This window comes from Streptomyces sp. NPDC052040 (genome assembly GCF_044548405.1).
Taxonomy (GTDB): Bacteria; Actinomycetota; Actinomycetes; order Streptomycetales; family Streptomycetaceae; genus Streptomyces.
This window is the reverse complement of record NZ_JBIUBV010000002.1, coordinates 21,700-376,552: the sequence shown is the minus strand read 5'-3', so window position 1 is coordinate 376,552 and position 354,853 is coordinate 21,700. Positions and strand designations below refer to the sequence as shown.

Below are 354,853 nucleotides of genomic sequence, written 5' to 3'. Positions count from 1 at the left end.
TCGCCCCGACACCCCCCCCCCCCCCCCCCCCAGGTAAAACTCCGCGGGCGGGGCCCCCCCCCCCGGGGCCCCCCCCCCCCCCGCCCTTTCCGGGCGCCGCTCACGGGCTCCCGTCACGACGGGACGACGTGACCACGGGAGGACAGGGCGGCGGGAGGACAGGGTGGCGGTACGACGAAGGCGGTCCATCCGATGGGATGGACCGCCTTCAATTCCTGTGGAGCTAAGGAGAATTGAACTCCTGACCTCCTGCATGCCATGCAGGCGCTCTACCAACTGAGCTATAGCCCCTCGCGGCCATGCGGCCGGGCCGCATGCTTCCGTGTCGCCCGGTTCCCCCGGCGGCGACGCCAACATTACACGGTCCACCGGGTGAAACACCAAATCGTTTCCCCGGCGCCCCCGCACGCGACCGGATGTCCCGGCCCACGGGTCAGGCCGTGGCGAACGAGTAGAAGCGTTTGAGTGTGCAGTGCTCGTCGAGGAGGCGGCCGTAGATCGGCTCGCCCTCCAGCTCCCGGTAGGTCTCGATCGGGTCGCCTTTTATGATCAGCGCCCGCGCGCACTCCTCGCACCAGTACTGGTAGTCCGGGTTGACCGGCTCCATGTCGCGGACGATCGGTGTGCCACTGCCGCACCAGTCGCACTTCCGCCTGTGTGCACCCATCGATCAGCTCCAGCTGTGGCCGCAGGCCGTGCACACGTAGGAAATGCCACCGTTGTCACCGAGGACCTGGGCGACATGGGACGAGCCGCAGGAAGGGCAGCCGAGGCGGGTGGCACTCGGGCGTTCCACCGCCACTGCGGGGCGGTCGTGAACCTCCCCGCGGATGCTCGCAGGCATCGCTACTCCCTCCCGTCGGGCCGCGCCCCCTTCCGGCCGTTTGATTCTGCCACGGCCGGGCCAATACGGTCAGCGACGCCTTCGTACCGGTCCGGACACTCCTCCCCGGTCCCGGCCGCCGGGACCGGTGTGCGGGCGGGCGGGAAGCGCGTCCGCAGAGGTATACGCCCCGGGGGGCCCAAGTGACTCAAGCCGGTGCCCTCGCATTCCTCCCCGCCCCACCGCGAGATGACACGGGATCAGGCCGAACCGGAGGCGGGTGACCTGGGTCACGGTGACACGAAGGGGCCGGGAATGAAAAAATCCCGCCCCTTGCGGGACGGGATCTTCGCACGAACTTCGACGACTGGAGAGTGTCGAGCTGTGGAGCTAAGGAGAATTGAACTCCTGACCTCCTGCATGCCATGCAGGCGCTCTACCAACTGAGCTATAGCCCCTCGCGTTCTTCCCGTCTGGCGGGCCGAACAAGAAGAACTTTAGCCTGCGACCTGCCGGAAAGTGAAATCGAGCCCCGCGTCCGGTGAGCAGCCGTCAGTCGTCGTCGCCGAGGACCGGTTCCGGCAGGGTGCCCGCGTTGTGCTCCAGGAGCCGCCAGCCGCGCGCGCCCTCGCCGAGCACCGACCAGCAGCAGTTGGAGAGACCGCCGAGGCTCTCCCAGTGGCGGGCCTCCAGGCCGAGCAGCCGTCCGATGGTGGTGCGGATCGTGCCGCCGTGGCTGACCACCACCAGGGTGCCGTCCTCGGGGAGCTTCTCGGCGTGCCGCAGCACCACGGGGGCGGCGCGGTCGGCGACCTCGGTCTCCAGTTCGCCGCCGCCGCGGCGGACGGGCTCACCGCGCTTCCAGGCGGCGTACTCCTCGCCGTGGCGGGCGATGATCTCCTCATGGGTGAGGCCCTGCCAGACGCCCGCGTAGGTCTCCCGCAGGCCTTCGTCGAAGGTGACGGTCAGGCCTGTGAGGGTGGCCAGCTCGGCGGCCGTGTCCACGGCCCGCGTGAGGTCGGAGGCGATGATGGCGTCCGGCTCCAGGGAGGCCAGCAGGCGGGCGGCGCGGCGGGCCTGGCCGACGCCGGTCCCGGTCAGCTCGACGTCCGTGGAGCCCTGGAAGCGGCGCTCCACGTTCCACGAGGTCTGTCCGTGACGCCAGAGGATGAGGCGGCGGCCCCGCCCCTTCCTGCCGGTGCCGGCGCCGGGGAGGGTCACCGCAGTTCCCCGCCCAGCTCGGCGTTGAGCGCGGCCTCACCGGCGGCCTGCCGACGGGCGTGCTCCTCGGCCTTGCCGCGGGTGGCCACGGCGTCGGCGGGCAGCTCCAGCTCGGGGCAGTCCTTCCAGAGCCGCTCGAGGGCGTAGAAGACGCGCTCCTCGCTGCGCTGGACGTGGACGACGATGTCGACGTAGTCCAGCAGGATCCAGCGGGCGTCGCGGTCGCCCTCGCGGCGCACGGGCTTGGCGCCCAGCTCCTTGTTGAGCCGCTCCTCGATCTCGTCGACGATCGACTTGACCTGGCGGTCGTTGGGGGCGGAGGCGAGCAGGAAGGCGTCCGTGATCGACAGCACGTCGCTGACGTCGTAGGCGATGATGTCGTGCGCGAGCTTGTCGGCGGCCGCCTGAGCGGCGGCGGCGATGAGCTGCTGGGAGTGGTCCGTGGCGGTCACTACATGGCTTTCGGTCGGCGGTCGGTGATACCCCAAGGGTCTCACGGACCGCCGACAGCAACCCCCTGTGTTTAAAGGGGTACCCCTCGCACCCGGTGTGTGGTCCGCGTCACGAGGTCGTCCGGTAGTCCCTGCCGAGGACGACGGAGACGTTGGCGTTCGACGTGACCTGGCCCTTCTGCACCGCAGTGCCGGGCAGCCCCAGGGTCTTGGCGACCTCGACGGCGTTCTCCTTGTCGCCGTCGGCGGCGTAGGTGACCCGGGACAGGGACCCGGCGGCTCCCGTGCCCGCGTCGACAAAGGTGTAGCCGCCGTTGACGAGGACGACCCGAGCCTGCTCCGTGGCGGCCTTGGCGCCGGTGGCGTTCTGGATGCCGACCCGTACGGCGTCGCCCGCCTGCGGGCTCTTCACGGTGCCGCCGAGGAGGGTCTTGACCACGGTGTCGGTGGCGTTCTGGCCGACCGAGCCGTCGGACTGGACCGGCAGCAGCGCGGTCTTGTAGGCGCTCTCCTTGGCGCGGTCGGCGAGCTTGGCGAGGAAGCCGCCGAGGTCCTTGTCGGTCAGCGGCGGGTCGAGGATCTGGGCGAGGGTCTGCACGGTGGTCGTCGCGGCCCCCGGGTCGGAGGACATCTTGCGCAGCACGCCCTGCATCACCTGGCCGAACCGCTCCAGCTGGGCGTCCTGGGACTCGCCGGGGGCGCGGTAGGTGGCGTAGGCGACGGCCATCTTGCCGCTGAGGGTCTGGTCCTGCCCCTTGTGCACCAGGGGCTCGCTGCCCTTCTTCTTGCTGCCGGGGTCAGGCACATCGGCATCGGTGGTGACCTCGATGCCGCCGACGAGTTCGACGAGGTTGTCGAGGTAGGGGGTGTCCAGGCGCCAGGAGCCCTCGATCTTGGTGCCCAGGGCGGAGTCGATGGAGTCGCTGGTGCCGGAGGAGCCGTCGTCGGCGACCGACTTGGCGAGGGTGGTGGTGGAGCCGTCGTCGGAGGTGAGCGCCAGGGAGTTGGGCAGCAGGACGGTGGCGCCCTGATGGATGGTGGTGTTGTCGACGAGCAGCGCGGTGGAGGTGCCGCCGCCCCGGGTGTTGTGCAGGTGGACGACGAGCACATCGCGGTTCTGGGCGCCGGTGGGCGTGGTGGCGGCCGATGCGCCGCCCGAGGAGGTGCCGGGCAGCAGTCCGGCGTACCAGAGATAGCCGACACCGCCGACCGCGGCCAGGACGAGGACCACGACCAGGGCGACGACCCGGCTGCGGGCGCGGCGCTTGGCCTCCTCGCGGCGCTCGGTGCGGTTCTCGGTGAACTTCAGCCAGTCGATGACGTCTTCGGGGTCGCCGTCGGGCTCCTCGGCGAAGGCGTACTGCTCGGAGCCGTCTTCCCGGTCACCGGACGGCTCGGCGCGGGCCTCGCCCTCCTGGAAGGCGGCCGGGTCCTCGGGGTGCCCCGGGGAGCCGTCGGCCGGGCGCGCCTGCTGGGGGATGCGGGCGGTCTGTTCGGCAACACGCGGCTGCGGTGCGCCGGTTGGGGTCCGGCCGTACGGGTCGTAGGTGTCGGCCGGGGCGGTGCCGTACGGGGCGTAGGTGTCGTACGAGGCGGTGTCGTACGGGGAGGCGGCGGGCCGGGTGCCGGTGTCGTGGGCGGGGCCCGGCTGGTGGTACGGCGACGGGGGCTGCTGTCCGCCGCCGTAGGGGTCGTAGCCGTAGCCCTGGGTCCCCTGGTGCTGCTGGGTGCCGTAGGGGTCGTGGCCCTGCGGGGTGCGCTGCTGCGGCACCTGCCGGTACACGGGCTGCCCGAACTCGTCGTAGCCGACGAGTTCGTACGGGTCGCCGCCCGCGTACCCGTCGTATCGGTCGTTCACCGGTGCCCCTCTCGGCTCACTCGCCGCGGTACAGCTGCCGCTTGTCGATGTAGCGCACCACACCGTCCGGCACCAGGTACCAGACGGGGTCGCCGTTGGCGACTCTCGCACGGCAGTCTGTGGACGAGATGGCGAGCGCGGGTACCTCGACCAGCGAGACGCCGCCCGCGGGCAGTCCGGGGTCGGCCAGGGTGTGGCCGGGGCGGGTGACACCGATGAAGTGCGCGAGCGAGAACAGCTCGTCCGTGTAGCGCCAGGTGAGGATCTGGCCCAGCGCGTCGGCCCCGGTGATGAAGAAGAGGTCCGTGTCCGGGTTCAGCGCCTTCAGATCGCGCAGGGTGTCCGTGGTGTAGGTGGGGCCGCCGCGGTCGATGTCGATCCGGCTGACCGAGAACTGGGGGTTCTCGGCAGTGGCGATGACCGTCATCAGATAGCGGTCCTCGGCCTCGGAGACCTGGCGGTCGCTCTTCTGCCACGGCTGGCCGGTGGGCACGAACACCACCTCGTCGAGGTGGAACTGCGCGGCGACCTCGCTGGCCGCGACGAGGTGCCCGTGGTGGATCGGGTCAAACGTTCCGCCCATGACGCCGAGCCGACGCTTGCCGGGGTTCGACGGCCCGTTGCCGGGGCCGGTGCGTACGGCCTTCGCCGGACCGGTGGGCATGTGCTGCTCTCCCATGCGTGCAGACCCTACCGGCCCGGCCCGCGGGCACCGGCCGACAGGCCCCCGCGGACGGCCGGGACCGTGCCCGCGCGGGGCTCAGCGGTCGCGGTTGAAGCGGGTGGTGATCCACAGCAGCAGGAGCAGGATGACAAAGGCGGCGCCGCCCGTCATGAAGGGGCTGATGCTCGCGTGACGCTCGGTCTCGCCCTCGGCGAGGGTGGCCAACTGGGCAGCGGTGCTGTGCAAGCTCATCTTCGGCAGAACCTATCCGGTGTGGGCGGAATAAAGACGTCGGTCCATCGTATGCGGGGGCCGTCGCGCCGATCACGCCGACTCCGCCGTTTCCGGCCGACTGCGGCGCGGTGGACGGGCCGGGGCGGGCCGCTCGGCCGCCGCTACGGCATGCGGAGGCCCGCCCGGGCGTCACTTGCGCTTGTAGCCGCGCAGCAGGAACCACGCGGTCAGGATGCAGCCGAAGAACATCACGATCAGCACGACGCGGAGCAGATCGCCCGAGCCCTGTCGGTCGGCGGCCGCGGCGGCCTCGGTGAGCCAGGCGGCGGGAATGTGCTCCATGGTTCGTCGCTCCTTTCGGTGAGCTGCCCTGCCACGGTATCTCCGCCTAGGCTGGACTCCGCTTCGGGGGCACCGGTCGCCGCTGTCCACGCGGTCCCTTTCGAGCGGCGCCCCGGTGATCCGGCAGGGACCGGCCGCGTGATCGACCACATGGGGGAAACATGTCTGACGACGATCTGGGGCGGACGGCCTACGGCCATGGGGACGGCTCCGAGCCGGGCAGGCGGCGCAGGCGCTTTCCGGGGATCTCCTCGCGCGCCTACGAGCACCCGTCGGACCGCTCGGCCCTGGTGGCCCTGCGCAGGCTCAGCGGCTTCGACACGGTCTTCAAGGTGCTCAGCGGCCTGCTGCCCGAGCGGAGCCTGCGGCTGCTGTTCCTCTCCGACTCGGTGCGGGTCTCCCCCGCGCAGTTCGCCCATCTGGACGCCATGCTGCGGGACGCCTGCGACATCCTGGACCTGGAGCGGGTCCCGCCGATGTACGTCACCCAGGACCCGCAGCCGAACGCGATGTGCATCGGTCTCGACGAGCCCATCGTGGTCGTGACCACGGGGCTGGTGGAGCTGCTGGACGAGGAGGAGATGCGGGCGGTCGTGGGCCACGAGGCCGGGCACGCGCTGTCCGGTCACGCCGTCTACCGGACCATCCTGCTGTTCCTGACCAGCCTCGCGGTCCGGGTCGCCTGGATCCCGCTGGGCAATCTCGCGATCATGGCGATCGTGACCGCGCTGCGGGAGTGGTTCCGCAAGTCGGAGCTGTCGGCCGACCGGGCCGGGCTCCTGGTCGGGCAGGACCTCGGAGGCTCGCTGCGGGGCCTGATGAAGATCGCGGGCGGGAACCATCTGCACGAGATGAACGTGGACGCGTTCCTGGAGCAGGCCGAGGAGTACGAGGCCGCGGGCGATCTGCGCGACTCGGTGCTGAAGATCCTGAACGTGCTGCCGCGGACGCATCCCTTCGCCACGGTCCGGGCGGCCGAGCTGACGAGGTGGGCCGGTTCCCGCGACCACCAGCGGATCATGGACGGCCACTACCCCCGGCGCGGCGAGGACGGGGACACCTCGGTGTCGGACTCCTTCCGCCAGTCGGCGGCGCACTACGCGAGCGGGGTCAAGCAGTCCAAGGACCCGCTGATGAAGCTGGTCAGCGATCTGGCGGGCGGCGCGGGCGACCTCGGGGACCGGGTACGACGCGGCTTCGGGGGTCTGGGTGGCTTCGGAGGGTTCGGGGGCGGTGGCGCCAAGGGCGCCGAGGACTCCCAGGGGGCCAAGGACTCGGACGTCAAGGACTCGAAGGACACCGATGCCAAGGGGGCCAAGGGCGAGGGAGGCGTCCCGTACGACCGGGACACCCCGCACGGCCGGGACGGCGGGCACGACCGGGACGGCCGCTCCGGGGGCTCGTGCCCGGGCGGCGGCCACCCGGACGAGGAGGGCCGGGACTAGGACGGCCGCCCCCGGGACGGCCCGGGTCCTCTGGGCCGGGCCGTCCCGGGGGCGGACGGAGCCGGGGAGGGAAGGGGCCGGAAGCGGAGGGAGCGGGGCAGAGGGAGCGCGGGGGGCGTCAGATCTTCGGTTCCGCGCTCGCCGCCAGGGTGCCGCACACGGCCGTGGCGCCGCCCGTCTCGTAGGGGTCGGTCCCGGCCGGTCCGCCCGGCGTGGCGGTCTGGCCCGCGAGGAGCGGGCGGAGGCGGTCCACGCTGCCCTCGGCGCAGGCGAGCGGGCCCGCCTGGACCGAGGAGGTGACCAGCTGGGCCTGGTGCAGCCGCAGGTCGTCGCGGTCGAAGCGGAAGGTCAGCTCGCGGCGCACGGTGAAGAGGGAGGCCTTGGCTCCCGCGCCCGCACCGGCCGGTCTGAGCGCGTAGACCAGGGTGTGGTCGGCGGTGACCTCCAGGGTGTCGGAGCCGGTCTCCGACGCTTGGAGGGTGCCCTCGACGCGTATCCGGCGGTCGGCCAGCCGCACCCGCGCGGGGTCGAAGCGGACGAGCCAGCCGGTGGACGCGTGCCGTCCGTCCGCGGCCGGTTCCGCGAAGCTCCGGTCGAACTGGTCGAGCTGCTCGGGGGCCAGCAGGACGCGCACCGTGCGGACGGTGTCACCGGTGAGGACGTCCGGGTCGAGCGAGGACTCCACGAGGTAGTCCTTGGCGGTGGTGAGGGCGGCGAGGACCTGGCTCTCGGGGAAGTGCGCGGTGCGCCGGACGGCGGGCAGGGCGAAGCCCTGGGCCCCTACGGGGAACGCGGCGGCGGGGCTGTGCGCGTAGAGGGTCTCGGGGTCGGTGGCGCCGGGGACCGCGGACTGGGGGGCCAGGGGTATCACGGTCATCCGCAGCGGCTCGGCGAGCTGGGCCCCGGGCGCCCGGGCGGGGTGGCGGACCCCCATGTAGACGGCCGTGCCGAAGGCCAGCGCCATCAGCAGGATGAGGATCAGCGCCTGCCGGTGCGGTCCGCGGCGCAGCGCCGGGCGGCGGCGTACGGCGGGGGCGTGGTCGGCGATCCGCTCCCGCGCGGAGTACTCCTGGAGGCGGGCAGCCCGGATGAACGACTCGTCGAACACGACGGATCGGTATTCGTCCTCGCCACCGCCGGGAGCACCCTCGGGCGTCCCCTCGGGTGGGTCTCCGAGCCCGCCCATACTGTGAGAGTAGGTCTCGGGGCGGCCGGGTAAACGCCCTGTTCCCCGACAACTTCTGACAGGTTCTCACCAAGTTTTCGGATGGGTGCCGAGGAGTGGCGGACCGGGTCAGGGTGTGCGGGGTACGGCCGAGAAGGCCGGGCGCGAGGGGGTCGCGGAGGTCGAGGGGGCCGGGCCCGCGCTGGTCTCCCGGCCCTGCTCCAGGCCCGTGGTGGCGGGCGGGGGCATCTCCTGCCGTCCGGAGGAGCCGCCCCGGTAGACCGCGGTGAAGGCCAGGGCGACCATGCCTATGCCCATCACCAGGGCGAGCATCCAGGCGACCGGGCGGTGCCAGCGCGCTCCCTTGCCGTAGGGCCTGCCCCAGGTCCTCAGGGGGCCGTAGCGGCCGTCCAGGTCGTCGTCCGTGCCGTCCAGGCCGTCCAGGTCCCCGAGGGGGCCGAAGCCGCCGTCCTCGCCGGGGCCGTAGCCGTCGTCGTAGCGCTCGTCGTCGCCGTGGGAGCCCCGGGCGCGCGCCCGGCGCGACTCGGCCTCCTGGGCGGCCGCGCGGGCCTCGGCGGCGGCGAGGAGTCTCTCCACGGCCGTGGGCTCATGGACCACGGCGGCCCTGACGAAGGCCTCGTCGAAGACCACGGAGGGGAACTCTTCGTCCCTGCCTCCGCGGTCGCGGTCGTCGTCGGGCTCCCGGCCGTCAGCGAACGGCGTGCCCCCCACGTCCTCCGGCACGGATCCAGAGTAGACCTGGGGGGTCAATTTGGGCAGACGGTAAGGAAATTCATCCGCCTGGCGAGACGGGACGCGCAGCTGGTTGCCCGGGGCAACGGATCAGGCTCCCCGGGGCGCGCGCTCAGGGCCGTACGTGCCCGTCGCCGGTGACGATGTACTTGGTGCTGGTCAGCTCCGGCAGGCCCATCGGGCCCCGGGCGTGCAGCTTCTGCGTGGAGATGCCGATCTCCGCGCCGAAGCCGAACTGGCCGCCGTCCGTGAAGCGCGTCGAGGCGTTGACGGCGACCGTGGTGGAGTCGACCAGTCGGGTGAACCGGCGGGCCGCCTGCTGCGAGGAGGTGACGATCGCCTCGGTGTGGCCGGAGCTCCACAGCCGGATGTGCTGCACGGCCTTGTCCAGGGAGTCCACGACCGCGGCGGCGATGTCGTACGACAGGTACTCGGTGTCCCAGTCCTCGGTCGTGGCCCCCACCACCGTGGCCCGGGAGTCCTTGGCGTACGCCAGCACCCGGTCGTCGGCGTGGACGGTGACCCCGGCGTCGGCCAGGGCGTCCAGGGCGCGCGGCAGGAACGCGGGGGCGATGTCCTGGTGGACGAGGAGGGTCTCGGCGGCGTTGCAGACGCTCGGCCGCTGTGCCTTGGAGTTGATCAGGATGCCGATCGCCATGTCGATGTCGGCGTGGGCGTCGACGTAGACATGGCAGTTCCCGGTGCCCGTCTCGATGACCGGGACCGTGGACTCCTCCACCACCGTGCGGATCAGGGAGGCGCCGCCGCGCGGGATCAGCACGTCGACCAGGCCGCGGGCGCGCATCAGCTCGCGCACCGACTCACGGCTCTCGCCGGGGACGAGCTGGACGGCATCGGCGGGCAGCCCCGCACCGCCCACCGCGTCGCGCACCACCCGCACCAGCGCGGTGTTCGACTCGTAGGCGGAGGACGAGCCGCGCAGCAGCACCGCGTTCCCGGACTTCAGGCACAGGGCGGCGGCGTCGACCGTCACATTCGGCCGGGCCTCGTAGATGATGCCGACGACACCCAGCGGGACGCGGACCTGGCGCAGGTCGATGCCGTTGGGCAGGGTGGAGCCGCGGACCACCTCGCCGACCGGGTCGGGCAGGGCGGCGACGGACCGCACATCGGCGGCGATGGCGCGGATCCGCTCGGGGGTGAGCGTGAGGCGGTCGATGATCGACTCGCTGGTGCCGGCCTCCCGTGCCTTGGCGATGTCCTTGGCGTTCGCCTCGACGATCTCGGCCGTACGGACCTCCAGCGCGTCCGCGACGGCGAGCAGCGCGTCGTCCTTCTCGGCCCGGGGCAGCGGCGCGAGGTCGGCTGCGGCGGCCTGGGCGCGGTAGGCGGCCCGGGCGACCGGGGACATGGAGTCGTACGGGGAGAGCGTGGTCATGGGGGAAGGGTAGTGCGCCGGGCGCGGCTGTCCGGCGCGTGTCCCACCCCCCGAGACGGCTCAAAACGGGTGAACTCCGACGGGGGTCGCCCTGGCCGGTCCGTATCCCTCGGCGACCCGCTGGTGGTAGGTGTCGCGGTCGACGACCTCCAGGCCGACGATCTCCCAGGGCGGCAGGCCCGCGGTCCTGCGGTGCTCGCCCCACAGGCGCAGCGCGACCGCGGCGGCGTCGTGCAGGTCGCGGGCCTCCTCCCAGTAGCGGATCTCCGCGTGGTCGCCCGCGTAGCGGCTGGTCAGCAGGAAGGGGTGGTCGTGGGCGAGCTGTTCGAGGGCGCGCCGCACCTCCGTGAGCGGCGCCTCGCTCCCCGCCAGGCTGAGCGTGACATGCCACAGCCGGGGGGCGTCCGCGGGCCCCTCGTAGGTGTCCCCGGCCGCGACGCTGGTCAGTGCGCGTTCCTCGCCCGGCCCCCGGGGGGCACCGCCGCGAGCGGTGCCGGAGGGGCCACGACCGCGGGACGTCGCCGCCCCAGGGCGCACTCGTCTCACGACGGCCTCCTTTGCAGTGCTCGTACGGAACGGATACCCGAGACAAAGTTGAGCAGGCCGCACGAGTCCGCGGGGCGGTTTTACGGAACGTCCCCCACCGGGCGGGCCCCCGGGGAGGCCCTTTCGAGCCGTCGCGGATGCCGCGGGGTGCCGCGGGGGGTGCCGCTACGGGTGCAGAAGGACCAGGTCGTCCCGGTGGACGACCTCGCGTTCGTAGGCGGGGCCGAGTTCGCGCGCCAGTTCCCTGGTCGAGCGGCCGATCAGCCGGGGGATCTCCTTGGCGTCGAAGTTCACCAGACCGCGCGCCACCGCCCGGCCCTGCCCGTCGCGCAGTTCCACGGGGTCCCCCGCGGTGAAGTCGCCCTCGACCGCGGCGATTCCGGCGGGCAGCAGAGAGGTGCGGCGTTCGACGACCGCGCGGACGGCACCGTCGTCGAGGGTGAGCGCGCCCTGCGGGGTGGAGGCGTGCTGGAGCCACAGCAGCCGGTCGGCCGAGCGCTTGCCGGTGGGGTGGAAGTAGGTGCCGGTGTCGCGGCCCGCGAGGGCATCGGCGGCGTGCACGGCGGAGGTGAGCACCACCGGGATGCCGGCCGCCGCCGCGATCCGGGCCGCCTCGACCTTGGTGACCATGCCGCCGGTGCCGACGCCCGCCTTGCCCGCGCTGCCGATCTCCACCTCGGCGAGGTCTCCGGGCCCCCGCACCTCCGCTATCCGTGAGGTGCCGGGCCTGCCGGGGTCGCCGTCGTAGACACCGTCCACGTCCGACAGGAGGACCAGCAGGTCGGCGTGGACGAGGTGGGCGACGAGCGCCGCGAGCCGGTCGTTGTCGCCGAAGCGGATCTCGTCCGTGGCGACCGTGTCGTTCTCGTTGACGATCGGCAGCGCGCCCATCGCGAGCAGCTTGTCCAGGGTGCGCGAGGCGTTGCGGTGGTGGGCGCGGCGGCTGGTGTCGTCGGAGGTGAGCAGCACCTGTCCGACGCGGATGCCGTGGCGGGCGCAGGAGGCGGTGTAGCGGGCCACCAGCAGGCCCTGGCCGACACTGGCGGCCGCCTGCTGCCGGGCCAGGTCCCGGGGGCGGCGGCGCAGTCCGAGGGGGGCGAGACCGGCGGCGATGGCGCCGGAGGAGACCAGGACGATCTCCCGCTCTCCCCCGCTGCGGTGTTTGGCGAGGACATCCACCAGGGCGTCGACGCGGTCGGCGTCGAGCCCGCCCGCGGCCGTGGTCAGCGAGGACGAGCCCACTTTGACGACGATCCGGTGGGCCTCGCCCACGGCCTGCCTTGCCCCTGCCACCTTGTCTGCTGCCCCTCGCGTCGGTTCACCTGCCCAGAAATCTACGCGAAGGGGACCGCCGGCGCGCACCCGTCCGGCAGGCGGACGGGATCGTCCGGGGACGCGGGGGCGGGCAGGCCGCGGTCGCCGGGGCGGGGCGGGGGCCCGGGAGCCGGGCCGCGCAGCCCCCACGCCCGGGCCGGGCGGTGCCGGGCCGGGCAACTCCGCTCTCTTCAGCATGCGTTCACGCTCCGCGCCACTCAATAAACCAGTGACAACCCGTCAAACCCAGCCAAAGGCAAACGTGTTCTTTGTCATTCGTTCACAGAGGCCCAACGAGTGGTCAACAATCTCTTCACTTGCGTAATATCTCGGCGCGCTTTGTCGTGTCCCTGGCCACAAGCCCGAACTTCCGCACCCCCGGAGGGACATGTCTACGGCGGACCACGAGTCTGCCCGCCGGTGTGCCGCCGCAGGCGCGCACGGCCGCCGGGCACCGATACCGAAGGACCACTTTGGACACCACCTACTGGAGCAGGCGGCGCGTGCTCGGCGCCCTCGCAGCCACCACGGCCGTCGCGGCGACCTCCAGCCTCGTCCTCAGCCCCGTGTCGGCCTGGGCCGACACCACTCCGTCCGGCGGTGACGACGGGGATCCGCTCAACCTGCCCGACACCGACCGGGCGAAGGCCGTCCAGGCCTGGCTGCTCGGCGGCCCGGCCACCCGCGCCGCCGCGGAAGCGGCGCTGAGCGGCACCGACACCGACATCCAGACCTTCCTGACGGCGGACCTGCCGCGGGCCTCGGCGGAGGACAACCGGGTCGCCGTCCTCACCGCCCTCGCGGGCGGCGGTACGGGCACCCGGCGGGACGCCTCCGCGGCACTCGACGGCGGCGACTCGGCCATCGCCGACTACCTGGGCGGCGGCTTCCACAACGGCATCCTGGAGGACCTGCGGGTCGCCACCACCACCGTGATGGGGGCGGGCGACAAGGCCGTGGCCCGCGACGCCGGTACGGCGCTCGACGCGGGCACCCAGGACGCCCTGGCGCAGTTCCTGCTCGACGGGCAGTACACGGCGCGCGAGGAGGACATGCGCTTCGCGGCCGTCAAGCTCACCGTCAACGCGGGCCCCGAGGTGCAGAAGTACGCCAACCGGGCGCTGTCCGGCAGCGCCGAGGACGTCGAGTGGTTCCTGGACCCCGGCCAGCACATCGCCCGCGCCCGTGACCAGGAGTCCGCGACCATCGACGAACTCGTCGCGGTCGTCGAGCGCGAGGGCAAGAAGGCCGACGCGAAGACGAAGGAGGCCCAGGAGGCCGCCGCCCGTGCCGCGACGGCCGCCGCGAAGGCCAAGGAGGCCGCGCTGAAGGCCGCCGCGGAGGCCCAGGCGGCCCAGAACGACGTGATCAAGTCGGGCAAGGCCGCCCGCAAGGCGGCCGAGGCCGCCCAGGGTGCGGCCGACTCGGCCCGCGTCGCCATCCGCGCCTCCCGCGCCGCCGTCGACGCCTCGCGCCGCGCCGCCTACGCGGCCACCGCGGCCAGCCAGGCGGCCGCCACCGCGGGTGGCGCCGCCGCCCAGGCGTACAACGCCGCCATCGCCGCGTCCAAGGACGCCACCAAGACGGCCGCCGCCAAGAACGCCGCCGTGGCCGCGCGCAACGCCGCCGCGAAGGCCCGCAGCGCCGCGAAGGCCGCCGACGCCGCCAAGGTCTCCACGGACCAGTCCAAGGCGGCCAGCGCCTCCGCCGCGTCCGCGGCCCGTGACGCGGCAGCCGCCGCGTCCGCCTCCGCCACGGCTGCCGCCGCCGCGGGGGCCTCCGAGGCCGAGGCCGCGGAGGCCAAGCGGCAGGCGCAGATCGCGAGCGACAACGCCCAGATCGCCACCAACGCCGCGGGCACCGCCCAGGCTCTGGCCAACACCGCCTCGTCGGCGGCCGCCGACGCACGCGACGCCGCGAACAGCGCGGCCGACCACGCGGACAAGGCGGCGGACGCCGCCGAGTGGGCCGTGAAGTACGCGGGCAAGGCCCTCGACTACGCCAACAAGTCCACCGACTTCGCCAACGAGGCCACCAAGGCTGCCAACACCGCCCTCGACGCCGTGAGCAAGGCGGTCACGGTGGAGCAGCAGGCGCGGGACGCCGAGTGGCAGCGCCTCGACCAGGACACCAAGCAGGCGCTGGCGGAGGCCCGCCTGCTCGCGCAGATCGAGGACGGGGAGCGGGCGGAGTACGCCGAGAAGCGCAGCCAGGCCGCACAGGCCGGCCAGGCCACGCTGGACCTCTTCGCCAAGGCTGAGACGGCACTTCGGGGCGGCGACCTGGGACTGGCCGCCACGCTCGGCCGCCAGGCGGCCATCGCCGTGATGAACTCCACCGGGACCTGGTCGCGGGAGGCCGCCCGGTTCGCCCTGTCCGGGGCCGATGCCGACATCCACCGCTGGATCGACACCGACCGCCGGCTCGCCCAGCGCCAGGACGACCTGGAGACCTCCCTCTACATCGCCCAGGTCTCCTCCGCGGACGTGGCCGACGCGGCGGCCCAGGCGCTGGCGAGCGACGACCCGGACGCCGGTACCGCCTTCCTCGGTTCGGGCGTCCTGGCGGCCGCGGCCACGGACAACCGGGTCATGATCCTCCGCGTCCTGGCGGGCAGCCCCGGCAAGGCGGTGACGAAGGCGGCGAACGACGCGCTCGACGCCGCCACCCCCGAGGCACTGCACCAGTTCCTCAGCACCGGGTACGAGGCGGCACTGCGGGACGACGACGGGGTCGCCACCGCCGCCCTGATCGACAAGGGGGGCCCGTACACCAAGGCCCACGCCCAGGTCGCGATGGAGGGCCCGGCGTGGATGCGCCGCAACTTCATCGCCTCGGTGCAGTACAAGACCGCCCAGCTCGACTACGACTCCGCCGCCCACATCGCGGCCGTCCAGGGCGCCATCGCCGCCGCCTCGAAGATCGCGAACAAGGCCGCGGAGAGCGCCAACTACGCCCAGCAGGCCGCGGCGAAGGCGCGCAACTCGGCCACGGAGGCGGCGAACTGGGCGAACAAGGCCACGCAGTCCGCGAAGAAGGCCGACGACTACGCCACGCAGGCCGACGCCAACGCGGACGCCGCCGACAAGTCGGCGGCGAGCGCCCAGGCCTCGGCCGACCAGGCCAAGCAGGCGGCCGCCAGGGCCCGCACGGCCTCGCGCTCGGCGAACTACTCCGCCAACCGCGCGGTGGACGCCGCGCAGAACGCCCGGGCCTCCGCCAACGCCGCCCAGGCCTCCGCCAACTCCGCCCGTGCCTCCTCGCTCCAGGCCCAGCAGGACAAGGCGGTCGCGGCGGCCGCGGCGAGCGAGGCGAACCGGATCGCCACGGTGAAGCGCCGGGCCGAGCTGGCGGAGAAGGCCCGGCAGGCGGCCGCGGCCGCGCGGCAGGCCAAGGCGAGCGGACAGAACCCGGCCGACACCGCCGACAACGACTCGGTCAAGGGCGGTCTTCCCTGGTGGAAGAAGGACTCCCGCTGGCTGGCCAACGCCACGAACGACCTGAGCATCGGCACCGGCCTCATCGCGGCCGGTCTCGGTCTGGCGGGCCTGGCCTTCCCGGTGCTCGAACCCGCGGCAGCCGGATTCGGTACGGCCTCGGTCGTGCTCGGCGGGGTCAGCGCCCTGTTTACCGGCATCGGCTACGGCTTCACCAGCTCCGAGTTCAAGTCGTCCGCCGCGAGCGCCGCCCTGGGTCTGATCACCTTCGGCCAGTCGAAGTGGATCGGTGCCCTCGGCGCGGGCAAGGTGGCCACGAAGGTGACGCAGTTCGGACACGACCTCGTCTCACCGGTCACCGGACTTCTGAGCCTTTTCTGACGGGCCCGCCCGCTAGAATCCGGAAGTAAAAGGGTCGGCGGCTCGATGCCGCCGGCCCTTCTTCACCGCGGAAAGGACCACTCATGCTCGCCCGGCTTCCACTGCCCTGGCTGCTCCTGCTCGCGGCCTTCTCCACCGTGGTTCTCGGCCTCGGCGTGCAGTGGGTGTTCAGACGGCCGAAGGCATTGGTGCTTTACCTTGTCATTTCCGCGGGATGCTGCCTCGGAATGATCGCGGTGGGAGCCCGCCAGTATCAGCACTGGAATACCGCGCAGATGCTGATCCTCTACTCGTTCAGCTGGCTGGGGCTGGCCATCGGCTTCTTCCCGTCCAGGAAGGTGCTGCGTCGGCACGCCGAGGACCAGCGGCGCGGCATCAAGCCGGAGAGCACCGGAGACTCGGCCATCCGTCAGGCACCTCTCCTGGCCTCCGTGCTCCTCATGGAACTCCTGGGATTCCTTCTCTCGAACTGAGCCGCCGTTTTTTGCCGCATCATTTGCAGCGCCGACCACAACCCTGAACCGGGCGTGACCAACCTCATACCCGGGCAGCCGTTTTGCGTCCCATTTAACCACTTTACGAAGTAGACAGACACTCTTCACATAAGGTTTTATTGGCGCGTTCGTTCAACGGAATCCGGACCGACCGTCAGCATGTCGTGGCGGGGATGCGGGGGAAACAGAATGCCGATTCCGGTTGCCTTCTCTTCCATGCCCAAAACGTGCTCGCGCTCGTTTTCCGGAGGCGAGAGTTAAGGATCGCGATGAAGGCACGCGCCATCACGGCAGGGCCCCTGCGCAGAAGACTCATAGGCACCGCCGCCCTTGCGGCCGCGGGCGCCCTGACCTGGGTCGCCGCGCTGGGCGGCGGAGCGTCCACCGGCAAGGGCACCTCCTCCGCGGCGGTCGCCCCCGTCGCCAGTGAGGCCCCCGGCTACGCCGTGGAGAACTTCAACTACCCCGGGGCGGACAAGATCCTCGCCGAGAAGAACATCGTCCTCAAGCGCGGCGACGGCCACATCACCCTCGCCGACTGCGCCAGCGGCACCGGCTTCCTGGAGGTCTGGGCGCGCAGCAAGGACAGGGTCTGCTTCCAGGTCACCGGCAACTCCGGCTGGCTCACCCTGGAGATCCCCGCCGTCTACGCCGTCCGCGGCAACGACTACGCGGCCCAGGTCGACATGACCGTCGGCACGGAGGAGAAGAGCTTCGACGTCGCGAAGAACACCTGGACCGCCGTCGGCGAGAGCGCGGACCCGCAGGGCCGCAGCCACATGCTCGTGGAGATCAGGACCTCCAAGTAGCGCCCCGCACGGCCCCGTTCGCGGGCCGGTCCACCCGGGAGCCTCCGTTCCCGGCACCTCACGTCCAAGGAAACACGTCATGCGACACACCAGACATGTGCGCCTCGCCGCGCTCGCCGCAGCCCTGATCGCGGGCCCGGTCGCGGTTTGCGCCGCGCCCGCGTCCGCCGTCACCGGCACGGCCGCCACCGACTCCAGCCTCAGCGCCACCGCCCAGGTCATCGTGGGCGACCACGACCACGGCTGCTCCGGCGTGCTGGTCGACCCCGAGTGGCTGCTCACCGCCGCCAGCTGCTTCGCCGACAACCCGGCCGTGAGCCTCGCGGTGCCCGCGGGCAAGCCGAAGTCCCCGACCACCGCCACCATCGGCCGCTCCGACCTCAGCGGCTCCGACGGAGCGGTGCGCGACATCGTCCAGCTGGTCCCCCGTACCGACCGCGATGTGGTCCTGGCGCGCCTGAACCGGCCGGTCACCAATGTCGCCCCCCTCCCGCTGGCCAGCGCCGCCCCCGCCGCGGGCGAGGAGCTGAAGTTCGCCGGGTACGGCCGCAACAAGACCGAGTGGGCGCCGCTGAAGCTGCACACCGGCGCGCTGACGGTCGACTCGGCCGCGGCCACCACGGCCACGGTCACCGGCAAGGACGGCGCGGCTGCCTGCATGGGCGACTCCGGCGGCCCCGTGGTCCGCACCACCGGCGGCACGCCCCAGCTGGTGGCCCTCAACAGCCAGTCGTACCAGGGCGGTTGCTACGGCACCGACGCCTCCGAGACCCGCACCGGCGGTATCGCTGCCCGCGTCGACGACCTGGGCTCCTGGGTGACCTCCACCGCCGGTGCCCCCCGGATCACCGACTTCAACTGCGACGGCATCGAGGACACCGCCATCGCCGACCCCAAGGCGACCGTCGGCGGCAACGACGGCGCCGGTGTGGTCCGGATCGTCTACGGCGGCGGCAAGGGCACCGCCGAGATCAACCAGGACCTGGACTGGGTGTCCGGCGGCGCCGAGGCCGGCGACTGGTTCGGCGAGGCCATGACCACCGTCGACTACAACGAGGACGGCTGCACCGACCTGGTCGTCGGCACCCCCTCCGAGGACCTGGACAAGGCCACCGACGCGGGCATGGTCGACCTCCTGTACGGCGCTCCGGGCGGTATCGGCACCGGTGCCACCAAGAGCACCCACTTCCAGCAGGGCGCGGGCAACGGCTCCCTGAAGGGGTCCACCCCGGAGACCGGCGACCGCCTGGGCCAGGCCCTCACCGCCGGGACCACCGCCGCGGGCGAGCCGTACATCGTGATCGGCGCCCCCGGTGAGGCCATCGGCAAGCTCGCCAAGGCGGGCATGGTCTTCTATGTGCACGGTGACACCAACATCGGCATCGACCAGGACAGCACCGGTGTCCCGGGCTCGGTCGAGGCGGGCGACGGCTTCGGCAGCACCCTCGCCTCCGACGCCAACCACCTGGTCGTCGGCGCCCCCAACGAGGCCATCGGCTCCGACGCCGACGCGGGCAACCTCGCGGTCTTCTCCCAGAAGCTGAACTCCGAGGGCCGTCCGACCGCGCTGTTCGGTCTCGACCAGGACCTGGACACGGTCGGGGGCGCCGCCGAGGCCGGTGACCAGTTCGGCCGGTCCCTGGCGCTGGTGCCCTACCGCCCGTCCGGGGCTGCGGCCGCCACCGACTCCATCCTCGCCGTCGGTTCGCCCGGTGAGGACCTGGCCATCGACGGCGCCAACAAGGCCGACGCGGGCACCGTGATGACCTTCCGGATCACCGCCGCGGGTACCTTCAGTCAGCTCAACACGTACTACTCGGGCTCCGCCACCGACGAGATGGTCGGCTCCTCCGAGGCGGGCGACCACTTCGGGCAGACCCTGGCCGCCGTCAACACCGCGCCGCGCGCGGTGAGCACCCCGGCCACGATGAAGCTGGCCGTCGGCATCCCGGACGAGGCCATCGGCACCACGGCCAAGGCCGGTGCCATCACCATGTTCTCGCTGCTCGGCTCCCGCGGTGACAACAACCGCTGGATCGAGGCCGGTACCTCCGGCATCCCCGGCCCGGCCGGTGCCGACCAGCACCTGGGCATGAGCATCCACTTCACCGGCACCGAGCTGTACGTGGGCATGCCCTACGGCCCGTCCGGCTACGGCACCGCCTACGGCCTGCCGATGTCCAACGTGACCGCGGGCGGCACCAACGCCGCGGTCACCACGTACCAGCCGGGCAAGGGCGGCCTCCCGGCGGCCGGCGGCCGCTTCGGCTACGTCGTCCGCTAGCTCCGCCCGCGTCCACCACCGGACCACGACGAGGGGGACCGGCCCTGTGCGGGCCGGTCCCCCTTGTCATGTGCCCCGCCCGTCAGCGACGGGCGGGGCACGGACGGTTCAGCGCTCCAGGAACGTGAACAGTTCCTCCCACCGCTCGCGGATGGCCGCGGGCGAGTACCGCTGGACGTTCTTCCGCGCCAGCTCGCCCATCGTGTCGCGGAGTTCGGCGTCCTCCATCAGACGGCCCAGCCGGTTGGCGAGTTCGGAGACATTGCCGGGGCGGGCGAGCAGGCCGTCCTCCTCGTCCCGGACGATCTCGCGCACGCCGGGGGCGCAGTCGAAGGCCGCGCAGGGCACGGCGCACGCCATCGCCTCCAGCAGGGCCAGCGGGAATCCCTCGCCCCGGGAGGACTGCACGAACACGGAGGCGCCGCGCAGCGCGCCCGCCACATCGTCCGTCTGACCGGCCCACTCCACCGATCCGTCCAGGCCGAGCCGGGTGCACTGCTGCCGCAGCGCCTCCTCGTCGGGCCCGGAGCCGTAGATCTTCAGGCGCCAGTCGGGGTGCTTCGGCGCCGCCTCGGCCCAGGTGTCCAGGAGCATGTCGATGCCCTTCTGGTGCCCCAGCCGGCCGATGCTCGCGACGATCTTCTCGGTCCGCCGGGAGGGGACCTCCGGCATCATCGGCAGTGGGTTCGGCATATAGCCGACGTTGTTGAGGCCCCGGCCGATCCACAGGTCGGCGTCCTCGCGGGTGAGCAGCAGCAGCCGGTCGATGTCCCGGTAGTACTTCTCGACGCGCTGGAAGCGGGAGGAGCCGCGGGAGTACTCGTAGGACTCGTGGCTCATGCCGATGACCGGGTGTCCGGCGGTGTCGGCGGCGGCCACCCACTCCATGGCCCACACCTGGGTCACGATGATCATCGCCCCGGGCCGGGCGGCCCGGAAGACGGCCGACAGCCGCTCGGCGGCCTGGCGCATCCCCGCCTCGCGCAGGGACTCGCGCCGCCGGGCCTTGAGGTTGGCCCGGTCGGACAGGGAGCGCACCTGGCGGCGCCCCGGCGGCCGCTCGTCGTAGAGGGTCACCGTGGCGAACGGCGGGTTGTCCCCGAGGTCCATGGGGACCTCGGGCGGCGCGATGCCGACGATGGTCACCCGGTGGCCGCTCTCCGCGAAGAGTTCGGCCATCAGTGCCTGCCAGCGGGCCACGCCGCCGAGTTCGTTGACCTCGTTGGCCACGAAGATGATGTCGCGCTGGGTCATCGGGCGTCTCCCCGGGTTCCGAAGAAGCGGTCGACGATCTGCGCGGCGGCGTCGCCGCGGTCGTACTCGCCGTACTGGGTCACGAATTCCTTGAGGCGTGCCTCGTGTTCGGAGGCGAGCGCCCCCAGGTCCTCCAGGGCGCCGAAGAGGTCCTCCGCGGTGTGGACGACGGGTCCTGGCGCCTGCTCGGACAGGTCGAAGTACGTCCCGCGGCTGTTGTTGACGTACTCCTCCCAGTCGTAGGTGAAGAAGACCATCGGGCGCTGGAGCAGCGCGTAGTCGAACATCACCGAGGAGTAGTCGGTGATCATCGTGTCCGCGAGCAGCAGGACCGGGGTGATGTCCGGCTCCTCGCTGACGTTGACCACCCGGCCCGCCACGGACGGCGGGAGCGTCACGTTGTTGAGGTAGTGCGTCCGGATCAGCAGGGTGAACCGGTCGCCGAAGCGGTCCGCGAACGCGTCGATGTCGAACGGGAACTCGAACTTCTGGACCTTGCCGTTCTGCTCCCGGAAGGTGGGCGCGTACAGCACGACGGGGCGGTCCGTGCGGATGCCGAGCCGCTCGGCCAGTTCCCGGGCCGCCGGGTCGAGGGTCTCGGCGTCCTTGGCGCGGACCAGCGCGTCATTGCGCGGGTAGCCGGTGCGCAGGAGCTTCTCCTCCGGGATCCGGTAGGCCGGGGCGAGGGTCTGCTCGTCGTGCCGGCCCCGCACCACGAAGTAGTCGAAGCGGTCGATCGCCTCCTGGTAGGCGCTCTGCTCCTGCTCCGGCTTGATGCGGTACTTCGGCTCGTCGAATCCCATGCGCTTGAGCGCGGAGCCGTGCCAGGTCTGGATGTACGTGGTCTCCGGACGCTTGTCCAGCTTCAGCGGGAAGCCCTGGTTGTCGATCCAGAACTCGGCCTGGGCCAGCGCCCGGAGGTAGGGCCAGGACCAGCGGCGCACCAGCTCGACGTCCTTCGGGAAGCCGGTGGGACACTCGCCCGCGTAGGCCCAGACGGCCTTGAAGGGCACCCCGCGGCGGCGCATCTCCTCGTAGATGGCCCGGGGGCTGTCGCTGTACTGCTTGCCGAGGTGGCTCTCGAAGACCACCGTGCCCTTGCGGACGGGCAGCAGCCGGACCATCCGGTGGTACGTCTCGATCTTGCGCGGGCCCGAGTGGAGGTCCTTGCGGGCCGCGACGACCTTGCGCGCCATCTTCTTGGCCAGCTCGGCGGGCGGGCTCTGCATGTTGCGCTGCACCATCAGCGAGGTGCGCCGGGCGAGCCTGCCGTGCTGGGTGAGGCGGTAGGCGAGGTGGCCCTTGGCCGAGGCGTGCGGCTGGAGGCGGTCGGCGGTCATCCGGCCGAGCCGGGGACGGACGTGTACGGCTCCGGCGTCCTCCAGGGAGGTCCGGCCGACGGTCAGCCTGCTGGTGGTCCGCTCGCCGTTCACGGTGAGGTGCAGCCGTACGTCCCACACCTCGTCGACGATGCCGAGCGGGCGGAGCTTCGCGGCGAGCGGCACGGCGGCCCGCCAGACGACGGAGGTGCCCTCGTGCTGCACGCTCTGCACCGGGAAGCGGAAGGTCTGGAGGCTCTTGCGGCGGGCGCGGAACTCCAGCTCCGCCCCGAGCCGCGCGTCCGCCGGGATCACGCCCATCGGGTTGACCAGGGCGCCCGCGACCGTGACGCCGGTGGGGCTCTCGGTGTACTCGGTCACCTGGTTGCGCAGGGTGAGGCGCTGGACCGGCTTGGCGTGGTAGCCGAGGTCGGTGACGTCGAGGATCTCGCGGCCCACCGGGTCGTCGAGGTGCTCCTCGCACCAGTAGACCCGGCCGTCGCGCTCCACCAGCGAGCTGGACACCTTGCCCGGGTTGATGAGCGTGTCGATGGCCGGCATGAGGTTGTCCCAGTCCTCCTGCAGCAGCAGATAGGCGCAGAGGCGGTGGATCGGGGACAGTTCCTCGTAGGCCTGCTGGGAGAAGTCCTGGATGTAGCCGCGGGCCATCTCGGCGAAGTGGTGACGGTACTCGTTGTCCAGGAAGGGCAGGTCCCGCAGGTAGAGCACGAGGTCGTGCTTGAGGAACTTGCGGTCCTTGTGGAGCTTCAGCTCGTCCTGGCCCTGCTCGGCGAGGATGCGGTCGATCCGGCGGTGGATCTCCACCCGGTCGGCGAAGTTGTTGATCTCGTGGCGCCGGTTGCTGATCGACTTCTCGGCGGCCTTCTCCACCACGTTCCAGTGGTAGACCGTGTTGGGGATCAGCGTGATCCGGTCGGCGGCCAGATAGGCCTGGGCCGAGAAGAGCAGGTCCTCGTAGTGGATGCCCCGGGGGAAGGTGAGCCCGCTGTCGATGAGGAACTCGCGCCGGTAGCACTTGTTGGTCGACAGGGTGTCGAAGACCAGCAGGTCCGGTATCTCGGCGACGGAGTCGAAGGTGCGGGTCTCCCGGTAGAGCCACGGGTACCACTTGACCGTCTTGCCGTGCCGGTTGTCCGTGTGGACGCGCAGGCAGAGGCCGGAGACCAGGTCGGCCCCGGTGTTCTCGGCGGCGTCCAGCATGTTGCGGCAGGCGTTGGGCTCCAGCGTGTCGTCGCTGTCGAGGAACATCACATAGCGGCCGCGGGCCACGGCGATGCCCTGGTTGCGCGGCTCGCCGCAGCCGCCGCTGTTCTCCTCCAGCTGGATCGCCCGCACCCGGTCGGACCGGGCGGCCAGCTGCTGCGCGACGTCGAAGGAGCCGTCGGTGGAGTGGTCGTCGGCGATGACCACCTCGACGTTGCGCAGAGTCTGGTCGAGGACCGACTGCACGGCGGTCGGAAGGCGCGCCGCGTCGTTGAAGACGATGACGACCACGCTGATGTCGGGCGTTGTGTCGGGGTGCTGGGACACTGCAGCAGCTACCTCTGGCTCGTGGGGACTGATATCGGGGCCGACGCTTCGCGGGACGGTCCTGGTTGCGGGGCGGGGGTGCGTTCGTCCAACGGGACGAGGGGCGGCAGGGCCTCCAGGGGCTCGCCAAGAAAGATGTGGCGCACGGCGCGTTCGGCCGCGCGGCCGTCGTCGAAGTCGCAGAAGCGACGGCGGAAGTCCGCCCGTGCCCGGGCGGCCCGCTCGTCGCGCCAGGCGTCGGAGCAGAGCACCTCGGCCAGCTCCTCCTGGGTGGTGGCGACGGCACCCGGCGCCTGCGCGCGCACATCGAAGTAGGTGCCGCGCACGGCGGAGTACGTGTCCCAGTCGTCGGCGAAGACCACGATCGGCCGGTCCAGGTTGGCGTAGTCGAACATCGCCGACGAGTAGTCCGTGATCAGGCAGTCGGCGGCGAGGTAGAGGCGCTCGACCGCGGGGCTGCCGGTGACGTCCAGGATCCGTCCGTCGGCCGCCAGTTCGGCGAGCCGGCCGGACCGCGGGTGGGCGTCGTGGCCGCGCACCAGCAGCACGGCGTCCGGGCCGAGCCGCTCGGCCAGCCGCACCAGGTCCAGGCGCGGCTCGAAGTCGCGCCGGTACTCGCGGTGCGTGGGCAGATAGAGGAAGGCCGTGGTGCCCTCGCCCAGACCGAGGTCGCGGCGGGCCGCGCGGACGTCTTCGGCCGTGGAGTTGAGGAGGACGTCGTTGCGGGGGTAGCCGGTCTCCAGGGAGGTGTACGAGCAGGGGTACGCCCGCTCCCACACGGCGCCGGAGAAGCGGTTGGAGACCAGGCTGAAGTCCCAGCGGTCGCAGCGCTCCAGGAGCCTGCCGAAGTCCATGCGGGTGGAGGCGGGGTACTTCTGCTGGTCCAGGCCCATGGTCTTCAGCGGGGTGCCGTGGTGGGTCTGCACATGGATCTGGCCCTCGCGCTTCACCACGGAGTCGGGGAAGTTCACGTTGTTGACCAGATAGGTGGCCCGGGCGACGGCGGACCAGTACTCCCGCGAGCCGACCCGCACATGGTCGACGCCCTCGGGCACCTGGTCCACCGCGTCCGGGTGGACGGCCCACACCCGGCGTATGTGCGGTGCGAGGCGGGCGAGTTCGGCGTCGATGGCGGCGGGGTTGCAGGCGACCGAGCGGCTCCAGTAGGCGGAGAACACCGCGAGGTTCTCGTCGCGCGGCAGCCTCAGCTGGGAGCGGTAGTACAGGTTCATGGCGCTGCGGCGCGAGCGGCCGAGGGTGGTGCGCGCCCGGCCCCGGACGGTGTTGCGGAGTTTCACCGCGGCCGTGGCGCCCGCCAGTCCGGCGTAGGCGTCGCGTTCCAGCAGCGCGTACTTCTTGCCGCGGGCGCCGCCGGGCCTGGTGAAGCCCTCGGGCAGGCGGGCCCGGTAGTCGGCGGCGGCGCGGTGGAAGAACTCCGCCCGGGCGTCCTGCGGCAGCCTGCCGGGGCGGTCCAGTACGGCCAGGTAGTGGTCGGTCATCTTGCGGAACAGCGGTGCCCGCCAGCGCGCGCCGTCCTCGTGCGTGTCGAGGAAGTCGAAGACGCGGCGGTACTGCTCGAAGACGTCGAAGTGCTTGCGGCTGACCGTGCCGAGGATGTTGCCGCCCTCGCGCCGCTGCCGGTAGAGCAGGCAGACGCGGTCCAGGACGGTGATGCGCTCCGCCCCGATCAGGGAGCGGTACGTCCACAGGGCGTCCTCGTAGTAGCCCGGCGGGAAGCTGAGGCCTTCGCGGGCGATGAAGTCGCGGCGGTAGGCCTTGTTGCAGACGATCTGGAGCAGGTCGAGCAGCTGGGGCCGCTCGGCGAGGGAGAAGACCTCCCCGTCGGCGTCCGTCAGCAGATGCGCCCGCTGATTGGGGCGGACCTCGCCGTCCCAGTAGGTGCGCACATAGTCGTAGATCAGTACGTCGGGATCGCCCGCGGTCTCCAGCCGCCCGGCTATGGCCGAGAGCGCACCCGGGGACAGCGTGTCGTCACTGTCGAGGAACAGCACGTAATCGCCCCGGGCCTTTTCCAGGGCGATATTGCGTGCGCGTCCGAGCCCCACATTCTCCGTGAGGTGAATCACATGAATACGGTCGTCATGGGCGGCGTACTCGTCAAGAATCGCACCCGAGCCGTCCGGGGAGCAGTCGTCCACGGCGACGATTTCGAAATCCGCGTAGTCCTGCCCCAGGACCGACTCAAGACACTCGGAGAGGTACCCCTGGACCTTGTAGGCGGGGACGACGAGAGAGAGTCTTGGCATCCTTTGCAACCTGTCTCCGGGGCGGACGTTGGGTCAGGGGGCGAGGCCGGTGTGCGCGGCCTTCGCCGACCGGAGTGCACACCGCCCATCAGAGTAAAGGATTCACGAGATGTTCCCGTGAAAGGCGTTGTCGCCCTACCGGGATCCGACCCGGCGGCTTTGACCTTTATCTTGTGAAGAAACACCGTTTGTCCGATTCGATTTTCCCGGCCCCAGGGACCAGTCTGAGCACACTGACCACCGAACCGGAGGGGTGACGATGAGCTGGCTGGTGACGGGCGGCGCCGGATACATAGGAGCGCACGTGGTGCGCGCCCTGCTGGAGGGCGGCGAGAGCGTCGTGGTCTACGACGACCTCTCCACCGGCAGCGCCGGCCGCGTACCCGCCGGCACTCCGCTGGTGGTCGGGAGCGTGCTGGACGCCGACCGGCTCACCCAGGCCGTTCGTGACCATGATGTGACCGGTGTGGTGCACATCGCGGCCAAGAAGCAGGTGGGCGAGTCCGTGGAGCAGCCGCTCCACTACTACCGGGAGAACGTCACCGGTCTCCAGACCCTGCTCGAGGTCATGGCCGACGCCGGGGTCGACCGGCTCGTCTTCTCCTCCTCCGCCGCGGTGTACGGCATGCCGGATGTGGACCTTGTCACCGAGGACACCCCCTGCGCCCCCATGAGCCCCTACGGCGAGACCAAGCTGATCGGCGAGTGGCTGATCGCCGCCGCCGCCCGCGCCCACGGGATCCGCGCCGCCTCGCTGCGCTACTTCAACGTGGCGGGGGCGGGCAGCCCGGAGCTGTCCGACGCCGGTGTCTTCAATCTCATCCCCATGGTCTTCGAGCGCCTCGAAGCCGGTGAGGCCCCCCGGATCTTCGGCGACGACTACGCCACCCCGGACGGCACCTGCGTCCGCGACTACATCCATGTCGAGGACATCGCCACCGCCCACCTCGCGGCCGCCCGCCGTCTGACGGACGCCCCCGCGGGGACCTCGCTGATCCTCAACATCGGCCGCGGCGAGGGCAGTTCGGTCCGGGAGATGGTGGATCTCATCCTCAAGGTCACCGGCCTCGATGTGACGCCCGCGGTGTCGGAGCGCCGTCCCGGCGACCCGGCCCGGGTGGTCGCCTCCGCCGACCGCATCCACCAGGAACTCGGCTGGTCGGCCCGCCACGGCCTGGACGACATGATCGAGTCGGCCTGGCAGGGCTGGCGGCACCGCCACCAGTGAACCGCCCCGGCGGGCGCTGGAAGGCGCCCGCCCGCACCAACGGCCCGGCCTGACGGAGTCCTCGACTCCGCTCACGCCGGGCCGCGGCACAGCCGAGGGTCCGGCCCCCGGCTGTGTCCGGTTCCCGCTCAGAACGGCTCGAAGTCGTCGAACTCCTGCTGGGCGTCGTCCCGCTCGGCCTGCCGGTCGCGGCGGCGCTGCGCGGCGGGCCGCGGCTCCTCGAAGCGGTGGTCCTCGCCCCGTCGGCCGAGCATCTCCGCGCCCGCGGACATGGTCGGCTCCCAGTCGAAGACGACCGCGTTGTCCTCCGGACCGATGGCGACGCCGTCGCCGCTCCGGGCACCCGCCTTCACCAGGGCGCCCTCGACACCGAGACGGCTGAGCCGGTCGGCGAGGTAGCCGACGGCCTCGTCGTTGTTGAAGTCGGTCTGCCGCACCCAGCGCTCGGGCTTCTCGCCGCGCACCCGGAACAGGGACTCGGCCTCGCGGGTCACCGTGAAGCCGGCGTCGTCCACGGCCTTCGGGCGGATGACGATCCGGGTCGCCTCCTCCTGCGGCCGGGCGGCGCGCGCCTTGGCGACCAGGTCACCGAGGGCGAACGTCAGCTCCTTCAGCCCGAGATGGGCCACGGCCGACACCTCGAAGACGCGGTAGCCGCGCGCCTCCAGGTCGGGCCGCACCATCTCGGCCAGGTCCTTGCCGTCCGGTACGTCGGTCTTGTTGAGGACGACGAGCCGCGGGCGTCCGTCCAGTCCGCCGTACTGCCGCAGCTCCTCCTCGATGATGTCGAGGTCGGAGACCGGGTCGCGGTCGGACTCCAGGGTGGCCGTGTCCAGGACGTGCACCAGCACGCTGCACCGCTCGACATGGCGCAGGAACTCGAGGCCGAGGCCCTTGCCCTGGCTGGCGCCCGGGATGAGCCCGGGGACGTCGGCGATGGTGTAGACGGTCGAGCCCGCGGTGACCACGCCCAGGTTCGGCACCAGGGTGGTGAACGGGTAGTCGGCGATCTTCGGCTTGGCCGCGGACAGCACGGAGATCAGCGAGGACTTGCCCGCGCTGGGGTAGCCGACGAGGGCCACGTCCGCGACCGTCTTCAGCTCCAGCACGATGTCCTGGAGGTCGCCGGGCACGCCGAGCAGCGCGAAGCCGGGCGCCTTGCGGCGGGCGGAGGCCAGCGCCGCGTTGCCGAGACCGCCGCGGCCGCCCTGGGCGGCGATGTACGACGTCCCGTGCCCGACCAGGTCGGCCAGCACATTGCCCGCCTTGTCGAGTACGACCGTGCCGTCCGGCACCGGCAGGACCAGGTCCTGGCCGTCCTTGCCGGAGCGGAAGCCGCCCTCGCCGGGCTTGCCGTTGGTGGCCTTGCGGTGCGGGGAGTGGTGGTAGTCGAGAAGCGTGGTGACGGACTGGTCGACCGTGAGGATCACATCGCCGCCCCGGCCGCCGTTGCCGCCGTCGGGGCCGCCGAGCGGCTTGAACTTCTCCCGGTGCACGGAGGCACAGCCGTGGCCTCCGCTACCCGCGGCGACATGGAGTTCGACGCGGTCCACGAAGGTGGTCATGGTTCTGCCTCCTGGGGGTCCCCCGGCCGGAAGCCGGGGGGAGTACGGGATGGTGCTGGGGACAACAAGCGAAAGGCGGACCCGCCTTCCCGACCGGGAAGTGAGGTCCGCCTCGCGCAACGCTCTACGGCGCCTGAGGCCCTTGGAAGGGGCTGTTTCAGGCGACCGGAACGATGTTCACGACCTTGCGGCCGCGGTGGGTACCGAACTCCACCGCACCGGGCTGCAGCGCGAACAGCGTGTCGTCGCCGCCGCGGCCGACGCCCGAGCCCGGGTGGAAGTGGGTGCCGCGCTGGCGGACCAGGATCTCACCCGCGCTGACGACCTGACCGCCGAAGCGCTTCACGCCGAGGCGCTGGGCGTTGGAGTCGCGACCGTTCCGGGTGGACGATGCGCCCTTCTTGTGTGCCATCTGTTCTCAGTCCCTTACTTCGCAGCCGTGGGGATCGCCGTGACCTTGATCGCCGTGTACTGCTGGCGGTGGCCCTGACGACGGCGGTAGCCGGTCTTGTTCTTGTAGCGCAGAATGTCGATCTTCTGGCCCTTGTGGTGGTCAACCACCTCGGCCTCGACCTTGATGCCGGCCAGCACCCACGGGTCGCTGGTCACGGAGTCGCCGTCGACCACGAGCAGGGTCGAGAGCTCGACCGTGTCGCCAACCTGGGCGGTGGAAATCTTGTCAACCTCAACGATGTCGCCGACAGCAACCTTGTGCTGGCGACCACCGCTGCGCACGATGGCGTACACGCGGATCTCACTCTCATCACTCGGGGAACGGCACCCCCGCAGTCCAGCCGCCCGGCACCGCAGACGGCCTCTCCCGAGGCGCCCGGCGCCCGGAAGGAAGAGGTTTACGGGGATGTGGCGTATCAATCGACACGCCGACGGTCAAGAGTACGGGGGGCGGCCCTGACGGGTCAAACCGGGCTCGGGCCGCCTGTGGACGGAACGCCCGGTGGGGCGAACGCGACGGCGACGGCGGGCAGTGACGGACGACGGCGGACGGGACCTCCACGGCGGCGACCGCGAACGCGAAGGGGAACCGCACGGCGGGGGGGGGGCCCCCCCGGGGCCGGGGGGGGGGGGCCGCCCGGGGGGGGGGGCGGGGGGCGGGGGGGGGGGGGGGGGGGCGCCCCCCCCCCCCCCCCGGGGGGGGGGGGGGGGGGCGGGGGGCCGCCCCCCCCCCCGCCGCCCCCCCCCCCGCGCCGGCCCCCCGCCCGCGGCCCCCCCCCCGGGCGGCGGGGGGGCCCCCCCCCCCGCCGTGTGTGGTGCCGTTGGGCCCGGAGGGTGTCAGTCCTCCGTGCTCACCGAGACCGTCGGCTGAGCCGTCTGCTCGGCGGCCGCCGTCTTCTTCGCCGCCGCCTTCTTGGCGGTGGTCTTCTTCGCGGCGGTCTTCTTGGCCGCCGTCGTCTTCTTGGCGGCCGTCTTCTTCGCGACGGCCTTCGTGGTGGCGGCCTTCTTCGCCGTCGCCTTCTTCGCCGTCTTGCGGGCCGTCTTCTTGGCGGGCGCGGCCGCCTCGGCCTCACCCTCGGCCGGAGCCTTGGCCTCGTCCGCGGCCGGGGCCGCTTCCTCGGCCGCCGACGGCACGACCATGACGGCCGCCTCCTCGGAGGAGGTGGGCGCGGTGGCCTTGCGCACGGCGCGGCGGCGCGGGCGGGCCGGAGCCGCGTCCTCGGCGGGTGCCTCGGCCGTCTCGACCGCCGCGGCGGGTGCCGCCGGGGCCTCGACGGGCGCCTCGGCCACCGGCTCGGACTCGCCGACCGTCACCACGGCCGCCTCGGGCGAACCGGCGGGCGCCGACACCTTGCGGGTCGCGCGGCGGCGCGTACGCCCCTTGGGCGCGGCCTCCTCCTCGACCGGCGCGGGTGCCTCGACCACCGGATCCTCGGTCGCCACCGGCTCCGCCTCGGCGTCCTGCCGGGTCTTCGGAGCCCGCTCCTCCCTACGGGACTTCGGTGCCCGCTCCTCCCGCGGGGCGCCCGCGGGAGCCGATGCCCGCCGGGTCACCCGGCGCCGCGAACGGCCCCGGGACGCGGCGGCCTCGGCCTCGGCGACGCTGCTGTACAGCTCCTCGTCCGGAGTGAACGCGGGCTCCGGCAGCGCGGCCGGGGCAGCGGCCTCGGCGGCCACCTCGGCCTCGGTCTCCACCGCGGCCGACAGCGCCTCGGCGGTCTCCTCGACCTCCGCGGCCACGGCCTCGTGCGTCTCGGGCTCGGCCTCGGCGCCACCGCGGCCGCGCTTCTTGCGCTTGCCGCCGACGGCCGCGGACGGCTGGTCGACATGCACGATCACACCGCGGCCGTTGCAGTGGACACAGGTCTCGGAGAAGGACTCCAGCAGACCCTGCCCGACCCGCTTGCGGGTCATCTGCACCAGGCCCAGCGAGGTCACCTCGGCGACCTGGTGCTTCGTACGGTCGCGGCCCAGGCACTCCAGCAGTCGCCGCAGCACGAGGTCCCGGTTGGACTCCAGCACCATGTCGATGAAGTCGATGACGATGATGCCGCCGAGGTCGCGCAGCCTCAGCTGGCGCACGATCTCCTCGGCCGCCTCCAGGTTGTTCCTGGTGACGGTCTCCTCGAGGTTGCCGCCCTGACCGGTGAACTTGCCGGTGTTGACGTCGACGACGACCATCGCCTCGGTCCGGTCGATCACCAGCGAACCGCCGCTCGGCAGCCAGACCTTGCGGTCCAGCGCCTTGGCGAGCTGCTCGTCGATCCGGTAGGTGGCGAAGACGTCGACCTCGCTGGTCCACCGCTGGAGGCGGTCGGCCAGGTCGGGCGCGACATGGGCGACATAGCCGTGGATGGTCCCCCAGGCCTCGTCACCGCTGACGATGACCTTGGAGAAGTCCTCGTTGAAGATGTCGCGCACGACCCGGACGGTCATGTCCGGCTCGCCGTAGAGCAGGGTCGGAGCGTTGCCGCTCTTCGCCTTCTTCTTGATGTCCTCCCACTGCGCCTGGAGCCGTTCGACGTCCCTGCGCAGCTCGTCCTCGCTCGCGCCCTCGGCGGCGGTGCGCACGATGACACCCGCGTCCTCGGGGACGATCTTCTTGAGGATGGTCTTCAGCCGCGCCCGCTCGGTGTCGGGCAGCTTGCGGCTGATCCCGGTCATGGAGCCTTCGGGGACGTACACCAGATAGCGGCCCGGCAGGGAGACCTGGCTGGTCAGACGGGCACCCTTGTGTCCGATGGGGTCCTTGGTGACCTGCACCAGGACCGACTGCCCGGACTTCAGCGCGCTCTCGATGCGGCGCGGGCCGCCCGACATGCCGAGCGTCTCGAAGTTGACCTCGCCCGCGTACAGGACGGCGTTCCGGCCCTTGCCGATGTCGATGAAGGCGGCCTCCATCGACGGCAGCACGTTCTGCACCTTGCCGAGGTAGACATTGCCGACGTACGAGGTCGACTGCTCCTTGTTGACGTAGTGCTCGACGAGCACGCCGTCCTCCAGGACGCCGATCTGGGTGCGCTCGCCGCTCTGGCGCACGACCATCACCCGCTCGACGGCCTCGCGCCGGGCCAGGAACTCGGCCTCGGTGATGATCGGCACCCGGCGGCGGCCCTGCTCGCGCCCCTCGCGGCGGCGCTGCTTCTTGGCCTCCAGACGGGTCGAGCCCTTGATGGACTGCACCTCGTCGGACGGCTCGCTGGGCTTGCGCGGCTCACGGACCTTGACGACCGTGCGCTCGGGGTCGTCGGAGGACGCCTCGCCGTCCGGACCGGAGTCACCGGCCCTGCGGCGGCGGCGACGGCGGCGACGGCTGCTGCTGGAGCCGCCCCCGGACGCCTCGTCCCCGCCGTGCTGCTCGTCGTCCTCGGCCTCCTCGGCGTCCTCCTCCAGCTGCTCGGCGGTGTCCTCGGCATCCTGCGCGGCCTGCTCGGCGGCGAGTTCCTCGGTCTCCTCGCCGTCGGCGGAGTCACCGCGGCGACGGCGGCGGCCGCCCCGGCGGCGACGGCGGCGCGAACCGCCCTCGTCGGTCTCCTCCGAGTCGTCGGCCTCGGCGGACTCCTCCGGCTCCTCGGCCTCTTCGACGGCCTCGGGCTTCCGGGTCTCGGGCTTCACGGTCTCGGGTGCCGCGGCCGCGGGCTCCTCGTCGCCACCGCGGCGACGGCGGCGGCGCGGGGCGGCCGGCGCCTCTTCGGGGGCGGTCTCCTGCTGCTCCGCGGCCTCGGCGGCAGCGGCAGCGGCGGCCCGCTCCGGGGTCTGGAACATCGGCTCGGCGAACACCGGCGCCTGGAAGACGGCCACGGCCGGGCGCGAGGGGCGCTTCCCGGACTCGGCGGAGTCGTCACCGGACCGTGCGGGCGCGGAGAACCCGGTGGCGGCCTTGCGCGCGACCCGACGGCGGCCACGGCGCGGGGCGGCCTCCTCGGCCTCCGGCTGCGTCTCCGGCTGCTGCTGCTTCTCCGGCTGCTTCTCCGGCTGCGCGGGAGCGGCCTCGGGCGCCTCCGGCTGCGCGGCGGCGGCTTCCTCGGCGGGCGCGGACACCCGGCGGGTGGCACGACGACGGCTGCGGCGCGGGGCGGCGTCCTCGGCGGCGGGGGTCTCGGCGGGCCGGGCCTCGGGCTCGCTCACCGGCGTCTCGGCGGCCGCGGGGGCCTCGACGGACTCGGGGGCCGTCTCGACGGGCGCGGACACCTTGCGGGTGGCACGACGGCGCGCACGCGGCGGAGCAGCCTCCTCCGCCACCGGCTCGGCGAGCTCGGCGGCAGGCGCCCCGGCACTCTCAGCACCCTCGGCACCGGCGGGCATCACGACCTCCGCGGCCTCCGGCGCAGAGCTCGGCGCGGACACCCGACGCGTCGCACGACGACGCGCACGCGGCGGAGCAGCCTCCTCCACCACCGGCTCAGCACCCTCGGTGACAGGCACCTCAGCACCCTCGGCGGGCTCCGCACCAGCAGGCATCACGACCTCCGTCGCTTCCGGCGTACCAACGGGCGCGGACACACGGCGCGTGGCACGACGACGCGTACGACGCGGAGCCGTCTCCGGTTCGGTCCCGGCGACGGCGGCTTCGGCCGCGGCCTCTTCCGTCTCTTTGTTCTCTTCTGCCCCGGTGGCCCCGGCGGATGCCAGTGCCTCCACGGCCGGTATGGCCGCCGCGGGCCCGGTCACGACCTCGGCGGTCTCCTCGGGGGCGGCGCTGCCGGCCGCGCCGGGCGGGCCCGCCGGGCGCGACGCTGCACGGCGCCGACGGCGCGGCGGCAGGGTGTCGCTGGGGGTGTTGTTCTCGGAGCCCTCGGTGGGCTCGGTCGGTTCGAGCATGCGGGCGTTTCTCCCGTCAGGCTCCCGGGCGCCGCACCTGGTCCGGCATGGCCGGTGACGTCCGCGGCTCGCGCGATGCGCGGTGCCGCCGTCCGGGGCGCGGGCGCCGCACGGGAGCTCTCTGTGTCTTGTCTCGCCGGTTCCGTACGCGGTGTACGTACGGCCTGGCGAAAGTCTTCAGGTCGATGCGCTGCCCGACCCAGGTGGCTCCCGAGTACAAGGGCGGCACTACGGCGTCCGTCCCTACGCGGAACCGTCCTTACTCCGGCGCCGCCGCGGCGGCATTCGCACCGGCCGGAATCGGCGCGGTCGCTGCTGCCTCGCGGTCGGGCGCGAGTGGGTCGGTCACCGTGCCGGTCTCTTCATCGAACAGCCCCTGCGCCAGCCTGGTCACCCCTGGGGGGACCGGCGGCGCCAGGTCGGCCACGGCGCGAAGACCGGACAGGACGTCGTCGGGTCGTACGGCAGGCGTCACGTGCCGAACAACCAGCCGCAGTATCGCACAGGGCTGGTCGGTCGGCCTATCAGCCTGCGCATCATGAGTGTCCACGCTCTCCAGGCCCGCGACCGCGGGCCGGGCGTCGAAGGTGCGCACCCCGTTCTTGGTCATGCGCTGGACCTCGACGGCGTCGGCCGCGTTGAAGGCCGCGACCGCACGCCCGGCGTCCGCGGGGTCCACGCCGGGAAGGCGCAGCTCCCACACCGATGCCATGAGCCGCTCGGCGAGCCCGGAGGTACGGGCCTCGACCGCGTCGACGACATCGAGCCCGGCGGGCAGCGACTCGTCGAGCAGCTGACGCAGCCGGTCCGGGTCGCGCGCCTCGGTGAGCGCGATTTCCAGATACTCCGCTTCACTGCCCGTGCCGGTGGGTGCGGCATTGGCGTACGACACCTTCGGATGCGGCGTGAACCCCGCCGAGTACGCCATCGGCACCTCGGCACGGCGCAGCGCGCGTTCAAAGGCACGCTGGAAGTCGCGATGACTGGTGAACCGGAGGCGGCCGCGCTTGGTGTAGCGCAGTCGGATGCGCTGCACCGCGGGTGCGGGAGGCGGGCCTTCGGGCTGTCGCTTGCCCAGTGTCGTTCAGTCCTCTGTGAGAGCGGTCGTACTGCTACCAAGAGTACGTGCACGGCCCTCCCCGAGTTCCCGCGAAGGGCCCGGCTGCGGCTGCGGGGCCGCGCCGAGCAGCATCCGGCGCAGGTCGGCACGGGCCTGCCGGGCGGTCTCCCGCGCGACGGCCAGCGTCTGCCGTACGGCACGGCCCACACCGCGCGCGGCCTCGGCGGCGGGGCGCAGCACCACGGCACGGACGAGATGCCCGACGGGCGTGAGCACCGTCCGGTACACCCAGCGCCCCGGCGCGACGAAGAACCACCGGAAGAGGGCCTTGAGGAAGCGCCCGACGGCAAGGGACACATGCCCGGCCACCCGCCAGGCGTGCCCCAATGCGGCGCCGACCTCCCGCCCGACGACCAGCAGCAGCCGCCCCACCGGAACGAGCACCCTCCGCCACACCACCGAGGCGGGAACCACCGCCAGATACCGCACCAGCAGCACCAGCACGGCTCCGCACCGCACGGCCACCGTCAGAACGACCGCGGCAAGACCGCGCACAAGCCGTACGACCCCGCGCCCGACCGGCTTCACCACCCTGTGGTACAGCCACCGGCCCGGCAGGGCCACCACCGCGAGGGCCCCTCCGACGGCGAAGGCAAGGACATAGCCAACGCCTTTCAACACCAGAACGAGCACCCGCCCCACGGGAAGCAGCACCCGCACAGACACCCAGCCGAGCCCCGCACGAATCCCCGCCCCGACACCCCGCCCGAGAGGGACGAGCACGGACCGGTACAACCAGCGGCCGGGGACAACGACACACACCCGCCCCACCCAGGCGACCCCGGCCCCCACCGGCACCAGCCCATACCGCCACACCGCCCACACGACCCACGCGAGGGCCCGCCCCACCGGCCGCAGCACGGCCTTCCGTACGAACCGCCCCCCGGCGACAAGCGCATCCCACGCCATCCGCACCGGCACCACCAGAACCAGCACAAAAATGCGCACCGGCACCCGAATGGCAACAGCCAGACACCCCTCAACAGGCGCCGCCCGCGACACCTTCTCCCTCTCCATACCGACAGGGACGCACCGGCGTCCCGCCTGGATGCGAGGAACCGTCAAGCGAGCCCTGTCCGACAATCCGGATCGCTTGTCCGCTGAACCGGGCATCCCGCACCGGCACGTCTCACACCGGCAGGCGGACCGTGAACGTCGTGGAGCCCGGCCCGCTCTCCAGGCTCACGCTGCCCCGATGCGCCTCTGCCACCGCTGCCACGATCGACAGGCCCAGGCCCGCTCCGCCGCCCGAAGTCTTCGGATGGCGGCGGTGTTCAGCCCGGGTGAAGCGTTCGAACACACCCGGCCGGACACCTTCGGGGACGCCGGGGCCGTCGTCACGGACCGAGAGAAGAGCCGCGTCCGTGGCGGATTCCAGGGTCACCGTCACCTCGGTGCCCACAGGCGTGTGCACCCGGGCGTTGGCCAGAAGGTTGGCCAGCACCTGGTGGAGGCGATGGACATCGCCCGGCACCGTGACAGGGTCTTCGGGCAGGTCCAGGGTCCACCGGTGGCCGGGGCCGGCGGCGCGGGCATCGGTGACTGCGTCCAGGACCAGATGTGTGAGGTCGACCGGACGGCGCTCCAGGGGGCGGCCCGCGTCGAGGCGGGCCAGCAGGAGCAGGTCGTCGACCATGTCGCCCATACGGGCGGATTCGGCTGCGATGCGTTGCAGGGCGCGGGTGACCTCGGGCGGAACCGGGTCCGGGTGGAGAAGCGCCAGTTCGGCATGGCCACGGACCGAGGCGACCGGGGTGCGCAGCTCGTGGCTGGCGTCGGCGGCGAAGCGGCGCAGCCTTTCCTGACTGGCATGGCGTTGGGTCAGTGCGTCCTCGACATGGCCCAGCATGCGGTTGAAGGCGGCGGCGACCCGGCCGACCTCGCCGCGCGGGTCGGTCTGCGGCGCGCGGGGCGGCAGGACCACGTCCCCGCTGGCCAGCGGCAGTTCGCTGACCCGGGCGGCGGTGGCCGCGACCCGGCTGAGCGGCCGGAGCGACCAGCGCACCCACAGAGCCCCGGCAACGCCGGCCACCGCCAGGGCCACACCCAGGACGATCGCGGCGACCAGTTCCAGCCGGTGCACCGTGGCCTGGACCGGCTCCAGCGGCAGGCCGACGATCAGTACGTCACCGTCCCGGCCGGGCGAGGCGATCACACGGTAGTCGCCCAGAGCGGACAGCCTGACGGTGTGGGCCGTGCTGTCGTCCGGTATCCGGCCGAGACGCCCGGAATCCGCGGTGGTCAGGCTGATGTTCAGATCCGCCGACGGGTCGCCGCTGCGGATGAGCCCCTTGTTGGTGACCGTGCCGTTCAGCAGACGGGCGCCGAAGGTGCCGGTGGCCATCCGGCGGGTGTCGCCGTACTCGTCTCCGTCGTGGTCGTCCGCCAGCTTGCCGTTGTGTTCCAGACTCTCCGGAAACCGGGTGCCGACCTGGGCGAGCTGCTGGTCCAGACGCTGGGTGAGGAAGCCGTTCAGTTCGACCACCGCGGCCAGGCCCACGGCCCCGCAGCTCACCGCGAGCAGCACCACCAGGCCGACGGTGAGCCGGGCGCGCAGGGTGCGCGGCCGGGGCAGCCGACGCACGTCGCTCCGGCGCGGCGGGCGGATCACCTGGCCACCGGCTTCAGTACGTAGCCCGCGCCGCGCACCGTATGGATCATGGGATCCCGGCCCGCGTCGATCTTTTTGCGCAGGTAGGAGATGTACAGCTCGACCACGTGCGCCCGGCCGCCGAAGTCGTAGGACCACACCCGGTCCAGGATCTGCGCCTTGCTGAGCACACGGCGGGGGTTGCTCATGAGGAGGCGGAGCAGTTCGAACTCGGTCGGCGACAGCTCGACCAGGTCGCCGGACCGGGTCACCTCGCGGGCCTCTTCGTCCATCACCAGATCGCCCACGATCAGCCGCGGCCCCTCCGCCAGTGTCCGTGCCATGCCCGCCCTGCGCAGCAGCCCGCGCAGCCGGGCGACGACCTCCTCCAGGCTGAACGGCTTGGTGACGTAGTCGTCCCCGCCCGCGGTGATCCCGGCGATACGGTCCTCGACGGCGTCCCGCGCCGTGAGGAAGAGCACACAGACGTCGGGCTTCACCGTGTGCAGACCCCGCAGCACGGCGAAGCCGTCGGTGTCCGGGAGCATCACGTCCAGGACAACGGCGTCGGGCAGCAGGTCGCGCGCTGCGGTGAGCGCTGCGGCGCCGTCCCCGGCCGCGCGCACCTCCCAGCCCTCGTAGCGCAGGGCACCGCTGAGCACCTCCGCGAGGTCGGGGTCGTCGTCGACGACGAGGACCCGCAGCGGAGTGCCGTCGGGGCGCGTCAGGGCCGGGCGGCCGGAACGGGTGGTGTTCATCGCGTGTACCAGCATCACTCGTGTCAGGGTGCGGGCCCCACCATCGTGGCTCTGAATTCCCTCTGAGGGGAGCCCCGGGCCCGCCCGCTGCCGCACGGGAGGACGTGAGACTTCTCTCCCCCGGCGCCCGCCCCCGGGGGGCGCGCTCAAAGGTCCCTGAGAGCTTCGGCCCCCACAGTGGCCGGGTACGACGAACGAAGGGGCGGCGATCGATGGCCACCGTGGAGGCTCGGCGGGCGATCCCGCCCGTGCGCGTTCGGCATGTCCTCGCAGGAGCCGTGACGGCCGCCCTGTGGGCCGGGGCAGCGGCCGTGGCCGCCCTCTGGTGGGCGGACACCGCGTCCGTGGTCGGCGCGGCCGGCTGGCTGACCGGCGCCGGCCGGATCGCCGGTCTGCTGTGCGGCTACGCCTGCGCCGTGCTGGTCGGGCTGATGGCCCGGGTGCCCGCGCTGGAGACCCGGATCGGCTCCGACCGGGTGGCCCGCTGGCACGCGATGGCAGGCCGGTACACGGTCTGCCTCCTCGTCGCACACGTCGTCCTGATCCTCGCCGGGTACGCCGCCCAGGACCGGATGTCACTGGTGCACGAGACGGTGACCGTCGTCCTCGACTACCCGGACATGCTCAAGGCCACTGTCGGCACGGTGATCCTCCTGGCGGTCGGCATCACCTCGGCCCGGGCCGCACGGCGGCGAACCAGCCACGAGTTCTGGTACCACGTCCATCTGCTGACGTACGCGGCCGTCTTCCTCGCCTTCTTCCACCAGCTCGTGCTGGGCGAGGAGTTCAGCGGAAAGCCGGCCGCCACCGCCGCCTGGTACGCGTTGTACCTGGGGGTGTCGGCCCTGGTGCTGTGGTTCCGGGTGCTCACCCCGATCCGCCTCAACCGGCGCCACCGGCTGCATGTGGAGGCGGTCCACCGCGAGGCACCGGGCGTGTACTCGGTGGTCGTACGCGGCCGTCACCTGGAGGAACTGGGCGCCCGGCCCGGGCAGTTCTTCCGCTGGCGCTTCCTCGGCGCCGGCCTGGGCCGGACGTCGACGCCGTACTCCCTGTCGGCACCGCCGCGCCCGGACCGGTTGCGCATCACGGTCAAGGCGCTCGGCGACCACAGCGCGGCCGTCGCGCTCCTCAAGCCCGGCACCCGGGTGTGGGCGGAGGGCCCCTACGGCTCCTTCACCGCGGAGCGGGCCACCCGGCGCCGTTCCCTGCTGATCGCCGCCGGGGTCGGTGTCACGCCGCTGCGCGCGCTGTTCGAGACCCTGCCCGGCGAGGTCACGCTGCTGTACCGGGTCCGCGGCGCCGAGGACCGGATCCTCGGCGGCGAACTGGAGGCGATCGCGCGCCGACGCGGGGCGCAGGTGTGGTATGCGCCCAACGGGGCCGGCGGGCAGCGGCCGGACCTCACGGCGGAATCGCTGCGCACGGCCTTTCCTGGCCTGCGCGGCCACGACGTCTATCTGTGCGGCCCGCACAGTTTTGCGCAGGACATGTACGCGGCGCTGCGGGCAGCCGGAGTGCCGGACCGCCGTATCCACCACGAGTCGTTCGAGCTGTGAGGCCGCGCCCATGCACCCCTTGAAGAGGAATCGCCCGCTCCGCCGGATCGTCCTGGCGAGCGCGGCCACGGTCTCCGGCATGGTGCTGCTGCTGTCCCTGAAGCCGCACACCGCTCCCGCGTCCGTGGCGGCGGGAACCAGGTCGCCCGCGGTCTCCGGCAGCTCCGTCCCGTCCGGCGGGGCGGCCCCGTCGCGCGGCTCCGCCGACTCCGGTCCGGGGACACCGTCCGGCCCCAGGTCCGTCACCGGCGACACCGTCCAGACCCGCTGGGGACCCGTACGCGTGAGGGTGACGGTCGAGGGCGGCAGGCTCACGGACGTGACGGCCGTCGCGTACCCGCAGGGCAACCCCCACGACCAGGAGATCAACAGCTACGCCCTGCCCGCACTGCGGCGCGAGGCGCTGACCGCGCAGAGCGCGGACATCGACATGGTCTCGGGAGCCACGTACACCAGCACCGGCTACCGGCAGTCGCTCCAGTCCGCACTGGACTCGGCGGCCCGCTGATCCGCCGGATCCCCCAGCACGCGCCAGAGGTACACAGCAGCTTCAGAGAAAACCCAGAGCTTCCGGCGGCTGGTGGGGGCCCGCACCCCGAGCTACACCATTTATGTCATGTCCACACCCGGAAGTCCGTCCGTCGTCGGCCTTCCACGATCCGAGGAGTGACCCCCATGAACTTCTCCCCCGCGCCGGGATTACGGACGATACGTCCCGTCGTGCAGGCCCTGTTCCGTGCCGTGACGGGATTCCTCTTCGCCTGCCATGGAGCGGCGTCCCTGTTCGGAGTGTTCGGCGGCGCGCATGGCGGCGGCACGGTACCCGCTCTTCAATGGCCCGGATGGTGGGCGGCCATCATCGAACTCTCGGGTGGAGTCCTGGTGGCCCTGGGCCTGTTCACCAGAACGGCGGCCGTCATCTGCTCCGGCTCCATGGCCTACGCCTATTTCAGCGTCCACCAGCCGCACGCACTGTTCCCGATCGACAACGGAGGTGAGCCGGCCGTGATGTTCTGCTGGGCGTTCCTGCTGATCGCCTGCCTCGGCCCCGGTGCCTACGCCGTCGGAGCACGCGCGAGGACGGGCCCGGCCACCACAGTGGAGGACGACACGAGACCCGTACCCACCCCGTAGCACCGCCCCGCCCGTCGGCGGGCCGCAGAACCGGAACACGGGGCGGGGCTCCTCGGAGGTCACGAGGGGCCCCGCCCTTCTGCTGCCCGCCGGGCGTGGGTGGGGGACCCGCGCGGGATCACTCGCCCCTGCCCCCTGTCGCCGTCTTCGAGAAGGCGTCGTGCCACGCGGCCTTGGCACCCGAGTCGCCGATCCGGTAGACGTCCACCACGGCTCCCGCCGCAACCGCCACCGAAAGCACGCCCACAACGATCCGCACGGGCAGTCCGGACCACCGTGTGCCGCCGGGCCGCGCGGCATCCGCCGAGGCCCGCCTCCCCACCCACCACACGACCGTGGCCAGCACAAACAGACCCAGGACCCACGGCAGCAGCCCGTCACCCAGCTCGGTGTGCCGACGCACCAGGGCATCGTCGTCCACGTGCCGCTCCAGCCACTCGCCCGCCTGCGTGGTCAACGGCACGCTGACCAGGGCGGCCAGGGCCAGCAGCGGCAGCAGCGGACCCAGCCGCCGGGCGGCGCGAGGCCACAGCGCTGCCGCCACCAGTGCCAGTGCCGTGAGCGGCACCAGTACGACGACCACATGGACCAGCAGGACATGGGCGGGCAAGCCGTTGATCAGACTCATCGAGGCACTCCTGAGGGTGGTGGGGGCCGTCAGCCTGACAGAGCGAACTCTCAGATCCCTCTGAGCCCGATGCCCCCGCCCGACCCGGAGCGCCCACTGCATGCACCGGCCCACCCGGCACCACACGGTCTTGCCGCCTCGTTCCTCCGGGACCACCAGACGGCAGCCGCCAGCCTCTGCACGATCAGCAGCCCACGACCGCTGTCGGGCAGCACCGCCTCCGACAGCTCCTCCAACGCATCCCCCATGGGAAGTAATGGCGGTGTCGAATCCTCGTCACCGACGCCGATGAACACCCACTTCGGCCAGACCTTGAACGTCACATCGACGCGCCGCCCGGCCCCCGGCCGACCCAACCCCCGCTCCGGAACCGCATGGTTGACGACGTTCCCGACCAGCTCCGAGACAACGGTCCGGGCACCCTTGGCGTCACCGCCGCCCGAACCGGCGAGATGGAAGAAGCAATCGGCATGGGCACCACAGCCTTGGAAGCAGACCGCACGTCCCTGTCATCGTCAACGATCTCGCTCTCGCTCTCGCTCTCGCCTCGCTCCCGGCCGTCTCGTCATCAGCCCGAGGCAGCGACGAGCGCCGAGACCGGCCGCGATGAGGGCAGCGCCGGGCCTGTGGCCAGAGCCGACGTAGCGCCAGTTCCGTTCGATGATTGCGTTGGGCATGTCGGTGTGGGCCTGGTGGTAGGCGCGTTGGGCGCGAAGTGCTGCGTAGGTGGTGGAGTAGGCGCAGGATTTGGTGAGGATGTGTCACCGGTAGCCGAGCGTGTGGATGCCCGGAGGCGGAGGGGCTCGTACTCGGGAAGGCCTCCAAGGCGCCAGCAGGTCCGCATGAGGGTGCGCACGTGTTCGCTCACGGGCGCCGACTCGATGTCGCCCCAGGTCGAGAGCCGATAGTCAGTGCCGGCGCCTATCTCACTCGCGCCCTTGGTGACTACTTGGCCACATCCGCAGCCACCGCGTCATCGTCCGGGCCGTCACCGTCGGTCCGCAGGGGTCGGGCGTCGGTCTGGGCGCCCCAGCGTAGGTTCAACCCGCCCACGGCGGGGCTGTAGAGCGTGCGGACCAGGACCCGCCGGGCGGAGGCGCGTACAGCATCGATGAGGAGTTCTGCCGTGGCCCAGGCCGGGGGTTCATTGTCGGGTCCCGTCGGGCCGTCCAGACGGACGACGGCATGAACGTGTAGAAGCTGCTCCCCTTCACCTGTCACGGCGGGGGTATCCAATGGCGCGTGCGGCCGTAGACGGCCGCCTCCGCCCCCTCCTCCGCGCTCACCCCCGCCAGCGCCTCAACCACCCGATCGAATGTCTCGCTCACCTCAGTGCGCGTGACCGCTCGAAGCCGGTGCCGGGGCTGCTTTCTTGACTGTCAGGGGGAGCAACTTCTTGCCTGTCGGGCCGATTTGGATCGAGGTGTCCATCTGCGGCCATTCACCAACGGACCCAAAACCACTACCGTGCTGGTCATGGCCAAGCGAACCAGGACGCGCACTGCAACTGACCATGGGGCGTACGACGTTGAGATCGAGTGGACCAAGGCCGACTTAGCCCTGTTGGAGGAGCTGAAGAGAGCGGAGGCATTGTTACCCGACGACACCCCTCGCGCCCTCTTATCCGTGCGACTGTCCGTCCTCACCGACGACACGGCGTCTCCGGTCCGACAGGAACTTGATCTACGCATCCTTGCCAGGGAGCGCGGCTGTCGCGTGGTCGGTGTCGCCAGCGACCTGAACGTGTCGGCGACGAAGGTGCCCCCTTGGAAACGTAAGGAGCTCGGCGACTGGCTCAACAACCGGGCGCCGGAGTTCGACGTACTGCTCTTCTGGAAGCTGGACCGCTTCGTTCGGCGGCTCTCCGACCTGAGCGTGATGATCGACTGGTGCCTCAAGTACGGGAAGAACCTGGTCTCCAAGAACGACTCGATCGACCTGACCACCACGGCCGGGAAGATCATGGTCACGATCATCGGTGGCATTGCGGAGATCGAAGCGGCGAACACGAGCACCCGAGTGGCGAGCCTGTGGGACTACGCCAAGACGCAGACCGGCTGGCTGGTGGGCAAGCCCGCATTCGGGTACGCGACGGCCGAGGACGAGCATGGCAGGGTCGTGCTTGCCGTCGACGAGGATGCCTACCGGGCGCTGCACTGGTGCCGGGATGCAGCCATGAGGGCGAGGCCGGCGTCTGCCCGGCGCATGGCCAGAGTGCTCGTACGTGCCGGACTCTGCGGTCCGGGCCTGACCGCATCAACATTGCTCCGCCGGCTCAGGAACCCTGCACTCATGGGCTACCGAGTGGAAGAGGACCGCAACGGGGGCGTGCGCCGCTCCAAGATCGTCCTGGGAAACGACGCGAAGCCGATCCGCGTAGCCGATCCGATCTTCACTGAGGAGCAGTTCCAGGGCCTTCAGGATGCACTGGATCAGCGGGGCAAGAAGCAGCCGACCCGACGTCCCGACGGGGCGACGAAGTTCCTCGGGGTACTCATCTGCCACGACTGCCGCTCGAACATGACTGTGCAGCGGAACCGGGTCAAGGACCGCAACTACATGTACCTGCGGTGCGGTAAGTGCAAGGCAGGAGGCCACGGCGCGCCGAACCCGTACGAGATCTACAGCAAGCTGGTCGAGGACATTCTGAGGGTTCTGGGAGACGAGCCTGTCATGACCCGGGAGTACCGGCAGGGCGTTGAGGCCCGGAAGGAACAGCAGCGTCTGGAACAGTCGATCAGCTACTACATGACGGGACTTGAGCCCGGAGGCCGCTTCACGAAGACGCGCTTCACCAAGGAACAGGCCGAGAAGACGTTGGATGACCTCATCAAGCAGTTGGAGGCCATCGACCCCAAGTCGACCAAGGACCGGTGGGTGGCGGTACACAACGGCAAGTCTTTCCGCACCCACTGGGAGGAGGGCGGTATGGACGCCATGGCCGCGGACCTGCTGCGCGTCGGCGTGAAGTGCGTGGTCAAGCGCACCCGCGTGAGGGGCGTGCGTGCGCCACACATCCACCTGAAACTGATGATCCCCAAGGACGTGCGCGACCGCCTGATAGTGAAGGAAGACGACTTCGCGGAAGCTTTCTGACGCGGTACCGCGCCAGTCGACGTCGCTACGTTCGGAACACTCGGGCAGCCGGGCACTCGTTCGGGGCCGGAACCTCGCGGATTCCGGCCCCGAACGTGAACATCAGCGTGTCAGCGTCGAGCCGTCCTGCCCAGGACGAACTCGGCGGCCGCGCCGACCAGAAGTGCCAGGCCGAGGCCCAGTACGACGGCATTGATGACGGACGGCCCCTGGGACCACGCCCAGGCACAGCCGACAAGGAAGGCCACCACAACGGCGATCCGGCCGGAGGCCGTGGAGATGACGCGCAGCGACTGCTGGCCGGCCATGCGGCGGCGGTACTTCAGCGCCAGGAACAGCGCCGCGGCCGCGACGAGGATGGACGGTCCTGCGAAGGATTCCATGTCCTCGATCCTCTCTCTACGGGTGTCGAGTTTCCGCGGGCGAGTTACTTGCAGTAGCCGCCGGAGTATTCGTACGGGAGGAACGTGGGCACCTTGACCTCCACGCACTTGTGGTCGGAGTCCGCGTTCCAGGCAACCCTGGAAATGTTCGCGGCGTTCAGGATGCCATAGGCGTCGAAGGGCGGCGGTGCGGCAGCGAACAATACGGCCACGAAGCCCGCGTTCGAGGCCACGTGGGACGTTTCCTTCTTGTTGAAGTAGACGGTGCCGCTGATGATCCCCCACGTCCACTTGGGATCGGCGACCACCGGGAAGGCGGTGTCGGAGTCCGGGCTGACCGTCTGCGTGATCGTGTTTCCTTCGACGGTGTAGGACGTCGGCACCGCCTTGCCGTTGGCGTCCTTGGCCCACGGCGTCTCCAGACCGCCGATGATCGTTCCGGCGTCGTTGAAGACGACGAGACCGCCCTCGGCAGTCTGACGAACCGTTGCCCCGGCAGGCAGGGAGAGCGTGAACGACTGCTGCCGAGGAGCGTTGGCGTCGCCGAGCGTGAACAGCGCGCGGAACCCCCCGTCAGTGGTCGCCTGCGCCGCCGCGCTGACGGATGAGTCGCTCCCGGCGAAGACATCGGTGCCGCTGGTGCTGGACTGCTCTTTCGCCCCGGTTGCCGGCAGCGTGAGGGCAACGGTCGTGTCGCCCTTCGTGGCCGTGATGGGCTGGTCGCCGCGAGCGGGCAGCGTCACCTGGGCACCGTTGGCCGTCGTGTTCGCGTCGGCCGGGAGCAGGTTGTCGGTCCCGGTCGCCCTTTCGATCACCGCCGCTGAAGGAGCGGTGGTGTTGGACGTGTCAGCCGCCGCGGCGGGCGCCAGAGTCGTGGTCAGGGCGGCTACGCCGGCGAGGATGGAAAGGCCGGCTATTGCACGTCTGTGCATGAAGTTGTTCCCCCAAGAGTGGTTCCGGTCCGCGGGTCAATGCGAACTGATCAACTTCTACACGATCAAACGCAAACCTTCGATGGGGGGATATCCCTCGACCCGTGAGGCAAAGTCCGTCTCTTTATCCACACTTGGCCATGAGATGGTGAACTAGCGCTCCCCTGACGCGGGAATTTCGGACATTCGGTGACGATTAAGCGTCGGCGGGTCGTCCGAGACGGCCTCTGTGAAGCCCGTCACTCGAACCACGCCACGGGGTCGAACGGCTCTTCCGCACCGTCATCACCGACGATCACGATCTCGCTCTCGATCAGGCTCATGGGCCTGAAACTGACCACCACGAGCGGTGTCGGAGGAGCAGACAAGGGCTCAGGGTCGGGCGTGACAGTCATCGGCCTCACTCCCCCGCCCGCCTGGCTTCCAGGCACAGCCGCCGGGACTCCGCCAGGTCGTCTGCGATGCCGACGGCTATGAGGGCAGCGCCGGGTGTGTGTCCGGACCCGACGTAGCGCCACGCTCGTTCGGTGACCTCGTCGGGAGCGGCGAGGTGACCCACGTGCTGGGCGCGCTCCGCTCGCAGTGCCGCGTACGTCGTGGAGTAGGCGCGGGACTTGGTGAGGATGTGGCCCCGGTAGCCAAGGGTGTGGGCCCAGGCGCGGAGGCGGAGAGACTCGAACTCATGCAGTCCACCGAGTCGCCAGCAGGTGCGTAGGAGGGCGCGGACGTGTTCGGTGGCGGATACAGCCTCGACGTCCGCTCGGGTAGTGAGTGGGTGGTCGGTGCCGGCGCCTGTCTCGCTCGCGCCTTTGGTGACGTACTTGGCTACGTACGCGGCCACAGCGTCATCGCCGGGACCGGCGCCGTCTGCACGCAGGGATCGCGCGTCGACTTGGGCGCCCCAGCGCAACACCTGCTCACCGACAGCAGGACTGTGGGTCGTGCGGACTGTGACCCGTTGAGCGGATGCGTGTACGGCATCGGTCAGGAGCTCAGACGTCCCCCAGGCCGGGGGTTCGTCGTCCGGTCCGGCCGGTCCGTCGAGGCGGACGACGGCATGGATGTGGACGGCCGCACGCTTTTGGTATTCGGCGACGCGGGCGAAGGAGAGCCGTGCGTTCTCGGCGAAGCGTGACTGGACCAGGCTGGCTGCGGTGGCGAGCCTCCGTCGGACGTCGATGACGAAGCGGTCCCAGAGCTTTGATGCGTGGGCGTGCCAGAGCACGTGGGTTGTGTAGTCGTAGCAGTCGGGGCAGAGCGGTTGGCCGATGCTGGGGGCGTCCTGGGGGTGGACGTTGCTGCACCCGAGGGGCCGTCCGTGTTCGCAGGTGCCGCCGTCGCGGCGGGGACGGCACATGTCCCCGCCGCGGTGAACGGGTCCAAAAGAGGGGGCGGTCAGGGTGACGAAGAGACGGGGGCGGTGGCGAACGGCCGCGGGGATGTTCTTGCCGCCGAGTAGGCCGGCGCGGACGAGGTGGAAGGTGTCTCCCGCGTGGAGTCGGGAGCAGGCCGGGCAGACGGTGGCGCGGCGGTTGCGGCAGCGGACGAGGAGTCGTTCACCAGGTTCGGTGCGGGTGTCGTAGTGGTGGAGGATCTCGCCGATTGTGCCGTCCAGGGTGGTGGTGGAGCCGGAGAGGTGGACGGGGTGTGCGCAGCCGCCGGTGGCGGTGACCTGTTCCAACCAGCGTGGGAATTGGGGGTCTTGGGCGAGGCGGATGGCGTCGCGGTCTGCTTCGGGGAGCTGGCGCAGGCGCGCCGCGCGGTCGAGGGCGGCGCGCCTGGCAGCAGGGGTGGTGTCCGGGGTGATGGTGGTGCCCTTCCGGGGTGGGCCGCCGAGGCGGCACGGGTGAGGGTGGGTGGTGCGCTGTTGGCCATGGGGGATCACTCCTTTTGCGTGGTTGGAGGGCGGAGGTTCAGCGGATGGTGCCGGTTCCTCGGCAGACGCGGCAGCGTCGTGCTCGTCCGGTCCAGGTCTTGCGTGCTCCGTCGCCCTTGCAGTGGGGGCACCTCACGCGAGGCATGGGCATGGCGTTGATTCCTTCCTGCTCAGGTGTGGGAGAAGCCGCTGATGAGCCAGGTGAGGAGGCTGTGGATGGTGAAGACCACGGGGGTCTGCCCGAGGTAGAGGCCGAAGAGGCCGACGCAGACCGCTTCCCAGGCGCGGACATCGCGGGAGCGGACGAGGAGGACGGTGATGATCCCGAAGACCACCGCGAACGTGAACGCCGTACCCTCGCTGATCACTTGTCGTCTCCTTCCAGCGCCTCGGGGGCGCGATCCAGGGTGGGCAGGCTGGGTGTGATCGCTGCGTATTTGCGTGTGGTGGAGACCGCTTCTTCGGTGGGGGTGAGGTGGGAGCGTGCGCGGCTCCAGCCGCCGTCCGGGCCGGTGCAGACGGCTACGCCGCGTTCCTCGGGCGTGATCGACTGGGCGACGGTCACGGCGTCCTTGTTCAGGTCGCCCAAGGTCATTTCGGCGGTGGCGGGGTCGTTGACCCGGTGGCAGATGCGGCCGCCGAGCTGGGCCCGCAGGGCGGTGACTCCGGGGCCGAGGTCGGAGCCGACGCGTTGGCCGGCGACGACCAGGTGCAGGCCGAGCGCGGCGCCGAGCTGGGCCAGGCGCAGTAGGAGCGTGGAGCACTGTTCGGCTTCCGCCTTGCTCTCGCGGGTGCCGTCGGACAGGTACAGCTCGGCGATCTCGTCCACGATGATCACGACCGGTACCGGCCGCAGCTTGTCCGGCAGCTCCCAGATCGAGCGGACCCCGGCCGTCCGGCACGCGCTCATGCGGTCCTGCATGTCGACCACGAGTGCGGACAGAATGGTGACCGCTTCCCTGCGGCAGGTGGCGAGGGCGCTCAAGCGCTCCCCGAAGAGGCCCAGTTCCATGCCGCCCTTGCAGTCGATGCCGACCAGGGCGACGGGCTGAGCCGCCAGCTGTGTGATCAGCCGGGCCAGCAGGGTGGACTTGCCCGAGCGGGTGGCCCCGACGATGAGCCAGTGCGGCACGAGGCGCAGGTTCATCACCCAGGCGCCGCCGCTCTCCAGGACACCGATGAGCGCGGAGAGAAGTTCGGCCGGGGCCGTGGCTAAGCCGGGGCGCTGAAGCGGATCCGAGGCCGTAGCCGACAGGAGAACGAGCCCGCGTTCCGGGGAGGTGACGCGAACCGCGTGGACCTTCCACGCGTGCACGAACGCGTCCGCTGCTTTGAGGTAGCCGGCCGGGGTCTGGCCTGCGTGCAGGCGCACGATCACGGTCAGGCCCATACGAGTGGCACGCGGGAAGGAGACCCGCGGAGCCACCGGCCGCAGCGGGTCGCCCTTGACGATCAGGTCGCCAAGGAGCCCCCGCGACGGCCGCCGGGACACAGCGAGGTCGTTGAGCTGTGCAATCTTGCGCCAGGTGAACACCACCCGGCAGGCGGTCGCCGGGTAGCCGATCACGTACCAGTGCCACGCCGGGCGGTAGCGGCGGACCAACTCACCGACGACGAGGACCCACGCCAGAACGGCGAGCGCAAAGGCGAGCAGCGTCGGCCGCATTACGCGTCACCGCCCTTGGTGTGCACCGGGCCTGCGGGCACCGGGGTGACGGCGTCGGCGCGGAAGCTGATGCCGTGCCGGTCGCCGATCGCCCAGGCGAACGCCGTGAGGCCGGTGACCTTGACGGTCTGTCCTTCCTCGATGCCCTTGGGCTGACCGCTGACGGCGATCTCGATCACGGAGATCCGCCGGCCGTCCTGCCGCACGGTGACGGCCACGGTCCACACGGGGTTGCCGCCCCGGTCCCTCTTCACCTCCTTCGTCTCGGTGTTGACGAGCTTTGCTTCCGGGGCGATGGCGCACCGCAGTACGCCCAGTCGCGTCGTGTCCACGGGAATGGACTGCATTGTGTGTGGCCTCCTTGGCCAGTCGGGACGTCAGTCATATGCTGACGTCACTTGTCCTTACGAGTGATGACTATGGAGCTCTGTACGGCGAGAGCGCAACTACTTATGCTGACGAGTGATGTCGCGCATGCGACGTGGCTACGACCTCACCCGGAGATGCCGAGATGTCGGAGATCCAGCGCCCAGGAGCCCTCTACCAGCAGGTCGCCGCAGCGATCCGCGAAGCGATCCTGTCCGGTGAGTTCACACCCGACTCCCCGTTGCCGTCCGAGGCCCAACTCATGACCCGCTATGGCGTTTCCCGCCCGACCGTCCGCAACGCGATCGCCGCACTGCGGGCCGAAGGACTCATCGACGTCCGCCACGGCAAGGGCAGCTTCGTACGCTCCAGCGGTCAGCCCGTCCTGACCATCGAGCGCAGCATCAGCCGCACCAGCGAAGGCAATTTCGTCCTGCCCAACGGCGACACATGGCAGGAAGCCGAAGAGCCGAGCACGTACCGCACACACACCACCAAGACCACGGGCCGACTGCTCGACCTCGGCGAAGAAGAAGCCCTGTTCGGCTGTGACCGACTGCTCACCGACCCCAGCACCGGGACACGAGCCATGCACCGCACGCTGCTCCCCTTCGAAGTCGCCGAGACGTCGCCCCTGCTCAGTGAGGAGCCGGGCAAGCAGCCAGCCGAGCTCTACAAGCTGCTCACCCAGGGCGGACACAAGCTGTCGTGGACCGAGACGGTAAGCGCCCGCATGCCGCTGCCCGACGAGCGCACCACCCTGCGCCTCCCGGATGCGACGCCGATCCTGCACCTGGCCCGCATAACGCACGGATCCGACGGCCGCCCCCTGATTCTCGAAGAGCTGCGCATCGGTGCCGACCGCGCCGAAGTCGCCTACGGGATCACCGCCGACAAGCAGCCCGCACGGCGAGCCCGCGCCTGACCGCGAACGGCAATCGGTCGAAACAAGCTTCACTTCCTCAAGGGCGCGCCTGCGGCGCGCCGGGGCGCCCGGCCGCCCCGGCCGGGCGTGCGGCGTGGACGCCGGTCCCGTCCGGTCGGCCGACGCCCCCGCCGACAGAACACCAAAGGAGTGGAGGCAACGACCGGCCGCCGTGGATCGCAGCGCACGGGGCTGGGGGTCGCCGGCCTCCGAGACTTTAGGCAGCCACCATGGGGCGAGCCTCGAAGAACAGGGGGCCCATCGGGCACAAACGCGGGCAGGACCAGTACCTGCCCGATTCGCCGGGCCAGCGTAGGGCCCCCTGTTCACTCGCCCCATGGCAGCTCCAGCCCAAAGTCCCTCCAGCCGGCGACGTGCCCACGTGCACCGCTCACCAGCGGAAAGACCGCTCATGCTGCATCACCGTCGATGCCACCGCGCGCTTCCAGAAGCCCAGCCAGGCGGTCCAATGCATCCGGCCATCCGACCAGCCGAACGACTCCACGGCCGTCCTCATTCGTCGAGGCTACGGCCCGCACGGTCGACAGTTCGCAGCCCAGACCCAGGAGCGCCCGGTTCAGGCGGTCGGCGGTCTCACGCGCCTCACGCCAACCCGCGATGTAGTCGACTCCGGGCACCCAGAGACCTGCGTCCGCGCCCGGCACGTCGAGACCGTCGCTCAGCCAACCCTCACCCGAGCCAGTCACCTTTCCCACCTCTGCCCTGATCTAGGTAACAGATCATCAACTTCCTTTGGTCAGGGCCGAAACGCAGCACGACGGCCCCGGTACCATCAGGCACCGGGAACCGCCGTGTTCCCAGCCGGGCCACCCTTCGCTTTCCAGGGCAGATGGGGTGGCCCGGCCTTTATTGGGGATGTGAGGCGCGGCTCCTCCCTCGGGAGGGGAGCTCCCGAAGATGCAAGAGGCCGCGCCCCTCGGTCAGAGTGGTCAGGCTCCGACCGTTGACCGAGTCGCCGCCGCCCCCGATCGCGAGGGAGCGAGGGAAACGACCCGGCATCTGTCAGGCCGGGACGCTGCCCGGTACCGGATCAAGGTCGAAGCGGGCCCATACGGTCTTCCCGCCCCGATCCTCCGGCGTCCACCAGAGAGCCGTAGCCAACCGCTGGATGATGAGCAGCCCGCGGCCGGTGTCCGGCAGCACTGCTTCGGAGAGATCCCCCAGAAGGACAGGTGAGAACGCCTCTCCTGCCGGAAGGAGCGGGGGTGTCGAGTCCTCGTCGGAGACTCCGATGAAGACCCACTTCGGGTACTTCTTGAAGGTCACATCGATGCGCCGGCAGCCACCGGGGCGGGAGAGAGGGCGGTCGGGGACCGCATGGTTCACGACGTTGCCCACGAGTTCCGAGACGACGAGACGAGCGTCTTCCACAAGCTCACCAGCACCGGCGCCACGCAAGAACACTGCCGTCATGTCACGTGCAACACGGACCGTGTCACTGAACTCGGCGAAGAGCGTCAGCGCCAGAAAGTGACCGTCCGAGGACGGATCAGGGCCGACGAACCAGTGAGCATAGGCGTCCAACTCGCGGTTCAGGTGCGTGATTTTCCCCGCGTCCATCGCGTCCCCTTCTAGGTCCTTGGCACCGCTTGCTTCCCGCAAGCCAGTACACGACGCCAGGGCCCTGACCGGGAGCGTTCACCGGGGGGTTCACATGAACACTGGCAAAGCCCGGGGGGTTCAGTAATGAACCCCCCGGAGCGAGACTGCTGTGACACCATGAACACTCGCCGTAATTCTCGGGTTGGCAGGGGAGCATGAGCCGAGAGCCAAACGCGCAGCTGATTGCGGTCATGAGCGAAGCGAAGGTCTCGAACAAGGGCCTTGCGAAACGCATGACTGACGAAGCCGACCGACGAGGGATCGAGCTGGGGACGACACACGTCGCCGTCCAGCGATGGCGTAGCGGGTCCAGCATCCGGCCCCAGACCGCGGGCATCATGGCGGACGTCCTCACGGCCGTCTTGGGCCGCAAGGTCACACCAGGGAATCTCGGCTTCTTCGGCGACACCAAGCCGGCAGCGACGGAGCTAACGGGCTACCCCGCCACCGTCTCCGAAGCTCTCTCCACACTTGACGACCTTGCGCAGGAGCGGGCTGAGACACCGACTGCGGACCCACTGATCGTCCGCGACGAAGATCTCAACTCTGCCGTCCTGTCATGGATGATCGCGCGCCCTGACGGCATCGAGGCCGACCGGCCCGCTCACCAACGGGTGGGCATGCGCGACGTCCGTGCGATCCGGGACGCCGCCGGAATGTTCATGCAGCTCGACTTCAAATACGGCGGCGGGCACGGGCACAAGGCATTACGCCACTACTTCCGCCAGGAGGTGCTTCCCCTCCTGGACGCGAGCTACAGCGAGAAGGTCGGCACAGCCTTATTCAGCGCAGCGGCCGAAGTCTCCCAGTTGTTGGCATGGACTGCGTACGACACCGGGAACCACCACCTGGCGCACCGTTACCTCACGTCGACCCTGCGTCTCTCTCAAGTCATCGACGATCGCATGTTCGGCGCTCGCATCCTCGGCAACCTCAGCCACCAGGCCAACTACCTCGGCAACCACTCCCAAGCCATACAGCTGGCCCGCGCAGCTGTGGAAGGCGCCAAGGGGCGAGCTACTCCGCGCGCCATGGCCCTGAGTGCCGCCATGGAGGCCCGCGCCCTGGCCAACGCCGGAGACCGCGCCGCGGCGGGCCGCGCCATGAACGAGGCAGAGCGACACTTTGAACGCGTAGAAGCCGCCGAAGATCCGGCATGGCTCGCCTACTTCGACTCCGCCGAGCTCATGGGCGAACTCTGCCACTGCTTCCGCGACCTCAAGATGCGGCGAGAGTCGGTCGAGCACGCTCAGCGTGCCGTGGACGACACCGACCCGAAGTACGCCCGCACCCTCGGCTTCTGTCGCATGGTGCTGGCCCAGAGCCAGTTGATTGGCGGCGACCTCGAAGCCGCCGTCACCACCGCCGGCCTCGCAGTCGACGGCGGCGACTCCCTCCAGTCCACCCGCTTCCAGCGCTACGTCACCGACTTCCAGGCGGAAGTCAGCGCGTACGCCACGGATGCTGGAGTCGTCACATTCAACGAGAAGGTGAGCGAGGCACTCGCCCGCTTGGACGACGAGGACGAGTAGCGGCTACCGAGGGCGCCAATCACGCGGTGCGTCATCGTTACGCAATGCCGCGATGCGCCGGCCGTACTCCGCCGCCGTCTCCTGATCCTGCTGCACGTTCTGCATGAGCCACGTCGTCATGCCGAACTCCTGGAGCCTGCGAAGCGTGTCGTATCCGGGCCAGTCGTACAGGTCTCGCCCGTACGAGCGCACGAAGTCCGCGTACTGCTCGTTCGTCTGCCACCCAAGACTGTGATGCTCCGTAGCTGTGACCATGAGATCCCACTCAGGGTGGTCGAAGCAGAATGCCTCGAAGTCGATCAGGACGACTTCTCCTTGTTCGTTCACCATAAGGTTCTGCACGTGAGCGTCACCATGCACAGGCCCCTTTGGGCTCTGGAACTCCAGCTCCTCGAACTGACCATGCAGCTCCTGCCATCGCTTGCGCAGGAAAAGACGGTCATCGTCAGGGATGGGTGCTTTGCTGATCCGCAGCTCTTGCTTATCGAAGGGATCGAAGGCCGGAAGCTCCAGGCCGGCAGGCACCGTCATGGCGTGCATGTCGCGGAGGATGCCTCCCAGCTCACCGTAGGTGGCCTTGCGATCGCCCTCCACGATGAGCTGCCAGAAGGTGACAGGGTGGCCGTCGATCAGGAAGGGCTGTTCGAGGCCATCAACGAGTCGGGACGCCGGGAACCCCTCTGCAGCGAGCCACCTGGCAACACCAACCTCGACACGAGCCTTCGGCAACCACGGTTCGCCCCGAGCCACTCGGACAATCACCGGCACCGTCGCCAGTCGGAACAGCGCGTTCTCGCCCAGCCGGATCAGCTCAGCGCCTCTATCATCGAGCCCCCCAGCCCGGCACGCGGCACTCATCACCCGCATAGCCCTGGCCGACGTGAAGCCCTCTTCCGATCGAGCAGCGTGAAATGCCATGCCCGTACCAGCTCCCCTAGTCGCGCGCGATCAACCAGTGCGAGCCTCGGGTGACCAACCCAACGCGCACCGGACACACGAGCACGACGGTACCCAGAAGCAGGCAGTCTCAGCGACAGCGGGAGTTCTCAGCTTGGGAAGAAAGCTTGGGTCCCCCACGGCCGATCATTGGGTTGACCTGCGGTGGAACGGCGAACAAGTCTGGCTGGCTGGCGACCTGGTCCCCTCTCTTCCCTGTGGCTCCCCACCCGATCTGGCACGAGCCTGTAGTGAGTCGGGCAGTCCCAACAGACTTCCCTGTTTGCTGTGCGATTCGTCAGACTGGGCCCATGGATGACCGACCAACGCCCGGTGCACTGGCACCCAATCGTCACTCCGTCCTAGAAGATGCCCTGGCGCTGTTTGAGGCGGACCTCAACACGGACGATCCGACTCGCCGCCAAGCGGCACAGCTCGCGAATCTCTGCGTGCAGGTTTTTCAGGAGTACGCCACGCTCATGCAGGAGGCGGACCAACACCTCCCCAAGGAAGCGCGAGACAGAATCATCCCTGAACACATGGAACGGTCCATTGAGGGGCTTTCCCGCCTCGCGGAAATCTTGGGCGTCGATCTTGAGTGAGCCTCTACGCCGTGTCGGCTCAGGCCATCGCTGGCATCAATTTTCGCGGGCGTCTCTCAGAGCGCGCACATCAGCCACATAGCGACTATGCCGGACCCTGGCCATCAACCTCACCTGAGGGTAGCCGCTGCTCCTCACCCTCAGTCAGACGTGGTACCTCTTTGATCGCCTCGTTTCGCAACTGCGGATGCTCGAGATCAACGTTTCGACCGCCACCAAAGAGTCTCATGAACTCCGTGAGTGCACCCTCGTCACGCAACGACGGATTCGATTCCAGCATCATCCTGATTCGATCCACACCTTGTCGAGCCGTGAGCTTCTCCAGTTCGCACTGAGATTGCAGAGTCGCAGCGTCAGCATCTTTGATGCGAGCATTGGATATAAGTAGCCACAACTCTTCCCCGATTGCCCCAGACTTCAGCCATGCAAGAACAAGCCCCTGCCATTCTGCGCTGCTCATACTGATTCTGGACTCTTCGAGCGGCTGCGTTGCTGGCGCATGGGAAGTCGGTGCTACCGGCGCGGGCGTGGCCGTAAAACTTGGCGTGAAGCGGTTGGTCCACGCGGCCCCATCCCAGTAGCGCAGCTGTGTCGCATCACATGTGTCGACGTACCAGCCAGCCGGTGCCGTCGGGGCAGGTGCGGACAACCCCCTCACCCTCGATTGCGATGGGGCGACACTCTTCCGCTTCGACTTTCTACCGTTCCACCATGTCTTGGCGTGCAGCGAAGCCTCATCGACGGCCCTGTCAACGGCCCTGCCAACGGCCCTGCCAATGGCACGAGAAAGCGCGTCAACCACAACCTGGGTGACTATCGAGGGCTCCGACGCTCGTGAATCGGGCGGCCTCTCCAGTCGATTCCACGCATGCTCATTGATCAGCGAATCTGCTTCATTCTCATCAACGTCATAAATCTTGACCTGCCCTTTAACTCCTTTCAATCCAGGAACATAAAAATTTGGACTCAGGACTCCATCATCATCTCTTGATCGCCCAAGCTGTGCTTCGTCTGGATATTTAATCAAGACCTTTTTTTCTAGCCATTTGCCGCCCTGAGTTTGTCCGTCCGCGTGGCGGGCGCCGGGCCTCTCAGTGTTCTCGTCGTCGGTATGAGTCATGTGGCCCCCCAAGAGTGCTGTGAGTTCTTCCCATGTTGCGTCAGTAACGCCATAGTCGAGGTGAGGCCGCCTCGTCACCGTCAGCCCCTTCGCCCCCCGAGGAGATCGGGAGCAGGCCTAGGCCACTGGAACGACATTGGGCATTAATTGGTCGGCCCCTCGGAGGGAGGAGTGTGGGTCAGGTTCGGGTCTCCGGATGCGTTCGGTGCAGGCATTCCGTTACTCCGCGCCTGTTGGAGCGTTTCTGCAATCGCGGCGAACTCCTCCAGGGCGGCCTGAAGGTCTTCGACGATCTCGGCGGCCAAGATCTCCGGTGCGGGAAGGTTGTCGGCGTCGTCGAGGCTCGGGTCACGGAGCCAGGTGATGTCGAGGTTCGCCTTGTCGCGGGCGGCCAGTTCCTCGTACGTGAACGCCTTGAAGCGTTCCGTCTCCACCCGCTTGGAGCGGTCGTCAGGCTGGAAGCACTGTACGAAGTCTTCAAGGTGGGCCCGGGTGAGCGGGTTCTGCTTGAGTGTGAAGTGCTGGGCCGTACGGAAGTCGTAAACCCACAGCTTCTTTGTCCACGGTTGGTTCGGGCGTGCCGGCTTGCGCTCGAAGAACAGCACGTTGGCCTTGACACCGCCAGCGTAGAAGATGCCTGTGGGCAGGCGGAGCAGCGTGTGGACGTCGTACTCGTTCAGCAGACGTCGGCGGATGGTCTCACCCGCGCCGCCCTCGAAGAGCACGTTGTCAGGCACGACGACCGCCGCCCGGCCGTGGATCTCCAGCAGCGAGGCGATGTGCTGCACGAAGTTGAGCTGCTTGTTGGTCGTGGTGACCCAGAAGTCGCGCCGCTCGTAGGCGATCGCCTCGCGGGCGGCGGAGCCGTCGTCGCCGTAGACGGTGATCGACGACTTCTTGCCGAAGGGTGGGTTGGCCAGGACCAGGCTCGCGCGCTTGTCGGGCGGGGCGGCGAGGGCGTCCCGGGTGCGAACCAGGGCGGGTCCAGTGGGGTGGCCGATGCCGTGCAGAAAAAGGTTCATCGCCGCGAGGCGCGCGGTGTTGCGGACCAGCTCGGTGCCCCAGATGCCACCGCTACTGAGGTGCTTGCGCTGCTCAGGGGTGAGCTGGTTGCCGTACTCGTGGAGGATGAACTCGGCGGCGGCCAGCAGGAAGCCGCCGGTACCGCAGGCGGGGTCAGTGATCGTGTCGTCCGGAGTCGGGCGGACGCAGTCGATGATGGCCTGGATCAGCGCGCGCGGGGTGAAGTACTGACCCGCGCCCGACTTGATGTCCTCCGCACCACGGGACAGTAGTTCCTCGTAGGCATCGCCCTTGATGTCGGTTTTCTGACCCGACCAGCTCTCCTTGTCAATCAGGTCCTTGACCAGGCGCTTGAGCTTCGCGGGGTCGTGGATGCGGTTGCGGGCCCCGTTGAAGATCAGGTGGAAGGTGGTGTCCTTGCGCTGGTTGCCGAGGTCTTCGAGAAGTTCGGCGTAGGCGGTTTCCAGCGCGGCACCGTCGTTCTTCAGCAGCTCGGGCCAACCGCGGCCTTCCCAGACCGATCCCTCGGGCATGATCTGCTCGCGGAACATCGGGGGGCGGGACTGCGCCTCGTACGCCATCTTGAGGAACACGAGAAGCGTCAACTGCTCGACGTAGTCGATGGTGGAGACGCCGTCGTCGCGCAGGACGTGGCAGTAGCTCCAGAGCTTGTCAACGAGCCGACGAGCCTCAGTCGTGGTCACGAGGGAATCTCCAGGTCAAGGGTGGGCTGAGTGGCAGTGGCGAGGGCAGGAGCGTCGGCCGGGGGTGGTGGAGGTGCGTCCGGCACAGGTGCGGTGTCCGGGCTGCGCTTGCGCTGAGCGGGCGTCCGGCGGGGACTTCTGCGCCGGGACTTGGTCGTTCCGGCCGCCTCACGCTTGGCGCGGATGCGGTCGAGCAGGGCGTCGGCGGACTCTTCGGCGGGGACTTGCGCAACGAGCTGCCCAGCGAACGCCTGCATGAGCAGCGCACGCCGGAGTCTGGCTGAACGACGCATAGCAAGAGTGGCTTCTTGTTCAAGGCGGAGTGCAGCCCTGGACTGTTCATCAAGCTCAAGCAGAATGCGGTCTTGCTCTTCCTCAGGAGGAATCGGGATTTCGATATCCCGAATAATAGCTAGATTCAGATTCTTCTGCACACCACCAGATGACAGTTGTCGATTCTCCTCATACTTCGCCCGGAGCACCTCCTTAACCCACGACCTCCGTTTTTCGAACTCCGGCCTCAAAACAATGCTTGCACACGCCTGATTTGTAGTCGCCCAGATGCGTAGTTCAGTGCACTTCCCCCTAGTCCTCCCCTCCCCATACATGGCCACAAGAAGGGTCCCTGGCGGGAGCAGATGAAGCGAAGTCTGCTCCAGAGCCCTTTTGGTGATGAACTGACTCACATCGTCAACGTAAGGCTGATTTACGAGAGCGCTTGTCACCCAAGGAATATCGCCACCCTCATAGTAATCCTGGCGCGACCGAAGTGGAGTTGAGCCGCTTCCGACCTCAGCGATATCTCCAATCCGGGCCACGGGCCAGGGGGATGCATGTTGCTCAACTTGCAGCAATTTCCGCGCAACCAAGGTGCGGTACTGAGCAGCCTTCCTGAGAGCACCGCCCACAAAACCTTTCGCCGCGTCGAGGCGCGACAGCTGCTCTTCGAGCGCAGCAACGATGCGCCGCTGCTCCTCCAGCGGAGGCACTGATACCTGCCATGCCGCAAGCCTCGCGGCTCCGATGTGGTGGATTCCCACGCCGCGTGAGTGTTCAACGAAGGCTCCGCGCATCGCCTCGCTGCGCAAAAAATGCAGCAGATACTGCGGATCGACACCGTAGCTCCGGACCCTGATCAGCGTGTTCTGCAAGCAGCAGTTGGGGATTTCATCGTTCCAGATAGCGGGCTTACCGACCTCGGAGGCGCTACCAGATGCCTCACTCAGTACGATGTCCCCCTTCTTCAAACCGTAGACAGCAACCTCGTCATCCGTGAAGTTCATTTCCTTCACGTCGTCAAGTTTGAGCCCATCCCAGTCCACATTCGCAGCCCGCAGATACGGCCGCATTTGCGTGCCGGAGTGATTCTTGGGCGACCGCTGTCGACCGAGCCGCACCTCAGCGACCTCATCCAGCCGAACACGGACCCACCCCTTCGGAACCCCCGAAGGAATACCGCCCTCGCTCACGCGCCCAACTCCCGTCCCAGTTCGTTTAGAATTTCAGCCCCCCGATCGGCCCCGAAGTCCCGCAGGAATCCGTCCACGCCCCCGCGCTCGATGAAGGGTACGTCCTTTAGGTGCTCGGGCTCGATCGCCGCATCCGTCGCTATCACGTCCACGATCCTGTCGAGCCACCACGCCTGGTCCGGTGTGAACACCGCCGCCGCCTGCTCCTGCCGGGCCCGCCAGGCCGCGTACCGTTCCTCGACCAGCGCCCGGTACGGCCGTACCTCCTGGTCCAGCCCCAGCTCGAAGCGGAGGAGGCCGATCAGGTCCACCACGCCGGCCGCGCCCCGCGGGTGCCGGGACGCCTTGCCCAGCTGCACGTACGCGTCGTACAGCCTTGCCGGGGTCCACTGGAACGGGGGGCGTTCGATCTTCCGCGCGAGGTCGCGCAGGCGGCGGTAGACCTCCTTCGGGTCGCGCCGCTCGCTGAAGGCGAGGCTGAGCGCGGCGATCTCGTCGCGGTGGTCCTTTAGGTACTGCTGCCAGGAGGACACCCGGCGGATGGCCAGCTCCTCCGCCGTGATGCCGCGGGCCTCCTTCACCTCGTCCACGCTGACCTCATCGATGACGATGTCGTGGGCGCGGCGCATCGACAGCAGGCGGTCGCGCAGTTCGCTGTTGGAGGCGATCGGCTTCAGCGCGTCGAGCATGTCCTGCCGGACCTGCTTCTCGCCGCCGATGCGCCGGGCCCGCTCCTGCTGGTCGGGGTCGACGGAGCGGACCAGGCCGCCGACGATCTCCCGGAGCGGCTGCCCGGCCAGCTCCTCGACCTCCTCGCGCTCCTCGGGGGTGAGCTGCCGGTCGAGGCGGGCGAGGCGGCCAGCCAGGGTGGCGACCTCGTCCTCCGTCATCGCCAGACCGGCCGTCTTGGCCATCAGCCGCTCCAGCGGGATCTTCCGCTCGGAGACGCGGTTGAGCGGGCGCGCGTCCACGCGGGGCGAGTCCGTGACGCCGACCGCGTCGACGATCACGAACCGTTCCTTGACCTCGGCGTCCGGCGTGACCGCCTGGAACTCCGCCGGGTCCAAGGTGCGCGAACCGCGCCCCTTCATCTGCTCGAAGTAGGCCCAGCTCTTGACGTCCCGCAGGAAGAACACGCACTCCAGCGGTGGAATGTCGGTCCCGGTGGCGATCATGTCCACGGTGACCGCGATCCGCAGCTCGGGGCTGTTACGGAACGCGTTGATCAGTTCCGCCGGCCGCTTCGCCGCGTGCGTGATCTTCATGCAGAAGTCGTCGCCCTCGCCGAAGACCTGCCGCACCGTCTGGACGATTTCGTCGGCGTGGTTGTCGTCCACGGCGAAGATCAGGGTCTTGGGCACGTGGGTGCGCGCCCGCTGCGTGTCGCCCTCGCCCACCGGCGGGAAGATGTCGGTGAACAGGTGCTTGCGGAAGGTCTCGACGACGAGTTTCAACTGCCCCTTGCTGATGACCTGGCGGCCCAGCTGGGACGCCTTCCACTCCAGGTCCTCCTCCAGCTCCTGGTAGCGCTCCCGTCGGGTCTTCCGCTCCCGCATCGGTACGACCGTCTCGGCGGGGATCGTGCCGCCGTTCTCGCCCAGTTCCGTACGGATGCGGAAGACGTCGAAGTCGACGTTGACGCCGTCGGCGACGGCCTGCTCGTAGGGGTACTCGCTGACCAGGTTCTGGAAGAAGAAGCCGAAGGTCTGCTTGACCGGGGTGGCGGTGAGGCCGACCAGGTGGGCGTCGAAGTACTCAAGCACCGCACGCCACTTGCCGTAGATGGAGCGGTGGCACTCGTCGACGACGATCAGGTCGAAGGACTCCGGCGGCAGGGCCGGGTTGTAGCCGACCTCCACCGGCTCGTCGACGAGGTCGTAGCGGTCCAAGGCCTCGTTGTTGTCGTCGGCGCTCGGTACCGCCTGGCCCGTCAGCGCGAGCCACAGCCGCTGCACCGTGGACACCACGACGTGCGCCGAGCCGAGGACGGTGTCACCCGCGAGACGCTGCACGACGTACAGCTCGGTGAACTTGCGGCCGTCGTCCGGGGTGTCGAAGTTCTCGAACTCGGTGGCGGCTTGGCTGCCGAGGTTGTTCCGGTCGACGAGGAAGAGGATGCGCTTGGCGCCGGCGTGCTTGAGCAACCGGTAGCTCTCGCTGACCACGGTGTAGGTCTTGCCAGCGCCGGTCGCCATCTGGATCAGGGCGCGCGGGTCGTCCTTGGCCAGGGAACGCTCCAGGCCGTTGATCGCGGTCACCTGGGCCGGACGCAGGTCCTCTGGGTCGAGGAAGGTCTGCGGCAGGCGACGCATCCGCGCGCGCAGGGTCGGCGCGGCGGGGTCGGCGTCGGCATCCTCGATCCAGCGCGCGATCGTCTCCGGGCGGTGCACGGCGAAGACGTCACGGGTGCGCGGGGAGGGGTCGAGGTCGTTGTGGAAGCGGACGGTGTTGCCGTCGGCGACGTAGCGGAAGGGCAGGCTGGCGCGCCAGGCGCTGAGCTGCTGGCTGCGGGTGAGCCCGGTGGCGTAGCGGGCGGCCTGCTGCATGGCGGCCTCCAGGTCGGCGCCCTCCCGCTTGGCCTCTATGACGCCGACCAGTCGCTGGTCGACGTAGAGGAGGTAGTCGGCGCGGCCGACAGCAGTGGAGACCTCCCGAACGGCGACGCCACGGCCCGCGAAAAGATTCTTGGCCTTCTCGTCCTGGACGGTCCAGCCCGCCTTCTCCAGGATGCGGTCGAGCTCGGCACGCACCTGCGCCTCGCTCATGGGCGGGCGGGCGGCCTTCTGCGCGTGCGCGATGAACTCGTCGCGCTGGGAGGCCCCGTCCAGAGGGCGGGCGACCGAACGGGACTCCATGGCCGGAGCCGTCAATTCGGTGATCTTCTCGCTCAGTTCGGCGACCAGGTCGTGCAGCGCGGACCGCTCGGCCTCCGCGCGGGCCAGTTCCGCCTCGGCCTGCTCGCGGGCGGCCCGCTCGCGCTCCAGGCGGCTCTGCTTGCCGTCGTAGCGGAGCCGGGCCTCCTCCAGCCGACGGCGGTAGGCGTCGAGCTCGGCGCGCAGCTGCTCCAGCTCGTGCTGGTCGGCGACGGTCGCGGGCGCGGGCGCGGCGGAGGGCGGCGCGGGCGCCAGGAAGACCCGGTGGGTGGTGTCGGACTGGTCGAGGGAACGGTGCAGCCAGTCGCCGAGGCGGAAGCACATCTCCACGGACTGGAGTGCTTCACGGACGTTGGCGTAGTACTCGTGGACGGCCCGGTTGCCCGTGGTGCGGATCGCCTCGAACCAGGCCCGCACCTGCGGGACGAGGACACCCGCCTTGGTAAGGGCGTTGATCCGGTCCACCTGCCGGGGCCCCGGCACGGTGATGCCGAGAAGCGTGACCAGGTGCCGGGTCATGACCTCGCCGAAGAGACGGGCCTTCACCATGGCGGAGTGGGGATCGGTGTGGACGTATGACTCCGCGGCACAGCCGAGCGTCACCAGCAAGGGCTCGTACCCGATCAGGTGACCGAAGTTGGACGAACGTGCCGCCAGCCAGGCGACCTTCTTTTCATCGTCCTGTCCGGCGTTGGCCAGCGACGCCATCATGTTGCTCCCCCCAGGAACACGCTTGGTAATCAAAGCCTTTCAGGATTCCACTACTTGGGCCTATACGCAAGTCTTGACGATTCTGCATGAGCGGACGCCTGTCCCGAGCGCCATACCGATCCAACTGCGCCCCTGCATGCCACTGCACACCTACGAGCCCTCCCAATGGGTCTCATGAGACGCACAGGGCTTGAGAGTTGAGGCGCGGGGCGACTTCAATGGCGCCGTGACCACGGCACCGAGGGACCGCATGAGAACCATTGCTGGACGGGTCTCACTCGACGACGTCATGGCGAAGCTGTGTCGGCATCGGCCAGTCTTCCACTCTGAGTCCGACCTTCAGCACAGTTTTGCCCGCTTGCTCTGGGAGTTGGCACCAGACGTGCACTCTAGACTTGAGGTGCCGCAGCGAGGGTCGGGTAAGACCGAGTATCTAGACCTTCAGTGCCTCGGTCCTGGGGACCGCACTGCGATCGAATTCAAGTACTTCACCCGAGCTTGGACAGGCAAGGCCGGCGTTCCGGTCGAGGACTACGCCTTGAAGGCGCATGGCGCCACCGACCTCGCCCGCCTGCACTTTGTACGGGACATAGCGAGGCTGGAGCGCTTCTGCCATCAGCCCGGCCAGAACGGTCTTGCCCTCATCCTGACCAACGAGGCGTCCCTGTGGAACCCGCCGGGCCCCGGCCGCCAACGTACTCGGGATCATGACTTCCGGATACACCACGGACGGGAGCTCGCCGGGACTCTGCTCTGGGCCGAGGGGACCTACGAACCGAACACATGCAGTCTGCGAGGCACCTACCCCCTCGAATGGGACATGTACTCCGAGCAGGGCGGAACAGGCGGCGAGTTCCGCTACCTGGCGGTGTTCGTCGGTCCATCGGCTACCGAAGCCGACGACGACACAGACGCGTAGCTCGTGGGCGCTGATTCCTCAGACCCAATCCACCTCGGAGACGATTCGCGAGGCGCTCCTTGGGCTCGGTAGCGGAGTCCGGGGGGACGCCAACTGCGCCGACGGGCGAGCGACCGAAGCGCCGACCGCAGCCAGCGCAGCAGCCACCTCGTCCTCGCTCACCCCCGCCAGCGCCTCAACCACCCGATCGAGTGTCTCGCCCACGTCAGTGCGCATGACCACCCGAAGCCGGCGTCGGACCACCGTTCTTGACCGTCAAGGGCAGCAATTTCTTGCCGGTCGGGCCAATTTGTATGGCCGTATCCATCTGCGGGCAGACTCCGCAGTCGAAGCACGGGGTCCAGCGGCAGTCTTCGACTTCTGTTTCGTCGAGGGCGTCCTGCCAGTCCTCCCAGAGCCAGTCCTTGTCCAGGCCCGAGTCGAGGTGGTCCCAGGGGAGGACTTCCTCGTAGGTGCGTTCGCGGGTGGTGTACCAGTCGACGTCCACGCCGAAGGCTGGCAGGGCCTTGTCGGCGCAGGTCATCCAGCGGTCGTAGGAGAAGTGTTCGCGCCAGCCGTCGAAGCGGCCGCCGTCCTCGTAGACCGCGCGGATCACCGCGCCGATGCGGCGGTCGCCGCGGGAGAGGAGGCCCTCGACGATGCCCGGCTTGCCGTCGTGGTAGCGGAAGCCGATCGAGCGGCCGTACTTCTTGTCGCCGCGGATCTTGTCGCGGAGCTTTTCGAGGCGCGCGTCGGTGTCCTCCGCCGACAGCTGCGGGGCCCACTGGAAGGGGGTGTGGGGCTTGGGCACGAAGCCGCCGATGGAGACCGTGCAGCGGATGTCGCCGGAGCCGGAGACCTCGCGGCCCTTCTGGATGACATGGGTCGCCATGTCGGCGATCTGGAGGACGTCCTCGTCGGTCTCGGTGGGCAGGCCGCACATGAAGTACAGCTTCACCTGGCGCCAGCCGTTGCCGTAGGCGGTGGCGACGGTCCTGATCAGGTCCTCTTCCGAGACCATCTTGTTGATGACCTTGCGGATGCGCTCGGAGCCGCCCTCGGGGGCGAAGGTGAGGCCCGAGCGGCGGCCGTTGCGGGTCAGCTCGTCCGCGAGGTCGATGTTGAAGGCGTCCACGCGGGTGGAGGGGAGGGAAAGGCCGATCTTGTCCTCCTCGTAGCGGTCCGCGAGGCCCTTGGCGATGTCGCCGATCTCGGAGTGGTCCGCGGAGGACAGGGAGAGCAGGCCGACCTCCTCGAAGCCCGTCGCCTTCAGGCCCTTCTCGACCATGTCGCCGATGCCCGTGATCGAGCGCTCGCGCACCGGGCGGGTGATCATGCCCGCCTGGCAGAAGCGGCAGCCGCGGGTGCAGCCGCGGAAGATCTCCACGGACATCCGTTCGTGGACCGTCTCGGCGAGGGGCACCAGCGGCTGCTTCGGGTACGGCCACTCGTCGAGGTCCATGACGGTGTGCTTGGACACGCGCCACGGGACGCCCGACCGGTTGGGGACGACCCGGCCGATACGGCCGTCGGGGAGGTACTCGACGTCGTAGAAGCCCGGGACGTAGACCCCGCCGGTCTTCGCCAGGCGGAGGAGGAGTTCCTCGCGGCCGCCGGGGCGGCCCTCCTGCTTCCAGGCGCGGACGATCGCGGTGGCCTCCAGGACGGCCTGTTCGCCGTCGCCGATCACCGCGCAGTCGATGAAGTCGGCGATCGGCTCGGGGTTGAAGGCCGCGTGGCCGCCGGCCATCACGATCGGGTCGTCGACGGTGCGGTCCCGGGCCTCCAGCGGGATGCCCGCCAGGTCCAGGGCCGTCAGCATGTTGGTGTAGCCCAGCTCGGTGGAGAAGGACATGCCGAGCACGTCGAAGGACTTGACCGGGCGGTGGCTGTCCACCGTGAACTGCGGGACGTCGTGCTCCCGCATCAGGGCCTCCAGGTCCGGCCACACGCTGTAGGTGCGCTCGGCGAGGACGCCCTCCTGCTCGTTCAGGACCTCGTAGAGGATCATGACGCCCTGGTTGGGCAGACCGACCTCGTACGCGTCGGGGTACATGAGCGCCCAGCGGACGTCACAGGAGTCCCACGGCTTGACGGTGGAGTTCAGCTCCCCGCCGACGTACTGGATCGGCTTCTGCACGTGCGGGAGCAGGGCCTCGAGCTGCGGGAAGACCGATTCGGCAGACATCTCGCGACTTTCCTGAGCGGGGAGGGGACGAAGAGCTGGGAATGATGGCCGTCAGAGGGGCTGACGGGGATGACCATCAAGCGTAACGCGATCCCGGCTCCTCGCCGGACCGTCGTGGCACCCGGGTGGGCGGCGGTCCGGTCTCCGGCTCAGAAGGAGGTCGCGGCCCGCAGCGTCCGCCACACCTCGGGCAGTGCCGCCTCCGCGGCCGCCGCCCGCTGTTCCTCCCGGCCGTACAGCACCCCGTAGGTGAAGGAACTCTCCCGGGCCTTGTCCGCCAGGGCCGACAGCTCCAGCAGGGCGTCGCGGACCAGCACGCTGTCCTGGTGCTCGCCCAGCAGGGTCTGGAGCGACTTCATCGACGTGAGCAGCGCCCGGGCGGGCCTGCCCAGCGCGGGGGTGGTGGCCTCGGCGGCGTACCGGGTGCGCTTGGCCTTCTTGCGGGCCTCGTGCAGCGCGGTGTCCCGGTCGTGGCCCGGGGGCAGGTCCAGGGCCCGGCCGATCAGTTCGGCGACCTTGTGGAAGTCCTTGTGGACGGCCCGGGTGAGCACCGTCCCGGGGTCCTTGGCGGACGCCTTCAGCAGGGGCGGGTCGGTGATCAGGGCGTCGAGGGCGTTGAGCAGGCCGAGATAACGCTCGCCGTCGAGTACGGAGGTCAGACGGCGCCGGGAGCCGCCGCGGCGGGCGTCGGACCAGGCGCGCAGACGGTTGCGGACCGGGCCGCCGACCAGAGGGCCGGGCAGTTCGGACACGGCCCGGGTCAGGTGTTCGGTGAGGACCTCGCGGTCGCGGTCCACGCCCAGCTCGCCCGCCAGCCACTTCAGGTCCTCGGCGACCGGGTCGGTGACCCGGGGGTCCAGGACCGTGCCGAAGGAGCGGAAGGTGCTGCGCAGCCGCCGGGTGGCGACCCGCATGGAGTGGACGGAGTCGAAGAGGTCCCGGCGCACCGAGGGGTCCAGTGCGACCAGGGCGTCGCGCTGGGCGCGGACATAGGCGAGGACATGGTCGCCCGCGGTGGCGGGCTGGGCGTCGGTGGGCGGCCGGTGGGTGCCGGGCGCGGCGGGGCCGGGGCGGCCGCCGGTCTCCTCCAGTGCTCTGGCCAGTTTGGAGGCGGCCGAGGAGCGCCGTACGCCCGCCTTGCGGAGTTTCTTGTCGACCTTGTCGAGGAAGGCGGGGTCGCCGTTGTCGGCGAGTTCGACCTCGATCTCGGTCCAGTCGGCGGTGCCGGTGCCGCCGCTGAGCCGCTCGGCGTGCACCCGGTCGAGGCTGATCTCGGCGAGCAGGGTGCCGTCGGCGTCGAGAAGGTGGCGTGTGGCGCGGGAGGAGCGCAGGCGGACGACGGGGACGAGCGCGACGCCCCGGACCCGGGAGCGGACGAGGTCGCGGAGGTGCGCGGGGACGGTGTCGGAGAGCGGGGCGCGGATCTCGTCGCGTACGCCCTCGGCGACCGGCAGTTTGAGATGCCAGCCCGCGTCCTTGCCCCCGGTGCGGCGGCGCAGGGTCAGGGAGGCGTCGGCCAGCCTGGCGTCGGCGGTGTCGTAGTAGGTGGCGTCGAGTTCGGCGGTGCCCTGGTCGACGACGGCACGGACGCCGCCGACGGCGGTCAGGTCGGGCAGGTCGTCACCGGTCGCGACCTCGTACTTGCGTTCGATCTCGCGCTGTGTGTCCACCATGGAGCGAATCTAGTGGCAATCGGGGCGGGAGGGCAGGGTTCGCCGGGGCTCGTCAGTGTTCGTCCGGAAGGCGCCCCACTGCCAGACACCACCGCTCCCCCGCCCGGGCCGCCGCAGAGCGCCCGGCCCTCGGCGGAGCGCCACCGGTCCCCGCCCGGCCTCGCGAATGCGGAGGGGGCCCCGTCCTGCCGGGGCCCCCTCCGCATTCGGCTGCGTCTGCCGCTACGCCGACATCGGCCGCTGCACCCGGATCGACTGCAACAGCCCCACCGCTATCCAGACGGCGAACATGGAGGAGCCGCCGTAGGACACGAACGGCAGGGGCAGGCCCGCGACCGGCATGATGCCGAGGGTCATCCCGATGTTCTCGAAGGCCTGGAAGACGAACCAGGCGATGATGCCCGAGGCGACGATCGTGCTGTACAGCTCGGTCGAGTCGCGGGCGATCCGGCAGGCGCGCCACAGCACGACGCCGAGCAGGACGAGGATCAGGCCCGCGCCGATGAAGCCCAGTTCCTCGCCCGCGACCGTGAAGACGAAGTCGGTCTGCTGCTCGGGCACGAACTGGCCGGTGGTCTGGGAGCCGTGGAAGAGGCCCGCGCCGGTGAGCCCGCCCGAACCGATCGCGATGCGCGCCTGGTTGGTGTTGTAGCCGACGCCCGCCGGGTCGAGGCTGGGGTTGGCGAAGGCGGCGAAGCGGTTGATCTGGTACTGGTCCAGGATGTGCAGCTGCCATATGGCGACCGCCCCCAGGGCGCCCGTGCCGAGCAGGCCGAAGATCCAGCGGTTGGAGGCGCCGGAGGCGAGCAGCACGCCCAGCACGGTGACCGCCATGACCATCGTCGAGCCGAGGTCGGGCATCAGCATGACGATCATCATCGGGACGGCGGCCAGTCCCAGGGCCTGTGCCACGGTCCGGTGGTCGGGGTGCGGTTTGTCGCCCGCGTCGACCCGGGCCGAGAGCAGCATGGCCATGCCCAGGATGATCGTGATCTTCACGAACTCGGAGGGCTGGAGGGAGAAACCGCCGCCGAAGACGATCCAGTTGCGGTTGCCGTTGATGGTGGCGCCGAGCGGGGTGAGCACCAGCAGGACCAGCATGAGCGAGAGGCCGTAGAGGATCGGCACGGCCGTGCGCAGGGTGCGGTGGCCGAGCCAGATCGTGCCGACCATCAGGGCGAGCCCGATGCCGGTGTTCATCAGATGGCGGATCAGGAAGTAGTACGGGTCGCCCTGGTTGATCTCGGTGCGGTTGCGGGTCGCCGAGTAGACGAGGGCCGTGCCGATCAGGGACAGGGCGAGGGCCGACAGCAGTATCGGCCAGTCGAGCCGCCGGGCCAGGCCGTCGCGGGCGAAGATCCGCGTCCAGCTCGCGCGCTCGGGCCCGTAGCCGGAGACGGAGAAGTTGTTCGCGCCGGTCATGCGAGGGTCCTCCGCCTCTTCTTCGGGCGGGCCGGGCGCCGGGCGGTGCGGCGGTTGCTCGCGGTGGGCGAGGGCACGGTGGCCGCCGGGGTGCTGTTGCCGTTCCCCTGCTGGTCCTGGTCCTCGCCGGTGGCCTGGTCGGCGTCGGGGTCGTACTTACCGACCTTCTGCGCCGCGATGGTGCCATCGGGGTTGATCTTGGGCAGTCCCTGCTGCGGGGTGGGGAGCAGGGCCTTGCTCTTGTCGATCGAGCCGTCCTTCTGGACGCCGTACAGGGCGTTGTAGATGTTGTGCACGGCCCCACCGGAGGCGCCGGAACCCGTACCGGCCTGGGCGATCGTCATGATGACCGCGTAGTCCTTGGAGTAGGTGGCCAGCCAGGAGGTGGTCTGCTTGCCGTAGACCTCGGCGGTACCGGTCTTGGCGTGCAGCGGGATCTTGTCCTGGGGCCAGCCGCCGAACTTCCAGGCGGCGGTACCGCGGGTGACGACGCCCGCGAGGGCCTCCTCCATCACGTCCCGGGTCTTGGCGCTGATGGGCAGCCGGCCGTGGGACTTGGGCTTGATCTCGCTGATGTGCTTGCCGTCGGGGCTGACGACGGCCTTGCCGATGGACGGGTCCCACAGGGTGCCGCCGTTGGAGATCGCCGAGTAGATGACGGCCTCCTGGATCGGCGTCAGGAGCGTGTCGCCCTGGCCGATGGAATAGTTGATCGCGTCACCCTCGCGCAGCTTGTTGCCTTCGAGGCAGTTCTCGTAGGCGATCTTCTGGACGTAGTCGCCGTCCTTCTTGCCGGTCTTGCACCAGGCGTCCTTGTTGGCGTCCCAGTACTTCTGCTTCCACTGGCGGTCGGGGACGCGGCCGGAGACCTCGTTGGGGAGGTCGATGCCGGTGGGCTTGCCCAGGCCGAACTGGTGGGCGGCCTTGAAGAAGTAGTCCTTGGGCTCCCCCTTCTTGGGGTTGATGCCGCCGTCCTTCTTCCACTCGTTGTCCGCGAGGCCGTAGAAGACGGTGTCGCAGGAGACCTCCAGGGCGCGGCCCAGGGAGATCGGGCCGAAGTTCTCGCCCTCGAAGTTCTTGAAGACCTGGCTGCCGACCGAGTACGAGCTGGTGCAGGGGTAGTGCCCGTCGAAGGGGTAACCGGCCTCGACGGCGGCCGCGGTGGAGACCACCTTGAAGGTGGAGCCGGGGGCGGACTGGCCCTGGATGGCCCGGTTGAGCAGCGGGTAGTCGGAGTCCTTGCCGGTGAGCTGCTGGTAGTCCTTGGCGGAGATGCCGCCGACCCAGACGTTGGGGTCGTAGGTCGGGGCGGACGCCATGGCGACGATCCGGCCGGTCTTGGCCTCCATCACCACGACGGCACCGGAGTCCGCCTTGTAGTTCTCGCCGGTGATGTCGTCGTACTGGCCGCGCGCGACCTTCATCGCGTTGTCCAGCTCGTACTCGGCGACCCGCTGGACGCGTGCGTCGATGCTGGTGACCAGGTTGGAGCCGGCCTCGGCGGCGTCGCTCTTGGCCTTGCCGATGACCCGGCCGAGGTTGTCCACCTCGTAGCGGGTGACGCCCGCCTTGCCGCGCAGCGCCTTGTCGTACTGGCGCTCAAGGCCGGAGCGGCCCACCATGTCGGAGCGCAGATAGGGCGAGTCGGTGTCCTTGGCCTGCTGGATCTCGTCGTCGGTGACCGGCGAGAGATAGCCGAGGACCTGGGCGGTGTTGGCCTCGCCGGGGCTCGGGTAGCGGCGCACGGCCTCGGGCTCGGCGGTGATGCCGGGGAAGTCCTCGGAGCGCTCGCGGATCTGGAGGGCCTGGCGGGGGGTGGCCTCGTCGGTGATGGGGATCGGCTGGTACGGGGAGCCGTTCCAGCAGGGCTGCGGCGTCTTGGCGTCGCAGAGCCGGACCTTGTCCGTGACGTCCTGCGGCTTCATGCCGAGGACCCCGGCCAGCTTGGTGAGGACGCCTTTGCCGTCGTCCTTCATCTTCAGCAGGTCGGTGCGGGAGGCGGAGACCACGAGCCGGGTCTCGTTGTCGGCGAGGGGCACTCCCCTGGCGTCCAGTATGTCGCCGCGCACGGCGGGCTGGACGACCTGCTGGACATGGTTGCCGGAGGCCTCCTTGGCGTATTCGGAGCCGTTGCGGATCTGGAGGTACCAGAGGCGGGCGCCGAGCGTGCCGAGGAGGGAGAGGACGAGGATCTGGATGACGACCAGCCGGATCTGGACCCTGGGGGTCCGCCCGGTCTCGGGGATGTTAGTCATCGGCAAGGCCCACTGGGGTCGGGGGTGGCTGCGGGGATCGGGCGGGGGTCGGTGGCTGCTCTCGCCCCGCCGTGATGCGCGTACGCGTCATACGAGTACACGACCAACCTGTGCGGCCGGGCGGCCGGGCGGGTGCGGGTCACAGCCGCTTGACCCCCTTGATGCGTCCGGCCCGGGCCACCCGGGCCTTGGCCGCCTTGACCCGCAGGACCCCGCGCTGGCTGCCGATGCGCAGTCCGGTGCCGGAGGAGAGCCAGCCGGAGGAGACGTCGGCCGCCTTGGCGGAACCGGTCTCGGCGAGCGGGTCGTTGTCGATACGGCGGGCCAGGGCCATGATGCCGGGCACCACGAAGGGCGCCAGCAGCAGGTCGTAGGCGGCGGCGGTGGCCAGCAGGCTGGTGAGGCCCACATGGCGGGCGGCGGTGTCACCGACGAGGGCGCCGACGCCCGCGTAGAGCAGGGTGGAGCCGATCGCGGCGGCGACCACCACGAACATGGGGCCGCTGGCGGACTTCAGGCGGCCGTTCTCGGGCTTGGCGAGCCCGGCGAGATAGCCGATGACGCAGAGCACCAGGGCATAGCGGCCGGCGGCGTGGTCGGCGGGTGGGGCCAGGTCGGAGAGCAGTCCGGCGCCGAAGCCGACGAGGCAGCCGCCGACATGGCCGTAGACCAGGGCGAGGGCGACGACGGTCAGGAGCACCAGGTCCGGGACGGCGCCCGGCAGATGCAGGCGGGCAAGGACGCTCACCTGGACGACCAGGGCGACGACCACCAGAGCGGTGGAGAGCAGCATCCGGTTGAGGCGCATCGGGTTCGGCTCCTGGGGCTTCGCTACTGGTCGCTGTCGTCGTACGACTGGCGGTCGTCGGACGCCGAGGGCGTGACGGTGACGGTCACGGTCGGGGTGGGCGTCGGCTGGGGCTTGGGGGGCAGGACGGTGTCGCGCGGGTCCTTCTTCGGCGCCTGGACGACGACACCGACGATGTCGAGGCTGCTGAAGGAGGCGAACGGCTTCACATAGATGGTGCGGGTCAGACCGCCGCCGGACGGGTCGATCCGGGACACCGTACCGACCGGGACGCCGGGGACGAAGGGCTTGTCGGCCTCGGAGCCGAAGGTGACCAGGCGGGCGCCCTTCTTCACATCGGCCTTGCCGTTGAGGAGCTGGACGCGCAGCGGGCGGTCGCCCTGCCCGGAGGCGAAGCCGAGTTCGTCGCTGCCCTCCAGGCGGGTGCCCACGGTGAAGTCGGGGTCGTTGGCCAGCAGCACGGTGGAGGTGTCGGGGCCCACGGTGGTGATGCGGCCGACCAGTCCGTCGCCGTTCAGGACGGTCATGTCGCGCTTGATGCCGTCCCGGGCGCCGACGTCGATGGTGACGGTCCAGGAGAAGCCCTGGGCTGCTCCTATGGCGATGACCTCGGCGCCCTTGATGCCGTACTGCCCCTCACCCGCCACCCGGATCATCTTGTCGAGCTGGTTGAGGCGGCTGCGGTTGCGGTCGTCGCTGCCGAGCTTCGCCTTCAACTTGGCGTTGGCCTGCTCGAGTTGGGCGATGCGGTCGTGCCGCCGCGTGGAGTCGCGCACGGCCGAGATCGCGTTGCCGACGGGGTCGACCGCGGACGACACCCCGTTCTCGATCGGGCCGAAGGCCGTGGCGGCGACCTGGCGGGCACCTTCGACCGGTGAGTCCTGGCCGCCGCGGATGTCCACCGTGATCAGCGCGAACGCGATCGCGATCAGCAGCACCAGGAGCAGTCGGCTCTCTCGTGTGTCCCTCACGTGCGGCGGCCGTGCCTTCCTCGTCGGAATGTGTAGGGGAACCCGGGGGTGTAAAGAGCTAATGCCTCTATATCAACGATCCGCCGCACGAGAGGCGATCGTCTCGTACGGCGGACTCGGCGCGTCGCGTCATCGGCGCGGCTGGGCGTCCAGTACCTGCTGGAGCGCCTCGAACTCCTCGACGCACTTGCCGGAGCCGAGCGCCACGCTGTCCAGCGGGTCCTCGGCGATGTGGATCGGCATGCCGGTCTCCCGGCGGAGCCGCTCGTCGAGGCCGCGCAGCAGGGCGCCGCCGCCGGTGAGGACGATGCCGCGGTCCATGACGTCGCCGGACAGCTCGGGCGGGCACTTGTCGAGGGTGGTCTTGACCGCGTCCACGATCGCGTTGACCGGTTCCTCGATGGCCTTGCGGACCTCGGCGGCGGAGATGACCACGGTCTTGGGGAGGCCGGAGACCAGGTCCCGGCCGCGGATCTCGGTGTGCTCGTCGGCGTCCAGCTCATAGGCGGAACCGATCGTGATCTTGATCTGCTCGGCCGTGCGCTCGCCCAGGAGGAGGGAGTACTCCTTCTTGACGTGCTGGATGATCGCGTTGTCCAGCTCGTCGCCCGCGACGCGGATGGACTGGGCGGTGACGATGCCGCCGAGCGAGATGACCGCGACCTCGGTGGTGCCGCCGCCGATGTCCACCACCATGTTGCCGGTGGCCTCGTGGACCGGCAGGCCCGAGCCGATGGCGGCCGCCATGGGCTCCTCGATGATGTGCACCTGGCGGGCACCGGCCTGGGAGGAGGCCTCGATGACGGCGCGGCGCTCGACGCCCGTGATACCCGAGGGAACGCAGACCACCACGCGCGGACGCGCGAGATAACGCCGCTTGTGAATCTTCAGAATGAAGTAGCGGAGCATCCGCTCGGTGATCTCGAAGTCGGCGATGACGCCGTCCTTCAGCGGGCGCACGGCGACGATGTTGCCCGGGGTCCGGCCGATCATCTTCTTGGCTTCCGCGCCGACCGCGAGAATGCCGCCCGTGTTGGTGTTGATCGCGACGACCGACGGCTCGTTGAGTACGATCCCTCGGCCCCTGACGTACACCAGCGTGTTGGCGGTCCCGAGGTCGACAGCCATGTCACGGCCGATGAACGACATTGAGTTCCCCATCAGGATTCGTCTGGCCTTCCCAAGTTGAGCTTATGACGGCTTTATTTGGGGCGGCGAAGTGGGTGCTGTGACGTGAAGGCTTACATCGTAGTCTCGCCCGCACGAAACACTGCGCGAGGGTCTTCGCCATTGTCAGCAGATGACGCGTCGCCTCGCTTCTGGAGACGGGCGTTCGGGGGTAGCCGTTCCCCCGAACGATACGCATATGCCAAGGACCGGCCGGTTTTGTTCGACCGGTTCACCGGCCGCCCTTGATCATGCCTCCGGGTGACACCGGGAAACCTCGGCAATTGTTCACATGACGGGATCGAAAGTTCATCATCCGGACGCCGGGAAGCGTCCGGACACCTCAGAAGCGGCCCGGGAAGAAGATCTTCAGCTCGCGCTCGGCGGACTCCGCCGAGTCGGAGGCGTGCACCAGGTTCTCACGCACGATCACACCGTAGTCACCGCGAATGGAACCGGGCGCGGCGGCGATCGGGTCGGTCGGACCGGCGAGCGCGCGCACCCCCTCGATGACGCGCTCACCCTCGACGACCAGCGCGACGACCGGGCCGGAGGCCATGAACTCCACCAGCGGCTCGTAGAAGGGCTTGCCCTGGTGCTCGCCGTAGTGCTGCTCCAGCGTCTCCTGGTCCAGCGTGCGCAGCTCCAGCGCGCTGATGGTCCAGCCGGCCTTGCGCTCGATACGGCTGATGATCTCGCCGATCAGTCCTCGACGGACGGCGTCGGGCTTGAGGAGGACGAGGGTGCGCGACGTCACGAGGGGGGCTCCTTCATCAAGGTGGTGCGGTGCGTAGAGGGTACAGGGCCGATTCGGGTGACCGTTACGCAGCGTCAGGCCGGGCCCCGGCCCCTCACGCGCTACGAAGCGGCCGGGCTGCCCTCGTCGCCCTGCATCGCCGCGAAGCGGGCCTTGGCCTCGTCGATCTTCCTGCCGAAGTGGACCGACGCCCACCACAGCGCGGCGAAGACCGCGCCCATGAAGAACATGGTCGGCACGAAGAACCCGGAGGCGATCAGCGCGATCTGGAGGGCCCAGCCCAGCTGCACACCGCCGGGGCGGCTCAGCAGGCCGCACAGCAGGATGCTCAGCGCCATCGCGATACCGCTGACGGTCCAGACCGTGGCGGTGGACAGGCCGGGGTCCTTCATGGCGACCAGGCCCGCGAAGCCGATGACGAAGAACTCGCCGATCAGGGTGGAAGCACACAGCGTACGCACGACGGAAGTCAGCCCTTCCCGAGGAGCAGTCGGGCCTCGCCGACGGTGATGACGGAGCCGGTGACGAGCACTCCGGCGCCCGCGTACTCCCCCTCCTCCTCGGCGAGGGTGATCGCGGCCTCCAGCGCGTCGGGCAGCCGCGGCTCGACCTGGACGCGCTCCTCGCCGAAGATCTCCACGGCGATCGCGGCCAGCTCGTCGGCGTCCATCGCCCGGTGGCTGGAGTTCTGGGTGACCACGACCTCGGCGACGATCGGCTCGAACGCCTCCAGCAGGCCCCGGACGTTCTTGTCACCGCTCGCGCCGACGACCGCGATCAGCCGGCTGAAGTCGAACGCCTCACTCACCGCCTCGGCCGTGGCGCGGGCACCCGCCGGGTTGTGCGCGGCGTCCAGGACGACGGTCGGGGAGCTGCGCACAACCTCCAGCCTGCCCGGGGAGGACACGGTGGCGAACGCCCGGCGGACGGTGTCGATGTCCAGCGGCTGGGGGCGCTGGGAGCCGACGCCGAAGAACGCCTCCACGGCGGCGAGCGCCACCGCGGCGTTGTGGGCCTGGTAGGGGCCGTGCAGCGGCAGATACACCTGGTCGTACTCGCCGCCGAGGCCGCGCAGGGTCAGGAGCTGGCCGCCCACCGCGACCTCCCGGGAGACGACACCGAACTCCAGGCCCTCGCGGGCCACGGTGGCGTCGACCTCCACGGCCTTCTTCAGCAGCACCTGGGCCGCGTCGACCGGCTGCTGGGCGAGGATGACGGTGGCGTCCTGCTTGATGATCCCGGCCTTCTCCCCGGCGATCTCGCCGGGCGTGGAGCCGAGCCGGTCGGTGTGGTCCAGGTCGATGGGGGTGACGACGGCGACGTCCCCGTCGATCACATTGGTGGCGTCCCAGCTGCCGCCCATGCCGACCTCGACGACCGCGACATCGACGGGGGCGTCCGCGAAGGCCGCGTAGGCCATCCCGGTGAGGACCTCGAAGAAGGAGAGCCGGTACTCCTGCGCGGAGTCGATCATCTCCAGGTACGGCTTGATGTCCTGGTACGTCTCGATGAACCGCTCGGCGGAGACGGGGGCGCCGTCGAGGCTGATCCGCTCGGTGATCGACTGGACGTGCGGGCTGGTGTACCGGCCGGTGCGCAGGTCGAAGGCGCCGAGCAGGGCCTCGATCATGCGGGCGGTGGAGGTCTTGCCGTTGGTACCGGTGATGTGGATCGAGGGGTACGAGCGCTGCGGGTCCCCGAGGACGTCCATCAGCGCGGCGATCCGGTCGACGGACGGCTCCAGCTTGGTCTCGCCCCAGCGGGTGGCCAGCTCGGCCTCGACCTCCCGCAGCGCCTGGTCGACCTGGGGGTCGGCCGGACGGGCGGGCACATCGGCCTGCGGCGGGCCGCCCTGGGTGCGCAGGGTGCGGCTGCCGGCCTCGATCACCGCGAGATCGGGATCACGGGTGGTCTCGGTCTCGACGATCTCCTCGAAGGGATCGTTCTCGTTGGGGTCGCTCTCGTTGGGGTCGCGCGGAGGCAGGTCACTCACGGGGCCAGTCTACGGAGCGCCGGGGGCGAACATGGCGAAGGCCCCCGGAGCGGTGCTCCGGGGGCCTTCGTTCACCGTCGGTGCCGGTCAGGCGGCCGGGAGGCGGTCCAGCTGGGCCTGGATCCGGGAGATGTCCTCCTCGGCCTTGGCGAGCCGGGTGCGGATCTTCTCCACGACCTGGTCGGGTGCCTTGGCGAGGAAGGCCTCGTTGCCGAGCTTGCCGGTGGCCTGGGCCTTCTCCTTCTCGGCCGCGGCCAGGTCCTTGGCGAGCCGCTTGCGCTCCGCCGCCACGTCGATCGTGCCGGACAGGTCCAGCGCGACCGTGGCGCCCGAGACCGGCAGGGTCGCGGTGGCCGTGAAGTCCTCGCCCTCCGGCTGGAGGCGCAGCAGCTGGCGGATGGCGGCCTCGTGCGGGGCGAGCGCGGTGCCGTCCAGGGTCAGCCGGGCCGGGACGCGCTGGCCGGGCTGGAGGCCCTGGTCGGCGCGGAAGCGGCGGACCTCGGTGATGACCGACTGGAGGGTCTCGATCTCCCGCTCGGCGGCCTCGTCACGGAAGCCGCCCGGGGTGTCGGCCCCGGGGACCGCCACGGCCTTCGGCCACTCGGCGACGACGACGGACTCGCCGCCGGTGAGGGTGGTCCACAGCGTCTCGGTGACGAAGGGGACGACCGGGTGCAGCAGCCGCAGGGTGACGTCGAGGACCTCGCCCAGGACGCGCTTGCTGACCTCGGCCGGTTCGCCGCCCGCCTGGAAGGTGGTCTTGGACAGCTCGACGTACCAGTCGAAGACCTCGTCCCAGGCGAAGTGGAAGAGGGCGTCGGAGAGCTTGGCGAACTGGAAGTCCTCGTAGAGCGCGTCGACTTCGGCGACCACGGAGTTCAGCCGGGACAGGATCCAGCGGTCGGTGGCCGACATGCGCGCGGCGTCCGGCAGCGGGCCCTCCACCGTGGCGCCGTTCATCAGCGCGAAGCGGGTGGCGTTCCAGATCTTGTTGGCGAAGTTGCGGGAGCCCTGGACCCAGTCCTCGCCGATCGGGACGTCGACGCCCGGGTTGGCGCCGCGGGCCAGGGTGAAGCGCAGGGCGTCCGAGCCGTACTTGTCCATCCAGTCCAGCGGGTTGACCGCGTTGCCGAAGGACTTCGACATCTTCTTGCCGAACTGGTCGCGGACCATGCCGTGCAGGGCGATGGTGTGGAACGGCGGGGTGCCGTCCATGGCGTAGAGGCCGAACATCATCATCCGGGCGACCCAGAAGAACAGGATGTCGTAGCCGGTGACCAGGATCGAGTTCGGGTAGAACTTCGCGAGGCTCTCGGTCTGCTCGGGCCAGCCCAGCGTGGAGAAGGGCCACAGGCCGGAGGAGAACCAGGTGTCCAGGACGTCGGTGTCCTGGTGCCAGCCCTCGCCCGTGGGCGGCTGCTCGTCGGGGCCGACGCAGACGATCTCGCCGTTCGGGCCGTACCAGACGGGGATGCGGTGGCCCCACCACAGCTGGCGCGAGATGCACCAGTCATGGAGGTTGTCGACCCAGTCGAAGTACCGCTTCTCCATCTCCTGCGGGTGGATCTTGACCTTGCCCTCGCGGACCGCGTCACCGGCGGCCTGGGCGAGCGGGCCGACCTTGACCCACCACTGCATGGACAGGCGCGGCTCGATGGTGGTCTTGCAGCGCGAGCAGTGGCCGACGGAGTGGACGTAGGGCCGCTTCTCGGCGACGATCCGGCCCTCGGCGCGCAGGGCGGCGACGATGGCGGAGCGGGCCTCGAAGCGGTCCAGGCCCTGGAAGGGGCCGTGGGTGGTGATGACGGCGTGCTCGTCCAGCACGGTGATGGCCGGCAGGTCGTGGCGCTGGCCGATCTCGAAGTCGTTCGGGTCGTGGGCCGGGGTCACCTTGACGGCGCCGGTGCCGAACTCGGGGTCGACGTGCTCGTCCGCGACGACCGGGATGGAGCGGTCGGTCAGCGGCAGCTTGATGAGCTTGCCGATCAGGTGCCGGTAGCGCTCGTCCTCGGGGTGGACCGCGACGGCGGTGTCGCCGAGCATGGTCTCGGCGCGGGTGGTGGCGACGACGATGCTCTCGTCCCCGTCGCCGTACCGCATGGAGACCAGTTCGCCGTCGTCGTCCTGGTACTCGACCTCGATGTCCGAGATGGCGGTGAGGCAGCGCGGACACCAGTTGATGATGCGCTCGGCGCGGTAGATCAGCTCGTCGTCGTAGAGCCGCTTGAAGATGGTCTGGACGGCCTGGGAGAGGCCCTCGTCCATGGTGAAGCGCTCACGGGTCCAGTCGACGCCGTCGCCGAGGCGCCGCATCTGGCCGGAGATCTGCCCGCCGGACTCGGCCTTCCACTGCCAGACGCGCTCGACGAACGCCTCGCGGCCGAGGTCGTGGCGGGACTTGCCCTCCTTGCCCAGCTCGCGCTCGACGACGTTCTGGGTGGCGATGCCGGCGTGGTCCATGCCGGGCTGCCACAGCGTCTCGTGGCCCTGCATGCGCTTGCGGCGGGTCACGGCGTCGATCAGGGTGTGCTCGAAGGCGTGTCCGAGGTGCAGGCTGCCGGTGACGTTCGGCGGCGGGATGACGACGGTGAAGGGCGGCTTGTCGCTCTTCGCGTCCGCCTCGAAGTAACCCCGCTCCACCCAGCGCTCGTACAGCGGCCCCTCTACATCGGCCGGCGCGTACTGGGTCGGCAGTTCGGTGGCGGGCGCTGTGGGCTGCTGCTGAGCGTTATCGGTCACGGACTCAGTTTAGGGGTGTCACGACCCCGTCCCGAAACGGGATTCCCCGGTAACGGCGGGCCCCGCGGCACCCCGGGTCCTCCCACGTGCGCCAGGATGTCGGAAACGCATAAGCATCCGGAGGGGAACCCCCACCATGAGCAACAACCAGCCGGGCCCGTACGGCGGGCAGCCCCAGCAGCCCGGACCGTACGGCCAGCCGGGCCCCTACGGCCCCCCGCAGGGTCCCGGCTACGGCTACCCGCAGCAGGCCCCGGCGGGTGTCCCGCCCGAGCAGAACCCGTACGCCCAGCCGCAGCCCCCCGCGGGACCCCACGGTCAGCCCTACGGCCAGCAGCCGTCCGCCCCGCAGCCGCCTTATGGACAGCCCTCCTACGGCCAGCCCCCCTACGGCCAGGCGTCCTACGGTGTGCCGCAGCCGCCCGCACCGGGCGGCGGACGGCGGAAATCCGCGCTGGTCATCGGCGCGGTGGCGGGTGTCGCGGTGGTGGCGGCGATCGCCGTGGGCGCCGTGCTGGTGCTCGGCGGAGGCGGCGGCGACGCGGTGGCGGACGACGGGCCGCACAAGCTGACGGCACCGGCCGCGGTCATCGGCGGCATGTACAAGAAGGCGGACAGCGACAGCGCCCCGGACTCCATGAGCAGCAATGACCTGGCGGACTTCGAGAAGTGGGGGGTGAAGCACCCCAAGGATGTCAGCGCCGGATACCAGAACGGCTCGGGCCTCACGGCCAAGAGCATCACCTTCGGCGGTGTCTACGGCAGCATCGACAAGCCCGAGGCCGTGGTGGACGCCATGTTCGCCAAGATCAAGGCGGAGTCGGAGAAGGACACCACGACCAAGGGCAAGCTGCTCGGCAGCCCGGAGACGGTGCACCCGGCGGGCTTCTCGCACGGTGTCATGAAGTGCCAGGTGGCCCAGTTCCAGAACGACACCGCGGGCGCGGCCGGTGGCGCGAAGAGCGTCACCATGCCGATCTGCATCTGGGGCGACCACAGCACGGTGGCCGATGTGACGGCGTTCAGCTTCGCCTCGCTGGCCGCCGGGAACGGCGGCACGGCCGACGAGACGGCGGACCTCGCCACCAAGCTCCGCGACGACGTGCGCGTCAAGATCTGACGCGGCGGCGGACCAACGGCGAAGGGGCCCCGGCCGGTTGGCCGGGGCCCCTCTGCGTCCTGGGTGACCGGGAGGCGGTTACGCCGTCTTCTGCTCGCCCGAGCCGCGGCCGCGCGCGTCCCTGGGGATCAGAGTCGGATTCACGTTCGACAGGACCACATCGGCGGTGATGACCACCCGGGCCACGTCCTTGCGGGACGGCACCTCGTACATCACCGCCTGGAGGACCTCCTCCATGATGGCGCGCAGACCGCGGGCGCCCGTCTGGCGCAGGATGGCCTGGTCCGCGATGGCCTCCAGGGCCTCGCGCTCGAAGTCCAGCTCCACACCGTCGAGTTCGAAGAGGCGCTGGTACTGCTTCACCAGGGCGTTGCGCGGCTCGACGAGGATCTGGAGCAGCGCCTTGCGGTCGAGGTTGTGCACGCTGGTGATGACCGGCAGACGGCCGATGAACTCCGGGATCATCCCGAACTTCACCAGGTCCTCGGGCATGACGTCCTCGAACTGGTCCTTGGACTCCAGCTCCCGCTTGGAGCGGATCGTCGCGCCGAAACCGATGCCCTTGGCACCCGCCCGGGACTCGATGATCTTCTCCAGGCCCGCGAAGGCACCGCCCACGATGAACAGCACGTTCGTCGTGTCGATCTGGATGAACTCCTGGTGCGGGTGCTTGCGGCCGCCCTGCGGGGGCACCGAGGCCGTGGTGCCCTCCAGGATCTTCAGCAGGGCCTGCTGGACGCCCTCGCCGGACACGTCGCGCGTGATCGACGGGTTCTCGCTCTTGCGGGCCACCTTGTCGATCTCGTCGATGTAGATGATGCCCGTCTCGGCCTTCTTGACGTCGTAGTCGGCGGCCTGGATGAGCTTCAGCAGGATGTTCTCGACGTCCTCGCCGACATAGCCCGCCTCCGTGAGCGCCGTCGCGTCGGCGATGGCGAACGGCACGTTCAGCATGCGGGCCAGGGTCTGGGCGAGCAGTGTCTTGCCGGAGCCCGTGGGGCCCAGCAGCAGAATGTTCGACTTCGCCAACTCGATGGCGTCGTCGCGGCCTTGGGCCCCGCCGTGCTCCCCGGCCTGGACCCGCTTGTAGTGGTTGTACACCGCGACGGAGAGGGCCTTCTTCGCCGCCTCCTGGCCGACCACATAGCCCTCGAGGAACTCGTAGATCTCGCGGGGCTTGGGGAGTTCCTCCCAGCGCACCTCGCTCGTCTCCGCGAGTTCTTCCTCGATGATCTCGTTGCAGAGATCGATGCACTCGTCGCAGATGTACACACCGGGGCCTGCGATGAGCTTCTTGACCTGCTTCTGGCTCTTGCCGCAGAACGAGCACTTGAGCAGATCGCCGCCGTCACCGATGCGTGCCACGGTGTGCTTCCCCTTCGCCTGGGAGACGCCTTACGTCCAGCGGCTCCTGGTGCTGCCTTATGTCCGACGGTACCTTGCCGGGACCCCCGTTCGGGCCCCCCTTGGCACGGTTCACTTTGACGTGCACCGTTTCAAACCGTGCCAAGGGGCCGAAGACGCCGTGGGTCCGGCCGCGATGCGCCTCAGCGGACCGAGTCGTTGTTCATCTTCCGGGTCGAGATGATCTGGTCGATCAGGCCGTAGGACAGCGCGTCCTCGGCCGTGAGGATCTTGTCGCGCTCGATGTCCTCGCGGATCTTCTCGATCGGCGTGTTCGAGTGCTTGGCCAGCATCTCCTCCAGCTGCGAACGCATCCGGAGGATCTCGTTGGCGGCGATCTCCAGGTCGGAGACCTGGCCGCGGCCCGTCTCGCTGTAGGGCTGGTGGATCAGCACACGGGCGTTCGGGAGCGCCATACGCTTGCCCGGGGTGCCCGCGGCCAGCAGCACCGCGGCGGCGGAGGCGGCCTGGCCCATGCAGACCGTCTGGATGTCCGGCTTCACGAACTGCATCGTGTCGTAGATGGCCGTGAGCGCGGTGAAGGAACCGCCGGGGCTGTTGATGTAGACCGAGATGTCCCGGTCGGGGTCCATCGACTCCAGGCACAGCAGCTGCGCCATGACGTCGTTGGCCGAGGCGTCGTCGATCTGGACGCCCAGGAAGATCACGCGCTCCTCGAAGAGCTTCGCGTACGGGTCGTACTCGCGGACGCCCTGCGAGGTGCGCTCGACGAAGCGCGGGATGACGTAACGGGACTCGGCCGAGGGGCCGGTGTACTCGGCGCGCGCACGGTCGTAGAGGCCGCTGCCGGGGAAGTCGTTCACGATGTCTCCTGAAAGGGGCTGAGGCGGTGGCTTGGGGGCTGCTGGGGCGCTGGGGGCCGGTGTGTGGGGCCGTACGGGACTCGACGGGCCCTCGGTGGTCCCGCCGGGGGCCCGGACGGCGCCCCGAGGGTCTCTACCGGCCGTACGAGGCCCAGTGAGCCCTTACGAGCCCGCCCCGGTGCCGCCGCCGCCCGGCATGCCGACAGCGGTGGTGATGACCTCGTCGATCAGGCCGTAGCCCTTGGCCTCGTGCGCGTCGAACCAGCGGTCGCGGTCCGAGTCGCGGGTGATCTGCTCGACCGACTGGCCGGTGTGGAAGGAGGTCAGTTCGGCCATGCGCTTCTTGGTGTGCAGCAGCCGCTCGGCGTGGATCTTGATGTCCGACGCGGAACCGGCCAGACCGGCCGAGGGCTGGTGGATCAGGATCTCGGCGTTGGGCAGGGCGAAGCGCTTGCCCGGGGTGCCCGCGCTGAGCAGGAACTGGCCCATCGAGGCCGCCATGCCCATGGCGATCGTCACCACATCGTTCTTGATGTACTGCATGGTGTCGTAGATCGCCATACCGGCGGTGATCGAACCACCGGGGCTGTTGATGTAGAGGTAAATGTCCTTGTCCGGATCGGCGGCGAGGAGCAGCAGCTGCGCGGTGATCCGGTTGGCGATGTCGTCGTCGACCGGCTGGCCGAGGAAGATGATCCGCTCGTTGAGCAGCCGGCTGTAGACCTGGTCGCCGAGGCCGCCACCGATGGAAGGCTCGCCGGCGGCGGAGGGCATCAGATTCGTCACGTATCCACCTGCTCGTCTTACGACGGCGCGGAGCCGTCTCACGTGTTCTGCCGGGGCGTGGGACCCCGCGCCGTGCCCCGGCGGGGCGGCTTCGGGGACTCCCCTGCCCTCGTATTCATGGACCCTAACGCGCAGGCAGTCGGGTGCCATCCCGCTTCAGCGGGTGTTCGCTGTCAGCGCATGGAGGTTGGCCGTGCGGTGACCGGTGGCGGACGGCCGTCGCGGACCGCGCCCCGGGCCCTTGTGAGATCACGGTAGCCCCGACGGGGGTGGGGCGCCTCCGATCGCCGGGCGCCCGGCGGACCCGCGGGCCGCCGAAGGGGCGCACCGCGCGCGACAGGCGCCGAGCGCGACAGGCGCCGAGCGCGACAGGCGCCGAGCGCGACAGGCCCCGGGACGCGTCGCGCGTCCCGGGGCCCGTCGTACGACCGGTGCTCCCGGAGGATTACGGCTGGTGGCCGGTGGTCCCGGAGGGTTACGCCTCCGGCTTCTCCTCGGCGGCCTCGGAGGCCTCCGCGGAGCCCTCCGCCTCGTCCTCGTCCTCGTCGTCCAGGTCGATGACCTCGCCGTTGGTGTCCTTCACCGTGGCGGCCTCGACGACGACCGCCAGGGCCTTGCCGCGGGCGACCTCGCCGACCAGCATCGGGACCTGGCCGCCCTCGACGACCGCCTGGGCGAACTGGTCGGGGGACATGCCGGAGGAGGCCGCACGCCGCATGAGGTGCTCGGTGAGCTCCTCCTGGCTGACGTTGAGCTTCTCCTTGTTGACCAGCTCGTCGAGGACGAACTGGGTCTTGATGCCCTTGACCGCGGCCTCGCGCGTCTCGGTCTCGAACTCCTCGGCGGTCTTGCCCTGGATCTCCAGGTACCGGTCGAGGTCCAGACCCATCTGGCCGAGCTGGTGGTGCTCGAGGTTGTGCTTACGGGTGTTGACCTCGTCCTCGAGGAGCTTCTCGGGGACGGGGACCTCGACCAGCTCGAGCAGCTTCTCCAGGACACGCTCCTGCGCCTGGGTGGCCTGGTCGTACTGCTTCATGTTCGCGAGGCGCTTGCGGCTGTCCGCCTTCAGCTCCTCCAGCGTGTCGAACTCGGAGGCGAGCTGCGCGAACTCGTCGTCCAGCTCGGGCAGTTCGCGGGAGGCGACCTGGGTGACCTTGACCGTCACCTCGGCCTCCTTGCCCGCCGCCGAGCCGCCCTTCAGCTCGGAGGTGAAGGTGCCCTTCTCGCCGGCCGAGAGGCCCTTCACGGCCTCGTCGATGCCGTCCAGCAGCTCGCCGGAGCCGATGGTGTAGGAGACGTCGCTGGCGACGCCGTCCTCGAGGACCTCGCCGTCGACCTTGGCCTCCAGGTCGATGGTGATGACGTCACCGTCCTGGGCGGCGCGCTCGACCGGGCTGGTCGACGCGAAGCGCTCACGCAGCTGCTCGACCGACTTCTCGATGTCCTCGTCGGTCACCTCGATGGCGTCCACCTCGACCTCGATGCCGGAGTAGTCCGGGATCTCGAGGGACGGGCGGATGTCGACCTCGGCGGTGAAGGACAGCACCTCGTTGTCCTTCAGCTCCTTGATGTCCACCTCGGGCTGGCCCAGCGGGTTCAGCTCGGCCTCGTTGACCGCCTCGGTGTAGAACTTGGGAAGCGCGTCGTTGACGGCCTCCTCCAGCACGGCACCGCGGCCGAACCGCTGGTCGATGACGCGGGCCGGGATCTTGCCCTTGCGGAAGCCCTTCACCGTGACCTGCTGGTTGATCTTCTTGTACGCCGCGTCGAGGCTGTCCTTGAGCTCCTCGAAGGGCACCTCAACAGTGAGCCGAACCCGGGTCGGGTTCAGGGTCTCCACGGCGCTCTTCACGGTTCGGTCTCCTTGTGGCTGACTTCTTGGGGTTCTGCCGACCTGCTCCGCCCTGACGGGCGGGCCTTCGACGGATTCGCGGGCCCCTGCCTGAGAGACATGGCAGTGCAGACACACGGGCGCGCAGCTTGCATAGTAACCGCAGCCCCGGGGCGCCCCAAAAGGCGATCACGCGAGCGGCGCCCGGTGGCGCCTGCCGGTCGGTCGGGGTGGCGGGATTTGAACCCACGGCCTTCCGCTCCCAAAGCGGACGCGCTACCAAGCTGCGCCACACCCCGTCTGGTGCGACACGTAGGGTACATGCCCGCACAGGGCGCGTCGGCCGCTTTGCCGCGCGGGCGGGCACGCGGGTCAACGCGTTGGCCTACGAGCCCCGCGACCCGCTACGATGCCTCCTGTGCCGCGATCACCAACCGGCGGCGCATCCTGCTGCGGGCGTAGCTCAATGGTAGAGCCCTAGTCTTCCAAACTAGCTACGCGGGTTCGATTCCCGTCGCCCGCTCTGTACGACTCAGGGCCAGGTCAGAGGGTTTTTCCTCGACCTGGCCCTGATCGTTTCCCCGGCCCTGGACGGCCCGGTGGAGGTCCAGGACGGTCCGGCGGGGTTCCGGGACGGTCCGGCGGGCGGGGTGGCCGGTCAGAAGCTGATCGAGTTGATCGTTTCCGCTATCGAGTTCAGGAAGCGGTTGATGGAGGGGGCCATGCCGGTCGAGGCGAGGAAGAAGCCGAACAGGATCGCCACGATCGCCGGACCGGCCTTGATCGAGCCACCTCTGATCAGCACCACCAGGATGATCGCCAACAACAGCACCACGGACAGTGAAATGGCCACAACTGATCACACCCTCGGTCGGTCCGCTCTCCCGGCCCGGAGGCACCAACCCGAGCACCCCCGCCAGAACCATCGTGCCACCAACAGGCGCTCCCTATGCGGCCCGTGACGCATCGTCGACCCCACCGGGCGCACGGGCCCAGCGCCCACGACCGCGAACTCGGCGCTCCCGCGCGGAAATTCGGGGGCACGCGGCAGGAAATGCCACCCGGTCGTTTCCGAGTCCACACATCTTGTTCGCAGGGAATTCCCGGGTAATTCGCAGGCCGTGTGATGGGCCTTCCGGAACTCCGGGCCCATTTCCTCACCACCGCCCATGGTCAGACATTCCGCCGGAGTCGCCTGCGAAGGTTATGCCCCACTCAGTCGTGATTAATGCGGACACAACGGCCGTTGGAAGGACGGGAATCGAGGCGGGGGCGGGGGAAATTGCCGGGCTTCCGGCGACAGAACACCGCATGGCGCACACCCGGCGTACACCACCGAATCCGGGGTGCCCGTGAGGGGCAATGGCCATTCAAGCCAAGGGTTTTACGGGAGTCGGCGCCCGACGCTAGGGTGCCTGGGATGTTTCCCGCCGCCTCGTCCTCCCCGACAGCCACAGGCTCCGCAGACACTCCCCTCCCCCCGGTGCGGTCACCCACGGACACGGTCCCGCATCCACGCGCCCCCGGCCCCGCCGCGCCCCCCGCCAAGCAGCGCGACGCGTTCTTCGACAACGCCAAGTACCTGGCGATCGTGCTGGTGGCCCTGGGCCACGCCTGGGAGCCGCTGAAGGAGGGCAGCCGGGTCCTGCAAGCGGCGTATCTGTGCATCTACGCCTTCCACATGCCGGCGTTCATCATCATCTCCGGCTACTTCTCCCGCAGCTTCGACCTGCGTCCCGACCGGCTGAAGCGGCTGGTGACGGGGGTCGTGGTGCCGTACATCGTGTTCGAGACGGCGTACGCCCTCTTCCAGCGGATCGTCGACCGGGGCCCCGCCGTGCCGATCAGTCTGCTCGACCCCTGGTACCTGATGTGGTTCCTGGCCGCGCTCTTCGTCTGGCGGATGATCACACCGCTGGTGAAGCTGGTCCGGTATCCGCTTGCGCTGGCGGTCGCGCTCTCCATGCTGGCCTCGGTCTCCCCCGAGATCGGTGACGACCTCGACCTTCAGCGGGTGTTCCAGTTCCTGCCGTTCTTCGTCCTCGGCCTGTCGCTGAAGCAGGAGCACTTCGCACTGGTGCGGCGCCGCTCGGTGCGGATCCTGTCGGTACCGGTGTTCGCCGCGGCCTTCGCCGTGGCCTGGTGGGCCTCGCCGCGGATGAACTCCGGCTGGTTCTGCCGCTGCGACAGCGCGCAGGAACTGGGCGCGCCCTGGTGGACCGGCCCGGTGATGACGCTCGCGCTGCTGGGCTGCTCGCTGGCGCTCACCGCCTGCTTCTACGCCTGGGTGCCGGGCCGGACGACCTGGTTCACGGCGCTGGGCGCGAGCACCCTGTACGGCTATCTGCTGCACGGCTTCCTGGTGAAGGGCGCGGGCTACCAGGGCTGGTACGACGCGGCGTGGCTGCACCGCCCCTGGGGCGAGGCGGTGGTGGCCCTGCTCGCGGCGGCGGTGGTGACGCTGCTGTGCACACCGCCGGTGCGACGGGTGTTCCGGTGCGTGGTGGAGCCGAGGATGGACTGGGCGTTCCGGAAGGACGCGGTGGCGGCGGCGCGCGAACGGGCGAGGGCCTGAGCGCGGGCCGGGGCGGCGGCCGGTGGAGCGGGACCCGCGGGGAACGGGCCTGTGGCCGTCGCGCTCAGTCGGCCGCGGACAGGGCGGTCGGGCCCTCGTGGCAGATCAGCAGCAGTGCCCGGTCGTCGTTGACGTCTTTCGCCACGGCCTCGATCAGATGCCAGGCGGCGCCGCGGAAGCCTCCCGCGACATAGCGGTCGGCCTCGCCCGTGAGGCGGTCCATGCCCTCGGCGATGTCCCGTTCGGCCGTCTCCACCAGGCCGTCCGTGAACAGCATCAGCACATCACCCGGACGCAGGGTGCCCTTCACGGAGTCGAACTGGGCGCCGTCGTAGACCCCGAGGAGGGGGCCCTCGGCCGCCTTCTCCTCCCAGCGGCCGGTGCCCGCGCTGAGCTGGAGGCCCGGCGGGTGGCCCGCGGAGTACAGCTCGTAGTCGCCCGATTCCAGGTCCAGGACCAGGTGGATGGAGGTCGCGAAGCCCTCGTCCCAGTCCTGGCGCAGGAGGTAGCCGTTGGCGGCGGGCAGGAAGGCGTGCGGCGGGAGCGAGCCCAGCAGTCCGCCGAAGGCCCCGGAGAGCAGCAGGGCGCGCGAGCCCGCATCCATGCCCTTGCCCGAGACGTCGGTGAGGACGACCTCCAGGGTGCGGCCGCCGTTGGTGCGGGCCGCGACCACGAAGTCACCGGAGAAGGACTGGCCGCCCGCGGGTCTGAGCGCCATCTCGCGGTGCCAGCCCGGCGGCAGCTTCGGCAGCTTGCTCTGCACCCGGATGCGTTCGCGCAGGTCGAAGAGCATGGTGCCGCCGCGCCGCCAGGGCACGCCGACCCGGCTGCGGAACTGGGCGATCAGCAGCCCGAAGAAGCCGCAGGCCGCGACCACCAGGACGATGCCGGGGGTGACCCGGGAGGGGCCCTCGGTGTAGGGGCCGAGCCTGACCGACTCGACGATCAGCGCGGTGGCCGCCGTGGCATACAGGCCGAGCAGGCTGGAGGGGCGCAGCAGCAGGCCGCCCGCGACGATCGGCAGGACGAGGACGGCCGGGGAGCACCACACGGGCTGGGCGAGTGTGGTCGCCGTGATCAGGGGAACGGTCAGCAGGAGACCGGCCAGCGCGACCCAGTCCGAGCCGTCCCCGCGGAAGTAGTCCACGGCGGATCTGCGCATGGCGGTGCGGACCCGGTGCCACTGCTTTTTCACCCGGGCCGTGAACGTCTCGGCCTCCGCGCGCCGCTCTCGTCCTGCTGCCATTGATTCGGGACCCTATCCATCGGACCTGGCGCTTGGCACGGGAGGTCCCACTTGTCCCCCGTCCGAGCGCCGAAGTTCACAGGATTCCGGTGCCCGCGGCCGGAGGGAAATCCATTCGCTCGTCCCGCAATGCCCTGGTAGGCATGGCCCATGACGACGGATCTGCGGGTGCTGCGGGACACCGAGTGGGACAGCTGGTACGGCAATCTCATACGGGCCTTTGCCGGGGTGGACGAATCACCCGAAGAGCAAGCACTCTGGAAGGAATTGGCGCACTTCAACCGTTCCGTGGGCGTATGGGACGGAGAGGAGTGCGTGGGCACGGCGGGGGCGTTCCGTTTCCGGCTCACGGCCCCCGGCGGCGCCCCCGTCCCCACGGCGGGCGTCACGATGGTGGGCGTCGCCGCCACCCACCGCAGGCGCGGGCTGCTGACCTCGATGATGCGCCGGCTGCTGGACGACATCCGCACCTGGGGCGAGCCGCTGGCGGTGCTGACCGCGTCCGAGCCCGCGATCTACGGCCGGTTCGGGTACGGCGTCGCGACCCACCAGCTGGGCGCGGAGATCGACACCGGACGGGTGCGCCTGTCCGTTCCGCCCGGGACCGAGGACGTACGGCTGCGGTACGCGACACCCGCCGATGCCGTCGACGCGTGCGAGGCGGTCTACGCACGGACGGTGCCGGGCCGTCCCGGCATGCTGGCCCGGGAGCCCGGCTGGGAGCGGGTCGCCCTGCTGGATCCGCCGGGCGACCGGGAGGGGACCTCGCCGTTGCAGTGCGTGGTCGCCGAGCGGGACGGTGAGGTCACGGGATACGCGCGCTTCCGCACCAAGCTCGGCTGGGGGCCCTCGGGGCACGACGGCACGGTGGTGCTGCGGGATCTGGCCGCGGTGGATCCGGCGACGGAGGCGGCGCTGTGGCGTTTCCTGTCCGGCATCGACCTGACGAGCACGCTGTCGCTGAGCAACCGGCCGCTGGACGACGCCTGGCAGTATCTGGTGTCCGACATACGGCGGTGCAGGCCGAGGCTGCGGGACGGGCTCCATCTGCGTCTTGTGGAGGTCGGGGCGGCTCTTCAGGCGCGGACGTACCAGGCGCCGGTGGATGTGGTGTTCGAGGTGGAGGACACCTTCTGCCCCTGGAACGAGGGGCGTTGGCGGCTGACCGGCGACGCGAAGGGCGCCTCCTGTGCCCGGACCGGCGACCCGGCCGATCTCGCCCTGTCCGTCACGGAGTTGGGCTCGGCGTATCTGGGCGGGGTGCCGCTCACGGCGCTGGCTGCGGCCGGGCGGGTGCGGGAGCTGCGGCAGGGCGCGCTGGCCGAGGCGTCGCTCGCCTTCGGCTCGGCGGTGGCGCCGTGGCTGCCGCACGGCTTCTGACGCGGAGTATTCGCTAGCGCTGCTGGCAGCCCGGGCACCAGAAGAGATTGCGGGCGGCGAGACCGGCGGTGCGGATCTCGCCGCCGCAGACATGGCAGCCCAGGTTCGCCCTGCGGTACACGTACACCTCGCCGCCGTGGTCGTCCACGCGCGGCGCCCGGCCCATGGCCTCGGGGGTGTGCTCGGGGCGGACGGTGTCGATGCGGTTGGTGCGGACGCCCTCGCGCATCAGGACGACGAGGTCGGCCCAGAGCGCGTCCCACTCGGCCGGGGTGATGTCCCGTCCCGCGCGGTAGGGGTCGATCCCGTGCCGGAAGAGCACCTCGGCCCGGTAGACATTGCCCACGCCCGCGATGACCTTCTGGTCCATGAGCAGGGCGGCGATGGTGGTACGGCTGCGGGAGACGCGGCGGTAGGCGGCCGCGGGATCGGCGTCCGCGCGCAGCGGGTCCGGGCCGAGCCGGGCGTGCAGCGCGCCCTTCTCCTCGTCCGTGACCAGGGCGCAGGTGGTGGGGCCGCGCAGGTCCACGTACGAGGCGGGGTTGGCGAGGCGCAGCCGGACCGTGTCGGTGGGCGGGGGCGCGGGAGCGTCCCCGAAGGCGACCTTGCCGAACAGGCCGAGATGGATGTGCACCCAGTCGCAGTCGCGGAAGCCGAGGAAGAGGTGCTTGCCGTGGGCGTCGGCGGTGCGCAGCCCGGCGCCGTCGAGGAGGGCGGCCGCGTCGGCGAACTTGCCCTGGGGGCTGGAGACGGAGACCGGGCCGCCGGTGAAGCGCGCGGCGTAGTCCTCGGCCAGCCGGTGGATCGTGTGCCCCTCCGGCACGTCGGCCTCCGCCTTTCGGATCGTCGGTACGACGGTGCGCCGGGGTGCTGTTGGGGCACCCCGGGCGGTTGTGCGACCGGCGGGTGTCAGTCCTGCGGGTGGTGGGCGGGGACCGGCGGGAGGTCGCCGGTGGTCTCGTAGTCCGACAGCATGTCGATGCGCCGCACATGGCGCTCGTCGCCCGAGAACGGCGTGCTCAGGAAGGTCTCGACGAACGAGGTCGCCTCGTCCTGCGAGTGCATCCGCGCGCCGACCGCGACGACGTTGGCGTTGTTGTGCTGCCGGCCGAGGGAGGCGGTCTCCTGGCTCCAGGCGAGGGCCGCCCGGACGCCCTTGACCTTGTTCGCAGCGATCTGCTCGCCGTTGCCCGAACCGCCGATCACGATGCCCAGGGACTCGGGGTCCGCCGCGGTGCGCTCCGCCGCGCGGAGGCAGAAGGGCGGGTAGTCGTCCTGGGCGTCGTAGATGTGGGGCCCGCAGTCGACGGGCTCGTGGCCGGCGGCTTTCAGCCACTCGACGAGGTGGTTCTTCAGTTCGAAGCCGGCATGGTCGGAGCCGAGATACACGCGCATGGTCCGAGTGTGTCATGCCTCTCACTCGGCATGCTCGCGGGGTTCCGGGTGAATTAGGTGTGAGCTACACCATTGAAGCTCAAGAAATCCTCAAGTAACAATCCGGATTCAAAGGTTTCCGAATTCCTTCGCCTCCGATTCACTGGACCGGCTCATACACCGCTCGTATGAGCCCCCGTACCTCCGCGTACTCCGCCCGTGCGGGGACCGTGTTCGTACGTGCCTGTGTCCCCCACATCCCCGTACACCCGGCTCAAAGGAAATACCCTTCATGACCTCGCAGCCGACCCCCACAAAGGCCGGAAATGCCGGAGAACCCGGCGGCGGCCTCCAGGCCGGACTCAAGAACCGCCATCTGTCGATGATCGCCATCGGCGGTGTCATCGGCGCCGGCCTCTTCGTCGGATCCAGCAGCGGCATCGCCACCGCCGGTCCCGGCATCCTGCTCTCCTACGCCCTCGTCGGCACGCTCGTGGTGCTGGTGATGCGCATGCTGGGCGAGATGTCCGCCGCCAACCCCACCTCCGGCTCCTTCTCCGCGCACGCCGACCGCGCCCTCGGCCGCTGGGCGGGCTTCTCCATCGGCTGGCTCTACTGGTTCTTCTGGGTGGTCGTGCTCGCCGTGGAGGCGACCGCGGGTGCCAAGATCCTCCAGGGCTGGATGCCCGCCGTGCCCCAGTGGGGCTGGGCCCTCATCGTGATGATCGTGCTGACCGCGACCAACCTGGTCTCCGTCGGCTCCTACGGTGAGTTCGAGTTCTGGTTCGCCGGTATCAAGGTCGTGGCGATCGGCGCCTTCATCGTGGTCGGCCTGCTCGCCATCTTCGGTGTGCTGCCCGGTGTCCACAGCGACAAGGCGAGCTTCGGCAATCTGACCTCCCACGGAGGCTTCCTGCCGCACGGCCCGGGGGCGATCCTCACCGGTGTGCTGCTGGTCGTCTTCTCCTTCATGGGCAGCGAGATCGCCACCCTGGCGGCCGGTGAGTCCGAGGACCCCGAGCGCGCGGTGACCAAGTCCACCAACAGCATCATCTGGCGTATCGGCGTCTTCTACCTGGGCTCGATCCTCGTGGTCATCTCCCTGCTGCCGTGGAACGACCCCGCGATCAAGGACAAGGGCTCCTACGTCGCCGCCCTGGACTCCCTGGGGATCGCGCACGCCGGCGAGATCATGAACTTCATCGTGCTGACCTCGGTGCTGTCCTGCCTGAACTCCGGGCTCTACACGGCCTCCCGCATGGCCTTCTCGCTCGGACGGCGCGGCGACGCGCCGAAGGCCTTCGCCCGGACCACCCGCCGCGGTGTGCCGATGGCGGCGATCGTCGTCTCCGTGCTCTTCGGCTTCCTCGCGGTGTTCTTCAACTACAAGTACCCGGACTCCGTCTTCCTCTTCCTGGTGAACTCCAGCGGTGCGGTCGCCCTGTTCGTCTGGCTGGTGATCTGCCTCTCGCAGCTGCGGATGCGGAAGATCATCCAGCGCGAGGCGCCGGAGAAGCTGATCGTGAAGATGTGGCTGTACCCGTACCTCACCTGGGCCGCCGCCGCGCTGATCGTGTTCGTCCTCGGCTACATGCTGACCGACACGAAGCACGACGGCCGCGAGACGGTGCTGCTGTCGCTGCTCGTGGCGGCGGTCGTGATCGCGATCGCGGTGGCGCGGGAGAAGCTGGGCCGCGGCCGGACCGCCGGGGCCGTGGACGCGGACCAGGAGCGGGCCGAGGTCGGCGCCTGACCTCCGCGCTCTCCGCGCAGCCATGACAGCGCAGCAATAACAGCGCAGCCATAACAAAGGGAAGGGCCCCGCGGCATACCGCCGCGGGGCCCTCCGTGCGTCCGCCTCGTCGTGCGGCCGCCTCAGCGCCTGTCCGTCACTTGCGGACGAGCTTCCAGGCGGTGGGCAGCAGGCCCATCGCCAGGGCCGCCTTCAGGGCGTCGCCGATCAGGAACGGGGTGAGACCGGCCGCGATCGCGGCGGTCGCGGACATCCCGGTGGACAGGGCCAGATACGGCACGCCCACCGCGTAGATCACGGCCTCGCCCAGCAGCATCGCGCCCGCGGTGCGCAGCACCGAGCGGTCGGCGCCGCGCCGGGCCAGGGCGCCCACCAGGGCGGAGGCGAGCAGCATGCCGAGCACATAGCCGAAGGAGGGGGCACCGGCCCCGGAGCCGCCGCCCGCGAACCACGGCACACCGGCGACACCGGCCAGCGCGTACAGGGCGAGCGACAGGAAGCCGCGGCGGGCGCCGAGCGAGGTGCCCACGAGGAGCGCGGCGAAGGTCTGCCCGGTCACCGGCACCGGGGAGCCCGGCACGGGCACCGAGAGCTGCGCGGCGAGCCCGGTGAGCGCGGCACCGCCGACCACGAGGGCGACGTCCCGTACCCGGGACGCGGGAAGCAGGTCGGCGAGGACCTCGCCGGGGCGGGCGGCGGTGGCGGTGGCGGTACTCATGGGAACTCACTCCGGCAGGTGGGGGACGGTTCGGGACACCGCGACGCTATCCCAGGGCCACCGGACCGATCACCGTCAGCGATCGACAAAGGCCGGATCCGGGACTTGGTGGGTCTCGTACAAAAGTCCGAACCCATGCCCCCTGGGGAGTAAGGGCCGCCACCCCTGGAAAGAAGGGGTGTCCCGCGAGGCTCGCGCCATGATCGCTGCGTGAGCACGGTCTCACCTTCCGTACGGCCGATGTCCGGATGATGGGCATCCGTTTCGCCGAAGGGGAGGGCCTGCCCAGACTGTGGGGATTTTTGCCCGACTCATGCACCTGAACGAGGGGGCCCATGCCCGGCACCACATCCCCCAAGCTCCCGGCTCCGTCCGAGACCGACGCCACTCTCTCCCACGGCCTGAAGCAGCGCCATCTGTCGATGATCGCCCTCGGCGGTGTGATCGGCGCCGGTCTGTTCGTGGGCTCCGGGGCGGGCATCGCCGCCGCCGGTCCGTCCATCGTGATCGCCTACGCCGTCTCCGGCCTGCTCGTCATGCTGGTGATGCGGATGCTCGGCGAGATGTCGGCCGCCTATCCCTCCTCCGGCTCCTTCTCGGCGCACGCCGAGCGGGCCATCGGCCCCTGGGCCGGCTTCACCGCGGGCTGGTCGTTCTGGGTACTGCTGTGCACGGCCGTCGGCCTGGAGGGCATCGGCGCAGCGAAGATCGTCACCGGCTGGCTGCCGGGGACGCCCGAGTGGGGGTGGGTGGCCCTGTTCATGGTGGTCTTCTGCGGCGCGAACCTGGCCGCGGTGAAGAACTTCGGCGAGTTCGAGTTCTGGTTCGCCGCCCTCAAGGTCGGCGCGATCACCCTGTTCCTGGTGCTCGGGGTGCTGGCGATCGCCGGTGTGCTGCCCGGCACCGACTCCCCGGGCGCCTCGAACCTGAACAACTTCCTGCCGCACGGCAGCGAGGGCCTGGTGATCGGACTGCTGGCCTCGGTCTTCGCGTACGGCGGTCTGGAGACCGTCACCATTGCCGCGGCGGAGTCCCCCGACCCGGTCAAGGGCGTGGCGGGCGCCGTGCGTACGGCGATGTGGCGCATCGCGATCTTCTACGTCGGTTCGATGGCGGTCATCGTCACCCTGGTCCCCTGGAACGCGAAGGAGGTCGTCGAGCGGGGCCCCTATGTGGCGACCCTCGACCACCTGGGCATCCCGGGCGCCGGACGGCTGATGAGCGTGGTGGTGCTGGTCGCGCTGCTGTCCGCGATGAACGCCAATATCTACGGCTCCTCGCGCATCGCGTACTCGCTGGTGGAGCGCGGGCAGGGGCCCAAGGCGCTCGGCCGGGTCTCCGGCGGGGTGCCCCGGGTCGCGGTGCTGACCTCCTCGGTGGTCGGCTTCGGCTGCGTCCTGCTGAGCTACTGGCGGCCGGACGATGTCTTCCCCTGGCTGCTGAACATGATCGGGGCGGTGATCCTGGTCGTCTGGATCTTCATCGCGGTCTCGCAGCTGCGGCTGCGCCGCCGTCTGGAGCGGGAGGCGCCGGAGCGGCTCGCCGTGCGGATGTGGGCGTTCCCTGTCCTGACCTGGGTCGCGCTGGCGGGCATGGTGGCGATCTTCGTGCTGATGGCGCGGGAGCCGGACACCCGGGTGCAGCTCTTCTCCACGGGCGCCATGACGCTGGTCCTGGCCGGGGTGGGCTACGCCTGGCAGCGGGCCCGCGCCCGGAGCTGACCTTCGCACCGGCGCTCCTCGCGCATCGAACGGCCCCCATGTGTCGACACATGGGGGCCGTTCGGCGTCCGCCCCTCACCCGAGGGCCTTTTTGTTGCTAGCGTGTAGTTGCAATCTATTCGCAACAAGCGCCCCGTGGCCGCACCGCGAAGCGTCCTGCCGTGATCGTCTTCTCACCGTTTCACTGGCAGGCTGCACAAGGAAGACCCCCGCGAGGGCATGACTCGCGGGGGTCTTCCGGTATTCGGGCGCCCAGAGATTCCTAGAGGTTGCTGAAGTCCGGGCCCTTGGTGCGGGTGCGCTTGATCTCGTAGAAGCCGGGCACCGAGGCGACCGCCAGGGTGCCGTCCCAGAGCCGTGCGGCGGCCTCACCCCGGGGGGCCGGGGTGACCACCGGGCCGAAGAAGGCGATCTGCTCGCCGTCGGGGCCCGGCACCGCGATCACCGGGGTGCCGACCTCCTGGCCGACCTTCTCGATGCCCTCCTTGTGCGAGGCGCGCAGTTCGGCGTCGAACTCGAAGTCCTCCTGGTCCGCGTAGTCGATCAGGTCCGCGGGCAGGCCGACCTCGGCGAGCGCGGCGGCGATCGCCTCCGTCGTGGGGCCCTCCCCCTGGTTGTGGAAGCGGGTGCCGAGCGCGGTGTAGAGGGGGCCGAGCACATCGTCGCCGTGCTTCTGCCAGGCCGCGGTGACCACGCGCACCGGCTTCCACGCCTTGCTGGCGAGCATCTCCCGGTACTCCTCGGGCAGCTGGTCCAGCTTGTCCTCGTTGAGCACGGCGAGGCTCATGATGTGCCAGCGGACCTCGATGTCCCGGACCTTCTCCACTTCGAGGACCCAGCGGGAGGTCATCCAGGCCCAGGGGCACAGCGGGTCGAACCAGAAGTCGACGGGGGTCTTGCCGGAAGCGGTCACGGTCTCGGACATGACTCTCCTAGGAATGCGGTCGTTTACGGGGCAACATCCGGGGTCGCCCCGCCCATTCCCGGAATCGCCCGCGGCCCGCGCCCCCGTTTCCGCGGCCGGGGGCGCATGGCAGGATCGGTCCCTGTCCACCGATCCAGCCGATCCAGGGAGTGCCCCCGTGCCCGGTGAGAACCTGTCCCGCGAGGAGGCCCGGGAGCGGGCCGCCCTGCTGTCCGTCGACGGGTACGACGTATCGCTCGACCTGCGCTCCGCCGTGGGCGAGGCACCCGGCGACGGGCCCCGCACCTTCCGCTCGGTCACCACGATCCGCTTCCGCTGCGCCGAGCCGGGCGCCACCAGCTTCGCGGACCTGGTCGCGCCGGGCGTCACCGCGGTCTCGCTGAACGGCAGGGACCTCGACCCCGGCGAGGTCTTCGACGGCACCCGCGTCCTCCTGGAGGACCTGGCCGCCGAGAACGAGCTGGTGGTCGACGCCCAGTGCGCCTACTCCCGCACCGGCGAGGGCATGCACCGCTTCGTCGACCCGGAGGACGGCGAGGTCTACCTCTACACCCAGTACGAGCCCGCCGACTCCCGGCGCGTCTTCGCCACCTTCGAGCAGCCCGACCTGAAGGCCCCCTTCCGCTTCGAGGTGCGGGCGCCGGAGGGCTGGACGGTGTGGAGCAACGGTGCGGGCGAGCGGCACGACGGGGTGTGGCGCTTCGCGGAGACCAAGCCGATCTCCACCTACATCACCTGTGTGGTGGCGGGGCCGTACCACTACGTCACCGACTCCTACTCCCGCACCCTGGCCGACGGCAGCACGCTGGAGATCCCCCTCGGCGCGATGTGCCGCAAGGGTCTGGCCCGGCACTTCGACGCGGACGACGTCTTCCTGGTGACCAAGCAGGGGCTGGACTTCTTCCACGACCACTTCGACTACCCGTACCCCTTCGGGAAGTACGACCAGGCGTTCGTGCCCGAGTACAACCTCGGCGCGATGGAGAACCCGGGCCTGGTCACCTTCCGCGAGGAGTACATCTTCCGCGGCCGGGTCACCCAGGCGTCCTACGAGCGCCGGGCCAATGTGATCCTGCACGAGATGGCCCACATGTGGTTCGGCGACCTGGTCACCATGGTCTGGTGGGACGACCTGTGGCTGAAGGAGTCCTTCGCGGACTTCATGGGCTCCTTCTCGATGGTGGAGGCGACCCGCTTCACCGACGGCTGGATCACCTTCGCCAACAACCGCAAGGCCTGGGCCTACCGCGCGGACCAGCTGCCCTCCACCCATCCGGTCACCGCGGACATCCGCGACCTGGAGGACGCCAAGCTCAACTTCGACGGCATCACCTACGCCAAGGGCGCCTCCGTACTGAAGCAGCTGGTGGCGTACGTGGGGCGGGAGGCGTTCCTGGAGGGCGCGCGCCGCTACTTCAAGCGGAACGCCTACGGCAACACGCGCCTGGCGGACCTGCTGTCGGTGCTGGAGGAGACGAGCGGCCGGGACATGAAGGCCTGGGCGCGCTCCTGGCTCCAGACGGCCGGGGTCAACGCGCTCACCCCACAGGTGCTGCTGGGCGAGGACGGCCGGATCACGGAGCTGTCCGTGCTCCAGGAGGCCGCCGAGTCGCATCCCGAACTGCGGCCGCACCGGGTGGCGGTGGGCCTCTACCGCACCGTGGGCGACGCGCTGGTGCGGTACGCGCGGGCCGAGGCGGACGTCCACGGGCCGCGGACGGTGATCGGTGAACTGGCGGGCGCCGAGGCCCCGGAGCTGGTCCTCGTCAACGACGACGACCTCACGTACTGCAAGGTCCGCTTCGACGAGACCTCGCTCGCGACCCTCAAGGCCCGGCTCGGCTCGCTGGAGGATCCCCTCGCGCGGGCGCTGTGCTGGTCGGCGCTGTGGAACCTGACCCGGGACGCGCTGCTGCCCGCCCGGGACTTCGTCGATCTGGTGCTCCGCTTCGCCGGGCGGGAGTCCGACATCGGCGTGCTCCAGATGCTGCACGCCTGGGCGGAGTCGGCGCTGACGCACTATGCCGCGCCCGAGTGGCGGGAGACCGGGGCCCGGCTGCTGGCCCGGGGCGCGCTGCACGAGCTGCGGCAGGCGGAACCGGGCGGCCAGCACCAGCTGACCTGGGCGCGGTTCCTGGCGGCGGTGGCCGGGGAGGAGCCCGAACTCGGACTGCTGCGGGCACTGCTGGAGGGCACGGAGCGCATCGAGGGTCTTGAGGTGGACCAGGAGCTGCGCTGGGCGTTCCTGCTGCCGCTGGCCGCGCACGGCCTGGCGGACGAGCCGGTGCTCGCGGCGGAACTGGCCCGCGACGACACGGCCTCCGGGAAGCGGCACCAGGTGCGCTGCCTTGCCGCGCGCCCCTCGTCGGCGGTCAAGGACCAGGCGTGGGCGCAGGTCGTGGAGTCGGACGCGCTGTCCAACGCGCTGGTGGAGGCGACCATCGGGGGCTTCGTCCAGTCCTCGCAGCGGGAGCTGCTCGCGCCGTACGCCGTGCGGTACTTCGAGGCGATCGACCGGGTGTGGGCCGAGCGGTCCATCCAGATCGGGATGGATGTGGTCCGGGGCCTGTTCCCGATGCTCCAGGACTCGCCCAAGACCCTGGACTCCACGGACGCCTGGCTGTCGACGCACGAGGACGCGCCCCCGGCGCTGCGCCGACTGGTGCTGGAGGCGCGCGACGATCTCGCGCGCGGCCTGCGCGGACAGGCGTGCGACGCGGGGGCGACGGCCGCGCGCTAGCCGTACCGGCGCGCTGGCCCCACCGGCCCGCGGAGCGGCCACCTGGCCCTGCGGGGAAGCCGACTGGTCCGGCGGGGCCGGGGGAACGACAGTGACGAAATACGAGTATCGGAACCCGTAACCTGTCGTTCCCCCGACCCGGACCAGCCTCTTTCGGCCGTCGAACGCCCGTGCTTTAGCTCGGTATTGTCCATATTTGTCGACAGACAGGTAACACGGGTTAGAAGAGGGAGCGGAAGCGGGAAATCCGGGGTCATGAACCAGAACACCCCGCTCTCCCCCCGCCCCCTCCGCCATCTGTCGGAGGTCCAGCGCCGGGTGCTGACCACCGCCGAGTTGCGCGCCCACGGCGTGACCGCCGCCGAGGCCGCCGAACACGCCCGGCCCCAGGGCCCCTGGCAGGAGTTCCTGCCAGGGGTCTATCTGCTGCACCAGGGTCCGCCGACCGCCGAGGAGCGGCTGCACGCGGTGCTGCTCTACGCCAGCCGTGCCCCGCTCCCCGCCCCGGCCACCGGCGTCCCGCCGCAGCCGGGCCCGAACGGCCCGCACACCCGGCTGCGTTACCCCGACGCGATGATCACCGGCCTGTCCGCGCTGACCCTGCACGGCTTCGCCTGCACCCCCACCCTGGCGGCCCTGAACCAGGTCGACGTCCTCGTCCCGCGGTCACGGCGCGTGCGCAGCACCGGCTGCGCACGGGTGATCCGCACCTCGGCGCTGCCCGCCCCCGCGGCGGTGGCGGGCCTCGCGGTGGCACCGGTCCCGCGCGCCCTGGCGGACGCGGTGGCCCAGCTGCCGGACGCGGACGCGGTGCGGCAGCTGCTGACCGAGGCGGTGCGCGTCGGCCACTGCGAACCGGCCGCGGCGGTACGGGAGCTGAACCGGGCCAGGCTGCTGAGCCGCCCGCATGTGGTGGACGCGGTGGACTCGCTGCTGGCGGAGGGCCGGGCGATCGCCGAGAACCGGCTGTACCGGATGGTGCGCGAGTACGGGCTGCCGGTCCCGTTCTGGAACGTGGACCTCCGGATTCCGTGCGGCCCCCACCTCGGCGGGGTGGACGCGTACTGGCCGGAGCAGGCGGTGGCGATGGAACTGGACACCCGTGCCCCGCGCCCGGGCGGGCGGCCGGACGACGACGTGCTGGGGGCGGAGTACGCCCGCAAGCGCGAGCTGCTGGAGCGGCTCGGGATCACGGTCGTCCACATCACCCCGAAGAAGCTGCGGGACAGCCCGGAGCAGCAGGCCGCGGTGGTGCGCACGGCCCTGATGGGGTCGGTGGACCGCGAGCCCGCCGCCCAGGTCACGGTGGTGCCCCGGTGACCACGGGAGCCGGGAGGGGAGTGGAGGGGCCGCCCGGGGGCGGCCCCTCCACCGTGTGCCCGGCGGTCCGTCAGAGCGGCTCGGGCAGCGGCGGCTCCGGGAGCGGCGGCCGGAGGGACTCCGTGTGGACGCGGTCGATCAGCGCGCCGTACGCGGCGATCATGCGGGTGCGGCTGAACCGCTCGCGGCTGTGCTCCAGGACCGGGGCGAGCCCGGCGTGGGCGGCCGCGGCGTCGCTCCAGGCCCGGGCGATCGCTCCGGGGTCCGGCGGGGTGAGGAAGCCGTGCCCGGCGACGATCGCCGCGCTGTCCCCGACCTCGGTGGCGACCGGGACGGCGCCGCACATCATGCCCTCGATCAGGCACAGCGGCGCCGCCTCGCCCCAGGCGGAGGTCAGGGCCACCACGTCACCGGCCGCGTAGACGGTCTCCATGTCGCGCCGGACGCCCAGCAGATGCAGCCGGTCGGCGAGCGCCGGGTCGGTGCCGAAGGCGGCGTCGATGTCGGCGTGCAGCCCGGGCTGGCCGACGCTCATGCCCGCGCCGCACACCAGGACGTGCCCGGCGGGCTCCTGCCGCAGCCAGGCCCTGGCGGCACGCAGGAACAGCGGGACGTTCTTCATGGCGTCGTAGCGGGCCGCGAAGACGACGACCGGCGCGGAGTGCGGGATGCCGAGCGACTCGCGCAGGCGGATCCGCCGCACGGGGTCGGGGCGGAAGCGCAGCAGATCGACCCCGTTCGGGATGACGTGCAGCACCTCGGGCGGGATCGCGGCGGCCGCGTAGGCGGCCCGGGTCGACTCGGCGCAGCAGACGCAGGCCACGACCGTGCCATCGGCGATGGCGGCCTTCAGCTCGTCGAGTGCGCCGCCCTGGTTCTCGGGGTCCGAGCGGTGCAGGGAGACGATCACCGGGCGGCGGGGCAGGCCCGCCTGGTTGAGCAGGGCGAGCGGCTGCTCCTTGAGGGAGAGGACGACGTCGGCGGCCGCCATGGCCCGGGCCGTCGTCGCCAGCTCGGGCCCGGTGAACCCCGCCGGACCGGCGCCGGGCAGTCCGGAGGTGCGGCCCAGGGTGCCGACCTCGACCCCGGCCGCGGTCAGCGAGCGGTAGCAGGCGTCGTCCTGCATCGCCTGCCGGGTGGCCTCGCGGAGCACCTCGCCGTGGACGCTCAGCACCCGGTGGTGCTGGCCGCCCTCCTGGAGCCCCAGGACGACATCGCTGTGGAGGATCCGGGCGCCCCCGGAGAAGAAACCGTCGTAGACCGACAGCACGCGCAGTTGGTGCCTCAGGAGCACGTGACCACCCGCCTTGCACACATCTCGAACCATCCCCGTGAACTGCGGGTTGTCCGATATGAGGCGGCACAGATGTTTCGTTCGGATGAACGGCGTGTCTCATGTCCGGGTCGGATGGGTTTACGCTGCAATCCCGTGATACGCGGTGCACGGACGGTCATCGCGGACGGTCATCGCGGACGGTCATCGCGGACGGGCCGCCGCGCGGTCGGTCCAGGCCCCGTCGGCGCGTGGCGCGCCGCCCGCTCAGGGCCCGTCGGCGCGTGGCGCGCGGCCGGTCGGGGGGCGTTCGCGCCAGAGGGTGAGGCCGATGTCGACGAGGCGGACCCGTCTCAGGTCCGGCACGGCGGCCAGATCGTGCCAGGCCGCGAGGTCGGTGGAGCCGCCCACCTCGTTGCGCAGGGTGCCACCGGTGACGCGCGCCTCGTAGACGATCCGCAGGCCCTGGTGGTCGACGGCGCGGCCGAGGCGGCTGTGGAAGCGGCGGCGGACGGAGTCCACCCCGAGCAGGGCGGTCAGCTCGACGAGGTGGCCGGTCTCCTCCTCCACCTCCCGCAGCACGGTCTCCCCGGGGTCCTCGCCGTGTTCGGCCCCACCGCCGGGCAGGGTCCACTCGGGGGTGCCGTCCCGGTCCCGCCCCCGGGCGAGCAGCAGCCGGCCGTCGCGCACACAGACGGCGTAGGCCGCCACCCTCAAGTTCCTTCGCACACCGGGACGTTAACCGGCCGGGCGGAGGGCGTCAGGGAAACGGCGAAGGGGAGGAAGGTGTTCCGCCGGGGCCGCCGCGGGGTGTGCGGGAACGGGCGCATGGGCACAGAACACACAGTGGGCGCACAGGAATGTCCCGGGCTGCTCCGCTACGTCCCGCCTGACGCATGGCGGGATTGTGCCATGACTCCATCCCGTCTCGGTCAACTCTCCACAAACATATGCCCCTTGGGTAAAGCTGAGCGGTCACCCGGACCCGACATCCGGACGACCTCGGTCGGAAACGGTCCATCTCCGATTTCCGCCCGTGTCACCTCCATTCCTCACCCACCAGGGATGCCGATGACCACCGACCCTCACCGCGCGCCCGTGTCCGGCGCGAGACGCATGGCGCGCATAGCCGCCGCCACCACTCTCGTGGCCGCGCTCTCCGCCGCCGGGCCGATACCCCTGGCGTTCGCCGCGGACCACACCCCCGCGGGGGCCGACCCCGCCGTCAAGTCCGCTGCCGCCAAGCTCGGTTCGGACGACGCCGGTCTCCTCGCCGAGGCCAAGGCGGACCACGCCAAGAACGTCACCATGATGATCGCGACGGCTCCCGGGCAGACCGAGCAGGTCGCCAAGGAGCTGGACGCGGTGAACGGCGGCTCCGTCGGCCGCACGTACGACAAGCTCGGCTATGTCCGCGCCACCGTCCCGACCGCCCAGGCCGACTCGGCCATCGCCGCCGCCGCGAAGCTGTCCTCGGTGCACGGCATCGACCTGCGCCAGGAGATCCCGCTCGACGACCCGGCGCCGAATGCCCAGCGCGCCAAGGCCCCGAAGGGCGGCGGAACGGCCGCCAACCCGGGCCCCGGCAGGAACACCCCCGCCGAGAACCCGTACAACCCGTCCTTCGAGACGGGCGCCGTGGACTTCGTCAAGGAACACCCGAAGGCCGACGGCCGGGGCGTCACCATCGGCATCCTCGACTCGGGCGTGGACCTCGGCCACCCCGCGCTCCAGGAGACCACCACCGGCGAGCGCAAGATCGTCGACTGGGTGACCTCCACGGACCCGATCGTCGACAGCGACGCGACCTGGCGGCCGATGGTCACCGCGGTCTCCGGCCCCGCCTTCACCTACGGCGGCCAGAGCTGGACGGCCCCGGCGGGCTCGTACGAGATCAGCACCTTCAAGGAGTCCGCCACCACCGGCGGCGACGAGAAGGGCGACCTCAACCGGGACGGCGACACCACCGACAGCTGGGGCGTGCTGTACGACCCGGCGGCGGGCACGGTGACCGTCGACCTGAACAACAACCACGACTTCTCCGACGACACCCCGATGAAGCCGTACAAGGACGGCTACCAGGTCGGCTACTTCGGCACCGACGACCCGAAGACCGATGTCGCCGAGCGGGTGCCGTTCGTCGTGCAGATCCGCAAGGACGTGCCGATGGACCCCTTCGGCGGGTCCTGGACCGGCAAGAAGGCCGACTTCGTCAACATCGGCGTCATCGAGTCCGAGCACGGCACCCATGTCGCCGGTATCACCTCCGCCAACGGGCTGTTCGGCGGGAAGATGAACGGCGCCGCCCCCGGCGCGAAGATCGTCTCCTCCCGTGCCTGCACCTGGACCGGCGGCTGCACCAACGTCGCGCTCACCGAGGGCATGATCGACCTCGTCGTCAACCGCGGCGTCGACATCGTCAACATGTCCATCGGCGGCCTCCCGGCGCTCAACGACGGCAACAACGCGCGCGCCGAGCTGTACACCCGCCTCATCGACACCTACGGCGTCCAGCTGGTGATCTCCGCGGGCAACTCCGGCCCCGGCGCCAACACCATCGGCGACCCCGGCCTCGCGGACAAGGTGATCTCGGTCGGCGCGGGCATCTCCAGGGAGACCTGGGCCGCCGACTACGGCTCCCAGGTGAAGACGAAGTACCAGCTGATGCCGTTCTCCTCGCGCGGTCCCCGTGAGGACGGCGGGTTCACGCCGACCCTGGTGGCCCCCGGCGCGGCCATCAACACCACGCAGACCTGGCTGCCGGGCTCCCCGGTCACCGAGGCGGGTTACTCCCTCCCGGCCGGCTACTCGATGCTCCAGGGCACCTCGATGGCGTCCCCGCAGGCCGCCGGTGCCGCGGCGCTGCTGCTGTCGGCCGCCGGGCAGAAGCACATCGACCTGTCGCCCGCGACGCTGCGCACGGCCCTGACCTCGACCGCCGACCACATCAAGGGCGCGCAGGCCTACGAGGAGGGCGCGGGCCGGATCAACATCGTCGACGCCTGGAACGCCGTCCGCGCCAAGGCCTCCGCCCACGACTACACGGTCAAGGCCCCCGTCGACACGGCGATCGACGGCGCCCTGAAGACCCCGGGCTTCGGCACCGGCCTCTACGACCGCGAGGGCGGGCTGAAGGCCGGTGAGAAGAAGACGTACGACATCACTCTCACCCGTACGTCCGGCCCGGACCAGGCGGTCCGCCACGAGCTGCACTTCGAGAACAACTACGGCGGCACCTTCCGGATCCTCGGCCCGGACGAGGTGAAGCTGCCGCTCAACCAGCCGGTGACGGTGAAGGTGCAGGCGGCCCCGCGGTCCGCGGGCATCAAGAGCGCCATCCTGGAGCTGGACGACCCGAAGACCGTGGGCCTGGACAAGCAGATCCTGACCACGGTGGTGGTCTCCACGCCGGTCGCGTACACCTACTCGACGCCGGGTTCGGTGCAGCGCAACAGCAGCCGGTCGTACTTCGTGACCGTGCCCGAGGGCGCCACGTCGCTGGAGGTCGCGATCAGCGGCCTGAAGGACCAGAGCCAGACCCGCTTCATCGCGATCCACCCCTACGGCACTCCGGTGGACAACACCTCGACGCCGTACTGCTACAACAACTACCTGGACGGCAACGGCTGCAAGCCCGACGTGCGCGCCTACGCGAACCCGCAGCCCGGCGTCTGGGAGATCGAGGTCGAGGCGCGCCGCACCTCGCCGCTGCTGGACAACCCCTACACGCTGGACGCCGCCGTCCTCGGCGCGGCCTTCGACCCGGCGACCGTGACGGTGCCCGAGGCCAAGGCCGGGACCCCGGCCCCCGCCTCCTGGAAGGTGACCAACACCCTCGCAGCGCTGGACGGCAAGCTGGTCGGCGGGCCCCTCGGCTCGTCGAAGACGGACCGCCCGTCCATCAAGGCGGGCGAGACCCGGACCAGCACGGTGGAGGTGCCCCAGGGCGCCACCTCGCTGGACGTCGCGATCGGCGGTGTGTCCGACACCGCCGCCGACCTGGACCTGACGGTCCTGGACGCGAACGGCAACCAGGTCGCGCAGTCCGCGGACGGGGACTCCGAGGAGTCGGTGCACATCGCCTCGCCCGCCGCCGGTACCTACACCGTCCAGGTGGTGGGCTACTCGGTACCGTCCGGTACCACGGCCTTCGACTACCGGGACGTGTTCTTCTCCCCCGCCCTCGGCCGGGTCACGGTCGACGACGCGGCCCGGGTGAAGCTCGGCACCGGTGACTCCGCCTCGGTCTCCGGCGCGGTCACGGCGGCCGCGGCGGCCCCCGCGGGCCGGGAGTTCTTCGGCCAGGTCCAGCTGGTCAACGCGCGCGGCACGGTCGCGGGCACGGGCAGCGTGAAGATCGAGAAGGTCACGCCGTAGTCCGGTGACCGGGCGGTCCGGTGGCTCCGGACCCGCTCACGGCGCCGGGGCGGGCGTCGTCGTCCGAGGACGGCGGCGCCCGCCCCTCGTCGTACCGGCCGGTGCGCGGCGGGCGGGCAGAGGCCTTCGTCACACCGCCGTGTACCCCGGGCGGCCGGGGGCAGGTGCCGCAGCACGGCTTGCGGCGCCGGGCCCCCGCAGGAGGACTTTCTCCAGCTCAGCGCGGTGCGGGCCGCACATCCGCAACCGTCGGTCCGGGGGTGGCGTCCCACCCCTCGGGCAGGCCGCGCAAAGAATTGGACAGCCCGGCCGGCGGCCGCATGATGGAAAAGGCCTCGGCCAGGCAGTACGCACGCAGAACACACCCAGAGGGAGTCGCCGTGAGGGTCGGAATCGTCGGAGCCACCGGTCAGGTGGGCACGGTCATGCGCAGGATCCTCACGGAGCGGAACTTCCCGGTCACGCAGCTGCGCCTGTTCGCTTCCGCCCGCTCGGCGGGGACGGTCCTGGACGGGGTGACGGTGGAGGACGCGTCCACCGCCGACTACAGCGGCCTGGACATCGTGCTGTTCTCCGCGGGCGGCGCGACCTCGAAGGCGCTGGCCGAGAAGGTCGCCGCACAGGGCGCCGTGGTGATCGACAACTCCTCCGCCTGGCGCCGGGACCCGGACGTGCCGCTGGTGGTCTCCGAGGTCAACCCGCACGCGGCGGTGAACCGCCCGAAGGGCATCATCGCCAACCCCAACTGCACCACCATGGCCGCGATGCCGGTGCTGAAGCCCCTGCACGAGGAGGCGGACCTCCAGGCGCTCGTCGTCGCCACCTACCAGGCGGTGTCCGGATCCGGCCTCGCGGGCGTCGCGGAGCTGCACGGCCAGGCCCAGAAGGTGGTCGCGGACGCCGACCGGCTGACCCACGACGGCGGCGCGGTCGACTTCCCCGACCCGCAGGTCTACCAGCGCCCGATCGCCTTCAACGTGGTGCCCCTGGCGGGCGGCATCGTCGACGACGGCCTCCACGAGACCGACGAGGAGCAGAAGCTCCGCAACGAGTCCCGCAAGATCCTGGAGATCCCCGGCCTGAAGGTCTCCGGCACCTGCGTCCGCGTCCCGGTCTTCTCCGGCCACTCCCTCCAGGTCAACGCCCGCTTCGCGCGCCCGCTGACGGTGGAGCGCGCCACCGAGCTGCTGGCCGGTGCCCCGGGCGTGGCCCTCTCCGACATCCCGACCCCGCTCCAGGCGGCCGGGCAGGACCCCTCGTTCGTGGGCCGCATCCGCCGGGACGAGACCGTGGAGCACGGCCTGGCCCTGTTCATCTCCAACGACAACCTCCGCAAGGGCGCGGCGCTGAACGCCGTGCAGATCGCGGAGCTGGTGGCGGCGGAGCTGAGCGAGTAGGCAATTCCCGCCCAAAAGGGGCGCGCACCGCTGCCGGTGCGCGCCCCTTGGCGTACCCGGCGGGGCGGCTCCCCGGCACGTCCCCGGCCCGGTGTGCCCCCGGGGCCCCGCGACGGCCGCCGGATCATCGCCCAACGCCATGGCGGCATGGAAGGATGGCGCGACCCACACATATCGAGGAGATGACCGCGTGCCTGGCACAAACCTGACCCGCGAAGAGGCTCAGCAGCGGGCAAAGCTGCTCACCGTTGACTCGTACGAGATCGATCTCGACCTCTCCGGCGCGCAGGAGGGCGGCACCTACCGGTCCGTGACCACAGTGCGCTTCGACTCCGCCGAGAACGGGGCGGAGTCGTTCATCGACCTGGTGGCCCCGGCGGTCCACGAGGTGACGCTCAACGGTGACGCCCTGGACCCGGCCGAGGTCTTCAAGGACTCGCGGATCGCCCTGCCCGGCCTCCTTGAGGGCCGCAACATCCTGCGCGTGGTCGCCGACTGCGCCTACACCAACAGCGGCGAGGGCCTGCACCGCTTCGTCGACCCGGTGGACGAGCAGGCGTACCTGTACACCCAGTTCGAGGTGCCCGACGCGCGCCGGGTGTTCGCCTCGTTCGAGCAGCCCGACCTCAAGGCCACCTTCCAGTTCACCGTGAAGGCACCGGCCGGGTGGACCGTCATTTCCAACTCGCCCACCCCGGAGCCCGAGGACGACGTCTGGGTCTTCGAACCGACCCCGCGCATCTCGACGTACATCACCGCGCTGATCGTCGGCCCGTACCACTCGGTGCACAGCGTCTACGAGAAGGACGGGCGGACCGTCCCGCTCGGCATCTACTGCCGTCCCTCGCTCGCCGAGTTCCTGGACGCGGACGCGATCTTCGAGGTCACCCGGCAGGGCTTCGACTGGTTCCAGGAGAAGTTCGACTACGCGTACCCGTTCCAGAAGTACGACCAGCTGTTCGTGCCGGAGTTCAACGCGGGCGCGATGGAGAACGCGGGCGCGGTCACCTTCCGCGACCAGTACGTGTTCCGCTCGAAGGTGACGGACGCGTCCTACGAGGCCCGGGCCGCCACGATCCTGCACGAGCTGGCCCACATGTGGTTCGGCGACCTGGTCACCATGGAGTGGTGGAACGACCTCTGGCTGAACGAGTCGTTCGCCACCTACGCCGAGGCCGCCTGCATGGCGTACCACCCCGAGAGCCGCTGGCCGCACTCGTGGACGACCTTCGCCAACTCCATGAAGACCTGGGCGTACCGGCAGGACCAGCTGCCCTCCACGCACCCGATCATGGCGGAGATCAACGACCTGGACGACGTCCTGGTCAACTTCGACGGCATCACCTACGCCAAGGGCGCCTCGGTCCTCAAGCAGCTGGTCGCCTATGTCGGCATGGACGCCTTCTTCACCGGTGTGCAGGCCTACTTCAAGCGGCACGCCTTCGGCAACACCCGCCTGTCCGACCTGCTGGGCGCCCTGGAGGAGACCTCCGGGCGGGACCTGAAGACCTGGTCGCACCTGTGGCTGGAGACGGCGGGCATCAACGTCCTGCGCCCCGAGATCGAGACGGACGCGGACGGGGTCATCACCTCCTTCGCCGTGCGCCAGGAGGCCCCGGCGCTCCCGGCCGGTGCCAAGGGCGAGCCGACCCTGCGGCCGCACCGCATCGCCATCGGCCTGTACGACCTCGACGGCAGCGGCAAGCTGCGCCGGGCCGAGGACGGGCGGATCGAGCTGGACGTGGACGGCGAACTGACCGCCGTGCCGCAGCTGTCGGGCCGCCGCCGCCCGGCCGTGATCCTGCTCAACGACGACGACCTCTCGTACGCCAAGGTCCGTCTCGACGAGGAGTCGCTCGCCTTCGTCACCGAGCACCTGGGCGACTTCGACTCCTCGCTGCCGCGCGCCCTGTGCTGGGCCTCGGCCTGGGACATGACGCGGGACGCGGAGCTGGCGGCCCGCGACTACCTCGCCCTGGTGCTGTCCGGCATCTCCAAGGAGTCGGACATCGGTGTGGTGCAGTCGCTGCACCGCCAGGTGAAGCTGGCGATCGACCTGTACGCCGACCCGTCCGCGCGCGAGGCGCTGCTGACCCGCTGGACGGACGCCACCCTGGCCCATCTGCGGTCCGCCGAGCCGGGCAGCGACCACCAGCTGGCGTGGGCGCGCGCCTTCGCGGCGACCGCGCGGACGCCGGAGCAGCTGGACCTGCTGGACGCGCTGCTGGACGGTTCGCAGACGGTCGAGGGCCTGGCCGTGGACGCCGAGCTGCGCTGGGCGTTCGTGGAGCGGCTCGCGGCGGTCGGCCGCTTCGACGACGCGGAGATCGCGGGCGAGCTGGAGCGGGACCGCACGGCCGCGGGCGAGCGGCACGCGGCGACCGCCCGGGCGGCCCGTCCGACGGCCGAGGCCAAGGCGGAGGCCTGGGCATCGGTGGTCGAGTCCGACAAGCTGCCCAACGCCGTGCAGGAGGCGGTGATCGGGGGCTTCGTCCAGACCGACCAGCGTGAGCTGCTCGCGCCGTACGCCGAGAAGTACTTCGAGGCGGTCAAGGACGTCTGGGGCTCCCGCTCGCACGAGATCGCCCAGCAGATCGTGGTCGGGCTCTACCCGGCGGTCCAGGTGTCCGAGGAGACCACGCGGCGGACCGACGCATGGCTGGCGGCCGAGGAGCCGACCCCGGCGCTGCGCCGACTTGTCCTGGAGTCGCGCTCGGGTGTCGAGCGGGCGCTGCGGGCCCAGGCCGCGGACGCGGCGGCGGCGCGCGCGTAGCACCGCGGACCCGTTCCTGCGGCAGAGGGCGTCCGGCACCCGCCGGGCGCCCTTCGCCGTGCCCGGACCGCCGGATCACCCGGCCGTCGGCGGGCCCGTCCAGGTGAGCAGTGCCTCCTCGATGCGCTCGGCACCGGGCTCCTCGGACGCCCAGGCGATGTAGCCGTCGGGCCGCACCAGCACGGCGGTGCCGCGTCCGCTCGCCCAGTGCTCCACCGTGAGCCGGTCCGCCCGGCCGCCCTTCCCGCTGTCCGTGCCGGGCGGGGTGATCAGTACGAACCGGCCGCCGCGCAGGGCCTCGTAGAGCCGGCCGGTGGTCAGCGCGATGTCGGGGGCGCGCCGGCCGGTCAGCGGGTGGGCGCCGCGCGGGGCCGGATAGCGGTATCCGATGCCGGTGATCTGGCCGACCATGCTCCGCCGGGCCGGAGGGAACCGGTTGAGGACGGCGATCAGCGCGGCGCGCACCGCCCGGCTCCAGGGGCGCCGGACCATCGCCAGCCGGATGATCCCGCCGCTGCTGCGCAGTACGGCCCGGCCGACCGGGTGGCGCTCGGACTGGTAGGTGTCCAGGAGGGCGGGGTCCGCGTGGCCGTGCAGGACGGCGGCGAGCTTCCAGGAGAGGTTCGCGGCGTCCTGGAGGCCGGTGTTCAGTCCCTGGCCGCCCGCCGGGGAGTGCACATGGGCGGCGTCCCCGGCCAGCAGGACCCGGCCGACGCGGTAGGCGGGTGCCTGGCGCTCGTCGCTGTGGAAGCGGGACAGCCAGCGGGCGTCGCGCATGCCGTAGTCGCGGCCCAGCGAGAGACGGACGATCTCCCGGACCTCCTCCAGGCCGAGCGGCGCGGTGTCGGAGACGTTCCGGCCGCGGTGCCAGCCGATGACCCGGTACCAGCCGTCGCCGAAGGGCGCGATGAAGGCGAAGGCGTCCCCGACCGCGTTGGCGGTCAGCACCCGCTCGGGCTTCTCGTCGAGCAGGACATCGGCGAGGACCACGGAACGGATCACGGACCTGCCGGGGAAGGGCTGCCCGACGGCCCGGCGGACGGCGCTGTGCAGGCCGTCTGCGCCAACCGCGTACGCGGCCCGCAGCTCCTCGGCCCCGCCCCCGGCCCCGCGGACCCGGACGGTCACCCCGTCGGCGTCCTGGACCACCCCGGTAGCCTCGGTCTCGTACCGGAAGCGCACCCCGGCGTCGGCCGCCCGCCGCTCCAGCACCTTCTCCACCTCGTACTGCGGGATGACGAGGAGCTCGTTGAAGCGGGACGGGAGGCGGTCCAGGCGGATGGCGAGACGGTTGAAGAGCCGCAGGTCCGAGAGGGGTTCGCCGAGCGCCCGGAGTCCGTCGGCGAGACCTCGGGCGTCGAGCTGCTCCAGGGTGCGGGCGTGCAGCACGAAGGCGCGGGAGAGGTTGCTGATCCGGTGGGGCCGCTTCTCGACCACGGTGACGGGGACACCGGCGGCGGCCAGGTCACCGGCGAGAAGCAGACCGGTGGGACCGGCACCGACGACGAGGACCCCGGTGGGGGCGCTGTCGCCGGAAGCGGGTGTTCGGGTCGTGCCTGCCATCGCGGCCTCCTGGTGCGGGCGGACGTGGGCCGACGTGCGTTGAGGGGTGCCGGGAGGGGGTGGTTGCCGCGGTCCGGTGCCGGACCCCCTTGTACAACACGTCGAGGGAGTCCGCACGGCGGTCTGCCGTACGGACTCCCTCGACGGGGTGTTCGGGGACGCGAGGGCCGACGGGACCCGGGAGGGGGCCCCGCGGCTCCTCGGCGGGCCTCAGCCCTGCTTCGCCTGCTTGCGGGTCTTGTCGGTGACCATGACCAGGCCCGCGATGACCGCGAACAGCACCAGCGGCGCGGCGACATAGAGACCCAGGGTCTCGGCCACGCTCAGACCCTTGCCGGGGTCGTCGCCGTCGTCGCGCGCCAGCGCGAGCGCGGGGGACGACATGAGCAGCATCATCAGCGTCGTACCGGCAGCCAGGGCGCCGGCGCGCAGGGCGTTCTTCTTGTCCACGGTGCAAAAGTAGCGAACGCCCGGACCGGCCGCGCGCCCGGGGGTCCGCTTGACGCCCCGCACCCGTCCGGTGGAGCGGGCGGCCGCCCGGCCCGCTCACCCCGGCACCCCGTCACCGTCCGGTGCCCCGGCGGCCGGTGCGGGTCCGCCGCCGGGACTCTCCGGCCCGGTGACCGGCTCCCGCAGCACGTCCATGAGCGCGTGCAGCCGCGGGGAGGCCGCCAGTTCCTCCAGGGCGACCGGGCGGCCCTCGGCGTCCGCCATCGGCAGCCGCCAGTTGGGGTACTGGTCCCAGGTGCCCGGCAGGTTCTGCGGACGGCGGTCGCCCACCGCGTCCGGGAGCCAGACGCCGATCAGCCGGGCGGGGGTGCGCAGCAGATACCGGTGGACGGCTCGGACCTCCTGTTCCTCCGCGGCCACCGGATCACCCGCCGGGTCCTCCAGCAGTCCGAGCCGGGTCAGCAGGGCGAGCCACTCACTGGCGTCGGCGGCCGCCTCGGCGCGCTCCTCGGCCAGGGGGCGGGTCAGCAGCCCGAGCCGGTCGCGGAGGTCCACATGTTCGCCGGTGAGCCGGGCCGCGGTGGGCGGCAGATCGTGGGTGGTGGCCGTGGCCAGGCAGTCCTCCCGCCAGCTCGCGGGCGGCAGCGGCTGCCCGTCGCCCGTCCAGTCCCGCTCGAACCACAGCACGGAGGTGCCGAGCACCCCGCGCTCGTGCAGGGCCTCCCGCACCCCGGGCTCCACCGTCCCGAGGTCCTCCCCGATCACCAGGGCGCCCGCCCGGGCGGCCTCCAGGACCAGGACGGCGAGCATGGCCTCGGCGTCGTAGCGGACATAGGTGCCCTCCGTGGGCGGGCGGCCCTGCGGCACCCACCAGAGCCGGAACAGACCCATGACATGGTCGATGCGCAGGGCGCCCGCGTGCCGCAGGAGGGCGCGCAGCAGCCTCCGGTAGGGGGCGTACCCGGAGGCGGCGAGGCGGTCGGGGCGCCAGGGCGGCAGCCCCCAGTCCTGGCCGCGCGGATTGAAGGCGTCCGGCGGGGCGCCCACCGAGATCCCGGCCGCGAGGTACTCCGCCTGGGCCCAGGCGTCGGCCCCGCCGGGGTGCACACCGACGGCGAGGTCGTGGATCAGCCCGAGGGGCATCCCGGCGTCGCGCGCGGTGCGCTGGGCGGCGCCGAGCTGGGCGTCGGTCAGCCAGGCGAGCCAGCTGTGGAACCCGACGCGGTCGGCCAGTGCGGCGCGGGCGCGGGCGGTCTCGGGCGAGCGGGGGTCGTGCAGTCCGGCGGGCCAGGTGGCGGGGTCGGGGCCGTACGCCTCGGCGAGGGCGCACCAGGTGGCGTGGTCCGTCAGCGCCTCGCCCTCCTCGGCGAGGAATCCGGCGTAGGCGGCGCGCCGCCCGGGTCCCAGGGGCACGGCGTGCACGAGTTCGAGTGCGGCGCGCTTGAGGTCCCACACGGCGTCCCGGTCGATCAGGGCGCCCTTGTCGAGGACGGACTCCCGCAGCCGGGCCGCGCGTTCCAGCAGCGCCCGCATCCGGTCCTGGTCCTCGACGTGGGGGAACTCGGGGACGGCCTCGACGCGCAGATGCACGGGGTCCGGGTAGCGGCGCGAGGAGGGGCGGTAGGGGGAGGGGTCCGTCGGCGGGCCGGGCACGGCCGCGTGCAACGGGTTGACCTGCACGAATCCACTGCCGATGGTGCGTCCGGCCCAGGCGGCCAGCTCGGCGAGGTCACCGAGGTCGCCCATGCCCCAGGAGCGGTGGGAGAGCAGGGAGTAGAGCTGGACAAGCAGTCCGTGGGAGCGTCCGCCGGGCGCGGGGAGCCGGTCGGGGGCGGCGACGAGATGGGCCTCGGCGCCGCGGCCGTCGGGCGCGGTCGCGTACAGGGCGTGGACGCCGGGCGGGAGGCCCGCGGCGGACGACCGGGTCTGCCCCTGCTCGGTGACGATCCGCAGGCGGGTGCCCTCGGGCAGGGCGGCGAGGGCGGCGGGCGGTTGTCCGCCCCAGGCGACGACGGTGGGCGGCAGCAGCCGGGCGCGCAGTTCGCTCTCGCGGGCGGCGAGGGCGGTGCGTAAGGCGTCCGGGGTGTCCGCATCGACGCCGAGTGCCGCGAGGGCGGCGGTGACCGCGGCGTCCGAGGCCCGGACCGTGCGGTCCGGGGAGGGCCGGTAGGAGGTGGCGACGCCGTGCAGCGCCGCGAGCCGGTCCAGCGGGGTGCCCTCGGGCCCGGGCGCGGCCGCGGCCACCTAGAACTCCGTGGGGTCCGGGTGGGCGGCCGGGGGCTCGCTGGTCAGCGGTGTGGCGTCGGCGAGCGGGGGCTCACTGGTGAGCGGTTCGGCGTCGGGCAGCGGGGGCTCGCTGGTCAGCGGCACCTCGGCGCAGGCGACCTCCGCGCTGAGGACGCACAGCAGGGGGTCCGGCTCGGCGAACCTGCCGGTGGCGGGCAGACGGCCGGCCGGGACGCGTTTGGACAGGGCCGGAAGCGGGGGGTGGACCGATGCGGCCACGGGGGCCTCCTTCGTCGTACGACGGGTGCGGGTGAGGAGTGGCCTACCCAGTGGGCGCGCCCGCAGACGTACGAGGACGGACAACGTGCGTATCGTCACAGAACGTACCCGGTCGCCAGGGAGTGCGCACGCATCCCGGCCCGGGACAGGCGGAATCCCGCGGCCCGGGGCAGGCGGAATCCCGGGGCGCCCGGCCGTGGTGCCGCTCGCCCCGGGGAACGCGAAGGCCCGGACCGTCAGGCTGGGATGCCGTCGATCCGGGCGAGGGCGTCGTCCGCGCCGTACGGCTGCAAGTAGGGCAGCCAGCGCGGGTCCCTATGGCCGGTGCCGATGATGCGCCAGGCCAGCCCGGTGGGCGGCGCAGGTTTGTGATGGAGCCGCCAGCCGATCTCGAAGAGATGCCGGTCGGCTTTGACATGGTTGCAGCGGCGGCAGGACGCCACCACGTTGTCCCAGACGTGCTGACCACCGCGGCTGCGCGGAATGACGTGGTCGACGCTGGTTGCGACGCCACCGCAGTACATGCACCGGCCCCCGTCGCGGGCGAAGAGCGCACGACGGGTAAGAGGAACGGGCCCCCGGTAGGGAACCCGCACGAATCGCTTCAGCCGGACCACGCTGGGTGCGGGGACAGTGACGGTTGCGCTGTGCATGTATGCGCCGGTCTCCTCAAGACATACGGCCTTGTTCTCGAGGACGAGGACGAGCGCGCGGCGGAGCGGTACGACGCCGAGTGGCTCGTACGACGCATTGAGGACCAGGACGTGCGGCACGGATGCCTCCTTGTACGCCGGCGGCGCGTGGCTCGCGCCGGGACGATCTGACAGACAGTCTCCCCTCATGCCTGGTGGAAGCGCCACCATGTCCCGGTAACGGGCTGGGAGTGTTTTCGACCACACCGGAAGCATCCCCCGTTGTGCGCCCCCTTACTTCTCCGGGTGAGCACGGTCTCTCCCCGGTCCATCGGCGGGATCTCCGCACGATGCACCGTTAGTGTGGTGATTCTGCCGTCCGGTGACCTTCCCGTGACCTTGGCCGCGGGCGCCGGCGGTGGAGCTGGACCGCACCTGGAGGTATCCCTCGTGTCCTTGCCCGTTCTGTCGGCCGCCGGCGCCGTACCGTCCCCGTCGCCCTCGCAGACGACGGCCCCGGCCGTGCCCACGCTCCAGGACGCCCAGGAGAGCGCGACGAACGCCGCGAGCTGGGTCGAGCAGAACTGGTCCACCTGGCTCGCGATCGGCCTCAGGGTCGTGCTGATCCTGGTGGTCGCCGCCGTGCTGAGGGTGATGGTGCGGCGGGCGATAACGAAACTGATCGACCGGATGAACCGCACGGTCCAGGCGGTCGACGGCACGGCGCTCGGCGGTCTGCTGGTGAACGTGGAGCGCCGTCGGCAGCGCTCGCAGGCGATCGGCTCGGTGCTGCGCTCGGTGGCGTCCTTCCTGATCCTGGGCACGGCGGCGCTGATGGTGCTGTCGACCTTCCAGATCAATCTGGCGCCCCTGCTGGCCTCGGCCGGTGTGGCGGGTGTGGCGATCGGTTTCGGCGCGCGCAACCTGGTGACGGACTTCCTGTCCGGTGTGTTCATGATCCTGGAGGACCAGTACGGCGTCGGTGATGTCGTCGACGCGGGGGTGGCCTCCGGCGAGGTGATCGAGGTCGGCCTGCGGGTGACCAAGCTGCGCGGCGACGGCGGCGAGATCTGGTATGTCCGCAACGGCGAGGTCAAGCGCATCGGCAACCTCTCGCAGGGCTGGGCGACGGCCGGGGTGGATGTGACCGTCCGGGCGGCCGAGAACCTGGACCGGGTGAAGGAGACCCTCGACCAGGTCGCCGAGCGGATGAGCAAGGACGAGCCCTGGAACGAGCTGCTGTGGGGCCCGATCGAGATGCTGGGCCTGGACAGTGTGCTGCTGGACTCGATGGTGGTCCGGGTCACCGCGAAGACCATGCCGGGCAAGGCGCTGGCGGTGGAGCGCGAGCTGCGCTGGCGGATCAAGCGGGCCTTCGACGAGGCGGACATCCGGATCGTGGGCGGCGCCACGGCCCCGGCGGAGGCGGCCCTGCCCGATCCGGCGGCCACCACGGCGCCCCCGTCGGCGTACGCGAACACCGCCTCGCCCCAGTCGGAGGCGGCGGCCCCGATCCCGCCAGTGCGCCCGCCGGTGAAGTAGCGGCGCGCTCGTAGCGGCGCGTTCACGCTGCCGAGAGGCGGTCTCCGGAGTGTGCGGAGGCCGCCTCTCGGCGTTCCGGCAAGGGTCCAGGTAACGACTTGGTTGCCGCCCGTGGCCGGTATTGACGCCCCCGTGACCCCGGGCCTACGTTCCTCTCACCAATTGGAAAGTTTCCTAACAGTGATCTACAGGCAGGTGGCGACAGACATGGCAGGATCCGCCGGTACGCCGGGCACCCCGCGTGTGCTGCGCGCCATGAACGACCGGGCCGCCCTGGACCTCCTCCTGGAGCACGGCCCGCTCACCCGCACCCGCATCGGCAAGCTCACCGGCCTGTCCAAGCCCACCGCCTCCCAGCTCCTCGCCCGCCTCGAAGCGGCCGGGCTCGTCCTGATGACCGGCACCAGCGAGGGCCGCCCGGGACCGAACGCCCAGCTCTACGTGGTGAATCCGGCCGCCGCCCATGTCGCGGGACTGGATGTCACCCCCGAGCGGATCCGCGCCGCCGTCGCCGATGTCACCGGCCGCACGGTCGGCCGGTACGAGCTGCCCACCCCCGGCCGCCGCCCGGCACAGCCCGTCGCCCGGCAGGTCACCGACGCCCTCGGCGGCGCCGTGAAGGCCGCCGGGCTCGCCCTCGCCGATGTGCACCGGGTGGTCATCGGCACCCCGGGCGCCTTCGACCCCACCACCGGCCGACTGCGCTACGCCTCCCATCTGCCCGGCTGGCACTCCCCGGCGCTGCTCGACGAACTCGCCGCGGCCCTGCCGATGCCCGTCGAGTACGAGAACGACGTCAATCTGGTAGCCCTGGCCGAACAGCGGCTGGGCGCGGCCCGCGGCCACGACGACTTCGTGCTGCTGTGGAACGAGGGCGGTCTCGGCGCGGCCCTGGTGCTCGGCGGACGGCTGCACCGCGGCTGGACCGGCGGCGCCGGTGAGGTCGGCTTCCTGCCGGTACCCGGCGCGCCCCTGGTCCGCCAGGTGACCCGGGCCAACAGCGGCGGCTACCAGGAGCTCGCGGGCTCCCAGGCGCTGCCGGGGCTGGCCCGCGAGCTGGGCGTGGCGGACGTGCCCACGGGCCCGTACACCGAGGTCGCCGCCCAACTGGTCGCGCTGGGCGCCGACCATGCCTCGGGGCCCCACCGGCGCCTCCTGGAGACCTATGCGACCCGGCTCGCCACGGGTCTCGCCGCACTGGTCTCCGTACTCGACCCGGAACTCGTCGTCCTCAGCGGCACCTCGCTCACCGCGGGGGGTGAGCCGCTGCGGGCCCTGGTCCAGGCCGAACTGGAGGAGCTGGCCGCCTCCCGGCCGCGCCTCGCCGTCGGCGACGTACGCGAACACCCCGTCCTGCGCGGCGCGTTGGAGAGCGCGCTCGCCACCACCCGCGACGAGGTCTTCGACACCTCGCGCTGAGCACCCCCGCCCGACCGGCTCACCCCGCGCACACCCTTCCGGACCCCGCCCTCGCCCCCGCCGCACCACAGCACAGCGCGTCCCCTGTCCGACCCCCCGCCCCAGGGAGACCCCGTCATGCCCGAAACCATGCGGAAGATGTCTTGTGCCCTAGTCGCGTCCGTCGCGCTGCTCGCCACCGCCTGCACCGGTCAGCCCTCCTCCGGCGCCGACGACGACGCGTCCAAGGAGACCACCCTGAACTTCTGGCACGCCTGGAGCGCGCCCTCCGAGACCAGGGCCGTCAACGCGCTGGTGGCACGGTTCGAGAAGGCGCACCCGAACATCCATGTGAAGGTCGTCGCCAATATGACCGACGACAAGATCAACCAGGCGCTGCGCACCGGCGGCGACCGGGCGCCCGACGTCATCTCCTCCTTCACCACCAACAACGTCGGGAAGTTCTGCTCCTCCGGGGCCCTGGTCGATCTGAACCCCTTCTTCCGGAAGGCGGGCATCGACCCGGCGGCGACCTTCCCGAAGGCGATGAACGAGTACACCCAGTTCGACGGGGACCGCTGCACGGTGCCGCTGCTGGGCGACGCCTACGGGCTCTACTACAACAAGACCGCCTTCCGGAAGGCGGGCATCGCCGCCCCGCCGAAGACCTGGTCCGAGTTCGAGGCCGACGCCAGGAAGCTGACGGTCCCGGACGGCGACGGCTACCGGCAGCTCGGTTTCATGCCCGACTACCACGGCTGGGAGACCACCACCGAGCACTACCTCGCCCAGTTCTCCCCCACCTACTTCGGCGCCGACGGAACGTCGCGCCTCGCCGAGGACCCCGCCTTCACCGCCGGATTCACCCTCCAGAAGAGGCTGGTGGACGAACTCGGCGGCTTCCGGAAGCTGGAGAGGTACCGCGCGAAGCTGGGCGACGAGTGGGGCCCCAGGCACCCCTTCCACACCGGCCAGGTCGCCATGCAGCTCGACGGCGAATGGCGCCTGGGCATGGCCCTGGACGCCAAGCCGGACTTCGAGATCGGCGTGGCCCCGCTGCCCGTGCCCGACGACCGGGCCGACGAGTACGGCAAGGGCTACATCACCGGCACCATCGCCGGGATCGCCGCCACCAGCAGAAAGCAGAACGCGGCCTGGGAGCTGGTGAAGTACATGACCACGGACACGGACGCGGTGGTCGGCTTCGCCAACGACATCCACAATGTGCCCTCCACCCTGGCCGCCCTGAAGTCCCCCGCCCTGAAGGCCGACCCCCGCTTCAAGACCTTCCTGGACATCGCGGCCGACCCCGACTCCACCACCACCCCCGCCTCCCTCAACGGCGGCCAGTACCTGGTGACCATCCAGCAGTTCGGCTACGACTACGAGAGCGGCAAGGTCAAGGACCTCAGGGCGGGGCTGGCGAGCACGGCCCGGCAGATCGACACGGACATCGCGCAGGCGAAGTGACGATGACCGCCCCCACTCTCGCCGCCAGACGCCGCCGGGCGGCCCTCACCACCCTCGCCTTCATGTCGCCCTGGCTGATCGGCTTCGCGGTCTTCTTCGCGTATCCGCTGCTCTCGACGGTCTACTTCTCCTTCATGCACTACGACGGCTTCCGGCCGCCGACCTGGAGCGGAACCAGGAACTGGTCGTACGTCTTCGGGCACTACCCCCTCTTCTGGCCCGCGCTGCGCAACACCCTGTGGCTGGTCGTGGTCACGGTCACCCTGCGGGTCGTCTTCGGACTCGGGGTGGGCCTGCTCATCACCCGGATCAGAACCGGCACGGGCGTCTTCCGCACCCTCTTCTACCTGCCCTACCTCGCTCCGCCGGTGGCCGCCACCATGGCCTTCGCCTTCCTGCTCAACCCCGGAACCGGGCCGGTCAATTCGCTCCTGGGCGCGATCGGCCTCCCGGCGCCGGGCTGGTTCAACGACCCCTCCTGGTCCAAGCCCGCCCTCACCCTGCTGGCGCTGTGGGGCGTCGGCGACCTGATGGTCGTCTTCATGGCCGCGCTGCTGGACGTGCCGAGGGAGCAGTACGAGGCGGCCGCGCTGGACGGCGCCTCGGCGGGACAGCGCTTCCGCCATGTCACCCTGCCGAACATCGCCCCGATCGTGATGTTCGCCGTGGTCACCGGCGTGATCCAGGCCATGCAGTACTACACCCAGCCGCTGATCGCCGGAAAGGTCGCCTCGGGCGTGATCCAGGGCGCGGGCACCCAGTTCGAGCCGGGCTACCCCGACAAGTCCACGCTCACCCTGCCCCAGCTCGTCTACAACCTCGGCTTCCAGCGCTTCGACTACGGCTCCGCGTGCGTCGTCGCGCTGGTGCTCTTCGCCCTGTCGATGGTGTTCACCGCGTTTCTGATGCGGCGCCGGGGCGGCCTCAATCTGGCAGGTGACTGACATGACCCAGGTGCTCGGCACACGGGTGGAATCGAGGAGGACCGCCTCGCCCGCGGCCCGCGCAGCGCGCCGCGGGGCGCTGCTGGAGTGGATCGCGGTCCACTCCCTCGGGGTGGCCGCCGCCCTCTTCTTCACCCTGCCCTTCGTCTTCGTCCTCCTGACCTCGCTGATGAGCGACAGCCAGGCGCTCAGCCGGGATCTGGTCCCGCACACCTGGGAGTGGGGCAACTACCGCACGGTCCTCGATACCCCCGGCTTCCTCACCTGGTGGCGCAACACCCTGGTCTACGCGGGCCTGGGCACGGCCCTGACCGTGGTGTCCTCGGTCCCGGTCGCCTACGCCCTGGCCAAACTCCGCTTCCCGGGCCGGAATCTGTCCCTGATGCTGGTGATCTCGATGATGATGCTGCCTCCGCAGGTGGTGGTCATCCCGATGTATCTGTTCTGGGCGAAGCAGCTGGACCTGTCCGGCACCCTGTGGCCGCTGATCGTCCCGATGGCCTTCGGCGACGCCTTCTCCGTCTTCCTGCTGCGCCAGTTCCTGATGACCATCCCGAACGAGTACCTGGACGCGGCGAAGGTCGACGGCTGCGGGGAGCTGCGGACCCTGCTGAGGGTCGTCCTGCCCATGGCCCGGCCGGGCATCGCCGCCGTCGCGCTCTTCCAGTTCTTCTACGCCTGGAACGACTACTTCGGCCCCCAGATCTACGCCTCGGAGAACCCGGGCGCCTGGACGCTCAGTTACGGCCTGGAGTCCTTCAAGGGCGCGCACCACACCGACTGGAACCTCACCATGGCCGCGACCGTGCTGGTCATGGCCCCCGTGATCCTTGTCTTCTTCTTCGCCCAGAGGGCCTTTGTCGAGGGCGTCACGCTCACCGGAGTGAAGGGCTAGCACCGCATGAAACTGACCGTGGTCGGCGGAGGCTCGACCTACACACCCGAACTCGTCGACGGCTTCGCCCGGCTGCGGGACACCCTGCCGGTGGAGGAACTGGTCCTGGTCGACCCGGCTGCCGAGCGGCTGGAGCCGGTGGGCGGCCTCGCCCGGCGCATCCTCGCCCGGCAGGGCCACCCCGGCCGTGTGGTGACGACGAGCGACCTGGACGCGGGCATCGAGGGCGCCGACGCCGTACTGCTCCAGCTGCGGGTCGGCGGGCAGGCCGCGCGGCAGCAGGACGAGACCTGGCCGCTGGAGTGCGGCTGCGTCGGGCAGGAGACCACCGGCGCGGGGGGCCTCGCCAAGGCGCTGCGCACGGTGCCGGTGGTCCTCGGCATCGCCGAGCGCGTCCGCCGCGCCAACCCCCGGGCCTGGATCGTCGACTTCACTAACCCGGTGGGCATCGTGACCCGGGCGCTGCTGAACGAGGGCCACCGGGCGGTCGGCCTGTGCAATGTGGCGATCGGCTTCCAGCGGAAGTTCGCCGCCCTGCTCGGCGCCGCCCCCGCCGAGGTGCACCTCGACCATGTGGGGCTCAACCACCTCACCTGGGAGACGGGTGTACGGCTCGGCGGCCCCGAGGGCGAGAACGTCCTGCCCAAGCTGCTCGCCGAGCACGGGGACGCAGTCGCCGGGGATCTGCGCCTGCCGCGCTCCCTGATCGACCGCCTCGGCGTGGTCCCCTCGTACTATCTGCGCTACTACTACGCGCACGACGAGGTCGTGGCAGAGCTGCGCGGCAGGCCCTCCCGGGCGGCGGAGGTGGCCGCCATGGAGCGGGAGCTGCTGCGGATGTACCGCGACCCGGCGCTCGACGAGAAGCCCGCGCTGCTCGCCAGGCGGGGCGGCGCCTACTACTCGGAGGCCGCCGTGGACCTCGCCGCCTCCCTGCTGACCGGCGGGGGCACGCCGTACCAGGTGGTGAACGCGTACAACCGCGGCACGCTGCCCTTCCTGCCGGACGACGCGGTGATCGAGGTGCAGGCCGCCGTCGGACCGCAGGGCCCGGTCCCGCTGCCGGTGCCGGCGGTGGACCCGCTGTACGCGGGGCTGATGGCACAGGTGACCGCGTACGAGGAACTGGCCCTGGAGGCGGCTCTGCACGGCGGACGCGACCGGGTCTTCCGCGCGCTGCTCGCCCACCCGCTGATCGGCCAGTACTCCTCCGCCGACGCCCTCACCGACCGGCTGATCGCGCACAACCGGGAGCATCTCGCGTGGGCCTGACCGCGAGCGTCCTCGCCATCGACGCGGGCAACAGCAAGACCGACGTGGCCGTCGTGGGCCCCGGCGGCGAGGTGCTCGGCGCCGCGCGGGGCGGGGGGTTCCGGCCACCGGCCGTGGGTGTGGAGGCGGCCGTGGACACCCTCGCCGAGGCGGTGTCCCGGGCCTTCGCCGAGGCCGGGGCCGTCTCCGTGAGCCATGTCTCGGCCTGTCTGGCCAACGCCGATCTCCCGGTGGAGGAGCGGCAGTTGACGGCCGCCCTGGAGGCGCGGACCTGGGGCGGGACCGTGGAGGTCCGCAACGACACCTTCGCGGTGCTGCGGGCCGGGGTCGCCGAGCCCCGGGGGGTGGCGGTGGTGTGCGGCGCGGGCATCAACTGCGTCGGGATGCGGCCCGACGGACGCACCGCCCGCTTCCCTGCGATCGGCCGTATCTCGGGCGACTGGGGCGGCGGCTGGCAGCTGGCGGAGGAGGCCCTGTGGTGGGCGGCGCGCGCGGAGGACGGGCGGGGCGGCCCCACGGCCCTGGCCCGCACCCTGCCCGCGCACTTCGGGCTGGGCTCCATGGGCGCGCTGATCGAGGCGCTCCATCTGGAGCGGATCCACTCCGAGCGGCGCCATGAGCTGACGCCGGTGCTCTTCGCCACCGCCGGAGAGGGCGACCGGGTGGCCCGCGCGATCGTGGACCGGCTCGCGGAGGAGGTGGTGGCGATGGCCGTGGTCGCACTGACCCGGCTGGACCTGCTCCGGGAGGAGACCCCGGTCCTGCTCGGCGGCTCGGTCCTGGCCGCCCGCCACCCTCAACTGGACGGCCATATCCGTGAGTTGCTGGGCGGTCCGGCCCCCCGGGCGGTCCCGCGGGTGGTCAGCGCCCGCCCGGTGCTCGGCGCCGCGCTCCTCGGACTGGACCGCCTGGGAGCGCCACGGGAGGCACACGCACGGGTGCGCGCCCACTACGAACACGACGGCACCCGGGGGACGGACGGGGCGGCGGCCTGATGCTGGAGGGGCAGGTGCCTGATCCTGGCGGGACGGGTGCCTGACCCTGGCGGGCGGGTGCCCGGGGCCCGCCGTGCGGGTCGCCCGCCCCGCCGGGGAACCGAACACCAGAACATCGCGTGTTCCAGGACAGGGGGGCGGGCACCGGGCGCCGTGAGCCCGGCGTTCCGCACATACCCTGCGATCCGGAAAGAAGATCGCATAAGGCCTGTTCGGATGCCGGTCCCGACGGCGATACTTGCCGCCGTGCGCCCTCGCCCGCCAGGTGCCCGGGCGACGGCGGGCGTTGGGATGACCATGGGGGAGGTCGAGTGACACATCCGCAGCGGGCGGGCGCGCCGCCGGTGCCGCCCACCGCGCATCCCTCCGCGTCCACCACACCTCCCTCCGCGCCCGCCACCCCGGCCCCGGCCCGCGCGGCCTTCGCCGAGGGCGTGGACCGGCTGCGGGCCGCCGCGACCACCGAGCCCGGACGGCTGCGGGCCGTCGGCGCCGTCCTCGCCACCCTGGTCATCGCCTTCGGCGCGGTCACCGCCTGGCAGACGACGGACCGCGCGCAGGCCACGGACGACGTGCTGCACAGCAGTCAGCCGCTGAGCGCCGGGGCGGCCGGCATCTACCGCTCCCTCGCGGACGCCAACACCACGGCCTCCAGCGGCTTCCTGGCGGGCGGCCAGGAGCCCCGCGCCACCACGGACCGCTATGAGAAGGACATCGCGGCCGCCGCCTCGGGCCTGGTCACCGCGGCGGCGGGCACCACCCCCGGCTCCCCCGCCGCGGACACCGTCGCCCGGCTCACCACCCTTCTGCCGCAGTACAAGGGCCTGGTGGAGCGGGCCCGCGCCAACAACCGCCAGGGCTTCCCGGTGGGCGGCGCCTATCTGCGGGCGGCCGACGAGCTGATGCAGCGCCAGATGCTGCCCGCCGCGCAGGACCTGTACACCCAGGAGAACCGGCGGCTGCGCTCCGACTACGCGGACGCCACCCCGTATCCCTGGTGCGCCATCGTCCTCGGTGTGCTCGCGCTGGCCGCCCTCGGCTGGGCCCAGCGGCGCCACTTCCTGCGCACCAACCGGGTGCTGAACCAGGGCCTGGCCGCCGCCACCGCGGCCACCGCCGTCGCCCTGCTGTGGCTGGTGGCGGGGCACAGCGCGGCCCGCGCCGGGCTCGACTCCTCCTACAACCACGGGGTGCGGTCGCTGGCCGTGCTGCACGACGCGCGCATCGCCTCCCTGAACGCCCGCGGCAACGAGAACCTGACCCTGGTCAACCGGGGCGCCGAGACGAAGAGCCTGCCCGACGGCACGGTCGAGGACGCCTACGACTACGCCTTCCAGCAGGACATGCGGACCCTCTCCGGCGCGCTCGCCGAGGCCGGGTCCCTGGCCGACGACGCGGCGGGCAGGGAGCCCGTGACGGCCGCCGTCGGCAGTATGAAGGTCTGGCAGCAGCGCCACGGTGAGGCGCGGACCGCCGACGACGACGGCAACTACCAGGCGGCCCTGGACAAGGTCATCGGCTCGGCGGCGGACCGGCCGACGGGCGAGTGCTTCGACAGCGTGGACGCCAGTCTGGCCAAGGCGCTGGACCACGAGGAGAGCGAATTCGAGCGGGCGGCGGGCGACGGCCGGGACGCGCTGACCGGACTCCCGCCGGGCGCCGCGGTCCTCGCCCTGCTGGGCGCGGCCGGGGCGCTGCTGGGCATCGGGCGCAGGCTTTCGGAGTACCGGTGAGAGGGGGAGCGGTCATGGTCGCACGCCGCCTGAGGGCAAGCCTGAGGGGCTGGGGCGGTGTGGGCACGATGGTCCTCGCCTGTGTCCTCGCCGTGCTGTTCGCGCTGTCGCTGCCGCTCGCCCGCGCGAGCCGGGACGGCTCCACCGGCACCGGCGGCCCGGGCCTCACCGAGGCCACCCAGGCCAGGTCGGAGGACTGCGGCGGACACCCCGAGCGGATGAGCCTCCCGCCCTCCGCCGCCGACGGGGGCCCCAAGGTCCAGGAGATCAAGCGGCGCGGCTATCTGTCGGTGGGCGTCGACCAGAACAGCTACCGCTGGGGCTACCGCGACCCCAGCACCCCGGGCGGTGACCTGGAGGGCTTCGACATCGACCTCGCTCGCGAGATCGCCCGCCGGATCCTCGGCAGCCCGGACGCGGTCCGCTTCCACGCCATTCCCACCAACCAGCGCATTCCCGCGGTCCGCAGCGGGCAGGTGGACATGGTGGTGCGCACCATGACGATCACCTGCGACCGGCTGGACGAAGTCCGGTTCTCCGACCCGTACTTCGTCACCGGCCAGCAGGTCCTGGCGCCGAAGTCCTCCCGGATCACGGGCTACGACACCTCGCTCGCGGGCAAGCGGATCTGCTCCGCGGCGGGCTCCACGGCCGCCGCCCGGCTGGCCGGGGACAGGAAGTCCGGCAGGCTCCCCGCCTCCACCGACATCTCCACCACCGTCCCCAACCAACTGGACTGTCTGGTCAAGCTCCAACTGGGCGAGGTGGACGCGGTCGTCACCGACGGTGCGCTGGCCGCGAGCCAGGCGGCCCAGGACCCGACCGTCGAACTCAAGGGGAAGCCCTTCACGACCGAGTACTACGGAGTGGCGATGAACAAGGAGGCCAAGGACCTGGTGCAGCGGGTCAACCAGGTCCTGGTGGACTATCTCGCGACCGGCTGGGGGGCCTCGTACACCAAGTGGCTCTCCCCCACCCTGGGCCCCGACGCGGCGGCCTCCCGGCCACCGTCCTCCTGACCGGCCCGACCGAGCTGATACCACTGGAGAGTTGCCCCGGCGCACCCACATCGCACGGGCACGAGCAGAGCGAGAGGTGATCGATGGGCGTCACGGGACCCACCGGGCCGGTACTGGACCGGGACGAGGTGGACCGTGCGCTGGCGCGGCTCGGCGCGGAGCACGAGGCCATAGAGACCTCGCTCCTCGCCCTCCAGGACCACGCGGGCCGCAGACTCCTCGAAGGTGCCGCGCTGACCGGAGTGACCAAGGAGCGCTGGGCGTCGGCGGAGGCGTCGATCACCCTGCTCTGGACGTACTTCGACGCCTACACCGGCGCCCTGCGCCGCGCCCGCGACATCCGCGCCCGGCGGCGCTGGTCCAGCCGTGAGGACCTGGCCGAACTGACCGGGCTGCTGCGCGGCGAGAGCGTCACCGTCGCGGGCGGTGCCACGGCGGCCGCGGCGGGCGGCACGGCCGCCGGAAAGCTGAGCGAGCACATCAGCCTGGCCGGGCTCGTGGAACGGATGAACGAGCTGTACGCCACCTCGCTCGACCTGGTCGTCGCCGCCGACGCGGTGTGGTCGGCGCTGCCCGCCCGGATCGATTTACTGGCCGCGGAGCTCCAGCGCACCCGGCGGCTCGCGCACTCCGTCGGGGTGCGCCCCGGCGAGCACCCGGCGGCCGACGACCTGGAGCGGATCACCCGGACCCTGACCAGGCTGCGCGAACAGGTGGTCTCCGACCCGCTGGCGTACTGGTCGCCCGCCCAGGGCAGTTCGGCACCCGGCGGCGGCCGCCCCGACACCACGGTCTACGACCGCGAGGCACGCGCCCTGGAGGAGGTGCGCCGGGAGATCGACGCCGTACTGACGGTACGCCAGGATGCCGAGCTGCGACTGGTCAAGCTGCGCGATCTGCTCAGCCGCGCGGACCGCACCCTCGCCGAGGCGCGCAGTGCGCGCGGCGAGGTCCTCGCCAAGATCGCCGCCTCGGAGGTCCCCGCGGTCAGCGGCCCGCCGACCGCGCTCCAGGAGCAGCTGGCGACCGCCGCTGAGTACCGCAGGCACGCCCAGTGGCACCGCCTCTCCCCGCTGCTGGAGTCCCTGGAGGAGCGGGCGGAGGACGAACTGCTGCGCGCCCGCGAGTCGTTGACGGCGGTCACCGCGCCGCTCGCGGTCCGCGCGGAGCTGCGCGGCCGGCTCGACGCGTACCGGGCGAAGGTGGCCCGGCACGGGCTCGCCGAGGACCCGCTGCTGATCGAGCGGTACGACGCGGCCCGCCGGATGCTGTGGAGCGCGCCCTGCGATCTGCGGGTCGCCGGGCAGGCGGTGCAGCGCTACCAGCACGCGGTCGCCGAGTTGCTCGGCCAGCGCGTGCCCCGGCAGGGTGAAGGGGCCGACCGGAGGGAGGAAGCATGAGCCGGGCGGGGCGGACCTGCCAGCGGCCCGGCTGCACGGGCTCCTATGAGGACATGGGCGGCGGCGAGCTGTACTGCGACACCTGCGGCCTGGCACCGGTCGTCTCGGCGGCGGAGCCGTCCGGCGGCGCCTCCCGGGGCCCGGACGGCGCCGCCTCGGGGCCGAGTTCCCGTACGTCCTCGCGCTCCTCGGGGTCCTCGCAGTCCCGGCGCTCGGTGTCCGGACGGCTGACCGGCCGGTCCACCGGACGCTCGGTGTCGGTGCGCAGCTCCGGCTCCACGGGCACGGGCTCCGGGCGCGGCCGCCTCGGTCTCGGCCTGGTGCAGGTCCCGGACGTCCCCCGGCCCGACCCGCGGGGCATGGTGCTGGAGAAGCCCGAGGTGCCCGAGCGCAGACGGTACTGCTCGCGCTCCGACTGCGGCGCCCCGGTCGGCCGCGCCCGCGGCGAACAACCGGGCCGCACCGAGGGGTTCTGCACCAAGTGCGGCCACCCCTACTCCTTCGTGCCGAAGCTGCGCTCCGGGGACGTCGTGCACGGGCAGTACGAGGTGGCGGGCTGCCTCGCGCACGGCGGCCTCGGCTGGATCTATCTCGCGGTGGACCGCGCGGTCTCCGACCGGTGGGTGGTCCTCAAGGGCCTGCTGGACACCGGCGACGAGGACGCGATGGCCGCGGCGATCTCCGAACGCCGCTTCCTGGCCGAGATCGAACACGCCAACATCGTGCGCATCTACAACTTCGTGGAACACCTCGACCAGCGCACGGGCTCGCTCGACGGCTACATCGTCATGGAGTACGTCGGCGGCAAGTCGCTGAAGGAGATCGCGAACGAGCGGCGCACCCCCGAGGGGCGGCGCGATCCGCTGCCGGTGGAACAGGCGTGCGCCTACGGCATCGAGGCCCTGGAGGCGCTCGGCCATCTGCACAGCCGCCATCTGCTGTACTGCGACTTCAAGGTCGACAACGCCATCCAGACCGAGGACCAGCTCAAGCTGATCGACATGGGCGCGGTGCGCAGGATGGACGACGTGGAGTCGGCCGTCTACGGCACGGTCGGCTACCAGGCCCCCGAGGTCGCCGGGACCGGCCCGTCGGTGGCCAGCGACCTCTACACGGTCGCGCGCACCCTCGCGGTCCTCACCTTCGACTTCCCCGGCTACACCACCGTCCACGCGGACTCGCTGCCCGACCCGGCCACCGTCGAGGTCCTCCACCGCTACGAGTCCTTCTACCGGCTGCTGGTGCGCGCCACCGACCCCGACCCGGCCCGCCGCTTCGCCTCCGCCGAGGAGATGGCGGAACAGCTCACCGGGGTGCTGCGGGAGGTCGTGGCCCTCCAGACGGGACGGCCCCGGCCCGCCCTGTCGACGCTCTTCGGACCGGAACTGCGGGTGACGGAGACGGAGTTGTTCCCCCGGCTGGACGGGGACGTGTCCCGCCTGGGCGCGAGGGCGGTCCCGCCCCGGCGCGGCCGCGCGGGGTGGTCCGCGATCGGGGGGCGGGCCGCCGCCACGGCGCCTTCGTCCGCCCTCGCCGCCACGCCCGCCATCGCCGCCATGGCCGTCAAGGCGGTAGACACCGCCGCGGCCGCGCTGGCACTGCCGGTGCCCCTGGTCGACCCCGGTGACCCCAACGCCGGTTTCCTGGCCGGTCTCATGACCTCCGCGCCCGGCGAGCTGATCGCCGCGCTGCGCGCCGCCCCGGCGGCCTCCCCGGAGCTGCGGCTGCGTGAACTGCGGGCCCTGCTGGAGACGGGCGAGCGGGACGGCGCGGCACGGACGCTCGCGGACCTGGAGGCGGACCACCCGGACGACTGGCGGGTCGTCTGGTACCGCGGGGTCACCGCGCTCGCCACCGCCGACCACGCGGCCGCCGCGCTCTCCTTCGAGGCGGTCTACGACGCCTTCCCCGGCGAGCCCTCCCCCAAGCTGGCCCTCGGGCTGTGCGCGGAGGTCCTCGGCCAACTGGACAACGCGGCCGAGTACTACGGGCTCGTATGGACCACCGACCCCAGCCATGTCGGCGCCGCCTTCGGCCTGGCCCGGGTCCGGCTCGCCTCGGGGGACCGCGCCGCCGCCGTACGGACCCTGGAGTCCGTGCCGGAGGCGTCCATCCACTACACCGCGGCCCGCGTCGCCGCCGTACGGGCGCGGCTGCGGCAGCGGAGCGGCCAGGGGCCGGACCCGGCCTTCCTGGACGATCTGATGGCCGCCGCGGGGCAGGTTCAGGCGCTGGAGGCGTACGGCCTGGACGCCGTACGCCGCGAGCAGTTGTCCACAGAGGTCCTCGGGTGTGCCCTGGACTGGGTACTCTCCGGTAGCCAGGACTCCGCACCGTCCGCGGCGGGCGGGCGCGCGCTGCTCGGCAGTGACCTGGACGAGCGCGGCCTCCGCTTCGGCCTGGAGCGCTCGTACCGGACGCTCGCCAGGCTCGCGCGGGCCGGCGAGGAGAGGAACGACCTGGTGGAACGTGCAAACCGTTACCGCCCCCGGACGTGGGTGTGATCGATGTCGCAAATGCCCCAGCCGACGGCCCTTTCGAGGTGCCCCAGTTGTGAGGAGCCCCTCGAGTCGGGCGACCGCTACTGCGGCGCCTGCGGGTACGACCTGTCGACGGTGCCCGCACCTCCCCCCGATCCGCCGACCCTCGCCATGAACGGCACGGTGCCCCGTCCGGCCCCGGGGGGCGCCCCGGTGGACTGGCCCGTCGCCCCGGCGGCGGGCGGCCAGGAGGAGCCCGCCCCCGTGCATCTGCCGACGGACCTCGCGGACACCGACTCCGGCGGCTCGCACGGTCCCGGGGCGGCCCCGGACGAGGGCGCCTCCCGGGGCGTACGGCTGGACCGGGCCGCGGAGCCCGAGGAGTACCCGCTCCCGGCGCCCCGGCCCGCCGACCCGCACCCCGCGGCGCCCCCCGGTGCCGCGAAGTTCTGCGTGGCCTGCCGCTCCGGCCTCGTGGACGGCGACGGCTACTGCGAGCACTGCGGTCATGCCCAGCCGCGCGAACGGGACCATGTGGAGCAGGACATGGGCCCGGCCGCCGCGATCAGCGACCGCGGTCTGCGCCACCACCGCAACGAGGACGCGTTCGCGCTCTCCCGCAGCGTGCTGCCCGACGGATCGGCCGCCCTCGTCACGGTCGTCTGCGACGGGGTGTCCTCCGCGACCCGCCCCGACGACGCCTCCCTGGCCGCCGCCCGGGCGGCCAACGAGGCGCTCCTCGCGGCCCTGCCCTGCGGCACCCACCCCCAGCAGGCCATGCACGACGCGATCGTGGCCGCCTCGGGCGCCGTCAACGCGCTGGCCGCCGAGCCGGAGACGGCCCAGGAGCACGCCCCCCACCAGAACGCCCCCGCCTGCACCCTGGTCGGCGCCGTGGTCACCCCGGACCTGCTGGTGGTCGGCTGGGTCGGCGACAGCCGTGTCTACTGGGTCCCGGTGGACCGCGCCGCTCCCCCGGCCCGGCTGACCGAGGACGACTCCTGGGCCGCCCAGATGGTCGCCGCGGGCCTGATGAGCGAGGCCCAGGCCTACGCCGACGAGCGCGCCCACGCGATCACGGGCTGGCTCGGCGCGGACGCCTATGAACTGGAGCCGCACACCGCGTCCTTCAAACCGGACCGGCCGGGCATGGTGGTGGTGTGCACGGACGGCCTGTGGAACTACGCCGAGGCCGCGGAGGAGATGGCCGACGTGCTGCCCGCCGACGCGCACCACCGCCCGCTGCACGCCACCCGGGTGCTGCTGGGACACGCCTTGGACGGCGGGGGCCACGACAACGTAACAGTGGCGGTGCTCCCGTTCCCGGCCCCTTCGCAGGGGGCAGGATCCGCCTGACGGGTGTCCCGGACACCCTCGGGGGCGGCGGACCGGCCCCCCGGACCGGAGGGGACCGGTCCGTGCACAGTCATCGCCCCGCTCCGGCGGGGTCGTCGAGGGGGATCAGGCTGCCATGGCCAATTTCGCGAAGTCGGACGTGCCACGGTTCTCGGTGGACGTCTACCAGAACGAGTATCTGCCGGAGGGCGGCCGCGAGGTCAACGCCATCGTGACGGTGTCGGCGACCGGCGGCGGCACCTCCGGGAGCGCGGCCTCCGGCTCCTACGCGGCGGGCCGGGCTCCGGGTGCGGCCGTGGCGATCATGGTCGACTGCTCGGGCTCCATGGACTACCCGTCCGCCAAGATGCGCAACGCGCGCGAGGCGACGGCCGCGGCGATCGACACCCTGCGCGACGGGACCCACTTCGCGGTGATCGGCGGCACCCATGTGGCCGAGGAGGTCTATCCGGGCGGCGGCCGGCTCGCCGTCGCCGGACCCACCACCCGCGACCAGGCCAAGCAGGCGCTGCGCAGGCTCCGCGCGGGCGGCGGCACCGCGATCGGCACCTGGCTGCGGCTGGCCGAGCAGCTGCTGTCCGCCGCGGACGTCTCCATACGCCACGGCATCCTGCTCACGGACGGCCGCAACGAACACGAGTCGCCCGAGGCGCTGAAGGCCACCCTGGACGCCTGTGCGGGCCGTTTCACCTGTGACGCGCGCGGGGTCGGCACCGACTGGGAGGTGAAGGAGATCACCCAGATCGCCTCCGCGCTGCTCGGCACGGCCGACATCGTGGCCGATCCGTCCGGTCTGGCGGCCGACTTCACGCGGATGATGGAGACGGCCATGGGCAAGGAAGTGGCGGATGTCTCCCTGCGGCTGTGGACCCCGGTCGGCACGGAGATCCGGTTCGTCAAGCAGGTGGCTCCCGCGGTCGAGGACCTGACCGGCCGCCGCACGGAGGCGGGACCGCGCGCGGGCGACTACCCGACGGGCTCGTGGGGCGACGAGTCCCGCGACTACCACGTGTGCGTGAGGGTCCCGGCCGCGCACCTCGGCCAGGAGATGCTGGCCGCGCGGGTGTCCCTGGTGATCCCTAGAGGCGACGGCAGTACGGAGAGCCTGGGGGCCCAGGGGCTGGTACGGGCCGTGTGGACGGACGACATGGCGGCGTCCACCTCGATCAACCCCCAAGTCGCCCACTACACGGGCCAGGCCGAACTGGCACAGGCCATCCAACAGGGAATAGAACTGCGCAAAGCGGGCGATATCGACGGTGCAACGGCCAAGCTGGGCAGGGCGGTTCAACTCGCCGGTGCGTCGGGGAACGCGGATACTGCGAAACTGCTTGCGAAGGTGGTGGACGTGGTCGACGCGGCGACAGGTACTGTGCGACTGAAGGCAAAGGTCGCCGAGGCGGACGAGATGACCCTCGAGACCCGGTCCACAAAGACTGTTCGTGTAAAGAAGTGACGAGCACGTCCTGACAGCAGCGAGCCCGACCTCCCAGGGGTCGGAGAACCACGCCGGTCCCCGTGACCGGAGAAGGAAAGGGGGAAGCGCCGACATGCCGACCTGCCCGAACGGACACCAGTCGGGATCCGACGACTGGTGCGAGGTCTGCGGTCACCGTATGGCCGGTGCCGTGCCCCCACCGCCGCCCGCCTCCGGTTACGGCTATCCGCCGCCGCAGGGCCCGGGCGGCCGGCCCGGGGGACGCCCGCTGTCCGCCGTGCCGGACCGCGAGCCGGAACTCTGCCCGCAGTGCCGTACGCCCCGCGAGGGCGGCGCGCCCTTCTGCGAGGAGTGCCGGTGGAACTTCCTGACCAACACGGCCACCTCCTACACCCCCGCGGCCCCGCGCCCGTCCGGGCCCGGCCCCGGGGTGCGCTTCCAGCAGGGCGGCCGGCCCGACCCCGGAGCCGACCCGTTCGACTACGAGCGCTCCCGGCCGTCCCAGGTGAACCGCCCCGCGGAACCGATACCCCCGGGCTCCCCGTTCGGCAGCGAACCGTCCGGCCCGACCGCCTTCGGCCCGGACCAGTCCCGCCCGCCCGCCTACGGCAACGACTCCCCCCGCCCCTCCGGCTTCGGTGGCGACACACCCCGCTCGCCCGGCTTCGGTGGCGACGGACCGCGCCCTCCCGCCTTCGGCAACGACGCGTCCCGCCCTCCGTCCTCCGACTTCGGCGGCGATACATCCCGTTCGTCCGGCTTCGGTGACGACGGACCGCGTTCTTCGGGCTTCGGGGGCGATGGTCCGCGTTCGTCCGGCTTCGGTGGCGACGGACCGCGTTCTTCGGGCTTCGGGGGCGATGGTCCGCGTTCGTCCGGCTTCGGTGGCGATAGTTCGCGCTCTTCGGGCTTCGGCGACGACGCGCCGCGTTCCTCTGACTTCGGAGGCGACGCGCCGCGTTCCTCCGGCTTCGGGAACGACGCCGCCCGCTCGTCCGACTTCGGCGGCGACCCGTCCCGGCCGTCCGGCTTGGACCGGGGCCCGTCCCGCTCGCCGGACTTCGGCGGCGGCACGACCGGCCAGTCCGCCTTCGGCGGCAACGCCTCCCGCCCCTCGGACTTCGGCAACGACTCGCCCCGCCGACCGGACTTCGGCGGCGACCCGTCCCGCTCCCCGGGCTTCGGGGGCGACTCCTCGCGGCCGTCTCCGTTCGGTGCGGACCCGTCACGTCCGGTACCGCCGTCCGCGCCCGCGTCCGGAGGCCCCGGCGGTGCCGGTGGCCCCGGCGGGCCCAGGAACACGGGCGGCCCGGGCGGCTCCGAGGGCCCGGGCGGACCCGGCGGTCGCGGTGACTTCGGCGGCCCGGGCGCACCCGGCGGCTTCGGCGGCTCGGACGCTTCCGGCGGCTTCGGCGGCGGCCCTGGCACATCCGGCGGCCAGAGCAGCCCCGGCGGCCCGGGCGCTTCCGGCGGCCAGGGCGGCGGCTACGGCTACCCGCAGCCCGGAACCGGCGGCCCCCGCGGCTTCGGCGGTCAGAGCGGCCCCGACGGTCCGGGCGCTTCCGGCGGTCCGGGAGGACCCGGCCCCTCCGGCGGCCAGGGCGGCTACGGCTACCCGCAGCCCGGAACCGGCGGCTTCGGCGGCCAGGGCGGACCCGGCGGTCCTGACGGACCCGGCGGCCAGGGGCCGTACCAGCAGAGCGGCGCCGCGCCCACCGCATTCCAGCGGCCCGGCACCTCCGGCCCGCCGCCCACGCAGGGCGGCGGCTTCCCGCCCTCCGCTCCGCCGCAGTCCGGCGGCCCCTCCTTCGGCGGCGGGGACGACGACTGGGTGATCTCCCCGCCCTCCCCGGCGTCCGGGGGCACCTCCGGCGGCCCCGGTCCCTCCGGCGGCCAGGGCGGCGGCTACGGCTACCCGCAGCCCGGCCCCGCCCAGGCCCAGCCGCCCGGCGCCTACGAGCAGCAGCCCGGGACCTGGACCGCCACGATCGGACCGGACCGCGAGTACTTCATGGCGATGATGCAGCGCTCCGGCCCCGAGGCCACGGGCCTGAACCTGCCCGCGTACTCCCCGGCGCAGCAGCGCCCCCTCACCGGCAGCCAGGTCACCATCGGCCGTCGCCGCCACTCCACCGGTGACACCCCCGACGTCGACCTGTCGGTGCCGCCGGAGGACCCGGGGGTCTCGCACCAGCACGCCATGCTGGTCCAGCAGCCGGACGGCTCCTGGGCGGTCGTGGACCAGAACTCCACCAACGGCACCACGGTCAACGGCGGCGAGGAGCCCATCCAGCCCTTCGTGCCGGTCCCGCTCCAGGACGGGGACCGGGTGCATGTGGGCGCCTGGACGACGATCACCGTGCGCCGGGACTGACCCGAGGACCAACGGCTGATCCGCATCCGTACACGGGCGCCCCGGCGGCTCCCGTGCGCGGATGCGGCGGGGCCTAAGCCCGGAGACCTGGGCCGCCGTGTCTGAGACCATGGAGCACGTGAGAGAGATTCGGCGCGGCACGCTTCAGGAGCAGACCTTCTACGAGCAGGTCGGCGGGGAGGAGACCTTCCGCCGCCTCGTCCACCGTTTCTACGAGGGGGTTGCCGAGGACCCGGTCCTGCGGCCCATGTACCCGGAGGAGGACCTCGGCCCGGCCGAGGAGCGCCTCGTGCTGTTCCTGATGCAGTACTGGGGCGGCCCGACCACCTACAGCGAGAACCGGGGCCACCCCCGTCTGCGTATGCGGCACGCCCCGTTCACCGTGAACCGGGAAGCGCACGACGCCTGGCTGCGGCACATGCGGGTGGCCGTCGACGAACTCGGCCTCTCCGAGGAGCACGAGACCACGCTCTGGAACTACCTCACCTACGCCGCGGCATCCATGGTGAACGCCCCGGACTGACCCGCCGAACTGACCCGCCGGGCCGACCCGACCGGCGCGCGCCTGTGCGCAACCGCGCGCGCTAACGGACGCTGACGTCCAGCGCGCCCAGCCCCGCCCGGCGCACGGCGACCGACCCGTACGGTGTGCGCAGTCGCAGCCATGCGCCCGAGGACAGCAGGGCGGGAGGCTCCTCGCGCGGGGCGCGGGCACCCGGCCGCAGAAAGCCCAGCGACTGGGCCGCGTGCACGGCCCGTACGGGCAGTCCCGTCGGGCCCACCATCCGAGACCAGATCTCCCGGCCGACCCGGTCGAGCGCCGCCCGGGTGCGCTGCTCGGGCGCCAACTCCTCGGAGCGGGTGCGGAATTCGTTGACCGCAGCGGCCACGGTCGCCCGCAGCGCGTCGGGCGCGGGCAGTCCGGCGACCGGCTGCCAGCCGCCGCGCGGGGGCAGCACACCCGCCCAGGGCGGTCCGGTGACGGCGGCGGGCACGGAGGCCGTGGCCGCCGACTCGTCGACGGACTCCAGGAGTTCCCCGGCCGAGACGGTGACATCGAGGCCGTCGTCCAGCCCGTTCTCGTACGGCTTGGCCAGCCGCACCGCGCGGACCGCGAGCACCTCGAAGGACGGCGGCCGCCCGAAGACGGCCAGGGTCGTGCCCGTCGCCCGGAGCCGCACCGCGGCACCCCGGTCGTAGTGGAGCAGCCTGGCCAGGAAGGCGGCGAGATCCGCCGCCTCCACATCGTCGGCGAGGTGGAGGACCGTCATGCGGCGACGGCCCCCTCCTCGGCGCCCTGGTCGCCCCGGTCGTCCTGGTACTCCCGGAGGAACTCGCGTTCCTCCTCGGTGATCCGGCGCGGCCGCTGCCGTTCGAAATCGAAGGGCACGATCACCGTGGAGGCCCGGACATAGACCTGGTCCGGGTCCTTCACCTCGTAGGTGAGGGTGAAGGACGCCGCCCTGATCTCCGTGACCCACAGCTCGATGTCCACCGGCGCGTGCCGGTGGACCAGCTGCCGCTTGTAGTCGATCTCATGGCGCGCCACCACGGACCCCTGCTTGAACTGCTTGTCCGGGCGGAACAGGAAGTCGATACGCGCCTCCTCCAGATATCGGAGGAACACCACATTGTTGACGTGGCCGTATGCGTCCATGTCCGCCCAGCGCAGCGGGCAGCGGTAGATGTGCCGCAAGATCAGCCTCGGGTCAGCTTCTTGTAGGTGGCACGGTGCGGACGGGCCGCGTCCGCACCGAGCCGCTCGATCTTGTTCTTCTCGTACGACTCGAAGTTGCCCTCGAACCAGAACCACTTGGACTCGCCCTCGTAGGCGAGGATGTGCGTGGCCACGCGGTCCAGGAACCACCGGTCGTGGGAGACCACGACGGCGCAGCCGGGGAACTCCAGCAGCGCGTTCTCCAGCGAGGACAGCGTCTCGACGTCCAGGTCGTTGGTGGGCTCGTCGAGGAGCAGCAGGTTGCCGCCCTGCTTCAGGGTGAGGGCCAGGTTGAGGCGGTTGCGCTCACCACCGGAGAGCACCCCGGCCGCCTTCTGCTGGTCCGGGCCCTTGAAGCCGAAGGCGGAGACATACGCCCGGGACGGCATCTCGACCTGGCCGACGTTGATGTAGTCGAGCCCGTCGGACACGACCTCCCACAGCGTCTTCTTCGGGTCGATGTTCTCGCGGCTCTGGTCGACGTACGAGATCTTGACGGTCTCGCCGACCTTGATCGAACCGGTGTCGGGCGTCTCCAGCCCCTGGATCATCTTGAACAGCGTGGTCTTGCCCGCGCCGTTGGGGCCGATGACACCGACGATGCCGTTGCGCGGCAGGGTGAAGCTCAGGTCGTCGACGAGGACCTTCTCCCCGAAGGCCTTGTTGAGCTTGGCCACCTCGACCACGACACTGCCCAGACGCGGGCCCGGCGGGATCTGGATCTCCTCGAAGTCCAGCTTCCGCATCTTGTCGGCCTCGGCGGCCATCTCCTCGTAGCGGGCCAGACGCGCCTTGGACTTGGCCTGCCGCCCCTTGGCGTTGGAGCGGACCCACTCCAGCTCGTCCTTGAGGCGCTTCTGCCGCTTGGCGTCCTTCTGGCCCTCGACCTTGAGACGGGTGGCCTTGGTCTCCAGGTACGTGGAGTAGTTGCCCTCGTAGGGGTAGGCGCGGCCGCGGTCCAGCTCGAGGATCCACTCCGCGACGTTGTCCAGGAAGTACCGGTCGTGGGTGATGGCCACGACGGTGCCCGGGTACTTGGCCAGGTGCTGCTCCAGCCAGTTCACCGACTCGGCGTCGAGGTGGTTGGTGGGCTCGTCGAGGAGCAGCAGGTCGGGCTGCTCCAGCAGCAGCTTGCAGAGCGCGACGCGGCGCTTCTCACCACCGGAGAGGTTGGTGACGGGCCAGTCGCCGGGCGGGCAGCCCAGGGCGTCCATGGCCTGCTCCAGCTGGGAGTCGAGGTCCCACGCGTTGGCGTGGTCCAGGTCCTCCTGGAGCTTGCCCATCTCCTCCATCAGCTCGTCGGTGTACTCGGTCGCCATCTGCTCGGCGATCTCGTTGAACCGGTCGAGCTTGCCCTTGATCCCGGCGACGCCCTCCTGGACGTTCTCCAGGACGGTCTTCTCCTCGTTCAGCGGGGGCTCCTGGAGCAGGATGCCGACGCTGTAACCGGGGGAGAGGAAGGCGTCACCGTTGGACGGCTGCTGCAGCCCCGCCATGATCTGCAGGACGGTCGACTTACCCGCTCCGTTCGGCCCGACGACGCCGATCTTCGCTCCGGGGAGGAAGCTCAGGGTGACGTCGTCGAGGATCACCTTGTCGCCGTGCGCTTTGCGCGCCTTGCGCATGGTGTAGATGTACTCAGCCAAGAGAAACCGTCCGGCAGCTTGAAATCAGGCAGTGGGCAGATACACCCCATCTTGCCGTACCGCCACCCCCACGCGGAAACCCGTTAGGTACGGGCCCTCTGACCTGTGGTTTCGGTGCAGGCCGCTGAGCCTCGTCTGTCACTGTCGGTCGCCGTTGGTCGCCCTCGGGCACCCTCGCACGACCCAGAGACGGCCCAGAGTTGATCACATGGGACCGGCCGGTTGATCGACGACAGCCTGCATCACCCGTCTGCACTGCGTGGAGCGACAGCGAATGAACGCCCACTGAGGCTGGGACTGACAACGGGGGCCGTGTGTTGCCTGTTCAGCAGCCAGCCAGAGTGAGGTGGCACGACAGGTTCCCCGGCCCTGGGAAGGAAGGAAAGGGTGCCTTCACATGTCACACCGCACTGCCATGGCGCCGGAAGCCACCTGGGTGGCCCGGTGGGCGGGATCTCTGCTGTGCCTTGTGGTGGCCGGTATCCACGTTGTGGACCAAGGCGGCATCACGGCGACGAGGGACCCCTCCTACATGGGCATCGCCTACCACGTCCTGGAGATCGCGGCTGTGGTCGCGGCGGCACTGCTTCTCCTCGGCCTCGTACGACTGGGATGGCTGCTGGCGGTCGGGGTCGCCCTCGGCCCCCTGGTGGGCTACATCCTCTCCAGAGGGCCAGGACTGCCCGACTACAGCGATGACATCGGCAATTGGACAGAGCCGCTTGGGCTGGTCAGCCTGGCCGTCGAAGGAGCCCTGCTCCTGTTGGCGGTGCCGCTCTTCGTGCGGAGCTTGCGCCCGGAACCAAGACCTTCCGGAAGCATCGGGGACTAGTTTGGAAGATCGCGTAGGCGGACTCGGCCTGACGTGCGGGAACGTCTACCTGCGCGTTTGCGGTGGGTTATCCGCTGTTCCACGTAGGCTCCCCTGGCGCGCCTCTCGAACGGGCGCGCCAGGGGCACGGCCGCAAGGGCCGCCAGAAACACCCCATCTTGCCGTACCGCCACCCCCACGCGGAAACCCGTATGGTCAGGTCCCTCTGAATCCAGGGCTCGACCATCGGAAGCTGTAACTCGACTGGCACTCTCGGTCGCCACAGGCCGGCCTCAGGAAACCCCACCCGACAGACAATCGCCACCGGCCCCGCCGGGCCTTGTGCTCAGTCCTCGGTGGTGGGCCTCTTGGGGATCAGGACGAGGGCTGCGCCGCCGATGACCACCAGGGCTATGGCGGTGCCTGTGATGTAGGGGGTGGCGCTGGTGGAGCCTGTTTCGGCGAGGTTGGTGTCGGCGGGGGCCGTGACGCCGACCGCGGCGGGGACGGGCTCGCCCAGGGTCTGGGTTCCGAGGCCGCTCGGGCTGCTCTCGGTCTTGCAGTCGAGGACGCCCTTGAACCACTTCTGGTATCCGGCCGGGCCCTTGACGGTGAAGTCGTAGGCCTGGTCCTCCTGGAGCGGGATCGCCACCGTCCGGGTCTGTCCGGCGGGGATGGTGTGCTCCGCGCCCAGCAGGTCGAACGTGAAAGGTGCGTTCCCCTTGTTGGCCGCGGTGACGTCCAGGCTGCCCTTGGTGCAGTTCTTCTCGGCCGACAGCGCGGGTATCGCGCCCTCGGCTGCCCAACTCGCGGTGGCCGTCGCCGAGACGGTCGACTCGCTGGAGCCGGCGAGTATCTGGGCCTGGCTGCGGGTGTCGGAGGCGAAGGCGCGGCCGACCGGCACGGTGGTCGACGCCTGCGCCGTCAGGTCGGCCGAACCGTCCTGCATCTTCTTCGGCACCTGGAAGTAGATCCGGCTGCCGTCGGCGGCGGACGTGACCGCCTTGCCGTTCTTGTCGACGATCTTCACTCCGGCGGCCGCGGCGTCCGGCGGCGGGGCAACCGCCACACTGTCGGCGTTGGTGTGCACCGTCACCGGACCGAGCCGCTCACCGGGGTGCCCCGGGACGGCGGACGGGTCGAGGGTCAGGGAGGCGGCGGGCTCCGGAAGGTTCCGCGCGTGCTTCTCCAGGTAGTCCGCGAGCTTCTCCGCCTGCGGGTCGACCGCGTCCACCCGCGCGCCGTCCGACCAGCGCCAGATCGCCACCTGGGTGCCCGCCGCCGCGTCCTGCTCGGTGAGGCCCTTGGCACCGGCCTTGGACGCCAGCGCGGCCAGATCGTTGACCTGCGGGTAGGAGTTGTTCAGGATCCAGCCGATCCGGCCGGCGTTCTTGTTGCCGCTCAGGGAGGTGCCGCGCCAGGACGTCTCGTGGTAGCGGGCGTCCTTCTGGGCCGGGTTGCGGAGGTCGATGCCGTACGTCTGGAGGGTGCCGCCGTTGTCGACGGACATCTCGAACAGCCCCGCGGACACCTGCTCGTCCTTGCCGCCGTCGTGGACGACGGCTGCTCCGAAGGTCTTCAGGCCGCCCATGGTCGCCGACGCGCCTCCTTCGCTCTGCGGTGTCCCGTCGGCGGCCGCCGTTCCCGCGGTGGCCAGCAGGCCGCCCGAGACGAGTCCGGACACCAGCGTCGCGGCGGCGAGGCGGGCAACCCCTCGCCTGCGCACGGACGGCACAGAGAGCGCAGAAAACACAGAATTCCCTTTCGGGCGGGACCCTTTGACGTGGGGGGTTCGGTCCCGCCAGCAGAATCGGCAAGCCCCTGGAGCTATGCCCGGCATCCTAGGGACGCGGCGCACCCCTCCCCCCGGTCCTGGCGTTCGATAACCGATCCGAATCGGAATCGTTATCGGGTAGGGGGTTGGTGAGCTGCACGTATCGACAAATCTACGAGGAATTTTCGCCCCTACGGCTCCTTCCCGGCGATTGGGTGACGATCGGGTCAGTTCGTTCGGATCGGTGTGATCGCGCAGCTGACGTCACGTCATGGAGACTGCCTCGGCTTCGGGTTGAGGAGGTGCGGCGGAGTGATCCAGCTCCTCGGGGCGGGTCGGCGGTCCCGTCTCCCAGTCGGGCTCGGGCTGGGGTGCCGCTCCGCTCTGGATCTCGGGCCTCGACGACCGGCGGAAGGCCGATGTGCCGCGTGACAGGTCGTGCCCGACGGCGACCGCGTCGAGGTCCGCCGACAGCCAGCTCTGCCCGTCCCGTTGCTCGTTGCGGACCTTGAGCCGTCCCTGGACGACGAGCGGATCGCCCACGGCCACGGAGGCGGCGACGTTCGTCGCAAGGGAGCGCCGGGCCCACACCGTGAAGAAGTTGGTGTGCCCGTCCGTCCAGGCGTTCTTCTCCCGGTCCAGATACCGGGCCGTCACCGCCAGCCGGAAGCGGGCCGTGGGACCGGACGGAGTCTCCCGGTACACCGGCTGGGTGGCCACGTTGCCGACGGCACACACAAGCATCTCGTTCATGCGAAAACCCCTCCTCCGCCCGGCGCTTCACGCCGGGCCGCACGCATACGGGTCCGTCCCGTACGGCTGCGTCTGGTGCGGCGGCCGCGTCCGGTGCGACCGCCGCGGGACCAGATTGCCTCCGTGGATCCGGACTCGCTGAGCGCTGTGGACCGTCCTCCGGCTGTGGAGAACTCCGCCACTCGAACGAGGGCTTCCGCCTCCCGTTCCCCCCTTCCCCTTACTCACCGCCGCGTGGACATCCCGGCCGTCGCGGTGAGGGCGCAGCCGCCGGTACAGATGCCGGGGATCAGTTCAGCCGGGCCGCCAGGCCGGAGCCCATGACCTTCAGGTACTTCTCCCGTACCTCGCGGTAGCGCAGCAACTCCGCGGCCACCGGATCCAGCACCCGGGCCCGGCCGCACCCGGCCGCCGCCTCTCTCAGCCGCCGTTCCGCCTCGATCCCGTACCGGCGGCCCGGTCCGCGCGCCGCCATCCGGCAGCCCCACTCGATGACGGGACCTCCCACGACCCCCACCGCCGTCAGCAGCACGGCGCCCCCGATGTGGGGCGACACGGCTCCTACGGCCTGCCCCAGCAGCCAGAGCACACCGAGTACGTGGAGGACCATCATCACGGCCTGGCCGATCACCGCCGCGGGCCACCAACCGGGCCGGGGCGGCCGTCCGGGCAGCTCGGCGGCGTTCGCCGCGAGCTGGTCCAGCACCTCGGGCAGCCCTTCCGCACCTCGTGACGCGGCATCGCGGACCGCCTGGGCCCAGGGCGCGGGCAGTCCGTCCGCGGCCCGGTCCGCCACCGTCCGTACGGCCTGTTCGACGCCCTGCCGCGCGGTCGCCTCCTCGTCCACCGCCGGAGGCGCAGGCAGCCGCTCCGCGACCGGGCGCCGCCGTTCCCGGGACCAGCGCCACAGCCGTAGCCAGGGTGTGCCGCAGGCCCGGTTGGCGTGGCGCAGCCAGGCACGCTCGGCCGCCTCGCCCGCGGCGGTCGCGCCCACCGCGTCCGCGAGCTGCGCCGCGAACTCCTCCCGCGCCGCCTCGCTGAGCCCGGTGCCCCGGCCGGTCGTGTAGACGGGCCGCAGCCGGGCCGCGGCGGCGTCCACATCCGCGGAGACCCGGCGCGCGGCGGCACCCCGCTCGGCGACGAACTGCCCGAGCACCTCCCGCAGATCGCCCATGCCCTCCCCGGTGAGCGCGGAGACCGCGAGCACGCTCGCGCCCGGCTCGCCGTACTCGCCGAGGGCGATCCCGTCCCCGTCGAGCAGCCGTCGCAGATCGTCGAGGACCTGCTCGGCGGCTTCTCCGGGCAGCCGGTCGATCTGGTTGAGGACGACGAACATCACCTCGGCATGGCCCGCGAGAGGCCGCAGATAGCGCTCATGAAGGACCGCGTCGCCGTACTTCTCGGGGTCCACCACCCAGATGACCGCGTCGACGAGCGCCAGCACACGGTCGACCTGCGCGCGGTGTTCGAGCGCGGCGGAGTCGTGGTCGGGCAGGTCGACCAGGACCAGCCCGCGCAGCTGCGACTCGCCGTCGGGGCTCTGCGGGGGGCGCCTGCGCAGCCGCGCCGGGATGCCGAGCCGGTCCACCAGGGCGGAGGCGCCGTCGCTCCAACTGCACACGACCGGCGCGGCGGTGGTGGGCCGACGCACCCCGGTCTCCGAAAGGTTCATTCCGGCCAGGGCGTTGAAGAGGGTCGACTTGCCGCTGCCGGTGGCGCCCGCGATGGCCACCACGGTGTGCTCCCCGGAGAGCCTGCGGCGCGTGGCCGCCTCGTCGAGTACGCGGCCGGCCTCGGTCAGCGTGTCGCCGTCCAGCCTGGTCCGCGACAGGCCCACCAGCTCGCGCAGCGCGTCCAGCCTCGACCGCAGGGCCCCGTCGTACGCGAGGGGCACGGGTTGCCGTTCGGTCGCGTCCCGAGGCTCCACGACCGTGGCCGTCGGGGGTGCGGAGGGCTCGGTGTCGTGTGCGCGCCGGGCGATCAGTCCGTCGTCCCAGGCGGCACCCGGGTCCGCATGCTCCGCCGTATGTTCCGCAGGGTCGTACGCCGAGTTGTGCGCCGGGGTGTCCTGCCGCACGGGTGTGTACCGGGCGTCGTCCTCCGCCCGAGCGTGCGGGACTCTGTCCGGGGAGCCGACGACGGGCGGAGTCACGGCAGGCGTGCCCGAGTCCGGACCGCCGTCATGGCGGCCCGGATCCCCGTCACGGCGGGGGCCCGAATCCCCGCCACGGCGGTCAAGGCCCCCGTTACGGCGGTCGGAGTCGTCTCTGTCGCTGCTTCCGCCTACGTCCTCGTTGCGGTCGCCGCTCTCGTCGCCGTCGGAACTCCCGCCACGGACGGCACTCCCGTTGCGGTGAGCCTCCTCGGTTCTGCTCGCCTCTCCGATCCGGCTCGTATGCCCGGTCTCCTCCGCGGACTCCCCCGGCGGTTCCGAAGTCCCCGAATCCGCCGACGCCCCCGCAGGTTCTGAAGCCCCCGAGACCCCAGAAGACCCCTCCGGGTGCTCTGCGTGATCCGTGCGGCCCGTGGTGGCAGTCACCGCGGTCACCTCTCCTTCTGCAATACGGACAGCGCGGCGATCAGTTCGGCCTGTGGTTCGGCCTGGACGTCGAGGTCGTCGAGCGGGGCCATCCGGCGCTCGCGTTCCGTACGCAGCGCCCGGTCCAGATACTCGGCGAGCAGTTGTGCGGCCCGGTCGTGCAGCCGGAGCGCCGCAGTGGCGCCGATCCGCTCGGCCAGTCCCTCCCCCGCTCCCTGGGCCCGGCGGCCGCCGAGAAGCTCCGCGGCCGCCAGCGCGGCCACCTCCTCGGCGTCCACGACCACGCTCCGGTCGAGGTCGCGCACCGCTTCCTCGGCGTACTCCTCGAGCACGCGGCGCCATCGCCGTACGGCCATTCCGATCCGGTGCTCGGCGCTGTCCAGGGCCGGATCCCGGTCGGTCAGCCCGGCCGCGGCAGGCTCGCCCCGCCAGGCCGCGTCGATGCTCGCGTCGGCGGCCGTGACGGCGCACAGCAGCAGGGCACCGAGGCTCTCCATGAGGGCGTCCAGCAGCTCGCCCGAGGTGCAGTCCCGGGGATAGGTGCGCCACCGGGTCAGTGCGTCCCCGGCGAGCACGGCCCCGGCCCGGAGTCTGTTCCGTACGCGTGCGCCTTCGTTGTCGTAGGCGGTGTCGACGGCGGCCGTCAGGCGCAGCGCGGCGGCGTACTGGGCGGCCGCCGCCCCGGCCAGTTCGGGCATGCGGGACTTCAGCGAGTCGAGGACGCCGTACGCCGTACGCGCCACCGCGGTCTCCCGGGCGGCCGGGTCCTGCACCTGGTACGTGAGCCATTCGAGCAGCGGCGCGACGGCCGAGGCGGGCAGCAGTCCCCCGCCCCAGGCGGACTCGGGCAGCTCGGGCACGGTGAAGCGCGGGACGTCGCCGAGCCCGGCCTTGGTGAGCAGGGCTCCGTACTGCCGGGACACCTCGGCCACGACCTGATGGGGCACCCGGTCCAGCACCGTGACAAGGGTGGCCCGGTGCTCCTTGGCGGTCCGCAGCAGATGCCACGGCACGGCGTCGGCGTACCGTGCCGCGGTGGTGACCAGGATCCAGATGTCGGCGGCGCAGATCAGCTCGGCGGCGAGGACCCGGTTCTCGGCGACCAGGGAGTCGATGTCGGGGGCGTCGAGGAGAGCGAGGCCGCGCGGGAGGGCGTCGGTGGTCTCGACCCGCAGCACCCGTTCCCCGCGTTCGAGAAGGGGATGGGAATCGTCGCCGCCCTCCTGGTGGGGCAGCCACACCCGGGTGAGGTCGGGCAGGACGCGCATCCCGCTGAACCAGTGGTGGTCCTCGGGATGGCAGACGAGTACGGGCGTACGCGTGGTCGGCCGCAGCACGCCCGCCTCGCTGACTCTGCGGCCCACGAGGGAGTTGACGAGGGTCGACTTTCCGGCGCCGGTCGATCCGCCGACGACGGCCAGCAACGGTGCTTCGGGCTCTTTGAGCCGGGGCACCACATAGTCGTCGAGCTGTGCGAGAAGCTCGTCGCGGCTGGCGCGCGCCCGGGGAGCCCCCATCAGGGGCAGCGGAAAGCGAGCGGCGGCGACACGGTCGCGCAGGGCGGAGAGCGCGTCGAGCAGCTGAGGCCGTACGTCCAAGGTCACCACATGCGAAGAATGCCCGCTTTTGGTTCCTTTATGAAGCATATGGGCACGTGTACGCGCCGACAGGACACAGGGGACGGAAGGGGCGACTGGGGCGGGGGCATAACGAGTGCACAACACCCGGGGCGTCAGGCGCCAAAAGCGATGCGCGATTCGCACCTGCCTGCGATTATCAGGACCGCTTCACTGAACCTCCACATCGAGCCACGGAGGGGAAGCGCGAGGGGCAAGGACCCGGGAGCCCTATCCTTGTCCTCGGAAAGGTCACAATCGGCCCACACCCGGGCACCGCGACAGACCACCACACCGGCCCCCGTAGCTCAGTGGATAGAGCAGGCGCCTTCTAAGCGCTTGGCCGCAGGTTCGAGTCCTGCCGGGGGCGCCACCGAGATCCAGCCAGTATGCGCTCGGCGCAGCGGCAGTGGAAGCGGCCCGGCCGGATGGCCCGCCGCAGCCGTCCGAGGCCGGTACGGACCCTGTTCAGCGCATCACACCGGGCATCGCGGCCGCGCCGATACCGGGCCTTCGGCGCGCGCACGCCCCGACTCCAGGCCCCACCCCCGAGCCGAGGCCCCATCCCGGCCCCAGCCCCGGCTTCCCCGGCCCCGGCCCCGGCTTCGGCCCCCAGCACCGGATGGAATTCAGCCGACTCCGCCACCGCCCCATTGATTGACCGGAAATGACTGGTCGGCGAATGCAGGGAGTTGCTCAGCCTTCGTGCGGAACTGCCAGAGTTTTGTAGGGAATTGGTAACAGCGCCGGGTGGGGTGAAACGCTCGGGTCAACCCATCTGTCTGACTGGTCGGCAAGGCGCACCGGGCGCCTTCATGAAGGGGGCGGTTCCCCCCTGTTGGGGGAACCGCGGGAGGGAAAGTCCATGACCAGGACGGAGAAGACCGAGATGAAGAAGACCGGGATGATGAGGCGGGGCGGCCGCGCGGCTGTGATCGGTGCGCTGGGTCTCGCCTCTGTCGCCCTGGCCGCCGCACCGGTGTTCGCGAAAGGCTCCGTGGACATCACGGCGCCCCACACCGCACAGGTCGGAAAGGCCATCACGGTCCAGGCGCACGGCGGCGATGACAGCGCCGGCTATCTGCACCAGCTGTGCCTGGAGGAGAACGGATTCGGCGAAGGATGGCACCAGGAGAATTGCAGCGCCGCGGTCAAGGGCGACGCGCGGGTCACCGCACAGGGCACGTCCGCGCGCCGCGGTGACCTGAAGTTCCGCGCGGTGCTGTACGGCCTGACCAACCCGCACGACCAGAAGCCCGTGCGTCTGCACACCTCTGACGTGGTGACGGTGCAGGTCCGCTGAGCCTGCCAGCCACCGCCGCCCCCGGCCCCCGGCCGGGGGCTTCGTGCGTCCAGGGGTTCGCGCGTACAGAGATTCGCGCGTCCGCCGTGCATTTCCGGGGTCCGCCGATTAATCGACGATCTTTTGAGAGGAATTTCCTTGCGGCTCACCGCTTCCTCGCCTCACACATGAAATTGCACGCACTGACATTGCACGCACTGACATTGCACGCACGACGAGGATCGTTCCCGCTTTCTCACACCGGAAGCTTTCCCTCCCTTTGCCCGACTCCCACCCGGGGCCACAGGCGGGCGAAACGGCACCCACTCGGGCGAGGGAATAAAGCGGCGGAAAATCCGAACCCATCACGCCCGGAGCGACTCACTCCGCATGCCACGCCGAGGCATGCTCCATTGGGACTAAAAAGAGTCCGCACATCGCGCCAGAGCTGACCGATAAAGATCCCATGTGCTCTTCTTCAACTGAAATCTTCCGACAGGCCGCCTTCGGCAGCGGACGCATGGGCGCCGGCTGCGAGGGGCCTCCGGCATGAAGGGTCAATCCTCGTGAGTCAAGGTAACGGCAGGCGCCCCGGCGCTCGACGCGCGGGCACTGTGTCGGCGCTCACCATCGTGGGCATCATGACGGCGCTGACTTCGGGCATGGCTTCCTCCACCGCGGTGGCCGCCCCCAGCCAATCCGTCACCGCCGTGAAGGGGGTGCACTCCCCGGCGGCATCGCGTCAGACCGGTGTCGACCTCTCGGTGACGAAGACGGGTCCGGCCGCCGCGCGGGAAGGTGACAGCATCACCTACACCATCACGGTGACGAACAACAGCACGACCCCGTCCACCGGTTTCGCCATCACCGACTACCTGCCGACGGGCATCCGCGGCGTGGTGCCCCCGGTCGACTGCACCATCCCCATCCCCGGCCTGCTGACCTGCTCCCGCGGCGCGCTCGCGGCCCACACCAGCACGGCGATCACCTTCAGCGGCGTCGCGGGCCAGAGCTTCACCAACCTCCGCAACATCGTCACCGTCTCGGGCAACCAGCCCGACCCGGACTTCAGCAACAACGCCGCCGCCGTGAGCACCAACATCACCCAGCGGCGGGTGGACCTGGCGCTCAGCAAGTCGGGGCCGTCCTCGGCGCCGAACGGCAGCCCGGTCACCTACACCCTCACGGTGACGAACAACGGCCCCGCCTCCTCGACCGGCTGGGTCCTCACCGACCAGCTCCCGGCGGCGCTGCACGGCCCGTTCACCACCTCGGCGGGCTGCATGGTCTCCGGGTCCAACCTGCTGACCTGCACCGGCGGTCCGCTGGCCTCGGGAGCCAGCACCACGGTCACCGTCACCGGCGTCGCGGGCCCGAACTTCACCGGCGTCCGCAACACGGCGACGGTCCGGGGCAACGACTTCGACCCCGACCTGCGCAACAACACCGCCAGCAACCGGGTCCCCCGGGGCGGCCTCACCATCACCAAGACCGAGGACGACCGCCGGACGGTCAGGCCGGGCGACACCGTGCGGTACACCATCCGGGTCCGTAACACCGGGGACATGGACCTGGTGGGCGCCGACCAGGCCCACTTCACGGACGACCTGTCCGCCGTGCTGGACGACGCCCGGTACGACCACGACGCCACCGCCAGCCGCGGCACCGTCAGCTACGCCGCCCCGGTGCTCAGCTGGAGCGGTCCGCTCCTGCGCGGTGAGTCGGCGGTCATCCACTACTCGATCACCGTGGACCGCCAGGACTTCGGCGACCACCGGCTGCTGAACACCGTGGTCTCCGACACCCCCGGCAGCAACTGCCCGGCGACCGGAGCCAGCAGCGACTGCCGGACCTTCGACACCGTCCAGGGCCGGGACAAGGCGATCATCCCCGCCCAGCAGTAACGACCGGACGAAAAGTGCCCCGGGCCGAAGCATCGGCCCGGGGCACCGTCGTCAGCACCCCGCAGGCACCAGGAGGAAACCCATGACCGAGAAGGCACGCGTCCGCCGCGGCCCCGGGCGCCTTGTCGCGCTGGCCGTCCTGGCCGGATCCCTCACGGGGTCCCTGGTGGCGACCGGTGCGCCGGGAGCGGCAGCAGCGGGCGCGTCCGGGGAGCGCCCCCGGGGCGACGGGGGCACCGAGGTGTGCCGACTGTCCACCGGGCCCTACCAGCGCGAGGTGGAGAAGTATCTCGGCCTGCCCCAGGACGGAAAGCAGTCCGCCGAGGACTGTGCGGCGATCCGCACCCTCCAGAGCGCGTACGGCATCAGCCCGGCCGACGGCTATGCGGGGCTGGTCAGCCGCCGGGCCGCGGCCGTGGACTGGGCGGTGCGGCACCCGGCGTCGCTCACCGGCTGCTCCGGCCGGACCCGGCTGGTGGTCTGCGTCGACCAGTCGCGCCAGTTGCTGTGGGTGCAGCGGGGCAGAAAGGTCGTCTTCGGCCCGGTTCCGGCACGTACCGGAATGCCCGGCCACCGGACCCGCAACGGTACGCACCCGGTCTACCGGCGCGTGGTGAAGTTCTGGTCCAGCCTGTACGACGCGCCGATGCCGTACAGCCAGTTCTTCGACGGCGGCCAGGCCCTGCACGCGAGTTACCGCCCGATCTTCGAGGACCCGGGCTCCCATGGGTGCGTCAATCTCCGTTACGACGACGCGAAGGCCCTGTGGTCCCTGCTGCGCCTCGGGGACGGTGTGCGGGTCTTTGGTTCCCGGCAGGACAACTGAGCCCGCACACCGGTTCGGTAGAGTGCCGCCGTTGATCAGAAGGGGGCTGATATGCGGCTTCGCTGTGCCGTGCTCGACGACTTCCAGCAGGTCGCGACCACCGTCGCGGACTGGTCACCGGTGGCGGACCGGGTGGAGGTCGTGTCCTTCGCGGAGCACTTCGCCGACGAGGACGCCCTGGCCGAGGCGCTCGCCGGGTTCGACATCGTCGTCACCCTGCGCGAACGCGTGGCCTTTCCCGCCTCGCTGCTGGCCCGGCTGCCCCGGCTGAAGCTACTGATCGCATCCGGAATGCGGAACTCCGTCATCGACTACGCGGCCGCGGAGGCCGGTGGCGTGACCGTCTGCGGCACCGCCAGTTCCTCCACCCCGCCCGTCGAGCTGACCTGGGCGCTGCTGCTCGGGCTCGCGCGCGGCATCGTGCCCGAGAGCAACTCCCTGCGGGACGGCGGCCCCTGGCAGAGCACGGTCGGCGCCGATCTGCACGGGCGGCGGCTCGGACTGCTCGGCCTCGGGAAGATCGGCGGCCGGGTGGCCCGCGTCGGGCTGGCCTTCGGCATGGAGGTCTCCGCCTGGAGCCGTCATCTCACCCGGGAACGCGCGGACGAGGTCGGTGTCGAACGCGCCGCTTCCCTGGACGAGTTGCTGATGAGCAGTGACTTCGTCTCGGTGCACCTCGCGCTCGGGGACCGCTCCCGGGGGCTGCTCGGTGCCCGTGAACTCGCGCTGTTGAAGCCGACCGCCTATCTGGTCAACACCTCGCGGGCCGCGATCGTGGACCAGGACGCCCTGTTGGAGGCCCTGCACGCGGGGCGGATCGCCGGTGCGGGCGTAGACGTGTTCGATCTGGAGCCGCTCCCGGCCGGGCATCCGATGCGTACCGCCCCGCGGCTGCTCGCCACCCCGCACCTGGGCTATGTCTCCCGCGCCAACTACGCGACGTACTACGGCGAGGCCGTCGAGGACATCCGCGCCTACCTCGCCGGAGAGCCCGTACGCCGCCTCGGCTGACCACCGCCCGCCCGGCCCGCAGACGCTCGGCGGCCACGACGGGCCGGACGGGCGACGTACCGGGCCGGGCCCCGCGGCCGCGGAGCGGACCTCAGCCCGTCGAGTGCGACGGCATCGGCGCCAGCAGCAGCGAAGGAGCCGCCTTCGGCACCAGCGAGCCGGAGACCTTCGGCGGCTGCGACACAGAGGACTTCGGCAGCTGCGACCCGGAAACCCTGGGCAGCTGCGACGCGGAGGACTTCGGCATCGACGGCCCGGAAGTCTTCGGCATCGGGGACGCGAAGGCCCTCGGCATCAGCGACCCGGAAGCCTTCGGCATCGCGGACGTGGAGGCCTTCGGCAGCTGCGACGGAGAAAGCTTCGGCGGCTGCGACGCGGACGGCTTCGGCGACGGCAGTTCCGGGAGGCTGGGGAGGGCCGAGGCGTCGGAGGGGTTGGGCAGGGGCAGCGTCTCACCGGAGACGAAGCCCGAGGCGAGGACCTTGGCGAGACCGTTCACCACGGCCGTGGCGCTCGGCGCCACCTGGCCGGTGTCGTCGGAGGTGGCGGCCGCGAGCAGCTTGTCGGTGGCCTGCTGGAGGTCCGCGACGGCGTCGTCCTCCCCGGCCACCGGGGCCTTGGTCGCCGACGAGGCCAGGGTCACCTGGGCGATGCCGTCGTCCACCGCCTTGCCGAGCCGGGCCGCCTGGTCGGCCGGAATCCGTCCGTGGTCCGCCTTGAGCACGGCGGCCAGCAGATCGGTGACCGGACGCACCAGGACATCGGCGCTCGGGGGCAGGGGGGCCGTCTCCGCGGGGACCCGGCCGCGTGCCGGGGCACGGTCGGCCACCGCGGCGGCCGGTCCGGCGATTCCGATGAGCAGCATGGCGCAGAGAGCGGGGCAGGCAAAGCGCCGCGCGGGCAGAACACGCATGATGTTCCCTTCGTCGTGAGGCTTGGTGCCTGAGATTCACCGTGGAAGGGGACATCGCGGACTGCAACCGTTCGGCTGCCGGGGGTAGCTGGGAAGAGTGATGCCGTCACCCGCGTCATGCCTGGTGGGACCGGCTGCGGAGAGATCGAAACGCACACCACCCGTTCGGTGCAACGACCGGGCGGCCGGACATACGCCGACCGGCCGCCCCCCTCGGGGGAGAGCGGCCGGCCGGAAGCGCCTGGCAGGCGTCAGTTGGTGGCGCAGTTGTTCGTGGACGCCGGGTTCAGCAGGCCGATGACGGTGGCCGTGACACCGCAGACGTTGGCGGGGACGTGCACCGGGGCCTCCACCACGTTGCCCGACACGATGCCCGGGGAGGTGTCGGCAGCGGCGCTTGCGCCGCTGTCGGCGGCGGCGATACCGGCGGTGCCCGCCACGGCCGCAGCGGCAACGGTGGTCAGGGCGAGGCCCTTCGCGATACGCGACATGGAGAAGTGCTCCTTGGAAGTTGTCACAAACGTCCGGGCGGAATGCCCGACGTTGAGTCAACTGCACGGCCCCCGTCCTGGTTGCGCCCCCGATGGGGTGATCTCCGGAATTGCCTGGGTTGCCGACGTCACCCTCCCCGGCGGCCCCGCCCGCCATGTCAAGCTGTCGTCCGAATGTCCGGACAAAGCATTGACAGGGCTCCCTCCGCACGGCTAGACCTGGGGGCAGCCAAGGGGAAGGGAACTCGATGGAGGAGTCCGAGGAGCGGGGCCCGCACGGCGCTGCCCCGTACGACCTGATCACCATGGGCCGGATCGGAGTGGATCTCTACCCGCTCCAGACGGGGGTGCCCCTGCACCGGGTGACGGCCTTCGGCAAGTTCCTGGGCGGGTCGGCCACGAATGTCGCGGTCGCCGCCGCCCGCCTCGGCCGCCGTACGGCGGTGATCACCCGCACCGGCGACGACCCCTTCGGCACCTACCTCCACGAGGAGCTGCGCGGCTTCGGTGTGGACGACCGCTGGGTGACCCCGGTACCGGGGCTGCCGACACCGGTCACCTTCTGCGAGGTCTTCCCGCCGGACGACTTCCCGCTGTACTTCTACCGGCAGCCCAAGGCACCCGACCTGGAGATCGGCCCGGGCGAGGTGGACCTGGACGCGGTCCGCGCCGCGCGCGTCTTCTGGATGACGGGCACCGGCCTGAGCGAGGAGCCGAGCCGCGCCGCGACACTCGCCGCCCTCGCCCACCGCGCCGCCTCCGGCCCCACGGTCTTCGACCTGGACTGGCGCCCCATGTTCTGGCGGGACGCCACTGCCGCGCGCCCCTTCTACGCCGAGGCCCTGCGCCACACCACCGTCGCCGTCGGAAATGTCGACGAGGTGGAGATCGCCACCGGGGAGCGCGAACCGCACGCCGCCGCCCGGGCCCTGCTGGACGCGGGCGTGGCCCTCGCCGTGGTCAAGCAGGGGCCCAAGGGGGTGCTCGCGGTGAGCGCCGCGGGCGAGTCCGCGCAGGTCCCCCCGCTGCCGGTGCGGGTCCTCAACGGCCTCGGCGCGGGCGACGCCTTCGGCGGCTCGCTCTGCCACGGGCTGCTCGCCGGCTGGGACCTGGAACGGATCATGCGGTACGCGAACGCGGCGGGGGCGATCGTGGCCTCCCGTCTGGAGTGCTCCTCCGCGATGCCGACCCCCGCCGAGGTCGAGGACGCGCTCACGGCGGGAGAGGTGCGATGACGGCGGAACACGCGGAGCACGCGGGGCACACGGAATGCCCGGGGCGCACGGAGCCTACGGGGCACACAGGGCACACGGAACGCATCGTGAGCCCCCAGCAGGAGTCCGGTACCGCCGCCGTCCCCGGCATACGGCAGCCCCCCGCCGCACACGGCACCGCGCTCCGGGAGAGCGCCCCGCCCTCCCCCGCCGCCCCCCGCGTGGACGTCTCCGAGCTGGTCCGTGTCCGCACCCGCCACCCCGAGGCCGTGGCCGAGGCGGCCGCCCGGCGGGGCAGGCGGCCGCTGCTCGGGGACACCGGACGGCTGATGATCGTCGCGGCCGACCACCCCGCCCGCGGCGCCCTCGGGGTCGGCGACCGCGCCCTGGCCATGGCGAGCCGCCGGGACCTGCTGGAGCGGCTGTGCCTCGCGCTGTCCCGGCCGGGTGTCGACGGGGTGCTGGCCACCGCGGACATCCTGGACGACCTGCTGCTGCTCGGCGCCCTCGACGGCAAGGTCGTCATGGGGTCGATGAACCGCGGCGGCCTTCAGGGGGCATCCTTCGAGCTGGACGACCGGTTCACCGGCCACCGGCCGCGGGACATCGAGCGGCTCCGCTTCGACGCGGGCAAACTGCTGCTGCGCATCGACTACGACGACCGGGGCTCGCTCAACACCCTGGAGTCCACCGCGCGGGTGATCGACGAGATGGCCGAGCGCCGGATCCCGGTGTTCGTCGAGCCGTTCATCAGCCGCCGCACCCCCGGCGGGGGGCTGCGCAACGATCTCGGCGCCGAGGCCGTCACCCGGTCCATCGCCATCGCCAGTGGTCTGGGCGGCAGTTCGGCGTACACCTGGCTGAAGGTGCCCGTGACGGAGAACCCGGACGACATGGCCCGGGTGATGGAGACCTCCACCCTGCCGGCCGTGCTGCTCGGCGGCGATGTCGGCCGGGACCAGCAGGGGGCGTACGAGAAGTGGCGCGGGGCACTCCGACTGCCGACCGTCAAGGGCCTGGTGGTGGGCCGTTCGCTGCTGTATCCGGCGGACGGCGATGTCGCCACCGCCGTCGACACCGCCGTAGGACTTCTGTGAGGGCCGCATGAGCAAGGAGCTGTACGTTCCCCGGGGGGCGGCCGCGAACGGCCGGTACTCCCTCGACATCGACCCCGGGCGGGCTGGCTGGAGCCACAGCAGTCTGCGGGTCCTGGAGCTGCGGCCGGGCGACACCGAGGTGTTCACCACCGGGGACAGCGAATGGATCGTGCTTCCTCTCGAAGGCGCCTGTACCGTGCGCACCGAGGACACCGCCTTTCAACTCCTGGGCAGGGACGACGTTTTCGCGGGGGCATCGGACTTCGCGTACGTGCCCCGGGACGCCCGGGTGCAGATCGCCTCCGGCGCGGGAGGCCGCTTCGCCCTGGCAGGAGCGAAGTGCGAGCGCCGACTCCCCGCCCGCTACGGCCCCGCGCCGGAGGTTCCCGTCGAAGACCGCGGCAGCGGCGGCTGCGCCCGGCAGGTGCGCAACTTCGCCTCGGCCGACGCCTTCGAGTGCGACCGGCTCATCGCCGTGGAGGTGATCACACCCGGCGGCCACTGGTCCTCGTACCCGCCGCACAAGCACGACGAGTCGCGGCCGGGCGAGGAATCCGTGCTGGAGGAGATCTACTACTTCGAGATCGAGGGGCCGAACGGCTTCGGCTACCAGCGCGTGTTCCCCTCCCGCGAGGGCGGCGCCGATGTGCTCGCCGAGGTGCGCAGCGGGGACGCCGTCCTCGTCCCCGACGGCTGGCACGGCCCCTCCGTCGCCCAGCCCGGGCACACCATGTACTACCTGAACGTCATGGCCGGTCCGGGCGAGGAGCGCGCCTGGCGGATCTCCTTCCACCCGGACCACACGGAAAGCACAGGGGGTTACCGATGACCTCGACGACGAGGCTCACCGTCGCGCAGGCGCTCGTCCGCTTCCTGGCCGCCCAGTACACCGAGCGCGACGGGGTGCGCCACCGGCTGATCGGCGCCACCTGGGGCATCTTCGGCCACGGCAATGTCGCGGGCCTCGGGCAGGCGCTGGTCGAATACGGCGATGTGATGCCCTTCCACCAGGGCCGCAACGAGCAGTCGATGGTGCACGCGGCGGTCGGCCACGCCCGCCAGGCGAACCGGCTGTCCGCGCACGCGGTGACCACGTCCATCGGCCCCGGTGCCACCAACCTGGTCACCGGCGCGGCCCTCGCCACGGTCAACCACCTCCCGGTCCTGCTGCTGCCCGGCGATGTCTTCGCCACCCGCCCGGCCGACCCGGTGCTCCAGCAGCTGGAGGTCCCGCAGGCCGGTGACGTGTCCGTCAACGACTGTCTGCGTCCGGTGTCGCGGTACTTCGACCGGATCACCCGCCCCGAGGCGCTGATCCCGGCCGCCCTCCAGGCGATGCGGGTGCTCGCCGACCCGGTGGAGACGGGCGCCGTGACCCTCGCGCTGCCGCAGGACGTGCAGGCGGAGGGCTTCGACTGGCCCATGGAGTTCTTCGCCGAACGGGTCTGGGCGGTGCGCCGCCCGGGCGCCGACCCGGGCGAACTGGCCGCCGCCGTGCAGGCGGTCCGGTCCGCCCGGCGCCCCCTGGTGGTGGCGGGCGGCGGAGTCCACCACAGCCGGGCGGAGCAGGCGCTCGCGGAGTTCGCCGAGACCACCGGCGTCCCGGTCGCCTCCACCCAGGCGGGCAAGGGCTCGCTGCGCTGGGACCACCCGCAGGACGTGGGCGGCATCGGCCACACCGGCACGGCGACCGCCGACGAACTGGCCCGCGCCGCCGACCTGGTGATCGGCGTCGGCACCCGCTACACCGACTTCACCACGGCCTCCGGCACCCTCTTCGCCGGGGAGGGCGTGCGCTTCCTCAATCTCAACATCGCCCCGCTCGACGGCCACAAGCTCTCCGGGCTGCCGCTGATCGCGGACGCGCGCAGCGGTCTGGAGGAGCTGACCGAGGCGCTGCAAGTGCACGGGTTCCGCGTCGACCCCGGGTACGCCACCGCGTACACGGAGGGCAAGCGGCACTGGGAGGAGCGGGTGGACACCTGCTTCGCGGCCCCCGATCCGGACGTACGGCCGACGCAGCCGCAGGTGCTCGGCGCGCTGGACGCGGTGGTCGACGAGTCCGACATCCTCGTGGGCGCGGCGGGCTCCCTCCCGGGCGATCTGCACAAGCTGTGGCGGACCCGCTCGCCCGACCAGTACCACCTGGAGTACGGCTACTCCTGCATGGGCTACGAGATCCCGGCCGCGATCGGGGTGAAGATGGCGGCACCCGAGCGGCCGGTGTGGGCGCTGGTCGGCGACGGCACCTATCTGATGATGCCGACGGAGATCGTCACGGCCGTGCAGGAGGGGATCGCGATCAAGGTCCTGCTGGTGCAGAACCACGGCTACGCCTCCATCGGCGGTCTGTCGGAGTCCGTGGGCGGCGAGCGGTTCGGCACCGCCTACCGCTTCCGGTCCGCGGACGGCTCCTACACGGGGGCGCCGCTGCCCGTGGACCTGGCGGCCAACGCGGCCAGCCTGGGCATGCGGGTGCTGCGTGCGAGGACCGCGGGCGAGCTGCGCGGGGCGCTCGCCGAGGCGCGTGCCGCGGACACTCCCACATGTGTCTACGTGGAGACCGAAACCGCAGACACTGTGTCGGGCGCACCTCCGGCACAGGCCTGGTGGGATGTACCCGTGGCCGAGACCGCGACACGGCCGTCGGCGGTCACGGCGCGTGAGGAGTACGACCGGCACGTCTCGACCCGGCGCCGCCATCTGTGAAGGAGTTTTTGGGCATGACGAAGACCGTCAACCACTGGATCGGCGGCAAGCCCGTCGAGGGCGCGTCGGGCTCGTACGGTCCGGTGACGGACCCGGCGACCGGCGCGGTGACCGCCCGGGTCGCCTTCGCGACCGTGGACGAGGTGGACGCGGCGGTCGCCGCGGCCAAGGAGGCGTTCGTGACGTGGGGGCAGTCGTCCCTCGCGCAGCGCACCTCCGTCCTGTTCAAGTTCCGTGCGCTGCTGGACGAGCACCGCGACGAGATCGCCGAGCTGATCACCGCCGAGCACGGCAAGGTGCACGGCGACGCGCTCGGCGAGGTGGCGCGCGGCCTGGAGATCGTCGACCTGGCCTGCGGGATCAGCGTCCAGCTGAAGGGCGAGCTGTCCACCCAGGTGGCGAGCCGGGTGGATGTGGCCGCGATCCGGCAGCCGCTGGGTGTGGTGGCGGGCATCACGCCGTTCAACTTCCCGGCGATGGTCCCGATGTGGATGTTCCCGATCGCCATCGCCTGCGGCAACACCTTTGTGCTGAAGCCGTCCGAGAAGGACCCCTCGGCGTCGCTGCGCCTGGCGGAGCTGTTCGCGGAGGCCGGGCTGCCGGACGGTGTCCTCAATGTCGTGCACGGTGACAAGGCGGCCGTGGACCGGCTGCTGGAGCACCCGGACGTCCAGGCGGTGTCCTTCGTCGGCTCCACCCCGATCGCCCGTTACATCCACACCACCGCCTCCGCGAACGGCAAGCGGGTCCAGGCCCTGGGCGGCGCCAAGAACCACATGCTGGTGCTGCCGGACGCCGATCTGGACGCGGCCGCGGACGCGGCGGTCTCGGCGGCGTACGGCTCGGCGGGCGAGCGCTGCATGGCGATCTCCGCGGTGGTGGCGGTCGGCGCCATCGGTGACGAGCTGGTGGAGAAGATCCGCGAGCGCGCCGAGAAGATCAAGATCGGTCCGGGCGACGACCCGGCCTCCGAGATGGGCCCGCTGATCACCAAGGCGCACCGCGACAAGGTGGCCTCGTATGTGACGGGCGCGGCGGCGGAGGGCGCCGAGGTGGTCCTCGACGGCACCGGTTACACCGTCGACGGCTACGAGGACGGCCACTGGATCGGCATCTCGCTGCTGGACCGGGTGCCGACCACGGCGCGGGCGTACCGGGACGAGATCTTCGGCCCGGTGCTGTGCGTGCTGCGGGCGGAGAGCTACGAGGAGGGGCTCGCCCTCATCAACGCCTCCCCGTTCGGCAACGGCACCGCGATCTTCACCCGGGACGGCGGCGCGGCCCGCCGCTTCCAGCTGGAGGTCCAGGCGGGCATGGTGGGCGTGAACGTGCCGATCCCGGTCCCGGTGGGCTACCACTCCTTCGGCGGCTGGAAGGACTCGCTCTTCGGCGACCACCACATCTACGGCAACGACGGCACGCACTTCTACACCCGCGGCAAGGTGGTCACCACGCGCTGGCCCGACCCGTCCGAGGCCCCCGCGGGAGTGGACCTCGGGTTCCCGCGCAACCACTGAGGACCTCTCCTCAGCCGCTGTGAGTCCTCGTCAGGCCGTCCGGTATCCGGACGGCCTGACATTTTTTTGACATCTTCGCTGCGGTTCCCGTGCGGGCGTCACCAAACGGGTGATGCAGGCCAACAACCGCATTCACCTTGGAAAGCAAGGTCCAATCACAGAACGGCTTGGCTAATGAGATAGAAGGGCGTCTTGCCCTGGGAAAGCAACCCGCCATGGGCCGCTTTACAAGTGCGGATTCCGAAGGTTAACGGCCATTGACGCAGCGGTTTTCGTCGGGGTTCCATGCAGCGCACCGGGAGCGGACCAGAACCACGAAGACCCAGCCCTCCGGAGGCGATAGCGCTCCCGCCCGGACCACCACCGCACGAGTCGATCGGAACCGCCGCATGACCGACACGCTCCGCCCTGTCGAGAACTCCGTCGCCCTGGCACCGGACAGCAGTCCCCGGACGCTCAAGCGGTCCATCGGAGTCGTCGGCGGCACTCTGCTCACCCTCTCGTGCGTGACGCCCGCCTCCACCCTCTTCGTGGTCGTCCCCGATCTCTTCGGCTCGCTCGGCACCGCCACCGCCCTCACCATCGCCATCGGCTCCCTGCTCTGTATCGCCGTGGCGTTCTGCTACTCGGAGCTGGGCACCCTGATCCCCAGCGCGGGCGGCGAGTACGCCATGGTGTCGACGCTCGCCGGACGGCTCGCGGGCTGGCTGGTCTTCGTACTGTCCCTGCTGGTCGTGATGATCGTCCCGCCGGTGATCGCCATGGGCACGGCGGACTACCTCGCCCCGGTCGTGCACCTCGACCCCGCGCTGACCGGCGCCGGGGTCATGCTGCTCGCCACCCTCGCCGGACTGCTGGACCTGCGCGCCAACGCGTGGATCACCGGCATCTTCCTGGTCCTGGAAGTGGTGGCCGCCGGGGTCGTCGCGGTCCTCGGCTTCACCCACGGCCGGCGCGGCCCCGACAGCCTGGTCTCCATGCAGGTGGCCGGCACCGGCGGCCACACCGACACCGTGACGGCGATGCTGGTGGTCTCCGGACTCGCCATCGCCCTCTTCGTCACTCAGGGCTTCTCCACCGCCGTCTACCTCTCCGAGGAACTGGAGAACCCGCGCCGCAACGTGGCCCGCACGGTCCTCGCCACCCTCGCCATCTCCTCGGTGGTCATCCTGGTCCCGGTGGTGGCCATCACCCTGGGCGCCCCCGATCTGAAGGCACTGACGAGCGGCGACATCAGCACCATGGTCATCGCCTGGTCCAACTCGGCCGTCGGCACCTTCGTCAGCCTCTGCGTGGCGCTCGCCATCATCAACGCGGGCATCGTGATGGTCATCCAGAACTCCCGCGTGCTGTTCGCCTCCGCCCGCGACAAGGCCTGGCCCGAGCCGGTCAACAACGCCCTGTCCAGGCTCGGCCGGTTCGGCTCCCCCTGGGTCGCCACCCTCCTCGTCGGCGTCCCCGGCGCACTGCTGTGCTTCGTCAACCTGGACACCCTCTACGGCGTCACGGGCGTCTCGGTGACCGGCATGTATCTGCTGGTCGCGGTCGCCGCCCTGCTGGCCCGGCGCGGCAGCCACCGGCACACGCCCGCCTGGCGGATGCCGCTGTGGCCCGTGATGCCGGTGCTGCTGATCGCGGTCCTCGGCTACATCCTGACCCAGCAGGAGACCGTCTATCTGCTGTGGACCGGCGGCATCACCGCCGCGGCCACCCTCTACTGGGCGCTCTACCTCCGCCCCCGCCGCGACACCCGCTGGCTGGTGTCGATCCCCGAGGACGCACAGGCCTGAGCGCCGCCCCGCCGCGGCCGCCAGCACGCCGTACCGCGGCTGCGGTACACCGCTCCGGGCCCCTACGACCCTGGGAGGGCCCGGAGTTCCGCCCGGCGGCCGCAGCGATTGTCGGTGGCGGCCCGTACCGTTGACGCATGGATCTTCGACTGCCCGCCGTCCGGGGGGCGCGCCGGGGGGCCGCGGCCGTCGTCGCCGCGGTCGTCCTCGTGCTGCTGGCCTGTGTGGGCACCTGGACGGCCGTCGCCTCGGACGGCGCGCCCGCCGTGCGCCGCACCGACCGGGTCCTGGACATGGGCGGCGGAGTGCGGATCGACACCTCGTACTTCACCGCGAAGACCGGCGGACGCCGCCCCGCCGTCCTGCTCGCCCACGGCTTCGGCGGCAGCAAGGACGACGTCCGGGGCCAGGCGGAGCAGCTCGCCCGGCACGGCTACGCCGTACTGACCTGGTCCGCACGGGGGTTCGGACGGTCCACCGGGAAGATCGGGCTGAACGACCCCCGGGGCGAGGTCGCCGACGTCTCCCGGCTGATCGACTGGCTGGCCGGCCGCCCCGAGGTCGAGCTGGACCGGCCCGGCGACCCGCGCGTGGGTGTGGCGGGCGCCTCGTACGGCGGGGCGGTCGCGCTCCTCGCGGCCGGACACGACCACCGGGTGGACGCCATCGCCCCCGCGATCACCTACTGGAACCTGGCGGACGCCCTGTTCCCGAGCGGCGTGTTCAAGAAGCTGTGGGCGGGCGTCTTCGTGAACTCCGGCGGCGGCTGCCAGAAGTTCACCCCCGAGCTGTGCCGGATGTACGAGCGGGTCGCGGAGTCCGGCACACCCGACGCGCAGGCGCGCGCCCTGCTCCAGGCACGCTCCCCCGCCGCCGTCGGCAAGGACATCAAGGTGCCCGCGCTGCTGGTGCAGGGCCAGACCGACTCACTGTTCCCGCTCGGCCAGGCCGACTCGGCCGCCAGGACGATCCGGGCGAACGGCGCGCCCGTGGACGTGGACTGGATCGCGGGCGGCCACGACGGCGGCGACCTGGAGACCTCCCGCGTCCAGGGGCGCGTCACGGCCTGGTTCGACCGCTATCTCAAGGGCGACAAGGGCGTGGACACGGGGCCCGCGTTCCGGATCACCCGCACCGGGGGCGTCGACTCCACGGACGGCGCGGCCCTGCTGCGCGGCGCGAGCGCGGACGCCTACCCCGGTCTGGAGAGCGGCCGCCGCACGGTCCCGCTGACGGGCCGTGAGCAGAGCTTCGCCAACCCGGCGGGCGCCGGACCGCCCGCCGTCTCCGCGCTGCCGGGCCTCGGCGGGGCGGCCGGCGGCCTGTCCCGGCTGTCGTCGCTGGGCATCGGCGTCTCGCTCGACTTCCCCGGGCAGTACGCGCACTTCGACTCGGCCCCGGTCCGCGACGATCTGCGGATCACCGGCTCCCCGACGGCGACCGTCCGTGTGACGTCCACCAGCGGCGAAGCGGTGCTCTTCGGAAAGGTCTACGACGTCGGCCCCGGCGGCGGCCGCCCGGTGCTGCCCTCCCAGCTGGTCGCCCCCGTCCGGGTGACCGGCGCCCAGCACGGCACGGACGTCACCCTCACCTTGCCCGCCGTCGACCACGAGGTGCAGAAGGGCCACCGGCTGCGGCTGGTCCTCGCCTCCACGGATCTCGGCTACGCCTCCCCGGTCGCGCCCGCCACCTACCGGGTCTCCCTGAAGGGCGGTCTCACGGTGCCCACGGCACCGGGCGTGACGACCGCGGCGGCCCCGCTGCCGTCCTGGGTCTGGTGGCTGCCGCTCGCCGGAGCGGTGGCCGCGGCGGCCCTGCTGCTGACGGGCCGCCGCCGCACGGCGGCCCCCGCGCCCGACCCCGCGCTCGTCGAGGTCCCGCTGCGGATCACGGGCCTGAGCAAGCGGTACGCGCGCTCGGCGGACCGGTACGCGGTCCGGGACGTGTCCTTCCGGGTGGAGAAGGGCCAGGTGCTCGGCCTGCTCGGGCCGAACGGCGCGGGCAAGACGACCACCCTGCGCATGCTGATGGGTCTCATCGCACCGGACGGCGGCGAGATCCGGGTCTTCGGCCATGCCGTCCGTCCGGGCGCGCCGGTGCTGTCCCGGGTCGGGGCCTTCGTGGAGGGCGCGGGCTTCCTCCCACATCTGTCGGGCCGGGAGAATCTGGAGCTGTACTGGAGGGCGACCGGCCGCCCGCCCGAGGACGCGCGAATGGACGAGGCGCTGGAGATCGCCGCGCTCGGCGACGCCCTGTCCCGTGCGGTCCGCACCTACTCCCAGGGCATGCGCCAACGGCTCGCCCTGGCCCAGGCGATGCTGGGCCTGCCGGACCTGCTGATCCTGGACGAACCGACCAACGGCCTGGACCCGCCGCAGATCCGCGAGATGCGCGAGGTCATGATCCGGTACGCGGCGGGCGGCCGTACGGTCATCGTCTCCAGCCATCTGCTGGCGGAGGTCGAGCAGTCCTGCACGCATCTGGTGGTCATGGACCGCGGACGGCTGGTCCAGGCGGGGCCGGTGGAGGACATCGTGGGCTCCGGCGACACCCTGCTGGTGGGTCTCGCGGCCCCGGTGGCCGACCCGCTGGTGGAGAAGGTGGCCGCACTGCCCGGTGTCTCCTCGGCGGTACGGGCGGAGGGCGGGCTGCTGGTACGGCTCGCCCCGGCACCCGAGGCGCGCACCTCCCTGGAAGCCGCCCCGGTCCCGGTGACGTCCGCCCCGAGCCCCGTGGGCCCCGGAGAGCCGGTGGTCCCCGCCGTGGCGGTCGTCGACCCGGCCGTGGCGGTCGTGGACCCGGCCGCTGTGGCCGTGGACCCCGTCGAGCCGGTCGCGGCCGGTTCCGCGGCTGCCGCCCGGCTGCTGGTCGAGCTGGTCCGGCTCGATGTGCCCGTCTCCTCGCTCGGCCCCCACCGCCGTCTTGAGGACGCCTTCCTCACCCTGATCGGAGGTTCCCCATGAGTGCGCTCGCCGAGCGGGCCGAGACGGCGGACGGGTACCGGCCGCGGCGGACGCTCCCGCTCCGCGTCGAGCTGGTCCGGCAGCTGAAGCGGCGCCGCACGCTCGTCATGGGCGCGATCCTGGCCGTGCTGCCGTTCGTGCTGGTCGTCGCCTTCGCCGTCGGGGGCGACCCGGGCAGCCGCAACGGGCAGGTCACGCTGATGGACACGGCGACCGCGTCGGGCGCCAACTTCGCAGCGGTGAATCTGTTCGTCTCCGCCGGTTTCCTGCTGGTGATCCCGGTCGCCCTGTTCTGCGGGGACACGGTGGCCTCCGAGGCGAGCTGGTCCTCGCTGCGCTATCTGCTCGCTGCGCCCGTGCCCCGCACCCGGCTGCTGTGGTCCAAGCTCGCGGTCGGGCTGGGGCTGAGCCTGGCGGCCATGGTGCTGCTGCCGGTGGTGGCGCTCGCGGTGGGCACGGCCGCCTATGGCTGGGGCCCGCTGGAGCTGCCGACCGGCGGTGCCCTCGGCGCGGGCACGGCTGTGGAACGGCTCGTGGTCGTGGTGGCGTACCTCTTCGTGTCCCAACTGGTCACCGCCGGACTGGCGTTCTGGCTGTCGACCCGTACGGACGCGCCGCTGGGCGCGGTCGGCGGCGCGGTGGGCCTCACGATCGTGGGGAACGTCCTGGACGCGGTCACCGCGCTCGGCCACTGGCGCGACTTCCTGCCCGCACACTGGCAGTTCGCCTGGGCGGACGCCGTCCAGCCCCGCCCCGAGTGGTCCGGCATGATCCAGGGCACGGCGGTCTCCGTGGCGTATGCGTTGGTGCTGTTCGCTCTCGCCTTCCGCGGATTCGCCCGCAAGGACGTGGTCTCCTAGCCCGTCCCGGACCCGGCGGCGGTATGCATTACAGCTATACGCATCACGGCCATGGGTGCGGTTCCCTTTCCCCGGAGCCACCGGCCGGGTGATTCTCCGAAACCATTGCGCGGACGCCCGGTTGACGGAAGGGCAGCTCACCTGCTGCCGGGCGGCGCTGGGGACGTCCGCCGACTACCCCGCGTCAATACCCCCTACTCGCCCTGCGTGTGAATTCGACGATGGCATTCGGGTGAATTGCCCGCCACCCTCCGATCGGGAGTTGCTTCGGTCGTCTATTCCTCGTTTCACAGAGTGCAGGTCGTGCGGCGGGCCGTTCACGCTGTGCTCGCTCGGTTTCGGCCGTCACAGGGGCACGACCGCAGAGAAGGGAAAGCACGTGAAGCACAAGAAGAGTGCCGTCATTGTCGCCGGTGCCGTCATGGCGCTCGGCATGGCCGCCCCGGCCATGGCCGACTCCGGTGCCGAGGGTTCGGCGACCAGCTCCCCGGGTGTTGTCTCCGGCAACGTGATCCAGGTTCCCGTGGACGTCCCGCTCAACGTCTGCGGCGACACCGTCAGCGTCCTCGGACTGCTCAACCCGACCGGCAACAACGCCTGCGCGACCACCTGACGCCATGGCCGCCGCCGGCTGACGTCGTCACGTATCAGCTGCCCGGCTGTGTCCCGGCCGGCCTTGGAGCCCTCTTTCCGGTGCCAGGGTCGGCCGTCCCACTTCACCCACTTCTACCAGCAGGAAGACAACTAGATTGCGACAGACCCTGAGCAGGGGAATGGTCGCGGCGGCCGCCGCGACGGGCATCCTGTCCCTGTGCGGCAACCCGGTGTACGCGGACTCGCACGCCGACGGCACTGCGAACGGCTCGCCCGGCGTCGCCTCCGGCAACAATGTCCAGGTCCCCGTCCACGTCCCGGTCAACATCTGCGGTAACACGGCCAATGTGATCGCCGCGTTGAACCCCGCGTTCGGCAACGCCTGTGCCCACGGCTCCGGCGGAGGCGCGGCGGCGGCCTCGGGAGCGCACGCCACCGGCGCCACGAGCGACTCCCCCGGTATCGCATCCGGCAACAACGTCCAGGTCCCGGTGCACGTGCCGGTCAATGCCTGCGGCAACGGCGTCAGTGTGGTCGGCCTGCTGAACGGGGCGTCCGACAACTCCTGCGGCACCGGCGGCGGCGCGGGCGCCACGGACACGGGCGCGAGCGCCGGTGGTTCGACGTCCAACTCCCCCGGCATCGGCTCCGGCAACAACGTCCAGGTCCCGGTGCACGTGCCGGTGAACGCCTGCGGCAACGGCGTCAGCGTGGTCGGCCTGCTGAACGGGGCGTCCGACACGTCCTGTGGCCCCGGCACGAACACGGTGACCCCGCCCGGCCAGACCTCGGGCAACGGCAACCCGGGCACCCCCGGCACCCCCGGCACGCCGGGCACCCCGGGCACCCCGGGCACGCCGTGCCCCCCTGGCAACCCCGGCACCCCCGGCAACCCGGGTGGGCCGCAGACCCCGCCGCCGGGCTCCACGGGGACGACCTCGCAGCCGCCCGCGTCCACGCCTCCGCAGACGGTTCCGAACCAGCCGTCCGGGCCGTCGGGCACCACCCCGGCCGGTTCGCCCGTCAGCCCCGCGCACCCGGCCCCCACCCTGGCCCACACCGGCAGTGAGGGCGTCCTCGCGGCCTCCGCGGTCAGCGTCGCCATGCTGGCCGGCGGTCTCATCCTGTACCGCCGGGGCCGCGTCGCGTCCCGCTTCTAGTACCGACGGGTGCCGGGCGTCCGCGCCCGGCACCCGCGCGGACCTCACGGTCACGGCCCAGGGGCACCACCCTCACCAGGGGTGGTGCCCCTGGGTCGTTGCCGTACCCGGAACGGGCAGGCGGCCGGGGCGACCCGCCGATTGCGTCATCCCTGTCACAAAGAACCCCGGCGCGTCACGCGTGTCCCGCGGGGACCGATGTTCTGTCACACCCCGTCCACAGGCCCTGCCCGGCCCGGCCCCGCCTCGTTGAGGAGCACAGGTTCGTGATCGCCAGCGCACGCCCGGCTCCCCTGTCGGCCTCCCCCGGTCGCCACCGCGGCGCGCGCGAGGAGGTGCCATTCATGACCGACCACCACCTCTGGTCGTACAAGGAGATCGCCGCGCACATCCGGGTACAGCCGGACACCGTGAGGTCGTACCGCAAGCACGGGCTGCTTCCCCCGCCCGACCATGTGGAGGGCGGAAAGCCCTACTGGTACGCCGACACGGTCAGGGCCTGGGTGGCTTCCCGGCCCCGCAACCGGGGCCGCGCGGAGCCCTGACCCGTTGCGGCTGCCCGGGGAGCCCAGGTCCCTCCCGGTTCCGCCCAGCGGCCCGTCCCGTCCGGGACGGGCCGCTGCTGTGTCGCCCCCTTGGGTGATACCCCCTAGGGGTATAATCTGATGCACGCAAGCCCCCCACGTCTCCCCGAGGAGTGACGCCATGACGACGCAGACCGAGAATTCCGCTTCCGTGACCACCGTGTACAAGGTGAGCGGGATGAGCTGCGGGCACTGCGAGGGGTCCGTCTCCGGTGAGCTTTCCACTGTCGCCGGGGTCAGCTCGGTCGCGGCCGTCGCGTCCACCGGCGAGGTCACGGTGGTCTCCGCCGCACCCCTCGACGACGAGGCCGTACGCGCCGCCGTCGACGAGGCGGGCTTCGAGCTGGTCGGCAGGGCCTGAGCCGACCCGCCCCTCCCCGCAGCACCTCCCCGCAGCACCTCTCCGCACCGGGCCGTGCCGACCGGCTGATACCGGCTCCGTACGCCCCGGCTCCCCGTCTGGAGAACGGACATGACCAGTACCGCAGCACCCGCCCCGATAGCCCGGGCGGCACAGTCCGAGGTCGAGCTGACGATCGGCGGCATGACCTGTGCCTCCTGTGCCGCCCGGGTCGAGAAGAAGCTCAACCGCCTGGACGGCGTCACCGCCACGGTGAACTTCGCGACGGAGAAGGCGAAAATCGTCTACGCCGAGGGCATCGCGGTCGGCGATCTGATCGCCACCGTGGAGAAGACCGGCTACACGGCCGAGGCGCCCCCGCCCCCGCGGCCCGAGGGGCCCGGGCCGCGGGAGGGGCGGACTCCCGAGGAGGACCCGGAGACGGCGGCGCTGCGCGGTCGGCTGGCCGTCTCCGCCGCGCTCGCCCTGCCCGTGGTCCTGATGTCGATGATCCCCGCGTTCCAGTTCGACTACTGGCAGTGGCTCTCGCTCACCCTGGCCGCGCCCGTCGTGGTCTGGGGCGGACTGCCCTTCCACCGGGCGGCCCTCACCAACGCCCGGCACGCCGCCGCCACCATGGACACCCTGGTCTCGGTCGGCACCCTGGCCGCCTTCGGCTGGTCGCTGTGGGCGCTGTTCCTCGGGGACGCCGGGATGCCCGGCATGCGCCACGGCTTCGACCTCACCGTCTCCCGCGCGGACGGGGCGGACACCGTCTATCTGGAAGTGGCGGCGGGAGTCGTCGCGTTCCTGCTGCTCGGCCGCTATCTGGAGGCCCGCTCCCGGCGGCGCGCGGGCGCGGCCCTGAGGGCGCTGCTCGAACTGGGCGCCAAGGACGTCGCGGTGGAGCGCGACGGCCGGGAGGTGCGGGTCCCGGTGGCGCAACTGGCCGTCGGCGACCGGTTCGTCGTACGCCCCGGGGAGAAGATCGCCACCGACGGGACCGTGGTGGCGGGCTCCTCCGCCGTCGACGCGTCCATGCTGACCGGGGAGTCGGTGCCGGTGGACGTGGCAGTCGGGGACTCCGTGACCGGGGCGACGGTCAACGCCGGAGGACGGCTGGTGGTGGAGGCGACCCGGGTGGGCGCCGACACCCAGCTGGCGCGGATGGCGCGCCTGGTCGAGGACGCGCAGAACGGCAAGGCCGAGGTGCAGCGCCTCGCGGACCGGGTCGCCGGGGTCTTCGTGCCCGTGGTGCTGCTGATCGCGCTCGGCACCTTCGGGGTGTGGCTCGGCGTCACCGGCAGCACGGCCGCCGCCTTCACCGCGGCCGTGGCGGTACTGATCATCGCCTGCCCCTGCGCACTGGGGCTCGCCACTCCGACGGCGCTGATGGTGGGCACCGGGCGGGGCGCACAGCTCGGGATCCTGATCAAGGGGCCCGAGGTACTGGAGTCCACGCGCCGCGTCGACACCGTGGTCCTGGACAAGACCGGGACCCTCACCACCGGCCGGATGGCGCTCCAGGAGGTGTACATCGCCGAAGGGGCCGACGAGAAGGAGGTCCTGCGGCTCGCGGGCGCCCTGGAGCACGCCTCGGAGCACCCCATCGCCCGGGCCGTCGCGGAGGGCGCCCGGGAGCGCGTGGGCGCCCTCCCCGCGCCGGAGCACTTCGAGAACGCGCCCGGACTCGGGGTGCGCGGGCGCATCGAGGGCCGCGAGGTCGCGGTGGGCCGCTTCCAGGACGCACTCCCGGACACCCTGGCCCGGGCGAAGGCCGACGCCGAGGCGGCGGGGCGGACGGCCGTCGTGGTCGCCCGGGACGGCCTGGCACTCGGTGTCCTCACCGTCGCCGACTCCATCAGGGAGACCAGCGCCGAGGCTGTACGGGAACTGCGGGCCCTCGGGCTGAAGCCGGTGCTGCTGACCGGGGACAACCGGGCGGTGGCCGAGACCGTGGCGCGCGCCGTCGGCATCGACGCCGGGGACGTGATCGCGGAGGTGCTGCCGCGGGAGAAGGCCGAGGCGGTCCGGCGGCTCCAGGGCGAAGGGCGGACCGTCGCCATGGTCGGCGACGGCGTCAACGACGCGGCCGCGCTCGCCACCGCCGATCTGGGGCTCGCCATGGGCACCGGCACCGACGCGGCGATCGAGGCGAGCGATCTGACGCTGGTGCGGGGGGACCTGAGGGTGGCCGCGGACGCGATCCGGCTGTCCCGGCGGACGCTCGCCACCATCAAGGGAAACCTGGTGTGGGCCTTCGGCTACAACGTGGCCGCGCTGCCGCTGGCCGCGGCCGGGCTGCTCAACCCCATGATCGCGGGCGCGGCGATGGCCTTCTCGTCCGTCTTCGTGGTGACGAACAGCCTGCGGCTGAGGGCATTTTCCTGACGCCGGAGTAAGAGTCCCTCTAGAGTCCGACGCATGCCTCACATAAGCTCTTCACAAGGCTCGCGCATCTTCCTTACGCTGGGGCCCTGATCGGCGTGTCGGTCCTCTTGCCTGATTTCAGGACATAAGCAAGAGACGCAGATCACAACGATGTGAACGTAACCAACGGAAGGGTTCGTGGGTCTAAGTTGGCGATGTCAGAGGCGTCTTGGGGGGCGCCGCTGACATCCGGGGATGTCTTGGGGGACGTTCTCGGGAAACTGCGACGCCGGGACGCGTACACCGGGGAGCTTTGAGCGGCCCTCCCGATCCGTACGGGTCCCGGCAGACCGCATCGCAGTGGTACGCCGAGTTGTGCTCGTTTTGCTCGCAGCGATTCAGGCGCTGTCCCGTAGGCGCCCGGCCGGATCCCGTGGGGGGAATCCGCACCGGGACATGGGAAGGCGCCCCGTACGTCGGCCCGTGGGGGGACCGCCGCCGGGGCGCCTTCCGCTTTTTCTGCCTGGGGCAGGAGGTCAGCCGTGGGCCTGGGGCCGGAGGCTCAGCGCTCCTCGACCGGGACGAAGTCGCGCTCCACCACACCCGTGTAGATCTGACGCGGGCGGCCGATGCGGGATCCCGGCTCCTTGATCATCTCGGTCCACTGGGCGATCCAGCCCGGGAGGCGGCCAAGGGCGAACAGGACCGTGAACATCTCGGTCGGGAAGCCCATCGCGCGGTAGATCAGACCGGTGTAGAAGTCGACGTTCGGGTAGAGCTTGCGCTCGACGAAGTAGTCGTCGGAGAGCGCGTGCTCCTCCAGCTTCAGGGCGATGTCGAGGAGTTCGTCGTTCTTGCCCAGGGCGGAGAGCACGTCGTGCGCGGCGGCCTTGATGATCTGGGCACGCGGGTCGAAGTTCTTGTAGACCCGGTGGCCGAAGCCCATCAGGCGGACGCCGTCCTCCTTGTTCTTCACCTTGCGGATGAAGGTGTCGACGTCGTTGCCCGAGTCGCGGATGCCTTCCAGCATCTCCAGGACGGACTGGTTGGCGCCGCCGTGCAGGGGACCCCACAGCGCGTTGATACCGGCCGAGATGGAGGCGAACATGTTGGCCTGCGACGAGCCCACCAGGCGCACGGTCGAGGTCGAACAGTTCTGCTCGTGGTCCGCGTGCAGGATCAGCAGCTTGTCCAGCGCAGAGACGACGACCGGGTCGAGGTCGTACTCCTGGGCCGGCACGGAGAACGTCATGCGCAGGAAGTTCTCGACATAGCCGAGGTCGTTGCGCGGGTAGACGAACGGGTGGCCGATCGACTTCTTGAAGGCGTACGCCGCGATCGTCGGAAGCTTGGCGAGCAGCCGGATCGTCGAGAGGTTGCGCTGCTTCTCGTCGAACGGGTTGTGGCTGTCCTGGTAGAAGGTGGACAGCGCGGAGACCACCGAGGACAGCATCGCCATCGGGTGCGCGTCGCGCGGGAAGCCCTTGTAGAAGTTCTTGACGTCCTCGTGCAGCAGGGTGTGCTGCGTGATGTCGTTCTTGAAAACCGAGAGCTCGTCGACGGTGGGCAGCTCGCCATTGATCAGCAGGTACGCCACCTCCAGGAAGGTGGAGCGCTCTGCCAGCTGCTCGATCGGGTAGCCGCGGTACCGGAGGATGCCCTGCTCGCCGTCCAGATAGGTGACGGCTGATTTATAGGCGGCGGTGTTGCCGTAGCCGCTGTCCAGGGTGACCAGCCCGGTCTGGGCGCGGAGCTTCCCGATGTCGAAGCCCTTGTCGCCGACGGTGCTGTCGACCACCGGGTAGGTGTACTCGCTGCCGTCGAACTTCAGTACTACAGAGTTGTCGCTCACGTCTTCCCTCACCGACGTAGTGCCTCATCTTCGAGGTGCCCTGACTGTCTCTACCATCCCCCATTTGGCGCAGGAGAGTGCACTCGGGGTCGACCATTGGGCCCATCGGCGGCACTGAGTGCCGTCAACCTGCTCATCCTGCCCCCCATCACCCGGTTCCGGAAGGGCTCTGTGACCTTCACGACTCGTTTGATCGATCATTTTTTTCGGGACCGGACCCCGGGAGCGGAGATCAGCCGCCGAGGGGCCCCGGGGACAGCCGGAAATCCAGGGCCGTGCACCGGCGGCCCGCCGACACCGTGCGCACCGCCTGGCCGATCGCCTTGCGCGAACCAACGAGAACCACCAGCTTCTTGGCGCGGGTCACCGCCGTGTAGAGCAGATTCCGCTGGAGCATCATCCAGGCTCCGGTGGTCACCGGGACGACCACCGCCGGGTACTCGCTGCCCTGCGAGCGGTGGATGGTCACCGCGTAGGCGTGGGCCAGCTCGTCCAGTTCGTCGAAGTCGTAGGGAACCTCCTCGTCCTCGTCCGTGCGCACCGTCAGCCGCTGGTCGACCGGGTCGAGCGAGGTGACCACGCCCACGGTGCCGTTGAAGACGCCGTTCTCCCCTTTTTCGTAGTTGTTGCGGATCTGGGTGACCTTGTCCCCGACGCGGAACACCCGGCCGCCGAACCGCTTCTCCGGCAGATCGGGGCGGCCGGGGGTGATGACCTGCTGGAGCAGGCCGTTGAGGGCGCCCGCCCCGGCGGGGCCCCGGTGCATGGGGGCGAGCACCTGGACGTCCCGGCGCGGGTCGAGGCCGAAGCGGGCCGGGATCCGCCGGGCCGCCACGTCCACGGTGAGCCGCCCGGCCTCCTCGGTGTCGTCCTCGACGAAGAGGAAGAAGTCCTTCAGGCCGTCGGTGAGCGGATGCTGCCCGGCGTTGATGCGGTGCGCGTTGGTGACCACTCCGGACTGCTGGGCCTGGCGGAAGACCCGGGTCAGACGCACGGCGGGGAGCGGGCCCCCCTCGGCGAGCAGGTCCCGCAGCACCTCGCCCGCGCCCACGCTCGGCAACTGGTCGACATCGCCCACGAAGAGCAGATGGGCGCCCGGCGGCACGGCCTTGACCAGCTTGTTGGCGAGCAGCAGATCCAGCATCGACGCCTCGTCCACCACCACCAGATCGGCGTCCAGCGGGCGGTCCCGGTCGTAGGCCGCATCACCGCCGGGCTTCAGCTCCAGCAGCCGGTGGACCGTGGACGCCTCGGCGCCGGTCAGCTCGGACAGGCGTTTGGCGGCCCGGCCGGTGGGTGCCGCGAGCAGCACCTTGGCCCGCTTGGCGCGGGCGAGTTCGACGATGGAGCGGACGGTGAAGGACTTGCCGCAGCCGGGGCCGCCGGTGAGGACGGCGACCTTCCGGGTCAGCGCCAGCCGTACGGCCTCCTCCTGTTCGGGGGCGAGTTCGACTCCCGTGCGCCCCTTGAGCCAGCCGAGCGCCTTGTCCCAGGCCACGTCCCGGAAGCCGGGCATCCGGTCCTCCTCGGTCCGCAGCAGGCGCAACAGCTGTGCTGACAGGGCGAGTTCGGCCCGGTGGAAGGGGACCAGATAGACGGCGGTGACCGGCTCCTGCCCGTCGGGACCGGGCACCTTCTCCCGTACGACACCGGGGTCCGCACCCTCCTCGGGGGGCGCCGCCAACTCGGCCAGGCACTCGATGACCAGCCCCGTGTCGACCTGGAGCAGCTTGACCGCGTCCGCGATGAGCCGCTCCTCGGGGAGATAGCAGTGCCCCTGGTCGGCGGACTGGGACAGGGCGTACTGGAGGCCCGCCTTGACGCGCTCGGGGCTGTCGTGCGGGATGCCGACGGACTGGGCGATCCGGTCGGCGGTGAGGAAGCCGATGCCCCAGACGTCGGCGGCCAGCCGGTAGGGCTGGTTCTTCACCACGGAGATGGAGGCGTCGCCGTACTTCTTGTAGATGCGCACGGCGATGGAGGTGGAGACCTGGACGGTCTGGAGGAAGAGCATGACCTCCTTGATCGCCTTCTGCTCCTCCCAGGCGTCGGCGATCTTCCTGGTCCGCTTGGGCCCGAGGCCGGGGACCTCGATCAGCCGCCCGATCTCCTCCTCGATGATCCTCAGGGTGTCCAGGCCGAAGTGCTGGGTGATGCGGTCGGCGAAGACCGGGCCGATGCCCTTGACCAGGCCCGAGCCCAGATAGCGGCGGATGCCCTGGACGGTGGCCGGCAGGAGGGTCGTGTAGTTCTCGACGGTGAACTGCCGTCCGTACTGGGGGTGGGAGCCCCAGCGGCCCTCCATCCGGAGCGACTCCCCGACCTGCGCGCCGAGGAGCGCGCCGACGACGGTGAGCAGATCACCGGCGCCGCGGCCGGTGTCGACGCGGGCGACCGTGTATCCGTTCTCCTCGTTGGCGTAGGTGATCCGTTCGAGCACGCCCTCCAGGGTGGCCAGACGCCGTTCCCCGTCCCCCGCCCGCCCCGCCCGACTCGCCTCCGTGGTCATGACCCGACGCTACCGCCCGGCACCGACAGTCCGGGACGGGCCGCCGGGAGCGAGGGCGCCGGGAGGGGGGCCGCCTGGCGGCGCGGGCCGCTGGGGGCGAGGGCCGCCGAGAGGGGGGCCGCCGGGAGCGAGGGCGCCGGGAGGGAGGCCGTCGGGCGGCGCGGGCCGCTGGCTTCTGGGTAGGCGCGCCTGGGTGCACGCGGCCTTGCGGGCGGCCGCGTGGAGCGGCTCGCCGCCGCCCGGGCAGCCTCGCCGCGCGCAGCCGCGCGGGCGGTCTCGCGGCGCGGACCGCGACCGTCCGGGCAGCCTCGCCTCGATGTACGCCGCCTCCGGGCCACCTCGCGGAGTGGCCCGCTGCCTTGCGGGCAACCGCGTGGAGCGGCCCGCCAGTTGCTGAGCGGGCCACGCCTCGCAGCACGCCGCCTTGCGGGGCGGCCTCGCGAGCGGGCCGTCGCCGTCCGGGCAGCCGCTCCGCGCCGCACGCGGCCCTTGCGGGAAGCCGCATGGAGCGGCCCGCCGCTTCGTGGAAGGCGGCACCTCACAGCACGCTTCCTTCCGGGGCAACCGCGCGGGGCGGCCGAGAGTCCTCCGGACTGCCTCACCTCCCTGCACACCGCCTTACGGGCAGCCGCGTGGAGCGTCCCGCTGCCTGCGGGCAACCGCGCGGAGCGGCCCGCCGCTTCCCGGACGGCCACGCCTCGCCGCCCGGCGCCTCACAGGCAGCCGCGGAGCGGCCTGCCGCCCTCCGGGCAACCTCACCTCGCCGCACGCCGTCTCCGGGCCACCTCGCCGCGCGCGGCCGCGCGGCCCCCCTCGCCGCGCAGCCGCCAGGCCGGTGTGACGGGGTTCATTTGTGTGGGGCGTCGTTCATCTGTGCGGCCACCATCGGGTCACAATCCGGTCTCGGGCCCCCTCCACCTCTTGATTCATCCCCGTGTAATCGATTCCAATCCTGCGTGCCGGTCGTTGTAAACGATTCCATCGCTTCGCGAAACGACCGCAACCCGCTCAAAAGCACCGGACTCACAAGGAGGTGGTCCCGGCCATGCCGAGCATCAAGGACGTCGCCGCCGCGGCGGGCGTATCCGTTGCCACGGTGTCCCGCGTCCTGAACGGCCATCCGTCGGTCAGCGCCGACGCACGCACCCGCGTACTGGCCGCCGTCGAGGCGCTGGGCTACCGCCCCAACGCCGTCGCCCGCTCCCTGCGCACCGACCAGACCCGCACCCTCGGCCTGGTCATCAGCGATGTGCTCAACCCCTACTTCACGCTGCTGGCACGCTCCGTCGAGGAGGAGGCCCGCGCCCTGGGCTACAGCGTGATCATCGGCAACGCCGACGAGCGGCCCGACCTCCAGGACCACCATGTGCGGACCCTGCTGGACCGGCGGATCGACGGCCTGCTCGTCTCCCCGACCTGCGGCGGCTCCCCGCTGATGCTGGACGCCGCACGGGACGGCACCCCGATGGTCTTCGTGGACCGGTGGATCGGCGGCGTCGACGTGCCCGTGGTGCGCGCGGACGGCCGGACCGCCGTGTACGACCTGGTGGCCCATCTGCACGCGCTCGGCCACCGGCGCCTCGCGATCATCGCGGGTCCGGCGGCGACCACGACCGGCAGCGAGCGGGTCGAGGCCTTCCGTGCGGCCCTCGGCGACTACGGACTCCCCCTCCCGGACGCCTACATAGGCCAGGGCGACTTCCAGGCCGAGAGCGGGCGCCGGGCCACCGAGCGGTTCCTCGACCTGGCCGAGCCGCCCGAGGTCGTGTTCGCCGCCGACAACCTGATGGCGCTCGGCGCGCTGGACGCCGTACGGGCGCGCGGGCTGCGGGTCCCCGACGACATCGCGCTCGCCGCGTTCGACGACATCCCGTGGTTCGTTCACACCGACCCGCCGGTCACCGCGATCGCCCAGCCCACACGGGAGTTGGGACGCGCCGCCGTGCGCGCGCTGGTCGACCGCATCGAGGGGCGGCCCCCCGAGTCCGTCACCCTCCCCGCCCGTCTCGTCGTACGCCGCTCGTGCGGCGAGCCGGATGCCGCGCAGGCCCCCGCTGCGCGGCCGACCCCCACGCAAAGGAGCACGTCGTGAGCAACGCGGACGAGTTGCTGCGCATCGAGGGCATACGCAAGACCTTCCCCGGCGTGGTCGCGCTCGACGGTGTCGACTTCGACCTGCGCAGGGGCGAGGTGCATGTGCTGCTCGGTGAGAACGGCGCGGGCAAGAGCACCCTGATCAAGATGCTCTCCGGCGCCTACCGCCCGGACGGCGGGCGGATCCTGGCCGGTGGCGAGGAGGTGCGCATCCACGGGGCGCAGGACTCCGAGCGCCTCGGGATCGCCACCATCTACCAGGAGTTCAACCTCGTTCCCGATCTGACCGTCGCCGAGAACATCTTCCTGGGCCGGCAGCCGCGCCGTCTCGGGATGATCGACCGGAAGCGGATGGAGGCGGACGCCGCCGAGCTTCTCGAACGGGTCGGCGTCCAGGTGTCCCCCCGCACCCGGGTGCGGGACCTCGGCATCGCCCGGCTCCAGATGGTCGAGATCGCGAAGGCGCTGAGCCTGAACGCGCGCGTGCTCATCATGGACGAGCCGACGGCCGTACTCACCTCCGAAGAGGTGGAGAAGCTGTTCGCCATCGTGCGGCAGCTGCGCGAGGACGGCGTCGGAGTCGTCTTCATCACCCACCACCTGGAGGAGATCGCCGCCCTCGGCGACCGGGTGACCGTGATCCGGGACGGCAGGAGCGTCGGGCAGGTGCCCGCCTCCACGCCCGAGGACGAACTCGTACGCCTCATGGTGGGGCGGTCGATCGAGCAGCAGTACCCGCGGGAACGCACCGATGCCGGGGAGGCGTTGCTCACCGTCGAGGGCCTCACCCGGGACGGCGTCTTCCACGATGTGTCCTTCGAGGTGCGGGCCGGTGAGGTCGTCGGTGTCGCGGGGCTCGTGGGAGCCGGGCGCACCGAGGTCGTGCGGGCCGTGTTCGGCGCCGACCCCTATGACACGGGAGCCGTGCGGGTGGCCGGTGCGCGGGTGCGCGGCTCCGACGTCAACGCCGCGATGGCGGCCGGGATCGGGCTGGTGCCCGAGGACCGCAAGGGCCAGGGGCTGGTCCTGGACGCGTCCATCGAGGAGAACCTCGGGCTGGTCACCCTGCGGGCCGCGACCCGTGGCGGGGTCGTCGACCGCCGGGCCCAGCACACCGCCGCGGCCACGGTGGCCGACCGGCTGCGGGTGCGGATGGCCGGACTCGGCCAGCAGGTCCGCACGCTCTCCGGCGGCAACCAGCAGAAGATCGTCATCGGCAAGTGGCTGCTGGCGGACAGCCGGGTGCTCATTCTCGACGAGCCGACGCGCGGGATCGACGTCGGAGCCAAGGTCGAGATCTACCAGCTGATCAACGAACTCACGGCCGCGGGCGCCGCGGTCCTGATGATCTCCAGCGATCTGCCGGAGGTCCTCGGCATGAGCGACCGGGTCCTGGTGATGGCCCAGGGCCGGATCGCGGGCGAACTCTCCGCCGCCGAGGCGACCCAGGACTCCGTCATGGCGCTCGCCGTCTCCGCTCCCACCCCAACCCCCACCCCCAACTCCCCCAACTCCCCGAACGGCAACGCCCCCACCTCCCCGAACGACAAGGAGGCCCCCCGTGGCCACTGACACGCATCCCAGCCGGGCGGGCGCCGGTGGCGTCGGCGGGATCCGCCGCCTTCTGCTCGACAACGGCGCGCTCACCGCGCTGATCGGCCTGGTCATCGTGATGTCGGCGCTGTCCGGCGACTTCCTGACCACCGACAATCTGCTCAACATCGGCGTGCAGGCGGCCGTGACCGCCATCCTCGCCTTCGGTGTCACCTTTGTGATCGTCTCGGCGGGCATCGACCTGTCGGTCGGTTCGGTGGCCGCGCTGTCCGCCACCGTGCTCGCCTGGAGCGCCACCTCCGAGGGCGTCCCGGTGGCGATAGCGGTGGTCCTCGCGATCGCCACCGGCCTGGCCGCCGGTCTGGTCAACGGTGTGCTGATCTCGTACGGGAAGCTGCCGCCGTTCATCGCGACGCTGGCCATGCTGTCGGTGGGCCGCGGACTGTCGCTGGTCATCTCCCAGGGCTCCCCGATCACCCTGCCCGGCTCGGTCTCACACCTCGGGGACACCCTCGGCGGCTGGCTGCCCGTGCCGGTGCTGGTCATGGTCGTGATGGGCCTGATCACCGCGTTCGTCCTCGGCCGTACGTACATCGGCCGGTCCATGTACGCGATCGGCGGCAACGAGGAGGCGGCCCGGCTCTCGGGGCTGCGGGTGAAGCGGCAGAAGATCGCGATCTACGCGCTGTCGGGCCTGTTCGCCGCGGCCGCGGGCATCGTGCTGGCCGCCCGGCTGTCCTCCGCGCAGCCGCAGGCCGCCAACGGCTACGAGCTGGACGCGATCGCCGCGGTCGTCATCGGTGGCGCCTCCCTGGCGGGCGGCACCGGCAAGGCGTCCGGCACCCTGATCGGCGCGCTGATCCTGGCGGTGCTGCGCAACGGCCTCAACCTGCTGTCGGTGTCGGCCTTCTGGCAGCAGGTGGTCATCGGTGTGGTGATCGCCCTGGCGGTCTTGCTGGACACCGTGCGGCGCAAGGCGGGGGCCACCCCGGTGGCCGCCGGGACGCCGGGCGGTGCGGGCAGGGGCAAGCAGGCGCTGACCTATCTGCTCGCGGCCGTGGTCGCGGTGGCGGTGGTGGCGTCCCTGTCGTTCCTGCACGGCGGTTCGAACTCCAGCACACGGAAGGTGGGTCTGTCCCTGTCCACCCTCAACAACCCCTTCTTCGTGCAGATCAAGCAGGGCGCGCAGGCCGAGGCGAAGAAGGCGGGCGTCGACCTGACCGTCACGGACGCCCAGAACGACGCCTCACAGCAGGCCAACCAGCTCCAGAACTTCACCAGTTCGAACCTGAGCGCCATCATCGTCAACCCGGTGGACTCGGACGCGGCGGGCCCCTCGGTGCGCGCCGCGAACAAGGCGGGCGTCCCCGTGGTGGGCGTGGACCGGGGTGTCAACAAGGCGAAGACGGCCGCGCTGGTCGCCTCCGACAACATCGAGGGCGGCAAGCTGGGCGCCAAGGCGCTGGCCGAGAAGCTGGGCGGCAAGGGCAGGATCGTGATGCTCCAGGGCCTGGCCGGCACCTCCGCCAGCCGTGAGCGCGGCCAGGGCTTCGAGGAGGGTCTGAAGGCCTACCCCGGTATCCAGGTCGTCGCCCGGCAGCCCGCCGACTTCGACCGCACCAAGGGCCTCGACGTGATGACCAACCTGCTCCAGGCGCACCCCGACATCCAGGGTGTCTTCGCCGAGAACGACGAGATGGCGCTCGGCGCGATCAAGGCGCTCGGCACCAAGGCGGGCACGTCCGTGCAGGTGGTCGGCTTCGACGGCGAGCCCGACGGCCTGGCCGCGGTCAAGGCGGGTTCGCTGTACGCGTCGGTGGCGCAGCAGCCCTCGCAGCTGGGCCGGATCGCGGTGGACAACGCGCTGCGGGCCGCCCAGGGCAAGAAGGTCGAGGAGACGGTCAAGGTTCCGGTGAAGGTGGTCACCAAGGAGAACGTGGCCGGGTTCACCGGCTGACCCGCGCCTTCCGTGTCCGCCACGGCGGGGGGGGGGGGGCGGGGCGCGCCGGGCCGCGCCCCCGCGCGGGGGCCGGGTCGGGAAGGGGGGGGTGTGGGTGGGGGGGGGTGGGGTGGGGGGGGGGGGGTGTGTGGTGGGGGTGTTTGGGTCCCGGCGGGGGGGGGGGGCGGCGCCCCCCCGCCCCCCCCGCCGGGGGGGCGCCGGGGGGGGGGGCGCCCCGCGCCCCCCCCCCCCCCCCCCCGCCGTGGCACCGGTTTCACCGCTGTGGCAGTAGTGGTTGCACGTGGGTCCTCGGGGATCCGATGGGAGACAGTTCATGTACGACTACGACCTCCTGGTCGTGGGCTCGGCCAACGCCGACCTGGTGATCGGGGTGGAGCGGCGGCCCGCCGCCGGGGAGACCGTGCTCGGCTCCGACCTGGCCGTCCACCCGGGCGGCAAGGGCGCCAACCAGGCGGTCGCCGCCGCCCGCCTCGGCGCCCGTACGGCGCTGCTGGCCCGGGTCGGCGACGACGCGCACGGCCGGCTGCTGCTGGAGGCACAGCGCGCCGCCGGGGTGGCGACGGCGGGTGTCCTGGTCGGCGGGGCGCCCACCGGCGTCGCGCTGATCACGGTCGATCCGTCGGGGGACAACAGCATCGTGGTCTCCCCGGGCGCCAACGGCAGGCTCGCCCCGGACGACGTACGGGCCGCCGGTGATCTGCTGGCCGCCTCCCGGGTGGTCTCGGCGCAGCTGGAGATCCCGCTGGAGACGGTGGTGGAGGTCGTACGGAGTCTGCCGTCCGGCACCCGCTTCGTACTGAATCCGTCGCCGCCCCGGCCGCTGCCCGCCGAGGTGCTGGCGGCCTGCGACCCGCTGATCGTCAACGAGCACGAGGCGCGGGTCATCACGGGCGCCGAGCTGGACGGCTCCCCCGAGGAGTGGGCGGCGGCGCTGCTGGCGCTCGGCCCGCGGTCGGTCGTGGTGACACTGGGTGCCGAAGGGGCGCTGGTGGCGACCGCCGGGTCCACGGTCCGGGTCCCCTCGGTGACGGTGCGGGCGGTGGACACCACCGGCGCGGGCGACGCGTTCACGGCGGCGCTGGCCTGGCGGCTGGGCGCGGGCTCCTCGCTGGAGGACGCGGCGGCCTACGCGGCCCGGGTGGGCGCGGCCGCGGTCACCCGGCCCGGCGCGCAGGAGTCGTACCCCACAGCCGGAGAGGTCGACGCGCTGTGAAGAAGGCCGGAATCCTCAACCGCCACCTCGCCGGGGCGCTGGCCGAGCTGGGCCATGGGCACGGGGTGCTGGTGTGCGACGCGGGCATGCCGATACCGGACGGCCCGCGCGTGGTCGACCTGGCGTTCCGCGCCGGAGTCCCGTCCTTCGCGGAGGTCCTGGACGGTCTGCTGGACGAGCTGGTGGTGGAGGGCGCGACCGCGGCGCGGGAGACCGGGGAGGCCAATGCGGAGGCGGCGGCGCTCCTGCGGGCGCGCTTTTCGGACCTGTCGCTGGTCCCGCACGAGGAGTTGAAGCGGATGTCGGCCGGGTGCCGTCTGGTGGTGCGCACGGGCGAGGCCCGGCCGTATGCGAATGTGCTGCTGCGCTGCGGGGTCTTCTTCTGACGGCGCCTGCCCGTGCGCCGTTCGAGCCGCCTGTCCACGGGCCTTCGGGCCGCCTGCCCGCGCGCCGTTGAGCCGCCTGTCCGTACATCTTCGAGGGGCCCGGTCCATGGACCGGGCCCCTCGGTTTCCCCTCCCCGTCAGAGCCCCCGTGATCCCCCCGGATCCCCCTCCAGGGGTTCTGACTCCCCGTACGACCGGCGGAGTGCGGGAAGGGTTGCACGGCCGGAGAAGAAATTTCTTTCGTGTCCCAGAAATCCGGAAAGCCCGGTCATATAACTGGCATACGGGACGAAGAGGGTGAACCATGGGCAGAAGAGTAAGAAGGTGAATGATTACGAACGACCGTGAGCGCAAGAGGACACGCCCCCCGTCGCGGGAGCCGTCCGGTCCGGCGCGGAAGACGTCCGCCGAGGAGCCGGAGACCTCCGGTTCCGGGCGCGTCCCCGCCCCCCAGGCCATGCGGAACGCGGCACGGCAGCTGTCCGAGCTGCTGGGGCGCGCCCCGCAGTCCGTCTCCGCGCTGAAGCCGACGGACGAGGGCTGGGAGGCCCTGGTGGAGGTCGTGGAGCTGGAGCGCGTCCCCGACACCAGCAGCGTGATGGCCAGCTACAAGGTCGTTCTGGATCCTGCGGGTCAGCTGATGGCGTACGAGCGTGCGCGCCGCTACACCCGCGCCGAGGTCGACCGGGAGGGCCGCTAGGACGGCGGCTCCCCGCCGATGTGGGGCCTACGAGGGGAAAGATCGTGACGGTGGTGCCAGGAGGTGGCGGTGCACCCGCCGCCGGAGGCGGCGGCGGGAGCGCGGGAACCCTCTACGACGTGCTGGAACTCGTCCTCGACCGCGGTCTGGTCATCGATGTCTTCGCCCGGGTGTCCCTGGTCGGCATCGAGATCCTGAAGATCGACGCCCGGGTCGTCGTGGCCAGCGTCGACACCTATCTGCGCTTCGCGGAGGCCTGCAACCGGCTGGATCTGGAGTCCGGCCGCAAGGCACCCGCGCAACTGACCGACATCGTCGAGGGTGTCACCGAGGGCGGCGCCCACGGCAAGAGCAAGGGGGCGCTGACCGGCGCCGTGGAGGCGTTCACGGACTCGCTCCAGGGCCACGGCGACGACAAGCGCGGCAAGGAGCGCGAGCACGCCGAACGGCGCCCGAGCCGCCGCTCCTCCAGGGACAGGGATCGGGAGGAGTGAACGCAGCGATGGCACTGTATGTCTACGCGATCACCGACGACTCCCATCCCCTGGACCTGGACGGCATCAAGGGCGTGGGCGCGTCGCCCGGCGAACTGCGCACGGTGGACGACGGCTCCCTGCGCGCCGTCGTCAGCGAGGCCCCGCAGGACCTCTCGGTGGCGCGCCGCGATCTGGAGGCGCACCACAGGGCCCAGGAGCAGCTGTGGGCGGACGGCACCGTGCTGCCGCTGAGCTTCGGGTTCGTCGCCCCCGACGAGGACGCGGTGCGCGCCGTGCTGCGGGAGCGGGCCGAGGAGTTCACCCAGCGGCTCCGGGAGCTGGCCGGACGGGCCGAGTTCCATGTGAAGGGCCTTCAGGACGAGGACGAGGCGCTGCGCGCCGTGCTGGCGGAGTCCGAGCAGGCCCGTGCCCTGAACGAGGCGACCCGGGACGGCAGCGGGACCTACCAGGACCGGCTGGCACTCGGCCAGTTGGTGGCGCAGGAGGTGCAGAACCGCCAGGAGGCGCTGGCCGCCGAGGTGCTCGACGCGCTGCGCCCGCTGGCTCTCGCGGAGAAGGTCGCCCCACCCTCCCAGCAGTACTTCGTGAACGCGTCCTTCCTGGTGGAGGACGAGCAGGACGAGGAGTTCACCCGGACCGGCCGGGACCTGGCCGAACGCCTGGGCGAGCGTGCGGAGCTGCGGGTGCGGGGGCCGCTGCCGCCATACAGCTTCACCTGACCGTTTCGGCGGCAGGCCAGGTCCGAACCGGCACATCGGCACATCCGAACCGGCACGATCCGAACGGCACGAGGAGGCGGAGCGGAATGGGACTGGTCAGCGGGATTCTGACGCTGCCGTTCGCCCCGGTGCGGGGCATCGGCTGGGTGCTCGACAAGGTCGTGAAGACCGCGGAGGACGAGTACTACGACCCCGCCCCCGTGCAGGAGGGGCTCGTCCGGCTGGAGCGGGCCAGGAACGAAGGCCGGATCGGCGAGGAGGAGTTCGCCCGGCGTGAGGAGGAACTGCTGCACCGCTTGGAGGAGATCAGGGTCCACCAGCTGCGGCGCGGCGGGCAGAGCGGCTGGTGAGAACCGGCCGCGGCCCCGCGGCACGCGCTGCCCCGGCCGTGGACACACGGGACGTGACGTCCAGGCAAGGAGAGAAGACGAATCATGATCAACGCCAAGATCGCGGCGGCTGTTCTCTGCGGCTATCTGCTGGGCCGGACGAAGAAGGCCAAGCTCGCGCTGAGTATCGGGGCGATGCTGGCCGGGTCGAAGGTGAAACCCGACCAGTTGGGCAAGCTCCTCGCGGATTCGCCGCTGCTCGGGAACGTCAGCGAGCAGGTGCGCACCGAACTGGCGGGCGCGGGCAAGGCCGCGGCGACCAACCTCCTGACGGCGAAGGCCGAGAGCCTCGCCGACGCGCTGCACGAGCGCACCAGCGGGCTGAAGGACCGGACACAGGGCGCGGCCGGAGCGGACCGTGACGAGGAGCCCGAGGACGAAGAGCCCGAGGACGACGAGGACGAGCGCGAGGAGGACGAGCGCGAGCAGCGCCGGGGCGCGGCACGCGGCACGGGGACGCGGCGGCGCGGTGCGGACCGGGAAGCGGAGCCGCGCCGGAAGACGGCGGCTCCGACCAAGAAGACCGCCGCCAAGAAGACGGCTGCGAAGAAGGCACCGGCCAGGAAGGCACCGGCGAAGAAGGCGGCCCAGAGCCGTACGAAGAGCGGTTCCGCACGATCGAGGAGGCCGGACGATGGCTGACGGTGCCCTCAGCAGGGTTCGCGAGCAGGCGAAGCAGAATCCCGCCACGGACCGGCTGGTCCAGGAGCTGGAGGACTATCTGGGGACCAGGGCCGAGGCACTGATCGGGGACATGGGCGAGCGGCTGGGCGAGGGAGCGCGCAAGCTGGCCGAGGCACGTCTCGGACCCGGCATGCTGACGGACCTCGCCCTCAAGGGCGGCAAGAAGCTGCTGGGCGGGGGCGGCGGGCTCCTCGGCGGCGGAGGGGACGGGGACGGGGGCGGGGGCGGCGGTGGACTCCTCTCCCACGCCAAGGACGCGCTGCTGGACAAGGCCAAGGAGGCAGTCGGTGTGGGCGGCAAGAAGAAGTCCGACGGTCAGGGCAAGTCGCTGACCATCATCGAGGGCATCGACGTCGGCGTGCCCGTGCGGGAGGCCTACAACCAGTGGACACAGTTCACGGACTTCAACCGCTTCGCCAAGGGCGTCGAGGACGTCAAGCAGCACGACGACGTCTCCTGCCAGTGGCAGGCGAAGATCGCCAAATCGCGCCGCCACTGGCGGGGCAATATCACCGAACAGGTGCCCGATGAGCGGATCGTCTGGACCACCGAGGGACCCAAGGGCACCCACAAGGGCGTGGTCACCTTCCACCCGCTCGGGGACAACCTCACCAGGGTGCTGCTGGTCATCCAGTACTACCCGCAGGGCTTCTTCGAGAAGACCGCCGGCCTCTGGCGCGCCCAGGGCCGCCGGGTGCGGCTCGATCTGAAGCTCTACAGCGCGTTCATCACGAGCCACGGTGAGGCAACCGGCGCCTGGCGCGGCGAGATCCGCGAGGGCGAGGTGACGCGTACTCCGGAGGAGGTCGAGGAGGAGGAGCGGGCCGAGGAGGAGTACGAGGAGTACCCCGAGGACGAGTACGACGAGGACGAAGCGCCCGCGGACGAAGAGGCAGAGGACGAGGACGGCGAGGAGGACGAGGACGGCGAGGAGGACGACGAGGACGCCGAAGGCACCGAGGACGACGAATACGAGGACTCCGACGAGTACGAGGAGGAGGACGACGAGGACGAGCGGGAGGAGGACGAGGACCGCTACGACGAGCCGGAGGAGGAAGCCCCGTCGAGGCGTCGGCGCCGCGGTTAGATCCGGGCACTGAGGTGCGCGCCCGCCTGTTCCCGCACCGTCGGCGCCGGGGCCCCAGCGAAACGAGGTCGAGTGCGCCGTGACCGAGCCAGTCCCCACGTCGTCCCGGCCCCTGAGCCCGTATGGTCAGGGGTCCAGCGCGAACCTGGCCGACATCCTTGAGCGGGTGCTCGACAAGGGCATCGTCATCGTCGGCGACATCAAGATCAATCTGCTGGACATCGAGCTGCTCACCATCAAGCTCCGGCTCCTGGTGGCGTCCGTCGACAAGGCCAGGGAGATCGGCATCGACTGGTGGGAGCACGACCCGGCCCTGTCCTCCCGGGCGTCCGGATCCGATGGCCGCCGGGCGGGCCTGGAGGAGCAGAACGAACGGCTGCGCGCCGAGGTGGCGGCGCTGCGGCGGCAGATCGCCGAGTCACCGGCGGAGGAGCTGGCCCCGGCGAGGGAGCCGACCGCGGCGGAGGAAGCGGAGGAACTGGCCACGGCGGAAGAGACGGCCGCGGCCAGTACGGAGAGCCGCCGCCGCTCGCGCAAGGCCCCGGACGCCGAGCAGGAGGCCGCCGTGGAACCCCGCCGCAGGCGGCGCACGTCCGAGGACCGCGGGGGCGCGCCCCCGCGCCGGACCCGGACGGCCGGAAGCACTCGTAGGACGCGAGCCGACAGGGCCCAGAAGACCGAGCGGGCCGAGCGGACCGGCGGGCGCTACGAGGGCGAAGAGGACGAAGAGGACCGGAGCTGAGACCGGTGGACGAGCAGCAACTGTGCTACGCATACGCCGTGATGGGGTCCGCTCCGCCGGACCTCCCCGGGGTGCGCGGAGTGGCGGAGGCGCCCGTCGCCCTGGTCCGTTCGGGCCGGCTGGCCGCCGCGGTCAGCGCGGTGCCCCGGGAGGGTTTCTCGGAGGAGGCCCTCAAGGCGGGCCTGGAGAACCTGGAATGGCTGGAAGCCACCGCCCGCGCGCACCACCGGGTGATCGAGGCCCTCGCCGCGCACACCACCGTGCTTCCGCTGCGGCTGGCCACCGTGTATCTCGACGAGGCCCGGGTGCGGCAGATGCTCGACGAGCGGAAGGCGGACCTCACGGCGCAGTTGGACCGGCTCGCCGACCACGAGGAGTGGGGGGTGAAGGTGTACGCCGAGGCCCAGCCGCCCTCCGCCGCCCCCGCCTCCCCCGCCTCCCCCGCCGTCGCGGAGGACGCCGGGCGCGCGTATCTGCGGCGCCGACGCCACCAGCGGCAGGAGCGCGAGGACGCCTGGCGGGTCGCCGAGGAGGCCGTCCGGCGCACGGAGCGCGAGGCCCGCGGCCTCGCGGTGGAGCGGACCCGGCACCGCCCGCAGCAGGGCAGCCTGGCCCGGACACCCGGCGAGAACATCGCGAACGACGCCTATCTGGTGCCGCGCCGGGTGTCCGGGGAGTTCCGCACCCGGATGCTGCACGCGGCGGACGGCCTGGCCGGAGTACGGGTGGAGGTCACCGGCCCGTGGGCGCCGTACTCCTTCACCGCTCCCCTCGGGCCCGAGACACAGCCCGGGACTCAGGAGGGGGCCGGTCAGCGGTGAGCGAGTACGACGGCCGGTACGGCGGCACGCACGATGTCGGACACGACAACGCGTACGACTCCTACGGCCGTACACGGGACGACCGGTACGGCGGTGTGTACCGGGACTCCTACGACCCGTACGACGAGCGCCCGGTCAGCCAGCCGCAGGTCGCACTGATCGATCTGCTGGACCGGCTGCTCAGCGGTGGTGTGGTGCTGACCGGAGATCTCGTCCTGTCCATCGCGGACATCGACCTCGTACGGATCTCCCTGCGGGCGGTACTGGTCGCCGTCCGGGAGGAGTTGGACGAGGGGTGGGCGGGACTGCTGCCGCCGGGACCGGCACTCGCCCCGGGCGGTTCCGGTGACGACGCCGGCTGACGGCCCCGGCGCCGACCGGCTGCGGGAGGTGGCCGAGGCCGCCACCCGGGCGTTCTCCGTGCTCCCGGCCCGGCCGGACGAGATGTCCCCGCCGCCCTCCGGACGGGGCCGACAGGCCGCGCGACGGCTGCACACCGACCCGGAGACGGTGGAGCGGGACCTCGTCAAACTGGTCCTGACCCTGGTCGAGTTGCTGCGCCAGCTCATGGAGCGGCAGGCTCTGCGCCGGGTCGACGAGGGCGGGCTGACGGAGGAGCAGGAGGAGCGGCTCGGGCTGACCCTGATGCTGCTGCACGACCGGATGGCCGAACTGTGCGACGAGTACGGCCTCACACTCGCCGATCTCAACCTCGATCTGGGGCCACTGGGTACGCTGCTCCCGCCGTGAACGACGGCCCGGTCCGCCGGGGCGCGGGGAAGCACGGGCCTGTACAGGGTTGTCCGCAGACCTGTAGATGGATGCCTGACCCCCGCCCGCGACCGGAGGACGACGACGATGACGGTGACCCTTGCCGACGTGGCGGCGCACGCTCAGGTGTCGTCCGCCACGGTGTCCCGCGTACTGAACGGGAACTACCCGGTGGCGGCCCCGACCCGGGAGCGGGTGCTGCGCGCGGTCGACGAACTGGACTACGTCCTCAACGGCACGGCGAGCGCCCTCGCGGCAGCCACCTCCGACCTGGTCGGGATCCTGGTGAACGACATCGCCGACCCGTTCTTCGGGATCATGGCCAGCGCGATCCAGGCGGAGATCGGCGGCACCTGCGGGCGGGCGGGCGGCGAACGGCTCGCCGTGGTCTGCAACACCGGGGGCTGCCCGGAGCGGGAGCTGACCTATCTGACGCTGCTCCAGCGGCAGCGGGCGGCGGCCGTGGTGCTGACCGGTGGCGCGGTGGAGGACGGCGCGCACGCGGAGGCGGTGGGCGCCAAGCTGGGCAAGCTGGCGGCGGCGGGGACGCGGGTGGTGCTGTGCGGGCGGCCACCGGCCCCCGAGGCGATCGCGCTGGCCTTCGACAACCGGGACGGCGGCCGACGCCTCACCGAGCATCTGATCGGCCTGGGCCACCGGCGGCTCGGCTACATCGCGGGCCCCGAGGAACGCACCACCACCCGGCACCGCCTGGAGGGCCACCGGCAGGCCCTCGCCGCCGCCGGGATCGAGGACCACCCCCGGCGGACGGTCCACGGCCCCTACGACCGCCGCACGGGCTACGACGCCGCCCTCGAACTGCTGCGCCGCGAACCGTCCCTCACGGCGGTCGTCGCGGCCAACGACACGGTGGCGCTGGGGGCGTGCGCCGCGCTGCGCACCTTCGGCCTGCGCATCCCCGAGGACATGTCGGTGGCCGGTTTCGACGACCTCCCCGCCGCGATCGACGCCGTACCGGCGCTGACGACGATCCGGCTGCCGCTGACGGAGGCCGGGGCCCGGGCGGGCCGCATCGCGACAAGCCGCGAGGAACCCCCGGCGGCCGGCATCGCCCTGGTGCCCGGGGAACTGATGGTCCGCGGCTCGACGGCGGCTCCCCGCGCGTGAACCCGCAGCGGGACCGGGTGCCTGCCGACACAGGGGGTTGCGCGTCGGGAAGGCGTCAGCCGCGGACGGGCGGGTAGGTTCCGTGACCATGAAGCTGGCGTTCTCCACTCACGGTGTCCCCGGTCTGCCCCTGGCGGACGTCGTACGGCTCGCGGCGGCGCACGGCTGCCACGGCGTCGAACTGCGCACCCACCCCGAGGAGCCCGTGCACCCGGGCCTGACCCCGGCCGAACGGACCTCCGTCGCCGCCGAGTTCGCGGCCGGGGGCGTCGAGATCCTCGGGCTTGCGGGATACACACAGGTGGCAGCACCGGGCGACGACGAACCCGTGCTCGCCGAGATCCGCGCGCAGCTCCAGCTGGCGCACGACCTGGGCGCCCCCTTCGTACGGGTCCTCCCGGGCGGCGGCGAGCAGCCGCCCGAGGAGGCCGACGCGCTCGCCGCCCGCCGCCTGGGCACGGCCGCCCAGGACGCCGCCGACCTGGGCGTACGCATCCTCCTGGAGACCCGTGACTCCCATCCCACGGGGGCGGACGTGCTGCGCGTCCTGGGCGCGGTCGGCCACCTCCAGGTGGGCGCGCTGTGGGACGTGATGCACACCTGGCTGGGCGGCGAGCAGCCGCAGGAGACCTACGCCGCCCTGTCCACGTACCTCGGCTATGTCCGGGTCGAGGACATCGCCTCCGCCGACGACCGGACCCCCCTGCCGCTGGGCGCGGGCGTCCTGCCGCTCACCGAGTGCGTGGAGGTACTCTCCCGCAACGGCTGGGACGGCTGGCTGTGCTGGGAGTACAAGAAGCGCGGGCACGAGTCGGCACCCCCGCTGCCGGACCTGCTCGACTCCGGCCGGGAGCACCTGGCCCGCCTGCTCAGCGAGTCGGCGTAGCCCGCGACGACGCCGGGACGGGTCTCACACCAGGACCCGGGCCCACACCGTCTTCCCCACGCTCCGGTCCCTGACGCCCCAGGACTGGGACAGCGCGGCGACGAGGAGCAGGCCCCGGCCCGAGGTCGCCTCGGGTCCGGGGTCCGCCGGAACGGGCAGCCGCTCGGAGGCGTCGGACACCTCCACCTCCACGGCCTTCTCCCCGTCGTACGCCATCGCGACCTCGAAGTACCGCCCCGGCACCCGCCCATGGCGCACCGCGTTCGTCACCAGCTCCGAGACGACCAGTTCCACGGTCTCGCGCACCTCGGCCGGTAAACCCCAGGACCGCAGCACGCACCGCGCACCGCGACGGGCCTCCACGGCATGCCGCGGGATGGGCGTGAACCGCAGCCGCCAGGTGCGGGGCCGAAGGTTCACGCCATCACTTTCTGTGTTCATGGGAATACTGTCGTCCCTGCTCGCTACCGTCACCAGTGACCGAGCGTCGACGGCTGCGTACGGCAACTGGTGCGGGGCGCGCGTTGATCGGCGTAGAGCCGTGTAGAGGGGGTGGTGCTGCGATGGGGCAGCCCAGGAAGAACACGCCGTCACCCGCGGCGCAGTACTTCGCGGAGGTCCTGCGGACGCTGCGCGTCAACGCGGGACTCTCGCAGAACGAGTTGGGCGAGCTGATGTCCTACTCGGGAGCGGCGGTGAGCGCGGTCGAGACCTGCGCGAAACCGGCAACGGACGAGTTCATCGCGGCGGCGGAGAAGGCGTTGAACGCCGGGGGGTTGATCGCGGCGGCCGCGAAGTACTTGCGGCTGGAGCGGTATCCGGCTCATTTTCAGGGGTTCGTGCAGCTGGAGCAGGAGGCGCTCAGTGTCTCTTCTTACTGCGCACAGCTCGTCGACGGCCTGTTGCAGACAGAGGCTTACGCCCGCGCAGTGCTGGCATCCGCGTCCGCCGTTGGACGACGAGGAAATCGACCAGTTGAGTCTGGCTCGCATGGAACGTAGGAGCTTGCTGGAACGCAAACCGTCGTGCGTGGTCAGCGTCATCCTTGAAGAGACCGCGCTACGAACACAGGTCGGTGGCCGCGAGGTCATGCGCCAGCAGTACGAGTACCTACTTGCCTGCCTGAAACGCCCCAACGTCGTGCTACAGGCGATGTCGATGAGCAGGGGCGGACACGCGGGCCTGCAAGGGCCCATGAAGCTGATCGAGACTCCCGAGCAGACCACTCTCGTCTACATGGAAGGCAACGGACACAGCACCCTCGTGTCCAAGCCGGAAGACGTCGGAGTACTCGCACGCCGTTATGCGATGATCAGAAGCCAGGCCCTCCGACCGGAGGAAACCGCCGTACTCATCGAGCAGTTGGCAGGTGAGCTATGACCGCACTGGCATGGTTCAAGAGCAGCTACAGCGACTCCAGCGGCGGCGATTGTGTCGAGGTCGCCCTCTCCTGGTTCAAGAGCAGCCACAGCGACTCGGGCGGCGGTGAATGCGTGGAAGCCGCTTTCGCCTGGCACAAGAGCAGTCACAGTGACTCAGGTGGCGGGGACTGCGTAGAAGTGGCCCGCGCCGCCCACATACACATCCGTGACTCCAAGGCCCCCCACCGCCCCCACCTCACCGTCTCCCCCGCCGCCTGGGCCGGTTTCCTCGCGCTCGCGTCCGGCGCGGTGGTCTGACCGCACAGGGAGCAGCGAGCGCCTCCTAGACTGAACGCCACAGACGAACGGGGGCGGCATGGTCACAACTGACGGTGTGCGGTTGGTGGTGTCCGGGCGGGACGATGTGGACCCGGAGGAACTGGCCGATCTCACGGCCCAGTTGCGGCGCCGACTGCTGGAGCTGGACGTCGACGACGTACGGGCCGCGGGCTACGGCGTACCCGCGCCATCGGGCGCCAAGTCCGGTGAACTCGTCGCGGCCGGTGCACTCGCCGTGAGCCTCGCACCCGCCGTGCTCCGCTCCGCGCTGCGGCTGGTGGAGACCTGGATGCAGAACCGCCCGGTACGCACGGTCAAGGTCGATGTCGGTGGCCGCACCCTGGAGCTCGGGCATGCCTCCCCCCGAGAACAACAACAGCTGGTCGAGGCGTTCCTGAGTGCGGTGCAGTCGGACCAGGGCGGCACGCGGACCGACGGGGGCCCGGCATCGGAGGGGTCCGGGGAGGCCTCCGGCGCCGGGCTGTAGCGGACGCCGGTGACCGACTTCCCGCCGGGACAGGGGCGTAAGGACGCCTTGCTGATCGCCACCGGCACCTACGACGACGGCACGCTCGGCAGGCTCCGCTCCCCGGCCCAGGACTGCGCGGGCCTGGAAGCCGTACTCGCCGACCCCCGTATCGGCGGCTTCCGCACCCAGCGGATCGAGGACGCCCCGGCCCACCGGACGATGCGCGCGATCGAGTCCTTCTTCCGCGATCGCGGACGGGACGACCTGCTCCTTCTCCATCTGTCGTGCCACGGCATCAAGGACGAGGACGGCCGGCTGCACTTCGCCGCGCGCGACACGGACCGCGATCTGCCCGCCTCCACGGCGGTTCCGGCCGCCTTCCTGCGCGAACGCATGGAACGCTGCCGCGCCCGCACCGTCGTCCTCCTCCTCGACTGCTGCTACAGCGGGGCCTTCCTGCCGGGGGCCAAGGGCGACGACCGGATCCCCGTACGCGACGAACTCGGCGGCCACGGGCGGGCCGTGCTCACCGCGACCAGCCGGACCGAGTACGCCTGGGAGGGCGAGCACATCGAGTCCACGGTGCCGCAGCCGTCGTTGTTCACCGGGGCGCTGATAGAGGGACTGCGCACGGGGGCGGCGGATCTGAACGGGGACGGCCGGATCACGGTCACCGAGTGGTACGACTACGTCTACGAGTCCCTGCACCGCGCCGGGGCGCGGCAACGGCCCCGGATGTGGGCGGAGCTGGAGTACCAGGTCACGATCGCCCGGGCGGTGCCGGGGAGCGGGCTCGGGCCGGGCGCCGGGGAGCCCGGCGGTCCCGACCCGGCCGAAGCCGGCATCGACACCGGCGCCCGCCGGGAGGAGGACACCTATCCGCGGCCCCGTCGGCAGCGGGGCCGGGACACCGTGCTGCCGGTCGAGTTCGAGCTGCGGGAAACGGCGCTGGGCACGATCAAGGAGATCGCGATCGACACGAAGGCCGTGTGCCCGGGCTGCTCGGGCAGCGGCGCCGCGCGCGGGTCGGAACCCGAGGAGTGCGGCGGATGCGGGGGCTGCGGCGAGCGGAGGGAGACGTCGTCGGGCCACCGGGGTGACATCTCCGTGTGGGTCGTCTGCGCGGCATGCCGGGGCCACGGCACGGTCCTGCCCGAGACCTGTCCCGAGTGCCGGGGCGACGGCCGGGTGGAGTCGGGCCGCACTCTTGAGTTCCTCGTCCCCGCGGGGATCGAGCACGGGACCAGGATGCAGCTCACGGGCGAGGGGGAGGCCGGGCCGGGCGGCGGTCCGGCCGGGGATCTGTACGTGGAGATCGTGCAGCTCCCGCACTCCACCTTCGAGCGGATCGGCGACGACCTGCACTGCATCCTGACCCTCCCGCATGCCGCGTCGGAGACGGAGACGACGGTCACCCTGGACACGTTGGACGGGGAGAAGACCATCCGCGTCCCCGCCGGCGTCCGCGACGGCCAGACGCTGCGGCTCGCGAACAGGGGCACCCGCCATCTGACGGAGGACGGCCGGGGCCACATCCTGGTGCACATCGAGCTGAAGGACTGAGCGTCATCGGTCACCACCCACCGGTACGGCGGCCGCACCAGGAGCACCGGGCGTTCCGTCCGGGGTCGCGCCGTCGTCCACCGCGCGCGGCCGGGAGCGGCGGCCGGGGTTTCCGAAGGACGTCAGGGCCACCCCGCCCACCAGCAGGACCGCCGCTCCCCAGCGGAGTGGGGTGATGTGTTCGTGCAGGAACAGGGCCGCCGAGGACATGCCGAAGACGGGGACCAGCAGGGAGAACGGGGCGACCGTGGAGGCGGGGTGGCGGTGCAGCAGCCAGCCCCAGGCGCCGAAGCCGAAGACCGTGGTGACCCAGGCGACGTAGAGGACGATGGCCGCGCCCTGCCAGTCCAGGGCGCGCAGGGCCGCCATGTCGCGGGCGGGACCCTCGGTCAGCAGGGAGAGGCCGAGCAGGGGCAGGACCGGCACGGTGCTCACCCACACCATGAAGTTCAGCGCGTCGGGCGGGGACGCCTTGCGGGTCAGGACGTTGGACAGGCCCCAGAAGGCCGCCGCCGCGATCACCAGGGCGAAGGCGCCGAGGGGGCCCGTCGTGCCCTCGTCGACGGCCGCGAGAGCCACCCCGGCGAGGGCCACACCCATCCCCAGGACCCGTGGCCGCGAGGGGCGTTCGCCGAGGAACGCGAAGGCGATCAGCGCGGTGAAGACGGACTGGACCTGGAGCACCAGGGAGGACAGTCCGGCGGGCATCCCCGCGCTCATGCCGAGGAACAGCAGGCCGAACTTGGCCACGCCGAGGACGAGACCCACGGCGACGATCCACTTCCACGCCACCTTCGGGCGCCCTACGAAGAAGACGGCCGGAAGGGCGGCGGCCAGGAAGCGCAGCGCGGAGAACAGCAGGGGCGGGAAGTGCGCGAGGCCGAGGTCGATGACGGTGAAATTCACGCCCCAGACGGCGGCGACCAGAACGGCGAGGGCGAGGTGTGCGGGACGCATGCGTCGAGGATCACGCCCCGCGACCGTGAAGCACCAGCGATGATTGCTGCATGATCGGATGAAGCATCGCTCATCTTTCGAGGGGGAGTCCGTGCTCGATCTCCAACGGCTGCGCGCCCTGCACGCCGTCTCCGTGCACGGCACGGTCGGTGCCGCGGCCGCCGCGCTCGGCTACACCCCGTCCGCCGTCTCCCAGCAGATCGCCAAGCTGGAGCGGGAGACCAGGACCACCCTGCTGGAGCGGGAGGGGCGCGGGGTGCGGCTCACCGACGAGGCACGGCAACTCGCCGCGACGGCGCAGGAGCTGCTGGCGATCGTGGAGCGCGCCGAGACGGATCTGGAGGAGCGGCGGGGGGTGCCGGCCGGGCGGCTGGCCGTGGCCGCGTTCCCGTCGGCGGCGCGCGGGCTGATGCCGGGGGTGCTCGCGGACCTGGCGCGGCACCATCCCGCGCTGGACGCGCGCCTCACCGAGGTGGACCCGCATCTGTCGGTGGACCTGGTCGCCAAGGGCATGGTCGATCTGGCCGTGGTGCACGACTGGGACATCGCCCCGCTCCCGGCCCCCGCGGGGGTGGAGCAGGCGGTCCTCGGGGACGACCTGTGCGATCTGCTCGTCCCCGCGGGGCATCCGTTCGCCGGGCGGACGGCGGTGACGCGCGAGGAGTTGGGCGGCGAGCGGTGGATCTGCCAGCCGCCGGGCCGGGTCTGCCACGACTGGCTGCTGCGGACCCTGCGGGCGGCGGGGCACGAACCCGAGGTGGTGCACCAGGCCGACGAGAACCCGACCCTGGTCGCGCTGGTCGCCGCCGGGCTGGGGGTCGCCCTCATCCCGCGCCTGGGCCGGGGCCCGCTGCCGCCGGGGGTCGTGGAGGTCTCCCTCGACCCGGTGCCCGTACGGCGGCTCTACGCGCTGTGGCGCACCGGCGCGGCCCGGCGGCCCGCGATCTCCCGGGCGGTGCGCACCATGCGGGAGTTCTGGCCCGCGGCGGCGGCACACGAACCCCGCTGACCCGCCGCGCACCGACCGCGCGGGGTCGGCACACACGCCCCGCCGACCCGCCGACCCCGCCGCGCCGACGGTTGCCGTGCGTTCCCTTGACTGGCGGAAACTTCCTGGATATTGGTGACTTCTCGGAAGTTTCCTTCAGCGTCCTCCTCCGGAAGGAGCGCAGGTGCACGACACCGGCACGGGAAGCACCGCACCCCCCTCCAGACGTACGGTCCTCACCGCCACCGCGGGCCTGGCCGCGGCCCTCGCCCTCGCCCCGGACCCCGCCCGCGCCGCCGAGCCGGACGACCGGCGGCTGCGGGCCCTGATCTCCCGTATGACGCTGGAGGAGAAGGTCGGCCAGCTCTTCGTCATGCGGGTCTACGGCCACTCGGCCACCGCCCCCGACCAGGCCGACATCGACGCCAACCTCGCCGAGATCGGCGTACGGACCGCCGCCGAGCTGATCGCCAGGTACCGCGTCGGCGGCATCATCTACTTCACCTGGGCGCACAACACCCGCACCCCGCACCAGATCGCGGACCTCTCCAACGGCATCCAGCGGGCCTCCCTCGCCCAGCCGCGCGGGCTGCCCGTGCTCATCGCCACCGACCAGGAGCACGGCACGGTCACCCGGGTGGGCAGGCCCGCCACCCTCTTCCCCGGCGCGATGGCCGTCGGGGCCGGGGGCTCGCGGGCCGACGCCCGCACCCTCGGCCGGATCTCCGGCGCCGAGCTGCGCGCCCTCGGCATCCGCCAGGCCTACGCCCCGGACGCCGACGTGAACGTCAACCCCGCCAACCCGGTCATCGGCGTACGGTCCTTCGGCGCGGACCCGGGCGCGGTGGCGGGCCTGGTCGCGGCGGAGGTGAGAGGCTGTCAGGAGTCCGGGGTCGCGGCCACCGCCAAGCACTTCCCCGGCCACGGCGACACGGCCGTCGACAGCCACTACGGCTTCCCGGTCATCACGCACAGCCGTGAACTGTGGGAGAAACTCGACGCGGTGCCCTTCCGGGCGGCGGTCCGCGCCGGGATCGACGCGATCATGACCGCACACATCATGGTCCCCGCGCTCGACGCCTCGGGCGACCCGGCCACGCTCTCCCACCCGATCCTGACCGGCATCCTGCGCGGGGAACTCGGCTACGACGGAGTGGTGGTGACCGACTCGCTGGGCATGGCGGGCGTGCGCCAGAAGTACGGCGACGCCCGGGTGCCGGTGCTCGCCCTGAAGGCGGGCGCCGACCAGCTGCTCAACCCGCCGTCCCTGGACCTCGCCTGGAACGCGGTGCGCGCGGCCGTGCACACGGGTGAGCTGACCGAGGCACGACTCGACGAGTCGCTGCTGCGGATCCTGCGGCTGAAGGCGAAACTCGGCCTGCTGGACCGGCCGTTCGTCACCGGGGCGGAGGTGGACCGCACCGTCGGCACCCCCGGGCATCTGCGTACCGCGGACCGGATCGCGGACCGTACGACCACCCTGCTGGCCAACCGGGCGGGACTGCTGCCGCTGTCCCGCCGTACGCACCGGCGGCTCCTGGTCGTGGGCGCCGACCCGGCCTCACCCTCCGGCACCGACGGACCGCCCACCACCGTCCTGGCGGCCGCCCTGTCCGCGCTGGGCTTCACCGCCACCGCGCTGCCCACCGGCACGGCGCCCGCGCCCGCGGTGATCGACCGGGCGGTGGCGGCCGCAGGGGACGCGGACGCGGTGGTCGTGGGCACCTACAACGTGGACGCGGGCAGCCCCCAGCGAACCCTGGTGACCCGCCTGGCCGCCACCGGCACCCCGGTCGTCGCCCTCGCCCTGCGCAACCCGTACGACGTGGCCCACCTCCCCGAGGCAACGGCCTGCCTGGCGTCGTACTCCTGGACGGACGTGGAACTGCACGCGGCAGCACGGGTGCTCGCCGGACGAGTACGCCCGCACGGGAGGCTCCCCGTACCGGTGAACCAACCGGACAACCCGACCCAAGTGCTGTACCCCCTCGGGTACGGGCTGTCCTACTGACTGAAGCGACCGTAGAGGTCTCTGTCCCTCCAGTTGTCCGAGAAGGCGTCGAGCATCGCCTCATAGTGGCGGCGAGCGCTGACATCGGCGGTCGGGCTCATGAGGCGTCGCTCGATGTCCTGCCTGACTGGTTCCCAGCGCACTTCATGCATCGTGTAGGAAACCAGCTCGATGACTCCTTCGTCGATCCTGTCCAGCAAGGAAACGATCTCCCTCTCGAACTGCGCTCTGAGGTGGAGATTGCCGAGCAGAACACCGAGGGCGGCCTCCAGCTCCGGTTCCAGCTCCTCGACTCCGCACGAGGCGTCCGCGCTACGCATCACCTCTTGGGCGTGCGCACGGAACTCCTCGACGGCGTCAGGGGCAGCGCCCTGCGGCGATGTACGTGCCACGTGCTTTCAATCCATTCCACGGTCGGCGGTGGCCCGGCGGCTCTGGTGCCGCCGGGCGCAGCCGGGATGTCAGGGTCTGAGGGACTGGCTTCGGTCTGTGTCCCGGTGGTCCAGTCGGGGGTCGTAGTGGGCCAGGGGGCGGGCCGTCGAGGGGTCTGACTGGACCGCTGCCGGGGCCACGCCCGCCCAGTCCAGGATGCGGGCCGTGGCCAGGGCCTTCTGGTCCGCGACCAGGCCGGCCACGTTCGCGCCGTGGTTCATGCCGGGCGCCGTGAACACATAGGAGTCCCGGGCGCCCGCGCCGAGCCGGAAGCGTTCCGCGCCCCAGGGGTCGTTCTGCCCGTAGACGAAGAGCATGTGCCGGGCGTGGTGGCGCACCCAGGAGTCCACGTCCCGCATCGCCCACGGCTGGAACCGCATCGGGATCGAGCGGGGCACGAAGTTCCGGGGCGGCTGGTAGCCGTAGCGGATCAGGCCCTTCTCGATGGACGGGAAGTGGATGGTGGGCGAGCCGAGTTGGGTGCCCGCCTGGTAGTAGTACGGGGTGTAGGTCTCCAGGCCCTGGTCGGTGTAGGCCGAGAAGCCGGAGATGGTGTCCACCGAGTCCCAGATCTGCTGGTCGGTGGCGTGGGCGGCGTCCGCAGGCACCGTCCCGCAGGCGGACAGCCCGCTGTACTGCCAGAAGCCCCACACATAGTCCAGGACCACCGCCTCATAGGCCCGGTCGAGGCCGCCGATCGTGGTGAAGGTGGCGCCGTTGTCCGCCGCGTACTGCTGGTACTTCCGCTCCAGCGGCTCCCGCCGCACCAGCGCCTCGCGCTGCACCGCCGCCAGCCGGTCCCGGCACTCCTTGGTGCCGACCGTCGCGAAGAAGCGGTCGTAGGCCGAGTCCTCGTCGTTGACCACGTCGTTGGGCGCCACATAGGCCACGACGCCGTCCATGTCGTGCGGGTAGAAGCGCTCGTAGTACGTCGCCGTCATGCCGCCCTTGGAGCCGCCCGTCGCGATCCAGCGCTGCGGGTAGACCTGCTTGAGCGCCTCGAAGATCCGGTGCTGGTCGCTCGCCGCCTGCCAGATGTCCAGCTTGGACCAGTCGGCCGGGTCCGGGCGGGAGGGCGTGAAGAAGCGGTACTCCAGGGAGACCTGATTGCCGTCCGTGATCTGGGTCGGCTCCCGGCGGCCCGGGGTGGTGGAGACGTTGTAGCCGCTGGTGTAGAAGACCGTCGGCCGCGAGACGTCCTTGTGCAGCACGGTGATCCGCTGCTGGAAGGTGCCGCGGGACGGATGCCGGTGGTCGACCGGCTGGGTGTAGTCCAGGACGAAGAAGCGGTATCCGGCGTACGGCTTCTCCTCGATCAGGCTCATACCGGGGATGGCCAGCAGCCGGTCCTTGATGTCGGTGTCCGGGCCGCCGCCCGCGGCGGTGGCGGGGGCCGTCCCGGCCGTGCCCGCCGTACCGATCAGCACCAGGAGCACCAGCAGCCATCCGAGCGCCTTGCGCATGCACCCTCCCCTGAGAACGCGGATGTCCGCCGGAACCTAGCGGAGCGGCTCCGCACCGCACCAGGGGAAATGAGGGAAGCCTGTGAATTGACCGAGAAGCTCCCCCGTCCGCCGCAGCGGATCTCAGTACATGCTCCAGCCGGAGGTGACCGAGCCCGAGCCCACCGAGCCGTGGATCCGTACCGTCCGATGCCCGACGTAGACCACCACGGGCCCGGCCAGGCGGGTGAAACTGCCGCTGTCGGCCACCGGGCGGCTGCCGCGCGCCTGCACGCTGACCGACATCGCCTTCCGGCCCGCGGTGCTCTTGGCCACGGTCACCGCGCACAGAAAGCCGTCGCGCTTGTAGATCTGCACCGAGCCGGTGGAGAACGGGATCGTGCGCACCTTCCGGCCGGAACAGGGGTCGTCGGCCTGTGCGTGGCCCGGGCTCGCCACGGCGAGCAGACCGGACGACGTCAGGACGGCCAGGCCGAGCGCCAGGCGCCGTCGGCGTATCGCACCACTGTCCACTTCTCGTCCCTTCCGTGACCATCGGCGTACTGGTGTACGGACGCAGAACGTACGTCCGATGGTTGCGTGACACGCGTCCGTTCTCCACCCGGGGAGCCCCTGGCGCCGGTCCGCCGGGGACCTCACCGGTCAGGCCGTGGAACCGACCCGCTCCTCCGGCTCCGGCATGCCGATGAAGGTCCGCCACAGCCGTGCGTAGCGGCCGTCGAGCCGCAGCAGTTCCTCGTGCGTGCCGTCCTCCGCGACCCGGCCGTGGTCCATGACCACCACCCGGTCGGCGCGGGCGGCCGTGGTCAGCCGGTGGGCGACCACCAGCGTCGTACGGCGGCCGGTGAGGCGGTCCGTCGCCTGGTTGACCTGGGCCTCGGTGGCCAGGTCCAGCGCGGCCGTGGCCTCGTCCAGCAGCAGGATGTCGGGGTCGACCAGCTCCGCGCGGGCCAGGGCGATCAGCTGCCGCTGCCCGGCGGAGAGATTGCGGCCGCGCTCGGCCACCCGGTGGAGATAGCCGCCGTCGAGCCGGGCGATCATGTCGTGCGCCCCGACCGCCCGGGCCGCGGCCTCCACCTCCGCGTCGGTCGCCTCCGGACGCCCGTAGGCGATGGCGTCCCGGACGGTCCCCGCGAAGAGATACGCCTCCTGGGGGACGACACCGAGCCGGTGCCGGTACGAGGCCAGGTCGAGGGAGCGCAGATCGGTGCCGTCGGCCAGCACCCGGCCGCCCGTCGGGTCGTAGAACCGGGCGACCAGCTTGACCAGGGTCGACTTGCCCGCGCCCGTCTCGCCGACGAAGGCGACGGTCTGCCCGGCCGGGATCCTCAGATCGATACCGGCGAGGGCCTCCTCGCCGTCGCCGTAGGCGAAGTCGACGCCCTCGAAGGCGACCTCTCCGCGCAGGGACAGCACCTCCAGCGGCTCGTCGGCGGCCCCGGTCGTGGTCGGCTCCCGCAGCAGTTCCTGGATGCGGCCCAGCGACACCGACGCCTGCTGATAGCCGTCGAAGACCTGGGAGAGCTGCTGCACCGGGGCGAAGAAGAGATCGATGTACAGCAGATACGCGACCAGGGCGCCCGTGGTCAGCGTCCCGGCGTCCACCCGGTGCGCGCCCACGACCAGCACGGCCGCGGAGGCCACCGACGACAGCAGCTGGACGAAGGGGAAGTAGACCGATATCAGCCACTGACCGCGGATGCGCGCCCGGCGGTAGCCGTCGCTGCCCTCGGCGAACCGCCGGCCGCCGTCCCGCTCGCGCCGGAAGGCCTGGAGGATCCGCAGACCGGACACCGACTCCTGGAGATCCGCGTTGACGGCGGAGACCCGCTCCCGGGCCAGTTCGTACGCCTTCACACTGGCCCGGCGGAAGAAGAAGGTCCCCAGGACCAGCGGGGGCAGGGTGGCGAAGACCACCAGCGCCAGCTGCACATCGATCACAAGGAGCACGACCATGATCCCGAAGAAGGTGACCACCGAGACGAAGGCGGTGACCAGGCCGGTCTGGAGGAACGTCGACAGCGCGTCGACGTCCGTGGTCATCCGGGTCATGATCCGGCCGGTCAGCTCGCGCTCGTAGTAGTCGAGTCCGAGCCGCTGGAGCTGGGCGAAGATCTTCAGCCGCAGCGAGTACAGCACCCGCTCACCGGTGCGGCCGGTCATCCTCGTCTCGGCGATCTGCGCCGTCCACTGCACGAGCACGGTGACCAGGGCCAGCAGGGCCGCCGCCCAGACCGCGCCGAGGGCCATCCGGGAGACACCCCGGTCGATGCCGTGCCGGATCAGGACCGGCAGCAGCAGGCCCATCCCCGCGTCGACGGCGACCAGGGCGAGGCTGACCAGGAGCGGGGCGCCGAAGCCGCGGAGCAGCCGGGTCAGGCCGTACGACTCCTCGGGCCGGACCGCGCGGGCCTCGTCGATGCCGGGGGTGTCGGTGGCCGCGGGGAGCCGCTCCACCTGGGCGAGGAGTTCCGGGGTGGCCGGGCTGCCCGCCAGCGCCGGGTCCCCGGGGTCCCGGTCGCCGGTCCACAGATGCGGGGTGACGCCCCGCTCCGCGTCGAACTCGGCGTCCAGCTCCTCCCGGACGGAGGTGTCCTCCTCCGGCTGGGCGGGCGGCCGGTGGCCGGGCGAGACCCCGCCCAGCTCGTCGGGGTCGGTGAGCAGCCGCCGGTAGAGGGCGGAACGCTCCTGGAGTTCCTCGTGGGTGCCGATGTCGGCGAGCCGCCCGGCGTCCAGGACGGCGATGCGGTCGGCGAGGTTGAGGGTCGAGCGCCGGTGGGCGATCAGCAGGGTGGTGCGGCCCCGCATGACCTGCCCCAGCGCCTCGTGGATCTCGTGCTCGACCCGGGCGTCCACGGCCGAGGTCGCGTCGTCGAGGACCAGCAGCCGGGGGTCGGTGAGGATCGCCCGGGCGAGCGCGATGCGCTGGCGCTGGCCGCCGGAGAGGGTGAGTCCCTGCTCGCCGACCTTGGTGTCGTAGCCCTCGGGCAGTTCGGCGATGAAGCGGTCGGCCTGGGCCGCGCGGGCGGCCCGTTCGATCTGCTCGTCGGTGGCGTCCGGGCGGCCGTAGGCGATGTTGCTGCGGACCGTGTCGGAGAAGAGGAAGGAGTCCTCGGGGACCAGTCCGATCGCGGCGCGCAGCGAGGAGTGGGTCAGCTCGCGGACGTCGTGGCCGCCGACGAGGACGGCGCCGTGGCTGACGTCGTAGAAGCGGGGCAGCAGCAGGGAGACCGTCGACTTGCCGGAGCCGGAGGAGCCGACGACGGCGAGGGTCTCCCCGGGCCTGATCTCGAAGGAGAGGCCGTCGAGGACCGGGCGCCCGTCCTGGTAGGCGAAGGACACGCCGTCGAACTCGACGGTCGCGGGGGCGTCGGCGGGCAGTTCCCTGGTGCCGTCGGTGAGCGAGGGCTCGGTGTCGATCAGTTCCAGGACGCGTTCGGCGCCCGCCCGGGCCTGCTGGCCGACGGTGAGCACCACGGCGAGCATCCGCACCGGGCCGACGAGCTGGGCGAGGTAGGAGGAGAAGGCGACGAAGGTGCCGAGGGTGATGTGCCCGCGGACGGCCAGCCAGCCGCCGAGGGCCAGCATGGCGACCTGGCCGAGGGCGGGTACGGCCTGGAGGGCGGGGGTGTACCGGGCGTTGAGCCGGATGGTCCGCAGCCGTCCCGCGTAGAGACGGCGGCCCACCTCCCGGAGCTTGCCGGTCTCCTGCTCCTCCTGCCCGAAGCCCTTGACCACGCGGACCCCGCTGACGGCACCGTCCACCACGCCCGCCACCGCGGCGGCCTGGGCCTGGGCGTACCAGGTCGCGGGGTGCAGCCGGGTGCGGCTGCGCTTGGCGATGAACCACAGGGCGGGCGCGACGGCCAGCGCGACCAGGGTCAGCGGCGGCGACAGCCAGGCCATGATCCCGAGGGAGATCAGGAAGAGCAGTACGTTCCCGATGGTCATCGGGAGCATGAACAGCAGGCCCTGGATCAGCTGAAGGTCGCTGGTGGCCCGGCCGACGACCTGGCCGGTGGACAGCTCGTCCTGGCGCCGCCCGTCGAGCCGGGTGATCGTCCGGTACATGTCGGTGCGCAGGTCGTGCTGCACGTCGAGGGCGAGCCGGCCGCCGTAGTAGCGGCGGATGTAGGTGAAGACGTAGACGAGGACGGCGGCGCCGACGAGGGCGCCCGCCCAGGGGGCCATGGACCGGGTGTGCCTGCCCACGACATCGTCGATGATCACCTTGGTGATCAGCGGGACGACCGCCATGACCGCCATGCCGCCGAGGGAGGAGCCGAGCGCCAGCACCACGTCCTTCGGATAGCGCCATGCGTACCCCGTGAGCCTGCGGGCCCAGCCGCGTGCGTCCCCCTCGTGCGCCACCACGCCGGTCCTTTCCGTAGCCCTGGCCTTTGGCCATGGGTCGTCTCGTCCTCCGGCCTTGCGGCCTCTTCCGGCCTCTTCCGGCCTTGGCTTCCGCACCTCACCAACGCAGGCCAGAGTGGATTTCATCCCTCCGCAACGATCCCCGGCCGAAGGTCGGGGGCATCTGCGACCTCGGACCGAGGACTTGGTCCGGTGACTTGGTCCGAGGGCTTGGTCCGGTGACCCGGTCCGGTGACGTGGTTGCGGGGGCGGCCGACGGGGCCGCGGGGTACGAGTGACGTTTCTGCGGTGAAGATGGTCACCCGGGAGGGTGAGTAAAGGGTCTCTATAGAGAATTCCTAGCGCAGGTACAGAAATAATCCAGCGCAGGTAAAGACCCCTCCACGGAAGGGCTGGACGGTGGCCTACGGAAACAGGCTGCGGGAGCAGATCGCCGCGCAGGGAACGACACCGCTGATCGGTGTCTACGACATGTACTCCGCCTCGATCGCGGCCGCGCACTACGACGGGATGTTCGTGTCCGGCTTCGGCTTCGCCGCGTCGCACTACGGCCTGCCGGACATCGGCTTCATTGCCTGGCCGGACATCGTGGCATTCACCCAGCGGCTGCGGGGTGCCTTCCCCCGCCACCATCTGCTGGTCGACATCGACGACGGGTACGCCGATCCCGAGGTGGCCTGCCATGTGGTGGAGGCGCTGGAGCGGGCCGGGGCCTCCGGAGTGATCCTGGAGGACCAGAAGCGGCCGCGCCGGTGCGGGCACGCCGACGGCAAGATGATCCTGCCGCTGACCGAGTACGTCGAGAAGCTGGAGACGGTGCTGGCGACCCGCCGGGACCTGGTGGTGGTCGCCCGCACGGACGCCACCGAGGAGCGGGACATCCTGGACCGGGCCAGGGCCCTGGCCGACACCGCCGCGGATGTGGTGCTGGTCGACGGGGTGCGCAGCGTGGAGTGGATCCGGCGGATCCGCGAGGTGATCGGGGACAAGCCGCTGCTGTTCAACCAGATCGCGGGCGGGAAGTCGCCGCGGCTGTCCCTGAGTGAGCTGTCCGACCTGGGGGTGGATGTCGCGATCTACAGCACGCCCTGTCTGTTCGCGGCCCATGCCGCGATGGACTCGGCGCTGTCCGAGCTGAAGCAGGCGGACGGGCGGCTCCCGGCCGTGGAACCCGAGGACGGGGTGGGGGTGAGCGCCTCCACCGGACTGCTGGAGCGGAACATCGCGAGGTTCCATCCCGTACGGGCGGGAGTGCGGCTCCATCCGGAGCGTGCGGGCGTGGCCGGGTGACCGTCCGCGTGACCGCCCGGGCGCCGCGGCTGCGGGCCGCCCTGCTCCTGTCCGCGGCCCTGGTCGGCACCGCGGCGGGACCGGCGGCGGCCGACAACAGCGTGGTCACCGTGCTGGACAACTCGCACTCCGACTCGATCCTGGAGGTGGACCGCACGGCCAACCTCCAGACCGGCAGCGGCACCGCGGGCAGCGACCACGACGGCAGCGCGGTCGACGCGATCCAGGCCCTGGTCGGCCATCCGGAGCCGGAGGACGGCGGCTGAGGGGACCCCCGCCTCACGCGGGGGCGGCTAGGAACGAACGGCCGGGCGGTGCTGGACGCCCGGCCGTTTCGCTGGATCCGGCCTCCGGCCCCCGGCGTCACTGTGTGGTGCGGTGTGGGAGGTGTACGCGCAGGGAGTACAGGCGGGTGATCTGGGTCGCGCTCTGGTTGTCGTCGCTGACCAGCAGCACCTTCAGCCGGCCGGACGAGGCACCGGTGACCGCCATGCCCTCGATGTTGTCGAGCAGCGGGTTCGGCTGGGGCTGCCGGGCCGTGGCGCCGAGCGAGGGGCAGTTCACCAGGTCCGCGAGCAGGGTCTTGCGGACCAGTCGCACTCCGGTCTGCCCGGTCAGGGTGTCGATACGGCGGGTGTCGGTCGCATGCCGCAGATCCGCCAGATAGAGCCGGACCGTGTTGCCGAACCCGGCAGTGAAGCCGCGCTCCAGGACCAGCAGCCGCCCGTCGGGGGCCGCGGTGGTCTCGGAGACACCGAGTCCGCTGTCGGTGCGGTAGCCGTACTGGGCCGCGGGGACGAAGTGCGCTCCGCGGCGCGTCCAGGTCTGGAAGCGGACGGTGCCCGGGGTGTCGCCGCTCAGCGAGCCCTCCATTCCGGCCAGTAGCGTGCGGCCGCCGGGCAGCAGGGTCAGGCCCTCGAAGGTCTGGTTGGCGGTGGCGCGCCCGGCCGGGGCGACCGCCAGCGGGGCCGGGACCGGAAGCCGGTCCAGGAGCCTGCCGTCGCGGGCGTAGCGGCGTACGGAGGGCTCGGTCTCGGAGGTGACCAGCCGGGTGCCGTCGCGGTCGACGACCAGGCCCTCGGAGTCGAGCGGGGTGCCCTTCTCGTCGGCGAGGTTCACCACACTCGTGGGGGCGAAGGTCCTCCGGTCCAGGGTGAACAGCGAGGAACGGTCGGACAGGGCGGCGATCCCACCGTCGCGGTCGACGGAGAGCGCGGAGAGATTGCCGACGAAGGCGCCCTCGTACGTGGTCTTGTCGAGGGTGTCGGAGAAGCCCGCCAGGGTGACGGAGGAGGAGCACGCGTGGGCCCCGGCGGCGGGCGCGGCGGCGGAGGCGGGGGGAGCGGCCGGTGCGGCGGCCACCGGTGCGGCGGCCGCCGTCAGGGCGGTGGTGACGGTGGCGAGAAGGATTCTCAGACGCATGCCGTCACGGTAGGGCGAGGCGGGTGGCCCCGGAGTGGACTACCCGTGAACCCATGGCAGTTGACCGGTTCAGCGCGCCGGGACCGCGGAGACCGCCGGGACCGCGGGGGCTCCCGGGACCGCCGGGATCGCCTCCTGCGGACGGCTCGTTGGCACATAGGCGGTCTGGGCGGAGACCGACGGCACCAGGTCCTTGTGGATGGCCCGAGCCACGTTCTGGATGGTGGCGACGCCGTAGTCCATGGTGCTGTTGTCCTGCGTCAGCACGGTGATCGTGTAGTCGTGCCCGGCGCCGCTGAAGGTGCCGAGGCTGTGCACCCGCCAGCCGTGCGTGGCCCGCTGGAGCCAGCCGTTCTTGACGTGCGCCGAGACACCGGAGGGTGTGCCCGCCGGGGTGCCCCAGCGCTGCTCGGGGATGACGTCCCCCATCAGCTTCTGGATATAGGCCCGGGAGTTGTCGCTGAGCACGGAGTTCTTGGCGGTGACCAGCCCCAGCAGCTTCTGCTCGTCCTGCACGGTGATCTGGGTCAGCCCCCAGTAGCCGTCCGCGCCCGGCTTGGTCAGCGTCATCCCGGCCGCGGTGAGGAAGCCGTTGACTTTGGTGAGGCCGAGCTGCTTCCACAGGGCGCTGGTCGCGTCGTTGTCCGACTCGGTGATCATCGCCGTGGCGAGAGTGTCCTCACGGTCGGTCAGATAGCGGTTGTGCTTCTTGGCGTCCCACAGCAGCGTGGCGAGCACGGTGACCTTGACGACGCTGGCCGAGTCGTAGGCGCTGGTGGCGCGCAGCGAGCAGGTGGTGCTGGTGGAACGGTCGTGAAGGCCGACCGCGACGGTGCCCTTGCGGCTCGCGAGAGCCGCGGTGATGTCCTTCTGGAGCTTGGCCGCGAGACCCGCGGTGCCCGAGGTGCAGGCGACCGCCGGGGGTGTGGCGGCGGCGGGCGCGGCGGCCGCCACGGTCGGTATGAGTACTCCGGCGGCCATGCCCGCGCCGAGCAGGCGGGCAGGCCGGGACCTGAGCTGAGTCATCGATTCCCCGTTCTTGGTACGGATTCGAACGTGCACCCGGCACGCTCCGCCCTATGACTCATGAGTACGCGTGAATGGTTGCCCGAGGGAACACACTTTCCCGGCCGCCCGTCCGCGCTCCTCCCCCGGCCGGGAAGTCACCGCCGCGACACGGCTCCCGGACACCGCCTGCACGGCGGCCGGGGCGATCATGGTCGGATGCGTCCGGACCACGGGGAGAAAACGTTGAGCTACTGCCTGGAGATGAGCACCGGGGACATGCGGAGTGTCATGCGGCTGCTCACCGCGGTGGAGCCGACTCCGCAGCAGGAGCGGCTGCTCGGGGTCGTGCGCGAGCGGTGCGCGAAGACCGACGCGCGGCTGCGGGAGCAGGGCGTCGATCTCGGGGTGTCCGTCGGGCGGGCGTTCGACGAACTGCTGGAGGGCACTCCCAGCGTGGATGTCAGCCCCGCCTACAGCTATGCCTTCCACGAGGTGGTGGCGTGCCACTTCTCCGACATCGTCGACCTCGGCTCCTGGCGGCGGATGTCCTGGTTCCGCTCGGTGGACGACGAACTGGCCCGGCACGGTGTGCCGTCGGAGCTGCGGCCGGGGTCGTTCCTGTTCAGCGGGCCGCCGGTGCGGCTGCCGCACCCCGGTGACATCGTGCCGCAGATCGGTGTGCTGCCCGCCCAGCGGGCCGCCGCGCTCGCCGACGCCTATGACGCGGTGCTGGAGGAACTGGACCCCGACCATCGGGGGACGGTCCGCCGCTTCGCCGAGGTGCTGCGCATCGAGGCCGAGGAGTGGGAGAACGCCCGGCGGCAGGGCCGGACCAATGACACGATTTTTTTCTGGTTCCGGTGAGCCGGGCTTCTTCTGGTTCCGGTGAGCCGGGTGACCCCGGTGGCCCCGGTGACCGAGGGGCGCGCCCCCTCGGTCCAGGGCCGGGGCCGGGGCCGGGGTGTCAGCCCAGGTGGGTCGGGGCGAACATGCGCAGGACCGCCGGGAGCACGACCACCGAGGGGCCCGGCTCGCTGAGGGCCTTGGCCAGGTCCTCCCGGAGGGTCTCCGGGGCCGTCCGGACGCCCGGGACGCCGAACGACTCCGCGAGGGCCACGAAGTCCGGACGGGTCAGCTCCGTCCCCGTGGGCCGGCCGAAGGCGTCCGTCATGTACTCGCGCAGGATGCCGTAGCCGCCGTCGTCCACGATCAGCCAGGTCACATCGAGGTCGTACTGCCTGGCCGTCGCCAGCTCCGCGATGGAGTAGAGGGCGCCTCCGTCGCCCGAGACGGCGAGGACCGGCCGGGTGGGATCCGCCGCGGCCGCGCCGAGGGCGGCCGGGAAGCCGTAGCCGAGACCGCCCGCGCCCTGGGCCGAGTGCATGGTGTTGGTGCCCCGCGGATCGAAGGCCGACCAGGCCCAGTAGGCCAGGATGGTCATGTCCCAGAACGAGGGGGAGCCGTCGGGCAGGGCGCGCCGCACGGAGTCCAGCAGCCGCTGCTCCAGGGTGAGTTCCTGGGCGGCGAGCCGCTCGGCGACCCGCGCGAGCAGGGCCCGGACGCGTTCGGGGGCCATCGGGTCCGTGCGCGCGGTCACCGTGTCCAGCAGGGCTCCCAGCGCCAGGCGGGCGTCCGCGTGGATGCCGAGGGCCGGGTGGTTGGACTCCAGCTTGCCGAGGTCCGCCTCGATCTGGATCACCCGGCCGCGCGGGGCGAACGTGTGGTAGTTCGAGGACAGTTCACCGAGGCCCGAGCCGACCACCAGCAGGACGTCCGCGTCCTCCAGGAAGTCGGTGGTGTGGCGGTCCTCCAGCCAGGACTGGAGGGAGAGGGGGTGCTTCCAGGGGAAGGCCCCCTTGCCGCCGAAGGTGGTGACCACGGGCGCGTCGAGCTTCTCGGCCAGCAGGCGCAGCTTGCCCGCGGCGTCCGCCCGGACCACTCCCCCGCCCGCGATGACGGCCGGGCGGGCCGCCGTCGACAGCAAGTGCGCGGCGAGCGCGGTCAGTTCGGGCCGCGGGGCCAGGTCCTCCGGGATCGCGTCCGGCGCGGTCACCACCGGCAGTGGGGTCGGGGCGAGCAGCACGTCCTGCGGGATCTCCACCCACACCGGGCCGTGCGGGGCCGTCAGCGCCGACTTCCAGGCCGCCGCGACCGCCGACGGGATCTGCGACTGTGTACGGACCGTGTGCACCGACTTGACCACGCCCCGGAACGAGGCCGCCTGGTCGGGGAGTTCGTGCAGATAGCCGTGGCGGCCGCCGCCCAGACCGGCGGCCGGGATCTGGCTGCCGATCGCCAGGACCGGGGCCGAGGCGGCCGCCGCCTCCTGGAGGGCCGCCAGCGAGGTCAGTGCGCCCGGGCCGGTCGACAGCAGCAGCGGGGCGGCCTCTCCGGTGATCCGGCCGTAGGCGTCCGCGGCGAAGCCCGCGTTGTTCTCCACCCGCAGACCGACATAGCGCAGGGTGGAGCGGCCGAGCGCGTCGAACATGCCGAGCGCGTGCTGGCCGGGCAGGCCGAAGACGGTGGTGGCGCCCAGCCCGGCCAGGGTCTCCACGACCAGGTCCCCGCCGTTTCTGCCGGGGGGCGGGTTGAGCGCTGCCTCGGTCTGTGCCGCCGTCGGAAGGAGGACCGGGTCGTGGTCGTGGCTCACCGGGTCCCGGCCTCCTCACCGGCGCGGGCGGCCGCGATCTGGCGGCTCATGATGGTCGTCAGCTCGTAGGCGGTGTGGGAGGCGGCCACCGAGGTGATCTCCGCGTGGTCGTAGGCGGGCGCCACCTCGACGACATCGGCCGAGACCAGGTTGCAGGAGGCGAGGCCGCGCAGGATCTCCAGCAGCTCGCGCGAGGTCATGCCGCCCGCCTCGGGGGTGCCGGTGCCGGGGGCGTGCGCCGGGTCGAGGCAGTCGATGTCGATGGAGATGTAGAGCGGGCGGTCGCCGATGCGCTGGCGCAGCTGGTCGGCGACCTCGTCCGCGCCGCGCCGGTAGATGTCGGCGGAGGTGACGATGCCGAAGCCCATCTTCTCGTCGTCGGTGAGGTCCTGCTTGCCGTAGAGCGGACCGCGGGTGCCGACGTGGGAGAGCGCGGAGGTGTCGAGGATGCCCTCCTCGACGGCGCGGCGGAAGGGGGTGCCGTGGGTGTACTCGGCGCCGAAGTAGGTGTCCCAGGTGTCGAGGTGGGCGTCGAAGTGGAGCAGGGCGACCGGGCCGTGCTTCTTGGCTACGGAGCGCAGCAGCGGCAGGGCGATGGTGTGGTCGCCGCCGAGCGTCATCAGCCGGGCGCCGGTGCCGAGCAGCTCGTCGGCGGCGGCCTCCACGGTCTCCACGGCCTCGTTGATGTTGAACGGGTTCACCGCTATGTCGCCGCCGTCCGCGACCTGCGCGAGCGCGAAGGGGGAGGCGTCCTGCGCGGGGTTGTACGGGCGCAGCAGCCGGGACGCCTCGCGGATGGCGTTGCCGCCGAAGCGGGCGCCGGGGCGGTAGGAGACACCGGAGTCGAAGGGGACACCGACGACCGCGACGTCCGCGGTGCCGACCTCGTCCAGGCGGGGCAGCCGGGCGAAGGTCGCGGGGCCCGCGTACCGCGGGATGCGGGACGAGTCCACGGGTCCGCGGGGGCCGCCCGCGGCTGCTGCGGGGTTCTCGGTGCTGGTCATCGTCGGAGTCCTCCGGGTCATGCGTGTTTCTTCTGTTCTTCCAGTGTCGCGGACCCCGGGACGGGGTCCGCCCGGCCCGGGCGCCGCACGGCGGCCGGGCCGTTGTCTTTGGGCCGGGCGCCGCGGCGGGGCCAGACCGTTGTCCTCGGCCCGGGCACCGTGGCGGCCAGCCGGACCGATGTCCTCGGCCCGGGCACCGTGGCGGCCAGCCGGACCGATGTCCTCGGCCCGGACGTCGCGCGGCGGCCGAACCGATGTCCGCGGCTCATGCGCCGTGCGGCAGCCGGACCGTTGTCCTTGGCCGATGTCCTTGGGCCAGGCGTCGCACGGCGGCCGGGCCGTTGCCCCTGGCCCTAGGCGCCCACGGCCGCAGGCTCCTCCTCGGCCGGGGCGTCGCGGCCCGCGAGTCGGTCGCGCCAGGCGGCGAGCACCCGCTCCTCGGTCGGCCTGGTGGCCAGCGACACCGCGACATAGGCCGCCAGGGAGGCCGCGAGGCCGTAGTAGACGGGCTCATTGGCGAGGATGCCGTAGGCCGCCATCAGGGCGAGGACCGCGAGACCGCCGACGGCGACCGCGGCGAGCGCGCCCTGCGCGGTGCCGCGCTTCCAGAGCAGTCCGCCGAGGATGGGCACCAGCAGACCGCCGACGAGCAGGTTGTAGGCGACGGTGAGCGCCTCGACCACGTCGTTCAGCGCGACCGCCGTGACGATCACGACGATCCCCATGACCAGGATGAAGGCGCGGTTGCCCCGGACCTCGTCGGGGGCGTCCCCGCCGGGCGTCTCCGCGTCGCGGCGCACGGCCCCGCGCAGCCGCGACCAGATGTCGTTGTGAGCAACGGTCGCACAGGCGATCAGTGCTCCCGAGGAGGTCGACATCACCGCGGCGAGGGCCGCGGCGAGCACCAGTCCGCGCACCCCGACGGGGAGTTCCTGCTTGACGATGGTCGCGAAGGCGTCGTCCGGGCTGCCCAGTTTCGGGTACAGCACCTTGGTGGCGGTGCCGATGACGGCGCCGGCGAGCGCGTAGACCAGGCAGTAGGTGCCGGCGACCGTGCCGCCCCACCGGGCCGTGGAGTCGCCGCGCGCGGTGAACACGCGCTGCCAGATGTCCTGCCCGATCAGCATGCCGAACGTATAGATCAGGACATAGGTGAAGATCGTCTCGCCGCCGATGCCCAGCGGGTCGAAGTACGAGGTCGGCAGCTTGGCCCGCATCCCGTCGAAGCCGCCCGCCCGGACCACCGCGAGCGGTGCCAGCAGAAGCAGCACGCCGATGGTCTTCACCACGAACTGCACCATGTCGGTGAGGGTGATGGACCACATGCCGCCGAGGGTGGAGTACGCGACGACGATGGAGCCGCCGAGGACGATGGCGAGGGTCCGGTTCATGTCGAGGAGGACGTCGAAGATGGTGGCGTAGGCGATGGTCGAGGTGACCGCGAGCATCAGTGTGTACGCCCACATGACCACGCCCGAGATCACCCCGGCCCGGCCGCCGTAGCGCAGGTCGAGCATCTCGGAGACGGTGTAGACCTTCAGCCGGGCGATGCGCGCGGAGAAGAATATGGAGAGGGCGAGCAGGCCGAGGCCGATGGTGAAGACCATCCAGGCGCCGGAGAGGCCGTACTGGTAGCCGAGGCCTACGCCGCCGATGGTGGACGCGCCGCCGAGGACGATCGCGGCCATGGTGCCCGAGTACATGACCGGCCCGAGGCGGCGGCCCGCGACCAGGAACTCGCTCTTGGACCTGGCGCGGCGCATGCCCCACCAGCCCATGGCCAGCATCCCGGCCAGATAGACGACGATCACTGTGTAGTCGACGGCCATACGGGGCTCTCCTTCGCGCGCTGTCCGGTGGCGTGTCGTGCAGTTGCCCGGGCCCTTCGGAAAGGGCCGCCGGCAGCGGAACGCGGGGACATCCGCCCGTACCCGCGGCTGCCGGTCCCGAGAGACATTAGGTGGCCGGAAAGCGACTCTGAAGTGTACGTTTCATCCATTCGTCCCGAGTGGAATGGAGGAACCGTCCACCATGCCGGACCCGTCCTCGCTCCCGCTCCCGCCCGCGGCCTCCACGCCACCGGCGTCGACGCCCCCGGTGCAGCCGACTCCCGCGGTGCAGCCGTCGCCGCCGGTGCAGCCGGCATCCCCTGTGCCGTCGGCTCCCCCGGTGCCGCCCACGCCCCCGGTCCCGTTGTCGGCCCTGCTCGCCCGGGAGGACCTGGCCCTGCGGCAGATCGCCGGGCCCACCGGCCCCGGGACCGTGATCCACTGGGCGCACACCTCGGAGATGGCCGACCCCTATCCGTATCTGCTGGGCGGGGAGCTGCTGCTGACGGCGGGCGTGCACGTCCCGGAGGCCGGGCCCGGCCTCGCCCCCTACTTCGACGCCTATGTCTCCCGGATCGTGGCGGCGGGCGGTGCGGCCCTCGGCTTCGGCCTGGTTCCGGTGCACGAGGCGGTGCCCGAGGCCCTGGTCGCGGCCTGCGAACGCCAGGGGCTGCCGCTCCTCGAGGTCCCGCCGCAGACGACCTTCTCGGGCGTGGCGCGGGCGGTGTGGCAGCTGATGGCCCAGGCCCGGCTGACGGAACTGCGCCGGGTCACGGAGGCCCAGCAGAGCCTGGCCGCGGCGGCGGCCCGCCCGGACCCGGTGCCCTCGGTGCTGCTCCGGCTGGCCCGGCGGACGGCGGGCCGGGCGGTGCTCTACGGCCCGGACGGCACCCTGATCGCGGCGGCGGGCCGGGAGCCGGAGGTCGAGGTGCTGGAGGCGCTGGAGGAACTGGCGCGGGTGGTCCGGCCCGCCGGGGCGGCGACGGCCCGGCTCCCGGGCGGCACACCCCCGGGACCGGCGGCCCGGACCCACCCCGCGCCCTCCTCCGCGACCACCACCGTCGCCGGGACCCACCTCGCCGCCTACGCGCTGGACCCGGTCCGGGGCTTCGTCCTCGGGCTCGCGTCACCGCGCCGTGACGCCGGGGACCACACCATCGCCTCGGTCGCCGCGGTCCTGCTCTCCCTGCTGACCGGGGAGCACCACAGCGGGGCGGGCGCGGCCCGTTCGTCGGCGCTGGTGCGGCTGCTGCTGGGCGCCGCACCGGAGGAGGTCGCGCCGCTGCTCGGGGAGGGGCGCTGGCTGGTGGTGCACGCCTGCCCGGACCCTGCGGCGCCCGGGTCCGGGGAGGCCACGCCGGGGTCCGGAGAGGGGACGCGCCACGGTCCGCATGACGCCGTGGCCGCCTCCGCGCTGGGCGCCGCGCTCGGGTCCTCGCTGGTCGACCTCGGAAAGGGCGTCGTACGGGTCCTCGTCCCGGTCGGCCGGGAGCCGGTCCCGGTGCCCGGCTGGACCCTCGGGGTGAGCGCCGCCGCCTGCCCGGACGACCCTGCCGCCGCCGAGAGCGAGGCGGCCCGCGCCCTGGCCCGCGCCCGCGCGACCCGTGCATCCCTGGTGCGGCACGGCGGCCGCACCGGACTGGCCGCTCTGGTCCCGGCCGAGCAGGCCCGGCAGCACGCCCGCACCCTGCTCGCGCCGATCGCCGGGTCGCCCGCCCTGGTCGAGACCCTGCACACCTGGCTCTCGCTGCACGGCAGCTGGGACCGTACGGCGGTGGCCCTCTCGGTGCACCGCAACACCGTGCGCCAGCGCATCGCCCGCTGCACGGTGTCGCTGGGGGTGGACCTGGACGACCCGGACGTACGGATGGAACTGTGGTTCGCGCTGCGGCAGCAGGGGCCGGGCGGACCGGAGAGCGACCGGCCCGAGTGACACACGTCCCACGCCGCGCAACGACGGCCGGAGCGGCGGAGGGCGACGGCACAATGGGTCCCATGCCGATACCCGGGATCCCCAGCCGCGCCGAACTGGTCGACCATCTCGTACGGACCCGTATCGCGGGCGACGTCGCCACGCCCCGTGAGAACAACCTCTCCCACTACCGCAAGCTCGCGAACGGCGACCGCCACTTCTGGCTCGGACTGGAACTGGGCGACCGCTGGACCGACGAGCAGGACATCCTCGCCGTCATGGCGGAGCGCTGCGGTGTCAACGACGATCCCGAGTACCGCTACGGCCAGGACACCATCGACCCGGAGCTGACCGTCGGCGCCCTGGACCGCTTGGCGGCCCGCCTGCGCAAGGCCGCCGAGGGCGGGGAGCGCGTGCTGCTGGCCACCGGGCACCCGGGCGGCCTCCTCGACGTGCACCGCGCCACCGCGGCCGCGCTGCGGGCGGCCGGCTGCGAGATCGTCGTGATCCCGGACGGACTCCAGACGGACGAGGGCTATGTGATGCAGTTCGCCGACGTGGCCGTGCTGGAGCACGGCGCCACCCTCTGGCACACCCACTCCGGCGAGCCGATGCGCGCCATCCTGGAGGGACTTGGCGCCGCGGGCCGCCCGCTGCCCGACCTGGTCGTCGCCGACCACGGCTGGGCGGGCCGCGCGGGCCAGCAGGGCATCGACGCGGTCGGCTACGCGGACTCCAACGACCCGGCCCTCTTCCTCGCCGAAGCCGAGGGCACCCTCCAGGTGACGGTCCCCCTGGACGACCACGTCACCAGCCCCCGCCACTACGACCCGTTGACGGCCTACCTGCTGAACGCGGCGGGACTGGCTTAAGCAAGAGGTCAAGCGCAGGTCAAGCGTCAGTAAGTTAATCACAACCACCCGGCACTCAAAGTCGGGCGGATACCTTCATGTTGACCATTAATCACTCCGCTCTTACCTACCCGGTTGTTACTTTCGACGCGGCCCTGACACGACCAGTCAGGACCCGCAACAGAAAACAAAAAACGGGAGAAAACAATGCGGAAGCTGGCATTGGGCGCCCTCGCAGCGGCGCTCTTCGCCACGGGGGCAGGAACCGCGTTCGCCGCCTCATGGCACACCATTCCGACGCTCACGACCGGGGGCGCGGAGTTCAACCACGGCAAGTACACCTTCTGGCCCGCGAGCCAGAATCACGGTGCCTTCGAGTGGAAGGGCAACCTGAAGGACACCGACCCGAATGACGGGCACAATGTGTACATGCAGGTGAAGGTCGAGGGTTACGGCTGGAGCCGCTACAACGGCCAGCAGAAGAAGAGCGTCCCGATGGACCGCCTCAACTGGGACGGCGCCGAGCGCTACACGGTCAACGCCTACCTGCGCGTCTGCCGGGACAAGGGTTCCTTCCACCCGGACAACTGCTCCGTGACCAAGCACTACAAGCGGCCGTAGCAGGCCACCCGCGTGAGTCTGGGCCCAGGTGTGAACCTGGGCCCATCCGCTTCTTGGGGGAAGCCATCAGTACGTCAGAAATCCTCTCTGCCAACGGAGTCGACCTCTCCTACGGCAGCCAACTCGCCGTTCGCGACGCGCATCTGTCGATCGCGCGGGGCGAGGTCGCGGCGGTTACCGGGCAGAGCGGCTCGGGCAAGTCCTCGCTGCTGTACTGCCTGGCCGGGGTGCTGCCCGCGGCGCGCGGACAGGTGCGCTTCCAGGGGCGGTCGCTCGGGGACCTCGACGACGAGGCGATGAGCTCGCTGCGCCGGGAGAGCTTTGGATTCGTCTTCCAGTACGGCGAGTTGCTGCCCGAACTGACCATCGAGGAGAACGCCGCGCTGCCGCTGCGTCTCGCCGGGCGCAGCAAGAAGGCCGCGCACGAGGCCGCGGGCGCGGTCCTCGAACGGCTGGGCCTCGGTGAACTGCGCGAGCGCCGCCCCTCGCAGGTGTCGGGCGGCCAGAGTCAACGCGTGGCCGTGGCCCGTGCCCTGGTGCACCGGCCCGCCGTCGTCTTCGCCGACGAGCCGACCGGTTCCCTGGACAGCGCCAACGCCACCGCCGTACTGGAGGAGTTCCTCGGTCTGGCGCGTTCCCAGGGCACCGCCGTGGTCCTGGTGACACACGACCCCGCCGTGGCCGCACAGGCCGACAGCCACTACACGATGACGGACGGCGTGCTGACCCCGCGGGGGCAGGTGTGAGGGAGTTCCTGCTCGGCCTGCGCCTGCTGTTCGGCGCCGGGCGCGGAAACCGCGTCCGCTTCCTCCTGATGGCGGTCGGCGGCTCGCTCGGCGTGTGCTGCCTCGCCCTCGTACTGACCATCCCGGCGATCCTCGACGCACACGACGGACGCGCCGCGGCACGGGAACCCCAGACCGCGGGCAAACGGACGGCCGCGACCCTCGTCCTGGAGCGCAAGGACCCGCACGGGTCCAGGCCGTTCACCCGCGTCTTCGTCGCACGGGACGACAGGGGCACCCGCACACCCCCGCCCGGACTGAGCGAACTGCCGGGCCCCGGTGAGGTGTTCGTCTCCCCCCGGGTACGGGATCTGCTCCGCGCCGAGCCCGATCTCAAGAGCCTGCTGCCGGGCCGGGTGCGGGGCCTGATCGGCGCGCCCGGCCTCACCGACCCCGACGAGCTGTACGCCTACGTCGGGACGACCCGTGCCGCGATCGCAGACGACAGCGACACGGGCACGCTGAAGTCCTTCGGCTACGACTACGCGCCCACCCCGGCCGTCGACCCCTCCACCCTCACCAACCTCCGTTTCGCCCTGGGCACGTTGGTCCTCCTCCCGCTGGCCGTCTTCCTCTCGGTCTGCGCCCGGCTCTCCGCAGCCAGTCGTGCCCGCCGTCTCGCCTCGCTGCGGCTGCTGGGCCTGAGCGCCAAGGGCACCCAGCGGGTGAACGCGGCCGAGACCGTGGCGGCCGCCCTGCTCGGCGCGCTCCTCGGACTCGGTGAGTACGACCTCCTCAACCAGGTGATGTCCCGCACGGGCCTGCCCGCACTGCGCTGGTACCCGGCGGACGGCGCCCTGTCCTGGAGCACCGTCGCCGTCTGTCTGATCGGCAGCCCGGCGCTTGCCTGGTTCGCCGGGCGGGCCGGCGCCCGCAAGGCGGCCGCCGAGCCACTGGCGGTCCGGCGCACGGCCGTACCGAAGCCGCCGTCGGCATGGGGCGCCCTCGTGCTGGTCACCGGCCTGGGCATCGTGACCGGCTTCTGCGCCACCGGCCTCACCAGCCACCCGGCCTCCAGCACCGGCCTGTTCGCCGTCCTCCTCGCGGCCGGTGTCCTGCTCACAGGCATCGGGCTGGTGCTGACGCTGCCCCTGCTGTCCCATCTCCTCGCCCGCACGGTGGCCCGCAACACCCGCTCCCTGACCCTCACCCTGGCCATGCGCCGCAACGAGGTGGAGCCCGGCAGCACCATGCGGGTCGTCACCGGGCTGGTGCTGCTGGTGTTCGCGGCATCCCTGGCGCAGGGCGTACTGATCGAGTTCAAGCAGGTGAGCAAACCGAGCAGTCCCGCACAGGACTACGCCATCCCGCTGGCGGGACTCACCGACCGGCAGCAGCGCGCTCTCACCCAGGTGCCGGGGGTACGCGCGCACGGTCTGACGATGGACTCGTGGAGCGACCCCCGCTCCGACTCCATCGACGGAGTCTCCGTCGTCGTCGCCACCTGCGCCCAGTTCGCGCAGCTGGTGGAGCACGCGGAGGGCTGCGTCGACGGCAAGGTCATGCGGCTGGTCAATCGCAACTCGATCCCCAACCCGTGGGTCCGCGCGGGCGCCTCCTTCCCGTTCCACCTGCGGGAGGGCGGCCGGAAGGTGTCGCTCTCCCTCACCGTCCCCTCCGACGCGGTCGGATTCACCGCCTACGACCCCTCCGCGGCGGGCGGCGACGACCTGCTCGTCCCGCCCTCCGCGCTGCCCCCGGGCGCCCGCCCGGAATCGGCCCAGCTGATCCTCACCAGCGACTCCGACCCGCACCGGGTGCGCGCGGTCCTCGACGGCATCGGAGCCGCCGCACCGACCGCCTCCGTGGAACCGGTCGGCGTCAATGTGGACGCGCTCCAGCAGATCGCCGTCATCGAGACCCTGCTGATCCTCGGCATGGTCATGGGGCTGGTCATCGGGGTCGCGGCCTTCCTGGTGTCCGTCACGGACCGGGCCGTCGAACGCCGCGCCCAGGTCACCGCGATCACCCTGATCGGGGCACGGGCGCGAACCCTGCGCGCCGTCCAGAGCACCCAGGTCGTCCTGCCGCTGGCCATCGGCCTCGCCCTGGCCCTGGTGGCCGGGAAACTCGCCGAGTCCAGCTATCTCGTCAGCGGGGGCGGGGCGGTCTTCTGGGACTTCGCGGGGATCCCGGTCCTCGCCTGCGCCGCCCTGGGCGTGGTGGCGGTCGCCACGATCGGCACCCTGCCGCTCGTGGGCCGCCGCATCGACCCGGAGCTGATCCGCCGCGACTGAACACGACGCACGGGGTCCCGGTCAGGGCCCCCTCCCGCTCCGGTGTCACCAGGCATCCCCCGGCGTCACCAAGGGACGCGGACCACGCCCTCCTGGATCACTGAGATCGCCAGGCGGCCGTCCTGGGTGTAGATGCGGGCCTGGCCGAGGCCGCGGCCGCCATGGGCGGAGGGGGACTCCTGGTCGTAGAGGAGCCACTCGTCGGCGCGGAAGGGGCGGTGGAACCACATCGCGTGGTCCAGGGAGGCCCCGACGACATCGCCCACGGCCCAGCCGCCGCGGCCGTGGGCCAGCAGCACCGAGTCCAGGAGCGTCATGTCGGAGACATAGGTCGCGAGGACCACGTGCAGCAGCGGGTCGTCGGCGAGTTTGCCGTTGGTGCGGAACCAGACCTGGGAGTGCGGTTCGCGCGGTTCGCCGAACCTGCCGTACGGGGGCTCGTCGACGTAGCGCAGGTCGATCGCCTCGCGGGCCTCCAGGAACCGCTTGGCCACCTCTGGGTCGAGGTGGTCGTAGGTGCGCAGGCGGTCCGCGGAGGTGGGCAGGGTGACCGGGTCGGGGGCGGGCGGCATGGGGGCCTGGTGGTCGAGGCCCTCCTCCTCCCGCTGGAAGGACGCGGACAGCCCGAAGATCGGCTTGCCGTGCTGGACGGCGACGACCCGGCGGGTGGTGAAGGACCGTCCGTCGCGCAGCCGGTCGACGTTGTAGACGATGGGCGCGCCCGGGTCCCCCATGCGCAGGAAGTACGCGTGCAGGGAGTGGGCGAGCCGGTCCCCGGGGACCGTGCGCCCGGCGGCGACCAGTGCCTGGGCCGCGACCTGCCCGCCGAAGACGCGGGGGATGACGGCGGACCGGGACTGGCCGCGGTAGATGTCCTCCTCGATCTGCTCCAGGTCGAGCAGATCGAGGAGGTCGTGCAGTGCGGTGCTCATGGGAGAGTTGTATCCGCCGGTCGTTGCGCGGGGCTTACAGGCCCATGTCCTTCGCGATGATCGACTTCATGATCTCGCTGGTGCCGCCGTAGATGCGGTTGACGCGGTTGTCGGCGTACAGGCGGGCGATCGGGTACTCGTTCATGTAGCCGTAGCCGCCGTGCAGCTGGAGGCAGCGGTCGATGACGCGGTGCGCGACCTCGGTGCAGAACAGCTTGGCGCTGGCGGCCTCGGCGGGGCTCAGCTCGCCCGCGTCGAGGGCTTCGAGCGCGCGGTCGGCGACGGCCTCCGCCGCGTCCACCTCGGCCTGGCAGGAGGCCAGTTCGAACTTGGTGTTCTGGAAGTGGGAGACCGGCTTGCCGAAGACGGTGCGCTCCTGCACGTACTGCTGTGCGAACCGGACGGCGGCCTTGGCCTGCGCGTAGGCGCCGAAGGCGATGCCCCAGCGCTCGGAGGGCAGGTTGGCGCCGAGGTAGTAGAAGCCCTTGTTCTCCTCGCCGAGCAGGTCCTCGACCGGGACCTTCACGTCGACGAAGGCCAGCTCGGCCGTGTCGGAAGTGCGCAGGCCGAGCTTGTCCAGCTTGCGGCCGATGGAGTAGCCCTCGGACTTGGTGTCGACGGCGAACAGGGATATGCCGAAGCGGCGGTCGTCGGCGGTGGGGGCGGAGGTTCGGGCACAGACGATGACCCGGTCGGCGTGCACACCGCCGGTGATGAAGGTCTTGGAGCCGTTCAGCACGTAGTGCGTGCCGTCCTCGGAGAGCTTGGCGGTGGTCTTCATGCCCGCGAGGTCGGAGCCGGTGCCCGGCTCGGTCATCGCGATGGCCCACATCTCCTCGGCGGAGACGAACTTCGGCAGGAAGCGCTTCTTCTGCTCGTCGGTGGCGAGCATCTTGATGTACGGGAGGGCGAGCAGCACATGCACGCCGGAGCCGCCGAAGGCGACGCCCGCGCGGGCGGTCTCCTCGTACTGGATCGCCTCGAACTTGTGCGTCTCCAGACCGGCGCCGCCGAACTCCTCGGGCACGTTGATGCCGAAGAGGCCCAGCTCAGCGAGCTTGTAGTAGAACTCGCGCGGGGCCTGGCCGGCGGCGAACCACTCGTCGTACACCGGGACGACCTCGGCCTCGATGAAGGCGCGCAGGGTCTCCCGGAACGCCTCGTGATCCTCGTTGAACACCGTACGGCGCACGCCGCCACCTCCGCGTACCTTGACTGTCTAAGCGCTTGCTCATGTCAACGTACCGGCGAGTACGGCCGGGCGTCCAGAGGTCCCCCGGTAACGCTCGTCACGCTCCCCGGGGGAACCCGGCAGTCACTCGCCCCCCCATCGCTTCAGTCCCCCGCCGCCGCGAAGGCGCCCCGGGCCATCCGGCGCAGCAGCTCCGCCGTGGCGGCCCGGCTCGCCAGGGAGCCCCGGCGGCCCAGGTGCGGGGTCGAGTTCAGCAGGCCGAAGACCGAGTGGACCGCCGAGCGGGCGGCGGGCTCCCCCAGCTCCGGGTAGACCTCGCGCAGGACCTCCACCCACAGCTCGACGTACTGCCGCTGGAGCTGCCGCACCAGCTTGCGGTCGCTGTCCCGGAGCCGGTCCAGCTCGCGGTCGTGCAGGGTGATCAGGGGCCGGTCGTCGAGCGCGAAGTCGATGTGCCCCTCGATCAGCGAGTCGAGGACCGCCTCGGGACCGCGCGCCCCGTCGGCCTCGGCCAGCCGCCGCCGCGCCCCCGTCAGCAGCTGGCCGCTGATCCCCACCAGCAGCTCCGCGAGCATGGCGTCCTTGCCCGCGAAGTGCCGGTACAGCCCCGGTCCGCTGATGCCGACGGCGGCGCCTATCTCGTCGACGCCGACACCGTGGAAGCCGCGTTCGGCGAAGAGCCGCGCGGCCTCCTTGAGGATCTGCTGCCGGCGGGTGGGGGCGTCGGTTCTGGTGGCCATGGAATTAATTCTAGACAGGGAGGTTAGCGGTCGTTAACCTGAAGGAAAATGCGTTAACGCTCATTAACAAAGTGAGGGGATCGCAGGATGCTGGAGGCACCGGAGCTGACGAGCGCGGGCGACCCCGCGTCGGAGGCCTGGCGGGCCAACGAGGCGGCGCACCGCGCGCTGGGCGAGGAGCTGCGCGCCAAGCTGGCCGCGGTCCGGCTCGGCGGCGGCGAGAAGGCCCGTGCGCGCCACACCGCGCGCGGCAAGCTGCTGCCGCGCGACCGGGTGGACACGCTGCTGGACCCGGGTTCGCCCTTCCTGGAGCTGGCTCCCCTCGCGGCCGACGGGATGTACGAGGGGCAGGCCCCGGCGGCCGGGGTGATCGCCGGGATCGGGCGGGTCTCCGGCCGTGAGTGCGTGATCGTCGCCAACGACGCCACGGTCAAGGGCGGCACGTACTACCCGATGACGGTGAAGAAGCACCTCCGCGCCCAGGAGGTGGCGCTGGAGAACCGGCTCCCCTGTCTGTATCTGGTCGACTCCGGGGGCGCCTTCCTGCCCATGCAGGACGAGGTGTTCCCCGACCGGGAGCACTTCGGGCGGATCTTCTACAACCAGGCGCGGATGTCGGGCGCCGGGATCCCCCAGATCGCCGCGGTGCTCGGCTCCTGCACGGCCGGCGGCGCCTATGTCCCGGCGATGAGCGACGAGGCCGTGATCGTGCGCAACCAGGGCACGATCTTCCTCGGCGGCCCGCCCCTGGTGAAGGCGGCCACCGGCGAGGTGGTCACCGCCGAGGAGCTGGGCGGCGGCGAGGTCCACTCCCGGGTGTCGGGCGTGACGGACCATCTCGCGGAGGACGACGCGCACGCGCTGCGGATCGTGCGGACCATCGTCTCCACGCTTCCCGCGCGCGGGAAGCTGCCCTGGGAGGTCGTCCCCTCCGTGGAGCCCAAGGCCGACCCCTTCGGGCTGTACGGGGTGGTGCCGGTCGACTCCCGCACCCCCTATGACGTGCGCGAGGTCATCGCACGCGTGGTGGACGGCTCCCGCTTCGCCGAGTTCAAGGCGGAGTTCGGGCAGACCCTGGTCACCGGCTTCGCCCGGATCCACGGCCACCCGGTCGGCATCGTCGCCAACAACGGCATCCTGTTCTCCGAGTCCGCCCAGAAGGGCGCCCACTTCATCGAGCTGTGCGACCAGCGCGGCATCCCGCTGGTGTTCCTCCAGAACATCTCGGGCTTCATGGTGGGCCGGGACTACGAGGCGGGCGGCATCGCCAAGCACGGCGCCAAGATGGTCACGGCGGTCGCCTGCACCCGGGTGCCGAAGCTCACGGTCGTCATCGGCGGCTCCTTCGGCGCGGGCAACTACTCGATGTGCGGGCGGGCCTATTCACCGCGCTTCCTGTGGATGTGGCCCAACGCCAAGATCTCGGTGATGGGTGGCGAGCAGGCCGCGTCGGTCCTCGCGACCGTCAAGCGCGACCAGCTCCAGTCGCGCGGCGAGACCTGGCCCGTCGAGGAGGAGGAGACCTTCAAGGACCCCATCCGCGCCCAGTACGAGCGCCAGGGGAACGCGTACTACGCCACGGCCCGCCTCTGGGACGACGGTGTGATCGACCCGCTGGAGACCCGGCAGGTGCTGGGCCTGGCCCTGACGGCATGCGCCAACGCGCCCCTGGGTGAGCCCCAGTTCGGCGTCTTCAGGATGTGAGGGGGACCATGTTCGACACGGTGCTTGTGGCCAACCGGGGCGAGATCGCCGTACGTGTCATCCGCACACTGCGGTCGATGGGCGTGCGTTCGGTGGCCGTCTTCTCGGACGCCGACGCCGACGCCCGCCATGTCCGGGAGGCCGACACGGCGGTGCGGATCGGACCGGCGCCCGCGGCCGAGAGCTATCTCTCGGTGGAGCGGCTGCTCGAAGCCGCCGCCCTGAGCGGCGCCCAGGCGGTGCACCCGGGGTACGGATTCCTCGCGGAGAACGCGGCGTTCGCGCAGGCCTGCGCCGACGCGGGCCTGGTCTTCATCGGCCCGCCCGCCCGGGCGATCTCCCTGATGGGCGACAAGATCCGCGCCAAGGAGACGGTGCGGGCGGCCGGGGTACCGGTGGTGCCCGGTTCGAGCGGCAGCGGCCTCACCGACGAGGAACTGGCCGCCGCGGCCGGGGAGATCGGTGTGCCGGTGCTGCTGAAGCCGAGCGCGGGCGGCGGCGGCAAGGGCATGCGGCTGGTCCGGGACCCGGCCGCGCTGGCGGACGAGATCGCGGCCGCCCGCCGTGAGGCCCGTGCCTCCTTCGGCGACGACACCCTCCTGGTCGAGCGCTGGATCGACCGCCCCCGCCACATCGAGATCCAGGTCCTGGCCGACGGCCACGGCCGGGTGGTGCACCTGGGCGAGCGCGAGTGCTCCCTCCAGCGCCGCCACCAGAAGATCATCGAGGAGGCGCCGAGTGTGCTCCTCGACGAGGCCACCCGGACCGCGATGGGCGAGGCGGCGGTCCAGGCCGCCCGCTCCTGCGGGTACGAGGGCGCGGGCACGGTGGAGTTCATCGTGCCGGGCAGCGACCCCTCCTCGTACTACTTCATGGAGATGAACACCCGCCTCCAGGTGGAGCACCCGGTCACCGAGCTGGTCACCGGACTGGACCTGGTGGAGTGGCAGCTGCGGGTGGCGGCGGGCGAGCCCCTCCCCTTCGAACAGAAGGACATCACCCTCACCGGGCACGCCGTCGAGGCCCGCATCTGCGCCGAGGACCCGGCCCGCGGCTTCCTGCCGTCCGGAGGCACCGTCCTCTCCCTGCGCGAGCCCGAGGGCGACGGGGTGCGCACCGACTCGGGCCTGACCGAGGGCACCGAGGTCGGCAGCCTGTACGACCCGATGCTGTCCAAGGTCATCGCCTACGGCCCCGACCGGGCCACCGCCCTGCGCAGACTGCGGTCGGCCCTCGCCCGGACGGTCACCCTGGGCGTGGTGACCAACGCCGGTTTCCTGCACCGGCTGCTGGCCCATCCGGCGGTCGTGGCGGGCGATCTGGACACGGGCCTGGTGGAGCGCGCGGTGGACGGCCTGGTCACCACCGAGGTGCCCCAGGAGGTCTACGAGGCCGCGGCCGCCGTCCGGCTGGAGGCGCTGAAGCCGGGCACTGCGGGCTGGACCGACCCGTTCTCCGTGCCGAGCGGCTGGCGGCTGGGCGGCGAGCCCCGGCCGGTCGCCTTCCCGCTGCGGGTGACCGAACCGGTGGAGTACGCGCCCCGGGGCACCCACACCGTCACGGAGGACTCGGTGTCCGTCGTCCTGGACGGTGTGCGCCACACCTTCCACCGGGCCGGGGACTGGCTGGGCCGCGAGGGCGACGCCTGGCATGTGCGCGATCACGACCCGGTCGCCGCCTCGCTGACCGGGGCGGCGCACGGAGGCACCGAGTCGCTGACCGCGCCCATGCCCGGCACGGTCACGGTGGTGAAGGTGGCCGTCGGGGACGAGGTGACGGCCGGGCAGAGCCTGCTGGTGGTCGAGGCGATGAAGATGGAGCACGTCATCTCCGCCCCGCACGCCGGGACCGTCGCCGAACTCGACGTCACCCCGGGCACGGCGGTCGCCATGGACCAGGTGCTGGCCGTGATCGCACCGCACGAGGACGCACACGAGGACGAGCACCAGGACACGCGCCAGGACACGTCCGGGGATGCCCGCGAGGACAGGACCGAGGGCGCGCGCAAGGACACGGAGGCGGGGACATGACCGCTCAGGGACTGCCCATGGTGGTGCCGGTCCAGGATCTGCCCGCACGGGTCAGGATCCACGAGGTCGGCGCCCGCGACGGGCTTCAGAATGAGGCACGCACGGTACCGACCGAGGTGAAGGCCGAGTTCATCCGACGGCTCGCGGACTCGGGCCTGACCACCATCGAGGCGACCAGCTTCGTCCACCCCAAGTGGGTGCCCCAGCTCGCCGACGCCGAGCAGCTCTTCCCGCTCGTCTCCGACCTCCCGGTGGCGCTGCCGGTCCTCGTGCCGAACGAACGCGGGCTGGACCGCGCCCTCGCGCTCGGCGCCCGCCGGATCGCCGTCTTCGCCAGCGCCACCGAGTCCTTCGCCAAGGCCAATCTCAACCGCACGGTCGACGAGGCCCTCGCGATGTTCCAGCCGGTGGTGGCGCGGGCCAAGGAGCACCGGGTGCATGTCCGGGGCTATCTGTCCATGTGCTTCGGCGACCCCTGGGAGGGGCCGGTCCCCATCCACCAGGTCGTCCGGGTCAGCAAGGCGCTGATGGACATGGGCTGCGACGAGCTGAGCCTCGGCGACACCATCGGGGTGGCGACCCCGGGCCATGTCCAGGACCTGCTGTCCGAGCTGAACGAGGAGGGCGTGCCGACCAGTGCCCTCGGCGTGCACTTCCACGACACCTACGGCCAGGCCCTCGCCAACACCCTGGCGGCGCTCCAGCACGGAGTGACGACGGTCGACTCCTCCGCGGGCGGCCTCGGCGGCTGCCCCTACGCCAAGTCCGCCACCGGCAACCTCGCCACCGAGGACCTGGTCTGGATGCTGAACGGCCTCGGCATCGACACCGGTGTCGACCTCGGCCGTCTCACCGCCACCAGCGTGTGGATGGCCGCCCATCTGGACCGGCCCAGCCCCTCCCGTACCGTCCGAGCCCTCTCCCACAAGGAGTGACCCCCATGGACCACCGCCTCCCCTCCGAGCTGGAGGAACTCCGGCGCACGGTCGAGGAGTTCGCCCACGATGTCGTGGCGCCCAAGATCGGTGACTTCTACGAGCGCCATGAGTTCCCGTACGAGATCGTCCGCGAGATGGGCCGGATGGGCCTGTTCGGGCTGCCCTTCCCCGAGGAGTACGGGGGCATGGGCGGCGACTATCTGGCCCTCGGCATCGCGCTGGAGGAGCTGGCCCGGGTGGACTCCTCCGTCGCCATCACCCTGGAGGCGGGGGTGTCGCTCGGCGCGATGCCGATCCACCTCTTCGGCACCGAGGACCAGAAGCGCGAGTGGCTCCCGCGGCTGTGCTCGGGCGAACTGCTGGGCGCCTTCGGTCTGACGGAGCCGGACGGCGGCTCGGACGCGGGCGCCACCCGGACCACGGCACGGCTGGACACCGAGACCGACGAGTGGGTGATCAACGGCACCAAGTGCTTCATCACCAACTCGGGCACGGACATCACCGGACTGGTGACGGTCACCGCGGTCACGGGCCGCAAGGAGGACGGCCGCCCCCGGATCTCCTCGATCATCGTCCCGTCCGGCACCCCCGGATTCACGGTGGCCGCCCCCTACTCCAAGGTGGGCTGGAACGCGTCGGACACCCGTGAGCTGTCCTTCGTGGACGTCCGCGTCCCCGCGGCGAATCTGCTGGGCGAGGAGGGCCGGGGCTACGCACAGTTCCTGCGCATCCTGGACGAGGGGCGCATCGCGATCTCGGCACTGGCGACGGGCCTGGCGCAGGGCTGCGTCGACGAGTCGGTGAAGTACGCCAAGGAGCGGCATGCGTTCGGCCGCTCGATCGGGGCGTACCAGTCGATCCAGTTCAAGATCGCCGACATGGAGATGAAGGCCCACACGGCCCGGCTGGCCTGGCGGGACGCCGCGTCCCGCCTGGTCGCCGGGGAGCCCTTCAAAAAGGAGGCGGCCCTCGCCAAGCTGTACTCGTCCACGGTCGCCGTCGACAACGCCCGCGAGGCCACCCAGATCCATGGCGGCTACGGCTTTATGAACGAGTACCCGGTGGCCCGGATGTGGCGCGACTCCAAGATCCTGGAGATCGGCGAGGGCACCAGCGAGGTCCAGCGCATGCTGATCGCCCGCGAGTTGGGCCTGCCGGACTGAGCGACTGACGGACTGAGAGGCTGACGGGCCGACCGGCTTCCGGGCAGCCCCCGGAAGCCGGGGGCTGGACCGTCACGGACCCGCGCCCACCCCGGCACGGGCCATTGCGCGGCGAGGGCCGGGCCCCCTTCACCCGGCGGGCCCGGCCCTCTCCACACCCCGGGGGCGGTGCCGGGCCTCTCGGCCGACCCCGCCCCCTGGACACGGGATGAGGTTAGGCTAACCTACCTTCGACTCGTCCGGCGGATGCTCCGCCCCGTTCGAAGGCAGCACACTCATGTCCCATGCCCGTGCCACCCGTCTCACCCGTCGCGGCATCCTCGTCGCAGGCGGCGCCCTCGGCCTCGGTGCCGCGCTCGCGGCCTGTGGGGACGACAAGGGGAAATCGGCAGGCTCGGACAGCGGGAAGGCCGGGACCAAGACCGGCCCCTGGTCGTTCAAGGACGACCGCGGGCAGACCGCCAAGGCGGACAAGGTCCCCTCGAACATCGTGGCATTCATCGGTGTGGCCGCCGCGCTGCACGACTACGGCGTCGGCGTGAAGGGCGTCTTCGGCCCGACGAAGACCAAGGACGGCAAGGCCGATGTCCAGGCCGGCGACCTCGACATCAGCAAGGTCACGCTCCTCGGCAACGAGTGGGGCCAGTTCAACATCGAGAAGTACGCGGCCCTCTCCCCCGACCTGCTCGCCACCACGATGTTCGACGGCGCCGGCACCCTCTGGTACGTCCCGGAGGAGTCGGCCAAGAAGGTCCTCGCGGTCGGCGCCCCCAGCGTCGGCATCTCCGCCTACGACCGCCAGCTGACCGAGCCCCTCCAGCGGATGCTGGAGCTGGCGAAGTCGCTCGGCGCGGACACCACCTCCTCGACCATCACCCAGGCCAAGAAGCGTTTCGAGGACGCCGCCGCCCGGCTGCGCGCGGCCACCAAGGCCAAGCCTGACATCAAGGTGCTGGCGGGCTCGGCGAGCCAGGACGTGTTCTACGTCTCCGGCTCCAACCTCTCCATCGACCTGGAGTACTTCAAGGCCCTCGGCGTGAACTTCGTCGAGCCGTCCGCCGCCGCGCTCAAGGCCAGCGGCGGCTGGTTCGAGAACCTGAGCTGGGAGAACGTCGACAAGTACAAGGCCGACGTCATCATGATGGACAACCGCAGCTCGGCCATCCAGCCCGCCGGCATCACCGAGGCGACCTGGAAGAAGCTCCCCGCGGTCAAGGCGGGCCAGGTCATCGCCCGCAACCCCGAGCCGATCCTGTCGTACGACAAGTGCGCCCCGCTGCTCGAGGACCTCGCCAAGGCCATCGAGTCGGCCAAGAAGGTCAGCTGACCCACGCCGCCACCCCCAAGTCGGCTTTCTTTACTCGCCTTGAGGTCTGTCTCTGCATCGCCGGAACCCGACGGGTCCCGACGATGCGGCCGTTGCGCCACCAGTGAGTCGAGTCCCTGGCGGTCCATCAGATGCCGCCGGTGGTCGCATGGTTCGGCGCTGCACGGGGGTGCGCGAGCGCGGGGGCATTCGACGTTGTGACGCAGCCAGGAGGCGCGGGTGAAGCCCGACACCGAGGAGCTGCCCGCCGCCCGGGACACCCATGGCATCCAGCACGAGGCCGCCCGGGAGGCGAAGGCTCTGGCCCTGGTGGCCCAGGACGTGCTCCGCCGACTCGAGGAGGTCACGGAGTGAGCAAGCTGGTCAGTCTGTCGGAGGAGAGCCACGACTTCGACTGGTTCGCCACCAGGGGCCTGTTCGCCTGGGTCGCCGACTTCCTGATGGCCCGGGTCGAGGACCCGGAGGTCCGGGAGGAGATGCGGCGGGACGCGCTGTCGGGCTACCTCTACGTCGGCGATCTGCCCGAGGCCGCCCGGGCACAGGCCCTGCGAGCCCTGCGCGAGGAGCTGATTCCGGCCGTCGACGAAGAGCTGTACCCCCGCCCCCTGGGCGAGGACGCGCTCTTCGCCGCACGGGTGAAGACGCTCGCGGTCCTGGCCTGGGAGCTCGCACGCCGCACGGCGCGGGACCCGTCGGCGCCGGTGGTCGTCGTGGCGGACGGCTACGAGTGGACCGTACGCCACGGTCTGCACGCCTGGCTTGTGGCCTTCCTGCGGGACGGGACGGCGCACCCGGAGGTGCGGGAACAGCTCACGGAGATCCTCGACGGCCGACGCCCCGGGCTCGACCTTCGCGCCCTGGCCGAGCCGGGCCGCAGCGAGGTGCTCAGGATGCTGGCCGAGGACGCGGTGGCCGCGGCGCAGCGGAACACCGAGGCCGTCCTGGACTGCGCGCCCGAGTCCGCGCGGTGGGCCGTCGGCGATGTCCGGATCCTGGCCCTCATGGCCGGGGAGGTCGCGGACCGCACCCAAGTCTGACGTCGGCCAGAGTTCCTGACGCCGACGAATCCCGGCGCCCCCGGCCCCCGTTGCCCCGCCCCGAGCGGAGTGGCGGGGTCCGGGCGTTTCCGGGTGCGCGGGCGACGACGGGAACCGGGTGCTCCGAGTGGGCGGAACTTAGGTTAGGCTAACCTCGCTCGACGGGCGGGCCTCCGCCCTCGTCTGTCCCCGCCGGGAGGACCCCCACATGCGCTCGCACCTGCTCAATGACCTCACCGCGGAGCACTACCGCCGCTCCGTGACCGAAGGAGTAGAGCGGGTGGCCGCCAAACTCGCCGCCACCGACCGCCCGTTCACCGGTGTCACGGTGGACGACCTCACCCCCCGTATCGAGGGGATCGACCTGGACCGCCCGCTCAGCGACACCACCGCGGCCCTGGACGAGCTGGAGGAGCTGTACCTCCGTGACGCCGTCTACTTCCACCACCCCCGCTACCTCGCCCACCTCAACTGCCCGGTCGTCATCCCGGCCGTGCTCGGCGAGGCCGTGCTGTCCGCCGTCAACTCCTCCCTCGACACCTGGGACCAGTCCGCCGGCGGCACGCTGATCGAGCGCAAACTCGTCGAGTGGACCACCGGACGCATCGGCTTCGGCCCCGCCGCCGACGGCGTCTTCACCTCCGGCGGCAGCCAGTCCAACCTCCAGGCGCTGCTGCTGGCCCGCGAGGAGGCCAAGACCGACTCCCCGGAGAAGCTGCGGATCTTCGCTTCCGAGGTCGGCCACTTCAGTGTGCAGAAGTCGGCGAAGCTGCTCGGCCTGGGCCCGGACGCCGTCGTCACTGTCCCGGTGTGCGCCGACAAGCGCATGCAGACCGTCGCCCTCGCCCACGAGCTGGAGCGCTGCGCCGCGGAGGGCCTGGCCCCGATGGCCGTCGTGGCGACCGCCGGTACCACCGACTTCGGGTCCATCGACCCGCTGCCGGAGATCGCCGAACTGTGCGCCCGCTACGGCGCCTGGATGCACGTGGACGCGGCCTACGGCTGCGGCCTGCTCGTCTCGCCCGCCCGCCGCCACCTCCTGGACGGCATCGAGCGCGCCGACTCGGTCACCGTCGACTACCACAAGTCCTTCTTCCAGCCGGTGAGTTCGTCCGCCCTGCTGGTCCGGGACACCGCCACCCTGCGCCACGCGACCTACCACGCGGAGTATCTGAACCCGCGCCGCATGGTCACCGAGCGCATCCCCAACCAGGTCGACAAGTCCCTCCAGACCACCCGCCGCTTCGACGCCCTCAAGCTGTGGATGACCCTGCGGGTGATGGGCGCGGACGGCGTCGGATCCCTGTTCGACGAGGTGTGCGACCTGGCCCGGCAGGGCTGGGACCTGCTGGCCGCCGACCCCCGCTTCGACGTGGTCGTAGAGCCGCAGCTGTCCACCCTCGTCTTCCGCTACATCCCGGCGGCCGTCACCGACCCCGCCGGAATCGACCGCGCCAACCTGTACGCCCGCAAGGCCCTGTTCGCCTCCGGCGACGCCGTGGTCGCGGGCACCAAGGTCGGCGCCCGCCACTATCTGAAGTTCACCCTGCTCAACCCCGAGACGACGGCCGAGGACATCGCCGCCGTCCTCGATCTGATCGCCGGCCATGCCGAGCAGTACCTGGGAGAGTCCCTTGACCGCGCTTCCTGAGACCACCGACACCACCCACGACTTCGTGGGGATCGGGCTCGGCCCCTTCAACCTCGGCCTCGCCTGCCTCACCGAGCCGATCGACGGACTCGACGGCGTCTTCCTGGAGTCGAAGCCCACCTTCGAGTGGCACTCCGGGATGTTCCTGGAGGGCGCGCACCTCCAGACCCCGTTCATGTCCGACCTGGTCACCCTGGCCGACCCCACCTCGCCGTACTCCTTCCTGAACTATCTGAAGGAGCGCGGGCGGCTGTACTCGTTCTACATCCGCGAGAACTTCTACCCGCTGCGCGTCGAGTACGACGACTACTGCCGCTGGGCCGCCGAGAAGCTGAGCTGTGTCCGCTTCAACACCACGGTCACGGAGGTGACCTACGAGGAGCAGGACGAGCTGTATGTGGTCCGGACCCGGGAGGGCTCCGTCCACCGGGCCCGCCGTCTGGTCCTCGGCACCGGCACCCCGCCCCACATCCCGGACGCCTGCCGCGGCCTTGAGGGCGACGCCATCCACAACTCCCGCTATCTGGACCACAAGCACCAGCTCCAGGCCAAGGAGTCGATCACGCTGGTCGGCAGCGGCCAGTCCGCCGCCGAGATCTACTACGACCTGCTCAGCGAGATCGACGTCCACGGCTACCGGCTGAACTGGGTGACCCGCTCCCCGCGCTTCTTCCCGCTGGAGTACACCAAGCTCACCCTGGAGATGACCTCCCCGGAGTACATCGACTACTTCCGGGCCCTGCCCGAGCGGACCCGCTACCGGCTCACCGAGCAGCAGAAGGGCCTGTTCAAGGGCATCGACGGGACCCTGATCGACGAGATCTTCGACCTGCTGTACCAGAAGAACCTCGACGGCCCGGTGCCCACCCGCCTGCTCACCAACTCCGCGCTCACCAGCGCCCGCCACGAGGACGGCACCTTCACCCTGGGCTTTAGGCAGGAGGAGCAGGAGAAGGACTTCGAGCTGACCTCCCAGGGCCTGATCCTGGCGACCGGCTACCGCTATGTCGAACCGGAGTTCCTGAAGCCCGTCCGCGACCGGCTGCGCTACGACGGGAACGGCAACTTCGACGTGGGCCGCAACTACGCCATCGACGAGACCGGCCGGGGCGTGTTCCTCCAGAACGCCGGGGTCCACACCCACAGCGTCACCAGCCCCGACCTGGGCATGGGCGCCTACCGGAACGCGTACATCATCCGGGAGCTGCTGGGCACCGAGTACTACCCCGTCGAGAAGACCATCGCCTTCCAGGAGTTCGCGGTATGAGCACGACCACCGGTGCCGTCGGCACCCTCACCCTCCGTCCCCTCGCACCCCTCAAGGACGCGGAACTCCTGCACCGCTGGGTCACCCACCCCAAGTCCGCCTTCTGGATGATGCAGGACGCCCGGCTGGAGGACGTCGAGCGTGCGTACAGGGAGATCGCGGCCGACCCGCACCACCACGCGCTCCTCGGACTGCACGACGGCGAGCCCGCCTTTCTGATGGAGCACTACGACCCCGCCCACCGGGAACTCGTCGGCCTGTACGAGCCCCGGCCCGGCGATGTCGGCATGCACTTCCTGGTCGCGCCCACCGAGACGCCCGTGCACGGCTTCACCCGGGCCGTGATCACCGCCGTAGTGGCGCACTTGTTCGAGGACCCGGCCACCGAGCGGATCGTCGTCGAGCCCGATGTGCGCAACTCGGCCGTGCACGCGCTGAACGCGGCGGTCGGCTTCGTGCCCGAGCGCGAGATCACCAAGCCGGAGAAGACGGCGCTGCTCAGCTTCTGCACCCGCGAGCAGTTCGAGAAGGCGGTGTCGGCATGAGCCTCACGGAATCCATCGCCCATCTCTCCCCCGAGCGCTGGGAGCGGGCCAACCGCCTTCTCATACGCAAGGCGCTGGCCGAGTTCGCGCACGAGCGGCTGATCACCCCCGAGGCGGGGGGCGACGGCCACTACACCGTCCGCAGCGACGACGGGCTCACCCGCTACCGGTTCCGCGCCACCCTGCGCGCCCTCGAACACTGGGAGGTCGACCCCGAGTCGATCACCCGTCACCGCGACGGCGCCGAACTGCCCCTCGAAGGCCTGGAGTTCTTCATCGAACTGCGGGCGGCCCTGGGCCTGAGCGACGAGATCCTGCCCGTCTATCTGGAGGAGATCTCCTCCACTCTCTCGGGCACCTGCTACAAGCTCGCCAAGCCGCAGATCCCCTCCGCGGAGCTGGTCCGCAGCGGCTTCCAGGCCATCGAGACCGGGATGACCGAGGGCCACCCCTGCTTCGTCGCCAACAACGGGCGGCTCGGCTTCGGCATCCACGAGTACCTGTCCTACGCGCCCGAGACCGCCCACCCGGTACGGCTGGTGTGGCTCGCGGCCCACCGCTCCCGGGCCGCGTTCACGGCGGGCACGGGCATCGCCTACGAGTCCTTCGTCCGGCAGGAGCTGGGGGCCGGGACCCTGGAGCGGTTCCACCGGCAGCTGACGGACCTGGGCCTGGACCCCGAGGACTACCTCCTCATCCCCGTCCACCCCTGGCAGTGGTGGAACAAGCTCACCGTCACCTTCGCGGCGGAGGTGGCCCGGCGCCACCTCGTCTGCCTCGGCGAGGGCGACGACGAGTATCTGGCCCAGCAGTCCATCCGGACCTTCTTCAACACCAGCGCCCCCGAGAAGCACTATGTGAAGACGGCGCTGTCCGTGCTCAACATGGGCTTCATGCGCGGTCTTTCGGCCGCCTACATGGAGGCGACCCCGGCGATCAACGACTGGCTGCACGGTCTGATCGAGAGCGACCCGGTGCTGAAGTCGACGGGCCTGTCGATCCTGCGCGAGCAGGCGGCGGTGGGCTACCGCCACCTGGAGTACGAGGCGGCCACCGACCGCACCTCCCCGTACCGCAAGATGCTCGCCGCGCTGTGGCGCGAGAGCCCCGTGGCCTCGCTCCAGGAGGGCGAGACCCTGGCGACGATGGCCTCCCTGGCCCATGTCGACCACGAGGGCGCCTCCTTCGCGGGCGCGCTGATCGAGCAGTCGGGGCTCGCCCCGGTCGAGTGGCTGCGCCGCTATCTGCGGGCCTACCTCACCCCGCTGCTGCACTGCTTCTACGCCTACGACCTGGCCTTCATGCCGCACGGCGAGAACGTCATCCTCGCCCTGGAGGACGGTGTGGTGCGGCGCGCGGTGTTCAAGGACATCGCCGAGGAGATCGTGGTGATGGACCCGGACGCGGTGCTGCCGCCGGAGGTCGCCCGGATCCGGGTGGAGGTGCCCGAGGACGAGAAGCTGCTGTCGATCTTCACGGACGTCTTCGACTGCTTCTTCCGCTTCGTCTCGGCGAACCTCGCCGCCGAGGGCGTGCTGACGGAGGACGAGTTCTGGGGCACGGTCGCGGAGATCGTCCATGAGTACCAGGACGCGCATCCGCACCTTGGCGAAAGGTTCCAGCAGTACGACCTGTTCGCCCCGGAGTTCGCCCTGTCCTGCCTCAACCGGCTCCAACTGCGCAACAACCGGCAGATGGTGGACCTCTCGGACCCGTCGGGGGCGCTCCAGCTGGTCGGGACCCTGAAGAACCCGATCGCGGGCCGCTAGCACAACAGCCCCCGGACCGCTGGCCGCTTGGCCGCGGCCCGGACAGACGGGCGGGCGGGCGGGCACCCCGGTGTACGGTCCACCGGGGTGCCCGTCGTCGTCCTCCTGCGGCCCGATCACAACGATTGGGCTCAGGAGGCCCAGGGCACCTGCGGGGACCGGTAGTAGCCGATGCCCAGCGCGTCCCAGCGCGGGCCCTGCGCCGCGAGCCGCAGCCGGTAGGCGTCCCAGTCGTGGGTCGCGGCCGGTGACCAGCCCAGCTCGGCCACGCCCGGCAGCCGGGGGAAGGTCAGATAGTCGATGTCGGCGGCGGTGGTGATCGTCTCGGACCACAGCGGTGCCTCGACTCCGGCGACCGCCGACGCCGGTACGCCCGGCAGATAGGTGCCGGGATCCCAGTCGTAGGACCGCCGGACCTCCACCAGTCCGGCCCAGTCCTGCCCGACCGGGGTGTCCTCGGTGTACTTCATGTCGAGGTAGACCCGGTCGGCCGGGGACAGGATCAGCCCGGTGCCGTTGCGCGCGGCCTGGACGACCTGTGCCTTCTCCTGGGCGCTGGTGCTGTCGAGGCCCCAGTACTGGGCGAGCGCGCCCTTCACCGGGTGCGCCCCGGTCAGCTGGTGCCAGCCGATCACGGTCTTGCCGTACCGGGCGACGATCGGCTGCACCCGGTCCATGAAGGTCACGTAGTCGGCATGGCTGGTGGAGTGCGCCTCGTCCCCGCCGATGTGGAGATAGCGGCCCGGGGTGAGGGCGGCCAGTTCCCGCAGGACGTCGTCCGCGAAGTCGTAGGTCTCCTGCTTGGACACGCACAGCGAGCTGAAGCCGACGTTGGTGCCGGTGTAGAGCGGGGGCGCGACACCATTGCAGTTCAGTCCGGCGTAGGAGGCGAGGGCGGCGTTGGTGTGGCCGGGCATGTCGATCTCGGGGACGATCTCGACATAGCGGGCGGCGGCATGGCGGACGATCTCCTGGTACTGCGCCTTGGTGTAGAAGCCGCCCGGGCCGCCGCCGACCTGGGTGGAGCCGCCGTAGGAGGCCAGCCGCGGCCAGGAGTCGACGGCGATGCGCCAGCCCTGGTCGTCGCTCAGATGCAGATGCAGGGTGTTGATCTTGTAGAGCGCCAGTTCGTCGATGTACCGCTCGACCTGGGCGACGGTGAAGAAGTGGCGGGAGACGTCCAGCATCGCGCCGCGGTAGGCATAGCGCGGGGAGTCCGTGACGGTGCCGCCCGCGACCGCCCAGGGGCCGGGCTGGGCGGTCTTCCGCTCGACGGCCGGGGGCAGCAGCTGGCGCAGGGTCTGCACCCCGTGGAAGAGGCCCGCGGGGCGTCCCGCGGTGATGGTCACGCCCCGGGAGTCACTGGTGAGCCGGTAGCCCTCGGCGCCGAACGGGCCGTCGCCCAGGGCCAGTCGGATGCCCCCGGTGCCGGTCGTGGTGAGGGGCAGGGGGTAGCCGGTCGAGGGCCGCAGGACCTGCGCGAGGTACTCGCCGACCTGGCGGCTCCCGCTCGTGCCGTCCACCCGGATGCGGGTGCTCCCGCTGATCTCGTACGGGGTGCCGCCCTGCTGGACGGAGGCGGGTGCCGGGACCACCCGGTCGAAGGGGGTGGTGCCACGGGCGGCCGCGGCGGGCCGGTCGCCCGCCCCGAGGGTCAGTGCGGCCGTCGCGACGAGCAGCAGCGTGCCGAGGATGCGGGGCGTTCTGTGGTGCCGTGTCACATGCGCTCCCTTCCACGAGACCCCTCCGACTCGCCCGCACCGGACGGGAGGGGTGGGCACCACTCTCCCGCATCACGGGCGGCAACGATCGCCGCCCCGGCGGAAATTCACCCCGGGGGCTCCGGACCGGCGAAGGGGCCCCGGAGGGGAGGCGCAGCAAAAACCAGCGGGCGGCCCGCCCCGGATGTCCCGTCCGGAAGGAGGACCGCCCGCTTTCCCGTGCCCCGCCGTGCGGGCGCCGGGATGGCCTTACTTCGCCCGGCGCGCCACCGTGAAGTGGTCGACCTGCTCGCCGGTCTCGGCGATGCCGCGCACCTTGAGGGTGGTGTAGTGGCCCTTGGCGGCGGGGGTGACGTCGACCCGCAGGAAGGAGTAGTCGAGGTAGCGCACGCGCGACCAGGTGACCGTCTCGTTCTGCTTGCCGTCCTTGAGGTTGATGAAGGAGGCGACCGAGTCGACCTCGTTCTCATGGCCCTCGTAGGACAGCGGGGCGGTGAAGGAGTACAGGCTGCGGCCCGCCGCGCCCGCCGTGACGTAGACCACGCCCTCGCTCTCGGGGTACGCCGTGCCGCCGATCGGGAGCTTCTTGGTGACCGCGCCCGCCTTGATGACGTCGGTGCGCTCGTACTGGTGGTTGTGGCCGTTGATGACCAGGTCCACGGTGTACTTCTCGAACAGCGGCACCCACTCCTGGCGCACGCCCCCCTCCGAGGCGTGCGCGGTGGAGGTGCAGTACGCGCAGTGGTGGAAGAAGACCACGATGAAGTCGATGTCGTGGCGGGCGCGGTACTTCTTGAGCTGCGCCTCCAGCCACTTCGTCTGGGTGCCGCCGGAGATGCCGAGGTTGGCCGGGATCTCGAAGGAGATGTCGTTGGCGTCCAGCGAGATGACGGCCGTGTTGCCGTAGGCGAAGGAGTAGACGCCGGGCAGGTTCTTCTTGTCCGGGCCGTTGTCCGGCAGGGTCCAGCGGGCCTCTTCGCCGCCGTAGCCGTTGGGCGAGTACCAGGCCTCCATGTCGTGGTTGCCGTAGGCCGGCATCCACGGGACCTGCTTGGCGACCGTCTCGGTCTGGGCCAGGAACTGGTCCCAGACCCGGGAGTCGAAGCCGGTGTCGGCGGTCTTGCCGGAGCCGGACGGGTCGGCGTAGGCGATGTCGCCCGCGTGCAGGTGGAAGGCCGGGTTCTGGCCGAGGAGCAGGCTGTTGTTGGCGAGGCCGTGGTAGCCGACACCCTCGTCCCCGAAGGCGGTGAAGGTGAAGGGCTCCTTGCGGTCGGGAGCGGTGGTGAAGGTGCCGAGGGTGCCGAGCAGGTGCCGCTCGGCCGGGTCGAAGCCCACGTGGCCGACGCCGTAGTAGTAGGTCTTGCCGGGGCGCAGGTTGGCCAGCTTGGCGTGCAGGTAGTACTGGGTGTGGTCGCCGCTGGCGCCGACACCCGCCGGGGTGTAGAGGGTGCGGACCTCGGCGGGGATCTTGCGGGAGAGGTCCCAGGGGTGGGCGCCGACGCGGATGAACGGCTTCTTCACGGCGACCGGGACCTGCCAGGAGACCGTGATCTCGGTGCGCGGGTCGTTGCCGAAGGCGAGGTGGCGGCCGAAGGGGGCGACGAGGGCGCCGTCGACGGTCTCGGTCGCGGGGGCGGTGCTGCGGGTGGGGGCGGCCTGAGCGGTACCGGCGGCCTGGGCGGTGGCGCCCGGCACGAACGCGCCACCGGCCACGGCGCCCAGGGTGACGGCGCCGCCCCTGATCATCGAGCGCCGGGAGAATCTCGAACGCAGGTACTCATGCTGCTCCGCCATGCTCATCTTGGCGGCGAGCTTCTCGGGTACTCCCATACGAGGTGTGTCCATGTGGCCTGAACTTCCTCCACACAGGCAACGTGGCGCAAGACACAGAATGGACAGCCGTCGAACACAGCCCCATGAGACGCTCAAGGCGGATCTGCCCGAAATCGGGCACGATTCTTGCGGATCCAGCTTTCATATCGCAGGATCTACCGGGTGCACGACGAACTTGTAGATCATCTGACGCGGTCCACGACCCTGAACCGGGGCGAGGCGCTGCGTGTGGTCCAGGACGTGCTCGCCTACTTCGACGAGACGGCCGAGGAGTTCGTCCGCCGCCGCCACCGCGAGCTTCAGTCCCAGGGCCTGATGAACGCGGTGATCTTCGAGCGGATCGAGGCCGATCTGAGGTACCGCACGGTCGCGCCGCCGGAGCTCACACTCCGCCAGCTGCGCCGGATCGTCTACGGCTGAGCCGCCGGGGGCCACCTCAGGGCCATTTCACCACAACGGGGACAAAAGGGACTTAGGGATATATATGTGCGGAATCGTTGGATACATCGGTAAGCGCGATGTGGCCCCGCTGCTGCTGGAGGGCCTCCAGCGGCTGGAGTACCGAGGCTACGACTCGGCGGGCATCGTCGTCACCTCCCCCAAGACCTCCGGCCTGAAGATGGTCAAGGCCAAGGGGCGGGTCCGCGACCTGGAGGCCAAGGTCCCCGCGCGCTTCAAGGGCACCACCGGCATCGCCCACACCCGCTGGGCCACCCACGGCGCGCCCTCCGATGTCAACGCGCACCCGCACATGTCGGCCGACAGCAAGGTCGCCGTCGTCCACAACGGCATCATCGACAACGCCTCCGACCTCCGCAAGAAGCTGGAGGCGGAGGGCGTCGAGTTCCTCTCCGAGACCGACACCGAGGTCCTTACCCACCTCATCGCCCGCGCCACGGCCGAGACCCTGGAGGAGAAGGTCCGCCAGGCACTGCGGCACATCGAGGGCACCTACGGCATCGCCGTGATGCACGCCGACTTCACGGACCGCATCGTGGTGGCCCGCAACGGCTCCCCGGTCGTCCTCGGCATCGGCGAGAAGGAGATGTTCGTCGCCTCCGACGTCGCCGCGCTGGTCACCCACACCCGCCAGATAGTGACGCTGGACGACGGCGAGATGGCGACGCTGAAGTCCGACGACTTCCGCACCTACACCACCGAGGGCACCCGCACGACGGCCGAGCCCACCACCGTGGAGTGGGAGGCCGAGTCGTACGACATGGGCGGCCACGACACCTACATGCACAAGGAGATCCACGAGCAGGCCGACGCCGTGGACCGGGTGCTGCGCGGCCGGATCGACGACCGCTTCTCCACCGTCCACCTGGGCGGCCTCAACCTGGACGCCCGCGACGCCCGCGCGGTGCGCCGGGTGAAGATCCTCGGCTGCGGCACCTCGTACCACGCGGGCATGATCGGCGCCCAGATGATAGAGGAGCTGGCCCGGATCCCCGCGGACGCCGAGCCCGCCTCCGAATTCCGCTACCGCAACGCGGTGGTGGACCCCGACACCCTGTATGTCGCGGTCTCGCAGTCCGGTGAGACCTACGACGTCCTGGCGGCCGTGCAGGAGCTGAAGCGCAAGGGCGCCCGGGTCCTGGGCATCGTCAATGTCGTCGGCTCGGCGATCGCGCGCGAGGCGGACGGCGGCATGTACGTCCACGCGGGACCCGAGGTCTGCGTCGTCTCCACCAAGTGCTTCACCAACACCACCGTCGCCTTCGCGCTGCTGGCGCTGCACCTCGGCCGCACCCGGGACCTGTCGGTGCGCGACGGCAAGCGGATCATCGAGGGCCTGCGGAAGCTGCCCCAGCAGATCACCGAGGTCCTCAAGCAGGAGGAGGAGATCAAGGCGCTGGCGGCCCAGCTCGCGGAGGCCCGCTCCATGCTCTTCATCGGCCGGGTGCGCGGCTACCCGGTGGCCCGCGAGGCCTCGCTGAAGCTGAAGGAGGTCTCGTACATCCACGCCGAGGCCTACCCCGCCTCCGAGCTGAAGCACGGTCCCCTGGCGCTGATCGAGCCGGCCCTGCCGACGGTCGCGATCGTGCCGGACGACGACCTGCTGGAGAAGAACCGCGCGGCCCTGGAGGAGATCAAGGCCCGCAGCGGCCGGATCCTCGCCGTCGCGCACAGCGAGCAGGAGAAGGCCGACCACACGATCGTGGTCCCGAAGAACGAGGACGAGCTGGACCCGATCCTGATGGGCATCCCGCTCCAGCTGCTCGCCTACCACACGGCGCTGGCGCTGGGCCGGGACATCGACAAGCCGCGGAACCTGGCCAAGTCGGTCACGGTGGAGTAGCAGCTCCCCCGCCGGGCTCCACCCGGCATCCGCCACCAGGCATGAAACGGCCCCCTGTCCGCCAGCGGCACAGGGGGCCGTTCCGTTGGGGCTGGGGGCGCAAGGGAGTTGGAGGGGGTCGCGGCACCGGGGTCGGGGGAGTTGGGGCGTTCGTACCGCAACTCGACCGGGGTGGCGGGGAGTTGTACGGGCCGGTGAACCGTCCGGTGGCGCCTCGGGCGGCGGGTGGGTGGGCGAGCGGGCGGGCGGCCGGGTCAGGGGATGACGACGACCGGGCGCCGGGCGCGCTTGGCGAGTCGGCCGGCGACCGAGCCGAAGATACGGCCGACGATGCCCTGGGTGGAGCCGACGACGATCGCGTCCGCCTCGTACTCCTGCCCCACCTCTTCGAGTTCGTGACAGATGTCGCCGCCGCGCTCGACCAGGATCCAGGGCACTTCGGCGAGATGCTCCGCACAGGCCAGTTCCAGTCCGAGGACCTCCGTGCGGTGGTCCGGGACGTCGACGAAGACCGGCGGCTCACAGCCCGCCCACACCGTGGTGGGCAGCCGGTTGGCGACATGCACGATGATCAGACCCGCACGGGAGCGGTGGGCCATGCCGATCGCGTAGGCGAGCGCGCGCTCGCTGGAGGTGGACCCGTCGAAGCCGACCACCACACCGTGCTTGAAGGCGGGGTCGCAGGACGAGCGTGGCTCTGGCGCCGCCAAGGGCTCGGCCGCCGTGGGATCGGCGACGCGGCGCTTGCGGTCCGCGGAGTCGAAGAATTCGTGACCGGCCATGAGTGTCTCGGCGTTGTGATCCTCGTGGGTGGGACGACACTGGGCGGCGGAGCGGTGTCCGGGAATCATCTTTCCCACCCCATACCCCCAAGGGTACGGCGGCACGCCTCCTTCGCCCAGATCCCGCGCGCCCCCCGAGTCCTCGGCTTCGCCCGAACTCCGGGAGCCCCCGTCACGGGGTTCCAGAGAGCATGCACGAGGGGACACCCGTAACGCAATGGTTGCTGCCTCGTACAGGTGGTTTGTGCAGCGTTCACCGAGGAGGGGGGTGGCGATGGCGATGACCGCGCCACCGGGGAACGGACGGGGGGCGGCTCGAACGGCGGGGAACACCGGGGAACACCGGGAAACATCAAGGACTTTACGGTCATAACGGGCATACGGCCCGGTCGGCCGGGAACGCCGGTGACCGGTCCCCCGCACACGCGTTGATTCCGGTGACCCATCGCGCCCCGCGCGCCCCAGCGCCACAGGAGCCCGCCGTGCCCGCACCCCGCCCCGCCGTCCCGCGGAACAGCCCCGCTCCGGTCACGGCGGCCGTCGTCGTCCGCTGGGCCGTCTTCACCTGCGCCCTGGTCCCCGCGGTCCTCGTCTGGAACGGCATCCCGGCCCCCGGCGCGATCAGCGCCACGCTGGGCCTCGCGGCGGTCACCTGGGCATGCCGCACCCTCCTGCGCCGGGCGGAGCACGGAGCGGCGGGGGCCCCGGGGACGGCGGACGAGGGTGCGGCCGAGCGCGTGGGCCGTCGCGGCAGCCCCCGACCCGCCCCGCGAGCCCCCCTGCCCGGCAGCAGGCCGCCGCGAGTCCTCCACTACGCCGTCGCCGCACCGCGGACCGCCCGATACGAAGCCGCCGTACCGCGAGCCGCCTGGCGTCGCGGCGCCGTGCCTGGCACCTCTTGGTACGAAGGCGCCGCAACCGGGACGCATGGAGAGGGGCGGAACGGGGGAGCAAACACTCCGGTCGACTGACCGGTTTCCGCGCACGCGCCCGCTTCTTTTCAGCCAACTTCTCACACCTGTGCATCATGGGGCCGAATGGCCCCCCACCCCCCGTTTGACCTGCACTGAAAGGGTCCCGCGGGGCTCCCGGACCCTACGTGGATTGGCCACTGGGACGAGGCGCACTTCCCTGCACGGCCCACGAGTGCAACCCTTCGTGATCGAATGCTTCACGCCAAGTTGCCATGTCGACAATGTGCCGGATGGTGAACTGGTCACCCCGGTGTCCCGGGGAGCAGTAAATTCGATCATGATGTCTTACGGCGGGGGACTCGTGCAGGACCGAGGGGAAACGTGCAGGAGCGACACAACCGAGGAGCCGCGACCACCGAGGGGGGCTTAGCAGGATGAGCCACGACTCCACTGCCACGGCGGATGCCGCCAGCCGGAAGCTGTCCGGACGACGCCGCAAGGAGATCGTCGCGGTGCTGCTGTTCAGCGGCGGCCCCATCTTCGAGAGTTCCATACCTCTTTCGGTGTTCGGGATCGACCGCCAGGACGCCGGAGTTCCGCGCTACCGATTGCTGGTGGCCGCCGGAGAGGAGGGCCCGCTGCGGACCACAGGGGGCCTGGAACTGACCGCACCGTACGGGCTCGAAGCGATCTCACGGGCGGGCACCGTTGTGGTGCCGGCCTGGCGTTCGATCACTTCACCGCCACCGGAGGAGGCGCTCGACGCACTGCGCCGGGCGCACGAAGAGGGCGCCCGCATCGTCGGGCTGTGCACCGGCGCCTTCGTGCTGGCCGCCGCCGGACTGCTGGACGGACGGCCGGCCACCACACACTGGATGTACGCGCCGACGCTGGCCAAGCGCTATCCGTCGGTGCACGTCGATCCACGCGAGCTGTTCGTGGACGACGGCGACGTCCTGACGTCGGCCGGTACGGCGGCGGGCATCGACCTCTGCCTCCACATCGTGCGCACGGACCACGGCAACGAGGCGGCGGGCGCGCTCGCCCGGCGCCTGGTGGTCCCACCGCGCCGCAGCGGCGGGCAGGAGCGCTATCTCGACAGGTCTTTACCAGAGGAGATCGGCGCCGACCCGCTCGCGGAGGTCGTCGCCTGGGCGCTGGAACACCTCCACGAGCAGTTCGACGTGGAGACCCTGGCCGCGCGCGCGTACATGAGCAGGCGGACGTTCGACCGCCGGTTCCGCTCGCTGACCGGCAGCGCGCCGCTCCAGTGGCTGATCACCCAGCGGGTGTTGCAGGCACAGCGGCTGCTGGAGACCTCCGACTACTCGGTCGACGAGGTCGCCGGGCGCTGCGGCTTCCGGTCCCCCGTCGCGCTGCGCGGGCACTTCCGGCGCCAGCTCGGCTCGTCGCCCGCGGCGTACCGGGCCGCGTACCGGGCGCGCCGTCCGCAGACGGAGCGGCCGGGCGAGCCTGACGGCGCGATGGGACCGGCGGCGCCCCAGGCGATGCAGGAGGCCGCACCGGTTCCGATGCAGGCCCGCCGTACGGCGAGCGCGCTCGCGCCCGCGGCGTCCCTGTCCCCGGACCACCACGGCAAGCACGTCGACCACCCGGGACGGCAGCACGTCCCGGAGCTGTACGCGGCGGGCCGGCCGAGCCTGCCGGGGCAGCGCAGCGCGCACTAGCGCCGTTCCCGGGGCGCAGCCGGGCATGGGCGGGATCCGTGAGAAGTGGTACGTATCACGGATCCCGCCCCTTCGGCATGCCCTCGGGCGCCCGCCCCGGGGCCTTGCCCCGTGCACGGGCGGTCCGCACGGCCCGGACGGGCCATAAGGTGGGACACATGAACGATCGCATGGTGTGGATCGACTGCGAGATGACCGGACTCTCGCTGTCCGACGACGCGCTCATCGAGGTGGCCGCGCTGGTCACCGACTCCGAGCTGAACGTACTCGGCGAGGGCGTGGACATCGTTATCCGGCCGCCGGACGCGGCGCTGGAGACGATGCCGGAGGTGGTGCGCCAGATGCACACCACCTCGGGGCTGCTCGACGAGCTGGCGTCCGGCACGACACTCGCCGACGCCCAGGAGCAGGTCCTCTCCTACATCCGGGAGCACGTGAAGGAAGCCGGCAAGGCGCCGCTGTGCGGCAACTCCGTCGGCACGGACCGCGGCTTCCTGGCCCGCGACATGCCGACGCTGGAGGACTACCTCCACTACCGGATCGTGGACGTCAGCTCGATCAAGGAGCTGGCCCGGCGCTGGTACCCGCGGGCGTACTTCAACAGCCCCGAGAAGAACGGCAACCACCGGGCGCTGGCCGACATCCGCGAATCCATCGCGGAGTTGCGCTACTACCGGGAGGCGATCTTCGTACCGCAGCCCGGCCCGGACTCGGACACGGCCCGCACGATCGCGGCCCGCCACGTACTGCCCGCGGAGTAGCGTCCTCGACGGGGCCCGGACGGGCCCCGGAGAAAGCCTGGCGCGAGCACCCCGTCAGACCCTGTACACTTTTTCTCGGCCGGTACGGGAAACCGAAAAACACCGGTCATGGTGGGTGTAGCTCAGATGGTAGAGCACCTGGTTGTGGTCCAGGATGTCGCGGGTTCGAGTCCCGTCACTCACCCTTAGTCATCAAGGGCTGACCTGTACAAACAGGTCAGCCCTTGATCGTTTTCGTTTGCGGGAACAGCACGGGAACGCACACCCCTTCCCGCACCCCACCCAGACGCCACAGTGACGCCTTAGGCTGCTGGGGATGATTGACTGCATCGTCTTCGACGTAGGCGAAACGCTCACCCGCGATGATCGCTACTGGGCGCTGGGGCCGACTGGCTCGGCGTACCCCGCCACACGCTTTCCGCTCTCGTGGGCGCCGTCGTGACCCAGGGCCTGGACAACGCCGAGGCGCTGCGCCTCGTCCGACCCGGCATCGACGTCCAAGCCGAATACGCGGTGCGGGAGACGGCCGGGCACGCGAACTCCTCGACGAGGCCGACCTGTACGACGACGTACGCCCGGCCCTCGCCGCCCTGCGCGGCCTCGGATTCCGGGTAGTCGTCGCCGGGAACCAGACCGCCCGCGCCGGACAGCTGCTCCGCGACCTGGACCTCCCCGTGGATCTCGTCGCCACATCGGCCGAGTGGGATGTCGCGAAGCCTCAGCGCGCCTTCTTCGAGCGCGCACTGGAAGCGGCGCGGGCCGAGCCGCAGGCGACGGTGTATGTCGGCGACCATCCGGCCAACGACGTGTTTCCCGCGAAGGCCGCCGGGCTCCGGGTGGCGCACCTCCGGCGCGGCCCGTGGGGGCATCTGTGGGCGGACGACCCTCAGGTGGTGGCCGCGGCGGACTGGCAGGTCGACAGCCTCACCGAGCTCGTGGCACTGGCCGCCGACTGGCGGTGACGGGCGGCGCTGCTCGTCTGGAGTGAGCGGTGCCGTTTGCGTATCCGCAACGTGGCGGTGCGGGTACGGTTCGGAGCGGAAGCCCGAACGGAGCCACCATGCCCACAGACACCGTTCGCGAGACAGGCATCACCGACCGCGAGTTCGCCAGCGTCCGCAGCACCATCATGGATGCCAACCCGGACATGCCCGAGGAGATGGCCGCCCGCATCGTCGACGAGGGCTGAAGTTCGTGGCCGTCTGCGCGACGAACCCGACTACCGGGTTGGCCCCGTCGCGGATCGTGGACGAGGGCTGGCACGCCCTGATCCTGCACACCGCCATGTACGCCGAACTGTGCGAACGGCTTGGCAGCTTCGTGCACCACTACCCGGGCTACGACCCCACCCACTACGACCCGCCGGTCCTGGACCGCACCCGCGAGAAGATCACGGCCCTGGGCTGGGAGGCAGCCCATGCCGAAGCCCGAGTGGCCCTAGCCTCGCCTGTGAAGGGAGGTTGTATGTCCGAGTGGATTGACCCGCGGTACGCACAGTTGGTGGCAGCGTGGAAACGCACGCAGCAACAGGACTCGCGTGACCCGCACAACGAGCGGCCCGTGAGGGGATTCATCGTCCCTCAGAAGGGCTGATCTGCACGGCGTGGCCCCGGTCGGGAAGTATCGATCAGGAAGTCCCAGTCGGGGCCGCTGCTGTCGGACGAGGTCGGAAAGCGGCACGCCGGTGCCGTCGGCCATGCGGATCAGGGTATTCAACTCCCGAGACGAGTGGCCCGGTTGATCCGGCTGTGGGCGGCGACGTCGGCGTCATCCCGGCCCGTACACGTCGAGCCGCCGGAGTGGCGTCGAGCCGAGCACCGTCTGCGGCCGCGACGCCCTTCGCCACCGGTGAGCGCGGCGGGTGCCGGGCCGTTCAGGACGACGCCCGTTCCACCAGTTCCGTCGGGAGGACCAGCTGGCGGGGTTTCAGGAGTCGGGAGGGGGTCGGGCGGCGGTCGGCTATTTCCTCCAGGAGCAGGTCGATCATCGCGCGGCCCATCTCCTCGATCGGCTGGCGCACGCTCGTCAGGGGCGGGTCCATATGGCGGGCGATCGCCGAGTCGTCGAAGCCGACCAGGGCCACGTCGTCGGGGATGCGGCGGCCGGCCTCGCGCAGCACCTGGCGGGCACCCGCCGCCATCACGTCCGACTCCGCGAACACCGCGTCCAGGGCGGGGCGGCGGGCCAGCAGTTCCGTCATGGCGCGACGGCCGCCCTCCTCGGTGAAGTCGCCGGCGGCGATCAGGGCTTCGTCCACCGCGCGGCCCGCGTCCCGCAGGGCGTCCCGGTAGCCGTCGGCGCGCCGCTGGGCGCCGTAGACGTCGAGGCGTCCGGTGATGGTGGCGATGTGCGTCCGGCCGCGGGCTATCAGATGCTCGACCGCCGAGCGGCCACCGCCGTAGTTGTCGGAGTCCACCGACGGCAGGGCCTCATGCTCCGAGCGGGGGCCGCTGATCACCGCCGGGATCTCCAGCTGGGCGAGGAGGTCGGGCAGCGGATCGTCCGCGTGCACCGACACCAGCAGGACCCCGTCCACCCGGTGCGCCGCCAGATACTGGGCCAGTCTGCGGCGCTCCCGGTCGCTGCCCGCGAAGATCAGCAGCAACTGCATCTCGGTGTCGGCCAGTTGGGCGCCCACACCCTTGAGCATGTCCGAGAAGTACGGCTCGGCGAAGAAGCGGGTCTCCGGCTCGGGCACGACGAGGGCGATGGCGTCCGTGCGGTTGGCGGCCAGTGCCCGGGCCGCCGTGTTGGGCACATAGCCGAGTTCCGCGACGGCCGCCTCGACCGCGGCGCGGGTCGCGTCGCTCACCCGGGGCGATCCGTTGATCACCCGGGACACCGTGCCGCGTCCGACCCCGGCGCGTGCGGCCACCTCTTCGAGGGTGGGCCGACCGCCGCTCCGGCCCCGCGCTCCCTGGCCTGCCATGGGGACCTGCCTCCCGCAGTTGTCTCTTTGGCCTGGAATCTAACAGTCCGTCGGCCTCGTGATCGTCGTGCGCTCGGCACTGGGCACCGCGCACCGCGACACTGCGGCACCGCGCACCGCGCACCGCGCACCGCGCACTGCGGCACCGCAGCACCGCAGCACCGCAGCACCGCAGCACCGCAGCACCGCAGCACCGCAGCACCGCAGCACCGGCCGCATGGCCTTCTCCCGGTCCGGTCAACAGCCCGACCTCCAGCACGGGTTCGCAGCCCGAATTCCAGATCGGCCCAACGACCCCACAACTGAGTCCAGTTGGGCCCGTCCACTCCCTTGACACCCCCGCCCGGACCCACGACTCTTCAACACATCACAAGTGGGAGCGCTCCCACAGTACCTGACACCTACACATCCCGCACGTTCCCCGTCCGAGCCGCAGCGAACAAGTACGGCTTCAGTCAGTGCAGTTGGCCGGGGGCGGCACGTCAGGCAACAGGAGGACGCAATGCGTACGAGTACCCGCCGGTCCCCTCGACTGGTGGCCTTCGCGGCCGTCGCCGCGCTCGCCGCGGGGCTGCTGGCCGGCTGCGCCAACGACTCGGACGACGGCTCGTCGGACACCAGCGGCGGCGGCCACGGCAGAACCACCCTGACCGTGGGAACGTTCGGCGTCTTCGGCTACCAGCAGGCCGGTCTCTACGACGAGTACATGAAGCTGCACCCCGACATCACCATCAAGGAGAACGTCACCACCCGCACCGACGTCTACTGGCCGAAGGTTCTCACTCGCCTCCAGGCGGGCGCGGGCACGGACGATGTGCAGGCCATCGAGGTCGGCAACATCACCGAGGCGGTGCAGACCCAGGCGGACAAGTTCGTGGACCTCGGCAAGGAGGCCGACACCTCCCAGTGGCTGGGCTGGAAGCTGGCGCAGGCCACCACCAAGGACGGCAAGACCATCGGACTGGGCACCGACATCGGCCCGATGGCGGTCTGCTACCGCAAGGACCTCTTCCAGAAGGCCGGTCTGGAGACGGACCGCACCAAGCTCGCCGCGCTCTGGCACGGCGACTGGGCCAAGTATGTCGACCTCGGCAAGCAGTACATGAAGAAGGCACCCAGGGGCACCAAGTTCGTGGACTCGGCCGCCTCGGTCTACAACGCGGTGGTGGGCGGCGCGAGCGAGCGCAACTACGACAAGGACGGCAAGGTCGTCTGGGACACCTCCCCGGGGGTGAAGCAGGCCTGGGACGTCGCCATGACCGCGGCCACCAGCGATATGTCGGCCAAGCTGAAGCAGTTCGACCCGACCTGGGACCAGGGCTTCGCCAACGGCACCTTCGCCACGGTCGCCTGCCCTGCCTGGATGATCGGCTACATCGAGCAGAAGTCCGGTGACTCCGGCAAGGGCAAGTGGGACGTGGCGGCGGCCCCGACCGCCTCCAACTGGGGCGGCTCCTTCCTCGGCGTGCCGACGGCGGGCAAACACCGCAAGGAGGCCATCGCGCTGGCGAAGTGGCTGACCGCGCCCGAGCAGCAGGCGAAGGTCTTCGCCAAGCAGGCCAGCTTCCCGTCGACCCCGTCGGCGTACCCGGATCTGAAGCCGCAGGCCGACACCACCGCCTACTTCTCCGGCGCGCCGCTCACCCAGATCTTCTCCGACTCGGCCAGGACCATCCCCTCGCAGCCCCTCGGCCCCAAGGACAAGCCGATCGACGGCGCGATCTCCGACGTCGGCATCCTCCAGGTGGAGCAGAAGGGCAGGACCCCGGCCCAGGGCTGGGCCGCGGCCGCCGCGGAGATCAAGGACGTGCTGGGCCGGTGACCGGCTCCCAGGAGGCTCTCGCGCAGCATGCGTCGAGCGCCGGGGCCGCACCCGGCAACCAGCCGGGCGCGGCCCGGGGCGGGCACGGGCGCGGCACGCCGCCGACCGGCGGCGGTACCGGCTCCTGGCGCAGCAGGCTCTACCGCTGGGACACCAAGGCGTCGCCGTATGTGTTCATCGCCCCGTTCTTCGTGGTCTTCGGCGCGTTCTCGCTGGTGCCGCTGCTCTACACGGCCTGGTACTCGCTCCACGATGTGCAGTTGTCCGCGCTGCACGCCCAGACCTGGGCGGGTCTGGACAACTACCGCAACCTGCTGTCCTCGGAGTTCTTCTGGAACGCGCTGGAGAACACCTTCACCATCGGTGTGATCTCCACGGTGCCGCAGTTGCTTGCGGCGCTGTGGCTGGCGCATCTGCTCCACTACCGGCTGCGCGGCTCGACCGTCTGGCGGGTCGTGATGCTCACCCCCTACGCCACCTCGGTGGCGGCGGCGACGCTGGTCTTCACGCTGCTGTACTCCTGGGACGGCGGCCTGGTCAACTGGCTGCTGCATTTCGTCGGGGTGGGGCCGGTCAACTGGCGTGAGTCGGACTGGGGTTCGCAGTTCGCGGTGTCCTCGATCGTGATCTGGCGGTGGACCGGCTACAACGCGCTGATCTATCTGGCGGCGATGCAGGCGATCCCCAGCGATCTGTACGAGTCGGCGGCGCTGGACGGGGCGGGGCGATGGCAGCAGTTCCGCCATGTGACGGTGCCGATGCTGCGGCCGACCATCCTGTTCACGGTGATCGTCTCCACGATCGGCGCGACACAGCTCTTCGGGGAGCCCCTGCTGTTCGGCGGTGTCAGCGGCTCCAAGGGCGGCTCCGAGCACCAGTACCAGACCCTCGGCCTGTACATGTACGACCAGGGCTGGATCATCGGCAATCTCGGCAAGGCCTCCGCCATCGCCTGGTCGATGTTCCTGATCCTGCTGGTGGTGGCCGTGGTCAACATGCTGCTGACGCGCAGGCTGAGGAGGGACCGATGAGTACCGGTGACCCGGCGTTGACGCAGGTGCCCGCCAAGGGGGCAACCAGGAGCGTCCGGTGGCCGCGGCGGCCCCGGGTGATGGGGGCGGGCAGGCAGCTGGACGCGGGCCCGGTCACCTATGCCGTACTGACCGTCTTCGCGCTGGTCTCGCTGGCCCCGCTGGTGTGGACGGCGGTCGCGGCCTCCCGCACCGACCGGCGGCTTGCCCGGACCCCGCCGCCGCTGTGGTTCGGCGGGAACCTCTTCAAGAACCTCCAGACGGCCTGGGACCAGGCGGGTCTGGGCACCGCGATGTTCAACTCCGTGCTGGTGGCGGCCACCATCACCGCCAGTACGGTGCTGTTCTCCACGCTCGCCGGATTCGCCTTCGCCAAGCTGCGGTTCAAGTTCTCCGGCGCGCTGCTGTTGCTGACCGTCGGCACGATGATGATCCCGCCGCAGCTGGCCGTCGTACCGCTGTATCTGTGGATGTCCGACCTCGGCTGGTCGAACCGGTTGCAGACGGTGGTGCTGCCGACGCTGGTCACCGCCTTCGGCACCTTCTTCATGCGGCAGTACCTGGTGCAGGCGCTGCCCACCGAGCTGATCGAGGCGGCGCGGGTGGACGGAGCGAGCAGCGCACGGGTCGTCTGGCATGTGGTCTTTCCCGCGGCGCGGCCCGCGATGGCCGTGCTGGGGCTGCTGACCTTCGTGTTCGCCTGGAACGACTTCCTGTGGCCGATCATCGCCCTCAACCAGCAGAACCCGACCGTGCAGGTCGCGCTCAACTCGCTGGGCACCGGTTATGTCCCCGACCAGGCGGTGATCATGGCGGGCGCCCTGCTCGGCACGCTGCCGCTGCTGATCGCCTTTCTGCTGTTCGGGAAGCAGATCGTGGGCGGGATCATGCAGGGCGCGATCAAGGGGTGACTTCCCGCCTTCTCTCCTGCTTCCCCTCCCCACGACGTGAGTTGTCCCGACCATCAATGGGAGCGCTTCCATGACCGAGTCCGCGACGCCCGTGACCTTTCCCGCCGACTTCCTCTGGGGCGCGGCGACCTCCGCGTACCAGATCGAGGGCGCGGTGCGGGAGGACGGCCGTACCCCCTCCATCTGGGACACCTTCAGCCATACGCCCGGCCGGACGGCCGACGGCGACACCGGTGACATCGCCGTCGACCACTACCACCGCTACCGCGAGGACGTCGCACTCATGGCCGAACTGGGCCTGACGGCATACCGCTTCTCGGTCTCCTGGTCGCGGGTGCAGCCGACGGGCCGGGGTCCGGCCGTCCAGCGGGGCCTGGACTTCTACCGCCGACTGGTCGACGAACTGCTCGCACACGGCATCAGGCCCGCGATCACCCTCTACCACTGGGACCTGCCGCAGGAGCTGGAGGACGCGGGCGGCTGGCCGGAACGGGACACGGCGTTCCGGTTCGCCGAGTACGCGCGGATCCTGGGCGAGGCGCTGGGCGACCGCGTCGATCAGTGGATCACCTTGAACGAGCCCTGGTGCAGCGCCTTCCTGGGCTACGGCTCGGGGGTGCACGCCCCCGGCCGTACGGACCCGGTGGCCGCCCTGCGCGCCGCCCACCATCTGAATCTGGCCCATGGCCTCGGGACCTCCGCGCTGCGCTCGGTGATGCCGGCCCGCAACTCGGTGGCGGTGAGCCTGAACTCCTCCGTGGTGCGCACGGTGTCGCGGGACCCCGCGGACCTGGCGGCGGCCCGGACGATCGACGACCTGGCGAACGGCGTCTTCCACGGGCCGATGCTGCACGGCGCGTACCCGGAGACCCTGTTCGCGGCGACCTCCTCGGTCACCGACTGGTCGCAGGTGCGGGACGGGGATCTGGAGACCATCCGGCAGCCGTTGGACGCGCTGGGCCTGAACTACTACACCCCGGCCCTGGTGTCCGCGGCCGCTACGGCGGCCCCGGGCGGCCCGCGCGCGGACGGGCACGGCGCGAGCGCCCACTCGCCCTGGCCGGGCGCGGACGACGTGGTCTTCCACCGGACGCCCGGTGAACGCACCGGGATGGGCTGGACCGTCGACCCGACGGGGCTGTACGAGCTGCTCATGCGGTACACCCGGGAGACCCCGGGGCTGCCGCTGTACATCACGGAGAACGGCGCGGCCTACGACGACAAGCAGGATCCCGACGGCCGGGTCCACGACCCGGAGCGGATCGCGTATCTGCACGGGCATCTGTCGGCGGTGCACCGCGCCCTCTCGGACTGCGCCGATGTGCGCGGCTACTACCTGTGGTCCCTGCTGGACAACTTCGAATGGTCGTACGGCTACAGCAAACGGTTCGGGGCGGTCCATGTGGACTACGCGACGCTGGCCCGCACCCCGAAGTCGAGCGCCCGGTGGTACGGCCGGGCGGCCCGCACGGGGACACTGCCGCCGGTGGCCGAGTGACCGTCCGGGGCGCGGCACGAGGAGTGTGCCGCGCCCCGGACACCGCCGGTCCGGGACACCGCCGGTCCGGGGCTGACGGTCCGGAGTCGGGCGGCTTACTGGAAGGCGGCGAAGGCCTTGGAGAAGGCGAACGCCTCCTGGGTGACCGAGCTGCACGTGGGGTCCGCGTAGGACTTGGCGCCGCCGGGGCACTGCTTGTCCCGGGCCGCCGACCACATCGACAGTCCGCCCAGGCCCTTGGACTGGGCGAAGCCGACCAGCTGGGTGGCGTCGTCGACCTTGAAGATCTCGGTGGAGACGTCGTTGACGCCGATCATCGGGGTGACGGCGACCGTCTTCCAGGCGGCGCTGTCGGAGAGCGCCAGCACGCTCTTGATCTGCGCCTGGGTGGCGGTGGCGGCCTGCTCGGCGTAGGCGCCCATGTCGCCGTTGTAGGAGGCGCCGTAGTCCATCGCCATGATGTTGACGGTGGAGATCTTCACACCGTTCTTCTTGGCGTCGGCGAGCAGGTTCACGCCGTCCTGGGTCAGGCCCTCGGGCATGACGGGGAGGGTGAACGAGACGTCCAGGCCGGGGTGCTGACGCTGGAGTGCAGCGATGGCCTGCGCCCGGCGGGTGTTCGCCGCGGTGTTCGGCAGCGCGCCGCCCTCGATGTCGAAGTCGACCTTGGTCAGCTTGTAGGTGTCCACGGCCTTTCCGTACGCCGCCGCGAGCGCGTCCGCGGAGGAGCAGGTGGTCGCCAGCTCCGACCCGGAGGCACCGCCGAAGGAGACCCGGACGTCACCGCCCTTGGCGCGCAGGTCGCCGATCTGGGCGGCCACCGCGTCGCTGCCGATGGCCGTGACACCGCCCCACTTGGGGGTGCAGCCGCCGCCGTCGGTGACAAAGGCCAGGTTGTAGGTCTTGACCCCGGTCGCCTTCGCGGCGGCGAGCAGGTCGAAGGCCGGGTAGAGGGAGGTGTCGACGTACGGGGCGAATCCGGCGCCCGCCGCCGTGCCGCCGCCGGTGGTGCGGGTGGGGGCCGGGGCGGTGGGTGTGGTGGGTGTCGGCTTTGCGCGGGCAGAGGCGGTGGCGGTCGGCCCGGTGGTCGCCGTCGGGGACGGCTTGGGGGTCGTGGACGCGGTGGGGCGGCCGCTGGGCTCCGGGGTCGCGCCGTCGTCCGCCGAGCACTTCGCCCCGTCTATGAGACAGCCGGTCGGGTCGCCCGCTCCGTTCACCACGAAGCCCACGGTCACCGACTCGCCCGCGGCGAGGCCGTCCTTGTCCCAGGCGGGCGGCCGTACGGTGACATGCCGTCCGTCGACCGTCGAGGTGCCGTTCCACAGTGAGCTGAGCTTCGCGCCCGACGGCAGGTCGAACTGGAGCGTCCAGTTGTCCCCGGCCCGGCCGGTGTCGTTGGTGACGACGTACTGCGCGGTGTAGCCCGTCGACCAGGCGCTGGTCTTCGTGTACACGGCGCCGACTCCGGCGGCATGGGCCGTGCCGGTGATCAGGAGCGCTCCGCCGCCCACGACCGAGGCGGCGACCACGCCGCCGATCGCCTTGTTCCGACCGCTGATCCTGCGCCGGTGCGTACTGCTCATCACGTGCCTGCCTTCGCTGTTCACGGGGGGGGTACGGCAGCACGCTAGCGAGCCGGAACCGGTCGAAACCGGCCGTTCCGGGTGGGCGTTGCGGATCTTAGGGCGCGCTTAAGGAAGGGATCGGGGACGATTAAAGGTCGGGGCCTGTCTGCCGGGCCGACGGCGCCGGACCGACCCGCGGTGTCCTCGCCGCACCGGTGCCCGGCCGTCCAGCTGGAACCAGATCCGCACCTCCGTGCCGCCCAGCACCGAGGAGCCGATCCGCACGTCCCCGCCCGTCGACTCCGCGAGCCGCCGCACGATGTCCAGGCCGAGGCCGGTCGAGCCGTCGCTGCCCGAACCGCGGCCGCGAGCCATGGCGGCCTCCGGGTCGGTGATGCCCGGCCCCGCGTCGGAGACCAGCACGATCACCGCGTCCTCGCCGTTGTGCACATCGACCGCGAAGGCCGTGCCCTCCGCGGTGTGCCGGAAGACATTGCCGAGCAGTGCGTCCAGCGCGGCCGCGAGATCGGCGCGGGCCACGGGTATGCGCACCGGCCGCTCGACCCCGGCCACCCGCCACTTGCGGCCCTCGTCCTCCGCCAGCGCCGACCAGAACTCCATCCGCTCCCGGACCACTTCGGCGGCGTCGCACCCGGCGCCCGGTCCCGCCGCGGCGGTCTGCGGCTTGGCCTCCCGTGCCGTGCGGATGATCGTGTCCACCTCGCGCTCCAGCTGGGCCACGGCCGCCCGGGTCTGCTCCGCAGCCGGGCCCTCGCCCAGCGAGGCCGTGTTCAGCCGCAGCACGGTCAGCGGGGTGCGCAGCCGGTGGGACAGATCGGCCGCGAGCTCCCGCTCGTTGGCGAGGAGTTGGACGACCTGGTCGGCCATCGAGTTGAACGCGACCGCCGCCAGGCGCAGTTCGGTCGGGCCCTCCTCGGGAACACGGGCCCCGAGCTTGCCCTCCCCCAGCTTGTGCGCACCCTCCACCAGGCGCTGCGCGGGCTGCACCATGCGCACACCGAGCCGGTCGGCGACCGCCACCGAGCCGATGACCAGCGCGACGCCCACCCCGGCGAGCACCGCCCAGGCCGTGCCGAGGCCATTGGTCACCTCGGACTCCGGCACATACACCTCGACCACGGCGATCGCGCCGGAGCTGAGCGCGGTGGGCTGGAGCAGCGCGGAGCCGCCCGGGACCGCGGCGACGGAGGCGCGGCCCAGCCGCCGGGTGGCCGTGATGTCCTTGTCCGCGGCGCGGCGGCGGCCGATGTCGAGGGCCTTCGTGCCCTCGCCCGCCGGTATGTGCACCGCGATCCCGTCGTCAGAACCCGCCGAGGCCACGACCCGCTCCAGCTGGTCCCGGTCGGTGGTGATGGAGAGCGCGGGCGCGATCGCGGCCGCCTCCCGCTCCGCGTTCGAGAAGGCGCGGTCGCGGGCCATCTCCCGGATGACCAGTCCGAGCGGGACCGCGAAGGCGACCACCACCATCGTGGTCACCGCCAGGCAGACCTTGACCAGGGCCCACCTCATGGTCCCGGCTCCGTCCGCGGCGGTTCCAGCTTCACTCCGACGCCTCTGAGGGTGTGCAGATAGCGGGGTCGGGCCGCGGTCTCGCCCAGCTTCCGCCGCAGCCAGGAGAGATGGACGTCGATGGTCTGGTCGTCCCCGTACGACTGCTGCCACACCTCGGCGAGCAGCTCCCGGCGCGGGACGACCACTCCGGGCCGCCCGGCGAGGAAGGCGAGCAGGTCGAACTCGCGCCGGGTCAGATCCAGCCGGGCGCCGTCGAGTTCGACATGGCGGCGCAGGGGGTCGATGGCGAGGCCGCCGACCCGGATCACCGACGGGGACGCGGTGTCCGCGGCGAGCGCGCGGGAGCGGCGCAGCACCGCCGCGATCCGTGCCGAGAGGTGCTCGACCGAGAACGGCTTGGTCAGATAGTCGTCCGCGCCCGCGTTGAGCAGCCGGACGACCTCCGTCTCGTCGTCGCGCGCGGTGGCGATGATCACCGGTACGTCGGTGATGCCGCGCAGCATCTTCAGTGCCTCGGCCCCGTCCAGATCGGGCAGTCCGAGGTCGAGGATCACGACGTCGAAGGAGAGATGGGCGACCTCGCGCAGCGCCTCGAGCGCCGTCCCGACGCTGCGCACGATGTGCCCGGCGTCGGTCAGGTGCCTGATCAGCGCCGAGCGTACGAACTGGTCGTCCTCGACCACGAGCACACTTGCCATGGGCGGCACCGTACGCCATACGGAGGAGCCCGGCCGTGGCCTGTGGACAACTCCCGCGGACCCCGGGGCCGTACGGAAGTGTGTGCGACTCGTGAGACACGGGTGGGACGCGTGAGGCACTATGGCCGGGATGCTCAGAGGACTCGTACACGTACTGGCCTGGTCGCTCGCCACCGGCGCGGCGGTCACCCTGTCGTGGTGGGGCGTCCACACGGTGATGGCGGGGACCGCCTACGATCCGCCGCGCGCCCTGCCCATCACGGCGGGCGGCGCCACGGCACAGGGCGCGGCGGACCCGCTGGCCTCGTCGACGGGCCGACCCGAGGCGTCGAAGGGTCCGGGCGGGACGACGCCGCCGCGCCCCGGGCCGACCTCCTCCCCGACGGGCGGCACCCGGCACACCCCGTCCACGACCGCCCCGGCGCCGTCGTCGCCCAGCCCGTCCTCCCCTTCCACCGCATCCTCCTCGGGCCGGGTCAAGAGCTACGACACCGATGGCGGACGTGCGGTCTTCGACCTCGGCGGCACCTCCGCGACCCTGGTGTCGGCCACGCCCGGCCCGGGCTGGTCGATGCAGGTGTGGAAGACGGAGTCCTGGATCCGGGTGGAGTTCGCCTCGGGCACCGACCGGGTGTCGGTGTTCTGCACCTGGCACGACGGACCGCCCCGGGTGGAGATCGGGACCTACTGACCGCAGCCCCGGAGCGGCTCAGGGCTGCTCCGGGCGGCTCAGGGCTGCTCCGGGCAGCCCCGGGCGGCTCCGGGCAGCCCCGGAGCGGCTCAGGGCTGCTCCGGGCGGCTGCGGGTCAGCGGAAGACCGACGGCGGCGGTGCCGGTGACGCCACGGCTGCCGCGTCCGTGACCGCCGCCGCGCCGCCGGTGAAGTCATGGAGCGCCCTGCCGTGCTCCACGCGCGCGGGGTGCGGGTCGGAGGCGGCGCGGCGGGTCAGTTCGGCGAGGGGCAGCGGGTGCCCGGAGGCGGCCAGGATCGCGTTGCCGAAGCGCTTGCCGCGCAGCACGGCGGGGTCGGCGAGCAGCGCCAGTTCGGGGAAGACGGCCGCGGCAGTGGAGATCTGGCCGCGCAGATGGGCCAGCGGCGGCCCGTCGGCGAGGTTGGCCGCGTAGAGGCCGCCGTCCTTCAGCGCCCGGCGGATCTCGCCGACGAACTCGACGGAGGTGAGGTGCGCCGGGGTGCGCGCACCGCTGAACACATCCACGATGACCAGGTCCGCCCAGCCGTCCGGCACCTTGGCGAGCCCCTCGCGGGCGTCCGTGGAGCGCACCCGTATCCGGGCGTTAGGGTCCAACGGAAGGGCGCGCCGGACGAGTTGGACGAGTGCCGCGTCGCGTTCGACGACCTGCTGGGTGGAGCGGGGGCGGGTGGCCGCGGTGTAGCGGGCGAGGGTGAAGGCGCCGCCGCCGAGGTGCACGGCCTGCACGGGACGGCCGGGCGGGGCGGCGAGGTCGATGAGGTGCCCGAGGCGCCGCTGGTACTCGAAGGCGAGGTGGGCGGGGTCGTCGAGGTCGACATGCGACTGCGGGGCGCCGTCGATGAGCAGGGTCCAGGCCCGTGGCCGGTCCCGGTCGGGCACCAGCTCGGCGAGCCCGCCGTCGACCGCCTCGACCAGGGCCTCCGCCGCCTGCCCGCGCCGTCCGTTCCGTGACTTCGGTGACCTCCCCATTCCGCCATTATCGGGGGAGGCCGGGGGTGCGGCCGCTCGGGGGCCGGACCCCGAGCAGGGGGGTTTCCGGGCTGTCGGCGCGCGCTTACCGACAGTTGTCCGCGGCCTCGATCAGCCGGGCCGCCTCGCCGAGCGCCTCGCGGAGCACCGCCGGGTCGGTGGCCAGTTCGGCGTCGCCGGGCGGGAGCAGCCAGGCGCGGCCCTCGGACTGGGGCTGCCCGGCGACCAGGCTCAGGCCCTTGCCGTCCGTCTGCGTACAGGTGCTGCCGGGGACGTCCCAGCCGTCCGCGGTGCCCGGCGGGACCAGGAAGCCGAGGGTGTCGCAGCCGCCGTCGTGCAGGACGGGGCCCACGCAGTCGCCCGCGCCGCGGCGGAGGATGTCGACCGCCTCCAGGCCCTGCCGGGCGGGGACGGTCACGAGGTCGGGGGCCCGGTTCGGCGGTGCGCCGCGCTCGGACGCCGGCATGCGGCGCGCGGGCGGCGGCTGTGTTCGGAACTCGGTGCTCTGCCTGGTCTGCATCCCGGCTTCCAACGGAACCCCTCCTCGGCGGTGAGTTGGGTCGGGGCTTCGGGCGGCTCCCGGTCCACCCGGTTCAACGCGGTGAAGCGTCAACGGCAACGGCACAACGCCGCCGATAAGGATGGCAGTTCATGGCAGATCGCGCATGAGATATCCGGTTTGTAGCTAAACCGTGCATGACGGACCCCGCGGGGCAGGTACTTTCTTGCACCGCCGGACACAGGGAGCCAACCAGCACCACACGGACAAGACATCCTGAATCCGGCATGGTTCGACGGTTCGCAAGAGAGGGCCCGGCCATGAGTACGTCCCAGTCCCCCAGGCCGCCGCGGCCGAACCTCGCCTTCCGGCACCTGCGCGGACCGCGCTCGCCGGGCGAGTTCGCCGCGGCGGTGCGGCGCGCCGCGCGCGAGATCGGCGAGCGGGTCAGCTGTGACGCTCGCTACATCGGCCGCGTGGAGGCCGGTGAGATCCGCTGCCCCAACTACGCCTACGAACGAGTGTTCCTGCACATGTTCCCCGGCCACACCCTCGCGGACCTGGGGTTCGCCCCCCGTTCCTCCGTACGCGGCCGCGGGGCGCGCACCGGCGACGAAGCGCCCCCCGGGTGCCCCGGCAGCGTCCCCCATGCTCCCGGTGAGTCCCCGCGGGCGTGTGAGACGTATGAGATGCGGGACACCCGAGCCATCCACGACATGTACGAGTCGTACGGCGGACACCCGCACGACGCACAGAACCACGAGGAGAGCGACGTGCAGCGTCGCGCATTCATGACCGGAGGCGGCGCCGCCGTGGCGGCCGTCTCCCTGGGCCCGGTCGGGCCGACCTCCGGCGGCTCGGCCGCGGCCGCAGAACGGCCCGTCCACCGTGCGGGCACCTCCGAGGCGAGCGCGCTCGAAGACGCCGTACGCAGAATCAGGCTGCTCGACGACCGGCACGGCGCGGACGGCCTCTACCGGCGGGCGACGGCTCCCCTGCGGGCCGCGTACGCGCTGCTCGACGCGGGCACGACCCGGCAGGCGGTCACCGAGCGGCTGTTCGCGGGCGCGGGTGAACTGGCCATCTCCGTCGGCTGGCTGGCGCACGACTCGGGGCGCTTCGACGACGCCCGCTCGCACTACGCGGAGGCGCTGGCCACCTCGCGGATGGCCGGTGATCCGGGCCTGGAGGCGCACGCCTTCTGCAACACGGCGTTCCTCGCCCGGGACGCGGGCCGCCCCCGGGAGGCGGTACGGGCGGCGCAGGCGGCCCAGCGCGCCGCCCGGCCGCTCGGCTCGCACCGGCTGATGTCGCTGCTGGCGCTGCGGGAGGCGGGCGGCTGGGCCGGACTCGCGGACCGGTCGGGCTGCGAACAGGCACTGGTCCGGGCGCAGGCCCTGTTCGACCGGGGGACCTCGGAGGCCGATCCCGAGTGGATGACCTTCTACGGGGAGGCCGAGCTGGAGGGCCTTGAGGCGCAGTGCTGGTCGGCGCTCGGCGACTGGACCCGCGCGGCCCGGCACGCGCGGCGCGCGGCGCACCTCCAGGACCCGCACTTCTCCCGGAACATCGCCCTGTACACCGCGGAGCTGGCCGACGACCTGGCCCGCGGCGGCCGCCCCGACGAGGCGGCCCAGGCGGGCCTGCGCGTCCTGGACCTCCTGGACCAGGTCCAGTCCTCCAGGATCCTGACCATGCTGGCGGGCACCGCGCGGGTGCTGCTCCCGCACCGGCGTGCCTCGGGGGTCTCGGCCTTCCTCGACCGGCACGCGAGCCTGCCGCGGACGGCCTGAGGGACGGCCGGGGGCCCGGGGGCGCGGCTCGGGGAACCCCGGGCGGAGGTCAACCCGGCGCCCCCGCGCGCCCGGGGCCGCCGCCCCCGCGCCCCCTAGAACGCCAGATGCCCGCAGTCGTTCCAGGACTCGATCGCCGGCTCCCCGTAGGCCCAGCCCAGGACCGACAGGGAGGTGGGGTTGAGCCTGATCCGGGCGGCGAAGTCCAGCGGCAGGCCCAGCCAGCGCGCCCCGATGGACCGCAGGATGTGGCCGTGGGCGAAGACCAGGACGTCGCGGTCCGCCTCGCGGGCCCAGGCCACGACCTCGTCCGCGCGCGCCGAGACCGCCGCCAGGCTCTCCCCCTTGGGGACGCCGTCGCGCCAGATCAGCCAGCCCGGGCGGACCGCCTGTATCTCCGCCGGGGTCATCCCCTCGTACGCCCCGTAGTCCCACTCGAGCAGCGCGTCCCAGGTGCTCGCCCGCTCGCCGAACCCGGCCAGCTCGCACGTCTCCCGCGCGCGGACCAGCGGGCTGGTGCGCACCTCGACCCCGGGCAGCCCGTCCAGCGGCGCCCGGTGCAGCCGCTCGCCGAGGAGCTTGGCCCCCCGGCGCCCCTCCTCCAGGAGCGGCACATCCGTCCGGCCGGTGTGCTTGCCGGACAGCGACCACGCCGTCTGTCCATGCCGGGCCAACAGGATGCGCGGTGCCATGAGAGACCTTTCCGGGAGAAATCAAGCGGGAGAAATCGAGAGGGATCAAGAGAAACCAGCAGGGGATCCCTCCATCATCTCCCACCGTGCGGCCGGGCAACCCGGAGGGCGGCCCCTGCGTCTTTGAGGGCCGGGGCGCTCCGCCGGGGTGCCCGAGGACGCCGTAAGGTGGCACGACGGACGGCCGGAGGCCGCCGCGAAGAAGGGGGAGGGCGGATCGGATGCCGCAGGCCGAGACACCAGGCACCGGGACGCCCCGGTCGGCCCGGCTGCGGTGGTGGACCGAACTGCCCCTGATCATGGTGGTGTACGCCGCGTACTCGGCCGGCCGGCTGCTGGCCCGGGGCAGCGTCAGCGACGCCGTCGACCACGGTCTGGCGATCCTGCGCCTGGAGAAGCTGCTCCACCTCAACGCCGAGCACCCGCTGAACCGTCTCTTCACCCGCGAGCCCTGGCTCGGCATACCCGCCGACTTCTGGTACGCCTCCCTGCACTACCTGGTGACCCCGGCGCTCCTGGTGTGGATGTTCCGCCGCCGCGCGGAGCACTACCGGGCGGCCCGCACCTGGCTGATGGGGTCCACCTTCATCGGCCTGATCGGCTTCACCCTGTTCCCCACCTGCCCGCCCCGCCTGCTCTCCCCGGGGTACGGCTTCGTCGACACCATGGCCCGGTACAGCACCTACGGCTGGTGGGGCGGCGACGCCAGCGCACCCCGGGGCCTCGGCGGCATGACCAACCAGTACGCGGCGATGCCGAGCCTGCACGTCGGCTGGGCGCTGTGGTGCGGAGTGATGCTCTGGCGCCACGGCCGCAGCCGCTGGGCCAAGGCCGCGGGCGTCGCCTATCCGCTGCTGACCGCGCTCGTGGTGATGGGCACCGCGAACCACTACCTCCTGGACGCGCTCGCGGGCGTCGCCGTCATGGGCGCCGGCTTCCTGCTGGTCCGTCCGCTGATGCGGGCCGCGGACGCGGTCAGGGCCCGGCTGCGGGTCCGTTCCGCTCCCGTCACGGACGCCTCCGGGGCCACGGGTTCCCCGATTGTCAGTGCCGGGTGCCAGACTTCCACGGGTGAGCGGATTCCCCCACAGCGCAACTCCCGCACCGAACCGGGAGCCGAGCCGGGTGCCTCCCCCGCGGACGCGGGCGACGGCGCTCCGGCAGCAACTCGCTGACCTGCGCGGCCCGTCCGTGGCGCCCAAGGCGCTGGACGCGCGCGCCCTCGCCGCGCTCGCCGCGAACCCGGGGTGCAGACGGCGCGCGCTGCTGGACGGCGCGGGGGTGGACAAGGCGGCGCTGGCCGACGGGCTCGGCGCGCCGTCGGGGTTCGGGCAGTCGCAGTTCGCCTTCATGCGGGGCAACGCCTTCGAGGCCCGGGTCAAGGCGGACGGCGGCGCCGAGCTGCTCCGGCTGGTGCACGAGAAGCTGGATCCGGCCGCCCCGCCCCCGGACGGGGCACTGGTGCCCGACCTCGCCGCCGTCGGCCCCGAGGGCCGCACCGCCCGTACGGCGCTGGCGCTGCGCGAGGCTGTCGCGGCGCGCACCTGGGCGCTGCTGGACCATCCGATGCTCGCCCTGGACGTGGCGGGCTCCCCCGCCTTCCTGGAGCCGGACGCGGTGGTCGTCCACCCCGACGGCAGCTGGACCGTCGTGGAGATCAAGTCCTTCCCGCTGCTCGACGGCGCGGCCGACCCGGCGAAGGTCGGCGCCGCGGCCCGCCAGGCCGCGGTCTACGTCCTGGCCCTGGAGGAGGTCGCGGACCGGCTCGGCGCCGAGCCGGACGGGCCCGCCGCCTCCGTGCGCCACCGGGTCCTGCTGGTCTGTCCCAAGGACTTCTCCAATCTGCCCGCCGCCTCCCCCGTCGACGTCCGCAAGCAGCGCGCGGTCACCCGCCGCCAGCTGGCCCGGCTGACGCGCATCGAGGAGATCGCGGAAGCCCTCCCCGAGGGCACCTGCTTCGCGCCCGGGCTGCCGCGCGCGGAGCTGGAGGCCGCCGTCGAGTCGGTCCCGGCGACCTATGCGCCCGAGTGCCTGGCCGCCTGCGAGCTGGCCTTCCACTGCCGCGGACGCGCCCGCGGGGAGGGCGCGGTGACGTCCTACGGCCGTTCGCTCCGCGCCGAGCTGGGCGGCCTCGGCACCGTGGACGACGTCCTGGCCGCCGCGTACGGGACGGCCGGGGATCCCGGTGACCCGGCGGTGGCGGCCCTGCGCCGGGCGGCGCGGCTGCGCGCGGAGGCGCTCGGGAGCCGGGAGGGCGCCGTATGTCGCTGATCGCCACACTGGCCCGGCTGGAGGCCGCCCGGTCCGGGCGGGCCCAGCCCGCCGCCACCGTCCGGCACCGCCATCTGTCCGAGCGGCCCCTCGTCCTGGTCCCGCTGACCACCGCGGGTGAGGCGGGGGCACCGCTGGGCGCGCTCGTCGGCACCGACCGGGACGCGCCCCATCTGCTGGTCGTGGAGCAGCCGCGCGACCGCGATCTGCGGTTCGCGTTCCTCGCCGCGCTCGCCGACATTGTCCTGCCCCAGGTCGACGCGTACGCCGAGGCGGTGGAGGCCGCCGAGCGCACCGAGACCGACCCCGGGACGGGCAAGCGGGTCAAGGTCGAGGCCGAACTGTGCGCGGACGCACCGCAGATCGTCGTGCCGAGCCGGGCGGGCATCGACTTCGTACGGCTTCTCGGCCGCTCGATGCGGTTCCGCCGCACCGCCGAGCAGGACCCGGGGACACCGCATCCGGCGCCGCCGCGGGTGCCGTTGCTCGGCCGCTGGCTCACCCACTACGGGGAGCGGGCCCGGGTGCCCGGATCCTCGCTGCTGCTGGCCCTCACCGAGGTGCTGGCCCGGCACTGGACGACCGGCCAGTCGAGCCTGGAGGACCAGCATCTGGGCGCGCTGCTCGCCTGGATCGATCCGCCGGAGGGCACCCGGGGCGCGGACGCGGCGCTGCGGGCAGAGCTGGCGCGGGACGCGGCGGGCCAGTTGCTGTGCCCGCCCGCCGGGCCCGCCACCGACCCGGCCTTCGACAACAAGCTGCTCGCCCCGGCCATCGAGCGCTACGACCGCGCGCGGGCCCGGCTCGCGGCCGCCGAGGACGGCGTCGAGGCGGACGACCGGTTCGGCGAACTCACCGCGGCCGAGCGGGAGATCCGGGCTTTGGTGGCGAGCCGTACGCTGCCGACCTGGGACGCCGTGTGGCACGGGCTCGATCTGCTGCGGACGCTGCCGGAGGGCGGCCATGTCGTGGAGCGCTGGACCCGCGACCGCTGGTCCTTCACCGGCCACCGGGACCGGGTCGCGGCCGGGGAACCGCCCCAGCCCCGCCACGACGACGCGGTCACGGCGGCGAACAAGCTGGCCACGCGCGAGCGCGAACAGGCCCGGCTGGACGCCCAGGAGGCGCTGGACGACCCGCTGGTGATGGCCGGACGGCGGCTGTCCGGGGAGGCGTTCGCGGGCGAGGTCACGGATGTGGTGATGGCGTACAGCGAGGGCAAGCGGCCGAGCCCCCGCCCGCTGGTCACCGTACGGACCGAGGACCTGCCGCAGCTCGGGGAGCGCGTGAAGGTGTACCGGTCACTGGGCGGAAAGCCGCAGGCGGCCGAGTTCGTGGGGTACGAGGGATCCGACGGGACAGGGGCCGACGGGACCGGGTCCGGGGAGGGCGGGGTCCTGGTGATCCTGCGCATCCTCGACAAGATGGGGCGCGGCAAGGAGCCGGAGGCCGGTTCGGTGCCGGAGAAGGGCGACCGCATCTGCTTCACGCTGTTCGAACATGAGCAGCGCGGCGGGGCGAAGCTGCCCGACCCGGAGGAGACGCCCTGGACCCATGGCGGGCCGCCGGGCGAGGCCGACGGGCCGCACCGGCCCGACCCGGTGACCGAGGAGGACGTGCTGTGACGGTGTTCGCCCGGCTGGACACGGCCTTCGACCCCGGGGCCGCGGCCGCCCTGGCCACCGACGCGATCCTGCGCGACACCCTGCACGGCACGCACCGCGGGATCGTGGTCGACTCACCGCCGGGCGCCGGGAAGTCGACGCTGGTCGTCCGCGCCGCACTCGAACTGGCCGCCGCCGGGCACCCGTTGATGGTCATCGCCCAGACCAACGCCCAGGTGGACGATCTGGTGCTGCGGCTTGCGGAGAAGGAGCCCGGCCTCCCGGTCGGCCGACTGCACAGCAGCGATCCGGACCCCTACGACAAGGCCCTCGACGACCTGCCGAACGTGCGCAAGTCGGCCAAGGCGAAGGATCTGGCGGGCCTGGACGTCGTGATCTCGACCGCCGCCAAGTGGGCGCACGTCAAGGACGTCGAGCCCTGGGGGCATGCGATCGTCGACGAGGCGTACCAGATGCGCTCGGACGCGCTGCTGGCCGTGGCCGGGCTGTTCGAGCGGGCGCTGTTCGTGGGAGATCCGGGCCAGCTGGACCCGTTCGCGATCGTGGGCGCCGAGCAGTGGGCCGGTCTGTCCTACGACCCCTCGGCGTCGGCCGTGTCCACGCTGCTGGCCCACAATCCGGAGCTGCCGCAGCACCGGCTGCCGGTGTCCTGGCGGCTGCCCGCGTCGGCGGCGCCGCTGGTGTCCAGCGCGTTCTACCCGTACACGCCCTTTCGCAGCGGTACGGGGCACGGGGACCGGCGGCTGTCCTTCGGGGTGCCCTCGGACGGCTCGGGCCCCGACCAGGTGATCGACGAGGCGGCTCGGACCGGCTGGGGCCTGCTCGAACTGCCCGCCCGGCACACCCCGCGCACGGACCCGGAGGCGGTGCGGGCGGTGGCGGCGGTCGTACGGCGGCTGCTGGACCGGGGCGGGGCGGCGGAGTCGGAGCGGGCCGCGGAGCCGGTGCCGCTGACCGCCGACCGGATCGCCGTCGGCACGGCGCACCGCGACCAGGCGGCGGCGGTGCGTTCCGCGCTGGCGGACCTCGGGGTGTCAGAGGTGACGGTGGACACGGCCAACCGGCTCCAGGGCCGGGAGTTCGATGTGACGGTGGTGCTGCACCCGCTGTCGGGCAGACCGGACGCCACGGCCTTCCATCTGGAGACCGGGCGGCTGTGCGTGCTGGCCTCCCGCCACCGGCACGCCTGCATCGTGGTGTGCCGGGCGGGGGTGGCGGAGCTGCTGGACGACCATCCCTCGACCGAGCCGGTGCAGCTGGGGGTGACGGTGAAGTTCCCGGACGGCTGGGAGGCCATGATGTCCACCTGGGACCACTGGTCCGAACACCGGGTGCGCTGGCGGCCCTGACCGGCGCCCGCGCGGCCGCCTCCCCGTCCGCCCGTCCGCCCGTCCGCCCGTCCGCCCGTCCGCTCGGGAAACATCGCACGGCCCGGCGGCCTTGAGGGATCCGGAACTGTCGCCGTGCGGGTGGCGCGCGGTGTGCGGGCGGAGCGCTTTCCGTTCGGCCCCGCGCCCTTGCGGCGGCGCGGGACAATGGACGGTGGCCCGTCCCCCCGGGGGGCGCCATCCGAACCGTACGAGGAGGACAAGACATGGCGGAGCCCACGCCGCGTCGGAACGATCCGCGGCTACGCCCCGCGCCCCTGCTCTTCGAGCCCCGCGAGGCGGCCTCCGACCCCGAGCACTTCTTCGACCTGGAGTCGATCGACGACCCCAGGGCGCTGCTCGCCCGTGCGACCGAACTGACACAGGCCTTCCGCGCCGCCGCGGACCGCGCGGCGGAGTACCAGGCGATCGCCGCCGCCCAGCTCGCCGACCCGCGCCGCTTCGACCGGCTCACCCCGGCCGCCATCGCCGAACAGGCCGAGTGGACCGAGGACTACGCGAAGAAGATGGTGGAGTTCGGCCAGGACCTGCTGCGCGGGGCGGAGACCAGCGGCCCGGAGAGCCTGGGCTGAGCCTCCGGGCACCGCCCACCCCGGTCCGGGCGCCGCCCACCCGCAACCGGGCACCGCCCACGCCGATCCGGGCACCGGCCCGAATGATCTTCTGGCATATGCGGCGGCACCCTACCGCGTCCACCGCTCCACCGTCCCGGTTTTCCGCAACTCTCGGGGACGGGCCGCTCACTCCGGGTAGATCTGGTTGCCATGAGCAGCCGTATGCCGTCCACCGACCCCTTCCGCCCGACCTCGGAGGGCGCCGCCTGGCTCGCCTCCGCAGGAACGTATCCGCGCAGCGCGGCGGCCCACTGGGCGGAGCGGCCCGCCGCCCCGGTCGTACTGCCCTGCGGAATCGTCTTCGACGTGGTCAGCGCCCCGGCGATCTTCGGGCGGCGCATGCTCGACCGGCTCTGGGGCGAGGGGCCGGGCTCCGGACCGGTCGCCGAGCACCGGGGGCGGATGCTGCTCTTCACGGCCACCGGAACGGCCCGCCGGCTCCCGGCGCTGCTGGACTGGGAGGAGTGGGGCGGCCGGGCGTCCGCGGCTCCGCCGCTGCTGTGCCACGGCCCCGGGGACGCCGTGACCGTGCCCCCGATCAGCCCCGCAGCCCCTTCGCCCGGCACCCTCGGCCGCCCGGAGTCCCGCTGGCTGGTCGCTCCGGACACCCGCCACCCCTGGCTGCCCGGGCCGGACGTCGTCCTCTGGGCGGCGGTGCGGGCGGCGCGCACCACGGCCTCCGCGGCCGTACGGATATCGATTTTTCCTCCCACCGGCCAGGATGCTAAGGTCTACGACGTCAGCAGGCGCCGCTAGCTCAGTTGGTTAGAGCAGCTGACTCTTAATCAGCGGGTCCGGGGTTCGAGTCCCTGGCGGCGCACAGTGACACGGAGGGTCGTCTTCGAGCAGCAGCTTGAAGACGACCCTCCGTCGTTGTGTTCCACGCCGCTGCTCACTGCCGGGTGATGCGTACCGTCCACCCTCCCGCGGGCGTGCGGTCCTCGACCTCCACGCGGATCCCGTCGCCGGGCACGGTGAAGCTCTCCCCCACGTCCACCGGGGCGTCCGCCAGGGCCGGGTACACCGAGGTGTTCCGGCAGGCGGAGGTGTGCGGATGGGCGTCGAGGACCTCGATCGGGCCACCGCCCGACTCCGTGTCCCCGTGGACCCGGTAGACGAGGACGCCCTGGGTGCAGGTCGAGGTGTCGTTCCCCATGGCGTCGCGCGCCTCCAGGGCGAGCACGCTGTCGGGCCCGGTGCGCACCAGCGCCAGCTTGGTGCCGTGCCCGGACCCGAACGCCTGCACACCCGGCCTGAGCGGCCGCGACCCGGGCGGCCCCGGCGCCCCACTGTCCGAGGGCGGCCCGGCGGCCCCCGTGCCCGCGGGAGGCCCCGCCGCTCCCGTGCCCGTGGGAGGCCCGGCGGTCCCCGTGCCCGCGGGAGGCCCCGCCGCCCCGGTGTCCGTAGGCGGCCCCGCCACCCCCGCACTCCCGACCGGAGGAGCCGACGCCCCGTCATCGTCCGACGCGCCGTCGTCCGCCGGGGACCCCGCGTTCACCGCGACCTCCGGCACCCCCTCCTCCCCCGCCCCCAGCGGTTCCAGGGTCAGCCGTCTGCTCCCCCTGCCCCGCACGCACACCACCTGCCGGTCGTCCAGCCAGCCCAGTTTCCACTTGTGCCAGGCGAAGAGGTCCGGGGCCAGGCCGAACTGGCTGCCCATGAGGTCCCAGTCGCCGACATAGGTGTCCCAGTCGCCCTTGCCGTCCACGGGCCGGTGGTAGAGGTCGGGCAGGTCGAAGACATGTCCGGTCTCATGCGCGAGCACCAGATGGTCCGGCGGATGCTTCTCGAACACGGTGACGACCCGGCGGACATCCGTGCCGTCGGCCTGCAACGGGGTCTCCAGATTGACCACCTTGGTGGCGTCCGAGTCGATGCCGGGCGCGTCCGGGTCGGCGACGAAGTACACGACGTCGTACCGCGAGAAGTCGACCTCCTTGTCGGACACGGCCAGCGCGTCGCGCAGATAGGCGCTGCGGTGGTCGGCGTCCCAGTCGCGCTGCACGGCGTAGGAGACGGAGGGGTGCGGCATCTGGATCCAGTGGTCCAGCGGATGCGGACGCACGGTGAACCGGCCATACGAGGCGCGGTCGAAGAAGCGGCTGGTGGCGGGGAAGTAGTCCGAGGTCAGCTCGGGGGGTGTGGTCGTCGGCAGGGAGTCCGGGAAGGACAGGAAGATCAGGACCGCGTCCAGCGGGTGGGTGGGGCGGGTGTAGTCGGCATTCCAGCTGTCGACGCCCTCCGAGTGGTGGGCCTCGCTGCGGGTGAGTTCGCAGGGCGCCTCCAGGGAGCCGAACAGCGCGGGGCCCGTGACGAGGGAGGTCGCGGCCAGTGCGGTCATGGAGGTGAACGCGGCCACCGATTTGCGCAGGACGGGAGGCCTCCGCCCCAGGGCGCGTCGCCGCAGAGCCTCATGGCTGGGCCCCTTGGTGGGGAGCGGACGCGGCACGTCGACCTCCGGGTGCGGTGGCGAAACGGCGAGCGCGGCGAGCACGGCAAAGCCGCCGAGAACGCCGAGGACGCCGAGAACTCAGCACCCAGCCTTGTCCTACTTGTAGTACTACGCCCTGTTTGTCTGCCCCAGAAGGGTGAGAGGCCGTCAGTCGGGGGAAAGGCCAGAGGGGGACCTCGGTGGCCGGGGGAGGGGCGGTGCGGAGCGGGAGCACACACCGGCGCACAAGCGCCCGGGGGGCCGCCGACATGGGCCGACACCCCGAATACTCACGGAACGTCACAGCCCTCGGGGCCCTGATGGACCGGGGCAAGGTGCGAGCAGAAACGATCTGTCAGAACATGTGCTCGTTCCGGGAGACTGGACAGCGGCTGGAAGGCCCCTGGGCCAACCTCTATGATCGGCACACTTTCCTGCACGAACACGGCTTGTACGGTCGCCCCCTCCGCGGCCGTCGACCCCGACGAGACCCACGAGATCCGTACGAAGAACGAGTGCACTGCGGGAGCGAACGGTGAGCGGAATGTCCGAAGGGCCGGCGCCCGCGGCAGACCTCGTCGGTCCGGCCGTCACAGAACGTAACTCCAGCACGTCATCCGGTACGACCGACCCACCACCCCTCCTCGGGGAGTACCCGCTGCCGCCCCCCGCGGACACGGGGCCCCGGACCCCCCTGCCTCCCGTGGACGCGAGTCCCCGGACCCCCCTGCCCCCCGCGCAACCCCCCTCCTTCGGCGCCGTGTTCGCCGCCGCCCCGCACGCCATGGCGGTCGTCGACCGGCAGGGCCTGGTGGTCACCGCCAACGACACCCTGGGCGAGCTGCTCGGCACCGGCGCCGCCGGGCTGATCGGCCGGGTCGCCGCCGATCTGCTCGACCTGTCCTCCGACGCCCGCACCTGGCACGCCTACCGCGAGGTGCTCCGCGGCCGCCACGCCCGGCTGCGCTGCGCCCGCCGCCTCAAGCACCCCGACGGGCACACGCTCTGGGTGCAGATCACCGTCACCCCGCTGCCCGAGACCGAGCGGTCCGTGCTGCTCTCGGTCGCGGACATCAGCGCCCGCCGTGAACTCCAGTCCCGGCTGCGCCACTTGCAGATGCACGATCCGGTCACCCGGCTGCCCAACCGGGCACTGTTCTTCGAACGGCTGACGGCCGCGCTGGAGGCGGAGTCGTACGAGGAGAGCGGGACCGGCCGGATCGGACTGTGCTACCTGGACCTCGACGGCTTCAAGGCGGTCAACGACACCCTCGGCCACCGCGTCGGCGACCGGCTGCTGGCGGCCGTCGCGGAACGGCTCACCCGCTGCGCGGAGGAGGCGGGCCACGCCCGCGCCACCACTCCCCTGGTGGCCCGGCTCGGCGGGGACGAGTTCGCGCTGCTCGTCGAGGACTCCACCGGCACCGACCAACTGGCCGAGCTGGCCGAGTCGGTGCTCACGGTGCTTCAGGCGCCCTTCGACCTGGCCGGGCAGCGGCTGTCGGTCTCCGCGTCCATCGGCGTGGTGGAACGGCATGCGGCGGGCACCACGGCGACCGGTCTGATGCAGGCGGCCGATACGACGCTGTACTGGGCGAAGGCCGACGGGAAGTCCCGCTGGACCCTCTTCGACCCCGAGCGCAACGCCCACCGGATGACCCGCCAGGCCCTCTCCTCCGGTCTGCGCCCGGCCATCGAGCGGGGCGAATTCGCCCTGGAATACCAGCCGTTGGTGGGCATGGAGGACGGCCGGGTGCGCGGGGTGGAGGCGCTGGTGCGGTGGCACCACCCCCAGTTCGGCACGCTGACGCCGAATCGGTTCATCGGACTGGCGGAGGAGGACGGATCGATTGTGCAGCTCGGGCGCTGGGCGCTGACGACCGCCTGCCGCCAGGCCCGCCGCTGGCAGCTGCAACGCCCCGACGAGCCGCCGCTCTTCGTCAGTGTGAATGTGGCGGTGCGCCAGGTCTGGGACTCCGACCTGGTGGCGGACGTGGCCGGGACCCTCAGGGAGACCGGACTCGCCCCGCATCTCCTCCAGTTGGAGCTGACCGAGTCCGCGGTGATGGGCTCGGCCGGGCGGCCGCTCCAGGCGCTCCAGGCGCTCAGCGACATGGGGGTGCGCATCGCCATCGACGACTTCGGCACCGGCTATTCGAACCTCGCCTATCTCAGCCGGCTGCCGGTGTCCGTGCTGAAGCTGGACGGCTCGTTCGTCCGCGGTTTCCAGTACGAGGGGACGGACACCCATCCCAACCCGGCGGACGAGGTGGTCGTCGAGGCCATGATCCGGCTCGCCCACCGGCTGGGCCTGACCGTCACCGCGGAGTGCGTGGAGACCTCCGCGCAGGCCACCCGGCTGCGCCGGATCGGCTGCGACACCGGGCAGGGCTGGCTGTACTCGCGGCCGGTGCCGCCGGACCGGATCTCGGAACTGGTGGACGCGGAGACCTGCGGCCGCTCCTGACCGGGCGGGTGCCGTCCCGGGCGACGGCATCCGCCGGGCGGCTCAGGAGACCGGCAACCCGTAGGCGTCCGCGATCAGTTCGTACGAACGCAGCCGCAGCTCGCCCCGGTGGGCATGGGTGGTGATCATCAACTCGTCGGCGCCCGTGCGCTTCTGGAGGTCGTCGAGGCCCGTCCGCACCTCGTCCGCGGTGCCGTGGACGACGTTGGCGGACCAGTTCCGGATGAACTCCTCCTCCATCGCCCCGAGTTCGGCCCGCTCGGCCTCCTCAGGATCGGGGAAGAGACCGGGCCGTCCGGTGCGCAGCCGCAGCATGTTCAGGGCGCCCGCCCGCACCTGGCGGCGGGCCTCGCGCTCCTCGTCGGTGGCGAGCGCGCTGACGCCGATCAGGGCGTAGGGGGCGTCGAGGACCGCGGAGGGGCGGAAGGACTCGCGGTAGAGGTCGAGCGCCGGGATGGTGTTCTGGGCCGAGAAATGGTGCGCGAAGGCGAAGGGCAGGCCGAGCATGCCGGACAGGCGGGCGCTGAAGCCGGAGGAGCCCAGCAGCCAGACGGGCGGCCGGTGCGGGGACTGGACGCCGCCCGGGGAGGTGGCCTGGACCGGGCCCGGTATGGCGTGGATCCGGGCGTAGGGGTGGCCGTCGGGGAAGTCGTCGTCGAGGAAGCGGGTCAGTTCGGCGAGCTGCTCGGGGAAGTCGTCGGCGCCCTCGTTCAGCCGGTCGGTGCGGCGCAGGGCGGCGGCGGTGGCGCCGTCGGTGCCCGGCGCACGGCCCAGACCGAGGTCGATACGGCCCGGGGCCATGGCCTCCAGGGTGCCGAACTGCTCCGCGATGACCAGCGGGGCGTGGTTGGGCAGCATGACGCCGCCGGAGCCGAGCCGGATGCGCTCGGTGTGAGCGGCGAGGTGGGCGAGGATCACGGCGGGCGAGGAGGAGGCGACGCCCGGCATGGAGTGGTGCTCGGCGACCCAGTACCGGTGGAAGCCGCGGGACTCCGCGAACCGGGAGAGGGCGACACCGGTGCGCAGGGCGTCGGAGGCGGTACTGCCCGCTCCGACCGTGACCAGGTCCAGTACCGAGAGGGGGACGGGGGCGGTGCCCTGCGCCGTGCCTCGGATCTCGTCCACCGGGATGCCTCCTGCTGTTGTGCGTCGCGTCCTCGCCCACAACAGGAGGCAGTCCCCGGTTATTCCCGCAGCCGGGCACGGGGCCGGACCGGGGCGGCGGACTCACGGGCCCGCAGGTCCCGTCCCGTCACCCCCGGGGCGGCACACCCCGGGCGCCCCTCACACCTGCACGATCGGCTCCCTGGTGAACAGGGAGCCCAGGGTCGGTGCGTTGACCCGGCGGTCGACCAGTCGCAGGGCCTCCCACATGGTGACCTGGTTGGCCGTGAGGACCGGCTTGACCAGCTCCTTCTCCAGGTCCGTGAGGTGGGCGGCGGTGTGCAGAGCGGTGTCGGGGAGCAGCACCGCCTGGGCGTCGGCGTGGTCGCCCGCGCGCGCCAGGGCCAGCACCTCGTCGGCGCCCCAGGTGCTCACCTCGTCGGGGGCCGCGCCCGCGCCGCGTACCGAGACCACCTCCAGGCCCGCCGCCCGGAGGAACCCGGCGAAGAGTTCCGCCACCGCCTCCGGGAAGGGCGCCGCGACCGCCACCCGCGACACCCCTATCTCCTGCACCGCGTGCACAAAGGCGAAGGAGGTGGCGGAGGCCGGCATCCCGGCGGCGACGGCCAGGGCGCGCACCTGCTGATGGGCGCCCTCCCAGCCGTAGACGAAGCTCCCGGCGGTGCATGCCCACACCACCGCCTCGGCGCCGGAGAGCCGCAGCTCCTCCACGCCCGCGGCGAGCCGTCGCGGCACACCGTCCTCCGGGCGCTCGGCCACCGGGGCCATGCCCCTGCGCAGCGCCTCCCTCAGGTGCGCCTCCTCCACATCGTCGGTGTGCACAAGATCCGCCCGGATGTCGCTGCCCAGCAACTGCTCCATGCGCGGGTAGTCGTCCTCGGCGTAGCGGCCCGGGTAGAGGAATCCGAGTGCGGTCATGCCCAACCTTCCTGTTCTTTTGGCAGTACGGGTCCGGGGGCGGCGCCTCCTTTCGGCGGCATTCGGCGAAACCGTGGAACGGACCCACCGCTCGGGTACCCAGGTGGGGCCGGGCCGTTCCCCTCCTCACCCGGTTGGCCGACGGACGTCCGGTCGCGGCGGGCCCCCGGCCGCGCTCGCGCGGGTCCGGGAGCGGAGGGCCCGGACCGGGCGCGGCGACCCTGTTGACGGCGCCGGGACCGGGTGCGACCGTGGTCAATCCGCGCATGTCGGACGCGCCCGGCCCGCCGCCCGGCGGACCGCCGCCGAAGGGAGGACCGGTTCCCCCATGACCGCTCCCCCGCCCGGCCGCCCCACACTCCTCGTCCTGGACGCGGAGCCGCTCCCCCGGCTCGGCGGACTCACCGGACGGGCGCGGATCGAGCACACGGACGCCGCCGGGCTGGGGGCCCGGCTGCCGATCGCCGATGTGCTGCTGGTCTGGGACTTCCCCACGGACGCGGTGCGCGGGGCCTGGCCGGGCGGCGGCCCCCGGCCGCGCTGGGTGCACACGGCGAGCACCCGCGTGGACCATCTGCCGTGTGCCGGGCTCGCCGCCTCCCGCACCGTGCTGACGAACGCACGCGGGATCTTCGAACAGCCCGTGGCCGAGTATGTGGCCGCACTCGTCCTCGCCCTGGCCAAGGACCTGCCCCGGACCCGGGATCTGCAACGGGACCGGGAGTGGCGCCCGCGCGAGGTGGCGCGGGTCGCGGGCACCCGCGCCTGTGTGGTCGGCTCCGGACCGGTGGGACGCGCGATCGCCCGGACGCTGAAGGCACTGGAGGTCACGGTGTCGGTGGTGGGCCGGGTCCCGCTGACCGGCATCCACGGCCCGGACGACCTGGACCGGCTGATCGCCCGCGCCGACTGGGTGATCGCGGCGGCGCCGCTCACCGACCGGACGCGCGGCATGTTCGACGCCCGCCGCTTCGGGGTGATGCAGCCCTCGGCCCGCTTCGTCAATGTCTCCCACGGCGCCCTGGTGGACGAGGAGGCCCTGGCCGCCGCGCTGTCCAAACGCTGGATCGCCGGTGCGGCCCTGGACGTCCTGCGCCAGGAACCGCCGGGCCCGGAAAGCCCGTTGTGGCGGGTCCAGGATCTGCTGCTGTCCCCCCGGATGAGCGGCAGCACGGTCGGCCGCTACGACGAACTCGGCCGCCAGTTCGTCGAGTTGTTCACCCGCTGGGAGGCGGGCAGGCCGCTGCCCAACGTGGTGGACCCGCGGCGCGGCTACGTCCCCGGGTACTGAGCGTCCCGGCCCGCGCCCGGGGACCCGGCCCGGACAGGACCGGCCCGTGAAACGGCCTGAATACCTCGCCCGGTCCTGGGTAGCTGCGCGCCCATGGCCGCACCACGGACGCATCACATACGTAAACCGGTACCCACCAGACGGTCGCTGCTCACCGGGATCGCCGCGGCCGGTGCGCTGGGCGCCGTCGGTTGCAGCCGGGTGGCGGAGGCTTCGGGCAGCGGCGGCGGGGACCCCCTCGGCCGCCTCAGGGCCCAGGGCGTCGTCCGCCTCGGCATCGCGGGGGAGATCCCCTTCGGCTATATCGACAAGGACGGCAAACTCACCGGCGAGGCCCCCGAACTGGCCCGGGTCGTCTTCAAGCGCCTCGGGGTCGACCGGGTGCAGCCCGTGCCGACCGAGTTCGGCTCCCTCATCCCCGGCCTCAACTCGCAGCAGTTCGACGTCGTGTCCGCCGGGATGTACATCACCCCCGACCGCTGCCAGCAGGTCGTCTTCGCCGACCCCGACTACCAGATGCTCGACTCCTTCATCGTGCGCAAGGGCAATCCGCTGGATGTGCACGACTACCGCGACGTGGTGCGCAATAAGGCGAAACTGGCCACCGGCACGGGATACGCGGAGATCCAGTACGCCGTCGGGGCCGGATACAAGCAGAGCGACCTGCTCATCGTCCCGGACCAGGTCGCGGGCCTGAACGCGGTGGAGGCCGGACGCGTCGACGTGTTCGCCGGGACCGCCCTCACCGTCCGCGAGGTCGTCAAGAAGTCCGCCAAGGCGGAGGCCACCAAGCCCTTCACGCCCCTGGTGAACGGCCAACCGCACGTCGACGGGGGCGCCTTCGCCTTCCGCCGCACCGACACCGCGCTGCGGGACGCCTTCAACGCCGAGCTGAAGAAGCTGCGCGCGAGCGACGAACTCTTCCGCATCCTGCGGCCGTTCGGCTTCACCCGGGCCGAGATGACGGACATGACCGCGAAGGAGCTGTGCCGCGGATGACCAGGGGCCTGTGGGAACTCGTACTGAACGGCGTCTGGACCACGGTCCAGCTCCTGGTGCTCGGCGCGCTCCTCGCGACGGCCGTGTCCTTCGCGGTCGGCATCGCCCGCACCCACCGCCGGTGGATCGTCCGGTTCGCCGCCGGTTTCTACACCGAGGTGTTCCGCGGCACCTCCGCCCTGATCATGATCTTCTGGGTGTTCTTCGTGCTGCCGCTCGCCTTCGGCTGGCAGCTGGTGCCCCTGTGGGCGGGCACCCTCGCCCTGGGCCTGACCTACGGGGCCTACGGCGCCGAGATCGTGCGCGGCGCCCTGAACGCGGTCGACCCGGCGCAGCGCGAGGGCGGGATCGCGCTGAGCTTCACCCCCGGGCAGCGGATGCGCAAGATCCTGCTGCCCCAGGCGGTGCCGGAGATGATCCCGCCCTTCTGCAACCTGCTGGTGGAGCTGCTCAAGGGCACCGCGCTGGTCTCCGTCATGGGCATGGGCGACCTGGCCTTCAGCGGCAACCTGGTGCGGCTCGCGCTCCAGGAGAGTGCGCAGATCTACGCGTACATCCTGGTCATCTACTTTGTGATCGCCTTTGTGCTCACCCGGCTGATGCGGGCCCTGGAGCGCCGCCTCAAGGCCGGGGCGGGGAAGGCGCCGCTGCCCGACGCGAGCGTCCGGCAGCCGGTCGGAGGTGGTGTCGCATGACCTGGGACTGGGGCGCCGTCCGCGCCTTCATGCCGCATTTCTGGGACGGCCTGGCCGTCACCCTCCAGGCGCTGGCCCTCGGGTCGCTGCTCTCCTTCGCGCTCGGCCTGGTGTGGGCGCTGCTGATGCGCACGCCGACGCGCTGGGTGCGCTGGCCGGTGGGCATCGTGACCGAGTTCATCCGTGACACCCCGCTGCTGGTGCAGCTGTTCTTCCTCTTCTATGTGCTGCCCGAGTGGGGGATCGCCTTCTCCGCGCTCACCACCGGTGTGGTCGCGATCGGCCTGCACTACTCGACGTACACGATGCAGGTCTACCGGGCCGGTATCGAGGCCGTGCCCGCCGGGCAGTGGGAGGCCGCCACCGCGCTGAGCCTGCCGCTGCGGCGCACCTGGACGGCGGTGATCCTGCCGCAGGCGATCCGCCGGGTCGTACCGGCGCTCGGCAACTATGTGATCGCCATGCTCAAGGACACGCCGATGCTGATGACGATCACCGTCCTCGACATGCTCGGCCAGGCGCGGCTCTTCTCCCAGCAGCACTTCCAGTTCACCGAGCCGCTCACCGTCATCGGTGTGGCCTTCGTCCTGATCTCCTACCCCGCCTCCCTCCTCCTGCGAGCCCTGGAGCGACGCCTTGTCCGCTGACACCCCCCTGCTGAAGGAATCCGACGCCCCCGGCAACCGGCCTGCGGCCACCGGCGAACTGATCCGCTTCGACAAGGTCACCAAGCGCTTCGGCGACCACACGGTCCTCGACGGACTGGACTTCTCCGTCGAGGCGGGCAGACATGTCACGCTGATCGGCCCCTCGGGCTCCGGGAAGACCACGATCCTGCGGCTGCTGATGACCCTGGACCAGCCCGACGAGGGCACCATCACGGTCGGCGGGCAGCAGCTGTTCCCGGCCGGTGAGAAGCAGGTCAGGGAGATCCGCAAGAACATCGGCATGGTCTTCCAGCACTTCAACCTGTTCCCCAACATGAAGGTGCTGCGCAACGTCACCGAGGCGCCGGTCACCGTGCTCGGGCTGCCGAAGGACGAGGCCGAGCAGCGGGCGCACGAGCTGCTGGACCTGGTGGGGCTCGCCGACCACCTGGACAAGTACCCGAGCCAGCTCTCCGGCGGGCAGCAGCAGCGGGTGGCGATCGCCCGGGCGCTGGCGATGCGCCCGCAGGTGCTGCTGCTCGACGAGGTGACCTCGGCGCTCGACCCGGAGCTGGTCGCCGGGGTCCTCGACGTCCTGCGGGACATCGCGCACAGCACGGACATCACCATGCTGTGTGTGACCCATGAGATGAACTTCGCCCGCGACATCTCGGACCGCGTGCTGATGTTCGACGCCGGCCGGGTCGTGGAGGCGGGCGCCCCGGAGAAGATCTTCAGCGACCCCGAGCACTCCCGGACCCGGGAGTTCCTCAGCGCGGTGCTCTGACCGCGGTGCTCCGACCGCGGAGGGTGAGAGACGGTACGGAATTCATCAATCCCCGCTCCCCCGCGCGCTCTTGGGCCCTAGGGTGGAAACCGGCCAAGCTGTCCCGAGAACGGCCCGAGAAGCGCAGGGGGAGACCGTGGCGCTGACCCATGAGCCGACCGTCCCGCACCACTCGGTCCAGGACGCGCTGCGCGTCCTCGAAACGGTGGCGCGGCACCCCGCGGGTGTCACCGGCACCGTGCTGGCCCGCCGCACCGGCCTCGGCCCCCGTCGGCTGGCCGCCCTGCTGCGGATGCTGCGCCGGGAGGGGTACGTCGAGCAGGGCGCCGACGGGTCGTACGTCACCGGTGCCGCCCTCGGCAGGCTCGGCTCGGCCGAGGGCCGCCAGGAGGCGCTGCGGGCCACGCTCCAGCAGACCCTGGACCGGCTGCGCGACTCGGTGGGGGCGGCGGTGTATCTCAGCCGGTACGTCGACGGGGAGGTGCGGGTCACCCAGTACGCCGAGGGTCCGGCGACGCCCGCGGTGCACGAGTGGGTGGACTTCCGCTCCGCGGCCCATGCGAGCGCCATCGGCAAGAGCCTGCTCGGGCAGCTCGACGCCGACGGCCGCCGTGACCATCTCGCCCGGCACCGGCCGGCCCGGCTGACCTCGCGGACCATCACCAGCGAGAGGGTGCTGCTGTCCTGCCTGGACGCCCATCCGCCGACGGTGCCGGTGCTGGATCTCCAGGAGTACGCGGTGGGCACGGTGTGCGCGGCCGTACCGATCACCGCGGGCTCGGCGGTCGGCTGTGTGGCGCTGTCCCTGCCGGTGGAACACGCCCACCGGCTGCGGCGGGCGGCGGACCGGCTGAACCGGGGGGCGGCCCCGCTGCTGCTCTCCCTGGCGATCTGAGGATGGTTCGCGATCAGAGGTGGTCACGACCATCCTCGGGGACCGGGTAGTATTTCTTTTGTCGCCGGACGCGAGAGCGAGAGGCGACGGAGTCTGCGCCGCTAGCTCAGTTGGTTAGAGCAGCTGACTCTTAATCAGCGGGTCCGGGGTTCGAGTCCCTGGCGGCGCACAGTGACACGGCGGGTCGTCTTCGCGGAGAACGCGAGGACGACCCGCCTTTGTCGTACCCGCCCTACGGCATGCCCGCGAACGAGCCGCCCGCGGCGAAGGGGGGCGGGGCGTGCTTCAGAAGGTGACGTCCGCGCACGAGTAGAACGCGTTGCCGGTGTCCGCGATCGTCCACACCCCGAGGATGAGGTGGTGCCCGCTCAGCCCGGTCGGCAAGGTGCCGGTGTGGGTGAGGGTGGAGGGCGGCCGCTGGCCGTTGTACGGGACTGTCAGGAACGGGGTGGTGTTCAGGTCCGCCCTGGTCAGGGCGTGGTTCTGATCCCAGCCCGGCTTGGTGACGTAGTAGGTGAAGCTGGTCGTCGCGTGCGAGGCCGTGAACTGCCACCGGAAGGTGTAGCTCTGCCCGCCGGTCACCCTGGTCGTCGGCCAGGGCGCGCCCGAGGGCGTCACCGGCTGGTCGAGCGCGGAGAACTCGGTGTGGTTGCCGGAGCAGATCCGGCCGTCGTCGGGACCCGCCGCCGGGAAGCCCTTGGGGCCCTCGACGCTCTGCGGCTCCCACTGGATGGCGCCGCAGCCGGTGACGGTGCCGCCGCTCGCGGCGCACATCTTCTGCCGGCTGAGCGGCTGGTCGGTGTAGCCGTGGGCGCTGGCGCCGCCGGTGGAGAGTACGAAGCTGCCCGCGGTGGCGAGGCCGACCACGGCCGCGTACCACCGCGCCTTTCTGGTCGTACGGATGCGCATGCTGCCGCTCCTGAAGGAGGTGGGGAGTTCCTCGGGCCGTGCGCGCACGCTTCAGGTCTAGACCAAGTCCCAGATTATGACCGTGAGTTGTACATGTCCATCCCCGCGGAGGGCCGGGCCCCTCATCCCCCGTCGGCCGTGCGCCCGGTGTAGAAGGCGACCGTCAGGTCCTTCACCAGCGCCTTGCGCTCGTAGTCGTCGAGTTCGACCAGGCCCCGCACGGTCAGCCGGGTGACCGTGTCCTCCACCGAGTCCACGACCGTGCTGAGCACCGTGTCCCGGTGCTCCGCGTCGAGCGCGGCGATACGGCGGCGCTGGAGCCGCTCGGCGACCTCCGGCGCGTACTCGATCCGGGTGGGCTGCGCCGCGAACACCTCGAGCCCGGCCGGTTCCGCGTCCGCCGCCACCAGCCGGGTCAGCGCGTCGCCGATCGCCTCCACATTGCGCAGGCTCACCACGTCCTTGGTCGCGGACGCGTCGGCAGGCACCTGGGGCACCACCCGCGCGAGCGCCGACTCCACGCACTCCCGCAGATAGGTCTGGTGATCGTCGATCCCGAGCACGGCGCGCGCGGTGTCCTTGACCCGCCAGGTCACCAGCACCACCACGCGCAGCGCGACCCCGTTGGCGTCGACCGTGGGGATCGGCTCGCTGCGCCAGTGCCGCAGCCGCACATCCACCCGGTGGCGCACCACCAGCGGGTTCACCCACATCAGGCCGGTGCGGCGGGCCGTCCCCCGGTAGCGGCCGAACACCCGGAGCACCCAGGCGTACCCCGTGCGCCCGCGCATCAGACCGCTGAAGCCCAGCATGGTGAGCGCCCCCGCCGCGACATACGCCGCCAGCTGGGCGGGGCCGACGCCGGTGCCCGCGCTCACCGGGAGGTCCAGCACGCGCATCGCGGACGGCGAGAGCGCACCCGCCCACCACGAGACCGCCCCGCAGCCGCCCAGGCCGCCGAGCCCGGCCAGCACGCCCACCGAGCCGGGCAGCGCCCGGGCGGGCCGCTCGACCAGCTCGGGATCGGGCGCCGGGACCCGGCGCGCGGGCGGCCGTACGCACGGCTGCTCGCCGGTGCCGAGCCTGCGCCCCACCACGGTCGGGGCGACCGGCGGGGACAGCGGTTCGGCGACGTCCCGGAACAGCCGGTGGACCGGGATGTCGGTGGTCGACTCGCCATGGATCAGCCGGGCGCCCGGGGCGCCGGTGTCGGCCGGTGCCCCCTCGGGCTCCGGGACCGGTGAGGACGTCGTACTCATGGATGCCTCCACCCTCCGCGCCAGAGGGTCTTGTGCAGGGATACGTCGGACAGCGGGCCCGGGACCGGGGAGGACCCGCAGGCCGGGGGCCGAGGGCCGGGGGCCGGGGGCCGGGGGCCTGGGACAGGGGACAGGGGACAGGGGACAAGGGACAGGGAAGCGCCGGGGGCCGGGAAGGGCCGGGACCTCAGGAGAACAGCCGCCGCCAGGTTTCCGGGCCCGGGTAGCCGTCGGCCGCTCGGCCCCGCCAGCCCTGGGCGCGCTGGAACGCCTCGACATTGCGCCGGTCCGCCTCGGACCAGCGCGGCCCGGGCCCGCCCGCGTAGTGCCTGCCGAAGCCCTTCTCGACCAGCCTCCGGCCCAGCCGGGTGATCTCCGGGCTGGCGGTGCCGGGCCGGAAGACGGCGCGGCCCGGATAGCCGGGCACCGCCGCCCGGCCCGGTGCCGGGACCGGGAGCGTGGGGGGAGTCCCGGGAGCGATCCCCGCGGGGGGCAGCGAGCGGTTCCTGCCCGCGCCCTCCGTGACCCCGCCCAGGGCGGAGCCGCGCAGCGGCAGGCCGGTCCGGCCGGGGGCGGCGAGCAGACCGCCCAGCTCGGGGACGTAGACGTGGTCGGGTCCCTGGCCCACGGAGGCGACCCCGGGGATGCCGACCGTCGGCAGGGGCGCCCCGGCCGCCGGGTCCGGGACGAGGCCGCCCTCCTTGGCCGCCTTGCTGTCCGCGACTCCCTTGTAGCGGTAGGGCACATAGCGGCTGGAGTTGGACCAGTAGGCGTAGGGGGTGGTCTGGCGGCGGGCGTGCGGCGGGGTCTGCTCGTAGGCCGTGTAGTTCCGGTGGGTGTAGTCGGTCCAGCCGCCGAAGATGACGACGTGCGAGCCCTTCTCCGGGTTGTCCGCGTTGTGGAAGAGGAGGATGTCGCCGGGCTGGAGGTCCTCCTTGGAGATGCGGTCGCCGAACTTGTCCAGGCTGCCCGTCCACTCGTTGCTGCCGAGGTTCCAGGCCATGGAGACAAAGCCGGAGCAGTCCTGGCGGTACCCGTCCGACCAGTAGTCGTCCATGCTGTACGGGACCTTGGCCGCGACCCACTTCTTGGCCCGGTTGATGATCTGGGCCCGGGTCGTCGCTGGCAGCGTCGCCCCGCTGGGCATCACGCCCGTGCCGTGCAGCGGCGAGGTGCGGCCCTGCGGGGTGGCCGGCGGCTCCTCACCGGCGGGATTGACCGGCCAGGGGGTGCCGTGGGGCACCGGGGCGGCGGCCGCCGACTGCCCCGGGACCGCCAGTACCGCACCCGCCGCGGCGGCCAGCACGAGGATCCCCCGGGCGGCGGGGCGCAGCGCCGGGCCGCAGGAGCCGGAACGGCGGATCGCACGGGGTCCGTGGAGGCAGCCGGGGCAGCCGCAGTCGGTTGCGGGATCGAATTCCTCGAATACCGGAGTCTTCATGCGATTCCCCTCACACTCCCTGGTCCATGCCCGGGCGCCACATCCTGATCGATTTGTCCTATTTATATAAGTGTGTTGGCTTTCCAACTGTCCATTCGAACCGCCTGGTGACGCCCCGAAAGGTGCACGCGAGGCCGTCACTCGGGGGTACGGACCGCCCGGACGGAGGCCCGCGGGCGGCCGGTCGGAGGCACCTGAGGGGATCGGGTAGAGTTCTCCGGGTCAGCAGGCGCCGCTAGCTCAGTTGGTTAGAGCAGCTGACTCTTAATCAGCGGGTCCGGGGTTCGAGTCCCTGGCGGCGCACGACCGGAAGGGCCCCTCGCCTTGGCGAGGGGCCCTTCTGTGTTCCGGTGCCGCGGTGCCGGGCGCCCGGGGCGTCAACAGGACTCCGCCGGGCGGCAGTTCGGGCTAACGGCCCGTGCCCGTCAGATACGCCGACACCACCACGTTCGCCGAATAGGTACGGCTCGCGCGGTCGAAGGTGCCACCGCAGGTGATCAGCCGCAGCTCCGCCCGCCCCGGCTGCCGCGCCCCGTACGCCTCGCGGGCGTCGAAGCCGTCGCTGTCGAGCACCCGGATGCTCTCCACGGTGAACTCGGCCACCCGGCCGTCACCGCGCAGCACACGGATCTTCGCGCCCTCCCGCAGGCTGCTGAGCTTGTAGAAGACGGCGGGCCCGGTGTCGGTGTCCACATGCCCGACCAGCAGCGCGGCCCCCGCGGCGCCCGGCGCCACACCGTTGCCGTACCAGCCGGCCACGCCCGGCCGGGCGAACGGCGGCGGGTCGATCGCACCCCGCGCGTCCAGGCCGCGCGACTCGACCGGGGCCCTCACCCCGAGGGAGGGGATGTCGACGCGCAGCGGCACGGACGCCCCCAGGGGGTCCGCCGCGGCAGGCAGCTCGGTGTCCGGGGGGCGCCCGGCGGCGGCCATGTCCCCGGTCGTCGGCGAGGAGACCCCCGGCAGCACTCCGGCGGCCTCACGTCCCCACATCCACAGCCCGAGCAGCAGGACCACCCAGGCGACACCCATCAGCAGTCGGCCGGTACCGGAGGAGTTCTCGTATCTGGACACGGCTCACTCCCGGCCACGGCCGCGGCGGATGCTTCGCGCGATGACCACAATGGCGGCCACGCCCGCGAGCACCAGACCGATGACCGCCTGAAGGACACCCGGCCCGGCGGAACGGGCGTCGGAGGCCGACGGCAGGGACGCGGTGGCACCGCCGCCCGCGTGCACGGGCGCGACCGGCGAGGAGTGCGCGGTCGGGGTGGCGGCGGCACCGGAGGAGACACGGGGAGCCGGGGCCACCGCGCCGCCGGAGACGGCGGGTGCGGCCGGGGAGGCCGCGGCGCTGCGCGGGGCGGCGGGCGGGGTGGACGGTGCGATCGGCAGGGACGGCGCGGCCGCCTGGTGGCCGCCGACCAGGAGCGTGCCCTTGACCACCCGTCCGTCGCAGTCGACCGTCACCGAGTACAGCCCCGGACGCGCCGCGGCGCGTACCCGGGCGTCACCGGTCAGCAGGCCGCCGCTGCCCGCGAGCCGGGCGGCGGCGGAGAAGGCGTCCGACGCCGCGCTGCCGGACTTCGCGGCACAGCCCCGGACGGCCAGCCGCACACCGCCGCCGGGCAGGGGGGACGCCGGGGTCAGGAAGACGCCCTGTGCGCCCGCCGCGGACGCCGTGGGTGCGAAGACGGCCGCGACGAGGGCCCCGGCACCCAGAGTGATCCATAGTGAACCCATCGTGAACCTCCCGATACCAGGAGACTCACACCCCGGACACTCCGGCGCATCCGGACGGGACCCCGACTACTCCGTACGGGGGGTCTCCCCCGGCCGTGCGGGCCCCGGGCGTCCAGGGTCCGGGACGGCGGCGTCAGACGAGGTCGACGAGGTCCGCGATGGAGTTCACCACGTGCGACGGGCGGAAGGGGTAGCGGTCTATCTGCTCCGTCGTGGTCAGCCCGGTGAGCACCAGGAACGTCTGCATTCCGGCCTCCATTCCGGCCAGTACGTCGGTGTCCATCCGGTCGCCGATCATCGCGCTGGTCTCCGAGTGCGCCCCGATGGTGTTGAGCCCGGTGCGCATCATCAGCGGGTTGGGCTTGCCCGCGAAGTACGGCTGCTTGCCCGTCGCCTTGGTGATCAGCGCGGCGACCGCGCCCGTGGCGGGCAGTGGCCCCTCCGGGGACGGGCCGGTCTCGTCGGGGTTGGTGCAGATGAACCGGGCCCCGGCCTTGATCAGCCGGACCGCCTTGGTCATGGCCTCGAAGGAGTAGGTGCGGGTCTCGCCGAGGACGACGTAGTCGGGGTCGTGGTCGGTCAGGATGTAGCCGATGTCGTGGAGCGCGGTGGTCAGCCCGGCCTCGCCGATGACATACGCCGAGCCGCCGGGCCGCTGGTCGCCCAGGAACTGGGCGGTGGCGAGCGCCGAGGTCCAGATGTTCGCGACCGGCACGTCGAGGCCCATGCGGGTCAGCCGGGCGTGCAGATCGCGCGCCGTGTAGATGGAGTTGTTGGTGAGCACCAGGAAGGGCTTGCCGGACTCACGCAGCTTTTTCAGGAAGGCATCGGCACCGGGAATCGGAACGCCCTCGTGGATGAGCACACCGTCCATGTCGGTGAGCCACGACTCGATGGGCCTGCGCTCTGCCATGTGCGATCTCCTGCCATGCGTGGTGCTGCGTGAGTCCCAGCCTAGCGATCAGCTGTTCGTAGCGGTTTTCCAGGCGTCGACGTACGTCTGAAGGTTCGTGTCGATGTCGTTCCAGTCCGGTTCGAAAATCTGGACGCCGTCCATGATCCGGGTCAGTGCGGTGGCGTTGGCGTCGGTGGCGCCCACGTCCTTGCGGGCCGCGAATCCGCCGCCGATCGAGCTGACCTGCTTCTGCGCGGCGCGGCTGAGCAGGTAGTCCAGCAGCTTCTTGCCGTTCTCGGAGTGCGGGGCCTTGGTGACGAGTCCGGCGGCGTAGGGCAGCGCGAAGGTGGTCGGCCTGCCGCCCTGCCGGGCCGGGAACCAGATGCCCAGGTTGGGCATGGTCTTGGACTGGGCGTAGTTCATCTGCACATCACCGTTGGCGACGAGCAGTTCGCCCTTGTCCACCTTGGGGGCGAGCTTGCCGGTGGAGGCGGACGGGCCGACATTGTTGGCCTGGAGCTTCTTGAGGTAGGCGAGCGCGGCGTCCTTGCCGCCGAAGTCGTTCATCGCCTTGACCAGGACGGCCGTTCCGTCGCCCGCGACACCCGGGGTGGAGTACTGGAGCTTGTCCTTGTACCGGGCGTCGAGCAGGTCCTCCCAGGTGGTGGGCGCCTTCTTCAGCTCCTTCTTGTTGTAGACGAAGCCGAAGTAGTTGTTGACGACGGAGGTCCAGGTGCCGTCGGCGGCCTTGTCGGCGCCGGCGACCTCCTCGGCGCCCTGGGGCGTGTACTTGGCCAGCAGGCCCTTGCTGTCCGCCTGCTGGATGAAGGGCGGCAGGGTCACCAGGACGTCGGCCTGCGGGTTGCTGCGCTCGCGGAGGGCGCGCTGCACCATCTCGCCGGAGCCGCCCTCGACGTACTGGACCTTGATGCCGGTCTGCTTCTGGAAGTCCTTGAAGACGCGGTCGTACCAGCCGTCCCCGTTCTCGCCCTTGAGGCCGTCCGCGCTGTAGACGGTGACGGTCTTGGCGTCGGCGGCGGAGGAGTCGCCGCCGCAGGCGGTGAGCGAACCGGCCAGGACGAGGCTCCCGAGGACGGCGGCGAGCGGCTTGACGGGGACACGGGAGAGGGCGGGGACTCTGAGCGGGGCGGGGATTCCGGGCATGGCGGGACGCACTCCTTGCGTGGACGGGGTGGTGGAGCGGGGGGGGGCGGGTCGGGTGGTCAGCGGTGGGCGGCCCGGGTGCGGATCCGGGCCATGGCGAACAGGACGAGCAGGGTGGCCCCCATGAGGACGACCGCGAGGGCGGAGCCGGTGAACAGCGAGCCCCGGTCGGTGGCCGCGTAGATCCGGACGGGCAGCGGCGTCCAGTCGGGCGGGTAGAGCATCATCGTGGCGCTCAGCTCCCCCATGGACAGGGCGAAGCACAGGCCCGCGGCGGCCGTGAGGGACGGCAGCAGCAGCGGCAGCCGGACCCGCCACAGGACGTATCCGGGGCGGGCCCCGAGGGAGGCCGCGGCCTGCTCGTAGGCGGGGTCGAGGCGGAGCAGCGCCGCGGAGACCGACTGGTAGGCGAAGGCCGTGACCAGGATCGTATGGGCGAGGATCACGATCCAGCGGGTGCCGTTGAGCAGCACGGGCGGTTGCGAGAAGGCGACGAGGACCGCGAGCCCGACGACCACGGAGGGCACGGCCACCGGCAGCACGAACAGGGCGTCGAACAGCCGCCGTACGGGCCCCGGCAGGGCGTGGGCGCCGAGCGCCCCCCAGGTGCCCACGGCCAGCGCGAGCAGGCTCGCGGCGAGGGCGGTGACCAGGCTGGTGGTGAGCGCCTGGAGGGACTCCCCGCGGGTGGCGGCGGCGTAGTGGCCGGTGGTGAAGCCGGAGGGGAGCGCCCCGGACCAGTGACCGGCGAACGAGGCGGCCAGCACGACCAGCAGGGGCAGGGCGAAGAGGGGCAGGAAGAGGACGAGGAAGACGGCCCACAGGGCCCACCTCCCGGTCCGGCTAGGCACCAGCACGGCGGCTCACCACCCGGTAGAGGGAGTACAGGCCCACGGAGACAAGGACGTTGACGACGGCGACGACACAGGCGCCCGGGTAGTCGGACTCCAGGATCGCCTTGCCGTAGACGAGCGTCGGCAGGGTGGTGACGCCCTTGGCGCCGGTGAACAGCACGATGCCGAACTCGTTGAGGGCGAGGACCAGGACGAGTCCGCCGCCGGCCGCGAGCGCGGGCAGCGCCTCGGGCAGGATCACCCGGCGCACGATCCGCGCGGGCCGGGCACCGAGCAAGGCGGCGACCTCCACCTGCGCGGTGTCCAGCCCCGAGAAGGCGGCCAGCAGGGGGCGCATCACAAAGGGCGTGAAGTAGGTGACCTCGGCGAGGAGTACGCCCCAGGGCGTGGTGAGGAACGCGAAGGGTCCCGAGGCCGCGCCGGTCAGATCGCTCCACAGCCCGTTGGCCATCCCCGCGCTGCCGTAGAGGAAGAGCAGGGCGAGGGTGATCAGGAAGGAGGGGAAGGACAGGAAGACGTCGATGAACCGGGCCACCGCCTTCGCCCCGGGGAAGGGCACGAAGGCGATGACCAGCGCCAGGAAGAACCCGAGGACCAGGCAGCAGGCGGTGGCGGCGAGCGCCAGCCAGACGGTGGTCCACAGGGCCTCGCGGAAGGCGACCGAGGCGAAGACGTCGGTGTACGGCTTGAGGGAGGTGCCGCCGGTGTCCGGCTGGAAGGACTGTCGGACGACGAGGGCCAGGGGGTAGAGGAAGGCGGCGGCCAGCAGCAGCGCCGGGGGCAGGGACCAGGCGAGGCGTCTAGTCACGGGACACCCCGGCGGCCAGCAGCACCGCGTCCCCGGGTGCGAAGTGCACCTCCACCTGGTCCCCCGGCGCGGGCGGGCACCGCAGCTCCCGTACGTCGGCCATGACCCGGTGGCCCGCCACGTCCACGTGCAGCCGGTGGGTGGCCCCCCGCCACTGGATCTCGTCGAGGACCCCGGTGAGCCGGTTCGGGCCCGGGCCGAGGCCGACGAGGTGCGGCCGTACGCAGAGGGTCGCGGCCGCGCCCCGGGCGGCGTCCCGGGTGTCCACCTCCAGCTCGGCGCCGCCGAAGGCGACCCCGGCCGCCCCCACGGTCACCGGCAGCAGATTGGCGCTGCCCACGAAGGACGCGGTGAACTCGGTGCGCGGGGCGCGGTACAGCTCGCGGGGCGTGCCGACGTCCCGCAGCCGCGCCCGGTCCATGACCGCGATCCGGTCCGCCAGCGTCAGCGCCTCGACCTGGTCGTGGGTCACGTACAGCATGGTCATGTCGGGCAGGTCACGGTGCAGCCGGGCCAGTTCGGCGAGCATTCCGGAGCGCAGCCGGGCGTCCAGGGCGGACAGCGGCTCGTCCAGCAGGAGCACACCGGGGCGCACGGCCAGGGCCCGCGCGATCGCCACCCGCTGCTGCTGCCCGCCGGACAGCTCGCGCGGGTAGCGGCGCGCGTACTCGCCCATGCCGGTCAGTTCCAGCGCCTCGGCGACCCGCGCGGGGATCTCCTGCCGGGGCACCTTGCGCGCCTTGAGGCCGAAGGCCACGTTGTCCGCGACGCGCAGGTGCGGGAAGAGGGCGTAGCTCTGGACGACCATGCCGATCCCGCGCCGGTGCGGGGGTTCGGCGGTGACGTCCCGCCCGCCGAGGAACACCCGCCCCGAGGACGGCCGTACGAATCCGGCGACGGCCCGCAGCGCGGTCGTCTTCCCGGAGCCGGAGGGACCGAGCAGCGCCATGACCTCGCCGGGCTCGACGGAGAGGTCGAGGCCGTCGAGGACGGTGGTCCCGTCGTAGGCGACCGAGATCCCCTCGAAGCGGATGCCGGTCATCGCCGGTCGGCTCCCTTCAGCAGGGCGGGGAGTCCGGCCACCGAGCCGAGCACCTGGTGGGCGCCCGCCTGGTGCAGGGCGGGCGCGTCGTGGGCGCCGGTGAGCACCCCGGCGACCAGACCGGCCCCGGCGCGCACCCCGCTGAGCATGTCGTACGAGGTGTCGCCGACGACCGCGACCTGGCGTACGTCCTCGGCGGCGCCGGTGCGCAGGAAGGCCGTCAGCACCATGTCCGGGTAGGGGCGTCCGCGGCCGCCCGCGTCCGCCGGGCACAGGGTGAGCGGGACCAGGTCGCGCCAGCCGAGCGCGTCGAGGATCGCGTCCTGGGTGACCCGGGCGAAACCGGTGGTGAGCACGACGGTCAGGCCGTCGGCGCGCATCTCCTCGACGGCCGCGCGGGCGCCGGGGATCTCGGCGATGTGTCCCCCGTCGACCAGTTCGCCGTAGGCCTTTTCAAAGGCGGCGTTGGCGCGCTGGGCGAGAGCCTCCTCGCCGAACAGGTGCCGGAAGACGGAGATCTTGGACTCGCCCATGGTGGCGCGGACATAGGCGAGCTTCTCGGCGTGGTCGGCGGAGCCGGGCCGCACGCCCAGTTCCGCGGCGGCCGCGGCGAAGGCCCGCTCGACGAGACCGCCGTCGGCGACCGTGGTCCCGGCCATGTCGAGGACGACGAGACGTATGCCGGTGGCGGGCGTGCCGCTGAGATGTGTGTCGGTCATGAGGTGGTTCACCAGCCCAGTTCGTTCGCGGTGGTTTCGGCGATGGCGGGGGAGCAGGTCATACCGCGGCCGCCGGGCCCGGTGACCAGCCACACCCCTTCGCGCACCTGCTGGCGGTGCACGACCCGCGCGGTGTCGGTGCACTGCGCGTACACCCCCGCCCAGCGGCGGCGGATCTTCGGCAGCGGACGCCCGAGGAAGCCCTCGACGACCTCCGTCAGATGGTCGTAGGGGTCCTCGACGGTGTCGAAGCCGAAGGGGTGTTCGTACTCGTGGGTGTCGCCGATGGTCAGTCCGCCGTCCGCGCGCTGCACCATCAGCAGCTGCATCCGGTGGGCGGCGGCGGTCGGCGGCTGGGGCTGCCCGGCACCGAGGCGGTCAAGGGCCTCGCCGCCGTAGGCCGGGTAGTAGCGGAAGCTGTCGGCGTCGGCGACCGAGGCGGGCAGCGCCTCGCCGAGCGGGTCGGTCTGCATCATCTGGAGCCGCACCCGGCGTACGGGCAGCTCGGGGGCCAGCTCCTTGACCAGGCCGCCGAGCCAGGCGCCGGTGCAGAGGACCACGGCGTCCGCACGGTGCACGTCCCCGTGGTCGTCGCGGACCGTGCCGGGCCCGGTGACCTCGCGGACCTCGCGGCCCGGCAGGAAGGTGTAGTTCGGGGACTTCAGCAGCTCCTCGCGCAGGGCGAGCTGGGCGGTACGGGGCTCGACGGCGGCGTCGCGCTCGCAGTACAGGGCGCCCTCGAAGCTGCCGCGCAGGGCGGGGTTCACGGTCCGCGCCTCGGCGGCGGTGAGCAGCTTGTAGCCGCGCGCGGCCGCGTCGGGGCGGGCGAGGGCGGCCTCGGCCACGGCCTGTTCGAGTCCGGTGCGCAGCAGGGTCAGCGAGCCGTTGGCGCGGAAGCCCAGTGCGGGCACCCGGCCCCCGATCTCCTCCCACAGCTCCCTGGCCCGCAGGGCCGTCTCCAGCTCCTCGCCGCCCGCGCGGCCGCTCACCCAGACCAGCCCGAAGTTGCGCAGCGAGGCCCCGCGGGCCTCGGCCTCACGCTCGATCTGCACGACCTCATGGCCGCGTTCCACTGCTTGCCAGGCGTGCATGGTGCCCACCACGCCGGCTCCTACGACTGTCACTCTCACAACGCCCACGCTCCTCGGGATCGGGAAACCGGAAAGGTCCTTCCGGCAACCGAATGGTGAACCGCCTCTCAAGATTGGGCTAGACCCGTTATCTCTTTGTTATAAAAAGGGGGCGGGCTTCGACTCCCGCCCCTGCCCTGGTCGACCCCTTGCCCTGGTCGGCCCCTTGCCCGGTTCCTCTCCCCTCAGCCGCCCAGATGCGCCGAGAAGGAGAACCGGTCCCCCCGGTACAGCGTCCGCACCCGCTCCAGCGGCCGCCCCCCGGTGTCCCGTGAGACACGGTGGAGCAGCAGCATCGGCAGGGCCGGAGGCGTACCGATGAGCAGCGCCTCCCGGGGGGCGGCGAGCACGGTCTCGATGCGCTCGTCGGCGTCACCGAAGGTGATCCCCTGCTCCTTGAGATAGGCGTAGAAGGAGGAGTCGGGGTCGAAGTCGGTGTCCAGCCGCGGGACGTGCGCCGCCGCGACATAGGTGCTCTCCAGGCCGACCCGCTCGTCGTCGGCGAGGAGCAGCCGCTCCATGTGCCAGACCGGTTCGCCGCGGGTGAGACCGCTCTCGGCGGCCAGGACCTCGTTGCAGGGGAAGCGGTCGAGGCTGATGAGCCTGCGGCCCGGGGTGCGGCCCTGTCTGCGGACCCCCTCGGTGTAGCTGGCCAGGGACAGCGGCTGCTCCAGCTTGGGCCCGGCGACCACCGTGCCCCGCCCCTGCCGCCGCAGCCTGCCCTCCAGCAGCAGATCGCGCAGCGCCTGCCGTACGGTCTCGCGGGCCACGTCGTAGCGCTCGGAGAGTTCTCGTTCGGTGGGCAGCGGCCCGCCCTCGCCCAACTCCGCCACGAGCGCGGCGATATGCGCCTTCACCGCGTAGTACTTGGGGATGCGGCCGTGCTCGGGAATGCCGGAGCGGACGGGGGCGCCGGGGTCCTGGTCGTTCGGGTAGTCCACGGGGTGATCGTCGCAGACCGGCCGCAGGGCCCCGGAGGGCGGGCAGCGGGCGGGGTCAGCGGCGTCTGCGGGCCATCAGCAGGGCGCCGCCCGCCACGAGCAGTCCGACCGCCGCCATGGCCAGCCCGCCGATGAACTTGACCATGTCGCGCGAGGGCGGTGCGGCGGAGGGGGTCGCCGTCGCCTTGGCGGTGGGCGTCAGCGCCGGGGACGGCGACGTGGCCGGGGTGCCCGTCTGCCCGGGGTGGGGCGCCTGGCCCTTGCCCGGCTTGCCGGACGCCGTGCCGGAGGGGTGGGCCGAGGCGCCGGAGGGGCTCCCGGTCGTGTCCGTCGGGGTGGGGCCGGTCGCCTTGTCCGAGGGGTCGGCCGCCGTGGCCGAGGGGTCGGCCGACCGGCCGGTGAGGTCGGCGGCGGCGTCGCCCGTCTCGATCTGGAACCAGTAGTCGTTCGACTCCCCGGCCCAGTCGCCGTCGGTGCCGTTCTTCTGCGCGACCGCGGCCTTCGCCACGATGTCGTTCGGCCGGGCCTTGTCGGACAGCGCGAAGTGCACCTTCACGGAGACCGTGCGGCCCGGGCCCACGGTGAAGCCGGGGAAGTCGCCGCCGAAGGCGCCGACCAGCTCCTGGCGGTCGGTGTGGGTGAAGGCGACCGGGCGCCAGCGGTCGCCGCCGTAGAACTCCAGGTGGGGCTCGGCGTCCCGCAGCTTGCGCTGGGAGTCGACCAGGACGACCACCGGGTGGATGTTCTTGCAGGACTCCGCGGTCGTGTTCTTGAGGTCGATGGTCCAGTTCTGGTCGGCGCCCCCGGGCTTGTAGCTGCCGGGGCCACCGTGGATCTGGGTGGTGAGCGGAAAGGCGCGCCCGGCCCCGCCGGAACAGCTGAGCTGCGTGTCGGCGACGAGCGCGGCGGCGGGCGCCTGCCTGAGGAGGAGGACGGCGGCGAGCGCGCAGGGCAGGAACAGAGACAGTCGAGAAGGTCGAGACAGTCGCATGAACATATGAGCTTCCATGCGGACCGCCTTCCGGGCCGCGCCACGCCTGGAACCCGACACTCCGCAGGGGCAGTCCCCCCGATCAGCGCAGCGCGGTCACCGGTTTGGCGGGTGTGGGGCCGCGGGCGCCCCGCCGCCCCCGACAACAGGAGCGCCAGGAGGTGCAGGGAGGTGCCGGGGCAGACCTCCCGGGGCCTCAGTCCTCCTCAGTCCTCCGCGCGTCCGAAGAGGGGAGCGAGCAGCAGTTGCGCCGCGCCCTCCGCCACCCCGCGCGCTCCGCCGGGCGCGACGCGCACCGGAACGGGTGCGGTCGAGCCCTCGCGCCGGGCGCGTGCGCCGAGAACGGCGGCCACTCCGCCCGTGAAGGCCTCGGGGTGCGCGGCGACGGTCCGGCCGCCGAGCAGCACCAGGTCGATGTCGAGCAGCCCGGCCAGGTTCGCCGCACCGGCGCCGAGCACCCGCGCCGCCTCCGCCACATCGCCGCGCGCGACGGCGGCCAGGCACAGCGCCTCGATACAGCCCCGGTCGCCACACTCGCAGGGCGGGCCGTCCAGCTGGACCACCTGGTGCCCGAACTCCCCCGCCCCGGTCCGCGCCCCCCGGTGCACGGCCCCGCCGACGACCAGCCCCGCACCGAGTCCGGTCCCGAGGTGCAGATAGGCGAACGACGAGTGAGCGCCCCCGGCCGCGCCGCCCAGGGCGAGCCCGAGCGCGGCGGCGTTGGTGTCCTTGTCGACGACGACGGGCATCCCGAGCCGCCGGGCCAGCGCGTCCCGCAGCGGGAAGCCGTCCCACTCCGGAAAACCGGTGACCCGGTGCAGCACACCGTGCCGATGGTCGAGAGGGCCGGGGAGAGCGACCCCGACCCCGAGCACCGCAGGCGCCACCCCGGGCCCGAGCACCGCAGGCGCCACCCCGGGCCCGAGCACCGCAGGCGCCACCGCGGCCCCTGCGACCACCCCGGCCCCGGTGGCCACCCCGGCCCCTGTGGCCCCCATGGCATCCGCGGCCCCCGCAGCATGCGCGGCATCCGCGGCCCCGGCGGCATCCGCGGCCCCCGCAGCATGCGGAGCGTCCGCGACCGCCGCGCCCACACCCGCACCCGCACCCGCACCCGCACCGGCACCGGCACCGGCACCCGCACCCGCACCCGCACCGGCCGAAAAACGCGCCCTCCCCGCCGCAATCAGCGCCTCCGCCTCCCGGGCGGCCCCCTCCACCACGGCCTCCCGGCCCGCTCCCAGGTCCAGCGGTGCGCGCCGCTCCGCGACCACCGCGCCCGTGAGGTCGCAGAGCACTGCTCGCAGTTCGTCCCGGTCCAGATGCAGCCCCACCGCATGCCCCGCGTCCGGCACCAGCCGCAGCACCGTCCGCGGTTTGCCGCCGGTGGAGGCCCGGTGGCCCGCCTCCACCGCGAGGCCGTCCGCGCGCAGCCGGGCGGTGATCTTGCTGACGGCCTGCGGGGTCAGCCCGGTCCGCTCCGCCAGCTCCAGCCTGCTGATCCCGTCCACCCCCGCGGACCGCAACAGATCCAGCACCAGGGCCGCGTTGTGACTGCGCAGCCCCAGCAGGTTCACCCCGCCCGTCGCGCTCCCCGCGCCCCCATGCCTGCCTCCGACCGGTCCCGCATACGTCCTGTCCACGGCCCCATTGTCCCCCGCGCTTGCACTTTGGCAACAGCGTTGCGAAAGTGGAGTGCATGACAGCCTCAGCTCCTGGTACCGGCACCCCCCTCCGCGTGGGCCTCATCGGCTTCGGCCTCGCGGGCTCCGTCTTCCACGCCCCGCTGATCGCCGCCACCGAGGGACTCACCCTCGACACGGTGGTCACCTCGAACCCCGAGCGGCAGCAGGCTGCCCGCGCCGAACACCCCCGGGTGCACGTCGCCGCCTCCACCGACGAACTGTGGAGCCGGGCCGGGGAACTGGACCTGATCGTCATCGCGTCCCCGAACAAGACCCATGTCCGCCTCGCCACGGCCGCCCTCGAAGCGGGCCTCCCGGTCGTGGTGGACAAGCCGATCGCGGGCACGGCGGCCGAGGCGCGCACCCTGGCGGACCTCGCCGAGCAGCGCGGCCTGCTGCTCTCGGTCTTCCAGAACCGCCGCTGGGACAACGACTTCCTCACCCTCCGGGCGCTGCTCGCCGAGGGCGAACTCGGCGACGTACTGCGCTTCGAGTCCCGTTTCGAACGCTGGCGTCCGCAGCCCAAGGGCGGCTGGCGCGAGTCCGGGGACCCCGCGGAGATCGGCGGTCTGCTCTACGACCTGGGCAGCCATGTCGTCGACCAGGCGCTCACCCTCTTCGGCCCCGCCGCCTCCGTCTACGCCGAGACGGACATCCGCCGCCCGGGCGCCGAGGCGGACGACGACACCTTCATCGCGGTGACGCACACCAGCGGCGTCCGCTCCCATCTGTATGTCTCCGCCACCACGGCCCAGCTCGGCCCCCGTTTCCGCGTCCTCGGCTCCCGTGCGGGCTATGTGAAGTACGGTCTGGATCCGCAGGAGGCGGCCCTGCGCGAGGGCTCCCGGCCCGGCCAGGACTGGGGCGGGGAACCGGAGTCCCTCTGGGGCCGTCTCGGCGCGGGCGAGTCCCCGCTGACCGGCGGCGGCCGACCCGTACCGACGCTTCCCGGCGACTACCCGGCGTACTACGCGGCCATCGCCCGGGCCCTGCGCGACGGCGGCCCCAACCCGGTCACCGCGCAGGAGGCGGCCGCGGCCCTCGACGTCCTTGAGGCGGCCCGGCGTTCGGCCCGCGAGGGCACGGTGGTGTCGCTGTGACCGCGAACGCTCCCACGATCCCCGAACTCGAAGCACAGGAACGTCAGCTGACCTTCCCCCGCTTCACCTACGACGACGCCTGGGCGCTCGGCACCCTGCTGATGGAGCGGGCGCGGGCCCGCAGCGCGCCGGTCGCGATCGACATCCGCCGCAACGGCCAGCAGCTCTTCCACGCGGCACTGCCGGGCTCCACGGTGGACAACGACGCCTGGATCGACCGCAAGCGCCGGGTCGTCGAGCGCTACGGCTGTTCGTCGCTGCTGGTCGGCACCCGCTTCCGCGCCAAGGGCACGACGTTCGAGGAGTCCTCCCGCCTCGACCCCGATGTCTACGCGGCCCACGGCGGCGCCTTCCCCGTCACGGTGGAGGGCGCGGGTGTGATCGGCACGGTGGTGGTCTCGGGCCTGCCCCAACTGGACGACCACGCCTTGGTGGTGGAGGCGGTCGGGGCATTCCTGGCCAGGTCCGGGGACTGAAACCACGGCGAGGGCGGTCCCGCGCCCACTTCCGGGTGCGGGACCGCCGCCGACACACGGCCCCCGCCGTCCACACCACCCACGCCACCCACGCCACGGGCGCAGCTACGGCGACTCGGCAGCTACGCGTTCTCCAGCCTCTGCCGCTGCCGCCCCAGCCCCTCGATCTCCAGCTCCATCACATCCCCGGCCCGCAGATACGGCTTGGGGTCGGGCCGGCCCAGCGCCACCCCTGCCGGGGTCCCGGTGTTGATCACATCACCCGGGTACAGCGTCATGAACCGGCTGACATACCGCACCACTTCGGCCACCGGGAAGATCTGCTCCGCGGTGGTCCCGTCCTGTTTCGGCTCCCCGTTGACCCAGAGCCGCAGCCGCAGGTCCTGGGGGTCGGGCACCTCGTCCGCGGTGACCAGCCAGGGCCCGAGCGGATTGAACGTCTCGCAGTTCTTGCCCTTGTCCCAGGTCCCGCCGCGCTCCAACTGGTATTCCCGCTCGGAGACATCGTTCGCCACCGCGTACCCCGCGACCTGGGCGAGCGCCTCCTCCCGCGTCTCCAGGCGGCGGGCGGTACGCCCGATCACGACCGCGAGTTCGACCTCCCAGTCGGTCCTGGTGGACCCGCGCGGCACGAGCACGGTGTCATGGGGGCCCACCACCGTGTCCGGCGCCTTGAGGAAGACCACCGGCTCGGCGGGCGGTTCGGCGCCGGTCTCGCGGGCGTGGTCGTGGTAGTTGAGGCCGATGCAGACGATCTTGCCGATACGGGTGAGCGGCGGTCCGATGCGCAGGCCGTCCGGGTCCAGTCCGGGCAGCCCGCCCCACTCGGCGGCGGCGCGGAGCCGGGCGAGGGCTGCCTCGTCGGCGAGCAACGGCCCGTCGATGCCGGCGACGAGTCCGGACAGGTCCCGCAGGGTCCCCCCTGCGTCGAGCAGCGCGGGGCGCTCCGCACCGGCCGTACCGACTCGCAACAGTTTCATGCTCGTCAACTCCCTTGCTCGCGGCGGTCCGGCCGATGGATGCGGCCGGAGTGCGGCCGGGAGCGCAGCCCTCGGAGGACCGGTCGATCCTCCGAGTCCGGCGTCCCGCCCGCAAGACCCCGTTCAGGGAGCGGACGGGCCCGGACCCGGGCTTGGGCCCGGGCGGGAGACCAGGGCCGGCCCCGCACTCAGCGGTACAGCACCACCCGCTCGACCGCGCTCCACGTCGTACTGGTGACCACATACAGCGCGGCGGCCAGCGGCACCACCGCCACCGTGACCAGGGTGGCGAAGGACAGGAACGGCATGAAGCGGGTGACCGCAGCCACCCCCGGCACCTGCTCGCCCGTACCCGCCGCAACCGCGACCGGGGGCGCGGTCCGCCGCGCCCGCCGGACGTTGAAGGCGGCGACGGCCGCGACGACCGCGAACAGTCCGAGATAGACGAGTCCGGCCGGTCCGAGGAGCCCGCCATGGCCGAGCGCGTCCGTCCAGCGGCCGCCGAGCGGCGCGGCGAACAGGGCATGGGTGAGCAGGCCGTTGGCGTCACCGCCGATCGCGGTGCTGGTGAACAGGTGGTAGAGGAGGAAGAAGGCAGGAAGCTGGAGCAGGCTCGGCAACAGGCCGGAGAGGGGCGAGACCCGCTCCCGCGTGTGCAGTTCGAGCAGCGCCTGCTGAAGCCTCTCGGGATTCTTCGCATGCTTTCTGCGCAGCTCGGCGATCTCCGGCTGCAACGTGGCCCGGGCCTGCTGCCCGCGCGCGGCGGACCGGGACAGGGGGTGGACGAGAAGCCGTACGAGGGCGGTGAACAGGATGATCGCGGCGGCCGCGGCAGAGGCGTGGAAGAGCGGCTGGAGCAGATCCGCAAGCCGTTCGACCAGCTGTGCGCACGCGGACAGGAACAAGGACATGGCTGAGCCCTCCGGGGGTCTCGTCGTGCCGGAAAAGGACCTGCCGGGAACAGGGCAGGCGGATGTCGGCATGACGACCGCGCGGGCTCGCCGGTGCGCGCACCGGGACGAGAAGACGGGAAAAGGGTGGGGAGTACGAGCCCTACGCGACGGTCGCCGGGAGGGGTCGCCCTGGCGCCCGGGGCCGTATTCGGCCCGGGGCGTCCGGGTCCCGCTGGGGCAGAAACGCGGTGCGGCGCTGACGGTCACGCAGGGCCGTACGGACCCGCGTCGGGGGCGTGAAGGGCACACCGCGGGCGCTGATCAGGGCACAGACGGCGAGTGCGGAGCCGACCGTGGCGGTCGCGGCGAAGGCGACGGCTGCGGGCAGACCCCCGGTGTCCAGCAGGGCGACCTGGAAGAGCAGCGCGAACAGCACGACGGCGGAACGCGCGTCCGACCAACCGCGGATCATCCACAGCCCTCCCCCCACGCTCATCCCCCACCCACCCATGAACTCCGCACGGACTCTGTCACACCGCGCGAAAACACCGCACGCATCACACCGCACGAACCCCGATCTAGACCGGCTCGGCGTCGAGCCGTTCGACGTCGAGCGGCTCCAGCAGCCGCCTCGGCCTGAGGATCGCCCGGCTGACCGGATCCGCCGGGTTCGGATCGAGTCCGGGGCCCGGCACCATCACAACGTCCGAGACGGGCACGACAGTTCCGCAGTCGGGACATTCACCGTAGGGACCGAGTTCCCGCTCCGTTCCGCAGGTCGCGTGCCGGAAGATCCGCAGCTGGGTCTCGGTGAAGTGTTCGCGCCCCCACAGGCCGAGTGCGCGCAGGGTGGGCCACAGGGCGGTGCCGCGCTCGGTGAGGACGTACTCGTAGCGGGGCGGCGACTCCTGATAGCGGCGCTTTTCGAGGATCCCCTCGGCGGTGAGCGTCTGGAGCCGGGCCGCGAGGACGGCACGCGGGATGCCGAGGTGGACGAGGAAGTCGTTGTACCGCCGTACGCCGTAGAGCGCGTCGCGCACGACGAGCAGCGTCCAGCGCTCGCCCACGATCTCCAGTGCCCGGGCGATCGAGCACTCCTGTGTCGCGTAGTCCCTGCCGAGAGCCATGGCCCCACTCTAGCCACTCCACCCCCCATAGGTTCATTCACCGAACCCACTTTGCCCTCTCTTGATTCAATGAACGAACCCGCGCTGCTACGGTCGGGACCGAGGTCAGTTCAATGAAAGAACTGACTATGTCGGCCGGAACTGCTCAGGACCGACCAGAACTGCTCCCGACCAGTCCCCATCCGGAAGCGCAGGCCATGTCCCAGCTGGAAAGCCCCACGACCAACGCCCCCGCCCCCCTCCCCACGGCCTCAGAAGTCCCGGACACTCCAGGGGCTCCAGGGGCTCCAGGGGCTCCACGGGCGGCCCTCACCCTCGCCCTGACCAGCGCGGCCACCGCCGTGGCGCTGATGATCTACACCGCCCCCATGATCACGCTGCCCGACACCGCCGCCGCCCTGCACACCCCGGCATCCGCACAGGCCTGGCTGCTCAACGGCACCCCGCTGGGCCTGGCCGCACTGCTTCTGGTGGCGGGCAGCCTCGCCGACGACTACGGACGGCGCCGGATCTTCACGGCCGGAACCGTCGCCCTCGGCCTCACCACCGTGCTCAGCGCCTTCACCGGCTCGACCTGGCTGTTCACCCTGACCCGTGTCGCCCAGGGCGCGGCCGGCGCGGCCATCCTCGCCAGCAGCCTCGGTCTGCTGGTCCACGCCTACCCGAGCGCACGCGGACGGCTGCACGCGACCGGCGTGTGGGGCGCCTTCGTCAGCGGCGGCATCGCGGCGGGCCCCGTGGTGGCCGGGGCGATGCCCACCTGGCGGGCCGCCTACGGCGTCCTCGGCGCCGCGGCCCTGGTGATCGCGGCACCGTCGGCGCGCGGACTGCCGGAGTCCCGCGCACCCCGCGACGGACGCCCGGACCTTGCGGGAGCCACCGTCTTCGGCCTCGCCCTGGTCTCCCTGGTGGCCGCACTGACCCTGGGCCGGGACGGCTGGCTGCGGGCACCGGTGCTTCTGCTGTTCGCGGCGGCCGCGCTCCTGGTCCCGGCCTTCGCCCTGATCGAGCAGCGCACCCGCACCCCGATGATCGACCTGACCCTGCTGCGCCGACCGGACTTCCTCGGCTCCGCGGCGGCCGGACTCTTCACGGGTCTCGCGGTGATCGGCCTGTTCAGCTTTCTCCCGGCCCTGCTCCAGCAGTCGGTGGGGCTGTCGCCGATGGACACGGCCTGGCTGCTGCTGCTCTGGTCGGGACTGTCCTTCCTGGTCGCCCTCCAGGCGAAGCGGCTGGCCGGCCGCGTCTCGCCCCGCCACCAACTGGCCCTCGGCTTCGCCCTGCACGCCGTCGCCGTGGTGACCATGCTCGGCGCGATCGGCGCCCACTCCTGGCCGCGCACCCTGCCGGGCCTGCTGATCGGCGGTGTGGGCAGCGGTCTGCTCAACGCGGCCCTCCCCCTGGTCGCCGTGGAGGCGGTCCCCCGGGCACGGGCGGCAATGGGCTCGGGCGCCCAGCAGACCTTCCGCTACATCGGATCCTGCGCGGGCGTGGCCCTCACCATCGCCCTGGTCACCTCGGGCGGCTCACCGGGGCACGGCACCGACATCGCCCTGATCGTCTCGGCCTCCCTGGCCCTGACGGGCGCAACCGGAGTCCTGGCGCTGCGGGAGCGGAAGGCCTGAACGGCACGGAGCAATCGCCGTAAGACCACCCGCCCGCCCGGCCGGTCTCCCCAGGGCTGCCCCCTCCGCGCCTTAAAGTGACGCCCATTGACACCCATTGGCTCCCATAGACGCCATGGGTGCTTATGGGCGCCCATGGGCAGTTGCAGGCACCGACGACGGGCGCGCAATCCACTCCGACCATGCAAGGGGCGGCCCGGCGATGCCAGTGAAGAGCTACCGTACGCTAGACGGAATCCGTGGTATCACCGCTGCCTGCATCGTCGTACTGCATTCACCGCGCCTTTTCGGGACCGTGCCCGAATTCCTGGGAATGACCGTAGATCTCTTCTTCGTACTGAGCGGCTTCGTGCTCGCCCACGCCTACGACGACCGCCTCCGCCACGGCATGACCACCCTGGCGTTCCTGCGGCTGCGCTGGGCGCGGCTCTACCCTCTCTACATCCTGGGCCTCACCCTGGGCGTCGCCCACGCCGTTCTGTGCGTTGTCTACAATTCGCCGACCGAGCCATGGAGTTGGCAGAAGATCCTGGTCGCCCTCCCGGCTTCCCTGCTCATGCTCCCGGCACCGACGGGCGACGGACTGTTTCCGTTCAACGGCCCGATGTGGACCATCTTCTTCGAAGTGGCCGCCAATCTGCTGTGGGTGGCGTTCTGGCGCCCTCTGCAATCCAGGAACGTTCTCTGCGGCACCGTATTCATCCTCGGAATCCTCTATTCCTGGGCCCTCTTCCACTGGAGGACCCCGGCGCTCGGGCTGACCTGGTCGACCTTTCCCGGCGGTCTCGCGCGCGTGTGCTTCTCCTTCGGCGCCGGGCTCCTCATCCACCGGCTGCGGCCGCGGCTGCGCACCCCCGGTGTTCCGCCCCTGCTGCTGATGGGCGCACTGCCCACCCTGGCCTTCCTGCCCCCCGGGCCGGCCTCCGCCCTCCTCTGCGTCTTCGTGGTGTTCCCCCTCGTCGTGCTGCTGGGCGCGGGGAGGGAACCCTCGACCCGTCTGGGGCCCTGGTGCGAGGCGCTGGGCAAGTCGTCCTACTGCGTGTACGTGCTGCACCGGCCGCTCGCGGCGCTGCTGTATGCCGCGGCCCTCCAGTTCACCGGTGTGAGGCTGGAAGCCTTCGCCCCCTGGGGCGGCCTGATCTTCCTGACCGCGGTCATGGCGGCCGGCCTGGTGCTGACGGACAAGGTGGAAACCCCGGCCCGACGCTGGCTCACCCAGCGCCTCCCCCGCCCCCGCCCGCTCCCCACCCCGGAACCACTGGGCACCCCCTGAGCCCACCCTCTTGACCACCCCCTGGCCTGCGCATCTCTCTCCTTTGTCGGTAGTCGGCAGTACGGTGTCCCCCATGCGCCCCGACATGCCTGCCGAGAACGTCGACCACAACGCCGAAGCAGCACGCCTGGAGCGGACTGCCGGTCTCTACCCCGAGGACGCGGAACACCTGCTGCTCCAGGCTGCGGCCCACCGGGAGCTGACCGGCGACCGCCCCGGCGCGACAGCGCTCTACGACCGCCTGCTGTCGTCCGCCGAGCCGCTGGAGAACCCCCAGCTCGTCCGCGCCCTGAAGGCGTCGAACCTCTGGGAGTACGACCACGAGGCGGAGGCCCGGGCGATCATCGACGGCATCCGCGCGTCCGCACCCCGCGACCCGGCGCCCTGGCTGATCGTCGCGGAGTCGCTGGAGTCCCACGACGAACTGGAACCGGCGGAGGAGACCTTCACGCAAGGACTGCGCCTCCTGCTCGGCGACGCCGCGGAGCCCCCCAAGTCCACCCACCCGCTCCTGTACGGCCGCCACCGCGTCCGCCGCATGCTGGGCGCCGCCCATGACGAGTGGGACACCCTGGCCGACACCCTCCACTCCTCCCCGGTGTCCCTGGACGAACTCCACGACCCGAAGCGCGTCTGGTCCCTCGGCTCGGACAACCCGGCGGAGCTCCAGGCCGAGATCGGCCGCCTGCGGGCCGAACTGGGCGCCTACCGCGAGGCCCTGTCCCGCCCCTTCCCGGTCGCGGTCCTGCACTGGCCCGCGTCCGAACTCCACGAACTGCTCTCGGCGTACCCCGCGCTGGCCGCCGAGTACTCCTCGCACACCGAGCACCAGGCGACGATAGAGAAATCCCTCCGCGAACTGGCCGCCTCGGGCACCCCGAACCTGGGCATCGTGACCGGCACGGTCCCCTCCTACGAAGCCTTCGCCGCCTCGGAAGGCACCACCCCGGAAGACACCACCCTCCTCCCCCAGTACGCCACCACCCTGGCAGCCCGAGGCCGCGCAACGACCTGGCCACCGGAGCGGGGGGCGGTGTGCTGGTGCGGGAGGGACCGGGTCTATGACGAGTGCCACGGACAAGCGGGCTGACGAACAGCACGGAACCGGCCTCGCATTCCGTTCCGCGCCGCCGCCGCTCTCCAGCCATCACTTCGGGCACACCGCTCTCCCTCCGGATTGGATAGCTCTACACCGTGCTTCCTTTCGACGACGACTCCAGAGCAGCTGTCGGCATTGCCCAGCATTTACTGCTGGAAGACGACCCGGAGCTGTTCAGGGTTTCCCAGCACATCCGGGCGCTTGATCCAACGGGGCGGCGATTCGCGTCGGTTCTGCGCGAGACGATCGACCAGTTGCTCAACGGTGAGGTGACGGGGCGCTACGACTGGAAGACTCTGTTCAAGACGGAGAAGACCCATGCCGGGACACTGGTGGAGATCAATCTCCAGCGGGAGTTCAGGTTCGACGACGGCATCAGCATGGACTATCAGATCGCCGGAATCGACGTAGACTGCAAATACTCCCAGCAGTTCGGCGGCTGGATGATACCGCCCGAGGCCATGGGCCATCTGTGTCTTCTGGTCTGGGCCGATGACTACAAGACCAGGTGGAGCGCCGGGCTCCTTCGCATACGCCGGGAATGGCTCAACAGCGGCAACAACAGAGACCTCAAACTCACGGTCAAGGCTCAGCATCGCGACAAGATTCACTGGCTCTGGTGCGACGCGGAGCTTCCCGAGAACGTCCTGCTGCATATGGACCCGGCGGACCGTGCTGAGGTCTTCCGCCCACAATCGGGCCAACAACGTCTGAACGAACTTTTCCGACGTGCACAGAAACGCCGCATCGGCCGCAACGTGGTCCGTACCGTGGCTCAGCAGAAGGACTACATGAAGCGGGTCCGGGGCAATGGCGGATGCCGGTCAGCACTTCGCCCCGAGGGGTTCCTCATCATGGGCGACTATGAGAGCCACCGGCGGGTTGCCGCGGCACTTGACCTTCCCGTACCGCACGAGGGCGAATTTGTCAGCGTACGCGTCACCGAGGTGCAGTCGGCGGGTCCGGACCGGCCCGCCGCTCTGCTCGACGGACGTTACTGGGCCTGCGCGAAAGAGGACGACACCCCGCAGCCGGCACCTGAACTGCCCTCGCACACCAGATAGCAGCGGCCTGCCGGAGAACCGGTGCCCCGGCTGCCCGGGGCACCGGCATCACATCCTGGCGAGATCAGCCACCAGACTGCTGTAGTCCTTCAACCTGTTCTGCTCGGTCATCTCCTGCCACAATTCGAGCTGACTCGGCTCATTCTTCCTGTGCCGGACGGCACCCCACTTCTGCACCGCCGCCTGAGTCTCTTCAAAAGCGAGGTGGTATACGGCGTCTATTTCACCAGTCCCGCGAGTCAGCGACGCCAGACGGCTGGGCAGCGGCTCCGTCGTGACCGCGACCAGGTGCGGCGTGCGGCCCCGGCGGGACCGCACAAGGAGATTGAACTCATGCCGCACATTCTGCGCGCGGTCCGACCTCAGCGTCCATTTGCAGGACACCACGGCGTGCAGTGGATTACCAGGCACGTCGAAGGCCACCGTCACGTCAGGAGCGATCTGGTAGTCAGTTCCCAGGGTCACCCGCAGGCTGGGCACATCCGCCAGGAGCGTACGCAGCTCCTCAAGGTGCCGATACTGGTCAAATTTCCTGACGTCCTCACCACGTTTCACCACCCAGGGTCGGTCCTGACAAGCGGGAAGCTCATCGGCAAGCTCGGCAGTGACAGCATTTTCGAGAGCGGCTCCGCGGCTTTCCTCTTTGGCATCAGCTGAATTCGCTGCGACCTGCCGGACAATTCCAAGCTCGTCGAACACGGCCTTGGCGATATGCAGGCTCGTCTTGCTGTCGACGTCAGAGATGTTCGGCGCCCATCCGGCACCGCACACATCGATGACTTTTTGGTTCGACGACTTCTTCCAGGCAAGGAGTCCACAAAGCCAGTCCGGTGCCGCCATACTGATCCCCCTTCGTGAAGAACTGCGGCAGACAGGCACCTGGCAGCCCAGGGCCGTGCACGCAACTGACCGGTGATCTTAGAGCAACGGAGCACCTGAGCCGCCTCCGCCATTTGCCCCTTTGTGCCGTGCGGCGGCTCGTCCGTATGCTCTCAGCCAGCAGCGGTTTCCCAGGGCCGCCAGGCAGGTCGTGACTACGGAGAGCGGACGTGTCAGACAGCTGGACTCCACCTCAGGGCTCGTGGGCCTCATCCGCGGCGAGACGCCGCAACATGCAGGCCATCCGCAGCCGGGACACGACCCCTGAGCGCTTGATCCGTCAGCTGGTCCACGCCCGCGGCCTCCGCTACCGGGTCGCGGCACGCCCCCTGCCAGAGCTTCGCCGGACGGCGGACATGGTCTTCCGCCCGGCAAAGGTCGCCGTATTCATCGACGGCTGCTACTGGCACGGGTGCCCTGTCCACTATGTGTCCCCGAAGACCAATCCCGCCTACTGGTCGGAGAAAGTGGCCAGGAACGTGGCCCGCGACCGGGACACGGACCAGCGCCTCATGGAGGCGGGCTGGCAGGTGCTCCGGTTCTGGGAGCACGAATCACCCGGCGACTGCGCCCTCAAGATCATCGCTGAGGTCGGCCGCCTCCGGCCCGAAAAGGGCTGACTGCACAGGAAGCTCCAGCACCTTCGGCGCCGCCTCAACGGCAGCCGCAGCCTCTCTCGCTTCCTGATGAGCAGCCAGAGCCGCAGCAATCATTTTGCCGACTGCTTCAGCCACCGGGGGTGGGAAGGCATTTCCCACCTGCCGATAAGCGGCCGTCTTGCGCCCCTCGAAGTGCCAGTTCTTCGGAAAACCCTGGATAATGGCTGCCTGGGCGACCGTCAGCTTAGGTCCGTCTTTTGCGAAGAGATCCCGGTCAGGGTCCTTCATCTGCTCAGGATCGTTCGCGACGCCCAGGCCGCACACCCCCAGGTTCGCCCACGCTTTCTTCGCACGCGTAGGCCCCAGGTCCGCTCCGCCGTGCTTTTTGGAACCGCCTACAAGAGTGGGCGCGACATCCTTCTTCGCGTCCTTGAGCCACTTCTCGTATGCCTGTTCCCAGCCCAGGCGGCCGCTGTCCTGGAAACGCTTCCGCATCGAGCGCCACAAGGCGTCGGCCACCGTCGTCTGCTTCTCAGGTTCAGGAGCGACCCAGGTGAAGTGCTGAGCGTACTCCGGCTTCATGGCCACGAGGATGCTGCGCGGGCGCAGTTGAGGCACCCCGTAGTCCTTGGCCTCCAGCACCCTCCAGAAGCATTTCGCGTATCCCATGGACTGAAGCTGTTCGAGAATCCACTTTCTGTAGGACTCGAACTTGGGATCCATGAGACCGCGCACATTCTCGATCATCACAGCGCGGGGGCTGAACTCATCCACCATGTCCAGCATCGTGGGGAAGAGATCACGTTCGTCCTCCCTGCCCAGCTGCTTACCCGCAACGGAGAAAGGCGGGCAGGGAACGCCCCCGGCCAGAAGCGAAAGATCCCCCTGCTTGAGGCCAAGCTGCAGCCGCAGCTCATGCGGGTCGATCTTCGTCAGATCCCCCTGGATCACCTTGCAGCCGCTCCACTGGGAATTTGTGCCCACGTTGCGGCGGAGGGTTGCGACGGCACTCTCGTCGATCTCGATCAGCGCCAGATGCCTGAAGCTGGCATTGTGGAGGCCCACGGCCTGACCACCAGCTCCCGCACAGATCTCGATAGAAGTGAACCGCCTCTCAGTGGTGGTCATGCACCCTCCCTTACAAGCTCGCCCGGCGGACACTCTTTGCAGTCCGCCCTCACTGAGGGTGACAGACCCCACTGACAACGACACCCCAAGTTTGCCGCATGTCCCGGGACTCACCGAACGCCCCCTCAACCTCACCGAACACTTATACGATATTGCCCATGCGAAGCCCTGCCTGGACCGAGGATGAGCTTGTATTGGCTGGAGCACTGGTCGTGAAGAACGGCTGGCGCGAGCTGCGGACCGGGGACCCCGCGGTGCAGGCGCTCTCCGACCTGCTGCGGTCACTGCCGCTCCACAGCCCCGAAGCCATGGCACTGCCCGAATTCCGCTCGCCGGACAGCGTGAGCCGCAAGACGACCGACTTCGCCACGAACCACCCGTCCTACCAGGGCAAGCGGACACGGTGCGGCGATCCCACACTGCGGATGATCAACGCGCTCACCAGCCGGGAGTGCGACATGCTCCGGGCGGCTGAAGCCATTGAAGCGGGTATCGGTTCCGGGGAGTTCCAGCGTCTGCCGCAACAGCCCGACGAGGTCGGCGATGACGGGTCCACCGCCATCGAAGGCCGGCTCCTGGTGAGACGGGCGCTTGTCCGCGAACGGGATCCCAAGCTCCGCAAGCTGAAGATCCATCAGGTGCGCCGCAAGGGGCGTCCGCTTGAGTGCGAGGTCTGCGGCTTCGACTTCGCGCGCGCCTACGGGGATCTGGGCGAGGGATACATCGAGGTGCACCACGTCACCCCCCTCCACGTCGCCGGTCACCGGGAGACCAAGCTCGACGACCTTGCCTGCCTGTGTGCCAACTGCCATCGCATGTGTCACAGGGGCCGTCGAGGTGAAACCTGGCGCACTCCGTCAGCACTGCGGGGTGCGATGGACGGATCCGCCCGGGCAGAGCTTCCCCGGCCCGCTCCGCCCGGCTCGGAGGCGTAGCGCGCCTCTGCTTTCCGGACGGCAGGTGTCCGGGACATGGGAAAGGGCCGGTCCCCGGAGGGGCCGGCTCTTTCGGTTCTGGGGTGGTCAGGCTGCTCGGGTCAGGAGGTCTGCTTGGCCGAACAGGAGGGCGTAGCCGGTGGGGAGTTGGGTGAGGAGGCGGGTGGTCAGGTCGTTGCCGATCAGTGTGGGCAGGGTGGTGAGGACCGCGCTCACATGCCAGCGGGCCGTCGCGCGGGTGGCTCCCTCGATGCCGGTCGCCACCGCGTCCACGAACTCGGGGGCGGTCAGCAGCCGCGTCACCGGGATCTGCGAGGCGATCAGGCGCGCCGCCTCCTCGGGGAGTCTGCGGGCCAGTTCCACCCGTTCGTCGCCTACGACATGACCGCCCAGGGCGGTGAGTACGAGGCGGGTGATCCGCTCGGCCTCCTCGGTGGTCGTGTACTGGCCGGACTCCCTGACCAGCTCGACCAGCCGGGGCCAGTCCGCGCGGGGCGGGATCGCGGCCCGGGGCTCGGCCGACGACAGCAGTTCGTCCGCCGCCGTCACCATGTCCGCTGCCACCGCCGCCGCGAAGTCCTCTCGCACTGAGGGTCGCGCTGAGGGCCTTCCGGCCGCGTCCGTCGTCGCCGCGCTCGTCGTGGTCGTCATGGTCGTACGCATCGTGCGGGTACTCCTCCGTCTTCCGTTCCCCACCCGGTCCGCTACCGAGTACCCCGTTTACCGCGCCCGTCCCGCAAGAATTCCGCCATCTGCGGGGCGGGCCCGACGGACGGCTGTCCGGCCGGGGGCCCGTGCCGCCCCGGTCCCCTCGGCGCGGAGGGAGAGGAGTTAGATTCGTCCGCGCCGGACGGACCGGTTGCACAGTCGTACGACGAGAAGGCGGCGGGCAGCATGGCGAAGGTTCCGACGGCTCTGGTGGCCGCGAGTGGGCTGGTCGGCGGGTATGGAGTCGCCCGCTGGAGCGGGAGGCGGCAGCTCGGCGGGGCCGTCCTCGCGGTGGCGGGGGCCACGGCCGCCCAGCGCTGGCGGCGGCAGGCCGGGGGCCCCGCGGCCGGGGCGTTGACCGCCGCGTATGTCGCCGCCTTCGCCGGGTCCCACCCGCTGGCCAAGAAGGTGGGCGCCTGGCCCGCGGTGTTCGGGGTGACGGGTGCCGTCGCCCTGGCGTCCTGGGCCGTGGCGGACCGGCGGGGTGGGTCCTCGGTCTGAGCGGGCGGGCTGCCGCCACGCCGCTGTGGCGGCAGGACGTTCAGACCGTGGTCGGGTGCTGCGGTGCTGTGCCGGTGGGTGTTCGGGGGTTCGTCGGCCGTTCTCCCCGGAAGGCTCTGCGGTAGGCGTACGGGCTGGTGCCGACCACTCGTCTGAAGCGGTCCCGGAAGGCGGTCGGGGAGCCGAAACCGGCCTGGGCGGCGATGCGTTCGACCGGGTACGAGGTGGTCTCCAGGAGGTACTGGGCGTGCCGGACGCGGGCCCGGTGCAGCCACTGCAAGGGTGTCGTACCGGTCTGTTCGCGGAAGCGGCGGTTCAGGGTGCGGGTGCTCAGGCCGGCCCGGGCGGCGATGTCGTCCAGGGTGAGGTCGCGGCCCGCGTTCTCCTCCAGCCAGCGCAGCAGCGGCTCCAGGGTGTTCCCGGCGGGCGCGGGGGGACGGGTGTGGACGATGAACTGGGCCTGGCCGCCCTCCCGTTCGAGGGGCATCACCGACAGCCGGGCGGCGTCCGCCGCGACCGCGGAGCCATGGTCCTTGCGGATCATGTGCAGACAGAGATCGAGAGCCGCGGCCGCGCCCGCCGAGGTCAGGAACTGCCCCTCGTCGACGTAGAGCACATCCGGGTCGACCGTCACCTCCGGGTGGCATTCGGCGAGCAGGGGGGCCGCGCGCCAGTGCGTGGTCGCCCGCCGCCCGTCCAGCAGGCCCGTCGCGGCGAGCACAAAGGCACCCACGCAGACCGACGCGATACGGGTCCCGGTCGCGGCGGCCGCGCACAGGGCCTCCCGCACGCCCGCGGGCAGCGGCAGGGTCGGGGCCGCCGTGCCCGGCAGGATGATCGTGTCGGCCTCCGCCAGCGCCTCCAGCCCGTACGCGGCCCGGATCCGGAACACCCCCGCGTCCACCTCCTCCTGCGGCGCGCAGACCCGCACCCGGTACGCCGGGCGCCCGTCGGGCAGCCGGGTGCGCGAGAAGACCTCGATCGGGGACGACAGATCGAAGGGGATCACCTGGTCGAGGGCCAGGACCGCGACGGTGTGCATGGCCAGAGGGTAGGGGGGTGACTGGTTCGCGCCAAGGGGGACGCATCGCCCCGGGAGCGGGTGGATGCGCGGGGAATGGGGCTTTCAGCGGGTGGCGGGAATCTGTTGGGAGGTGGCAGTTTTGCCGCTCGCCCGGGTCGGTCCGGGCGCCTAGCGTCGGTCCGTGACCAAGTTCCTTCTCGCCGTCCATGTCCTTGCCGCGATTGTGGCCGTCGGGCCCGTGACCGTTGCCGCGAGCCTGTTTCCGCCCACCGCGCGCAAGGCGCTCGCCAGGGGCGGGGAGGACCGGCACCACCTCGGGCTGCTCCACCGGATCTGCCGGGTCTACGCCGTCGTCGGCGTCGTCGTCCCGGCGTTCGGGTTCGCCACCGCGCGGGCCATGGGAGTGCTCGGGGACACCTGGCTGATCGTGTCGATCGTGCTGACCGCGCTCGCCGCGGTCGTCCTCGCCGCCCTGGTACTGCCCTGGCAGCAGGCGGTCATCGACGGGGTGAGTGAGCGGGTCGGTGAGGGCGTCGGTGAGAAGGCCGGTGAGGGGACCGCCGCGGCCCGGGCCACCGTTCGGCTCGCCATGGTGACGGGGATCTTCAACCTTCTGTGGGCAGCCGTCACCGTACTGATGATCGTGCGCCCCGGGTCCACCACGGGGGCCTGAGCCCCGTCACAGGGCCTGAGGGCTCCCGCGGGGGAGGACCGGAGCCCCCGCGGGGAAGGCTTCAGGGTGCCTACGGTGTCGCCCTGGCGCCCGCCGGGTCGGCCGCCACCGCGGTCAGCGGCAGGGCGATGTCCTCCAGCGAGCGGCGCTCCGCGCGCACCGCCAGCAGGGCCGCGACCACGCCCGCCGCGCACATCAGGGCCGCGCCGACCTGGAAGGCGAGGACCGTGTCGCCGACCTTGCCGGTGTTGGTGAGGTCCGCGAACAGCAGGGGCCCGCTGATGCCGCCCGCAGCGGTGCCGATGGCGTAGAAGAAGGCGATGGACATGGCCCTGGTCTCCATCGGGAACACCTCGGAGACCGTCAGATAGGCGCTGGAGGCGCCCGCCGAGGCGAAGAACAGCACCACGCACCAGCAGGCGGTCAGCGTGGTCGCGGTCAGCGAGCCGCGGCCGAAGAGCCAGGCCGTGGCGAAGAGGAGCAGCCCGGACAGCAGATAGGTCGAGGAGATCATCACCCGGCGGCCGACGGTGTCGAAGAGCTTGCCGAGCAGCAGCGGGCCGAAGAAGTTGCCGACCGCGATGACGGCGAAGTAGTAGCCGGTGTGATCGGCCGGAACGTTGAAGAACTTGGTGAGGATCGCACCGAAGCCGAACGTGATGGCGTTGTACAGGAACGCCTGGCCGATGAAGAGCGAGAAACCGAGGGCGGCGCGCTTGCGGTACTGGGAGAGGACCGTACGGGCTATCTCCAGGAAGCCGATGCTCTTGCGCTGGTGGATGGTGATCTCGGTCTCCGGCCGGGGCAGCGGTTCGCCCTTCTCCTGTTCGACCTGCGCCTCGATGGCGGACACCACCTCTTCCGCCTCCCGCTCCCTGCCGTGGATCAGCAGCCAGCGCGGACTCTCGGGAACATGCCGCCGCACCAGCAGGATGACCAGACCGAGGACGACGCCCAGGGCGAAGGTCAGCCGCCAGCCCACGTCCTTCGGCAGCAGACCCGTGTTCAGCGCGACGATCGACAGCAGGGAGCCGCCGACCGCGCCCACCCAGAAGCTTCCGTTGATGACCAGGTCGACCCGGCCGCGGTAGTACGCCGGGATCAGTTCGTCGATCGCGGAGTTGATGGCCGCGTACTCCCCGCCGATGCCGAAACCGGTGAAGAAGCGGAACAGGAAGAACCACCAGGGCTGGAAGGAGACCGCCGTCAGGGCGGTGGCCGCGAGATAGACCGCGAGGGTGATCATGAAGAGCTTCTTGCGGCCGTAGCGGTCGGTGAGGCGGCCCCAGAAGAGGGCGCCGAAGCAGGCGCCCGCCACATACAGGGCCGCGGCGAGGCCGGTGACCTGCCCGGAGCTGATCGCCAGCCCGCTGCCGGGCTCCGACAGCCGACTGGCGATGTTGCCGACGACCGTGACCTCAAGACCGTCGAGGATCCAGACCGTCCCGAGTCCGATCACGATCGTCCAGTGCCAGCGCGACCAGGGCAGACGATCGAGTCGGGCGGGAATCGCGGTGGTGACCGTGCCGGGCTGGGGCGCGGTGAGGGACATGGCTGCCTCCTTGTGACGCCGGCTGACGCCGCACGAGGCCCGAGTGCCCGCTCACCAGCGCCTTACGCCCCGGCCACTCCGCGTGACCGGCCCCGGGCCCGCGCGGGCGGTGCTCACGCGCCGAGCAGCCGGGACAGCGTGTAGATCAGCAGTCCCGCGAGCGAGCCGACCACCGTGCCGTTGATCCGGATGAACTGGAGGTCCCGGCCGATGTGCGCCTCGATCTTCCGGGTGGTGTGCCGGGCGTCCCAGCCCGCGACCGTGTCCGTGATCAGTGAGGTGATCTCCGTGCGGTACGACGTCACGACATGCACCGCCGCGCCCTCCACCCAGCGGTCCACCTTGGCCTGGGTCTTCGGGTCGTTCGCCATCCGGGCGCCCAGCGACAGCAGCGAGGCCCGCACCCGTACCCGCAGCTCGCTCCGCTCGTCCTGCGCGGCGGAGACGATCATGGATCGTACGGCGGTCCAGGCCGAGGCGATCAGGTCCTGGACCTCACCGCGGCCCAGCACCTCGCCCTTGAGCCGCTCCACCCGGGCGCGGGTGTCGGTGTCGGACTGGAGGTCGGAGGCGAAGTCGGCGAGGAAGCGGTCGAGGGCGCCGCGCGCCGGGTGCGTGGGCGAGTCCCGCGTCTCGGTGACGAAGCGCAGCAGCTCCTTGTAGACGCGCTCGCCGACCTTCTTGTCGACGAACCGGGGGGTCCAGCCGGGGGCGCCGCCCTGCACGGCGGCCATGACCTGGTCGTCGTGGAGCACCAGCCAGTCGTGGGCGCGTACGCAGACGAGGTCGACGATCCGCCGGTGGCCGCCGTCCGCGACCACCCGCTCCAGCATCTTGCCGAGGCCGGGCGCTATCTCCTGGGCGTCGGCGCGCCGGGTGATCGCCTCACCCACCACCGCCTGGACGTCGGAGTCGCGCAGCACGGTCAGGGCTCCGCGCAGCGCCGTGGCCAGCTCGGCGGTCACCCGGTCGGCGTTCTCCGGCCGGGCGAGCCAGGCACCCAGGCGGCTGCTGATGCCGACCGCGCGCAGCCGCTGCCGTACGACCTCCTGCGAGAGGAAGTTCTCGCCGACGAACTCGCCCAGCGAGACGCCGAGCTGGTCCTTCTTGTTCGGGATGATCGCCGTGTGCGGGATGGGCAGGCCGAGCGGGTGCCGGAAGAGCGCGGTGACCGCGAACCAGTCGGCGAGCGCGCCGACCATACCGGCCTCGGCGGCGGCCGCCACATATCCGGCCCAGGGGCCCGCGCCCGAGTGCCGGGCCCAGGTGGCGAGGACGTACACCAGGGCGACGAGGAGCAGCAGACCGGTCGCCGTGCTCTTCATCCGGCGCACGCCGCGCCGCTTCTCCTCGTCGGCGGGGCTGAAGGAGTTCATCGCCCGGCTGGGGACACCGGGGCCGGGCGGAACACCGGTCCCGGACGGCACGCCGGTCCCGGGCGCGACACCGGTCCGGGGCGGGGCGCCCCTTCCGGCTTCGGCAGGTGCCGGGCGCCCCGGGTTCGCCCCGGTCCCGGCAGGCTGCCCGGAGCCCGTGGGCCGTCCGGCACCGGCACCGGCACCGGCACCGGCAGCCGATCCTGCACCGGCAGCCGGTCCGGCGCCCGTGGGCCGGCCAGCACCCGCCGTCCGTCCGGTGCCCGCGGCACCGTCGGTTGCCGGTTCATCCGGTTGTGTGCGTTCCATCCGCTCCACCCGATCGTGTCCTCCGTAGCCCATTGTCCCTTCCTGACCTACTCCTGGAACGGAGAGGGAGTTCCCGGTACCTCCCCGCGCGGTGAGGTCTCCGGGGCTTTTCAGGGTCTTGTCAGGGTTCCTCTAGGGGCCCCTTCCGCTTCTTCCCGCCGTATGGCGCATCATGAAGCGATCACCTGCCGAGCTGAACCGCCGAGCCCCCGTGCTCCCGTCGTCCGAGGAGAACCACGCTGCATGACCAGGCGCCACGGTTATGCCCTGCTGTCCGCGATCATCACCGTGATCGTGGCCCTGTCCGCCGCCATCTACTTCGGCGTCGCAGCCGATGACGGCGGCGACCACGGGGCCCGTCGCCCCGGCGCGCCGGGCTCCGCCGCCCCCGCCTCGGGGGGCACCTGGGTGGGCACCTGGTCGGCCTCGCCCTCCGGCGCCGAACCCGGCACCGCGGCGAAGGGGACGGCAGGACGGTCCGTACGCAATGTCGTGCACACCGATGTCGGCGGTACGAGTGCCCGTATCACGCTGTCCAATCTCTACGGGCACCGTCCGCTGGCCATCACACACGCCTCGGTCGCCGTCGCCTCGGCGAACGGCCCGGCCGCCGCACCCGGCACCATGCGGCGGGTGACCTTCGGCGGCGCCCCCTCGGTCGTGGTGCCCGCCGGACAGCAGGTGGTCAGCGACGCCGTCCGCACGGCGGTCCCGCACGACTCCGACCTGCTCGTCACCACGTACTCCCCCACCTCCTCGGGCCCGGTGACCTTCCACCGCCACGCCCGCCAGATCTCCTACGCCGCGCGCGGCGACCGCACGGAGGACCCGAGCGGCACCGCGTACACCGAGCGGACCCCGTCCTGGCGCTATCTGACCGCGCTCGATGTGTTCAGTAACGAGGCGGCCGGGACCGTGGTCGCCCTCGGCGACTCGATCACCGACGGCGTCACCTCCACCATCGGCGCGAACCACCGCTGGACGGACGTCCTCGCCGAGCGGCTGCGCCGGGCGGCGGGCTCCGGCGGCGTGCCGCGGTACAGCGTGGTCAACCAGGGGATCAACGGAAACCGGGTACTGCCCGACGGCAGCCTTGGCCTGCCCGTCGAGAATCCGAGCGGCCTCAGCCGCCTCGACCGCGATGTGCTGGGCCGTACGAACGTCCGGGCCGTCATCGTCGACCTCGGCGTCAACGACATCCTGCGCACCCCCGGCCGGGCCGACCCCGACCGGATCACGGCGGGCCTGCGCACCCTCGTCAGCCGGGCGCACGCCCGCGGGCTGAAGGTGGTCGGGGCCACGCTGATGCCCTTCGAGGGCCACCGCGGCTACCGGCCCGACCGCGAGAAGGTACGGCAGGCCGTCAACGCGCAGATCCGTTCGGGCACGGTGTACGACGCGGTCGTGGACTTCGACGCGGCGCTGCGCGACCCGTACGACCCGCGACGGCTGCGCGCCGACTACGACTCCGGCGACCATCTCCACCCCGGTGACCGGGGCTTCGCCAGGATGGCGGAGGTCTTCGACCTGGCCTCGCTGAAGGGCGCGGCGCCCGCCCGGCTGTGAGCACGGCGGCCGTGCGCCGGGCAGCGGTCAGTGCTCCCGGTGGCGCCGCCGGTCCCGCTCCTCGCGGCGGGCGTCCCGGCGCTCCCGCTGCAACTCCCGGCGCTCCTCGTGCCGTTCGCGGTGCAGTTCCCGGAGTTCCTCGTGCCGGTCGCGGAGTTCCTCGCGCTGCTCGCGGAACAGATCGCGGTGGTTGACCAGGGCGTCGCGGGCGTCGAGCAGGCTCTCCAGGCCGCCCAGGCCCTGCCGGGAGCCGGAGCCGTCCAGTTCCCTGCGGGCGGCCTTGCGGTCCAGCTTCTCCTGGCGCCGCTCCTCCTTCAGCCGCTGCCGGTCGGCCCGGGTCAGTTTGCGCTCCACGCCGACGCCGCCCCAGAAGGCGAAGCCGCTGATGACCACCCGCGGTGCGCCGGGGTCCCCCGGCGCGCCCTCCTCGCGGTGGTCGAAGCCGCCCATGATCCCGATGCCGCGCACCACGACCTCGACGCCGGGCGGCACGATCACATTCATCCCGCCCATGATCGCCACGCAGTTGATCTGCACCTCGCGGTCCGCGAAGTTCGCCTCGCGCAGGTCGATCTCGCCGCCGCCCCAGAAGGCGAAGCAGTTGAACCGCTTGGGCATCGTCCAGCGGCCCTTGCGCTGGAAGCCGGACATGACGGCGACGGCCCACGAGGACGAGCCCTCGCCGCCGACGACCCGGTCCCGCCAGCCCTCGGCGACGACCGGCTCCTTGACCAGGGACACCGGCGGGGCCCCGGCGCCCGCGGCGGGCAGGTCCCGGGTGATCGGCGCCAGTTCGCCGTAGGTGCGCGCCTGATAGGTCGCCTCCAGCCGCTCCTCGAACTCCTCCATGTCGAGGCGGCCCTCGGCGAGCGCGTCCCGGAGGACCTCGGCGACCCGTTCACGGTCGGCGTCGGAGGCACGGAGATCCAGTGCGGGGGAGCCGGAGTCCCGCGGCGTCAGCCGCTGCTCGTCACGTCCCCCGGAAGACACAGCGTCGGTCATGGCTCTCAGCCTACGAGTTCCGGGGGCGCCGGACTACGCCGAAGCCCGGCCCGCGTACATCCGTGAGATCACCGCCTCGATGTCCGGCTCCCGCACCGACAGGTCCACCAGGGGGTATTCCGCCGCGATCCGCGCCACCAGCGGGGCCGCCGACCGGGACGCCGGGAAGGCGAGCCACTGCCGGGGCCCCTCGACACGCACCACCCGCGCGGGCGGCGCCTCGATCGGCGGCAGCTCGCGCTCCAGGTCGACCACCAGGGTGCGTTCGCCGCCGCCGGCCTCGTGCAGAGCGGCCGGGGAGCCGTCGTACACCAGCCGCCCGTGGTCGATGACCATCACCCGGGAGCACAACTGCTCGATGTCCTGGAGGTCGTGCGTGGTCAGCAGCACCGTCGTGCCGCGTCCGGCGTTCAGCTCCCGCAGGAACGCGCGGACCTTGGCCTTGGAGACCACGTCGAGGCCGATGGTCGGTTCGTCGAGGTAGAGCACCTCGGGGTCGTGCAGCAGCGCCGCCGCGATGTCGCCGCGCATCCGCTGCCCCAGCGACAGCTGCCGTACCGGCCTGTCCAACAGGTCGCCCAGTTCCAGCAGTTCGACCAGGCGGTCCAGGTTCTCCCGGTACCGCCCGTCCGGGATGCGGTACATCCGGTGCATCAGCCGGTACGAGTCGATCAGCGGCAGGTCCCACCACAGCGTCGTCCGCTGCCCGAACACCACCCCGATGCGCCGGGCGAGCCGGACCCGTTCCCGGGAGGGGTCGATACCGGCGACCCGCAGCCGCCCTCCGCTCGGGGTGAGGATCCCGGTCAGCATCTTGACGGTGGTGGACTTCCCGGCCCCGTTGGGCCCGATGTAGCCGACCATCTCACCGCGCGCCACGGAGAAGGACAGCCCGTCGACGGCCCGCACCTGCCGCCGCTCGCTCCGCAGGAAACCGGTCCGTCGGCGCACGGAGAAGACCTTCTCCACCCGGTCCAGTTCGATGAAGCCGCCCTCCGCCACGGAGTCTCCCTCCGTCACGGAGTCTCCCTCCGTCACGGAGTCCCCCTCCGCAACGGAGTCCCCCTCCGCAACGAAATCCCTGTCCGCCGCGGAGTTCCTGTCCGCCGCGGGGTCCCCGCCTGCCATGAAATCTCCGTCCGCCCTCGCTCCGGCCATGTCACCCGCTCCTTCCTCGCCGTCCCTCAACTCCCCGTGCTCCGGTACGACCGCAGCCCCGCGCGCCACGCCAGCCCCGCCGCCGCACAGCAGCCCGCGGCCACCAGCGGCGGGGCGAAGGCGAGCCAGGACGGCAGGTCCAGCGGATAGGGCCGCCCGAGGACGTAGAGCGCGGGCAGCCAGTCGACGAAGGCGAGCGGCAGGACGAAGGTCACCCCGCGCACCAGTTCCTTCGCGAAGACGGTCGGCGGGTACTGGAGCAGTGTCTGGCCGCCGTAGGTGAAGGAGTTCTGCACCTCGGAGGCGTCCTGGGCGACGAACTGGAAGGCCGCGCCCGCCACGAACACCGCGCCGAAGATCAGACCGCCGCTGAGCAGCGTCAACGGGATCAGCGCCGCCTTCAGCGGGGTCCACGCGATGTCGAGCGCGGACAGCGCGTACCCGAGGACGGCTGCCCCCTGGGCGACCCGGCCGAGCCTGCGCAGCGCGAAGCGGTCCGCGGCGACCTGCGCCAGGACCGGCGCGGGCCGCACCAGCAGGGTGTCCAGCGTGCCGTCGCGCACCCGCCGCCCCAGCCGCTCCATGGAGCCGAGCGCCAGGTCCGCGAGCCCGAACGCGGTCGCCGCCAGGCCGTAGAGGAAGGCGACCTCGGGCAGCCGGTACCCGCCGAGGGTGTCGACCCGGGAGAACATCAGCAGGATCGTCACGAAGTCCAGCACGGTCGCCAGGAAGCTGCCGAGCGTGGTCATCGCGAAGGAGGCGCGGTAGGCCATGGTGGAGCGGATCCACATCGCGGCGATCAGCCGGTAGGCGCGCAGCCCTTCGCGCACCCGGCGCACCCGGCGCACCCAGCTCGCCCGGCGCACCCAGCACGCCCGGTGCACCCCGCGCACCCGACCCACCAGGCGCCCCCCGGCCCGGCCACGGGCCCCCGCGCGGGCCCCCTCGCCGCTCTCCTCAACGATCCCCGCGCGACTCTCCTCACCGCTCCCCTTGCCGACCCCCTCGTACGCCTCCCCGTAGCGCTCCCCGTACGCCTCCCCGTAGCGCTCTCCATACCGCTCCCCGTACGCCTCGTCAGCCACCCTGCACCACCACCCGGCGCGTCGCCGCGGTCTGGAGGAGTCGGCCGGCCGTCAGCAGGACCGCGGCCCAGGCGAGCTGGCGGGCGAAGACGGCCCACGGGTCTGCCGTGCCCAGCAGCACATCCGCGGGCGCCTGGATCAACGACGCCCAGGGCAGGGCGCGTACGACCTCGCCGAGACCACCCGGGAAGACGTTCAGCGGCAGCAGCATCCCCGAGCAGAAGGTGGCCGTGATCCACGAGATCTGCGCCACGCCCGCCCCGTCCATCAGCCAGAACGCGCCGAGCGCCACCAGGAAGCGGATCGCGAAGCTGACCACCGTGCCCAGCACGACCGCGACCAGGAAGGCCGCCCAGACCAGCGGGCGCCCGGGCAGGGCGAGCGGGAAGACGAAGGCGCCGACGGCCAGCGGGAGCACGCCCCGCGCCAGCAGGTGGAAGAGGGCCCTGCCCAGATCCACGGCCAGCCACCACAGCTGGAGATCGGCGGGCCGGTGGAGATCGATCGCGATGTCGCCGGTACGGATGCGCTCGGCCAGCTCCTCCTCGAAACCGCCGCCCATCGCCGCGACGGTCATCAGCAGCGCCTGCCCGACCCATACGTACGTCAACGCCTGCGCGCTGTCGTACCCCCCGAGATGGGGACGTTCGTGCCACAGGGCCAGGTAAGGGTATGCCAAGATCAATCCGAAGACTGTGTTGGTGAACACCCCCGCCGCGGTCGCGGTCCGGTAGGTCGCGTACCGCCGGAAACCACCGGCGGCGACAGTGGCGTACAACCGCCCTGCCCCCACGGAGCACCTCCTTCGACGCGTGCCGGAGCGAAGCGCAGGAGCCTAGCGCGCGGGCGAAGTGGCGTACCACACGTTTTTCCGTGACGGCGGTCCCCGAGTGCCGGGAACGGAACCACCGGTGCGACAGTCTTCATCAGGGGGCGCACATGGCGTATGAGGGCGTACGGGAACGTACGACGCGAAACGGGAGTCCGGCAGCACAATGAGCGACGAGCCGCAGCCGCAGCAGAGCAGCAAGGGCGGGGCGTCCACGACACCGCCACGACCCGCGGTACCGGGCCAGCAGTCCGCGCTGCCGGGCCCGCAGGCGGGCCCGGGCGGGAAGGCGCAGCGGACCCGCCGCACGGGATGGCGTCGGCTGATCCCCTCCTGGCGGCTGGTGCTCGGCACCTGCGTCATCGGGATCCTGCTGCTGACCGGCCTGTTCGCCCTGGGCTACTCCATGGTCAAGATCCCGCCGGCCAATGCGCTGGCGACCAAGCAGAGCAATGTCTACCTCTACGCCGATGGCACCGAGATCGCCCGCGACGGACAGGTCAACCGCGAGAACGTCGGGCTCGGCCAGATCTCCAAGGACGCCCAGCACTCCGTACTGGCCGCCGAGGACCGCGACTTCTACACCGAGGACGCCGTCGACCCCGCGGCCATGATCCGCGCCGGGTGGAACACCGCCACCGGCAAGGGCAAGCAGTCCGGCTCCACGATCACCCAGCAGTACGTCAAGAACTACTACCTGGGCCAGGAGCAGACCGTCACCCGCAAGGTGAAGGAGTTCTTCATCTCGATCAAGCTCGACCGGGAGAAGACCAAGGACGACATCCTGGAGGGCTACCTCAACACCAGCTTCTTCGGCCGCAACGCCTACGGCATCCAGGCCGCCGCCCACGCCTACTACGGCGTCGACGCCAAGGACCTCGACCCGGCCAAGGGCGCCTACCTCGCCGCGCTGCTCAACGCGCCCAGCGAGTTCGACGTCGTCGCGCACCCAGAGAACAAGGGCGCGGCCGAGGCCCGTTGGAACTACGTCCTCGACGGCATGGTCAAGAAGGGCTGGCTCAGCGCCTCCCAGCGCGCCGGGATGAAGTTCCCGATGCCCAAGGAGGCCACCGCCTCCACCGGCCTGTCCGGCCAGCGCGGCTACCTGGTCGACGCGATCAAGGACTACCTCTTCGAGAACAAGGTCGTCGACGCCGACGAACTCGCCGCCGGTGGGTACCGCATCACCACCACGCTCCAGAAGAGCAAGCAGGACGCCTTCGTGGACGCGGTGAACGAGCAGCTGATGGCCAAGCTGGACCCGAAGAACCGCAAGGTCGACTCGTATGTCCGCGCGGGCGGAGCCTCCGTCGACCCCCGCACCGGCAAGGTCGTCGCGATGTACGGCGGCATCGACTACGTGAAGCAGTACACCAACAACGCCACCCGCGGCGACTTCCAGGTCGGCTCCACCTTCAAGCCCTTCGTGTTCACCTCCGCGGTGGAGAACGGCTCCCGCACCCAGGACGGCCGCACCATCACGGCCAACGCGGTCTACGACGGCACCGACAAGCGTCCCGTCCAGGGCTGGCCCGGCGGCAGCTACGCCCCCGAGAACGAGGACGGCCACTCCTACGGCAACATCACCGTGCGCGAGGCCACCGACAAGTCGGTCAACTCGGTGTACGCCCAGATGGCCGTGGACGTCGGCCCCTCGAAGGTCAAGCAGACCGCGGTCGACCTCGGCATCCCCGCCACCACCAAGGACCTCAACCCCTACCCGTCCATCGCCCTCGGCACGTCCACCGCCAGCGTCCTGGACATGGCCGAGGCCTACGCGACCCTCGCCAACCACGGCCGGCACGGCACCTACACGCTGATCGACAAGGTCACCAAGGACGGCCAGGAGGTGGCCGGGCTGCCCGAGCGGAAGACCGTCCAGGCCGTCAGCCGCGAGGCCGCCGACACCACGACCGCCGTCCTCCAGAGCGTCGTCCAGAACGGCACCGCGACCAGCGCGCTCGCCGCGGGCCGCCCCGCCGCGGGCAAGACCGGCACCGCGGAGGAGGACACGGCGGCCTGGTTCGCGGGCTTCACGCCCGACCTCTCCACGGTCATCTCCGTGATGGGACAGGACCCCGTCACGGCCGCCCACAAGCCGCTGTACGGCGCGATGGGCCTCGACCGCATCAACGGCGGCGGCGCGCCCGCCCAGATCTGGGCGCAGTTCACGAAGAAGGCGCTGCGGGGCAAGCCGGTCCAGGACTTCGACCTCCAGGCCCAGGCGGGCTCGGACGAGACCCTGGCCCCCTCCACGGGCCCCACGGACCAGCAGTCGGGCACCCCCGGCACCCCGGACGACGGCGGCACGACCGGCGGCGGCACCGAGGGCCAGGACCAGGGCCAGACCCAGGGGCAGACCACCGGCGGCAGCACCGGCACCGGCAGCCCGACCGGGCCCGGCGGCACCGCGGGGACCGACGGCACCACGGACAACGGCGGTGCCACCGGCGCGGGCGGGGCCACGGACAACGGCGGCGCCACCGGGGCCGGGGGCACGACCGGCGCGGGCGGCACCGCGGGCGCGGGCGGCACCCCCGGCGACGGAGGCACCACCGGAGCGGGCGGCGCCACCGGCGACGGCGGGGCGACCGGGCCGGGCGGCCCGGCGGGAGGCGTGGGCTTCTGAGCCCCCGGTGAGCGGGGCGGGGTGAGCGGGGGCGGCCGGGCTCAGTGGCCCGAGGTCGCCTTCAGCCCCACCACCGCCACCAGCAGCAGTCCGACGAAGAAGATCCGGGCGGGGGTCGCGGGCTCACCGAGCACGGTCATGCCCAGCACCGCCGCCCCGGCCGCGCCGATGCCCACCCAGACGCCGTAGGCCGTACCGATGGGCAGGGACCTCGCGGCGTACGAGAGCAGCAGCATGCTGGCGACGATGCCCGCGCCGGTGGCCAGGCTCGGCCAGAGGCGGGTGAAACCGTCGGTGGACTTCATGCCGACCGACCAGCCGACCTCCAGCAGACCGGCGAGGACGAGCAGGACCCAGGCCATGGGGCACCTCCGTGTTCGGTGATCGCGTTCGTGATCAACAGGGGGTGCGTCGTCTTTGCGGTCCCGGTACGGCGCGTCTCGTCGGGGCCCTGGCGGGCCCGTCCAACGTAGCAAAGGCACGGCAAAAGAGGCTGGTGACGATGGTCACCAGCCCCTCTTGACTCCTGTCGTCCGCCGCGCGCCCAGGCCTACAGATAGAGCCCGGTGGAGTCCTCCGACCCCTCGAAGCGGTCGGCGGCCACGGCGTGCAGATCGCGTTCCCGCATCAGGACGTACGCGGTTCCGCGCACCTCGACCTCGGCCCGGTCCTCCGGGTCGAACAGCACCCGGTCGCCCGGCTCGACGGTCCGCACGTTCTGCCCGACCGCGACGACCTCGGCCCAGGCGAGACGCCGTCCGACGGCCGCCGTCGCGGGGATCAGGATGCCGCCGCCGGAACGGCGCTCGCCCTCGGCGGCGTCCTGCCGCACCAGCACACGGTCGTGCAGCATCCGGATGGGCAACTTGTCGTGCTGGGTCTTCTCGCTCACGCCCCGAACCTACCTGTCTCCGACGGCCTGACGCGCGGCCGGGTCAGCGCTTGCGCCGCCGGGAACCGACGGCGAACAGGCCCACGACCCCCACCACCACGAGGGCGACGGGCACGATGCGCTCCAGGCGAGGCGTCCCGTCCTCGGCGACCAGTCGGCCCTTCACCTCGCCGACGACCCGGTTGGCGCCGACGTAGGCCCGGCCGAGGGTGTGGTCGACATGGGAGACGACCTTGGCCTTCGCGTCCCCGACGATCGTCTTCGGGTGCACCCGGACGCCGATCTCGTCGAGCGTCTCGGCCAGCGTTTCGCGGCGGCGCTTGATGTCCGCCTCGATCTGCGCCGGAGTCCTGGTGTCCGGTGTGCTCGACGTGTCCGCCACCGCGCATCCTCCGTGGTCGTTTGCGACGTGTTCCGCGCAATTCCTGCATCTGTGGTCGACAGTCTGTCAGCTCCGCGCCGAACGCACCCATCGGCACCCCTCCGGAGCGGTCCCGCGGCGGATTAGGCTCGTCGGGTAACCACCCCCAGCCCGTGAGGTAACGACGATGAGCGAGCGACTTCAGCCCGGAGACACCGCCCCCGCCTTCACCCTGCCGGACGCCGACGGCAACGAGGTCTCCCTGTCCGACCACAAGGGCCGCAAGGTCATCGTGTACTTCTACCCCGCGGCGCTCACCCCGGGCTGCACCAAGCAGGCCTGCGACTTCACCGACAACCTCCAGCTGCTGGCGGGCGCCGGCTACGACGTCATCGGCGTCTCGCCCGACAAGCCGGAGAAGCTGGCGAAGTTCCGCGAGAAGGAGGACCTGAAGGTCACCCTGCTCGCCGACCCGGACAAGAAGGTACTGGAGGCCTACGGCGCCTTCGGCGAGAAGAAGCTGTACGGCAAGACCGTCGTCGGCGTCATCCGCTCCACGGTGATCGTGGACGAGGAGGGCAGGGTGGAGCGCGCCCTGTACAACGTGAAGGCGACGGGGCACGTAGCCAAGATCATCAAGGACCTGTCCATCTGAACCCCGGCTCCCCCCCTCAGCGGCCCGCCCCGGACCCCCTCCGGCGCGGGCCGCCGCCGTCGACCCCTGGGCCACCGCTGCCCGGGCGTGACTGTCGGATCGGCGGTTCGTTGGTTCGTACGAGAGGGCGAACGTACGACCGGGAGGCGGGGGCGTGATGACGCGCGGCGGCTACGAACGGGACAACCTGGCGGAGGCCGTGGCCCAGTCCCGCACCTGGAACGATCTGATGCGCCGGCTGGGCCTCCGGGTGAGCGGCGGACAGCGACGCGTCCTTCAGCAGCGGGTCGAAGCCCACGGGATCGACACCGGCCATTTCACCCGGTCCAGCCCCTGGCGCAGATACCCGGACGACGCGATCGCCACGGCCGCCGCCTCCTCCACGACCCTGCGCGAGGTCGCCCTGGAACTCGGCGCCACGCCCGCCACCGGCACCCTCGCGCACATCCGGCGCCGTATCGCGGCGGCGGGCATCGACATCGGCCACTTCCCCGGCATCGACCGCCCGCACCCGGACCTCCCCTTCACCGAGGACGAACTGCGCGGTGCGGCCGCGTCCGCCCGGAGCGTGCGGGGGGCGGCAGAGATCCTCGGGGTGCCCGACGACGGCCGGTCGCGGGCGGCGCTGGGACGGATGTTCCGGGAGCGGGACATCGACACCTCCCACTTCCGCCACGCCCGCACCGCGATCCCCGAGGACGCGCTGCGCACCGCCGTGGCAGGGGCCACGAGCTACGCCGACACCATGCGCGCGCTCGGCCTGGAGGTGAACGACACCAACCACAGACGGGTACGCCGGGCCGCTGCCCAACTCGGCCTGGACAGGAGCCATTTCGTGCGGCGCTCCTGGGCCGCCGAGAAGCCGGACCGCCGCCCGCCCGCTGCGGAACGGGTCCTGGTGATCCTTCCCGTCGGCTCGGCACGCCCCAACCGCGCCCGGCTGCACGGCGCCCTCCGCGAAGCGGGTGTCCCCTACCGGTGCACCACGTGCGGCAACCACGGCGAGTGGCTGGGACGGCCCATCACGCTCCAGATCGACCACATCAACGGCGACTGGCTGGACAACCGCATCGAGAACCTGAGGTATCTGTGCCCGAACTGCCATGCGCTGACGGCAACATGGTGCCGCCGGAAACACGGTCCCACCGCAGCGCCCGCGGGCTCCCCCGTACACTGAACGACACGAAGCGGCACCGGAAGGCCGAATGTCCGTTTTGTTGCGGTCGTGGCGAAATAGGCTATACGCGCGGGTTTTAGGTGCCCGTGGGAGAAATCCCGTGTGGGTTCGAGTCCCACCGACCGCACAGAGACACGATCAAGGCCCGGTCCCAGGCGCGGACCGGGCCTTTCGGGTTCTGCGGCGGGGTGCTAGCCCAGCAACTCCCGCACCACCGGCACCAGGGCCCGGAAGGCCTTGCCGCGGTGGCTGATGGTGTTCTTCTCGGCGGGGGTCAGTTCCGCGCAGGTGCGGGTCTCGCCCTCGGGCTGGAGGATCGGGTCGTAGCCGAAGCCGTTGGTGCCGGAGGGGGTGTACCGGAGGGTGCCCCTGAGCTGTCCCTCGACCACGCGCTCGGTGCCGTCCGGGAGGGCCAGGGCGGCGGCGCAGGCGAAGTGGGCGCCCCGGTGGGGGGTGTCGATGTCGCCGAGCTGGGCCAGGAGCAGCGTCAGGTTGGCCTGGTCGTCGCCGTGGCGGCCCGCCCAGCGGGCCGAGAAGATGCCGGGGGCGCCGCCCAGGACGTCCACGCAGAGGCCGGAGTCGTCGGCGACGGCCGGGAGTCCGGTGGCCTGGGCGAGGGCGTGGGCCTTGAGCAGGGCGTTCTCGGCGAAGGTGACGCCGGTTTCCTTGACGTCGGGGATCTCGGGGTAGGCGTCCGCGCCGACGAGGTCGTGCGGGAGGCCCGCGTCGGCGAGGATCGCCCTGAGTTCGGTGATCTTTCCGGCGTTGCGGGTGGCGAGGATCAGGCGGGTCATGGGGTCCAGTATCCGTGCGGGGGCGGGGCCCGTTCGACGCGCCCCGTGCGAAGCCCCTGGGACTCCGGCCGCGCGTGCGTACGGGGAACACGTCCATGCACTGCCGTCGGCTCTCGACCGCCATTCTGGCCGCGCGTGCCCCCGCGCCCCGCGCAGCAGCCCCCGCGCATGCGTCCCGAGCCCCGCCCACCCCCGGTCCGGGTGGCGCCGGGAGCCGGTCAGTTCGAGGTGCAGACCTTGGTCAGTTCGCCTGCGGCGTCCGTGACCGGGCCGAGGTCGGGGGTGGTGTCGCCGTTGTGGACGGCGGTGCGGACGTGGGCGACGGCCTTGCGGACGTCGTCGACGGCCTTGTTGACGTCGACGTCGTCGGTCTTGTCGCCGATCTTGTCGAGGTCCTTCTCGATGGAGTCCAGGGAGGCGTCGGCCCGGCCCGGGTCGCCCGCCGCGTTCTCGGCGGCCTGCTGGAGGTCGGTGACGTTGTCGGCTATCGCGTCGGCGGTCTGTACGCAGTCGATCGCCTTGTCGACGGCGTCGCAGCCGGTGCTGGCGCCGACGGCGGCGAGCACGGCGGCAGTGACGAGCGCGGTGGTGATGCGGCGGCGGTGGTGGCGCGCGGCCATGGAACGGTCCTCCCCGTTGGCGGTGCCGCGACTGTCCCGCGGGGCGCCGGCCGGTCCGGCGCCTTTGCACGCCTGGCCGGGCGTACGGGGTGTGGGCGGGGCGGCCGGGGTTGTTTCCGGCCCGCCCCGCCGCACAGTTGTGCGGCTACCCCTGAAAACGCCTGGGGGGTACTACTGGGTTGCCTCCAGGGCCGCGCGCTGGATCGCGGTGAGCCGGCCACAGCCCGCGGCGGCGAGGTCGAGGAGGGTGTTGAGTTCCGTGCGGTCGAAGGGAGTTGCCTCGGCGGTGCCCTGGACCTCGACGAAGCGGCCGTCGCCGGTGCAGACGACGTTCATGTCGGTGTCGGCGCGGACGTCCTCCTCGTAGCAGAGGTCGAGGAGGGGCACACCGCCGACGATGCCGACGGAGACGGCGGCGACGGTGCCGGTCAGCGGCTGCCGTCCGGCCTTGACGAGCTTCTTGCGCTGGGCGAGGGCCACGGCGTCGGCGAGGGCGACATAGGCGCCGGTGATCGCGGCGGTGCGGGTGCCGCCGTCCGCCTGGAGGACGTCGCAGTCGAGGACGATGGTGTTCTCGCCGAGCGCCTTGTAGTCGACGACGGCGCGCAGGGAGCGGCCGATGAGGCGGCTGATCTCGTGCGTACGACCGCCGATCCTGCCCTTGACGGACTCGCGGTCGCCGCGGGTGTTGGTGGAGCGGGGCAGCATGGCGTATTCGGCGGTGACCCAGCCCTCGCCGCTGCCCTTGCGCCAGCGGGGCACGCCCTCGGTGAGGGAGGCGGTGCAGAGGACCTTCGTGTCACCGAAGGAGACGAGGACGGAGCCCTCGGCGTGCTTGCTCCAGCCGCGTTCGATGGTGACGGGGCGGAGCTGGTCGGGGGTTCGGCCGTCGATGCGAGACATGGGGCCGAGCCTATCCGTAGCCGCGGAAGGGGCCCCTCCCGCGGTGGAAAGGGGCCCCTTCCGGGTGAGTGCCGGACCCGTCGGGGTCCCGGCGGCTCACATCATGTCTTCGATCTCCGCGGCGATCGGGTCGGCGTCGGTGCCGATGACGACCTGGATGGCGGTGCCCATCTTGACGACGCCGTGGGCGCCCGCGGCCTTGAGTGCGGCCTCGTCGACCAGCGAGGGGTCGTTGACTTCGGTGCGGAGGCGGGTGATGCAGCCTTCGACCTCTTCGATGTTGTCGATGCCGCCGAGCCCGGCAACGATCTTCTCAGCCTTGCTGGCCATGTCTTCTCTCCCTGATCCGAACCGCTGTGTCGCGGTACCCCATAGTCGGCCCTCCCGCGCGAGCGGCGTCGCGCCGACACCCGGGGAGGGTTTCCCGGCGGTGTGACCGTCCCGGAGAGCTGGTCTACACCACCTGGGGATCAAGAACAAAACAGTGTGTCCTATTTCTCCCCCTATGGGCATTGCTCCCCGTATGCCGGGCGCTGGAGAATTCACGGGTTCCTTATGGAGCATTCACCGTGCTACAACAGGTCTACACCACTAGGTGGTGTAGACCACGGAGACGCCGCCGTCCCCCCTTCCCCTGTCCCCCGGCGGCGCCCTGCCCACTGGAGGAAGCTGTGTCCACGGTCAGCGCCGCCCCCGCGGCCGACAACAAGAAGAAGGGCGCCGGCGCGATGGCTGTGATGCAGCGCATCGGCCGCAGCCTGATGCTGCCGGTGGCCGTTCTGCCCGCCGCTGCCCTCCTGGTGCGTCTGGGCAACGCCGACATGCTCGGACGCCCCTCCTTCCCGGCCTTCCTGACGAAGATCGCGAGCTTCATGGCCGCGGGTGGCAACGCCATCCTCGACAACATGCCGCTGCTGTTCGCGGTGGGCATCGCGATCGGCTTCGCGAAGAAGTCGGACGGCTCGACGGCCCTCGCGGCGGTCGTGGGCTACCTGGTCTTCAAGAACGTGCTCGGCACGTTCACCGACAAGAACGTGCCGAAGGTGGCCGCGCTCGTCGACGGCAAGGCCGTCCTGGTGGACGGTCCGGCCGACGCCAAGGTGCTCGGCGGTGTGGTGATGGGCATCACCGTCGCCCTGCTCTACCAGCGCTTCTACCGCACCAGGCTGCCCGACTGGGCGGGCTTCTTCGGCGGCCGCCGACTGGTCCCGATCCTGTCGGCCCTCGCGGGCCTGGTCCTCGGCGTGGTCTTCGGCTACATCTGGCCCGTCCTCGGCTCCGGTCTGCACAACTTCGGTGAGTGGCTGGTCGGTTCGGGTGCCGTCGGCGCGGGTATCTTCGGTGTCGCCAACCGTGCGCTGATCCCGATCGGCATGCACCACCTGCTGAACTCCTTCCCCTGGTTCCAGGCGGGCGACTACCACGGCAAGAGCGGTGACATCGCGCGCTTCCTCGCCGGTGACCCCACCGCGGGCCAGTTCATGACCGGCTTCTTCCCGATCATGATGTTCGGCCTCCCGGCCGCCTGCCTCGCCATCGTGCACTGCGCCCGCCCGGAGCGCCGCAAGGTGGTCGGCGGCATGATGCTCTCGCTGGCGCTGACGTCCTTCGTCACCGGTGTCACCGAGCCCATCGAGTTCACCTTCATGTTCATCGCGCCGGTGCTCTACGCGATCCACGCGGTCCTCACCGGTGTCTCGCTGGCGCTGACCTGGGCGCTGGGCATGCGGGACGGCTTCGGCTTCTCGGCCGGTGCCATCGACTTCGGGCTCAACCTGGGCATCGCGAGCAACCCGTGGGGCCTGGCCCTGGTGGGGCTGTGCTTCGGCGCCGTCTACTACGCCGTCTTCCGCTTCGCGATCACCAAGTTCAACCTGCCCACCCCGGGCCGCGAGTCCGACGAGGAGCTGGCGGAACTCCAGAAGGCCGAGGCCAAGTAGGCGTCGGCCCAGCGCAAGGGGCCCCGGAGCCGATCGGCTCCGGGGCCCCTTGCGCGTTCCACGGCCGTACGGCGGGACGCTGGATCTCGGACGTCAGATCTCGTACGTCACCCGGGGCGCCGCCAGCTCCACCGGCCCGGAGTAGACGGCACGGGCGTCCGCCAGGTTGATCTGCGGGTCGGTCCACGGCGGGATGTGGGTGAGGACCAGGCGGCGGGCACCGGCCCGGGCGGCGGTCTCCCCGGCCTGGCGGCCGTTGAGATGGAGGTCCGGGATGTCCTCCTTGCCGTGGGTGAAGGCGGCCTCGCACAGGAAGAGCCCGGTGTCGCGGGCCAGGGCGTCCAGGGCCTCGCTGACGCCGGTGTCGCCGGAGTAGGTGAGCGAGGCGCCGCCGTGCTCGACCCGGATCGCGTACGCCTCCACGGGGTGGCGCACCCGTTCCGTGTGGACGATGAAGGGGCCGATCTCGAAGGTGCCCGGCTTGACCGTGTGGAAGTCGAAGACCTCGCTCATCGAGGAGGCCGAGGGGGTGTCGGCGTAGGCGGTGGTCAGGCGCTGTTCGGTGCCCTCCGGCCCGTAGACCGGGATCGGGTCCGCGCGGCCGCCGTCGTGGCGGTAGTAGCGCGCGACGAAGTAGCCGAGCATGTCGATGCAGTGGTCGGCGTGCAGATGGCTGAGGAAGATCGCGTCGAGGTCGTAGAGACCGCAGTGGCGCTGCAGCTCGCCAAGGGCGCCGTTGCCCATGTCGAGGAGCAGCCGGAAGCCGTCGGCCTCGACGAGGTAGCTCGAGCAGGCCGATTCCGCGGACGGGAACGACCCCGAGCAGCCGACGACGGTGAGCTTCATGAGAGCTGGAACCTCCGCGTGGCAGAAAGGTGCAGAAGGCAGGGACGGAACGTAACGGGGGTCGTGCGGTCCGTCGAGCGTAAGGCGCGAAAGCCCGGGTCGCTCCTCCGCCAGGGGCCGTTGTGGGGGAACTCACCTGCGGTGTCACCGGTTCGGCTGGAACGGGGGCGCATGTGGCTGAAGGGAGGGCGCGCGGGTCTTACGAAGGGCGGGCGGCCCGATGTGTGCGCCGGTACCGTCGTCCGTATGGACACGTCCTGGTGGCTCGCGCTGGCGGCGGTGGTGCTGCTCGCGCTGGTCGCGGCGCTGGTGGACGGGTGGGGGCGCGGGGGACGCCGCCGTCGTGCGGCCGCGCGCCCGGCGGGGCGTGCGCGGGCGCATCCGCGTCCGGCCGAGATCTGGTGGGCTCAGGTGCCCTGCCAGGGCCGGGGCGCCGGACGGGAGCGGCCGTGTCTGGTGCTGGCGGTGCACGGGGACAGCGCGACGGTCGCGGAGATCACCAGCAGGTTCCACGACGAGCGCGCGGGCGTGATCCCGTTGCCGCCGGGCACGGTGGCCGACGCCCGGGGGCGGCCGAGTTTCCTGGAGACGGACGAGCTGCGGGACGTTCCGCTGTGGGACTTCCGGCGGCGAGTGGGTGTGGTGGATCCCGCGCTGTGGGACCAGGTGCGCTACCTGGCGGGGTGAGGCCGCGGGGCGGGGCGGGCGGTTTCACTGCTTGGTCACCGTGACCGTGACGGTCCACTGCTGGACGCCGAGGCAGGAGGTCTGGCCGGGCCGCTTGGCGCACAGGGGGCGGGTCGCGGTGAGCCGGGTGGTGCCGGGCGCGACCGCCTCGAAGGCGGCGAGGGTGTCGCCGGGCCGGGCCCCGATCCCGGCGTTGACGGCCTTGAGGGCGCGGCCCGCGGCGGTGACGGGGCTCCAGGGGCGGTCCGTGCTGCCGTCCAGGGTGAGGCGGAGGCGGCCGCCCGTGGTCAGGCAGACCGACTGGCCGGTGTCGGGGGCGGCGAGCTGGACCTCGGGCGCGCAGCCCCGGCCGCTCACCGTGGCGGAGGACGCGCCCGGCGCCGGGGAGGATCCCGAGGCGGAGGCGGAGGGCGGCGCGGAGGGGGAGGCCGACGGCGGGCCCGAGGGGGTGGCCGTCGGGTGCGGGGAGTTCCCGGTGCCCGCCGGTCCCCCGCCGCCGCAGCCCGCGAGGAGCAGTGCGGCCGCCGCGGCGGCGAGGGTGGTGGTGAGGGTCCCGCGAGGGGTCGTACGGCGCATGGGGCGGCCGCCTTTCCTTGAAGCCTGTGCCCGGTGATGTGGCCCTTGCGCTGCTGTGACGTATGTCCGGCGCTTCAGGATCCCTGTGTCCTGCCGGGTACCGGGATCCTGTTCCCAGCCCACCAGCACCGCCGTGCCGCCGCCACCGGGCCGGAACGCCACGGGGCCCCGGCCGGAAACCCGGCCGGGGCCCTGCGCACCGGAGTGCTCGGTGGATCAGCTGGTCGTCAGCGCGGTGTCGTCGACGACGAAGCTGGTCTGGAGGGAGGAGTCCTCGACCCCGCTGAACTTCAGCGTGACCGTGGAGCCCGCCAGCGAGGACAGGTCGAAGGACTTCTGGGCGTAGCCGGAGGCGGCGTTGGCGTTGGAGTACGTCGCCAGGGTCTTGCCACCCGCGGTCACGGTGAGCTTGTCGTACGCGCTGCTGCCGCTCTCCTTGGTGTCGATGTGCAGGTAGAAGGAGAGGGTGGCCTTGCAGCCGGACGGGACGGTCACCGACTGGGACAGGGTGTCGGTGTGGCTGGAGCCGTAGCCGTCGAGCCAGGCCTTGTAGGAGCCGCTGTGCGCCGCCTCACCGCTGTCGTTGGTGATCACGCCGCTGCTCGCGGTCCAGACGGTGTTGCCCGACTCGAAGCCCGCGTTGCCGAGGAGCTGGGAGGAGGTGCAGCCGCCGCCACCGCCGCCGGAGCCGACGGTCCAGGTGAAGGCGGTCGAGCCGGAGGCGCCGGTGGAGTCCGTCGCGGTGACCGAGACCTGGTAGGTGCCCGCGGTGGACGCCGTGCCCGAGATCAGGCCGGTGGAGCTGTTGATCGACAGGCCGGTGGGCAGGCCCGAGGCGCTGTAGGTCAGGGCCGCGCCCGCGCTGTCGGAGGCCGAGATCTGGAGGCTGGCCGAACCGCCGGTGGTGGTGGTCTGGTTGCCCGGGTTGTTGACGGTCACGGTGTTGCCGCCGGTGCTGCCGCCCGCGGTGAAGGCGGCGGTGCCGTTGGGGGTGCCCCAGCCGGTCGGGCCGTCGTAGCCGGCGCGGGCGGTGCAGAAGTACGAGGTGGTGCAGCTGCCGTTGTTGCCGCTGGTCACGTCGTTCAGGTTGCTGGTGTGGGAGTAGGGGTACTGCGCCGGGTAGTCACCCGAGCCCGGGGTGCCCGCAAGGGCGTAGACACCGGCGATGAGCGGGGACGAGGCGCTGGTGCCGCCGTAGACGTTCCAGCCGGAGCCGCCGTAGGTGTCGTAGACCGCGACACCGGTGGCCGGGTCGGCGACGGCGGAGACGTCGGCCTCCATGCGCTTGGCGCAGCCGGTGTCGGTCTGCCAGCTGGGCTTGGGGTCGTAGGCGGAGCAGCCGGAGCCGGTGCCCTCGCTGGAGCTGGTGTGCCAGACGGACTCGCTCCAGCCGCGGGAGTTGGAGGCGGTGCTGAGCGCGGTGCCGCCGACGGCCGTCACGTACTGGGAGGTCGCCGGGAACTCGGCGCCGTAGTCCTCGTCGCCCGCGGAGACGGTGATCGCCACGCCCGGGTGCTTGAAGTACTGGGTGTCCTCGCTGGTCTGGGTGGAGGACTCGCTGCCGCCCCAGCTGTTGGAGACGAACTTGGCGCCGAGGGCGACGGCCTCGTTCTCGGCGATGCCGAGGTCGGTGTCGTTGGCCGAGTTGGCCTCGACGAGGATGATGTTGCAGTTGGGGCAGGCCGCGCTGACCATGTCGATGTCGAGCGCTTCCTCACCGGCCCAGCCGCTGTCGTTCGTCGGCAGCGAGGTGGTGGAGCCGGTCTGGCTGACCTGCTTGAAGCAGCCGTTGGCCTTGGTGCACGCGGACAGGCCGAACTGCGAGCGGTAGGTGGCCAGGTCCGATTCGGCGTTGGGGTCGTTGTACGCGTCGACCAGCGCGACCGTCTGGCCGGAGCCGCCGGTCGAGGGGAGGGCGTAGGCGCTGTGCAGGTTGGCCGGGCTCAGGCCGGAGGGCGCGGCGGCCGCGGCGGTGGCGAGCTGCTTGATGTCGGTGCGCCGCTGGGCGAAGCAGGAGGCGTGTCCGGGGGCCGGGGCGGCGCACAGGTGCTGGGTGGGCACCTTCTGGCCGGCCTTGCCGGTGGTGCGCACGGTCTGCGCCGTGGGGTTGGTGAGCGCCTTGGCGTTCTGGGTGGCGCGGCCGGAGGCGGTGGTGAGCGCGGTGACGGACGCGCTGTGGGCCCCGGCGGCCGGTGCCGCCATGAAACCGGCGACGGTGAGGGCGAGAGCAGGGACGGCGGCGGTGAGGAGTCTTCGAAGGCTCCGACGCCGCTTGCTCGGGCGTGACTCACGCATGGGGGTGTGCCTCTCTCGGTTTGAGGCCGGCGCCGCACGGGGCCTGGGTGGGGCCTTGCGCGGAGCCTCAGCCGGAAGTGGGGGTTCGCGAGCTGGTGCCGGTCCATGACGCGCGTAGCGGCGGTGGGACGCGTGATCATGGGCATGACACTTTGAACACCGTGAACACTCTGCGACGCCCAATGAGCGAGACATGACAGGGTGCGCCGCAGAACCTAGCCCGGGCCGCGACTACTGGGCAGTACCCGAAGAACATCTTTGCCGCGCCATAAGCAGCGCTTAGCCCCGCCATAACAGGGGGTTGGCGCAATGATGAGAAGGCCGGGAGGCGGCCCAGGGCCTGCGCACAGGGGGCTCACAGAGGAGTTCCGCCCGTGCGCGAGGACCCGGGGCCGGGGCACCGGGACGGCCGCTCTACGCCCAGAGCTGGCCGTGGAGCGTCTCGATGGCCTCTTCGGTGGTGGCCGCCGTGTAGACGCCGGTCGACAGGTACTTCCAGCCGCCGTCGGCCACGACGAAGACGATGTCGGCGCTCTCGCCCGCCTTGACGGCCTTCTTCCCCACGCCGATCGCGGCGTGCAGGGCCGCCCCGGTGGAGACGCCCGCGAAGATGCCCTCCTGCTGGAGCAGCTCACGGGTGCGGGTCACCGCGTCCGCGGAGCCGACCGAGAAGCGGGTGGTCAGCACGGAGGCGTCGTACAGCTCGGGGACGAAGCCCTCGTCCAGATTGCGCAGCCCGTACACCAGGTCGTCGTAGCGGGGCTCCGCGGCGACGATCTTCACCTCGGGCTTGTGCTCGCGCAGATAGCGGCCGACGCCCATCAGCGTGCCCGTGGTGCCGAGCCCGGCCACGAAGTGGGTGACGGAGGGCAGGTCGGCGAGGATCTCGGGGCCGGTCGTCGCATAGTGCGCGCCCGCGTTGTCCGGGTTGCCGTACTGGTAGAGCATCACCCAGTCCGGGTGCTCGGCGGCCAGCTCCTTGGCGACCCGCACCGCGGTGTTGGAACCGCCCGCGGCCGGACTGGAGACGATCTCGGCACCCCACATGCGCAGCAGGTCCCGGCGCTCCTGGGAGGTGTTCTCGGGCATCACGCACACGATGCGGTAGCCCTTGAGCCTGGCCGCCATGGCCAGGGAGATGCCGGTGTTGCCCGAGGTGGGCTCCAGGATCGTGCACCCGGGAGTGAGCCGGCCGTCCTTCTCCGCCTGCTCGATCATGTGCAGCGCGGGCCGGTCCTTGACCGAGCCGGTGGGATTGCGGTCCTCCAGCTTGGCCCAGATCCGGACCTCGGGGGACGGCGACAGCCGCGGCAGGCGCACCAGGGGGGTGTTGCCCACCGCGGCGAGCGGGGAGTCGTAGCGCATGGGGATCAGCGGCCGTCAGGCCGCGACCGCCCGGCGCCCGGCCGGACGCGCACCGGCCGCGGCCGAGCCTCCGGCGACCGCGGGGAGGATCGTCACGGTGTCGCCGTCGGCGAGCTTGGTGCCGATGCCGTCGAGGAAGCGGACGTCCTCGTCGTTGAGGTAGACGTTCACAAAGCGGCGCAGCTCCGCGGCCTCGTCGACGATCCGGGCGCGGATGCCCGAGTGGCGGGTGTCGAGGTCGGCGAACAGCTCGGCGAGGGTCTCCCCGTTGCCCTCGACGGCCTTCTGGCCGTCGGTGTACTGGCGGAGGATGGTGGGGATGCGGACCTCGATGGCCATGGCGTTGGGCTCCTGTCGGGAGAGTTGAGGTCGGTGGCCGCGCGGTGGCGCGGGAGAGCGGGGCTGCGCCGGGTGCGGCTCCCCGCGCCGGTGGTGTGCGCGGGGCGGACGGTGCCCCTCGCGGCTCACGGCCGTGCGGCGGGGCAGGGGGGCGTCAACAGATGGCGCTGTTCAGCCTGCACAGGTCGACGTGCAGCCGCACCACGAGCAGCATGCCCGGCGCCTTCTTGCTCACGTCGTCGAAAACCATGGGGTCATCGTATCGATTCCCGTCCCGGCGCCCGGAGTGTCATCTCGCATGATGGATGGATTCCGCCCGGATCGCGGGATCAGTAGCTCTCCACCACGGTGACCTCCTCTTCCGTCACCACTCCCTCGACGATCCGGAACGAGCGGAACTGGAAGGGTCCCGCGCCGTCCGCGTCGGCGGTGGAGACCAGGACGTAGTGGGCGCCGGGTTCGTTGGCGTAGCCGATGTCCGTGCGGGAGGGGTAGGCCTCGGTCGCGGTGTGGGAGTGGTAGATGACCACCGGCTCCTCGTCGCGGTCGTCCATCTCCCGGTACAGCTTCAGCAGATCGCCGGAGTCGAACTCGTAGAAGGTGGGCGAGCGGGCCGCGTTCAGCATGGGGATGAAGCGCTCGGGGCGGTCGGAGCCCGCCGGGCCCGCGACCACACCGCACGCCTCGTCGGGATGGTCCTGGCGGGCGTGGTCGACGATCAGGTCGTGCAGGGCCCGGGTGATGGTCAGCATGACGGTCAGGATAAGCAGACCGCCCGCGGGGCCCGGCCGGGATCCGGGGGAAAGCCGAGCGGGCCGCCGCGTACCGGGAGGTGGTACGCGGCGGCCCGCGGAGTGGGAGGCGGGGCTCAGCCGACGCGCTCGGGCTCCGGCTCGCGGCGCTGGGTGACCTCCGGGTTGCGGGCCTTCAGCACGGCCCAGCCGATACCGAGGGCGATCGCCCAGCCCGCCATGACGTAGAGGCAGGTGCGGGAGTCCTGGTCATAGGCGATCAGGCCGGTGACGAAGAGCAGGAACACGATGGCGATCCAGCTGCACACCGCGCCGCCCGGCGCCGGGAAGGAGGAGGCGGGCAGCCGGCCCGCCACCACCGCGCGGCGGTAGCGGACATGGCTGATCAGGATCATCAGCCAGGTCCAGATGCCGGCCGCGGTGGCCACCGAGGTGACGTAGCCGAAGGCCTTCTCCGGGACGATGTAGTTGAGGATCACGCCGATGCACATGAAGGCGACGGAGACCGTGATGCCGATCGCCGGGGTCTTGGTGCCCGAGAGCCTGCTGAAGACCTTGGGGGCCTCGCCGTTGTCCGCGAGGGTGCGCAGCATCCGGCCCGTGGAGTACATGCCGGAGTTGCATGACGACAGGGCCGCGGTGAGCACCACGAAGTTGACGATTCCGGCGCCGGCCGGGATGCCGATGACCGCGAAGGCCTTCACGAAGGGGCTGACGCCCGCCGCGAACTCGGTCCACTTCACCACGCACAGGATCACGGTGAGGGCGCCGATGTAGAAGAGCGCGATACGCCAGGGCAGGGTGTTGATGGCCTTGGGGAGGGTCTTCTCCGGGTTCTCGGACTCGCCCGCCGTCACACCGACCAGCTCGACCGCGAGGTAGGCGAACATGACGCCCTGGAGGGTCATCAAGGAGGAGCCGACGCCCTTGGGGAAGAAGCCGTCGAACTGCCAGAGGTTGGAGACCGAGGCGGTGTCACCGGCCGCGCTGAAGCCGAAGGTCAGCACGCCGAGGCCGATCACGATCATGCCGATCAGGGCGGTGACCTTGACCATCGAGAACCAGAACTCGATCTCGCCGAACAGCTTCACCGAGATCAGGTTGGCGACGAACAGCACCACCAGGAAGACCAGGGCGGTCACCCAGCGTGGGATCGAGGGGGCCCAGTAGTCGACGTAGATCGCGGCGGCCGTCAGCTCGGCCATGCCGGTCACCACCCACATCAGCCAGTACGTCCAGCCGGTGAAGTAGCCGAAGAACGGGCCGAGGAACTCGCGGGAGTACTCCGCGAAGGAACCCGAGACGGGGCGGTAGAGGAGCAGCTCACCGAGCGCCCGCATGATGAAGAAGATGATGACGCCCGCGAGGGCGTACATGAGGATGAGGCTGGGTCCGGCCTTGGCGATGTTCGCCCCGGCCCCCAGGAACAGGCCGACGCCGATGGCGCCGCCGATGGCGATCATCTGGACCTGGCGGCTGCCGAGCCCGCGCTCGTACCCCTCTTCGGGGGCGTCGCCGCCCACGGCCTCACTGCCGTCGTACTGCTTTCCGACCTGCGATGAGGTCATGTGGTGCGCCTTTCTCCACGCCGAGCCGAGCCAGTCCCTTGGCCTCGGATCGGGTTCCGATCCCCCCGGATTGAAATGGAGTTGTGCCTGGCCGGCGATCTGCCGGCTCGGTGGCGCACCCGAGCGGACATGGGTGGTGTCCCTCGGGCGGTCGTGAAGATTTATCACGGCCGCAACATTGATCGGTGGTGTGACATGTGACGCACCGCACTGGAAGAACCGGACAAAAGTCCGTGAGGTCAGGCAAATACGGCCGCAACGGTGATGCGATCGTTATGCGGATCTGAGCGTCCTCTGAGCGGACACCCGCGGACGGCCGGGCGCGGCGCGCGCCGGGGCCTCCCGCCTCAGGTCAGCAGGGTGCCGACCAGGGTCTCCTGGAGGCCGCCGAGCCACAGATAGGCCATCACCATCGGCTTGCGCGGATCGTCGTCCGGCAACCCGTAGAGCTGGTCGGTGTCGTCCTCGTCAAGGATGTCGAGGCGGGAACCGATCGCCAGACGCAGGTCGTTGAGGGCGACGAGCCACTGCTCGGAGTCCTCGCGGGTCAGCTTCAGGACCCCGCCCTCGCCGCTCACGGAGGTCAGGCCGTCCAGCGAGCGGATCACCGCGAGGGCGCTCTCCCGCTTGCGCGCCCGCAGGTCGTTCTCGGTGAAGCGGCGGAACTCCGCGGAGTACGCGCGCCGCTCCTCGGCCTCCTCGGGCGTGCGGCACTCGCCGCCGGGGCCGCCGTAGGCGTCGGGGAAGAGGCGGCGCAGCACCGGGTCGGAGGGCGGTTCGCTCGGGCCCTCCGCGAAGAGTTCGGCGAGCGGGTCGTCGGGGGCGTCCTCGGCCGGGCCGGGCCCGATGAGCTCCAGCAGCTGAACGGCCAGCGACCGGATGATGGAGATCTCGACGTCGTCGAGCGCGACGGCCGCGCCGCCGCCGGGGAGCGGTTCGAAGTGTCCTGGCATGGGGTCTTTTCGCTGCTTGACGGGTCTGCGGTCGGCTACTTGCGGTCCTGCTGGAGGGTGGCCCACAGACCGTAGCCGTGCATGGCCTGGACGTCGCGCTCCATCTCCTCGCGCGTCCCGCTGGAGACCACCGCCCGGCCCTTGTGGTGGACGTCGAGCATGAGCTTGGTGGCCTTGTCCTTGGGGTAGCCGAAGTACGACTGGAAGACGTAGGTCACATAGCTCATGAGGTTGACCGGGTCGTTGTGGACGATCGTCACCCAGGGGACGTCCGGTTCCGGTACGGCGAACTCTTCCTCCGCCGACTCGGTCTTCTCGATCTCAAGGGGTGCGGGAGCCGTCACACGGCCCATGCTGCCATCCCAGGGGGGTGCTCGCACAAACGGACACCCATACCACCGGCATAAATCGTCAGACTGACGAAATGGGAGTACGATCGGCCGTCGTGCCACCCCGGGGAGGGCCCCGGGCCACCGGGCAACGGCCCGTGGGTACCGGCGAAGTGATGTACGAGGAGAGTTTGGTGGGCGTAGCGGACCTTGGGCTGCCGGTGGACGTGCCCTCGACGGCGCTCTTCACCGACCACTACGAACTGACGATGGTGCAGGCCGCCCTCGCGGCGGGGACCGCCGACCGGCGCTCGGTCTTCGAGGTCTTCACCCGCCGCCTGCCCGAGGGCCGCCGCTACGGCGTGGTGGCCGGCACCGGGCGGGTGCTGGACGCGGTGGAGAACTTCCGTTTCGACGCGGGTGTCCTCGGGTTTCTGCGGGAGCGCGGCATCGTCGACGAGGAGACGCTCCAGTGGCTGGCCGGATACCGCTTCGGCGGTGACATCTGGGGCTACCAGGAGGGCGAGGTGTACTTCCCGGGCTCGCCGGTGATGCGGGTCGAGGGCTCCTTCGCCGAGTGCGTGCTCCTGGAGACCGTGATCCTGTCGATCCTCAACCACGACTCCGCGGTGGCCGCCGCGGCCTCCCGGATGTCCTCCGCCGCCGACGGGCGGCCGCTGATCGAGATGGGCGCCCGCCGCACCCATGAGCTGGCCGCGGTGGCCGCCGCCCGGGCCGCCTACGTCGGCGGCTTCACCACCACCTCGGACCTGGCGGCCGGTTTCCGGTACGGGATTCCCACGGTGGGGACGTCCGCGCACGCCTTCACGCTGCTGCACGACAGCGAGCGGGACGCCTTCCGGGCCCAGGTGGACTCGCTGGGCCGGGGCACCACCCTGCTGGTGGACACCTACGACGTCGCCGAGGCGGTGCGGCTGGCCGTGGAGATCGCGGGGCCCGAACTGGGCGCCGTCCGGATCGACTCCGGTGATCTGCTGCTGGTCGCGCACCGGGTGCGGCAGCAGCTCGACGAACTGGGCGCGACCGATACGAAGATCGTCGTGACCTCGGACCTGGACGAGTACGCGATCGCCTCGCTGCGGGCCGCCCCGGTGGACGCCTACGGGGTGGGCACCCAGGTGGTGACGGGCTCCGGGCACCCCACCTGTTCGATGGTCTACAAGCTCGTCGCCCGGGCCGAGTCGGCGGACCCCGGGGCAGCGCTGACGCCGGTCGCGAAGAAGTCGAGCGGCGGCAAGACCTCCGTCGGCGGCCGCAAGTGGGCGGCGCGGCGGGCCGACGAGCACGGGGTGGCGGAGGCCGAGGTCATCGGCACCGGACCGGTGCCGGACGACCTGGCGGACCGGCAGCTGCTGGTCGAGCTGGTCAAGGGCGGTCAGATCGTCGCCCGGGAGCCGCTGGACGTCGTCCGCGACCGGCATGCGGCCGCGCGCGCCCGGCTGCCGCTGTCGGCGACCCAGCTGTCCCGCGGGGAACCGGTGATTCCGACCGAGTACAGGTGACTGCGTCACCGCGTACAGATGACCGCGTCACCGGGGACGGGTGATGACGTAACCGGATACAGGTGACCGCGTACGGGTGAGGCCGCCCGGCGCGCCGGGCGCACCAGAACCCGGTTGCGGGGCCGGGCGGCCGACGGGAATGCGACGGCGGCGCACCCACGCACCCGGCCGGCCCTCCCGTGCCCCCTCCCGTCCGTCCCGTGAAGTGTCTAGGCTCGGTAGTTCGTACAGAAGGCCGGGCCCCTCCCCCTGTCGTACCGCTGCCGACCCTAAGGACACCGACCATGCGCCGCGCCTTGATCGTCGTAGACGTGCAGAACGACTTCTGTGAAGGCGGCAGCCTCGCGGTGTCCGGGGGTGCCGATGTGGCCGCCGCGATCACCGAGCTGATCGGACAGGCCCCGGCCGGGTACCGCCATGTGGTCGCCACCCGCGACTGCCACATCGCGCCGGGCGGTCACTTCGACGACAACCCCGACTATGTGCGCACCTGGCCCGCACACGCCGTGGCCGGTACCGAGGGCGTCGGCTTCCACCCGAACTTCGCCCCGGCGGTCGCCTCCGGCGCGGTCGACGCCGTCTTCGACAAGGGCGCCTACTCGGGGGCGTACAGCGGCTTCGAGGGGGTCGACGAGAACGGGCACGCGCTGGCCGACTGGCTGCGGACCCGGGAGGTCGACGAGGTGGACGTGGTGGGCATCGCCACGGACCACTGTGTGCGTGCCACCGCCCTGGACGCCGTGCGCCACGGCTTCCGCACCCAGGTGCTGCTCGACCTGACCGCCGGAGTGATGGAGGAGACCACGGAGCGGGCGCTGGAGGAGATGCGGGAGGCCGGGGTGGAGCTGTCCGGCAAGCCGGTGGTGTAGCCCCGCCCCGCCCCGGGGCTCACGCCTGCGCGGTGGACTGCCGCAGCAGGGCCCTGATCGGGTGCCACAGCTCCTGCGACAGTTCCTGGCCCGCGCTGTCCGGCGCCGTGCGCCATATCAGGCCGTCGGGGTGGTGCAGGACCGCGGTGATCTCGTCGGGGGTCGGCGGGGCCGCGTTGCCGCGCAGATAGACCGCACGCAGGCCCAGATTGCGCAGCCGGGTCAGCGCCCGGGCCCGGTTCTGGGCGAGCACGAGGACACGGACGGAGCCGCCCGCCGAACCCGGGCTGGGCAGGTGCAGCGCCACCACCACGCTGCCGCTCGGCAACTTGCAGAAACCTCCTGCGGCCATGCTTGATCACACCCCCGTGAGACCTGATGTCAATAAGAGAGCCACAGGACGCACCTAAACACGATCGGCCGCGACCCGCCAGAGGGTCACGACCGATCATGCTTTGACCTGCGGAAACGTCACTCAGCCTGTGAGCCGTTCCACTCCGGGGAAGATCGTCCGGATCCGGTCAGCGGGACGGCTGCACCGCCACCGTCAGTACGCTGCCGCTCTTGGTCTGGTGCAGCAGCCGGATCTTCGTACGGGTGTCGGGGACCTTCACACTCGCGTACGGGGTCGCGGCGTCGTAGTACGTGCCCCGGTGGTCGTCGAACACCGACACGCCCCGCTGGCTCTTGATCCTGGTGGCCACGCCGTTGGTGTGCAGCGTGACCGGGTCCGTGCGCTCCAGGGTGAAGGTGGAGTCGAAACCCTGCATGCGCGGGCGCAGATAGGTGCCGTCCGCCCACTTCAGCGGCTTGGCGTGGGCGTCGACGGGCAGGATCAGACCCTGGCCGGGGTGCTCGCTGACGTTGTTGTCCGCCTGCGAGGTGTCCCAGTACCAGATCAGCAGGCCGTTCTGGTACGGGTAGTGCTCCACCCAGCCCGGCCTGGTGTTCGCGAAGCCGAAGTTGTACGGGCCGCTCTTCAGCGTCTTGTCGTACGAGACGTACTGGCGGTTCTCGGCGATGTAGTACTGCGCGTACTGGTCGCTGTAGGAGGCGCCCTTGACCGAGAAGCCGTTCACCGCCCAGTCGCCGGTGCCGTTCTCGGCGCCGTCCGTGAAGACGGCGGAGCCGTCGGCGGTGATGGCGATGTCGTCCGCCGCGAAGCCCTTCTTGGCCACACCGGTGTCGGTGGCGTAGCGGAAGCGCAGCTTGATCTTCTGGCCGGCGTAGGCGTCCAGCGGGTAGACCAGGTCGGCGTAGCCGTCGCGGCTGCCGGTGAGCGCGGGGTGGCCGCTGGCGTCCCGCGGGACGGCGGCGCCGTTCACCGTGCCGTCCACCGGCTTCCAGGTGGTGCCGCCGTCGGCCGAGACCTCCGTGTACAGGAAGTCGTAGTCCTGCTCGATGTCGTAGTAGCCCTTGAGGGAGAGGGCGGCCGAGCGCTTACCGGTGAGGTCGACATCGCGGGTCAGGGTGTTGTTGAGGCCGTTGCCGCTGCCGCTCCACCACTGGTAGGAGCCGCTGGCCGGGGTGACCAGCTGGGTGGTGACGGTCTTCTTCGGCAGGGTGACCAGCACGGCCTGCGGGTCCTTGGTGTTGAACTCCGTGTACCCGATCTTCGTCCGCGAGGTGGCGCGGGAGGAGACCGTCCGGTAGTTCAGCCAGCCCAGCTGGAGCTTGTCCCAGGCGGTGAAGTCGCCGGGGGTGTCGCCGATGCTGTCCTTGCCCGCGCCGAGCCAGGAGCCGGAGGACATCAGGTCCCAGAAGCCGGTGGAGTTGTCGGCGTTGCCGGTGGTGTCGTAGTTGTCGGGCAGACCGAGGTCGTGGCCGTACTCATGGGCGAAGACGCCGAGTCCGCCGTTCTCCGGCTGGATGGTGTAGTCGCCGACCCACACACCGGTGCCGCCGATCTGGGTGCCGCCGAGCTTGTTGGTGGCCGGTCCGGTCTTGCCCGCGTCCGTGCCGTAGGCGTACCAGCGGTGGGCCCAGATCGCGTCCTCGCCCTGGGCGCCGCCGCCCGCGGACTCGTCCTCGCCCGCGTGCACGATCTGGAAGTGGTCGATGTAGCCGTCGGGCTCGTTGAAGTTGCCGTCGCCGTCGTAGTCGTTGCGGTCCCACTGGTCGTACTGGGCGACCTCGGACTTGATCTGCGCGTCGGTCGCGCCCGCGGCCTTGCGCTGGGCGACCCACTGGGTGAGGGCGTCGCTGACCAGGTTCCACACGCAGGTGGGGCACTTGTTGGTGCCGTACCGGGCCTCGTTGTAGTCGACCTTGACCCAGTCCTGGACCGTGCCGTCGACCGAGTAGCGGCCGGAGGACGCCTTCTCGTAGAACTGCTTGAGCGAGTTCTTCTTCGGGTCCTTGGAGAAGTAGAGGTCCTGGAAGTGCTGCCGGTTGTAGTCCGGCTGCCAGGCGGTGCTGTTGTCCTTGGCGCGGTCCGGCGCGGCGATCTGGTTGTGCTGGGGGCCCGCGGTGCCGCCGTACTGCGAGGTCTTGGTGCCGAACTCCACGAGGATCGTGAAGATCTTGTCGGTGCGTTCGCGGGCGAGTTCGACGTACTTGCCGCTGCCGAGCTTCACCACCTTCGAGGCGCCGCGGTCGGTGACCGCCGCCTTTCCGGATATGACCCGGTCGAGCGCCTCTTCGCGCTGGGCCTCGCGGGTCCTGGTCAGGGGCCCGTCGAGGTTGTGCTCCCTGCCCGCGGTCTGCTGCGGGTCGTGGCGGACGACGGGGGCCGCGGAGGCCTTCCCGCCGTCCTGGGCCACGGCAGCGGAGGCCGACAGGGTGGCGGTGGCCGCCGCGAGCGCGACCACGGCCGCGCCCGTTCTGAACGTCCAGGGTCTACTGGTCACTTGAGGTCCTCCCCGACGCGCCCGGACACGCGGAAGGGGGTCCTGGTCATAGGAGAGGTCCGCGCGAGGTACGCGTGCGTCAAGTGACGACATTTGACCGGAGGTTTAAGAGAAAAGACAGACCTTGACTTGGACAGGTCAATTGCATTAAGAGAAGCAGATGTTCGCCATGCGAACGTCTTACCAACGGTTCACGGACGTAAGACGCACGGCTCGCGGACCGCACGGCCGTCCGCCAACCGGCGCGCACCGCCGTCCGGTCGGCGGACGTATGACTCCGTGCGCCCCCCATGCTTCGACACCGTGGGTCAGGTCACGCTTACCGCCCGTTCCCCTCGGGCATGCAGGCGAATAGGGTCGACGGGCGGATCGTCGGAACGGCAAGGGACCGCCCTGCCGACACCGTTGTCACCCCGTGATTCCCGGCTACGCCCCAACTGCCCCGCCTCCGCCCGCAGTCATCCGCAGCTGTCCGCCGCTCCCCCATTCGCGAGAGGCACCCGGGGGAGGACCCCACCCCCGAGGAATGGCCATGCCTCGTCCGAACGCCGCACAGCTCGCCTACGGTTCCTGCACCGTGATCATCTCGACGCTCGCCATGCTGCTGCTGTCCCAGGCGAGTTCGGGCGTGGGGATCACCGTGATCGCCCTGGCGGCCCTCGCCCTCGGTCTCCTCGTCGCGGTGACGGTCCCGCTGCCGAGGTCCGCCTCGGCCGCCGCACGGTCCGGGGCCCGGGAGCCCGTAGCGGCCGGGCGGCCCACGGCGTCCGTCGGATCGGCGGCAGCCGCCGGGTCCGCACACGAGCCGGCGAACCCCTGAAACGGCTCGGCGGGCCCTCTCCTCGGGCCCGCCGGTTCCTCAACCCGCCACCACGCCGGTCACCCGCGGCGGCTCATCCCGTGCTGACCTCCACGGTCTTGGCCGCCTTGTCATGCAGCCCCTGCTTGTAGGGCCGGTCGAAGAAGCTCCAGCCGCCGCAGATCGCGGTCCAGACGCAGGCGCAGCAGAACGCGAACGGCAGCCACAGGACGGCCGCGCGGACCAGCGCGGTCTGCACGGAGGGGGTGGAGCCGTCGTGCAGATTGGCCACCCGCATGTTCAGCAGCCGCTTGCCGACGGTCTGGCCGGAGCGGGAGATCATCACGGTGTCGTACGCGATGTAGAGCACCGCGGCGATCACCGACTGCCCCACGGACTTGCCGTACTCGATCCGGCCCGTCTCCACGTTGTACTCGGTGGTGTGGAAGAGCCAGGAGAGCAGCCAGACCACCACCCCGACGAGGATCATGTCGAGGATCCGGGCGAGCACGCGTCTGCCGCTGTCGGCCAGCGGGGGCATCCCGGCGAGGGGATCCGCACCGCCGTAGGGACCGCCGCCGTAGGGACCGCCGCCGTACGGGCCGTAGGGGCCCGCGCTGTAGGGGCCGCCCTCTCCGTAGGGACCGCCGCCGGGCGGGGGTGTGCCGTAGGGGCCGCCGGGGGGTGGCGGTGTGCCGTACGGGGGCTCGCCGGGGGGCGGGGGTGCGCCGCCGGGCGGGGGCTCACCGCCGGGGGGCGGTGAGCCGTAGGGCGGGGGTTCACCGCCGGGCGGGGGGCCGCCGCCGTGCTGCGGGCCCCAGTGGGGCCCGGAGCCGCCGCCCGCGGAGGACGGGGGCTCCTTCTTCCTGAACGGGTCGTCCTCCGGAGAGTCCCCGGAGCCGGGGGGCGGCGGTTCGGTGCTCATGGCCCGAGTCGACCGCGAACCCCGCCGCTCCGCATCCGTAGAGGTCCGTCCGGGTCAGCCCGCCACGAAGGTGTGCGCCGCCTTGTCGTGCCAGCACTGGCGCCAGGGGCGGTCGAACACGCACCACAGAACGCCCACGACACCGACGCCGAGCACGCCCGGAAGGCTGTAGACCAGCCAGCGGCGCAGGGCCGGGCCGAAGGCCGGGGGCTCATGGCCCTCGATGTCCCGCACCTCGAGACCGCACAGCTTCTTGCCGAGGGTGCGGCCCCAGCGGACGGTGGGCAGGACCTCGTAGAGCACACCGAAGCCCACCAGCACCGCGAGCACGATCGCCAGATAGACCGAGGTCGTGCCGTCGAGCAGCCAGACCGTCACGGTCCGGCCGGACAGCCGGGCCGCGTCGATCTTGCCGTTGATGTGGTCGATCGCCTTGCCGGTCAGCGGCACCGCGGCCACACCGGTGACCGCCGTCAGGACCAGGGTGTCGAGCAGCCGGGCGGCCAGCCGCTTGGCGAGGCCCGCGGGCCGGGCCGCCGCCTGCGCCCGGGCGGCCGCCAGGAACGGGTCCTCCACCACCGGCTTCCAGGGCGCGGGCGGCTGGTCCCCGCCGGTCTCCGCGCTCGCCAGCAGATGCACCTGCTGCGCCCAGGAGGGCTGGCCGCCGCCGGGTCCCGAGGTCAGGGGGGTGCCGGGCCCCGCGGACTGCTGCGGCAGACCCGTCGCGGGCTGCTGCCCGGGGCCCATGGGCGACTGCTGCCCAGGACCCGTCGGGGGCTGCGGGGCGGCCGGGGTCGCGGCGGGCCCCGGTGCAGCGGGCGGCTGTGTCCCAGGGGTGGCGGCGTGCGGCGGGGCGGGCTGGGACGACCCCAGGCCCAGCGCCTGCCGGGCCTGGGCCTGGGCGGCCGGAGCGGGGGCGCCGTGCGCGTTCGGCGCCTGGGCAGCCGGAGTGTGGGGCGCGGGGGCGGCACCCCGCGCGGCCTGGGCGGGAACGGCGGGCTGTGCCGGGGCGGCACCGGGTGCCTCCGGGCGCACGCCCTGCTCCCCCGCACGCGGGGAGAGCGAACGGAACGCCATGGTGCTCTCGGAGGGGGCTGGTCCCCCAGTGCTCCCGGGCCCTTCGGCGGACGCGGCCGGACCGGACGCGGCGGGCGGGACGACGGCGGTGCCGTCGGGGGTGCCCGCGCCCGGCTGCCGCGGATCGGGGCTCTCGGGCGCGCCCCAGGAGACCCGGCGGTCCTGGTCGCCGCCGAACCCGGCCTGCCGGGTGCGGTCGGCGCCCCAGGCCGGGGCGTCCGCCGGACGGCCGCCGTGCAGGTCCGCGGGCGGGCCCGCCGGAGCGGGTCCATCGGCCGGGTCCTCGTCGAAGAAGTGGGGTCCCGTCTCCTCCACGGCGGGTCCCGCGGGGCCCGCGCCGGACGGGGGCGGCGGGGCGCCGTCGGTGGGCGCCGGGCGGCTGGTGCCGGGCACCCAGGCGGCCCCGTTCCAGTACCGGACGTATCCGGGAATGGACGGATCCGGGTAGTACCCTTCGCGGGGCCTGTCGTCGCCGGGTGCCGGGGTGGGGGCGGTCATGTCCGTCGTCCCGTATCTGCTCGGGGGGTTGTGTGGGCGTCCACAGCTCTGTGTGGGCATCCACATCTATCAGAAGCGGGCAGGGGGTACGGCCCCTCCGCCCCTACCCACCCCTTTCCGGGCGATAGCGCGCACGCCCTTCACATACCCGGAACGCGCACCGAAAGGAAGTTCTCCTAAACGTGCGTTCGTTCGCATCACCGGTCTCCGCCGCGGCGGCCATGTGACCCGCGGCGGCCCCCGGTCAGAAGACCTTGCCCGGGTTCAGGATGCCCAGGGGGTCGAAGGCCTGCTTGATCGAGCGGTGCAACTCCACGCCCACCGGGCCGATCTCGCGTGCCAGCCACTCCTTCTTCAGCACCCCCACACCGTGCTCACCGGTGATGGTTCCGCCGAGTTCCAGGCCGAGTTGCATGATCTCGTCGAAGGACTCGCGGGCGCGGCGCGCCTCGTCCGGGTCCTGGGCGTCGAAGCAGACGGTCGGGTGGGTGTTGCCGTCGCCCGCGTGGGCGCAGACCCCGATGGTGAGGCCGTACTTCCCGGCGATCCGCTCGACCCCTTCGAGCATGTCGCCGAGCCGGGAGCGGGGGACGCACACGTCGTCGATCATCGTGGTGCCCTTGACGGCCTCCAGCGCGGTGAGCGACAACCGGCGCGCCTGGAGCAGGAGTTCGGACTCGGCCGCGTCCTCGGCCGGGACGACCCCGGTGGCGCCCGCGGCCTCGCACAGCGCGCCGACCGCGGCGAGGTCCGCCGCCGGGTCCGGGGTGTCGAAGGCGGCGAGCAGCAGCGCCTCGGTGGTCTCCGGCAGGCCCATCCGCGCCATGTCGTTGACCGCCCGGACGGTCGTCCTGTCCATCAGTTCGAGCAGGGACGGCACATGGCCGCCCGCCATGATCCGGCACACCGCGTCGCAGGCCTCGGCCGCCGACGCGAACTCGGCCGCCAGCACCAGCTGTTGCGGGGGCTTCGGCTTCAGCGCGAGGACCGCGCGGACGACGACACCGAGCGACCCCTCGGAGCCGACGAAGAGCCGGGTGAGGTCGTATCCGGCGACCCCCTTGGCGGTACGGCGGCCGGTGGACAGCAGGCGCCCGTCGGCGAGGACTACATCGAGGCCGAGGACGTACTCGGCCGTCACCCCGTACTTGACGCAGCACAGGCCGCCGGAGGCGGTGCCGATGTTGCCGCCGATCGTGCACATCTCCCAGCTGGAGGGGTCGGGCGGATAGGTCAGGCCGTGCTCGTGCACCGCCCGGGCGAGCGTGGCGTTGACGACGCCGGGCTCCACGACGGCGATGCGGTCGACCGGATTGACCTCCAGGATCCGGTCCATCTTCGTGAGCGAGAGCACGATGCAGCCCTCGGAGGCGTTCGCCCCGCCCGACAGGCCGGTGCGGGCACCCTGCGGGACGACGGGGATCCGCAGCTCGGTGGCGGTGCGCAGGATGTGCTGGACCTGCTCGACGGTGCGCGGCAGCACGACCACGGCAGGGGTTCCGGCGGCGCAGAAGCTCGCCATGTCGTTCGCGTAGGAGGCCGTGATGTCGGGGTCGGCCAGCACGGCCTCCGCGGGCAGGCCCTCCCGGAGGCGGTCGAGGAGGCCGCCGGTGAGGTCGTCGCGCGGGGCTTCGATACGGCTCATGATCACAGCGTCGCACCCGGGGGCGGCCAGGGGAACCCCGCGGGCGCGGGCGGCGGAGAGCGGGCGGGCGGCGGGCCCATCGGTGTGAAACCGCTCGGCGCGGGGCCCCGGCTGTCGCGGTGTGATCCTCGTACGGGCGCATGGTGTCCGGCATGGAGATCGAACAGCAGGACGTACGCCGCTCCCGTCGCTCCCCCGCGCTCCGCACGGCGCTCGTCGGCACGGTGGCCGGATGTGCCGTCCTCGGCGGCACGACGGCGGCGGTGCTGCTGACCGGGCAGGAGCGCACGGTGCCCGCACCGGCCGCGGTGGCGCGGGCCCGGACCGCCGTCGCGGCCGGGGTTCCGGCCGCGCTGCCCGAGCTGACGGCACTCGTCGCCGACCGGGAGGCCCGGCTGCGGAACCGGCCGCGCGACGGCCGGGCCTGGGCCGTGCTCGGGGCCGCGTATGTGGCGGAGGGCGCCCGCACGGCCGACACCCGCAGCTTCCCCCGGGCGGAGGAGGCGCTGCGGGCCTCGCTGCGGGTGAGCGGGTGGCAGAACAGCGAGGCGCTGGCCGGGCTGGCCGCGCTGGCCAACGCGCGCGGGGACCACCGGGCGGCGAGGCGGTGGGGCGAGCGGGCCGTGCGGTCGGCGCCGGGGGTGTGGACGATGTATCCGCCGCTGGTGGAGGCGTACGAGGGGCTCGGCAGGGAACCGGCCGCGCGCCTGGCCCTGGACCGGCTGCTCGCGCTGAACCGGGGGCCCGCGGCGATGGCGCTGGCCGCGCGGGTCTACGGCGAGCAGGGGCGGTTCGAGGACGCGGCGGCGCTGCTGGCGGACGCGGCGGCGCGGGCGGCGGGCCCCGCGGAGCAGGCCGCGTATGCGGAGGAGGCGGGTGAACTGGCGTGGGCGCAGGGCGATCCCGTAACGGCGCTGCGGTATGCCGAGGGGGCGCTGCGGCTCGATCCCGAGCGGTGCACGGCGCTGGCCGGGCGGGGGCGCGCGCTGGCCGCGCTGGGCCGGGCGGAGGAGGCGGTGGAGTCGTACCGGAAGGCGCTCGCGCTCCATCCGGCGCCGGGCATCGCGCTGGAACTGGGTGAGCTCTACGAGTCGCTGGGCCGGGCGAAGGAGGCGGGGCGGACCTACGCCCTGACGCGGGAGTGGGTGCGCCGGGACCGGGCGGACGGGGTGCACGGAGCGCTGGTGCGGGGGCTGCTGGAGGCGGACCACGGGGATCCGCGCCGGGCGGTGCGGGTGCTGCGGCGGGAGTGGCGGCGGCAGCCGGGCGCCCGGGCGGCGGACGCGCTGGGCTGGGCGCTGCACCGGGCCGGGGAGGACGAGGAGGCGCTGCGGTTCGCCGTCCGGGCCACGGATCCGGCGCACGGGGACAGGACGCGGGCCGCGCTGTTCGCGTACCACCGCGGGGAGATCGAGCGTTCCCTCGGCCGGACCGGGCCCGCCCGGCGCCATCTGGCGGAGGCGCTGCGCATCAACCCGTACTTCTCCCCGCTGCTGGCCCGGGCGGCGCGGAGCGCGCTGGGGGAGCTGGGCGACCCGCCGGTGGACGAGGGGCCGGACGACGTGGCCGCGTCGCCGAGGCCGTGACCGCTCCGGGGAGCCGCCCGGAGTGCGGGCGCGGGGGGGGGGGGGGGGGCGGGCCCCCGCGGGGGGGGGGCCCCGGTTGCCCCGCGGGCGGGGGGGCGGCCCGCCCCCCCCAAACGCGCGGGTTGGTTGGCGCGTGCGG

299 protein-coding genes, 10 tRNA genes, 4 pseudogenes and 1 riboswitch are annotated in these 354,853 nt (G+C 71.5%); of the genes and pseudogenes, 152 read left to right on the top strand and 161 right to left on the bottom strand.

Going from position 1 to position 354,853, the window contains the following annotated elements:
* Positions 1-218 precede the first annotated feature (218 nt).
* The 10 genes from ACIHAA_RS07790 to ACIHAA_RS07745 form a co-directional block, all read right to left on the bottom strand.
* A tRNA-Ala gene (locus ACIHAA_RS07790) sits at positions 219-291 on the bottom strand.
* Positions 292-433: 142 nt separating this feature from the next.
* Positions 434-667, bottom strand: coding sequence for a hypothetical protein (locus ACIHAA_RS07785; RefSeq protein WP_016643127.1), 234 nt, complete (start codon positions 665-667; stop codon positions 434-436).
* 3 nt (positions 668-670) lie between these two features.
* On the bottom strand, positions 671-844 hold the full coding sequence (locus ACIHAA_RS07780; RefSeq protein WP_399814270.1) for a hypothetical protein: 174 nt from the start codon (positions 842-844) through the stop codon (positions 671-673).
* Between the two features lie 364 nt (positions 845-1,208).
* Positions 1,209-1,281, bottom strand: a tRNA-Ala gene (locus tag ACIHAA_RS07775).
* A 94-nt stretch (positions 1,282-1,375) separates the two neighbouring features.
* Positions 1,376-2,044 carry a histidine phosphatase family protein gene (locus tag ACIHAA_RS07770; RefSeq protein WP_399814268.1) on the bottom strand — a complete coding sequence of 223 codons (669 nt, stop codon included), beginning with the start codon at positions 2,042-2,044 and terminating at the stop codon, positions 1,376-1,378.
* A complete protein-coding gene (gene rsfS, locus ACIHAA_RS07765) occupies positions 2,041-2,496 on the bottom strand; it encodes a ribosome silencing factor (protein ID WP_399814266.1) in 456 nt (151 codons plus the stop codon). The genes ACIHAA_RS07770 and rsfS overlap by 4 nt, the downstream gene beginning before the upstream one ends.
* 109 nt (positions 2,497-2,605) lie before the next feature.
* Entirely contained in the window at positions 2,606-4,354 is a 1,749-nt protein-coding gene (locus tag ACIHAA_RS07760; RefSeq protein WP_399814264.1) for an LCP family protein, read from the bottom strand.
* A gap of 16 nt (positions 4,355-4,370) precedes the next feature.
* Positions 4,371-5,033, bottom strand: coding sequence for a nicotinate-nucleotide adenylyltransferase (gene nadD / locus ACIHAA_RS07755; protein ID WP_399814263.1), 663 nt, complete (start codon positions 5,031-5,033; stop codon positions 4,371-4,373).
* A gap of 81 nt (positions 5,034-5,114) precedes the next feature.
* Positions 5,115-5,270: a hypothetical protein gene (locus ACIHAA_RS07750; RefSeq protein WP_399814261.1), complete on the bottom strand. Its 156-nt coding sequence runs from the start codon at positions 5,268-5,270 to the stop codon at positions 5,115-5,117.
* A gap of 171 nt (positions 5,271-5,441) precedes the next feature.
* A complete protein-coding gene (locus tag ACIHAA_RS07745) occupies positions 5,442-5,594 on the bottom strand; it encodes a hypothetical protein (RefSeq protein ID WP_399814259.1) in 153 nt (50 codons plus the stop codon).
* A gap of 161 nt (positions 5,595-5,755) precedes the next feature.
* Here ACIHAA_RS07745 and ACIHAA_RS07740 point away from each other — a divergent pair, with 161 nt between their 5' ends.
* Positions 5,756-7,039: a M48 family metallopeptidase gene (locus ACIHAA_RS07740; RefSeq protein ID WP_399814257.1), complete on the top strand. Its 1,284-nt coding sequence runs from the start codon at positions 5,756-5,758 to the stop codon at positions 7,037-7,039.
* A 118-nt stretch (positions 7,040-7,157) separates the two neighbouring features.
* Here the strand turns inward: ACIHAA_RS07740 and ACIHAA_RS07735 are convergent, their stop codons facing one another.
* The 5 genes from ACIHAA_RS07735 to proB all read right to left on the bottom strand — a co-directional run bounded on the left by ACIHAA_RS07735 (position 7,158) and on the right by proB (position 12,195).
* Positions 7,158-8,225 carry a hypothetical protein gene (locus ACIHAA_RS07735; RefSeq protein ID WP_399814255.1) on the bottom strand — a complete coding sequence of 356 codons (1,068 nt, stop codon included), beginning with the start codon at positions 8,223-8,225 and terminating at the stop codon, positions 7,158-7,160.
* A 108-nt stretch (positions 8,226-8,333) separates the two neighbouring features.
* The gene (locus ACIHAA_RS07730; RefSeq protein ID WP_399814253.1) at positions 8,334-8,975 is read right to left on the bottom strand and encodes a hypothetical protein; all 642 of its coding nucleotides are present in this window, start codon (positions 8,973-8,975) and stop codon (positions 8,334-8,336) included.
* A 94-nt stretch (positions 8,976-9,069) separates the two neighbouring features.
* The gene (locus ACIHAA_RS07725; RefSeq protein WP_399814251.1) at positions 9,070-10,356 is read right to left on the bottom strand and encodes a glutamate-5-semialdehyde dehydrogenase; all 1,287 of its coding nucleotides are present in this window, start codon (positions 10,354-10,356) and stop codon (positions 9,070-9,072) included.
* Positions 10,357-10,416: 60 nt separating this feature from the next.
* On the bottom strand, positions 10,417-10,902 hold the full coding sequence (locus ACIHAA_RS07720; protein WP_399814249.1) for a hypothetical protein: 486 nt from the start codon (positions 10,900-10,902) through the stop codon (positions 10,417-10,419).
* A 165-nt stretch (positions 10,903-11,067) separates the two neighbouring features.
* Entirely contained in the window at positions 11,068-12,195 is a 1,128-nt protein-coding gene (proB, locus tag ACIHAA_RS07715; RefSeq protein ID WP_399814247.1) for a glutamate 5-kinase, read from the bottom strand.
* A gap of 494 nt (positions 12,196-12,689) precedes the next feature.
* On the opposite strand from proB, the gene ACIHAA_RS07710 reads away from it, so the two are divergent.
* From ACIHAA_RS07710 to ACIHAA_RS07695, 4 genes are all read left to right on the top strand, one after another.
* Positions 12,690-16,034, top strand: a complete 3,345-nt coding sequence (locus tag ACIHAA_RS07710; protein WP_399814245.1) for an ALF repeat-containing protein — start codon at positions 12,690-12,692, stop codon at positions 16,032-16,034.
* 83 nt (positions 16,035-16,117) lie between these two features.
* A complete protein-coding gene (locus ACIHAA_RS07705) occupies positions 16,118-16,507 on the top strand; it encodes a hypothetical protein (protein WP_399814243.1) in 390 nt (129 codons plus the stop codon).
* 290 nt (positions 16,508-16,797) lie between these two features.
* Positions 16,798-17,337 (top strand): hypothetical protein, encoded by a 540-nt coding sequence (locus ACIHAA_RS07700; protein ID WP_399814241.1) that lies wholly within the window; start codon positions 16,798-16,800, stop codon positions 17,335-17,337.
* A gap of 79 nt (positions 17,338-17,416) precedes the next feature.
* Positions 17,417-19,621 (top strand): S1 family peptidase, encoded by a 2,205-nt coding sequence (locus ACIHAA_RS07695; protein WP_399814239.1) that lies wholly within the window; start codon positions 17,417-17,419, stop codon positions 19,619-19,621.
* A gap of 108 nt (positions 19,622-19,729) precedes the next feature.
* Here ACIHAA_RS07695 and ACIHAA_RS07690 read toward each other — a convergent pair whose 3' ends face one another.
* The 3 genes from ACIHAA_RS07690 to ACIHAA_RS07680 are packed head-to-tail and all read right to left on the bottom strand — an operon-like array spanning position 19,730 to position 26,012.
* Positions 19,730-20,875 carry a glycosyltransferase family 4 protein gene (locus ACIHAA_RS07690; RefSeq protein WP_399814237.1) on the bottom strand — a complete coding sequence of 382 codons (1,146 nt, stop codon included), beginning with the start codon at positions 20,873-20,875 and terminating at the stop codon, positions 19,730-19,732.
* Complete coding sequence (locus tag ACIHAA_RS07685) at positions 20,872-23,745, bottom strand: CDP-glycerol glycerophosphotransferase family protein (protein ID WP_399814236.1); 2,874 nt, start codon at positions 23,743-23,745, stop codon at positions 20,872-20,874. The genes ACIHAA_RS07690 and ACIHAA_RS07685 overlap by 4 nt, the downstream gene beginning before the upstream one ends.
* Positions 23,746-23,753: 8 nt before the next feature.
* A complete protein-coding gene (locus tag ACIHAA_RS07680) occupies positions 23,754-26,012 on the bottom strand; it encodes a CDP-glycerol glycerophosphotransferase family protein (RefSeq protein ID WP_399814235.1) in 2,259 nt (752 codons plus the stop codon).
* A 259-nt stretch (positions 26,013-26,271) separates the two neighbouring features.
* Between ACIHAA_RS07680 and galE the strand changes: the two genes are divergently transcribed.
* Positions 26,272-27,240, top strand: coding sequence for a UDP-glucose 4-epimerase GalE (galE, locus tag ACIHAA_RS07675; RefSeq protein WP_399814233.1), 969 nt, complete (start codon positions 26,272-26,274; stop codon positions 27,238-27,240).
* Between the two features lie 128 nt (positions 27,241-27,368).
* Here the strand turns inward: galE and obgE are convergent, their stop codons facing one another.
* The 8 genes from obgE to ACIHAA_RS07635 form a co-directional block, all read right to left on the bottom strand.
* Positions 27,369-28,805, bottom strand: a complete 1,437-nt coding sequence (gene obgE, locus ACIHAA_RS07670; protein WP_399814232.1) for a GTPase ObgE — start codon at positions 28,803-28,805, stop codon at positions 27,369-27,371.
* Between the two features lie 157 nt (positions 28,806-28,962).
* Complete coding sequence (rpmA, locus tag ACIHAA_RS07665) at positions 28,963-29,217, bottom strand: 50S ribosomal protein L27 (protein WP_388966694.1); 255 nt, start codon at positions 29,215-29,217, stop codon at positions 28,963-28,965.
* Between the two features lie 14 nt (positions 29,218-29,231).
* Positions 29,232-29,552 (bottom strand): 50S ribosomal protein L21, encoded by a 321-nt coding sequence (gene rplU, locus ACIHAA_RS07660; RefSeq protein WP_399814231.1) that lies wholly within the window; start codon positions 29,550-29,552, stop codon positions 29,232-29,234.
* Positions 29,553-30,095: 543 nt separating this feature from the next.
* Positions 30,096-34,079, bottom strand: coding sequence for an Rne/Rng family ribonuclease (locus tag ACIHAA_RS07655; RefSeq protein WP_399814229.1), 3,984 nt, complete (start codon positions 34,077-34,079; stop codon positions 30,096-30,098).
* Between the two features lie 259 nt (positions 34,080-34,338).
* Positions 34,339-35,115: a TIGR03936 family radical SAM-associated protein gene (locus tag ACIHAA_RS07650; RefSeq protein WP_399814228.1), complete on the bottom strand. Its 777-nt coding sequence runs from the start codon at positions 35,113-35,115 to the stop codon at positions 34,339-34,341.
* A 48-nt stretch (positions 35,116-35,163) separates the two neighbouring features.
* The gene (locus ACIHAA_RS07645) at positions 35,164-35,853 is read right to left on the bottom strand and encodes a hypothetical protein (protein WP_399814227.1); all 690 of its coding nucleotides are present in this window, start codon (positions 35,851-35,853) and stop codon (positions 35,164-35,166) included.
* A gap of 475 nt (positions 35,854-36,328) precedes the next feature.
* Positions 36,329-37,783: a sensor histidine kinase gene (locus ACIHAA_RS07640; protein WP_399814226.1), complete on the bottom strand. Its 1,455-nt coding sequence runs from the start codon at positions 37,781-37,783 to the stop codon at positions 36,329-36,331.
* A 23-nt stretch (positions 37,784-37,806) separates the two neighbouring features.
* Positions 37,807-38,547, bottom strand: a complete 741-nt coding sequence (locus tag ACIHAA_RS07635) for a response regulator transcription factor (protein WP_399814537.1) — start codon at positions 38,545-38,547, stop codon at positions 37,807-37,809.
* Positions 38,548-38,759: 212 nt separating this feature from the next.
* On the opposite strand from ACIHAA_RS07635, the gene ACIHAA_RS07630 reads away from it, so the two are divergent.
* The 3 genes from ACIHAA_RS07630 to ACIHAA_RS07620 all read left to right on the top strand — a co-directional run bounded on the left by ACIHAA_RS07630 (position 38,760) and on the right by ACIHAA_RS07620 (position 41,240).
* On the top strand, positions 38,760-40,106 hold the full coding sequence (locus ACIHAA_RS07630) for a ferric reductase-like transmembrane domain-containing protein (RefSeq protein WP_399814225.1): 1,347 nt from the start codon (positions 38,760-38,762) through the stop codon (positions 40,104-40,106).
* A 10-nt stretch (positions 40,107-40,116) separates the two neighbouring features.
* The gene (locus tag ACIHAA_RS07625; RefSeq protein ID WP_399814223.1) at positions 40,117-40,614 is read left to right on the top strand and encodes an FMN-binding protein; all 498 of its coding nucleotides are present in this window, start codon (positions 40,117-40,119) and stop codon (positions 40,612-40,614) included.
* A 167-nt stretch (positions 40,615-40,781) separates the two neighbouring features.
* Positions 40,782-41,240: a DoxX family protein gene (locus tag ACIHAA_RS07620; protein ID WP_399814221.1), complete on the top strand. Its 459-nt coding sequence runs from the start codon at positions 40,782-40,784 to the stop codon at positions 41,238-41,240.
* A 118-nt stretch (positions 41,241-41,358) separates the two neighbouring features.
* On the opposite strand, the gene ACIHAA_RS07615 is transcribed toward ACIHAA_RS07620, so the two are convergent.
* From ACIHAA_RS07615 to ACIHAA_RS07605, 3 genes and pseudogenes are all read right to left on the bottom strand, one after another.
* Positions 41,359-41,868, bottom strand: a complete 510-nt coding sequence (locus ACIHAA_RS07615; protein ID WP_399814219.1) for a DUF2231 domain-containing protein — start codon at positions 41,866-41,868, stop codon at positions 41,359-41,361.
* Between the two features lie 111 nt (positions 41,869-41,979).
* Positions 41,980-42,287 (bottom strand): annotated as a pseudogene (locus ACIHAA_RS07610) (ATP-binding protein); the annotation flags it as partial.
* Between the two features lie 526 nt (positions 42,288-42,813).
* Positions 42,814-43,089 carry a replication initiator gene (locus tag ACIHAA_RS07605; RefSeq protein WP_399814217.1) on the bottom strand — a complete coding sequence of 92 codons (276 nt, stop codon included), beginning with the start codon at positions 43,087-43,089 and terminating at the stop codon, positions 42,814-42,816.
* Positions 43,090-43,344: 255 nt separating this feature from the next.
* Between ACIHAA_RS07605 and ACIHAA_RS07600 the strand changes: the two genes are divergently transcribed.
* Positions 43,345-44,964: a recombinase family protein gene (locus ACIHAA_RS07600; RefSeq protein WP_399814215.1), complete on the top strand. Its 1,620-nt coding sequence runs from the start codon at positions 43,345-43,347 to the stop codon at positions 44,962-44,964.
* A 110-nt stretch (positions 44,965-45,074) separates the two neighbouring features.
* On the opposite strand, the gene ACIHAA_RS07595 is transcribed toward ACIHAA_RS07600, so the two are convergent.
* The 7 genes from ACIHAA_RS07595 to ACIHAA_RS07565 form a co-directional block, all read right to left on the bottom strand.
* Positions 45,075-45,347, bottom strand: coding sequence for a hypothetical protein (locus ACIHAA_RS07595; protein WP_399814213.1), 273 nt, complete (start codon positions 45,345-45,347; stop codon positions 45,075-45,077).
* A gap of 44 nt (positions 45,348-45,391) precedes the next feature.
* On the bottom strand, positions 45,392-46,279 hold the full coding sequence (locus ACIHAA_RS07590) for a hypothetical protein (protein WP_399814212.1): 888 nt from the start codon (positions 46,277-46,279) through the stop codon (positions 45,392-45,394).
* Between the two features lie 239 nt (positions 46,280-46,518).
* Positions 46,519-46,674, bottom strand: a complete 156-nt coding sequence (locus ACIHAA_RS07585; RefSeq protein ID WP_399814211.1) for a hypothetical protein — start codon at positions 46,672-46,674, stop codon at positions 46,519-46,521.
* A 5-nt stretch (positions 46,675-46,679) separates the two neighbouring features.
* The gene (locus ACIHAA_RS07580; protein WP_399814535.1) at positions 46,680-48,029 is read right to left on the bottom strand and encodes a replication initiator; all 1,350 of its coding nucleotides are present in this window, start codon (positions 48,027-48,029) and stop codon (positions 46,680-46,682) included.
* A gap of 296 nt (positions 48,030-48,325) precedes the next feature.
* Positions 48,326-48,523: a hypothetical protein gene (locus ACIHAA_RS07575; protein WP_399814209.1), complete on the bottom strand. Its 198-nt coding sequence runs from the start codon at positions 48,521-48,523 to the stop codon at positions 48,326-48,328.
* Positions 48,520-49,821 carry an FtsK/SpoIIIE domain-containing protein gene (locus tag ACIHAA_RS07570; RefSeq protein WP_399814207.1) on the bottom strand — a complete coding sequence of 434 codons (1,302 nt, stop codon included), beginning with the start codon at positions 49,819-49,821 and terminating at the stop codon, positions 48,520-48,522. Before ACIHAA_RS07570 ends, ACIHAA_RS07575 begins: the two co-directional genes overlap by 4 nt.
* On the bottom strand, positions 49,821-50,168 hold the full coding sequence (locus ACIHAA_RS07565; protein WP_399814205.1) for a hypothetical protein: 348 nt from the start codon (positions 50,166-50,168) through the stop codon (positions 49,821-49,823). Before ACIHAA_RS07565 ends, ACIHAA_RS07570 begins: the two co-directional genes overlap by 1 nt.
* Before the next feature lie 164 nt (positions 50,169-50,332).
* Between ACIHAA_RS07565 and ACIHAA_RS07560 the strand changes: the two genes are divergently transcribed.
* Positions 50,333-51,112: a GntR family transcriptional regulator gene (locus ACIHAA_RS07560; RefSeq protein WP_399814204.1), complete on the top strand. Its 780-nt coding sequence runs from the start codon at positions 50,333-50,335 to the stop codon at positions 51,110-51,112.
* Positions 51,113-51,522: 410 nt separating this feature from the next.
* Here the strand turns inward: ACIHAA_RS07560 and ACIHAA_RS07555 are convergent, their stop codons facing one another.
* Complete coding sequence (locus tag ACIHAA_RS07555) at positions 51,523-51,819, bottom strand: hypothetical protein (protein ID WP_399814203.1); 297 nt, start codon at positions 51,817-51,819, stop codon at positions 51,523-51,525.
* Between the two features lie 316 nt (positions 51,820-52,135).
* Positions 52,136-52,693: an ATP-binding protein gene (locus ACIHAA_RS07550; RefSeq protein WP_399814202.1), complete on the bottom strand. Its 558-nt coding sequence runs from the start codon at positions 52,691-52,693 to the stop codon at positions 52,136-52,138.
* A gap of 197 nt (positions 52,694-52,890) precedes the next feature.
* Between ACIHAA_RS07550 and ACIHAA_RS07545 the strand changes: the two genes are divergently transcribed.
* Positions 52,891-54,267 carry a sporulation protein gene (locus ACIHAA_RS07545; protein WP_399814200.1) on the top strand — a complete coding sequence of 459 codons (1,377 nt, stop codon included), beginning with the start codon at positions 52,891-52,893 and terminating at the stop codon, positions 54,265-54,267.
* 3 nt (positions 54,268-54,270) lie between these two features.
* On the opposite strand, the gene ACIHAA_RS07540 is transcribed toward ACIHAA_RS07545, so the two are convergent.
* Positions 54,271-55,185 (bottom strand): phosphotransferase enzyme family protein, encoded by a 915-nt coding sequence (locus tag ACIHAA_RS07540; RefSeq protein WP_399814198.1) that lies wholly within the window; start codon positions 55,183-55,185, stop codon positions 54,271-54,273.
* 329 nt (positions 55,186-55,514) lie between these two features.
* On the opposite strand from ACIHAA_RS07540, the gene ACIHAA_RS07535 reads away from it, so the two are divergent.
* A complete protein-coding gene (locus ACIHAA_RS07535; RefSeq protein WP_399814197.1) occupies positions 55,515-55,805 on the top strand; it encodes a hypothetical protein in 291 nt (96 codons plus the stop codon).
* Positions 55,806-55,890: 85 nt separating this feature from the next.
* Here the strand turns inward: ACIHAA_RS07535 and ACIHAA_RS07530 are convergent, their stop codons facing one another.
* The 4 genes from ACIHAA_RS07530 to ACIHAA_RS07515 all read right to left on the bottom strand — a co-directional run bounded on the left by ACIHAA_RS07530 (position 55,891) and on the right by ACIHAA_RS07515 (position 63,705).
* Positions 55,891-56,925, bottom strand: a complete 1,035-nt coding sequence (locus tag ACIHAA_RS07530; RefSeq protein ID WP_399814195.1) for a DUF2510 domain-containing protein — start codon at positions 56,923-56,925, stop codon at positions 55,891-55,893.
* 143 nt (positions 56,926-57,068) lie between these two features.
* Positions 57,069-58,652: an N-6 DNA methylase gene (locus ACIHAA_RS07525; RefSeq protein ID WP_399814193.1), complete on the bottom strand. Its 1,584-nt coding sequence runs from the start codon at positions 58,650-58,652 to the stop codon at positions 57,069-57,071.
* Positions 58,649-60,121 (bottom strand): restriction endonuclease subunit S, encoded by a 1,473-nt coding sequence (locus tag ACIHAA_RS07520; protein WP_399814191.1) that lies wholly within the window; start codon positions 60,119-60,121, stop codon positions 58,649-58,651. Before ACIHAA_RS07520 ends, ACIHAA_RS07525 begins: the two co-directional genes overlap by 4 nt.
* Positions 60,118-63,705, bottom strand: a complete 3,588-nt coding sequence (locus ACIHAA_RS07515) for a DEAD/DEAH box helicase family protein (RefSeq protein WP_399814190.1) — start codon at positions 63,703-63,705, stop codon at positions 60,118-60,120. The genes ACIHAA_RS07520 and ACIHAA_RS07515 overlap by 4 nt, the downstream gene beginning before the upstream one ends.
* 538 nt (positions 63,706-64,243) lie before the next feature.
* On the opposite strand from ACIHAA_RS07515, the gene ACIHAA_RS07510 reads away from it, so the two are divergent.
* On the top strand, positions 64,244-64,624 hold the full coding sequence (locus ACIHAA_RS07510) for a hypothetical protein (RefSeq protein ID WP_399814188.1): 381 nt from the start codon (positions 64,244-64,246) through the stop codon (positions 64,622-64,624).
* A 205-nt stretch (positions 64,625-64,829) separates the two neighbouring features.
* Here the strand turns inward: ACIHAA_RS07510 and ACIHAA_RS07505 are convergent, their stop codons facing one another.
* The 11 genes from ACIHAA_RS07505 to ACIHAA_RS07455 form a co-directional block, all read right to left on the bottom strand.
* A complete protein-coding gene (locus tag ACIHAA_RS07505) occupies positions 64,830-66,791 on the bottom strand; it encodes a TIGR03960 family B12-binding radical SAM protein (RefSeq protein WP_399814186.1) in 1,962 nt (653 codons plus the stop codon).
* A gap of 149 nt (positions 66,792-66,940) precedes the next feature.
* Positions 66,941-68,464 (bottom strand): CHAD domain-containing protein, encoded by a 1,524-nt coding sequence (locus tag ACIHAA_RS07500; protein WP_399814185.1) that lies wholly within the window; start codon positions 68,462-68,464, stop codon positions 66,941-66,943.
* Between the two features lie 222 nt (positions 68,465-68,686).
* On the bottom strand, positions 68,687-69,886 hold the full coding sequence (gene rodA / locus ACIHAA_RS07495; RefSeq protein WP_399814183.1) for a rod shape-determining protein RodA: 1,200 nt from the start codon (positions 69,884-69,886) through the stop codon (positions 68,687-68,689).
* Positions 69,883-72,141 (bottom strand): penicillin-binding protein 2, encoded by a 2,259-nt coding sequence (gene mrdA, locus ACIHAA_RS07490; RefSeq protein WP_399814182.1) that lies wholly within the window; start codon positions 72,139-72,141, stop codon positions 69,883-69,885. The genes rodA and mrdA overlap by 4 nt, the downstream gene beginning before the upstream one ends.
* Before the next feature lie 139 nt (positions 72,142-72,280).
* Positions 72,281-72,949: a rod shape-determining protein MreD gene (gene mreD / locus ACIHAA_RS07485; protein ID WP_399814180.1), complete on the bottom strand. Its 669-nt coding sequence runs from the start codon at positions 72,947-72,949 to the stop codon at positions 72,281-72,283.
* A gap of 23 nt (positions 72,950-72,972) precedes the next feature.
* On the bottom strand, positions 72,973-73,920 hold the full coding sequence (mreC, locus tag ACIHAA_RS07480) for a rod shape-determining protein MreC (RefSeq protein WP_399814178.1): 948 nt from the start codon (positions 73,918-73,920) through the stop codon (positions 72,973-72,975).
* Positions 73,921-74,049: 129 nt separating this feature from the next.
* Complete coding sequence (locus tag ACIHAA_RS07475; protein ID WP_252421539.1) at positions 74,050-75,069, bottom strand: rod shape-determining protein; 1,020 nt, start codon at positions 75,067-75,069, stop codon at positions 74,050-74,052.
* Positions 75,070-75,430: 361 nt separating this feature from the next.
* Entirely contained in the window at positions 75,431-75,844 is a 414-nt protein-coding gene (ndk, locus tag ACIHAA_RS07470; protein WP_399814175.1) for a nucleoside-diphosphate kinase, read from the bottom strand.
* Between the two features lie 101 nt (positions 75,845-75,945).
* A complete protein-coding gene (locus ACIHAA_RS07465; RefSeq protein WP_399814173.1) occupies positions 75,946-76,305 on the bottom strand; it encodes a DUF4233 domain-containing protein in 360 nt (119 codons plus the stop codon).
* A gap of 8 nt (positions 76,306-76,313) precedes the next feature.
* Positions 76,314-77,837 (bottom strand): bifunctional folylpolyglutamate synthase/dihydrofolate synthase, encoded by a 1,524-nt coding sequence (locus tag ACIHAA_RS07460; protein ID WP_399814171.1) that lies wholly within the window; start codon positions 77,835-77,837, stop codon positions 76,314-76,316.
* Positions 77,838-77,924: 87 nt separating this feature from the next.
* A complete protein-coding gene (locus ACIHAA_RS07455; protein ID WP_399814169.1) occupies positions 77,925-80,576 on the bottom strand; it encodes a valine--tRNA ligase in 2,652 nt (883 codons plus the stop codon).
* Between the two features lie 136 nt (positions 80,577-80,712).
* On the opposite strand from ACIHAA_RS07455, the gene ACIHAA_RS07450 reads away from it, so the two are divergent.
* Positions 80,713-81,696: a hypothetical protein gene (locus tag ACIHAA_RS07450; RefSeq protein ID WP_399814167.1), complete on the top strand. Its 984-nt coding sequence runs from the start codon at positions 80,713-80,715 to the stop codon at positions 81,694-81,696.
* A gap of 78 nt (positions 81,697-81,774) precedes the next feature.
* Here the strand turns inward: ACIHAA_RS07450 and clpX are convergent, their stop codons facing one another.
* The 5 genes from clpX to ACIHAA_RS07425 all read right to left on the bottom strand — a co-directional run bounded on the left by clpX (position 81,775) and on the right by ACIHAA_RS07425 (position 86,840).
* Positions 81,775-83,061 carry an ATP-dependent Clp protease ATP-binding subunit ClpX gene (gene clpX, locus ACIHAA_RS07445; RefSeq protein ID WP_399814165.1) on the bottom strand — a complete coding sequence of 429 codons (1,287 nt, stop codon included), beginning with the start codon at positions 83,059-83,061 and terminating at the stop codon, positions 81,775-81,777.
* A 182-nt stretch (positions 83,062-83,243) separates the two neighbouring features.
* The gene (locus ACIHAA_RS07440; protein ID WP_399814163.1) at positions 83,244-83,924 is read right to left on the bottom strand and encodes an ATP-dependent Clp protease proteolytic subunit; all 681 of its coding nucleotides are present in this window, start codon (positions 83,922-83,924) and stop codon (positions 83,244-83,246) included.
* A 162-nt stretch (positions 83,925-84,086) separates the two neighbouring features.
* On the bottom strand, positions 84,087-84,698 hold the full coding sequence (locus ACIHAA_RS07435; RefSeq protein ID WP_399814533.1) for an ATP-dependent Clp protease proteolytic subunit: 612 nt from the start codon (positions 84,696-84,698) through the stop codon (positions 84,087-84,089).
* A gap of 487 nt (positions 84,699-85,185) precedes the next feature.
* Complete coding sequence (tig, locus tag ACIHAA_RS07430; protein ID WP_399814161.1) at positions 85,186-86,562, bottom strand: trigger factor; 1,377 nt, start codon at positions 86,560-86,562, stop codon at positions 85,186-85,188.
* 204 nt (positions 86,563-86,766) lie between these two features.
* Positions 86,767-86,840 (bottom strand) — tRNA-Pro (locus ACIHAA_RS07425).
* A 153-nt stretch (positions 86,841-86,993) separates the two neighbouring features.
* Between ACIHAA_RS07425 and ACIHAA_RS07420 the strand changes: the two genes are divergently transcribed.
* Positions 86,994-87,064, top strand: a tRNA-Gly gene (locus ACIHAA_RS07420).
* A gap of 135 nt (positions 87,065-87,199) precedes the next feature.
* On the opposite strand, the gene ACIHAA_RS07415 is transcribed toward ACIHAA_RS07420, so the two are convergent.
* Positions 87,200-87,394: a hypothetical protein gene (locus ACIHAA_RS07415; protein WP_026178055.1), complete on the bottom strand. Its 195-nt coding sequence runs from the start codon at positions 87,392-87,394 to the stop codon at positions 87,200-87,202.
* A gap of 567 nt (positions 87,395-87,961) precedes the next feature.
* Here ACIHAA_RS07415 and ACIHAA_RS07410 point away from each other — a divergent pair.
* Positions 87,962-89,116 (top strand): acyltransferase family protein, encoded by a 1,155-nt coding sequence (locus tag ACIHAA_RS07410; protein WP_399814158.1) that lies wholly within the window; start codon positions 87,962-87,964, stop codon positions 89,114-89,116.
* Positions 89,117-89,180: 64 nt separating this feature from the next.
* Here the strand turns inward: ACIHAA_RS07410 and ACIHAA_RS07405 are convergent, their stop codons facing one another.
* Entirely contained in the window at positions 89,181-90,362 is a 1,182-nt protein-coding gene (locus ACIHAA_RS07405; protein WP_399814156.1) for a PP2C family protein-serine/threonine phosphatase, read from the bottom strand.
* A 150-nt stretch (positions 90,363-90,512) separates the two neighbouring features.
* Between ACIHAA_RS07405 and ACIHAA_RS07400 the strand changes: the two genes are divergently transcribed.
* The gene (locus ACIHAA_RS07400) at positions 90,513-91,742 is read left to right on the top strand and encodes a GNAT family N-acetyltransferase (protein WP_399814154.1); all 1,230 of its coding nucleotides are present in this window, start codon (positions 90,513-90,515) and stop codon (positions 91,740-91,742) included.
* Positions 91,743-91,755: 13 nt separating this feature from the next.
* Here ACIHAA_RS07400 and ACIHAA_RS07395 read toward each other — a convergent pair whose 3' ends face one another.
* The gene (locus tag ACIHAA_RS07395; RefSeq protein WP_399814152.1) at positions 91,756-92,565 is read right to left on the bottom strand and encodes an Fpg/Nei family DNA glycosylase; all 810 of its coding nucleotides are present in this window, start codon (positions 92,563-92,565) and stop codon (positions 91,756-91,758) included.
* Between the two features lie 86 nt (positions 92,566-92,651).
* Positions 92,652-93,137, bottom strand: a complete 486-nt coding sequence (locus ACIHAA_RS07390; protein ID WP_399814150.1) for a ribose-5-phosphate isomerase — start codon at positions 93,135-93,137, stop codon at positions 92,652-92,654.
* Positions 93,138-93,408: 271 nt separating this feature from the next.
* Between ACIHAA_RS07390 and ACIHAA_RS07385 the strand changes: the two genes are divergently transcribed.
* Entirely contained in the window at positions 93,409-94,869 is a 1,461-nt protein-coding gene (locus ACIHAA_RS07385; protein WP_399814148.1) for an amino acid permease, read from the top strand.
* 136 nt (positions 94,870-95,005) lie between these two features.
* Here ACIHAA_RS07385 and ACIHAA_RS07380 read toward each other — a convergent pair whose 3' ends face one another.
* Positions 95,006-95,587, bottom strand: coding sequence for a biotin transporter BioY (locus tag ACIHAA_RS07380; RefSeq protein ID WP_399814146.1), 582 nt, complete (start codon positions 95,585-95,587; stop codon positions 95,006-95,008).
* A gap of 335 nt (positions 95,588-95,922) precedes the next feature.
* On the opposite strand from ACIHAA_RS07380, the gene ACIHAA_RS07375 reads away from it, so the two are divergent.
* Positions 95,923-97,308 (top strand): amino acid permease, encoded by a 1,386-nt coding sequence (locus tag ACIHAA_RS07375; RefSeq protein ID WP_399814145.1) that lies wholly within the window; start codon positions 95,923-95,925, stop codon positions 97,306-97,308.
* 262 nt (positions 97,309-97,570) lie between these two features.
* Here ACIHAA_RS07375 and ACIHAA_RS07370 read toward each other — a convergent pair whose 3' ends face one another.
* Complete coding sequence (locus tag ACIHAA_RS07370; RefSeq protein ID WP_399814142.1) at positions 97,571-98,233, bottom strand: DsbA family protein; 663 nt, start codon at positions 98,231-98,233, stop codon at positions 97,571-97,573.
* A gap of 157 nt (positions 98,234-98,390) precedes the next feature.
* On the opposite strand from ACIHAA_RS07370, the gene pepN (ACIHAA_RS07365) reads away from it, so the two are divergent.
* Together pepN (ACIHAA_RS07365) and ACIHAA_RS07360 are read left to right on the top strand one after the other, a co-directional pair.
* Complete coding sequence (gene pepN / locus ACIHAA_RS07365; protein ID WP_399814140.1) at positions 98,391-100,973, top strand: aminopeptidase N; 2,583 nt, start codon at positions 98,391-98,393, stop codon at positions 100,971-100,973.
* Between the two features lie 255 nt (positions 100,974-101,228).
* The gene (locus ACIHAA_RS07360) at positions 101,229-102,293 is read left to right on the top strand and encodes a hypothetical protein (RefSeq protein ID WP_399814138.1); all 1,065 of its coding nucleotides are present in this window, start codon (positions 101,229-101,231) and stop codon (positions 102,291-102,293) included.
* A 70-nt stretch (positions 102,294-102,363) separates the two neighbouring features.
* Here ACIHAA_RS07360 and ACIHAA_RS07355 read toward each other — a convergent pair whose 3' ends face one another.
* Both ACIHAA_RS07355 and ACIHAA_RS07350 read right to left on the bottom strand, forming a co-directional pair.
* Positions 102,364-103,563 (bottom strand): glycosyltransferase, encoded by a 1,200-nt coding sequence (locus tag ACIHAA_RS07355; RefSeq protein WP_399814531.1) that lies wholly within the window; start codon positions 103,561-103,563, stop codon positions 102,364-102,366.
* A 270-nt stretch (positions 103,564-103,833) separates the two neighbouring features.
* Positions 103,834-104,295 carry an NUDIX hydrolase gene (locus ACIHAA_RS07350; RefSeq protein ID WP_399814136.1) on the bottom strand — a complete coding sequence of 154 codons (462 nt, stop codon included), beginning with the start codon at positions 104,293-104,295 and terminating at the stop codon, positions 103,834-103,836.
* A gap of 342 nt (positions 104,296-104,637) precedes the next feature.
* On the opposite strand from ACIHAA_RS07350, the gene ACIHAA_RS07345 reads away from it, so the two are divergent.
* The 3 genes from ACIHAA_RS07345 (at position 104,638) to pepN (ACIHAA_RS07335) (ending at position 112,113) form a co-directional block, all read left to right on the top strand.
* A complete protein-coding gene (locus ACIHAA_RS07345) occupies positions 104,638-107,943 on the top strand; it encodes a S8 family serine peptidase (RefSeq protein WP_399814134.1) in 3,306 nt (1,101 codons plus the stop codon).
* A 380-nt stretch (positions 107,944-108,323) separates the two neighbouring features.
* Entirely contained in the window at positions 108,324-109,340 is a 1,017-nt protein-coding gene (locus ACIHAA_RS07340; protein WP_399814132.1) for an aspartate-semialdehyde dehydrogenase, read from the top strand.
* A gap of 190 nt (positions 109,341-109,530) precedes the next feature.
* The gene (gene pepN, locus ACIHAA_RS07335; RefSeq protein WP_399814130.1) at positions 109,531-112,113 is read left to right on the top strand and encodes an aminopeptidase N; all 2,583 of its coding nucleotides are present in this window, start codon (positions 109,531-109,533) and stop codon (positions 112,111-112,113) included.
* 75 nt (positions 112,114-112,188) lie between these two features.
* Here pepN (ACIHAA_RS07335) and ACIHAA_RS07330 read toward each other — a convergent pair whose 3' ends face one another.
* The 5 genes from ACIHAA_RS07330 to ACIHAA_RS07310 all read right to left on the bottom strand — a co-directional run bounded on the left by ACIHAA_RS07330 (position 112,189) and on the right by ACIHAA_RS07310 (position 117,404).
* On the bottom strand, positions 112,189-113,676 hold the full coding sequence (locus ACIHAA_RS07330; protein ID WP_399814128.1) for an FAD-dependent monooxygenase: 1,488 nt from the start codon (positions 113,674-113,676) through the stop codon (positions 112,189-112,191).
* A gap of 210 nt (positions 113,677-113,886) precedes the next feature.
* Positions 113,887-114,126 carry a hypothetical protein gene (locus ACIHAA_RS07325; protein ID WP_399814126.1) on the bottom strand — a complete coding sequence of 80 codons (240 nt, stop codon included), beginning with the start codon at positions 114,124-114,126 and terminating at the stop codon, positions 113,887-113,889.
* Positions 114,127-114,222: 96 nt separating this feature from the next.
* Positions 114,223-116,370 (bottom strand): 4-alpha-glucanotransferase, encoded by a 2,148-nt coding sequence (gene malQ, locus ACIHAA_RS07320; protein ID WP_399814124.1) that lies wholly within the window; start codon positions 116,368-116,370, stop codon positions 114,223-114,225.
* Positions 116,371-116,631 carry a hypothetical protein gene (locus ACIHAA_RS07315; protein WP_399814122.1) on the bottom strand — a complete coding sequence of 87 codons (261 nt, stop codon included), beginning with the start codon at positions 116,629-116,631 and terminating at the stop codon, positions 116,371-116,373.
* 236 nt (positions 116,632-116,867) lie between these two features.
* Complete coding sequence (locus tag ACIHAA_RS07310; protein WP_399814120.1) at positions 116,868-117,404, bottom strand: HNH endonuclease; 537 nt, start codon at positions 117,402-117,404, stop codon at positions 116,868-116,870.
* A 309-nt stretch (positions 117,405-117,713) separates the two neighbouring features.
* On the opposite strand from ACIHAA_RS07310, the gene ACIHAA_RS07305 reads away from it, so the two are divergent.
* From ACIHAA_RS07305 to ACIHAA_RS07235, 15 genes and pseudogenes are all read left to right on the top strand, one after another.
* Positions 117,714-118,805 carry a mechanosensitive ion channel family protein gene (locus ACIHAA_RS07305; RefSeq protein ID WP_399814118.1) on the top strand — a complete coding sequence of 364 codons (1,092 nt, stop codon included), beginning with the start codon at positions 117,714-117,716 and terminating at the stop codon, positions 118,803-118,805.
* 207 nt (positions 118,806-119,012) lie between these two features.
* Complete coding sequence (locus tag ACIHAA_RS07300; protein WP_399814116.1) at positions 119,013-120,224, top strand: ROK family protein; 1,212 nt, start codon at positions 119,013-119,015, stop codon at positions 120,222-120,224.
* Positions 120,225-120,341: 117 nt separating this feature from the next.
* Positions 120,342-121,673 (top strand): ABC transporter substrate-binding protein, encoded by a 1,332-nt coding sequence (locus tag ACIHAA_RS07295; protein ID WP_399814114.1) that lies wholly within the window; start codon positions 120,342-120,344, stop codon positions 121,671-121,673.
* A gap of 2 nt (positions 121,674-121,675) precedes the next feature.
* Positions 121,676-122,617 (top strand): carbohydrate ABC transporter permease, encoded by a 942-nt coding sequence (locus ACIHAA_RS07290; RefSeq protein ID WP_399814112.1) that lies wholly within the window; start codon positions 121,676-121,678, stop codon positions 122,615-122,617.
* Between the two features lies 1 nt (position 122,618).
* Positions 122,619-123,512 carry a carbohydrate ABC transporter permease gene (locus ACIHAA_RS07285; protein ID WP_399814529.1) on the top strand — a complete coding sequence of 298 codons (894 nt, stop codon included), beginning with the start codon at positions 122,619-122,621 and terminating at the stop codon, positions 123,510-123,512.
* 6 nt (positions 123,513-123,518) lie between these two features.
* Positions 123,519-124,784 (top strand): 6-phospho-beta-glucosidase, encoded by a 1,266-nt coding sequence (locus ACIHAA_RS07280; RefSeq protein ID WP_399814110.1) that lies wholly within the window; start codon positions 123,519-123,521, stop codon positions 124,782-124,784.
* Positions 124,775-125,779, top strand: coding sequence for an N-acetylglucosamine kinase (locus ACIHAA_RS07275; protein ID WP_399814108.1), 1,005 nt, complete (start codon positions 124,775-124,777; stop codon positions 125,777-125,779). The genes ACIHAA_RS07280 and ACIHAA_RS07275 overlap by 10 nt, the downstream gene beginning before the upstream one ends.
* 311 nt (positions 125,780-126,090) lie before the next feature.
* Positions 126,091-127,512, top strand: a complete 1,422-nt coding sequence (locus ACIHAA_RS07270; RefSeq protein ID WP_399814106.1) for a hypothetical protein — start codon at positions 126,091-126,093, stop codon at positions 127,510-127,512.
* A gap of 14 nt (positions 127,513-127,526) precedes the next feature.
* On the top strand, positions 127,527-128,531 hold the full coding sequence (locus ACIHAA_RS07265) for a glutamate ABC transporter substrate-binding protein (RefSeq protein WP_399814104.1): 1,005 nt from the start codon (positions 127,527-127,529) through the stop codon (positions 128,529-128,531).
* An 83-nt stretch (positions 128,532-128,614) separates the two neighbouring features.
* On the top strand, positions 128,615-129,931 hold the full coding sequence (locus tag ACIHAA_RS07260; protein ID WP_399814102.1) for a hypothetical protein: 1,317 nt from the start codon (positions 128,615-128,617) through the stop codon (positions 129,929-129,931).
* The gene (locus ACIHAA_RS07255; protein ID WP_399814100.1) at positions 129,928-132,435 is read left to right on the top strand and encodes a tetratricopeptide repeat protein; all 2,508 of its coding nucleotides are present in this window, start codon (positions 129,928-129,930) and stop codon (positions 132,433-132,435) included. The genes ACIHAA_RS07260 and ACIHAA_RS07255 overlap by 4 nt, the downstream gene beginning before the upstream one ends.
* A gap of 3 nt (positions 132,436-132,438) precedes the next feature.
* Entirely contained in the window at positions 132,439-133,767 is a 1,329-nt protein-coding gene (locus ACIHAA_RS07250) for a PP2C family serine/threonine-protein phosphatase (protein WP_399814098.1), read from the top strand.
* Between the two features lie 115 nt (positions 133,768-133,882).
* A complete protein-coding gene (locus ACIHAA_RS07245) occupies positions 133,883-135,223 on the top strand; it encodes a VWA domain-containing protein (RefSeq protein WP_399814096.1) in 1,341 nt (446 codons plus the stop codon).
* A 1,279-nt stretch (positions 135,224-136,502) separates the two neighbouring features.
* Positions 136,503-137,579 (top strand): annotated as a pseudogene (locus tag ACIHAA_RS07240) (FHA domain-containing protein); the annotation flags it as partial.
* 109 nt (positions 137,580-137,688) lie between these two features.
* Positions 137,689-138,102 (top strand): globin, encoded by a 414-nt coding sequence (locus ACIHAA_RS07235; protein WP_399814094.1) that lies wholly within the window; start codon positions 137,689-137,691, stop codon positions 138,100-138,102.
* Between the two features lie 61 nt (positions 138,103-138,163).
* Here ACIHAA_RS07235 and ACIHAA_RS07230 read toward each other — a convergent pair whose 3' ends face one another.
* The 3 genes from ACIHAA_RS07230 to ettA are packed head-to-tail and all read right to left on the bottom strand — an operon-like array spanning position 138,164 to position 140,942.
* Positions 138,164-138,850, bottom strand: coding sequence for a hypothetical protein (locus ACIHAA_RS07230; protein ID WP_399814093.1), 687 nt, complete (start codon positions 138,848-138,850; stop codon positions 138,164-138,166).
* Positions 138,847-139,275, bottom strand: coding sequence for an acyl-CoA thioesterase (locus ACIHAA_RS07225; RefSeq protein WP_399814091.1), 429 nt, complete (start codon positions 139,273-139,275; stop codon positions 138,847-138,849). Before ACIHAA_RS07225 ends, ACIHAA_RS07230 begins: the two co-directional genes overlap by 4 nt.
* A 2-nt stretch (positions 139,276-139,277) precedes the next feature.
* Positions 139,278-140,942, bottom strand: coding sequence for an energy-dependent translational throttle protein EttA (gene ettA, locus ACIHAA_RS07220; RefSeq protein ID WP_399814090.1), 1,665 nt, complete (start codon positions 140,940-140,942; stop codon positions 139,278-139,280).
* A gap of 397 nt (positions 140,943-141,339) precedes the next feature.
* Here ettA and ACIHAA_RS07215 point away from each other — a divergent pair, with 397 nt between their 5' ends.
* Positions 141,340-141,774, top strand: a complete 435-nt coding sequence (locus tag ACIHAA_RS07215) for a hypothetical protein (RefSeq protein ID WP_399814089.1) — start codon at positions 141,340-141,342, stop codon at positions 141,772-141,774.
* 325 nt (positions 141,775-142,099) lie between these two features.
* On the opposite strand, the gene ACIHAA_RS07210 is transcribed toward ACIHAA_RS07215, so the two are convergent.
* The 4 genes from ACIHAA_RS07210 to ACIHAA_RS07195 all read right to left on the bottom strand — a co-directional run bounded on the left by ACIHAA_RS07210 (position 142,100) and on the right by ACIHAA_RS07195 (position 148,426).
* On the bottom strand, positions 142,100-143,479 hold the full coding sequence (locus ACIHAA_RS07210; RefSeq protein WP_399814087.1) for a TQXA domain-containing protein: 1,380 nt from the start codon (positions 143,477-143,479) through the stop codon (positions 142,100-142,102).
* Positions 143,480-143,791: 312 nt separating this feature from the next.
* On the bottom strand, positions 143,792-144,280 hold the full coding sequence (locus tag ACIHAA_RS07205; protein ID WP_399814085.1) for a single-stranded DNA-binding protein: 489 nt from the start codon (positions 144,278-144,280) through the stop codon (positions 143,792-143,794).
* A 289-nt stretch (positions 144,281-144,569) separates the two neighbouring features.
* Positions 144,570-146,666: a GTPase gene (locus tag ACIHAA_RS07200; protein WP_399814527.1), complete on the bottom strand. Its 2,097-nt coding sequence runs from the start codon at positions 146,664-146,666 to the stop codon at positions 144,570-144,572.
* A 158-nt stretch (positions 146,667-146,824) separates the two neighbouring features.
* Entirely contained in the window at positions 146,825-148,426 is a 1,602-nt protein-coding gene (locus tag ACIHAA_RS07195) for a dynamin family protein (RefSeq protein WP_399814083.1), read from the bottom strand.
* Positions 148,427-148,732: 306 nt separating this feature from the next.
* Here ACIHAA_RS07195 and ACIHAA_RS07190 point away from each other — a divergent pair.
* The 5 genes from ACIHAA_RS07190 to ACIHAA_RS07170 all read left to right on the top strand — a co-directional run bounded on the left by ACIHAA_RS07190 (position 148,733) and on the right by ACIHAA_RS07170 (position 153,458).
* Positions 148,733-148,808 (top strand) — tRNA-Arg (locus tag ACIHAA_RS07190).
* A gap of 492 nt (positions 148,809-149,300) precedes the next feature.
* On the top strand, positions 149,301-149,738 hold the full coding sequence (locus ACIHAA_RS07185; protein ID WP_399814081.1) for a hypothetical protein: 438 nt from the start codon (positions 149,301-149,303) through the stop codon (positions 149,736-149,738).
* Positions 149,739-150,358: 620 nt separating this feature from the next.
* Positions 150,359-151,621, top strand: a complete 1,263-nt coding sequence (locus tag ACIHAA_RS07180) for a DUF11 domain-containing protein (RefSeq protein ID WP_399814079.1) — start codon at positions 150,359-150,361, stop codon at positions 151,619-151,621.
* A gap of 82 nt (positions 151,622-151,703) precedes the next feature.
* Positions 151,704-152,447: a L,D-transpeptidase gene (locus ACIHAA_RS07175; RefSeq protein WP_399814077.1), complete on the top strand. Its 744-nt coding sequence runs from the start codon at positions 151,704-151,706 to the stop codon at positions 152,445-152,447.
* A 51-nt stretch (positions 152,448-152,498) separates the two neighbouring features.
* Positions 152,499-153,458 carry a D-2-hydroxyacid dehydrogenase family protein gene (locus tag ACIHAA_RS07170; RefSeq protein WP_399814075.1) on the top strand — a complete coding sequence of 320 codons (960 nt, stop codon included), beginning with the start codon at positions 152,499-152,501 and terminating at the stop codon, positions 153,456-153,458.
* A gap of 91 nt (positions 153,459-153,549) precedes the next feature.
* Here ACIHAA_RS07170 and ACIHAA_RS07165 read toward each other — a convergent pair whose 3' ends face one another.
* Positions 153,550-154,371: a hypothetical protein gene (locus ACIHAA_RS07165; protein WP_399814073.1), complete on the bottom strand. Its 822-nt coding sequence runs from the start codon at positions 154,369-154,371 to the stop codon at positions 153,550-153,552.
* Between the two features lie 251 nt (positions 154,372-154,622).
* A complete protein-coding gene (locus tag ACIHAA_RS07160) occupies positions 154,623-154,862 on the bottom strand; it encodes a chaplin (RefSeq protein WP_399814071.1) in 240 nt (79 codons plus the stop codon).
* A gap of 248 nt (positions 154,863-155,110) precedes the next feature.
* Here ACIHAA_RS07160 and iolC point away from each other — a divergent pair, with 248 nt between their 5' ends.
* From iolC to ACIHAA_RS07095, 13 genes are all read left to right on the top strand, one after another.
* The gene (iolC, locus tag ACIHAA_RS07155; RefSeq protein WP_399814069.1) at positions 155,111-156,097 is read left to right on the top strand and encodes a 5-dehydro-2-deoxygluconokinase; all 987 of its coding nucleotides are present in this window, start codon (positions 155,111-155,113) and stop codon (positions 156,095-156,097) included.
* An 86-nt stretch (positions 156,098-156,183) separates the two neighbouring features.
* The gene (locus ACIHAA_RS07150; protein ID WP_399814067.1) at positions 156,184-157,173 is read left to right on the top strand and encodes a deoxyribose-phosphate aldolase; all 990 of its coding nucleotides are present in this window, start codon (positions 156,184-156,186) and stop codon (positions 157,171-157,173) included.
* A gap of 7 nt (positions 157,174-157,180) precedes the next feature.
* Positions 157,181-158,002 carry a 5-deoxy-glucuronate isomerase gene (gene iolB / locus ACIHAA_RS07145; RefSeq protein ID WP_399814065.1) on the top strand — a complete coding sequence of 274 codons (822 nt, stop codon included), beginning with the start codon at positions 157,181-157,183 and terminating at the stop codon, positions 158,000-158,002.
* Positions 157,999-159,882, top strand: coding sequence for a 3D-(3,5/4)-trihydroxycyclohexane-1,2-dione acylhydrolase (decyclizing) (gene iolD, locus ACIHAA_RS07140; RefSeq protein ID WP_399814063.1), 1,884 nt, complete (start codon positions 157,999-158,001; stop codon positions 159,880-159,882). The genes iolB and iolD overlap by 4 nt, the downstream gene beginning before the upstream one ends.
* Before the next feature lie 14 nt (positions 159,883-159,896).
* Positions 159,897-161,399: a CoA-acylating methylmalonate-semialdehyde dehydrogenase gene (gene mmsA, locus ACIHAA_RS07135; RefSeq protein WP_399814060.1), complete on the top strand. Its 1,503-nt coding sequence runs from the start codon at positions 159,897-159,899 to the stop codon at positions 161,397-161,399.
* A gap of 389 nt (positions 161,400-161,788) precedes the next feature.
* The gene (locus tag ACIHAA_RS07130) at positions 161,789-163,189 is read left to right on the top strand and encodes an APC family permease (protein WP_399814058.1); all 1,401 of its coding nucleotides are present in this window, start codon (positions 161,789-161,791) and stop codon (positions 163,187-163,189) included.
* A 137-nt stretch (positions 163,190-163,326) separates the two neighbouring features.
* Complete coding sequence (locus tag ACIHAA_RS07125) at positions 163,327-166,152, top strand: alpha/beta fold hydrolase (protein WP_399814057.1); 2,826 nt, start codon at positions 163,327-163,329, stop codon at positions 166,150-166,152.
* A complete protein-coding gene (locus ACIHAA_RS07120) occupies positions 166,149-167,012 on the top strand; it encodes an ABC transporter permease (protein ID WP_399814055.1) in 864 nt (287 codons plus the stop codon). The genes ACIHAA_RS07125 and ACIHAA_RS07120 overlap by 4 nt, the downstream gene beginning before the upstream one ends.
* A 421-nt stretch (positions 167,013-167,433) precedes the next feature.
* Positions 167,434-167,625: a chaplin gene (locus ACIHAA_RS07115; RefSeq protein ID WP_399814525.1), complete on the top strand. Its 192-nt coding sequence runs from the start codon at positions 167,434-167,436 to the stop codon at positions 167,623-167,625.
* A 136-nt stretch (positions 167,626-167,761) separates the two neighbouring features.
* Entirely contained in the window at positions 167,762-168,766 is a 1,005-nt protein-coding gene (locus ACIHAA_RS07110; RefSeq protein ID WP_399814053.1) for a chaplin, read from the top strand.
* A gap of 344 nt (positions 168,767-169,110) precedes the next feature.
* Positions 169,111-169,311 carry a helix-turn-helix transcriptional regulator gene (locus ACIHAA_RS07105; protein WP_399814051.1) on the top strand — a complete coding sequence of 67 codons (201 nt, stop codon included), beginning with the start codon at positions 169,111-169,113 and terminating at the stop codon, positions 169,309-169,311.
* Between the two features lie 160 nt (positions 169,312-169,471).
* Positions 169,472-169,711: a heavy-metal-associated domain-containing protein gene (locus ACIHAA_RS07100; protein WP_399814049.1), complete on the top strand. Its 240-nt coding sequence runs from the start codon at positions 169,472-169,474 to the stop codon at positions 169,709-169,711.
* 111 nt (positions 169,712-169,822) lie between these two features.
* Complete coding sequence (locus tag ACIHAA_RS07095) at positions 169,823-172,081, top strand: heavy metal translocating P-type ATPase (protein WP_399814048.1); 2,259 nt, start codon at positions 169,823-169,825, stop codon at positions 172,079-172,081.
* A gap of 541 nt (positions 172,082-172,622) precedes the next feature.
* On the opposite strand, the gene ACIHAA_RS07090 is transcribed toward ACIHAA_RS07095, so the two are convergent.
* Together ACIHAA_RS07090 and ACIHAA_RS07085 are read right to left on the bottom strand one after the other, a co-directional pair.
* Positions 172,623-173,912: a citrate synthase gene (locus tag ACIHAA_RS07090; RefSeq protein ID WP_399814047.1), complete on the bottom strand. Its 1,290-nt coding sequence runs from the start codon at positions 173,910-173,912 to the stop codon at positions 172,623-172,625.
* Between the two features lie 232 nt (positions 173,913-174,144).
* Positions 174,145-176,421, bottom strand: coding sequence for an ATP-dependent RecD-like DNA helicase (locus ACIHAA_RS07085; RefSeq protein ID WP_399814045.1), 2,277 nt, complete (start codon positions 176,419-176,421; stop codon positions 174,145-174,147).
* Positions 176,422-177,466: 1,045 nt separating this feature from the next.
* On the opposite strand from ACIHAA_RS07085, the gene ACIHAA_RS07080 reads away from it, so the two are divergent.
* From ACIHAA_RS07080 to ACIHAA_RS07000, 17 genes are all read left to right on the top strand, one after another.
* Positions 177,467-178,513: a LacI family DNA-binding transcriptional regulator gene (locus tag ACIHAA_RS07080; RefSeq protein WP_399814043.1), complete on the top strand. Its 1,047-nt coding sequence runs from the start codon at positions 177,467-177,469 to the stop codon at positions 178,511-178,513.
* Positions 178,510-180,087, top strand: a complete 1,578-nt coding sequence (locus ACIHAA_RS07075; RefSeq protein WP_399814041.1) for a sugar ABC transporter ATP-binding protein — start codon at positions 178,510-178,512, stop codon at positions 180,085-180,087. Before ACIHAA_RS07080 ends, ACIHAA_RS07075 begins: the two co-directional genes overlap by 4 nt.
* Complete coding sequence (locus tag ACIHAA_RS07070) at positions 180,077-182,026, top strand: substrate-binding domain-containing protein (protein WP_399814039.1); 1,950 nt, start codon at positions 180,077-180,079, stop codon at positions 182,024-182,026. Before ACIHAA_RS07075 ends, ACIHAA_RS07070 begins: the two co-directional genes overlap by 11 nt.
* A gap of 316 nt (positions 182,027-182,342) precedes the next feature.
* On the top strand, positions 182,343-183,242 hold the full coding sequence (locus ACIHAA_RS07065; protein WP_399814037.1) for a ribokinase: 900 nt from the start codon (positions 182,343-182,345) through the stop codon (positions 183,240-183,242).
* Entirely contained in the window at positions 183,239-183,628 is a 390-nt protein-coding gene (gene rbsD, locus ACIHAA_RS07060; protein WP_399814035.1) for a D-ribose pyranase, read from the top strand. The genes ACIHAA_RS07065 and rbsD overlap by 4 nt, the downstream gene beginning before the upstream one ends.
* 328 nt (positions 183,629-183,956) lie before the next feature.
* Positions 183,957-184,328: a gas vesicle protein gene (locus ACIHAA_RS07055; protein ID WP_399814034.1), complete on the top strand. Its 372-nt coding sequence runs from the start codon at positions 183,957-183,959 to the stop codon at positions 184,326-184,328.
* Positions 184,329-184,378: 50 nt separating this feature from the next.
* Positions 184,379-184,822 carry a gas vesicle structural protein GvpA gene (locus ACIHAA_RS07050; RefSeq protein ID WP_399814032.1) on the top strand — a complete coding sequence of 148 codons (444 nt, stop codon included), beginning with the start codon at positions 184,379-184,381 and terminating at the stop codon, positions 184,820-184,822.
* Positions 184,823-184,830: 8 nt separating this feature from the next.
* Entirely contained in the window at positions 184,831-185,544 is a 714-nt protein-coding gene (locus ACIHAA_RS07045) for a GvpL/GvpF family gas vesicle protein (protein WP_399814031.1), read from the top strand.
* Positions 185,545-185,630: 86 nt separating this feature from the next.
* The gene (locus ACIHAA_RS07040; protein ID WP_399814029.1) at positions 185,631-185,894 is read left to right on the top strand and encodes a gas vesicle protein GvpG; all 264 of its coding nucleotides are present in this window, start codon (positions 185,631-185,633) and stop codon (positions 185,892-185,894) included.
* Between the two features lie 84 nt (positions 185,895-185,978).
* Positions 185,979-186,575 (top strand): ABC transporter substrate-binding protein, encoded by a 597-nt coding sequence (locus tag ACIHAA_RS07035; RefSeq protein WP_399814027.1) that lies wholly within the window; start codon positions 185,979-185,981, stop codon positions 186,573-186,575.
* Positions 186,568-187,704, top strand: coding sequence for an SRPBCC family protein (locus ACIHAA_RS07030; protein WP_399814025.1), 1,137 nt, complete (start codon positions 186,568-186,570; stop codon positions 187,702-187,704). The genes ACIHAA_RS07035 and ACIHAA_RS07030 overlap by 8 nt, the downstream gene beginning before the upstream one ends.
* 79 nt (positions 187,705-187,783) lie before the next feature.
* The gene (locus ACIHAA_RS07025; protein ID WP_399814024.1) at positions 187,784-188,446 is read left to right on the top strand and encodes a gas vesicle protein; all 663 of its coding nucleotides are present in this window, start codon (positions 187,784-187,786) and stop codon (positions 188,444-188,446) included.
* Between the two features lie 5 nt (positions 188,447-188,451).
* Complete coding sequence (locus ACIHAA_RS07020) at positions 188,452-189,267, top strand: GvpL/GvpF family gas vesicle protein (RefSeq protein ID WP_399814022.1); 816 nt, start codon at positions 188,452-188,454, stop codon at positions 189,265-189,267.
* A complete protein-coding gene (locus ACIHAA_RS07015) occupies positions 189,264-189,629 on the top strand; it encodes a gas vesicle protein (protein ID WP_399814020.1) in 366 nt (121 codons plus the stop codon). The genes ACIHAA_RS07020 and ACIHAA_RS07015 overlap by 4 nt, the downstream gene beginning before the upstream one ends.
* A complete protein-coding gene (locus ACIHAA_RS07010) occupies positions 189,613-190,017 on the top strand; it encodes a gas vesicle protein K (protein ID WP_399814018.1) in 405 nt (134 codons plus the stop codon). Before ACIHAA_RS07015 ends, ACIHAA_RS07010 begins: the two co-directional genes overlap by 17 nt.
* A 108-nt stretch (positions 190,018-190,125) precedes the next feature.
* Positions 190,126-191,166, top strand: a complete 1,041-nt coding sequence (locus ACIHAA_RS07005) for a LacI family DNA-binding transcriptional regulator (protein WP_399814016.1) — start codon at positions 190,126-190,128, stop codon at positions 191,164-191,166.
* Between the two features lie 88 nt (positions 191,167-191,254).
* Complete coding sequence (locus tag ACIHAA_RS07000; RefSeq protein ID WP_399814523.1) at positions 191,255-192,052, top strand: sugar phosphate isomerase/epimerase family protein; 798 nt, start codon at positions 191,255-191,257, stop codon at positions 192,050-192,052.
* A gap of 24 nt (positions 192,053-192,076) precedes the next feature.
* Here the strand turns inward: ACIHAA_RS07000 and ACIHAA_RS06995 are convergent, their stop codons facing one another.
* Positions 192,077-192,472 carry an ATP-binding protein gene (locus ACIHAA_RS06995; RefSeq protein WP_399814014.1) on the bottom strand — a complete coding sequence of 132 codons (396 nt, stop codon included), beginning with the start codon at positions 192,470-192,472 and terminating at the stop codon, positions 192,077-192,079.
* Between the two features lie 143 nt (positions 192,473-192,615).
* Here ACIHAA_RS06995 and ACIHAA_RS06990 point away from each other — a divergent pair.
* The 4 genes and pseudogenes from ACIHAA_RS06990 to ACIHAA_RS06975 all read left to right on the top strand — a co-directional run bounded on the left by ACIHAA_RS06990 (position 192,616) and on the right by ACIHAA_RS06975 (position 195,784).
* Positions 192,616-193,432 (top strand): annotated as a pseudogene (locus ACIHAA_RS06990) (Scr1 family TA system antitoxin-like transcriptional regulator).
* A complete protein-coding gene (locus ACIHAA_RS06985; RefSeq protein WP_399814012.1) occupies positions 193,429-193,731 on the top strand; it encodes a DUF397 domain-containing protein in 303 nt (100 codons plus the stop codon). The pseudogene ACIHAA_RS06990 and the gene ACIHAA_RS06985 overlap by 4 nt, the downstream one beginning before the upstream one ends.
* A gap of 58 nt (positions 193,732-193,789) precedes the next feature.
* Entirely contained in the window at positions 193,790-194,239 is a 450-nt protein-coding gene (locus tag ACIHAA_RS06980; protein WP_399814010.1) for a hypothetical protein, read from the top strand.
* Between the two features lie 9 nt (positions 194,240-194,248).
* Complete coding sequence (locus ACIHAA_RS06975) at positions 194,249-195,784, top strand: DnaJ C-terminal domain-containing protein (protein WP_399814008.1); 1,536 nt, start codon at positions 194,249-194,251, stop codon at positions 195,782-195,784.
* 3 nt (positions 195,785-195,787) lie between these two features.
* Here ACIHAA_RS06975 and ACIHAA_RS06970 read toward each other — a convergent pair whose 3' ends face one another.
* Positions 195,788-196,741, bottom strand: a complete 954-nt coding sequence (locus ACIHAA_RS06970; RefSeq protein WP_399814007.1) for an EamA family transporter — start codon at positions 196,739-196,741, stop codon at positions 195,788-195,790.
* 91 nt (positions 196,742-196,832) lie between these two features.
* Here ACIHAA_RS06970 and ACIHAA_RS06965 point away from each other — a divergent pair, with 91 nt between their 5' ends.
* A complete protein-coding gene (locus ACIHAA_RS06965) occupies positions 196,833-197,750 on the top strand; it encodes a LysR family transcriptional regulator (protein WP_399814004.1) in 918 nt (305 codons plus the stop codon).
* A 163-nt stretch (positions 197,751-197,913) separates the two neighbouring features.
* Entirely contained in the window at positions 197,914-199,740 is a 1,827-nt protein-coding gene (locus ACIHAA_RS06960) for a glycoside hydrolase family 3 protein (RefSeq protein ID WP_399814002.1), read from the top strand.
* On the opposite strand, the gene ACIHAA_RS06955 is transcribed toward ACIHAA_RS06960, so the two are convergent.
* The 4 genes from ACIHAA_RS06955 to ACIHAA_RS06940 all read right to left on the bottom strand — a co-directional run bounded on the left by ACIHAA_RS06955 (position 199,734) and on the right by ACIHAA_RS06940 (position 206,006).
* Positions 199,734-200,132, bottom strand: coding sequence for a hypothetical protein (locus ACIHAA_RS06955; protein ID WP_399814000.1), 399 nt, complete (start codon positions 200,130-200,132; stop codon positions 199,734-199,736). The two genes, ACIHAA_RS06960 and ACIHAA_RS06955, sit on opposite strands and share 7 nt — an antisense overlap.
* Before the next feature lie 69 nt (positions 200,133-200,201).
* Positions 200,202-201,635, bottom strand: coding sequence for a S28 family serine protease (locus ACIHAA_RS06950; protein ID WP_399813998.1), 1,434 nt, complete (start codon positions 201,633-201,635; stop codon positions 200,202-200,204).
* A gap of 123 nt (positions 201,636-201,758) precedes the next feature.
* Positions 201,759-202,148 (bottom strand): hypothetical protein, encoded by a 390-nt coding sequence (locus ACIHAA_RS06945; RefSeq protein WP_399813996.1) that lies wholly within the window; start codon positions 202,146-202,148, stop codon positions 201,759-201,761.
* Positions 202,149-202,277: 129 nt separating this feature from the next.
* The gene (locus tag ACIHAA_RS06940; RefSeq protein ID WP_399813994.1) at positions 202,278-206,006 is read right to left on the bottom strand and encodes an ABC transporter ATP-binding protein; all 3,729 of its coding nucleotides are present in this window, start codon (positions 206,004-206,006) and stop codon (positions 202,278-202,280) included.
* 402 nt (positions 206,007-206,408) lie between these two features.
* Here ACIHAA_RS06940 and ACIHAA_RS06935 point away from each other — a divergent pair, with 402 nt between their 5' ends.
* A complete protein-coding gene (locus tag ACIHAA_RS06935) occupies positions 206,409-207,299 on the top strand; it encodes an oxaloacetate decarboxylase (RefSeq protein ID WP_399813992.1) in 891 nt (296 codons plus the stop codon).
* Positions 207,296-207,565: a hypothetical protein gene (locus tag ACIHAA_RS06930; RefSeq protein ID WP_399813991.1), complete on the top strand. Its 270-nt coding sequence runs from the start codon at positions 207,296-207,298 to the stop codon at positions 207,563-207,565. Before ACIHAA_RS06935 ends, ACIHAA_RS06930 begins: the two co-directional genes overlap by 4 nt.
* A gap of 97 nt (positions 207,566-207,662) precedes the next feature.
* Here ACIHAA_RS06930 and ACIHAA_RS06925 read toward each other — a convergent pair whose 3' ends face one another.
* Positions 207,663-208,721, bottom strand: a complete 1,059-nt coding sequence (locus ACIHAA_RS06925) for an esterase-like activity of phytase family protein (RefSeq protein ID WP_399813989.1) — start codon at positions 208,719-208,721, stop codon at positions 207,663-207,665.
* 69 nt (positions 208,722-208,790) lie between these two features.
* Positions 208,791-209,747 (bottom strand): serine hydrolase, encoded by a 957-nt coding sequence (locus tag ACIHAA_RS06920; RefSeq protein ID WP_399813987.1) that lies wholly within the window; start codon positions 209,745-209,747, stop codon positions 208,791-208,793.
* A 198-nt stretch (positions 209,748-209,945) separates the two neighbouring features.
* On the opposite strand from ACIHAA_RS06920, the gene ACIHAA_RS06915 reads away from it, so the two are divergent.
* Positions 209,946-210,593, top strand: a complete 648-nt coding sequence (locus ACIHAA_RS06915) for a hypothetical protein (protein ID WP_399813985.1) — start codon at positions 209,946-209,948, stop codon at positions 210,591-210,593.
* 100 nt (positions 210,594-210,693) lie between these two features.
* On the opposite strand, the gene ACIHAA_RS06910 is transcribed toward ACIHAA_RS06915, so the two are convergent.
* From ACIHAA_RS06910 to ACIHAA_RS06900, 3 genes are all read right to left on the bottom strand, one after another.
* Positions 210,694-212,379: a thiamine pyrophosphate-binding protein gene (locus ACIHAA_RS06910; RefSeq protein ID WP_399813983.1), complete on the bottom strand. Its 1,686-nt coding sequence runs from the start codon at positions 212,377-212,379 to the stop codon at positions 210,694-210,696.
* Complete coding sequence (gene speB, locus ACIHAA_RS06905; protein ID WP_399813981.1) at positions 212,376-213,383, bottom strand: agmatinase; 1,008 nt, start codon at positions 213,381-213,383, stop codon at positions 212,376-212,378. The genes ACIHAA_RS06910 and speB overlap by 4 nt, the downstream gene beginning before the upstream one ends.
* Positions 213,384-213,736: 353 nt before the next feature.
* Positions 213,737-215,212, bottom strand: coding sequence for a sodium:solute symporter (locus tag ACIHAA_RS06900; protein WP_399813979.1), 1,476 nt, complete (start codon positions 215,210-215,212; stop codon positions 213,737-213,739).
* Positions 215,213-215,414: 202 nt separating this feature from the next.
* Here ACIHAA_RS06900 and ACIHAA_RS06895 point away from each other — a divergent pair, with 202 nt between their 5' ends.
* The 5 genes from ACIHAA_RS06895 (at position 215,415) to ACIHAA_RS06875 (ending at position 221,618) form a co-directional block, all read left to right on the top strand.
* Positions 215,415-217,145, top strand: a complete 1,731-nt coding sequence (locus tag ACIHAA_RS06895; protein WP_399813977.1) for a PucR family transcriptional regulator ligand-binding domain-containing protein — start codon at positions 215,415-215,417, stop codon at positions 217,143-217,145.
* 62 nt (positions 217,146-217,207) lie between these two features.
* Positions 217,208-217,996 carry a phosphatase gene (locus ACIHAA_RS06890; RefSeq protein WP_399813975.1) on the top strand — a complete coding sequence of 263 codons (789 nt, stop codon included), beginning with the start codon at positions 217,208-217,210 and terminating at the stop codon, positions 217,994-217,996.
* 186 nt (positions 217,997-218,182) lie between these two features.
* Positions 218,183-218,596: a hypothetical protein gene (locus tag ACIHAA_RS06885; protein ID WP_399813973.1), complete on the top strand. Its 414-nt coding sequence runs from the start codon at positions 218,183-218,185 to the stop codon at positions 218,594-218,596.
* 53 nt (positions 218,597-218,649) lie between these two features.
* Positions 218,650-219,342 (top strand): ABC transporter ATP-binding protein, encoded by a 693-nt coding sequence (locus ACIHAA_RS06880; RefSeq protein WP_399813971.1) that lies wholly within the window; start codon positions 218,650-218,652, stop codon positions 219,340-219,342.
* Entirely contained in the window at positions 219,339-221,618 is a 2,280-nt protein-coding gene (locus ACIHAA_RS06875) for an ABC transporter permease (protein ID WP_399813970.1), read from the top strand. Before ACIHAA_RS06880 ends, ACIHAA_RS06875 begins: the two co-directional genes overlap by 4 nt.
* A gap of 65 nt (positions 221,619-221,683) precedes the next feature.
* Here ACIHAA_RS06875 and ACIHAA_RS06870 read toward each other — a convergent pair whose 3' ends face one another.
* From ACIHAA_RS06870 to ACIHAA_RS06860, 3 genes are all read right to left on the bottom strand, one after another.
* Positions 221,684-222,550, bottom strand: coding sequence for an acyl-CoA thioesterase (locus ACIHAA_RS06870; RefSeq protein ID WP_399813969.1), 867 nt, complete (start codon positions 222,548-222,550; stop codon positions 221,684-221,686).
* 34 nt (positions 222,551-222,584) lie between these two features.
* Positions 222,585-223,742 carry an acyl-CoA dehydrogenase family protein gene (locus ACIHAA_RS06865; protein ID WP_399813967.1) on the bottom strand — a complete coding sequence of 386 codons (1,158 nt, stop codon included), beginning with the start codon at positions 223,740-223,742 and terminating at the stop codon, positions 222,585-222,587.
* A gap of 143 nt (positions 223,743-223,885) precedes the next feature.
* A complete protein-coding gene (locus tag ACIHAA_RS06860) occupies positions 223,886-224,482 on the bottom strand; it encodes a TetR/AcrR family transcriptional regulator (protein WP_399813966.1) in 597 nt (198 codons plus the stop codon).
* A gap of 87 nt (positions 224,483-224,569) precedes the next feature.
* Here ACIHAA_RS06860 and ACIHAA_RS06855 point away from each other — a divergent pair, with 87 nt between their 5' ends.
* The 11 genes from ACIHAA_RS06855 (at position 224,570) to ACIHAA_RS06805 (ending at position 237,913) form a co-directional block, all read left to right on the top strand.
* On the top strand, positions 224,570-226,186 hold the full coding sequence (locus tag ACIHAA_RS06855) for a carboxyl transferase domain-containing protein (protein ID WP_399813964.1): 1,617 nt from the start codon (positions 224,570-224,572) through the stop codon (positions 226,184-226,186).
* Positions 226,187-226,194: 8 nt separating this feature from the next.
* A complete protein-coding gene (locus ACIHAA_RS06850; protein WP_399813962.1) occupies positions 226,195-228,216 on the top strand; it encodes a biotin carboxylase N-terminal domain-containing protein in 2,022 nt (673 codons plus the stop codon).
* Complete coding sequence (locus ACIHAA_RS06845) at positions 228,213-229,151, top strand: hydroxymethylglutaryl-CoA lyase (protein WP_399813961.1); 939 nt, start codon at positions 228,213-228,215, stop codon at positions 229,149-229,151. Before ACIHAA_RS06850 ends, ACIHAA_RS06845 begins: the two co-directional genes overlap by 4 nt.
* Before the next feature lie 5 nt (positions 229,152-229,156).
* Complete coding sequence (locus ACIHAA_RS06840; protein ID WP_399813959.1) at positions 229,157-230,317, top strand: acyl-CoA dehydrogenase family protein; 1,161 nt, start codon at positions 229,157-229,159, stop codon at positions 230,315-230,317.
* A gap of 277 nt (positions 230,318-230,594) precedes the next feature.
* Positions 230,595-231,644: an ABC transporter substrate-binding protein gene (locus ACIHAA_RS06835; protein WP_399813957.1), complete on the top strand. Its 1,050-nt coding sequence runs from the start codon at positions 230,595-230,597 to the stop codon at positions 231,642-231,644.
* A gap of 219 nt (positions 231,645-231,863) precedes the next feature.
* On the top strand, positions 231,864-231,998 hold the full coding sequence (locus tag ACIHAA_RS06830; RefSeq protein WP_399813955.1) for a hypothetical protein: 135 nt from the start codon (positions 231,864-231,866) through the stop codon (positions 231,996-231,998).
* The gene (locus ACIHAA_RS06825) at positions 231,995-232,681 is read left to right on the top strand and encodes a hypothetical protein (protein WP_399813953.1); all 687 of its coding nucleotides are present in this window, start codon (positions 231,995-231,997) and stop codon (positions 232,679-232,681) included. The genes ACIHAA_RS06830 and ACIHAA_RS06825 overlap by 4 nt, the downstream gene beginning before the upstream one ends.
* A gap of 208 nt (positions 232,682-232,889) precedes the next feature.
* The gene (gene desA / locus ACIHAA_RS06820; protein ID WP_399813952.1) at positions 232,890-234,332 is read left to right on the top strand and encodes a lysine decarboxylase DesA; all 1,443 of its coding nucleotides are present in this window, start codon (positions 232,890-232,892) and stop codon (positions 234,330-234,332) included.
* Positions 234,316-235,599 carry a lysine N(6)-hydroxylase/L-ornithine N(5)-oxygenase family protein gene (locus ACIHAA_RS06815; RefSeq protein ID WP_399813950.1) on the top strand — a complete coding sequence of 428 codons (1,284 nt, stop codon included), beginning with the start codon at positions 234,316-234,318 and terminating at the stop codon, positions 235,597-235,599. The genes desA and ACIHAA_RS06815 overlap by 17 nt, the downstream gene beginning before the upstream one ends.
* The gene (locus ACIHAA_RS06810) at positions 235,596-236,144 is read left to right on the top strand and encodes a GNAT family N-acetyltransferase (RefSeq protein WP_399813948.1); all 549 of its coding nucleotides are present in this window, start codon (positions 235,596-235,598) and stop codon (positions 236,142-236,144) included. The genes ACIHAA_RS06815 and ACIHAA_RS06810 overlap by 4 nt, the downstream gene beginning before the upstream one ends.
* Positions 236,141-237,913, top strand: a complete 1,773-nt coding sequence (locus ACIHAA_RS06805; RefSeq protein ID WP_399813946.1) for an IucA/IucC family protein — start codon at positions 236,141-236,143, stop codon at positions 237,911-237,913. Before ACIHAA_RS06810 ends, ACIHAA_RS06805 begins: the two co-directional genes overlap by 4 nt.
* A gap of 131 nt (positions 237,914-238,044) precedes the next feature.
* Here the strand turns inward: ACIHAA_RS06805 and ACIHAA_RS06800 are convergent, their stop codons facing one another.
* Together ACIHAA_RS06800 and ACIHAA_RS06795 are read right to left on the bottom strand one after the other, a co-directional pair.
* Positions 238,045-239,634, bottom strand: a complete 1,590-nt coding sequence (locus ACIHAA_RS06800) for a beta-N-acetylhexosaminidase (protein ID WP_399813944.1) — start codon at positions 239,632-239,634, stop codon at positions 238,045-238,047.
* Positions 239,635-239,883: 249 nt separating this feature from the next.
* Positions 239,884-241,464, bottom strand: a complete 1,581-nt coding sequence (locus ACIHAA_RS06795; protein WP_399813943.1) for a purple acid phosphatase family protein — start codon at positions 241,462-241,464, stop codon at positions 239,884-239,886.
* A 165-nt stretch (positions 241,465-241,629) separates the two neighbouring features.
* Here ACIHAA_RS06795 and ACIHAA_RS06790 point away from each other — a divergent pair, with 165 nt between their 5' ends.
* Together ACIHAA_RS06790 and glmS are read left to right on the top strand one after the other, a co-directional pair.
* Positions 241,630-241,887, top strand: a complete 258-nt coding sequence (locus ACIHAA_RS06790) for a hypothetical protein (protein ID WP_399813941.1) — start codon at positions 241,630-241,632, stop codon at positions 241,885-241,887.
* 64 nt (positions 241,888-241,951) lie between these two features.
* A complete protein-coding gene (gene glmS / locus ACIHAA_RS06785) occupies positions 241,952-243,769 on the top strand; it encodes a glutamine--fructose-6-phosphate transaminase (isomerizing) (RefSeq protein ID WP_399813939.1) in 1,818 nt (605 codons plus the stop codon).
* Between the two features lie 254 nt (positions 243,770-244,023).
* Here the strand turns inward: glmS and ACIHAA_RS06780 are convergent, their stop codons facing one another.
* Complete coding sequence (locus ACIHAA_RS06780) at positions 244,024-244,551, bottom strand: universal stress protein (RefSeq protein WP_399813938.1); 528 nt, start codon at positions 244,549-244,551, stop codon at positions 244,024-244,026.
* A gap of 1,348 nt (positions 244,552-245,899) precedes the next feature.
* On the opposite strand from ACIHAA_RS06780, the gene ACIHAA_RS06775 reads away from it, so the two are divergent.
* From ACIHAA_RS06775 to ACIHAA_RS06750, 6 genes and pseudogenes are all read left to right on the top strand, one after another.
* The gene (locus ACIHAA_RS06775) at positions 245,900-247,153 is read left to right on the top strand and encodes a helix-turn-helix domain-containing protein (RefSeq protein WP_399813937.1); all 1,254 of its coding nucleotides are present in this window, start codon (positions 245,900-245,902) and stop codon (positions 247,151-247,153) included.
* A 158-nt stretch (positions 247,154-247,311) separates the two neighbouring features.
* Positions 247,312-247,914: an oligoribonuclease gene (orn, locus tag ACIHAA_RS06770; protein ID WP_399813936.1), complete on the top strand. Its 603-nt coding sequence runs from the start codon at positions 247,312-247,314 to the stop codon at positions 247,912-247,914.
* Positions 247,915-248,025: 111 nt separating this feature from the next.
* A tRNA-His gene (locus ACIHAA_RS06765) sits at positions 248,026-248,098 on the top strand.
* Positions 248,099-248,230: 132 nt separating this feature from the next.
* A pseudogene (locus tag ACIHAA_RS06760) lies at positions 248,231-248,876 on the top strand (HAD family hydrolase).
* 98 nt (positions 248,877-248,974) lie between these two features.
* The gene (locus tag ACIHAA_RS06755) at positions 248,975-249,103 is read left to right on the top strand and encodes a hypothetical protein (protein WP_399813934.1); all 129 of its coding nucleotides are present in this window, start codon (positions 248,975-248,977) and stop codon (positions 249,101-249,103) included.
* 38 nt (positions 249,104-249,141) lie between these two features.
* Complete coding sequence (locus ACIHAA_RS06750; RefSeq protein ID WP_399813932.1) at positions 249,142-249,507, top strand: hypothetical protein; 366 nt, start codon at positions 249,142-249,144, stop codon at positions 249,505-249,507.
* A 280-nt stretch (positions 249,508-249,787) separates the two neighbouring features.
* On the opposite strand, the gene ACIHAA_RS06745 is transcribed toward ACIHAA_RS06750, so the two are convergent.
* A complete protein-coding gene (locus tag ACIHAA_RS06745) occupies positions 249,788-250,843 on the bottom strand; it encodes a LacI family DNA-binding transcriptional regulator (protein ID WP_399813930.1) in 1,056 nt (351 codons plus the stop codon).
* A 502-nt stretch (positions 250,844-251,345) separates the two neighbouring features.
* Between ACIHAA_RS06745 and ACIHAA_RS06740 the strand changes: the two genes are divergently transcribed.
* The 4 genes from ACIHAA_RS06740 (at position 251,346) to ACIHAA_RS06725 (ending at position 256,105) form a co-directional block, all read left to right on the top strand.
* Positions 251,346-252,665, top strand: coding sequence for an ABC transporter substrate-binding protein (locus ACIHAA_RS06740; RefSeq protein ID WP_399813928.1), 1,320 nt, complete (start codon positions 251,346-251,348; stop codon positions 252,663-252,665).
* Positions 252,662-253,696: a carbohydrate ABC transporter permease gene (locus ACIHAA_RS06735; protein ID WP_399813927.1), complete on the top strand. Its 1,035-nt coding sequence runs from the start codon at positions 252,662-252,664 to the stop codon at positions 253,694-253,696. The genes ACIHAA_RS06740 and ACIHAA_RS06735 overlap by 4 nt, the downstream gene beginning before the upstream one ends.
* Positions 253,697-253,776: 80 nt before the next feature.
* Positions 253,777-254,607, top strand: coding sequence for a carbohydrate ABC transporter permease (locus tag ACIHAA_RS06730; protein WP_399814521.1), 831 nt, complete (start codon positions 253,777-253,779; stop codon positions 254,605-254,607).
* A 70-nt stretch (positions 254,608-254,677) separates the two neighbouring features.
* Positions 254,678-256,105: a GH1 family beta-glucosidase gene (locus ACIHAA_RS06725; RefSeq protein ID WP_399813925.1), complete on the top strand. Its 1,428-nt coding sequence runs from the start codon at positions 254,678-254,680 to the stop codon at positions 256,103-256,105.
* Between the two features lie 95 nt (positions 256,106-256,200).
* Here the strand turns inward: ACIHAA_RS06725 and ACIHAA_RS06720 are convergent, their stop codons facing one another.
* From ACIHAA_RS06720 to ACIHAA_RS06710, 3 genes are all read right to left on the bottom strand, one after another.
* Positions 256,201-257,688, bottom strand: a complete 1,488-nt coding sequence (locus ACIHAA_RS06720) for a cellulose binding domain-containing protein (RefSeq protein WP_399813924.1) — start codon at positions 257,686-257,688, stop codon at positions 256,201-256,203.
* Between the two features lie 108 nt (positions 257,689-257,796).
* Entirely contained in the window at positions 257,797-259,200 is a 1,404-nt protein-coding gene (locus ACIHAA_RS06715; protein ID WP_399813923.1) for a sensor histidine kinase, read from the bottom strand.
* A complete protein-coding gene (locus ACIHAA_RS06710) occupies positions 259,197-259,901 on the bottom strand; it encodes a response regulator transcription factor (RefSeq protein ID WP_399813921.1) in 705 nt (234 codons plus the stop codon). The genes ACIHAA_RS06715 and ACIHAA_RS06710 overlap by 4 nt, the downstream gene beginning before the upstream one ends.
* 130 nt (positions 259,902-260,031) lie before the next feature.
* Between ACIHAA_RS06710 and ACIHAA_RS06705 the strand changes: the two genes are divergently transcribed.
* A complete protein-coding gene (locus ACIHAA_RS06705; RefSeq protein ID WP_399813919.1) occupies positions 260,032-260,592 on the top strand; it encodes a hypothetical protein in 561 nt (186 codons plus the stop codon).
* A gap of 115 nt (positions 260,593-260,707) precedes the next feature.
* Here ACIHAA_RS06705 and ACIHAA_RS06700 read toward each other — a convergent pair whose 3' ends face one another.
* Both ACIHAA_RS06700 and ACIHAA_RS06695 read right to left on the bottom strand, forming a co-directional pair.
* Positions 260,708-261,583: a spermidine synthase gene (locus ACIHAA_RS06700; RefSeq protein ID WP_399813918.1), complete on the bottom strand. Its 876-nt coding sequence runs from the start codon at positions 261,581-261,583 to the stop codon at positions 260,708-260,710.
* 85 nt (positions 261,584-261,668) lie between these two features.
* A complete protein-coding gene (locus ACIHAA_RS06695) occupies positions 261,669-262,103 on the bottom strand; it encodes a hypothetical protein (RefSeq protein ID WP_399813917.1) in 435 nt (144 codons plus the stop codon).
* A gap of 299 nt (positions 262,104-262,402) precedes the next feature.
* Between ACIHAA_RS06695 and ACIHAA_RS06690 the strand changes: the two genes are divergently transcribed.
* Positions 262,403-263,875, top strand: coding sequence for a hypothetical protein (locus tag ACIHAA_RS06690; RefSeq protein WP_399813915.1), 1,473 nt, complete (start codon positions 262,403-262,405; stop codon positions 263,873-263,875).
* Between the two features lie 95 nt (positions 263,876-263,970).
* On the opposite strand, the gene ACIHAA_RS06685 is transcribed toward ACIHAA_RS06690, so the two are convergent.
* Positions 263,971-264,567 (bottom strand): histidine phosphatase family protein, encoded by a 597-nt coding sequence (locus tag ACIHAA_RS06685; protein WP_399813913.1) that lies wholly within the window; start codon positions 264,565-264,567, stop codon positions 263,971-263,973.
* Positions 264,568-264,788: 221 nt separating this feature from the next.
* Between ACIHAA_RS06685 and ACIHAA_RS06680 the strand changes: the two genes are divergently transcribed.
* From ACIHAA_RS06680 to ACIHAA_RS06650, 7 genes are all read left to right on the top strand, one after another.
* Positions 264,789-265,742, top strand: a complete 954-nt coding sequence (locus ACIHAA_RS06680) for a phosphatase PAP2 family protein (RefSeq protein WP_399813911.1) — start codon at positions 264,789-264,791, stop codon at positions 265,740-265,742.
* Positions 265,693-266,838, top strand: coding sequence for a hypothetical protein (locus ACIHAA_RS06675; protein WP_399813909.1), 1,146 nt, complete (start codon positions 265,693-265,695; stop codon positions 266,836-266,838). Before ACIHAA_RS06680 ends, ACIHAA_RS06675 begins: the two co-directional genes overlap by 50 nt.
* Positions 266,829-268,463, top strand: coding sequence for a hypothetical protein (locus tag ACIHAA_RS06670; protein WP_399813907.1), 1,635 nt, complete (start codon positions 266,829-266,831; stop codon positions 268,461-268,463). Before ACIHAA_RS06675 ends, ACIHAA_RS06670 begins: the two co-directional genes overlap by 10 nt.
* Positions 268,464-268,477: 14 nt before the next feature.
* Positions 268,478-269,812: an AAA domain-containing protein gene (locus tag ACIHAA_RS06665; protein WP_399814518.1), complete on the top strand. Its 1,335-nt coding sequence runs from the start codon at positions 268,478-268,480 to the stop codon at positions 269,810-269,812.
* Between the two features lie 245 nt (positions 269,813-270,057).
* Positions 270,058-270,423, top strand: a complete 366-nt coding sequence (locus ACIHAA_RS06660; protein WP_399813906.1) for a hypothetical protein — start codon at positions 270,058-270,060, stop codon at positions 270,421-270,423.
* 192 nt (positions 270,424-270,615) lie between these two features.
* Positions 270,616-271,221, top strand: a complete 606-nt coding sequence (locus tag ACIHAA_RS06655) for a bifunctional DNA primase/polymerase (protein WP_399813904.1) — start codon at positions 270,616-270,618, stop codon at positions 271,219-271,221.
* Positions 271,212-271,285 (top strand) — tRNA-Lys (locus ACIHAA_RS06650). Before ACIHAA_RS06655 ends, ACIHAA_RS06650 begins: the two co-directional genes overlap by 10 nt.
* A 72-nt stretch (positions 271,286-271,357) precedes the next feature.
* Here ACIHAA_RS06650 and ACIHAA_RS06645 read toward each other — a convergent pair.
* Positions 271,358-272,914: a M6 family metalloprotease domain-containing protein gene (locus ACIHAA_RS06645; protein ID WP_399813902.1), complete on the bottom strand. Its 1,557-nt coding sequence runs from the start codon at positions 272,912-272,914 to the stop codon at positions 271,358-271,360.
* A gap of 517 nt (positions 272,915-273,431) precedes the next feature.
* Between ACIHAA_RS06645 and ACIHAA_RS06640 the strand changes: the two genes are divergently transcribed.
* Entirely contained in the window at positions 273,432-275,363 is a 1,932-nt protein-coding gene (locus ACIHAA_RS06640) for an EAL domain-containing protein (protein WP_399813901.1), read from the top strand.
* Between the two features lie 42 nt (positions 275,364-275,405).
* On the opposite strand, the gene ACIHAA_RS06635 is transcribed toward ACIHAA_RS06640, so the two are convergent.
* Both ACIHAA_RS06635 and ACIHAA_RS06630 read right to left on the bottom strand, forming a co-directional pair.
* On the bottom strand, positions 275,406-276,494 hold the full coding sequence (locus ACIHAA_RS06635) for an LLM class flavin-dependent oxidoreductase (protein ID WP_399814516.1): 1,089 nt from the start codon (positions 276,492-276,494) through the stop codon (positions 275,406-275,408).
* Positions 276,495-276,647: 153 nt separating this feature from the next.
* A complete protein-coding gene (locus tag ACIHAA_RS06630; protein ID WP_399813899.1) occupies positions 276,648-277,406 on the bottom strand; it encodes a decarboxylase in 759 nt (252 codons plus the stop codon).
* A 328-nt stretch (positions 277,407-277,734) separates the two neighbouring features.
* Between ACIHAA_RS06630 and ACIHAA_RS06625 the strand changes: the two genes are divergently transcribed.
* From ACIHAA_RS06625 to ACIHAA_RS06595, 7 genes are all read left to right on the top strand, one after another.
* The gene (locus ACIHAA_RS06625) at positions 277,735-278,697 is read left to right on the top strand and encodes a D-2-hydroxyacid dehydrogenase (protein WP_399813898.1); all 963 of its coding nucleotides are present in this window, start codon (positions 277,735-277,737) and stop codon (positions 278,695-278,697) included.
* Positions 278,698-278,790: 93 nt separating this feature from the next.
* Positions 278,791-279,696, top strand: a complete 906-nt coding sequence (ehuB, locus tag ACIHAA_RS06620) for an ectoine/hydroxyectoine ABC transporter substrate-binding protein EhuB (RefSeq protein ID WP_399813897.1) — start codon at positions 278,791-278,793, stop codon at positions 279,694-279,696.
* The gene (gene ehuC, locus ACIHAA_RS06615; protein ID WP_399813895.1) at positions 279,693-280,391 is read left to right on the top strand and encodes an ectoine/hydroxyectoine ABC transporter permease subunit EhuC; all 699 of its coding nucleotides are present in this window, start codon (positions 279,693-279,695) and stop codon (positions 280,389-280,391) included. Before ehuB ends, ehuC begins: the two co-directional genes overlap by 4 nt.
* A complete protein-coding gene (gene ehuD, locus ACIHAA_RS06610; RefSeq protein ID WP_399813893.1) occupies positions 280,388-281,038 on the top strand; it encodes an ectoine/hydroxyectoine ABC transporter permease subunit EhuD in 651 nt (216 codons plus the stop codon). The genes ehuC and ehuD overlap by 4 nt, the downstream gene beginning before the upstream one ends.
* Before the next feature lie 10 nt (positions 281,039-281,048).
* Positions 281,049-281,825, top strand: coding sequence for an ectoine/hydroxyectoine ABC transporter ATP-binding protein EhuA (gene ehuA / locus ACIHAA_RS06605; RefSeq protein ID WP_399814515.1), 777 nt, complete (start codon positions 281,049-281,051; stop codon positions 281,823-281,825).
* 136 nt (positions 281,826-281,961) lie between these two features.
* The gene (locus ACIHAA_RS06600) at positions 281,962-282,720 is read left to right on the top strand and encodes an IclR family transcriptional regulator (RefSeq protein WP_399813891.1); all 759 of its coding nucleotides are present in this window, start codon (positions 281,962-281,964) and stop codon (positions 282,718-282,720) included.
* Positions 282,721-282,815: 95 nt separating this feature from the next.
* Positions 282,816-282,889: transfer RNA gene (locus ACIHAA_RS06595), tRNA-Lys, on the top strand.
* A gap of 116 nt (positions 282,890-283,005) precedes the next feature.
* Here the strand turns inward: ACIHAA_RS06595 and ACIHAA_RS06590 are convergent.
* The 3 genes from ACIHAA_RS06590 to ACIHAA_RS06580 all read right to left on the bottom strand — a co-directional run bounded on the left by ACIHAA_RS06590 (position 283,006) and on the right by ACIHAA_RS06580 (position 286,329).
* Complete coding sequence (locus tag ACIHAA_RS06590) at positions 283,006-283,629, bottom strand: lytic polysaccharide monooxygenase (RefSeq protein ID WP_399813890.1); 624 nt, start codon at positions 283,627-283,629, stop codon at positions 283,006-283,008.
* 122 nt (positions 283,630-283,751) lie between these two features.
* A complete protein-coding gene (locus ACIHAA_RS06585; protein WP_399813888.1) occupies positions 283,752-284,888 on the bottom strand; it encodes an SPFH domain-containing protein in 1,137 nt (378 codons plus the stop codon).
* A 187-nt stretch (positions 284,889-285,075) separates the two neighbouring features.
* Positions 285,076-286,329: a peptidoglycan-binding protein gene (locus ACIHAA_RS06580; protein WP_399813886.1), complete on the bottom strand. Its 1,254-nt coding sequence runs from the start codon at positions 286,327-286,329 to the stop codon at positions 285,076-285,078.
* Positions 286,330-286,558: 229 nt separating this feature from the next.
* On the opposite strand from ACIHAA_RS06580, the gene ACIHAA_RS06575 reads away from it, so the two are divergent.
* Positions 286,559-286,632: transfer RNA gene (locus ACIHAA_RS06575), tRNA-Lys, on the top strand.
* A gap of 105 nt (positions 286,633-286,737) precedes the next feature.
* Here the strand turns inward: ACIHAA_RS06575 and ACIHAA_RS06570 are convergent.
* The 12 genes from ACIHAA_RS06570 to ACIHAA_RS06515 all read right to left on the bottom strand — a co-directional run bounded on the left by ACIHAA_RS06570 (position 286,738) and on the right by ACIHAA_RS06515 (position 298,259).
* Positions 286,738-287,403 carry a class F sortase gene (locus ACIHAA_RS06570; protein ID WP_399813885.1) on the bottom strand — a complete coding sequence of 222 codons (666 nt, stop codon included), beginning with the start codon at positions 287,401-287,403 and terminating at the stop codon, positions 286,738-286,740.
* Positions 287,404-287,406: 3 nt separating this feature from the next.
* The gene (locus tag ACIHAA_RS06565; protein ID WP_399813883.1) at positions 287,407-288,072 is read right to left on the bottom strand and encodes a hypothetical protein; all 666 of its coding nucleotides are present in this window, start codon (positions 288,070-288,072) and stop codon (positions 287,407-287,409) included.
* A 133-nt stretch (positions 288,073-288,205) separates the two neighbouring features.
* On the bottom strand, positions 288,206-288,985 hold the full coding sequence (locus tag ACIHAA_RS06560; protein ID WP_399813881.1) for an HAD-IIA family hydrolase: 780 nt from the start codon (positions 288,983-288,985) through the stop codon (positions 288,206-288,208).
* A gap of 48 nt (positions 288,986-289,033) precedes the next feature.
* Entirely contained in the window at positions 289,034-290,131 is a 1,098-nt protein-coding gene (locus tag ACIHAA_RS06555) for a 2-aminoethylphosphonate ABC transporter substrate-binding protein (protein WP_399813879.1), read from the bottom strand.
* Positions 290,132-290,190: 59 nt separating this feature from the next.
* The gene (locus ACIHAA_RS06550; protein WP_399813878.1) at positions 290,191-290,988 is read right to left on the bottom strand and encodes an ABC transporter permease; all 798 of its coding nucleotides are present in this window, start codon (positions 290,986-290,988) and stop codon (positions 290,191-290,193) included.
* On the bottom strand, positions 290,975-291,793 hold the full coding sequence (locus tag ACIHAA_RS06545) for a 2-aminoethylphosphonate ABC transporter permease subunit (protein ID WP_399813877.1): 819 nt from the start codon (positions 291,791-291,793) through the stop codon (positions 290,975-290,977). Before ACIHAA_RS06545 ends, ACIHAA_RS06550 begins: the two co-directional genes overlap by 14 nt.
* Positions 291,786-292,835, bottom strand: coding sequence for an ABC transporter ATP-binding protein (locus ACIHAA_RS06540; RefSeq protein WP_399813875.1), 1,050 nt, complete (start codon positions 292,833-292,835; stop codon positions 291,786-291,788). The genes ACIHAA_RS06545 and ACIHAA_RS06540 overlap by 8 nt, the downstream gene beginning before the upstream one ends.
* Positions 292,832-293,554 (bottom strand): phosphonatase-like hydrolase, encoded by a 723-nt coding sequence (locus ACIHAA_RS06535; protein ID WP_399813874.1) that lies wholly within the window; start codon positions 293,552-293,554, stop codon positions 292,832-292,834. Before ACIHAA_RS06535 ends, ACIHAA_RS06540 begins: the two co-directional genes overlap by 4 nt.
* A gap of 8 nt (positions 293,555-293,562) precedes the next feature.
* A complete protein-coding gene (locus ACIHAA_RS06530; RefSeq protein WP_399813873.1) occupies positions 293,563-294,684 on the bottom strand; it encodes a TIGR03364 family FAD-dependent oxidoreductase in 1,122 nt (373 codons plus the stop codon).
* A 185-nt stretch (positions 294,685-294,869) separates the two neighbouring features.
* Positions 294,870-295,625, bottom strand: a complete 756-nt coding sequence (locus tag ACIHAA_RS06525; protein WP_399813872.1) for a GntR family transcriptional regulator — start codon at positions 295,623-295,625, stop codon at positions 294,870-294,872.
* Positions 295,626-295,680: 55 nt separating this feature from the next.
* Positions 295,681-296,616 carry a hypothetical protein gene (locus tag ACIHAA_RS06520; protein ID WP_399813870.1) on the bottom strand — a complete coding sequence of 312 codons (936 nt, stop codon included), beginning with the start codon at positions 296,614-296,616 and terminating at the stop codon, positions 295,681-295,683.
* A gap of 206 nt (positions 296,617-296,822) precedes the next feature.
* Positions 296,823-298,259 carry an ROK family protein gene (locus ACIHAA_RS06515; RefSeq protein WP_399813868.1) on the bottom strand — a complete coding sequence of 479 codons (1,437 nt, stop codon included), beginning with the start codon at positions 298,257-298,259 and terminating at the stop codon, positions 296,823-296,825.
* A gap of 56 nt (positions 298,260-298,315) precedes the next feature.
* Between ACIHAA_RS06515 and ACIHAA_RS06510 the strand changes: the two genes are divergently transcribed.
* Together ACIHAA_RS06510 and ACIHAA_RS06505 are read left to right on the top strand one after the other, a co-directional pair.
* The gene (locus tag ACIHAA_RS06510; RefSeq protein WP_399813866.1) at positions 298,316-299,401 is read left to right on the top strand and encodes a Gfo/Idh/MocA family oxidoreductase; all 1,086 of its coding nucleotides are present in this window, start codon (positions 298,316-298,318) and stop codon (positions 299,399-299,401) included.
* Positions 299,398-299,877, top strand: a complete 480-nt coding sequence (locus tag ACIHAA_RS06505) for a heme-degrading domain-containing protein (protein ID WP_399813865.1) — start codon at positions 299,398-299,400, stop codon at positions 299,875-299,877. Before ACIHAA_RS06510 ends, ACIHAA_RS06505 begins: the two co-directional genes overlap by 4 nt.
* Positions 299,878-299,999: 122 nt before the next feature.
* Here ACIHAA_RS06505 and ACIHAA_RS06500 read toward each other — a convergent pair whose 3' ends face one another.
* The 4 genes from ACIHAA_RS06500 to ACIHAA_RS06485 form a co-directional block, all read right to left on the bottom strand.
* On the bottom strand, positions 300,000-300,857 hold the full coding sequence (locus ACIHAA_RS06500) for a fumarylacetoacetate hydrolase family protein (RefSeq protein WP_399813863.1): 858 nt from the start codon (positions 300,855-300,857) through the stop codon (positions 300,000-300,002).
* A gap of 188 nt (positions 300,858-301,045) precedes the next feature.
* Complete coding sequence (yidC, locus tag ACIHAA_RS06495) at positions 301,046-301,756, bottom strand: membrane protein insertase YidC (protein ID WP_399814512.1); 711 nt, start codon at positions 301,754-301,756, stop codon at positions 301,046-301,048.
* A gap of 154 nt (positions 301,757-301,910) precedes the next feature.
* Complete coding sequence (locus tag ACIHAA_RS06490; RefSeq protein ID WP_399814510.1) at positions 301,911-302,222, bottom strand: DUF6412 domain-containing protein; 312 nt, start codon at positions 302,220-302,222, stop codon at positions 301,911-301,913.
* A gap of 106 nt (positions 302,223-302,328) precedes the next feature.
* A complete protein-coding gene (locus ACIHAA_RS06485) occupies positions 302,329-302,877 on the bottom strand; it encodes a winged helix-turn-helix transcriptional regulator (RefSeq protein ID WP_399813862.1) in 549 nt (182 codons plus the stop codon).
* 197 nt (positions 302,878-303,074) lie between these two features.
* Between ACIHAA_RS06485 and ACIHAA_RS06480 the strand changes: the two genes are divergently transcribed.
* The 4 genes from ACIHAA_RS06480 to ACIHAA_RS06465 all read left to right on the top strand — a co-directional run bounded on the left by ACIHAA_RS06480 (position 303,075) and on the right by ACIHAA_RS06465 (position 307,938).
* On the top strand, positions 303,075-304,502 hold the full coding sequence (locus tag ACIHAA_RS06480; protein WP_399813860.1) for an MFS transporter: 1,428 nt from the start codon (positions 303,075-303,077) through the stop codon (positions 304,500-304,502).
* Positions 304,503-304,617: 115 nt separating this feature from the next.
* Positions 304,618-305,775 carry an acyltransferase family protein gene (locus ACIHAA_RS06475; RefSeq protein WP_399813859.1) on the top strand — a complete coding sequence of 386 codons (1,158 nt, stop codon included), beginning with the start codon at positions 304,618-304,620 and terminating at the stop codon, positions 305,773-305,775.
* Between the two features lie 73 nt (positions 305,776-305,848).
* On the top strand, positions 305,849-306,865 hold the full coding sequence (locus ACIHAA_RS06470; protein WP_399813857.1) for a hypothetical protein: 1,017 nt from the start codon (positions 305,849-305,851) through the stop codon (positions 306,863-306,865).
* Between the two features lie 104 nt (positions 306,866-306,969).
* The gene (locus tag ACIHAA_RS06465) at positions 306,970-307,938 is read left to right on the top strand and encodes a NaeI family type II restriction endonuclease (protein WP_399813855.1); all 969 of its coding nucleotides are present in this window, start codon (positions 306,970-306,972) and stop codon (positions 307,936-307,938) included.
* Positions 307,939-307,986: 48 nt separating this feature from the next.
* Here ACIHAA_RS06465 and ACIHAA_RS06460 read toward each other — a convergent pair whose 3' ends face one another.
* Positions 307,987-308,778: an NgoMIV family type II restriction endonuclease gene (locus tag ACIHAA_RS06460; protein ID WP_399813853.1), complete on the bottom strand. Its 792-nt coding sequence runs from the start codon at positions 308,776-308,778 to the stop codon at positions 307,987-307,989.
* A 209-nt stretch (positions 308,779-308,987) separates the two neighbouring features.
* Between ACIHAA_RS06460 and ACIHAA_RS06455 the strand changes: the two genes are divergently transcribed.
* A complete protein-coding gene (locus ACIHAA_RS06455; RefSeq protein WP_399813851.1) occupies positions 308,988-309,437 on the top strand; it encodes a very short patch repair endonuclease in 450 nt (149 codons plus the stop codon).
* Here ACIHAA_RS06455 and ACIHAA_RS06450 read toward each other — a convergent pair.
* The gene (locus tag ACIHAA_RS06450) at positions 309,372-310,544 is read right to left on the bottom strand and encodes a DNA cytosine methyltransferase (protein WP_399813849.1); all 1,173 of its coding nucleotides are present in this window, start codon (positions 310,542-310,544) and stop codon (positions 309,372-309,374) included. The genes ACIHAA_RS06455 and ACIHAA_RS06450 overlap by 66 nt on opposite strands.
* Before the next feature lie 158 nt (positions 310,545-310,702).
* Here ACIHAA_RS06450 and ACIHAA_RS06445 point away from each other — a divergent pair, with 158 nt between their 5' ends.
* Complete coding sequence (locus tag ACIHAA_RS06445) at positions 310,703-311,479, top strand: HNH endonuclease (protein ID WP_399813847.1); 777 nt, start codon at positions 310,703-310,705, stop codon at positions 311,477-311,479.
* 87 nt (positions 311,480-311,566) lie between these two features.
* Here the strand turns inward: ACIHAA_RS06445 and ACIHAA_RS06440 are convergent, their stop codons facing one another.
* On the bottom strand, positions 311,567-312,031 hold the full coding sequence (locus ACIHAA_RS06440) for a DUF2267 domain-containing protein (RefSeq protein ID WP_399814508.1): 465 nt from the start codon (positions 312,029-312,031) through the stop codon (positions 311,567-311,569).
* A gap of 342 nt (positions 312,032-312,373) precedes the next feature.
* On the opposite strand from ACIHAA_RS06440, the gene ACIHAA_RS06435 reads away from it, so the two are divergent.
* Positions 312,374-312,688, top strand: a complete 315-nt coding sequence (locus ACIHAA_RS06435; protein ID WP_399813846.1) for a hypothetical protein — start codon at positions 312,374-312,376, stop codon at positions 312,686-312,688.
* Between the two features lie 40 nt (positions 312,689-312,728).
* On the opposite strand, the gene ACIHAA_RS06430 is transcribed toward ACIHAA_RS06435, so the two are convergent.
* On the bottom strand, positions 312,729-313,730 hold the full coding sequence (locus ACIHAA_RS06430; RefSeq protein ID WP_399813844.1) for a GlxA family transcriptional regulator: 1,002 nt from the start codon (positions 313,728-313,730) through the stop codon (positions 312,729-312,731).
* Between the two features lie 163 nt (positions 313,731-313,893).
* Here ACIHAA_RS06430 and ACIHAA_RS06425 point away from each other — a divergent pair, with 163 nt between their 5' ends.
* Entirely contained in the window at positions 313,894-314,385 is a 492-nt protein-coding gene (locus ACIHAA_RS06425; protein ID WP_399813843.1) for a hypothetical protein, read from the top strand.
* A gap of 70 nt (positions 314,386-314,455) precedes the next feature.
* On the opposite strand, the gene ACIHAA_RS06420 is transcribed toward ACIHAA_RS06425, so the two are convergent.
* Together ACIHAA_RS06420 and ACIHAA_RS06415 are read right to left on the bottom strand one after the other, a co-directional pair.
* On the bottom strand, positions 314,456-315,937 hold the full coding sequence (locus ACIHAA_RS06420) for an MFS transporter (protein WP_399813842.1): 1,482 nt from the start codon (positions 315,935-315,937) through the stop codon (positions 314,456-314,458).
* Between the two features lie 113 nt (positions 315,938-316,050).
* Complete coding sequence (locus ACIHAA_RS06415; RefSeq protein WP_399813840.1) at positions 316,051-317,313, bottom strand: DUF445 domain-containing protein; 1,263 nt, start codon at positions 317,311-317,313, stop codon at positions 316,051-316,053.
* Positions 317,314-317,865: 552 nt separating this feature from the next.
* Here ACIHAA_RS06415 and ACIHAA_RS06410 point away from each other — a divergent pair.
* Entirely contained in the window at positions 317,866-319,188 is a 1,323-nt protein-coding gene (locus ACIHAA_RS06410; RefSeq protein WP_399813839.1) for an SGNH/GDSL hydrolase family protein, read from the top strand.
* 27 nt (positions 319,189-319,215) lie between these two features.
* Here the strand turns inward: ACIHAA_RS06410 and ACIHAA_RS06405 are convergent, their stop codons facing one another.
* From ACIHAA_RS06405 to ACIHAA_RS06390, 4 genes are all read right to left on the bottom strand, one after another.
* A complete protein-coding gene (locus ACIHAA_RS06405; RefSeq protein WP_399813838.1) occupies positions 319,216-320,190 on the bottom strand; it encodes a DUF1707 domain-containing protein in 975 nt (324 codons plus the stop codon).
* 33 nt (positions 320,191-320,223) lie between these two features.
* Complete coding sequence (locus ACIHAA_RS06400) at positions 320,224-321,192, bottom strand: ATP-binding cassette domain-containing protein (protein WP_399814506.1); 969 nt, start codon at positions 321,190-321,192, stop codon at positions 320,224-320,226.
* 182 nt (positions 321,193-321,374) lie between these two features.
* Positions 321,375-322,241 (bottom strand): ABC transporter permease, encoded by an 867-nt coding sequence (locus ACIHAA_RS06395; protein ID WP_399814504.1) that lies wholly within the window; start codon positions 322,239-322,241, stop codon positions 321,375-321,377.
* A gap of 184 nt (positions 322,242-322,425) precedes the next feature.
* The gene (locus ACIHAA_RS06390) at positions 322,426-323,226 is read right to left on the bottom strand and encodes an ABC transporter permease (RefSeq protein WP_399813836.1); all 801 of its coding nucleotides are present in this window, start codon (positions 323,224-323,226) and stop codon (positions 322,426-322,428) included.
* A 202-nt stretch (positions 323,227-323,428) separates the two neighbouring features.
* Between ACIHAA_RS06390 and ACIHAA_RS06385 the strand changes: the two genes are divergently transcribed.
* On the top strand, positions 323,429-325,891 hold the full coding sequence (locus ACIHAA_RS06385; protein WP_399813834.1) for a transglycosylase domain-containing protein: 2,463 nt from the start codon (positions 323,429-323,431) through the stop codon (positions 325,889-325,891).
* Between the two features lie 41 nt (positions 325,892-325,932).
* Here ACIHAA_RS06385 and ACIHAA_RS06380 read toward each other — a convergent pair whose 3' ends face one another.
* From ACIHAA_RS06380 to ACIHAA_RS06370, 3 genes are all read right to left on the bottom strand, one after another.
* Complete coding sequence (locus ACIHAA_RS06380; RefSeq protein WP_399813833.1) at positions 325,933-326,253, bottom strand: DMT family transporter; 321 nt, start codon at positions 326,251-326,253, stop codon at positions 325,933-325,935.
* Positions 326,254-326,296: 43 nt separating this feature from the next.
* A riboswitch (guanidine-III (ykkC-III) riboswitch) is annotated at positions 326,297-326,356 on the bottom strand.
* An 85-nt stretch (positions 326,357-326,441) separates the two neighbouring features.
* The gene (locus ACIHAA_RS06375) at positions 326,442-326,783 is read right to left on the bottom strand and encodes a GroES family chaperonin (RefSeq protein WP_399813831.1); all 342 of its coding nucleotides are present in this window, start codon (positions 326,781-326,783) and stop codon (positions 326,442-326,444) included.
* A 43-nt stretch (positions 326,784-326,826) separates the two neighbouring features.
* Positions 326,827-327,165, bottom strand: a complete 339-nt coding sequence (locus ACIHAA_RS06370; protein ID WP_399813829.1) for a DUF3618 domain-containing protein — start codon at positions 327,163-327,165, stop codon at positions 326,827-326,829.
* A gap of 166 nt (positions 327,166-327,331) precedes the next feature.
* Here ACIHAA_RS06370 and bcp point away from each other — a divergent pair, with 166 nt between their 5' ends.
* The 3 genes from bcp (at position 327,332) to ACIHAA_RS06355 (ending at position 329,103) form a co-directional block, all read left to right on the top strand.
* Positions 327,332-327,799, top strand: a complete 468-nt coding sequence (gene bcp, locus ACIHAA_RS06365) for a thioredoxin-dependent thiol peroxidase (protein ID WP_399813827.1) — start codon at positions 327,332-327,334, stop codon at positions 327,797-327,799.
* Between the two features lie 157 nt (positions 327,800-327,956).
* Positions 327,957-328,976 carry an HNH endonuclease gene (locus ACIHAA_RS06360; RefSeq protein WP_399814503.1) on the top strand — a complete coding sequence of 340 codons (1,020 nt, stop codon included), beginning with the start codon at positions 327,957-327,959 and terminating at the stop codon, positions 328,974-328,976.
* 42 nt (positions 328,977-329,018) lie between these two features.
* Positions 329,019-329,103 (top strand) — tRNA-Leu (locus ACIHAA_RS06355).
* Positions 329,104-329,167: 64 nt separating this feature from the next.
* On the opposite strand, the gene rdgB is transcribed toward ACIHAA_RS06355, so the two are convergent.
* From rdgB to ACIHAA_RS06335, 4 genes are all read right to left on the bottom strand, one after another.
* A complete protein-coding gene (gene rdgB, locus ACIHAA_RS06350; RefSeq protein WP_399813826.1) occupies positions 329,168-329,770 on the bottom strand; it encodes an RdgB/HAM1 family non-canonical purine NTP pyrophosphatase in 603 nt (200 codons plus the stop codon).
* A 218-nt stretch (positions 329,771-329,988) separates the two neighbouring features.
* Positions 329,989-330,390: a hypothetical protein gene (locus ACIHAA_RS06345; protein ID WP_399813825.1), complete on the bottom strand. Its 402-nt coding sequence runs from the start codon at positions 330,388-330,390 to the stop codon at positions 329,989-329,991.
* A 171-nt stretch (positions 330,391-330,561) separates the two neighbouring features.
* A complete protein-coding gene (rph, locus tag ACIHAA_RS06340) occupies positions 330,562-331,293 on the bottom strand; it encodes a ribonuclease PH (protein WP_399813823.1) in 732 nt (243 codons plus the stop codon).
* Between the two features lie 96 nt (positions 331,294-331,389).
* Positions 331,390-331,623, bottom strand: coding sequence for a glucose PTS transporter subunit EIIB (locus tag ACIHAA_RS06335; protein WP_399813822.1), 234 nt, complete (start codon positions 331,621-331,623; stop codon positions 331,390-331,392).
* Between the two features lie 398 nt (positions 331,624-332,021).
* On the opposite strand from ACIHAA_RS06335, the gene ACIHAA_RS06330 reads away from it, so the two are divergent.
* A complete protein-coding gene (locus ACIHAA_RS06330; protein ID WP_399814501.1) occupies positions 332,022-333,233 on the top strand; it encodes a PTS transporter subunit EIIC in 1,212 nt (403 codons plus the stop codon).
* Between the two features lie 93 nt (positions 333,234-333,326).
* Here ACIHAA_RS06330 and ACIHAA_RS06325 read toward each other — a convergent pair whose 3' ends face one another.
* Entirely contained in the window at positions 333,327-334,079 is a 753-nt protein-coding gene (locus ACIHAA_RS06325) for an MBL fold metallo-hydrolase (RefSeq protein ID WP_399813820.1), read from the bottom strand.
* Between the two features lie 246 nt (positions 334,080-334,325).
* Here ACIHAA_RS06325 and ACIHAA_RS06320 point away from each other — a divergent pair, with 246 nt between their 5' ends.
* A complete protein-coding gene (locus ACIHAA_RS06320) occupies positions 334,326-334,766 on the top strand; it encodes a type II toxin-antitoxin system PemK/MazF family toxin (protein WP_399813819.1) in 441 nt (146 codons plus the stop codon).
* Between the two features lie 24 nt (positions 334,767-334,790).
* Here the strand turns inward: ACIHAA_RS06320 and ACIHAA_RS06315 are convergent, their stop codons facing one another.
* The 9 genes from ACIHAA_RS06315 to clpS form a co-directional block, all read right to left on the bottom strand.
* Positions 334,791-335,342, bottom strand: coding sequence for a hypothetical protein (locus tag ACIHAA_RS06315; protein WP_399813817.1), 552 nt, complete (start codon positions 335,340-335,342; stop codon positions 334,791-334,793).
* A gap of 216 nt (positions 335,343-335,558) precedes the next feature.
* A complete protein-coding gene (locus ACIHAA_RS06310; protein ID WP_399813815.1) occupies positions 335,559-337,637 on the bottom strand; it encodes a putative Ig domain-containing protein in 2,079 nt (692 codons plus the stop codon).
* Positions 337,638-338,051: 414 nt separating this feature from the next.
* Positions 338,052-339,002, bottom strand: a complete 951-nt coding sequence (locus ACIHAA_RS06305) for a PLP-dependent cysteine synthase family protein (RefSeq protein ID WP_399813814.1) — start codon at positions 339,000-339,002, stop codon at positions 338,052-338,054.
* 15 nt (positions 339,003-339,017) lie between these two features.
* Positions 339,018-339,341: a MoaD/ThiS family protein gene (locus ACIHAA_RS06300; RefSeq protein WP_399813812.1), complete on the bottom strand. Its 324-nt coding sequence runs from the start codon at positions 339,339-339,341 to the stop codon at positions 339,018-339,020.
* A gap of 154 nt (positions 339,342-339,495) precedes the next feature.
* Complete coding sequence (locus ACIHAA_RS06295) at positions 339,496-339,591, bottom strand: putative leader peptide (protein WP_399813811.1); 96 nt, start codon at positions 339,589-339,591, stop codon at positions 339,496-339,498.
* 79 nt (positions 339,592-339,670) lie between these two features.
* Positions 339,671-340,093, bottom strand: a complete 423-nt coding sequence (locus ACIHAA_RS06290) for a Mov34/MPN/PAD-1 family protein (RefSeq protein WP_399813810.1) — start codon at positions 340,091-340,093, stop codon at positions 339,671-339,673.
* A gap of 116 nt (positions 340,094-340,209) precedes the next feature.
* On the bottom strand, positions 340,210-341,661 hold the full coding sequence (locus ACIHAA_RS06285) for an amino acid permease (RefSeq protein ID WP_399813808.1): 1,452 nt from the start codon (positions 341,659-341,661) through the stop codon (positions 340,210-340,212).
* A gap of 347 nt (positions 341,662-342,008) precedes the next feature.
* Positions 342,009-342,614 (bottom strand): DUF2017 domain-containing protein, encoded by a 606-nt coding sequence (locus ACIHAA_RS06280; protein WP_399813806.1) that lies wholly within the window; start codon positions 342,612-342,614, stop codon positions 342,009-342,011.
* Between the two features lie 35 nt (positions 342,615-342,649).
* Positions 342,650-342,967 (bottom strand): ATP-dependent Clp protease adapter ClpS, encoded by a 318-nt coding sequence (gene clpS / locus ACIHAA_RS06275; protein ID WP_399813804.1) that lies wholly within the window; start codon positions 342,965-342,967, stop codon positions 342,650-342,652.
* A 170-nt stretch (positions 342,968-343,137) separates the two neighbouring features.
* On the opposite strand from clpS, the gene ACIHAA_RS06270 reads away from it, so the two are divergent.
* Positions 343,138-344,466, top strand: a complete 1,329-nt coding sequence (locus ACIHAA_RS06270) for a nicotinate phosphoribosyltransferase (RefSeq protein WP_399813802.1) — start codon at positions 343,138-343,140, stop codon at positions 344,464-344,466.
* A 284-nt stretch (positions 344,467-344,750) separates the two neighbouring features.
* A complete protein-coding gene (locus ACIHAA_RS06265) occupies positions 344,751-345,335 on the top strand; it encodes a nicotinamidase (protein WP_399813800.1) in 585 nt (194 codons plus the stop codon).
* A gap of 19 nt (positions 345,336-345,354) precedes the next feature.
* Here the strand turns inward: ACIHAA_RS06265 and ACIHAA_RS06260 are convergent, their stop codons facing one another.
* Complete coding sequence (locus ACIHAA_RS06260; RefSeq protein WP_399813798.1) at positions 345,355-345,687, bottom strand: hypothetical protein; 333 nt, start codon at positions 345,685-345,687, stop codon at positions 345,355-345,357.
* A gap of 169 nt (positions 345,688-345,856) precedes the next feature.
* A complete protein-coding gene (locus tag ACIHAA_RS06255) occupies positions 345,857-348,184 on the bottom strand; it encodes an immune inhibitor A domain-containing protein (protein ID WP_399813796.1) in 2,328 nt (775 codons plus the stop codon).
* A 532-nt stretch (positions 348,185-348,716) separates the two neighbouring features.
* Here ACIHAA_RS06255 and ACIHAA_RS06250 point away from each other — a divergent pair.
* On the top strand, positions 348,717-349,004 hold the full coding sequence (locus tag ACIHAA_RS06250; protein ID WP_399813795.1) for a hypothetical protein: 288 nt from the start codon (positions 348,717-348,719) through the stop codon (positions 349,002-349,004).
* A gap of 73 nt (positions 349,005-349,077) precedes the next feature.
* On the opposite strand, the gene ACIHAA_RS06245 is transcribed toward ACIHAA_RS06250, so the two are convergent.
* The 3 genes from ACIHAA_RS06245 to ACIHAA_RS06235 all read right to left on the bottom strand — a co-directional run bounded on the left by ACIHAA_RS06245 (position 349,078) and on the right by ACIHAA_RS06235 (position 353,134).
* Positions 349,078-349,908 carry an RDD family protein gene (locus tag ACIHAA_RS06245; RefSeq protein ID WP_399813794.1) on the bottom strand — a complete coding sequence of 277 codons (831 nt, stop codon included), beginning with the start codon at positions 349,906-349,908 and terminating at the stop codon, positions 349,078-349,080.
* A 54-nt stretch (positions 349,909-349,962) separates the two neighbouring features.
* Positions 349,963-351,483, bottom strand: coding sequence for an RDD family protein (locus ACIHAA_RS06240; protein ID WP_399813793.1), 1,521 nt, complete (start codon positions 351,481-351,483; stop codon positions 349,963-349,965).
* 244 nt (positions 351,484-351,727) lie between these two features.
* Entirely contained in the window at positions 351,728-353,134 is a 1,407-nt protein-coding gene (locus ACIHAA_RS06235) for an FAD-binding oxidoreductase (protein WP_399813792.1), read from the bottom strand.
* A 146-nt stretch (positions 353,135-353,280) separates the two neighbouring features.
* Here ACIHAA_RS06235 and ACIHAA_RS06230 point away from each other — a divergent pair, with 146 nt between their 5' ends.
* On the top strand, positions 353,281-354,714 hold the full coding sequence (locus tag ACIHAA_RS06230) for a tetratricopeptide repeat protein (protein ID WP_399813791.1): 1,434 nt from the start codon (positions 353,281-353,283) through the stop codon (positions 354,712-354,714).
* Positions 354,715-354,853 lie beyond the last annotated feature (139 nt).

Coding starts and splice junctions, on each gene's coding strand:
- ACIHAA_RS06445 (WP_399813847.1), top strand. CDS start 310,703: ATGCGAAGCCCTGCCTGGACCGAGGATGAGCTTGTATTGGCTGGAGCA.
- ACIHAA_RS06290 (WP_399813810.1), bottom strand. CDS start 340,093: ATGCTGACCATCACCCGGGCCCTGCACGACCTGATCGTCGACCACGCC.
- ACIHAA_RS07450 (WP_399814167.1), top strand. CDS start 80,713: ATGAGCAACAACCAGCCGGGCCCGTACGGCGGGCAGCCCCAGCAGCCC.
- ACIHAA_RS07680 (WP_399814235.1), bottom strand. CDS start 26,012: ATGCCAAGACTCTCTCTCGTCGTCCCCGCCTACAAGGTCCAGGGGTAC.
- ACIHAA_RS07410 (WP_399814158.1), top strand. CDS start 87,962: ATGTTTCCCGCCGCCTCGTCCTCCCCGACAGCCACAGGCTCCGCAGAC.
- ACIHAA_RS06385 (WP_399813834.1), top strand. CDS start 323,429: ATGAGCGACGAGCCGCAGCCGCAGCAGAGCAGCAAGGGCGGGGCGTCC.
- ACIHAA_RS06870 (WP_399813969.1), bottom strand. CDS start 222,550: ATGAGCACCGCACTGCACGACCTCCTCGATCTGCTCGACCTGGAGCAG.
- ACIHAA_RS07045 (WP_399814031.1), top strand. CDS start 184,831: ATGGCACTGTATGTCTACGCGATCACCGACGACTCCCATCCCCTGGAC.
- ACIHAA_RS07600 (WP_399814215.1), top strand. CDS start 43,345: ATGGCCAAGCGAACCAGGACGCGCACTGCAACTGACCATGGGGCGTAC.
- ACIHAA_RS07535 (WP_399814197.1), top strand. CDS start 55,515: ATGGATGACCGACCAACGCCCGGTGCACTGGCACCCAATCGTCACTCC.
- ACIHAA_RS06490 (WP_399814510.1), bottom strand. CDS start 302,222: ATGATCCGCGGTTGGTCGGACGCGCGTTCCGCCGTCGTGCTGTTCGCG.
- ehuC (WP_399813895.1), top strand. CDS start 279,693: ATGACCAGGGGCCTGTGGGAACTCGTACTGAACGGCGTCTGGACCACG.
- ACIHAA_RS07065 (WP_399814037.1), top strand. CDS start 182,343: ATGTACGACTACGACCTCCTGGTCGTGGGCTCGGCCAACGCCGACCTG.
- ACIHAA_RS07205 (WP_399814085.1), bottom strand. CDS start 144,280: ATGAACGAGATGCTTGTGTGTGCCGTCGGCAACGTGGCCACCCAGCCG.
- ACIHAA_RS07215 (WP_399814089.1), top strand. CDS start 141,340: ATGTCACACCGCACTGCCATGGCGCCGGAAGCCACCTGGGTGGCCCGG.
- ACIHAA_RS07515 (WP_399814190.1), bottom strand. CDS start 63,705: ATGATGGCGTCGCTGGCCAACGCCGGACAGGACGATGAAAAGAAGGTC.
- ACIHAA_RS06730 (WP_399814521.1), top strand. CDS start 253,777: ATGGGGGCGGGCAGGCAGCTGGACGCGGGCCCGGTCACCTATGCCGTA.
- ACIHAA_RS07785 (WP_016643127.1), bottom strand. CDS start 667: ATGGGTGCACACAGGCGGAAGTGCGACTGGTGCGGCAGTGGCACACCG.
- ACIHAA_RS06810 (WP_399813948.1), top strand. CDS start 235,596: ATGAGCACGACCACCGGTGCCGTCGGCACCCTCACCCTCCGTCCCCTC.
- ACIHAA_RS07235 (WP_399814094.1), top strand. CDS start 137,689: ATGGAGCACGTGAGAGAGATTCGGCGCGGCACGCTTCAGGAGCAGACC.
- bcp (WP_399813827.1), top strand. CDS start 327,332: ATGAGCGAGCGACTTCAGCCCGGAGACACCGCCCCCGCCTTCACCCTG.
- ACIHAA_RS06660 (WP_399813906.1), top strand. CDS start 270,058: ATGGCGGAGCCCACGCCGCGTCGGAACGATCCGCGGCTACGCCCCGCG.
- ACIHAA_RS06860 (WP_399813966.1), bottom strand. CDS start 224,482: ATGGCCACCAGAACCGACGCCCCCACCCGCCGGCAGCAGATCCTCAAG.
- ACIHAA_RS06655 (WP_399813904.1), top strand. CDS start 270,616: ATGAGCAGCCGTATGCCGTCCACCGACCCCTTCCGCCCGACCTCGGAG.
- ehuD (WP_399813893.1), top strand. CDS start 280,388: ATGACCTGGGACTGGGGCGCCGTCCGCGCCTTCATGCCGCATTTCTGG.
- ACIHAA_RS07080 (WP_399814043.1), top strand. CDS start 177,467: ATGCCGAGCATCAAGGACGTCGCCGCCGCGGCGGGCGTATCCGTTGCC.
- ACIHAA_RS07540 (WP_399814198.1), bottom strand. CDS start 55,185: ATGGCATTTCACGCTGCTCGATCGGAAGAGGGCTTCACGTCGGCCAGG.
- ACIHAA_RS07390 (WP_399814150.1), bottom strand. CDS start 93,137: ATGCGCGTGTATCTCGGCTCCGACCATGCCGGCTTCGAACTGAAGAAC.
- ACIHAA_RS06230 (WP_399813791.1), top strand. CDS start 353,281: ATGGAGATCGAACAGCAGGACGTACGCCGCTCCCGTCGCTCCCCCGCG.
- ACIHAA_RS06305 (WP_399813814.1), bottom strand. CDS start 339,002: ATGCGCTACGACTCCCCGCTCGCCGCGGTGGGCAACACCCCCCTGGTG.
- ACIHAA_RS07300 (WP_399814116.1), top strand. CDS start 119,013: ATGGCAGGATCCGCCGGTACGCCGGGCACCCCGCGTGTGCTGCGCGCC.
- ACIHAA_RS07230 (WP_399814093.1), bottom strand. CDS start 138,850: ATGACGGTCCTCCACCTCGCCGACGATGTGGAGGCGGCGGATCTCGCC.
- ACIHAA_RS07000 (WP_399814523.1), top strand. CDS start 191,255: ATGAAGCTGGCGTTCTCCACTCACGGTGTCCCCGGTCTGCCCCTGGCG.
- mreD (WP_399814180.1), bottom strand. CDS start 72,949: ATGCGCCTCAACCGGATGCTGCTCTCCACCGCTCTGGTGGTCGTCGCC.
- ACIHAA_RS07265 (WP_399814104.1), top strand. CDS start 127,527: ATGGTCGCACGCCGCCTGAGGGCAAGCCTGAGGGGCTGGGGCGGTGTG.
- ACIHAA_RS07160 (WP_399814071.1), bottom strand. CDS start 154,862: ATGTCGCGTATCGCGAAGGGCCTCGCCCTGACCACCGTTGCCGCTGCG.
- ACIHAA_RS07005 (WP_399814016.1), top strand. CDS start 190,126: ATGACGGTGACCCTTGCCGACGTGGCGGCGCACGCTCAGGTGTCGTCC.
- ACIHAA_RS06260 (WP_399813798.1), bottom strand. CDS start 345,687: ATGGCCGCAGGAGGTTTCTGCAAGTTGCCGAGCGGCAGCGTGGTGGTG.
- ACIHAA_RS07500 (WP_399814185.1), bottom strand. CDS start 68,464: ATGGTGGACACACAGCGCGAGATCGAACGCAAGTACGAGGTCGCGACC.
- ACIHAA_RS06985 (WP_399814012.1), top strand. CDS start 193,429: ATGACCGCACTGGCATGGTTCAAGAGCAGCTACAGCGACTCCAGCGGC.
- ACIHAA_RS06450 (WP_399813849.1), bottom strand. CDS start 310,544: ATGACCACCACTGAGAGGCGGTTCACTTCTATCGAGATCTGTGCGGGA.
- ACIHAA_RS07695 (WP_399814239.1), top strand. CDS start 17,417: ATGCGACACACCAGACATGTGCGCCTCGCCGCGCTCGCCGCAGCCCTG.
- ACIHAA_RS07130 (WP_399814058.1), top strand. CDS start 161,789: ATGACCGACACGCTCCGCCCTGTCGAGAACTCCGTCGCCCTGGCACCG.
- ACIHAA_RS07250 (WP_399814098.1), top strand. CDS start 132,439: ATGTCGCAAATGCCCCAGCCGACGGCCCTTTCGAGGTGCCCCAGTTGT.
- ACIHAA_RS06580 (WP_399813886.1), bottom strand. CDS start 286,329: ATGAAGACTCCGGTATTCGAGGAATTCGATCCCGCAACCGACTGCGGC.
- ACIHAA_RS07750 (WP_399814261.1), bottom strand. CDS start 5,270: ATGAGCTTGCACAGCACCGCTGCCCAGTTGGCCACCCTCGCCGAGGGC.
- rodA (WP_399814183.1), bottom strand. CDS start 69,886: ATGACCGGCGCGAACAACTTCTCCGTCTCCGGCTACGGGCCCGAGCGC.
- ACIHAA_RS06845 (WP_399813961.1), top strand. CDS start 228,213: ATGACCGCTCAGGGACTGCCCATGGTGGTGCCGGTCCAGGATCTGCCC.
- ACIHAA_RS06695 (WP_399813917.1), bottom strand. CDS start 262,103: ATGCAGACCAGGCAGAGCACCGAGTTCCGAACACAGCCGCCGCCCGCG.
- ACIHAA_RS06535 (WP_399813874.1), bottom strand. CDS start 293,554: ATGACCGACACACATCTCAGCGGCACGCCCGCCACCGGCATACGTCTC.
- ACIHAA_RS06440 (WP_399814508.1), bottom strand. CDS start 312,031: ATGGTGACGGCGGCGGACGAACTGCTGTCGTCGGCCGAGCCCCGGGCC.
- nadD (WP_399814263.1), bottom strand. CDS start 5,033: ATGGGAGAGCAGCACATGCCCACCGGTCCGGCGAAGGCCGTACGCACC.
- ACIHAA_RS06900 (WP_399813979.1), bottom strand. CDS start 215,212: ATGGCCGTCGACTACACAGTGATCGTCGTCTATCTGGCCGGGATGCTG.
- ACIHAA_RS06690 (WP_399813915.1), top strand. CDS start 262,403: ATGAGTACGTCCCAGTCCCCCAGGCCGCCGCGGCCGAACCTCGCCTTC.
- ACIHAA_RS06625 (WP_399813898.1), top strand. CDS start 277,735: ATGACCGCTCCCCCGCCCGGCCGCCCCACACTCCTCGTCCTGGACGCG.
- ACIHAA_RS07295 (WP_399814114.1), top strand. CDS start 120,342: ATGCCCGAAACCATGCGGAAGATGTCTTGTGCCCTAGTCGCGTCCGTC.
- ACIHAA_RS07245 (WP_399814096.1), top strand. CDS start 133,883: ATGGCCAATTTCGCGAAGTCGGACGTGCCACGGTTCTCGGTGGACGTC.
- ACIHAA_RS07405 (WP_399814156.1), bottom strand. CDS start 90,362: ATGGCAGCAGGACGAGAGCGGCGCGCGGAGGCCGAGACGTTCACGGCC.
- ACIHAA_RS06720 (WP_399813924.1), bottom strand. CDS start 257,688: ATGAGCAGTACGCACCGGCGCAGGATCAGCGGTCGGAACAAGGCGATC.
- ACIHAA_RS06780 (WP_399813938.1), bottom strand. CDS start 244,551: ATGGCCGGTCACGAATTCTTCGACTCCGCGGACCGCAAGCGCCGCGTC.
- ehuB (WP_399813897.1), top strand. CDS start 278,791: ATGGCCGCACCACGGACGCATCACATACGTAAACCGGTACCCACCAGA.
- ACIHAA_RS06560 (WP_399813881.1), bottom strand. CDS start 288,985: ATGGCAGAGCGCAGGCCCATCGAGTCGTGGCTCACCGACATGGACGGT.
- ACIHAA_RS06485 (WP_399813862.1), bottom strand. CDS start 302,877: ATGGCTCTCGGCAGGGACTACGCGACACAGGAGTGCTCGATCGCCCGG.
- ACIHAA_RS07175 (WP_399814077.1), top strand. CDS start 151,704: ATGACCGAGAAGGCACGCGTCCGCCGCGGCCCCGGGCGCCTTGTCGCG.
- ACIHAA_RS07085 (WP_399814045.1), bottom strand. CDS start 176,421: ATGACCACGGAGGCGAGTCGGGCGGGGCGGGCGGGGGACGGGGAACGG.
- ACIHAA_RS06300 (WP_399813812.1), bottom strand. CDS start 339,341: ATGGCCATCGAGGTCCGCATCCCCACCATCCTCCGCCAGTACACCGAC.
- ACIHAA_RS06915 (WP_399813985.1), top strand. CDS start 209,946: ATGCGTCCGGACCACGGGGAGAAAACGTTGAGCTACTGCCTGGAGATG.
- speB (WP_399813981.1), bottom strand. CDS start 213,383: ATGACCAGCACCGAGAACCCCGCAGCAGCCGCGGGCGGCCCCCGCGGA.
- ACIHAA_RS07035 (WP_399814027.1), top strand. CDS start 185,979: ATGATCAACGCCAAGATCGCGGCGGCTGTTCTCTGCGGCTATCTGCTG.
- ACIHAA_RS07780 (WP_399814270.1), bottom strand. CDS start 844: ATGCCTGCGAGCATCCGCGGGGAGGTTCACGACCGCCCCGCAGTGGCG.
- ACIHAA_RS06470 (WP_399813857.1), top strand. CDS start 305,849: ATGCGCCCCGACATGCCTGCCGAGAACGTCGACCACAACGCCGAAGCA.
- ACIHAA_RS07260 (WP_399814102.1), top strand. CDS start 128,615: ATGGGCGTCACGGGACCCACCGGGCCGGTACTGGACCGGGACGAGGTG.
- iolB (WP_399814065.1), top strand. CDS start 157,181: ATGAGCAAGGAGCTGTACGTTCCCCGGGGGGCGGCCGCGAACGGCCGG.
- ACIHAA_RS07585 (WP_399814211.1), bottom strand. CDS start 46,674: ATGACTGTCACGCCCGACCCTGAGCCCTTGTCTGCTCCTCCGACACCG.
- ACIHAA_RS06980 (WP_399814010.1), top strand. CDS start 193,790: ATGGTCACAACTGACGGTGTGCGGTTGGTGGTGTCCGGGCGGGACGAT.
- ACIHAA_RS06710 (WP_399813921.1), bottom strand. CDS start 259,901: ATGGCAAGTGTGCTCGTGGTCGAGGACGACCAGTTCGTACGCTCGGCG.
- iolC (WP_399814069.1), top strand. CDS start 155,111: ATGGAGGAGTCCGAGGAGCGGGGCCCGCACGGCGCTGCCCCGTACGAC.
- ACIHAA_RS07375 (WP_399814145.1), top strand. CDS start 95,923: ATGCCCGGCACCACATCCCCCAAGCTCCCGGCTCCGTCCGAGACCGAC.
- ACIHAA_RS07380 (WP_399814146.1), bottom strand. CDS start 95,587: ATGAGTACCGCCACCGCCACCGCCGCCCGCCCCGGCGAGGTCCTCGCC.
- ACIHAA_RS07185 (WP_399814081.1), top strand. CDS start 149,301: ATGACCAGGACGGAGAAGACCGAGATGAAGAAGACCGGGATGATGAGG.
- ACIHAA_RS07690 (WP_399814237.1), bottom strand. CDS start 20,875: ATGACCCAGCGCGACATCATCTTCGTGGCCAACGAGGTCAACGAACTC.
- ACIHAA_RS07565 (WP_399814205.1), bottom strand. CDS start 50,168: ATGCAGTCCATTCCCGTGGACACGACGCGACTGGGCGTACTGCGGTGC.
- ACIHAA_RS07595 (WP_399814213.1), bottom strand. CDS start 45,347: ATGGAATCCTTCGCAGGACCGTCCATCCTCGTCGCGGCCGCGGCGCTG.
- ACIHAA_RS06280 (WP_399813806.1), bottom strand. CDS start 342,614: ATGCCAGGACACTTCGAACCGCTCCCCGGCGGCGGCGCGGCCGTCGCG.
- ACIHAA_RS07165 (WP_399814073.1), bottom strand. CDS start 154,371: ATGCGTGTTCTGCCCGCGCGGCGCTTTGCCTGCCCCGCTCTCTGCGCC.
- ACIHAA_RS06475 (WP_399813859.1), top strand. CDS start 304,618: ATGGGTGCTTATGGGCGCCCATGGGCAGTTGCAGGCACCGACGACGGG.
- ACIHAA_RS06540 (WP_399813875.1), bottom strand. CDS start 292,835: ATGACCGGCATCCGCTTCGAGGGGATCTCGGTCGCCTACGACGGGACC.
- ACIHAA_RS06850 (WP_399813962.1), top strand. CDS start 226,195: ATGTTCGACACGGTGCTTGTGGCCAACCGGGGCGAGATCGCCGTACGT.
- ACIHAA_RS07180 (WP_399814079.1), top strand. CDS start 150,359: ATGACGGCGCTGACTTCGGGCATGGCTTCCTCCACCGCGGTGGCCGCC.
- ACIHAA_RS06250 (WP_399813795.1), top strand. CDS start 348,717: ATGCCTCGTCCGAACGCCGCACAGCTCGCCTACGGTTCCTGCACCGTG.
- ACIHAA_RS06345 (WP_399813825.1), bottom strand. CDS start 330,390: ATGGCCGCGCGCCACCACCGCCGCCGCATCACCACCGCGCTCGTCACT.
- orn (WP_399813936.1), top strand. CDS start 247,312: ATGAACGATCGCATGGTGTGGATCGACTGCGAGATGACCGGACTCTCG.
- ACIHAA_RS07360 (WP_399814138.1), top strand. CDS start 101,229: ATGAACCAGAACACCCCGCTCTCCCCCCGCCCCCTCCGCCATCTGTCG.
- mrdA (WP_399814182.1), bottom strand. CDS start 72,141: ATGACTAACATCCCCGAGACCGGGCGGACCCCCAGGGTCCAGATCCGG.
- ACIHAA_RS06895 (WP_399813977.1), top strand. CDS start 215,415: ATGCCGGACCCGTCCTCGCTCCCGCTCCCGCCCGCGGCCTCCACGCCA.
- ACIHAA_RS06565 (WP_399813883.1), bottom strand. CDS start 288,072: ATGGGTTCACTATGGATCACTCTGGGTGCCGGGGCCCTCGTCGCGGCC.
- ACIHAA_RS07100 (WP_399814049.1), top strand. CDS start 169,472: ATGACGACGCAGACCGAGAATTCCGCTTCCGTGACCACCGTGTACAAG.
- ACIHAA_RS06240 (WP_399813793.1), bottom strand. CDS start 351,483: ATGACCGCCCCCACCCCGGCACCCGGCGACGACAGGCCCCGCGAAGGG.
- ACIHAA_RS06685 (WP_399813913.1), bottom strand. CDS start 264,567: ATGGCACCGCGCATCCTGTTGGCCCGGCATGGACAGACGGCGTGGTCG.
- ACIHAA_RS07705 (WP_399814243.1), top strand. CDS start 16,118: ATGCTCGCCCGGCTTCCACTGCCCTGGCTGCTCCTGCTCGCGGCCTTC.
- ACIHAA_RS06950 (WP_399813998.1), bottom strand. CDS start 201,635: ATGCGCAAGGCGCTCGGATGGCTGCTGGTGCTCCTGGTGCTGATCGGT.
- ACIHAA_RS06410 (WP_399813839.1), top strand. CDS start 317,866: ATGACCAGGCGCCACGGTTATGCCCTGCTGTCCGCGATCATCACCGTG.
- ACIHAA_RS07590 (WP_399814212.1), bottom strand. CDS start 46,279: ATGCACAGACGTGCAATAGCCGGCCTTTCCATCCTCGCCGGCGTAGCC.
- mmsA (WP_399814060.1), top strand. CDS start 159,897: ATGACGAAGACCGTCAACCACTGGATCGGCGGCAAGCCCGTCGAGGGC.
- ACIHAA_RS07370 (WP_399814142.1), bottom strand. CDS start 98,233: ATGTCCGAGACCGTGACCGCTTCCGGCAAGACCCCCGTCGACTTCTGG.
- ACIHAA_RS06755 (WP_399813934.1), top strand. CDS start 248,975: ATGCCCACAGACACCGTTCGCGAGACAGGCATCACCGACCGCGAGTTC.
- ACIHAA_RS07725 (WP_399814251.1), bottom strand. CDS start 10,356: ATGACCACGCTCTCCCCGTACGACTCCATGTCCCCGGTCGCCCGGGCC.
- ACIHAA_RS06500 (WP_399813863.1), bottom strand. CDS start 300,857: ATGAAACTGTTGCGAGTCGGTACGGCCGGTGCGGAGCGCCCCGCGCTG.
- iolD (WP_399814063.1), top strand. CDS start 157,999: ATGACCTCGACGACGAGGCTCACCGTCGCGCAGGCGCTCGTCCGCTTC.
- ACIHAA_RS06265 (WP_399813800.1), top strand. CDS start 344,751: ATGCGCCGCGCCTTGATCGTCGTAGACGTGCAGAACGACTTCTGTGAA.
- ACIHAA_RS06380 (WP_399813833.1), bottom strand. CDS start 326,253: ATGGCCTGGGTCCTGCTCGTCCTCGCCGGTCTGCTGGAGGTCGGCTGG.
- ACIHAA_RS06745 (WP_399813930.1), bottom strand. CDS start 250,843: ATGGCAGGCCAGGGAGCGCGGGGCCGGAGCGGCGGTCGGCCCACCCTC.
- ACIHAA_RS07655 (WP_399814229.1), bottom strand. CDS start 34,079: ATGCTCGAACCGACCGAGCCCACCGAGGGCTCCGAGAACAACACCCCC.
- obgE (WP_399814232.1), bottom strand. CDS start 28,805: ATGACCACCTTCGTGGACCGCGTCGAACTCCATGTCGCCGCGGGTAGC.
- glmS (WP_399813939.1), top strand. CDS start 241,952: ATGTGCGGAATCGTTGGATACATCGGTAAGCGCGATGTGGCCCCGCTG.
- rpmA (WP_388966694.1), bottom strand. CDS start 29,217: ATGGCACACAAGAAGGGCGCATCGTCCACCCGGAACGGTCGCGACTCC.
- ACIHAA_RS07055 (WP_399814034.1), top strand. CDS start 183,957: ATGATTACGAACGACCGTGAGCGCAAGAGGACACGCCCCCCGTCGCGG.
- galE (WP_399814233.1), top strand. CDS start 26,272: ATGAGCTGGCTGGTGACGGGCGGCGCCGGATACATAGGAGCGCACGTG.
- ACIHAA_RS07285 (WP_399814529.1), top strand. CDS start 122,619: ATGACCCAGGTGCTCGGCACACGGGTGGAATCGAGGAGGACCGCCTCG.
- ACIHAA_RS06835 (WP_399813957.1), top strand. CDS start 230,595: ATGTCCCATGCCCGTGCCACCCGTCTCACCCGTCGCGGCATCCTCGTC.
- ACIHAA_RS07400 (WP_399814154.1), top strand. CDS start 90,513: ATGACGACGGATCTGCGGGTGCTGCGGGACACCGAGTGGGACAGCTGG.
- ACIHAA_RS06725 (WP_399813925.1), top strand. CDS start 254,678: ATGACCGAGTCCGCGACGCCCGTGACCTTTCCCGCCGACTTCCTCTGG.
- ACIHAA_RS06795 (WP_399813943.1), bottom strand. CDS start 241,464: ATGGGAGTACCCGAGAAGCTCGCCGCCAAGATGAGCATGGCGGAGCAG.
- desA (WP_399813952.1), top strand. CDS start 232,890: ATGCGCTCGCACCTGCTCAATGACCTCACCGCGGAGCACTACCGCCGC.
- ACIHAA_RS06430 (WP_399813844.1), bottom strand. CDS start 313,730: ATGCACACCGTCGCGGTCCTGGCCCTCGACCAGGTGATCCCCTTCGAT.
- ACIHAA_RS06245 (WP_399813794.1), bottom strand. CDS start 349,908: ATGAGCACCGAACCGCCGCCCCCCGGCTCCGGGGACTCTCCGGAGGAC.
- ACIHAA_RS07345 (WP_399814134.1), top strand. CDS start 104,638: ATGACCACCGACCCTCACCGCGCGCCCGTGTCCGGCGCGAGACGCATG.
- ACIHAA_RS06885 (WP_399813973.1), top strand. CDS start 218,183: ATGCGGAAGCTGGCATTGGGCGCCCTCGCAGCGGCGCTCTTCGCCACG.
- ACIHAA_RS06310 (WP_399813815.1), bottom strand. CDS start 337,637: ATGCGTGAGTCACGCCCGAGCAAGCGGCGTCGGAGCCTTCGAAGACTC.
- ACIHAA_RS06585 (WP_399813888.1), bottom strand. CDS start 284,888: ATGAGTACGACGTCCTCACCGGTCCCGGAGCCCGAGGGGGCACCGGCC.
- ACIHAA_RS07635 (WP_399814537.1), bottom strand. CDS start 38,547: ATGAACACCACCCGTTCCGGCCGCCCGGCCCTGACGCGCCCCGACGGC.
- ACIHAA_RS07740 (WP_399814257.1), top strand. CDS start 5,756: ATGTCTGACGACGATCTGGGGCGGACGGCCTACGGCCATGGGGACGGC.
- ACIHAA_RS07095 (WP_399814048.1), top strand. CDS start 169,823: ATGACCAGTACCGCAGCACCCGCCCCGATAGCCCGGGCGGCACAGTCC.
- ACIHAA_RS07630 (WP_399814225.1), top strand. CDS start 38,760: ATGGCCACCGTGGAGGCTCGGCGGGCGATCCCGCCCGTGCGCGTTCGG.
- ACIHAA_RS07120 (WP_399814055.1), top strand. CDS start 166,149: ATGAGTGCGCTCGCCGAGCGGGCCGAGACGGCGGACGGGTACCGGCCG.
- ACIHAA_RS06705 (WP_399813919.1), top strand. CDS start 260,032: ATGCTCAGAGGACTCGTACACGTACTGGCCTGGTCGCTCGCCACCGGC.
- rdgB (WP_399813826.1), bottom strand. CDS start 329,770: ATGACCCGCCTGATCCTCGCCACCCGCAACGCCGGAAAGATCACCGAA.
- ACIHAA_RS07745 (WP_399814259.1), bottom strand. CDS start 5,594: ATGGAGCACATTCCCGCCGCCTGGCTCACCGAGGCCGCCGCGGCCGCC.
- ACIHAA_RS06520 (WP_399813870.1), bottom strand. CDS start 296,616: ATGCGACTGTCTCGACCTTCTCGACTGTCTCTGTTCCTGCCCTGCGCG.
- ACIHAA_RS07505 (WP_399814186.1), bottom strand. CDS start 66,791: ATGTCTGCCGAATCGGTCTTCCCGCAGCTCGAGGCCCTGCTCCCGCAC.
- ACIHAA_RS07620 (WP_399814221.1), top strand. CDS start 40,782: ATGAACTTCTCCCCCGCGCCGGGATTACGGACGATACGTCCCGTCGTG.
- ACIHAA_RS06555 (WP_399813879.1), bottom strand. CDS start 290,131: ATGCCCGGAATCCCCGCCCCGCTCAGAGTCCCCGCCCTCTCCCGTGTC.
- ACIHAA_RS07105 (WP_399814051.1), top strand. CDS start 169,111: ATGACCGACCACCACCTCTGGTCGTACAAGGAGATCGCCGCGCACATC.
- ACIHAA_RS06330 (WP_399814501.1), top strand. CDS start 332,022: ATGGCTGTGATGCAGCGCATCGGCCGCAGCCTGATGCTGCCGGTGGCC.
- ACIHAA_RS07115 (WP_399814525.1), top strand. CDS start 167,434: ATGGCGCTCGGCATGGCCGCCCCGGCCATGGCCGACTCCGGTGCCGAG.
- ACIHAA_RS06925 (WP_399813989.1), bottom strand. CDS start 208,721: ATGCGTCTGAGAATCCTTCTCGCCACCGTCACCACCGCCCTGACGGCG.
- ACIHAA_RS06335 (WP_399813822.1), bottom strand. CDS start 331,623: ATGGCCAGCAAGGCTGAGAAGATCGTTGCCGGGCTCGGCGGCATCGAC.
- ACIHAA_RS06700 (WP_399813918.1), bottom strand. CDS start 261,583: ATGGGGAGGTCACCGAAGTCACGGAACGGACGGCGCGGGCAGGCGGCG.
- ACIHAA_RS07330 (WP_399814128.1), bottom strand. CDS start 113,676: ATGGCAGGCACGACCCGAACACCCGCTTCCGGCGACAGCGCCCCCACC.
- ACIHAA_RS07040 (WP_399814029.1), top strand. CDS start 185,631: ATGGGACTGGTCAGCGGGATTCTGACGCTGCCGTTCGCCCCGGTGCGG.
- ACIHAA_RS07170 (WP_399814075.1), top strand. CDS start 152,499: ATGCGGCTTCGCTGTGCCGTGCTCGACGACTTCCAGCAGGTCGCGACC.
- rph (WP_399813823.1), bottom strand. CDS start 331,293: ATGTCTCGCATCGACGGCCGAACCCCCGACCAGCTCCGCCCCGTCACC.
- clpS (WP_399813804.1), bottom strand. CDS start 342,967: ATGGGCCGTGTGACGGCTCCCGCACCCCTTGAGATCGAGAAGACCGAG.
- ACIHAA_RS07280 (WP_399814110.1), top strand. CDS start 123,519: ATGAAACTGACCGTGGTCGGCGGAGGCTCGACCTACACACCCGAACTC.
- ACIHAA_RS07550 (WP_399814202.1), bottom strand. CDS start 52,693: ATGGACGCGGGGAAAATCACGCACCTGAACCGCGAGTTGGACGCCTAT.
- ACIHAA_RS07385 (WP_399814148.1), top strand. CDS start 93,409: ATGACCTCGCAGCCGACCCCCACAAAGGCCGGAAATGCCGGAGAACCC.
- ACIHAA_RS06435 (WP_399813846.1), top strand. CDS start 312,374: ATGGCGAAGGTTCCGACGGCTCTGGTGGCCGCGAGTGGGCTGGTCGGC.
- ACIHAA_RS06840 (WP_399813959.1), top strand. CDS start 229,157: ATGGACCACCGCCTCCCCTCCGAGCTGGAGGAACTCCGGCGCACGGTC.
- ACIHAA_RS06360 (WP_399814503.1), top strand. CDS start 327,957: ATGACGCGCGGCGGCTACGAACGGGACAACCTGGCGGAGGCCGTGGCC.
- ACIHAA_RS07530 (WP_399814195.1), bottom strand. CDS start 56,925: ATGACTCATACCGACGACGAGAACACTGAGAGGCCCGGCGCCCGCCAC.
- ACIHAA_RS07290 (WP_399814112.1), top strand. CDS start 121,676: ATGACCGCCCCCACTCTCGCCGCCAGACGCCGCCGGGCGGCCCTCACC.
- ACIHAA_RS06420 (WP_399813842.1), bottom strand. CDS start 315,937: ATGTCCCTCACCGCGCCCCAGCCCGGCACGGTCACCACCGCGATTCCC.
- ACIHAA_RS06715 (WP_399813923.1), bottom strand. CDS start 259,200: ATGAGGTGGGCCCTGGTCAAGGTCTGCCTGGCGGTGACCACGATGGTG.
- ACIHAA_RS06460 (WP_399813853.1), bottom strand. CDS start 308,778: ATGGCGGCACCGGACTGGCTTTGTGGACTCCTTGCCTGGAAGAAGTCG.
- ACIHAA_RS06670 (WP_399813907.1), top strand. CDS start 266,829: ATGTCGCTGATCGCCACACTGGCCCGGCTGGAGGCCGCCCGGTCCGGG.
- ACIHAA_RS07435 (WP_399814533.1), bottom strand. CDS start 84,698: ATGCCCTCCGCCGCCGGCGAGCCTTCCATCGGTGGCGGCCTCGGCGAC.
- ACIHAA_RS06480 (WP_399813860.1), top strand. CDS start 303,075: ATGTCCCAGCTGGAAAGCCCCACGACCAACGCCCCCGCCCCCCTCCCC.
- ACIHAA_RS06740 (WP_399813928.1), top strand. CDS start 251,346: ATGCGTACGAGTACCCGCCGGTCCCCTCGACTGGTGGCCTTCGCGGCC.
- ACIHAA_RS06510 (WP_399813866.1), top strand. CDS start 298,316: ATGACAGCCTCAGCTCCTGGTACCGGCACCCCCCTCCGCGTGGGCCTC.
- ACIHAA_RS07125 (WP_399814057.1), top strand. CDS start 163,327: ATGGATCTTCGACTGCCCGCCGTCCGGGGGGCGCGCCGGGGGGCCGCG.
- ACIHAA_RS06630 (WP_399813899.1), bottom strand. CDS start 277,406: ATGACCGCACTCGGATTCCTCTACCCGGGCCGCTACGCCGAGGACGAC.
- ACIHAA_RS06405 (WP_399813838.1), bottom strand. CDS start 320,190: ATGACCGACGCTGTGTCTTCCGGGGGACGTGACGAGCAGCGGCTGACG.
- ACIHAA_RS07475 (WP_252421539.1), bottom strand. CDS start 75,069: ATGTCGTTCATCGGCCGTGACATGGCTGTCGACCTCGGGACCGCCAAC.
- ACIHAA_RS07625 (WP_399814223.1), top strand. CDS start 40,117: ATGCACCCCTTGAAGAGGAATCGCCCGCTCCGCCGGATCGTCCTGGCG.
- ACIHAA_RS07545 (WP_399814200.1), top strand. CDS start 52,891: ATGAGCCGAGAGCCAAACGCGCAGCTGATTGCGGTCATGAGCGAAGCG.
- ACIHAA_RS06775 (WP_399813937.1), top strand. CDS start 245,900: ATGAGCCACGACTCCACTGCCACGGCGGATGCCGCCAGCCGGAAGCTG.
- ACIHAA_RS07735 (WP_399814255.1), bottom strand. CDS start 8,225: ATGGGCGGGCTCGGAGACCCACCCGAGGGGACGCCCGAGGGTGCTCCC.
- ACIHAA_RS07255 (WP_399814100.1), top strand. CDS start 129,928: ATGAGCCGGGCGGGGCGGACCTGCCAGCGGCCCGGCTGCACGGGCTCC.
- ACIHAA_RS07030 (WP_399814025.1), top strand. CDS start 186,568: ATGGCTGACGGTGCCCTCAGCAGGGTTCGCGAGCAGGCGAAGCAGAAT.
- ACIHAA_RS07700 (WP_399814241.1), top strand. CDS start 16,798: ATGAAGGCACGCGCCATCACGGCAGGGCCCCTGCGCAGAAGACTCATA.
- ACIHAA_RS06415 (WP_399813840.1), bottom strand. CDS start 317,313: ATGAACTCCTTCAGCCCCGCCGACGAGGAGAAGCGGCGCGGCGTGCGC.
- ACIHAA_RS06855 (WP_399813964.1), top strand. CDS start 224,570: ATGCTGGAGGCACCGGAGCTGACGAGCGCGGGCGACCCCGCGTCGGAG.
- ACIHAA_RS07560 (WP_399814204.1), top strand. CDS start 50,333: ATGTCGGAGATCCAGCGCCCAGGAGCCCTCTACCAGCAGGTCGCCGCA.
- ACIHAA_RS06325 (WP_399813820.1), bottom strand. CDS start 334,079: ATGAAGCTCACCGTCGTCGGCTGCTCGGGGTCGTTCCCGTCCGCGGAA.
- ACIHAA_RS06805 (WP_399813946.1), top strand. CDS start 236,141: ATGAGCCTCACGGAATCCATCGCCCATCTCTCCCCCGAGCGCTGGGAG.
- ACIHAA_RS06970 (WP_399814007.1), bottom strand. CDS start 196,741: ATGCGTCCCGCACACCTCGCCCTCGCCGTTCTGGTCGCCGCCGTCTGG.
- ACIHAA_RS07615 (WP_399814219.1), bottom strand. CDS start 41,868: ATGAGTCTGATCAACGGCTTGCCCGCCCATGTCCTGCTGGTCCATGTG.
- ACIHAA_RS06320 (WP_399813819.1), top strand. CDS start 334,326: ATGGACACGTCCTGGTGGCTCGCGCTGGCGGCGGTGGTGCTGCTCGCG.
- ACIHAA_RS06920 (WP_399813987.1), bottom strand. CDS start 209,747: ATGACTCAGCTCAGGTCCCGGCCTGCCCGCCTGCTCGGCGCGGGCATG.
- ACIHAA_RS06295 (WP_399813811.1), bottom strand. CDS start 339,591: ATGGTTTTCGACGACGTGAGCAAGAAGGCGCCGGGCATGCTGCTCGTG.
- ACIHAA_RS06680 (WP_399813911.1), top strand. CDS start 264,789: ATGCCGCAGGCCGAGACACCAGGCACCGGGACGCCCCGGTCGGCCCGG.
- ACIHAA_RS06285 (WP_399813808.1), bottom strand. CDS start 341,661: ATGACCTCATCGCAGGTCGGAAAGCAGTACGACGGCAGTGAGGCCGTG.
- ACIHAA_RS06590 (WP_399813890.1), bottom strand. CDS start 283,629: ATGCGCATCCGTACGACCAGAAAGGCGCGGTGGTACGCGGCCGTGGTC.
- ACIHAA_RS07570 (WP_399814207.1), bottom strand. CDS start 49,821: ATGCGGCCGACGCTGCTCGCCTTTGCGCTCGCCGTTCTGGCGTGGGTC.
- ACIHAA_RS06890 (WP_399813975.1), top strand. CDS start 217,208: ATGCCGATACCCGGGATCCCCAGCCGCGCCGAACTGGTCGACCATCTC.
- ACIHAA_RS06315 (WP_399813817.1), bottom strand. CDS start 335,342: ATGCGCCGTACGACCCCTCGCGGGACCCTCACCACCACCCTCGCCGCC.